Raw genomic sequence first — 390569 nt, forward strand, 5'->3', positions numbered from 1 at the left:
GGAGTTAAAAGACGATGGAGTGTATACTAAAAAAAGCATTGTAATAATCATATATTAATAATAGTTTTATTTACAGATTAGATTGTAATTATGAGAAAGAAATAATGAAAAAAACAGCTATAGTATTGAGCGAAGTAATGTTATTTTTAACGATATTACTAAATTTTGGAATGTCTTGGAGTGATATTACTCCTACTAAAAATAAAATTTTTTCTAGAGAACCAGCTCCCAGTTTAGCTCCAATGTTAGAAAAAGTTATGCCAGCTGTAATAAGTATTAATATCGAAGGAAGTACTGTTGTACATACTTCTCGTTTACCTAATCAATTTCAACCATTTTTTGGTGATAATTCTCCTTTTTGTCAAGGTAACTCACCATTTAGAAATTCTCCTTTTTGTCGTTCAAATCCAAATTCTGATAATACACACGAAAAATTTCGTGCATTAGGTTCTGGTGTTATTATTAATGCTGATAAAGGCTATGCAGTCACTAATAATCATGTTGTAGAACATGCTAATAAGATTCAAGTGCAACTAAGTGATGGACGTCGATATGAAGCTGAAATTATTGGAAAAGATTCACGTTCTGATATTGCTTTAATAAAATTAAAAAATGCAAGTAATTTATGTGCAATAAAAATTGCTGATTCTGATACTTTACGAGTAGGAGATTATACTGTAGCTATTGGTAATCCATATGGTCTTGGAGAAACTGTTACTTCAGGTATTATTTCTGCTTTAGGAAGAAGTGGATTAAATATTGAACACTATGAAAATTTTATTCAGACTGATGCAGCAATTAATAGAGGCAATTCTGGTGGAGCATTAGTAAATTTAAATGGTGAATTAATAGGTATTAATACTGCTATTTTAGCTCCAGATGGTGGAAATATTGGAATCGGATTTGCAATTCCTGGTAATATGGTAAAAAACTTAACTGCACAAATGGTTCAATTTGGACAGGTAAGAAGAGGTGAATTAGGTATAATAGGTATGGAGTTAAATTCCGATTTAGCTCAAATTATGAAAATAAATGCACAAAAAGGTGCGTTTGTAAGTCAAGTTTTACCTAATTCTTCTGCATTTGAAGCGGGAATAAAAGCTGGTGATATTATTGTTTCTTTAAATAAAAAACCTATTAACAGTTTTTCATCTTTACGTGCTGAAGTAGGATCTTTACCAGTAACGACTAAAATGGAATTAGGAATTTTTAGGGAAGGAAAAATTAAAAATGTTATTGTTGAATTAAAAAGTTCTTTAAAACATAATTTAAATTCAGAAAACCGTTATATAGGAATTGAAGGTTTAGATTTAAGTGATTATCTATTCAATGGTACGAAAGGTATAAAAGTAGAAAATGTAAAAATAAATACCTTAGGAGCAAAAATTGGTTTTAAAAAAGATGATGTGATTATAGGAGTTAATCAACAATTAGTTGCTAATATAAAAGAATTAAAAATAATTTTAGATACTAAACCTAAAATATTAGTTTTTAGTGTTAAAAGAGGCGATGACAATATATATTTAGTGAGTGAATAATTTTATCTAGTCCCGCCCGAAAAAATACGGGCGGATTGCTTATTTTTTATGATATTTTTCTTAAAAGTTGATTAATCTCTGTTTTTCCTAACGTTTTTGAATCTACTTTTTTGACAATAATTGCAGCATAAAGATTGTAGTTGCCATTTGTTGATGGTAAACTTCCAGATACTACTACAGAATTAGCTGGTACTTTTCCATATAAGATTTCTCTAGTTTCTCTATTATATATTTTCGTACTTTGTCCAATAAAAACACCCATAGAAATTACGGAGCCTTCTTCGACAATAACTCCTTCTACTATTTCTGAACGTGCACCAATAAAACAGTTATCTTCAATAATTGTAGGATTATTTTGTAAGGGCTCTAATACACCTCCTATACCAACGCCACCAGAAAGATGTACATTTTTACCAATCTGAGCACAAGAACCTACAGTAGCCCAGGTGTCAATCATAGTACCTTTGTCAATATATGCGCCAATATTTACATAAGAAGGCATAACTACTGTATTATGATTAATAAATGCACCATATCGAACTGTAGCTGGTGGTACTATTCGAATTTTTTCTCTTTTAAATTTTTTTTCATTATATTTTTCATATTTCAATGGAATTTTATCGTAGTAATTGGTATGCTCTCCTAAGATGAGATTATTTTTTTTAATATAAATATATAATAACACTGCTTTTTTTATCCATTCATGCGTAATCCATCTACCGTCTTTTTTTTCTGCAATTCTGATGATACCATCATTTAATAATTGAATAATATGCTCAATAGTTTCAAGTACATTTTCATTAATATTATTAATATTTATTTCATGTTTTTTTATATAAGCTTCTTCAATAATTTTTTTAAATAATTGCATTTTTTTAATTTCACCTAATTTTTTTGATTAATAAAATACTGTTTTTTAAGACATCATATCTTGATAAAGATTTAGTTTTTATTAACTAATCTTGGCGAAATTTTTTCATTTTTTTGCCATGTTAAAATATCGCATCCATATTCTGTAACTAATATAGTGTGTTCATATTGAGCTGATAAAGAACGATCTTTAGTTTTTACAGTCCATCCATCTTTCATGCACTTAACTTGAGGATTTCCAACATTAATCATCGGTTCAATAGTAAAAATCATTCCTTTTTCTAAAATAGTATTGTTTTCTTTGTTTTTATAATGTAAGACGTGAGGTGCTTCATGAAAATTACGTCCAATACCATGCCCGCAATATTCTTTAACAACAGAAAATTGATTATCTTCAACATATTGTTGAATAACTTCTCCAATTTTATATAAAGGTATACCCGGTTGAACTATTTTTAAGGATCTATAAAGACTTTCTTTAGCAACTTTACATAAACGTTGAGATAAAATATTTTTTTTTCCTATAAAAAACATTTTTGAAGTATCACCATGATAATTATTTTTAATCACTGTGATATCAATATTAATTATATCCCCTTCTTTTAATATTTGTTTCTTATTTGGAATTCCATGGCATACTACATCGTTAACAGAAGTACAAATTGATTTTGGGAATCCATGATATCCTAGACATGCCGAAATAGCTTTTTTTTCATATACAATAAAATCATGACAAAGTTGATTAATATCTTCCGTAGTGATATTTGGTTTAATATACTGTTCTATCATTTCTAGAACTTCAGCTGCGATTTTTCCAGATATTCTCATTTTTTTTATTTCTGATTCTGTTTTAATGATACAACTCATAATATTTAGCCGTTTTTTATATCAATTTATTAAATTTAAGATATATAAATTATACTTTAAAGTAAATTTTTTTAAAAATTAATTGCTTATTTGTATAAAATATAAAAGATATCAATAATTATTAATATTTTCAGTTGAAAAATATGATATAAATTATTTTATAAAGTATAAAAACTATGTATAAAAATATTATACTAATATATTGATCTTTATTTTTATTTAATATAATACTTATAAAGTACTTAAAATTTTTTACATCTTTACACTTAAAAAAAATTTTTTATAAAATCAAGAGGTAGTTATGGAAATAGTATCAATGCGCGATATGTTAAAAGCAGGAGTTCATTTTGGTCATCAAACACGTTATTGGAATCCTAAAATGAAACCTTTTATTTTCGGTACTCGCAATAGAGTTCACATTATTAATTTAGAAAAAACTCTTCCTATGTTTCAATTTGCTCTTAGCGAATTAAAAAAAATTTCTCTTAGAAAAGGAAGAATATTATTTGTCGGTACAAAACGAGCTGCTAGTAAGGGTATAAAAGAAGTTGCGATTAACTGTGATCAGTTTTATGTAAATCATCGCTGGTTAGGTGGTATGTTAACTAATTGGAAAACTGTTCGACAGTCTATAAAACGCTTAAAAGATTTAGAAATAGAATCAAAAGATGGTACTTTTTCTAAATTAACTAAAAAAGAAGCTTTAATAAGAACACGAGAGTTATCTAAATTAGAGAATAGTTTAGGAGGTATTAAAAATATGGGAGGATTGCCTGATTGTTTATTTGTTATTGACGCTTCACATGAGCATATTGCTATAAGAGAAGCAAATAATTTAGGTATTCCTGTTTTTTCCATAGTGGATACTAATTCTAATCCTGATGGGGTAGATTATGTTATACCTGGTAATGATGATGCTATTAGATCAGTCGCTTTATATTTAAAATTAGTATCATTTAGTATTTTAAAAATAAATCATCAAGTTTCATTAGATAAAGTTTCAAAAAATTCTAACAAAAACATAAATGTAGAATAAATTATTTTTTAATCTGATGCTTTAAAAATAAAATTCAATATTATTGAAATAAAAATATTTTTTAAAAAAGGAAATTTAATGAAAATTAATACTGCTGAGCTAATTAAAATTCTCAGATCTCGCACAGGAGCAGGTTTTTTGGAATGTAAACGAGCATTATTTGAAGAAAATGGAGATATAGAATTAGCAATTGATAATTTGCGTAAATCAGGCAAAACGCATGCTGAGAAAAAAATAAATAATATTACAAAACAAGGTATGATTTTTTTAAAAACAGAAAATGATATTGGTGTAATCCTTGAATTAAACAGTGAAACTGATTTTGTTTCACAAGATAACTTATTTATATTATTAGGGAAAAATATTATTTCAACAGCATTAAAAAATAAAATTAAAGATATTAATGAAATAAGAGATATTTTTGAAGATAAAAGAATAGATTTAGTCTCGAAAGTAGGTGAAAATATTAATATACGTCGTTTTCATTTTATGCAAGGTGAAAATATTGTTTCATATATTCATGGTGTTAGAATTGGTGTATTAGTGGATGCTAACTATTTTAATAATTCTATTATGCTAAAAAATATTGCAATGCATATAGCTGCAAGTAAACCAAAATATGTGCATCCAAAAAACGTATCAAATGCTGTTTTTAAACGTGAATATGACATTCAAGTAGAATTAGCAAAAAAACTTAATAAACCTTCTAGTGTATTAAAGAAAATTGTAGAAGGAAGAATGAATAAATTTATTAATAATATTTCTCTAACAGGTCAAAATTTTATTATGGATTCTAATAAAACCGTAGGAGATATATTAAACGAACAGAATGGATATATTAAATCATTTATTAGATTTGAATTAGGTGAAGTTATTCTCTAAAAACATTATGCATTTAAAGAATATTAAAACTATTTTTTAAAAAAATATTTGATATTTTAATATTAATATAAAAATATATTTAGGTTGAAAAATATGTCTACGAATGAAAAATTTATATATCGACGTATTTTATTAAAAATAAGTGGAGAAGTATTACAAGGAGTTAATCAATTTGGCATTGATATGAAATCTTTAAAAAGAATAGCAAAAGAAATTAAATCTATAGTAGAGATTGGTATTCAAGTTGGCTTAGTTATTGGAAGTGGTAATTTATTCCGTGGTGCAAGATTATCTAAAATGGGTTTAAATAGAGTAGCCTCTGATCATATAGGTATATTATCAACAGTGATTAACAGTTTAGCTATGAGAGATGCAATCAATTCTCTTTCTTCTATTAAAACTTGTTTGATGTCTGCAATACCATTAAATGGTATTTGTGAGATATATAGTTATGAGAAAGCCATGAGTTTATTATCTAATCAATTTGTTATCATATTTGCTGCTGGTACAGGAAATCCTTTTTTTACAACTGATTCAGCTGCTTGTTTACGGGGTATTGAGACAGAAGCTGATATTATTTTGAAAGGTACTAAAGTTAATGGTGTATATTCAACAGATCCAAAAAAAGATTCTAATGCTATTCTTTATAAAAAATTAACATATAAAGATGTTTTACACAATGAACTAAAAGTAATGGATTTAGCTGCTTTTACTCTGGCTCGAGATTATCAGTTACCCATTCGAGTTTTTAATATTAACGAACCTGGATCTTTGTATCGTATTATTATGGGTAATGATGAAGGAACACTGATTACTAAATAAATATTTTAATAAAAATATTTATTATATAAAATAATTGTTACTAAATTTAAGTAGATATTCTATAGGTGACGATGTGATCAATCAGATTAATACCAAAAGTCATACGCAAATGGAAACATGTATTCAAATATTTCAAAGTAACGTAAATAATATTAGAACTGGTCGAGCATCACCGACATTACTCAATAGTATTTATATTGAATATTTTGGTTCTAAAACTTCTTTACTTCAAGTATCTAATATAGTAGTTGAAGATACACATACTTTAAAAATTAATGTTTTTGATAGTTCTATTACATCTTTAGTTAGAAAAGCAATTTTAAACTCTAATTTAGATTTAAATCCTATTGTACACGGTAAAGATATACTAATACCAATACCAGCATTAACAGAAGAAAGAAGAATAAAATTAATTAAAATAATTCGAAGTTATTCAGAACATAGTCGTATTTGTATTCGTAATATTCGTAGAGATTCTAATGACAAGATTAAGAAACTTCTCAAAGATAAAATAATTAGTGAAGATGAAGAGCGTACTTCACAAATTAAAATACAAAAAATGACAGATAAATATATTAAAAAAATAGAATCTATTTTATTGAAAAAAGAAAGAGAACTAATGAAATTTTAAAAATATATATTTTATCTCATAATATATAATATACATATTAATTTTATTATTAAAATTAATAATTTTTTATAACAAGAATATTTATGAAAAAAATAACCATTTTAGGATCAACTGGTTCTATCGGCATCAGTACATTGTCTATTATTCAGAAACATCCGAATTTATTTAAAGTAATTGCTTTAGTAGCTGATACAAATATTACAACTATGTTGAAGCAATGCGAGTTGTTTTCTCCTGATTGGGTAGCAATGAATAATGAAGAATCTGCTAATATATTAAGACGAAAATTAAAAGAAAGAAAAATAAAAACAAACGTTTTATCTGGAGAAAAAAGTATTTGTGAATTAGCTGCATTACCAGAAACTGATCAAGTTATAGCAGCTATTGTTGGAATAGCAGGGTTATTACCTATACTATCTGCTATATATGCTGGAAAAATAATATTATTAGCTAATAAAGAATCTTTAATTACATCTGGTAATTTATTTATGAAAGCATTGTCTGCTAGTGGAGCTAAGATTTTCCCTATTGATAGTGAGCATAATGCTATTTTTCAAGTTTTGCCTTTAAATATGCAGGAAAATATAGGTATAGCAGATTTTAAAGAAAATGGTGTAAAAAACATTATTTTAACTGCTTCTGGTGGTCCTTTCTATAATTTTTCTTCATATGATTTGTCTCGTGTAACTCCAATACAAGCATGTTCTCATCCTAACTGGTCTATGGGAAAAAAAATATCTGTAGATTCTGCAACTATGATGAATAAGGGTTTAGAATATGCTGAAGCAAGATGGTTATTTAATGCTTCAGAATCTGAAATTAAAATCTTGATTCATCCTGAATCAATAATTCATTCTATGGTGCAGTATTATGATGGAGCATTATTAGCGCAATTATCAATTCCTGATATAAGAATTGCTATTTCTTATGCTATGTCTTGGCCTTGTCGTATCGATTCGGGAGCAGATACTTTAAATTTTTCTCAGATTAATAACTTATCTTTTTTCGAGCCAGATTTTATTAAATTTCCATGCTTAAAATTAGCTATTGATGCTTTTTCTCAAGGTCAAGCCGCTATGACTGTATTAAATGCTGCTAATGAAATTGCTGTATCTGCTTTTCTTGAATCTAAAATTTCATTCACTAAAATTTTTGAAATAAATATTGAGATATTACTTTCTTCTTGTTTTTCAGAGCCTAAATCTATTGAAGATATTATAGACATTGATAGAATATCAAGGATATCAGCTGAGAAAAAAGTATCATCGTTAGTGTTTTAAAGATATATAATTAAATTATGTGGTTATTATATTCATAATCTTTTAATACAATTCTATTTTAAAGAGAAATTTATACGCATCATGTTTTGCAACTCTTCATTAAAATACAAAAAAAAAATTGAAGAAAACAATCTTCATCATATAGCAATTATTATGGATGGAAATGGACGATGGGCTAATAAAAAAGGGAAAATACGTATATTAGGTCACAAAGCAGGTTTTAAAGCAGTAAAGAAAACAGTAAAATTTGCTGTTTTAAATAATTTAAAAATATTAACATTATATGCGTTCAGTAGTGAAAACTGGAGTCGTCCATTATTTGAAGTGCAATCGTTAATCAAGTTATTTTTATTTGCATTAGACAGTGAAATTGAAAATTTAAAAAAATTTAATATTAGATTAAAGATTATTGGAGATATAACACATTTTGATAAAAAATTACAACATAATATCAATACAGTAGAAAAAATAACTGTCAAAAATAAAGGTTTAATTTTAAATATCGCTCTTAATTATGGTGGAAGATGGGATATAATTCAAAGTGTTAAAAAAATTATTAATCAAGTTCAAAAAGGATCTTTAAATATAGAAGAAATTAGTGAGCATACTTTTACTAAATTTCTATCTACTAGTGAACTTCTACCTGTTGATTTAGTTATAAGAACTGGAGGAGAAAAAAGAATTAGTAATTTTTTGTTATGGCAAATAGCCTATTCTGAATTATATTTTACTGATGTTTTATGGCCTGATTTTAATCAATATATTTTTCAAGATGCCATAGATTCTTTTATATCTCGTGAACGTCGTTTTGGAGGGTTAAAAAAACATGATAAATAATATTTTTAATGATCAATAAATTTTAAGAATATATTAAAAAATTATGTTTTGATATATTAGTTAATTATCTTTAACTTTATAGTTTCTTCTAAACTCTCATGAGTTTTAAAAAAAAATTACAAAATATATAATCTATTGCAGGAAAAATAGGGATAATGTTCATAAAAAATTTTTGTATAGCTTTTTTAATATTTTTTAGTGTTGCTGTTTATGCAGATAGTACATGGATCGTACAAGATATTAAATTGCAAGGATTAAAAAATTTTTCAAAAAAGGAAACATTAAAAAATATTGTTTTTGGCATTGGAAGTAAAATCTCTGAGTATGATGTAAAAAATAGTATTAAAGCTTTATTTCAAACTGGAAAATTTGAAGATATTAAAGTAATTTATTCGGGGAAAACTATTATTTTTAATGTTCAAGAAAGGCCACTTATTTCCAATGTTATTATATCTGGTAACAATATTATTTCTGATTCTATATTAGATAGATATTTAAAAAAATTAAAGATTGAAAAAGGTTCTGTATTTCATCCTTTTATAATAAATACTTTTATTCAAACAATAAAAGATTTTTATCATGATCTTGGAAAACATAAAGCTAATATTAAAATATTGAAAGTTTTTTCTAAAGATAATACTGTTCGTTTAAAAATACTGATTAATGAAGGTGCTTTAACAAAAATTAATAGTATTAGAATAATTGGAAATAAAGATGTTTCTGAAGATAAAATTATTTCATTATTTAAATTAAAAGATCAGAATGTTTGGTGGAATTTTTTAGATAAAAATACTTATTCTTCTAAAGCATTGAATGATGATTTAAATCGTCTAAGTAGTTTTTATTTAAACAGAGGATATTTTTATTTTAATATAGATGATAAAAAAGTAAAATTTTTTAAAGATAAAAATTATGTGGATATTCATATCAATATTTTTGAAGGAAAACAGTATAAAATTGATAGTGTTTTTATTAATGGTAATTTATTTCAATATGAAAAAATAATTAAAAATATTATTAATATTAATGATAATGAGTTATATAATAAAGAAAAAATTGATTCTATTTTAAAACAAATTACAATTTTATTGTCTGAATATGGATATATTAATGCCACAATTTCAGTGGATCCAAAAATTAATTATGATACAAAAAAAATAATATTAAATTTTAATATTGATATGAAACAACGTTATTTTGTTAGAAGAATTCATTTTGAAGGCAATGAATCTACTCAAGATCAAGTTTTACGTCGTGAAATGAATCAAATAGAAGGTGAATACTTTAATGCTAAATTAGTAGAAGCAGGTAAGGAGTCATTAGAAAAAACAAGATATTTTAGTGATGTTCAAGTAGTACAGAATATATTGTTTAACAATTCTAATCAAGTAGATGTAACTTATAAAGTAAAAGAAAAATCTACTGGATCTATAAATTTTGGTTTAGGATATGGTATAGATAGTGGTATAAGTTTTAATACTTCTTTTTCTCAAGAGAATATATTGGGTTCTGGAAATTCTCTCAAAGCCAGTGCTATTAAAAATGATAATCAAAAATATACTGACGTATCAATTAATTATCCATATTTTATGGATAATCATACAGATTTAAACACTAGATTTTTTTATAATGATCTTAAGTATAATTTTAATAGTGTCTCAAACTTGAAAAAGAATACATATGGATTTGAAAGTAACTTAGGATTTTTAATTAACAATACTAATAGAATAAATTTAGGATTTGGATATACTCATAACGGTATTATTAATACAGAAAAAGAAGTAATAGAACATTCTTCATCAATAAAAAAAACATCTGATATAAATTTTTTAGAAGATAGCTTAGTTAATGACTTTACTTTAAATTATTCTTGGATATATGATAGTTTAAAATATTTCTATTTTCCTGTTTCTGGAAATCAAACATATATAAGTGGCAAAAATACTATTCCTGGTTCTGATAATAGTTTTTATAAAATAACACTAGATAGTGAACAATATATTCCATTAGATAAAAAACAAAAATTTATATTTTTTAGCCATGTTCATATGGGTATGGGAAATAGTTTTAAAGAAGAACCGTTACCCTTTTATGAAAATTTTTATGCTAATAGTACAAATAATATTCGTGGATTTCGCATCAATACTATTGGTCCTAAAAAAATTTATCATAGTACTGATGTAGAAAATTGTATTGGATATCAAAATAATAATTCATGTGAATCTATTGATTCTATTGGTGGAAATTCTACTGCAATTGCAAATTTAGAGTTAATTACACCTATTCCATTTATCAATAATGAATATTCTAAATTTCTTCGATCTTCTTTTTTTATAGATACTGGAAATATTTGGGATACAAAATGGAATAATATCAGGAATATTCATTCATTAACATATTTAAAAAATAATGCTCTAGACAATATTTATGCATCATGTGGTCTTTCATTGCAATGGTTTTCCCCTATTGGTCCATTGGTTTTTTCCTACGCATTGCCTATTCAAAAAAATAAAAACTATCAGTTAGAAGCATTTCAATTTCATTTTGGTAAAAATTGGTAATTTACAAATAATGATATAAAAAATTATTTATTCTATAAATAAATACAATCAGTATATTGTTTTTATAGATACATTATATAACATTTATATATATTATATATATTCTAAAATCATTATTTTTAAATAAAAAATAAAAATAAGGTCATAATCTTGAATGTTATAAATAAAACTGTAAATATTAAAGAAATTTTAAAAATTTTACCTCATCGTTATCCATTTTTACTTATTGATCGAGTTATAAATTTTCAAATTTTTAAATATTTACGAGCAATAAAAAATTGCACATTTAATGAGCCATACTTTCAAGGGCATTTTTTAAAAGAACCGATCTTTCCTGGTGTATTAATTATAGAAGCTATGGCACAAGCATCAGGTTTTCTGATATATCATAGTACAGGTGAATTAAATATAAATCAGCTATATTATTTTGTAGGTATTGATAATACTCGTTTTAAAAAGAATGCTATTCCTGGTGATCAAATATTTATCGAAGTTATTATTTTAAAAAAAAATAAAAACATTTTAAAATTTAAAAATATTGCTATCGTTGATAATAATATTATTTGTAAATCTACAATTATTTTTGCTAAAAAATCTTATTTATAATTAAAAAATATGTTTTATATAAATTTCGGAAGATTTATGAATAAACCAAAATTTTTTCACCTTCATGTACATAGTGATTATTCTATTATTGATGGATTATCTAAGCCTGAAGACTTAGTTAAACAAGCAGTGTCTTTAGGTATGTCTGCTCTTGCAATAACAGATTATAATAATTTATATGGTGTAATTAAATTCTATAATACTGCTCATAAATTTGGTGTAAAGCCTATTATTGGTGTGACAGTAAATTTTTTTTCTGATTTGTTAAATAATGAATTAACAAAATTAACTTTATTAGCTTCTACTCAAGAAGGATATAGAAATTTAATTCTATTAATTTCTAGAGCATATCAACAAGGATATATTAATAATAATGTAACTATTAAAAAAAAATGGTTATTAGAAATGAATAAAGGACTGATATTACTATCTGGTGGCTGTCAAGGTGAAATTGGAAAAATTTTACTTCATGGTAAATTATCTATAATTACTACTTGTTTATCTTTTTATCAAAAATATTTTCCTAATTCTTATTATTTAGAATTATTTCGTACAAATCGAGATAATGAAGAAAAATATTTGAATTTAGCAATAGATTTATCCTTATCGAGAAAAATTCCAGTTGTCGCAACTAATGATGTATGTTTTTTAAGTAAAGAAGATTTTAAAGTTCATAAAATTAGAATTGCTATTAACGAAGGTGTAATATTACAAGAATCAAAAATTCAAAATAATTATAGTAATCAGCAGTTTTTAAAAAGTGAACAGGAAATGTGCGATCTTTTTTCAGATATTCCAGAAGCTCTGATTAATAGTGTAGAAATTGCAAAACGTTGCAATGTGTTTATACATTCTGGTAAATATTTTTTACCACAGTTTCCTACTGGAAAAATAAGTGTTGAAGATTGTTTAATAGAAAAAGCATATAAAGGTATAAAAAAACGTTTGAAATTATATAATTTTAATAGTAAAAAATATTCATTAATTTATGACAAATATAAAAATCGTTTAGATATGGAACTCAAGGTAATTAATAAGATGGGTTTTCCTGGATATTTTTTAATTGTTATGGAGTTTATACAATGGGCAAAAGATAATAGTATACCAGTGGGGCCGGGACGAGGTTCTGGTGCAGGTTCTCTTGTAGCTTATGCATTAAATATTACAGAAGTAGATCCTTTATTTTTTGATCTCCTATTTGAGCGTTTTTTAAATCCAGAACGTATTTCATTACCTGATTTTGATATAGATTTTTGTATGGAAAAACGTGATAAGGTTATTGAGCATGTTTCAGATATATATGGAAGAAATTCAGTAGCACAGATTATTACTTTTGGTACTATGACTGCTAAAGCTGTTATTAGAGATGTTGGTCGCGTTTTAGGTTATCCCTATGGATTTATTAATAAATTATCTAAATTAGTACCTTTAGATCCTGGTATAACTTTAAAAGAAGCTTTTTCTAAAGAACCAGAATTATATCATCTTTATAATAATAATGAAGATGTTAAAGTTTTAATTAATATGTCTAAAAAACTAGAAGGAACGAACAGAAATATTGGTAAACATGCAGGAGGTGTAGTTATTTCACCGACTAAAATTACTGATTTTTGTCCATTATATTGTGATGAAAATGGAAAAAATCCAGTCACTCAATTTGATAAAAATGATATAGAGTATATAGGATTAGTAAAATTTGATTTTCTTGGTTTACGAACATTAACTATTATTAATTATGCAGTAGAAATGATCAATGAAAAATTAAAATTTAATAAAGAAAAACCAATTAATATTAATGCGATTTCTCTTGATGATAATCAGTGTTTTGATTTATTGAAAAAATCTGAAACTATTGCAATATTTCAATTAGAATCTTATGGTATGAAAGATTTAATTAAAAGATTACAACCTGATTGCTTTGAAGATATAATTGCCTTAGTAGCGCTTTTTCGACCTGGACCTTTGCAATCTGGAATGGTTGATAATTTTATTAATAGAAAACATGGACGTGAAAATATTTCATATCCTGATCATAAATGGCAGCATAAATTACTAAAACCTATATTAGAATCAACATATGGTATTATTTTATATCAAGAACAGGTCATGCAAATAGCGCAAGTATTAGCAGGTTATACTTTAGGACGTGCAGATATTTTAAGACGTGCAATGAGTAAAAAAAATTTAAAAGATATGATCAAACAAAGAGCTATATTTGAGTCAGGTGCTTTAAAAAATGGTATTAATAGTAAATTAGCAATAAAAATTTTTGATTTATTAGAAAAATTTGCAGGATATGGATTTAACAAATCTCATTCTGTAGCTTATGCTTTAGTTTCTTATCAAACTTTATGGTTGAAATCACATTATCCTGCTGAATTTATGGCTGCAGCTATGACATCTGATATAGATAATACAGAAAAAATTGTTATTTTAGCGAACGAAACTCTTCGTATGGGAGTAAAAATTATACCTCCAAATGTTAATTTAAGTAGATATGAGTTTTATGTAAATGATCAAAGAAATGTAGTTTATGGTATGGGAGCTATTAAAGGAATAGGAGAGAATTCAGTTCGAAATATTATTGAAGAACGAGAAAAAAATGGTATTTTTATAGATTTATTTGATCTTTGTATGCGTGTTGATTCTAATAAAATAACACATCGAATATTAGAAAAATTGATAATGTCTGGTAGTTGTGATTGTTTTAAAACACCTCGAAATTATTTACTTAAATCAATTGATGATGCTATGAAAGCTTCAAAAGAATCAATAAGAATTAGAAATTTTAAACAAGAGAGTCTTTTTGGTTGTTTTAAAGATGAATTAAAACAAGTAAAAAAAAATAATTTCTTTAATTTAATACATTCTAAAACACAAGAATTAGATAATGAATACCAAGTATTAGGATTTTATTTAACAGGTCATCCTATTGATCAGTATACAACAGAACTAAAGCACTATATTAATAATTTAACATTATCACAATTGCAAGGTATTAAAAAAAATACACAAATTCTAGTAGCAGGAGTAATAGTGTCTATAAAAATAAAAACTACTAAAAATAAAAATCGTATAGCTATTTTAATATTAGATGATAATACTAGTCGTTTAGAAGTAGTAGTTTTTACAGATTTATTAAACTTACATGAACACTTATTAAAATTAAATAAAATTGTACTTATAAAAGGTCTTTTAAATATTAGTTTTGTCAATAAAAGTATTAAAATGACTGCTTCTGATATTATGAATTTAAATATAGCACGAAAAAAATATATAAAAAAAATAATCATTATATTAGAGGAAGAAAAGACAGATATTTTATTTTTAAAAAAAATATATGCGTGTTTAGAAAAACAATCTAGAGGTTCTATTCCTATTTATATTTCTTATTTAAAAAAAAGAATTCATTTAAATGTAAAATTAAATAAGAAATGGTTTGTTCAAATTACTGATAATTTTTTAAATGAATTAAAAAATATAGTTGGTTCAAAAAATATTGAATTTAAATAGTATTTTTTATAATACTTTATTCTATACTTATAATAAGTATTATACTTTAAATATTTGGATTTTTTAATATTATAAAAAGTTCACTTTATAATATAATTATTGCATATATATTATGGTAAAAATTATATTATATAACTCGCAAAAAATATTAATTAGTGTAAAAAACACTGCGAGTTATTTTTTTATAGTTTTTTTGAAATATTCTTTATATAGAAATATAGTATTTTAATCAGTTAAAATTTTTTTATAAAAATATTAAGTTTATGTTTTAATTTTTTGAACTATAAAATTAATTATTTCTTTAATATGAACTAAAATAGTTTTTTTGTTTTTTCGTTCTCGATATTCAACATGATCATTAACTATAGAACGTATACCAATTACAATTTGATGAGGAATACCAACTAAATCCATTTCATTAAACATAATTCCTGGTTGTTCATTTCGATCATCTAATATTACATCTATTTCTTTTTTTTGAAGTTCTTGATATAAAATATCTGCTATACTTTTTATTTTAGAAGAATTTTTCATATTGATAGGCATAATAACTACTTGAAAAGGTGCAATAGAATCAGGCCAAATAATGCCATTTTCATCATGATTTTGCTCAATTACAGCGGCTACAATTCTTGTTATTCCTATACCATAACACCCCATATGTAAATTTTTTTGATTTCCATTACTTGCTGAAATAGATGTTTTCATTTTTTGAGAATATTGTTTTCCAAGTTGGAATATATGTCCTAGTTCAATACTTTTGTGAATATTTAAATATCCTTTTCCATTAGGATTTAAATCATTTTGTGTTACTTTACGAATATCTTGAATAATCGGAATAGGTAAATCTACATTCCAATTCGTATTAATAAAAAATTGATTCTTAATATTTGCACCAATAGTAAAATTTTTCATTTTATAAGTAGATATATCTGCAATAATGGGTATTTTTAATCCTAAAGGACCTAAAAATTGTTTTTTAACACCAATAAAGGAAATAATTTCTTTCTCATCAAGAAATACTAATGGTTTTTCAACCATATCAATTTTTTCTATTTTAAATGTATTTAATTCATGGTCTCCACGTATTAAGAGTGCAGCTATTGAATGCATGTATTTTTTTTTAATTCGTATTAATACAGTTTTAATTTGATTTTTTAAAGGAATTTTTAAGTCGTTAGCACTTATAATAGATTTTTTAGTTTTAACTTTTTTTTGAATCTTTGGAAACGGTTGTTTATGTTGTAAAAAATCCTTAGTTTCCATGCATTCAGCCATGTTCATATTTGAAGAATATGTTAAATCTTCAGAAAATACTATTTCATCTTCTCCATTACTAGATAAAGCTTGAAATTCATGCGAAATATTTCCTCCCATAGAACCTGAATCAGCTTTAACGACACGAAAATCTAACTGCATTTTTTTAAAAATATTTATATAACTATTGTAAAATTTATTATAAGTTTTTTCTAAGCAATCTTGGTTAATATGAAAAGAATAAGCATCTTTCATGGTAAATTCGCGTGTTCTAATAATTCCAAAACGTGGCCGAATTTCATCTCTAAATTTTGTTTGTATTTGATATATAATTAATGGTAATTGTTTATATGAATGAATTTCAGTTTTGATAAAGCTAGTTACAAGTTCTTCATTAGTTGGTCCTAAAATAAATTTATTTTTTCGGCGATCACAAAATTTTAATAATTCTTCTCCATATATTTTTAATCGTCCACTTTCTTGCCATAAAGATTGAGGTTGCATAATAGGCATTGATATTTCTAATGCATGTATTTTTTTCATCTCTTTTTGAATAATATTTTTTATTTTTCTTAGTACTCTTATCCCAGTAGGTAGCCAAACGTATAAGCCTGAAGATATTTTTCTAATCATACCGCTTCTTAGCATTAATTGATGACTGATGATTCTTGCATCATAAGGTATTTCTTTCAAAGTTGATAATAGATATTTACTTGTACGCATGTATTAATATCTCAAAAAATATAAGTTGTTATTAAATATTTATATTTAAAAACTTTGTTTTTAATTTTAAAGGATACTTTATCATATAATAAAATATGATATTAAATAATTTATTTTAAATAATAGATTTTAATATAACTAGTATTAGTACAGTAATTTTTACCTAGATTAAAAAATAATATACATAATTGTATTATTTTAAAAGAAATTAAATATAAAAATTTAGTATCATTTTATAAAAAATAAAATTTTCTTCTCAGAGGTGCTAATAAAATTAACTTGTTTTTTTTTAAATAGAGAGGTTTAATGAATTTTTTATAGATAAACAGTGGTTAAAAGTATTTAAAATGAATCATAATACAAATGAAGAAAAAACAGAAAATCCTACTGAGCATCGTATTAAAAAATCTCGTAAAAAAGGAAAAACAAGATATTCTCGTGAATTAAATTCCTTATTAGTTTTATTAGTAGGATTTATTAGTATATGGTGCTATAGAGATTGGATTTTTTCTACTTTTAGTCACATAATGGCTAATAGTTTTTATTTTAATAAAAATATTATAGATGATAATAATACTTTATTAAAAACATTATTTTTTTTAAAAGAAATACTATTTATTTTTTTTCCATTCTTAATATCTTTGTTAATTATAATTATAGTGCCTGCAATTTGTTTAAGTGGTATAAAATTAAATTTTCAATCATTAAGTTTTAATTTGACTAAATTAAATCCATTTCAGGGTTTGAAAAAAATATTTTCTTTTCAAATAATAATGGAATTCTTTAAAATAGTATTAAAGTTGTGTGTAGTGACCAGTATATCTTTTTTTTATTTATACGTTTCTTTTTCTGCAATATTATTTTTAATTAGTGAAAATCCTGTCTCTTCAATATGGCATGGATGTAATATAATTGCTGTATGTTGTATGTTAGTTATATTAGGATTATTTCCGATTGTTGCTTTTGATATTATTTTTCAAGAATTAAATCACTATAAAAAATTAAGAATGACTTATCAGGAAATAAAAGATGAATTAAGAGAAAAAGAAGGAAATCCAAGTATTAAAGCGAGAATTCGTCAAGAAATGAAAGCTACTATACGTCGAAGAATGCTTTCAGATATTCCTAAAGCTGACGTAATTATAACCAATCCTATACATTATTCAGTTGCTCTTCAATATAATGAAAAAAAAATGAATGCACCTAAAGTAATAGCTAAAGGAATCGGTGAAATTGCTCTTAAAATACAAGATTTAGCTCTTAAAAATAATATTTCTATTATTGCTGCACCATCGTTAGCTCGTGCATTATATCGTTATTCTGAAATAGGACAATATGTTCCAGGACCTCTTTATCAAGCTGTTGCAGAAGTTTTAGCATGGGTTTGGAAAGTACGAAAATGGAAAAAAGAAGGTGGTATTTTCCCTGAAAAACCTAAAAATATAATAGTTCCATCAGAATTTAATTTTACTGGAGAAATAAAAAATAATGATTAATTCTTCTTATTTTTTTCGCATTGTAAAAAATTTTAAAGCAATTCAATGGCAGATACTTGCAGGTCCAATACTTATTTTAATGATTTTATCAATGATGGTTTTGCCATTGGCTCCTTTTGTTTTAGATGTTTTTTTTACTTTTAATATTGCATTGTCAATAGTAATTTTACTCGTTTCTATGTTTACACGTCATACTTTAGAGTTTACTGCTTTTCCAACAGTATTGCTTTTTTCAACATTATTACGTTTAGCATTAAATGTAGCTTCTACTCGTGTTATTTTTTTAAATGGTCATACTGGAACTAATTCAGCAGGAAGAGTAATTGAGTCTTTTGGTCATTTTTTAGTAGGTGGAAATTTTGCTATTGGAATAGTTGTTTTTATAATTTTGGTTATTATTAATTTTATAGTTATTACTAAAGGAGCTAGTCGAATAGCGGAAGTGGGTGCAAGATTTATATTAGATGCTATGCCAGGAAAACAAATGGCAATTGATGCTGATTTAAATGCAGGTTTAATTGGAGAAGAAAAAGCAAAGAAACGTCGTATAAAAATAACACAAGAAGCTGATTTTTATGGTTCAATGGATGGTGCTAGTAAGTTTGTACGAGGTGATGCCATTGCTGGAATTTTAATAATGATTCTTAATATATTTGGAGGATTAATTATTGGTTTAATACAGCATCACATGGCTTTAAATAAAGCTGCAGAAGTTTATACATTGTTAACTATTGGAGACGGTTTAGTTGCTCAAATTCCAGCTTTAGTGATTTCTACTGCAGCAGGTGTTATTGTTACACGAGTTAGTACTAATCAAAATGTTGGAGAACAAATGGTTAGTCAGCTTTTTTATAACCCTCAAGTAATTTTATTAAGTGCTATAGTATTAGGGGTTCTTGGCTTAGTTCCAGGTATGCCAAATATTATATTCTTAATTTTTACTATTTTATTATTTATTCTTTCTTGGTGGTTATATGAAAAAAAACATGTTTTAGAAAATAATTTTACAAATTCTGACAAGAAATATAAATTAATACAGGATTCTATTTCAGAAGCGTCTTGGAATGATGTTACATTAGAAGATCCAATTAGAATAGAAATAGGTTATAATTTAACACCAATGATTGATGCGAACAAAAAAGATAATTTATTAGATAGAATTCGTCTAGTGCGTAAAAAAATTACTCAGGAAATTGGATTTTTGCCTCCATTAGTTCATATAAAAAACAATATTAATTTATCAGAAAACAATTATCGTGTTTTAATTAAAGGTGTTGAAGTAGGTCAAGGAACTTGTTTTTATGGTCTTTTTATGGCTATTCATTCAGGTAGAGAAACAGAACCTTTACCTTTTGATCAGGTATATGAACCTACTTTTGGTTTATCAGGTTATTGGATTAATAAAGAATTTAAAAATGAAGCTCAAAAGAAAGGTTATTCTGTTATAGATCCTAGTACTGTTATTTCTACACATTTAAATTTTTTAATTTCTAATAATATTAATGAATTATTTGGTCGTCAAGAAGCTCAAAAATTACTAGAATATGTTGCTATAGACATGCCAAAATTAACTGAGGATTTAATTCCAAATATAATCAATTTAACAGTTTTACATAAAGTTCTTAAAAATTTATTATTAGAACATGTGCCAATACGTGATATGAGAACAATTTTAGAAACATTATCAGAATATGCAGATGTGCAAAAAGATCCGAATGAATTAACGAGTATTGTTCGTATTGCTCTAAGTAAGATTATTATACAAAAATTATTTTATAAAAAAAATATTATTGAAGTAATAGGACTAGAATCTAGTTTAGAAACATTGTTATTGAATGGTATAAAAGGAGATACTAATAGTATAGAACCAATCTTATGTGAAACTTTATTAAAAAAGACAAAAGAAGCTATTAAAAAACAATTATCAATAGAAGCGCCTCTTGTATTATTAGTTAGTCATCCCCTTCGATTCTTTTTATCTAAATTTTTACGTCAGAGTTTTCCAGAATTAACTGTTTTATCTCAGTTTGAGATTACAGATGTAAAAAAAATCAAAATCAGTAGTATTATTGGAAATTAATATATTTATTTTATTCAATACAGGTTGGTGTGGTTGTAAGTGGTACATTTTTCAGTACTACGTTATTTCCTCACCTTGCTGATTTTTTATATTAAAAAATAAATAGTATAAATATTTTTTTACATTTTTGTAACTATTTGAATTCCTAACATATTAAGTCCTTTTTTTAATGTTTTTGCTGTTATAAGAGATAATTTAAGTCTACTTTTACATATTTTTATTTTTTTAGCAAAAAGTATAGAACAACTTTCATAAAAAATAGAAAAATATGTTGCAAGTTGATACAGATATTTACACATAATATGTGGTGTTCCTTTTTTAGCAATTAATAGAACAATTTCTTCAAATTCTAATATTTTTATAGCTAAATTAATTTCGCTTTCTTTTTTTAAAATAACTTTTTCTTTTAATTTTATTATAGGAATACTAGATTTTTTTATAATAGAAAGAATTCTTGTGTAAGCATACTGTATATAAGGAGCTGTATTTCCTTCAAAACTAAGCATTTTATCCCAGTCAAATATATAATTAGTATTTCTATTTTTAGATAAATCAGCATATTTTACTGCACTAATGCCTATAATTTCAGATAACTGAATCAGTTTCTTTTTACGTAAATACGGTTTTTTATTTTTAATTAAATTCACAGCTCTTTGTATAGCTTCATTAAGAAGTATAGAAAGTTTTATAGTATTTCCATCACGAGTTTTAAATGGACGTTTATTTTTTGATAACATCATACCAAAAACATGATGTTCTAATAATAAATTTTGTGGTATATAATTAGCTTTTTTAGCTATGATCCATGCTTGTATTAGATGTTGATGTTGACGAGAATCAGTATAGTATATAATACGATCAGCATGTAGTTTTTGATATCTATATTTTAAACAAGCAATATCAGTTGTAGAGTATAGAAAGCCTTTATCTTTTTTTTGAATTACAACACCCATAGATTCTCCTAATCTATTTTTAAATTCCTTTAAAAATACAATTGTAGAACCATTTTTTTCAATTGCTATTTTTTTATTTTTTAGGTCTGTAATAATATTAGGAAGCATTTCATTATAAAAGCTTTCTCCTACAGTATCATCAGGTTTTAATGTGACATTGAGTCTTTGATATATTTTTTGATTTTCAATCATAGTAATAGAAACTAATTTTTTCCAAATCTTATGACAATATTTATCTCCATTTTGTAATTTTACTACATATTCTCTAGATTTTTCTGCAAATAATTGATCTGAATCATATTTTTTTTTTGCTTTACAGTAAAATTTTTCTAGTTTTTCTAATGAAATAGAATCATCTTGAAATACAATTTTTGATTTTATATCTTCTAAATATGCAATTAACATGCCAAATTGTGTTCCCCAGTCACCAATATGGTTTGCTCTAATAACATTATGTCCTAAAAAATATAGTATTCTTACTATAACATCACCAATTATTGTTGATCGTAGATGTCCAATATGCATTTCTTTTGCAATATTAGGAGAAGAATAATCTACTACAATATTTTTTGGTTGAATACGATTTATACCAAGACGCGATGAAATGAAAATATTTTCTAGTTCTATAGATAACCAATCATGATTAATAAAGATATTAATAAATCCTGGTTGAGAAAATGTTATTTCTTTATATATGTTTTTTTTTTTGATATTTTTTATAATTATTTTAGATAATTCATATGGTTCTAAGTCTAATATAGTAGCTATTTTAATTAAATTATTTAGTTGATAATGACCCATTGTAATTTTTTTATTTAATATGATAATAGGATTGTATTTTTTTATCGGATTAATTTTAATTAGTACATTTTCAATATCTTTTTTTATTACTTTTTTTAAGTGCATGCTAAAAGTCCTCTTAATAATATATTAAAATTATACTTATTATAATTTATTAATTATTATACAAATCTTTAAATGTATAATATGATATATTTATAAATTATAAATAATAATTTTATATTATATTTTTTTAACTATTTATCAAATATCATTTTATTAAAATAATATAAATAATATAAAATATTTTCTAGAATTGACATTTCCATTCACTTTATAAAACTAGTAAAAATATTTTATAAAAAAGGTTGACAAGATAATCAAAAAAATGTAATCTTTACTTTAAAGTTTCAAATTACAAAAATTGCTCTTTAAAAAAATATTAGATAATCTGTGTGGGCACAGACAATTAAGTACAAAAATTATTTTTTTTTATTTAATAATTTCTTTAAGAAAAATTTATTTTTCTTTAAGAAAGTTTTTTCAATTGAAGAGTTTGATCATGGCTCAGATTGAACGCTGGCGGCAAGCCTAACACATGCAAGTCGAGCGGCAGCGAAAGAAAGCTTGCTTTCTTGTCGGCGAGCGGCAAACGGGTGAGTAATATCTGGGGATCTGCCCAAAAGAGGGGGATAACTACTAGAAATGGTAGCTAATACCGCATAATGTTGAAAAACCAAAGTGGGGGACCTTTTGGCCTCATGCTTTTGGATGAACCCAGACGAGATTAGCTTGTTGGTAGGGTAATGGCTTACCAAGGCTACGATCTCTAGCTGGTCTGAGAGGATAACCAGCCACACTGGAACTGAGACACGGTCCAGACTCCTACGGGAGGCAGCAGTGGGGAATATTGCACAATGGGCGAAAGCCTGATGCAGCTATGCCGCGTGTATGAAGAAGGCCTTAGGGTTGTAAAGTACTTTCAGCAGGGAGGAAAAATATAAAACTAATAATTTTATTTTCTGACGTTACCTGCAGAAGAAGCACCGGCTAACTCCGTGCCAGCAGCCGCGGTAATACGGAGGGTGCGAGCGTTAATCAGAATTACTGGGCGTAAAGAGCGCGTAGGTGGTTTTTTAAGTCAGATGTGAAAGCCCTAGGCTCAACCTAGGAACTGCATTTGAAACTGAAAAACTAGAGTCTCGTAGAGGGAGGTAGAATTCTAGGTGTAGCGGTGAAATGCGTAGATATCTGGAGGAATACCTGTGGCGAAAGCGGCCTCCTAAACGAAAACTGACACTGAGGTGCGAAAGCGTGGGGAGCAAACAGGATTAGATACCCTGGTAGTCCATGCCGTAAACGATGTCGACTTGGAGGTTGTTTCCAAGAGAAATGACTTCCGAAGCTAACGCATTAAGTCGACCGCCTGGGGAGTACGGCCGCAAGGCTAAAACTCAAATGAATTGACGGGGGCCCGCACAAGCGGTGGAGCATGTGGTTTAATTCGATGCAACGCGAAAAACCTTACCTGGTCTTGACATCCACAGAATTTTTTAGAAATAAAAAAGTGCCTTCGGGAACTGTGAGACAGGTGCTGCATGGCTGTCGTCAGCTCGTGTTGTGAAATGTTGGGTTAAGTCCCGCAACGAGCGCAACCCTTATCCCCTGTTGCCAGCGGTTCGGCCGGGAACTCAGAGGAGACTGCCGGTTATAAACCGGAGGAAGGTGGGGACGACGTCAAGTCATCATGGCCCTTACGACCAGGGCTACACACGTGCTACAATGGTTTATACAAAGAGAAGCAAATCTGTAAAGACAAGCAAACCTCATAAAGTAAATCGTAGTCCGGACTGGAGTCTGCAACTCGACTCCACGAAGTCGGAATCGCTAGTAATCGTGGATCAGAATGCCACGGTGAATACGTTCCCGGGCCTTGTACACACCGCCCGTCACACCATGGGAGTGGGTTGCAAAAGAAGCAGGTATTCTAACCCCTTAAAAGGAAGGCGCCTACCACTTTGTGATTCATGACTGGGGTGAAGTCGTAACAAGGTAACCGTAGGGGAACCTGCGGTTGGATCACCTCCTTAAAAATATATACTTTATTGAAAGTGCCCACACAAATTATCTAATAAAAAATTAGAAGGCTTGTAGCTCAGATGGTTAGAGCGCACCCCTGATAAGGGTGAGGTCGGTGGTTCAATTCCACTCAGGCCTACCATAAAAAATCATCTGGGGCTATAGCTCAGCTGGGAGAGCGCCTGCCTTGCACGCAGGAGGTCAGCGGTTCAATCCCGCTTAGCTCCAATAAAATAATCTTTTTGTAATCTTAATTGCTTAAAAACTTCAAAGTTACTACAATTAGTCTTTAATTCTAAATAATTTTTTAAAATTTCATCATTTTTTCTCAGAAATAAATTAACTTTTTTTTCAAAAATAATATAACTAGGTAAGCTGGATTTTCCAGAATCTATTATTTTCTTAATTTTTTCATAATACATTTTAATTGTTTGATCTTTTGGAAAAATAAACATAGAAAAGCTTAAATTAGATAAAGTATATTCATGGGAACAACATAAAAACGTATTATTCGGAAAAGATGAAATAAAATGTATAGAATTAAACATATCTAAATAATTATCTTTATATACTCGTCCACAACCTCCTGAAAAAAGAGTATCTCCGCAAAAAAAGTATGGTTTACTATAATATGAAACATGACCAGGAGTATGACCAGGAGTAAAATAAATATAAAATTTTCTATTTAATAGAATAATTTTATCTCCACCAAAAACAATTTTATTACAACCATTTTTTATAGTTTCATAAGGTCCAAAAACAGTTATATTTGGATAATATTTAATAATCTTTTTTACACCCCCTACATGATCAATATGATTATGAGTTAGTAAAATAGCTATAGGATTCCATTTTTTTTTTTGTATTTCTTCTATGACTTCTATAGAAGAGCCAGGATCTATAATTATACAAGAACCTTTCTCATCATGAATAATCCAAACATAATTAGTATCTAATATAGGTATTTTTTTTAATATCATGACATTTTTCTTTTTATGTAATAAAAAAATTTTCTTTAATCAAATGATTTATAATTTACTATTCTCATAGTAAATATCTTTAATTGAAGGATGTCGAGCAGATTGACGAGCTATCATATCACATCTTTCGTTTTCTTTATGACCAATATGTGCTTTGACCCAAATCCAATTAACAGTATGATTTTTTAAAGCATTATTTATACGTAGCCATAAATCTATGTTTTTTATAAGTTTTTTTTTATTATTTTTCCATTCTTGTCGTTTCCAAATAGGCATCCAATCAATAATTCCTTTTTTAACATATAGACTATCAGTTGTAACTTCTACTATACAGGATTGATTAAGAAATTCTAATCCTGAAATTACAGCCATTAATTCCATCCTATTATTAGTTGTCAAATAAAAACCTGAGGTTAATATTTTTTCATGAAATTTATAACGTAAAATTGTACTATATCCTCCAGCACCAGGATTACCTAAACAGGAACCGTCTGTAAACATTTTAACTATTTTAAACATGATGATAAAACTTCCAAAATGATTTTAAAAAAATTATGATTAATACAAAAAGAACAGTTATATTAGATACTGAAACAACTGGTATTAGCTCAATAGGTCCTCCTCATATAAACCATAGAGTTATAGAAATTGGCGCTGTTGAAATGATCGAGCGTCGTTTTACAGGTAATAATTTTCATGTTTACCTTCAACCTAATAGATCAATAGAATCTGGAGCGTTTAAAGTTCATGGGATTACAAATGATTTTTTATTGGATAAACCTATTTTTAAAGATATAGCTAATAAATTTTTAAATTATATTAAAAATTCTGAAATAGTCATTCATAATGCTCCATTTGATTTAGGATTTATAAATCAAGAATTTCAAATGCTAAATAAAAATATAAAAAAAATTGATATTTTATGTCCTATAATTGATACATTAAAAATTGCTCGAAAATTATTTCCCGGTAAAAAAAATACATTAGATGCTCTTTGTTCACGTTATAAAATAAATAAATCTCATAGAAATTTACATAGTGCTATTATTGATGCTTTACTCTTAGGTAAAGTATATCTTTTAATGACGAGTCGTCAAGAATCTCTAAGTTTTTATAATACAATTAATAGTGAAGAATTACCTCAAAAATTAAATAATTTCATCAGATGTAATAAATATTCTTTAAAAATATTGCATCCTTCAAAAGAAGAATTAGATCTACATGAAAAATATTTAAAATACATGAGAAAGAAAAACAAATGTTTATGGAATTAATTTTTTAATAAATGTACAAAAGATTATTGACTGAATTTCTAAAATATGTAAAATAGAAGGATACTACTAATAAGGTGCGGTAGTTCAGTTGGTTAGAATATCGGCCTGTCACGCCGAGGGTCGCGGGTTCGAATCCCGTCCGCACCGAAAAAATATAATATTTTAAAAAATGTATATTTTAAAAGTAAAATCATAAAATTTTTAAACAAATAAAATTATGTATAAAAAAATAATTTATTCTGAATTAAATACTGCATCAAAAATATTACAAACTTTTTTAAATGATGATATCCAAATAAATAATATTCAAAAATCTGCTATTTTAATTTCAGAAGCCTTCAAAAATGGTAAAAAAGTAATATCATGTGGTAATGGAGGTTCAAATTGTGATGCAGTACATTTTGCAGAAGAGCTAACTAGTTTATATAGAGAAAAAAGATGTGGATATCCTGCTATATCTATTTCTGATACTAGTTATATTTCTGCTGTAGGAAATGATTTTGGATATGATCAAGTATTTTCTCGATATATTGAAAGTATTGGATGCTCAAATGATATACTATTAGCAATTTCTACTTCTGGAAATTCTGTTAATATAATAAAAGCGATTAAAACAGCTCAAAAAAAAAATATAAAAGTTATTGTTTTAACAGGCAATAATGGCGGAAAAATTCAAGGAATGTCTGACATAGAAATTTGTATTCCTTACTATGGATATTCAGATCGAATACAAGAAATGCATATTAAAATTATTCACATATTAATATTAATTATTGAAAAAGAAATGCATAAATCATCAAAAAATATTTCTCTTAAATAAAATTTACTTTGCTTAAAATCCTGTAATAAATAAAACTTATTTCCACTTTTCTAATAAATACTATTTTATAGTTTCGGAATTTTTTTTATGAGTGAGAAATACATTGTTACCTGGGATATGTTGCAAATTCATACGAGAAAATTAGCTAACCGATTACTTCAAAGACATTCTTGGAATGGAATAATTGCTGTAAGTCGAGGAGGTCTTGTTCCATCAGCTTTATTATCAAGAGAACTCGGAATCCGATGCGTTGATACTGTGTGTATTTCAAGTTATAATTATAATTACTTAAAGAAAAAAAGAAAAGTAATTAAAAAAGCAGAAGGAAATGGAGAACAGGTTATTGTTATAGATGATTTAGTAGATACGGGCGGTACTGCTAAAATTATTAGAAATTTATATCCAAAAGCATATTTTGTAACTATTTTTGCCAAGCCTATGGGTCGTTTATTAGTTGATGACTATGTTATAGATATACCCCAAAATGTATGGATCGAACAACCGTGGGATATGTCAATATCTTATATTCCTCCTCTAGTTCAAGAGTACAAAATCAAAAATAATATCTTAATTAAAAAATAATATTATATTGCTTAATAAACTTTATTTATACAATTCATTTCTCAAAAATAAAATAAAAAAATATTTTTTTATAAAATAAACATGTACTAAAAAAGGATATTTTTATGATAAATAAAGATGAAAAACTAGCAGAAAAAGAGATAAACATAAATGAAAAATATGAAAAGAATAAGTTAATAAATGAAAATTTAATTAAATCTTTAGAAAATAAATTAAGAGAATCTGAAAAAGAAATATTAGAAAAAGAAATTAACATTGAAAAAGAAATGATAACTATTTTTAGTCGATCGCATAAAGAAATTGAAAAATATAGAAAATTTTCTTTAGAACAGTTGCTTTCTGAACTTCTTCCTATCTCTGATAGTATAGAGCGTGCATTGAGTTTAATAGATGAGGATAAATCAAACAAAATTTTTATAGAAATTAAAGATAATATAACAAATATTTTTGATTTATTAAAAGAATTTTTTCTCTTATTTCATGTAAAAAAAATAGATTCTTTCAATGTACCATTTGATCCATCTATTCATCAAGCTATGTCAATTAAATATAGCAATGAAATCGAACCTAATCAAGTAGTGACAATTATGCAGCCTGGTTATATTCTTCATGAATGCCGTTTATTACGACCAGCTATGGTAATAGTTTCTAATAAAAAAATATAAAACAACAATTTTTAGATTTAATAATATTAAAATTATACTTCATTATTAAATCTAAAACTAAAATTTTTTTATTTTTTAAATCTTAATATAACTACTTTTTATGTATGTTTGATTTTTTTAAAAAATATATATTTTTTCGTCTTCGTTCTTTTGGATCAATTATTAAATTTCTATAAATTTCAATTCGATCTCCATCTTTTATAAGTGATTTTAAATGTACTAATTTATTATAAATTCCCACATGAAGACTATATAATGATGAATTTTCTATTATATATAATATATTTGATGCTAAGATAGTATCTTTTACAGTTGCACCTAATTCAATATTAACTTCATGAATATATTGTATATCTGGTAAAGCATATACAACTGTTGCTTGAATAATTTTCATATTTTTAATAAATATTTTTTTCATCTTATTTTTTTAATGAGTTTCATTATGTCATATAAAAAAACATCTCATATAAAATCATCAAAAATTGTTATTAACAAAAAAGCTTATCATAATTTTTTTATAGAAAAAGTATTTCAATCAGGTCTTGTTTTAGAAGGTTGGGAAGTAAAATCTCTTAGAGAAGGAAAAGTTAATATTTCAGAAAGTTATATTATTAGTTATATGAATGAAATGTATCTTTATAATTCTCTAATTCAACCTTTATATATGTCTTCAAGTCATATTTCTTGTAATCCTATACGAAAAAGAAAATTATTATTACATAAACATGAAATTGATCTTTTATCTGCGAAAAAAAAAAATATAGGCTATACATTAATTTCATTATCTTTGTTTTGGAAGCAATCTTGGTGTAAATTAGAATTTGGCTTAGCAAAAGGTAAAACTTTAAAAGATAAAAGAGTAGATAAAAAAAATAAAGAATGGCAAAAAGAAAAACTAAAAATACTTAAAAAAACTAATGTGATAATATAAAAAATATTTTATGATATATAGAAAAGATAAAAATTGGATGAAAGTTGCTTTAAAATATGCATATTATGCTCAAGAGAAAGGTGAAGTTCCTATAGGTGCAGTATTAATTTTTCAAGAACGTATTATTGGCGTGGGATGGAACAGTTCTATTAGTGAAAATGATCCTACTGCACATGCAGAAATTATGGCTTTGCGTGCTGCTGGAAAAAAAATAAAAAATTATCGATTTATAAATAGTACACTGTATGTTACTTTGCAGCCATGTATTATGTGCTGTGGAGCTATTATAAATAGTCGTATAAAGCGTTTAGTATTCGGTGCTCAATGTAATAAATTAGATAATAAGTGTTCTTTAAAAGATATTTTCTTACATTCTGAACAAGATTATAAATTAACGATTAAAAAAAATATTATGAAAAATGAGTGTTCTGATATTTTGTTAAAATTTTTTCAAAAAAAAAGATCACTGATGCTTTAATATTGAGCGATATTAAGATTCTAAAATCACTAAAGCATGCGCATATAATTTTTGATCAGAAATGCTTACGTGTATAAATTTACAATTAATTTCCTTAGCTTTTTGTAAAGATTGTTTTAAAAAACGCAATTTTGGTTTACCAAATTGATTGTTGTAAAATTCTAATTGATTAAATGTTACTCCATAATTAATACCTGTTCCTAATGCTTTAGATGCTGCTTCTTTACCTGCAAATTTTTTTGCTAAAAAATAAATAGGATTTTTACTAAAAATATATTCATTCCATTCTATTTTAGATAAAATTCTTTTAGCAAATTCATCGCCATAATAAGAAAAAATATTTTTAATGCGCAAAATTTCTATAATATCTGTTCCTACACCTACAATCGACATTGTATAAATAAATCCTTTATTGAGTTCTAATTATTTTTTAAAATTAGTTAAATATTTTAACTTTTAACTAATTTTAAAAAATTAGTGATTATTTTAAATGAATATCATTTTTTTATTTAGAAGTATCTTTTTTAACCCATAAAAGAAGATGAATTTTTTTATGTAATTCTTTTTCTATTTTATAGCGTGAGATTATACTAATTTTTTTTATTTTTTCTCCATTATGACCAATAATAATTTTTTTTTGTCTACTATGTATAACTAAAATAAGTGCTCTTATATGTAATTGATTGTTTTCTATTTCTTTTAAATATTCAATCTCTACTTTAACAATAGAAGGTAATTCATCACCTAAAAATAGTATTAATTGCTCTCGAATAATTTCAGATATTGTAAAAAATTGAGAATTAGTTGTAATATGATTTTCAGGATAAACATGAGGATTTTTTGGTAAGTAGTTTTTCACTATATTATATAATAACATCATATTTTTTGTTTTTTTTGCTGAGATAGGAATAATTTCTATAGCTTGAGTTTTTTTTTTAATAAAATCGATAAAAGGTAATAAAATATTTTTATTAGAAATTTTATCAATTTTATTAATAATAATAATTACTGGTATTCCATTTTTTTTAATTTTATTAAAAATAATATTGTCTTTTTCTGTCCAAGACACTTGATCTATAACAAACATGATTAATGTTGAATTTTTTACAATATTAAAAAAAATATTTTTTTTATACTCAATCTTATCATTTTTTTTATTAAATATAAAACCAGGTGTATCTGTGTAAATACATTGATAATATTTTTTTGTATTAATACCTGTAATATGAGTTTGAGTTGTATTTTTTTTTCTCGATACAATAGAAATTTTTTTTCCAATAATTTTATTCAACAATGTAGATTTTCCGACATTGGATTTTCCAATAATTGTTATCCAACCACAGTATTTTTGTTTTATATTCACTCGACACCTAATTGTATTAATGCTTTTTGTGCTGCATCTTGCTCAGCTTTTCTTCTACTAGAACCAGTACCAATTAAATATTCTGAAATAATACTAACTTTACAATGAATGGTAAATAATTGATTATGAGCTTCACCATATATTTCAACTATAAAATACATAGGCAGAGACAAATGTTTTGATTGTAAATATTCTTGTAGTCTTGTTTTTGGATCTTTTTGTGTATCTCCAGGGCTTATTTTTTCTAAACGTTTTTCATACCATTTTAATATTAATTCTTCTACTGTTTGAATATTACTATCTAAATAAATACTGCCAATGAGAGCTTCTACAGTATTCGCTAAAATGGACTCCCGACGAAATCCTCCACTTTTTAGTTCACCTTGTCCTAATTTCAAATATTCTCCTAAATCAAATTCATATGCAATTTCGGCTAGAGTATGACCACGTACTAAAGTTGCTCTCATACGACTCATATCGCCTTCATCAATATATGGAAAATGTTGATATAAAGCATTAGCGATTACAAAACTTAGAATGGAATCACCTAAAAATTCTAATCGTTCATTATGTTTACTACTTGCACTACGATGTGTTAATGCTTGTCTTAAAAGATCTTTATGAGTAAAAGTATATCCCAGTACTTTTTGTATTTTTTTTGTTACGATATAGTTCATGTTATACCAATGTTAATGATATTTTAATTAATTGTATATATAACAGGAAAAACAGAAAAATTTGATAAAATTGAAGATATACGTCAATATATAATACTAATAGTATTCTTTGATATTAATTATTTCTAATATATATTTCCAATTCTATTTACACGTATACCAGTAGGCCATTCATTTTCATTTTTATCAAAGCTCATCCATATTTTAATGGCTTTTCCTACTAAATTTCTCTCAGGTACAAAACCCCAATAACGACTATCTAAACTATTATCACGATTATCTCCCATCATAAAATATTTACCTTTAGGTACAATCCAAGTTAATTTCGGCATATTTTTTTGTTGATAGTAATCTTTCTTTACATCTTGAATGCCGTTTAATAGTAATATATTGTGTTTAGTATTATTAATAGTTTCTTGAACAATATTAAAATAGAGAGAATTATATACTTCTTTTTCTTGTATTAAATTATTTTTATTAAAAAAATATATTTTTTGAACAAAATTACTTTTTTTTGTTTTAGAGTATTTAATAATTATTTTTTTTTGACAATGATTATTGTCTAAGTAATGAGGGCATATTTTTATATGTTTTTTATTTATATCATATTTAATTTTATCTCCAGGTAATCCTATTATACGTTTAATATAATCTACATTATAATCAATAGGATGTTTAAAAACTACTATATCGCCACGTCGAGGTTGATTTGTTTCAATTAATGTTGTTTGTGTTATTGGCTCTTTAATGCCATAAGAGAACTTTTCCACTAAAATAAAATCACCTACTAAAAGAGTAGGCATCATAGATCCTGAAGGAATTTGAAAAGGCTCATATATAAATGAACGTATAATAAATATTATTAAAAAAATTGGGAAAAATGATGCTAAAGACTGAAAAAAATATGTTTTTTTAGTTTTCTTTAATATGCTTGTTTCATACACATGATTATTTTTAATAGTTTTTTTATTAACAAAATAATTTTTAATACTGCTAATTCGATAAAAAAACCAAAAAAATCCAGTAAATAATGTACTCGTTAATAAAAATATAGTTAATATATTAGCCATATAAATTGCCTTATATTAATTTTTACTAATATTTAAAATTGAAATAAATGCTGTTTTAGGTATATTTACATTACCTATTTTTTTCATTCTTTTTTTTCCATCTTTTTGTTTTTGTAATAACTTTTTTTTTCTACTAATATCTCCACCATAACATTTTGATAATACATTTTTTCTGAGTTGTTTAATGGTTGATCGTGCTACAATAGAATTATTAATAGTAGCTTGAATAGCAATATCAAATTGATGTCGAGGTATTAATTCTTTCATTTTATTAACTATTTCACGAGCACGATATGATGCATTTTTATAATAAGCAAGTATTGTTAATGCATCTACTTTTTCCGAGTTAATTAAGATATCTATTTTAGCTATCTTCACAGACTGAAAATGTTTAAAATCGTATTCTAATGAAGCATATCCACTAGATACCGATTTCAGTTCATCAAAAAAATTTAATACTACTTCATTCATTGGTATATTATATTTTAATGATACCTGATGTGCATGGTAAATCATATTAGTTTGAAAACCTCTTTTTTCTACACATAATTTAATTACTGGACCAAGAAATTGAGGAGGTACTAAAATATTACATTCAACTATCGGTTCTCTAATTGTTTTGATCTGATTTGCATCAGGAAAATTAGAAGGACTGTCTAAATAAATAATCTTTCCATTATTTAGTTCTATTTCATAAATTACTGTAGGTGCAGTCGAAATTAAATCAATAGAATATTCTCTTTCTAAGCGTGCTTGAATTATTTCCATATGTAATAAACCTAAAAATCCACATCTAAAGCCAAAACCAAGAGCATTAGAATTTTCTGGTTCATAAAATAATGAAGAATCATTTAAGCTAAGTTTACCTAATGCATCCTTAAATGTTTCATATTGATCTGACGTTACAGGAAATAAACCAGCATATATTTGAGGTTTAATCTTTTTAAATCCACTTAATCTTTTTTTCGCTGGGTTTTGCGCGGTTGTCAACGTATCTCCAACTGGAGCAGCAGTAATACTTTTAATGCCACAAATCACCCAACCTACTTCGCCACACTGCAATTTTTTTTTATTTAATTTTTTAGGAGTAAAAATTCCTATTTGATCAACAAAATAATTTTTGCCAGTACTCATAACCTGAATTTTATCTTTTTCAAATAAAATTCCATTTTTAATTCTTATTAAAGAAACTACACCTAGATAATTATCAAACCAAGAATCAATAATTAAAGCTTGAAGAGGAGCATCTATTTTTCCTTTTGGAGAAGGTATATACATGATAATACTTTCTATAAGATTTTGTATACCAGTTCCTGTTTTAGATGAACATTTAATAGCATTATATGAAGATATTCCTATAATATCTTCAATTTCTTTAGAGACTTTTTCTGGATTTGCATTAGGTAAATCTATTTTATTTAATACTGGAATTATTTCTAAATTCATTTCTAATGCAGTATAACAATTAGCTAATGTTTGAGCTTCTACTCCTTGAGTAGAATCTACAACTAACAATGCTCCTTCACATGCTGATAATGATCGAGATACTTCATAAGAAAAATCTACATGACCTGGTGTATCAATAAAATTTAAATTAAAAATATCATTTTTTTTGTTTTTATAATTAATCATTACACTTTGAGCTTTAATGGTAATACCTCGTTCTCTTTCTAAATCCATAGAATCTAGTACTTGATTAGACATTTCTCGTTCAGATAATCCACCACATATTTGTATCAATCTATCAGATAAAGTTGATTTTCCATGATCAATATGAGCTATAATAGAAAAATTTCTTATATTTTTCATATTTATTTTTTAACACCATATTTATTTTTTAACACTTATTTTAACATGCACACAAAATATTTTTATTGTTTTTATGAAGTTTTAATTTAAATTTTTTCAAAAAAATCATTTAATATGTTTTAAAGATGTATATATAATATATAATATAGTCTTAAATCTTTAAAAATATATTCATACAATTTTAAAAATTAATATTATCTATGATACTAAAAAAAAATAAAAAAGTAATTGTTGCAATGTCTGGAGGTGTAGATTCATCTGTTGCTGCATGGATTTTAAAAAAAAAATATGAAGTAGAAGGTTTATTTATGAAAAATTGGGAAGAAGATGATCAAGAAGGATATTGTAATTCTGCTCAAGATTTATATGATGCTGAAAATGTTTGTAAAAAATTAAATATACATCTTCATAAAATCAATTTTTCTGTAGAATATTGGGAAAGAGTTTTTGAAAATTTTTTAAATGAACATAAACAAGGAAAAACACCAAATCCAGATATATTGTGCAATAAAGAAATTAAGTTCGATCTTTTATTAAATTATTCGATTAAAGAATTAAATGCTGATTATATTGCAACAGGTCATTATGCTCGTATAAAGATAATAAATAAAAAATATTTACTATTCAAAGCTATTGATCTTGAAAAAGATCAAAGTTATTTTTTATATACTCTAAATAGTATTAAACTTAAAAAAATTTTATTTCCTATTGGACACTTTAAAAAACATGAAGTCAGAAGTATTGCTAAAAATATTAATTTAGAAGTGGCTAATAAAAAAGATTCTACTGGTATTTGCTTTATAGGACCTAGAAAATTAAAAAAATTTCTTAGTTTTTATATTAATAAAAAAATAGGTAATATAACGACAACTAGCGGAAAAATTATTGGAAAACATGATGGTGTTTTTTATTACACTTTAGGCCAAAGAAAGGGACTCGGTATTGGCGGAATAAAAGAAAAATACAATATTCCATGGTATGTGGTAGATAAAAATGTAAAAGAAAATATATTAATTGTTGCTCAAGGTTCTTGCAATAGAGATCTTATGTCAATAGGTTTAATTGCTAAAAATATCAATTGGATTAATAAAAATAATGAAATTGTTTTTCCAATATCTTGTAATATTAAAATAAGATATCGTCACCAAGATATCAGTTGCAACATAGAATATATAAATAACACGTATGTTAAAATTTTATTTAAAACTCCAGTAATTGCCGTTACACCAGGACAATCAGTAGTTTTTTATCTATCAGAAATATGTATAGGTGGTGGTATTATCGAATCTAGATTACCATTATGATGATTTTTTTATTTTATTAAAAGAGTGAGTAAGGAGACAATTTTTATCAAAAAAATCTATTCAATTACATTATCACTTGCAGGTATATGTCAATCAGTTTATTTAGTACAACAATTAGCTTATTCAGGAAAATGTGATAAGACTGCATTTAAAACATGTTTAAAAAGTATTTTAGCAATTAATCCTAGATCTTTAATTACAATATATGATAATAATGAAAAAAATTTAAATATAGGATTAAAACAATTAATATCTATATTGACTTTTTCTAATTTTTCTTGTTCATATATCGAATTAATTAAATATATTTTTGATATGATAATTATTGAAAATAAATTAAAAAAAAATCAAAAACATATTTATGAAATAAAAAAAAGTTTGACATTAATATCTAATGAATATGATGTTTTTGATTACAATACTACTACTTTGATTAGTAAATTAGCAAATGTATATATAAAAAAAATTGGTTCTTTAGGTTCTAGAGTTCTTGTGAAAGGTACAAAAAATTTTTTAGAAGATGTAGACATACAAGACAAAATTCGATGTTTATTATTTGCAGGTATTCGTTCTATAGTTTTATGGAAACAATGTGGTGGAAATCAATTAAAATTAATATTTTTTAGGCGTGATATTATTAAAAAAGCACAAAAAATATTATGTGATTAAAAAATTAAGGTTTAAAATATGAAATTAACTTCATTAACAGCCATTTCTCCTATTGATGGCCGATACAGTAATTCTACTATATTTTTAAGAAATATTTTTAGTGAATTTAGCTTTCTTAAATATCGACTTAATATAGAGATTCAGTGGTTTAAAAAAATAATAAATATATCTAAAGAATTAGAAATTAAAAATATTGATCACGATAAGATATTTTTACTAGATGATATTGTTAAAAATTTTAATGAAAAAGATGCTATTTATATTAAAAACATAGAAAAAAAAACCAATCATGATATTAAAGCTCTAGAATATTTTTTAAAAAAGAAAATTTCTCAATCTGGAAATTTTTTATCGATTTTAGAATTTGTACATTTTGGATGTACTTCAGAAGATATTAATAATATAGCATATGCATTAATGCTTAAAAATGCTCGTGATAAAATAATTTTGCCATTATGGAATGAAATTATTAGTGTGTTAAAAAAAATGATTTTTCAATATAAAAATACTCCTATATTATCTTTAACTCATGGTCAACCAGCTACTCCATCAACTATGGGTAAAGAAATTGCTAATTTTTATTATCGAATGAAACGTCAGTATATAAAACTTAATAATATAAAAATATTAGGTAAAATGAATGGAAGTACTGGTAATTATAATGCACATTTAGCAGCATATCCTAAAATTAATTGGCATAAAATAAGTGAAGAGTTTATTATATCATTAGGAATTGATTGGAATCCGTATACCACTCAAATTGAACCACATGATTATATTGCAGAATTGTTTAGTTGTATATCGTTATTCAATACAATACTAATTAACTTTAATCGTGATATTTGGGGTTATATTTCTCTTAATTATTTTAAACAAAAATTAGTAGATTGTGAAATTGGATCTTCAATTATGCCGCATAAAGTTAATCCAATAGATTTTGAAAATTCTGAAGGAAATTTAGGTTTAGCTAATGCTTTGATGTATCATATGATAACAAAATTACCTATTTCTCGATGGCAACGTGATTTAAGTGATTCTACAGTATTACGTAATTTAGGTGTTGCTATTTCATATTCAACAATTGCATATAATTCTGTATTATCAGGTATTAGAAAATTAGAAATAAATGAAATACAATTATTTGAAAATTTAAATAAAAATTGGTCTATTTTATCTGAACCAATACAAACAGTAATGCGTCGTTATGGTATTAAAGATGCATATGAAAAATTGAAAAATTTAACTCGAGGGAAAGAGATAAATAAAAATATCATACATAAATTTATTTCTAGTTTAGATGTTCCAGATAACGAAAAAATACGTTTAAAAAAAATGACTCCTGCTAATTATATTGGTTATGCTAGTCAGATTATTAATGAAATAAAATAACAATTGTTATATAAACAAATTAAGGAAATTTTTATTATGACATTAGTGACATTAATTATTTCATTAGTCTTATTAACTGGATGTAATAAATTTTTAAATATAAAAACATATACACAAAATAACTATTTTTTAAATAAATACATCATACAAAATAAAATTTATCATTGGAATAATCTTATTAAGGCAGCCGCACATCAATATAATATTGATGAGAAATTAATTAAAGCTATTATTTATGCTGAATCTTCTGGTAATCCCTATGCTAAAAGTCATTCAAATGCAATTGGATTGATGCAAATTAAACCTTCTTCTGCAGGAGCAGAAATCTATCGTATTAATGGTAAAAAAGGTCAACCTTCTGTTCAATCATTATATAATCCAAAAATTAATATAAACATAGGAACTGCTTATATTAGTTTATTGCAAAAAAAAAACTATTGGGTATAAAAAATAAAGATGTAATGCAATGCGCAACAATTGTTTCATATGTTAATGGAGATAATGCATTACTTAAGATATTTTCTAAAAATAAACAAGCATCAATAGATATGATTAATACTATGACTATGGAGTCTTTTTGTAGATATATAAAAAAAAACATCCGGCAAAGCAAGCGTATCTTTATTTAAAAAAAGTGATGATAGTGTATAATTTAATTTAATATCTTTATATTAATATATTTATTAAGAATAAATCTCTAATGTTAAAGAATTATCATAAAAATAATACAATTGAGATTTCAACATGGGATTATTAAAAGGTAAAAAAATTCTAATTACTGGAGTATCAAGTACAAGATCTATTGCTTTCGGTATTGCAAAATCTATGTATCATCAAAAAGCAGAATTAGGATTTGTATGTCAAAATGAAAAAATAAGTAATAAAATAAAACATTTAGCAGCATCTATGAAGTCTAATATTATACTCTCATGTGATGTTTCAAATGATGAAAATATTAAAAAATTATTTTTAAACTTAATGAAAATATGGAAAAAATTTGATGGGTTGGTGCATTCTATTGCATATTGTCCCAAAAATCATCTAAATGGAGATTTTATTAAAAATTCTACTAGAAAAGGTTTTAATATTTCTCATGAAATTAGTTCTTATAGTTTTTTAGCATTAATCAAAGAATGTAGAAAGATGTTAAATAGTTCTTCTTCTTTATTAACCTTATCTTATTTAGGTGCACAACGTGTAATACCAAATTATAATCTTATGGGTTTAGCTAAAGCTTCGTTAGAAGCTAATGTTCGTTATATGGCTTATGCATTAGGTAAAAATAATATTCGAGTTAATGCGATTTCATGTAATCCCATTAAAACCATATCGTCTTATCAAATGAAAAACTTTAATAAAATCAATAATTTTCATCACGACTCTTCATTGATAAAAAAATCTGTTACTACTGAAAATATAGGGAATGTAGCATCTTTTTTATTATCAAACTTATCTACTGGTATTACTGGTTCAGTTATTTATGTTGATAATGGTTGTAATATTAGTCAGATCAATAATATTTTATAATATTTTTTTATAAAAAAATAAGTTATGATGTAAAAAAATTATATATGTTATTTCATAAATAAGTTATATATTTAAATTTATTTTAAATTTATAAGATTATTAATTTCTACTATGACAATTAGGTTGTATTATTATGTTCCAAAATAATCCATTACTTGCACAGTTAAAAAAAAATCTACATGCTAAGACACCACGAGTTGAAGGCATAGTAAAAAGCACTGAAAGAGGATTTGGATTTTTAGAAATTGATGCGCAAAAAAGTTATTTTATACCTCCTAAAAATATGAAAAAAGTTATGCATGGAGATAAAATAATTGCATTATTAAAAATAGAAAAAGATAGAGAGATTGTTGAACCCGAAAAATTAATTGAACCATTTTTAAATAGATTTGTAGGAAAAATAGAAAAAAAAGATGAAAAATTGTTTATAATACCTGATTATCCATTTTTAAAAGATCTTATAATATGTGCACCTAACAAAAATTGTAAAAATTTTTTTCAGAATGGAGATTGGGCTGTAGCTAATCTAATAAGACATAAACTGAATGGAGATCATTTTTTTTATGCAGAGTTAATTGAAAAAGTTATAGAAAATAATCATCCATTAACTCCATGGTGGGTGACTTTAGCACGTCATCATCTTGATAAAAATGAACCGGAAGTAGAAGAAAATGACCTTATTCTTAAAGAACATTATTCTAGAAAAGATTTAACAAATTTAGATTTTATTACTATTGATAATATCAATACTAAAGATATTGATGATGCTCTTTTTATTAATGAAAGATCTAATGGTGAACTTTCTTTGACGGTAGCTATTGCAGATCCAACTGCATATATAAAAGTTGGTAGTCAATTAGACTGTATAGCCTCTAAAAGAGGATTTACAAATTATTTACCAGGTTTTAACATTCCTATGTTGCCTAGAATTTTATCAGAAGATATATGTTCATTAAATCCTAATGAACGTCGACCTGTATTAGCATGTCAGATTACTATTTTAAAAGATGGTAGCATCTCAAATAAAATTCATTTTTTTTTAGCATGGATAAAATCTAAATCAAAATTATCTTATGAAAATGTCTCAGATTGGCTGGAAAAATCCGGAATATGGATGCCAAAAAAACAGTCTATTACACAACAGATATTACTTTTACATCGTTTATGTTTATTACGTATTAAATGGCGTGAAAAAAATGCAGTATTATTTAAAGATAGTTTAGAGTATCGATTTAATTTATCTGATAATGGAAAAGTTATAGATGTATTTATTGAAAAACGTCGTATTGCGCATAAAATGATTGAAGAAGCTATGATAATCGCTAATATGTCTGCAGCTAGTTTTTTATCTAATCACCTTGGTTTTGGTATATATAATATACATACTGGTTTTGATCTTATTAATGCTGAACATGCTGTTACATTTTTAAAACATTATAATTTAAACTTTACTGTAGAAGAAATAACTACACTAAAAGGTTTTTGCAATCTTAGACGCGTATTAAATATATTATCAAATAATTATATTGATAGTCGTATTCGTCGTTTTCAATCTTTTGGAGATTTTAGTATTGTACCAGGACCTCATTTCGCATTAGGTTTTTCAGAGTATGCTACTTGGACTTCTCCTATTAGAAAATATAGTGATATGATTAATCATCGTTTATTAAAATGTATTATAAACAATGAAACACCAATTAAGCCTAGTGAAGATATCAAAATAAAGATAAGTGAACAAAGAAGACGTAATCGTATGTCTGAAAGAGATGTTTCAGATTGGTTATATACTATATTATTACAGAAAAAAAAATATAGAAATAAAAAATTTAAAGCAGAAATCATTGATATTTCTAGAAGTGGTATAAGAGCTCGATTAATTGAAAATGGTGCTAATGTTTTTATTCCTGGAGTATTATTACATCCAATAAGAGAACAATTAACATTTAATCAAGATATAGGAAAAGTGTTTATTAATGGAATTTTAAAATATCAAGTATCTGATTTAATTGAAGTTACTTTATCTGATATTCGATTAGAAACACGTAGTGTTATCGCTAAAATTGAACACTAAATATCAATGAAAATAAAAAACAAAAATATTTTATATATTAGCTTGATAAAAAAATATAGTATTCTAAACAAGGTAAAAGATTTTAAATAGCGTTATTAAAATTCAATATAAATTAGGAGCATCATATGAATATTTCAATTTTTGATTTATCTATATATATAAAATTTTTTGTAGGTTTATGTGCTTTAGTTAATCCAATTGGTATGATTCCTATTTTTACAACTATGACAAATCATCAGTCAATGATAGAAAGACAAAAAACTAATTTAATGGCTAATTTTTCAGCCTCTTTAATTTTAATAATATCATTATTTTTTGGTAGTAATATTTTAAATATTTTTGGTATTTCTATTAATTCTTTTCGTATTGCTGGTGGAATACTAATTATTAGCATAGCTTTTTCTATGATTACCGGTGAATTTATAAAAAACATCAAAAAAGATAAAGATCAAAAGAAAGAAAAAATAGATAATATTAGTGTCGTGCCTTTAGCAATGCCTTTAATTGCCGGACCTGGAGCCATTAGTTCAACTATAGTTTGGAGTACTTATCATTCTACTTGGATAAATTTTTTTGGATGTAGCTTAGTAATAATTTTATTTTCATTTATATGTTGGTTATGTTTTCAAGCTGCTCCATATTTTGTACAAATTTTAGGACAAACAGGTATCAATATTATTACCCGTATTATGGGTTTATTACTAATGTCTCTTGGAATAGAATTTATTGGAGCTGGTATCAGTGCTATTTTCCCTGGATTTTTAAACTAATTATTTTAGTTAATGTTATATATAACTATTTATTGGATAGTATTTTTGAAAAATAAGATTATTTTTTTTCGAGATTTAGGATTAGAACAGTGGTCAAAAACCGTTAATAAAATGAATAATTTTATATTATCACGTAGTTTTTATACATTTGATGAAATTTGGTTTGTTGAGCATTATGCGATTTTCACTCAAGGACAAAATCATCAAAAAGATAATATAGATTTTATTCATAATATTCCAATAGTAAATGCTGATAGAGGTGGTCAAATTACATATCATGGCCCTGGACAACAAGTAGTATATTTTTTAATTGATTTAAAATATCGTAAAATTAATATTCGTCAATTAATAGATATAATGCAAACTATAGTAATAGAAACTTTACATCATTTTTCTATTAGAGCAAATATTGAAAAAAAAAAACCAGGTGTATATATAAATAAAAAAAAAATATGTTCTTTAGGATTACGAATTAAAAAAGGATCTTCTTTACACGGTTTAGCACTTAATGTCAATATGGATTTAACACCATTTACTTACATTAATCCTTGTGGAGATATCAATATAAAAATGACACAAATAAAAGATTTTAATTCAAAAATTACATTAGAAGATACACGTACTATTTTAATTAAAAAATTATCTAAATTTTTAGACGTAATCATGATAAAAAAGAAACAATAAGCAAGAATTAAACGTATACTTATAATCAAAGTATAAATGTTATATGAAATATTAAATTTTAATTAAATCACTATTTTTTAATTTAATATATAGTATATATTTTAATATTTGTAAATGAGATAATAGATATTCATGAATAAACCTAAAGATGTTTTACTGGGAATAAAAAAACTAAAGATAATTCCCACTAAAAAAATACAAAAACCTGATTGGATAAAAATCAAAATCCCTATCAATACATCTCGTATCAATCAAATAAAAAATGCTCTACGAAAAAACAGTTTACATTCTGTTTGTGAAGAAGCACATTGTCCTAATTTATCAGAATGTTTTAATAATGGAACTGCTACATTTATGATTCTTGGATCAATATGTACACGTAATTGTCCTTTTTGTGCAGTATTTCATGGCAAACCTCATCCTGTAAATATAGAAGAACCTGAAAAATTATCTAATGCAATTTTTGATATGAAAATTAACTATGTAGTCATTACATCAGTAGTACGTGATGATTTGTATGATGGAGGTGCTCAGCATTTTGTTAATTGTATTAAATCTATTCGAAATAAAAACAAAGTCAAAGTTGAAATATTAGTGCCTGATTTTCGAGGAAAAATAGAATTAGTCTTAACAATTTTTGAGGCTGGACTACCTGATGTTTTTAATCATAATATCGAAAATATTCCTAGAATGTATAAAAAAATTAGACCTGGAGCTAATTATAAAAGATCATTATCTTTATTAGAATCATTTAAAAAGAAATATGTTCATATTCCAACAAAATCAGGTCTAATGTTAGGACTTGGTGAAAAAAATTCAGAAATTATTCAAGTAATGAAAGATTTATATTCTAGTGGTGTCACATTACTTACAGTAGGACAATATCTTCAACCTAGTATTCATCATCTTCCAGTACAACGTTATATACCACCTTGGGAGTTTGATGAAATCAAAGAAGAAGCTTTATCTATTGGATTTACTAATGCTTTTTGCGGTCCTTTTGTACGCTCATCATATCATGCAAGTCTTCAATCCCATTTACCTATTAAGAAATAATGTTATTAGATAATAATTAAAAGATTAATTTTTTAGAAATATTTTATATACCATGCAATGAGCATATTTTACATCAAAAAAATGTATAGAAAAACAATATTTTTTATTGATGTATGTTATTTTATACTAGAGGTTACATAGTGTTAAATCCTAATTTGTTTAATATACCAAAAATTATTATTGCATTAGATTTTTATAATAAAAAATCAGCTATGAAATTAGTAAATCTTCTTAATCCATCTATTTATTACTTAAAAATTGGAAAAGAGATGTTTACAATTTTAGGATATAAATTTATAAAAGAATTACATCAACTGGGATTTAACATATTTCTTGATTTAAAATTTCATGATATCCCTAATACTGTATTTAATGCCACAAAAGCAGCTGCAGATTTAGGAATATGGATGTTAAGTGTACATGCTGCAGGTGGTAAAAAAATGTTAATTTCTGCAAAAAAAGCTTTAAAATCTTTTAAAAAAGCACCTTTATTAATAGCTATTACTGCTTTAACTAGTTTAAAAGAAGAAGAATTAAAAGAAGTAGGAATTCAAATTTCATTAACAGAATATATTTTAACTTTATCAAAATTATCTTATTCTTGTGGTTTAGATGGAGTTGTATGTCCGGGAAAAGAAGCAAAAAAAATAAAGTGTTTATTTGGAAGTAAATATAAAATTATTACACCAGGAATTCGAGTTTCTGAAGATTTGCTATATGATCAAAATAATATTATTACTCCTAAAAAAGCAAAAGAATCTAAAATAGATTATATAGTAATAGGACGTTCGATTACAATGTCAAAAAATCCCATTAAGAAATTAGAATTAATAATAAAATCCATGCAATAAAAAATATCTATATTAATATATTTGATTTTAAATTAGGAGATTTTATGCAATTAATAGAAACAGAAAAAGCAGTGTTACCAACACCCTGGGGAAATTTTTTTATTTTTGGTTTTGAAGAAAAGAAGAATGGGAAAAATCATATTGCACTAGTATATGGTGATATAAAACACAGCGCTCCTATTCTTTCTCGCGTACATTCAGAATGTCTTACAGGAGATGCTCTATTTAGTTTAAGATGTGATTGTGGAAATCAATTAGAAATGGCATTAGCAAGAATTTCTCAAGAAGGCAACGGTGTATTAATTTACCACCGTCAAGAAGGAAGAAATATTGGTCTTCTTAATAAGATAAAAGCTTATGCTTTACAGGATAAAGGATTAGACACTGTAGAAGCTAATCAAAAACTTGGTTTTTCTGCAGATGAAAGAGATTTTTCATTATGTGCTGATATATTTAACATTTTAAATGTTAAAAAAATTCGTTTATTAACAAATAATCCATTTAAGGTGGAAATGCTTAGTAATGCTGGAATAAATGTTGTAGAAAGAGTCCCTATTATCGCGAAAAGAAATACTCAAAATGCTTATTATTTAAAAACAAAAGCTGACAAAATGGGTCATTTGTTACCTAAATAAAAAATTTTTATCACAAATAAAAACAGTACTTTACTATGATAAATAGTAGGGGTTTTTTAATGAACCCCTGAATAAATATAACATGATTAAAATTGTATTGTGTAAAATAGTTTTTTTTTATTAAATATATATTTTTGTACTCTACATTATTTTTTTGTATGATTTAACTACTTATAATATATTTATTTTTATAAAGTATATATTTTGAAAATTTAAAAAATAATATATTATATATTTACTATAATTTAATTTTTTACATTATTAGTATCAGTAAGTCTTATATAATATATAAAATATGATTAATATTTTATAATTATGATAAAACAGAATCAGTAATAGTTATCACTATAAAAGTGGGCTTAAAAAATAAAATATTTTTTCAAGAATACGTGTCCAATACGAGCGCATAGACCACTTTTTCTTATCTAATAATTGAGAGTCTAAAATATATTGATTTTGTATACAAGATAAATTTCGACCAAAATTACTGTCATCAATGACTAAAGTAATTTCAAAATTTAACCAAAGACTTCTCATATCTAAATTTGCAGTTCCAATTAAACTTAACTGTTGATCTACTAAAATACTTTTACTATGTAGTAAACCTTTTTTAAATTGGTAAATTTTAACACCGGCTTCTAATAATTCACTAAAAAAAACTCGACTCGCCCACTTGACTAAAATAGAATCGTGACATAAAGGTATAATAATACTAACTTTAACTCCTCTTTGAGCAGCAGTGCAAATAGCATATAATAAATCTTCACTAGGTACTAAGTAAGGTGTAGTCATAATTAATTCATTTCTAGCGGAATAAATTGCAGTTAGTAATGCTTGATGAATCATATTTTCTGGAAAACCAGGTCCAGATGCAATAACTTGAATACTAGAATCTTTATTATATTTATTTTCTAAAATTTTTTTATGTGGTAATTGAGGTAAAATTTTATGACCAGTCTCAATTTCCCAATCACATGAATAAATTATTCCAATTGTTGCAGCTATTGGTCCTTCTATTCGTGTCATTAAATCAATCCATTGGCCAATTCCAGAAGATTTTTTAAATAAATATGGATCTACAAGATTCATACTACCAGAATATGCAATATAATTATCAATTAGTACAATTTTTCTATGCTGTCTAACATCTAATCGTCTTAAAAAAATTCGGAATACACTTACTTTAAGCGCTTCTACAACTTGAATTCCAGATTTTCTCATAATTTCAACCCAAGGACTTCTAAAAAATTCTATACTTCCTGCAGAATCAAGCATTAATCTACAATGTATTCCGCGTTTTGCAGATGAAATAAGAGCCATTGCTACATCATCTGCTATTCCACCTGGTTTCCAAATATAAAAAACCATTTCAATATTTTTACGCGCCAAATAAATATCACGTATTAAAATTTGCATAATTTTTTTGGTATTAGTTAATAGTTTTAAGTTATTAGTTTTTACTCCAGGTATACCTTGTCTATGTTTACATAATTGGAATAAAGATGTCGCTACTTCACTATTTTTTATTTGAAAAATATATTTACAAGACTTTAGTTCATTAAGCCATATATTAGATATAGACCAAATTCTATTTGCAATTTTTTTTTGTCTTTTTCCTAAGTATAATTCACCGAAAAAAAACCAAATAAAAATACCAATAAATGGAATAATATAAATTATTAAAAGCCAAGACATAGAAGAAGCTATACTACGACGTTTGATTAAAATTCGAAAAGTAATATTAGCAATTAGCAACCAGTATATTAAAAACACTAGACATTTTAATGAATTATAGAAAATATTCATCCATTGAAGCTCTTATTTGTTATTTTTTTTAAAAAATATTTAAATATTCAATTGAATATTTTTTTGATTTTTAAAAAAATTTATTATATTTCTAAAATGTAATATGTAGAATATTTAAGATAATAGAATACTTAAATAAGTAATATAAATTTATTTCTTTATATTTCTTTATATGTTAATTTTTATTATTAATAATTAATCTAAAAAAATATACTTTTATTATTTTAATAAAACTATTAGTTTTTTAAACAAATATTTTTATTTGTATTAAAATGTTAAGAAATAAATATTTTTATTTTTTATTTTTTTAAATAATACTCATAGGTAATAATTCACGAGGCTTTCCTATTTTATCAATGGCTACATAAATAAATTCTGCTGCTGCAGCACAGTAATATTGACCTAAGGGTTTAGAATGAATTTTTTTAATCCATATTTCTACATTAATTTTTATAGAACTTTTTCCGACTTTTATACAATTAGCATAACAAGTTACAATATCTCCTACTGATACAGATTTTAAAAAATTTATTCCTTCTACTCGTACAGTCACTACTTTTCCACATGCAATTTCTTTTGCTAATATTGCTCCTCCCATATCCATTTGAGACATAATCCAACCACCAAATATATCACCATTAGCATTAGTATTATCAGGCATTGCAAGAGTTTTTAATACTATTGTTCCTTTTGGTAACTTATATTTTTCTGACATTATTAAAATATTCACTCTATTATGTTTATATTATAAAAAATTATTTTTCTTTTGAAGTTTTGCAATTGATATAAATACCTGTTATTAAAATTAAAAAAAAGGTTAAACTCGTAAATCCGAATACTTTAAAATTTACCCAAGTTTTTTCTGAACACCAAAATGCAATATAAATATTTAAAAGACTACAAAATAAAAAAAATAAAGACCAAAAAAAGTTAATTTTATGCCAATAAACATTCGAAATATTTATATCTTTTTCTAAAAACCTTTGTATTATTGGTTTTTTTGTTAAAAATTGACTAGATAATAATATTACAGAAAAAATTATATAAATGATTGTTATTTTCCATTTAATAAATTGACTGTTATGAAAAAATATCGTAAGAGAGCCTAAAAAAGCAATAACGAAAAAACTAAATAAATTAATTTTATCTATTTCATGATAAAGAAACCAATGCAGAATACATATTAAACCTGATATTATAATTAAAGCACCAGAAGCTATAAAAATATCGTAAAACTGATAAAATATAAAGAATATAAACATTGGTAAAATATTTAATATTTGTTTCATAATATAAATCCAAACAAACTTGTAATTTTTAAGAGCGTAAAAAAATCATATAAAATCGAAATAAGTATATAATTAAAATAGAATATAGTATATTTACACTAATATTTAGTATTAAAAAAATAATATTTTTATTCATAAAATGAATATTAGAAAGTATTATTGTTAAAATAAATTTTCCAAATAGAAAAAATAGCACACCTGGTCCGATTATTTTTATATTTTTATAAGCAATATTTGCACTAAGACGTATAGAATCCATAAAACTATGTTGTTTAAAAGAAAAAATAATTGGTGATAAAGAGAGTAAGATTGATAGTAATATCCCTGGAATAATTAATAGCATAAAACCTAATTGTGTAATAAACGTAGTTATGCAGTTTAGTATAAATAAACTAGGTAAAAATGCAGATAAGGAATATATTGAATATATAAAAGATTCTTTTTTATTATTAGATAAATTAGAAATTAAAGTAATAATGCTGCCTAATAATAATGTTTTACTCATTAACAATTCAATAATTTTAAAAATAGAATATTTTAATAATTCATATTTTTCTTTTAAATTCATATTATTAATTAATTCTAATAATGAATTGGTATTAATAAATTTGTTATTTTCCATTATAGATATAATATGCATATCTGGTTTAATAAACATATCTATTAATATACTAATAAAAGTAATAAAAATAGATATAAAAAAAATACTTCCTACTTGTTTAGAAAAAAAATGATGCGTATCATGACGTAATTCATTTACTGTAACTAGCATATGTATACTCCTTATAAAAATTTACTTTATATGATCTAAAGATTATACATATTATTTCAGAGAAGCATATTTTTTAAAATATAAAAAAATATCTTTTATACAAAAATTATACTAATCTAGTAGCAATTTTTAATTTTTTAGTAAAATTTTTTATTATACTAATCATTTTATCTTCTTGAGTTAAATAAGTTTCAATAATATTAATAATTGCTGAACCACATATAATACCAGAAATACCTAATGACATAGCTTTTTTAACTTGTTTAGTATTTGAAATACCAAAACCTTGTAATAAAGGAATCGAATTATATGTTTTTATTTTTTTTACAAATTGAGTTGATAATGATAAATCTTTATTTTCTACCCCTGTTACTCCAGATCGAGATAATAGATAAATATATCCTTTTGCATATAAAGAAATCTTAGATAATAAATTATCATCTGCATCTGGAGGGCATATAAAAATTGAATTAATATTATATTTATTTGCAGTTTCATAAAAAGTTTTTGATTCTTCAATCGGAACATCTGCGATTAGTACAGAATCTATACCAGCATTAAAACATTGAAAATAAAAATTATCAATACTTTGATTATATATAAGATTAGCATATATTAAAACTCCAATAGGAATTTTTGGATATTTTTTGCGTAATCTTTTTAATGCTTGAAAATATTGAGAAAAAGTGTTATTTTTTGATAAAGCTCTTGCATTTGCTTTTTGAATTGTTGGTCCATCAGCTAATGGATCTGAAAAAGGAATTCCAAGTTCTAATGAATCTGCTCCATTATTTATTAAAATATCAATTATCTTTAGTGATTGTTCTAAAGAAGGATCTCCTAGAACTACAAAAGGAACTAAACATCCTTCTTTCAAAAAAGATAATCGTTCAAACATATTTTGATATCGATTCATTATTTATTCCCTTTTTTTAAAATATCGTGCATAGTAAAAATATCTTTATCACCACGACCAGAAAGGTTAACAATTAAAATCTGTTCTTTTTTAGGATTTTCATTCATTAATTTTAATGCATAGGCTAATGCATGTGAAGATTCTAACGCAGGTATTATACCTTCTTTTTTACATAAAATTTGGAATGCAGTGATAGCTTCTTTATCAGTGATCGATACATATTGAGCACGATTTATACTATTTAGCCAAGCATGCTCAGGACCAACAGATGGAAAATCTAATCCTGCTGAAATCGACCAAGATTCTTGAATTTGACCTTCTTTATTCTGCATTAAATGAGATTTCATACCAAAAAAAATACCAGTTCTTCCATATTTTAATGGTGCTCCGTGTTTTCCTGTGTTTATACCTTTCCCTCCTGGTTCTACTCCAATTAATGATACTTTATCATCTATAAAGTCTGAAAAAATTCCAATAGCGTTAGAACCTCCTCCAACACAAGCAATAATAGAATCTGGAAGTTTTTTTTCCCGTTCTAAAATTTGTTTTTTTGTTTCTTGTCCAATCACTCTTTGAAATTCACGAACCATAGTAGGATAAGGATGTGGTCCAGCTGCAGTACCAATCATGTAATGTGATGTTTTATAACTAGCAGACCAATCACGTAAAGCTTCGTTACATGCATCTTTTAATGTACCAGAACCATTTTTTACTGATATCACTTCTGCACCCATTAATTGCATGCGAAATACATTAGGATGTTGTCTTTTCATATCTTTTTCACCCATGTAAATTCTACATTTTAAATTTAATAGTGCACAAGCAATTGCTGTCGCTACACCATGTTGTCCAGCACCAGTTTCAGCAATAATTTCTTTTTTTTTCATTCTAAGAGCTAACATAGCTTGTCCTAAAACTTGATTCGTTTTATGTGCACCACCATGTAATAAATCTTCTCTTTTAAGATAAATACGCGTTTTTGTATCTTTAGTTAAATTATTACATAAAGTTAGAGCAGTAGGTCTTCCTGCATAATTTTTTAATAAATTATGTAATTCTTTTTGAAAAAACTTGTCTTTTTGTGCATCAAAAAAATATCTTTCTAGTTCAAGTAAAGCTGGCATTAATATTTGAGGAACATACATACCACCAAATTTACCAAAATAAGGATTAAGTAAAGTCATGTAATTTTTTCCTATTTTTATTTTATAAAATCATTTGATAATCTCTTAGTTTTTGAAATACTAATTTTATTTTTTTATGATCTTTAACACCAGGAGATATTTCTATACCAGAATTAAAATCTAATCCTGAGCAGTTTAATTTAGAAGCTGCTACACAATTTTCTGAATTAATTCCTCCAGCTAAAATAACATTATCGAAAATATGATTATTAAGTATAGACCAATTAAAAGATGTATTACTTCCTCCAAAAGAAGAATCAAATAAATAGTGATTTACATGATCCCAATTAAGATCTGGTAATCTTGATTGAATAGAAAAAGCTTTCCAAATTTTAATATTTTTAGATAAAATTTTTCTTAGTCTGCTAATGTAGCATGCATCTTCTTCACCATGTAATTGCACTGCATATAAATTGATTTCTTCAGCAATATTAGCAACAATGTTTATATTTTCATTTTGAAATACTCCTATATGTCTTAATTTACTATTAATTATAATATTTTTTACTATTTTTTTAGTAATATTTCGAGATGAATTTTTGACAAAAATAAATCCGCCATAAATAGCTCCATATTTTTCGACTATTTTGATATCAGAATTACGAGTTAATCCGCAAACTTTATTATTACCCATAATTATCGAACGTACAGCTATGTCTAAATTTTTTTTTGACATTAAATGAGAGCCGATTAAAAAACCATTAACAAATTTACTTAATTCTTTTATTTGACGATATTTTTCTATACCTGATTCACTAATGATTATTATATTTTTTTTAATTAATTGAGATAATATACGAGTACGATTTAAATCAATGGATAAATCATGTAGATTTCGATTATTAATACCGATAATATCAGCATTTAAATGAAAAGCACGTTTTAATTCTGTAAGATTATTGACTTCAGTTAATACACCCATATTTAATTTTTTTGCTATTGTATATAATTCGGTATATTGTCTATCGTTTAAAACTGATAACATTAATAAAATAGCATCTGCTTTATAATATCTAGCTAAATATACCTGATAAGGATCAATAAAAAAATCTTTACATAAAATTGGTTGAGATACACATTTTCGAACTATATTTATAAATTCTAAATTTCCATCAAAATATTTTTCATCCGTTAATACTGAAATAGCAGAAGCGTATTTTTTATAAACATTAGCAATTTGTACTAAATTAAAATCATTTCTAATAATTCCTAAAGAAGGAGATTTTTTTTTGCATTCTAATATAAAGAAAGGTTTTTTTTTCTTCAATGAATGATTAAAATTACGTGTATTAGTACTAACATTATATTGAAAACTAATTAAAGGTTGCTTGATTTTTCTAGAATTAATCCAATTATATTTATCTTTTATAATTTTATTTAGTATTGTCTCTTCCATTATTTTCCTTCTTTTAGCATATTAGCAACATTAATTATATGATTATAAACATCTCCACTACGAATTTTATTTAATGCCAATTGAGTGTTTTTTTTTAAATCTTCATATCCAAATATTTTTAATAACATTGCTACGTTTACTGCTATTAATTCTTCATGTAATCTATTACCTTTTCCTTGCATTGTTTGATTAATAATATGATAATTTTCTTCTGATGATATTTCTAGAGATAGATTTTCAGAATGCATTTCTAAACCAAAATCTTGTGGTCGTAATTCATATGAAAAAATATGTTTATTACATAATTCAGAAACATATGTTATACCATGCAATGTAACTTCATCAGTATTATTACCATGTAAAACAATACCTCTTTTATATTTAAGATTTTTTAGTATGTTAATGACAGGATGTATTAGTTTTTTATGGTAAACACCAATAACAGATAGAAGAGGTTTTGCAGGATTAAGAAAAGGTCCTAATAGATTAAAAATAGTTTTAGTTTTTAAAATTTTACGAACATTATTAGAATATTTAAAGCCATTATGATATTTAGGTGCAAATAAAAAACAAATATTTAATTGATCTAAAGTTTTTCGAGATATTTTTGGAGATGCATCTAAATTAATATTAAATTTTTTTAAAAGATCAGATGAACCAGATTTACTGGAAATGCCTTGGTTACAATGCTTGATAATTTTAACACCACAGGTAGCAGCAACAAAAGCACTTGCAGTTGAAATATTAATAGTATTTTTAATATCTCCACCTGTACCTACTATATCAGAAAAAATATATTCAGGTCTTGGAAAAAATTTCATTTTTTCTGAAAATGCATAGATTGCTCCTGTTATTTCTTCTATTGATTCACCTCGCATTCGCATTGGTATTAATATCGATGCTAGTTGTATATCTGTAATTTTTCCAGAAGCAACTAATTTGAATAGTTGATAACTTTCTTTTTGACTTAGGAAATTTGATTCATAAATTTTATTTAAAATATTTTGCATTTATTACCTGTATTTTTACCGTAAATATTTATTTTATTTAAAATATTTTGCATTTTTAAATTTCCACAATAATCTATTGATGTAAATAATTCAATTTAAATTTAATAAACTTTTTTATGTTTTTTACAATGACTTTTAAACTAAAAAATAAAATATAAATATTATTATCAAATATTTTAAACGTAATATTGCTTTTGAGGTTTTTATAAAAATGAATAAATTAATAATAATTACATTATTTTCTTTAGTATCTATTACTTGGGGGACAACTTGGATTGCCATGAAAATTGCAATAGAAACTATTCCTCCTTTTTTTGCTACTGGTATGCGTTTTTTAATAGCTTCTCCTTTGTTAATTATACTTGCTTATTATACAAAAACTCCTCTTTTATTTCCATATGGAAAAAGATTATTTCAATTAATGATTGCAATCTTTTATTTTTCTATACCATTTACATTAATGTTATATGGAGGTATTTATGTTAGTTCTTCGATTGCTTCGATTATATTTGCAAATATGCCTGTAGCTGTATTAACAGTGTCTTTTTTATATTTTAAAAAAAAACTATTTTTCACTCAAAAAATTGGAGTAATAATTTCTTTAATTACATTGTTTATTGTTTTATTTATAGAGTTGGAATCAAATTGTTTTCTACAATGGAAAGGAATTTTAGCTTTACTTTTTGCTTTATTTAGTCATGCTATGATTTATGCTGAATGTCAAAATAAATGTTGCAATGTATCTGTAATTACTTTTAATGCGTTACCATCATTGTTTTCTGGAATACTTTTATCTACTATATCGTGGTTTTTAGAAAATCCTCATATTGATACTTTTTCTCATAAATCTATTTTAGCTGTAATTTATCTCGGAGATTTTTCTGGAATTTTCGGAATTTTAGCTTATTTTTATTTACAACAAAAAGTAAGTGCATTTTATGCATCTACTGTTTTTTTAATTTTTCCACTAATTGCAGGATTTTTAGAAAGTTATATATATAAAAATACAATTCTATTATGTGAAATATGGTTTATTATTCCCTTAATTATAGGAATATTTTTAACTTTAATTCCAGTTCAACATTTTCAAAAATATAAAATAAATGATTAAAATATATAAAGGCTATTGAAAAATGACTGAAAAAATACAAAAAATATTATCTCATTTTGGCTATGGTTCACGTCGAAGTATTGAAAAAATGATTAAATCTGGATTTATATCAATCAATGAAAAAAAAGTAGTAATTGGTCAACGTTTAGCTGAAAACAGTATTGATAAAATTAGAATTCTAGGAAAAGCAATATCTATAAAAAAAATAAATTTTCAAACTAAAATATTAATATACAACAAACCTGAAGGAGAAATTTGTACTAGAAATGATTTTCAAAAACGTCCAACTGTATTTGATAAATTGCCATTATTAAGTATGAATAGATGGATTAGTATTGGAAGATTAGATATTAATACTCAAGGGCTATTATTATTTACAAATAATGGAATATTAGCTAATCAACTAATGCATCCTCAAAAGCAAATAGAACGAGAATACTATATGCGTATTTTTGGAAAAATTAATAAAAATACAATGAATATTTTAAAAAATGGAGTTAGAATTAAAAATGGTTATACTGCATTTAAAAGAATAGAACCCCTACGTACTAAAGAATCAGGTAAAAATATATGGTTTAAGGGTGTTTTATGTGAGGGTAAAAACCGTGAAATTAGATCTATGTGGCAAACAGTACAATGTAAAGTAAGTAGATTAATTAGAATACGATATGGAAATATTATTTTACCTAAAAATTTAAAATTAGGACATTGGAAAAAATTAAATTCGATTTCACTAAACAATTTATATAGTTTAATATCGTTTAAAGAATACTGAAACAGTATATATTTTTAATAAAAAAATTATTGTTATATTTATATAAAAAAATCATTTTTTTATATATTTCAAAAAAGGTTGATTGTGTGAATTTACTTACAAATTATGAATTATTTTTAGCAAAAATTATTACTATACTTATTTTTATTGCTTCCATTATAGCATTTTTTTGCTTAATAATAAAAAGAAAAAAAAATATCAAACATACATTTAAAATTACTTTATTGAATAACCATTATAAAGATATAAAAAATAATATTTTATTAGCTACTATGAATAATTTTGAAAAAAAGATATGGTTAAAACAAGAAAAAGAAAAAAAGAAAATTTTACAAAAAAAAGAAGAATATTTAAAAAATAAAAAGAATATATTATATGTATTAGATTTTAAAGGTGGTGTGTATGCTAATGAAGTTTTAGGGTTACGAGAAGAAATATCTGCTATACTTTCTGTAGTAAATCAAAATGATGAAGTTTTATTACGTTTAGAAAGTTCTGGGGGTGTTATTCATGGATACGGATTAGCTGCTTCTCAGTTAAATAGACTACGTGAAAGAGGAATACGATTAATTGTATCTGTAGATAAAATTGCAGCAAGTGGAGGTTATATGATGGCATGTGTTGCAGATTATATCGTATCAGCTCCATTTGCTATAATAGGCTCAATTGGTGTAGTAGGACAAATGCCTAATTTTAATAAATTATTAAAAAAATGTAATATAGACATTGAACTTCATACTGCAGGAGATTATAAGCGCACTTTGACAATGTTTGGAAATAATACTGATTCAACACGCACAAAATTCTGTGAAGAATTAAATAGTACACATGAACTTTTTAAAAATTTTATTCAAAAAATGAGACCATCTTTAGATATTGAGAATGTATCTAACGGAGAACATTGGTTTGGAACAATGGCTTTAAAAAAGAAATTAGTAGATAAAATTAGTACAAGTGATGATGTTTTAATGTCTAAAATGAATAAATATACTGTATTAAGCATTCAGTATATTTATACTAAAAAAATATTAGAACGTTTTACATCTTCTATATCTAGAAATATTAGTAAAATACTACTGAAAACATTTTTTTATAAAAATTATTTATAATTAAATCATTTTTATTTTTTATAAAAATTATCTGACTAATAATTTATTCTTAAAAATAATATAATCGACTGGATAGAAATATGCAAAAATCTCTTGTTATAGTTGAATCTCCAGCAAAAGCAAAAACTATAAATCAATATTTAGGCGATAATTATATAGTTAAATCGAGTGTAGGACATGTACGAGATTTATTAACTACTAATGCAAAAAATAAAGATACAATTAAACAGTCTATATTAATCTCTAAAAAGTTTGATCAAAAAAATATTTTAATACAAAAAATGGGAATTGATCCATATCAAAACTGGAAAGCTGAATATCATATTTTACCTGGAAAAGAAAAAATAATATCTGAGTTAAAAAATATTGCCAATCAAGTTGATTATATATATCTTGCTACTGATTTAGATAGAGAAGGAGAAGCAATAGCATGGCATTTACAAGAAGTAATTGGTGGAGATGTATCTAAGTTTAGGCGTGTTGTATTTAATGAAATTACAAAACATTCAATAGAAAAAGCTTTTAAAAATATAGGCTATATAAATATGAATCGAGTGCGTGCACAACAAGCACGTCGTTTTATGGATCGAATCGTAGGTTATATGATTTCTCCTTTATTATGGACAAAAATTTCAAGAGGTTTATCTGCAGGACGCGTACAATCTGTAGCAGTTCGTATTATATCAGAGCGTGAACATATAATAAAAAATTTTATACCAGAAGAATATTGGAAGTTAAGTATTTCTCTTTTTTCAAAAAAAAGAAAATTTATTACTATGAATGTAACGCATTATAAAGATCAAATATTCTGTCTAACTAAAAAAGAAGAAGTAGATTTTGCTATAGAAAAAATTAAAAAATCATTTTTAATTATTCAAAAATGTGAAGATAAAGTATATTATAAAGCAGCACCTGCTCCTTTCATTACTTCTACACTACAACAATCTTCTAGTTTAAAATTAGGCTTTAGTGTAAAAAAAACAATGTTTTTAGCTCAAAAATTATATGAAGCAGGTTATATAACTTATATAAGAACCGATTCATATTATTTAAGTAAACATGCAATTAAAACAGTTCGATTATATATTCAAAGTTATTATGGAAATGATTATTTACCAGAACAACCTAATGTATATTCTAATCAAAAACACTCTCAAGAAGCTCATGAGGCAATTCGACCTTCTAATATTAAAATAAAACTAATAAAATCAAAAAATTTAAATTCTGATGCTCAAAAACTTTATACGTTAATTTGGAACCAATTTATTGCTTCTCAAATGACATCAATAAAATATAAATCTATCACAGTAACAGCAATGGCTGATAAATTTAAATTACAAAATAGTGAGCGAATAGTAATATTTAAAGGTTGGACTAAAATTTTAACAGAAGAAAAACATATTAATTTAGACTCTACTAATTTAGAAAAAGGAAGTCCATTATTTATAGATAAATTTTTACCTGTTCAAAAATTTACTAAACCTCCACCACGTTTTAATGAAGCATCCTTAGTTCGTGAATTAGAAAAAAAAGGTATTGGAAGACCGTCTACCTATGCTGCTATTACATCAAAAATACAAGAACGAGGTTATGTTACAATTAAAAAAAATAAGTTTTATGCTGAAAAAATGGGAGAAATACTAACTATTCGACTAAAAAAAAGTTTTAGTGATCTAATTGATTATAATTTTACTGCAAATATGGAAAAAAAATTAGACCAAATTGCTGACAATAAAATTTCATGGAAAAATGTGCTTAATTCTTTTTTTTATGATTTTTCAAAACAATTAGAACAAGCAAAAAAAATACCAGAAGATGGAGGAATGGAGCCAAATATTATTGTGATGACTTCAATTGATTGTCCAGTTTGTTATAAAAAAATGGGAATAAAAACTGCAGTTACTGGTGTTTTTCTTAGTTGTTCAGGATATAATTCTGAACCAAAAACACGCTGTAAAAAAACTATAAACCTTATATCATTAAATGAATTTAACAAAAATAAAAAAGATAAAAAAGAAAATTTTAAAAAAATAATTAATCGATGTCATATATGTAATATGACTATGGATAGTTATTTTATTAATAATAAACTTAAACTTCATATTTGTGGTAATAATCCTAGTTGTATTGGTTATAAAATTGAAAAAGGCAAATTTAATGACGGACCTACTTATTTATCTCAAATTATTCAATGTGAAAAATGTCATGCAGAAATGACTTTCAAAATAGGTCGATTTGGAAAATTTTTTATATGTATTAATCAAGATTGTAAAAATACAAGAAAAATTTTATCTAATGGTGAAATATCAGAGCCTAAATTAGAACCTATTTCTTTTCCCAAACTATTATGTAAAGAATCTAATGCATGGTTTGTGTTAAGAGAAGGAGTGTCTGGTATTTTTTTTGCTGCAAATACTTTTCCAAAATCACGAGAAACTAGATCTCCATTAGTTGAAGAGCTATTTCAATTTCAGCATTTATTACCAGAAAAAATACGTTATCTAGCTATTGGTCCTCAAATTGATGACGAGGGAAATAAAACTATAGTTTGTTTTAATAGAAAAACTAAAGAACATTATATCAGTTCTAAGAAAGAAGGGAAATTTACAAATTGGGTAGCTTTATTTTCAGATGGAAAATGGCTTGTTAATAAAAAATAAGATTATAATAAATGGCATTCTCGAATTTTTTCTGTAATTAATCTGACAAATTTTGGACTACTAGTTAGATTCCCAGAATGAGGATTATTATGTTCGTGACCTCCTTTAAAATCACTAATTAAGCAGCCAGATTCTCGTGCTTGTAATTTTCCTGCTATAAAATTATTTGGTTCTAAATTAAAATCAAAAAAACAATCTATTCTTCCAGCTGCAACATAAGCTAGATCAAGTACAGTAGAACCAGTACATCTTAAAAATATCCCAGATAAAATTAATTTTTTATATATTTCAAAATAGGATGAAGTTTTTTCATGAATATAATCCGGTAGATTCACTGCAACTGTAGTATATTGTAGAGTATTAATATTACTACATCTAGTTCTATAACCGTTTAGTTGTGAACCTTGTCCCTTTACAGCCGTAAATAAATCATTTCTTATAGGATCATATATAACAGAAATTTCTGTATGATTTTTCGAAATGACAGCAATAGATATACAAAAATGAGGAAAATGTTTAATAAAATTATTTTTTCCATCTAATTCATTAATTATCCAAGTAGTATTATTATCATTTTTAAACAATAAATATTTTTCATTTTGGTTTAAAATAATATGATTTGGATATGCTTTATGAATAATTTCACTTATTGTTCTATATGTTTTATACATAATATTTTTAATAAACATTTTATTTTTTTCTATATCTTCTTTTCCAAACTTTTGTGAATCATAATTTTGAACAATGATATTTCCTCCTTTTCGTACTGCACGAATAGCGATATTTAATATGGGATGCATTACAATCTCCTAAATTTTTAAATGTATTAAAATGATAACATAATTTAAATGTCTTTAATATTCATTAATAATTAAAAAATAATTTTTTTCTGTATATGAAAAATAACAGTGCAATCAATTAATTTCTAATTTATTTCTACTAAAAGTAATATTATTGCTTGTTTTATATACCAAAATGAAAAAAAATATTTTTATACTCATTTATTAGGATTGTAAAATGCATAATATTAATGTATTAAACGCTTCAAAATATAAAATTAATTTATTAGATTTACATCGTCAAGATTTACATTTTTTTCTTTCTTCTTTAGGTGCAAAAAAATTTTCTACAGAACAAATAATGAATTGGATTTATAACCATCATTGTAATAATTTTGATAAAATGCTTAATATTAGTAAAATAATCAGAAGTAAATTACAAGAAAAATCTCATATTTTTGCATCAGAATTTATAGAAGAAAGAATTTCTTGTGATGGTACAATAAAATGGATATCATTGATTGATCATCAGAAAATTGAGACAGTTTATATACCAGAAAAAAAACGTTCTACACTTTGTGTTTCATCACAAATAGGATGTTCTTTAAAATGTAATTTTTGTGCTACTGGTCAACAAGGTTTTAATAGAAATTTAAAAGTTTCTGAAATTATTGCTCAAATTTGGCAAGCAAAAAAAAAATTAAAACAAAAAAATATCTTAGAACGCATTAGTAATATAGTCTTTATGGGGATGGGTGAGCCTTTATTAAATTTAAATAATGTCGTTTCTGCATTAAAAATAATTTTAGATGAACATGGTTTTGGTTTATCAAAACGCCGAATTACTGTGTCCACTTCTGGAATAGTGCCAGCATTAGATAAATTAAGAAATATGATTGATGTTGGTCTAGCAATTTCTTTACATGCTTCTAATGATTCTATTAGAGATACTCTTATGCCTATTAATAAAAAATATAATATTGCATCTCTATTATATTCAGCATTAAAATATTTTAAATGTTCTAACGCTAATAGAGGTGGAATTACAATAGAATATGTTATGTTAAAAGGAATTAATGATTCTAACAAAAACGCTGAACAATTGGCTAATTTATTAAAAAATATACCTAGTAAAATTAATCTTATTCCTTGGAACTCTTTTATAGGTTCATCTTTTATATGTAGTGATATTAATCGAATTAATATTTTTGCAAAAATTTTAAGAAATAAAGGTTTTACTACAGTTATTAGAAAGAATAGAGGAAAGGATATTAATGCTGCATGCGGTCAACTGACTGGAAACGTAATTAATCGCTTTAATATAGTTAATTATTCTAATAAATAATAATTTATTACATTCTATGTTAATAATGTGTAATTTAATTAAGTAGTAATATAATTTATTATTCACATGCTATTTTATACAAAATAAAATTTATTTAAAACAATATGAATAAATATAAAAATATTTCTAGAAGAAAATCTGATCGAATTTATGTAGGTACAGTTCCTATTGGAAATAATGCACCTATTTCAGTTCAATCTATGACTAATACTCGTACAACAAATAGTTTTCAAACTATTCAACAAATTTTAGAATTACAAAAATTCGGTGCAGATATTGTGCGTGTTTCTATACCTAATTTAGAAGCTGCAGAGTCATTTAAAGTTATTAAGAAAAAAGTACGAGTTCCATTAATAGCAGATATACATTTTGATTATAGATTAGCTTTAAAAGCGGTAAAATATGGAGCGGATTGTTTAAGAATCAATCCTGGAAATATTGGAAATAAAAAAAGAATATCAGAAATTATTAAATGTGTAAAAGACAAAAACATACCGATTCGTATTGGTGTAAACGCAGGATCACTAGAAAAAGATATATTAAAAAAATATAGCATTCCGACTCCAGAAGCTTTAGTAGAATCAGCTATGAGGCATATTGAATATTTTGATGCTTTAAATTTTAATCAATTTAAAGTTAGTGTAAAAGCATCTAATGTATTTTTAGCTGTAGAAGCTTATCGAATGTTAGGGAAAAAAGTTACACAACCATTGCATATTGGCATAACAGAAGCAGGAAGTTTAAGAAATGGAACGGTAAAATCTTCTATTGGTATTGCTTTATTATTATTAGAAGGTATTGGTGATACATTACGAATTTCATTAGCAGCAGATCCTGTTGAAGAAGTAAAAATAGGGTATGATATTTTACAAGTTTTAGGTATAAGATCTAGGGGTGTTAACTTTATTGCTTGTCCTACTTGTTCTAGACAAGAATTTGATGTCATTAAAACAGTAAATCAATTAGAACAAAAATTAGAAGATGTTTCTACTCCTATTGACGTATCTATCATTGGATGTATTGTTAATGGAATAGGTGAAGCTAAAATAGCAACATTAGGATTAACAGGCGGTTGTAAAAAAAGTGCTATTTATGAAGATGGTGTACGTCAAAAAAATAAATTAAATAATGAAAAAATTATCGAACAAATGGAAATAAAAATTCGAGAAAAAATAAAAAAAATAAATGAATTAAAAAAATAATACTTAATTCATCTTTATTAGATTATTGGAAAACAAGAGAAAATAGTGAATAAAGAAATTAAATCAATTAGAGGAATGCATGATTATCTTCCAGAAGAATTAAAACTTTGGAATTACATAGAAACTATTTTAAAAGAAGTTTTATCTAGCTATTGTTATTTGGAAATTAGATTACCTTTATTAGAAAAAACTGAAATATTTAAAAGAGCTATTGGTTGTATTACTGATGTAATTGAAAAAGAAATGTATTCTTTTAATGACCGGAAAGGTAATAGCTTAACTTTACGTCCAGAAGGTACTGTAGGATGCGTACGTGCTATAATACAAAATCATTTATTACATAAAAAAAATAACAGATTTTGGTATTTAGGACCTATGTTTCGATATGAAAGACCACAAAAAGGACGTTATCGTCAATTTTATCAATTAGGTGCTGAAGCCTTTGGAGTAGATACAGAAGATATTGATTTAGAAATGATTTTAATGACTAATCGTTTATGGAAAATAATAGGTATTAATGCATATATAAAATTAGAGATTAATTCTATTGGTTCTCAAAAAGATCGATTTCAATATAAAAAAGCATTAGTAATTTTCCTTAAAAAATATGAACATTTATTAGATGTAGACTGTAGAAGAAGACTATATACTAATCCTTTAAGGATTTTAGATTCTAAAAACAAAGAAGTACAAAAAATACTACAAGAAGCTCCTTTATTAAGTAAATATATTGATATTTCTTCGACTAATCATTTTAAAAATTTATGTAGTATGATTACTGATCATGGAATAAAATATACATATAATCAAAACTTAGTAAGAGGATTAGATTATTATAATAATACTGTTTTTGAATGGAAAAGTAATTATTTAGGTTCGCAAAATACTGTTTGTGCAGGAGGAAGATACGATTCTTTAATTGAAGAAATGGGAGGAAAAAAAACATCTGCTATAGGTTTTGCAATAGGAATAGAACGTTTAGTATTACTAATAAAAACATTAAATATTTTTTATGAAAAAATAGAAGATATTAATATTTATATTATTTTTATAGGAGAAGAAAATAAATATTATGCTATACATTTATCTGAAGAGATTAGAAATTTATATCCAAAATTAAAAATATTTATTGATTTTTTAAATCAAAATCTTCAAAAAAAAATAAAAAACGCTATAAATTCTTCCGCAAAAATTGCTATTATAATAAGTTCTAATAAAATACAAGAAAAAAGCTTTTTAATTAAAGATTTAAAGAATAAAAAAGAATACTATCTTTTAAAAAATCAAATCTTATTAAAGATTAAACAATTTTTTTAAACTTGTATAATATATATTTATATTTTTTAGGAGAAACATGTTTAATTCTAACATAGAATTTTCAAAATATGATCCAGAATTATGGTCTACTATAGAAAAAGAGAATAAAAGACAAGAGCTTCATATAGAATTAATTGCGTCTGAAAATTATACTAGCCGTTATGTCATGCATGCCCAAGGATCACAATTAACAAATAAATATGCAGAAGGTTATCCTAATAAAAGATATTATGGTGGATGTAAATATGTAGATATAATTGAAGAATTAGCAATTAATCGTGCTAAAAAATTATTTAATGCTGATTATGTTAATGTTCAACCTCATTCTGGATCTCAAGCTAATTTTGCTGTTTATACAGCACTTTTAAATCCTGGTGATACAATATTAGGTATGAGATTATCGCATGGCGGTCATTTAACACATGGTTCTCCTGTAAATTTTTCAGGTAAAATATATAATGTTATTTCATATGGAGTAGATCTTAATGGTCACATTAATTATGAAGAATTATTATATCTAGCTAAGAAATACAAGCCAAAAATGATTATTGGTGGATTTTCAGCATATTCTGGAATTTGTAACTGGAAAAAAATGCGTGAAATTGCAGATGAAGTTGATGCATATTTTATAGTTGATATGGCTCATATTGCTGGTTTAGTTGCAGCAAAAATTTATCCTAATCCAATTAGTTATGCACATGTTGTCACTAGTACCACTCATAAAACATTAGCAGGACCAAGAGGGGGGTTAATTCTTGCTCAAGGTGGTAATGAAGCTTTATATAAAAAATTAAATTTATCAGTTTTTCCTGGTGCACAAGGAGGTCCATTGATGCACGTAATTGCAGGAAAAGCAGTTGCATTTAAAGAAGCTTTAGAACCAGAATTTATAAAATATCAAAAACAGATAGTTAAAAATGCAAAAAAAATGGTTCAATCTTTTTTATTAAACGGATATAAGATAATTTCTGGAGAAACTTATAATCATTTATTTTTAATTGATTTAACTAATAAAAAATTAACAGGAAAAGATGCTGATATAGCTTTAAGTAAAGCGAATATCACTGTTAATAAAAATACTATACCTAATGATTTAAAAAGTCCTTTTATTACTTCAGGAATTCGTATTGGAACGTCTGCTGTCACTAGAAGAGGATTTAAAGAAGAAGAAGTTGCTAAAGTTGCAGACTGGATCGTTAATATTTTAAATGATGTTAATGACAAAAATAATATTATTAATATTAAAAGTAAAGTATTAGAAATTTGTACAAAATATCCAGTTTATATTTGATTTAATTAAAAAATTTAGATAAATCTATCTTTATTAAAGATAGTATTAATAATTTATAAAAAAATAATATTGATAAAAAATTTTTAACCGTAATTAAGGTAATCTAATCTTTATTGTTTCAATATTAATGTGATTCTTATTATAAAAATAAGGAATTATACCTAGTAATGGGGATTTTATATAATTTAACAAAGTTTGGATGTAATATATATGATATCTATCATTAGGCAATATATAATTAGCAATCCAACCGCCACATCGTAGTTTATCTGAAAGAATAGCTTTTTCTGTTAAAATAGCATGATTTATACATCCTAACTTTATTCCAACAATCATAATAACAGTTAGTTGTTCTTTTTTGACCCAATCAGAAAAAGTATGATTATAAGATAAAGGAGTATACCATCCACCAGCACCTTCGATTAGAATCCAATTGCTTTTTGTTGCAATATTTTTTAAACCTAAAGATAACTCTTTCATTTGAATAGTTTTTTTTTGAACTTGACTTAAAATATGAGGAGGAGCACTTTCTACAAATGTAATAGGGTTAACTTCTTTATAACTTAAAGTTATAGAACTATTCTTTTTAAGAATTACTGTATCATTATTAATGATACCATATGACTCTTTTTTAGATCCAGAAGATACAGGTTTATATCCTGCTGTATTATATCCTACTTGCGTTGCTTTTTGTAACAGAATACTACTTACAAAAGTTTTACCAATGTTTGTATCAGTTCCAGTAATAAAAAATTTTTTAATCATATTTTTATCTTATTTTAATGAATTATTAAAAAATAAATAAAATGAATTCTATAAAGAATTATGGATGATATAATAGTATTTAGCATTCTATATATGATTGAGTAACTCAATAAATTTAGTTTTGTGTATTTTATAAAATAGCACATAACTATAATATTGAGTTACTCTAGATGATATAATATAAATTATATTATTCTAAAATAAAATATTTATTAAATACATATTTTGGTTTAAAAAATAAAATTACTTAATAATATATTTTTTTATATTATGATATTGCTGCATTATAATATTTATTATTTTTAATTTTTGATGAATTCATAATAGAATTATATTTATTTTTTTCTGATATATTTTGTTTTATGTACTCAGGATTTAAATTTAATTTTTTTAACAACTTCAAATCAATTTCTTCTTCTGGATTTCCTGCAGTTAGTAACTTACATCCATAAAAAATAGAATTTGCTCCAGCCATAAAACACATTGCTTGAGTTTGATCATTCATATTTTGACGGCCAGCAGATAATCTAATATAAGATTGTGGCATCATAATACGAGCAGCAGCAATAATTCTAATGAATTCGAATGGTTCTATATTTTCATTATTTTCCATAGGTGTTCCGGGAATTTTAACTAACATATTAATAGGGATACTTTCTGGTTGAACAGATAAATTAGATAATTCCATTAATAATTCCATTCGATCTTGTACTTTCTCTCCTAAACCCATGATACCACCAGAGCAAATTTTCATACCAGCATTGCGAACTATATTTAAAGTATCTAGTCGTTCTTGGTATGTTCGTGTAGTAACAACATTACTGTAAAAATTACGCGATGTATCCAAATTATGATTATAAAAATCTAATCCTGCATTAGCTAATTTTTTTGCTTGTAAACTATTTAAAGTACCCAAAGTCATACAAGTTTCCATACCCATTAATTTTATTTCTTTAATAATTTTTTCTAAATAAGGTATATCTTTTTCTTGAGGATTTTTCCAAGCTGCACCCATACAAAATCGACTAGAACCTGAAGCTTTTGCTTTTTTTGCAGCATTAATAATTGTTTCTATCTCTAATAACGGTTCTTTTTTTAAGCCTGTTTTATACCTAGCACTTTGTGGACAGTATTTACAATCTTCTGGGCATGCACCTGTTTTTATTGAAAGGAGTGTACTAATTTGTAGTATATTTGGATTAAAATATTCCCTGTGTTTTTTTTGAGCTTGAAACATAAGATCAAAAAATGGTTTTTTAAAAAGTTTTTTTGTTTCTTCTAGAGTCCATTTTTTTTTCATATTATCTCCAAAAAAAATTATGATTTTGTTGTATTAAAGGTTTATACTAGATCATTGAATATTTTGATATATAAATAATGATGAGTCAATCTGATACAATTTTTGATTATAAACATATTTGGCATCCTTATTCACCGATGATTAATCCGATTCCTTCTTATTCTGTTATATCTGCTAAAGGGGTTTATTTAAAACTCAAAAATAAAAAAAATATAATAGATGGCATGTCTTCATGGTGGTCTGCAATACACGGTTATAACCATCCTTTTTTAAATCGAGCGTTAAAGAAGCAAATAAAAAAAATGTCTCATGTTATGTTTGGAGGAATTACACATCCTCCTGCTATCGCACTTTGTCGACAATTAATTGCATTAACACCAAAAAAATTAGAATGTATTTTCCTTTCTGATTCTGGATCAGTAGCTATCGAAGTAGCAATAAAAATGTTAATACAATATTGGCAATCATTAGGTCAAAAAAGAAAACAATTTTTAACTATTCGAAATGGATATCATGGTGATACTTTTGCTGCTATGTCAGTTTCTGATCCTAAAAATTCTTTTCATAAAATATATAACAATTTATTACCAAATAATTTATTTGCAGATGCACCAGTGTCTTCTTTTCATAAAAAATGGCAGAAAAACGATCTTATATCTTTCAAAAAAATAATAGAAGAAAACTCATTAAAAATAGCAGGAGTTATATTAGAACCTATAGTACAAGGTGTAGGAGGAATGAATTTTTATCATCCTACATATTTAAAAAAAATAAAAACTTTATGTAATGATCATCATATTCCACTTATTTTTGATGAAATTGCAACAGGTTTTGGTCGTACTGGAAGACTTTTTGCTTTCGAACATGCTGATGTTACACCAGATATATTATGTTTAGGAAAATCTATTACTGGTGGAACAATAACTTTAGCTGCCACTTTAACATCACGACATATTGCTAATACTATCAGTATGAGTGAAGTGGGTTGTTTTATGCATGGCCCAACTTATATGGCAAATCCTTTAGCATGTGCTGTTGCAAACGCGAATATAAAAATTTTAAAAACCAATCAATGGAAAACACAAGTAGATAAAATTGAAAAACAATTATCTCAAAATTTATTACCTTTAATTAATCATCCTTATGTTATTGATGTACGTATATTAGGCGCTATTGGTGTAGTGGAATGTTCTCATTTAGTAAATATGTTTTTAATTCAAAAATTTTTTGTTGACAATGGTGTATGGATTCGACCATTTAAAAAGTTAATCTATATTGTACCACCTTATATTATTAATCCTGATCAATTAAATAAGCTGACCAATGTTATAATTGAAGCTTTAGATAATAAGTCATTATTTATATTAAATAGTTAAAATTAGAAAAAAATTTTAAAAATATATTAATTTTTGTTAATTGTATGCATAAGTATCCATATTGGATTCGTACTAGTATTATAGATATTAATTTTTTTTAATGTTCCATTTATCTGAGAAATACTATATAAAATAAATGTATTAGATTTTTCTCCAGTTACTATTAAATATGTATTATTATCATTGATAGAAAAAGATCGGGGTTGTTCTACTGTTGGATAACTTTCAAAAAAAGTAATGTTATAATTCTTTTGATCAATATGAAATAAAGAAATAATATTTAAAAATCGATCAGAAGCATATAAAAAACGACCACATTGTGTGATATGAATATCAGAAGACCAATAGCGATCTGAAAGTACATTATTTAATATATTAATGTTTTGTATATTTTCTACTTGTATAATGTTATTTTTTTTATTTATTCTCCATACATCTATAGTTCCATTAAGTTCATTTATAGTATAAATAAAATCTTTATTTGGATGAAATATAATATGACGTGGTCCAGAGTTTTTTTTAGTATGTAATAATTTCTGTTCAGTATTTTTTAATATTCCATGATCTGTTAAATGATATAGATAAATGGTATCTTCCTTTAAAGACATAACAAATAAAATATTGTATTTATAATTTATTTTAGCAGAATGGCAACCTTCTATATTATAAATAATTTGTATTGGATTTTGAGGAATACCATATTTATTTAGCGGGCTAACACTAATACAATTAGAATTGTATGAGCTGCAAAATAAAAATTCTTTAGTATAGTTTAAAGAAATATAATTTGGATTTCCAGGAATAAAACTTTCACTTTTTTTTTTCAAAAAACCATTATCATCAATACAGTATGTAATAATTCTATTATTAGGACGAATACCAGCGTATAACAAATTTTTACTCTTAATAATTTTAAGAGGTTGCACTTGACCATCTGTTATAACTGTTTGTATGAGATTCATTTCTCCATTTTTATATAAATTCCATACTTCTATATTTTCACTAACTGAATTTGCAATATATACAACTTCTTTCATATAATTCCTTTAATATTTTTTGATAATTATGTCATATAAATTCTTTATATGATAATAAATTTTAATTAAAAATATTTTTTAATCATGATTGTTTACTTAAATTATATAATATATTTTTGATCCAAATTAGACGTAAATAATCATCATTTGGATGCCAAATAAATTGTAGTGTTGTTGAATTTTTCATTTTCCAAGTATTAGGTTCATCTTGAAATATTTTTAATAGATATTGAGTATTAATTGAATTCTTATTATTAAATTCTATAATGCCTATTTTTTTATTAGATTTAATACGTTTTATACCTATTTTATATGCTATTAATCGAATTTTAGCAATTATAATTAAATTTTTAGAAAAATCAGGTAATGGTCCAAATTGATAGATTAATTCATTTTTTATTTGTTCTATGTTGTTTTCATTTTCAGCATTAAAAATTTTTTTATAAAAAAATAATCTTGTATTAACATCTACAATATAGTTATCAGGTAATAAAGAAGATACATATAGTTCCACTTCCAATGGTTTTTTTAATAATTTATCAATAGATAAATGTTCTCCAGTTTTTAATAGGTCAATGGCATTACGTAATAATTTCATATATAAAGAAAAACCTATGTTTTTCATGTGTCCACTTTGCTCTTTACCTAATATTTCTCCTATTCCTCTAATTTCAAGATCTTGATTAGAAAGAGAAAACCCTCCTCCAAAATTATTAACTGATGAAATAGCTTCTAATCTTTTTTTTGCATTAATAGTCATTTTATTAAAATTATTCACTAGGAATAAAGCATATGCTTGATAGCGTGATCTACCAATTCGACCCCGTAGTTGATGAAGTTGAGATAATCCAAAATGATCAGAGTTTTCAATAATAATTGTATTTGCTCTTGGAATATCAATACCACTTTCAATAATTGTAGTACAAATTAAAACATTAAATTTATTGTTATAAAACTCATTCATAACTTTTTGTAAATCAATGTTACTCATTTGTCCATGACCTATTTTAATATTAGCTTCGGGAATTAATTTTGATAATCTTTCAGCAATATTTATAATATTTTTAACTTTGTTATATACGTAATAGACTTGACCACCACGTAATATTTCTCGTAAAATAGTGTTTCTGACTAATGTAGAACTGTATTCTTGAATATAAGTTTTTACTGCTAATCTTTGAGCAGGCGGTTTTTCTATAATTGATAAATCTTTTATACCAGTCATAGCCATATTTAAAGTACGAGGAATAGGTGTAGCTGTTAAAGTTAATATATCAATATTAGAGTATTTTTTTTTGATAATTTCTTTATGATTAACACCAAATCTATGTTCTTCATCAATAATTAGTAAACCAAGATCATACCATTCTATCTCTTTTAATAATAATTTATGAGTTCCTATTAAAATATCAATTTTACCATTTTTAGTATGTTGAAGAAGTAAATTTTGTTGTTTTTGATTTTGAAATCTAGATATTAAATCAATGTAAAAAGACCAATTAGAAAAGCGTTTTTTAAAATTTTCATAATGCTGTTGAGCTAACAATGTAGTTGGGACTAAAACTGCTACTTGTTTTTTATTAGATACAGATAAAAAAGCAGATCTCATTGCAATTTCTGTTTTTCCAAAACCTACATCGCCACAAATTAAACGATCCATAGGAGTGGATTTATACATATCTTTTAATACAGATTTTATTACTTGATCTTGATCTGGTGTAATTTGAAATAAACAATCTTTAGAGAATATTTGATATTTTTCTTCATTTTTTTTAAATGAAAAACCTTCTATAGATGCTCTATTAGCATAAATATCTAATAATTGTGCAGCATGATCATATAAAGTTTTACTGATTTTTTGTTTTTGTTTATTCCATTCATCACCTCCTAATTTATGAAGAGGAGCATGTTCTATTGATGTTTCTGTATAAGGGGAAATAAGATGAAGAGATGACACAGGTAAATATAACTTGTCTTCTTCTGCATATGAAATTATTAAATATTCAGATTTAATACTCGCAGTTTTTATTGTTGTTAATCCTTGATATCGTCCAATACCATGCTCAACATGTATAATAGGATGATTAAAAATCAGTTGAGATAAATTGTTTTTTTGTATGTGAGTATTGTCTATAATTGTTGCAATAGATGTATTTTGAGTAATTATTGGTAATAAATCTTTCGTACAAATAAATAAAATATTATTTTTTTTATCAAAAAATCCATTTTTTAATTTACTATTCGTATAAAAAAAATTACTTTCTTTATTAATATCAATTATTTTTTCTATATATTGAGGATAGATTTTATTTTCTATTAATACTTTTAAAATTTTTTGTATATATTCTTTTTTATTTAAACAAAATATTATTTTTCCTGAAAATGAATGAATAAAAGATAATAATTTTTTTATTTTTTCTTGATTGTCGACATTTTTAAATACATGAGGCAACTGTTTGCATGTCAAATTAATAATTTTTTTATTTTTTAAAATATAATCATCTATAATTGGCATAAAAGAATCTTTCTGTAAAGAAAGTAATTTATCTTTATTTTTCATTAATATCTTTTTAGTTAAAATTTTAATATTATATCTATTTTTATATTTTAAAAACAGTTATTTAGATAAAATCATATATATTTTTTAAAAAATAAACGTGTTAATGTAAGTGTATTATAGCGATGGTAAATTATATTAAATATCAAATTTGACTTTTTTATACATTTTTCTATAAATATTTTTATATTTCAATACTTTCAAAAAATAAATTGATTAAATATTAATTATATATAAGATAAAACTTCATTAATAATTTCGAAATAAGTTGTTATTTAATTTTAAATACAGTTAATAATATCTATTTTTTTAACTAAAATTATATTAGTTTTTAAATGAAATAAAATTTATTTAAATAAAACTATAAAATAGAGTAAAAAAGATAATATATTTAATAGAAAATAATATTTTTATACGAATAAAAATAAAATTTATTATACTAATAATACTTTAAAAAATTAAAATTCATGATTATTCCATGTTAATTTATTTATGAAATATTTTAAATTTTTTTATTTTCAACTTATTTAATTTAAGAAAAAAAATAATGTATCATCCTATATATATATTTATTGGTTTGCGTTATCTATGGAATTCTCATTTACCAAAATTTAAAAAATTTCTTATTCTTTTATCTATTATGGGTATTAGCATCAGTGTTTTTTCTCTTATTATTATAATATCTATTATGAATGGATGTGAAAAAAATTTTGAAAAAAATATTTTATCTTTTATTCCACATTTAATTATTACGAATAAAAATAAATATGTTAATAAATCAGAATTTCCTAAAAATATTTTAAAATTGAATAGCATTAAAAAAATTTCTGATTTTATTAATAAAGATATCCTTATTAAAAATAAGAATAACATCACTACAGGTCAAATAGTTGGTATCGATATTAATAATGATAAAAATATAGGTAACTATCATATAAAAAATATCTTAGATCTATTAAAACCAGATAAATATAATGCAATTATAGGAAAAGAATTAGCTAAAAAACTTGATATACATATTGGTGATGAAATTAAAATTATTCTTTTATCAAAAAATATAAAAGAACAAGTATTTAAAATAATTAGTATATTTTCTACTCAAAATGAAATTGATTATTATCAAATATTAATTAATAAAAAAGATAGCATGCATTTTTTAAACTATTCTAAAAATTATATTACTGGTTGGCGAGTATGGTTAAAAAAACCATTATCTTTGAATTTTCAGGAGATAAAAAAAATAGTACATCCTTTAATATTATATGATTGGACATTACAAAAAGGTAATTTCTTTAAAGCTATAAGAATTGAAAAATACATGATGATATTTTTATTTATATTAGTTCTATTGGTAGCTATTTTTAATATTTTTATAACTCTTTCTATTTATACAATAGAAAAAACAAATACTATTGCAATTTTAAAATCACAAGGATTATCAGATTGGAAGATTATGTTAATATTTATTACACTAGGATCAAGTATTTCTATTATTGGAAGTACAATTGGTACAATTGTCAGCATTGTATTAATAATAGAAAATAATTGCTTACAGTCTTTCATTCAAGTCGTTTTTAATAGTATGAATATTCCAATAATTATGATGCCATTTCAAATTTTTTTTATTAATATAATATCAATATTCATTACAATTTTTGCAACATTTTATCCAGCTTGGAATGCTATAAAAATACAACCATCTAGGATTTTATCTAATGAATAATATCATTATAAAATGTATTAATTTAACAAAATCTTATCAAGATGGAGATCTTATTTATAATATTATAGAAAAAATATCATTTGAGTTAAATAAAGGAGAAGTAGCTGCTATTATCGGAAAATCAGGATCTGGTAAAACTACATTATTACATCTAATTGCCGGTTTAGATAAACCTACATCTGGATCTATATTGTTTAATGGAAAAGCATTAAATTTTATGTCATCTAATGAAATATCAAAATTTAGAAATCAAGAAATCGGTTTTGTTTATCAATTCCATCATTTAATGTTAGATTTTAATGTATTAGAAAATGTTGCAATACCTCTTCTAATTAATCATAAAAAAAAGAAAGAATCTGAAGCAATTTCGTATGAAATATTAAAAAAAGTACATTTAGAACATAAAATAAAAAAATATCCTTCTGAATTATCTGGTGGTGAAAGACAACGTGTTGCTATTGCTCGAGCTTTTGTAAATAATCCTTCGTTAATAATAGCAGATGAACCTACTGGAAATTTAGACCAATATAATACTGATGTTATTTTTAATTTAATATTAAAATTAAATAGTGATTTTAATACTACTTTCTTAATTGTTACTCATGATACTACTTTAATAAAAAAAATACCTATTTTATTGAAAATGAAAAGTGGTCAATTATTTAAATAATAAAAATTAATATAAAAAAGAAATATTCAATGAATTTTTTACCTTTGCTAATTGTAAAACGATTAGGTTTAAAAAAAGACAAAAGTTATATGGTATTATTTATTTCCATTTTATCTAAGATGGGAATATCTATTAGTGTTTTTGCATTACTTATAAGTTTTAGTGCATTTAACGGTTTTCAAATATTTTTGAATAAAAAAATTTTATCAACTTTACCTCATGGAATTATTCAGTTCACTGATAAAACATCATTAAAATGGCAAGATGTAATTAAAAAATTATTTTTATTTCCAGAAATTACCTATTGTGAGCCTTATATTATAGCTAATGGATTTTTAATAATTAATAATGAAATCAAACTGATTGAAATTAAAAGTTTTAGTAATATTGAATATTTAAAAAAAAAATTTCTTTAATAAACAATAAAAGTGATTTTGGACAAAAAAACTATAAATATCAAATTATTATTTCATCTTATTTAGCAAATGATTTATTAATTAAAAAAAATGATTCAATTAAATTACTTTTTTTTAATTCACATTTACAAAATTTTTCTTTTAAAATAAAAGATATATTTGAGTCAAACGGATTTTTAGATACAAATGTAGCATATATACCTTTTGAATTTTTTCAAAAATTTTTTAATATAAAAGATAACATTAATGCAATTGAATTACATATGTCTAATCCTTTTAATGCTAATGAAATTCTTAAAAAGGTAATAAAAAAAATAGATACTCCTCTTTTTACATATAGTTGGATTAATAGTTATAAATATATATACGACGACATCAAAAAAATGAAAGTCATGATATATTTTATACTATTTTTACTAACAATTATTTCGTCTTTTAGCATTACATCTATTTCAATTATGACTATATCTAAAAAAACACAAGAAATTGCTATTTTACGTACTATGGGCGCTACTAAGTTTCTTATTCAAATAATTTTTGTATATTATGGATTACGTTCTGTAATCGTTGGAGCTTTTATTGGTTTAATCACAGGTATCATAACAGTTTTAAATTTTGAAAATATAGTATTTTTGTTAAATAAATACTTTAAGGATAATATACTATTAGATAATATCTATTATCATCATTTTTTAATATTGAAACTAAATATTTCAGACATAATAATAATATTTACGACTACTATAATAATAGGAATAATAGCAAATTGGTATCCAGCATATTACGCTTCAAAAATTAATCCTAGTAAAATATTAAAAGAATACTAACATGATTTATATTTCATTAATTAAATAATAATAATATATATTAAAATAAAATATTTTCAATTTTAGAAATGCTATATTTTAAAAAGAGGAAAAAATGACTATTAAAGTTGGAATTAATGGATTTGGTCGTATTGGACGTGTATTATTTCGATTAGCTCAAAAACGTTCAGATATTGAAATTATAGCTATTAATGACTTATTAAGTCCTGAATATATAGCTTATATGTTAAAATATGATTCTACTCATGGAATGTTTAGAAAGAATATTAAAGTTGGAAAAGAATCTATTACTATAGATGGTCAAACTATCAGAATTACTGCAATAAAAGATCCTGAAAAATTAATGTGGGGTAACTTATCTATTGATGTTGTTATTGAATCAACAGGTCTTTTTTTAACGAAAGATACTGCTTATAAACATATTTTAGCTGGATCAAAAAAAGTAGTTATAACAGGACCATCTAAAGATGGTATTCCTATGTTTGTTAGAGGAGCTAATTTTGATCAATATAAAGGAGAAAATATTGTATCAAATGCTTCATGTACTACTAATTGTTTAGCTCCTTTATCTAAAGTTATAGATGATGAATTAGGCATTATAGAAGGTTTAATGACTACTGTTCACGCTAGTACAGCTACTCAAAAAATTGTTGATAGTGCATCTTCTAAAGACTGGAGAGGTGGTAGAGGAGTATTACAAAACATTATTCCATCATCTACTGGAGCAGCTATTGCTGTAGGAAAAGTTTTACCTAACTTAAATGGTAAATTAACTGGTATAGCATTTAGAGTACCTGTATCAAATATATCTGTAGTAGATTTAACAGTACGATATAAAAAAACAGCTACATATAAAGAAATATGTGAGATAATTAAATACGCTTCTCAAGAAGAAATGCGAGATATTATAGGATATACTGAAGATGAAGTAGTATCTTCAGATTTTAACGGTCAAGAATTAACTTCTATATTTGATGCTAAAGCAGGTTTATGTTTAAATAAAAATTTTGTTAAATTAATATCTTGGTATGATAATGAAACAGGTTATTCTAGTAAAGTTCTTGATCTAGTATCTTTAGTAGCTAAAATATAATATTTTTTTATATTTTAATTATATAATGAGAATATGTTTTATTTTTTTATCTCAAATAAATAGCAGTATTGAATATTTCATTTAATACTGCTATTTATATTTTAAAAAACATTCTATTTTTATTGTCTAGCCATTCTAATAAGACATGGGGAAAAAGGAGTATTGCTACGCCATGGATTAATATCAATACCACCTCTACGTGTATATCTTGCATATACGCTCAGTTTTTTAGGTTTACAGATATTTTCAATATCATTAAAAATTCTTTCAATGCACTCTTCATGAAATTCATTACAACTACGAAAAGAAATTAAATAAAATAGCAATGCAGCATGATTAATTTTTTGACCAGAATATATAATTTGTATTGATGCCCAATCAGGTTGTTTAGTAATTGGACAATTAGATTTTAATAAATGACTATATAAAGATTCTTCTACTATTTCATTATTAGAAGAATTAATAAGTAATAACGGATTATATTTATAAGATGTAACTTGAATATCTTGATTATCTATACACATTCCATAGAATTCTGATATTTTTTGATTTTTAATCTCATTTAAATTAAATAATTTTATAGAGACTTCTCCACACACACATTTTATAAGATCTAGTTCTAAAGTCTTAACTAATGTTGTATGATGATCAAATTTAATTTGATGAAAACTATTTATATAAATTTTCAAACTTTTAGATTCAAAAATATTTTTACTAGTCACATTAACTTCTACTCTAGCAATGGCTATTTGGGGTAATCCGTTTCTGTTCAACCATGATAATTCATATAATGTCCAAATATCTTTTCCAATAAAAGGCAAATGGATATAATTTAATTCAATCATCTTACGATGTTTGTCACGAGGAATACTTTTTAATAAACTAAAATGATCTATTTGAGAGTTCATATTTTTTCTTTTTATTTATTTTTTTAAATATTAGTATAAAAAATATTTTTTATATAATTATCTTTAAAAAATAATATGATTCTTTTAAAGAAAGTATATATATTTTATGTTACATTGAGAATAATATTAGGAAGAATTTTTTTTATCCACTCTACAACTCTTAATTTAGTTTTATCTGATTGACGATCTTCATCTAAAACTAATCCGAAAAAATAATCTTTATTTAATAAAGCTTTAGAATTGTCAAAATTATATTCTTTTGTAGACCATTTTCCAATTATATTAGCATTATTTTTTTTTAATATATTATATATTACTCCTATTGCATCACAAAAATATTCACCATAATCTTCTTGATCACCACATCCAAATAATGCTACAGTTTTATTTGAAAAATTAATTTTTTTCAGAATAGGTAGAAAATCATCCCAATCACATTGTACTTCACCATAGTACCAAGTAGGTATTCCTAATATTAAAAAATTAAAAGATTCCATATCTTGTTTAGAAGTATTACAAATATCATATAATGTAGCAATTTTTTCACCTATACATTGTTGTATTAATTTTGCTATTTTCTCTGTGTTTCCAGTATCACTTCCAAAAAAAATACCTATTTTTTTCATTTTAGCCGCCTATAATAAATATATTATTAAAAACAAATAATATGTTAATGTATAAATATCTATATTTTATTGATATATAGAAAAATATAATTTTTAAAAGATTTTATATTAAAACTATTTAAAAAACGTTTTTATTATATTAATAAAAATTAAAATTTTTTAACAAAATAAAAAAATTAAAATATTATGCAAAAAAATTTAATTTGGTTTCGAAATGATCTTCGTTTATATGATCATACAGCTTTAAATGAAGCATGTAAATCTGATGAAGATCAAGTAATAGCTTTGTTTATTGCTACTCCTGAGCAATGGAGTAATCATTTTATGTCTAGTAAAAAAATATCTTTTCTTTACTACCATTTAATCTCTTTAAAAAAAGAATTATTAAAATTAAATATTATTTTACATTATTATGAATCTACTAATTTTTTAAAATCTATCGAATATTTAATGTATTTTTGTTCTCAACATAAAATAAATAATTTATTCTATCATTATGAATATGAAAATAATGAACGTAATAGAGATTGTTTAGTAAAAAAACAATTATCTCAACAAGGAGTTGTTGTAAAAGGTTTTCATGACAAACTTTTAGTTTCAGGCCAATACATAAAAAATAAAAAAAATCAAACATATAAAGTTTTTTCTTTTTTTAAAAAAAAAATAATAGAAAATTTACAGTATAATATACCTTTATGTTTTCCTATTCCCTCTAAAAGAAAATTAAATAAAAATTCTTGTTCTCATTTTTTTTCTTCTGAAAAAATAAATCTTAACTTCAATAAAAAAATTTTTCCTATTGGAGAAATAGCAGCTATTAATAGATTAAAAATTTTTTGTAAATATAAAGCAAATGATTATTTATTAAAAAGAAATTTTCCTTTTTTAGATAGTACAAGTATGTTATCTCCTTATCTATCTTTAGGAATAATATCATCTCGGCACTGTCTTATAAAGTTCTTAAAAGAACAAAAAAATATTTCATTAAATATTTTATACTCTTCATCTTGGTTGAATCAAATATTATGGCGTGAATTTTATTATCATTTATTAATCGCTTTTCCAAAAATCAGTAGATATCAATCATTATCACTATGGGAAAAAAATATTGATTGGAGTACTAATATAAAATATTTGAATGCTTGGAAGGAAGGAAATACTGGTTTTCCTATAGTAGATGCTGGAATGAGACAATTAAACAAACTAGGTTGGATGCATAATCGATTAAGAATGATTACAGCAAGCTTTTTAGTAAAAAATCTTTTAATTAATTGGAGAGAAGGGGAAAAATATTTTATGTCTCATTTAATTGATGGAGATCTAGCATTAAATAATGGAGGCTGGCAGTGGTGTGCATCTGTTGGTAGTGACTCTGTACCTTATATAAGAATTTTTAATCCATGCAATCAATCAAAAAAAATTGATAAATTAGGTATGTTTATAAAAAAATTTATCCCAGAGTTAAGACATGTACCTAACCAGTATATTCATCAACCGCAAGAATGGTCTCATCGAAATCATTATAAAATAGATTATCCTGCTCCAATAATAAATTATAACGATAGTAGAAAAAAGGCTCTATTAATATTTAATAAAGCACGATTATCTTTTAAAAAATAGGTATAAAAAATTTATGAAAAATTTTGTTTTAGAAGAAATTATTAATAAAAAATTATCATCTCAAAAATATACTGATATAGTTCCTAATGGTTTGCAAATTGAAGGTTCTAAAATAGTAAAAAAAATTATTACTGGAGTCACTGCTTGTCAAGATTTAATAGATGAATCACTATTATATCATGCTGATGCAATAATAGTACATCATGGTTACTTTTGGAAAAATGAATCTCAATATATACATAATATGAAAAGAAATAGATTAAAAACTATACTCTCTAATGATATTAATTTATATAGTTGGCACTTACCTTTAGATATTCATTCTGAATTAGGCAATAATGCACAAATAGCTAAAAAATTAAATATTTTTATTAAAGGTCATATTTTACCTTATGTATTTTGGGGTATTATAGAAGATAAAATAACTGGTGTTGATTTTGCAAAAAAAATAGAAAAAAAATATAAAAAATATCCTATACATGTATATAAAAATGCACCTCTTTACATTAAACGTATTGCTTGGTGCAGTGGTAAAGGACAAAGTTTTATTAAAGAAGCATATGCATTTGGAATAGATGCTTTTTTAACAGGTGAAATTTCAGAAGAAACTACTCATATTGCTAAAGAATTAGGTATACATTTTTTTGCTTTAGGTCATCATATCACTGAAAAAGATGGTATTAAATCTTTAGGAGAATGGTTATATATTAAATACAATTTAGATGTTAATTTTATTGATATTTATAATCCAGCATAATTATCGAAAAATAAAAAATCAGATGATAATATAAATGTTTAAACATTTATAATATTTAAGGTAGCAATTTCTTTTAAAAATAAAATTATGAAAAAAAATCAAATAAAATATTGGTTACAGTCCTCTTGGTTGTCTATAAACAATCAAAATTATATAGAAGAAATATATAAAAATTTTTTAAAAAACCCCCAATCTATTGATATCTCTTGGCATTCTGCATTGTTAGATATTTCTCAAGATAAAAAAAATATACATTATCTAGATAATTTAAAAGATCATAACTGTCAATTAATCGATAGAATGAATTCTATTATTAATACATTTCGTACACAAGGTTATAAACAATCTTTAATTGATCCTCTTCAATTACTAGAACAAAAAATTATTAAAAGTTTAGATTTGACATCTTATAATTTTACTAAAGAAGAAATAGAAAAAACTGTTGAAATAAATTTCAAAAATAGTCATCAATTTAAAACAAATATTATAGATTTACATAAAACATTGTCTAAAAAATACTGCAGTTCTATTGGTTTTGAATATATGTATATGGATAATGCATTAGAAAAAAAATCAATTTCAGATTATATAGAATCTTTTTATCAAGAAGAATTATTAAAAACAGAAGAAAAAATTAATTTTTTAAAAGAAATAACTTATGCTGAAATGTTAGAAAAACATTTGGGAAAAAAATTTCCTGGTGTTAAAAGATTTTCGTTAGAAGGAGCTGAAGCATTAATTCCAATATTGCATGAAACTATAAGATACTCAAAAAAAAATAATATATCTGAAATAATATTGGGTATGGCTCATAGAGGTAGATTAAACGTACTAGTGAATGTTTTAAATAAAAGTCCTGAAATCTTATTTAAGGAATTCTCTGGTACTAGTATATTAAAAAATATTAGTGGTGATGTGAAATATCATATGGGAGGTATTTCAGAAATAAAAAATGAGAAAACAATATTATTTAAAATGGCATGTAATCCATCTCATTTAGAAATAATTAGCCCAGTAGTCTCAGGAATGGCTCGATCTTCTATTGATCAATTAGGAAAATGTAATAGCGAAATATTACCCATTAATATTCATGGAGATGCTTCTGTAATCGGTCAAGGTGTAGTACAAGAAACATTGAATATGTCTCAAACAGAAGGCTATCAAGTAGGAGGTACCATTCATATCGTTATTAATAATCAAATTGGATTTACTACTTCTGACCCAAAAACACTTCGTTCAAGTCAATATTGTACTGATATCGCTAAAATAATTCAAGCACCAATATTTCACGTTAATGCAGACGATATAGAAGCATGTATTTTTACTATACAATTAGCTCTTTATTTTAGAAATAAATTTAAAAAAGATGTTTTTATAGATCTTGTATGTTATAGACGTCATGGACATAATGAAGTAGATGATCCATCTGTTACACAACCTATTATGTATCAAAAAATAAATAATCATCCTACTGTAAGAGAAATATATTCTAATTTATTAATATTAAAAAAAATAATCACACCTCAAAAAAATCAAGAAATTATGAATAAATATTCTTATAAATTAAGAACAGGTGATCATATTTTTTCAAGACATAAAAAAATTAATTTTCAATATGAAAAACCTGTAACTTCTTTCAAGGAAAAAAATATAAAACAGATTATAAAAAATATAAATCAAGCTAATTTAAAAAAATTATCCTATTTAATTAATAGTATTCCTGATTCAATTAAGATGCATCCTAGAGTAAAAAATATTTATGAAGATAGATTAAAAATGTCTAAAGAATTAAAATTATTTGACTGGGGTGCAGCTGAAACATTAGCTTATGCAACAATTATCAACGAAGGTATTTCTTGTAGATTTTCAGGAGAAGATGTAAGTAGAGGTACTTTTTTTCATCGACATGCATTCATTCATGATCAAATTAATGGTTCTATTTATATACCTTTAAATCATATTAGAAAAAAACAAGGAAAATTTCAAATTTGGAATTCTGTACTATCTGAAGAAGCAGTATTAGCTTTTGAATATGGTTATTCTTTATTTCCATCTAAAACATTAACTATTTGGGAAGCTCAATTTGGAGATTTTGTTAATGGTGCTCAAATAGTTATTGATCAATTCATTAGTTCTGGTGAACAAAAATGGAATCAAAACTGCAATTTAGTTATTTTATTACCTCATGGATATGAAGGACAAGGACCTGAACATTCATCAGGAAGAATTGAAAGATTTCTACAACTTTGCGCAGAAGAAAATATACAAATATGTATACCTACTACATCTTCACAAATATTTCATATTTTACAACAACAAATATTCAATGAAATTTACAAACCACTCATTATATTTACTCCTAAATCTCTTTTAAGACATCCTATGGCAAGATCTTCTTTAGATACTCTTATCAATGGAAGTTTTAAGAAAATAATAGATGAAATAGATCATAATAATAAAATAGCAAAACGTCTTATTTTTTGTACTGGAAAAATCTATTATGATTTATTAGAAAAACGTCGTAACAATAATATTGTGAATATTATTTTAGTGCGTATTGAACAATTATATCCATTTCCTCATAATGAAATATTAACCATATTAAAAAAATATTTTTATATAAAAGATTTTATTTGGTGTCAAGAAGAACCTTGTAATCAAGGTGCATGGTTTTATATTAAAAATTATTTAAATGATATGATTCCGTCAAATGCTTCATTAAAATATATTGGTCGTTTATCTTCTGCTGCACCTGCAGTAGGATATATATCTTTACATAAAATACAACAAGAAAAAATAATTAATACTGCATTAAATATTAATTAAAAAATAGGACAGGTAATGAAAAAAATAAATATTATTGTTCCAGATTTACCAGAATCTATTAGTGATGCAACAATTGTAAAATGGCATAAAAAAATAGGAGATATGGTTTTATCTGATGAAAATATAGTTGATATTGAAACCGATAAAGTAATGTTAGAAATTTCATCTCCGTGTAATGGACAATTACAATCAATTTTAGAGATAGAAGGAGCAATAGTTAAATCACAACAAATTATAGGTGAAATAAATCATTTAGATAATGTTAAAAAAAATATTATTGATGATCCTGTTATAGAAAAAAAAGAAAATCTATTCAATCAAACAGAAATCATGACACATTTCACACCTTCTACAAGACGCTTGATGAAAATCAATTTAATGGATAGTGATTTTCCGCACTCAAAACAAATAATAGAAAACAAAAATCATAATCAAAATATTATAGAAAAAGAATCTAATATAAATATATTACAAGAAGGGTTCATCGAGCAATCCAAAAATAGTAAAGTTCAACATCGAGTCACTATGAGTCGATTAAGACAAAGAATTGCAGAAAGATTATTATATAGTACTCAAAATACAGCAATGCTAACAACTTTTAATGAAGTAAATATGCATCCAATAATACTTTTGCGTAAAAAATATGGTAAAGATTTTGAGAAAGAACATGGAATCCGCATTGGATTTATGTCTTTTTTTGTAAAAGCAGTAATACAATCTTTAAAAAAATTTCCAGAAATAAATGCTTCTATAGATAAAACAGATATAATTTATTATAAAAATTTTGATATTAGTATTGCTATTTCAACACCAAAAGGATTAATAACACCAGTATTAAGAAATGCTGAAAATATGACTATGTCAGAAATAGAAAAAAAAATAAAAGAATTTTCTATTAAAGGACTTCAAAATAAAATTGATATAAAAGATTTAACAGGAGGAAACTTTACCATTACTAATGGCGGTATTTTTGGATCTTTAATGTCTACACCAATTATTAATCCTCCTCAAACAGCTATATTAGGAATGCATACAATTCAAGATCGACCAATAGTTGTTAATGGAAAAATTAAAATTCTTCCAATGATGTATTTAGCTTTATCTTATGATCATCGTTTAATAGATGGTAAAGAATCAGTAGGTTTTCTAGTATCTATTAAAAATATATTAGAGGATTTTACTCGTATCTTAATAGATATTTGAAATTATATTGATTATTTAAAATATTTTTATTTGCTTTAAAAGTACAGGGATTGAATTAAACGCAACTGTACTTTTATAATCAAAATAAAACATTTTAAATTAAAGAATCATTAATTATCTTTATACAATAATATGAGAAAAAACATGATAGCTAAAAAAGTAGTTTTAATTAGACATGGTCAAAGCGTATGGAATGAACTTAATCAATTCACTGGATGGCATGACGTAGAATTAACTAGAAAAGGAAAAGATGAAGCTCAATCTGCAGCTTTATTATTAAAAAAAAATAATTTCTTTTTTGATTGCTCTTATACATCTGTATTAAAAAGAGCAATACATACTTTACAGTATATTTTAGATGAAATAGACCAATCTTGGTTATCAGTTCAAAAAACTTGGCGTTTAAATGAAAGGCATTATGGTGCACTAGAAGGATTAAATAAAAATCAAGTGATTGAAAAATATGGAGAAAAAAAAGTCATGTTATGGAGAAGAAGTTTTAATATTACTCCTCCTAAAATTAGCATGCATGATAAACGATTCCCAGGACATGATAGACGTTATTCTCATTTAAAATTTGATAAAATTCCTTTAGGAGAAAGTTTAGAAACAACTGCAATAAGAGTAATTCCTTATTGGGATCAAGTTATTTATCCTGAATTAAAAAAAAATAAAAAAATACTTATTGTAGCACATGGAAATTCATTACGTGCATTAGTACAATATCTTAATAAAATAGACAATCAAAAAATTTTAGAATTAAATATTCCAACTGCAACACCTATTATTGTAGAATTCAACGAACAATATATTCCTATAAAATGGTACTATTTAAAATAGTTGTATTAAAAAATCATTTTTTTTATTTTTCATTATTCCTAAAAAATTTCATACTCAATTGATATAGTTATATTTAAAATTATATTCATATTTCATAATACAAATGTATTTTTTTCAAAAATTATGTTTCATAGAATGTTTTTATAGAAATTTCAAATCGAGGTTGTAATGGTTAAAAAAATTGGAGTCTTGACCAGTGGTGGAGATGCTCCAGGTATGAATGCTGCAATTCGAGGAGTAGTAAGAACAGCACTTAGTGAAAAATTAGAAGTTTTTGGAGTTTATGACGGATATTTAGGTCTATATGAAAATCGTATGAAACAACTAGATAGATATAGTGTTTCTGATATGATTAATAAAGGTGGAACATTTTTAGGATCAGCTAGATTTTCTGACTTTTATAAAAAAAAAATACGTTCTATTGCTGCTAATAACGTAAAAAAAAGGAAAATAGATGGTCTAGTTGTTATTGGAGGTGATGGATCTTATATAGGAGCTCAAAAATTAACAGAAATAGGTGTGCCATGTATTAGTATTCCAGGTACTATAGATAATGATGTTGCAGGTACTGATTATACAATAGGTTATTTTACAGCTTTACAAACAGTTGTTGAAGCTATTGATCGATTACGTGATACTTCTTCTTCTCATCAACGCATTTCTATTGTAGAAGTAATGGGAAGATATTGTGGAGATTTAACATTAGCTGCAGCAATTGCTGGAGGCTGTGAATTTATTGTGTTACCAGAAATTCATTATACTAAAGAAGAATTAGTTATTGAAATAGAAGCTGGTATAGCTAAAGGTAAAAAACATGCTATCGTTGCAATAACAGAATACATTTGTGATGTAGAAAAATTAGCTCGATATATTCAAAAAAAAACAAATAGAGAAACTAGAGCAACAATTCTTGGACATATTCAAAGAGGTGGTGCACCAGTTGTATATGATCGTATATTAGCCTCTAGAATGGGTGCATATGCTGTTGAATTATTGATACAAGGTCATCAAGGTAAATGTGTTGGAGTACAAAATGAAAAAATGGTCTTTAATGATATAACAAATGCGTTAAAAAATATGAAACGTACTTTTAAAAGAGATTGGTTAATCACTGCTAAAAAGTTATACTAATATAAAAATTAGTGCCGGTGTTTCCGGCGCTCTCTTTTATTTTTTTAAAATAAGATTATATAGGTTATTTAAAAATGAATTTTTACACAAAAAAAAATATCCTTAAGCAATGTATTGTTGAATTTTTTGGAACAGGACTAATAATATTTTTTGGAACAGGATGTTTATTAGCTTCAAAATTAACAAATATCTATTTAAATTCATTTGAAATAAGCTTTATTTGGGGTTTAGCAGTATCTATATCAATTTATTTTAGTTCTTCAATATCAGGGGCTCATCTAAATCCAGCTATTACTATTTTTTTTTGGTTATCTTGTAAGATTCATAAGAAAAAAGTACTTCCATATATTATATCTCAAATTTTTGGCGCTTTTTTTTTTACAATGTTAATATATTTTCTTTACTATCGCGAATTAGTTTCATTTATTAATCATAATAATATTATTATAGGTTCTCAAGAAAGCCTTAATTTAGCTTCTATTTTTTGTATATATCCTAATTTTAATAATAGTTTTATTCGTAATGCTATAATAGAAGTATTTACAGCTGCTTTTTTTATGATAATTTTATTACAGTTAAATAATAAAAAAAATAATAAATTATTATATAATAGTTCTATAAGACCAATATTAATAGGAATATTAGTTTTTATGATCAATTTATCTATAAGTCCTATCAATAACATCAGTCTCAATCCGGCAAGAGATCTAGGTCCTAAGATATTTCTTAGTTTAATTGGATGGGGTGTTTTTTCTTTTACTGGAGGAAGTAATAATTTTTTATATTTTTTAATTCCTGCTATAGGTCCTATTATAGGTATTAATTTAGGTGGTTGGACTTATAAAATACTGATGAACAATGACTTTTTAAAAAATAAAAATATTAATAATATTTAGTTACTTTTTCTGCTATCGCTATAATTTTACAAAATTCTTTTGAATCTAAAGATGCACTTCCAATTAGTAAACCATCTATATCAGGTTCTTTAATGAACTCTTCTGCATTAATAGCGTTAATAGAACCACCATATTGAACTATTATATTTTTTATACTTGTAGGATCATGCTGTGCAATATAATCCTTGATAAATTTATGTATAAATTGTACATATTTTGGATCAGCTGATAAACCAGTACCAATCGCCCAAATAGGTTCGTATGCAATAACTGTATTTCTAAATACTGATTTACCTAATACCTGAAACATGCAATTTAGTTGTTCTATAAGGATTTTTGTTGTTTGATTATAATTTTTATTTTTTTCTATTTCACCTATACATAAAATAGGTATTAAATTTAATTTTTTTATTAAATCAAATTTTTTTACAAGTATATCATTAGTTTCATTATGCAATAAACGTCTTTCAGAATGTCCTATAATAACGTATTTTACACCTATATCTCGCAACATTAAAATAGAAGTTTCACCTGTAAATGCACCTTTGAGATTAATATCAACATTTTGTGCACCAAGAAAAATATCAATGTTATTAAGATTTTTATAAATTTCACTTAAGTATATAGTAGGAGGAGCAATTACAATAATATTTTTTTTTGAAAGAACTGATAAACATGATTTTACACATTTGATATACTGAGAAATCATTTTTATACTTCCATTTAATTTCCAATTTGCTACAAGTAAATGTTTTTTCATTTTTTCTCCTAATAATTTTTTTATAGAATTATAGAAACTAAGTTTTTTTATAAAAAAATTATATAGACTTAGTTTCTATTGTAGAAATTTAAAATATGCTATTTGTATATATTCGTACAAATTCGTAATTGTTTACCTGGTTTGAAATAGGGGACATATTTTTCATTTAATTTGACTATTTTTCCAGTTTTTGGATTTCGACCAATACGAGCGGAACGATAATGTAAAGAAAAACTGCCAAATCCTCGAATTTCAATTCTTTGACCTTTTGCTAACGACATTGTCATATGTTCTAACATTTCTTTTATAGCACTTTCTATTATCTTATTTGAAATATGAATTTTTTTTTCTGAAATTCTTTCAAATAATTCTGACTTTGTCATAAAACCTCTATATTAATATACTTTAAAAATTTATTTACTTTTTTGATAGATAAAATATTTTTTATAAAAATAATTATTCAGTATTTTTAGCGGCTTTAAATGCTTCTGCCATTACATTAGAAAATGCATCATCATTTATTTTTTTATTGGATGAAATAGTTACGTCTTTTTTTTCAGTTTCATCTATTATATGCATAATAAGATAAACTATTCTATTTTTGCGATCAAAACTAGATAATTTAACGAAAATTTCATCATTAATTTTATATTTTTTCATGAATTCCTCATAATGTAAACGAGAAATATCTGAAAATTTTAAAATTCCTTCTATGTCTTCTGATAATTTTATTGTCGCATTTTTTTTATCGAAATTCTTAATCTGACCATTAATTACTAAACCTTTTTTATGATTAGCAATATATATATTAAAAGGATCTTCTTCTAATTGTTTAATGCCTAAAGATATACGTTCTCTTTCAGCATCTACTTGTAGGACTACAGCAGAAATTTCATCACCTTTTTTATATTTTTTTACTGCTTCTTCACCAGATATCTTCCAAGAAATATCAGATAAATGCACTAAACCATCAATACCACCATTTAAACCAATAAAAATACCAAAATCTGTAATAGATTTTATTTTTCCAGCAACATGAATTCCTTTTTTATGAGTTTCAGAAAATTCTTTCCATGGATTAATTTTACACTGTTTTAAACCAAGTGAAATACGACGACGCTCTTCATCAATATCTAAAACCATAACTTCTACTATATCATTAACAGTAACTACTTTAGAGGGATGAATATTTTTATTAGTCCAATCCATTTCGGATACATGAACAAGACCTTCTACACCTTCTTCAATTTCTACAAAACAACCATAATCTGTTAAATTTGTAACACGTCCACTTAATTTTGTATTTTCTGGATAACGCTTAGAAATCGCTATCCAAGGATCTTCACCTAATTGTTTCAATCCTAATGATACACGAGTTCTTTCTCTATCAAATTTTAAAATTTTAACATTAATATCATCACCTACATTAACTATTTCACTAGGATGCTTTACTCTTTTCCAAGCCATATCAGTAATATGTAAAAGACCATCAACTCCTCCTAAATCTACAAAAGCTCCGTAATCTGTTAAATTCTTTACAATACCTTTAATATGCATTCCTTCTTGTAAACTTTCTAATAATTGATCTCTTTCAGCACTATTTTCTGATTCAATAACAGCACGACGTGAAACAACAACATTATTACGTTTTTGATCTAATTTAATTACTTTAAATTCTAATTCTTTTCCTTCAAGATGAATTGTTTCTCGTACTGGTCTAATATCTACTAAAGAACCAGGTAAAAATGCGCGTATATCATTTAATTCAACAGTAAAACCACCTTTAACTTTACCATTAATAATACCTGTTACTGTTTCTGATTTTTCATGCGCTTGTTCTAATATTAGCCATGCTTCATGACGTTTTGCTTTTTCACGAGATAATAGTGTTTCACCAAAACCATCCTCAATAGCATCTAAAGCAACGTCAATTTGATCACCGACATTAACCTCTACTAAACCTTGAGCATTTTGAAATTGTTCAGAAGGAATTGCAGACTCAGATTTAAGACCTGCATCGACTAGAACTATATCTTTTTCTATGGAAATTATCGTGCCGCGAATAATTGAACCTGGACGAGTTTTAATCTCTTTTAGTGATTCTTCAAATAATTGAGCAAAAGATTCATTCATATTAATAATATTAAGAAATTTTTATGTAATGTTCATTTTAACTTCATGTTAAAATGAGCTTATTTTATATATCTTATAATAATCCTTATTAAAGAGTGTTGTTTTGAAAAATAAAAATTATTGTTTATAAAATCTTTATCTTTTCAATGATGTATTCCATTGAAGCTGTGGCTACCTCTGATAAATTCATATTAGTAGAATCTAATATTATAGCATTTTTTGGAATGCATAAAGGGGAAATTAAACGATTTTTATCTTGTTTATCACGATTTTTTATTTGTGTGGCTAACTCTTTAAAACTGATATAATAACCATTTTTATTTAATTCTAACATTCTTCTCTTTACACGTATTTCTAAATGAGCATTTAAAAAAAATTTAAGCATAGCATCTGGAAAAACTACTGTGCCCATATCACGTCCTTCAGCTATTAAGCCAGGTAAACATCTTAATAATCTTTGTTTTTTTAGTAAAATTTTTCTCACTATAGGATAAGATGCTAATTGAGAAGATATTTGACTAACTTCATTAAGTTTAAGTAATTTAGAAGAATATTTTATATTTTTTTTTTAATTAGTATAAAATCTAGTCTTTTTGCAATTGGAATTATATTTTTTTCAATAATATTAATTTTTTTATTTAATGCCAATAAAGCAATTAATCTATATATTTTCCCTGATTCTAATACAGACCAATTTAATTTTTTTGCTATCATTTTAGATAGTGTGCTTTTACCAACACCACTAGGACCATCAATAGTAATAACAGGAATTTTATTTATCATGTGTTATATTATTTAATATTCAACAAATTTGTTTTTATTAACAAATATTTTTTTATTTATTAAAATTAATCTGATTTGGTAATAGATAAAAAATCTTTAAAATAAGATGGAAAAGTTTTAGCAGTACAACTTGGATTAAGGATGTTCACACCAATTTCAGATAAAGATACTAGTGAAAAACACATAGCTATACGATGATCATTGTAAGTATTAATATTTGAATATTTAAAAAAAACAGGTGGAGTAATAGATAAAAAATCTTTTCCCTCTTCTACTATAGCGCCAATTTTTTTTAATTCTATAGACATTGCAGATAAACGATCAGTTTCTTTTACACGCCAATTATATATATTTCTTATAATAGTAGTACCTTTAGAAAAAAGAGCTACTATTGCAATCGTCATAGCTGCATCAGGAATATGATTCATATCTAAATCTATTGCATTTAATGTATTACGAGTGCAAGTAATAAAATCATTTTCCCAAAAAATTTTCGCTCCCATCTTTTCAAGAACATTTGCAAATTGTATATCGCCTTGTATACTATTTTTACCAACACCTACAACTTTAATTGAACCACCTTTAATAGCTGCAGCAGCTAAAAAATACGAAGCTGATGAAGCATCTCCTTCAATCATAAATTTTCCTGGTGTTTTATACTGTTGTCGACCTTGAATATAAAAAACATTATAAGAATCATGCTTAATATTTATAAAAAAAGATTTCATTAAATTAATCGTAATATCAATATAAGGTTTTGAAACTAAATGTCCTTTTATAAAAATAGTAGTATCTTTAAAAGCTAGTGGTGCAATCATTAATAATGACGTCAAAAATTGACTAGAAATATTTCCATTTAAAATAATAGAACCACCAATAAAACCACCTCTTGTACGTATAGGAGGATAACCTTGTTTGTTTTCATACTCTATATTAGCCCCTCCTTGTCTTAAGGCGTCAACTAGATGTTCAATAGGTCGTTCGTGCATTCTATCATCTCCACTCAATACAACATTATTTTTATACACAGATAACGCAGATAAAAGAGGTCTCATAGCAGTACCTGCATTACCTAAAAATAATGAAAGTGGTTTAGATAATTGAAAAGCTTGACCAATACCTTCAATATGACATTCTTTTTTATCATTAGATAAAAAATATTGAATGCCTATTTTTTTTAAAGATTCTAACATATAACGAATATCGTCACTATTCAATAAATTAGTTAAATGTGTTCTACCTTTAGCCATAGAAGATAATAATAAAACTCTATTTGATATACTTTTAGAACCAGGTAGATAAACAGTTCCATTCACATAAGATATTGGTGGTAAATTTAAAGAATCTTGCATAGTTAATATATACTCTATTTTATTAAAATTGTGATTTATCCATATCGATTTTCAAAATATGACATAAATTTTATTAAAGATTGAATACCTTCTAATGGCATAGCATTATAAATAGACGCACGCATTCCACCTATTATACTATGTCCTTTTAAAGCAATTAAACCTGATTCAAAAGATTCTTTCAAAAAAATTTCGTTTAAATTAGGATCTACTAAATTAAAAACAACATTCATTTTTGATCTATTTTTATCATCTATTGTATTAATATAAAAGTTACTTTTATCTATTTTTTCATATAATAAATGCGATTTAATCTGATTTAATTCTTCAATTTTTTTTAAACCACCTTTTCTTTTTAACCATTTAAAAACTAATCCTGATAGATACCAAGCAAATGTAGGTGGTGTATTAAACATAGAATTATATTCTGATATTATTTTGTAATCTAAAATAGAAGGAGATATTTTAGAAGTATATCCTATTAAATTTTCTCGAATAATAATGATTGTTATACCTGCAGGACCAATATTTTTTTGAGCACCAGCATAAATAAGATCATAATTTTCAATATTTATTGAACGCGATAAAATACAAGATGAAAAATCTCCAATAATTATTTTATCTTTGAATTTTGGTTCTTCATAAATAGATAATCCATCTATCGTTTCATTAGGACAATAATGAATATATGCTGATTTTTTATTAACATCCCATTGTGACATAGATAGAAGAGATGTTTTTCCATTAATCTGTTCTTTAATTGATATAGAATTAGGAATACAATATTTTTTAGCTTCTATAAACGCAGATTTTGACCAGTAACCACTATCTATATAATCAGCTGTTTTTAAATTTCCTAATAAATTTATAGGAACAGCAGAAAATTGACCTCTAGCACCACCTTGACAAAATAATACTTTATAAAAATCAGGTATATGTAGTAAATCTCTTAAGTCTTGTTCTGCTTGTTCAGCAACTTCTATAAATTCTTTACTACGATGACTTATTTCCATTATAGAAAAACCTAAATTTTGCCAATTTTGAAGTTCTTGTTTAGCTTGATTAAGTACATCTTGTGGAATCATAGCAGGTCCGGCACTAAAATTATAAATTGTATTCATGATTTCACCCAACGTATTTATTGCTAGCAATATATTTATAATTAATTTATAAATTCTAAGCCCTGCATATATTTTTTTTGAAGGATTTTAGGAATTTCGACACTACCATCAGAATGTTGATAATTTTCTAATATAGCTGCTAATGTTCTACCTATTGCTAAACCTGAGCCATTTAACGTATGTACTAAAGAAATTTTTTGTTCAGATTTTTTTCTATAACGAGTTTTCATACGACGTGCTTGAAAATCACTTGTATTAGAACACGAAGAAATTTCTCTATATTTTTTTTGAGCAGGAAACCAAACCTCTAAATCGTATGTTTTAGAAGAAGAAAAACTCATCTCCCCTGTACATAAAAGTACTTTTCTATACGGTAATTCTAACAGTTGTAAAACTTTTTCAGCATGACTAGTTAATTTTTCTAAGGCTAACATAGATTGTTCTGGTTTAACAATTTGAACTAATTCAACTTTATCAAATTGATGTAATCTAATTAATCCTCTTGTATCACGTCCATAAGAAGAAGCTTCTGATCGAAAACAAGGAGTATGAGCAGTTAACATAATAGGCAAATCTTTTTCATCTATAATTTGATTATAAAACAAATTAGTTAATGGTACTTCTGCTGTAGGAATTAATGTATAATTATTTTTATTCATAAAGTTTATATGAAATAAATCATCACTAAATTTTGGTAATTGACCCGTTCCATATAAAGCTTTAGAATGAACTAAATAAGGTACATAAGCCTCTATATATCCATGTTCTATAGTATGTAAATCTAACATAAATTGACTCAATGCTCGATGTAAAAGAGCTATATTTCCCTTCATTACAACAAATCTTGAACCTGATATTTTTGCTGCAGATGTCCAATCTAAATTATTAAATTTTTTTCCTATTTCAACATGATCTTGAATTATAAATTCATACTTTCTTTTTTGACCCCAATATTTTATTTTTTGATTGCTTTTTGATGTATCTCCTTCTGGAATATTATCATCAGGAATATTAGGTATATCTAAAGAAAAATTATAAATTTTTTCTTGCAGAGAATTTAATTTAATTTTAGCATCTTGTAACTCTTTTCCAGAATTTATAATCTTATTTTTTAAAATTTCATTTTCTTTTTTAAGATTTTTTGCATCTTTAAACAAACGTGATAAAACATTGTGATTATGTTGTAAATTTTCAGTTTGAATTTGTAATATTTTACGTGTATCTTCCATCGAAGAAATTTTATAAGTATCTAATTTATAACCTTTTTTTAGTAATTTTTTAGCTGTTAAATGTAATTCATTTCGTAATAAATAAGGATTTAACATAATGTATTTGCTTCTTTTAAATTATAAATAAAATCATATTGATAAAGTATTAATACTATTTTTTTAAAAAAATTTTTAATAAATTAAGATTATTTTAATCATACTTTAATTGCGTTATAAGCTATTAATATACATGTTAAAATATTTTAAATCTTTATTTAAATATAAACTTATAAAAAGAAAAATTTTTATCTATTTTGTAACTAAAAATTTAATATATTTAAATAAAAAGTATAAATTTTAAATAAATTTACAAAAAATATAAAATATTCTTTAAAAAAATCTTTTCTAAATAGTTATTTAGATTAATATTTTATATATTAATTGTATCTAATAATAATTATAATTTATAGTTATTGAGCTAAAAAATATACTTTTTTTTAAATATATAAACATATTTCTTAAATTAGGAAAATCAATATGAACAGTTTTATTAAACATAGTAAAGTAATTATTTTAGGTTCTGGTCCAGCAGGATATACTGCTGCTATATATGCTGCTAGAGCTAATTTGCATCCTTTTTTAATTACTGGAACTAATAAAGGTGGACAATTAATGAATACCGATGAAATTGAAAATTGGCCAGGAGACGTTGATAAAATTACTGGATCAGAATTAATGAGTCGTATGCATAAACATGCTATTAAATTTAAAGCTAAAATTATATCTGATACTATACACTCAGTTGATTTTAAAAAAAAACCTTTTTATTTAATTGGAGAAGAATATGAATATACTGCTGATTCTATCATCATTGCTACTGGAGCAAATCCTCGTTATTTAGGATTAAAATCAGAAGAGATTTTTAAAGGAAAAGGTGTATCAACATGTGCAGTATGTGATGGTTTTTTTTATAAAAACAAAGAAGTTGCAGTTGTAGGTGGTGGGAATACAGCTATAGAAGAAACGTTATATTTATCTAATTTTGTTGAAACCGTGCACTTAATTCATCGCAGAATTAATTTTAAAGCTGAAAAAATATTAATTGATCGATTAACAAAAAAAATAAAGAATAAAAAAGTAGTATTACATTTAAATTCCACTGTGAAAAATATATTAGGAAATTCTTCCGGTGTTACTCATGTATTAATTACTCAAAAACAAATGAAAGAAGAAAAAGAAATAAAAATAAAGATTTCTGGAATATTTATAGCAATTGGATATGTTCCTAATACAAATATTTTTATTAATCAATTAAAAATGAAAGAAGGTTATATCGAAATAATGCGTGGAGCACATGGTGGAAACTATACTCAAACAAGTATTCCTGGTATATTTGCTGCAGGAGATGTTGTTGATCACGTATATCGACAAGCAATTACATCTTCTTCTAGTGGTTGTATGGCTGCGTTAGACAGTGAACGATATCTTAGTAGTTTACTATAAAAATATTATATATTAAATATATTCAATTTTTCAAAACATACTAGTCAAAATGACTAGTATCTGATATAGTAAATCACTAAATAATTTTGTTATTATTTTATAATGAGAATAAAATGGCTAAAGAAGAAAACATTGAAATGCAAGGTATAGTAATAGATACCTTACCTAATACCATGTTCCGTGTAGAATTAGACAATAAACATATTGTTACAGCACATATTTCAGGAAAAATGAGAAAAAATTATATTAGAATATTAACAGGGGATAAGGTAACTGTAGAATTAACACCTTATGATTTAACTAAGGGAAGAATTATTTTTAGAAGTCGTTAATTTACATTAAAATATTTAAATAATCACTCATTTTATCAAAATACAAGTATTTAACAAACAATAACTAATTGTTTGTGTAAAAAATTCACTTCTCAAATAAACTAAAATTATCTTATGCAAATCAAATCTATTTAAAAAAATCATTATTAAAATTAATTCTATTGTTTTCTGTAAAAATAAAAAATAAATTTTAAAGAGTATTTATGCGTACTAAATATTGTGGAAATATAAAAAAAATTCATTTGAATCAAAGTGTTAAGTTATGCGGTTGGGTACATAAAATAAGAAATTTTGGTCAATTTATTTTTATTGATATGAGAGACTATACTGGTCTTATTCAAGTAATTTTTGAATCGAAAAATATTATTAATTTTCAAAAAGCTATTCAACTAAGAAATGAATTTTGTATTCAAGTTTTTGGTATAGTTAGACACAGAGAAGAAAAAAATAAAAATTTCAAAATGACTACTGGTGAAATAGAGGTATTAGCAGATACATTAAACATTTTAAATACTTCTAAATCGTTACCATTAAATTATATGAATAACAACTATGATGATTCGAGATTAAAATATAGATATCTAGATTTACGTCGCTTTAATATTTTAGAAAATCTTAAAATAAGAAATCAAATAACTTATTTAGTAAGAACATTTATGACAAAAAAAAATTTTTTAGATATTGAAACTCCTATTCTTACTAAATCTACACCAGAAGGTGCTAGAGATTATTTAGTTCCTAGTCGCAATTATCATGGAAAGTTTTATGCATTACCGCAATCTCCTCAACTTTTTAAACAATTATTAATGATTTCTGGAATTGATAGATATTATCAAATAGTAAAATGTTTTCGTGATGAAGATTTACGTTCAGATCGACAACCAGAATTTACACAAATTGATATTGAAGCATCATTTATGAATTCTAAAAAAGTTCTTAAATTAACAGAAAATCTTATCAAACATATTTGGTTAAAAACTATAAATGTTAATTTAAATAAATTTCCTAGAATATCGTTTCATGAATCAATGAAACGATACGGATCAGATAAACCTGATTTACGAAATCCAATAGAAATTATTGATGTATCTAGTATATTTAAGAATAAAAAATTTATATCATTTTTTAATATAAATTGTTTTAATTCTAGTCGAATAGCATTATTATGTATTTCTGGAGGTTGTGATTTAAGTAGAAAAACAATTGATATATATAGCCAATACGTAAAAAAATACCATGCAAAAAAATTATTTTACATAAAAATTAAAAAATTGAACATTGGATTATCAGGTATTGAAAGTTCAATAAAAAAAATATTAGATGAAAATATTTTAAAGAAAATATTTAGTAAAACTCATGCCAAAAATGGGGATATATTATTCTTAATAGCTGATCAAAACTCTATTGTTAATAAATCTCTTGGTATGTTACGTTTAAAACTAGGAAACGATCTAAATATTACTAAAAAAACGAGCTGGAAACCTGTTTGGGTCCTTAATTTTCCTATGTTTCATAAAGATATAGAAGGAAAATTTTCCTCTGTTCATCATCCTTTTACTGCTATAAAAAATATGGATGTAAAAAAATTAAAAAATTCACCCAATAGCGCTATTTCTGATAGTTATGATCTTGTTATAAACGGATATGAAATTGGTGGAGGTTCAGTTCGTATCCACGATATAAATATACAAAAAATAGTATTTGATATCATTGGAATAAAAAAATCAATACAGTATGAAAAATTTGGTTTTTTAATGGAAGCATTACAATATGGCGCTCCTCCACACGCAGGAATAGCTTTAGGACTAGATAGAATAGTTATGTTGCTTACTCATAGTACAAACATTAGAGATGTAATTGCTTTTCCAAAAACAACTTCAGCAGCTTGTTTAATGACTAATTCTCCTAGCATATTAGATAGTATAATGTTACAAGAATTAGGTATAAAAATAATAAAAAACAAGATTTAAATATATTTATTAATGCATATGTCAATAAAAATATTTCTTGATATTACTAAATAAACAAAGAAATGAAGAACATAAGACAATAGACGGACTAGCTGGGGTATTATAAAAAATAGATAACAACATACCGCCTGTAACAGATATAACACTTGCTATTATAGCAATGATGACCATTTTTTCAGGAGATCCAGAAAAATGTTGCGCAGTTGCAGGAGGAATTATTAATAAAGAAGTAATTAATAATGCACCTACAAATTTAATTGATACAGCAATAGTTAAAGCGGTCATTAACATTATAGTTAAACGAACATAAAATATATTTATACCATCGATCTGAGCTAATTCTTCACTGATAGTTGCTAATAAAATAGAATTCCAACGATAAATTAAAAAACTAAGTATAATTATACTACTTATTATAATTATAAGTAAATCAGATTCTGTTACGGCTAACAAATCACCAAACAAGTAATTTGAAATATCTATTTGTTGATAATTAGAGGAAAGCAAGCTAATAAATACTATCCCGAGAGATAATGAACTATGTGACATTATACTTAATATAGTTTCTAAAGAAAAAGGTAATAGCTCCTCTAAATATGCTAAAATAATTGCAAGTACACTAACAAGTAAAAATATAATATAAAAAGAGTTAACATCTAAAGCAAAAGATATAGATAACGCTAGCAAAGAAGAATGTGATAAAGTATCACCGAAAGCTGACATGCGACGCCAAACTATAAATGAACCTAATGGACCAGTTGTTAAAGACAATATGATACCTGCTAGCCATCCTGGAAAAATTAGTTCAAACATAAAAACCACTCTATTTTATAAATAAATATTATTTTTTAAAAATAATGAATATGATTATGATTATGATGATAAATAGCTAACTCTTGTTTATCTTTTATACCAAATATAGAAGTAAATTCTATATTTTTACAAACAGATTCTGGTGTTCCAGAACAGCAAATATGATTATTTAAACAAATCACTTCATCTGTTTTAGCCATAACAAAATTTAAATCATGAGAAACCATTAATACAGAACATTTTAATTCATCCCTAATGGTATTAATTAATTCATATAAAGCAAATTGCCCCATTACATCTACTCCTTGTGTAGGTTCATCTAAAACTAGAAGATCTGGTTTATTTAGTAAAGCTCTTGCTAAAAGAATACGCTGCATTTCTCCACCAGATAACGTTTGCAATTGACAATTTTTTAATGATTCTGCCTTTACACGCTTTAAAATTTCTAATATTTTTATATCATTTTGAATTTTTTGAGATAATTTCATAAATCTTTTTACTGTAATCGGTAATAAAATATTAAGACATAATTTTTGTGGCACATAACCAATAGATAAATTATATGAACGAATAATCGTACCAGAACTAGGTTTTATCAATCCTAAAATAATACGTACTAAAGTAGATTTACCGGCTCCGTTAGGTCCAATAAGAGTCAATATACGATTAGGAATTAACGATAATGATATGTTAGAAAGAATAGAACGATTAGAGAAATTAACATAAATATTTTTTAATTTAATAAATTCTAACATAGTTTTATAAATGATATTTTTATATAGTTTTTAATCTTAAGATTATAAGATATATTTTTTAGAATGAATATGAATATTATATTAAATAAAAAGAAAATAAATTTTTTTACTATATTAGTAATTATTTTATTATCTTTATTACCAACTCTTGCCAATGCTACTATAGTTACAATGTTTAAACCATTAGGATTTATTGCAGCCGCTATTGCCGATGGCATTACTACCGTAGAAGTTATTACACCTAATGGGACAACAATACATAATTATTCTTTACGTCCACTAGATATTATGAAAATAAAAAATTCTGATTTTGTAATTTTAATCGGAAATAATGCTGAACCGATTTTTTTAAAAAAAATTATAGATCATTTGAAAAAAAAATATATAGAGCTTATTTCAAAAAAAAGAATTAAATCACTTTTAATATGTAATTCTAAATGTTTTATAGATAAAAAAAAACAAAAAAATACTTTGCAAAATAATTATCAAATTAATAATATATCATATGATATGCATATATGGCTCTCGCCTGAAATTGCTTTAGAATCTGCAACAATTATACATAATATGTTAATTACAATTATGCCGAAAAAAAAAATCTTAATAGAAAAAAATTTCAAAAAATTTAAGCGTAGTTTATTAGCATTAGATAATACTATAAGAAATAATTTTGTATCGATTAAACAAAAAAAATATTTTATTTTTCATGACGCTTATAAATATTTTGAAACATATTATAAATTACATCCAGTAGGATATTTTAAAAAATATCCTGGAATACAAACAGGAGCTCGAAGTTTATATGAAATTAGAAATCAATTAATAGATAAAAAAGCTATATGTATTTTTACAGAGCCACAGTTTAATGCAGATATTATCGATGTTATAATACGTGGAACAAAGGTTCATAAAGGTTTTCTTGATCCCCTTGGTGTCACAATACCTTTGAGTAAAGATAGTTATTTAAAATTTCTTCTACAATTATCTAATCAATATGTTCGCTGCTTAAAAATACCTCAAGGAATCAAATAAAGTGCAGCAGATTTACAAAATATTTTTTTTATACTTTTGTCGTATCTCTTTTTTTTATAAAATTATTTCAATATTAATTAATAGTATAATAATCTTTTTATTATCAGGTTGTAGTACTTTATTTCCAAACCAAATTAAAAATTCTACAATAAAATCAAAATACAACATAAAAGAATATTTAAATGAAGAAGTAGATAATATTAAAAAATATTTTCATCTAATTAAAAAAGAAGATGATATTAGTGTATTACTGAGTACATCTGGAGTACGTTTAAATGATATATTAAAAATCAAAAAAATAGATTTTAATTTAAATAATTTACAACCTGGTCAAAAATTATTCTGGACAGTGAATGCATCTGGTAAATTATTAAAATTAACATGGAAAATTTCTGCAATTCAAAAAAATATATATAAAAGTATTAATAATAATTTTTTAATTTCTAAGAAACTATCAAAAAATATATTAATCAAGAAAAGTATATTAATTAAAAAAAAATCAAATTTCTTTCGAAGTGCACTTGAATTAGGTTTGAAAAAATCTGAAATACAAAGTGTTATTAACGCTCTTGAATGGCAAGTAGATTTTAAAAATTTAAATATAGGAAGTAATTTTAATTTAGTTTTTTTACATAATGTATTACAAAATAAAAATATATTATTAGGTGTTAAACTAAATAATTTTAAAAAAAAATATTATTCTATACGTGCATTTAATGGAAAATTTTATGATATTTATGGTTTTAATAAAGAAGAATATCTTATAAATTCATCTTTTTTAAAAAAATATCGTATCTCTTCTAATTTTAATTTACATCGTTTAAATCCAGTTACACATCGTGTTTCTCGTCATTTAGGAGTAGATTTAGCCATGCCTCAAGGAACTCCTATTTTAGCAACTATTAATGGTATAGTTATAAAAGCACGATTTAATAAAATAGCTGGTTTGTATATTGCATTAAAAAACAAAAATCATTATATAACTAAATATATGCATCTTAAAACACTTCTAGTTAAATTAGGTGATAATATTAAAATAGGTCAAAAAATAGCTTTATCTGGTAATACTGGTAGAACTACTGGACCACATTTACATTATGAGGTTTGGATTAATAATCATGCAATTAACCCTATAAAATTAAAATCTTTATTCTCTAATACACTAACAAAAAACGAAAAAAAAACTTATTTAGAACAATCAAAAAAAATACTCAAATATTTACAATAAAAAATTTTTTATTTAAAAAAATTAGCTAACTTTTAAAATTCTACTAGTATTAGTTTTTCCTGTTTTTCTCATAATGTCACCTTGAGTAATGATAACGAGATCACCAATACATAAAAAACCTTGTTTACGTAACAGAATCATTGCTTCATTAGCTGCTTTAACACCATCATATTTACTATCAAAATATATTGGAGTAACACCTCTATATAAAGCAGCTAAACTCAAAGTTTTCTTATGCTTTGATAAAGCAAAAATAGGTAATCCAGATGTAATTCTAGATGTCATTAACGCAGTTTTACCTGATTCAGTCATTGTAATAATGGCAGTAATACCTTTTAAATGATTAGCAGCATACATAGCTGACATAGCTATCGTTTCTTCAATATCATTAAATTCAGCATTAAGACGATGTCTAGAAACATTAATACTAGGTACTTTTTCTGCTCCTTGACAAATTTTTGCCATTTTTATAACGGTTTCAGATGGAAATTTACCAGATGCAGTTTCTGCTGACAGCATAACTGCATCGCTACCATCTAAAACAGCATTAGCTACATCCATGACTTCTGCACGAGTAGGTAATGGATTAATGATCATAGATTCCATCATTTGTGTTGCAGTGATAACGATTCTATTTAATTGTCTGGCAGTTCTAATTAATTTTTTTTGAATCCCTGCTAATTCATAATCACCAATTTCTACACCTAAATCTCCTCTAGCTATCATGATGGCATCAGAAGCTAATATTATATCTTCTATAGTTTTTTGATTAATTACAGCTTCAGCACGCTCTATTTTTGCAATAATTTTAGCATGACTTCCAGATTTTTCAGCTAATTGTCTTGCTTGATTTAAATCATTACTGCACCGTGGAAATGATATTGCCAAATAATCTACATCAATTTTAGCTGCAAGTATTATATCTTCTTTATCTTTTTTTGTTAATGATTGTGCTGATAAACCACCACCTAATTTATTAATACCTTTATTATTAGAAAGCATACCGCCTATCATAACTTTTGTAAATATTTCATAATCTGTTACTTGTATAACTTTTAATTGTATTCTTCCGTCATCTAATAATAAAATATCGTTTATTTTTAAATCTAATGGTAATTTTTTATAATCAATACCAACTCTTTCCTTATTTCCATCATTTTCTTCTAATAATGCATCTAGTATAAAAAAATCACCTATATTCAAAAAAATATTATTTTTTTTAAATTTAGAAATTCTAATTTTAGGGCCTTGTAAATCACCTAGTAATGCAATATGACAATTTAAATCTGTCATAATTTCTCTTGCTTTTTTCGCTCTTAATTTATGTTCATGTGCTGAACCATGAGAAAAATTTAATCGAAGAACGTTCACTCCAGAAAGAATTATTTTTTCAAGATTATTATTAATATCTGTAGAAGGTCCTAAAGTTGCTACAATTTTTGTTCTTCTTAACCTGTTTAACATAAAAACACCTTTTTTATTAAAGTTTTTACAATCTATATTGTATGAATTATTTTTTTTATTCTTAACTTATTCATCAAAAATTATCAATATAAAATATATATTTATATTTATTAAGTTATTTAGTAAAATCATAAAATTAATTTTATTATAGAAATAATATATTATAAAAAATATTAAATAATATATCTTTAAATAAAAATCTTTATATACAATACTACAATTCTTATAAAACTCTTATCTGAATAATACCATTTAAATTATTACATTAAAATTTTAAATTTTATATGTAAATTTTTAAAAAAGAGAAGATTATGATTATAGAAATAAATGAACCTTGTGATTTAGTAATTTTTGGTGCAAAAGGAGATCTAGCAAAAAGAAAACTATTACCTGCTTTATATAAATTAGAAAAATCTAAAAAAATTCACGAAAATACACGTATCATTGGTGCAGGACGTGCTAATTGGAGCATACAAGAATATAGAAAAATAGTAGAAAACGAAATTAAAACTTTTTTAAATGAAGAAATTGAAGATTATATTTGGAAAAAACTTAGTACTCGTTTATATTTTTGTAATATTGATGTTTTTGAAAAATTACATTTTCTTAGATTAAAAAAAATATTACAACAAAAAAAAAATATAATGATTTACTATTGTGCTGTTCCTCCTAATACATTAAATGCTATTTTTAAAGGTTTAGGAGATTCAAACTTAAACTCTCTTCCAGCACGTATAGTATTAGAAAAACCATTAGGTGTTTGCTTAAAAACATCTCAAAAAATTAATAATCAAATTTCTAAATATTTTTTAGAATCACAAATTTTTCGCATCGATCATTATCTTGGAAAAGAATCAATACTAAATCTTCTTGCTCTAAGATTTGCTAATTCATTTGTTTTTAATAATTGGAATAATCAAACTATTGATCATATTCAAATTACTGTATCTGAAGAAGTTGGAATTGAAGGTAGATGGAATTATTTTGATGGTATGGGACAAATGAGAGATATGGTACAAAACCATCTTTTACAAATATTAACTATTATTACAATGGATCAACCTAATAGTATTACATCTGAAAATATTCGACATAAAAAACTAAACATATTGCGTGCATTAAATCCTATTAATATTAATAATATTAATATAAAAACTGTTCGAGGACAATATAGTTCTGGAGTAATTAAAGGGAATAAGGTACCTGCTTATTTAGAAGAGCATGGTGCAAATAAAAATAGTCAAACTGAAACATTTGTTGCTGTTGAAGCCAATATTAATAATAAGAAATGGTGTGGTGTACCTTTTTATTTAAGAACAGGAAAACGTTTAGCATGTAAGTATTCTGAAATAGTCATTGTTTTTAAAAAAATACCTATAAATTTATTTCAAAATTCTAATTTAAAATTATTAGAAAATAAATTAATCATACGTTTAGAGCCAAATGCAAACATCAAACTTAATTTTTTTAATAAAATACCAGGATTAGATCAAGAATATAAACTAGACAATTCTCAACTAGAGTATAATTGTTTTCATAAAAAATCAATTGATGCCTATGAAAGATTATTATTAGAGAGTATGAGAGGTATACAATCTTTATTTGTATGTCGAGATGAAGTAGAAGAAGCATGGAAATGGATAGATCCTATTATAAATGCATGGAAACAAAAAGACAGTAGTATTCTTCAATTATATATGTCTGGAACCTGGGGACCAGAAGATTCAAATTTATTGCTTTCTCGTAATAATCATGTTTGGCATAAATATAATTAAAAAATTATCTATCTTGACTCAATTAATATAACTATGGTAGCTTAAAAAAAATCAATTTTTTAAAATTGGCACAAGTAAAAATTTATAACTCTTATTTTTTAAAGATATTTAATTTTATATTGTTGTAAATATTTCTTTTGCTAATGGAGGAAAATAATATCCTATGATACGTATGATTCTTTTCTTATGTACTAATTTAGCAGTTATGTTTATATTTAGCCTGATTCTTAGTCTAACAGGTATTCAATCGAATACTATTTATGGTCTATTAATCATGTCACTTTTATTTGGTTTTAGTGGTTCACTTTTATCTTTACTTTTATCAAAATGGATAGCATTACGATCTGTAAATGGTAGAATCATTACTCATCCTCAAAATGAAATAGAAAATTGGCTAATAGATACAATTCGTGAACAATCTATAAAAAAAGGAATTATTATGCCTCAAATAGCAGTATATGATGCTGCTGATATTAATGCCTTCGCAACTGGTGCCCGTCGAAATTCTGCTTTAATTGCTGTTTCTACAGGATTATTAGAAAACATGACTCGCAATGAAGCAGAAGCTGTAATTGCTCATGAAATTAGTCATATTTCTAATGGTGATATGATCACTATGACGTTAGTACAAGGAGTCGTAAATACTTTTGTAATTTTTATATCTCGTATTCTTTCACAAATAATAAGTAATATTTTATCAAATAATAAAAACGAAAATGAAGAAAAAAATCCATTTATATATTTTTTAATTTCCACATGTTTAGAATTAATTTTTGGTGTTTTAGCTAGTATGATTACAATGTGGTTTTCTAGACATCGTGAATTTTATGCAGATGCAAGTTCTGCAAAATTAGTAGGTCGTGAAAAAATGATTTCTGCATTAAACCGTTTAAAAACTAGTTATGAACCTCAAGAATCTGACAGTATGATAGCATTCTGTATTCATGGAAAAAAAACTAATTCTTTTTTACAATTATTTGCATCTCATCCATCTCTGGAAAAAAGAATACAAGCATTGTATAATAAAGAATATATGTAATTAAAAATATATCTCTCTTAATAGAAATATTAAAAATAAATTTCTATTAAGAGAAATAAAAATATATTGAAAAAATAAATTTACACTTGTTTTTTATCTAAAAACATTATAAAATAAAGCTATTAAATTTTTTTAAAAAATTTATTATTCATTAAATCTTTAATCAAAAAATTATAATTCTATTTATATATCAAGTATAAAAAAATTTAGAATAAATATATCGATGTAATAGCTACAAATCAATTTATTTAGTTCAAAACAAACTTGAATTTTTTAGTTTTATTTGGTAGTTAAAATTTCTTTTTCATTTTGTCTTTAATTCACGAAAACAAATTTAAAAATTAAACGATAATAAAACAAAACATTGAATTTAATATTAAAAATAGACTCAACAGTCCTGCAGAAGTAAATATTCTTCCTAATAATTTAGATCAAAAAATTTTTGTTCTATTAAAAAATTATATTTTAACCCCTAAAAATATTAATATTTGATGTATTTAAGCATTAAAAATATGTATTAATAATATTCATTATTATAATCAAAAAAATAACTTATTAAAATAAGCATTAACTTCATAGATGAATTCTCTCAAAATCTGTTCATTCATATGACCTATTTTTATCTAAACTAATCTTCTAAGTATAAAATAATATATAGGCTATATCGATAAATTCTATATATATTATTATATCTTAGATATATTTAATATTATTCTGTCCTATTTTTTTTACGGAGTTTTTCTGATGGAGTTTTTTCTAGACCCGTCAACTTGGGCAGGCTTATTAACACTAGTTATTCTAGAAGTAGTATTAGGAATTGATAATTTAATATTTGTAGCAATTTTGTCAGAAAAACTGCCTCCTAATCAAAGAGATAAAGCACGTTTAATTGGTTTAGGATTAGCTCTATTAATGCGATTAGCATTATTATCATTAATATCTTGGGTTGTAACACTCACTTCTCCTATTATTCAAAATAATTTTTTTTCTTTATCAATACGTGATGTAATTCTTTTATTTGGCGGTTTATTTTTATTATTTAAAACTACGATGGAATTACATGAAAGATTAGAAAATAATCATCATGAAAACTCAGAAAATAAAAATTATGCAGGTTTTTGGGCTGTAGTAATTCAAATAGTTATATTAGATGCAGTATTTTCCTTAGATGCTATCATAACAGCTGTTGGTATGGTCAATCAATTATTAATTATGATGATTGCAGTTGTATTAGCTACTATTTTAATGTTATTAGCATCTAAAGCATTAACTAATTTTATTAATCTTCATCCCACAGTAGTGGTACTATGCCTTAGCTTTTTATTAATGATTGGTTTTAGTTTAGTTACAGAAGCATTACGATTTTATATTCCTAAAGGATATTTATATGCTGCTATAGGATTTTCTATTTTGATAGAAGTTTTCAATCAAATAGCACGTCATAATTTTATGAAAAATCAATCTAGAAGACCTATGCGACAAAGAGCAGCTGAAGCCATTTTTCGTTTAATGATTGGGGAAAAAAATAAACACCAAAAAGTGATAAAAAAAGATTTAGATGATAAAAAAACAACTTTTATTCAGTCTTCATCAGAAACAGAAATGTTTAAAGACGAAGAAAGATATATGATTAACGGTGTTCTTACTTTAGCCGGAAGATCTATTAAAAGTATTATGACTCCTAGAAGAAATATTTCTTGGGTAAATACAGAAAAAAATACTGATGAAATTCGCATGCAATTATTAGATACCCCACATAGTTTATTTCCAGTATGTAAAGGAGAATTAGATGAAATAATAGGTATTGTAAGAGCTAAGGAATTATTAGTTGCTATTGAAAAAAAAATAGATGTATCTACCTTTGCAAGTAAAATATTGCCTATTGTTATACCTGATACTTTAGATCCGATTAATCTTCTTGGTGTACTTCGTCGTGCTCAAGGTAGCTTTGTAATTGTTAGCAATGAATTTGGAGTTGTCCAAGGTTTAATTACCCCTTTAGATGTTTTAGAGGCAATAGCAGGAGAATTTCCAGATGCTGATGAAACACCAGATATTATAAAAGAAAATAATAGTTGGTTAGTAAAAGGCGAAACAGATTTACATTCATTACAACAATTATTAAATACTGAAGAACTAATTAAAGAAGATAATTATGCTTCTTTAGGAGGTCTTTTAATTGCTCAAAAAGGTCAATTACCTCTTCCAGGAGAAAGAATTGACATTTATCCTTTTCATTTTCATATTATTAAAGCAACTGAATATCGTATTGATTTAGTAAGAATTATTAAGCATAAAGATGAGAATTAATAAATATTAATATTTTTTTTCATTTATATAATAACTTATATATTATTTTTTAAAAATATTTAATTAATCTTTTGAGAAAAGCATGTCTAATATCATTTTAGCAATTGATACGTCAATTAATTATTGCTCAGTTGCTATATATAAAAAAAATAATGTTTATTTTATATCAGAGAAATGTGAAAAAAAACATACTTCTCAAGTGTTACCTATGATTCACAAATTACTATTACAGACACAAACAACATTAAAAGAATTACATTATATTGCTTTTGCAAAAGGACCTGGTAATTTTACTAGTATACGAATTGCAGAAAGTATTGCACAAAGTTTTGCTTTAAGTTTAAAAATTCCTATAATTGGTATTTCAACTTTACTAATCATGGCTGAAAAAGCATGTCGGAAATATAAAAAAACAGAAATTATAGTTATAATAAACGCAAAAACGACACATTTATATTGGGCTGCATATATTAAAAATAAAAAATCTATTTGGACGGGAGAGCACACAGAATCTTTAGTAAAAAAAGAATTAGTACGAGATAAAATTAATGATTTAAAAAAGAAATGGACTATTGTTAGCCATGAATATCAAACAATTGAATATAAAAAATTTGCAAATATCAACGATATTAAGATTTTTTTTCCTAATGCACGAGATATTATTCCATTTGTTTTACTAAAGATTAAAACTGGAATAATTTTGTATTCTGCAAAAAATGGTCCAAATTATTTATATAATAATTTTTAGAAACATTAATTTTTTATTATATAAAAACAATCAATTCTGAAATATTGAATATACTTCAGTATTGATTGTATGAAAGAAGTATATTATAAAAAACATCTTGAGATCAAAATATTTAATGAAATGTTTTAATCAGGTAAACTAATATTTAGTTCTAATATAGAGATGTCTTCTCTTTTTTGTTCTAATTGAACACTTATCATATTTTGATCTATATTTACATATTTAGAAATTACAGAGAGTATTTCACGTTTTAATTGCGGAAAATAATCTGGTTCATTATTATATTTTCTTTGTTCTGCAACAATTATTTGTAATCTCTCTTTTGCAATATTAGCATTAGCAATATTAGCAGTATTTTTGTTCCGGGATAAAAAAAAATCTAATAAAGCCATACCTATCTCCCGAATAAACGTTGTAAAAAACTTTTTTTTTCTTCAACGAAGCGAAAAGGATGTTTTTCGCCTAGTAATCTATTAACAGTATCTAAATAAGCGTGTCCTGCATTAGAATTGACGTCTAATATAATAGATTCTCCTTGATTAGAGGCACGCAGAACAGATGGATCTTCTGGTATTATACCTATTACAGGTATTTGAAGAATTTCTACAACGTCTGTCATACTCAACATTTCACCTTTTTTAACACGCGTAGGATTATAACGAGTTAATAAAAGATATTCTTTTATAGGAGTCGTGTTTTGTTTTGCTCTTTTTGATTTAGATGCAATTATTCCTAATATTCGATCTGAATCTCGCACTGAAGAGACTTCTGGATTAGTGGTAATAATCGCTTCATCTGCAAAATATATTGCTAAAATTGCACCTGTTTCAATTCCTGCTGGCGAATCACAAATAATAAAATCAAATTCCATTTTTACAAGTTCAGATAAAACTTTTTCGACTCCTGAACATGTCAGAGCATCTTTATCTCGAGTTTGTGATGCTGGAAGGATAAATAAATTACTAGTTTTTTTATCTTTAATTAAAGATTGATTTAGTGTCGCATCACCTTGAATGACGTTGATGAAATCATAAACTACTCTACGCTCGCATCCCATAACTAAATCTAAATTTCTTAATCCTATATCAAAATCTATTACAATAGTTTTTTTTCCTTTTTTTGCTAAACCTGTTGCAATAGCTGCACTTGAAGTAGTTTTACCTACACCTCCTTTCCCTGAAGTTACTACAATAATCCGTGTCATATGAAAATGTCCTTAAAAAAACATACTTAACTGAGAGAATTTATAGTTAAAAATTTATTTTTTAAGTAAATTTGCGCTGATTTTCCAATAAATTCTGATGGTATTTGATCTGATAACCAATATTCACCAGATATAGAAACTAATTCAGCAAATAATCCTGTACAAAATATTTTTCTTGTTATATCTCCATTCGCACCTGCAAGAACTCTTCCCCGAACTATACCATAAATATGAATATTTCCATCTGCTACTAATTCTGCTCCAGCGCTGACATTATTAATGATGATTAAATCAGCATCTTTTGCATAAATTTTTTGACCGGATCGGACTGGTATGTCTATAATATGACTTTTTTGTGTTATATCTTTTTGAGTTTTTTTTAAAGAAGTTATAAAAGGATTATAAATAACATTAATATTTTTATTTTTATTTTTAATTATATGGTTATTTTCTGATAAAATAGGTAATCCTGAATCAATAATATTTTTTTTTAACATATTATCTTTACAACCACTGACTCCTACAACAGAAAAACCATGAGAAATAATAATTTCTTGTATTCTTTTCCAATTTGCTTGATGACACAATCCTGAAATATTAACAATAACAGGTGCATTTTTAAAAAAATTTGGACATTCTTGAATTTTTTTATGTAATGATTTATTTATTAAATCTATATCATGATTATTTATATATAGTACTAATAATGTAAAATTACTACCTTTAAGTTCAATAGGTGTTTTTTGCATATTTATTTATTGCTCAATAATATTTGCTTATATGCAGACAAAATTTACATGAAGTATAAAATTTTTTTTTAATAAAAAATAAATATTTAATTTAATATGGATTATATTATAAATACTCTTTGATAACAATTTCTATTTTTCATTAAAAATATATCAAAATAGTCAATTAAAATAAGTTATAATTTTAACAAAAAACATCTTTATAAATAAACTTTTTCTTTTTAAAATTATATGTATTTAAAATATAAGGAATATATTAATTTTGTTATTTTCTAAAAGTAGTCAACTTATTTTACGTCATAGTAAAATCTTTAAAACAAAAAACGTTTTTTTTTCAGGAAACATACAAGATAATTTTCCTATATATTTATCAACAAGTAACAAAAAAATAAATCTTCAAAAATATAATGATTACATTAAGTTAAAAAAAAAATCATATAAAAAATTTTGAAATTTATAATAATTTATTAGTATCTTATGAAATGGTCAAAAACTGCGATACAATCATTTATTATTGGCCTAAAAATAAGTCCGAGGCACTATTTCAGTTTATTAATTTAATATCTTGTTTACCAATAAACACTCAAATATTTATTGTGGGAGAAAATTCTAGTGGAATAAAAAGTGCACCATTAATGTTAAAAAAGTGGATTACTTTATACAAAGTAGACAGCGCTAAACATTCTATACTCATGACAGGTTCACTTAAAAGAAAAAAACGTTTTTTATTAGAAGATTTTTTTAAAGTACATAAATGGAAAAATTTTTCTATAAAATCTTTACCAGGTGTTTTTGGTGACAAAAAAATAGATGAAGGTAGCAAATTACTAGCTTCTACTTTTTCAAAAAGTATAACTGGAAAAATTTTAGACGTTGGTTGTGGTACAGGATTTTTATCAGTATCGCTTCTAGATTGTTCACCAAATGTTGATATTACATTAATTGATAATAACAAAACTGCATTAAGATGTAGTCAAGTTACACTCGATGCTAATCAATTAAGGGGAAAAGTTCTTTGTAGTGATTTTTATTCAAATATATTTGAAAAGTTTGATTTGATTATTTCAAATCCACCTTTTCATGATGATCTAAAAATAAACTTTAATATAGTAAAAAAAATAATATGTGATTCAGTAAATTATCTAAAATTTAGAGGTGAATTAAGATTTGTCACTAATAGTTGTTTTGATTATAATTTTTTATTAAAAAAAACATTCAAAAGATATTCTATTATAGAAAAAACAAATAAGTATAAGATATATCAAGCTTTTTTAAATTAATTTTTAGTTATATATAATATTTTTTGGTACCCGGAGCGGGACTTGAACCCGCAAAGCTATAAAGCCGAGGGATTTTAAGTCCCTTGTGTCTACCAATTTCACCATCCGGGCTGAAAAATTTTTAGAGGCGTATCCCGGAATCGAACCGGGTTATACGGATTTGCAGTCCGCTACATATCCAATCTGTCAATACGCCTATATAACTATTATAGAAAAAAAAAATATAAATTACAAACAAAAAAAAATTTTTTTAAAAGAAAATAATTTATTATTATATAATATAAAAAAATTATCTTTACAATAAGTAAGATAATGATTTATTATTACTTAATATAAACTATTTTTACTATCGGAGAGGTGGCCGAGTGGTTTAAGGCAGCGGTCTTGAAAACCGCCGACGAGCAATCGTCCGAGAGTTCGAATCTCTCTCTCTCCGAAAATAAAAACATTAAAATAAATATTCGGTATATTAATAACCATTATTTTTCATAATACATTTATTGAGCATCAGTAGATAAAACTTCAATTTCTACACGGCGATCAGGAGCTAAACAACTAATTAACAAAGGTTTGTTTTCTATATCATTACATACCTGATTAGTTAATGAATATAATTTTCCCATTCCTTGAATAGTGATTTGATTTCTAGAAAATCCTTTAGATGTTAAATAATTTTTAATACTATAAGCACGATCTTCAGATAATTGTTGATTATATTCGTCGTCTCCTAACCTATCGGTATATCCTGAAAGAATAATTGAAATATTATTTAAATTCTTTTTTTTAATATTATTATCTAATTGAGCAAGTTTATCATAAGCAATAGGTTTTAATTCTGTACTATTAAAAGGAAAATTAATATTTTCATTAAATACAGTATATGGTTTGTTTAAAAAATTATCATCTTCAGATGAAAAAACATCATTTACATGAGATTCACCAAATTTCCATCCAAAAGACAACACTGCATCTCCTAAAGAAGGTTTTATAGATGCATCTATTATGTTCTTAATAGTATTTTTCCAAGTATAATCTATTCTAGTGATAAATTGTTTATTAAAAATATATTCTGCTCCTAAAGAAAGGCTAGGAAATATTTTACTTTCTTTATTAAACATATTTTTTAAATCTTCTTTAGAAGTAAGATCATCCCAAAAAACTATTCCTCCTAATCGTGTATAAAGATGAAAATCATCTGTTATAGGATATGATAATTTTGTTGCAAGTTGAACACTATTGATTTGTGCACTTTGTGCATGTTGAAGCATTTGATGAGGGAAAAAACCATTAGTATCATTTTCTATTTCAAAAGAAAAATATGGATTAAACTCATACCCTAAAAATACTCCAATGATTGGAGCACTTAAATTTTTTTGTAATAAATTAATATCACTCTCAGCGTCTTTGGAATCTTTAATAATATTATATTTTAAAGGATCAAAATGTGACCATCCAATTTTTGCACCTAGATACCATGCATTTTTTTCTTCGGCTTGAACAGATGTGACTAAGCTTGCTAATAAAAATGCGATAGCAAAAGCTCGTTTTTTCATTTGAAACTCCATTGTTTTATAGATAAATTGTAAATTGATGAAAGTGTATAATATATTTATATAAAAAAATAATTTATTGTAAATCTAGTAATATTCTTAAAATATTATATAGCAAATGTAACGTTAATCATATATCAATAACAATATATCAGTGATATATGATTAACATTATATTACTTTAATCAAGAAAAATTATAAGAAAAATTTAATAAACGTATTCCTAAAAAATGTAACATAACTAAGTAACTGATTCCAGAAATAAAACAAACAAAAATTAAACGAATTATTTTATTTAAAAAAGAACCTGTACTCCAAAGAGGCATAAAATGTAATATACAAAATAAAATAAAAAGCATTACTAATACTGCTAAAATTAAACGAAAAAGAAAAAAAAATTCATTATATTTAAAAAAAATTATTTTTCTTTGATGTAATTTCCAATAAAGTAATAAAAAATTTATCCATCCAGATATACTAACAGATAAAGCAAGACCAGCATGTTTAAAATAAAAAATAAAAATTGGATTCATTAATTGTGTTAAAAATAGTGTTAATAATGAAATCTGCATGGGAATATGTATTTCTTCAGAAGCATAAAAAGCCGAGGCTAATATTTTTACTAAGATAAAAGACACTAGACCCAAAGCATATAGCTCTAATACTCTTTTAGTCATTAAAACATCAAAATTTGTAAATTTTCCATATTGAAAAAGAACTATAATAATAGGTTTGGCAAGAAAAAATAGTATAACAGCACTTGGTAATGATACTATCAAACCAATACGTAACCCCCAATCAAGCAATTTCTTGTATTCTGACTTTATACGATATTTATATCGTTTAGTAAGAGATGTAAATAAGATAGTACTTAATGACACACCTAATATACCTACTGGAAATTCTATTAATCGATCAGCATAATATATCCAAGATATTGATCCTGAACATAATAATGAAGTAAAAATAGTATTAATAATTAAAGAAATTTGATTTGCAGAAGTTCCTAAAATAGTAGGTCCTATTTTTTTTAAAAATCTTAAAAGACCAATATTATTCCAACTTAAATTAGGTATAACTAACATATTTATTTTGTATAATAATGGCAATTGATAGCATAATTGAATAAAACCACCGATAATAACAGCCCATGCTAAAGAAATAATAGAAGGATTAAAAAAAGAACTAAAAAAAATAGAAAAAAAAATAATACTAATATTTAAAAATATTGAAGATAAAGCCGGAATCGAGAAATAATTCCAACTATTTAAAATAGATGAAAAAAATGAAGATAAAGAAATGAATAAAATATAAGGCAACATAATCGTTAGTAAATGTTCAGATAATTTTAATTTTTCGGGTAATTCTGTAAAACCTGGAGCATTAATTAAAATTAAAAAGCGAGAAAAAAACATTCCTAGTATTATTACTATAGACATAAAAAAAATTATAAAACTAAATATAGAAGAAATAAAATCTTGAATATATTTTTTGTTTTGACAAGTTTTATACTCTATTAATATAGGTACAAAAATTTGAGAAAACGAACCATCAGAAAAAATACGACATAATAAATTAGGAATTTTAAAAGATATAAAAAAAGCATCAGTAAACATAGAAGCACCAAATGTACTAGCAATTAAAACATCTCGAATGAAACCTAATATACGAGATAGTAAAGTCATACAGCTTACTGATATTAAAGATTTTAAAAGATTCATGCTAAACTAACCTATAGCTATAACAAATATCTTAATGTTATTTTAAGAAAATGACATTAATGTTATATCAATTTAAATTGATGCTTATTCTCTATAATTAAGGCAATCAAAAATGTCAGAATTTGAACAAAAAATAACTATTATAAAACCTGATGATTGGCATGTTCATTTAAGAGATAAAAAAATTTTAAAAAAAGTTATTCGATATACTGGTAAATTTTATGAAAGAGCATTAATTATGCCAAATCTTGATGATCCTATTACAAATTGCTTTAAAGGTATTTCTTATCGTAATAGAATTTTAAAATCTATGCATTTATGTTATCAATTTCAACCATTAATGACTTGTTATTTAACTAGTTTTACTATTCCTGAAGAATTAGAAATTGGATTTTTTAAAAAAATCTTTATAGCAGCTAAATTATATCCTTACTGTTCTACAACTAATTCAAAAAAAGGTGTAAGAAAAATTAGTCATATCACTCATGTATTAGAACGTATGGAAAAAATCGGTATGCCATTATTAATTCATGGTGAAAAGGTTAATAAACATATTGATATCTATGCTAGAGAAGCAGAATTCATTAAAAATACTTTAGAACCGTTACGTAATAATTTTCCAAAATTAAAAATAGTCTTAGAACATATTACCACTAGAGAATCTGTAGAATATATTAAAAAAAATGGTTCTAATTATTTATGTGCAACAATTACACCTCATCATTTAATGTTGAATCGAAATGATATGTTTGCAGGTGGCATTCAACCTTATCTGTACTGTTTACCTATTTTAAAAAAAAACATACACCAAAAAGCATTAAGACAAGCCATTGCCAGTGGAAACAAACATTTTTTTTTAGGAAGTGATACAGCACCACACTTACATAAAAATAAAATTAATTTATTTGGTTGCGCAGGTATATTTAATGCTCCATCTTCTTTTTTAGCTTATGTTACAGTTTTTGAAGAAATGAAAGCTTTAAAACATTTACAAGCTTTTTGTTCAGAAAATGGTCCTAATTTTTATAACATACCGATTAATAAAAAAACTATAACATTAATTAAAAAACCATGTAAAATAACAAAAAAAATTAATATCGGAAATGATAAAATTATTCCATTTTTATCAGGTGAAACTTTAAATTGGTCAATTAAAAGTTTTCCTGAATAAATTATTATTAGTCCTTTTAAAACTATCATACAACATTTAAATTTCTACATTTCCGCTAATGTTATAAGTAATACATTTTTGATGGGATGTAAGTAATTCTAAAAAATGCTGATTCAAATAAAATTTTTTATTTAAAAGAATTTTATTTTGATGATTTAATTGTTTTAAAAACAAGCATTTTTTAATAATAAAATTCCAATGTTTATTTAATTTAAAATATTTTAAATAAGGAGAGAATATGTTATATTTTTCTTCAAGAAAAACTCTCTCTTTATTCAATTTTGAAAACAAATTGAAAGAATCTTCTTTTTTTTTATTATTATTTTTAGTTCATTTATAGTCGCATTAGAATCTAATAAATATTTATGCTCTTGATTAAGTATAGTATCTAAAGATAATAAGGTATTTTCTATTTTTTTTATTATGTCTATTAATTTTTTCATATGATATTTACAAAATTTTTTTCTATAAATAATAAGATTTTTACATAAAGATATTATTACATCAATAAAAAATTATATTTTTATAAAATAGTGTGTGTTGTTTATAGTGTATTCATGCAGATACTATAACTTCTTTATTTTTATTTATAATGCCTGTCAGAATTTGACCATTTTTTGTTTTAACACGTATTTTATCATTTTCTGCTCCATTATTTAATGATATTGCCGTAGAAGAAATAGTAAAATTTTCTTCATGAATAATAATAATAACTTTTTGATTTACTTTTACTAACCAAAATGGACGTATCATAAAAGATGTGATTGGCTGTAAAGGAAAAATATCACGTAAACTAACTTTATCAATAACATCTTCTTTCTTAAAATAAGTATTTTTAGGCAGTGTATCTAACCGACCAATTAACATCTTTAAATCTGATATTTGTATTTTAGTACCTCGTAAAATTTTTCTTTTTGCTACAATATATTCTCCTTTTGTTTGAAGTTCCACTTGTAAGTAGTAGTGTCGTTGATTACAAGTTAACAGAACATCCACTAAACCTAAATAACGAAAATTACTTGGTACTGAAAAAAAAGGTTTTTTACAATATATATTTTTTTTTAATTGAGTACGTATTATAACATGAATATGATCTTTTTTAATAGGATACTCTTTTTTAAAAAAATGAATTAATTGATCAGTTAAACTAATAGCATTAACTTTAAAAGATAAAAAAACCAAAAAAAAACAAATTATTATTTTTTTAATAACATTCTTTTCCTTATAGTATTTATATTAATTTAATATGATTTTTTATTATATTTTTTAATATCATTATCTTGATAGAAAATATTTAATACAGGTATAATAAGCATAAATATATTATAATTATTAATATTTATAAAAATTATAATGAAAATAATAGATATTCTAAACAAAACGGAATAAAATAATATTTTTATATAACTCCTCGAAATAAATTTGTATACTTAATTTTAAGGTATAGAATATGTTTAATAAAATTAATCAAGTTTTTAACTTTAGTCAACAGGCATTAAATCTATATGCTCAGAGACAAGAAATTTTAGCTTCTAATATTGCTAATGCTGATACACCTGGATATAAATCAAGAGATATTAATTTTCAAAAAGAACTTATTAAAATATTACAAAATAGAGATACACAAAATAGGAAGATTTTTCTGAATAAAACATCTCCTAATCATCTAAATGCAAAATATAATAATCTAATTTCATTACAAATAAAACCTGTGATTAGCAATGAAATAAAACCGGATGGAAATACAGTTAACATGGATAGAGAAAGAATTGAATTTGTCAATAATAGTTTGAAATATCAATCAAGCTTGGCATTTATAAAAAACGAAATAAAAAATATAACACGTGTTTTACAAGGATAATATAAATTATGTCTCTTTTAAACATATTTAATATTGCAGGTTCAGCAATGACAGCACAATCACAAAAAATAAATGTCATTGCAAGCAATTTAGCTAATGTAGATAGCATAATACATAAAAATGGAAAATTTTATCCATATATTGCAAAAAAAGTTATTTTTGAATTTGATCCTTTGAGTAACTCAGAAATAGGAGGTGTAAAAATATCCCGTATAATCGAAGATTCTAGTCCTATGAAACTAATATATAATCCAAATCATCCTATGGCTAATAAAAAAGGTTATATTTTAACATCTAATGTCAACCCTATTTCAGAAACAGTAAATAATCTTGTAGCAGCAAGAAGTTATCAAGCAAATGTAGAAGTATTTAAAGCGGCTAAGTCGATGATAAATAAAACATTAACAATTATTGAATAATGGAGGAAAAAAATGAGTACTATTTATACTAATTCATCTATAGATAACAGATTGATTGAAAGAAATGGGAATAACTCAAATCCATTAGAACTACAAAAAAATTTTTTAAACTTATTAATTGCGCAAATTAAAAATCAAGATCCTACTGATCCTATTAAAAATACTGAATTAACATCACAATTAGCTCAAATCAATACTTCTACTGGAATTGAAAGATTAAATAATACTGTAATAGGTTTTTCTAATCAAATTAATCAAGCACAAAATATTCAAGTATCTTCATTAATTGGACATCAGGTAATGATACCTAGTACTGAAATCAATTATACTAAAGGTAATGATACAAAATTTAGCATGGAACTAGTTAATAATGCTAGTTCAGCAAAAATAGAAATTGTAGATGAAAAAGGTAATATTTTATATGTTAAAAAATTAGAAAATATTAAACCTGGTATATATAATTTCACCTGGGACGGGAAAGATTTAAATAAAAATAGCGTAAAAGATGGCCAATATAAAATTTTAGTTACAGCTCAAAATCAAGACAAAAATGTACCTGCAGAAATTTTAATCTCAGCATTAGTGCATGGTATTATTACATCTTCTGGCGACCCTATTATAGATTTAGGAACTGCAGGAAATATAACACTATCAAAAATTCGAGCAATTCTTCAATAAAATTTTCTATTAATCCACATTAAAAGAGTCAATATATGACAAGTATGGCAGCTATTAGTGGTTTGCTTATCAATAATGATTATATAAATATTATATCTAATAATATTGCTAATGCCTCTACTATAGGATATAAATCCAGTCAACCTGTTTTTTTTAATATTTTCTCAAATTCCATGTATTCAAACAGCGTTCAAGGGTCTGGTGTTGGAATTTCGCATATTATACAAAATTTTAACAGTGGAATGCTTGTTGAAACAGGTAGAGATTTAGATTTAGGCATTATAAGAGACGGCTTTTTTCGTGTTTTAGATCCTCGAGGTCATGTATATTATACGAGAAATGGTCAATTCTTACTTGATCAAAATCAAAATATTATTAATACTCAAGGTATGTATCTAACTGGTCAAAATAAGTCTTTTTCAAAAAATACATTTAATAATTTATCTAATTTAGAACCAATTAATTTACAACACGCTCATATATTAAAAGCTAAACCCACTTCATCAATTACATTAAGTGCAATTTTAAATAATAACATTGATCCTATTACTAATACAGATGATCCTGATCATGATTTATCTAAATCAGCAAATTATGTAAGTAATATCACTATTTATAATAAAGACGATAAACCAGAAGAAATAACTATTTCTTTTAAAAAAATAGACAATAATACATGGAAAGTTCATGTTAAATCAAAAAATAATGTAGAAACTTCTGCAGAAAATAATATAGATAATAGTTTTGATTTAAAATTCAACTCTAGTGGTGAATTAATTTCTAAAGAACTATTTAATATTAGATCTAAAAATGCAAAATATGAAGATATTACTTTAAATTTAACTGGTACTGTAGTGGAAAATTCAGATTCTGATAATTCTTTTCAAGAGTTTTCTCAAGATGGATATTCACAAGGTTCTTTAAAAGCATTTAATATTCTTTCAAATGGTGAAATTATTGGAACATATTCTAATAAACAAACAGTACCAATAGGACAAATATTACTATCAAAATTTACTAGTCCTGAAAAATTACGACCTGAAAGTGGTAATGTATGGTCTGCTACTGCAGAATCAGGTCAAGGAGATGTAGGAATAGCAGGTGATTCTGGTTTTGGAGTGCTAACAGAAAGAACTTTAGAAACTTCAAATGTGGATTTAAATAAAGAGTTAATAAATATGATTATAGCACAGCGTAACTATCAATCAAATGCTCAATCATTTAAAACAGAAGACAAAATAATTAACACATTAATAAATTTACGATAATCTATTAATAGGATGAAATACTACAATGGAGAATGCAATATACAGCTCTATGCTCTCTGCTAATCAACTATTAGAAAAACAAACTATTATTTCTAATAATATAGCAAATGCTTCAACTACTGGTTTTAAAGAAAAATTTTTTTATACATTACAAACGTTAGATGCAAAAAATTTATACAATAATAGCTACAATAAAATTGTAAAAGAATATTATAATCTATCTCCAGGAACACTACATCATACTGAAAGAAATTTAGACATCTTTATTAAAGATAATGCTTGGTTAACAGTTAAAGATATAAATGGTCAAGAAGCATATACAAAAAATGGTCATTTAAAGATCAATGCACAAAACAAACTGACTGTGCAAGATAATGAAGTAATATTACAATACGGTAATATTAAAATACCTAATAATGTGAATTTAAAAATTTTGTCTGATGGAATTATTACTTCAATAGAAAAAAAGAAAAATAAAATCTTTAATACTCAAATAGGTAAATTAAAATTAACATATCTTCCCGAAAAAAACATAATACAAAAAGACAATGGATTATTTTATCTTAAAATAAACAATCAACTAAATAAATATAGTAGTAATATTAATCATAATATACGTCTTCAATCCGGTATGTTAGAAGAAAGCAATGTTAATCCTTCTAAAAATATGATAGAAATGATATCAAATGCAAGACAATTTGACATGCAAATGAAAATGATATCTATATGTGATCAAAATTCTGAACGTGCTAATCAATTAATGGATATTAATAACTAAATAATAGGAAAAAAATATGATTCCTTCTTTATGGATTGCTAAAACTGGTCTTGATGCTCAACAAATTAATATGAATGTGATTTCTAATAATTTAGCAAATGTCAGTACTAACGGATTTAAACGTTCTAGAGCAGTATTTGAAGATTTAATGTATCAAACAATACGACAAGCAGGAACAAATTCATCTATTGATACAAATTTACCATCAGGATTACAAATAGGTACTGGAGTAAGACCGGTGGCTACTGAAAGAATTCATAGTCAAGGTAATCTTTCAAAAACAGATTCTCAAAAAGACGTAGCTATTAATGGACCAGGTTTTTTTCAAGTACAATTACCAGATGGTAATATAGCATATACTAGAGATGGTTCTTTTCAATTTGATCAAAACGGTCAACTAGTAACTAATAGTGGTTTTCCAATTATACCTGAAATTAATATTCCTTCGAATACTTTAAATATTAATATAGCAAGAGATGGTATTATTAGCGTTGCAGTGCAAGGGCAAACACAACCAATTTTTCTTGGTCAATTAAATTTAATTAATTTTATTAATAGCTCTGGATTAGAAAGCTTAGGAGAAAATTTATATCAAGAAACTCAAGCATCAGGAACACCAATTGATACTACTCCAGGTTTAAATGGTACTGGTGTATTGTGTCAAGGATATGTTGAAACGTCAAATGTGAATGTTGCTGAAGAACTAGTGAATATGATTCAAACTCAAAGAGCATATGAAATAAATAGTAAATCTATCAATACATCAGATCAAATGTTGCAAAAATTATCACAGTTATAATGTAAAATGTTTTTATTATTTTCATAAAAGTTTAAGTGAAATTTTATATATCAAAAATCTATAATTAAAGGTAACTTTGTCGTGATAAAGTTATTTATTTTTCAAATTAAATATTTTTTAATTGCTATTTTTTTATTATTACTTCAGAGTTGTGCCTCTGTTCAATATAAACCTCTAGTAGAGGGTATGACAACTGCTGTAGCACCTAACATTTTACCTAAAGTAGTAAATGGATCTTTATTTCAAGAATATATGCCTATAAAGACTGGTTATCAAGCATTATTTGAAGATCACCGTCCACATAATATTGGTGATATAATCACAGTTGTATTACAAGAAAATATCAGTGCTAGTAATAGCTCGGCTTCTAATATGAGTCGAGATGGAAATGCTAATCTAGGAGTTACAATATCACCTGGACAATTAAATCCTTTATTAGGTCTTGATTTAAAAAATAATCAATCTGGATTGAATGGAATAGGAAAAAATGCTTTTTCTGGAACCGGTAGTAATTCAGCTAAAAATACATTTACTGGACTTATTACTGTAACTGTGAAAAAGGTACTACCAAATGGAAATTTACAAGTTGTTGGAGAAAAACAAGTTGCTATTAACGAAGGTACAGAATTTATTCGTTTTTCCGGTGTAGTAAATCCTAATAATATAAATAAAAATAACTTAGTAACATCTACTCAAATATCTGATACACGTATTGAATATTTAAGTAATGGACGCATTAATGAAATTCAAAAAATGGGATGGTTACAAAGATTTTTACTAAAATTTTCTCCTATATAGATATTTTTTTATAAAATTATATAATCAAAAAAATATCAAATAATTATATGTTTTCTAAATTAGATTAGAGCTCATAAAGGACGTTATTAGTCCTTTATGACAAAACTAGATAAAATATCTAAAAAAAAATACAATACAAAAAATAAAAAAATTTTTTATATAATGAGAATATTTATTGAAAATAACATATTTATATACTAAAACACTTTTTGAAAAGTGTATTCATAAAGGTTTTTTATGTCTAAAATAATATCATCATTAAAATTGATTTTTTTTATTGTGATTAGTTTATCAGCTCCTGTATATGCTGAAAAAATACGTGATTTGACTAGCATCCAGGGAATTCGAGATAACCAACTTATTGGTTACGGTTTAATAGTAGGTCTAGATGGTACAGGTGATCAATCCACGCAAGCTCCATTTACAAATCAGTCTTTAAGTAATATGCTATCTCAATTAGGAGTTACTATACCTCAGGATGCAAATATGCATCTAAAAAATGTAGCGGCGGTAGTAGTTACAGCAAATATACCTCCATTTAGTCATACAGGCGAACAAATAGATATAATAGTATCATCGATAGGAAATGCTAAAAGTCTTAGAGGAGGTACGTTATTAATGACCCCCCTAAGAGGTACTGATAATCAAATTTATGCAATTGCTCAAGGTAAAGTATTAGTATCTGAACTCAATAATGCTCAAGAAAAATTTAATTATATTCATTTAAAACAAGTAAATTCTGGAATAGTACATCATGGTGCAACAATTGAACGTGAAATAAATACTAATTTTGGAAAACAAAAAACGATTAATCTTCAATTGAATACAGAAGATTTTATTACAGCACAACGCATTAGTGACATGATTAATATAAAATATCCAGATACAGCTATTCCTATAAATTCAAAAACAGTACAACTAAATACTTCACCTGATAATAACGTACAAGTACATATGCTTTCTAATATTCAAAATATTGATGTTGCTTTACCTTCACAAGAAGCAAAAGTAGTAGTCAATTCGCGTACTGGTTCTATTGTTGTCAATCAAGCAGTCAAGTTAAGATCATGTGTAGTATCGAATGGATCAACATCAATTATCGTACATGAAATGATTAATAAAAAAAGAGATTTCGTTTTTTTAAAATCATTTAGAAAAAATATTACTAAAGAAAATTTTTCAACAGATATAGTTGATAAAAATTATATGGATAATATTATTTTAAATAGAGTTAATTTAAATAATATTATCCGCGCTCTAAATAAATTAGGTACAAAACCTAATGAATTAATGTCTATTTTACAATCAATGAAAAGCGCTGGTTGTTTAAATGCTAAATTGGAAATTATTTAATGAAAGATAATTTATTATTATTTAATATACCACACCATCGAACACAATTTATTCATGAACTAAAATATCAAGTTCATAATAATCCAAAAAAATATTCAATTCAAACTGCTAAAGAAGTAGAAAGTATATTTATTCACATATTACTTAAAAGTATGAGGAATTCTTCTTCAAAAGATGACTTATTAGGAAATAACCAAAGCCGTCTTTATACAGAGATTTATGATCAAGAACTATCACAAGCCATGAGTAAAAAAGGAATAGGATTAACTGATATAATTTTAAAACAAATTCAAACAAATAAAAATCCTATAAAATAATCCAGTAACCTAAAAAGGAATAAAAATGAGTTCTGTATTAGATACCGCTCTTGCTGGTATAAACGCAATGAGAATTTTGATTAACAACACTACTAATAAAATTAATCATCCAGATGAAAAAAATATAGAAAAACGTAGTTTTGTAGAAAGCACTATGCAAAATTCTCACTCGAAAACTGCAGTAAAAGTCAAAGAAATATATGATAATTACAATGACTTTATTACAGAGGAAAAAAGAAAAACTAAGGTACAAGTTCAAGACGAACAAACTAAAATTGAACAATTGTTAAAACTAGAAGATTTATTATGTGAAAAATCAAATATTTTTAATGAATTAATCAATTCTTTATACGAGCAAATAGATAATGATGTTATAAATAAAAATAATATAATCAATGAAAATGTAAAAGAAAAATCAAATAAGATTATTTCTGCATTAAAAGACTTTGATAGAAAATTAAAATTTTTAGAAAAAGATATTAAAGAATCCGTCATTAACAATGTAGAAAAAGTAAATTCTTTAATTGATGAAATTCATGATGCTACTATAGATATTCGTTATTTTCCTATTTTAAAATTACCAAATCAAATTCAAAGTTTGATTGATAAAAGAGATAATTTAGTAGATGAACTAAATGATTTAATTGGAGTTAAAGTTATTAAAAGTGAAGATGATTATAAAATTGCTTTAAACAATGGAATATGTATTATAGATAATAATCAAAAACAAAACTTAATTCCATTAACTTCTAAATCTGATGATAGATATATTAGTGTAGGATATATTGATAATAATGAAAAAAGAGTAAAAAAAATAGAAGATATGATCCCAAGTGCTTCCTTAGGTGCTCTTCTTAAATTTCGTAGAGAAGAATTAACTTATGCAAGAAATAGAATTGGACAATTAACAGTTAATTTTGCAGATAGTATTAATTCTTATCATATATTAGGACACGATGTATTTGGTCATATCGGGAAACAATTTTTCAATATCAGTAATCCAGAAGTTATAGCTAGTTCCACTAATCATTCATCTCCTATAACATCTGCAAAATGGGTATCTACTAGTAATTCTAAAGATACTGACTATATTATATATTTAAAAAATAACAATTGGTCAGTAAAAAGACTATCAGATCAATCTTTAGTTCAACCTAATATACGTCAAGAAAACGATAATTTATTAATTACTTTTGATGGGATTGAATTTTTAATACAGGGTAAAAATGACGATGGTGATATTTATATGATTAAACCATATTCTAAAACATTAGAAAAATTAGAATTATTAATCGATGATAATGAACCATTTTTATTTCCATCACATGATAAAATAAATTATCAAAATAACAATACTAATATTGCAATAAAAAAACTTCATAAAGATGTTTTAGTAAATAATAGTGAAACACTTGATCAATCTTATCAAACATTTTCTAAAGCTATAGCTTATAAATGTAATTTGCTTGAAGAAGAACTTCCTTTTAAAAAAAATATGATTAGGATACTTCTTGATAAAAAAATTGCGATGTCTAATAATATTGAAAAAGACTATCAAGATTTAAATTATCAACAAGAATGTTATCTTGCCAACGTCAAGGTTTTACAAACAGCAGAACGTATTTTTAATGAAATAATTGAATGCTACAGCTAAAAATAAAATAATCATAATATTAAAAAATAAAAACTTACTTTAAAAAGTAAGTTTTTATTTTTTAACATTATAAACATATTAATACATAAATTAGGATTATATTTTAGGTTTAGAAATAGGAGAGTTAGAGCAATTTGTTGCAGAATGAGCTCCTGCAGAATTTTTTATTTTAACATTAGACGGTGACATTAAAGTATTAGAATTAATAATTCTATTATTTTTTTGAAAAGATAAATCATTACAGATCTTAGTAATGGGAGCACTTGATTGATGTTTTTTATTAGAAAATAACATTTTTTTTTGTTGAAAAATAAGTTGATATTTAGACTCTATATTATTTTTAATTACATTTTTATGTTTTATATTATTTCTATATGAATCAATTATAGTATCTGTATTTTTTATTGCAGAATAACTATTATAATCTTCTTTGCATGTTATCGTTTTTTCTAAAAATTTTGAATTTTGAATAATATTATTTTTTTTTCTAATAGAGGATATGTTAGATTTTTTTTGAGAACTATTTTTTTTTCGTTTTTTTGTTTTATCTAATGCAACAATAGGATATTTCATCCAAATTTTACTTAAAGATAAATCTAATGAACAAAATGAAGATATCATAAATATAGGAGATTGAACGGATTGAATAGAATAAGAATTTAGAAAAACATTGTTAGAACTGTTATTTTTTAAAATTTTAGAAGTATCAAAAAATTGATAAAATACGTGATTATTATTAATAATATTTGTTTTATTATAGTGATCAAAAATATTTTCATTATTATTTGAAAATGTTTTTTTGTTTTCTGTATGATATAAAAAATTATATTCATCAGTTAAATTAAATCTATTTTTTTTATGATAGTTAGATTTTTTCAAAGAAAAAGAAGAAGTTTTTTTAACTATTTGAAAATCTGAACTTTTTAAAGAAATATTTTTATTATTATTCATCATATTCAATTTATTAATTTTGTTTTCTTTAGTACTATCTGAAGATATATCTTTTTTTTCACATGATTCAGGTAATACTTTTTTCTTTTTTTTATTATAAGAGTTCTGTTTTTTTTTTAAATAAAGTTTATTTTTATTTTGAATATTATTATTTCTAATAAATTTACAAATCATTAAAAAACCTTTAATTAAAAAAGAATTTTTTATCCAAGAAATTATTTTAAAAATAAAATTATTTTTATATAAATTTTTTAAGCCTTGACTATTCAAATTATTTTTTTTTAAAGTTTTTTCTTTGTCTTTTTTTCCGATAAAATTTTCTTTGAAAACATGTATAATTTTTCTTTTTCGAGTATTAGAAAGACTATAACTCATAGAGTTTACACTTTCACCTTTTCTAATTCTAGAAACAGAATAATGTGGAGTTTTCATATTTTTACTAGGCACAATAATAGTCTTTCCACCAGCTTGACGTTTTTCAATAGCATGTACTGCATCTCTTTTTTCGTTCAATAAATAACAAGCTATTTCTATAGGAACAATAGCATGTACTTGATAAGTATTTTCTTTAAGTGCTTCTTCTTCGATTAGACGTAAAATTGATAAAGATAAAGATTCATTATCTCTAATAGTTCCTGTTCCTGTACATCTTGGACAAATATGATGACTAGATTCACCTAAAGAAGAACTCAATCTTTGTCTAGACATTTCTAATAATCCAAATTTAGAAATCTGACCAATCTGAATACGTGCTCTATCCTGACGTGTAATTTCACGTAGTCTATTTTCAATGGCTTTTTGATGACTAATAGGTGTCATATCTATAAAATCAATTACAATCAAACCTCCTAAATCTCTTAAACGTAATTGACGAGAAATTTCATCAACTGCTTCAAGATTTGTATGAAAAGCTGTAGATTCAATATCCATTCCACTTGTAGAACGAGCAGAATTAATATCAATAGCAGTTAATGCTTCTGTAGTATCTACCATAATTGAACCGCCAGAAGGTAATCTTACTTGTCTTTGAAAAGCAGAATCTATCTGTGTTTCAATTTGAAAATAACTAAAAAGTGGAATTTCTCCAGTGTACAATTTTATCTTATTGATAAAATCTGGTCTACCTAAAAAGGTGATATGTTCACGAGCAAAATCTAATATTTTAGGATTATCAATTAAAATTTCTCCAATATCTTGACGTAAATAATCTCTAAAAGCACGTACAATCACATTGCTTTCTTGATAAATTAAAAACGGTGCTGTTCGTTTTTTTGCGATTATTTGAATTGTTTCCCAATGTTGTAATCTTAGTGATAAATCCCATTTTAACGACTCTATAGATTTTCCTGCACCTGCAGTTCGAATAATTAAACTCATATTTTCTGGTATTTTTAGTGAAGATAGTAATTCTTTTAAAAGTGTTCTGTCAGTACCTTCAATTCTTCTTGATACACCACCAGATTTTGGATTGTTTGGCATAAGAACTAAATAACTTCCTGCTAAACTAATAAAAGTAGTTAAAGCTGCACCTTTGTTTCCTCGTTCTTCTTTATTGATTTGAATAATAACTTCTTGACCCTCTTGTAAAATATCTTTGATATTTAAACGTGAATTATAAATATATTTTTCTGGAAAATAGTTTTTAGAAATTTCTCTCAATGGTAAAAAACCATGTTTTTCTTCACCATAATCTACAAAAGCAGCTTCTAGACTGGGTTCAATTCGAGTAATTTTTCCTTTATATATATTTGATTTTTTTTGCTCTGATCCAGAATTTTCTATGTCAAGATCATATAAACGTTGACCGTCGACAAGAGCTACACGCAACTCTTCCTGCTGAGTAGCATTAATTAACATTCTTTTCATTATAACTTTTTCTCTCTTATTTTTATAAATAAGTAAATACATCAACAGGAAATATAGATTGGTAAAAATTAATTTTTTATCATAATATTATGATTTTTATTTGAAATACCTATAAAAATAAGTTTTTATAAAAAAATTTAAATAAAAAGAACTTAAAAATATAAATACATAAAAAATTAGTGTATATACATAATATATTTCTAATTTTATATTTTGATAGCGATTAATTTAATTAATATATTTATATATACAATTATATTATAATAAATAAAAAATTAAAAAAATTACCGAAAAACAGAGATTTTTTTAATGAAATACAAAATACTACCAGTATCTATTATATATATTAACGAAAATATGATAAATCAACGATTAGATAATTTCATGCATAGTAGATTTAAAAATGTACCTAAAAGTATGATTTATCGAATTATAAGAACAGGAAAAATTCGAATTAATAAAAAAAGAATTCAACCATATTATAAGTTAAAAATTGGAGATATGCTGAGAATTCCACCGATAAAAATATCATATCATGCAAAAAATACTTTTTTTCCTGTAGATTATGCAAAAATATTATTAAATAGCATTTTATACGAGGATAATGATTTATTAATTATCAATAAACCTTCAGGAATCGCAGTACATGGAGGAAGTGGATTAAATTTTGGAGTTATAGAATATTTCCGAAAGCTACGTCCATTAAATACCTTTATTGAACTTGTACATCGTATTGATCGTGAAACATCTGGTGTTTTAATGCTAGCAAAGAAACGAATGTCTTTAGCATCTCTACATGAACAATTAAGAGAACAAAAAATTAAAAAAGAATATATAGCATTAGTACATGGTTTATGGCCTTGCCATATTAATAAAATTACAGAACCTTTATTAAAAACAAAAATACACAACAAACAAAAAAAAGTTTTAGTAGATCCTATTGGTAAGCCTTCACAAACTTATTTTACAATAAAAAAAAAATTCTCCACATCAACATTACTTTCAATTACCCCAAAAACGGGACGAACACATCAAATTCGCGTACATACTTCATATATAGGACATCCTATATTATTTGATAAACGTTACGGTAAAAATAGATTAGATAAAAATATAACAAATAAAACAAATACTAATAGACTTTTACTACATTCATCTACAGTCAATTTTATTCATCCAAAAAATGGTAAAAAACTTTGTATAAAAGCACCTCTAGATATAGATTTTAAAACAATTTTAAATACTATAATATAGTTTATATAACAATTTTATTGTTTAAATAAAGATTATTATATTTATCTTTATTCAATCATTATTTTAAAAGAGAAAAAATAAATATGGCTGTACAAAAAAATAAACCAACTCGTTCTAAAAGAGGCATGAGACGTGCTCATGATTCTTTACTAAAGCCAACTCTATCTATAGATAAATTTTCCGGAGAAACGCATATTAGACATCATATTACTATTAATGGCTATTATAAAGGTAAAAAAGTTCTTTAAAATTTTCAATAAAAATGGTGCTTATAAAATAAGCACCATTTTATAAAAAATATATTTTAAATTTAAATACTATTTCATATAATTAAAAACAATTAATTTTCTAAAAAAATATTATAGAAAATTTTAATAAAAAATATTTTATATACTGTTAATATCAGTACAAAAATAAAAAAATTCTATAATTATACCATCTTATTTTATCTTATTAATATAGGTAATTATAATGTCTTTTTTTGCAATGTTATTTCCAGGACAAGGTGCACAATATGTAGGTATGTTATCTTCATTATTATACAAATATAACAATATTTTAAAATATACTTTTGACGAAGCATCTTATTATATTGGTTTTAATTTATTAAAATTAATACAAGAAGGACCACAAATAAAATTAAATCAAAGTCAATATGCTCAAGTAGCAATATTAACTTCATCTGTATCAATTTATCGTCTTTGGAATATCAAATATGGAAAGCCTCCATTATTAATGTCTGGGCATAGTCTAGGAGAATATTCTGCACTGGTATGTTCTAATGCAATGCAATTTTCTGACGCACTAAAAATTGTTTTTCAACGAGGTTTAATAATGCAAAGCACAACTATAAATCGTCCTAGTTTAATGCAAGCAATTATTAATATAGATGAACAAATAGTTCAAAAAGCATGTATTATCGCTTCTCAAAAAAAAAAATAGTATCTTTAGCTAGTATAAATTCTCATAATCAAATTGTAATTTCTGGAGATAAATCTGCTGTATATAAAGCTAGTGAATACTGTAAGAAATCAGGTGCTAAATATATATTAAATTTAAATATTAATGTACCTGCACATTCTAAATTAATGAAACCAATAGCTAAAAAATTAAAAAATATATTAAGAATGATTACTATACATGCACCAAAAATACCAGTAATTAACAATGTTGATGTAAAATATGAAGAATCTAGTAAAAATATTAAACATGCATTAATTAGACAAATTTATAGTACTGTAAGATGGAAAGAAATTATAGAATTGATACAATTGAAAAAAATTTTTACTATGATTGAAATAGGACCTAGTAAAATACTAACTAATTTAAATAAAAAAAATAAAAAAATTATTGCATTTAGTACTGACAATTTAAAAAATTTTTCAAAAGCATTTCAAAAAATTAATAAAGGAATTAATGAAAAAGAAGAAAAAAACTGCATTAATTACTGGTGCTAGTCGTGGAATAGGACAAGCAATTGCAAAAAAATTAATTACAAAAGGAATACAGGTAATTGGTACATCTACCACTCAAGATGGAGTGCAAATAATTAACAATTATGTAAAAAAAAACGGCTTTGGTATTCTTTTAAACTTAAATAATAGTAATGATATCATAGAAGTAATAAAAGATATATTTAAAAAAAAATATTCCATCGATATACTAATTAATAATGCTGGAATAAAAGAAGATAAATTATTAGTTAAAATGAATTCTAAAGAATGGGATCAAGTAATAAAAACTAATTTAACATCAGTATTTCATCTTGTAAAATCAGTAGTTCGTCCCATGATACAAAATAGAAGGGGACGCATTATTACAATTAGCTCTATAGTTGCTTATACAGGTAATAAAGGACAAGTTAATTATAGTGCTTCTAAATCAGGGCTTATAGGATTTCATAAATCACTGGCATTAGAATTAGCATCAAAAGGTATTACGGTTAACATTGTTGCACCAGGATTGATTAACACAGATTTTATAAATACGTTAAATACAACACAATATGAAAACTATTTATCTCAAATACCTATGAAAAGAACAGGTAATGTTGAAGAAGTAGCTCATTCTGTTATTTTTTTAGCTTCAGAAAAAGCATCATATATTACTGGACATACATTACATGTAAATGGAGGTATGTATATGATATAATATTAAAAAAATTCTATTGTTTTATCAAAAAATATTAATAGTTATATAAAAAATATAATGGAAAATTTAAAAAATGAAAAATATTGAAAAACGTATCAAAAAAATCATTACTGAAAAATTAGATATAAAAGAAGAAGATATTTTTAATAGTGCTTCTTTTATTAACGATCTTGGAGCAGATTCTCTGGATATAGTAGAATTAATTATGGCTTTAGAAGAAGAATTTAATCTTGAAATATCAGATGAAGCAGCAGAAAAAATCAATACAATACAACAATCTATTGATTATATTAAAAATCGTCTAAAATAAAATATATTTTTAATCTATTTAATTTTTATTTATAAAAAAATCATACAAACTAGATGTAATTAAAACTATAAAACCCATGTTTTAAATAATAAATGATGAAAAAAAATAAATTTATTGTAGTTGAAGGATTAGAAGGTGCAGGTAAAACGAATGCCAGTATATATATTAAAAATATATTAAATAAATATAATATAAAAAATATAATATTAGTACGTCAACCTGGTAGTACACCTATTGCAGAAGAGATAAGAAAATTAATAAAAAATAAATTTGACTCTGATGAACTAATTAAAGAAACAGAATTATTATTAATGTATGCTGCAAGAATACAATTAGTTGAAAAAATAATTAAACCAGCATTAAAAAATGGAATGTGGGTAATTTCTGATCGTCATGATTTATCTTCTATAGCTTATCAAGGAGGCGGATTAGGTATTAAAAAAAAAATAATATCTACATTAAAACATTTATTTTTAAAAGATTTTGTTCCAGATTTAACTATTTATTTAGATGTTTCTCCAAGAATTGGTTTAAAAAGAGCATTAAATAGAAATTCATTAGATCTCATCGAATGTAGAAATTTAGATTTTTTTAAAAAAACTAGAAAGTTTTATTTAAAAAATATAGCATTAGATAAAAAAATCATTAAGATTAATGCCAATCTAGATATAAATACTGTAAATAAAAACATTGCAAAAAAAATATTAAATTGGCTTAATAAATAAATTATATGAAATTATATCCTTGGTTAATAAAACCATACAATAATATTATTCAGCAATATCAAAAAAACAAAGCTCATCATGCTATTTTAATTAAAACTCAACGAGGAATAGGAGCATCTCTATTAATTTGGTTTATTAGCAGATGGATATTATGTCTTAAACCTATAGGAAAAAATTTTTGCAATCAATGTTCTGGATGTAAATTAATGTCTATTAAAAGTCATCCAGATTGGCATGTTTTAAAATCTGAAAAAAATAATTTCTTTAATATTGAAGACATACGGAAAATTAATGAAAAAATATTTACATGCTCACGACAGGGTGAATCTAAAGTAATTGTTTTACCTGATACTGAACAATTAACAGAATCAGCAGTTAATGCTTTTTTAAAAACTCTTGAAGAACCGCCCAAAAAAACTTGGTTTTTTCTCATAAATTATAACAATTTCAATTTATATTCTACGTTAAATAGTCGTTGTTTAATATATCCATTATTTGCTCCAAATGAAAAAGATAGTATAAATTGGTTACAAAAAGATACAAAGAAGAAAAGCAAATCATATTTAACTGCATTAAGAATTAATCAAGGATCACCTATATCTGCAAAAAAATTTATTAACGGAATAATATGGATAGAACGAATAAATTTTTATAAATATTTATTTAATGCGTTTCAAAATAAAAACTTATTAAAAATTTTACCAGAATTTAATAAAAAAAATAATATAGTTCAAATTAACTGGATATGTTTTTTATTATTAGATGCTATTAAATTTAATTTTAATCAAAAACAATATTTAATAAATTTTGATCAAATAACATTAATTGAATTTCTTTCTCATAATTATACTAATTTTGTTTTAGATATGAGTATTCGTACTTGGATGCAATGTCAATACAAACTACTAAACATATCTGGAGTAAATCAGCAATTGTTATTATTAGAACAACTACTCAAATGGGAGGAAATATTCAATATTGAATTTAAGAATGAATAATAAAATTATTATGAATAAAAAGAGATTAAATTATGTTCTTTATTGACTCACATTGTCACATTGATCGATTAAATTACAATTTATTACATCAAAACATAGAAGATGTATTAAAAAAATCTTTTAATAATGATGTAAGAAAAATTTTAACCGTATCAACTTCTATAAATAATTTTTATAAAATTAAAAAATTATGTCAAAAATATATTTCAATACTTTACTCTTGTGGTATACATCCTTTAAATTGTGAAAAAGAACTCATAAGTTTTCATACAATAGAAAATATTTCTAAAAAAATAGACAATCTATCTTCTATAGAACGTGTAATAGCAATAGGCGAATCTGGTTTAGACTATTACCATTCATCTGAAAATAAAAATATTCAAAAAATTTTTTTCCGTGAACATATTCGAACTGCAATCAAAGTAAATAAACCAATTATAGTCCATTCTCGTCATGCTATTGATGATACTATAAAAATATTACAAGAAGAAAAAGCAGAACAATGTAAAGGAATATTACATTCATTTACTGGAAACTACTATTCGGCACGTAAATTACTAGATATAGGCTTTTACATTTCTTTTTCTGGAATGATTACTTTTAAAAATTCTGAGGAATTACATTCCACAATAAAAAAAATACCGTTAGAGCGTTTATTAATAGAAACAGATTCACCATATTTATCACCTGTTCCATATAGAGGACAAGAAAATCAACCTGCATATTTATTTGAAATAGCAAAAAAAATTTCTATTTTAAAAAACATTAATATAGAAACAGTAGCAAAAATAACAACCAAAAACTTTTATACATTATTCAATATGAATTAAAATTAACTAAATAAAAAATAATTCAATTTCAATTAATTTATTGCCTTAAAGAGGTACAAAGACACTATAATAAAAATATATCATATATACAATCGATTTAAAATTTTATATATATTTAGGAGTTTTTTAATATGTTTAAAAACACATTTGCCAACCTTCAAAAGGTTGGTAAATCATTAATGTTACCTGTTTCTGTATTACCTATCGCAGGAATTTTACTGGGAATAGGATCTGCTCATTTTAATTTATTACCTGATATTATTTCTCAAATAATGGCTCAAACAGGAGGTTCTGTATTTAATAATATGCCTTTAATCTTTGCAATTGGTGTAGCTCTTGGTTTTACTAATAATGATGGTGTTGCAGCTTTAGCTGCAGTTGTTGCTTATGGTATTTTAATTCAAACGTTGTTTGTAGTAGAACCAATATTTTTAAATACTACTATTGAAATTATAAAAGAGAAACATCTTTCTGATACTGGTATATTAGGAGGTATTATTGCTGGTGCCATTTCAGCATATATGTTTAATAAATTTTATTGTATTCAACTGCCTGAATATTTAGGTTTTTTTGCTGGTAAAAGATTTGTTCCTATTATTTCAGGATTATCGTCGATATTAGTAGGGTTAATATTATCTATAATATGGCCTCCTATTGGACATATTATTCAAATTTTTTCTCAATGGGCTGCTTATCAAAATCCTATTCTTGCTTTTGCACTTTATGGATTAGTAGAAAGAGCACTAGTACCATTTGGATTACATCATATATGGAACGTCCCCTTTCAAATGCAAATTGGAGAATATACTAATTCTATAGGACAAGTGTTTCATGGAGATATTGCAAGATATATGGCTGGTGATTCTACAGCTGGCAATCTATCAGGAGGATTTATCTTTAAAATGTACGGTTTACCCGGTGCTGCTTTAGCAATTTGGCATACAGCTAAAAAAGAAAATAAAAATAAAATAGGTAGTATTATGATTTCAGCAGCATTAACTGCTTTTTTAACGGGTATTACAGAACCAATTGAATTTTCATTTATTATTGTTGCACCAGTATTATATATCATCCATGCTATTTTAGCAGGATTATCTTTTCCTTTATGTATTTTTTTAGACATGCGAGCTGGGACAAGTTTTTCACATGGATTGATAGATTTTATAGTATTAAGTGGAAATAGCCATCATATATTTTTATTTCCAATTATTGGAATGTGCTATGGATTAGTATATTACAGTATTTTTTATTTATTAATAACTAATTTTGATTTAAATACACCAGGACGAGAAAAAAATCAGAATACTATTTCATTAAAAAATAATGTTGAACTTGCTCCATATATTATTAAAGCATTAGGTGGAAAAAATAATATTAAAAATTTGGATGCATGTATTACCAGACTTAGAATTACTGTTATAGAAATATCAAAAGTTAATCAAAAAGACTTAAAAAATCTTGGTGCAGCAGGAATCATTATATCAGGATCAGGAATACAAGCTGTTTTCGGTACTAGATCTGAAAATATTAAAACTGCTATAGATAAACATATAAAAAAAAATATCGTATCTTAAAATTCGAGGAATGTTTATTATGAATAATGAATCAATTTTTCAGGATATTATCAATAAAAAAATACAAACAAATATTGTTTATCAAGATACAATTATAACAGCTTTCGAAGATATAAATCCTAAAGCACCAGTGCATATATTGATCGTACCTAATATTTTTATTAAATCATCAAATGAAATTAATAAAAAAAATAAGTATATTTTAGCACATATGTTTTATATTGCTGTAAAGATTGCAAAAAAACAAAAAATTAGTCGAGAGGGATATAAAATAATTATTAATTGCAATAAAAATGGAGGACAAGAAATCAATTATCTACACATGCACCTATTAGGAGGAAAAGAATTAAGATCATTATATTAATAACTATTTTTTCTTAACACGATTGATGTTTATATATCAAAAAAATTTCTCTATTTTTTAAATTGAAGGATTAAATTTGAGTAAATATTTAATATTTATATTTTTTACTATCATATTTATCACGGGTTGTTCATTTTCTAATAATCTAGAAACAACTTTAATAAAAATGAAAAATTTTCATTTATTTACACATAAACCAAAAAATATTTTATTAAACTTTGATGCTGCTTTGGACAATATTATCTCAGATTTATTAAAATCTAATAATGTATTCATTTCTAATAATACATTATTTTTTATAGATATACTAAAAAATAACTCTAATTCTATTTTAGATACTAAAAAACTCACAGATTTAATAAAAAATAAAATTGCTAAAAAAACGAATAATGTTTATTTTTTTGAAACACAAATAATTGATGAAAATAAAAAAAAATTAGGTTTATCAAATATACAAGATTCAATAGACACAGGAACTGCACTTCTATTATCTAGAAACAACAATGTAAAATATTATCTTAATAGTTGTCTTTCTGAAGAAAAAAAAAAATTTTCATTAAAAATACAATTAATACTAGTTCGAACAGGAGAAATAGTTTTTGTAAAAACAGAAAAATTTTATTTTTAATAAGAGCAGTTCTTTCTACTGAAATGTATATAATTAAAAATTATATTATTTTTAATATATAAAAAATAGATAGTTCTATTTATAACTCAGTAGAAAGTTCTCACTCTTAATGATGACAAGCACTATATAAATTTTTAGTGTTTAAAAAAATTATATTTTATAGAAAAATTAGAATTGATAAACTATTCCTGCACCAAGAATGTTGTCTGTGGAAATATTATTTCTTTTAACATACTCATTATTACTTTTTAATAAATTAATTTTATAGTTCATATAAGTTGAAATATTCTTATTAAATTCATAACGAGTTGAAATATTAATTTGCTTTGCGAGTTCGAAAGCGTTGTTATTAGATGTATTTTGTGGATCTGAATTTAATTCCTGTCCTTTAGAATCCAGATAACTTAAAGACGGATGAAATCCAGAATGAAAATTATATTCTGCCACAGCTTCTATATTTTCTGTTTTACCGATAAATTTAGTAGGCGCTTCTGATTTTTCATTAGAAATATCTGATGGTATTAAATTGCTACCTACACCATAAAAAGCCGCAATATATATATCATTTGCATCATATTTAAAACCTAATCCATATGCATCTACAGATGATGGAAGATTTTTGTCTTTATCTTTCTCAGATTTTAATCTTTCAGCAGAAAAAAAAGAACCTACGGCAGTAAGTCCTGCATCAGTTTTATATTTTAAAGATGCTCCCCAACCAGAACCATTATTTTGATTTTCTTGTATATTTTTAACTTGATCTTCATATTGAAGTGCAAAACTAATACCATCAAATAAACCAAATAAATTATTATTTCTATAAGTAAGTAAGCTATTATTTCTGCCTACCATATAATTATCATTATAAGAAAATATACTATCTTGAGTAATATATGGAATACGATTAGTTAAAAACTGGGCATCATGTAAAACACCATAATTACGACCATAATCTATTGAACCCCAATCACCATATTTAAAACCAGCATATCCTAAACGCACAGAATTAGTTTTTTGTTTGTTTAATAATTCTTCAGGAACATTGAGATCACTTTTATATTCAATATTTGCATAGCTCAATAGTTCATCAGTAATATTTATTTCTCCTGATAGACCTAAAATAGCATTTGTATTATCATTATGAGAGTTAATTTTTTTTGATAAAAAACCATGAGACAATTCATGATTTGGATTAATACTACCATGTAACTCTAATTTATTACCATTTTTATTAAAAATTTCTAAAGCATTAACTCCACTACTAGCAGCTAATAACATTGGTATTGCAATTGCTAAAGATTTACGATTCATCATAATTTTTTATACTACCTTTTTAGTAAATATGATTTCAATAAATATTGATTTATCTTTTTTAAAAAAACTATTATTTTTTATATATTGAGTATTCATATAAAATTTTTCATAGAAAAACTCACTTGGTAAATATTTATAAAACTTATAATTAAAAATGAGAATTTTTTACAGTACGTGGAAACGGAATAATATCTCGTATATTTGAAACTCCAGTAACATAAGATATTAATCTCTCAAAACCCATACCAAAACCTGAATGTGGAACTGTACCATATCGACGAAGATCTCTATACCACCAATAATCTTCTTTTTTTAGCCCTAATTCTAATAAACGTTCATCTAACATAGAAAGTCGTTCTTCACGTTGTGAACCACCTATTAGTTCTCCAATATTCGGAACTAATAAATCTATTGCCGCAACAGTTTTTTTATCGTCATTTAACCTCATATAAAATGCTTTTAATTCTTTTGGATAATTTTTAATAATCACTGGAATTTTAAAATGTTTCTCTACAAGAAAACGTTCATGTTCAGAAGCTAAATCAACACCTAAAAAAACAGATTTTTCAAATTTAATTTTAGAATTCAGTAAAATATTTATAGCGTCTAAATAATCTATGCGTACAAACTCCATACATAAATTTTTTTTTAAACGAATAATAATATCATTGTCAATATAATTTTTTAGGAAATTAATATCTGGCATACAATTTTTTAAAAGAGATTTGAAAACATATTTCAACATATGTTCAATAAAATCTGACATATCATCTAGATTTGTAAAAGCTGATTCCACTTCTAACATCCAAAATTCTGATAAATGACGACTTGTATTCGAATTTTCTGCACGAAATGTAGGACCAAAAGTATATACTCTAGATAAAGCACAAGCATATGTTTCTATATTAAGCTGCCCCGAAACAGTTAAAAAAGATTCTTTTCCAAAAAAATCTTTTTTAAAATCAACGGAACCATCTTGATTTTTAGGAATATTTTGCATATCTAATGTTGAAACACGAAACATTGCTCCAGCACCTTCAGTATTTAAACTAGTAATAATTGGCGTAGGAACCCAATAATAGTTATTTTTTTGTAAAAAATAATGTAATGCCTGTAATACATGATTTCTAATTCGAACTATTACACCAATTAAATTCGTTCTAGCCCTTAAATGAGCTACGTCTCTTAAATATTCTATACTATGTTTTTTAGCAGATATTGGATAAGTATCTGGATTTTCAACCCATCCTAAAATTTTAATTTCTGTTGCTTGAATTTCATATTTTTGTTGATTTCCAAGAGATAATATCAACATTCCAGTAACGATAACAGAACATCCAATAGTTAAATGTAAAATTTCTTTATAATAATTAGATAAAGAATTATTCGCAATAACCTGTATAGAATAAAAACATGAACCATCATAAATTGTAATAAAAGAAAAACCAGATTTTGAATTTCTGCGGCTTCTTATCCATCCACAAACAGTAATTGAACTATTGACTATAATATCATCTTTATATATCTCTGATATTGGTACCGCATTCATAAAATCTTTCCTTTTATACTTATATTTAAAATGCTTTACTATTAAAATATTTTTGATAAGAAAATGTTTTATATATAATACTAAATATTAGTTTTATTTTTTAAAAAATATTAATTGTAAATCTTTTATTTAATTTACAAAAATAATATTTATAGTATAAATTCTACTTTTTTCACAAAAATATTTATAAAACTTAAATTAAATCTATTTGTTTAATGGTATACTAAAAACATTATATAAACTCTTTAAAAAATTTTTATCTAAACAAAATGTTTTACCTGGACTATCAGATATTTTTGCAACAGGTTTTCCATTACATTCTACTAATTTAATGACAATATTTAACGGTTTTACATAAGGGATATCGCAAGTTAATCTTGTTCCTATACCAAAAACAACATTAATTCTATGACTAAATTTTTTATAAAGAGAGATAATTTTGTTAAAATTTAAATTATCTGAAAATAATAATGTTTTAGTACAAGGATCTATACCTAATTTTTCATAATGTTTTAAAGCTTTTTCCCCCCATTGTATTGGATCTCCTGAATCATGTCGTATACCTTTATAAGAAGAAGTAAAAAATAAATTAAAATCACGTAAAAAAGCATCCATAGTAATAGAATCTGTCAAAGCAATACTAAGATGTTTACCATATTGATCTAACCATGTTTGCAATGCTAAAATTTGACTTTTCTTTAAATTTGAACTAATTTGTTGATGCGCTTGAAACCATTCATGAGCTTGTGTTCCTACTGGCGTTAAATTTAATATACGTGCTATATGATAATTACTTGAACCAATTAAAAAAGGAAAAGTTTCTTTTAATCTTTTAACAATAGAATATTGTACATCATAAGAAAATCTTCTTCTGGTCCCAAAATCAACAATTTTTAAACGAGATAAATCTATGTATCTAGTATAATTAAAAAATCTTGTTAATTTAGTATCTAAATATTCTATAGCATTTTTAGAACTTATTTCTGGAGAAAAATTACTATGAAAAACTTCACTAATCAATGCTAAAATAGGCACTTCCCACAATATTACTTCTTTCCATAATCCACTGATACGAATATGTAATTGTCCTTGATTATTATTTATTTTTACCTGTGAAATATTATAACGAAATTTTCTCAACCAATGTAAATATTCTTTTTTAAAAAATGGGAAAGAAGTCATATAAATATATTCTTCATTACTTAAAGACAAATATCTCATCATTTTAATCTGTTCTAGTAAAATATGGGAATAACAGCCTAAAAAGTTATCTCCTCTACAAAGAAATTCTGCTACTACATCTACATTTTGATAATTATAAAAAATAGCTTGTTGCATATGCAATTTATATGCATCAGTATCAAGTAAAGTTTTTACTATTGGATAATCATATCGTTTCATAATATGTTTTATATTTTTATTATACTCTTTTTTCATATATGATGACTAAAATATTATATAGTTTTACATTTAAATTATATAAAAAATAAAATTATTTTAGTATTTTATAAAAAATATAACACAAATAACAAAGTTATCAATTTTTCAAAAAAAATATTTTTTATATCAATATTTATGAAAATTTTACTTTATATTAAAAAGGAATTATAATGTTTTATTATTTAATTCGTAAACTGTTATTTTTAATAGATCCTGAAAAATCTCATATCTTCGTATTAAAATGTCTGATTTTGAAACACAATCACAGATTTAAAAAAAAATCTTATATTAAAAAAGCATCAAAAAACATTAAATGCATGGGTTTAACTTTTGAAAATAAACTAGGTACTGCAGCAGGAATAGACAAAAATGGAGATTATATTAACTGTTTATCAGAAATGGGCTTTGGTTTCATTGAAGTAGGCACTGTTACACCCTTGCCTCAATCTGGAAATCCTAAACCTAGATTATTTAGAATAATATCTAAAGAAGGAATAATTAATAGAATGGGATTTAATAATCTCGGAATAGATAATTTAATCATTAATATAAAAAAATCTTGTTTTAAAGGAATTATAGGTGTTAATATTGGAAAAAATAGAGATACTAGTATTAAAAATGCAATAAATGATTATTTAATATGTATAGAAAAAATTTACTATTATGCTAGTTATATTACTATTAATATTTCATCACCTAATACTATTCATTTAAGAACTTTACAATATGGAACTCTTCTAACTAATTTATTATATAATATAAAAAAAAAACAAAATGAGCTACATAAAAAATATCTTAAATATGTTCCTTTAGTAATTAAAATCTCACCAGACCTCTCCAAAACAGAATTAAAAAATATTTCAAAACAATTAATTAAATATAAAATAGATGCAGTCATTGCTACAAATACAACATTAGATCATTCATTAGTATCCGGATGTAAAAATAGCTTAGAAAAAGGAGGAATAAGCGGATTACCTTTACAAAAAAAAAGTACCAATATTATTTCAATATTATCAAAATACTTACAAAAAAAAATTCCTATTATTGGTGTAGGAGGAATTAATTCTGTCAATTCAGCAAAAGAAAAAATTAAATCAGGTGCTACTTTAATACAAATTTATTCTGGATTAGTATATCATGGACCTAATCTTATTAAAGAAATTATTAAAAATATATAAAACATTCTATTAATATATTATATATAAAATTTTATTAAAATTAAATTAATTAAAACAATGAACTATTTATTTGCAAGTACAATCTTTGGCACTGAAAAATTATTAGAAAAAGAGCTCTTATTTTTAGGAGCAAAAAATTTAAATATAATAAATGGAGGTATTTATTATGAAGCAAACGAATTATTATTATATCAAAGCTTAATGTGGAGTCGTATTGCTTCTCGTATTTTTCTATGTATAAAAAAATTTAAAATATCTAATAAAGAAGATCTTTATTCAAATATATATAGTATTAATTGGAGCAAAGTATTTTCTATAAAAAATACTTTTTCAATCAATTTTAAAGGAATTAATGATATTATTCGTAATAGTTTATTTGGAGCGCTCATAATTAAAGATGCTATTGTTGATCAATTTAGCAAACAATACTTCGATCGTCCAAATGTTGATCTTATTGATCCTGATATTCGAATCAAATCATTTTTATCTAATGATAATATAATACATATTATGTTGGATTTAAGTGGAGAATCTTTAAATAAAAGAGGATACCGAAAATATTATAATACGACTCCTATTAAAGAAAATTTAGGAGCTGCTCTTGTACTGAACTCAGAATGGAATAATAATATCCCTATAATAGATCCTATGTGTGGATCTGGTACATTATTAATTGAAGCAGCAATGATGGCTACGGATAGAGCACCTGGACTAACAAGATTAAAATGGGGCTTTCAATCATGGAAAAAATATAATAAAAATTTATGGATTAATATTGTTAAAGAAGCAACAAAAAGATTTGAAGTAGGAGTTAAAAAATGCTTGAAAAATTATTTTATAGGCTATGATTATAATCCTGTGGCTATAGAAAATGCTAAGAAAAATGCATTAAATGCAGGTTTATCAAAAATAATAAAATTTTCTACACAAAACTTACATGATCTAAAAAATATTTATAGTAGTACGAATATTGGAATACTATTAAGTAATCCACCATATGGAGAAAGACATCAAACTGAAAGTCAACTCGTAGGTTTATACATACAATTAGGAGTAATATTAAAAAAACATTTTAAAAATTGGAAAGCATCTATTTTTAGTTCATCAATATTTTTATTAAATTTTTTACAAATGACAGAAGATAAAGAATATTTTTTAAAGAACAGTGCATTAAATTGTATTCAAAAAAATTATACTATTTTTTTTAAAGAACTACCTATTGAAAATAATGAATATAAAGATAGATTAAAGAAAAATTTTAATAAATTAAAAAAATGGTCTATTCAAGAAAACATAGAATGTTTTCGTGTTTATAATGCTGATTTACCAAATTATAATATAATAATCGATATTTATAATAAATGGTTAGTTATTCAAGAATATAAAGCTCCTAAATTCATACATTGTAAAAAATCACATAAAAGATTATGTCATGCTATTTATTATGCACAAGAAATATTATCTGTTGATGTTAATAATATAATATTAAAAATTAGACACCGAAATAAAAATAAAACACAATATAAAAAATTATTTGATAGTAATAGCTTTATTCAAATTAAAGAATATCATTCAAAATTTTTAGTTAATTTAGTAGATTATTTAGATACTGGATTATTTTCAGATAAACGACTAATAAGAAAATTATTAGGAAAAATGTCTCAAGGTAAAGATTTTCTAAATTTGTTTTCATATACTGGTACTGCTAGTGTTTATGCTGGACTAGGAAAAGCAAATAGCACAACTAGTGTAGATATATCTAATACTTATATACAATGGTCGATTAGAAACATGTCTATTAATAATTTAAGAGGTTCTAATCATCACTTTATTAAATCAGATTGCTTAAATTGGCTACAAAAAACAAATAAAAAATTTGATCTTATATTTATTAATCCACCTACTTTTTCAAATTCTAAAAAAATGAAAAAATCTTTTGATTTAAAAAGAGATTATCTTATTCTAATAAGATATTTAAAAAAAATTTTACGACATAAAGGTAATATTATTTTTTCCAGTTCTACACATAATTTTAACATTAATTTTGATTATCTTCAAAAAATGAAATTAAATGCAAAAAATATTACAAAAAAAGTACAATGTAAAGATTATTTAAATCATTCAAATATTTACCATTCCTGGTTAATAACTCATATCGAATAAATCTAAGGATAGAAAATTTTATGTCTCTAATTCAGATTAAAGATGCATGTTTATCATTTAGCAACTTAGAAATTTTGAAAAATAGCATGCTGCATATCAATCCTAATGAAAGAATATGTTTAATCGGTAAAAATGGAACTGGAAAATCCACTGTTTTAAAAATTATTAATAAAACACAAGACTTAGATCATGGTATCGTCGTTTATAAAAAAAATATAAAAATATCTTACTTAAAACAAGAAAATCCTATAAGTATGAACATTTCTATATATGATTTTATTAGTTCAATATTTTATAAAAATCAAATAAAAAAAGAAAAATATAATAATTTTATTTTGATGAAAAAACAATTAAATATGAATCAAATTGTACAAATAGAAAAAATAATTAAATTAATTAAATTAGAAAAAAATACTTTATTATCAGAGCTTTCTGGAGGATTATTAAGAAAAGTTGCATTAAGTCGATCTTTAATAGGAGAACCTGATGTGCTATTACTTGATGAACCAACAAATCATTTAGATATGAACACTGTTAAATGGCTTGAAAATTTTTTAAAAAAATTTCATGGAAGTGTATTATTTGTATCACATGATAGAAGTTTTATTCAAAATATATCTACACGAATTGTCGATCTTGATCGAGGAAAATTAATATCTTGGCCAGGAAATTATGAAAATTTTATAAAATTAAAAAATGATAGTACACGTATTGAACTAATACAAAAAAAAATATTTGATAAAAATCTTGACAGAGAAGAAAAGTGGATTAGACAAGGCATTAAAGCACGTTCTACTCGAAATGAAGGTAGAGTAAAAAACTTAAAATTATTACGAAAAGAATATCATGATTATATAAAAATAGAAAAAGTAAAAAATATTAAAATCAATCAATCTAACAATTATCTAGGAAAAATAATTTTTAAAGCAGATAATATAGATGTTGTTATACAAAATAAATTGATTGTAAAAAATTTTTCATCAATCATTCAACATGGTGATAAAATAGCACTAATTGGTAGTAATGGATGTGGCAAAAGTACTATGATAAAAATTATTATAGGAGAAAAAAAACCACAAACAGGACAAATTTATCAAAGTACAGGATTAAAAATATCATACTTTGATCAAAATAGATCTATATTAGATCCAAATAAATCTATTATAGATAATATATCTTATGGTAAAGAAATAATCAGACTTAATGGAAAAGAGCAGCATTTAATAGGATATCTAAAAAAATTTCTTTTTAAACCTAATCAATTACAATCTTTAGTAAAAACACTATCTGGCGGTGAATGTAATAGATTACTATTAGCACGATTATTTTTAAGGCCAAGTAATGTTTTAATTCTTGATGAACCGACTAATGATTTAGATTTAGATACTCTAGAGCTGTTAGAAAAAATTATTATTGATTATAAAGGCACTGTTTTAATAGTTAGTCATGATGAAGAATTCGTAAATAATACAGTGAATAAATGTTGGTTATTTAAACAAAACGGATTTATTGACACTCATATTGGAAATTATGATTCTTTACAAAAAGCAAAACATAATATAAATTTAGAAACAACATATAAAAAAAATAAAATAAAAAAAAATAAATCAAATATTCATACTAAAATAAAAATAGTTAATCATGTTCAAAAAGAACTAAAAGAAATATTAATAAAAATAGAAAAAATAGAATTTTACATTAAAAAATTACAAAATAAAATCAATCAACCATGTTTTTTTAAAAAAAAACTAGAAGAACAATTACCAATTTTAAAAAAATTAATAGCACAAGAAAAAGAACTAGAAGAAAAATTAATATATTGGGAAAAATTAGAAAAAAATAATATAAATAATAAAATATAAAAAATCATATTTTTTCCATGCAATTTATAGAACAACAATGATTAAAAATATTTGCACAATTTTGACATTGAATAAAAAGAAGATGACATATATTATTCTTACAATTAACATAAGTATCTGAAGCATTATCACATTGAGAACAAGATGATATTATATCTTCTGAAATTTCTTCACTCATACGATAATCAAATACAAAATTTTTCCCTTTAAACAGAATTGGTAATCCATTTTTTCTAGCATTATGAACATAACCAATAATACCTCCTTCTAAATGATATACAAACTTAAAACCATTAAATAACATCCAAGCAGTAGCTTTTTCACAACGAATACCACCTGTACAATACATCACAATTCTTTTATTTTTAGCATATTCCATTAATGTAACTACATTCTTTAACTGTTCTCTAAAAGTTATACTTTTAATTTCAATTGCTTTTTCAAAATGACCAATCGCATATTCATAAGAGTTTCTCATATCAATAAATATTGTTTCTTTATCATGTAACATCATATTCACTTGTTTTGATTTTATATAAATACCAACATTATTTGGATCAAAACAAGGATCTGTAATTCCATCTTCTACAATTTTTTTTCTTATCTTAACAGAAAGAACCCAAAAAGATTTTTTATTATTTAACGCTTTATTAATACGCAAATTATTTAATGCAGAATTTGATTCATATAGAATTTTTTTTATAAAAAAATAATTTTTTATAGGTACACTGATTTGAGCATTAATACCTTCTCTAGCTATATAAATTCTTCCTAAAACATCATTTTTATAAAAATTTTCATAAATATGATTTCTGTATTCCTGAGTATTTTCAATAGTAAAATATTTATAAAAAGATAATGTTAAACGAGGCTCAGTTTCATATAACATACGATTTTTTAATTTTTTTTTGCAAATTATATTATGTAAAATAGACATGAAAAACACCTTTTATTTAAAATGAAATTTATTTTTTACTAGGGAAATCAGTAAATATTTTTATTTGTTGCAATAATTTTTTATATATTTTATTCAATCTTAATAATTTAATTTTTTCTTGTATCACTATTTTTTCTGGAGCATAAGATATAAAACTTTTATTTGCAAGTTTGTTTTTAATTTTTATTAAATTAATATCTATTTTTTCGATTTCTTTTTTTAATCTTTTTAATTCTTTTTCTTTATCTACAAATTTTAATATAGGTAGTATAATTTCTGCTCCATCAATTATTTCTTTAATACATAAATCTTCATCATATTCTTTCAATAATATTGTTATATCATTTAAAAAAGACATTTTTTTTAATAAAAAAATATTTTCTTTAATAACTGCTTCTTGTTCAGAAGTAATTTTATACAGAAATAATGGTATAAGTTTAGTAGAATTAATATTCATATTAATTCTGATAGTTCTTAAAAAAATAATTATTTTTTTTATCCAATTAATATTCAACAATATTTTTTTATTAGATATTTCATGACTATACTTTGGAAATTTTTGTAACATAATTGTTTTATCTTTAATATTTTTAACTAATTTTACACGTTGCCAAATTGTTTCAGTAATAAAAGGAATAATAGGATGAGCTAACCTTAAAATTACTTCTAAAACATAAATTAAAATATTTTTAGTAAGATACACTTCTTTATAAGAACTATTATGAAAAATAATTTTTACAAATTCTAAATACCAATCACAAAATATATTCCAAATAAAATCATATAAAACATTAGAAGCAATATCAAAACGATAAGTATCTAGTGATTCACGATATAATTTAATTGTATGGTTTAATTCCACTAAAATCCATTTATTCACTGTTAACATTTCATCGTTTATATTAAATGGTAAAAAACAATGATCTTTTGTATTCATTAAAACAAATCGACTAGCATTCCACAGTTTATTACAAAAATTACGATATCCTTTTAAACGATTCATATCCCATTGTATATCACGTGTACTAGATGCTAATGAAGCAAAAGTAAAACGCAGTGCATCTGTACCAGTAGATTCAATTCCTTTAGGAAATTGTCGAATAGTATCTTGAGTAATCTTATTAGATAAATTCGGTTGTAATAAATTACTAGTTCTTTTTTTAAGTAATTCCTGTAAAGAAATTCCATCTATCATATCTAAGGGATCGAGTACATTTCCTTTAGATTTTGACATTTTTTTTCCTTCTTCATCTCGAATTAAACCTGTTATATAAACATTTTTAAAAGGTATCTCGGGTTTTCCATATTTATCTTTAATAAAAAACATAGTTAACATAATCATTCTAGCTATCCAAAAAAAAATGATATCAAATCCGCTAACTAAAATATCTGTAGAATGAAAAATTTTTAAAAATTTTGTTTTTTTAGGCCATCCTAATGTAGAAAACGTCCATAATCCAGAAGAAAACCAAGTATCTAACACGTCATCATCTTGAATTAATAATTTATCTTTCGATATACTATATTCTGCACGTATCTCTTCTTCATTTCGTCCAACATATGCATTTTTTTGATCATCATACCAAACTGGAATACGGTGTCCCCACCATAGTTGACGAGAAATACACCAATCTTCAATATTATTCATCCAAGATAAATACATACTTTTATATTGTTTCGGAATAAATTTAATTTCTTTGTTTTTTACTGCATCAATAGCTATCTTAGACAACGCTGATGTTTTTAAATACCATTGATTTGTAAGCATCGGTTCAATAGTGGCACCGCTTCGATCGCTATAAGGAGTAATGATATCGCATTGTTCAATATGATCTAATAACCCTAATTTTTCAACTTCTTCAATAATTTTTATTCGTGCAGATGAAATATCTAATTTTTGAAATTGTAATGGAATAAAATTATTATATATATCAGATTTTTGTCCATCATAACTATAAACTTGAGCAATACATCTAATCTTTCCATCAAAACTAAAAACATTAATCATAGGTAGTTTATGATGGTATCCTACTTTATAATCATTAAAATCGTGTGCTGGTGTAATTTTAACACAACCTGTTCCTTTTTCTATATCAGCATATTTATCTTCAATAATAGGAATGACTCTGTTTACAAGTGGACATTCTACAAATTGACCAATAAATTTCTTATACTTATGATCTTTTGGATTGACAGCAATAGCTGTATCGCCTAATAAAGTTTCAGGTCGAGTTGTAGATATAATTAAATATTTTATTTTACTAGATGAAATAACTTTATTTTGAATAATCGGATATCGAATAAACCATTGTTTGCCTTTTACTAAACGATGTTCAACTTCTAAATCAGATATTACAGTTTCTAGTCTTGAATCCCAATGTACTAATCTTTTTTTCTTATAAATTAAATTATTTTTATATAATAGAATAAAAGCTTCTCGAACAGAAATAGAAATATCCGCATCTAAAGTAAATTTTTCACGATCCCAATCAACAGAAACACCTAAACGCCTCATTTGTTGAGTAACAATACTATTGTATTTTTTCTTCCAAATCCAAATTTTTTTAATAAAATCATCTCTACTATAATCTTTTTTAGTTTTTTTTTCTTCTAAAAATATTTGACGTTCAACTAACAATTGTGTTGCTATTCCAGCATGATCAGTACCAACTTGCCATAATGTATTTTTGCCTTGCATTCGATGATAACGAACTAATATATCCATAATTGTTTGTTGAAATGCATGACCCATATGTAAACTTCCTGTAATATTAGGAGGAGGCATCATAATACAAAAAGAAGGTTTTTTTATATTATTGGGTTTAAAATACCCATTTTTTTCCCAAAAATTATATAAAAATTCTTCAATATTTTTAGGATTATAAATTTTTTCCATTTTCTTTAACTATTTTATTAATAAAAAGGCGATATTGCCATATGACGAAAATAATATATAATAAACTTATTTTATATATAATTAAATAAACTCAAGAACTAGTGATTTTTGACCTGATTCAACAAGAATTGACATAAAAGTTCAACAGGACGACCTGTAGCTCCTTTATTACTAGATTGCCATGCAGTTCCAGCAATATCTAAATGTGCCCAATGATATTTTTCTGTAAAATAAGAAAGAAAACATGCTGCAGTTATAGCACCAGCTTTACTTGTTCCTATATTAGAAATATTTGCAATAGAAGAATTTAATCCTTTTTTATATTCTGTAAACAATGGTAAACGCCATATTTTATCATCTGTTTCTTTTGAAGCACGATTTAATTCTTCTGAAAGATCTTCATTATTAGTAAAAAACCCACTGATAGATTCACCTAATGCTGTAACACATGCTCCAGTTAACGTAGCAATATCAATTACTATACTTGGAGAAAAACGTTCTACATATGTTAATGAATCACATAAAACTAAACGTCCTTCAGCATCAGTATTTAATATTTCTACTGTTTGACCCGACATGGTAGTTAAAACATCGCCAGGTCTAAAAGCATTACTTCCTAACATATTCTCACAACCAGATAAAATTCCTATTACATTTAAAGGTAAATTGAGTTCGGCAACCATAATTAAAGCTCCATATACTGCTGCTGCACCACACATATCATATTTCATTTCATGCATATTATATGAAGGTTTTATAGATATGCCTCCTGAATCAAAAGTTAAACCTTTTCCTACTAAAGCAATAACTGGATTATTATTAACATTTCTAGAATATTTTATTACTGACATAAATGGTTTGTTTTTTGCTCCACTTCCTACAGATACATATGCATTCATTCCTAAATTTTTCATTTCCTCGATGTCAATTATTTCAACTGTAATTGTCTCTTTATATTTTTTAGAAAGTTTTTGTGCTGTATAAGATAAGTATAAAGGATTGCAAATATTAGGTGGTAAATTACTGATATTTTTTGCAGCTGTAATTCCACAATCAATTGCCAAAGCATGTTTCAAAGCTATTTTTGCTGTAGGTAAATCATTTTTTTCAAAAAAATTAAAGCTAATAATGTCTAAATCAAAAATTTTTTTATATAAATCATTAATTTTTACAATTTTATATAAAATTTCTTTTATAGAAAGTATTATAAATCTAGTAGTCCAATATACATTGGATGTAACATTAATATTCATTTCAGTAAAAGAATAAATTACATTTTTGATAGATATCTGCTTTATCATTTTTATAGTTTTTTTTAATATCTTCTTTATATTAGATTTTTTTATTTGATTTTTTTTTCCACAACCAACTAATAATATTCTATTACAAACAATATTAGGTACGTTGTATAATATAAGAATATCTCCTATTTTTCCCTTCATATCACCTAATTTTAATAAAGATGTGATATGTCCATTACTACATTTATCTAAATAATGTGCAGAATGAGAAAGTTGACATGAATCAAAAATATTTACTATTATACAATCAGTTTGTTCTTTATCTAAATTGCAGTTTTTCATAAGAAATTTCATTATATTCACTCTTTTATAAGATAATAAAACTAGCAACTATATTTTATAATATAGTAAGATAAGTGTTTTTAATAATTATATTATTGTATATTTATATTAAATATATGAAGACTAATTAATAAAAAATATATTTTAAACTTAATAAAAATATTACAATATAAAAAAATATTATATACTATAATATTTATTATCTCATTTTAATATTTATTAAAATATATTTTTAATTAAACACACTGAGACTTAATATGAATGATCTTTACCAACGTGATTGTTTAAGACTATTAGATTTTACTACTGAAGAATTAAAAAAAATTATTGCTTTAGCACAAAAATTAAAAAATAATAAAAAAAATAATCAAGAAATTCCACTTCTTAAAAAAAAAAATATTGCTTTAATTTTTGAAAAAGAATCCACACGCACAAGATGTTCTTTTGAAGTGGCTGCATTCGATCAGGGAGCTAATGTTACATATCTTGGACCAGGAAGCACACACTTAGGCAAAAAAGAATCTATTCAAGATACAGCTAAAGTTCTTGGACGTTTATATGATGGTATTCAGTATCGAGGTCATCATCATAAAACAATAGAAGTTTTAGCAAAATACTCACAAGCACCAGTATGGAATGGTTTAACTGAAAAATTTCATCCAACACAATTACTTGCTGATTTACTAACTATAAAAGAAATTTTTCCAAATAAAAAATTTCACGAAATAAAATGCGCATATGTTGGAGATACGCGTAATAATATGGGAAATAGCTTATTAGAAGCCGCTTCATTAGTAGGATTGGATTTACGTTTAGTAGCTCCTAAAGAGTGTTGGCCTGAAAAAAATTTACTTACATTTTGTCAGAAACAAGCTCAAAATAAAAAAGGACAAATAATCTGTACTGAAAATATTTCTAATGGTGTAAATAATGTAGATTTTATTTATACTGATGTGTGGGTATCTATGGGAGAATCCGAAGAAACATGGAATACAAGAATTCAATTACTTAGCTCTTATCAAGTTAATCGTTCTATGTTAGATCTTACTAAGAATAATGAAGTAAAAATATTACATTGCCTTCCTGCTTTACATGATCAAAAAACAACAATAGGAAAATCTATATTAAAAAAATATGGATTTGAAAATGGCATGGAAATAACAGATGATATTTTTCAACAACATCAAAATACTATTTTTGAACAAGCAGAAAATAGATTACATACGATAAAAGCAGTTCTTGTATCTAGTCTATTAAAAAATATTAATTTTTAAAAAAATAAAGAAATATGTATATAATATAAAAAAATATTTAATATTTTTATAGGATTTCTATAGTTTATAGTATCTTACTATCCTTTCTAACATTATTAAGGAAAATAAAATTTGAGAAATCCTCTATATAAAAAAAACATAATTTCAATTAATGATCTTCATCGTAATGAATTAGAATTAGTTTTAAAAAAATCTGCAATCCTTAAAAAAACACCACACTCTAATTTATTAAAAAATAAAATTATAGCGAGTTGTTTTTTTGAAGCCTCAACTCGCACGCGTTTATCGTTTGAAACTGCTATGTATCGATTAGGAGCTTCTATAATAGGATTTTCTGATGGAAATAATATTTCTTTAGGAAAGAAAGGAGAAACATTAGCAGACACTATTGCAGTAATTAGTTCTTATGTAGATGCTATTATTATTCGTCATCCACAAGAAGGTTCTGCACGTTTAGCATCAGAATTTTCTAATGGTGTTCCCGTATTTAATGCAGGAGATGGATCTAACCAACATCCTACACAAACATTATTAGATCTATTTACTATTAAAGAAACTCAAAATAGACTGACTGATTTAAATATTGCTATAGTTGGAGACCTTAAATACGGTAGAACCGTACATTCATTAACACAAGCATTAGCAAAATTTAAAAGTAATAAATTCTTTTTTATTTCTCCTGATGCTTTAAAAATGCCTAATTATATTAATGATATGCTGGATAAAAAAGATATTTTTTGGAAAAGGCATAACAATATTGAAGAAATTATATCTGAAATAGATATTCTTTATATGACTCGTGTACAAAAAGAAAGACTTGATTCTACTGAATATGCAAATGCAAAAGCAAAATTTGTATTACATTCTTCAACTTTAAAAAATGCACGTAGTAATTTAAAAATATTACATCCTCTGCCTCGTATAGATGAAATAGATCATGATGTTGATTATACACCTTATGCTTGGTATTTTAAACAAGCAGCAAATGGAATTTATGCACGTCAAGCAATTTTGTCTTTAGTACTAATAGAAAAACATTTAAAATAAACAACAAATGCAAATAAATAAACTTCAAGTTGAAGCCATTAGATCAGGTAGTGTTATTGATCATATACCTGCAAATATTGGTTTTAAATTATTGTCTTTATTCAGATTCACTGAAACAGAAAAACGAATTACAATAGGATTAAATCTCCCTTCTCAAAAATTAGGAAAAAAAGATATTATAAAAATTGAAAATACTTTTCTCAGTGATGATCAAATTAATCAATTGGCAATTTATGCTCCATATGCTACTGTTAATTATATTAATAATTATAATCTTGTAGGGAAAACTTTTCCAAATTTACCTAAAAAAATTGACCGTATTTTAATTTGTCCAAATAGTAATTGTATTAGTCACGATAATTTCATTACCTCTAGTTTTATTTTTCAAAAAGATAAATTTCATAATATAACTTTAAAATGCAAATATTGTGAAAAAGAATTTTCTAAAAATATAGTACTATCATAATAATGATAGTATTATCATAAAATAAAAAAATATCACATATAAAATGGTTGTTAAATATGAAAAATATAATTAATAGTGAACATGCACCTAAACCTATTGGACCGTATTCACAAGCTATTCAAATTAATAATATTCTTATATTATCAGGACAAATACCGATTGATATTATATCTAATAATATCCCAGAAAATATTGCTGAACAAACACATATTGTATTAACAAACATAAAATCTATTTTAATAGCATCACATTTTCACGTAAAAGATATTGTCAAAACTACGATTTTTACGACTGATTTAAAAAACATTAATATTATTAATAAAATTTACATGCAATTTTTTATAGATAATCAATCAGCATTTCCTGCTAGATCTTGTGTAGAAGTTCAAGCTTTACCTAAAAATGTAAAAATAGAAATTGAATCTATAGCATTTAAGAAATAAAATTTATATTAATTAAAATAATATGCATATAAAAAAACTATTTTTAATTATATAAAATTAAAATTAATATGCCGCAAAGCGGCATAAACTTATAACATTAAACACTTTTACGACGGAAAAAAGATGCCTTTGGTTCATTTTTAGAAATACTAGATTTATTTATACGATTTTCAGAAAAACGACGATTATTATGTTTATCTTTATTAAAAACTATACGATTAGATGTTTTAGTGTCGTACAGTCTAGAATCACGTAATAATTTTATATTAATGAGTTTATTTAAAATTTTAGTACGATTAAATTGTTGTAATAAATCTTTAGACATACTTTTAGGTAATTCAATTGTAGAATAAGAGGAAAAAAGTTTAATATTACCAATATGACGACTATTAATATTTCCTTCATTAGCAATTGCCCCGACTATATGACGAACTTCTACACCATCATTACGCCCCACTTCAATACGATATAAATCCATATCTTTATTTTCACGACGCTCACGACGTTGTCGATTGTTACGATTATCTTCACGCCGACGTTCATCCTTAAACAATGAATCTTTAGAAAAACGATTCACTGTATCAGGTTTAATAATTAAAGGACGTTCTCCTTGAGCCATTTTTAATAAAGCAGCTGCTAAAGTTTTTATATCTAAGTCGTCTGTAGAATATAATTTATCTAATAAAGCAGTATATTGTTCTAAATCTCGACTTTCTAATTGTTGCTGAACTTTTTTAGCAAATTGTTCAAGACGTCTTTGAGATAATAATTCAATCTTTGGTAACTGCACTTCTGGAATAGACTGTTTAATAGTGCGTTCTATATTACGTAATAAACGACGCTCACGATTTTCGACAAATAGTAATGCTCGACCCGCTCGACCCGCTCGACCTGTACGACCTATACGATGTACATAAGATTCTGAGTCCATTGGAATATCATAATTGATAACAAAGCTAATACGATCAACATCTAGACCTCGGGCTGCTACATCTGTAGCAATTAAAATATCTAATCGACCATTTTTTAATCTTTCTAAAGTTTGTTCTCGTAGAGCTTGATTCATATCTCCATTTAATGCAGCACTATTATATCCATTACGCTCTAAAGCTTCTGATACTTCTAAAGTTGCATTTTTTGTTCTAACAAAAATAATAGTAGCAGAAAAATCTTCAGCTTCTAAAAAACGGATCAATGCATCAGTTTTTCGACCATATACCATCCAGTAACTTTGTTTAATATCTGGACGTGTAGTAATATTAGATTGTATTTTTATTTCTTGTGGATTTTTCATAAATCTTTTAGAAATACGACGTATTGCTTCTGGCATAGTAGCAGAAAATAATGCAGTTTGATGTTCTTTAGGAATCTGGGCCATAATTGTTTCTACATCTTCGATAAAACCCATACGTAACATTTCATCTGCCTCATCTAAAACTAATCCATGCAAATTAGAAAGTTTAAGAGTTCCTCTTTTTAAATGATCTAATAAACGTCCTGGAGTTCCTACAACAATTTGAGGTCCTTGTCTTAATGAACGTAATTGTAACTCATACCTTTGACCACCGTATAAAGGCAATACATGTACACCAATCATATATTTAGAAAAGTCTGAAAACGCTTCAGCTACTTGAACTGCTAATTCTCTTGTAGGAGCTAATACTAATATTTGAGGGGCTTTTAAATTAATATCAAGATTATGTAATAGAGGCAATGAAAAAGCAGCTGTTTTACCGCTTCCAGTTTGTGCCATACCTAGTACATCACGTCCTTCTAAAAGCAAAGGAATACACGCTGCTTGAATAGGAGAAGGTTTAACATATCCCATTTCAGTCAAAGACTGAATAATAAAAGGATTTAAACCAAGAAAAGAAAATGTGCTTTCAATATGAGTCATGCAGTAGATATGCCTTTTAAGTTACCGTGGCCAGTCTACATAGCTCATTATGAAAATATTGATTTATTCTCATTGAAAAGTGTGAACCGGCTCAAATTAAATGATTTAATAAATACAAAATCAAATTTTTAAAAAAATTAGTAATTTGTATTTATTAGTTATTGCTAATGATTTTTTAGATATATTATTTACTACAAAAAATAACATTAGCAACTTATTGAAGTTTATTTTTTTTAAAAAATCATATATCTATTTTCTAGATAAAGATAATTATTAAAAATAAGATGAATTAAGTTTTATATCATATATATGGTACTATTTGAAAAGATATAAAGCTATATTTTATTAAAATGTTTTTCACATATGTATTGATCATTATACATAGTATACATTTTATTGATTTAATATAATTATATCAGATAATATTACTATTTATTGATTTATTAAGAATAATAGCATTTTCTATGTCTTTAATACTTAATCTTAAACGACCTTGACGATCAATTTCTAAAACTTTTACAGATATTATCTGATCAATTTTTAGATAGTCAGATACTTTATCTACTCTTTTATCAGCAATTTGTGAAATATGTACTAAACCTTCTTTTCCAAATCCAATCGAAACAAAAGCACCAAAATCAACAATACGAGTTACTTTTCCTGAATAAATCCTACCTACTTCAATTTCAGCTGTAATTTCCTCAATTCTTCGAATAGCATGTTTTGCTTTTTCTCTAATGTTAGCAGATATTTTTACTGTACCATCATCTTCAATTTCAATGATAGTTCCAGTTTCTTCAGTAAGCATTCTAATAACAGAACCTCCTTTACCTATTACATCTTTGATTTTTTCAGGATTTATTTTAATAGTATGGATACGCGGTGCAAGTTCAGAAATTTCACTTCTAGACTTACTTAAAGCTTGATTCATTACATTTAGAATATGTAATCGAGCAGATCTTGCTGAATTTAAAGATGCATGTATAATTTCTTTAGTAATACCTTCTATCTTCATGTCCATCTGTAATGCTGTAATACCTTTATCTGTTCCAGAAACTTTAAAATCCATATCTCCTAAATGATCTTCATCTCCTAAAATATCTGAAAGTAATACATATTCCTCACCTTCTTTAACTAACCCCATAGATATTCCAGCAACAGCAGATTTAATAGGAACACCAGCATCCATTAAAGCTAAAGATGCTCCACAAACAGAAGCCATAGAAGAAGAACCATTAGATTCAGTAATCTCAGATACTATTCTAATAGTATAAGGAAACTCTTCTAATTTAGGCATGACTGCTAATAGACTTCTTTTTGCAAGACGACCATGTCCAATTTCACGTCTTTTAGGTGATCCTACTGCTCCTATTTCTCCAACAGAATAAGGAGGGAAATTATAATGAAACAAAAAATTATCTGTTCTATCTCCTAATAATTCATCTAAATTTTGTGCATCTCGAGAAGTTCCTAAAGTCACTGAAACTAAAGATTGAGTTTCTCCTCTTGTAAATAAAGCAGAACCATGTGTACGAGGTAAAATTCCTGTACGAACATCTAACGCACGAATCATATCTTTTTCACGTCCATCAATGCGTATTTCATTGTTTAATATACGTTTGCGTACAATTTTTTTTTCAATTTTTTGAAAAATATCTTCTATTTCTGATAAAGAAACATTTGAATTATCATCAGAGCATGTTTTTATTATCTCTTCTTTAATCAAAATTAACTTTTCAGATCTTTCTTGTTTATTAAATATTAAATAAGCAGAACTTATTTCTTTTTCAAATAATTCGATAATTTTAATTTCTAATGTTTTATTAGTGTCTGGATAAGATATAGTCCATGGTAATTTACTAGCTTCATTTGATAAAGAACGAATATTATTAATTACTACTTGTTGTTGTTGATGACCAAAAATAATAGCTTCAAGAATTTTTTCTTCACTAAGAATTTTTGATTCTGCTTCTACCATAAGAACAGCATTCTGAGTACCTGAAATTACTAAATCTAAGGAACTATTTTTCATGTCTTCACTAGTAGGATTTAATATATATTGATTATTAATATAACCAACCCTAGCAGCACCGACTGGTCCATAAAATGGAATCCCTGATAAACTTAATGCTGCTGATGCTCCTATAATAGAAATTATATCGGGGTTAATCTGAGGATTTACTGATACAACTGTAGCAATAATTTGAATTTCATTTAAAAAATTTTTAGGAAATAAAGGACGAATAGGTCTATCAATTAATCTAGCTATTAATATTTCATTTTCACTAGGACGACCTTCTCTTCTAAAAAAACCACCAGGTATACGACCTGCAGCATACGTACGTTCTTGATAATTAACAGTAAGTGGAAAAAATTTCTGTCCGATATGCGTTTTTTTTTGTCCTACAACAGTTACAAAAACTGCTGTATCATCCATACTAGCCATAACAGCAGCTGTAGCTTGTCTAGCCATTATTCCTGTTTCTAAAGTAATAGTATATTGACCATATTGAAATTTACGTACAATGGGATTTAGCAAAATAATATCCTTAACATGAAACTAATTTTTTAATCACTATAAATTACATTTTTTAAACTTTAATATATGAATAAATATTAATATTTCTTCATAAAGTTTAAATAAAATTGTAAAAAAAGGGCTAACAAAGCCCTTTGTAAAAAAATATGTTTTAATTAAAAACAAATTGTTTATTTTTTAAAATAACTATTTACCGTCTTAAATGCAAATCGTTAATTAAAATAGAATAACGAGAGATATTTTTTTTCTTTAAATAATCTAATAATTTACGACGTTTAGAAACCATGTTCAACAAACCTCGACGACTACAATGGTCTTTTTTATGTTCAGAAAAATGTATTTGAAGATTATTAATTTGAGTTGTTAACAACGCAATTTGAACTTCTGTTTTTCCACTATCTTGTTTATTTTGACCATATTTTAAAATAATTTTTTTTGTATCTATTGCACACAGAGACATATAATACTCCATATATTAAAATCAATATTAAACATGTAATTTAATTAAGTCATTGGAAAATAATATCATGCTCATCTTAAATTTAATAGTGTAGAACTTAGTTAGTAGTATGCATTAGAAAGTAATCGATACGGTATTAATAATTCTTCTTTTTTAATTTTTCCCAAACCAATAAATTTTTTATCTTCATCTATTACACGTACTAAGCTATTTTGAATGTTAGAACTAACATTTAATACCTGTCCTAGCTTAAAATAGTAAGCTTGTTTTGAAGAAATATATACTGCTGGTAAAAAAGATATAGGACTATCTATAGGCATCAATAAATTATCGATCTTTTCAAAAACATTAATATTGTCAATTTTTTCTCTATTTAATAATTTATATAAATCAGATATTTTTACTAGTTTATTATAAGAATATGATGCTACCTGTAAACGTCGTAAGAAAACTACATGAGCTCCACAACCTAATTTTTCTCCTAGATCTTCGACAAGAGTTCGAATATATGTACCCTTAGAACAAAATACTTTAAATTCAATTAAATTATTTTTTTGAAAAATATGATCAATTTTATATATTGATATTTTTCTTATACTACGCTGAATATTTAAACCTTGACGTGCATATTTATATAAAGGTATACCATTACATTTTATTGCTGAATACATTGAAGGAATTTGATTAATTAGACCAGTAAGCGCTTTTATAGATGCATCGAGTTGATAAGATGTAAATAAAATAGGACGTTTTTTAATTACAACACCATAAGAATCAGATGTAGATGTTTTTTCTCCTAATTTTGCAATTACATGGTATCGTTTGTTAGAGTCTGTCAAATAACTAGCAAATTTTGTACATTCTCCAAAACAAATTGGTAACATTCCTGTTGCTAAGGGATCTAAAGTACCAATATATCCTGCTTTCTTTGCATTAAAAATACATTTTACTTTCTGCAAAGCATGATTAGAAGATATTCCTAAAGGTTTATCTAATAATAACAATCCATGAATATTGCGTTTTTTTTGAAGAAACATCTATTCATCCTTATTTTTTATTCATGATATAATTTAGTTTCATTATTTTTATCTAAATTATTTAATATCGTCGAAATATAATTACCTTTTAATAAAGAATTATCATGATAAAAAATAATATTTGGCATAATGCGTAATCTTATTTTATTACATAGTAATTTTCGAATATAACCTGAAGCCTGATTTAAAATCATTAAATATTTTTTTATTTTTAATGAATCTTGACTACTTAAAAAACTAATGAAAACTTGAGCATGAGATAAATCTTTAGACACTTGTACTGCAGAAACTGTAATAATCCCTTTAATACGAGGATCTTGTAATGAATACTGTATAATAATAGCTATTTTTTTTTGTAATTCTTGTGCAATACGAACTGATCGATTAAAAGATTTTTCCATTTTTTATTACCAAAATAAATTTTTTATAAAAATTGTATACTTTTTTATTTATAAAATCCGTTTAATTTCTTTCATTTCAAAAACTTCTATAATATCTTTAACACGTATATCATTATAATTTTTTATACCAATACCACATTCTAATCCATTACGTATTTCATTAACGTCTTCTTTAAAACGACGTAAAGATTCTAACTCACCTTCATATATAACTATATTATCTCTTAAAACATGAATTGGATTACTACGTTTAATAACACCTTCAATAACCATACAACCAGCAATTAAACCAAATTTAGGTGATTTAAAAGTATTTCTAACCTCAGCTAATCCTATAATATTTTGTTTATATTCAGGGGATAACAAACCTGTCATAGCAGATTTTACTTCATCAATTAAATCATAAATTACTGAATAGTAACGCAGATCTAAATTTTCTATATTAATTATTTTTTTAGCAGAAGAATCTGCTCTAACATTAAATCCTAAAATAATAGCATTTGAAGCTAGAGCTAAAGAAGCATCTGTTTCTGTAATACCTCCAATACCTAATCCTATTATTTTAATTTTTACTTCATTAGTAGATAACTTTAATAAAGCACCAGAGATAGCTTCCAAAGAACCTTGTACATCAGATTTAAGAATAATTTTTAATTCAGAAACATCATTTTTATTTATATTATCAAACATATTATCTAAATTTATTTTATTTTGTTTTAATAATTTGCTTTCACGAGATTTTTCTTTTCTATAAGATGCTACTTCTCTTGCTTTTTTTTCATTACGTACTACAGTTACTATATCTCCAGAAAAAGGAACTTTTGATAATCCTAAAATTTCTACTGGAATAGAGGGTCCTGCACTCAATACTTCATCTCCAGATTGATTACGAAGAGATTTAATACGACCGTATTCAAAACCACATAATATTATATCCCCTTTATTCAAATTACCTTTTTGAACTAATACAGTAGCTATAGGACCTCTACCTTTATCAAGAAAAGACTCAATAACAACACCTTCTGCCATACCAGTAGGTACTGCTTTCAATTCCAATATTTCTGCTTGTAATAAAATTACATTTAATAATTTATCAATACCTTTTCCTGTCTTTGCAGAAATAGGAACAAATATATTATCACCACCCCATTCTTCTGAAAGAATATTATATTTCATTAAATCATTTTTTACTTTATCAGCATCTGAATCTATTTTATCAATTTTGTTAATAGCGACTATTACCGGCACATTAGCTGCTTGTGCATGTTGAATAGCTTCAATAGTTTGTGGCATAACTCCATCATCTGCAGCTACAACTAAAACAACAATATCAGTAATTTTTACTCCACGAGATCTCATTGCAGTAAAAGCTGAATGACCCGGAGTATCTAAAAAAGTAATAGAACCTAAATCAGTTTTAACATGATAAGCACCGATATTTTGTGTAATGCCTCCAGCTTCGTAAAATGCTGTTTTTGTTGAACGAATATGATCTAATAATGATGTTTTTCCATGATCAACATGTCCCATAATAGTTACTACTGGTGCTCGAAGAATAGAAATATTATTCCCTAGATCGCGATCTTTCATAATCATTTCTTCTAACACATTTTCTCTTTGTAAAATAACTTTATGACCCATTTCTTCTGCAATTAACTGAGCTGTATCTTGATCAAGAATGTGATTAATAGTACCTATAATACCAATATTCATCATATTTTTAATCACTTCAGAACTTTTTATAGCCATTTTATTTGCTAAATCAGATACAGAAATCATACCGCTAATTACAACATCTCTGTTAACAACAGACTCAGGTTTTTTAAAAACTTGTTGCAATAAAATAGGTTTATTTTTTTGCTTATTATTTTTTTTATGACGATTAGAAATTCGAGTTTCTTCTTTATGAAATTTTCCATTATGAAAATTTTTATTATTTTTTTTATGACGATAATTTTTTAAAATTCGACTATGATTTCTTTTATCCTTTTCTACATCTCTATCATGATCATCTTCAGCCTGACGAGCATGTAAAAATGTTGTTAGATGATAATCTTTTTTTTCTTCTTTATAAGATTTTCTAATATCTATAATTTCTTTGGTTCTTTTTTTTTCATTTAAATTACCAAGATCATATTCTATATGTCTTTTTATTTTCTTATTTTTTTCATCTTTACTAAAAATATCTAAATTTTTTAATTTATTTATTTTTTTTGAATTTAAAGATTCTGTATTAATTTTATTGAATTCTAATCTATCAATATTTTTTTTATGTTTTTTCCCTAAAACATTAATATCTGTTGATATTTTTAAACTATTATTTTGTTTATTTTTTAAAAAAAGTTCTTTTTTAACTGCAGATTCAGTTTTTTTTAAAGTATTTGACAATGCTGTAATTTCAAATTTATTATTTTTTATATAAGTTCTTTTTTTCCTAATTTCTACTTGTATAGATTTATTTTTTCCACTAATTGTTGATACACTTAAAGTGCTACGTGTTTTTCTTTGTAAAATTAGAGTATTTAAAGAAGATTTTTTTATAGATTCTAAATGTTTTAATAAAATATTTTTTTCAACTAAAGTAATATGATCGTTTTCATTTTTTAATATACCTATACTAGATAACTCTTTTATCAATTTTTTGATTGATATTTTAATTTCATTAGATAAATTTTTTAAACTTATATCTGTCATACTATTTCTTCCTATTATCAGACTTTACTACCAAACCAACAGATATTACGAGCAGTCATAATTAATAAACCAGCTTGTTCAGAATTTAAATTCTTAATATCAGTTAAATCATCTATTCCTTGATCAGCTAATTCTTCTAAAGTAAATATGTTCTTTTCAGCTAATTGCAAAGCTAACATTGCATTCATACCATTAATATTTAATAAAGCTTCTTCTATTTTTTTTTCTTGAATTTTGTTCTTTTTATCTGATTCTATTATACGTAATCTATTTTTAGCACCTTCACGTACTAGTCTTGCTTCTTCTTTGCTTAAATTATTAATATTTAACAACTCATCAAATGGTATATAAGCTAATTCTTCCAGAGAAGAAAATCCTTCTTTTACCAAAATTTTAATAATGTTTTCATTAATATTTAAATTTTTTTTAAAAGTATTAAAAGCAGCATGAGCTTCTTCTTGATGTTTAGAATGAAGATCTTCTGTAGTCATAACATTTAATTCCCAACCACTTATTTGAGAAGCTAAACGAACATTTTGACCATTTCGACCAATAGCTTGTGCTAAATTACCTGCATCTACAGCTATATCCATGGTATGATGATCTTCATCTACGACAATTGAGGCAACATCAGCAGGAGCCATAGCATTAATAACAAATTGAGCAGGATTGTTATCCCATAAAATAATATCAATACGTTCACCGCATAATTCACTTGATACTGCTTGTACACGAGCTCCCCTCATACCTACACACGCTCCTACTGGATCTATACGTTTATCATTCGTTTTCACTGCAATTTTTGCACGAGATCCTGGATCACGAGCAGCAGCTTTTATTTCTATAACTTCTTCTCCAATTTCTGGCACTTCTATTCGAAATAATTCAATTAACATCTCTGTTTTTGAACGACTAATAAATAATTGAGCACCACGAGCTTCTGGATGTACTCCATACAAAATACCACGAATACGATCACCAGGACGAAAGTTTTCTCTAGGTAACATACCTTCTCGCAAAATTAAAGCTTCAGCATTATTACCTAAATCTAAAGTTAGATTATCTCGATTAATTTTTTTTACTACACCAGTAATTATTTGACCAATATATTTACGAAATTGATCTACTAACATTGCTCGTTCTGCTTCACGAACTTTTTGTACAATGACTTGTTTTGCAGTTTGAGTTGTTATACGATCAAAATTTACAGATTCCATATGATCTTCTATATAATCATTCACTTGAACTGTTTCACCTTCAAAACAAGCTGCTTCTAAAGTGATTTCTCTAGTAGGTTGAGTTACTATATCTACGACCATCCAACGTCGAAAAGTAGTAAAATCTCCAGTTTTGCGATTTATACTAACTCTAACATCAATTTCTTGTTCATGTTTTTTCTTAGTTGCTGTTGCTAAAGCAATTTCTAAGGCTTCAAAAATTTTTTCACGAGGTAGAGATTTTTCATTAGAAACAGCTTCTACAACAGCTAATATTTCTTTATTCATATTAAAGCACCTCAAAATAAAAACTTTTCAAATGAGCAATGATAATTCATTTTGCATGTATTAATTACAAAAAATAATTTTTAAATTAAACAATTAATACACTAATTTTTATCAATTAAGAGTGTATATAATTAATTATTATTTAATATTTAAAGAATTATTAATATCATATAAATTAGAATAAATCTTCTAATAAAAAACCCCGAAAATTCGGGGTTTTAGGCAATATTACCCTGTATATTAAATTATTGATCTAAAAATTTTAAATAAAATAAGTAGTACCGAGGATGGGATTTGAACCCATATGCTTATTTAGCACTATCCCCTCAAGATAGCGTGTCTACCAATTTCACCACCTCGGTATAAAAAAATTTATTATTAAAAGTAAGATTAATATATACGCATCTTTAATTTTATAAACTTTAATAAGGTATATCAGAACTTGATGATTTTTTATCTAATACAGCTTCATTCTGAATTTCATTTTTTATACTATCTTCTAAAAGAAAATCTGTTTCCATTTTTTTACTATTAATATTACATAAAATAAGACTTATCAATAAAAATAAAAAAGAAAAAATACTAATAATATTAGTCATAAAACTATTATTACTTATACCACTAAAAAATTTAGTATTATTTTTAGTATCTAAATTAAATGTATTACTACATCCTTTTCCTGGATTTAATAAAATTAACAGAACTAAAAATAGGGAAATAAAAATAAAAAAAATTAAAAAAAACCAATACATAAAAAATTTTTTCCTTTTTTTATAACATATAAATTATTTATAATAAGTTTTCTTAGATAAGTAATTTATATATAAAATTATTACATATAAATTATCTATATTTTTTATTTTTAAAATATATAAAATATATTCTATACATAATATTTAAAATATTATCACTATACCATTGATATATTGATACTACTTAAATTTTTTAAACGAAATTTCATTAATATTAAATATAAAGAAAAACTAAAATAATTTCTATATAAACATATTCATTAAAGCAATTGAATCAATTTAGCAATATAATGAGCCAGACGATAAACCTTTAAATAATTTTGACCTTCAACCATTATTCGAATACAAGGTTCTGTACCAGATTTACGAAGTAATACACGACTGTTATAACCTAAAATATCTTTATATTTAGAAAGAATATTTTGTATTTTTTGTTCTTTTTCAAAATTAACATCTTTTTTTAAAAAAACATTTAATAATATCTGAGGAAAAAGTTTTATTTCACTTAATAAATGATTTAAAGTCATATTATTATTAATCATACTTGATAAAACTTGAAGACTCGCTATAATACCATCACCAGTAGAATGCTTATCTGAAAGAATAATATGTCCTGATTTTTCTGCTCCTAATATCCATTTTTTCTCTTGAATCTTACTATATACATTACGATCTCCTATTTGTGCTGCATAAAAAGGAATGCCAATATTTTTTAAACCTAAAATAATCCCCATATTAGTCATTAAAGTACCTACAACACCTCCATTTAATTGTTTTGTTCTTAAATATTCTTTAGCAATTACATAAATAATTTGATCTCCATCTATTTCATTACCTAAATGATCAACCATAATAACACGATCACCATCACCATCAAATGCTAAACCAATGTCTGCTTTTTTTGATATCACTAATTGTTTTAATTTTAAAATATTAGTAGATCCTGAATTTTTATTAATATTTATTCCATTAGGTTTAATAGAAACAGTAATTATTTTTGCACCTAAATCTTCAAAAATCTTAGGTGCTACTCTATAAGTAGATCCATTAGCACAATCAAGGACAATAGTAAATCTAGATAAATTTAAATGCTCAGGAAAAGTATTTTTACAAAAATTGATGTAATGACTTTCAGCATTAATAATCTGACGAGAACAACCAAAATAAATGAAATCAGGATAAAAAAAAGTATTCATAATATTTTTTTCTACAACACGTTCAACTTCTTTAGTTAGTTTTATTCCATTTTTATCAAAAATTTTTATTCCATTATCATCACAGACATTATGAGATGCTGAAATTACAACCCCTGAAGAAGCATTAAAAAATCTTGTAAAATATGATATTGCTGAAGTAGGTATGCAATCAGCTAATAAAGTAGATACTCCTGTTGATAAAATACCAAACTCTAAAGCAGACTGTAACATAGATCCAGAAATACGCGTATCTTTTCCTATAATGATTTTTTTTGTTTTCTTTTGTCCTAAAACTACGCCAATAGCACTCCCTAATTTTAATAAAAATTCTGGTGTCATTGGATTTTTTCCTACTGTTCCACGGATACCATCTGTTTTAAAATATTGCAAATTGTTCATAATATTTTTATTCCTATATGATTCAAATACGATTAAATTTGCAATAAATATTATAATTGTTATTTTTTAAAAAAATAAGATGAAGCTTTAATCTTATTACTTCATCTTATTTTAATATATATTAAGTTAATTCATTGAAAAAAATAAATTAATATCTTTTATAATAAATCCTGTGTTAAACATATACAAAATATACTTATATTTTTAAATTAAAAAAATTATTTATTTATATCTACCTCTATCCATCCCTTTGGTTTACGAACTTCTCTTCTTTCCATTAAATCATCAATTTGAAAAGCATCAATGGTTTCATATTTTATCAGTGCGTCTTTCATAGCATGTAATACATCAATATTTTCATTTAAAATATTTCGAGCTCTTTTATAATTAATTTCAATTAATAACTTTACTTCTTCATCAATGATTCTAGCTGTTTCATCAGACATATGTTTAGCTTTAGATACTGAACGACCTAAAAAAACTTCTTCTTCTTCTTCAGAATATAATAAAGGTCCTAATTTATCTGAAAAACCCCATTGAGTTACCATATTTCTTGCTAAATTTGTTGCAACTTTAATATCATTACAAGCTCCAGTGGAAACATTTTTAGCACCATAAATAATTTCTTCCGCTAAACGACCACCATATAAAGTTGATATTTGACTTTCTAATTTTTGACGACTTACACTAAGCGTATCTGATTCTGGTAAAAAAAATGTCACTCCTAATGCTCGACCTCTTGGAATTATTGTTACTTTATGTGCAGGATCATGATCAGGTACTAATCGTCCAATAATTACATGACCAGCTTCATGATATGCAGTTGACTCTTTTTGAAAATCACTCATAACCATTGATTTTCTCTCAGAACCCATCATCATTTTATCTTTTGCTCTTTCAAATTCCAACATAGATACTACACGATTATCTAGTCTAGCAGCAAAAAGAGCCGCTTCATTAACCAAGTTAGCTAAATCAGCACCTGAAAAACCAGGTGTACCCCGAGCAATAATCATGGGATCAACATCTTTAGATAAAGGTACTTTTCTCATATGTACTTTTAAAATCTGTTCCCGTCCACGAATATCTGGCAGAGCTACAATAACTTGACGATCAAAACGACCTGGACGTAATAAAGCAGGATCTAAAACATCAGGTCTATTAGTAGCTGCTATTAAAATAATACCTTCATTACCATCAAAACCATCCATTTCTACTAACATTTGATTTAATGTTTGTTCTCTTTCATCGTGTCCACCACCTAATCCAGCACCTCTTTGACGCCCTACTGCATCAATTTCATCAATAAATATTATACATGGAGCTGATTTTCTTGAATGTTCAAACATATCTCGTACTCTAGAAGCACCTACACCAACAAACATTTCAACAAAGTCAGAACCAGAAATTGTAAAGAAAGGTACTTTAGCTTCTCCAGCTATTGCTTTAGCAAGTAGTGTTTTTCCAGTTCCAGGAGGGCCAACCATTAGTATACCTTTTGGTATTTTCCCTCCTAATTTCTGGAAACGACTAGGTTCCTTGAGATATTCAACTAATTCACTTACTTCTTCTTTTGCTTCATCACATCCTGCAACATCTGCAAAAGTAGTTTGAATTTGATCTTCTGATAGCATACGTGCTTTACTTTTTCCGAATGACATTGCACCTTTTCCTCCCCCCATTTGCATTTGTCTCATAAAGAAAATCCATACGCCAATCAGCAATAACATTGGAAACCAAGAAATAAAAATAGAAATAAGAAGACTAGGTTCTTCAGGAACTGAGCCAATAACTTTAACATTTTTTGTTAAAAGATTATCTAATAATTTAGGATCATTAATAGGAATATAGGTAGTATATTTACTGCTATCTTTTTTAATAACACTAATTACGCGTCCGTTAATATAAGCTTCACGAACTTGATCTTGATTGACTTCTGACAAAAAAGTAGAATAATCAACTCTATGATTATTCATATCATTAGTGTTGAAATTTTGAAAAATAGACATTAATACAACTGTGATAACCAACCAGAAGATCAGGTTTTTAACCATGTCACTCAAAGGAACAACCTCTCATTGAATCTATAATATTTAAAAATAACACAGAATACTATAATGCTTATCTGGTTGCTAAAATGAATATTTCTCGAGATCTTGTTCGAGATGTTTTAGGTTTGCAAATTTTAACTTTGGAAAACAATATTTTAATTTCTTTATAAAATTCATTAAAACCTTCTCCTTGAAATGATTTTAACAAAAAAATACCATTTTTAGATAAAACATAGTCTGATATTTTTAATGCCAACTGAGATAAATTAATAATACGTGGCATATCAATGGAAAAATTTCCTGTTATGTTGGGTGCCATATCTGACATAACTAAATCTAATTTAATATTATGTAATGAATTTAATATTAAATTTAATATTTTTTTGTTACGAAAGTCTCCTTGAAAAAAATTAACACCTATTATTGGCTTCATAGGTAATATATCACAAGCTATAATACGTCCTTTTTTGCCTATTTTCTGCATGGCATATTGCGACCAACTTCCTGGAGATGAACCTAAATCAATAACATTCATTCCAGATTTAAATAATTTATTACTTTTATCTAATTGTTCTAATTTAAACCAAGCTCTTGAACGTATTTTGTTTTTTTGAGCTTTCTTAACATATGCATCTTGAAAATGCTCTGACAACCAACGATGAGAACTTTTTGATTTTTTTTGAGAAATCATATATCGTTATAACTTTAAAATTTATTTTTTAATATAGTTAGTTACTATGAAATATTTATAGTAAAAATATTCAAAATTCATATAAAATTTATATGTAGTCAATCTTAAGAATTTTATATTCAACTTCACCACCTGGTGTAGATATCACTACAGTAGAATTATTTTTTTTTCCTATAAGACCTCTTGACATTGGAGAATTAATAGAAATTAAATTTTTTTTAAAATCAGCTTCATCATCACCTACAATCTGATAAGTAAATTTCTCCTGATTTTTTATATTTAAAATTGTCACAGTAGAACCAAAGATAACTCTTCCATTATTAGATAATTTTGTTATATCTATAATTTGAGAATTAGATAACTTTGCTTCAATTTCTTTAATACGTCCTTCGCAAAAACTTTGTTCTTCACGAGCAGAATGATACTCAGCATTTTCTTTTAAATCACCATGTTCTCTAGCTTCTGCGATTGCAGCAATAATACGAGGACGTTTTATACTTTTTAATTTCTGAAGTTCTTGACGAAGTTTTTCTGCACCTCTTGCAGTCATTGGAATTAAATTGATCATATGAAATACACTCCACTATTTTCTTATTTAATATATTAAAAAATAATTTCAGTTATAATATAAAAATATTTTTTAAAAATTAAAAAAATGTTAAAATTTCAAATAATATTTCTAATAAAATATATATTTTAATAAAATTGTTTATTTATATCTTGATATATTTTTTATAACACTTAAATTAATTTTTATATATAGTAATTTTTATATTAAATGTATATATAAATAGAGTCATTTGAATATTTTAAATATATCTATTTTAAAGTAAAAAATATAATTTATCAAAAATTTAAAAAATTTAGTTATATCTTTCTATAAATTATCAATTTAAATCATTCAATGATATTCTTCAGTAATTATGAAAAACACTAATTCAATTTTTTTCTATAGAATTTTAACACTAACTAATTCAATATTTAATTAAAAGTACATGCAAAATGGACAATCAAGATATTAAATCACTACTTATTAAACATTTAAACTTACAACAAGCTTATATTACAGGGGATAGTAATCATATTAAAATTATTGTTATAGGGAATATATTCAAAGGAATCAGTCAAGTTAAAAGACAACAAATAGTTTATACACCTTTAATAAACATGATTACACAAAAACAGATTCATGCTGTATCTATTATGTCTTATACAATTGAAGAATGGGAAAAGAACAATAAAAATATAGATTATTCTGATTATGCATAATACTAAAAAAATTTATATTAATAAAATAGAGATTTATAAATAAATGAAAAAATTATGCATAGAAGGTGGTAAAAATTTAAATGGTAATGTAACAATTTCTGGTTCTAAAAATGCGGCATTACCAATTTTATTTATGACGATATTAACAGAAGAAAAAATTAATATCAGCAATGTTCCAAATTTAAAAGATATTGATATAGCACTGCAGTTGCTTATATATCTAGGAGCAAAAATAACTTATAACAAAACATTATCTATTGATACAAGTTTTATAAACGTTTTTTCTGCTCCATATCATCTTATTACAAAAATAAGAGCATCCATATGGATATTAGCACCTCTTTTAGCAAGATTTAGGCAGGCTAAAATATTTTTACCTGGAGGATGCCAAATAGGTAGTAGACCTATAGATTTACACTTAAACGGTTTAATAAAATTAGGAGCTACAATTAATTTAAAAGATAATTGTATTAATGCTTTTGTAAAAGGACGTATGAAAGGAAAATATATTTTGATGGAAAAAATCAGTGTTGGTGCTACTATTACAATCATGAGTGCTGCTACCTTAGCTGAAGGTTTAACAATTATTGATAATGCAGCACGTGAACCAGAAATTATTGATATAGCAAAATTTTTAAACACTTTAGGTGCTAATATTATTGGTGCAGGAAGTAATAAAATATTAATTAAAGGTGTTTTAAAGCTAACTGGAGGTAATCATAAAGTAATTCCAGATAGAATTGAAACAGGTACTTTTTTAGTAGCTGCAGCCGCGTCTAAAGGTTTTATTACTTGTAATAAAACTGAACCAAAACACTTGAATAGTGTATTAATAAAACTCACTGAAGCCGGAGCAAATATTAAAACAGGAAAAGATTGGATTAAACTAGATATGAGAAACAAAAGACCTAGAGCTTTAAATATTTGTACTTCACCTTATCCAGGATTTCCAACAGATATGCAAGCTCAATTTGCTTTATTAAATACAATTGCTACAGGAATAGGCATAATTACTGAAACTATATTTGAAAATCGTTTTATTTATACTTCTGAATTAATTAACATGGGAGCTAAAATAAAAATTAAAAATAATAGTATCATATGTAATGGAATACCCACATTATTTTCTTCTAATGTCTTTTGTCCTGATTTAAGAGCTTCAGCGACTTTAGTACTAGCAGGATGTATTGCTATAGGTATTACGGTCGTTAATCAAACTTATCATCTTTTTAGAGGATATGAATCATTTCCTAATAAATTAAATCAATTAGGAGCTAATATAAAAATTATATGAATATAATTTATATTTTCTATAAGAAATATAATATATTTTTATTTATTAAAAAAATACATTTTTTATTAAAAATAATTTTATGAATATAAATCTAAATATATAAATATTCTTTTATATTTATAAAAAACTATATATTTTTATTTATTAAAAAAATACTACATAAAATACAAATACTTAATAATAAATAACTGGAGTTTTTTATGTATGCAGTGTTTATAAGCGGCGGAAAGCAGTATCGGGTAATTAAAAATCAGATTATTAGATTAGAAAAATTAAATAATCCTATTGGTACAACTATAGAATTTAATCAGATTTTAATGATTGCTAATAAAGATTCTAATAAAATTGGAACTCCTTATATAAATGGAGTTACAATAAAAGCTAATATTGAAAAGCATGGTCGGTTAAAAAAAATTAAAATTATAAAATTCAACCGTCGGAAACATTATAAAAAGCAACAAGGTCATCGTCAGTATTTTACTGATGTAAAAATTATAGATATTAATACTAATTTAGAACAAGGTTAAAGAAATGGCTCATAAAAAAGCTGGTGGTTCTACTAGAAATGGACGTGATTCTAATGCTCAGAGACTAGGTGTAAAATGTTTTGGAGGTCAATTTATTTCAGCAGGAAGTATAATTGTCAAACAAAGAGGAACAAAATTTCATCCTGGAAAAAATGTCGGTTGTGGGAAAGATCATACTATTTTTGCTACTATAAATGGAATAGTGGAATTTAAAAAAAGAGGATTAAAAAAAAGAACATATATAAATATTATCAACTAGAATAATTATATAATATATAAAAACCCCTTTTTTAGGGGGGTTCTATTTTTTATATAAAATATTAATAAAAAATAATTATCATAAATATCACGAATATTTTAATTATGGATACAAAATGAAATTTATCGATCAAACTATAATCGAAGTTATTGCTGGAAACGGTGGAGATGGATGTATAAATTTTAGACGAGAAAAATATATTCCAAAAGGAGGTCCAGACGGTGGAGATGGTGGAGACGGTGGAAATGTTTGGTTAGAAGCGAATAATAATTTAAATACTCTTATAGATCTTCGATTTCAAAAAAAATTTCAAGCTCAAAATGGACAAAATGGATCAGGTCAAAAATGTTCTGGAAAAAAAGGAAAAGATATAAAAATACATGTACCTGTAGGAACAAAGGTAATAAATTATCAAACACGTGAAATAATAGCTGATTTAACTGAAAACAAACAAAAAATATTAGTTGCAAAAGGAGGTTGGCATGGATTAGGAAATACTAGATTTAAATCTTCTACTAACAGAACTCCAAGACAATGTACATTAGGAACTATAGGAGAAAAAAGAGATATACAATTAGAATTAATTTTAATTGCTGATGTAGGAACATTAGGCATGCCTAATGCAGGAAAATCTACTTTTGTAAAAAGTATATCTGGTGCTAAAACAAAAATTGCAGACTATCCATTTACAACATTAAATCCAATTTTAGGTAGTGTAAATATTTCAAATAATAAAAAATTTATAATAGCAGATATTCCAGGTATTATTCAAGGTGCTTCTAACGGTTCTGGATTAGGAATTCGTTTTTTAAAACATTTAGAAAGATGTAAAATACTACTTCATATCGTTGATGTAAAACCTCAAGATAATTCTTATCCTATAGAAAATATCCGTATAGTCTTAAACGAATTAAAAAAATATAGTATAACTTTATACAATAAACCAAGATGGTTAGTATTCCATAAAATAGACTTATTAAGTTCACAAGAACTTCATCAAATAATTAAAGATATTCAATATAAATTAAAAATAGAAGAAAAATATTTTTGTGTTTCGTCAATAAAAAAAATAGGTATAAAAAAATTATGTTTTGATATCAGTCAATTTTTAAGAAGATGAAAAGAACTCGGTTTATTAAAAAACCAAGCCCTTATTAATCAACACTAATCATCTGTTTTTTAACGTTTAGAAAATTGAGGACGTTTTCTAGCTTTACGTAAACCTATTTTCTTACGTTCAACTTGACGTGAATCTCGAGTAACAAAACCGGATTTTCTTAATTCTAATCGTAGAGATGGATTGTATTTAATTAAAGCACGAGTAATACCTTGACGAATTGCACCTGCTTGACCAGAAATTCCTCCACCTTTTACAGTAATATAGATATTAAATTTGCTTATCATATCAACTAATTCTAATGGTTGACGAACAATCATACAAGAAGTTTCACGACCGAAATATTCATTTAAAGAACGTTTATTTACAATAATCTCTCCATTCCCTGATCTAAGAAAAACTCTAGCAGAAGAGCTTTTACGACGACCAGTTCCATAATTTTGAGTTTGAATCATTTATTTTTACACCTTTTTATTATCAAATATTTAAAAATTGAGGACATTGTGCAATATGATTATGGTTTTCATTTGAAAAAACCTTTAGTTTTTTAAACATAGCACGTCCTAAAGGACCTTTAGGTAACATACCTTTTACAGCAATCTCAATAACTCTTTCTGGATGACAAGACATCATTTCTTCAAATCTAGACTTTTTAATACCACCTATATAACCTGTATGATGATAATAAATTTTATCAATCTTTTTTTTTCCTGTAACTAATATTTTTGAAGCATTTAAAACAATAATATAATCTCCAGTATCTAGATGTGGAGTATATTCAATTTTATGTTTTCCTCGTAAGCGAAAAGACAATGCACTTGCTAAACGTCCTAATATTTTATTTGTTGCATCCACATAATACCAATTTCTTTTAATATTACTTAATTTAGTTGAGAAAGTTTTCATTTTGAAACTCACTAAAATATAATTATTTGTATAGAAAATAATACTATGATTAGAATTAATAAGATATAGTAAATATATTTTACTAGAAATATTTTTTTAAAATATTCTTTTTTTATATTAATATATATTCTATAGGTAATAAATTATGCCTAATAATAATTCTTTGTTAGTTTTTCGTAATGAAATTAATAATATAGATGAACAAATCGTTAAATTATTAGCAAAAAGAAAAAATCTCATACTACAAATAGCTAAATTAAAAATAGAGAGTAATAAACCCATACGAGACATGGAACGTGAAAGAAAAATGTTACAGGAATTAATTATATTAGGACAAAAATATCAGTTAACACCTGAGTACATAACTCGATTATTTCAATTAATAATTGAAGAATCAGTATCAACTCAAAAAAAAATGTTAAAAAAATTTTGTGTTAATAATAAATTAACACCTACTAGTTTTGCTTTTTTAGGACCTAAAGGTTCTTATTCTCACATTGCAGCTTCTGAGTATGCACATCGAAATCTTCAAACATGTATTATACAAGAATGTACAACATTTAAAGAAGTTATTCTATCAGTTGAAAACAATGAATCAGATTATGCTGTTTTACCAATAGAAAATACTTGTTCTGGTTCTATTAATGAAGTTGTTAATTTATTGAAAAAAACTAATTTATTTATTATCGGTGAAATTAATATTTTCATCAATCACTGTTTACTTGCGATCAAAAATATTCCATTAAATCAAATTCAAACTGTATATAGTCATTCTCAACCATTCCAACAATGTAGTAATTTTATTAAAAAATTTCCAGAATGGAATATTAAATATACTACAAGTACAGCTGATGCAATGAAAAAAATTAATCAATATAATAATATATATAATGCAGCATTAGGAAGCGAAATAGGTAGCAAAATTTATGGACTAAAAATTTTATCAAAAAACTTAGCAAATCAAGAAAAAAACATCACAAGATTTATTTTACTGCATCGTAATTCTATTTCAATTTCTTCAAATATACCAACTAAAACAACATTAATATTCAGCACAGGACAAGAATCAGGTGCTCTTTCTGAAGTATTATTAATACTGAAAGAAAATAAATTAATTATGAAAAAACTTACTTCCCAAACAATTTATAAAAATCCATGGGAAGAGATGTTTTATATTGATATACAGGGGAATATATCTTCAGAATTAATGAAAAAAACTCTTAAAAAAATTGAACAAATTACTAAATTTACAAAGATTTTAGGATGTTATCCTATCGAAAATATTTTTCCAAAAGTTCCGTAAAATTTTTTATATAACAACATTTTCTTTAAGTATGTTTATACTTAATATATAAAAAATACAAAAATATTTTAAGATAATGATTAATATATTTATTATAAATTTTAATACGAGCCATAAATAATGTTCAATAATTTAACTCAACGTCTTTCACATAGTTTACGTAAAATTATAAACAAAGGTAGACTTACAGAAGATAATATTAAAGATACAATAAGAGAAGTACGAAAAGCATTATTAGAAGCAGATGTAACATTATCAGTAGTTCAAACATTTATAGACAACGTTAAAAAAAAAGCAATTGGTTATGAAATAAATAAAAGTTTAACTCCTGGTCAAGAATTTGTAAAAATAGTTAAGAATGAGTTAATAGTTTCAATGGGTGAAAAAAATAATTCTTTAAATCTATCTATTGCACCACCAGCCATCATATTATTCATAGGTTTGCAAGGAGTAGGTAAAACCACAAGTTTAGCAAAAATAGGGCAATGGATAAAAAATAAATACAAGAAAAAAATATTAATTGTATCAACTGATATTTATCGCGCAGCAGCTATTAAACAACTCCAAATATTATCTAAACAAATTGAAGTAGATTTTTTTGAATCCAGTACAAATGAAATACCTATAGAAATCACTAAAAAAGCAATACATCATGCACAAAAAAAATTATATGACGTTTTATTGATAGATACAGCAGGACGTTTGCATATTGATCAAAAAATGATGGATGAAATTAGTGCAATACAAACTTTATCAAATCCAATCGAAACATTATTAATAGTCGATTCAATGATGGGTCAAGATGCAGTAAATATGGCAAAAATATTTAATAAAAAATTATTTATATCTGGTATAGTATTAACTAAAACAGATAGTGATTCTAGAAGTGGAATTGCTTTATCTATGCGCTATATTACTGGAAAACCTATTAAATTTATAGGAACTGGAGAAAAACTAACATCATTAGAAATATTTCATCCTGAAAGAATTGCTAATAGAATATTAGGAATGAATGATGTAATATCTTTAATTGAAGATATTGAAGATAATGTTGACCAATCTCAAGTTCAAACACTTACAAAAAAAATAAAACAAGGTCATAATTTTAATTTAAATGACTTTCTCATACAAATTAAACAAATGCAAAAAATAGGAGGACTTAATTATTTTATTGATAAATTTTTTAAACAAAATTCATCATCTCAAAATATATCATTTTCAAATATGGATAAACATGCTTTAAATAAAGTAGAAGCTATAATATCTTCGATGACACCTAAGGAAAGATTACAACCAGTAATTATTAAAGGATCAAGAAAACGTAGAATTGCTTTAGGTTCTGGAACAAAAATACAGGATGTAAATAAACTCTTAAAAAATTTTGATGATATAAAAAGAATTATGAAAAAAATAAAAACTGGTGGAATATCAAAAATAATTAGAGGAATAAAAAATATACTTCCTAAAAAATTTTAATAAAATAATAAATGTTTTTTATATTAAAAAATAAATTATCTTTCTAATTCTAAAAAATTCAAAAAAGAAGAATAATATATGGTAAAAATTCGTTTAGCTCGATATGGAACAAAAAAACGTCCATTTTATAAAATGGTTGTAGCTGATAGTCGTTTTTCTAGAGATGGTCGTTTTATTGAACGTGTAGGATATTTCAATCCTATTGCTCAAGGCAAATCTCATTCAATAAAAATCAATTTAGATCGTATTCAATATTGGAAAAAACAAGGAGCTCAAATATCAAAAAGAACTCAAAAACTAATCCAATTATCTAGGAAAAAAGAGGAAATATTATAAATATAATTACAAATCAACCAATTCAACCATTGCTAATAGGAAAAGTCGGAAAATCTTATGGAATATTAGGATGGATTACTATTTTTTCTTTTACAGAAGAAAAATCAAAAATATTCGATTATTTACCGTGGTTTTTTGTAAAAAAAAAATAATAAAAATTCAACTTACAGACTGGAAACCATACAAGAATAATTTTATCGTGCATATAAAAGACATTTCTAATCGTTCTCTAGCTAGAGAATTAACTAATTCAGATATAATTATTAGCAAATACACTTTACCTACATTAAAAAAAAACGAATACTACTGGAATGATCTTATTAACTATAAAGTATTTAATACACATAAACATTACTTAGGAAAAGTAATCGATTTAATGCGTGCAAAAAATAACGATATATTAGTAGTAAAAAATACATTAAAAATATCTAAAAAAAATATATTTATTCCATTCATTGAACAAAAAATAATACGACAGATAAATTCTAACTATAAATTTATAACAGTCCAATGGGATTAAATTGTATCTTATAAATGAAAAACAAATATGATAAAACTTTAATATGGTTTAAAATTATTACTATTTTCCCAGAAATGTTTCGTGCAATTACTGATTACGGTATCACGAGTAGAGCAATTAAAAAAAAAATCATTGATATTAACTTTTTAAATCCTAGAAATTTTACTAAAAATAAATATAAATCTATAGATGACCGTCCTTATGGAGGAGGACCGGGTATGTTAATGAGCGCTGAACCATTATATCTATCTATTCAACATGCAAAATCTGAATTAAAAGACGCTACCGTCATTTATTTATCTCCTCAAGGAAAACTATTAAAACAAAACTATATACAAAAACTAATTAAGAAAAAAAAAATTATTTTTATATGTGGTAGATATGAAGGAATCGATCAACGAATTATTGATTATCAAGTAAATGAAGAATGGTCAATTGGCAATTATATACTTACTGGAGGAGAGTTAGCGGCTATGATTATGATAGATTCTATCTCTAGATTAATTCCAGGAGTAATAAAAACAAAAAAATCAATAGAACAAGATTCTTTTTCTAAAAATTTACTTGATTATCCTAATTATACTAGACCTAAAATAACTAATAATATTTCAGTTCCTGAAATATTATTATCAGGAAATCATAGTCAAATTCGTCTTTGGCGTTTAAAACAAGCACTAGGAAAAACATGGATTAAACGTCCTGATCTTTTAAAAAAACATATTTTAACTCAAGAAGAAGCAATATTATTAAATGAATTTAAAAAAAATTTCAACAAATAAAAACATTATTAATCACTTCAGTTGTTTTATTCAAAGGGAAATTCATGACAAATGTAATTGAAGAAATAGAAAAAAAACAATTAAAAAAAAATATACCTAACTTTAGGTCTGGAGATACTGTAGAAGTTAAAGTATGGGTTATTGAAGGATCGAAAAAACGTATACAGTCTTTTGAAGGAATAGTTATTGCAATAAAAAATCGTAATTTAAATTCTTCTTTTACTATACGCAAAATATCTAATGGAGAAGGTATCGAACGTGTTTTTCAAACACATTCTTATACTATTAATGAAATTATTATAAAAAGAAAAGGTTTAGTTAGAAAAGCAAAATTATATTATTTAAGAGCTCGAACTGGTAAATCTGCACGCATTAAAGAAAGACTTAATTAATATTAATCACACAAACTTTAATATGCAGTCATGACTTGATTCTTGACTGCATGATCTTTTTAATATACAAATAATAAAGATTTTTTATAAAATTACACTGTACCACCTATAGTTAAACTTTCTAATTTAATAGATGGTTGTCCTATTCCTACTGGAATATTTTGTCCATCTTTTCCACAAATTCCCATTCCCTGGTCCATTTTTAAATCATCACCAACCATTGATATCTTTTGCATTACCTCTAAACCAGATCCAATTAATGTAGTATTTTTAATTGGTGTAGAAATTTTACCTTTTTTTATTAAATAAGCTTCTGAAGTAGAAAAAACAAATTTTCCAGAAGTAATGTCAACTTGACCTCCAGAAAAATTTATAGCATATATTCCATAATCAACACTTTTAATAATATCATCTATTTTAGATTTTCCAGATAACATATAAGTATTAGTCATGCGTGGCATAGGTAAATATGAATAGGATTCACGACGTCCATTACCAGTAGATTGTGTTCCCATTAAACGAGCATTAAGTTTATCTTGCATATATTTTTTTAATATTCCATTTTTAATTAAAATATTATATTGTCCAGGAGTTCCTTCATCATCAATGGTTAATGAACCACGTTGATTTTTTATTGTCCCATCATCAATAATAGTACATAATTCTGATGCAACTTTTTTGCCAATCATGTTAGTAAAAACTGAAGTTCCTTTTCTATTAAAATCTCCCTCTAAACCATGACCTATTGCTTCATGTAATAAAACACCAGGCCATCCAGATCCTAAAACTACAGGAAAAGTTCCCGAAGGAGCTTCTTTTGAAGATAAGTTTAATAAAGCTATACGAACAGCTTCTCTAGACCAATAATCAATTCTATTTTCTTGTGATAAATTATCTTTATTTATAAAAAAATTATAGTCAGTACGACTACCCCCTCCACTTCGACCTCTCTCTCTTCTTCCATGATCTTCAACTAAAACACTAATTGAAAATTGTACTAAAGGTCTTATATCTGTCACTAAATCTCCATCAGTAGATGCTATTAATATTTCTTCATATGAACCAGTTAAATTAGCATTTACTTCTATAACACGACTATCGAAACTACGTGCTATATGATCTGCTCTATATAAAAAATCAATTTTTTCTCTAGAAGAAAAAATTTGTAAAGGATTAATAGGATTATAAAAAGGTTTTATTTTTTTTTGGGAAAACGTTTTTACTTTATTCTCACCTTTAACAAAAATAATACTACGGGCCATATTAGTGCTTTTTCTTAAAGAATCTATTGATATCTGATCTGCATATGCAAACCCTGTTGTTTCTCCTCGAATAGCTCTAACACCAACTCCTTGGTCTGAATGATAGTTTCCTTCTTTTATAATTCCATTTTCTAATGACCAAGATTCATAAAGATGAGATTGAAAATAAAGATCTCCATAATCTAATTTACGCATACAAAGTTCTTCTAAAGAAGCTAAAAGATCTTGTTGATTGATTTTATTAGCAGTTAATAAAGATTCAGAAACTAATTCAAATGTCATTTAAACTCACTTAATTTATAATAATTTTACTGAAGTTTATTATAAAAGATAAAATGTAAAATAAAAAATATTTTTTAAGAAAAAATATTATATAATATGTTTGTTTTTTTTAAAAAGTAATGATTTAAATTTAAAATAAAATCGTTAACCGAGATCAAATATGAAAAATATATTATTAATCAATGGACCTAATTTAAATCTTCTTGGAACACGTGAAACTGAAATTTATGGCACAGTGAATTTAACCGATTTATTAGATAATTTAAAAATAAAAGCTAAAGAGCTCAACATCTCTTTACATCATATACAGTCTAATGCAGAACATGTATTAATTGATAAAATTCATTCTTCAAGAAATCATATTGATTATATTATAATCAATCCTGCAGCATTTACTCATACTAGTATAGCTATAAGAGATGCGTTAATTTCAGTAAATATTCCTTTTATTGAAGTTCATATTTCAAATATTCATGCTAGAGAAGATTTTCGATCTCATTCCTGGTTATCTGATATTTCTAGTGGTGTAATTTGCGGACTTGGTTTAGATGGTTATTATTGGGCATTACAAACAATATCTAATAGGCTTCTAAATTTAAAAAATTTAACATAAAAATATTTTTTGCACTCTCTTAATTTTTTTTAAAATAGAAAGTGCAATAAAAAAATTAATTCATACCATATTTTTTTAATTTTTTGCGTAGTGTACTACGATTTATTCCCATCATCAAAGCTGCACGTGTTTGATTTCCTCGAGTGTGTTGCATAACCATATCTAATAATGGCTTTTCTAATTCAGCTAATGCTAATTCATATAAATTATTAACATACTTACCATTTAAATTTAACAAATAATATTTTAAAGATTGTTTAACTGATTCACGTAAAGGTTTTTTTATAATTCGATTTTGAGAATTTACACTTGATAAAACAAAAAATTCAGTGTTTATTGGTTCTTCTAACATAGTACTATCAACTCTTTATTTTTTAAATAATGTATAGTTTTAAAGAAAATAAATAAAATACATTTTTTGAATTTTTTATAATATGAATCATATGTTTTATTAAAAATAAATACAATAAATAAAAATATTTTGTTATGTATTTTGTAAATATACGAGAAGTTTTTTCATATCTTCAGGAAGAGAGACTGTCCAAGACATTAAATTTTGAGTAACAGGATGTACGAAAGAAATATGACTAGCATGTAATGCTTGACGAGGAAATGTATATATTTTATTTATATCTTCATTTTTTTTATAATTTATACCTCGTTCAATACCTTTATAACAAGGATCACCAACTAAAGGATGTTTAATATATAACATATGCACACGAATTTGATGTGTACGTCCTGTTTCTAATCGTATTGATATATGTGTATGATATTTAAAACGATTTATAATTTTATAATGAGTAATTGATGTTTTACCTAAAGAATGAACCATCATAGAAGTTCTTTTCATATGATGACGCATGATAGGTGCATTTATAATTCCACCTGATATCATATTACCTTTAACAATACCTTGATACTCTCGGGTAATTTTTCTCTTTTTTAATATTTTTAATAAATAATTATAAGCATAAATAGTCTTAGCAACCACCATCAATCCAGTGGTATCTTTATCTAAACGATGTACAATACCGGCACGAGGTAAATATTTAATATTTTTATAATGATATAATAGTGCATTTAAAATAGTTCCTGTATTATTACCAGAACCTGGATGAACAACTAAACCAGCAGGTTTATTAATAACTAATATATCATTATCTTCATAAATAATATTTAAAGGAATATTTTCAGGAAAGTTAAATTTAAGATCTTTTAAAATAGGATAAATAGTAATTATTTCTCCTACTGATATTTTTTTATCAGGTTGATTAACAATACTTTTATTCACTAAAACTTGATTAATAAGAATTAATTTTTTTAAATAAGATCGTGAATATTCTTTGAATAATTGAGCTAAAACTTTATCTAATCTTTTTCCTGAAAAAGAAATACAAGACACTATTGTACTCAATTCTATTTTTTTCAATAAAATAATCCTTATTATAAATTTTTTATACATATAAAAACGGAATCTTTAATTTTTATAAAATATGATATTCTATATTTTATGAAATAAAAATATTTTAATAAAAAATATTAATTTAATTATAAAAAATACACTAATGAAAAAAAAGAACAATATTATATGCATTTTTTTGATTCTATGCTTAAATTTAACAGTACGTTGCGAGTCATCTAATAATCAAGTTTTTATAAAAGCACATCATTTTTATGAAATAGCTAGAGAGAAATTAAAAGAAAAAAATTTTAATGACGCAATATACATATTAGAGAAAATGAAAAAAAGGAATATTTACAATGATATCAATGACAAAATTCAGATAAATTTAATTTATGCTTACTATAAAAATTTAGATTTCAATATAGCAAAAAAAAATATAGAAGATTTTATAAAAATTTATCCGAACCATCCAAATATAGATTATATTATATATATAAAATGTTTAATTGATATATCTATGGATAAAAATATATTTTTTAAAAATTCATCTATAAATTATTATAAAAATGACCCTCATTATGCAAAAATTGCATTTTTTCAATTGAAAAATTTCATTTTAAAATATCCAAAAAGTCTTTATATAACTAACGCTAAAAAAAAATTAGTATATTTAAAATACCGTTTATCAGAACATGATTTAAAAATATTAGAATTCTATTTTTTTAATCAAAAATATATAGCTGTTATTAATCGAGGAGAAGAAATAATTCAAAAATATTCAGACATGCCAGCTACACGAAAAGCTCTTATATATATGAAGAAATCTTATCTTAAATTAAAAATTTTTAATACAGCTAAAAAAATATCAAAAATCATTTCATTAAATAAAATTTAGAAAAGTTTATATTAAATATAAATAATTAATTTTAATATTAAAATATGAACGGATAAAAAATTTAATAAATCCTATTTTAAAAATATTTTATATAATTAAAATGTTTATTATTTCAATTAATAAGAATAATGATGAATAAAACCACTAATAAAATACGTCAAGATTTTTTAAATTTTTTTGAAAAAAAAGGGCATGTAATTATTCCTAGTAGTTCTTTAGTTCCATATGATGATTCTACATTATTATTTACAAATGCAGGAATGAATCAGTTTAAAGACATTTTTTTAGGTCAAAAAAAAAGTGATTACCCTTGTGTAGCTACTGTTCAACGTTGTTTAAGAACTGGAGGAAAACATAATGATTTAGAAAATGTGGGATATACTTCAAAACATCATACATTTTTTGAAATGCTTGGAAATTTTAGTTTTGGTAATTATTTCAAAAAAGAAGCTATTGAATATTCTTGGGAACTATTAACATCAAAAAAATGGTTTAATATACCAAAAAATAAGTTATGGATCTCAGTATATCACGATGATGATGAAACGTATAAGATATGGAAAAATGTCATTCAAGTACCTTCTCAACATATTATTAGAATTGGTGATAAAAATAACTTAAAATATAATTCTGAAAATTTTTGGCAAATGGGCGACACAGGACCATGCGGTCCTTGTACTGAAATATTTTACGATTATAGTAATAATAGTGATTTAGATGATTCATTAGAATTTTTAGAAAATAAAAATGATCGTTTTATCGAAATTTGGAATATTGTTTTTATAGAATTCAACCGTATTTCAAAAACAAAAATCATTCCTTTAGAAAATAAATGCATAGATACAGGTATGGGTTTGGAAAGAATATCTGCTGTTTTACAAAACGTTCATTCTAATTATGATATTGATATATTTCAAATATTAATAAAAAATATAGCTAAATTTACTAAAATAAAAGATTTAAATCATGCTTCTCTAAAAATTATAGCAGATCATATTAGATCCTGCACATACATTATAGCAGATGATATTATCCCATCAAATGAACATCGAGGTTATGTTTTAAGAAGAATTATTAGACGAGCATTAAGACATGGTCACAAAATTGGAATTAAAGAAAAATTTTTTTATAAGCTGGTTTCTAATGTTATTGAAATAATGGGTAAAAGCGGTAATGTTTTAAAACAAAAACAAGAAAAAATAGAAGAAATATTAAAAACAGAAGAAATACAGTTTTCTCATACTCTTGATAAAGGTCTTAAAATATTAAATTTAGAAATACAAAAAACACATAGTAATGTACTATCTGGAAAAACCGTCTTTTATCTTTATGATACTTTTGGATTTCCAGTTGATTTGACAGCTGACGTATGTCGTGAAAAAAATATTAAAATAGATTATAAAAACTATGAGTTATGTAAAGAAAATCAAAAAGAACAATCTAATTTTAATAAAAAGTTTTATAAAAACTATAATGACTATATTATAGTAAATGATATATGTACTTTTCAAGGTTATAAAAAAAATAAAGTAAAATCATTAGTAAAATATATTTTTGTAAAAAACAATTTAGTTTCAGAACTTAAAACTAATGAAAATGGAATCATTTTTCTTGATACAACATGTTTTTATGCAGAATCAGGAGGACAAATAGGTGATAAAGGTGAACTTTATAACGAAAAATCATGTTTTATAGTAAAAAATACTAAAAAATATGGGAAAACAATAGGACATATCGGAAAATTAATTACAGGTACAATTTTAGTCAACGAATATATTTATAGTAAAATTGATGAAGATCATAGACATTCTATTGAGCTAAATCATTCAGCAACGCATTTACTACATGCTGCATTACAAAAAATTTTAGGGCAAAATGTTAATCAAAAGGGATCTTTAGTTACTGATACACATTTAAGATTTGATTTTTCATATACAAATTCTATACAGCTAACTCAGATACAAAAAATCGAATATATGATCAATCTGAATATTCGCAAAAATATTCTCATTAAAACAAAAGAATTAAAATTAGAAGAAGCTAAAAAAAAGAAAGCAATCGCTTTATTTGATAATCAATATAAATCTATAGTACGAGTAGTATTTATAGATAACTTTTCTATAGAACTATGTGGTGGAACACATACTACAAGAACTGGAGATATTGGACTTTTTAAAATTATTTCTCAATCAAGTATAGCATCCGGAATCAAAAGAATTGAAGCGGTAACTGGACAAAAAGCAATAGATTATTTACATCAAAAAGATAATTATATAGAAGACATATCTCTTTCTTTGAATTGTAATCATTCTCATATTAAAGAGAAATTAAAAAAATTAATGATAACAATAACAAATTTAGAAAAAAAAATCATCCAATTTCAAAAAAAAGAAAATAAATATTACATAAAACAATTAATTAAAAACGCTAGTTATATATATGAAATCAAATTTATTGAAAACATCTTTTATAACTATGAACATAAATTAATGAGAGAAATAGTTGATCAATTAAAAAAAGAACTAAAAACTACAATAATTATATTAATAAATGTTAAAAATCATTGTTTTACTGTTATTGTTGGAGTTACAAAAAATTTAATCAATAATATAACAGCAACAAAAATAATGGATATTCTTATGAAAGAAACTAATGGAAAAGGCGGTGGAAAAAAAGAGATTGCTGAAGGAGGAGGTGTTGATACAAAAAAACTATCTATAGTTTTAAAAAATGTTAAATCATGGATTTTTAAAAATTTCAAAAATAATAAATACTTATAATTCATACATTATATATTAATATGAAAATCAAATATTTATTTAAAATATATTATTAAAAAATTTTATGGTCTACGTTTAACCCTGTATAATTCATAACGCCAGAAACTGGAAAGGATAAATTCTTTTAATATTTTAAGGAGAAAATAATGCTTATTCTAACTCGTCGAGTTGGCGAAACGTTAATAATTGGCGACGAAATAACTGTAACAGTACTAGGAGTTAAAGGTAACCAAGTTCGTATTGGTGTAAATGCCCCTAAAGAAGTTTCGGTACATCGTGAAGAAATATATCAACGTATTCAAGCAGAAAAACAACAAAAAAAAAATTAATAATCAACGTTGCATCTTACTAATTTTAAGTAAGATGCAATTTTTATATTTATTTCATAAGTAAATAATAACAAATAGATATCTTATATAAAATATATTTGACTTATATAGAAAAAAAAGTACAATAAAAGTAGAAAAAAAATTTTCTACAACAGTACTACTACAACGGTACTATTAGGTGAGATGGCCGAGAGGATGAAGGCGCTCCCCTGCTAAGGGAGTATGCAGAAAACATCTGCATCGAGGGTTCGAATCCCTCTCTCACCGCCATCATTTAATTTTTTAAAATTGCATCCGTAGCTCAGTTGGATAGAGTACTCGGCTACGAACCGAGCGGTCGGAGGTTCGAATCCTTCCGGATGCAAAATAAAAAAATCAAAAAACCTTTTTTAAAAACATACATAATATGTATGACATTCAAAAAAAAATATAAAAAACAATCTAATATTTTATATATTATATCGGGAGACAAAATTGATACAAGACATCTCCAAAAAAATTACTTGGTTAAAAGAACATCCAGAAATATTTAAAGGTATTGCACGAGGAATCGAACGTGAAACTTTAAGAATTCAAAAAAATGGAAATTTTTCTGAAAGTAGACATCCATTTTTAATTGGATCACCTTTAACTCATCAATGGATTACAACTGATTTTTCTGAAAATTTATTAGAATTTGTTACACCTGTTAGTAATAATATAGATTATTTATTGTCTTTTTTAAAAGATCTTCATTCTTTCGTAGCATCTAAAACATTAAATGAACGTATGTGGCCTTTTAGCATACCATATTTTTATAATGAAAATACAAAAATTAAAATAGCTGAATACGGAACTTCAAATATTGGAAAAATAAAAACTACTTATCGTACAGGATTAAAATATCGTTATGGTGATCTTGTCAACACAATATCAGGTGTACATTATAATTTTTCATTACCTTTAAAATTCTGGAAGTATTGGAAAAAACAAAAAAATCAGAATAATAAAGATTATGTTTCATCAGGTTATTTAAGTTTAATTAGGAATTATTATAGATTTGGATGGATTATTCCTTATTTGTTTGGAGCATCACCAGCAATATCATCATATTTCTTAAAAAATAAAAATAAAAAATATCAATTTAAAAAAAATAAAGAAAGTATATTTTATTTACCATGGTCTACTTCTTTAAGAATTAGTGATATTGGATATACTAATACTAAAATTATAGATTTAAATATTTTATTTAATGATTTGAATTCTTATATTCAAGCATTAAAAAATGCTATAGAAACACCATCAGAAAAATTTATAAATATAGGATTGAAAAATATAAAAGGTGAATTTCAACAGTTAAATACTAATATTCTACAAATGGAAAATGAACTCTATACACAAATAAGACCAAAAAGTAAAACTAAGAATGGTGAATCTCTTGTAGAAGCTCTCAAAAAAAGAGGAATTGAATATGTAGAAATACGTTCTTTAGACATCAATCCTTTTTCATCTATTGGTATTAGTAAAAATCAAATATTATTATTAGATTTATTTTTAATTTGGTGTGCTTTAATTGATTCACCAAAAATGAATAAAACAGACTTTTTACTAACAAAAAAAAATTGGGAAAAAATAATTTTTGAAGGAAGAAAACCTAATCAAACTATTTATATTAATAATCAAAAAGAAACAAAAACATTAGTTGAAATAAGCGAAATTATATTTAAAGATTTAAATCAAATTGCATCTATACTTGATTATAATGAGAACAATATATTATATCAAAAAGCATGTAAAGAAATAATGTTATATTTTAAAAATCCAGAATTAACTTATTCTGCTAGGTTTTTAAAATATTTTATTAATATAGGTGTTAAAAAAACAGGTTTAAATTGGGCTAATAAATATCATGAACAATTTATTAATAGATCTTATTTGAATAATCATAAAAATATTTTAGAAAAAGAAGTTATACTTTCTCATAACAAACAAAAAGAAATAGAAGAATCAGATATATTATCTTTTGAAGACTATATAAAAAATAAAAAAATTTTCCCATGCTAGTAAACATGGGATATATGACAATATCAATATATTTATTCATATATTCAATCTTCTTAACTATTTTGATAAAAATATTTTAAAAATTTAAATAGATATTAAAAAATTAATAATTTTATTGAGATAATAAATTTATTTTATCAACTTTTTCCCATGGAAATTCTTCTCTACCAAAATGACCATAAACTGCTGTATTCAGATAAATAGGTTGAAGTAGATCAAGCATTTTTATAATTCCATATGGACGCAAATCAAAAATCTTACGAATTAAAGAAATTAAAGAAGCATTACTTATTTTTCCAGTATTAAAGGTATCTATCATAATAGAAGTTGGTTCTGCTATTCCAATTGCATAAGAGAGCTGAATCTCACAACGATCAGCTAAACCTGCCGCTACAATATTCTTAGCAACATATCTTGCAGCATAGGCTGCAGAACGATCTACTTTTGAAGGGTCCTTTCCAGAAAAAGCACCTCCTCCATGTCTAGACATACCACCATAAGTATCAACAATAATTTTACGACCAGTTAAACCACAATCACCCATAGGTCCTCCTATAACAAATCTACCGGTAGGGTTGATAAAAAATTTTGTATTTTTTGTTAACCATTTATTTGGTAATACTGGCTTTATAATTTCTTCCATAATCGCTTCTTTTAAAATAATTTGACTAATATTTTCTACATGTTGTGTAGAAAAAACTACAGTATCGATTCCTACTATATTTCCATTTTTGTATTTAAATGTTACTTGACTTTTAGCATCTGGTCTAAGCCATGATAAAATATTTTTTTTTCTTAATTCAGATTGTTTTTTCATTAGAAGATGAGCATAAGTAATAGGTGCTGGCATTAAAACTTCAGTTTCATTCGTAGCATAACCAAATATAATTCCTTGATCACCAGCTCCTTGTTCTAAAAAATTAATATTTTCTATACCTTGATTGATATCTGGTGATTGTTTACCTATAGCACTTAAAACAGCACAAGAATTAGCATCAAATCCTACATCAGAATTAATATAACCAATATTATTAATAGTATTTCTAGCAATCTCTTCAACATCAACCCATGCAGTTGTTGTAATTTCACCTCCAATTAACACCATACCTGTTTTTACGTAAGTTTCACAGGCAACACGTGCCTTTATATCTTGTTTAAGTATTGCATCAAGCAAAGCATCAGAAATTTGATCAGCAATTTTATCTGGATGACCTTCTGAAACAGATTCAGATGTAAAAAAATATTCATTCATTTTATATCTACCTTATTTTTAAAAATTTTATTGCGATATTGTTAAACAATAAAATACTTAATATTAAATATATTAAGATTTATATATTTTTTAAAGTATATTAAAATATTAATTACAATATGTCTTTCAAAACACTAAGAGACTTTATTTTAAACAAATAAAATATAGATATATTTGTTATATATTAAATAAAATATATCATATATAAAAAATGATTTTTTAAAATAGATAAAATCAAAATGATAAAAAAAATATTTGTTCTAATTAGTATGTTTTTTTTTTATGTTTAAATAAAAACAACGACTTTAAGAAAAGTAATATACATGATTTCTATCAAGCAAAACTTATAGCAATTAAAATTCATCAACATGCACCAGGATCTTTTTATTGTGGATGTAAAATTATTTGGAAGCAAAAAAAAGGGATTCCTAATTTAGCGTCTTGTGGATATAAAATTCGAAAAAATAAAATTCGTGCGACAAGAATTGAATGGGAACATGTAGTACCAGCATGGCAATTTGGACATCAAAAAAAATGCTGGAAAAAAGGAGGGCGTAAAAAATGTATTGCAACAGATGTTATATACAAATATATTGAATCTGATATTCATAATTTACAACCAGCTATTGGAGAAATAAATGGAGATCGTTCAAATTTTATGTATAGTGAATTAAATAATAAATTACCTCAATACGGACAATGTAATATAAAAATAGATTTCAAAAAAAGATTAATTGAACCACCTGAAAGATCTCGTGGAGCTATAGCACGAACTTATTTCTATATGAGTAAAAAATATAAAATTATTTTATCTTTAAAACAAAAAAAATTATTTAAAATATGGGATAATAAATTTCCTGTAACAAAATGGGAATGTGAAAGAGAAAAATTAATATTTCATGCACAAGGTTATCATAATAATTATATTTATAACAAATGTATAAAAAAATAACAATATGAAAAAAAATATTCCACGTATTTATATTCAAAATGAATTAAAGATTCATCAAGTTTTATCTTTATCAAAAGATCATATTCATTACATTAAAACAGTTTTAAGAATGAATATTCAAGATATAATAGAGATATTTAACAATACTAATTCTATTTTTTTTGCTAAAATTATATATCTTTCTAAAAAGATAATTAAAATTAAAATTTTTGAACATCAATTTAAAAATATTGAATCTCCTCTTTATATTCATTTAGGACAAGTGATTTCTAAAAATGATAAAATGAATTTTACTATTCAAAAATCAATTGAAATGGGTGTTAATATTATCACACCATTATTTTTTAAAAGTACGAATACTCAAAAAAATATGATTGACGTTTCTCATAAGATAGAGCATTGGAAAAAAATAATTATTTCTGCATGTCAACAATGTCATCGTAATATTATTCCAATGATTCAAAATGCACAAGATATCTTTTCATGGTGTCAGAATAATACAGACAATAGTATAAACATTATTTTTCATCCACAATCTACTTTGACACTTAATGATTTACCACCATGTGTAAAATACGTTAGAATAATTATTGGTTCTGAAAAAGGTTTTTCAAAAAATGAAATTTTTAAAATTATTAAGTATGGATTTCTACCAATAAAATTAGGTCCGAGAATTTTAAGAACAGAAACGGCTGCTATTGTAGCCATTACAGCATTACAAATAAAATTTGGTGATTTTTAAAAATATCTTAAATATATATAAATATATATTTTAGTATTTCAATATTTCAATATTTCATGATCCAAAAAAAGATATCTGATCAGGAGTTAAAATAACAGGTAATGAAATATCCCAGTATTGTTTAGGTATATTATGAACTAATTGAAAATTATAAGCAAAACCTACTGGTAAAATATTTTTTTTTCTCCAATCTTTTAAACAAATATCATAAAAACCACCACCCATACCTAATCTAGCACCTGTCTTATCAAAAGCTACTAATGGTACTATTATGACATCTAAATCAGATGTTGAAATAATATCTTGAGTATGAAAATAAGGCTCAAATATTTTATATTGATTACAATATAAAATAGACTTAGAAGTAAAATGAGCAAATAATAACGTTTTATTATGAACTGAATTTATTATAGGAAGAAAAACTTTTTGATTATTTAACCATAACTTTAAAATAAAAGGATATGTATTTATTTCTCCATCAAAAGGTAAAAAAACAGCTATATTTTTAGCTTTACGAATCAATGTATAATTACATGCTAAATGAGAAATTTGTATAGATGCATTATATTGTTGTTTTACTGTCAAAGATTGACGCATATAGCGCATATATTGACGAATATTTTTGCGGTGTTTTAAAATTTTTGATAACATAGCATGTATATATATATATTAAAAAAATCATTTTATTTTTTTAATAGTTTTTATTCCTGTTTTTGTTCCAATTAAAACGGTATCTGCACCTCTAGAAGCAAATAAACCTACTGTGACCACTCCAGGTAAAGCATTTATTTTTTTTTCCATTAATATAGGATCTTTTATACATAAATTATATACATCTATGATTATATTACCATTATCAGTAATTACATTTTTCCGGTATTTCGGTTTTCCTCCAATTTTTATCATTTCTTTTGAAACATAAGATATTGCCATAGGAATAATTTCAATAGGTAACGGAAAGTTTCCTAAAACATCTACTTTTTTTGATTTATCAACAATACAAATAAAGTTTTGCGCCATTGCAGCAATAATTTTTTCTCTAGTTAAAGCTGCACCTCCACCTTTAATCATTTGTAAATGATGATTTATTTCATCCGCACTATCAATATAAAGAGCTATAGAACTAAAATGTTTTAAATTAAATACTTGTATTCCTTGTTCTTTTAATAAAGCAGTTGAACTATTAGAACTAGATACTGTTCCACATATCAAATTTTTTATTGTACTTAAAGCTTTAATAAAATAAAAAATTGTTGTACCAGTTCCAACTCCAACAATAGAACCAGGATAAATATAATCCAGTGCAGCCCATGCTGCCTGTTTTTTTAATTGATTTAAATTCATAATATAAAAAATTATTTTATTTTAACATGGTACTTATTCAATAGAATAAATAATATATTTTTGATCTAGTTTGGGTAAATATTTAATATATGAAATTAGTATTTTTAAATAATAATGTTATATTCTTTATTTAATAAATATTATTTATATTAGGCAGTTAATAGAAAAAGATATTGTTTAGAATGGCTGGGGTACCTGGATTCGAACCAGGGATGCCGGTATCAAAAACCGGTGCCTTAACCACTTGGCTATACCCCATAATTTTAATACATATTGAAAATATATTTAGTAGTTATACGGGAGGCGAGACTTGAACTCGCATACCTTTCGGCGCCAGAACCTAAATCTGGTGCGTCTACCAATTTCGCCACTCCCGCTAAAAAATAGTAGCTACGATGGGAATTGAACCCATGACCCCAGCGTTATGAGTGCTGTGCTCTAACCGACTGAGCTACGTAGCCTAATAAAAAATTTATTAATTTATTAATAATGCTATTATTTTATAATATATCAATTAAATAATCAATAAAAATTATATTAAAAAACATCATACATATTATATTTTTTAAAAATATATATATAAATTAATAAGAGAAATAAAATGGATAAAAAAATTCAAAAATATAATAATTTTATTTGTGAAATTATAAATCAAGATTTTATAAAAAATAAAGATTTATTATTTCATACTCGATTTCCACCTGAACCAAACGGCTATCTTCATATTGGTCATGCTAAATCAATATGTTTAAATTTTGAATTAGCTAAAATATATAAAGGAAAATGTAATCTTAGATTTGATGATACTAATCCACTAAAAGAAAATATTAAATATATTAATGCTATTCAATATGATATTCATTGGTTAGGTTATAATTATGATAATACTTGTTATTCTTCTCAATATTTTTCAAAGTTATATCAGTATGCAAAAGAATTAATTAAGAAAGGACTAGCTTATGTAGATCAATTAACAAAAGAACAAATACGTGAGTATAGAGGTAGTCTAAAACAACCAGGACGAAATAGTCCATATAGAAATAGAACAATTAAAGAAAATATGCAACTTTTTTCAAAAATGAAAAAAGGAGAGTTTCATGAAGGAGAAGCATGCTTACGTGCTAAAATTGATATGAATTCTTCCTTTATTATTATGCGTGATCCTGTTTTATATCGCATTATTTTTTCTGAACATCATCAAACTAAAAAAAAATGGTGCATATATCCTATGTATGATTTTGCTCATTGCTTATCTGATTCTATCGAAGGAATTACACATTCATTATGCACATTAGAATTTCAAGATAATAAATGTTTATATAATTGGATTTTAAAAAATACAAGCGTTACACAATATCCTCAACAATATGAATTTTCTCGATTAAATTTAGAATTTTCACTCTTATCTAAAAGAAAAATAAAAATACTAATTGAGAAAAATATCATTAAAGGCTGGAATGATCCTCGTATATCTACACTATCTGGATTAAGAAGAAGAGGATATACACCATCTTCTATTAAAGAATTTTGTCATAAAATCGGTATTACTAAACAAAATAATTTAATAGAATTTTCGATGTTAGAACATTGTATTAGAACTGAAATGAATAAAACAGCAATACGTACTATGGCAGTATTAGAACCAATTAAAATATTTTTATACAATCTAGATGAAAATTATGAAGAAAAATTAATAATTCCAAACCATCCTAATAATCCTGAATTAGGTACTCATGAAATTATTTTTACTAATATTATATATATTGAACGTTCTGATTTTAAAGAAAAGTATGATAAAAAATATAAAAGATTGAAAATTGGGGAAGAAATACGTTTAAGATATGCTTATGTAATAAAAGCAGAAAAAATAGATAAAGATGAATATGATAATATTATTAGTATAATATGTTATTGTGATATAACAACTTTAGGAAGAAAACCAAAAAATAAAAAAAATCCTTCAGTTATACATTGGATTGCAATAAAAAATTCATTTCCAGCAGAATTTAGATTGTATCATCAACTATTCAAAATAAAAAACCCCGAGCAAACAGAAGACTTTCTATCTTATATTAATCCAGATTCACTAGTAATAAAAAAAGGATTTATTGAGAAAAATATAGCAAAAAAAATTCAGAAAGAAATGCATATTAAAAATAAAAAAATATTTTTTCAATTTGAAAGAGTTGGATATTTCTGTCTAGATAATATAGATTCTAAAAAAAATAAACTAATATTCAATCGAACTGTTCATTTACGCGACTCGTGGAATTTAAAAAAATAAATTAAAATAAAAAACATTACTAATAAGTATCAGTATATAATCTTACTTATATTTTATAAAAAAAATCAAGTGATAAATATAGATACATATCTATCAAAATTATTTTGATATTTTTTAAATTTTATTAACTCTAATAATATAAAAATTTTTCTATTAATCTATATATTCAAATATAATAAATAAAATTTTTAAATTAAATACTTATTCATCTTAACTAATATTTTTATATTTAGCATGACTAAAAATTATATTTTTATCACTGGTGGAGTAGTTTCATCTTTAGGAAAAGGAATTGCAGCTGCTTCATTAGGTGCAATATTAAAAGCGCGTAACTTAAAAGTAACAATAATTAAATTAGATCCATATATTAATGTAGATCCTGGAACGATGAGTCCTACTCAACATGGAGAAGTATTTGTTACTGAAGATGGAGCTGAAACAGATTTAGATTTAGGTCACTACGAACGATTCATTCATACTAAAATGACATGTTTAAATAATTTTACTACAGGAAGTATTTATTCTCAAGTATTACAAAAAGAAAGAAGAGGTGATTATTTAGGTGCAACAATTCAAGTCATACCTCATATCACTAACGCTATTAAAGAAAGAATTATTTTATGTTCCAAAAATAATAATATTATTCTTGTAGAAATAGGTGGGACTGTTGGAGATATTGAATCTCTACCATTTTTAGAAGCAATTCGTCAAATGGCAGTTGATATTGGCCGTAAGAATGTTATATATATACATTTAACACTAGTTCCCTATATTTCTACAGCAGGTGAAATTAAAACTAAACCTACTCAACATTCAGTAAAACAACTTCTTTCAATAGGTATACAACCAGATATTTTAATATGTCGATCTGAACAAACTGTTCCTCTTAATGAAAGAAAAAAAATTGCATTATTTTGTAACGTACCAGTTAATGCTGTAATATCTTTAAAAGACGTTGATTCAATATATAAAATTCCAAAATTATTAAAAAATCAAAAATTAGATAATTATATATGTGAATATTTTCAATTAAATGCTCCTGAAGCTGATTTAAAAGAATGGGAAAAAGTAATTAATGCAGAAAAAAGCTCTAATAAAACAATTGTTATTGGAATTATTGGAAAATATATTAAATTACCTGATGCCTATAAATCTGTAATAGAAGCTCTTAAACACGCAGGTTTAAAAAATAAAATAAAAGTAAATATAAAATTAATTAATTCACAAAATATAAAAAATAAAAATGTTAGACAACTTAAAAAACTTAATGGCATTTTAATACCTGGTGGTTTTGGAGATCGTGGTATTGTCGGGAAATTATTATCTATACAATACGCACGAGAAAATAATATTCCATATTTTGGTATTTGTTTAGGAATGCAAATAGCAATTATAGAATTCGCACAAAATGTAGTAGGAATTAAAGAAGCCAATTCAACAGAATTTGATCCTGAATGTAAATATCCTGTTATAGATTTAATAAATAATCAAAACATACATACATGTACAAAGTATACAAAAAAAAATAATAACATTGATTTAGGTGGTACTATGAAACTAGGCAGTCAACCCTGTAAATTAAGCATTAATAGTTTGTCTAGAAAACTATATAATAAAGATATTATCATAGAAAGACACAGACATCGATATGAAGTAAATAATATTTTATTAAAAAAAATAGAAACAGCTGGATTAAAAGTAACTGGGCGCTCTCAAAATAATAATGTAGCCGAAATAATTGAAATCTCTAATCATCCATGGTTTTTAGCATGTCAATTTCATCCTGAATTTACTTCTACACCACGAGATGGGCATCCATTATTTATAGATTTTATAAAATCAGCAGGAAAAAATAAAAAAAATTAATATAATTACATCAAAAAATATTTTTAAAATATATTGAGGAAAAAATGTCTAGAATTATTAAAGTTGTAGCTCGAGAAATAATAGATTCTCGAGGTAATCCTACTGTAGAATCTGAAGTTCATTTAGAAGGCGGATTTATCGGAATAGCTTCTTCTCCTTCTGGTGCATCTACAGGTTCTTTAGAAGCACTAGAATTAAGAGATGAAGATCTAAATAGATTTACAGGGAAAGGAGTAAAAAAAGCAGTAAGATTAATTAATGAAAAAATATTTAGTGCATTAAAAAATAAAAATGCTAAAAATCAAAAAAATATTGATTATACTATGATTGATTTAGACGGTACAATTAATAAATCTCAATTAGGTGCTAATGCTATTTTATCTGTATCTTTAGCTGTTGCAAAAGCAGCTGCTTTATGTAAAAAAATACCTTTTTATGAACATATAGCAGAAATCAATAATACAAAAGGTGTATTTTCTATGCCTCTTCCTATGATAAACATTATCAATGGTGGAAAACATTCTAATAATAATATTGACATTCAAGAATTTATGATTCAACCGGTGAGTGCAAAGAATATAAAAGAAGCTATACGTATGGGATGTGAAGTATTTCATGCATTAGGTCAGCTACTAAAAGAAAAAGGTATGAGTACAGCAGTAGGAGATGAAGGTGGATATGCACCAAACTTAAAATCTAATGAAGAAGCTTTAGATGTCATTCAAGATGCTATACATAAATATACTAAATATAAATTAGGTGAAGATATACGATTTGCTATAGATTGTGCTGCATCTGAATTATACAATAAAGAAGAAAAAAAATATCAATTAAAAGGAGAGAAAAGTCAATTTTCTTCAAAAGAATTTACTCATTATCTAGAAAAATTATCTAATAAATATCCTATTATATCTATTGAAGATGGACAAGATGAATCTGATTGGGAAGGTTTTTTATATCAAACAAATATTTTAGGAAATAAACTACAATTAGTAGGAGATGATTTATTTGTTACTAATACAAAAATTTTTAAAAAAGGTATTCAAAAAGGTATTGCAAATTCTATATTAATCAAGTTAAATCAAATAGGCACGTTAACAGAAACACTTGAAGCTATAAAAATGGCAAAAGAATCAAATTATAATGTAATAATCTCTCATCGATCAGGTGAAACAGAAGATACTTCTATATCAGATTTATCAGTAGGTACATCATCAGGACAAATAAAAACTGGTTCTATGAGTCGTTCTGATCGAACATCAAAATATAATCAATTAATAAGAATAGAAGAAAATTTAGGTACAAAAAATGCACCTTTTCAAGGATTACAATCAATTAAATTAACACTTTAATTATATAAAATGTAAAAAAAAGAATCAGGTATTTTATAACATATGCCTGTTTCTTACTTCTAAAAAATTAATACTCTAAAAAAATAAAAACGGAAAGATATGAATTATCCAATTAATGAAATATTTCAAACAATACAAGGCGAAGGTTACTATACTGGAACGCCATCAATTTTTATCCGATTACAAGGTTGTCCTGTCCGTTGTCAATGGTGCGATACTAAATATACATGGACATGCTCAAATAATAATCAAATTTCTTATGAAGAACTAGTTAAAAAAAAAATATCTGATCAAACATGGAGTTATATTAATGCTATACAAATTCTTGAGAATATTAAAAAAAAAGAATGGACGGCTAAACATGTAGTAATTACTGGTGGAGAACCTTGTATATATAATTTATTGTATCTTACTACAGAATTAGAAAAACAAGGATTTAAATGTCAAATAGAAACTAGCGGTACCAAAATAATAAAATGTTCTTCAAATACATGGGTCACTGTTTCCCCTAAACAACATCAAAATACATTACCCGCATCAATATTACGTTCTGATGAAATAAAATATCCGATTTTAAAACAAGAAGATTTATTTTATTTAGAGAAAATGCTATCCATGGTTAAAAATAAAAAATGTCGAGTTTTTTTACAACCTATCAGTCAAAATCAAGAAGCATTAAAAATATGTATAAAAAATTGTATAATAAAAAATTGGCGACTATCAATACAGTTACATAAATATATCTTAATAAAATAAGATATTAATCTTCTCAGTTATTTTTTTTATTACCACCTTTATAAATACAACCTGATGTACAAGTTTCTTGAATCACTATAGTGCTTAAGAGAGGTAAATTAGGTTTTAAACGAATCCAAATCCATTTAGCTAAATTTTCACTAGTAGGGTTTTCTAAACCAGATATATCATTTAAAAAATGATGATCTAACTGTTCATAAATAGGTTGGAATATTAATTTTATATCAGCATAATCCATTATCCATCCAGTTTTATTTTCAATTTCACCTTCTATTTCCAAACGAATTAAAAAAGAATGACCATGTAGTCGTCTACATTTATGTTCTTTAGGAACGTACGGTAAATAATGTGCAGCTTCTAAAGAAAAATTTTTAAAGATAATAGTTTTCATATATGTATAAAAAATATATAATTTTATGTTAAAAAAATGTAATAATTATTTATTTATACCATTTTTAGACAACAAATTCAATGGATTTATAGATTTACCTCTATAACGAACTTCAAAATAAAGTTTTGCTATTTTTGTATCAGATAAACCCATAGTAGCAATTTTTTGATTAACATATACCATTTCTTTTTGTTTGACGAAAATTAAATTATTAAATGCATAAATACTAAGATAATTGTTTTTATGTTTTAGGATAATTAATCGACCATATTTTTTAAATTCATTAGTAATAAACATTACTCTTCCAGTAGCTGCAGCAAAAACAGGTTGATCTTTAACACCAAAAAATTCTATTTCTTTATTATTTGATTTATCATGATACTCATATTGAATATTTTTACTCTTAATAGGCCAATTCCAATATTCAGAAGAGTCAAAAGATTTCTTATTTGAAAAAAAATAGTTTTTTTTAATCTCGTTATTATAAAAAAAACATATTTGACTCGTTTTATATTGTATATGATTTTTAAAAAATTTTGACCATTTAAATGTTTGATTTAACATTACTTCACAAGAAGTGTATTTTTTATTATTGTTATTAAAAGTTAAAATAAAACAATTATTTTTATTTTTATCTATTAAAAAATCTCCTATCCATATTTTTTGACCTACTATAATTTTATAAGGTTTATTAATAAAATTAAATTTAGATAATTCATAATAATTATGACCATATTTTTTAGCAATAGAATAAAGAGTATCTTTTGATTTAACAATATAAAATATTTTAAATCGATTTTTTTTAAAAATACCAATAAAATTATTATTACTAATATTAAATGTATATTGCTTTATATTTTTTTTTTTTTTTTTGATTGTAAAAATGAAAAGCATTCGTTTTTTTTTAAAAAAAATAATTTTTCTTTACTTTTTTCATATAAATCAATATTCCAATAATCTTTGTTTTTTATCAAAACTGTCTTATTACTATTCTGAGAAGATAAAACAAAAGAATACTTACAATAAAAAAAAGATATAAACATAAAAAAAAATAATTTATATAAAAAAATTTTTAATAACATTATTTTTCCATTTTTTCAAAAAAGAAATTCATTTTATATTTTTTGTGTAAGAATTACGGCAGATTGACAAGCAATTCCTTCTTTTCTTCCAATACATCCTATCATATTAGCAGTTGTAGCTTTTACACTAATATTATCTATATTAGTATGTAAATCTAAGGATAAATTAGATCTTATTAAAAATATATAAGAAGACATTTTTGGACATTCCGCAATAATTGTAATATCAATATTACATATATCATAATTTTTTAATTGTATGATTTTCCAAATATCTCTCAACAGTATTCTACTATCAATATTTTTATATATTTTATTACTACTAGGGAAAAAAGTACCAATATCACCTATTGCAGTAGCACCTAATAATGCGTCTATCACAGAATGTATTAAAACATCACCATCAGAATGAGCAATCAAACCTTTTTCAAAAGGAATTAAAGCACCGCCAATAATTAATGGTTTTTTATTTCCAAACGAGTGAAGATCAAAACCGTATCCAATTCTCATGAATATATCCTTGTTTATTCACCGTGATTACATTTTTTTAAATAAAAATTTGCAAAACTAAGGTCTTCTGGAGAAGTAATTTTAATATTATTGCCACCTCCTAAAACTAATAATGGATAATATCCATAATATTCTAATGCTGACGCTTCATCTGTAATAGAAATATTGTCTTTAATAATTTTTTTTAAACAATATTTTAAAATATTAATTTGAAATAACTGAGGAGTTAATGCATGCCATAAATTTTTTCTATATATAGTAGAAAGTGATTTTTTTCTTTTGGTATCACTATATTTAATAGTATCAGATACCGGTCTTGCTAAAAGACCACCTACTGGATTTTGCTTAATAATAGATATTAATTTCTCTAAATCTTGATAACTTAAACAAGGACGAACAGCATCATGTACTATAACCCAATCAATATCTTTTATTATTTTTAATCCTGCTAAAACTGAATTTATTCTTTTTTGCCCACCTATAACAGAAATAATACGAGGATGAGATGATATAGATAATTTATGAAAGTAATTATCTTGATGATTTAAACTTACAATAATACGAACTATATTAGGATGTAATAATAATGTTGCTAAAGTATGTTCAAGTATAGTACGATTTTGAATTTTTATATATTGTTTTGGAAAATCTAATTGCATTCTACTGCCAATTCCTGCAGCAGGTACTATAGCTACAATTTTCGGTCTAAATAAACTAAATAAGATCATTTTACATCCAAAATAATATTACTAAAAAAATTATTTTTTGTAATTAATTTAATAATTTTTTATTTAAATATCATTATGTTTAATATCATTAATATGATTTAAATTTTCAATTTCTGACATTATTTGATTATTACGAATATCAAGATCCGCGTTAGTTTTTTTTTCTTTTATAACTTTATTATAGATTTTTATATAATCTATAACACCATTTTTTCCTAACCAAAGAGAATATTGTAACCAAAGAAATATAAACAATAAAAATATTTTTAATATCTTCATATTTTATTTTACAAAACCATATTTTATAAAAAAAAATGTTTAATCTATTTTATTAAAAGATATAATATTATTATCATATAATATTTTAATTAATTTTTTAGAGTTTTTTTTTAGAGAATCTGTACCATCTAAAAGTAGATTCGGTCTTTCTGGAATTTCATACACATCATTAATACCGGTAAAATCAGATATCACTCCAGCATGAGCTTTTGCATATAATTTTTTAGGATCGCGATCTTTGCATATATCAATTGGAGTATTAACAAATATTTCTAAAAAATTTTTTTTTCCTAATATATTGCTAATCATATTTCTTTGATATCTATATGGAGAAATAACTGATACTAATATTATCATTCCAGCCTCTAACATTATTTTTGATACTTCTCCAATACGTCTGATATTTTCTTCTCGATCAAGTTTTTGAAAACTTAAATCTGAACATAATCCAGATCTTATATTATCACCATCTAGTAAACAAGTGTGAATATCATTTTCAAATAATATTTTTTCTAGATAATTAGCAATACTTGATTTTCCTGAACCTGATAAACCAGTAAACCATATTACAATTGATTTATGACCATATTTTTTTTCACGCTTGATACGTGTAACTAAATATTTTTGCCAAAAAATATTATTTTTAAAGTAATTAGTCATTTTAATTAAAAACCTTTTTTACTTCTAATTTTGGAATATTCCAATGCGGAAAATGTTTAGAAATAAAAGCATGAAAGTCTGATTCAAAGTCTTTTGCCTTATTATCTAATACACTTTTTTCTATTTCTAAATGATTTTTTATCATTCCTGCACCTACTGTAATATTTGTTAAAAAATCAATAAAGATTATATTACCTGTCATCCGATTATCATCGTAATTATCAAAAATCATAGGCTCACTAAAAACCACTTTAACCTGTCCAATACTATTTAGAGAAAGAGAATTACTTTTTCTTTTTATCAAAGTATTAACATCTATTTGAAATAATATTTCTTTTATATAAACACGTGTTTTTTTTCCAGATAATTTAACATGATATGATTCTCCTATTGATAATACATTATCTGTCATCCAAACTATATCAATGATAGCTTCTTGAGATGGCTTTAAAGAAGAGTCAATATTTACAAAAAAATCTCCTCGATTAATATCTATTTCATTGTCTAAAACTATTGTAATTGCTTCACCTATTTCAGCTTTTTTTAAATTCTTATCAAAAGTCACAATTTTAGAAATACGTGAATTTATATTAATTGGCAATACTTTAATTAATTGTCCTACATGAATACTACCAGACATTAGAGTTCCAGAATATCCACGAAATTCTGAATTAGGACGATTAATATATTGTACTGGAAATCTTATTTCTTCTGAATTATTTTTAATATCTTTAATAGTTATCGTTTCTAAAATATTTAATAGTGTTGGACCATTGTACCAAGTCATTAAACTATTTTTAAAAACAATATTTTCACCTATCAATGCTGATATAGGAATAAAAAAAATATTTAAATCATTTGGAAGTTTTTTAGAGAAATGAAGAAATTTTTTTTTGATATTAATAAATAATTCTTCCTTGTAATCTACTAAATCCATTTTATTAATAGCAACAATTAAATATTTAATTCCAAGTAAAGTAGAAATAAAACTATGTCGACAAGTTTGTTCTGATAAACCTTTTCGAACATCAACTAATAAAATAGATAAATCACAAGTAGAAGCACCAGTTACCATATTACGAGTGTATTGTTCATGACCAGGAGTATCTGCGATAATAAATTTTCGTTTATCAGTAGAAAAGTAACGATAAGCTACATCAATTGTTATTCCTTGTTCTCGTTCAGATTGTAATCCGTCAACTATGAGTGCTAAATCAACATTATCTCCTTGTGTACCATGACGCTTGCTATCATGCTTTAAAGTAGATAATTGATCATCATAAATTTGTTGAGTATCATTCAACAAGCGACCAATTAATGTACTTTTACCATCATCTACACTACCACATGTTAAAAATTTTAATAAAGTTTTCTTTTGATGTAAATCTAACCATTCTTTAAAGTTGTCTCTTTTTTTAATATTCATTATTTAAACTTTATCCTCTTTAATTTTAAAAATAACCTTGTCTTTTTTTCAATTCCATTGAGCTTTTTTGATCATAATCAATAGTTCGACCTGTCCTTTCGCTAGTTTTTACTATTAAAGTTTCTTCAATAACTTCTTCAAGAGTTTTAGCTTCTGATTCAATAGCGCTAGTTAAAGGCCAGCATCCTAAAGTACGAAATCTCACTAATTTTTCTTTTATTACTTCATTAGGATGAAGATTAATACGTGTGTCATCAATCATTATTAATGCACCATCTCTTTCTAAAACTGAACGTATAGAAGCAAAATAAAGAGGAACAATTTCAATTTTTTCTAAAAAAATATACTGCCAAATATCCAGTTCAGTCCAATTAGATAGTGGAAATATACGAATGTTTTCTCCTTTGTTTATCTGTCCATTATAATTCCACCATAATTCAGGACGTTGTTTTTTTGGATCCCATTGATGAAAAGAATCACGAAAAGAATAAATACGTTCTTTAGATCTCGATTTTTCTTCATCTCGTCTTGCTCCACCAAAAGCAGCATCAAAATTATATTTATTTATAGCTTCTTTTAAACCTTCTGTCTTCATGATATCAGTATATTTGCTTCCTCCGTGTTCAAAAGGATTTAAACCCAATAATTTTCCTTTTGAATTACAATGTACTATTAATTCTATATTAGAAGTATTAGCAATATGATCTCTAAATTGATACATCTCTTTAAACTTCCATCCAGTATCTATATGTAATAAAGGAAAAGGTAAATTGCCAGGGTAAAAAGCTTTTTTTGCAAGATGTAACATTACTGAAGAATCTTTACCAATAGAATACAACATAACAGGATTTTGAAATTCTGCCATTACTTCTCGCATAATATAAATACTTTCTGATTCTAATTGATGCAAATGAGTCGTATTTTTTGTAAACATTTATTTTCCTTAAATAAATTTTACTATTTAAAATATTATTTCAGATATAATTAAATAAATTTTAATTCTTAAACCATGAAAATTTTTTATGCAGAAGTACAACTTCTCCAATAATTAAAAGAGATGGAGTAGTAGTAAATGTAATCATTTTTTCCACTTCATCTAAACGTCCTATAATAATTTTTTGATTAATTGTTGTGCCTTTTGAAACAATGGCTATTGGTGTTGATTTTAATCTACCAAATTTAATAAGTTTTTTAGAAATATCAGTCGCTTGAACAGTGCCCATATATACTACTAAGGTATAAGAAGCATCACTGAGTACTTTCCAATTATTTAAAAAACCATTATTAGATTTATGACCTGTAATAAATATTACACCTTGTGCGTATTTACGATGAGTCAGTGGTATTCCAGTATATGCTGCTATACCAATAGAAGCAGTAATACCTGGAACTACCTGAAAATCAAGACCCGCATTTTTTACTGCTTCTATTTCTTCACCGCCACGCCCAAAAACAAAAGGATCTCCACCTTTTAAACGTACTACTTTTTTCCCTTCTTGTGCTAAACATATTAATAGTTTATTAATTTCATCTTGTGAAATATTTTTTAAACCAGCTCGTTTTCCAACACAAATACGTTTTGCATCACGACGAATTAAATCTAAAACTTCTCCTGAAATTAAATAATCATATAAGACTACGTCTGCTTGCTGTAGTACTTGCAATCCTCTAAGCGTTAATAAACCACTATCTCCTGGACCCGCACCTACTAATATAACTTCACCCTTCAGAGAAGTATTATTAATATTATTAATACTGTCTTTTAAAAAACTAATTGCTTTGTTTTGTTTTCCATTGAGTACATATTCAATAAAAATACTTTTAAATAATTTTTCCCAAAAACGACGTCTATCTAAAAAATTAGAAAAATGTTGTTTAATTTTCTCTCTCCATTTACCTGCAATTTTAGCTACTTCACCTATTCTCATAGGTAATATTGCTTCAATTTTTTCACGTAAAACACGTAATAAAACAGGAGCTGTACCTCCAGAAGAAATAGCTATAATTATCGGAGAACGATCAATAATAGAAGGAAAAATAAAAGAACATTTTGCTTTTTGATCAACTATATTCACTAATATAGAATAATCATTACACACATTAAATATATATTCATTTAATTGAATGTCATTTGTAGCCGAAATTACTAAAAATACTTTATTTAAAAAAAACGTACTAAATTCTTTAGATAACCAAACAATTTTCTTTTGATACAAAAGAAAATTTACTTCAGAAGATAATTCTCTTGCAATAACATTAACTTTAGCTTGTGCTCGAAGCAGTAGTGTAATCTTATTAAATGCTACTTCTCCAGCACCAATTACTAAGACATTTTTATTTTTTAAATCTACAAAAATAGGAAGATAATTCACATTTACCTTATTTTAAAAAAATACAAACAATTATAAATAGAACAGTTTTGAAATTTAGTAAAAATATGATATAATCATAAATTATTTTTAATATTAAAAACTTTTATACCTAACAAAATAAATATTTCAAAAAATAAAAAAATTCACATATGTTAAATGCATTTAAAATAAAAATATAATACACAATACAGTAAAATATAACTTAACAAAATAAATATTTAATATACAAGTAAAATATATAAAAAAATATTTTATATATATTTAAAAAAGATAAATAAATTTTATATTAATAATTTTTTTAAAATATTAAATTTCATTTTCATGTAAACCACATTCACGTTTTAGTCCAAAAAAACGAGTTTCTTCTTCTAACATACCAGATATATGTTTTGAAGTAGTATGTATATCTCCAATAGAAGAATATCCCTCTTTTGATAATGGATGAATATCTAAATTATTTATTTTTAAATATTCGGCTATTTTATCATTAGACCAATCTAATATAGGAAGTACTTTAAAAACTCTTTTTTGAATAGAAAGAAAAGATAATAATTTTCGACTTTTTGATTGATCACGACGTAATCCAGCAAACCATGTTTGCACTGATAAATTTTTTAAAGCAAAATTCATCGGTTGTACTTTATTAATACTATTATAAAAATTAATTCCTTTTATTCCTTTTGTCCATAATTGTCCATATCGTGCTTCTTGCCATGCTGGAGATATTTTTGATCTAAAAATTTGTAAATTTAAATTAAATTTTTTCATTAAAAAATCAATAAAATTATATGTTTGAGGAAATAAATAACCTGTATCAATCAAAATAACAGGAATATCAGGTTTTTGTGTAATAATAAGATGCAATAAAACTACTGATTGAATACCGAAACTAGATGACATGACATGTGTACATGGTAAATTTCTTAAAGCCCAAGAAATACGCTCTTCGGTAGAATAATTTGATATTAGAAGATTTAATTCAGACAAAATATCATTTTTTTCTTGAGAATTTAATAATTCAATATTCTTAATATTAAATTTGGACATCACTGATTCTCCAAACTAACTCCAAAAATCATAAATAGGGTTAATAATTTCTTTAACAATTTCTTTTCTAATAACAAAATCTCCAAAATCTTCTTTGTTTATTCTTTCATTAGACCAAAGTGTAATTAAAAATTTTAAATGAACTAATATTTCTTTTTCAGTAATGTTTTCCTTATAAATTTTCGGAATCCGACTGCCAATGCGATTTCCTCCTATATATAAATTATATCGACCTATAGATTTTCCAATTAAACCAACTTCAGCTAATAAGGATCGTCCACAACCATTTGGACAACCAGAAATACGTAAAATAATAGTTTCCTCTTCTACACCACACTCTAACATAATAGATTCTAATTGAGTGACAAAATGAGATAACATACGTTCGGCTTCAGCCATAGCTAAAGGACAAGTAGGAAATGAAACACATGACATAGAATTTTGACGTAAATTACTAATTTTATTCATTAATCCGTATGACACAGCTATTTTTTCTATTTCATCTTTATTATTGTGAGGTATTTCAGAAATAATAATATTTTGATTAGATGTTATTCTAAAATTACCATTATGAATACTGGCTATTTTGCATAATCCAGATTTTAATAATTGATCATTATTATCATATATACGTCCATTTTGAATAAATAATGTTAAATTCCAATTATTATGAATATCTTTCATCCATCCAAATCTATCTCCCCTATCTATAAATTGATAAGGACGAATAGGTTCAAAATTTATACCAGAACGTGCTTCTATTTCTTTTTTAAAACGTTCTAAACCAAATTTATTTATAGTATACCTAGTTTTTGCATTCGATCGATCAGTACGATCACCCCAATCTCGCTGTGTTGTAACTATAGATTCAGCAAATAACAAAGTATTTTTTACAGATATATAACCAATTTCTGTTGCAAGAAATGGCCAAGTATGCTTATTTCCATGAGTAAAGGATAAACCTCCACCTATTAAAACATTGAATCCAATTATTGCATTATTTTCTATAATAGCAATGAAATTCATATCATTTGCATATAAATCTACATCATTATATGGAGGAACTACAACAGTTGTCTTAAATTTTCTTGGTAAATAAGTTTCACCTAAAATAGGCTCTTTATCTGTTGTAGAAATTTTTTTTTGATCTAGCCAAATTTCTGCATAAGCTTTAGTATGTGGCAATAAAAATTCTGAAATTTTTCGAGCCCACTCATAAGCTTCTTGATGAATTAAAGATTGCATTGGATTAGAAGTACAAAGTACATTTCTATTGACATCGTTAGCTGTTGCTAAAGAATCTAATTCTATTTGATGTAGTATTTTATGTACATCTTTCAATTTATTTTTTAAAATACCATGAAATTGAAAAGTTTGACGATTTGTAAGTCGTATTGTACCATATAATGTATTCTCACTTGCACAAGAATCAATTTCTAACCATTTTTTTGCTTTAATAACACCTCCTGGTAATCGACAACGAAGCATCATGGCATAACGTGGTTCTAATTTTTGTTCATGACGTTCCAAACGTAAATCACGATCATCTTGTTGATACATACCATGAAATCGAATAAGAGAAAAATTATCTCCACTAAAACTATTAGTAATATCATTTTTTAAATCTTCAACAATTGTTCCTCTAAGATAATTGCTGTTTTTTTTGATACGCTCTGCATCAGTAACTTTTTTTATTGAATCTATCTTTTTATTATTTTTATTCATTAATATACATCTCTTTTATAACGTTGATTCAAACGTAAATTATTTAAAAATTCATCAGCATCTTCAAGATTCATTCCTGCATTTTTACTAATCACATCTAATAATGCTTTTTCTACATCTTTTGCCATTTTAGAAGCATTACCACAAACATATATTTGAGCTCCATCTTGTATCCAAGACCAAACTTCTTTTCCATTTTCTCTAATTTTATCCTGTATATATACTTTATGTTTTTGATCTTGTGACCAAGCTAAACTCATCTTATTAAGAAGACCTTTTTTGATATATTGTTGCCATTCTATTTGATATAAAAAATCTTCAGTAAAATGAGGATTACCAAAAAAAATCCAATTTTTACCTTTAGATCCATCATTGTCTCTTTGCTGCATAAAAGCACGAAATGGAGCAATTCCAGTCCCAGAACCAATCATTATAATTGGTATATCTTTTTCTATAGGTAAGCGAAAATGATTATTACTTTCAATAAAAATTTTTATTTTATCATCAACTTTTAAAGATTGTGAAAGATAACCAGAAGCTCCTCCTAAATGTAAATATCCAGAAATTATTTTTTTTACTACACCAACTGTAATATGAATTTCTTCATTAGTTTCATCTTGAGATGAAGAAATAGAATATAATCTAGGCGTTAATGGACGCAATAAATTAATAAGCTGTTCTGCAGACATTTTACATGGATAGTCATATAACATTTTAACTAAAGGAGTTTCGATAATATAATTGTGAAAATAAATGTCATTGGAAATAATATTGTTTAAGAATGTATTTTTTGTAAAATTAGCATATTTTTTTACAAGATTCTTAGTATTATTAGTTAATTCAAAATGATTTTTTAAAGCATCAAAAATTGTAACAATATTATTGTTAATTGTAATTTTATCAGATATTGGAATAGAAAGTAATTCTAGTATTTTATTAATTAAATTAGTATCATTTTTATACCAAACACCAAGAGCATCACCTGGTTTATAATTAATATTTAAGTTACTAATATCAATTTCAATATGATGTACATCTTTATTAGAATTGCGACCGGTAATTTTTTGATTCATTAATATAATAGCTGTTGCCGGGTTCGCTTTATTATAATGAGACTGTGGAATTACAGAATAATCTTCTTTTTTAAAAGATGGTACAGTAATATTTTTTTCCGTAGTATAATTATTAATTGATACTAATAATTCTTTAGACCATTTAATATAATCATTTTCGTATTCAATATCAGCATCATAACGATCAAGTAAAGATTTTGCTCCTAATTCTTGTAATCTTTTATCAAAATCTTTTCCTGCTTGACAAAAAAAATTATAAGATGTATCTCCAAGACCAAAAATACTATAATGTAAATCACTTAATTTTGGAGCTTTTTTTGACATTATAAACTTGTACAAAGAAAATGCTTCTTCTGGAGGCTCACCTTCTCCTTGCGTTGAAATAATTAAAATCAATATTTTTTCATTTCGTATTTTTTTAAATTTATAATCAAGAGCATTTATCAAACTAACATGTTTGTTATGTTTTTTAAAATATTTATAAAGACGTTCAGATAATAACTTTGCATTACCAGTTTGAGAAGCTGAAATAATAGTAATAGTTTGCTCTAGATTATCTTGTTTTATTTGAAGATCAGGTGAATTAGATAATTGATTTGCAACTTTCCAAAAATAACCTGATAACCAAGCACATTGAATATTTGAACATGTACTTTCAAGTTTTTTTAAATAATTTAATTGTTCTGAATCTAAGGGAAGTAAAATATCAAACATATTTTGTTTTTTCATTGATCTAAATATCCAAATTTCATTTCATTAAACACCTAATGTTATCAATAAAATACAATTTATAGAAAATATTAAATTATTTATATATTTTTTGAATAGCAATAAAATTCTTAATAAGAATTACATATTTTCTTCTAAATCTATTAATTTTTCTTTTGCATGTTGTATGACAATATTAGGTAAACCAGATAATGAAGCTACCGATATACCATAACTTTTTTTTGATATTCCATTTTTAATTTTATATAAAAAAGCTATATGTGAATGACTTTCAACAGCAGTAAAATGAAAATTTTTTACAAATTTATTAATCAATGATATTTTTGTCAGTTCAACAAAATGAGTAGATAATAATGTCATGGATTTGATTTTATTAATTAAATATTGTGAACATGACCAAGCTAATGCTAATCCTTCATTTGTTGAGGTTCCTCTACCAAGTTCATCTATTAACACTAAACTATTGCATGTTGCATTATGTAGAATATTAGACATATCTGTCATTTCCATCATAAATGTAGAATAGCCATTACTCAAGTCATCTCCAGAACCAATTCGTGTAAAAATCTTATCTATAATACCAATTGAAGCAAATTTAGCTGGAACAAAACTACCTATCCATGCCATTATTACAATTAGTGCAATTTGACGCATATAAGTGCTTTTTCCGCCCATATTTGGACCTGTAATGACAATCATTCTTTGTTTTTTTGATAATACAACGGAATTACTTATAAAAGGTGTTTTTAAAAAGCATTCTATAACAGGGTGACGACTATCTAATAGAGAAATACCATATTTTTTAGTCATAATAGGACATACATAGTTTAAAGATACAGAACGTTCTGATAGATTTACTAATACATCTAATTCTGATAATGCTAAAGCACTAGCTTTTAGTTTATCTAAATAAGGAACTATAATATCAAAAATTTCTTCATATAATTTTTTTTCTAAAAATAACGCTTGTATTTCTGCATTTGAAACTTTTTCTTCATATTCTTTTAATAATGGAATACTATAACGTTCTGTATTTTTTAAAGTTTGTATTCTGATATAATGCTTTGGAATCAAATGAATATGGCGTTTATGAACTTGAATGTAATAACCGATAATATTATTAAATCTTATTTTTAATGATTCGATCATTAATTTATTTTTTTCTTCTTTTTCAAATTTTTTGATAAATTTTGTAGAATTTATCTTTATATTTCTTAATTCATCAAGATGAATATTATAATTATCAGATATTACACCCCCATCACGAATGAATCTAGATGGATTTATACTAATTGCTTTATTCAAAAAAATGACAATTTCATTAAAATATCCAATAGATAAACTTATATTTTGAATATGTTTTAATTTTATTTTTTTTAAAATAACATGAATTTTTGGTAAGATCTGTAATGTAGCACGCATCCGTATAAAATCGTGAGGTAAAGCAGTGCGTAAAGCTAAACGAGTATAAATTCTTTCTAAATCGTTAACTTGACGTAAAATAGGCTGTAATTCTTTATAAAATAACTGTAAAATTTTTACACTTTCATGGCGATTTCTTACTATTTTAAAATCTTTTAATGGAGAATGTAACCAACGATTTAACATTCTACTTCCCATAGATGTTACTGTTTTATTCAGTATGGAAGATAATGTATTTTTAGTCTCTCCTAAAATATTTTGAGTAATTTCAAGACTTGTACGCGTACTACTATGCATTAAAATATTATCTTCCATATAATTATTTTTTAAATATTGAATATGAGGTAGCACAGTAATATGCATTAATTTAACGTACTGTAATAAACATCCAGCTGGACGTATTATAAAATCATTTTTTTCTATTCCAAAACCATTTAAACTATAAGTTTTAAATTGCAAGTTTAGCAATTTATATGCAGTTTCTAAATCAAATTCAACTAATGGACGCTTACGAATACATTTTCTATTTTTAATTATAAAAACATCTGAAAAATCCTCTGGATATAGTATTTCCTTAGGATTAGTTCGTTCAATTTCTGAAAGTAAAGAACTTATATTAAGATGTCGAGATACACCAAAAAAACCTAAAGAAATATCTAAAATAGCATATCCAAATTGATTTTTTTCCTTCCAAATTGCAGCTATAAAATTATCCTCATTTTCTTCTAAAAAAGATTCATCTGTAATAGTTCCAGGAGTTATCACACGAACTATTTTCCGTGTAATTAGCTTATTATTAGAAAAATTCTCTTTTACTTGATCGCATACTACAATAGATTCACCTAGTTTTACAAGTTTAGATAAATAATATTCTGATGCATGACATGGAACTCCGGCCATTGGTATAATATTTCCATTTGAGTATCCTTTTTTTGTTAAAGTAATTTTTAATAAATTAGAAATATATTTTGCATCTTCATAAAATAACTCATAAAAATCACCCATCTGATAAAATAATAGCATATTAGGATATTGTGATTTTAAAGATAAATACTGTTTTATCATTGGAGTGTGATTATTTGAATGAATATCAATATTTATTTTTTTGTTCATAATATGCAATCCATATTGTTTTATATCTATAAAACTTTTTTTTAAAAATATACAATATTCTATTCAACGTATAATATTGAATTATATTAGTAGTATATTATTTTTATTTTTAAAATATTTTTGTTCTTTAAAAACTGATAGTATAAAATTAATAAAAATATAATTAGGTAAAAAAAAATGAAAAAAATATTCATTATTTTATGGAGTGTCTTTTTATCATATCATTCTATAGCTTGTGAACTTATTAATAATAAAACAGAACATTCTAAAAAAGAACATACTATCAAAAATAGAGATATCAATAATATCCCTGATATAATGGAATTTTTTTCATTTTTTTGTCCATATTGTTATGATTTTGAAAAAACACACAATATAAGAGAATTAATAAAAAAAAATATTCATCCAAATATAAAAATAAAAAAATATCATGTTAATTTTTTAGGAGGAAAATTTAGTTATATTTTAACAAAATCTTGGATAATAGCACAACAAATCGGAATTGAAGAAAAAATTATATTACCTCTTTTTAAAGGTATTCAAGATACTCATACAATTAAGGATATTGATAGCATAAAAAAATTATTTCAAAAAGAAGCTGGCATTGATGAAAATCAATTTAATAGTTTTTGGAACAGTATTGCGCTAAATATATTAGTTAAAAAAAACAATCAAAATGTTGAAAAATCTCATTTAAATTATGTTCCAACAATGATTATTAATAAAAAATATATCATTAACTATTCTGCATTAGAAAATAAATTTAAAAAAAAATTTTCTCGAAAATATATTGAACTCATTAAATTTTTAATTAATAAAAAATAAATTGTTAATATATAATTGTTAGTTACGTTGATATATTTTATGTATAATAAAATTACATATGTTTTAAAAAAAATCAATAAAATATTTATTAAAATTATTTTTTTAGAATATTAATATTAATTATCTACTACTATAAATTTAAAGAGAGAATATGCCTGAAAAAAAAAATCCAATTATTATAATAGATGGAACTTTATATCTATATTATTATTATTATGGATTACGTCATCTTAACAATAACTCAGAAAAGCCATTTAGTGCAATATGGGGTATGTTAAAAATGATAAGCTATCTTTTTAAAAGATATAGAAATTCAAAAAAGTTTATTGTTGTATTTGACTCTTTTAAAAAAACGTTTAGAAAGGAAATATTTGAACCTTATAAAAGCAATAGATCTCCCATGCCCAATTCACTTTATATTCAAATTCAACCTCTTTTTGACATACTGCAAGATATTGGTATTAAGATAATTAGTATTCCAGGAATAGAGGCAGATGATATTATTGGAAGTTTATCATATCAACTCCAACAGAAAGGAGAAACGATATTAATCGTAAGTCATGATAAGGACATGATACAGCTTGTAACTCATAATATTAATATATTTCATAAGAAAGATAATTATATTATTACTCCGAAAACAATAAAAAAAAAATATGGCATTCAACCTAAAGAATTTATTGATTTTCTAGCTTTAATGGGAGATTCTTCAGATAATATTCCAGGAGTTCCTAAAATTGGAATAAAAACTGCACTTACTTTACTTCATACATTCTCTAATATTAAAAATATTTATTATAATATTGAAAAAATACCATTTTTAACATTACGAAATGCTAAAAATATTGCTATTCAATTAAAAAATCATAAAGAAATTGCTTTTTTATCATATCAATTAGCAGAAATAAAATTAGATATTCCTATTCATATAACTTCACAAGAAATATCTTTAAAAAAACACTGTTTTAAAAATTTATTAAATGCTTTTAAAGATTACAATAATTTTAAATAAATATTTTTATAGTATCGATAAAGTATATTCTATTAATTCATAACATTTTGATTATACCAATAATTTAATTTTAACTCTAACTTTTTAATACCTATCTTTTTAGTAGATGAAAATAATTCAATTTGAAAATTATCTAATAATGAACATAGTTTCTTATATACTATTTGCAATTGAATTTTTTGTTGATGTACTTTGATCTTATCGCATTTAGTTAATAGAACTAAAATAGAAATGTTATTACGTATTGCTATGTCAATTATTTTATAATCAAGTTTTTTCAAAGGATATCTAATATCCATTAACAATACTAAACCTTTTAGTTGTTCTCGTTTTTCTAAATAATTATATACTATTTTTTCCCATTTTTCTCTTACTAATATAGGTGCTTTAGCATAACCATATCCAGGAAGATCAACTATTCTAAAATCCGAAACCACCTCAAAAAAATTAATTAACTGTGTTCTACCAGGAGTCTTACTAAAACGAGCTAATTTTTTTTGACAAGTTAATGAATTAATAGAACTAGATTTTCCTGAATTAGAATAACCGATAAAAGCAATTTCAAAACCATCTTGAATTTCAATATGATGTATTTTGGAGTAACTTTTAAAAAATTTTGTTTGTTTATAATTCAATAATTTCAAAATTTAATCCTGCTTGTTAAATACTTTAAAAATATTTAAAAAATAAATTATTTTTTAAATTTAAAATATATACTATTTTAGTAATAATCTGTCTTTTTTATTATTCTATTTTAGATATAGTCTATTTTATGTCTTTTATTTATAATTTTTTAAGAGGAAAAAATGCATCAAAATATAAGAAATATCGCTATTATAGCACATGTAGATCATGGAAAAACTACATTACTCGATAAACTATTACAACAATCAGGAACTTTTCAAGAGCATGAAGAAAAAACTGAAAGAGTTATGGATTCTAATGCTTTAGAAAAAGAACGAGGTATTACAATTTTATCTAAAAATACTTCTATTAAATGGGGTAATTATAAAATCAATATAGTTGATACTCCTGGACATGCTGATTTTGGTGGAGAAGTAGAACGTGTAATGTCTATGGTAGATTCAGTATTGCTAGTAGTAGATGCGTTAGACGGACCAATGCCACAAACCCGATTTGTAACTAAAAAAGCATTTAAATATGGTTTAAATCCTATTGTTGTAGTAAATAAAATTGATAGAATTTATGCTCGTCCTGATTGGGTAATAGACCAAGTTTTTGATCTTTTTGTTAATCTTGATGCTAACGATAAACAGCTTGATTTTCCTATTATATATACTTCCGCAATTCTTGGTACTTCGGGAACAGATTATCTTCAAATGAAAAGTAATATGATTCCATTATATGAAGCTATAATTAAACATGTTCCATCTCCTAATGTTAATCCTAAAGAAAAATTTCAGATGCAAATTTCACAACTAGATTACAATAATTATTTAGGAGTAATAGGAGTTGGACGAATTAAACAAGGATGTATAGAACCAAATGATCAAATAACAATTATTGATAATTTTGGAAAAAAAAATAATGGAAAAGTGAATAAAGTTTTAAGTTATTTGGGATTAAAAAGAATAGAAATCAAGAAGGGAGAAGCCGGAGATATTATTGCTATTACTGGTATTACTCAATTAAATATTTCTGATACCATTTGTCATCCAGAAAATTTAAAGCCTCTACCAGTATTAAGTATTGATGAACCCACTGTTAGTATGTTTTTTTCAGTTAATACTTCACCTTTTTCAGGAAAAGAAGGTAAATATATTACATCTCGTCAAATTCTAGAGCGATTAAAAAAAGAAATAATTCATAACGTTGCTCTACAAATTAAAGAAACAAAAGATGCTAATATTTTTTCTGTATGTGGACGTGGTGAATTACATTTATCTATCTTAATTGAAAATATGCGTCGTGAAGGATTTGAATTAGAAGTATCTCGTCCGAAAATTATTTTTCGTGAAATTAATGGAATTAGAAAGGAACCTTTTGAAAATGTGACTTTAGATATTGAAGAAAAACATCAAGGAAATATTATGCAATTTATAGGAGCAAGAAAAGGTGAATTAAAAAATATGATTATGGACTCGAAAGGAAGAGTTCGTCTTGAATATATATTATCTAGTAGAGCACTCATTGGTTTTCGCACAGAATTTATGAGTATTACTTCTGGAACAGGATTATGTTATTCATCTTTTTATAAATATAAAGAAATTCAAAATAACGATATTGGACAGAGAAAAAATGGAGTATTAATATCTAATAGTATGGGTGTAGCAGTTGGTTTTGCTTTATTTAATTTACAAGAAAGAGGAAAATTGTTTATAGGACATGGTGCTCCAGTATATGAAGGACAAATAATAGGACTTCATAATCGCTCTAATGACTTAACAGTAAATTGTTTAACTGGTAAAAAACTGACAAATATGAGAGCTTCTGGAACTGATGAAGCAATAGTTTTAACTACTCCTATTAACTTAACTCTAGAAGAAGCATTAGGATTTATTAATGACGATGAACTTGTAGAAGTAACACCTCATTCTATACGTTTACGTAAACGCTACTTAAAAGAAAACGAAAGAAAAAAAGCTAATCGTAATAAAAATATTTAATTTAATTAAAAAAAATATATTGATAATTATATAATTCTATTTAATCAATAGAATTATATAAAATATATTTTTTAACATTCTATTTTCTAAAATATTAACGTTGTAATAAATTAGAAATTAATACATGAAATTTATTTTTTTGATGAATAAGACATAAATGTTCAGCGAAAATAATAGTTTTTAAATTATCTAGTGATTTTTTAAAATCATCATTAATAATCAGATAATCATATTCTGAATAATGTTGCATTTCATCTACTGCTTTTTCCATTCTTTTTGCAATAACTGTTTCGCTATCTTGACCTCTTTTTTTTAATCTTTTATACAATATATCTTTAGATGGTGGTAATAAAAAAATACTTTTTGATTCAGGCATTTTATAGCGAATTTGTTTAGCTCCTTGCCAATCAATATCAAGAAAAATATCAATTCCAGAAGATAACATCTTTTCAATAAATTGACGCGACGTACCATAATAATTATTGAAAACTGTAGCATATTCTAAAAAAGAATCTTGTTTAATCATTCTCTGAAATTCTTTTTTTGATACAAAATAATAATGTTTTCCATGTAATTCACCAGGACGTATAATTCGAGTGGTATGAGAAATCGATACTTGACTGTTATATAAAGACTTTAATTTTAATATTTCTTGAATTAAACTTGATTTTCCTGTGCCACTTGGCGCTGAAATAATAAAAAGAATACCTCGAGACATGATTGTTTCAAAAATAGTATTAGCTAAAATTATATAAAAAAATAAACATTTACTTTTATAAATATAAAAATAAATATTTTAGATGATAAGATATAAAATATTTTTATATTTTATATAAATACATATATAAAGATATAGTTTGTACTTAAATTTAATTTTTTATTGAAAATATATTTTCAAATCCATATATTCGAAATAAATTATTTGAGTCTACAGATTTATATAGCACTGCTTGTATCAAAAGTTCTTTAGATTTGATTTGCACTATAGATAATAAAAACCCAATTTTATACCATATATTCTGTATCTTAGTTTCAATAATAGAACCTATTTTAGGAGAAATATCTCCTATACTAATTAAACAACATAAAAAACGTTGATTTAAATTTTTAAAAAATATTCGTGCTATAGTTTCTTGTCCATAATAACATCCTTTTTTAAAACTTATAGCTTTAAGCTTATCTAAATTAATTGCCTGCGGCGTAAATTTTTGAGAAGCATTTTTATCAATAATAGGAAAACCAGATTCAATATCTAATGATAACCACTGTTTACTATAATTAAGAAAAATTTTTTCATTTATTTTTTTTTTAAAAAATAAAAAATCTGATCTATTTAAAATTAATAAAAATCTTTCCGATGGTTCTGCTAACCATAATATAACTTTTTTGTTTTCATAAACCACTGGACAATTTTTATCTGGTATTTTAATAAAAAATTTTAATAAAAATGATCTAGAATTTATTCCTACAATTCCTACTAAATGAATATCAATTAATTCTTGTATTATTATTTTAGAAAAAATAGAATATTTTTTTAATTCATTTACTTGAATTTTCGATATACTTTTTCTTTGAATATAACCATAACCTTTATCATAATGTAATAAACGCATAGTACTCCATACCTTTCCATTAAAGTTGCAGTGAGCACAAAGTACGTGATGTTTTTTAGACAATAAATTCATATCAATTGTTAATTGATTTTGAAGATATTCTTTACTACTCATACCTTCTATGTAAATAAAAGACCACTCTTCAAGTAATATCATTGTTAATGATAGTTCACTTGAAGGATAAATAATATTTTGTAGTTCTATAAATGATGACATTATTTTCTTTCCGAATTTTTAAAAAATAGTTTTTGATAAAATTAAAATAAATGCATCTATGAAATATAAATGTATATATAATAAAAAATATATTTTATGTATTAGATATAACAATGATTTCAATTTTACATTAAATCAATAGAAAAACTTATGATAGAAAAAAATATGATTATGAATCAAATTAATAATTTAAAACAACGAATCAAACATCTTAAGAGGTATCTTTGACTATACTCAAAAAAAAACACGTCTTTTAGAAATTGATTTAGAATTATCATCACCAAAAATATGGAATAAAAAAACATGTTTAAAAAAATTAAATAAAGAAAAATATTTTTTAAACTCAATCATTACAAATATTAATAACATAGAAAAAAATATAAAAGAAGTGATTATTTTTTTTAAATTAGCAATAGAAACATCAGATGATCTTGTATTACAAGACACTATTACAGATATCAAAACAATAGAAGAAGAAGTTAAAAAACTTGAATTTTATCGCATGTTTTCAAAAAAAAATGATAATTGTAATTGCTACATTGATATACAATCTGGATCAGGAGGAACAGAAGCTCAAGATTGGTCTCAAATACTCCTTAGAATGTATTTAAAATGGGCAGATAAAAAAGGTTTTCAAACAGAAATTATTCACGAATCAGTAGGAGAAATAGTAGGCATTAAATCTTCTACTATTAAGGTATATGGCGAATATGCTTTTGGATGGTTCAGAACGGAAACAGGCATACATCGTTTAATTAGAAAAAGTCCTTTTGATTCAGGGAAAAGACGTCATACTTCTTTTAGTTCTATTTTTATATATCCAGATATAGATGACAAAATTTATGTAAATATCAATCCCTCTGATTTAAGAATAGATGTCTATAGAGCTTCAGGTGCTGGAGGACAACATGTAAATCGAACTGAATCAGCTGTTCGTATCACTCATTTACCTACTAAAATTGCAACTCAATGCCAAAACAATCGTTCTCAGCATAAAAATAAAGAACAAGCAATGCAGCAAATGAAATCAAAATTATACGAAATGCAAATAAGAACAAAAAATAAAGAAAAAGACAAACTAGAAAAAAATAAATCTAATATTACTTGGGGGAATCAAATACGTTCATATATATTAGACAATTCAAAAGTCAAAGATTTACGTACTGGAATTGAAAAAAATCATGTCCAATCTGTTTTAGACGGTGATTTAGATGATTTTATTGAACAAAGTTTAATAATGGGATTATAAGGAAAAATAATGTCAGACACAAAAAATAATGATCAATATAAAAATATAATTCATAATGAGATACAAACTAGAAAAATAAAAATGTCTCATATGAAAAATATGGGTTTTTCTTTTCCAAATAATTTTAAAAAAAATATTACTTCTAAAGAAATTCATCATAAATACCAAAATGAAAATATTAACGAACTTCAACAATTAAATATTACAGTCGCTATTGCTGGACGTATGATACAAAGACGTATTATGGGAAAAGCATCTTTTTTTACACTACAGGATATAGAAGGAATAATACAGGTTTATATACAAGAAAAAAAAATATCTTCTGAATTTTATAACAATCATTTTAAAAAATGGGATATTGGAGATATTTTAGGTGTAACTGGAATATTATTTAAAACTAAAACTGGAGAACTATCTATATATTGTCATAATTTAGAAATACTTAACAAATCACTAAAACCTTTACCTGATAAATTTCATGGATTATCTAATCAAGAAATACGTTATAGACAAAGATATTTAGATCTAATTAGCAACAAAAAATCATATAATATTTTTAAAAATCGTTCTAATATTATTATGCATATTAGAAATTTCATGATAGAAAATAATTTTTTAGAAGTAGAAACTCCAATGTTACAAAATATTCCTGGCGGCGCTAATGCTCGTCCTTTTATTACCTATCACAATGAAATTAACACAGAAATGTATTTAAGAATAGCTCCTGAATTGTATTTAAAAAAATTAATTATTGGTGGTTTTGAACGTATTTTTGAAATTAATAGAAATTTTCGTAACGAAGGAGTTTCTACTCGTCATAATCCAGAATTTACAATGATGGAAGCATATATTGCATATTCAAATTATGAAGATATGATGAAGTTCACAGAAAAACTTTTTAAAAGTATCACAAAATTACTTTTTCAAGATACCATCATTGAATATGATGAATATAATTTTGATTTTAATCAACCATTTTATAGACTAACTATGCAGGATGCAATTCTAAAATTTAATCCTGAAATTACATTATCTGATTTAGAAAACATTAATAAAATAAAAAATATTGCAAAATCTATCGGTATTAAAATACAAAAAAACTGGGAAATTGGTCAAATAAAAACTGAAATTTTTGAAAAAACAGTAGAAAAAAAATTAATTCAACCTACTTTTATTACTGAATATCCAGTAGAAGTATCTCCTTTAGCAAAACGTAATAATATTAATCCAGACGTAACTGATAGATTTGAACTTTTTATTGCTGGATATGAAATAGGAAATGGATTTTCAGAATTAAATGATGTTGAAGATCAAAAAAATAGATTTTTAAATCAAATTAAAAAATCAAACAAAAAAGATAATAAAAATATATTTTATGATCAAGACTATATAGAAGCATTGAAATATGGTCTACCACCAACATCAGGATTAGGTATTGGCATAGATCGTTTAGTAATGATATTAACCAATCAAATTAGTATTCGTGATGTAATTTTATTTCCAACACTTCGTCCATATAAAAAATAATTTTTATAAATAAAAACGTTATATTTAAAGCATATAAATACTAAATTTTTTTAATAACCTATAGGAAATAAAATGCTACAGTATCCCAATTATCAACAAAAATTTCATCTTAAAAAGATCAAGGCTTTAATTAAAAAATATCAATCACCATTCTGGGTGTATGATTCTAATATTATTTACAATAAAATAAAACTATTAAAAAATTTTGATGTGATTAGATTTGCTCAAAAATCTTGTTCAAATATTAATATATTACGTTTAATGAAAAACAAAAATATAAAAATAGATGCAGTTTCATTAGGAGAAATTGAACGAGCATTATTATCTGGATTTCAACCAAATACAAATGAAATAATATTTACTGCAGATATTTTAGACAAAGAAACTTTATCTAAAGTTGTAAATTACAAAATACCAGTTAATGCTGGATCTCTAGATATGTTGACACAAATAGGAAAAATATCTCCAGGTCATCATATTTGGTTGCGTATTAATCCTGGATTTGGATATGGACATAGCAAAAAAACTAATACTGGAGGAGAAAATAGTAAACACGGTATTTGGGAACCATCGCTAGCTATTCCAATTATAAAAAAATATAAACTCAAATTAATTGGTTTACATATGCACATTGGCTCTGGAGTCAACTATGTACATTTAAAAAAAGTCTGTAAATCTATGATAGAACATGTATATCAATTAAATCAAAAAATATCATCTATTTCTGCTGGTGGTGGATTACCTATACCTTATAATTTTAATGATAAACCAATAAATATAAATAAATACTTTGTGTTATGGGATACAGCAAGAAAAAAAATTTCTAAATTTTTAGGAAAAAAAATTGAATTAGAAATAGAACCTGGAAGATTTTTAGTTGCTGAATCAGGTATTTTAATTTCAAAAGTATGGGCTGTAAAAAAAATGGGAAGTAAAAATTTTGTTTTAATTGATGCTGGATTTAATGATTTAATGAGACCTGCTATGTACGGTAGTTATCATCATATTTCAGTCATTTCTGGAGATAATAGAGATATAGACGAAGAAACAACAATAGATACTATTATTGGAGGTCCTCTATGTGAATCAGGAGATATTTTTACACAAAAAGAAGGGGGAACAGTACAAACTAGAAAATTACCAATTATTTATGTAGGAGACTATATAATTTTTCATGATACAGGAGCTTATGGTGCTTCAATGTCATCGAATTATAATACAAGACCACTAATTCAAGAAATATTATTACATAATAACAATTCTTTTATTATTCGAAGACGTCAAAAAATAGAAGAGATACTAAATTTAGAAAAACAATATTTTTTTAAAAAAATAATATTAAATTAATATAAAAAATATTTTTCACTTAACAGGATATGACTTAAACAATGTATATTATTTTTCCTAATATTGATCCTATTATTTTTTCTATTGGTCCTATCTCTGCTCATTGGTATGGCTTTATGTATCTTATTAGTTTCTTATTTGCTATATGGTATGGAAAAAAAAATAGTATCAAAAAAAAACAAATATGGTATAAAAAAAAAATAGAAACATTATTATATGCTATTTTTATAGGATCTTGTATTGGAGGTAGAATAGGATATATTATATTCTATAATTTTTCATATTTTTCCCAAAATATATTGTATTCGTTTTATATATGGAAAGGTGGTATGTCGTTTCATGGAGGATTAATTGGTGCTGTTATCACAATGTTTTATTTTTCTTTAAAATATAAAAAAAAAATATTAGAAATATCTGATTTTATTGTTCCATTAATACCTTTTGGTTTAGGTGCTGGAAGATTAGGTAATTTCATTAATAGTGAATTATGGGGTAGAGTATCAATAAATTTTTCATATGCAATGATTTTTCCTAACTCTCTAAATCAAGATTTGGAAAAAGTTAAAAAATATCCTGAATTAAAGCCTTTTTTAGATGAATATGGAGCATTACCACGTCATCCTTCACAATTATATGAGTTTTTTTTAGAAGGAGTAGTTTTATTTTTTATAATATATTTTTTTACAAAAAAAGATAGGCCAATAGGAAGTGTAAGTGGTTTATTTTTAATTTTTTACGGTGTATTTAGAATCATTGTAGAATTTTTTCGAGAACCTGATCCTCAAATAGGATTATTTAAGAATATAATTAGTATGGGTCAAATATTATCAATACCAATGATTATTACTGGATTAATTATTATGTTTAAAACTTTTTATAAAAACTGGATTATTGAAAAAAATGAAACAATATCTCACATTAATTAAAAAAATAATCAAAACTGGCAATTCAAAGAAAGACCGTACAGGTACAGGAACTCTATCTATTTTTGGTTATAATATGAAATTTAACTTAAAAAAAGGTTTTCCACTTCTTACAACAAAAAAATGTCATATTCCATCTATTATACATGAGCTTTTATGGTTTTTAAAAGGTGAGACTAATATTAAATATCTCAAACAAAATAAAATATCTATTTGGAATCATTGGGCAGATGAATTTGGAGATGTTGGTCCAATTTATGGAAAACAATGGAGAAGCTGGAATACATTAGAAAATAATAATATTGATCAAATTAAGAATATATTAATACAGATAAAAACAGATCCAGATTCTCGTAGAATTTTAGTTTCTAGTTGGAATGTTGGAGAAATACATAAAATGAAGTTACCACCTTGTCATGTTCTTTTTCAATTTTATGTCTTTAAAAAAAAATTAAGTTGTCAGCTATACCAACGTTCTTGTGACGTATTTCTTGGATTACCTTTTAATATAGCTAGTTATGCAATACTCATACATATGATAGCACAACAATGTGATTTAGAAGTAGGAGAATTTTTATGGACAGGTGGAGACGTTCATTTATATAATAATCATATAGAATTAGCAAAAAAACAAATACTTAGAACTCCTAGATCACTTCCAAAATTAATTATTACTCAAAAACCTCAATCATTATTTAAATATTCCTTTCAAGATTTTAAAATTGTTGGATATCATCCCTATCCTTCTATCAAAGCAAAAATATCTATATAAAGTTTATATTTAATAAAAGATATTTATACATCAACTTAAGTGAACTATCGCTATAATATGAAATATATATATATAAAAACTTGGGGCTGTCAAATGAATGAATATGATTCATCTATGATAGTTTCTTTATTGCAAGAAAAAAATCAATATTTTCTTACTAAGAATCCAGAAAACGCTGATGTTTTAATATTAAATACTTGTTCTATAAGAGAAAAAGCTCAAGAAAAAGTTTTTCATCAACTTGGAAGATGGAAAAAAATTAAAAATAAAAATTCGAAAGTTATTATTGCAGTAGGAGGTTGTGTTGCTACTCAAGAAGGCAAAGAAATTTATAAAAGAGCAAATTACGTAGATATAATATTCGGAACTCAAACTTTACATAAACTACCTCACATGATTTCTGAAGTAGAAAAACTTCGTAAATTATCTATAGATATTACTTTTCCTAAATTAGAAAAATTCAAATATGCTGTGCTACCTAAAAAAACAACATATACAGCATCAGTTTCTATTATGGAAGGATGTAATAAATACTGTTCTTTTTGTGTGGTACCGTATACAAGAGGAAATGAAATCAGTAGACCATGTGATGATGTTCTATTTGAAATATCAACATTAGCAGAACGAGGTGTCAGAGAGATAAATTTATTGGGACAAAATGTTAATGCATATCAAGGTCCAACTTTTAATGGAAAAATTTGCTATTTTTCAGAATTAATAAGATTAGTTGCTGAAATAGATGGTATTGATAGAATTCGATTTACGACTAGTAACCCCTTAGAATTTACAGACGATATTATTGAAGTCTATCAAGATACACCTAAATTAGTTAGTTTTCTTCATCTTCCTGTACAAAGTGGTTCTAATCGAATACTTCAATTAATGAAACGTTCATACACAATAGAAGACTATCAGTCTATTGTAGAAAAACTTCTTATTGCAAGACCAAATCTTCAAATTAGTTCTGATTTTATTGTAGGCTTTCCAGGAGAAACTGAAGTAGATTTTGAGAAAACGATGATGTTCATCAAAAAGATAAATTTTGACATGAGTTTTAGTTTTATATACTCTAACCGACCAGGAACACCTTCATCTGAAATGACAGATAATACTACTATACAAGAGAAAAAAAAACGATTATATATCTTACAAGAACGCATTAATATTCAAACCATGCTATGGAGTAGAAAAATGTTTGGAAGTATACAGTCTATTTTAGTAGAAGGTGTATCTAATAAGAATGCAATAGAATTATATGGCAGAACAGAAAATAATAGAATTGTTACTTTTCAAGGATCACCTAAGATAATCGGTCAATTTGTTAATTTAAAAATTGAAAAAATACATACACATTCATTAAAAGGACGAATAATTTAAATAATTAAAATAAAAAATATATGAAAAAAATTATTATTAACCTTCAATGCAGTTGTATAGAAAATCAACATATACCTCAAAAATATCTTTTTAAAAAATGGATACAAAAAATTTTATATGTAAAAAAAAACAATATAATAACGATTAGAATCGTAAATGAATTAGAAATCAAATATTTAAACTATATTTATAGAGGACAAAATAAAGCAACAAATGTTTTATCATTTCCTTTTAATAAATACGTAACAATCAATTATAAATTATTAGGAGATTTAGTTTTATGCAAAAAAATAATAGAAAAAGAAGCCTCTAGATATAATAAAAAATTAGAATCACATTGGGCTCATATGACAATACATGGAGTGCTTCATTTATTAGGATATAATCATAAAAATATTAAAGAAGCATATATGATGGAAAAAATAGAAAATAAAATAATGTTATCTTTAAATTATAAACAACCACACATTTAAAATTTTATTAATCTTTTATAAAAAATATTTTAACTCACGCTTTTCTACCATAGAATAGCATAACATATTTTCAAAATAGATAATCTAATACTATGAGTGATAATCATTCACAAAACTGCGATAAAATAAATAGAAAAGGTTTTTTTTCTATCTTATTGAATCAAATTTTTCATGATGAACCTAAAAATAGAGAAGAACTGTTAGTACTAATTCGTGATTCAGAACAAAATGAACTTATTGATCAAGATACTTGCGATATGCTAGAAGGAGTCATACATATTGCAAAAAAAAGAATTAAAGAAATAATGATTCCAAGAACACAAATGATAACATTAAAATTAAATTATAATTTAAATAAGTGTCTTGACATTATTATTGAATCTGCACATTCACGTTTTCCAGTTATGAGTAGTGATAAAAATTATGTTGAAGGATTTTTAATTGCTAAAGATTTATTACCTTTTATGAGAAATTCTACAGGTATTTTTTGTATTAAAAATATATTACGCTCAGCAGTTGTAGTTCCAGAAAGTAAACATGTAGATAGAATGTTAAAAGAATTTCGATCAAAAAGAAATCATATGGCAATAGTAATAGATGAATTTGGAGCTGTTTCCGGTTTAGTGACTATAGAAGACATACTGGAATTAATTGTTGGAGAAATACAAGATGAATATGATGATGAAGAAAAAATTAATATTAGAAAACTACAAAAATCTACATTTTCTGTTAGAGCACTGACAGAAATTAAAGAATTTAATGAAACGTTCAGTACTAATTTTAAAGATGACGAAGTAGATACAATAGGAGGATTAGTGATGAAGGAATTTGGTCATTTACCAAGTCGTGGTGAAAGTATTAATATTAATGATTACTCTTTTAAAATATCTATAGCAAATAGTAGCAAAGTTATACAAATACATGTCACTGTTCCAGATAATAAAATACCAATTTTAAAAGAAAAATAATGTTAATAATATTTTATTGTTAAATATTTTTAAAGCATCAACAAATAAATATAAAAAATGATTTTCTAATTAATATTAGAAAAATAATATTAATTACATATTTTATGATTGAGATAAAAAATGGAAAAAGAATATTTGCCCGAAAAAATAGAATTATATGTGCAAGAATATTGGAAACAAAATAAAACCTTTCAAGTAACTGAAGATCCTAAAAAAGAAAAATATTACTGTCTACCAATGATCCCATATCCTTCTGGAAAATTACATATGGGTCATGTAAGAAATTACACTATTAGTGATGTTATTGCTCGATATCAAAGAATGTTAGGAAAAAATGTCTTACAACCTATGGGTTGGGATGCTTTTGGACTACCTGCTGAAGATGCTGCTATAAAAAATAATACTGTTCCTTCAGCTTGGACTGATAACAACATAAAACATATGAAAAAACAATTACAATCATTAGGTTTTAGTTATGATTGGAGCCGAGAAATAACTACATGTAAGCCAGAATATTATCAATGGGAACAATGGTTTTTTACAAAATTATATGAAAAAAATTTAGTCTATAAAAAAAATAGTTTTGTAAACTGGTGTTCTTATGACAACACTGTTTTAGCGAATGAACAAGTAATTGATGGTTGTTGTTGGAGATGTCAGAATAAAATCAAAATAAAAAAAATTCCTCAATGGTTTATAAAAATAAGAAATTATGCTGAATCTTTATATCAAGATTTAAAAACATTAAATCAATGGCCTGAAAATGTAAAAAATATGCAACGGAACTGGATCGGCAGAACAAAAGGATTTGAAATTACTTTAAGTATTTTAAATAATAATAAAAAATTAAAGGTATTTACTAATAGATTAGATCTTATAATGGGTTCTACATTTGTTGTAATATCTCCTTGTCATAAATTATCTACAGATTTATCTAAAAAAAATATTCTTATTAAAAATTTTCTACAAAAATATAAGTATTTCTCTAAAGAAGAAATAGAAAAAGTAAAATATAAAGGTATTAATACTAATATGTTTGTGTTTCATCCAATTATAGAAAAAAAAATACCCGTTTGGATTGCTAATTTTACTCTACAATCATATGGAACAAAAGCATTATTATCTGTTCCTGGACATAATGAAAATGATTGGAATTTTGCCATACAGTATAATTTAGAAGTAAAGTATGTCATTTTAAATTCTGAAACACAAAAATTAAAGAAACATACTTCATTTATAGATACAAAGGGAATATTATTTAATTCTCAAGAATTTAACGGTCTAAATTTCCAAGAAAGTACCGAGGAAATAAAAAAAATACTATTTAAAAAGAAAATATTAAAGGAAAAAATTAAATATAAACTACAAGATTGGTGTGTATCTAGACAAAGATACTGGGGAGCACCCATTCCCATGGCAAAATTAAAAAATGGAAAATTTATACCCATTCCCGAAGATAAACTACCTGTTCTTTTACCAGATATTACAAATAGTATACATACTTCAGATAAAAATATTAATTCTAATTCTAAATGGACTAAAATTTTTATTGATGGTCATACGGCTATTAAAGAAACAGATACTTTTGATACATTTATGGAATCATCTTGGTATTATGCAAGATATACTTGTCCACACTTTAATAAAGGTATGATTGATCCAAGGGCATCTAAATATTGGCTTCCTGTTGATCAATACATTGGTGGGATAGAACATGCAATTATGCATTTAATGTATTTTAGATTTTATAATAAATTACTACGTGATTTTAAATTAGTTAATTTTGATGAACCAGTAAAAAATTTATTATGCCAAGGAATGGTACTTTCTGAAGCTTTTTATGAAATAGGAGACCATTCCCAAAGGAATTGGATTCACTCATCATCTGTGTTAAAAAAGCGTGATGAAAAAGGTAAAATTATTAGATCATATAATACAGAAGGTAAAGAACTAGTTTATGCAGGAATGATAAAAATGTCTAAATCTAAAAATAATGGTATTGAACCAGAATTAATAGTTAGACGTTATGGTGCTGATACAATTCGTTTGTTTATTATGTTTGCTGCTCCTGTAGAAGCATCTTTAGAATGGAATGAATCAAATTTAAAAGGAATCCATCGTTTTTTAAAAAAATTATGGATATTAATATTTCAATATATTCAAATAAGCACTACACATAAAAATATGAATTTTAAATATTTAAATTCTCAACAAACTGAATTACGTTGTCAATTACATAAAACCATAAAAAAAGTTTCTGATGATATAAGTCGTCGAAAATCATTTAATACTGCTATTTCCGCAATTATTAAACTAGTAAATCGACTAGTAAAAGCTCCAATGGAAGAAGAACAAGACAAATCTATTTTAAGAGAATCTTTAATTGCTATAATTAAAATGCTTTATCCATTTACACCTCATTTTTGCTTTTTTGTTTGGAAATATTTTAATAAAAAAATTTCTATCGATCATGAAAAATGGCCTATTTATAATGAAAAAATAATATTAAAAAAACATAATATTCTTATTATTCAAATTAATGGAAAAAAAAGAAATACTATAGAAATATCTAATATTTTAAATAAAGAAGAAGTCTTTTTTCTAGCTCAAAATCAAATAGTTATAAAGAAATATTTACAAGATAAAAAAATAAAAAAAATAATATATATTCCACATAAAATTATAAATTTTGTAACATCATAATACAATAATCTTTTTGAAAATAACATCATGACCTTAAATGAATATTATACAACCAGCACAACTAAAAGAACATTTAATTAAAAATTTATATTCTTTCTATGTTCTTTTAGGAGAAGATTTTTGTTTAATAAATAAAAATCAAGATTTAATCTTAAAATATGCCAATCAAAAAGGATTTATAGAAACAATCACTATTGATATAGAACAGAATAAAGATTGGGAGAAAGTGATTCGTTTTTGTCAAACAAGAAATTTATTTTTTAACAAAACAATTTTAATTATTAATTTTATTATTAACACACTTAATATTGTATTAATTAAAAATATCAATAAAATATCTTTTTTATTACATATAGACATTTTAATAATATTAAAATTAAATCATCTATCAGGATCTAGCCAAATAAAAAAAATATTACATACATTACAACTTAATAGTAATATAGTTTCTTGTTTTACACCCTATAATTTAAATTTCACTAATTGGGTTTTATATGAAATTGAAGAGAAAAATATAAATATAGAAAAAAAAGCTTTTTTTTTATTATGTAAATACTATGAAGGAGATACTTTATTTATATATAAAATTTTAGATATACTATTAATGACATATCCTAACACCTGTATTTCAGTAGATGAAATTAAAAAAATTATTCTTGATTTTTTTAATTTTTCAGAGTTACATTGGATTAATGCTATTTTTCAAGGCCAAATAAAAAAGGCTATGTATATTCTAAATACATTTCATAAAAAAAGACATAATCCTCTTATTTTGATACGTTCTTTGCAAAAAGATTTACTAAAATTAATTTATATGAATCGTGAAAAAAATATAAACATTAATATGTTATTAAAACAATACAACATTTCAAGTGCACGACATAAATTTTTTATGTATGCTTTAAAAAAAATTAATAATCAAAATTATTTTAAAGCAATTAGAATTCTAGTAAATATAGAAATAAATATTAAAAAAAAATATAATAATTCTGTATGGATGCAATTACAAAAATTGACTTTAATGTTAAGTTCACTTGTATTTTATACATAAAAAAATTAAAAATGAAAAAATTACATGTAATATTTGGTGGAAATTTTGATCCTATTCATTATGGTCATATTTATTCTGCTGAAAAATTAGCACAAAAATTATCTATAAAAAAAATAATATTATTACCAAATAATAATCCTCCACATCGAGATCAAACAAAAACATCTATAACAGATAAAATTAATATGATTAAACTTGCAATTCGTCATCATTCTTTATTTGAAGTATCTTATCTAGAAACAGAAAGAAAACATATTTTCTTCACTATAGATACATTAAAGAAAATTAGAAAAAAAATTGGTTTTGTACAATCTTTATGTTTTATAATAGGAGAAGATAACTTTTACAAGTTTACTTTATGGAAAGATTGGAAAACAATATTATCATACAGTCACTTATTAATTTGTCCTCGAAAATATGCAAAAAAAAAAACAATTATGCATTAAAAAAATGGATTGACTCTCATATTATAAGAGATTCTAATTTACTACATCATAAACCATTTGGATTTGTTTTTTTTTTAGATATTGATATTATCAATATCTCTTCTAGTCAAATAAGAAGAAACTATTCTTCTGGTAAAAGTTCATATGGACTGTTACCGCCAATAGTACATAAATATATTATATCAAAAAAATTATACTATAATGTATAGTAGAATTATATTTACTAATTTTTTAAAAAAATATTTTAATACAATCATGAAAAAAAATAATAATACAATATTAAATTTAATTGGACTAAGATGTCCAGAACCAATTATGGTTATTCGAAAAACACTTCGAAAAATGAAGAAAAATGAAAAAATATTAGTTGTAGCAGATGATCCATCTACAAAAAGAGATATTCCAAATTTTTGTTATTTTATGGAACATCAATTAGTCGAACATGAAATTAAAATTAAACCGTATCGTTATTTATTAAAAAAAGGATTATAAATTACAAAATTTAAAATTCAAATTATCAAAAAATATTGAATATATACACTTAAAATTTAATATATTAAAATATATAAAAAATATAGTGTATATATTACTAATATAATTATTCAATTTCAAAAAATATTATATATTAATTAATATATTTAACATTCTTCTTAAAGGTTCCGCAGCACCCCATAATAATTGGTCTCCTACAGTAAAAGCAGATATATATTTCGTACCCATATTCAATTTTTTCAAACGACCTATTGGTATCTTTAATGTACCAGTTACAGCAGATGGAGTTAATTCTGATAATGTATCTTCTACAGTATTAGGAATGATATTTACCCAATCATTATGATTAGCAATGATGTCTTCAATATTCTCTAAAGATAAATCTTTTTTTAATTTAATGATAAATGATTGACTGTGACATCTAAGAGAACCAATTCGTACGCATGTACCATCAATTAAAAACTTATTTTTAAAACCTAAAATCTTATTAGTTTCAGATTGACCTTTCCATTCTTCACGAGTTTGTCCATTATTCATTTCTACATCAATCCAAGGTATTAAACTACCAGCTAATGGTATAGAAAAATTTTTAATAGGAAACTCATCGCTACGAGATATTTGCGTTACTTTACGCTCAATATCTAAAATTGATAAAGATGGATTAGATAAATCTTGAGAAATAGAATTATATAACATTCCCATTTGTTCTAATAACTCTATCATATGACGCGCACCAGCACCAGATGCTGCTTGATAGGTAGAAAAAGAAATCCATTCAATTAATTCTCTTTGAAATAAACCACCTAAAGACATAAGCATTAAACTAACTGTGCAATTGCCACCTATAAAAGTTTTAATTCCATTACTGATAGAATTTTTTATTACACCATAATTAACTGGATCTAATATAATTGTAGAATCATTTTCCATTCTTAAAAGAGAAGCAGCATCTATCCAATAACCTTTCCAGCTATATTGTTTTAATCTTGGATATATTTCTTGAGTATAAAGACTACCTTGACACGTGATAATAATATCCATTTGTTTTAATAAATCAATATCATACGCATCTTTTAAAGTATCAGGTAATACGTGTTTGATTATAGGAATATCTTGACCACATTGAGATGTTGAAAAAAAAATAGGACGAATGTTTAGAAAATCATTTTCTTCTTCCATACGTTTTAACAAAACTGATCCTACCATTCCACGCCAACCAATTAATCCAACACATTTCATCATTAATACACGGATTATTTACATTAAAAATAATTTTTTTAATTATGATAATTAATTTATTTAAAATAAAATTTTCCGGCTCCTTAAGATAATAAGTAAAAGAATGTTAATTAAATATAAATTTAATATAAGAAAAATATATACTCAATATAAGATGTTAAAAAAATTTTATTAAAAATATTGAAATAGAAAACTCTATTTTAATTTTAAATATACTATAAAATTATACTTTTATATTAAAAAATATTTATATAATTGTTTTTTTATAAAATTAATAAAACATTTATTTATAGCATCTATTCAAAAAAGTTAAAACGTTTTATATAAAAATTTCTATTTTAAAAGGATATGATAAATTAAAATGACTGAAATAATTTCTACTACTATATTACTGATTCTAATTATGGATCCTTTAGGAAATCTTCCAATATTTATGACAGTATTAAAACATCTAGAAGCAAAACGACAAAGAATCATAATTATACGAGAAATGGTGATAGCGTTAATTGTTATGCTATTATTCTTGTTTGTTGGAGAAAAAATACTTATTATTCTAAATTTAAAAACTGAAACTGTTTCTATATCTGGTGGTATTATTTTATTTTTAATTGCTATTAAAATGATTTTTCCTTCTGAAGAAAATAATAATGGAGTTTCTTCAGATGAAGAACCCTTTTTAGTACCTTTAGCTATCCCATTAGTTGCAGGTCCATCTTTATTAGCAACATTAATGTTATTATCACATCAATATCTACATGATATGTCTTATTTAGTTTTATCATTACTAATAGCATGGTGTTTTACCATGATAATATTATTATTATCTGGTTTATTTTTAAAATTGTTTGGTGCTAAAGGTGTTAATGCTTTAGAACGTCTTATGGGATTAGTTTTAATCATGCTTTCAACTCAAATGTTTCTTGATGGTATTAGAGCATGGTTTAAAAATTAAAAATTTTTTATAAAAAATATATAAAATAATTTTTTAATTCACAGTAAATATTATTACTACTATTATAAGTAATAATTAAAATGCATATTACTATAAAAAAGGCATTATTATGACTATTCAAAAAATGACTTCATTAAATATAACTGGAAAAACCGTTTTAATAAGAAGTGATTTAAATGTTCCTATAAAGAATGGAATCATTCAGTCTGACGCTAGAATACTAGCTGCTCTTCCAACTATTGAATTAGCAATTAAAAAAAGAGCTAAAGTCATTATAATGTCTCATTTAGGAAGACCTAAAGAAGGAATGTATACAAAAAAATATTCTTTATTTCCTATATTTGAATATTTAAAACAAAAACTACATCAAACTAATATCTATTTTTTGAACGACTATACAAAAGATATTAAACTTGATTTAGGAGAAGTAGCTATTTTAGAAAACGTTCGTTTTAATAAAGGCGAATTAAGCAACAGTAATGAACTATCTAAAAAATATTCTGATTTGTGCGATATATTTATCATGGATGCTTTCGGTAGTGCACATAGAATGCAAGCATCTACTTATGGTGTTGGAAAATTTGTTAAAATTGCATGTGCTGGATTACTTTTAATAAAAGAAATTAAAGAATTAAAAAAAGCATTAAAAAATCCAAAGCGTCCTATGACAGCTATCATCGGTGGATCTAAAGTATCTACTAAATTTGATATACTAAATAAATTATGTGAAATCGCAGATACTGTAATAGTAGGCGGTGGCATCGCTAATACTTTTTTAGCTATTGATTATAAAATTGGAAAATCATTACACGAATTAGATTTCATATTTGAAGCTAAAAAATTACGTGATAAGTACAATATTATTGTACCAATCGATTCTCGTGTTGGAAGAAATTTTAATAAAACTGAAAAATCTATAATTAAATCACCTAGTAATATTAAAGAAGATGAAGAAATCATGGATTTCGGTGATAAATCTATTGAAAATGTTCTTAAAGTTATTAGAAAATCTCAAACAATTATTTGGAATGGTCCAGTCGGAGTATTTGAATTTCCATATTTTCGAAAAGGGACTGAAATAATTGCTAAAGAAATTGCAAAAAGTAATGCATTTTCAATAGCTGGAGGAGGTGATACATTATCTGTGATCGATATGTTTAATATAAAAAATGATATCTCTTATATTTCAACTGGAGGAGGAGCATTTTTAGAATTTATAGAAGGCAAAAAACTACCTGCAATTTATATTCTAGAAGAAAACTTCAAACTGAATAATATAATTAATTATAACTTTTAATCTTATCAGATAGGAAAAAAATTGAACATTCTAAATATCATTAAACCTGGTGTTGTAACTGGTGATGAAGCTCGAATAATATTTGAATTTGCAAAAAAAAAGGGATTTGCAATACCAGCTGTGAATTGCATAGGAACTGACTCTATAAATGCTGTATTGGAAACTTCTGCTAGAGTACAATCTCCAGTTATCATACAATTTTCTCATGGAGGAGCTTCTTTTATTGCGGGAGGATATCAAAAAAAATCTTTACTTGATCAAGAACAATCAATTAAAGGAGCAATATCTGGAGCTCAGCATGTACATTTAATGGCAAAATATTATAATGTTCCAGTAATACTTCATACAGATCACTGTTCAAAAGAAATATTATCATGGATTGATGGATTGTTAGAGTATGGAGAAAATTTCTATAAAAAAAATAGACGACCTCTTTTTACTTCTCATATGATTGATCTATCTAAAGAAAGCTTAGAAGAAAATATATCAACTTGTAGAAAATATTTAAAGATAATGAAAAAAATTAATATGATGTTAGAAATAGAATTAGGATGTACAGGAGGAGAAGAAGATGGGGTAGATAATACCAAGATAGATAAAGAATTACTTTATACACAACCTAAAGATGTTAATTATGCTTATGAAAGACTAAATAAAATTAGCCATAATTTTAGTATTGCAGCCTCATTTGGTAATATACATGGTGTCTATCAACCTGGAAATGTTGATCTTCGACCTATTATTTTAAAAAATTCACAAGAATATGTAAGTATGAAACATAATCTACAAAAAAATCCATTAAATTTAGTTTTTCATGGTGGTTCAGGTTCAAATTCACAAGAAATACAAGAATCTATAAAATATGGCATTGTTAAAATGAATATTGATACTGATATACAATGGGCAACATGGAATGGTGTTTTAAAATTTTACAAAAAAAATAAAGAATTTTTACAGCATCAGTTAGGAAATCACAATGATAAACACAAACCAAATAAAAAATATTATGATCCAAGATCATGGATAAGAGAAGCACAAAAATCAATGTCTATTAGATTAGAGACATCATTTAAAGAATTGAACGCTTTTAATATACTTTAAAAAATCTGTATAAAATATTTATTTTATATTCCGGGGAATAATTAACAATATTCTCCGAAAATTCTTTAACTAAATATTATACTTCATATATTGAAATATAAATCATACATTTATTAAAAAATTACTAATAATACTAATTATAGAGATAATAATGGATGAATTAAACGTAGTAAATGATATTAATCATGCAGGAAACTGGTTAATACGCAATCAAGAATTACTATTTGAATACATGATCAATCTAACATCTGCAATTATTATTTTAATTGCCGGAATGTTCATATCTAAAATAATATCAAACGGAGTTAATCAGGTATTAATTACACGTCGTATTGACGCTACTATTGCTGGTTTTCTTTCTGCATTAATGCGATATATTATTATTACTTTTACTTTAATTGCGGCACTAGGTCGAATTGGAGTACAAACCACATCAGTTATTGCTATATTAGGAGCAGCTGGTATGGCGATAGGTTTAGCTCTTCAAGGTTCTTTATCTAACTTTGCAGCTGGTGTATTATTAGTTACTCTACGACCATTAAAAACTGGAGAATATGTTGATTTAGGTACTGTATCAGGTACAGTACTAAATATTCATATTTTCTATACGACATTACGTACTTTAGATGGGAAAATAGTAGTAGTTCCTAATAATAAAATTATATCTGGTAATATTATTAACTATTCAAGAGAACCTGCACGTCGTAATGAGTTTATTATAAGTGTATCATATAATAGCGATATTGATTTAGTCATTAAAATTTTAAAAACAGTAATAGAAAATGAAGATAGAGTAATTAAAGATCGAGATATTATTGTTGGTTTAAGTGAATTAGCTCCATCTTCTTTAAATTTTATAGTCCGCTGTTGGAGTAATACTAATGATTTAAATCCAGTATACTGGGATTTGATGGCTAACTTTAAAAAAGCTTTAGATAAAAATAATATTAACATTCCTTATCCTCAAATAGATGTTCATCTTTATAAAAAATAGATGTTCATCTTTATAAAAAAATCAAGATAATATAAATTATATATATTTTCTTTTTTAAATTTTTTATATTTATTTCATACAAATAGGTTCGTATGTTTATCGTTTATAAATCTAATAAACTAAATACGCTATTATCAATAGCATCTAAAATTATTGAAAAAAAACCACTTGATAATATTTTTGAAAAAGAAATTTTTGTTAATGATAATGCAATATTATTTCAATATTTAAATATATTTATTGCTAATAATAACGGAATTTCTTCTAATTTAAAACTTTTTCATCCTAATGATTTTATATGGAAATTATTTAAATATTGTTTATGTAAAAAAAATCTAAAAAAGACATTTAAAGAATCTACTATGACCTTAAAAATCATGAAAATTTTAAATAAAAAAAAGACATTTAAACATATTAATATAACAAGTAATAAAATAAAAAAATTTAAATTTTCATTTTTAATGGCTAATATATTTAAAAAATATCTTTTTTATCGCCCTGATTGGATTAATTTGTGGGAAAAAAAACAAAATATATCAATTTTTGATAAAAGTGACGAATGGCAAATGAAATTATGGAGAGAAATGATCAAAAATGATGATGAAAATATTCATTTATCAAGATATCATTTTTCTAATTTATTCTATTCTTTTCAAGAATCACTAAACCTAGAAGTAATTAAAAGATATCTTCCTAATCGTTGTTTTATTATTTCTTCTTTTGCATTAACCCCTTCTTACATGCAAATTTTAAAAAAAATTAGTATCTATATAAATATTTATTTTTTATATATAACTCCATCTAAAAACAATGCGTTAAAAAATTCACTAATGAATTTATGGGGACAATATGAATTATATTATAAATTATATATGACTGATTCTAAAAAAATGAAAATAATAAATAATTTTAAACAAAATAAAGAGAACAATTTATTAAATAACATTAAGAATGATCTATTAAAAGATAATATTTTAAAAAAAAAAGATTAATAGAAACAACTGATCAATCGATTTCTATAAGTATTTGTTATAATAAAAAAAATGAAATTGAAATTCTACATAAAAAATTATTATTTTTTTTTAGCAATTATGCTGATCTTAAACCTAGTGATATAGTGATCACTTCATTTTCTCTTAATGATTATATTTCATATATTCATTCAACATTTACTTCAATAACAAACAAAAAACAAATTCCTTTTTTCATTTCTACAAAATATTCTAAAAAAACAGAAGTAATATTATTAGTTTTTAATAAACTATTAAACTTATCTAATAGTCGTTTTAAAAATAAAGAAATACTAGAATTATTTGATATACCAGAAATAGCAAAGCATTTTAATATTTTAGAAGAAGAAATAGGTATTTTATATAATTGGATAGAAGAAGCAAATATTCGATGGGCTATTGATGAAAAACACAAAAATAATTTATTATTTCCTGAAAATAAACAAAATACCTGGTTTTATGGTATTGAAAAATTAATTCTTAGTTACGCTATGAATGATACAAAAAGTATGTGGAATAATATTTTAGCCTGTAGTTTTATTAATGGTTCTAGAGCAGATTTAATAGGAAAATTAATTATATTTATTAATACGCTAAAAAAATGGCAAAAAAAATTGTCAAAACCGCAACATCTTATATATTGGCGTTCATTGTCTAAAGATTTAATAAATGATTTTTTCTGTAAAAATGACCTAATAAATAGTACTATGCAAATCATTCAAAAAAATTGGATTAAAATGATAGATGACTGTTTATTATCTAATAATAATAATAAAATTTCTATTGAAATACTAAAAAAAATATTTAACTATAAATATAATTATATTGATAATAAAACTTATTCACCAGGTGTAGTGAATTTTTGTCATCCTTCTTCTGTATGCTTTATTCCTTTTAAAATAATATGTTTTATTGGAGCTGATGGCAAAAACATTCCTAAAAAAAATAATTTAGATAATTTTAACTTATTAAATAAATATTCATTAATTGGTGATCCTGATTTTTATCAAAAATACTCTTATTTATTTCTGCAAAGTCTTTCTTGTGCAGAAAAATATTTTTATATAAGTTATGTTGGATATTCTATTAAAGATGATAGTAAAATATATCCTTCAGTTCTAATTAATCAATTATTAAATTATATATCATTAAATTTTTATTTAATAGGAAATAAATCTTTAAGCATACAAGAAAATGTAAAAAAAATAACTACACATTTATGTACAACATATAAAAAAGAATATTTTTACAAAAAAAAGAATATAGATTGCTTAATAATAAAAAATTCTATAGATATATATAAAAATATAGATTCAAATAAAAAAAATAATATTGCATTTAAAAAAAATATTTTCAATTCAATCCATTTAATTGATTTAATACATTTTTGGAAAAATCCAATACGTTATTTTTGTAATCATCGTTTAAATATAAAATTTGACTTGAAAAATAAACAAATTAGTACGACAGAACCGTTCTTAGTTCACAAGTTAGATGTATTTAAAATAAAAGATACTTTATTAAATATAATGATCAAAAATGAAAATACAAAAAAAATATTTCAATATTATATTCTTTCTGGAAAGTTACCTAATAACTACTTCAAAACAGTATTTTGGAGTAAAACGATAAAAGAAATGCAGTCAATAGCAAAATTAGTTAGTCACTATAAAATATTTACAACAGAAAAACATATCAATCTAAATATTGGAAAATATCAAATAAAAGGTATTTTACCTGAAATACAAAAAACAGGTTTACTACGTTGGAAACCTAATATCATTAATCATAGTGATCGCATATCTTTATGGCTAGAACATTTAATTTATTCTATTATCAGTGAATCTGGAGAAAGTAAAATTATAGGAGATAAAAATCGAATATGGTCTTTTAATCCTTTAAATTCTAAAATAGCATATGATTATCTTCTAAAATATATAGAAGGATATATAATAGGTTCTAAAGAACCATTATTTTTAATAAAATCAGGTGCATATTGGCTTGATCAAATTTATGATATAAAAAATCATTCTATTAAAAATGATAATGATTCTAAAAAGAAAGCACATAAAAAACTATTAGAAATATGGATAGGTAATAATTATCTTAAGGGAGAACAAGAAGATTTTTATATTAAAAATATAATTCAAAAATTAAATACAAAAAATATAAAAAAAATTTGTCAAGCAGCTAAAGTATGGTTAATTCCGTTATTAAAAAACAAAAAAAATACAAGTAAAAAATAATATGAATATTCATCATATGAAACAATTAAATATCTTTAAAATATCTATGACAGGTATAACTTTAATAGAAGCTTCTGCTGGAACAGGAAAAACTTTTACAATAATACTATTATATCTACGTTTATTATTAGGTATTGGAGAAAAACAAAATAATATTAAAAAGTTGTTAATACATGAAATATTAGTAGTTACTTTTACAAATGCTGCAAAAGAAGAATTATATATACGAATTAAAAATAGCATTGAAAAATTATATATAGCTTGTGTTAATAAAAAAAGTAAAGATCCATTTTGTCGTTTTTTTTTAAAAAAAATTCATAATATTAAAGAAGCTATTGACGTACTAAAGACAGCACAGAATGATATCAATAATATTTCTATATATACAATACATGGTTTTTGTCAACAAATATTACAACTACATACTTTTCATTTTCATGCTATTTTTAAAGAAAAAATAGTTGAAAACGAAGATAAGTTATATTTACAAGCTACACAAGATTTTTGGAGGTGCTATTTTGATGATTTACCAGATAATATTATTAAAATAATATATCAATATTATAATGGTCCAGATGATCTTTTAAAGAAAATTAAACCTTTTTTAACTTTACCACTAATAAATCTCAAAAAAAACATTACAAATGAAACAATAGTTCTCTTGCATCAAAAAAATATTAAAACAATAGAAATTTTTAAAAAAAATTGGTTAAATAATTCTAAATTAATACTGAAAACAATCAATAACTTACATATTAATAAAAAAATATATAATCATTTTAATATTTCTAGATGGATTAATACTATTACAGTATGGTCAAAATCTACCACTGAAAATTATACAATCCCAGATTCTTTAAAATATTTTACAACACAAAAGATAATAGAAAATACTATAGAAAAAACTCTTTTAAATCATGTAATTTTTAAAGACACGGAAAAAATATTAAAAAAAAATTTTTCATTAAAAAAGATTTTTATATTGGACGCTATTAAAAATATTTCTAAATTGGTACTACAGGAAAAAGAAAAAAAATCATTATTAGGATTTAATGATTTATTAAGTCTTCTCTTAAAAACTATAAAAAAAGAAATATTTTTAAAAGATTTAATAAGTCAAAAGTTTCCTGCAGTATTTATTGATGAATTTCAAGATACAGATATTGAACAATATGAAATATTTAATATTATATATAAAAAAAATAAAAAAACAGCATTATTTCTAATTGGAGATCCAAAACAAGCAATATATAGTTTTAGAGGAGCAGATATTTTTTCTTACTTATATGCAAAATCTCAAATAAAAAAACAATATTATCTTGATACTAATTGGAGATCTTCAATTAATATGTCTAAAAGCATTAATTTTTTATTTTCTAAAAATAATCGACCTTTTATATTTGAAAATATTCCATTTATTCCTACTATTCCTGCTATAAAAAATTCAATAATGAATTTTACTATTGAAGGAAAATCACAAACCCCAATAACATTTTTTTTTAATCATGAAAAAGAAATTTATTTAGATGATTATCAGATTTGGATTTCTAAGAAATGTGCAAATGAAATTAGCTATTGGCTAACTCACTCAATAAAAAAAACAGCTATAATTAGAACTAAAGATAAAGAAAAAATTCTTAAAGCTAATGATATTGCTATATTAGTAAGAAATGGAAAAGAGGCTAATTTTATTCAACAAGAATTAAAAAAAAATAATATACATTCAATCTACTCATCATCTAAAAATAGTGTATTTCAAACTTTTGATGCTCAAGAATTACTTTGGATACTACAATCTATTCTAGAACCAACTAATAAAAATTTTTTACAACAATCTAGTTCAACACATATTTTAAAACAATTATTATGTGTAAATAAGAATATGTCAAAAGATGAATCTGTATATTTTTTAGTATCAAAATTATATGAATATTATGACATCTGGGGAAAAATAGGTATTTTTCCTATGACTCAAAAAATAATATTAGACTATCAAAAAAATTCAAACGATTCAGAAATAAATATAAACTGTCAAAAAAATTTTAATTTTTTACATATAGCAGAATTATTACAAGAAAAATTTAGGTTTTTTTACAGAAGAAACTCTTTAATTCGTTGGTTTCAAAGTAAAATTTTACAACAAACACAACCTGATTATAATGAAAACATTAGATATCTAGATGAATCAGAAGCAGTTAAAATTATTACTATACATAAATCGAAAGGTCTAGAATATCCTATTGTTTGGATACCTTTTGGCATAGATTTTAATCCAGTAAAAAATATTATCTACCATAGTAAAAAAAATTTCAAAACATTTTTTGATATAGAAAAAAATGATAAAAATTTTAAAATAGCAGAAGAAGAAAGATTAGCAGAAGATATACGTTTTTTATATGTTGCACTTACAAGATCAACTGTTCACTGTAGTATTGGAATAGGATGCCTATCAAAAAAAAAGATAAAAAATAGACAGTATAGTGACCTTCATCATAGTGCTCTAGGATATATCATACAAAATGGCAAAACTATGAATTATGAAAATCTATCGATCACTTTAGATAAATTAAGTCAAAATAATTTGATAGAAATTAAAAATACAAATAGCAAGTTAAAACTAAATATTAACAAAAAAAATATTTATTTATTATATACATATCATTTTTTAAATAAAAATATCAATAATACTTGGAATATCACAAGCTTTACTCAATTACAAAAAGAAAATAAATTATTAACATATACGAAAAAAAAAGAAATATTACAGCATATATTCCTAGAAAAAAAAATAACAAAACTAACAATACATAATTTTCCTAACGGAAAAAAAACAGGATTAATGATGCATTATATACTAAAAAATATCAATTATTTAAATCAAAAAAATCAAAATTGGTTCTCTGATATTTTACAAAAATATAATATACAAAAAAAATGGACTTTAACATTAAAATCATGGATTTTTAATATTATTAATATACCATTAAAAGATACAAAAATTATCTTATCAGAACTAAAGAAAGAATCATATGTAACAGAATTAGAATTTTTTTTACCTATTAAAAAAATTTTATCTAGTAAAATGTTCAATAACATTATTCAGTCTGCTGATTCCATATCTATGATTTCTCCAAAGTTTTTTTTTAACCCTATTACAGGAATATTAAGAGGATTTATTGATTTATTTTTTATTTATAATAAGAAATATTATATATTAGATTATAAATCTAACTGGTTAGGAAAAGATAATAATTTTTACTCTATGCAATCTATAAAAAAAGAAATTATCAATCGTCGATATGATATACAATATCAAATATATACTGTAGCAATACATAAATACTTAGAAAAAAAAATAAAAAATTACAACTATCAAAAAGATTTTGGTGGTGTTTTTTATATTTTTTTACGAGCAGTAAACAATCAAGAAAATCATGGAATATTTTATACTATGCCTAATTATTCTCTAATAAAAAAGTTAGTAACTTTAATGTCATAGAAAAATACAATGAATAACAATTAATATATGATAAAATTATTAAAAACAGCTGTAATAAAAAAAAATATTCGTCCAATTGATTTTTATTTTTCACAATTGGTTGCAAAAAAAAATTCTATTTTAATGTTAGTAGCAGCATGTATCAGCTATGAAACTAATAATGGTTATACTTTTTTACCAATAGAATATTTTGAAAAAAATTATTTTTTTTCTAGTACAAATAAAAAGTTTATAGAAAAAATTTTAATTACTTTAGAGAAAAAAATAAATTGGTCGGTAGAATTAGTAAAACTATTAAAACATACATCTGTCAGTAATGGTTCTCATCCTACACCTATAGTCTTATTTAATAAAAAAATATATCTTTATAAGATGTGGAAAGCTGAAAGTAATATTTTAAAATATTTGTATGATAAAAATAAAAACAATAAAATTGATTATAAAAAATGTTCAAAAATACTAGATAATTTATTCCCTAAAAATATTAAAAATATCCAAAAAATAGCAGTTGCACTGACCTTAATAAATAATATAACATTTATTATGGGTGGACCGGGCACTGGAAAAACTACTACTATATTAAAAATAATTATTGCATTAATTAAAAATACATCAAAAGAAATAAAAATTCAATTATCTGCACCTACTGGAAAAGCAGCAATACGTTTAAATGAAGTTATAAAAAACAATATTTTTGATTATTATCTTCTTCAAAAAGAAAAAAATTATCTTCCATCTAGCGCAATAACAATACATCAACTATTAGGAATACAAAAAATATCGCAAAAAAGTTTTTTTAATAAAAATAAATTATTAGATATAGATGTATTAATTATTGATGAAACTTCAATGATAGATCTTTTAATGATGGAAAAAATATTTCATGCAGTATCAAAAAATACTAAATTAATTTTTATAGGAGATCATAATCAATTATGTCCAATAGAATCAGGATCTATTTTAAAAAAAATATTTTATTACGCGAATTATGGATATAATAATAAAACTTTATCGATTCTTGAAAAAATCACTAAATATAAATTTTTGAATAAAATATATAAAATGGAAAATAATTTTATAGGTAATAATATATGTATATTAAAGAAAAACTATAGATTTAATAAAAATTCAGGAATTTATATCTTATCAAATGCAATATATAACGAAAATAAAGAAACTATAAACAGTTTATTTACAAACTCTATAAAAAATGTTTTTTTTCATGAAATTAATAACATGAAAGAATATCAGAAAATGATTAAAAAAATTACTTTATATTATAATATTTTTTGGGAGAAAATAAATAAAAAATCAAATATGCATGAAATTATAGAAAGTTTTCAAAATCATCAAATATTGTGTATGTTAAATGATGGTCTATTCGGGGTAAACATGTTAAATAAACAGTTAGAAGAATATATGTATCAAAAAAAAATAATTCAATATTTTTATGCTGATAATCAATTATGGTATATAGGAAAACCTATTATGATTACTTCTAATAATAAAACTCTAGATTTATTTAATGGAAATATAGGTATTACTAATATTAATAATAAAGGTGTTATTCAAGTTTCTTTTTTAAAAGAAAAAAATATAATTCAAAATATTCCTATAAATATTTTAAAAAACTATAAAACGGCTTGGGCTCTTACTGTACATAAAGCACAAGGCTCTGAATTTATGAATACATCTTTAGTACTACCAAATTTTTATTCAGATTTTTTAAATAAAGATATTTTATATACCGGCGTTACAAGATCTCGGAAAACATTAAATATTTTTTCTAATAAAGATATTTTTATAAAAACTATTTTTAATAATAGAAAAAAAATAGATAGTATTAATTATTTATAATATCTTATAGTCATTAATAATTGTAATTTATCCAAATACATCAATCATTAATATTTTAGAACGACGTTGATAATTGTACATTTTCTTTTTACTTTCAGGTAACATATCAACATCAACTAATATAAAACCTCTTTCTTGAAACCAATGAATACTTTTAGTCGTTAATACAAAAATTTTTTTTAAATTCATTTCTTGAGCATGAATTTTTATTTTCTTTAGTAATAAATCTCCTCTAGAAGAATTTCGATAATCAGGATGAACAGCTACACAAGCCATTTCTCCTATTTGTTCTTTTAAAAAAGGATACAATGCTGCACAAGCAATTGTTAAATTATCACGTTCAATAATAGTAAATTTATCAACTTCAATTTCTAATTGTTCTCTAGATCTACGAACTAAAATACCTTTTTTTTCTAAAGGTCGAATTAATTCTAATATTCCCCCAATATCATTAATACTAGCTCGTCTTATTTTTTCTGCGGATTCCATAACCATCTGTGTACCAATTCCATCACGAGAAAATAATTCTTGTAGTAAAGCTCCATTTTTATGGTAGCTAATTAAATGACTACGATTTACTCCTCTTTTACAAGCTTTTATTGCACCTCTTAAAAAACGAACAGTTGAAGAGATATAATCACCTTTTTTTTCTAATTTATTGATTTTATATTTAATATCATCGGGAAGTAATTCAGAAATAATTTTACCTTCATCATTAATAACTCCTTGTTTACTACAAAAACCAATCATTTTCTCTGCTTTTAATTCAATACTGACTTGAGTTGCTATTTCTTCAGAAGTTAAATTAAAACTTTCTCCTGTTACAGATACTGCTACTGGACCAATTAAAACTATAGCTCCATTTTTTAATTGACAATCAATCGCTCTTTTATCAATCCTTCTAATTCTACCACTATGACAATAATCTATACCGTCGTCTACACCTAGTGGTTGTGCAATAATAAAATTACCGCTGACTACATTAATATTAGCACCCTGTAGAGGAGTATTACTTAAACTCATTGATAAACGTGCTGTAATATCAAGCTGTAATCTTCCTGCAGCTTTTTTTACTTGCTCTAAAGAAACTAAATCAGTAATTCGTGTATATTTATGATATATAATTTTAATATTCTTTTCATTTAAACTAGCATTAATTTGAGGACAAGAGCCGTATATAACAACTAAACGAATTCCTAGGCTATGTAATAATCCTATATCATTAATAATACCAGAAAAATTTCCATATTTAATTGCTTCGCCACCTAACATTATTACAAATGTTTTTCCTCGATGAGCATTAATGTAAGGAACGCTGTGACGGAAACACTGAACTAATTCAGTAGTACGTTCTTTCATGACAATCCTCTTGCATTTTTACTGCAACCTATATATTATTTTTTTATATATATATCTATTATATTAAAAAATAAAATCAATAAAAAATGTTAATTAACATAAAAAATTGGAAGGTTTTTGGAAAAAGATGGGATTTAAAAAAATAAAGTTTAAATTATTGATGATTAATAATTGGTTGCGGGGGCTGGATTTGAACCAACGACCTTCGGGTTATGAGCCCGACGAGCTACCAGACTGCTCCACCCCGCGTCTGTAATTTTTTATAATACACCTTTATGAGAAATAACACAACCTTTTTTCAAAAAATTCAATATTTTTTATGTAAGTAAAAAAAAATATTCATTAAATATCTATAATTCAATTATTTATAATATTAAAAATAAAATATGAAAAAAAAAATAGTAACAAAAATATTTGTAAGTCTATTTTTTATATTTACTATGGGTTGCCAAAATAAACCTATACATAAAGGACAACAGTATAAAAAAAAACTAATACATGATTTAACAAAAATAGAAAAAATAGATACAAAAAACAAAATAATCAATTTAGAATCATTTTTAATTCAAATAAAAAAAATTAAAACATCATCACCACGTTTATATTATAAAAATCAAAATATTTATAAAGCTCTTGAAAATTGGTTAAAAAAAAAATCTGATATAAATGATTTTTATAAATTTAGAATTAGTTTACTCCAAATGAAAGGTGTAGATAACTATGGAAATATAAAAATAAGTGGATATTATACTCCTATAATAAAAGCTAGAAAAACTCAAAAAGATAACTTTATATACCCAATATACTCCAAACCTTATAATTTTCAAAAACATCAATTTTTACCAAATAGACAAGAAATATATAATGGAATTTTAGATAAAAAATATATTTTAGCTTATAGTAATTCTTTAATTGATAACTTTATTATGGAAATTCAAGGAAGTGCATTTATAGACTATGGCAATAATCAACCATTGACTTTTTTTAGTTATTCAGGAAACAATGGATGGCCCTACACAAGTATCGGACAAATTTTAATTAATCGTGGTGAAATAGAGAAAAAAAATATGTCTATGCAAGCGATTAAGAAATGGTGTAACACGCATACAATAAAAGAAATAAAAAAATTGTTTGAAGAAAATAAATCTTTTGTCTTTTTTAAGGAAACTACAAAAAAACAAGTATATGGTGCAAGTGCTGTTCCATTAATAGAAAAAACATCAGTAGCAGTAGATAATTCTATCGTAAAAAATGGTAGCGTAATTTTATTACAAATACCTTTACTTAACAAATATGGTATATTTATTAATAAATATGAAATGCGTTTAGTAATTGCTTTAGATGTAGGTGGTGCAATTAAAGGTCAGCATTTTGATATTTATGAAGGTATTGGTGAAAAAGCTAGTATATTAGCTGGTTTTTATAATCACTACGGATACGCTTGGATATTAAATTACAAGCAATAGACAATTATAACTATAAGTCAATATAAAAAATATGAACACAATTCAATCAGGAATTATATCTAAAAATGCATCTATTGCTATAATTATAGCTCGATTTAATGAATTCATTAATAAAAATTTATTATCAGGAGCATTAGATATATTAAAAAGAATAGGACAAGTAAATAAAGAAAATATTTTAAAAATATATGTTCCTGGAACATACGAAATACCAGTGGTAGCAAGTTATATTGCTAATTCTAGTAAATATGATGCTATTATTGTCATAGGCACTATAATAAAAGGGAAAACAGATCATTTTAAATATATTGCTAGCGATACTACTAGTAATCTTGCAAGAATTAGTACGCAATTTTTTATACCTATCACATTAGGAATATTAACTACTAACAGTATTGAACAATCTATTGAAAGAGCTGGTGCAAAAATGGGCAATAAAGGTTCTGAAGCAGCTTTAGCAGCTTTAGAAATGATTAATATTATGAAAGACTTAAAAAAAATACTATAATATTAAATATCTTATATTAAAGTTTTATCTCTAAATATCTAACCATAAACTATGAAATATACTGAATTTGAAATTATCTCTAAATATTTTCAACGGCATCAAAGAAAAAATTCAAATGAAATACAAAAAGGAATTGGAGATGATAGTGCTTTAATAAAAATACTAGATAATAACGTTCTTGCAATTAGTACAGATACATTAGTTGAAGGTACTCATTTTCTTAAAAATATCGCTCCTAAAGATCTCGCTTATAAAACAGTAGCAGTAAATATTAGTGATCTTGCTGCAATGGGTGCTTATCCAAAATGGACAACCTTATCTATTACAATGCCTACATCTAATAGTGTGTGGCTGAAAGAGTTTAGTGATAGTTTTTTTGATACGTTGAATAAATATAATATTAAATTAATTGGTGGAGATACCAATCGTGGCCCTTTGAGTATAACCTTGAGTATTTATGGAACATTAGAAGAAAAAACCGCATTACTAAGAAGTAGCGCTAATATAGGAGATTTAATTTATGTAACTGGACATCTTGGTGAAAGCGCTGCTGGTCTTTTTTTATTACAAAAAAAAATTTTCCTAAAAGATTTAAAAATACGGAATTATTTAATTAAAAAACATCTTCATCCTATCCCTAGAATTTATGAGGGAATAAATCTTAAAAATATTGCTAGTGCAGCAATTGATATATCAGATGGATTGATTGCAGATTTAAATCATATATTAAACAACAGTCAATGTGGAGCAAATATTAATCTCAATAAATTACCAATTTCTTCTATTTTAAAAGAAAATTTTAAAAAAAAATATTACTTAGATTGGGCATTAAATATAGGAGAAGATTATGAGTTATGTTTTACAATATCAAAAAAAAATATTCCTAAACTAGATATAATGTTCAAAAAGTTTTTAATAAATTGCACATGTATTGGATATATTACACCTCTTGAGCAAGGATTTCATTTATTCTATAATGAAAAAGAAATATTTTTAAAAAAAAGAGGATTCAATCATTTTAATTGAAAAATATATATTTGGTTAAATAATGAACGATATATTTTATATGAGAAGAGCAATAGAAATTAGTAAATTAGGTGAATTTACTACTTCACCTAATCCTAATGTAGGATGTGTAATAGTAAATAATAATATTATTGTTGGAGAAGGATGGCATGAACAATCTGGAAAAAATCATGCAGAAATTAATGCATTAATAATGGCTGGTGATAAGGCAAAAGGAGGAACAGCTTATATAACACTTGAACCATGTAATTATTTTGGAAAAACTCCTCCTTGCTGTAATGCACTTGTTAAAGCAGGTATACATCGTGTTATAGTATCTAATATAGATCCTAATCCTAAAGTGTCTGGTAATGGAGTTTCATACTTAAGAAAATGCGGTATTTCTGTAGTAACAGGTATACTATCAAAAGAATCAAAACAATATAATAAAGGTTTTTTTAAAAGAATGAAAACTGGTTTACCATGAACACAGCTTAAATTAGCAATGTCAATTGATGGAAGAATAGCCATGAAAACTGGTGAAAGCAAATGGATTACCTCAAAATATGCACGACAAGATGTTCAAAAATTTCGAGCAAAAAGTTCAGTAATTCTAAGCAGTAGTTCTACTATTTTAACAGATAATTCTCTATTAAATGTACGATACAAAGAATTTGATAAACATACATTATCTATTTTTCCAAAAAAAATATTTCAACATCCTATAAGAGTAATTATAGATAGTCAAAATCGTATTACACCACTACATAAAATTATTCAAACTCAAGGAAAAATTTGGTTGATACGATTGAAATACGATCAATATTTATGGCCTAAACATATAACCCAAATTCTAAGAAAAGAACATGATAAACAAATTAACATGCTTTCACTTTTAAAATTATTAGGAAAATCTCAAATTAATAACGTATGGATAGAAGCAGGAAGTTCTTTATCTGGTTTCCTACTTAATCAAAATTTAATAGATGAACTTATTATATATATCGCACCTAAAATGTTAGGACATGAAGCAAAACCATTATGTATACTTTATAATAAACTAAAATTAATTGATTCACTTGAATTTAATTTTCAAGATATTTGTCAAATAGGACCTGATATAAGATTAATATTATCTCCTAAAAAAAATAAAACCATCATATAATCAAGAGAAATTTTATTTATGAAACCATCTTGTCGACGAAAAGCTCGTGCATGTGCTTTACAAATGCTATATTCTTGGGAAATATCTCATAATAATATCAAAGAAAGTGCAATTCAATTCTTAAAAGAAAGAAATAAAAAAAATATTGATATCATATATTTTTATGAATTAATTATAGGAATTACATGTGATTGTAAAAATATCGATAACTTAATGAAACCTTACTTATTTAGATCATTAAAAGAGTTAGGTCAAATTGAAAAAGCTATTCTTCGAATTTCATTCTATGAATTATATAAGCGAAGTGATATACCTTATAAAGTATCTATTAATGAGGGTATTGAACTAGCTAAATTATTTGGTTCTGAAGATAGTCATAAATTTATAAACGGTGTTTTAGATAAAGCTGCATTTAAAATAAAATACAATAAAAAAAATACTATTACTTAATAAGTATTACAAAAATATCTGTCAAATAATATGTTTCATTATTTCTGCAACCAATACAATATTGTCTTATAAATACCTTCTTTATCTAATTGATAATCATGTCTAATTTCTTTTTGACTTCCTTGTGGAATAAATATATCTGGTAATCCAATGTTTAAAACCGGTAAAATAATTTTTTTCATCATAATCAATTCATTAACAGCACTTCCTGCTCCACCAGAAATAACACCTTCTTCAAGTGTGACAAAAAACTGATGATTAGAACATAATTTTAAAATCATACATTGATCTAAAGGCTTGACAAAACGCATATCAACCAATGTTGCATTTAAATTATTTGCAGCAAAAAAAGCATTTTTTAATAAAGTTCCAAAATTTAAAATAGCTATTTTTTTGCCTATTCTTTTTATACGTGACTTTCCTAAGGGAATTTCATGCATTGGTGTTAATAATGTACCTATACCGTTGTCTTTAGGATATCTTACTGCACTGGGACCCTTGTTATACATATAACCAGTATAAAGCATTTGTCGACATTCATTTTCATCACTAGGCGTCATAATAATAATACCAGGAATACATCTTAAATAAGCTAAATCAAATATTCCTTGATGAGTTTTTCCATCATAACCAACAATTCCTGCTCTATCAATTGCAAATAAAACAGATAATTTTTGAAGTGCAATATCATGTATAAGTTGATCATATGCTCGTTGAAGAAATGTGGAATAAATCGATACAACTGGTTTATAACCGCTAATTGCAAGACCAGCAGCAAAAGTAACAGCGTGTTGTTCAGCAATGGCAACATCAAAATATTGATTAGGAAAAAGACGAGAAAATTTTACCATACCAGAACCTTCACACATCGCTGGAGTAATAGCGATTAATTTTTTATCACATTTAGCAATCTCACACAACCAAGAACCAAAAACATCAGAATAACTAATACATTTCGAAGATAATGTATGAGATGCAGATATAGAATGCCATTTTATAGGATCTAATTCTGCTGGAAGATAGCCTTTTCCTTTTTTTGTAATAAGATGCAATAAATAAGTACCTTTTTTATTTTTTATTTTTTTTAATACATTAATAATAGAAAAAATATTATGCCCATCAAAAGGACCTAAATATATAAAACCTAGGTTAGCAAATATTGAATTAAAAGAAAATAAACTATTTTTAATGTTGCTCTGCTTATAAAAAGTTTTTTTTTGAGAGAAGATATTTTTTTTGATGTATTTTTTATCATATTGAATCTCTCTTAAAAATTTTAGATGATTATTTAGTCCTCCTATATTTTTTGAAATGGACATTTGATTATCATTTAGTATCACTAATAAATTAGATTTTATTTCTCCAGCATGATTCATTGCTTCAAAAGACATGCCTGCAGTCATTGCACCATCACCAATAATGCAAATAGTATTTCTATTTTTACCTTCTTTTTCAGCTCCAATAGACATTCCTAAACCTGCACTAATTGAAGTTGAAGAATGACCTACACTTAATACATCATATTCACTTTCTTCTCTACAGGGAAAAGGATTTAATCCATTTTTTCTTCTGATATTTTTTATATCTTTACTTCGTCCAGTTAATATTTTATGAGGATATGCTTGATGTCCTATATCCCATACTAAATTATCAAATGGTGTATTATAGACATAGTGCAAAGCGACAGTTATTTCTACAACACCTAATCCAGAAGCAAAATGTCCTTTAGAAATATTTACAGTATCTAATAAATATTTACGTAATTCAATACATAATTGAGGTAACTGATCAATAGATAAAAGTCGTAATTTTTCTACTGAATCAGCTAAAGATAACATTGGATATTTTTTCAAATTTAAATTCATCAGGTACTCATTATTAAATTTACTCAATACGTTTAATTATAAATTGTGTTAATTGTTCCAATTTACTAATATTAAAATCTTTTTTTAAAATATTTAATGCAAGAAATGCTTTTTTATATAATTCTTTGATTTTTTTTTTTGACTTATTTAAACTTGCAATAGATGGATAAGTTTTTTTTTTCAATATTCTATGATTATTAATTTTAAGATTGTCATCGTGAAAATCTAATATATCATCTTGAATTTGAAATGCTAATCCAATAGAATTTGAAAAACAATCTAATATTGATAATACAGATTTAGAAGTATTATTTGAAGATAAATATGCTAAACGGATAGAAGAACGTATTAAAAATGTAGTTTTATATAAATTAATAGATTCTAATTCAGATAAACTAACTTCTTTTTTTTCTGATTCTAAATCTAACATTTGCCCCATACACATACCAGAAGCACCAATAGCACTAGATAATTCAGAAATCATTTTAATACGTTTGGTATCACATACACCTGGCATAAAGTTTTTTGATAAAACATTAAATGCAAAACTTTGTAATGCATCACCAGCAAGTAAAGATATATTTTCATTATATTTTATATGACAAGAAATTTTACCTCTTCTAAAATCATCATTATCCATACATGGTAAATCATCATGAATCAAAGAATAAGCATGAATACACTCAATAGCTATAGAAATTACATCGAGTGTTATCATATTTACTTTAAATATATCTCCAGTTGTATATACTAAACATGCACGTAATCTTTTACCACCTGAAAAAATACTATATCTCATAGCTTTCAAAAGATTAGATTCTTGAAAAGGCAATGTATTTAATGTATCAGATAATTTTTTATTTATACGATTTTTATAAATATAATATTGATTAAAAAAATCCATTTTTGCATACCTATAAAAAATAACGATTTTATAAAATATTTAATATAATAAAATTATATTAAATTTGTTATTAAAAATGAAATTTTATTTTTTTAAAGAAAAAATATTTTTTTTACAAAAAATACTAAACATTAACCATATAGCAATCATAAAAATTTCAAATAAAAAAATCTCTATTACACTTAAAAAACTACATAACCAGCCACTAAAAATACCACCAAATGATATACCTAAAAACTGACTAGTAGAATAAATACTCATTATGCTACCTTTATAATTATATAGTTTTTGTTTGTTTAAATGAGAGGGTAAAAAAACTTCAAGAAAATTAAAACCTATAAAAAATATTTGTAAAGCAATTATCATTAATAATAAATTATTTTTTGATTCTATAAAAACAAGACCTGAAAAAAAAAGAAATATAATACATATTTCAATAATATGTTCTAAAACATATTTTAATTTACAATAAGCAATAAAGAAAAATAAAGATAAAAAAGAAATCAATATAGTAATTAAATATAATTTCCAATGATTGTTTAAACAAAAACCAGATAATTCTAATTTATTTGGTATCACCATAAAATTCATCATTAATAAAAAATGCAAAAAAAATATACCAATATAAGATCTAATAAAAACTTTATTGAAAATAAATTTTAATACTTTATAATCTAACGTACTTCTATTTTTTTTGACTATAAAATTTTCTGAACAGGGTAAAGAAAAAAAAACAATTATAATACACAAAAGAGAAAAAATGGCAGATACCCAAAAAAGAGAAAAAAATCCAAAATATTGTACAATTAAAGGGCCAGTAATTACAGCTATTAAAAAAGAAAAAGCAAAACTCATACCTATAAAAGCAATAGATTTAACACGATTTTCTTCTCGAATTAAATCCGATAAAAAAGCCATACAAACACCAGAAATAGCTCCTGCACCTTGTAAAAATCTACCAATAATTAATCCCCAAATAGAATGAATATTAGCAGAAATAATATTACCTATAAAAAATATTAAAAGACCTAGTATAATAATTTTTTTTCGACTAAATGTATCAGATAAAATGCCAAATGGAATTTGAAATATTACTTGAGAAACACCATATATTCCTATTGCTAAACCAATTAAAAAGTTATTTCCACCTTCTAAAAACATACCATACTTACTTAATACAGGAAGTATCATAAACATACCTAGCATACGTAATAAAAAAATTGTACAAAAACTCAATGTTACTTGTAATTCTAAAAAGTTCATTTTATAATTTTCCATATTCAATATTTTATTAAATTTTCATATTTAATTTCAAAACATATTTTTCAAAAACAATGAATACTAAAAATAAATTTTTATATAAATACAATGAAATTGAAAAAGATAAAGAAGGATATTTAAAAAAAAATAAAGATTGGAACATCTCATTAGCACAAGAAATTGCAAAAAAAGAAAATATTAATTTAAATTCTGATCACTGGAAAGTAATATTTTTTGTAAGAAAATTCTATTTTCAATTTAACATAACACCATCTATGAGAATGATAATTCAAAGTATTAAAGAAGAAATAGGAGAATCAAAAAGTAACAGTATTTATTTATTTAAGCTTTTTCCTAAAGGTCCTGCTCAACAAGCTAGTAAAATTGCAGGAATACCAAAACCTGTAAGATGTTTATAAATATGAAAAATTATAAAAAATTTTAAAATAAATAATCTATTGATAACAAAAAATTAAATAAAACAACAACGACAATAGAAAAATAAAATAATTTACTTGCATTCTTTTTATTGTCATCTTTTTTTATATTTAAATAAGCTAACACTAGCCAATAAAAATTAATTATAGAAGATAACATTAAAAAATAATAACTTAAATAATTTAAAAATGTTAATAATGAACTAAAAAAAATAAATATTATTATATAATAAAAAATATGTTTTTTTGTTTTTAAAATACCTTTAATAACAGGAAATACAGGAATTTTAGCTTTATTGTAATCTTGAATTCTTAATATAGCAATAGCATAAAAATGAGACATTTGCCAAAATATAAAAATAATAAATAATAAAATAGAACATATATCTATAGTATTAGTAACTGCCGTATAACCAATTATAGATGGAGTAGAGCCTGAAAAACTTCCAATAAATGTTGAATAAATAGTTCTACGCTTACATAATAATGTATATATATAGACATAAATAAAAAAACCAAAAATTGATAACATCATTGTAAGATAATTTACTAATATTCCTAATATAGATATACCAAAAACTCCTATAAAAATAGCAAAAATATATACTGATGCAGGAGATAGCAATTTTTTTGATAAAACTCTTTCACTGGTACGCTTCATTTTTTTATCTATGTCACAATCAATTAAATTGTTAAAAACACAAGCAGAAGCAATAACCAAAGATGTACCAAAAATAGTATATAAAAACAAAAAAAGATTAAATGTAATATTGCTTGATGCAAATAAAAAACTACCTGAAATTAAAATAACATTACCAATAATAATACCCGGCTTAATGATTTCTAAATAACATTTAAACATAAATAAAATATCTTAAATTAAGATAGCAACATGTGATGATTTAAATTAAACATAATCCATATAGAACCGAAAATAATAATAAAAATTATTATTAATGCAAATAATAGCGTTATGATATTCCATTTTCCTTCTATAGTATTAATATTTAAATGCAAAAAAAATAAAAAATGAATAATAATTTGACTAATAGCACATATTAAAATAATTATACAATTTGTCTGGCTAGAAAATATTTTTTGTATAACTAATAAAAATGGTAATATAGTTAATACTATAGAAAATAAAAAACCTAATAAATAAGATTTAATTTCTTTATCAAAATTTAATATAAAAACATTTTGCATCAAAGCACTCCATTTAAATAAACAAAAGTAAATACACAAATCCATATAATATCTAAAAAATGCCAAAACATACTAAAACATAATATTCGAGTACAAACAGAATCAGTTAAACCTAATTTTGTAATTTGATAAATAATCGATAATGTTAAAATTAAGCCGAAAAAAATATGAATTCCATGAGTACCTACAAGAGTAAAGAAAATAGAAAAAAATGCATGTTGATTAGGACTAAAATCATGTTCTATCAATTCATAAAACTCATTTATTTCCATGAATAAAAAAGCAAAACCCAAAAGAAAGGTTATTATTAAATATGAATAAATCATCTTAATATCTTTTTTATTCATTCCTATAACAATAAATCCACAAGATAAAGAACTTAATAATAAAAAAAAAGTTTCTAATAAAACAGAAGATAGATGAAAAATTTTATGACTAATTAAATTAATTGACATATTTGAAGAAATAACAGCATAAACAGCAAATAATACTGCAAATATAATACAATCACTCATTAAATATATCCATAAACCAAATAATTTGTTATTTCTTAACTTTTGTTTTTCTATAGTAAAATTAATGTCTGATAATATATTATTTTTTTTTTGATCTATCATTTTAAACCTGCTTTTTTAATATTTTTCCAATACTGATACTCAATGTTTTTTATATCTTCTGCTGACATAGTATATTCATGATCTTCATCAATACTTTTCATAACTAAGATAATTATAATTGAAAAAAAAGATACAAAACATAGCCAAGTAATATGCCATACTGCTGAGAAACCGAAAAATAATGCAAAAATACTAATTAAAAAACCTGATCCTGTATTTTTAGGAATATGAATATCATAATAATCCAGATTATCAATTATTTTTTCTATTTGATAAACATCTTTATTTTCTTTACTTTGCCAAAAATGGTCTCTATCTTTAACTGTAGGAATAATAGCAAAATTATATATTGGAGGAGGCGAAGAAACAGACCATTCTAAAGTTCTACCATTCCAAGGATCTCCAGTTAAATCTAAATTATATTGACGATCTCTTATTGAAATAAATAATTGTATTACTTGACATATTATACCAATTCCAATTAAACAAGCTCCAATAGCTGCAATACACAATAAAAAATGAAATTCAGAATCAATATTTTGACTTAACCGACGAGTCATACCCATGAGGCCTAAAAAATATAAAGGTAAAAAAGCAATTAAAAAACCTATAATCCAAAACCAAAAAGAACGCTTTCCCCATTTTTCATTTAATTTAAACCCAAATAATTTAGGAAACCAATAATTAATACCAGCAAAACATCCAAAAACTACTCCACCAATAATAACATTATGAAAATGCGCAACTAAAAATAAACTATTGTGTAAAATAAAATCAGCAGGAGGAACTGATAGTAATACACCTGTCATTCCACCGATAGAAAAAGTTACTAAAAAACCTAAGGTCCATAACAAAGAAGAATGCATATGAACACGACCTTGATACATCGTAAATAACCAATTAAAAATTTTTACTCCGGTAGGAATAGCTATAATCATAGTAGTAATACCAAAAAAAGCGTTAATATTTGCTCCTGCACCCATAGTAAAAAAATGATGAAGCCATACAATAAAAGATAAAATTGTAATTGACAATGTTGCCCATACTAAAGATACATATCCAAATAAACGTTTTTGAGAAAAAGTTGCTACTATTTCTGAAAATACTCCAAAAACTGGAAGAACTAAAATATATACTTCTGGATGGCCCCAAATCCATATTAAATTAATATACATCATTGCATTTCCACCTAAATCGTTAGTAAAAAAATGAAAATTAAAATAACGATCTAAAGTTAATAATATGAGCGTAACAGTTAAAACTGGAAATGAAATAACGATAAGAATATTAGTACATAAAGAAGTCCAGGTAAAAACTGGCATTTTAAACAAAGACATACCTGGTGCTCTCATATTTAAAATTGTCACTAAAAAATTGATTCCTGTTAATGTTGTACCAATACCAGAAATTTGTAAACTCCAAATCCAATAATCTACTCCTACACCTGAACTATATTCTATACCGGATAAAGGAGGATAAGCTAACCAACCTGTTTGTGCAAATTCTCCGATTCCTAAAGATAAAGTGAGTAATACAGCACTACTGACATTTAACCAAAAACTTAAATTATTTAAAAAAGGAAAAGCAACATCACGCGATCCAATTTGAAGTGGTACCACTAAGTTCATCAAACCAATCACTAATGGCATGGCTACAAAAAAAATCATTATTACACCATGAGCTGTAAATATTTGATCATAATGATGAGGTGGTAAAAAACCTTTATAGCCAGATGATGCAATGACTTGTTGTGTACGCATGAGCATCGCATCAACAAAACCACGAAATAGCATAATAAATGCAAGTATTCCATACATGATTGATATTTTTTTATGGTCTACTGTAGTAAACCATTCAGACCATAAATACTGCCATTTTTTATAATACGTAATACCTGATACAAGAGATAATGCAATAATAATAATACCAATATAAGTGACCATTATAATTGGTTCATGATAAGGTATAACGTCAAATGTTAATTTACCAAACATTTTATTATTTCTCCACCTTAGCACTTTGTATTAAATTTTTATTATTAGAATATTGATGAAGGATTTTATTAAATAAATCTATTTTAACATTAGAAAAATATTCTACAGTATGATTTTCATTTGGCATAGATATTGTATTAAACATCTTCATTGTATTTAATTTTCTAGAAGAGTTTTTTATTTTTCTTAACCAATTTAAAAACATATCATTGTTCATTACAGATTTTGCAGAAAACTTCATATTAGAAAACCCTCGACCACTATAATTAGACGATATACCTTTATATTCTCCTGGACTACTAGCAATTAAATTTAATTTTGTTACCATGCCAGGCATAGCATATATTTGACTTCCAAGAGCAGGAATAAAAAAAGAATTCATCACGGAATTAGAAGTAATGCGAAATAATACAGGTCTATCTACAGGAAACATAATTTCATTAATTGTAGCAACATGATAATCTGGATAAATAAACAACCATTTCCAATCTAAAGCCACAACATCTATTTTAATAGGTTTATAAAAAGATACTATAGATTTTCTTGGCTCTAATTTATGAGTATAATTCCAAGATAAAAATGCTAAAACAGAAATAATTAAAATTGGAATTGTCCATACTATTATTTCTATTGTTTTTGAATCACACCAATTAGGTTTATATACCTGATTAATATTAGTTGAACGATATTTAAATGAAAAATAAATAGTCATAATAATTACAGGAATTATAATAAATAACATCATAATAAATGATATCAGTATTAACGAGCATTCTTCTGTAGCAATAAATCCATGAGGTTTAAATAAAAAACTATCGCATCCGTTCAGTAAAAAAAACGTTAAGATTAATGATAATATTTTAAAAAAATTGTTATAGTTTAAAAAACTCATTAAAAACCTCAATATAATATATTTTATTAAATATTATTGATTAAAATAATTGTAAATACACATAAAATTATACTTTTTATTAAAGTTAAAGTTAATAATTTTTGAAAGAATTGAATTATTTTTGAAAAATTGATAAAATTTAACATAATAAAATTTTTCAAAACAACAATTGTTTATAATATTTATTCAAAAAACATTATAACATCTCTTTAAGTAATTTAATAAAATAGGACATAATGTTAATTAATGATTCTAAAAAAAATAAAAAAACATTTAATCTCTAAAATAAATATAAATTTTATCAGTATTCAAGATGATAGTTTACTGCATAAAAAATTTAAAGAAGGCTTGACACATTTAAAAATTATTATCATTAGTCATGATTTTGTTAATAAAAGCTTTATAAGTAGACATCGTCTTATTTTTTCAATTTTATCAGAAATAGTAAAAGAAAAAATATATTCAATAACATTAGATACTTACACGCCTATTGAATGGAATTATAAAAAAAATAAAAAACTTAATACTTCTAATTGTTTAAAAAAATAATATTTTATTAATTAAATTATAAAAATATCCATCAAAAAACTAACATTAATCGCTAAATATTAGTTTTTTATTAAAATATATTTTTAAAGAAATTAGCAGTAACCAGTTTTTATAAACGCTCGAATAAAAACGTTAATAAAAATTTTTTAAAAATAGAATCTCTAAAATATTAATGATAAAAATAATTTTTGAGGTAATCAAATGAAATTTTTTATGGAAAAAAATAAAGATGCAGGCCATCGTGTTACAATTCACATACCTAAAATCACTGTTAATAATGAAATTCTTGCAGAATTAACAAAAATTAGCAAAAGAACAAATATTAATGGATTCAGAAAAGGTAAAATTCCTCTTAAAATTATACAGGAAAAATACGGTGAAAAAGTTTATTATGATGTATTTAAAAAACTAATGCAAAAATTTTTTTATGATTTTATTAATCAAGAAAAAATAAAAATTATTGGCTTTCCAAAATATTATATGCATCAAAATCAAGATAAAAAAAAAGAAAATTTTGAATATTCTGTCAAATACGAACTATATCCAAAATTTGTAATAAAAGATATAAAATCTATAAAAGCAACAAAAATAAATGTAAAAATTACTGATGATGATATTAAAAAAAAAATTGAAGAATATAAAAAAAATAATAATATTTGGAATAAATTTGATGGACCTATTAAAGCCTATAATCGTGTAACTATTAACTATAATATTTATAAAGACAACAAAAAAATAGAAAAGTTTGATGCAAAAAATATTATTTTTATAGTATCTAATAATACATTTCTACCTATTTTAAATAATAAAATAATAAATCATTTTATAAATGATATTATCTTTTTTAAAATCAAATGCCATTCATTTCATCCAGAAAAAGAGTTACAAAATAAAGACATAACATTTAAAATTAAAATAATTAATGTTGAAAAGCAAGAAGAAAAAGAATTACAAGAAAAACAAGTAAAAAATGAAGAAACAATCTCAAATCAATTATATTATAAAAATATAAAACATAACCTTAGTGCTCAAATAAATCAGATAACTCAAAAATACTTAGAAGAACAAATTATAGAAAAAATCATTCAAAAAAATCCTATATCAATACCTACAGCTTTATTACAAGAAGAAATAAACATTCTATATAAACAACAACAACAACATTATCAAAAACATAATCATAATATTTTGGAAAAAAAATATTATGAAAATCTTATTTTACAAGCAGAAAAAAGATTATGTATTAAAATCATTATAGAAAAAATTATTTGTGATAATCAATTTATTGAAAATGAAGAAGACATACAAAAATTAATTAAAAAAATATCTTTAAACTACAAAAAACCAATAGAAATAATCAATTTATATAATAGAAATGAAAATTTAAAAAATACAATAAAAAATATTGAACTAGAAAATCAAGCTATACGTTGGATGATAAAAAATATTCATATTATCAAAAAAAAATGGACTTTTAATCAATATATAAATCATCAATGGGAAAATAAAAAAGAATATTTTTTAGAATATTAATTCTATATTCAGTTTATAAAAAATTTTTTAATATATTAATGCTTCACTGAAAATTATCATATAATATAAAAAACTTAGTAAAACAGTATTTTTAGGAATAAAAAATGTTATATAGTTATAATAAAAAAGAGATAAAAAATTCTTACTCAACATTAATTCCTATAGTTGTTGAACAACATTCTAGAGGCGAGCGTTCATACGATATATATTCACGATTATTAAAAGAACGAATAATTTTTATGACAGGCGCAATTGAAGATAATATGGCAAATAATATTGTTGCTCAAATATTATTTTTAGAAGCTGAAAATTCAAAAAAAGATATATTTTTATATATTAATTCTCCAGGAGGTATTATTACATCGGGTATGTCTATTTATGACACTATGCAATTTGTTAAACCAGATATAAGTACTATTTGTATAGGACAGGCATGTTCAATGGCAGCTTTATTGCTCACATCTGGGAAAAAAGGAAAAAGATTTTGTTTGCCTAATTCAAAAGTCATGATTCACCAGCCATTAGGTGGATATCAAGGACAAGCTACAGATATTGCAATTCACGCACGAGAAATAATTAAAATGAAAAAAAAATTAAATAAATTAATGTCATATCATACTGGTCAATCTATAAAAAAAATCAATAAAGATACAGAACGAGATTGTTTTTTATCATCAGATGAATCTATTCAATACGGATTAATCGATTGTATTTTAACTCAGCGTTGATAACATATCAACGTTATATATCTTTTATAGCATATTCCATTTTAAAAAATATATAGAAAAAAGCTATTTGACTAAAAATATAAAAAATGTAATCAGCATAAAAAAAGAGGTTAAAACATGACAGATAATAGTAAAGATGATTCTAAAAAACTTCTTTATTGTTCTTTTTGTGGAAAAAATCAAAAAGAAGTACAAAAATTAATAGCTGGTCCAACAGTATATATATGTAATGAATGCATAAGATTATGTAATGATATTCTTAATGAAGAAACTATAAAAAATAAAAAAACAGAACTAAATAATACAATTAATTATTTACCTACACCTAAAGAAATCAAAAAACATCTTGATAATTATGTAATTGGACAAGATTATACTAAAAAAATATTATCTGTAGCTGTTTATAATCATTACAAACGTCTTCGTCATTTTGATAAAAATTCAAATTCAGTTGAATTGGGTAAAAGTAATATTCTATTAATAGGACCTACTGGTAGCGGTAAAACGTTATTAGCAGAAACCTTAGCTAAATTATTAGATGTGCCATTTACTATTGCAGATGCAACTACTTTAACTGAAGCAGGATACGTTGGAGAAGATGTTGAAAATGTTATACAAAAACTACTACAAAAATGTAAATATGATGTAAAAAAAGCAGAATTAGGTATTATTTACATAGATGAAATAGATAAAATAGCACGAAAATCTGATAATCCTTCTATTACTAGAGACGTATCTGGAGAAGGTGTGCAACAAGCTTTATTAAAATTAATTGAAGGAACATTGGCATCTGTTCCACCTCAAGGAGGACGAAAACATCCACAACAAGAATTTTTGCAAGTTAATACTTCAAATATTTTATTTATCTGTGCAGGTGCATTTTCAGAACTATCTAAAATTATTTCTAAAAGACTTGATACAGGAACAGAAATAGGGTTTAAAGCCACTATTAAAAAAGAAAAAAACGAAATATCACAAGACACATTATTAAAAAAAGTACAGCCTAAAGATTTAATAAAATTTGGTTTAATTCCAGAGTTTATTGGCCGCTTACCAATTATTGCTATATTAAATGAATTGACTGAAGATGCATTATTTAAAATACTCTGTCAACCTAAAAACGCTTTAATTAAACAATATAAAACATTATTTCATTTAGAAAAAGTAGAGCTCGAATTTAATAAAAAATCTATCATAGCTATTGCAAAAAAAGCAATGCATAAAAAAACAGGTGCTAGAGGATTAAGATCTATTATTGAAAACATTTTGCTAGATGTTATGTATGAATTACCATCTATGATAAATATAGAAAAAGTATTAATTACTGAGTCAGTTATCAATTCTAATGTATCACCTAAAATAATATATGGAAAAAACAAATCAAAAAAAGCATCAGGTGAATAAAATAACAAGCATCCGATGATCTATAAAATAAAAAGTAAATGCTTTTTATTTTGTCAAACACTTAGCATTGAATGTTAAGCGACCATCCCGATATACTTGACTGATTATAGATGTAACTTAATGTTTTATTACATCTTGCAGTTTTAAATAAAAAATAGCGGAAATTTTCAACTAAGAGAGAGCTCTATGAATTCTGAGCGTTCTGAACGCATTAAAATCCCCGTCTTGCCACTAAGAGATGTAGTTATATATCCTCATATGGTAATTCCATTATTTGTAGGTCGTAAAAAATCAATAAAATGCATTGAAACCTCTATGGATAATGATAAAAAAATTATGCTGATTGCACAAAAAGAAGCATCTAAAGATGAACCTACTGCAAATGATTTATTTAATATTGGAACTATTAGTTCAATTTTGCAAATGTTAAAATTACCAGATGGTACAGTAAAAGTATTAGTAGAAGGATTACAGCGTGCTTTTATTAAAAACTTAACAAATAATGGAGAACATTTTATTGCAGAGGTAGAATTAATTATTTCCCCTACGATTTTAGACAAAGAGCAAGAGGTATTAATTCGTACAACAATCAATCATTTTGAATCTTATATTAAGCTTAATAAAAAAATTCCATCAGAAGTATTAAATACTTTAAATAATATTACAAATTCAGAAAAACTAGCAGATACCATCGCTGCCCATATGCCATTAAAACTACATGATAAACAATCAGTATTAGAAATACATAATATAAATGAAAGATTAGAATTTCTAATGGCTATTATGGAAACAGAAATAGATTTACTGCAAGTAGAAAAAAGAATTAGAAATCGTGTTAAAAAACAAATGGAAAAAAGCCAAAGAGAATACTATTTGAATGAACAAATAAAAGCTATTCAAAAAGAACTTGGCGATATGGACGAAATTCCAGATGAAAATAAAATATTAAAACGTAAAATAAAAGCATCAAAAATGCCAAAAGAAGCAAAAGAAAAAACAGAATCAGAGCTTAAAAAATTAAAAATGATGTCACCTATGTCAGCAGAAGCAACAGTAGTACGAAGTTATATTGACTGGATGATACAGGTTCCTTGGCATATGAGAACCAAAATAAAAAAAGACATAAAACAAGCTAAAAAAATTCTTGATATTGATCATTTTGGATTAGAACAAGTTAAAGATAGAATCTTAGAATATTTAGCAGTTCAAAGTCGAAAAAATAAAATCAAAGGTCCTATTTTATGTCTTATTGGACCTCCGGGTGTTGGAAAAACATCATTAGGGAAATCCATTGCTAGATCTACAGGTAGAAAATATGTAAGAATGGCTTTAGGAGGAATAAGAGATGAAGCAGAAATTAGAGGTCATAGACGTACATATATAGGTTCTATGCCTGGAAAATTAATTCAAAAAATGGCAAAAGCAAAAGTAAAAAATCCATTATTTTTACTGGATGAAATTGATAAGATGTCTTGTGATATAAGAGTAGATCCAGCGTCTGCTTTATTAGAAGTATTAGACCCAGAACAAAATGTTACTTTTAACGATCATTATTTAGAAGTAGACTATGATTTATCAGACGTTATGTTTGTTGCAACATCAAATTCTATGAATATACCAGCACCATTACTTGATCGAATGGAAATTATTCATCTTTCTGGTTATACTGAGAATGAAAAATTAAATATAGCAAAACGCTATTTATATCCTAAACAAATAGAAAGAAATGCATTAAAAAAGGATGAATTAATAATTACTGATTCCGCAATAATTAGCATTATTCAGTATTATACTCGTGAAGCAGGAGTACGTAGTCTAGAACGTGAAATTTCCAAGATATGCCGAAAAGTAGTTAAAAAATTACTATTAGAAAAATCTTTAAAAAATATTGAAATCAATAGTTCAAACTTAAAAGAATATTTAGGAGTTAAACGTTTTGATTATGGAAAAATCAATAATAAAAATCAAATTGGACAAGTTATTGGATTAGCATGGACAGAAGTTGGTGGAGAATTACTAACAATCGAAACAGCATGTGTTTCAGGAAAAGGAAAACTTACTTATACCGGTTCTTTAGGTGAAGTGATGCAGGAATCTATTCAAGCTGCACTTACTGTGGTACGGTCTTACGCTGATAAACTAGGAATTAAAAAAGATTTTCATGAAAAACACGATATTCATGTCCATGTTCCTGAAGGTGCAACACCAAAAGATGGACCTAGTGCCGGTATAGCAATGTGCACAGCTATCGTTTCATCATTAACAAAAAATCCTGTTAAGTCTAACGTTGCAATGACAGGAGAAATAACATTACGTGGACAAGTTCTACCTATTGGAGGATTAAAAGAAAAGCTGTTAGCAGCACATCGTGGAGGTATTAATACAGTCTTAATACCGTATGAAAATAAACGTAATTTAGAAGAGATACCTAAAAATATTATTGAAGGATTATTAATCCATCCAGTCAAACATATCGAAGAAGTATTAAACTTAGCATTAGAAAAAATACCTTATATTTAAAAAACATTATATAGATAAATGAAAATATTATATATAGCTATATATAGCTAAATGCAATTTGGCTGACAAAAAATTGTCAGCCTTTATATTGAAATACAAATAATAAAAAATAAAATTTTTTTATTTTATACAAATATTCAAATATCTAGGATCGTCATATTATGACAAAAAATTTACAGTCAGCACCAAAAAAAATTATAGTTAAATGTATTTTAGGTGTCATTATTTTATCCTTAATATTTAGTACTATGAATTTTTATATAAATAAAGATTCTGAAAAATATATAGCCACAGTAAATAATGAAAAAATTAGTTTCTATACACTACAAAAAATGTATTTAATTGAAAGAGAAAAACAAAAAAAAATATTAGGAAAAAATTTTTTTAAGTTAAATAAAAATAAAAATTTCATCAAAAAAACATATGATTATGTTTTATCTCAATTAATTAATAATATACTTTTAGAGCAATATGTAAAAAAAATAAAACTTCAAGCAAATGAATTTCAAATAAAAGAAATAATATTAAATTCACCTATGTTTCAAAAACATAAAAAATTTGATAAAGAAAAATACTTTAAATATCTTAATTCTATTAATTTAACTAATCATGAATATATAAATATAATTAAAACAAAAATAAATACTGAAAACTTAATAAATGCAATTTCTAATACCAATTTTATTTTACAAAATGAACAGCAACAAATTATAAATTTATTATCTCAAAAAAGAACTTTTACAAGAGCAGTGTTGAAAATTAATAACTTTATTCAAAAACAAAATATTAATAATATAGAAGCAAAAAGCTATTTTAATCGATATAAAAAAAACTTTTATATTCCAGAAAAATTTAAAATTAATTTTATACAATTTACATTAAATAATTTTAAAACAAATGCCAATGAAAAAGAGATCAACGAATGGTATCTAAAAAACATTAATAAGTATTTAACAAAAGAAAAAAGAAAATATAGTATTATTCAAATTAACAATAAAAATACAGCAGAAAAAATATTATCTCAACTAAAACAAAAACCTGAATATTTTCCCAAAATAGCTAAAGAACAATCTACAGACCCTATCTCATCAAAAAAAAATGGAGATATTGGATGGATTTCTATTGATTTAATACCAAATGAAATAAAAAATGCACATTTAAATCAAAAAAATTCTATATCCAGTATTATTCCATTTAACAATGAATTTTTAATTATTAAATTAGATGAAATTTCAATTAGCAAACAAAAAAAAGTAAACGAAGTATATAAAATAATTGAAAAAGAAATAAATCATCAAAAATCATTAAATTTATATAATAAATTAAAAAATAAAATATCTGACCTTGTTCAAAAACATCCTAATCAATTCGATGTAATTCTTAAAAAAAGTAATTTATCTTCTCAGGAAACTGATTGGTTTGACAAAAGTTCTATTCCTATAGAATTGAATAACCCTATTTTAAAAAAAGTTATTTTTAACACAGAATCAATCGAAAAAGATAAAAATAAAATAAAATCACATGTTCATTTTATTACTTTAAAAAATAATCAATTTTTTTTAATTAATATTAAAAATTTTCAAAATAAGAAAATACAAAAATTTAATGACGTTAAAAATAATATTATAAAAAATTTAAAGATTGTAAAAGCGATAAAAGAAACTAAAAAAATAGCAGAAAATATTATTATTGATCTTAATAAGGGTAATACTAATTTATTCAAAAAATCGAATTTATATTTTGGAGAAACAGAAACAATATCTCGTTATGATGATAACCCAATCACATCAATAGTTTTTTCTTTACCACATCCAGAAAAGGGAAAAAAAATATACACTTTATATCAAGATGAAAATAAAAATTTTATAATTATACTTCTTAAAAACATTTCTAATAAAAATTTCTCTAAAAAAGAAAAGAATATTATTATTGAATATTTAGAAAAAAATAATACTGAAACACTTTTTAATGCTCTTCTACGTAATTTACATGAAACATCAAAAATTAAAATTTATCAATAAATAAAAGAACGATACATTTATTAAAAAAGTTATTCGTCATATATATTTTATAAATACGAATAACTTTATAAGTTTTATAAAGACAAAAAAAATAGTTATAATAGTTTCATTTTTTTTTTAAGACTGTTCATATAGAAAAGAGGATTTAATTTCCATTCTTCCAAGCCTTTTTTTCTAATAATACAAGCTTGACATTTTTTACAACCTTTTCCTTTAATACCATTATAACAAGTAACAGTATCATTTAAAATTATATCCATAGCATCCCAATAATCTGATAAAGCCCATATTTCTGGTTTACTAAGGTTTATTAAAGGTGTAATAAAATTAATATTACAAGTCATACCTGTTTTAATAACTTTATTTATTTGTCGAATAAAATTATTTGTACAATCTGGATAACCAGAAAAATCAACTTCATTTACACCTAAAATTATATAATTAATTTGATGAGTATAAGCATATATAGAAGACAGATTTAAAAATAAAATATTACGACCAGGTACAAATGTACTTGGAAGACTAGAATTTAATGGATGTGCATTATGCATTAAAATATTTTTATTTATTAAACTGCTAATAGATATATCTTGCAAATATTTAATATCTAAAACTATATGATTTTTAATCCCTAATTTTTTTGATATTAAAAGAGAAGACTCAATTTCAGTTTGATGTAATTGATTATAATCAAACGTTATACAATGAATTTCTTTACATATATGAGTATAATGTATTAAACAAGTTGTTGAATCTTGTCCACCACTAAAAATTACTAATACTTTTTTCATTTTTTTATAAGTTAGGATTTTTAAGACTATATTCTTATAAATAATTCATTTTAATATCGAATATGGATAAGAGAATCTTTGTTAAAAATATTTTTTATATTATCACATAACATAAAATTATTTTTAGTAAAACATTTTATAAATTATAAAAACTATAGTATTAAAAATAATTTTATAAAACTTTAACTTTTAGGATTTTTTTATGAAATTATTTAATCAATTAAAATGGTTTTTTACACGAGAATGGAAACGATATTTAGGAGCAATTTTATTATTAATAACAATTGCTATTTTACAATTATTACCACCTAAGATAGTTGGCATCTTAATAGATTTAATAATAAAAGAAAAAATGCATGGAATTCAGATATTACCTTGGATTTCTATTATTCTTTTAGTAGCTATTATTGTATATATATTACGCTATCTATGGAGAGTATTATTATTTGGAGCTTCCTATCAATTAGCAACAGAACTACGTGTAAAATTTTACTCTTATTTGAGTCAACAAAGTGAAAAGTTTTTTTTAGAAAATAGAACTGGAGATCTAATAGCAAGAGCAACTAACGATGTTGATCGTGTAGTTTTTGCCGCAGGAGAAGGAGTTTTAACACTTGTAGATTCATTAGTTATGGGGTGTTCTGTTTTAATAGTCATGAGTACTCAAATCAGTTTTTTATTAACAATAATTTCTTTAATACCAATGCCTATTATGGCTATTTTAATTAAAAAATATGGTCAAGAACTACATGACACTTTTCGTCATGCTCAATCTGCTTTCGCTGCATTAAATAATCATACACAAGAGATATTAACTAGTATTCGTATGATTAGAGCGTTTGGTTTAGAAAAAAATCAGTCTGATAAATTTGATATCATTGTTAATGATACCGGAAAAAAAAATATGGAAGTAGCAAAGATAGATGCTCGTTTTGATCCAGTGATTTATTTATCAGTTGCATTTTCTAATTTACTAGCGGTGATAGGAGGAGGATGGCTAGTATGGAATAGTGAGATCACTATAGGTCAATTAACTAGTTTCATTATGTATCTTGGATTAATGATTTGGCCTATGTTAGCACTTGCATGGATGTTTAATATAGTTGAAAGAGGTAGTGCAGCTTGGGATAGAATATACTCAATTATTAATAAAGAATTGTATATTAAAGATGGAAATAAAACACTTCCATCTTCTTCTGGAATACTACAAATCAATATTAATACGTTTATTTATCCAAAAAATAATATTCCATCTTTAAAAAACATAGAAATTATTCTAGAACCAGGAAAATCCTTAGGTATTTGCGGTCCTACTGGATCGGGAAAAAGTACTCTATTAAAAATTCTTCAACGACAATTTAATATTACAAAAGGTAATATTATTTATCATTCTTTACCATTATCAGAATTAAAAATTGACAACTGGAGAAGACGAATATCAGTTGTAAACCAAACTTCTTTTTTATTTTCAGAAAGTATTGCGAATAATATTGCTTTAGGAAAACCTAATGCACTACAACAAGAAATTGAAGAAATGGCAAAATTAGCTGATATACATAAGGATATTATTGATTTACCAAAAGGATATGAAACTCAAGTAGGAGAACGTGGTGTAATGCTGTCAGGAGGTCAAAAACAACGTATTGCTATTGCACGTGCATTATTATTAAACACAGAGATATTAATACTCGATGATGCATTATCTGCAGTTGATAGTCAGACTGAAAACAAAATATTAAAAAATATTAGTAAATGGCAAAAAAATGGACATTCTTTAATTATTACTGCACATCGTTTATCTGCATTGATTAATACTGATGAAATTATAGTCATAAAAAATGGTTTAATCATACAAAGAGGAACTCATCCTCAATTAATTCAAGAAGAAAACTGGTATAAATCTATGTATTATTATCAAAAATTAGAAGTAGAACTTGAGAATAAATAAAAAATAGGTGAAAAATTTACAACATGGATCATTTAATCGAGTTTTGGCCAATTTTAAAACGTTTACTATTTTACGTTGTACCTTTTAAAAAATCATTAATACTAGCATTTATTTTACTTTTAAGCGGATCAATATCAGAAGTTTTAGGACCTATTTTAATTAGTTATTTTATTAATAATATTTTATCTAAACATCAATTACATTTTAAAATAATATTTATTATTATTATCTTATATATTATATTACAAATATTATCAGTATTTTTTAATTATTTTCAAAGTATTCTATTTAATAGAATAGCAGTTCGTATTATTAATAAATTACGACAAGATGTAATGAATGCCGCATTAAGACAACCTATTAATCAATTTGACTCTCAACCTATTGGTCAAATGATTTCAAAAGTAACTAATGATACTGAAGCAGTAAAAGAACTATATGATACAGTAGCTCCTACATTATTTCGCAGTATCACATTGATTTTAATTATATTATTTGCAATGTTTAGTTTAGAATGGCACATGGCAATAATAGCTTTTCTGATTATACCATTAGTCATTACAGTAATGTTAGTTTATCAATATTACAGTACTCCACTCTTAAGACAAGTCCGATATTACTTAGCTGATATTAATAATAAATTTAATGAAAATATTAATGGTATCAATGTCATACAACAATTTCGTCAACAAAATAGATTTAAACAAAATATAAAAAAAAGTAGTGAATTACATTATATGGCACGTATGAAAATATTAAGATTAGATGGTTTTTTATTAAGACCATTATTAAGTTTACTATCTGCTTTTGTATTATGTAATTTTATATTTTTATTTAGCTATTTTTCCATTGGAGCATTTGAAGTAGGTATATTATATGCATTTATTACTTATCTTGGCAGACTAAATGAACCTTTAATTGCTATTACTATTCAACAATCTGTTTTACAACAATCTATTGTTGCTGGAGAAAGAATATTTTTACTTATAGATTCACCAAGACAAAAATATGGAATAAACAGACAAAAATTTAAAAGTGGTAAAATATATATTAAAAATATTAGTTTTAGTTATAAAAATTCTACAAAAAATATACTTGAAAATATTAATATCAATATTCCCTCTAAAAATTTTGTTGCTTTCGTAGGACATACAGGGAGTGGTAAAAGTACTCTAGCACATTTATTAATGGGATATTATCCAATAAAAATAGGTAAAATATATTTAGATGAAAAACCTATTGATTCTATAAGTCATTCTGTTTTACGGAAAAATGTACTGATGGTTCAACAAGATCCAATTGTGCTTTCAGATACTGTCTTAGAAAATATAACTTTAGGCAGAAAAATACCTGAAGAAAAAATATGGAAAATACTAGATACTGTATCTCTTGCATCATTAGTAAAATCTATGCCAAACGGAATTCATTCTATATTAGGAGAAGAAGGTAATAATTTATCTGTAGGTCAAAAACAATTATTAGCTATTGCTAGAACATTAGTTATACGTCCTAAAATACTCATATTAGATGAAGCAACAGCTAATATTGATTCTGGAACAGAAAAACTGATTCAAAAAACACTATTATCTATAAGAAAAAAATCTACATTAGTTATGATTGCTCATAGACTTTCGACAATTATTGAAGCTGATGTAATTGTAGTTTTAAAAAAAGGAAGAATTATTGAATGGGGTACACATGAACAATTACTGAAGAAAAGAGATTCTTATTGGAAAATGTACAAATTTCAATTACCTAAAATTTAGGAGAATCTGTTAGCTGTATCAAACACCTGTATTAGCTGATGCGGCTGCTTCTTTCCAGATCTGACCAAGTATTCAATTTTACAGTGTTTGGAACTAACAGAAAACTCCATTTTTATATTTAATTATTTTTTATATAATTATGTATAAAAAATTTTATAAATTATATTGTCTATATTATATATAAAAAAAAAAATTACAACTAATATTTACAATTAATAATTAAATTTAATGCCAAACAATAAACTATATATTTTAAAAAATATTTTTTAAATAAGATTACTTTTATAATAGAATGAATATTGATAGCATAGTATTTTTATAAAAAATTATATCATCTTATATGAGTTATTATGAGTTATCAAATACTAGCAAGAAAATGGCGTCCACAATCTTTTCAAGAAATAATTGGTCAAAAACATATTGTCACTGCTATATCTAATGAATTGTCTCTACTACGTGTTCATCATGCATGGTTATTATCTGGTACAAGAGGTATTGGAAAAACAACAATTGCACGATTATTAGCTAAAAGTTTAAATTGTTACCAAGGAATTACATCAAATCCTTGTAGAAAATGTACTATATGTAAAGAAATTGAGAAAGGATTATGTCTAGACTTTATTGAAATAGATGCTGCTTCTCGAACAAAAGTAGAAGATATGAGAGAAGTATTAGATAATATTTATTATGCTCCATCTAAAAGTCGTTTTAAAATATATTTAATTGATGAAGTTCATATGCTTTCTCGTCATAGTTTTAATGCACTTCTTAAGACACTTGAGGAACCTCCTAAACATATTAAATTTATTTTAGCAACTACAGATATAGAAAAAATTCCTAAAACTATAATTTCTCGTTGTTTATCTTTTAAATTAAAAATTCTCTCTGAAGAAGATATTTTAAAACTATTAATATGTATTCTTAGAAAAGAATCAATTAAATTTGACGTAGAATCTTTAAAAAAAATATCTAATCGTGCTAAAGGAAGTATTAGAGATGCACTTAATTTATTAGAACATGCTATAAATTTAGGAAATGGAAGTATTAATACAAAAGATGTAATAGAAATATTAGGTATTCCTGATGAAAAATACTCTTTTCTATTGACTGATGCAGTATTAAAAAAAGATGTAACAAAAACATTATTTTTATTAAATGAAATAAGCAATAAAAGAGTAGAATGGGAAGAAGTTTTAATAGAAGTTTTATATTTTTTATATCATATTACCATGTCACAATCTTTTCCATTGATATGGCAAAAAAATATTACAGGAAATTATACAAATCAAATTCAAAAAATAGCAAAAAATATTAATAAAAATCAACTTCAATTATGTTATCAGATCGTAATAAACGGAAGAAAAGAATTAAAATTTTCTCCAAGTCAAAAAATAGGAGTGGAAATGACTTTACTACGAGCTATTAATACAATATAAAATATTTAAGAAAAATTATAATCAATAATTTAAAAAATAAAAATATTAATGATATGTTTACTTTATAATACAAAATGATAAATAAAACTAAAAAAAATAAAATATATAACAAGATAATTAATAAAAATTATATTTCTCAAGAAACAATATTGTTATTACAAAATAGAAATGAATTATTAAAAAAAAGATCTGTCTGTAAAGAAAATATAAAAATAATTAATTTCAATAAAATGTATTCAAGACCAAAAAATTTTTTTTATGAGTTAAATCTATTCAAAGACGATCATAATCTAATAATTTTAAAAAAAATAAAAGAAATAGATCCTTGGTATTCACAAATATGTAAATTAAAAAAAATATCAAGAATTGCTGAACAATTAGCGATAAACACTTCATATAAAAATACTTTAGGATATTGGAATATATATTTAATAGATAAAAAAAAATATTTAATCAACAACAATGCATGGACTATATTAAAAAATAATCTTAGCACTATTACTAAAAAAAGAATTAAATTGATTATCAAAAAAAAAAATATACTAGATAGATTAACTCCTTATGAATGGTTTGATAAAATACATAAAGCAAAAATCTTGAAAGAATATTCTTTATTAATACAAGATCCTAATGTCCAATTTTTAAAAAAAGAATTTAATACAGAATTTCAACAAAAAAATATTAATTTTATTTAAATATGTTATATAAAAAATTTAATATTAATAACAGCGAGAATAATATGTTTACTAAAAATGGATTAGGAAATTTAATGAAGCAAGCACAACAAATGCAAGACAAAATGGCAAAAATACAAGAAGAAATAGCAAATATGGAAGTAACAGGAGAAGCTGGTGCTGGATTAGTTAAAGTAACTATTAATGGAGCACATAATTGTAGACGTGTAGAAGTAGATCCTAGTTTACTTCATAATGATGATAAAGATATGTTGGAAGATTTAGCAGCTGCTGCATTTAATGATGCAGCACGAAGAATCTCTGAAGTGCAAAAAAAGAAAATGTCTTCTATATCTACAGGAGTACCTCTTCCAAATGGTTTTAATATACCTGTATAAATAGAATAGTACAAACAAAAAAAATAATATCATTTTTTGAAGAACTATTTTAATCTGAAAACATCATTATAATTTTAAAAGAGATATTTCTATGAAAACAGAAAAAAAAGAAGTATATCATTTTCAATCAGAAGTAAAGCAATTACTACATTTAATGATTCATTCATTATATTCTAATAAAGAAATTTTTTTACGAGAACTAATATCTAATGCATCAGATGCAATAGATAAATTAAGATTCGAATCTATATCATTACCAACATTATATGAAAATGATAGTAATATGAAAATTCAAATATCTATCAATAAAGCGCAAAAAACACTGATCATTAGTGATAATGGTATTGGTATGACTCGTCAGGAAACAATTGAAAATCTTGGTACTATTGCGAAATCAGGAACTAAATCTTTTCTAGAATCTTTAGAAAAAAAAGAAAATCAAAAAAATGAACTTATTGGACAGTTTGGAGTAGGTTTTTATTCATCTTTTATTGTATCAGAAAAAGTTTCTGTAAGAACTAGATTTGCTGGAGCAAAAAATAATGAAGGAACACTATGGGAATCCTCAGGAGAAGGTGAATACAATATTAAGAATATTATAAAAAAAACAAAAGGAACAGAAATCACTCTATTCTTAAAAAAAGAAGAAGAAGAATTTTTAGAAATTTGGCGTATTAAAAATATAATTAGTAAATATTCTGATCATATCACTGTCCCCGTATACATTCAAAATTATGATGAAAAAAACAAAACATATTTTTGGGAGCAAATTAATAAAGCTCAAGCATTATGGACAATAAATAAGTCTTCTATTAAAGAAGAAGAATATAAAGATTTTTATAAACATTTAACGAATGACCAAAATGATCCACTTGTATGGAGTCATAATCGAGTAGAAGGAAATCAAGAGTATATTAGTTTATTATTTGTTCCTGAAAAAGCAGCTTGGGATATATGGAATAGAGATAACAAACATGGTTTAAAATTATATGTAAAACGTGTTTATATTATGGATAATTATCAAGAATTCCTTCCTAATTATTTACGATTTATAAGAGGGTTAATTGATTCTAGTGATTTACCTTTAAATATTTCTCGTGAAATACTACAAGATAACGCTATTACAGAAAACTTAAAAAAAGCATTGACTAAAAGGTCATTGAGTATGCTTGAAAAATTATCAAAAGATTCTGATGAAAAATATCAAATTTTTTGGAATCAATTTGGACTGATCTTAAAAGAAGGACCTGCAGAAGATCACGAAAATTTATCAAAAATTGCTAATCTTTTACGTTTTACGTCTATTAAAAATAATAATCATAAACAAAATATGTCATTGAAAACATATATAAGTAATATGGATTCAAAACAAGAAAAAATATATTATATTACTGCTGATAGCTATAAATCTGCAAAGAATAGTCCTCATTTAGAATTATTTAATAAAAAAAATATTGATGTTTTACTACTATCTGATCGAATAGATGAATGGATGATGAATTATCTTATTGAATTTGAAGGAAAAAAATTCCAATCTATTAGTAAAGAAGATTCATCATTAAACAAATTAACAGAAGATAAGAAGATAAAAAATAACGAACTATCAATAGAAATATTAGAATTTTTAAAAAAAGTAAAAACAATACTTGGAGATAAAGTAAAAGACGTAAGATTAACAAATCGCTTAACAGAAACACCATGTGTTGTACTGAGTGATTCTAATGAAATGACTACACAAATGGCTAAACTTTTTTCTGCAGCAGGACAATCTGTTCCAGAACTAAAATATATCTTTGAAATTAATCCAGAACATACATTAATAAAAAAAATATCTCTAATTAATAATGAAAATCAATTAAATGAATGGATTGAATTATTATTAGATCAAGCACTTTTAGCTGAAAAAGGTAATTTAGAAAACCCACATAAATTTATTTCTAGAATGAATAAATTGCTTCTTACATAATAAAAAGTATGATTACTACTACTATAGTAGTAATCTTAAAATTAAGATAAATAAAATAAGAAATAATTATGCGTATTGTTTTATTAGGTGCACCTGGTACAGGTAAAGGAACGCAAGGAAGATTTATTTCAGAAACATATAATATTCCACAAATATCTACAGGTGATATTTTACGAGAAAGTATCTATTCAAAAGATGAAATAGGTAATATTGTAAAAAAAACAGTTCAAGAAGGAAAATTAGTTTCTGACAATATCGTATGTAATTTAGTTAAAAAAAGAATTCAAAAAAAAGACTGTAATAATGGTTTTTTATTAGATGGTTTTCCAAGAACAATTGCACAAGCACATTACTTATCTAGTAATAAAATAAAAATAGATTATGTAATAGAACTTAGAGTGCCATATACATCAATATTAGAACGCATATCTGGCAGAAGAATACATACTAAATCAGGAAGAATATATCATATAAAATTTAATCCACCAAAAATAGAAGATAAAGATGATTTGACTGGAGAACCACTAGTAATCAGAAAAGATGATGAGAAAGAAAGTATTATAAAAAGGCTAAAAGAATATGAAAAAATGACTTATCCGGTAATTACATACTATATAGATAAAGAAAAATTTGGAACATTAAGATTTTTTAAAATTAATGCTGTACATCCGTCATTAATTATTAAAAAACAAATAGATGCTATATTAAAAAATGATTTTATTACATAATAAAATATAATCATATTTTTGCGTTCTACAGGATTTGAACCTGTGACCTACGGCTTAGAAGGCCGTTGCTCTATCCAACTGAGCTAAGAACGCATAAATAATTTTATTCAATAAAATTTAACATTAATATAGTATATATGCAACTAAATTAAAATTATTTTTAATATATTTGTTAATAATTTATACATATATAAAAAAATAATTTTTTATACTTTATTATTCAATAATACATCAAAAATTAATCGAGTCACTTAATAATGTCAGCAATAATTATAGATGGTAATAAAATAGCAAAAAAAATAGAATTAAGTATTTTAAAAAAAGTAAATGAAAGAAAAAAAAATGGGAAAAAAATACCTGGATTAGCAATGATTTTAGTCGGAACAAATACACCTTCTCAAATTTATGTAAACAAAAAAAAAATAGCTTGTAAAAATGTTGGTTTTTTTTCAGAATGCTGGAATTTTCCTGATAATATTAGTGAAAAAGAAATATTAAATTTAATCAATAAATTAAATTATGATAAAAAAATAGATGGAATTTTAATACAATTACCACTTCCTAATCAAATAAATCCTATAAAGATTCTAGGTAGTATTAAACCAGATAAAGATGTAGATGGTTTTCATCCATATAATACAGGTTCTTTATGTCAAAGAACGCCTAAATTAAGAGCATGCACACCTAAAGGAATTATAACCATGTTAAAATATAATAATATAAAAACTCATGGTTTGCATGCAGTAATGATAGGAGCATCTAATATAGTCGGAAGACCAATGAGTCTAGAACTTTTATTGGCAGGATGTACAACAACTGTAACACATCGTTTTACTACTAATTTAAAACAACATGTAAAATATGCAGATTTATTAATTGTAGCAGTTGGTAAACCTAAATTTTTAAAAGGCGAATGGATTAAAGATGGATCTATAGTAATAGATGTTGGAATTAATCGATTAAATAATGGGCATATAGTAGGTGATGTAGATTTTGAAACAGCTTATTTAAAAGCATCTTATATTACCCCTGTACCAGGAGGCGTTGGTCCTATGACTGTTGCAACATTACTTCAAAACACATTAGAAGCATGTGAAAAATATCACGATTGTTAAGTAAAATTATATAATATTTTATTATTTTTTTCGCCATATTGTTTTATTAGGTAAATCTTCTAAAATTATGTCTAAAGACATTAATACGTGTCTTAACTTATCTGCTTCTTTCCATGATTTATATCGTCTTGCAATATCTCGTTTATTGATTAAAAATTCAATTTTTTTTATCATTTTTTTGTCTAACATAGATTTTTTTTGTAAAAAAAATTCTGGATCTTGTGATAATAGACCTAAACAATTAGCTAACGATTGTAATACAAAAGAAAGTTGATTTGCTATTAACATATTTTGTTTTTTAAAAATATTAATTCTATTAGCTAATTGAAAAAAAACAGAAAATACTCGAGGAGTATTAAAATCATCGTTCATTGCATTATAAAAATCTAATACAAAATTTTTACCTGCTTCAACATTAGCATATGGATTAGTATTATATAATGCTGTATATAAATATTTTAATGAGTTGTATGCTTGTTTTAAATTGTTTTCTGAATAATAAATAGGATGCCTATAATGTGTTGATAGAAAAAAATAACGTAAAACTTCAGCATTATAATCTTTTAGTATATTTCTTAAAAGATAAACATTACCTAAAGATTTAGACATTTTTTGATTATTTATAATCACTACACCTGTATGCATCCAAAAATTTATTTTTGAATTTTTATCAAAAGATATAGATTGAGATCTTTCATTTTCATGATGAGGAAAAAGTAGATCAGAACCACCCCCATGAATATCTACTAAACCATGAAAAAGAGTACTATTGATAGTACTACATTCAATATGCCAACCAGGACGACCTTTGCCCCATGGAGAATCCCAAGAATATTCTTCTTTTTTAGACTTTTTCCAAAGTACAAAATCTAAAGGATTTTTTTTTATATTTTTGAATACAATATGAGATTCAGATTTTAGTGATTTTAAAGATTGACGAGATAACTTTCCATAATTATGATCACTATCTACAGAAAAAACTACATCTCCATCATAATTAATATATGCGTGTTTATTTTTTATTAATTTCGTGATCATGATAATTATATCATTTATATAATCTGTAACACGTGGCTCTTGATCAGGAGCTAAAATACCTAATGCAAAAAAATCTTTATTCATTTCTTTAATCATTAAGTCAGTAAATACATTAATATCAATATTATTTTTTATCGATTTTAAAATAATTTTATCATCAATATCAGTAATATTACGAACATATTTTACTTTAAAACCAGTATGACGTAAATAACGAACTATCATATCAAAAGCAACAAAAGTACGTCCATGTCCAATATGACACAAATCGTATACAGTAACACCGCATACATATAAATTAATCTTGTTTTTATTAATAGGTTCGAAAAATTCTTTTGTTTTAGTAAGCGTGTTAAAAATTTTTAACATGATGCATCGTCCTAAAAAATATATTTTAAGAAAATAACATAAAATATATTATTTTCTATATTATCAATGTGATAAAATGATAAATTACTATAATTTATTAGAAGTATTAGTAAAAAATGCTTAAATATTTTATAAATAAAAACAATACTTGTTTTTAATAAAACATAAATTATTCATTCGCGTAATTATATAATTACTTATAATATTTTCAACTTTCATCTAAAATTATAAAAAAATCTGGAATTAATGATGAAAACAAAATTAAGAGAAATGTTAAAATTCCCTTGTTTTTTTACTTATAAGATAATTGGTTTAGCACAGCCTGAACTTATCGACCAAATAATTAAAGTCATTCAAATTCAGATTCCTGGAGATTATACACCTCAAGTCAAGTCAAGCAATAGAGGAAACTATCTTTCTGTATCAATTACAATATGTGCTGAAAATTTTGAACAAATTGAGATTTTATATCACGAAATTAGCAAAATTAATATAGTTAGAATAGTTTTATGAAAAATATTTTTTAGTATAGTACAGCCCTATTAAAGAGCCGTACTATAAAGAACATACTTATATGCTTAGTAAAAACATATTTATGTCTATATTGTGTAACATTAAATAATTTTACAAACTAACAACATTAGCAGCAGATGGTCCTTTTGCTCCTTCAGTAATTTCAAATTCAACACTTTGACCTTCTGCTAAAGTTTTAAATCCATTACTTTGTATAGCTGAAAAATGAACAAATACATCTTTACTTCCATCTTCTGGAGTAATAAAACCAAAACCTTTAGATTCATTAAACCACTTCACATTACCTTTAATCTTGGACATCTATATTACCTTCACATGAAAAAAATATACTAAATTGAAAAAAAAAGATTAATACATAATTATTAATGATTTTTTTATATTAAAAATCATAATTTAAAAAAATAAATTATAAATAGATTAACATGTAAATCTACTGTTAGCTAGAAAGTAATTTATTTTAAATACAAAAAAACCCGAAAAAAATTTCGGGTTTTTTTTTGCCTGGATGTTACCTACTCTCACACGGGGAGGCCCCGTACTACCATTGGCGTTGAAGCGTTTCACTTCTGAGTTCGGAATGGATTCAGGTGGTACCACTACACTATTTTTACCAGGCATTTTAATAAAGTTTTATGTTATTAAAATACATTAATACAGTAATAAATTCAGTAAAACAAGCTTTGTATTAAATTTATTTTAAAAACACCTCTGGTGTTGTAAGGTTAAGCCTCTCGGGTCATTAGTACTAGTTAGCTCAACATATCACTATGCTTACACACCTAGCCTATCAACGTCGTAGTCTTCAACGTCCCTTCAGTAAACATCTCTGTTTCAGGGAAGATTAATCTTGGGGCAAGTTTCGTGCTTATATGCGTTCAGCGCTTATCTTTTCCGCATTTAGCTACCGGGCAATGCCATTGGCATGACAACCCGAACACCAGTGATGCGTCCACTTCGGTCCTCTCGTACTAGAAGCAGCTCCCCTCAATCTTCCAGCGCCCACGGCAGATAGGGACCGAACTGTCTCACGACGTTCTAAACCCAGCTCGCGTACCACTTTAAATGGCGAACAGCCATACCCTTGGGACCTGCTTCAGCCCCAGGATGTGATGAGCCGACATCGAGGTGCCAAACACCGCCGTCGATATGAACTCTTGGGCGGTATCAGCCTGTTATCCCCGGAGTACCTTTTATCCGTTGAGCGATGGCCCTTCCATTCAGAACCACCGGATCACTAAGACCTGCTTTCGCACCTGCTCGCGTTATCACGCTCACAGTCAAACTGGCTTATGCCTTTGCACTAACCTCACGATGTCCGACCGTGATTAGCCAATCTTCGTACTCCTCCGTTACTCTTTGGGAGGAGACCGCCCCAGTCAAACTACCCACCAGACACTGTCTCTGTACCGGATTACGGCACTAGGTTAGAATACCGAATTTTAAAGGGTGGTATTTCAAGTTTGGCTCCATTAAAACTAGCGATTTAATTTCATAGCCTCCCACCTATCCTACACATTAAAATTTAGAATTCAGTGTCAAGCTATAGTAAAGGTTCACGGGGTCTTTCCGTCTTGCCGCGGATATACTGCATCTTCACAGCAATTTCAATTTCACTGAGTCCCAGGTGGAGACAGCCTGGCCATCATTACGCCATTCGTGCAGGTCGGAACTTACCCGACAAGGAATTTCGCTACCTTAGGACCGTTATAGTTACGGCCGCCGTTTACCGGGGCTTCAGTCTAGAGCTTTAAGTTTCCTTTGACTCCTTCGATTAACCTTCCGGCACCGGGCAGGCGTCACACCGTATACTTCCACTTTCGTGTTTGCACAGTGCTGTGTTTTTAATAAACAGTTGCAGCCAGCTGGTATCTTCGACTAGTTTCAGCTATAGAAGTAAATTCTTTTACTTAGTACTAGCGTGCCTTCTCCCGAAGTTACGGCACTATTTTGCCTAGTTCCTTCACCTGGGTTCTCTCAAGCGCCTTAGTATTCTCTACTTAACCACCTGTGTCGGTTTAGGGTACGATTTAATTTTACCTGATGCTTAGAGGCTTTTCTTGGAAGCGTGGTATCAGTTACTTCATCACCTTAATGATTCGTCATCATGCCTCAGATTAAAGATAACCGGATTTGCCTAATTATCATACCTACACATTTAAACCAGGATAACCGTCACCTGGATAACTTAACCTTCTTCGTCCCCACTTCGCAGTAATATTAAGCACAGGAATATTAACCTGTTGTCCATCGACTACGCTTTACAGCCTCGCCTTAGGTGTCGGCTTACCCTGCCCCGATTAACGTTGGACAGGAAACCTTGGTTTTTCGGCGAGCAGGTTTTTCACCTGCTTTATCGTTACTCATGTCAGCATTCGCACTTCTGATACCTCCAATATATTTTACAATATATCTTCATTGGCTTACAGAACGCTCCCCTACCCAGCAAAAAATATATTTTTGCTGCCGCAGCTTCGGTGCATAGTTTTAGCCCCGTTACATCTTCCGCGCAGGCCGACTTGACCAGTGAGCTATTACGCTTTCTTTAAATGATGGCTGCTTCTAAGCCAACATCCTGGCTGTTTATGCCTTCCCACATCGTTTCCCACTTAACTATGACTTTGGGACCTTAGCTGGCGGTCTGGGTTGTTTCCCTTTCCACAACGAACGTTAGCACCCGCTGTGTGTCTCCCGTGATAGCATTCTACGGTATTCGGAGTTTGCATCGAGTTGGTAAGCCGGGATGGCCCCCTAGTCGAAACAGTGCTCTACCCCCGTAGATGAATTCACGAGGCGCTACCTAAATAGCTTTCGGGGAGAACCAGCTATCTCCCGGTTTGATTGGCCTTTCACCCCTAGCCATAGGTCATCCGCTGATTTTTCAACATCAGTCGGTTCGGTCCTCCAGTTGGTTTTACCCAACCTTCAACCTGCCCGTGGCTAGATCACCGGGTTTCGGGTCTGTACCCTGCAACTTAACGCCTATTTAGGACTCGGTTTCCCTTCGGCTCCCCTATTTGGTTAACCTTGCTACAGAGTACAAGTCGCTGACCCATTATACAAAAGGTACGCAGTCACAAATTATTTTAAAAATATGCTTCCACTGCTTGTACGTACACGGTTTCAGGTTCTATTTCACTCCCCTCGCCGGGGTTCTTTTCGCCTTTCCCTTACGGTACTAGTTCACTATCGGTCAGTCAGGAGTATTTAGCCTTGGAGGATGGTCCCCCCATATTCAAACAGGATTTCTCGTGTCCCGCTCTACTTTTCGAACTCACAATAATAAATTATTTCGTATACTGGGCTATCACCTTGTATCGCTGATTTTTCCAAATCATTCTACTGTAATTTAAATTGATTATAGTTCTGGGCTGTTCCCCTTTCGCTCGCCACTACTAAGGGAATCTCGGTTGATTTCTTTTCCTCAAGGTACTTAGATGTTTCAGTTCCCTTGGTTTGCTTTATTAACTTATTTAATTCAGTTAATAATGATGCATTAAACTGCATCGGGTTTCCCCATTCGGATATCGACGGTTATTACGCTTCATATCAGCTTGCCGACGCTTTTCGCAGATTTGCACGTCCTTCATCGCCTCTGACTGCCAAGGCATTCACCATGTACGCTTATTTGCTTAACCTTACAACCCACAGGTGTTTTTTAAAAAAATAAGTTATTTATGCTTGTTTTCCGAATTTTTAAAGAGCTTTATAGTAATTAAAAATACAATGTTACTTTAAGTTATCTTGAGAATATCACAATAATTTAAATTAGTATATATTATTTTTTAAATAATTTTTTTATTTATCGTCCCCTAGGGGATTTGAACCCCTGTTGCCGCCGTGAAAGGGCGATGTCCTAGACCTCTAGACGAAGGGGACTATATATAAAAAAATTTTTTTATTTTTTTAAAACTACTATTTTTTTAAAGACTAATATAAATAATACAGATCGAAAAAAAAGAGTCAAGTATTTTCTTTATTATCTTCACTATTAGTTAAAATATTAGAGTATTTATAAAAAAATATTTTTATATTTAATAATTTTTATTTAAAAGATTAATAATATAATCTGTTTCTGGAAACTGATTATGCCATAAAAAAAAAGAATGAGAAGCTTGAAAAACTAACATTCCGATGCCATTAGAAACAGATTTATATCCTTTTTTAATACACCAATTGATAAAAGGTGTATTATCAAATTGATAATTCATATCATAAAAACAAGTATGAGAAGAAATACAAGATAAAGGAAAAAAATCTTCTTTTTTTTCAATATTTTTAGATGTAGCATTAATAACTAAGTCAAATTTTTTAGTACTTGATAAACATGGATCAAAAACATTTACTTTTCCATATTTATTAAATTGTGTAACTAATTTTTGAGCATTTAATGAAGTTCTATTCAAAATAAATATTGAACATCCAAAAGATAAAAGAGGAAAAATAACACCTTTAGCAGCACCACCAGCACCGAGTATAAGTATTGAATATTGTTTTTTTATAAAATTTAATCTTATTAAATCAGATAATAATCCAATTCCATCAGTATTATCGCCTAAAATACATTCATTATTTACTTTTTTTAATGTATTGACAGATTGAGCAATTTTTGCTCTTTCTGTTAATTGATGAGATAAAGAAAAAGCTTCTTCTTTAAATGGAGCAGTAATATTTGCTCCAAGTCCATCTTTTTGAAAAAAATCAGATAAAGAAAAATTAAAATTACTTAATAGTACATTATAAGATGTATAAGTATGAAGTAAACCTGTTTGTTTTGAAAAAAAATTATGAATTTGAGGAGATTTGCTATGATCTACAGGGTTACCAAATAAAGCATAATTAAATTTTTTATTTTTAAACATTTCGGATTAACTTTCCATTAATAATATTAATAATCTGAGAAGGATTTTTTTCGCTACCTATCTTTCCATTTAATAGTGGAAAATCTTTTCCAAAATTTTTAAAAAGTTCTTCACGAGTCACACACGGATATTTCTTGGTAATATTAGCACTGGTAGATATTAGCGCTTTTCCAAAAGAATTACATAATTTTATTATATCTACATGAGCACTTATTCGTACAGCTACAGTATTAAATTTACCAGTTAACCAATAAGGAGTTCTAGGATGCGCTGGAAGTAAAAATGTAAATGGTCCTGGCCAATGAAAAAAAATTTTTTTTCTTTGATTATGTAATAATTTATTTTCATCAATATACATTTTTATCTGATGAAAATTTGAAGCTACTAATATAAAACCTTTTTCTATACTTCTTTTTTTTAAATCCAATAATTTTTTTACAGCTATTTCGCTATTTGGATCACAACCTAGTCCAAACATAGATTCTGTAGGATATGCAATTACATTTTCACTATTTAACATCTCTATACAATGAAGTAAAGAATCTGAAAAATAAAATTTTTCCATCAATATTTTCTCACCATAAAAAAATTATATTATTTTTTACTAAAATATTTAATGAATAATTTCTTCTTTAAAATTAAATAACAAATTTTCAAGTTTTTGATAAACTGTTTCACATCCAGGAACATTAAATAACACAATTAATATAATCCATTTTAAATCTTCAAGATTTAATTCATTGATGTCTAAATCCATAATTCTTTCAATAATCATTTCACGTGTATCTAATGTTAATATCTCTAATTGTTCTAAAAAAAGTATAAAACCACGACAATCAGCATTTAACTTAAAAGATTCTGCTTCTGTATAAATTCGAATAGAAATTTGTTTTGATAGCGTATTTATAGATGAAATAATATTATTTTTATGAGAAGATAAATTTTTTAACCAGCGTAAAGCATTATAAATATCTCTTTGTTCAAAACCTATATCTGATAAATCATTGGTTAAACTATCATAATCAATAGAAATTTTTGATTTACTGTGTACATAGGTTTCAAACAAATATATTAATATATCAAACATTACGTCCTCAATCACATATTAAAAAATTTAAATATTTAGTAATATATTCTTACATATCACTTTATCATGAGTATGATTAATATATAATATGCAAAATATTATCATATACTGTAAATAAATTTTGATAAATAGCATTTAGCATCGTAAAAAAATTATATTTATTTTAAAATAAAAAAATATAAAAAATAATACTAGTAAACTTTTAATTATAATAAAAAAGTTTATACTAATATATAAAATTCAATAATTTTATATTTAAATAGATATGTCTTTATTAAAAATACTATATTATCCAGATAAACGTTTAAGACTAATTGCGAAACCTATAGATAAAATCAATAAAAGTATAAAAAATATTGCAAATAATATGCTTTATACAATGTATAAAGAAGAAGGAATCGGTTTAGCCGCAACTCAAGTAAATATTCAATTACAAATTATTGTAATTAATAAAATAGAACAACAAAAAACTAATTTAGTATTAATCAATCCTAAAATTATAAAAAAAGAAGGTAATATTAGCATTGAAGAAGGATGCCTATCAATTCCAGATTATCGTGCCTCTGTTCCAAGAGCAAATTATGTCAAAGTTCAAGCTATTAATTTATATGGTGAAAAAATAGAAATAGAAGCAGAATCAATCTTATCTATTTGTATACAGCATGAAATAGATCATCTAAAAGGTAAACTATTTATTGATTATCTATCAAAATTTAAACAAGAAAGACTTAAAAAAAAATTTGAAAAAATAAACAAGAAAAGAAAAATAGTATTTTAATAAAGGAATGAAACAAACTTGAAAAAATTAAAGATTATTTTTGCTGGTACTGCATATTTTTCTGCAGAACATCTAAAAGCATTAATTAGTTCTTCATATAAAGTAATATCAGTAATTACTCAACCAGATTTACCTTCTGGACGAGGACAAAAAATTATTTTTTCTCCTGTTAAAAAAATATCTATTATCAATAAAATTCCTATTTTACAACCTATGAATTTAAATGATAAAATATTTCAAGACAAACTATTGTTATTAAATGCAGACATACTAATCGTAGTATCTTATGGTAAAATAATACCTAAAAAACTTCTTACTATGTTTCCTCAAGGATGTATCAATGTCCACGCTTCATTGTTACCTCGATGGAGAGGAGCTACACCCATTCAGTCAGCAATTTTATACGGTGATAAAAAAACAGGTATCAGCATTATAAAAATGAATGAAAAAATTGATTCTGGAACTATAATAAATCAAAAAGAATGCAATATATCCATAAAAGATACTACTTATAGCTTATCTATTAAATTAATAAAATTTGGAATTCAAGCATTATTAGAAGTCTTAGAAAAAATTAATACTCATACTATTGTTGAAAATAAGCAAAATGAAAAATATGTAGTTTTATCAAAAAAAATATATAAAAAAGATGCATTATTAAATTGGAATATAGAAGCCGAAAAATTAGATCGATTAATACGGGCATTTAATCCATGGCCCATCTCTTATTTTATACTAAAAAACCAGACTATCAAAGTATGGCAAGCCAAAGTAGTTCCTTTTATAAAAACAAATGCCTGCATAGGAGAAATTATCTCATCTAATAGCGATGGTATTCAAATAAATACATCTTATCAAATATTAAATATTGAAAAATTACAATTTCCTGGAAAAAAAATTATGGATGTTAAACAAATTCTTCTTTCAAAAAAAAAATTATTTCAAACTGGTACTATTATATAAAAAACATAATTAATGTATCAGTAGAATTTTGTTATTTTTTTTTAAAAAATATTTTATATAATAGATAAGCAAACGGTATCGTTCCGTTTGCTATATATGAAAACAAACATTATTCTTTCTAATTAAAGATTATATATTTAAATATTTTTAAACATATTTATAAAAAAAGAACTATCAATAATATGTTATTTTTCTATTATTTCCGTTTTTTTATTTTTTTTAACACGATCAACTAATTCTATATAAGCCATTGGAGCTTTATCTCCAGATCGAAATCCACATTTTAAAATACGTGTATAACCTCCTAATCTAGTAAAAAAACTAGGTCCTAATGTTTTAAATAATTTTGCTACTACCTCATTGTTACGAATACGAGAAAATAATAATCTTCTATGTGCGACTGTATCAATTTTAGATAAAGTAATCATTGGTTCAACAATTCGACGTAATTCTTTTGCTTTAGCCAATGTTGTTTTTATAATTTCATGTACAAATAATGAACATGCCATATTTTTTAACATAGCATTTAGATGACTACGATTACGATTTAATTGACGACCACTTTTTCGATGACGCATAAGTTCATTCCTTTTACTAATATAAATATTAAATACAATACACATTATTCATCTATAATACTTGATGGTGGCCAGTTTTCTAATCTCATACCAAGAGATAAACTTCGAGCAGCTAATATATCTTTAATTTCAGTTAAAGATTTCTTTCCTAAATTAGGAGTTTTTAAAAGCTCTACTTCAGTTCTTTGTACTAGATCACCAATATAATGTATTGATTCTGCTTTAAGACAATTAGCAGATCGGACTGTTAATTCTAAATCATCTACTGGACGCAATAAAATTGGTTCAAATTCAGGTTTTTCTTCTTTGATCTCAGGTTCACTCACATCTCTTAAATCAACAAATGCTTCTAATTGTTCTGATAAAATCGTTGCTGCACGTCGAATAGCTTCTTCCGGATCAATTGTACCATTAGTTTCTATTTCAATTATCAACTTATCTAAATCTGTTCTTTGTTCTACACGTGCAGCTTCTACATTATAAGCAATTCGATCTATAGGACTATAACAAGCATCCACTAGTAAACAACCAATTGGCCGAATATCATCTTCTGTATGCACTCTAGCAGCAGCAGGAATATAACCTCTTCCACGTTCTACTTTTATTTTCATTTTTATAGAAGAATGTTTATACGTTAAGTTACAAATTACATGATCTGGTTTAATAATTTCAACATCACCATCATGCATAATATCTGCAGCAGTCACTGAACCAATTCCAGTTTTATGTAATGTGAGAAAAACTTCATCTTTACCATATACTTTTACAGCTAATCCTTTTAAATTCAACAATATTTCTAAAATATCTTCTTGTACACCTTCTTTAGTACTATACTCATGAAGAACTCCATCAATTTCAACTTCGGTAACTGCACATCCAGGCATGGAAGACAGAAGAATTCTACGGAGTGCATTTCCAAGTGTATGGCCAAATCCTCTTTCTAATGGCTCTAAAGTAACTTTAGTATGAGTTTCACTAATTTGCTCAATATCAACTAATCGTGGCTTTAAAAAACCCATAATAGAATTCTGCATATAATCCTCTCTTTGAATAGTAAACTTTACTATTTTGAATAAAGTTCAACAATCAAATGTTCGTTGATTTCTGCAGACAAATCAGAACGTTCAGGAAAACGCTTAAAAAGACCTTCCATTTTATTTAAATCTACTTCCATCCAAATTGGTTTTTCTCTTTGCTCAACTAATTCTAAGGAAGCTTTGATCCGTGATTGACTTTTAGATTTATCTCTAATAGATACACGATCATTAGGAGATATTTGATATGAAGCAATATTAACAACATGATTATTGACTAGAATAGATTTATGATTAATTAATTGTCTTGATTCAGCACGAGTACAACCAAAACCCATACGATAAACTACATTATCTAATCTACTTTCTAATAACAGTAATAAATTTGCTCCAGTATTACCTTTAAAACGAGCTGCCATTTTATAATATCTTTTAAATTGACGCTCTAAAATACCATACAAACGACGTACCTTTTGCTTTTCACGTAATTGAACAGCATAGTCAGACAATCTAGGCTTTCTAATACCATGTTGTCCTGGAGGTTGTTCTAATTTACATTTTGATTCTATTGAACGAAGTCCTGATTTTAAAAATAAATCAGTACCTTCACGTCGACTTAATTTTAATTTCGGACCTAAATATTTTGCCATTTTATTCTCCAGTAGTTCCTAAAAAAATTAAACACGACGTTTTTTAGGAGGACGGCAACCATTATGAGGAATTGGTGTCACATCAGTAATATTTGTAATACGGAAACCAGCAGCATTTAAAGCTCGAATAGTAGACTCTCTACCTGGACCAGGACCTTTAACCATAACTTCTAAGTTTTTTATACCATAATCTTTTACTATTTCTGCACAACGTTCAGCAGCAATTTGAGCAGCAAAAGGAGTTGATTTTCGAGATCCTCTAAAACCAGAACCACCAGAAGTCGCCCAACCCAAAGCATTACCTTGTCTATCTGTAATAGTTACAATAGTATTATTAAAAGATGCATGAACATGCGCTATACCATCTAAAATTTGTTTTTTTACACGTTTACGTGTGCGAACTACTGAATTTTTTGCCATAATTACACTTACCTAAATTATTTTTTTATTGGTTTTCGAGGACCTTTACAAGTTCTAGCGTTAGTTTTAGTTCTCTGTCCATGTACAGGAAGGTTTCTACGATGACGCAAACCACGATAACAACTTAAATCAATCAAACGTTTAATATTTAACGTTCTTTCTCTTCTTAAATCACCTTCGATAACATATTTTGCAACATTTATTCTTAATAATTCAATTTGTTCTTCATTTAAATCAGTAATTTTAGAACTTTCAGAAATATTAGTAAGAATACAAATTAATTTAGAACGTTTTCTACCAATTCCATATATTGAAGTTAATGCAATTACGGTATGTTTGTTTTCAGGAATATTAATACCTGCAATACGTGCCATATTATCAATCCTATTTAAATACTATAAATAAATTTACAAATCTAAAAACATGCATTAAGTATACTGAAAAAATAATATTATCAAGTTTTTATATAATTTATATAAATATTAGCCTTGACGCTGTTTATGTTTAGGATCACTACTACAAATTACTCTTATAACATTATTTCTTCGTATTATTTTACAGTTTCGACAAAGTATTTTTACAGAAGCTTGTACTTTCACTTTTTTCCCTTAATATTATATTATAACTTATTAGCTATTTTAATTTAGATTAGCTTTTTTTAACATAGAGTCATATTGACTAGACATTATTAATGTTTGAATTTGAGCAATAAAATCTATAACAACAACGACAACAATCAATAGCGAAGTTCCACCAAAATAAAAAGGCACATTCATGGCACTTCTCATAAATTCAGGCATCAAACAAATAAATGTAATATACAAAGAACCTACTAATGTCAATCTTAACATGATTTTATTAATATATTTTGCTGTCTGTTCACCAGGTCTTATGCCGGAAATAAACGCACCTGATTTTTTTAAATTATCAGCTGTTTCACGAGAATTAAACACTAGTCCTGTATAAAAAAAACAAAAAAATATTATCGCTGATATATATAAAATTAAATACAATGGTTGATTCGGTTGCAAATAAAATGATACATTTTTTAACCATGTATAATTATGACTAATTTTTAACCAAGATATAATCGTTGCAGGGAAAAGAACTATACTAGAAGCAAAAATAGCTGGTATTACACCAGACATATTTATTTTTAAAGGTAAATGAGTACTTTGAGCAGCATAAATACGACGACCTTGTTGACGTTGTGCATAATGTACAGTAATTTTTCTTTGACCTCTTTCAACAAAAATAACAAGAAAAATAACTAAAAACATTAACACTAAAATAAATAAAAACGATAAAATATGCAAATTACCTTGTCTAGTTTGTTCAATAGTATTCCCAATCGCTGATGGCAATCCCGCTATTATTCCTATAAAAATAATAATTGAAATACCATTACCAATTCCACACTCTGTAATTAATTCTCCCAACCACATTAAAAAAATAGTACTAGATACTAAACTAACAACTGCTGTCAAATAAAAACAAAAATCAGCATTTACTATAATAGTATGAACTCCTGTTATATTAGGAAGACTAGTAGCAATACCAATAGATTGAATAATAGCTAGTATTAAAGTAGCATATCTAGTGTATTGATTTATTTTATAACGTCCTGATTCACCTTCTTTCTTTATTTCTGATAAAGTGGGATGAACTAATGTTAATAATTGAATAATAATAGAAGCTGATATATACGGCATAATACCTAGAGAAAAAATAGAAGCACGACTTAACGCACCACCAGAAAACATATTAAACATATCAACAATAGTACCTTTCTGGTCATTTAATATTTTTGATAAAATTGTAGTATCAATACCAGGAATTGGAATAAAAGAGCCAATACGAAAAACAATTAAAGCTATAATGACAAAAATCACTCTTTGTTTTAACTCACTAACACTTTTTGTACTATTTTTTATATTTGATTCTAATTTCTTTACCATTATTTATCGTTTATCCTTCAATGCTACCACCAACGTTTTCAATTTTAGCACGAGCCCCCTTAGTTACAAGTAAACCTCGTATTTTTAAAGCTACTGTTAATTCCCCTGAAAGAATTATTTTGACTTTTTGAATATTTTTTTTAATAATATTTTCTTTTTTTAATATATTTATATCAATAATATTAGTAGATAAATTTGATATATTTGATAAACGCACTTCTGTGGTTATATTCTTTTTTCGAGAATTAAATCCAAATTTAGGTAGCCTTCTATATAAAGGCATTTGACCACCTTCAAAACCACGACGAATACTACTTCCTGATCTAGATTTTTGACCTTTATGACCGCGTCCTGATGTTTTTCCAAAACCTGAACCGATACCACGACCTAATCTTTTACGATTCTGACGAGCTCCAACAGCTGGAGCAAGAGTATTTAAATACATATTTTTATTCCTCTTGTACTTTTAAAATATAAGAAATTTTTTTTATCATACCTTGAATTGCTGAGGTATTTTCACGTATTACAGTATGTCCAATATAACGTAATCCAAGTCCAATTAATGTTTTTTTATGTCTTGGTATTCTTCCTATGGCGCTTTTTATTTGAGTAATTTTTATCTTTTTCATTAGATACAATTTATCCTAATATATCTTCAATACGTTTGTTTCTTTTAGCAGCTATCATTTCTGGAGATTTCATATTAACTAAGCCATTCATAGTAGCTCTCACTACATTAATAGGATTAGTAGAACCGTAAGTTTTAGCTAATACGTTATGTATACCTGCTACTTCTAACACCGCACGCATCGCTCCTCCTGCAATAATTCCAGTTCCGTCAGATGCGGGCTTCATAAAAACATTTGATCCAGTATGAGAACCTTTTAATGAATGTTGTAAAGTTTTATTCACTAATGGTATAGTAATCATATTACGTCTAGCTTTTTCCATGGCTTTTTGAATAGCAGAAGGTACTTCACGTGCTTTACCATATCCAAAACCAACTCGACCGTCTCCATTTCCAACTACAGTTAATGCTGTAAAAGAAAATATACGACCACCTTTAACCGTTTTTGAAACACGATTTACTGTAATTAATTTTTCTTGTAAATCACTATTATTTTTTTTTTCAATATTAGCCATACTATTATTTTTCACCTTAAAACTTAAGTCCACTTTCACGTGCAGATTCTGCTAAAACTTGTATACGACCATGATATTTAAAACCAGATCGATCAAAAGAAACATGATATATTCCTTTTAATAAAGCTCGTTCTGCGATAATTTTGCCTATTATTTGAGCTGCTTCTTTATTGCCTGTATATTTTAAATTAACACTTATATTTTTTTCTAAAGTTGAAGCAAATACTAAGACCTTAGATTCTAAAGAAGAAATTATTTGAGCGTATATATGACGTGAAGTTCGATGCACTACTAATCTAACAGCCATTAAATCTTTGATTTTACGACGTGTTTTCATAGAACGACGTATACGAGAAGTTATTTTATTTTTTCTAGAAAAAGTCATGTTATTTCTTTTTTGCCTCTTTCATACGTACAACTTCATCTGAATAGCGAATACCTTTGCCTTTATAAGGTTCTGGTATACGATAAGAACGTAAATTTGCAGCAATTTGACCAACTAATTGTTTATCTATTCCTTGAATGATAATTTCTGTTGGAGATGGGTTTTCTACATTAATGTTTTTAGGTAACAAGTATGTAATAGCATGAGAATAACCTAATGACATATTAATAATATTACCTTTTGTAATTGAAACACGATATCCTACTCCAGAAAAATATAGTTTTTTACTAAATTTTTTAGACACACCAATAATCATAGAATTTATAAGAGCTCTTGCAGTTCCAGCTTGTGCCCAAGCATCAGAAAAAGATAAACGTGGTGAAAAAATTATTTGATTATTTAAATATGTCATTTTAACTGATCGATGAATAGTACGTGAAAGATGTCCATATTTTCCTTTAATAAATATTACCTGTGAATTTAATTCAATATCAATATCAGAAGGAACACAAATAGGACATTTAGCAACACGAGACATTCTTCCTCCAAACTCTGCTCTAAGCTACATAACTTTTCTAAGCTACATAACAAATAACTTCACCGCCAAGACCCTCTTGACGAGCCATACGATCTGTCATAACTCCTTGAGAAGTAGAAATCACTGCTATTCCCAAACCAGCCATCACTTTAGGTAAATTATTCTTATTTTTATATATTCTTAAACTCGGACGACTAACACGTTGAATCATTTCTACTACAGCTTTCCCTTTAAAATATTTTAAAATGATTTGTAAAGTTAATTTTGAATCACCAGTGATATTAAAATCTGTAATATAACCTTCTTTTTTTAACAATTTAACAATTGATTTTTTTAATTTAGAGGAAGGCATTGAAACAGAATATTTATTAGCTGATTGACCATTTCGAATACGAGTTAACATATCTGATATTGAATCTTGCATACTCATTTTTAAACTCCAAAACCTGAAAAATTATATTTTACCAACTGGCTTTTTTTAAACCAGGTATTTCACCTTTCATAGCTGCTTCTCTCACTTTAATACGACTTAATCCAAATTTACGTAAAAAAGCATGCGGTCGACCAGTTTGACGACATCTATTTCTTTGACGTGATGGACTAGAATCACGAGGAAAAGACTGTAGTTTAAGAACAGCATTCCAACGTTCTTCTTCTGAAAGAAGCATATTAGAAATAATATTTTTTAATTCAATACGTTGTCTATAAAATTTATTGGATAACTTTACACGTTTAACTTCTCGTGCCTTCATTGATTGTTTAGCCATTGAATAACCTTGTATTACTTACGAAAAGGAAAATTAAAAGCAGATAATAATAAACGACCTTCATGATCAGATTTAGCAGTAGTAGTTATTGTCACATCTAATCCACGAACTCTATCCACTTTATCATAATCAATCTCAGGAAAAATAATCTGTTCACGAATTCCTAAACTATAATTTCCTTGACCATCAAAAGAATTACTTGATAAACCACGAAAATCACGAATTCTAGGAACTGCAATAATAATTAAACGTTCAAAAAAATCCCATTTTCTCTGACCACGCAATGTAACTTTACAACCAATAGGATAACCTTGTCGAATTTTAAAACCAGCAACAGATTTTCGAGCTTTAGTGATTATTGGTTTTTGTCCAGAAATCGCTGTAAGATCTAAAACAGCGTGATCTAATACTTTTTTATCAGAAGCAGCAGCACCTACACCCATATTTAAGGTGATTTTATCAATTTTAGGCACCTGCATAATAGAACTGTAATTTAATTCAAGCATAAGATTTCTTATTACTTTTAATTTGTAATGATTATACAATGTTGCCATTATATTACTCCAGGCTATTTAATCGTTTTACTATTAGATTTAAAAAATCGAACTTTTTTCCCTTCTTCAAATCTAAAACCAATACGATCTGCTTTCTTAGATTCAGGATTAAAAATAGCAATGTTTGATATCTGAATAGGTGCTTCTTTTTCTAAAATACCACCGTTTTTATTTTGAGACGGCACTGGTTTTTGATGTTTTTTAATTATATTTACACCATTAACAATTGCTTTATACGAAGATAAAATATTTTTAATAATACCTTTTTTTCCTTTATCTTTACCAGTCAATATAATAACTTCATCATTACGACGTAACTTTGATGCCATTTTTTGTATTCCTTGAAAAATTTTTTGTTAAAGAACTTCTGGTGCTAATGAAATAATTTTCATAAATTTTTCTGTTCTCAACTCACGAGTGACAGGTCCAAAAATACGAGTACCTATAGGTTGTTCATTATTATTAAGTACAACACAAGCATTTCTATCGAAACGAATAATAGAACCATCAGATCGTCTTACTCCTTTTTTAGTTCTTACTACTACTGCTTTAAGAACCTCTCCTTTTTTTACTTTACCTCTTGGAATGGCTTCTTTAATTGTAATTTTAATTACATCACCAATACCTGCATAACGACGACGAGAACCACCTAATACTTTAATACACATAGCGGAACGTGCACCAGAATTATCAGCTACATATAAAATTGTTTGCTCTTGAATCATACCTTTCAAACCTCAAATATTATAATTTATAATATCTATATAAAAGGACTAGTGTAAAATAATTTTATTATAACACTGCTTCTCTTTTATAAATAGAAAACATGAGCAGACCTGAGTTTGTTCATGTTTTTAAATAATTGTCAAAAAATAGTTTTTTCAATTATACGAACTAAGACCCAAGACTTTGTTTTAGAAATTGGACGAGATTCTCGAATTTCTATTAAATCGCCCACAGTACATTCATTTTTTTCATCATGAATGTGTAATTTTGTAGTACGTTTAATAAACTTGCCATAAATAGCATGTTTTATAACACGCTCAATAGCAACTACAGCAGATTTTTGCATCTTGTCACTTATAACTCGACCTTGCAAGGTTCGAATATTTTCCATTATTTTATGATATCCTTTTCAGTTAATAAAGTTTTTACTTGCGCAATATTTCGTCGAACTTTTCGTAATAAATGAGGTTGTTTTAGTTTTCCAGATACAGATTGCATACGAAGATTAAATTGTTCACGTAATAATTGAAAAAGTTCTGTTGTGAGATCTATTTTATTTTTTTGTCGTAGTGCTTTTATAACTTTCATTACATCACCATTTTATTTACAAAAGTAGTTTTAATTGGTAATTTTGCTGCAGCCAACTTAAATGCTTCACGAGACTCTTCTTCAGTAACTCCATCTAATTCATAAAGAATTTTTCCTGGTTGTACTAAAGCAACCCAATATTCAACATTTCCTTTCCCTTTTCCCATTCTAACTTCTAATGGTTTTTGAGTTATAGGTTTATCAGGAAATATACGTATCCACATTTTTCCTTGTCTTTTGATACAACGAGTAATAGCTCTTCTTGCAGATTCTATTTGACGAGCTGTTAAACGTCCTCGACTAGTGGCTTTTAGACCAAAAGCACCAAAATTAACACTAGTACCAGAGGCTAGTCCACGATTGCGACCTTTATGCATTTTGCGAAATTTAGTACGTTTTGGTTGCAACATTGCTAAACTCTCTCTTTCTTACTTACGATTTTTTCGATGTTGTTTTTTTGTTTGAATAGAAGGTTTTTCTAATTGTTCAATTGCAGACATACCACCTAATACTTCACCTTTAAAAATCCATACTTTCACACCTATGACGCCATATGTTGTATGAGCTTCTGAAGTACTATAATCAATATTGGCACGTAGTGTATGTAAAGGTACTCTACCTTCTCTATACCACTCTCTACGAGCTATTTCTGCTCCTCCTAAACGACCGCTTACTTCAACTTTAATACCTTTAGCACCTTGTCGCATCGCATTTTGAACTGATCTTTTCATAGCGCGTCGAAACATTACTCTTCTTTCTAACTGAGAAGTAATGTTATCTGATACAAGCTTTGCATCTAATTCAGGTTTACGTATTTCAGAAATATTTATTTGTACTGGTACTCCAGTGATTTTAGCAATATTAATTCTTAATTTTTCTACATCTTCACCTTTTTTTCCAATAACAATACCAGGTCTTGCTGTATAAATAGTAACTCGAATACTTTTTGCTGGTCTTTCAATAATAATACGAGAAACAGATGCTTTTATTAATGCTTTCATTAAAAATTGACGAACTTTATAGTCACTATCTAAATGATCAGCAAAATCTTTAGTATTAGCAAACCAAACAGAATTCCATTTTTTTATTATTCCTAGTCGCATTCCATTAGGATGTACTTTCTGACCCATTACTATTTCTCCTCAATATTAACGATCAGATACAATCACAGTAATATGACTAGTCCGCTTCAAAATACGATCTGCACGTCCTTTAGCACGTGGCATCATTCTTTTCATTGTTGAACCTTCATTAATAAATATTTTTTTTATTTTTAATTTATCTATGTCAGCACCATCATTATGTTCAGCATTAGCTACAGCTGATTCCACTACTTTTTTTACTAAAGCAGCAGCTTTTTTATTACTATAAGTTAAAATATTTAATGCTTGTGGAACTTTTTTACCACGAACTAAATCTGCAATTAAACGAACTTTTTGTGCAGAAGAACGTGCTTGACGATGATGAGCTACAGTTTCCATGTACTATTCCTCTTTCTTTTTACTTTAACGTTTTTTTACTTTTTTATCAGCAGTATGTCCTCTATAAGTACGAGTTAAAGAAAATTCACCTAACTTGTGACCTACCATTTCTTCTGTAATAAAAACAGGAATATGATAACGACCATTATGAATAGATATAGTTAATCCTACCATGTTCGGGAATATTGTTGAACGTCTTGACCAAGTTTTAATAGGTTTTTTATCATTTGTTTTTACTGATTTTTCTACTTTTTTCAATAAACTTACATCAATAAAAGGACCTTTTTTAAGAGAACGTGGCATAAAGTAATTTTTCTCTCTGCAATTATTTAATACGATGACGTAAAATAAATTTTTCAGTACGTTTATTTTTACGAGTTTTTTTACCTTTTGTTTGTATACCCCATGGAGTAACTGGATGTTTACCAAAATTTCTTCCTTCGCCACCTCCATGAGGATGATCAACAGGATTCATTGCTGTACCACGAACAGTGGGACGTATTCCTATCCAACGAGATGCTCCTGCTTTACCTAATACTTTTAACATATGTTCAGAATTTCCGACTTCACCAATTGTAGCTCTACAATTAGATAGTGTTTTTCTCATTTCACCAGAGCGTAAACGTAAAGTAGCATATTCTTCATCACATGCTACTAATTGTACATAACTACCAGCAGAACGAGCTATTTGACCTCCTTTTCCAGGCCTCATTTCTACATTATGAATTAATGTACCAACTGGAATATTTTTAATAGGTAAGGAATTTCCTATTTTTATAGAAGCATTTATACCAGATACTATTGTATCTCCTATTTTTAAATTTTTAGGAGCTAAAATATAACTTCTTTTACCATCTTTATATAATATTAAAGCAATATTAGAAGAACGATTAGGATCGTATTCAAATCTTTCTACTGTAGCTTCTACAGTATCTTTATTTCTCTTAAAATCTATAATACGATATGCTCTTTTATGTCCACCACCAATATGACGAGTCGTAATTCTACCATTATTATTCCGTCCTCCACTTTTACTTTTTTTTTGTAAAAGTAATGAATATGGTTTTCCTTTATGTAATTCTGAATTAACAACTTTAACGACATGGCGACGACCCGGAGATGTCGGTTTGCATTTAACAATTGCCATTGTGTTGTCCTCCGACTACTCTGTATTACTGATAAAATCTAAGTTATACCCTTTTTTAACCTTAATATAGGCTTTTTTCCAATTGCTTTTATAAATAATACGATTAGATTGACGTTTCTTTTTTCCTTTTATTTTTAATGTTTTTATGCTTTCAACTTCTATATTAAATATTTTTTTTACTGCACATTTTATTTCATATTTAGTAGCATTATTTAAAACTTTCAAAACAACAGTATTAAATTTTTCTATAGATATAGATGCTTTTTCAGATATATGTGGAGAAAGTAGTATTTTGAATAAACGTTCTTCAGAAATCATGAAAGTATTTCCTCTACTTTTTTGACTGCTTCAACCGTAATAACAACATTCTCAAAAGCAATTAAACTAACAGGATCTATTGATCGTACATCTTTTACATCTACCGAATATAGATTTCTAGATGCAAGCAATAAATTATTATCTACTTGATCTGTAATAATAAGAACATTTTTCAAATCTATATCCTGTAATTTTTTTACTAAAAGTTTTGTTTTAGGTGCATTTAATGAAAAATCTTTAAAAATTATTAATCTTTTTTGCCGTATTAATTCAGAAAAAATACTTTTTAATGCACCACGATACATTTTTTTATTAACTTTCTGACTATATTCTTGCGGTTTTGCAGCAAATGTTACACCACCTGAACGCCAAATCGGACTTCTGAAAGATCCTGCTCTTGCACGACCTGTACCTTTTTGACGCCATGGTTTTCTACCTGATCCAGATACTTCGGCACGACTTTTTTGTGCTCTAGTACCTTGACGGGTAGATGCTGAATAAGCAATAACAACTTGATGAATTAGAGCTTTATTAAAATCACGACCAAAAATGACTTCAGAAACACTAAGAACACTTTGTATGTCTTTAACTACTAATTCCATGCTTTACTCCTCACTGCTCTCAAACCTTAATAGCTGGTTTAACGATAAGATCACTACCGGTGGCACCGGGAACCGCACCTTTTACTAAAAGAAGACTTTTATCTTTATCAAGATGTACTATATTCAAATTTTGTATAGTTACGCGACTATTTCCTAATTGTCCTGCCATTTTTTTTCCTTTAAATACTCTACCTGGAGTTTGATTTTGACCAATAGAACCAGGTACCCTATGAGATAAAGAGTTCCCATGAGTTGCATCTTGAGTATGAAAATTCCAACGTTTGACTGTTCCAGAAAAACCTTTTCCCTTAGAAATACCTGTAACATCAACTTTTTTTATATTATGAAAAATATTAATATTAATTTTTTGACCCACTTGAAAACTTTCATTGGAATCAATTTTAAATTCCCATAAACCACGACCAGGGGTTACGCCTGACTTTAAAAAATGACCTGCTTTTGGCTTTATTAATCTATTTGATTTTTTTATACCAGTAGTTACTTGAACAGCGCAGTAGAGGTCAGTATTCATGTTTTTTACTTGTGTAACTCGATTTTCTTGAAGTTCAATTACTGTAACCGGGATTGAAGATCCTTCTTTAGTAAAAATTCGAGTCATACCTAGTTTTTTACCAACTAAACCAATCATTCTTTTTGATACCTTAATCATGTATATCTAATTAACCTAAACTAATTTGAACATCTACGCCGGCAGCAAGATCTAGACGCATCAGTGCATCAACAGTTTTTTCAGTAGGTTCTACTATATCAATTAAACGCTTATGTGTACGAATTTCATATTGATCACGTGCATCCTTATTTACATGTGGAGAAACTAAAATAGTAAAACGTTCTTTACGAGTTGGAAGAGGAATTGGGCCACGTACTTGTGCACCAGTTCTTTTTGCTGTTTCAACAATTTCTGTAGTTGATTGATCAATTAATCTATGATCAAAAGCTTTTAAACGAATCCGAATTCTTTGGTTCTGCATTAGACCAGAACTCCAATTTATATACATACAGTAAAAATTCGATCTTCTCTCAATGAAATTATTCAAGAGTAGATGTAATTGATAAAAATATATAACTCCTATATTAGGAGTATTTTATAGACAAAATTATAGTCTATTTAAAGAAATTTAAAATTTTTATAATAAATTTTTATCTTTAAAAAAATAAAAATATTGTATATTAAAAAAAAATAACAGCATATTATCTATATAATCAAGAAAAGAGCATTTTATACTCTTTTCTTAATAAACTCAACTATATCAGCATAAAAAATATATTTTAAACATAGAATTATTAAATTAAAACTTTAGAAACTACACCAGCTCCAACAGTACGTCCTCCTTCACGTATAGCAAATCGCAATCCATCAGCCATAGCAATAGGATTAATTAAAGTAACAGTCATTTTAATATTATCTCCTGGCATAACCATTTCAACACCCTCAGGTAATTCAATGGAACCGGTTACATCAGTAGTTCTAAAATAAAACTGAGGACGATATCCCTTAAAAAATGGAGTATGACGCCCACCTTCTTCTTTGGATAAAACATAAACTTCAGACTCAAATGTTGTATGTGGATGAATGCTACCTGGTTTTGCTAAAACTTGACCTCTTTCAATTTCATCGCGTTTTGTACCACGAAGTAACACACCTACATTTTCTCCAGCACGACCTTCATCTAACAGTTTTCTAAACATTTCTACGCCTGTACAAGTGGTTTTAGTTGTTTTTTTTATGCCTACAATCTCCACTTCTTCACCCACTTTAATTATCCCTTTTTCTACGCGTCCTGTTACCACTGTACCTCTTCCTGATATAGAGAAAACATCTTCTATAGGTAGTAAAAAAGGTTGATCTACTGCTCGTTTCGGTTCAGGAATATAACTGTCTAAAAACTTAGATAAATCAATAATTTTTGACTCCCATTCAGGATCTCCTTCTAACGCTTTTAGAGCTGAACCACGAATAATAGGAGTATCGTCTCCAGGAAAATCGTATTGTGTCAATAAATCACGCACTTCCATTTCTACTAATTCAAGTAATTCTTCATCATCTACCATATCACATTTATTAAGAAAGACAACAATATAAGGAACTCCGACTTGTCTACCAAGTAAAATATGCTCTCGTGTTTGTGGCATCGGACCATCAGTTGCTGCAACAACTAGAATAGCACCATCCATTTGAGCAGCACCAGTAATCATGTTTTTTATATAATCAGCATGACCTGGACAGTCTACATGAGCATAATGCCTGAATTCAGTATCATATTCTACATGAGAAGTATTAATTGTAATACCTCTTGCTTTTTCTTCCGGTGCATTATCAATTTGATCAAAAGCACGTGCAGAACCACCATATTGCTTTGATAGAACAGTTGTAATAGCTGCAGTTAAAGTTGTTTTTCCATGATCTACATGACCAATCGTTCCTACGTTTATATGAGGTTTTAAACGTTTAAATCTTTCTTTAGACATTATTTTATTCCTTAGATAATATATTTTTTATTAATCAAAAATATTGTATACACTATAGAAAAAAACTTCTACTTTTCTCTTCTTTCAATAATAGCACTAGAAATATTAGATGGTGCTTCTACATATTTTAAAAATTCCATAGAATAAGATGCTCTACCTTGTGTTTGAGAGCGTAAATCAGTAGCATATCCAAACATTTCAGATAAAGGCACAGATGCACTAATAATTTTACCAATTGATAAATCTTGCATACCCTCAATCATACCTCTTCTACGATTTAAGTCGCCTATAACATCTCCCATATAATCATCTGGAGTTTCTACTTCTACTTTCATAATTGGTTCCAACAAAACTGGTTGTGCTTTTTTAAAACCTTTTTTAAATGCTATGGAAGCAGCTAATTTAAAGGCTAATTCTGATGAATCAACATCATGATAAGAACCAAAATACAGTCGTATACCAATGTCTACAACAGGATAACCAGCTAACGGGCCATATTTTAATTGCTCTTGAATTCCTTTATCAATCGCTGAAATATATTCATTAGGTATCACTCCTCCTTTGATGTCATTGATAAATACATATCCTTTTCCTCCTGGATCTAATGGAAATAACTCTATCACAACATGACCGTATTGACCTCTACCCCCTGATTGCTTGATATGCTTTCCTTCAATATTTTCTACTTTATGCAAAATAGTTTCACGATATGCAACCTGAGGTTTTCCAACATTAGCATCTACACTAAATTCTCGCTTCATTCGATCAATAATAATTTCTAAATGTAATTCTCCCATCCCAGAAATTATTGTTTGATTAGATTCTTGATCAGTTTTAACTCGAAAAGATGGATCTTCTTTTGCTAAACGACTTAAAGCTAATCCCATTTTTTCCTGATCAATTTTAGTTTTAGGCTCTACAGAAATTGAGATTACTGGCTCTGGAAACTCCATGCGCTCCAATATAATTGGTTGGTTTAGATCACATAAAGTATCACCAGTAGTAACATCTTTTAATCCAATAGCTGCAGCTATATCACCTGCATATACTTCTTTAATTTCCTCTCTTTTATTAGCATGCATTTGAACAATTCTACCAAATCTCTCTCTTTGAGATTTCACTGAATTAAATACAGTATCCCCAGATTTTACTACTCCAGAATATACACGGAAAAAAGTCAAATTTCCTACAAAAGGATCGTTAGCAATTTTAAAAGCTAAAGCCGAAAAAGGAGCTGTATCATTTGAAGTTCGAATAACAGGAGTATTTACATTATTATTTACAATACCTTTGATATCTTGAATATCATCAGGAGCTGGTAAATATTCAATTATTGCATCTAATAATGCTTGAACTCCTTTATTTTTAAATGCAGAACCACAAGTAATTAAAACAATTTCATCATTTAATGCACGTTTTCGTAATGCAGATTTAATTTCATTTTCAGATAGCTCAATCCCATTTAAATATTTTTCTAAAAGGTCTTCATTTGACTCAACTGCAGATTCAATTAAATTTTGGTGCCATTTTTCTGCTAATGCAATCATTTTGGTAGGAATTTCATTATAAGTAAATGTTAAACCTTGATCAGATTCTGTCCAATGAATAGCTTTCATTTTAATCAAATCTATAATTCCAACAAATTTATCCTCTGCACCAATAGCTAAATGTAACGGAACAGGATTCGCACCTAAACGTGTTTTAATTTGTTCAACTACTTTTAAAAAATTTGCCCCCATACGATCCATTTTATTTACAAACGCTATACGAGGAACATTATATTTATTTGCTTGACGCCATACAGTTTCTGATTGAGGTTGTACACCTCCCACTGCACAATAAACCATAACAGCACCATCTAAAACACGCATAGAACGTTCAACTTCTATAGTAAAATCTACATGTCCCGGTGTATCAATAATATTAATTCTATGAGGTTTAAATTGCTTAGCCATACCACTCCAAAAAGTAGTAGTAGCTGCTGATGTAATAGTAATTCCTCTTTCTTGTTCTTGTTCCATCCAATCCATAGTAGCAGCGCCATCATGAACTTCACCTATCTTATGATTAATTCCTGTATAAAATAAGATCCTTTCAGTCGTAGTTGTTTTCCCTGCATCTATATGAGCACTAATACCAATATTACGATAGCGAGAAATAGGCGTTGTACGAGACATTATCTTTCTCTTGTATTTAGGTTTTAAAAAGTTAGACCTTATGAGTACAATTAAGATAATTGTCTCAATATATAATTCAACACATAGATATATATATACTAAATAAAATTATAAAAATCTTACCAACGATAATGAGCAAATGCTTTATTAGCTTCTGCCATTCGATGTACTTCTTCTCTTTTTTTAACTGCTGCCCCTTTATTTTCTAAAGCATCATAGAGTTCATTAGATAAACGTAAAGACATAGATTTATCTGCACGTTTACGAGCTGATTCTACAATCCAACGCATAGCTAATGCATTACGTCTTACTGGACGTACCTCAACAGGCACTTGGTATGTAGAACCACCAACTCGACGAGACTTAACTTCTACTGTTGGACGTACATGTTCTAAAGCTATTTCAAATGCTTCTAATTCCTTTTTATCTGTACGTTTAGACAAATTCGTTAATGCAGTATAAACAATTACTTCAGCAATAGATTTTTTACCATCTATCATAAGAATATTAATAAACTTAGCTAATAATTCTGAAGAAAACTTTGGATCTGGTAAAATTTTACGAATACTAACAATACGACGACGAGGCATAAAGGCTCCATTTTAATAAATATAGAAAAAATAATATGCATAATACTTTTTTATAATTTTGGTTTTTTAACTCCGTATTTAGAGCGACCTTTTTTCCGTTCTTTAACACCAGCACAATCTAATGAACCCCTAACTATATGATATCTAACTCCAGGTAAATCTTTAACACGACCACCTCGTATTAAAATTACAGAATGCTCCTGTAAATTATGCCCTTCACCTCCAATATAAGCAGTGACTTCAAAACCATTCGTTAATCTTACACGACATACTTTACGTAATGCTGAATTAGGTTTTTTAGGTGTAGTAGTATAAACTCTTGTACATACGCCTCTTTTTTGAGGACTTCCACCTAACGCAGGAACATTACTTTTAATAACTTTACGTAAACGAGGTTTACGGACCAATTGATTTACTGTGGCCATAACAACTCCTATTCTTAAATTGATTTTATTAAAAATCATCAACATAAATAAAAATAGTCTTTCTATTATGGAGATTTTTTAGGATTGGATATAATTTAATCACGAACTTAGTAGTTTTTACCAAGCCATTTGTTTTTTATGTTTAAGTGTCAATGAAACGAAATGAATATAACTTATTAGGACAAATTCACTAGAAATGTGTTTATGAATACCTCGAGCATAGACATCTTCTTTTATAATATATAATTTGGATGAAGATAAAACTATATTTTTTAAAAAGATATTATTCGTTAATGCAATAAGTACACCATCTTGAAGTGCTAAAAAATCATCAGATCTTTTTAACATACTTGTAAGAAGAGACATATTAGTCTCAAACGGAGATTTCATTAAAGTATGCAGCATATAAAATGCACCTTAAAAATTAATAATTGCATCATGAATATCTAGTTTTGAACGTAAACAAGATGAATTTAATATATCTATTTTTAATATAAAATTTTCATGGTGATTAAAACCTCTATTCATTAATGATGATTCACAACAATAAAAATTTTTAATATCATAAAATGATAATATAGAAAAAGAAGAAGTATAATTTCGTGCTAAAATATGTTCTGATTGATAATTCTTCATTAATTGCAAAACACCATCACCAATAAAAAACAAGCTTATTTCTTTTACAACTGAAGAAATACTAAAAATAGCATCTAATCCTTCTCTACCAAAACTTGTTCCATGTGGAGCATGAGAAAAAATAAAAGCAATTTTTTTCATTATAGTAAAAATACCAAATTAAAATTGTATTATGCGATCGCATATATTTATAGAATTAGCTAATTCTATTAACCCACTTAACTGAAAAAAACGATCTAAATTCCCTTTTTTAATATTTGCATTTACTATAAGCTCATCTTCTATGACTCCTCTTCTCAGAGCAGCGCTATTACAAACATATAGATTTACTTTATATTTTTTATTTAAATTTTGCCATGCTTTAATTAAATTAAATTCATCAATTGCTGGTGTAGTCATACTATTAGCATTATAGACACCATCGCAATAAAAAAAAATACTATGTAATATATTTTTTGTTTGTACTAAAGCTTGACAAAAAAGAAAAGCAGTACTTGCATTTTGTGTTCCATAAGCAGCACCTGTTACTAATATTGTATAATTCATATTTATAACTTTATACCAAGAAAATTTATTAATATTAATTATTATTTATATTTTTAAAATAAATCATTATTTATAATAATATTAGACCGTATTAATAGCATCTAATAATTCTATATCAAAAATTAAGGTAGAATTACTTGGAATACCATTAACTACTCTATCTCCATATGCTAAATGAGGAGGTATAATTAATTTTATTTTACCACCTTTTTTTATATGTTTTAAGCCTTCTTGCCAACCGATTATTACATCTTTTAGCATCAATGAAATAGGATTACCTCTTATATAAGAATTATCAAATTCTATACCATTAATTAACATACCCTTATAATGTACAGTAATTTTTGTATTATTTGTTAATACTTCGCCATGACCTTCTTTTTCTATAAGATATAAAAGACCACTAGATGTCTTGTTAACTCCTTTAAGTTTCGAAAAATTTTTCATATATAGTTCACCTTGAACTAAATTTTCTTTAGCATTTTTTTCAATTTGAATTTTATTAGCATTAGCTAATTTTTCTTCTAATTCATGTAGAATGACAGAAATTTCTTGACGAGAGAGCTTTAAATTACCAGAGATTGCATCTTGAACTCCATTTAGAATACTATTTTTATCTAATGTTATTCCTATTTTTTTTTGTTTTTTAAAAGATTGATTTACATATTCTCCTAATGAAACCCCTAAAGAATAACTTAGTTTGTCATTATTTTTAAATATGTTATTGTTTTGTAAAGAAGATTGTATATCAATATTCTGTAACAATGCTCCTGAAAACGATTGTGGAATATATAATATTATACATAATAATATTATTCTTTTTAAAAGAAAAAAAATCATTTATGACTCCAAAAAAATATCTACAAAATATTTTTTTTATTATCAGTACTATTTTATCAAATAGATTATTCTTTTTAGAAAATGAATTTGTCTAATTCAAGATACATATTTACTAATTTTATAAGATACTTTTATATTAAATTTAATTTTTTATATAGATTATTAATTGTTCAATATTAAAATATATAAAAAACTAATTTAGTTTTAATATAAAACTTTTTCTAAGGCACGATAAAAACGTTTCATACCTTCAGTAATATCAATTTTATCAATAATTAACGATGGGGCTAAACGAATAACATCATTGCCAGCTGTTAAAAAAATTACTCCTTCTAATAGTGCAAAATTTAATATTTCACGTATTTTATTAGAAAACTCAGATTTTAATACAATACCGATTAATAAACCGCGACCTCGTATTTCTTTAAACAATTTAAAACGTTTATTAATAACATTTAATTCAGATTTGATGTGTTCAAATTTTTCTTGAACTCCAGATAAAACTTTTTTTGTATCAATAATATTGATAACAGATTCCGCTACAGCACACGCTAGAGGATTTCCTCCATATGTAGTACCATGAATTCCAGGCGTAATAATTGATACAATTTTTTTTGTAGTTAACATTGCACTAATCGGAAAACCTCCACCTAAAGATTTAGCAAGAGTTAGAATATCTGGAATAATATTATAATGCTGATAAGCAAATAATTTTCCAGTTCTACCAATTCCTGTTTGTATTTCATCAAAAATAAGCAATGCATTATATTGATTACATAATACTCTTAAGTCTTTAATAAAAGAAACTGTTGCCGGTATTATTCCTCCTTCTCCTTGTATTAATTCTACAACTACTGCACAAGTATCATGATCAATAAGACTTTTTACAGTCTCAATATCATTAAATGAAGCATGCATAATTCCTGAAGGTTTTGGGCCAAAATTATTAGAATATTTTAATTGACCTCCTACTGAAACAGTAAAAAATGTACGTCCATGAAATGAATTATAAAAAGAAATAATTTTGTTTTTTTGAACATTATATACTTGAGATGAATAGTAACGTGCTAGTTTAAAAGCAGCTTCATTTGCTTCTGCACCAGAATTTGCAAAAAAAACTCTTGATGCAAAACTAGAAGAAACTAATTTTTGAGCTAATCTAAGAGCTGGTTCATTAGTAAAAACATTACTTAAATGCCATAATCTTTCACTTTGTTCTTTTAAAACTTGATTTAATAAAGGATGGCAATGCCCTAAGGATGTTACAGCAATTCCACCTGAAAAATCAATATATTCTTTTCCTTGTTGATCCCAAATACGACTACCTATTCCTTTTACTGGAACAAAAGATAAAGGATTGTAAACAGGTAAAATTAGCTTGTTAAAAGTATCGCGTGTAATTAATCTTTTTTTTGATATCATTAAATTTCCTAAAGAGTATTTGTTATAATAAAAAACTTTTAGAAAACTATTTTAATAAGTAAAGAGAGATGTTTTAAATACTATAAAAAAAGTATAAAGCTTTATTAGATAATTAATTAATTTATATATATTAAAATTAAAATAGAATTTATAAATTTTTAAAATAAAATATACATCATATTCCAGTAAAATTAAACTTATTTTATTAATAATATTATTATATTTTTTTAGAAAATATTTCTTTTTAAATTATAAATAAAAAAATATTAGAAAATATCATATGATGTATTGAAAATACTCAATAATAAACGATACTGTTATAAATATTAAAATTTATAAAAAGGTGATAAAAATGACAGAAAGAAATCGAATAGGACTTACATGGATCAGTTTTTTTTCATATGCATTTACAGGTGCATTAATTGTTGTTACAGGTATAATCATGGGAAATATTGCTAATTATTTTAATTTATCTATATCTCAAATGAGTAATATATTTACTTTTTTAAACGGAGGTATCTTAATAGCAATTTTACTTAATTCTTGGTTAATAAAAATTATATCATTAAAAAAACAATTAGTATTTGGTTTTATACTTACAGTCATAGCTATCATAGGTATTATTTTTTGTCATAGTGTATTTTTGTTTTCAATAAATATGTTTATACTTGGATTGGTAAGTGGAATTACAATGTCAATTGGTACATTTCTTATCACTCATCTATATTCAGGATCAAAAAGAGGTTCAAAATTATTATTAACTGATTCTTTTTTCAGTATGTCAGGTATGATCTTTCCTGTTATTAGTGCTTATCTTTTAGAAAAAAAAATTATTTGGTATTGGTCTTATATATGTATAGGAGGAATTTATTTATTTATTATACTTTTAACCATTAACTTAGATTTTTCTAAATTAAAAAATAAAAATACAAATCAAGAACAAATAAAAAATATATGGAATATAAATGTAATTTTATTATCTCTTTCAGCATTATTATATATATTAGGACAATTAGGTTTTATTTCTTGGATTCCGCAATATACGACTGAAATACTGAATATCAATATAAAACAAACTGGTAGTTTAGTTGGTAGTTTTTGGATGTCTTATATGATAGGAATGTGGTGTTTTAGTATAATAATTAAATTTTTTAATTTACATCATATGTTTATATTTCTCTCAGGAATTTCTACAGTTCTTATGTATTGTTTTATACATAGTAACAATTATTTAGTATTGCAATATATAATAATTAGTTTAGGTTTTTTTTCTAGTGCAATTTATACTATTATCATAACATTAGCTTCATTACAAACAAAAAAACCTTCTCCAAAATTAATAAATTTAATTTTATTCTTTGGTACTATAGGAACTTTGCTTACATTTATTGTAACTAGTCCTATTGTTGAATATAAAGGACTATATGCTACTTTAATTAGTTCAAATATATTATATAGTATAGTATTTTTACTATCTTTATTAATTTATATTAATACAAAATATCGAAAAATAATATGTAATAATTTATTTTAGAACCGTTATATTTTTTGTTCTTATAAATAAACTAGAAGAAAACTAATTTCTGGTTTATTTTAAAAATGGAATCAATCCTAATTTTGAATTGATATCATTTAAAGTTTTTTCAGCTTTTAACTGAGCTTTTAAAGCACCTTCATAAGCTATTTTTTTTAAGTAAGACTCATTACAACGATATTTAAAATAAGATTGTTGTAATTGCAATAGAAATTTAGATAGATGCTCTGAAACTATATTTTTAAATTCAGAATACATTACACCTTCTAACTCTTGTGATAAAATATGAATTTCTTTATTGGTAAGAGCAGAAAAAATTTCTAATAAATTTGAAATACCTGGTTTTTTTTCTAAATCAAAATATATTTTTGATGATTTTTCTGAATCAGTCATAGCATTTTTTACTTTTGAAACAACACTTGATATATCATCTAACAAAAAAATTACATTTTTTTCATTAATATCAGACTTCGACATCTTTTTTTTAGGTTCTAACAAACTCATTATTTTAGAACCGTATTCACTAATTAAAGGTGTAGGTAATGTAAATATATTTCCATATAAAGAATTTAGACGATTAGCTATATTACGTGTCAATTCTACATGTTGTTTTTGATCACGTCCTACTGGAACAAAATTAGTTTGATACAATAAGATATCTGATGCCATTAAAATAGGATAATTAAATAAACCTACATTTATTTTTTTAAAATAATTATTTTCTATTATTGTTTTTTTTGTTTTAAATTGTGTCATACGAGATAATTCTGAAAATTGACTAAAACAATTAAGAATCCAATTTAATTGACTATGTTGATGAACATGTGATTGAATGAAAATAATACTTTTATTGGGATCAACACCGCAAGCTAAATAAAAAGATATAGTATCTAGTATTGATTTTTCTAAAAAAGAGTGTTTAACTTGTACAGTAAGAGAATGTAAATCAGCCACACAGTACAAACATTCATAATCATCTTGCATTTTAGACCAATGACGCATAGTTCCTATATAATTTCCAATAGTTAATTTTCCAGAAGGTTGTATAGCACTAAACAAAATAGGTTTAGAAAAAATCATTGTATATCCTACATAAAATATTAATGAATAGATTTAGAATGAGCATATTTTAGTTCTTTTCGAATCTCTTGAATGATAAGATTATAATTAGAAAATTTAAATATTCCTGAACCTATAACAAAAGAATTTGCACCAGAAAATGCTATTTCAGCAATATTATCTACTTTTACACCACCATCTACTTGTAAAATAATATCTAAAAAATTACTATCAATAATTTTTCTTACTTCTCGTAATTTATTAAATGTAGCAGGTAAAAAAGACTGGTTTCCAAATCCTGGATTTACTGACATTAATAAAATTAAATCTAATTTCTCTAATATATAATCAAGAAAATTCAGTGGTGTAGCTGGATTAAACGCTAATCCTGCTTTGCATCCGTGATCTTTAATTAATTGTAATGTTCTTTCAATATGTTGTGTTGCTTCTGGATGAAAAGTAATGAAATTAGCTCCAGCTTTAGCAAATTGAGGAATGAGATTATCTACTGGTTGTATCATTAAATGAACATCAATTGGAGCTGTAATATTATACTTACGAAGTGATTCTAAAACCATAGGACCCATGCTTAAATTCGGTACATAATGATTATCCATAACATCAAAATGTATTAAATCACTTCCTGCATCTATTACTTTTTGTATATCTTCTCCTAAACGAGCAAAATCAGCAGATAAAATTGATGGAGCTAAAAAGAATTTTTTCATCTTCATATTCCTATCTTTTTCTAAATTAACTACATCTATAATCTAAAAAAATAATATTATTAATTATATAAATCTAATGATTTATTATTTTAAATAATCTCAATATAAATAATATAATATTATTTTTACTCTCTATAGTTTTACTTTGATAATTCTAAATATATTAATTAAAATATAAAATATGTAATTTTTTAAAGAATAAAACTATAAGAGCAAAAAACATTATGATGCAAAAATATATAAAATAACTTATTTTAAATAATAAAAAATTATTGAGAGTCTTTAATAGCACTTAGAATAATATTTTTATCTATATTACTATAAATTTCTGCTTTTCCAATAGATAATGGTAAAACTAATCTAATTTCCCCTGAAATTACTTTTTTATCTCGCATCATATACGGAATATATGAAGCAGCTGACATATTTTTTGGTCCTTTAATAGGCAAACCAGTTCTTTTTAATAACATTAATATTCTTTTGAAATCGTTTTTTTCTAGATTTCCAAGTAATTCTGAAGTACGAGCGGCCATGACTATACCTGCTGATATTGCTTCTCCATGCAACCAATTCCCATAACCAGCATGCACTTCAATAGCGTGACCATAAGTATGACCAAGATTTAATAATGCTCGAAAATTTTTTTCTCTTTCATCAAGAGAAATTAATTTTGCTTTTAGTTCACAGCATTTTTTTATACAATAGGATATAGCTTTATAATCTAGTGATAAAATAGTTTCAATATTTTCTTCTAACCAAGAAAAAAATGATTCATCAAAAATAATAGCATATTTAATAACTTCAGCCATTCCAGATACTAATTGATTATACGGAAGTGTTTTTAAACAATCAACGTCAATAATTACAGAAGATGGTTGCCAAAAAGAACCAATCATATTTTTACCAAATAAATGATTAACTGATGTTTTGCCACCAACAGAAGCATCTACTTGAGATAATAGCGTAGTTGGAATCTGAATAAAACGAACACCTCTCTGATAAACAGAAGCTGCAAAACCAGTTAAATCACCTATCACACCTCCACCTAATGCAATTAACGTAGTATCACGAGTATGTTTTTTCTCTAATAAAGCAGAAATAATTACTTCCATTTCATTTAGTGTTTTATATTGTTCACCATCTGAAAGAATCACCTGATCTATTTTTATACCAGATTTTCTTAAATGATAAAAAACTTTATCTTTTAAAAGGTTAGCTAACGTTTTATTAGTGACTAACATAGCTTGGTCTCCTGGCTTTAAAGGCCAAAAAATATTATCTTCCTTAATAATACCTGAACCTATTTTTATAGGATAACTACGTTTTCCTAGAATAACTGTTAACTTTTCCACAATTTTATTTATACTCCATTAATTGTTTATTCTAAGTAATTAACTATATTTTTTCTAATAAATTAATGATGTTAAACGCTACAGATTTAGCACTTTGATTATCAGTTTGCACTGTAATATCTGCAATATTTTCATATAAAGGATTTCTTTTATAAGCTAAATCTTCTAGTACAGTTCGATTTGAAGCTGTGACTTGTAATAATGGTCTTTTTTTATCTCTTTTAGTACGTGATAATTGTTTATCGATTGTTGTTTCTAAATAAATTACAATACCACGAGCTGATAGAAAATTACGAGTTTCTTTAAATGTAACAGATCCTCCTCCTGTAGCTAATATGATACCTTGTTTTTTAGTCAATTCATCAATAATTTTTTGCTCTCTTACACGAAAACCACTTTCACCTTCTACATCAAAAACCCAATTTATATCTGCACCCGTACGTTTCTCAATCTCTTGATCAGAATCAAAAAATTCCATATTAAGTTGCTGAGATAATTGACGACCAATAGTACTTTTTCCAGCACCCATTGGTCCAATTAGAAAGATATTTCGTTTTTCTGCCATTTTTTTATTATTAAAATCATTTGTTAATAATACCTGTGCTCGGCATATTTTGCCGGCAAGACATAAATATTAAAATAAGAATTAAATTTATTTTTTAAATAAATTATTGTAATTTTTAAAATTCATTAAAATCTTTTATATTTTATAGAGAAATAAATTCTATATGCATAGTAAAATATTTTTATTTTTATTTCATTAATAACTTGTATCCTTGTAATTAATTAAAAATTAAATGTCGTCAAAAATATTTTAAAATTTTTTTTAAATTCAAGAAACATTCTATCAGAATCACAATAATTTTTTCTATTTTTCTTTTAAAAAATATAAAATTATAGTTATTTACTATAAATGATTAGTTTTTTATAAGATAAAATCATGCAAAAACTTGACGTAGTTTATTTGTTTAGTTTAATATATTCTATAAAGTATAAATAATAAATCTAATTATATCATAAAAAAAACCACAAGGTGAGGTGTCCGAGAGGCTTAAGGAGCACGCCTGGAAAGCGTGTATATGGAAACGTATCAAGGGTTCGAATCCCTTTCTCACCAAAAAAATTATATATTTAGTATTTGTAAAAAAATATCTATTTATGCAATATAATTAATTCTAAAGCAATATTAATCATATCCTCAAAACTTGATTCTCTATCTTTTGAAGAAACTTTTTCTTTTTTTTCAATATGATCAGAAACCGTGCATATTGATAATGCTTGTGCTCTTAATTCTGAAGCTACTGCATATATTCCAGCAGTCTCCATGTCTATACCGAGAATATTATATTTTTTCAAAATATCTAACATATTTTTATCATCATTATAAAAAGAGTCTGTGGTAAAAAAATTACCAACATAAACTTCAATATTCATTTTTTTTGCGATTTGAACTGCTGCATGAAGCATATTATAATCAGAAATAGCAGCAAAATCATGATTATTAAATCCTATTCTATTGACCTTTGAATCAGTAGAAGCCCCCATACTAATAACTATATCACGTAATTTTATATCATTTGATACCGTACCACAAGTTCCTATTCGCACAATTTTTTTTACATTATATTCAAGAATTAATTCTCTAACATAAAGAGATGCAGATGGTATTCCTATACCATGACTCATTACTGAAACTTTTTTATTTTTATAAAATCCAGTATAAGCTAACATCAAACGAGTGCTATTTATCTGTACACAATTACTCAAATAATTCTTAGCAATATATTTGGCTCGTACAGGATCACCTGGCATAAGAACTACATCTGAAAAATCATTTTTTTGACTATCAATGTGAGGCGTCGACACTAATCTTTTCCTTTTTTAATATATGATTTAGAAACATCTAAAATATTTAAAGCATATTTTCACCATATGACATATTAGATAATAAAAAATACTTAGCAATAGTTTGTCCTATGTCAGAAAACGTTTTACGGTGTCCTAGAAAATTTGTTTTAATACCTGGTGAATAAAGTAATATAGGAATATTTTCTCGAGTATGATCTGTTCCTTTCCAAGTAGGATCACATCCATGATCTGCAGTTAAAATTAATAAATCATTTTCTGTTACTAAATCAATTATCTCAGATAATCTAGAATCAAAAAGCTCTAAGCCTTTAGCATATCCAGCAACATCACGACGATGCCCCCAATTTGAATCAAAATCTACTAAATTAGTAAAAATTAATGTATTATTTTTTGATTTTTTTATTTCACTAATCGTTGAGTCACATAATGCATTTAAACCATTTGCTTTTACATTCTTACTTATTCCTATTCCAGCAAAAATATCAGAAGTTTTACCAATTGCAATAACTTTTCCTTTTTTTTCATCTATTAGTTTTTTCATGACAGTCGTTTCAAAAGGTTTTATTGAAAAATCACGTCTATTACCAGTACGTTGAAAATGTGATTTATTTCCAATAAACGGTCTTGCAATTACTCTTGCTACTTTATATTGATATTTATCTAAAATGAAACGAATATTCTCACATAATCGATAAAGATTAGATAATTTAAAAAAAACTTCATGACATGCTACTTGAAATACAGAATCTGTAGAAGTATAAAAAATAGGTTTATTTGTTTGAATATGTTCTTCACCTAAATCATTTATAATATTAGTTCCTGATGCATGACAATTACCAATAAAACCTGATAATTTTGATTTGTAAATAATTTCTTTTAAAATAACATCAGGAAAGCTATTATGTATATTTTTAAAATAAAACCAATCGTCTAAAACAGGTACTCCTGCAATTTCCCAGTGTCCTGAGGTAGTATCTTTACCAGAAGATATTTCACTAGCAAAACCATAACTAGCAATAATTTTTGAATTATTATTAAATCCTAAAGGTAATTTTCCTGTTGATTTTTCAGAAGCTTTTATTAATCCTAACTTTACTAAATTAGGTATATTTAAAACGCCTTTTCTACCTATATTAGCTTGACCTAAAAAACATTGTTCAGATATATGTCCAAATGTATCTGCACCAATATCATTAAATTTTTTAGCATCAGAACTAAAACCTATACCAAAAGAATCTAGAACCATTAAAAAAACTCGTTTCATTATGAAATATCCAAAAATTGTTTTTAAAATAACTATTATTGTAATATTATTGTTCTCTTGTTTTTTCAAAAAAAATATCAGGATTTTGTTCCATAACTATTTTTAAATTAGCATTACTAGGTGCTAAATATATTAAACTATTAGAACTATCATATCCTAAATAAGCACTGTGTTTATTTAAAAAATTCTTAATACTATAATCATTTTTGGATGCAATCCAGCGCGCAAGAATAACATTAACTTCTTTATATATTGCATTAACACTATATTCTATTTTTAATCGTGCAATAACAACATCAAATTGTAACACTCCAATAGCACCTAAAATTAATTTATTATTAGTTATAGGACGAAACACTTGAACAGCTCCCTCTTCTGATAACTGAATTAAACCTTTTATTAATTTTTTTTGTTGAAGGGGATTAGATAAAAAAATACAACGAAAGATTTCTGGTGCAAAGCTCGGGATACCAATAAATTTGAGATCTTCTCCTTGTGTAAAAGTATCTCCAATTTTTATTGTGCCATGATTATGAATTCCTATAACATCACCAGGATAAGATTTTTTTATTGATAATCTATCTCCTGCTAAAAAAGAAAATGCATCAGAGACAATTATATTTTTTTTTGTTCGTACATGTCTTAATTTCATTCCTTGTGTATATTGCCCTGAAACAATTCTCATAAAAGCTATTCGATCACGGTGTTTTAAATCCATATTAGCTTGAATTTTAAATACAAAACCTGTAAATTTTTTTTCTTCAGGTTTTACAATACGCTTATTGCTTCTACGATATAGAGGAGAAGGAGCCCATCGTATTAAACCGCTTAATAAATGATCAATACCCAAATTACCAAGAGCACTACCAAAAAAAACAGGCGTTAAACTACCTTTTAAAAATTTTTTATTATCAAATTCTGGATATATATTAATAATTAATTCCAATTCTTGATGTATATGTCTGGATAAATCTGTTCCAAGATAGTTTTTTACAAGTTTATTAGATGAGCTATATACGTCTCGAAAATCTAAAAAAAAATTTTTATTTAAAGCTCTATTTTTATATGAATAAATTATTTTATCATGAATATGATAAACACCTTTAAAATTTTTTCCGCAACTAATAGGCCATGTGATAGGAATACAACTCAATTCTAATTTTTTCTCAATTTCATCTAAAATTTCTATTGGTTCTCGGCTATCACGATCTAATTTATTAATAAAAGTAATAATAGGAGTATTATGAATACGTGTTACATCTATTAATTTTTTTGTTCTCTCTTCTACACCTTTAGCAGCATCGATTACTACTATACAACAATCTACAGCAGTAAGAATACGATATGTATCTTCTGAAAAATCTTGATGACCAGGAGTATCCAGTAAATTAATTAAAATATTTTTATATGTAAACTGCATAACAGAAGTAGTGACAGAAATTCCACGTTCTTTTTCAATATTCATCCAATCTGATTTTGCATATTTTCCACTCCCCCTTCCTTTAATTGTCCCTGAAGAGCGAATAGCTTTTCCAAAAAATAACATTTTTTCAGTAATAGTAGTTTTTCCAGCATCAGGATGGGAAATAATAGCAAAAGTTCTTCTTTTATTTAATTCCTGTTTATGATTTATATTAAACATATATACACTCGTTAACAAAATACTTTATATTTTAAATTTATCAAACAATATTCTCTACCTTATTTAATAAAAAACATTAAACATATATTTTAAAAAAATCTCATATATAAGTAATCTTCATTTATTTAAAAAAAACAATAAGATTATAAAAAAAATTATAATAAAATATTTCTTTAATCTTTAAAAATATAATAGATTAATAAAATATTCGTTAAAATCTTTTTGATTTTTTAAAAAATATATCATTTTTTTAAAAAAAATTAAATATAGATAATATTTACAATATTATTGTAATATAAGTGTTTATAATACTAAAATACATGATAAAAGAGCTTTTTAATGAAGAAAAAAAATATATATATTGCATATACTGGAGGAACTATAGGTATGCAAAAATCAAAATATGGATATATTCCAGTTTCTGGATATCTTCAAAAACAACTCATAAATATGCCTGAATTTCATAGTCCAGAAATGCCATATTTTACTATAAAAGAATATCAACCATTAATCGATTCCTCTAATATGACACCAATAGAATGGCAAGTTATTGCGGATGACATTGGAGAAAATTATTATAAATATGATGGTTTTGTAATTCTTCATGGAACAGATACAATGGCATATACAGCTTCTGCTTTATCATTTATATTAGAAAATTTAGAAAAACCAGTAATTATAACAGGTTCTCAAATACCTTTATCAAAAATTCGTTCTGATGGTCGTCAAAATTTATTAAACTCTCTTCTCATGGCTGCAAATTATCCTATTCATGAAGTCACTTTATTTTTTAATAATAAATTATATAGAGGTAATAGAGCAACGAAATCACATGCTAATGGTTTTGACGCTTTCTCTTCTCCTAATTTAGCACCATTATTAGAAATAGGGGTAAATATTCAATATTTATACAAAAAAAAAGACATGAAAAATCATTATAAAAAATTAAAAGTCTATCAAATAACACCACAACCTATCAGTATAATCACTATTTATCCAGGAATTTCTAGTAAAGTTATTAAGCATTCTTTATCATATCCAGTAAAAGCATTAATTTTATGCACATATGGAATAGGAAACGCTCCTCAAAATAGAGATTTTTTAAAAGAATTATACCTAGCATACAAAAAAAATATTATTATTATTAATTTAACACAATGTGTTTCTGGAAGAGTTAATATGCATGGATACGCAACAGGAAGCTCGCTTATAAAAGTAGGTGTTATTAGTGGTTTTGATTTGACAGTAGAAGCAGCTTTAACTAAATTGCATTTTTTATTAAGTCAAAATATTTCAAAAGAAAAAATTTGCTTTCAAATGCAAAATAATTTACGTGGTGAACTCACACCTATTTGAGATCTTTGATTTATCGATTCAATAAAATGAATGTTTTCCATGTAAATGATCTGTATCATCAGATACTTGTTTTATTTCAGGAAAAGCGTTTAATATTTTTTTTTCAACTGCCTCTTTTAAAGTTAATCCAATCATTGAACAGCCATTACAACCACCACTAAATTGTATTTTAGCAACTCCTTTTTTACTAATTTCAATTAAATGAACTTTTCCTCCATGCATAGATAAATGAGGATTAATTTTTTCATTTAAAAAATATTTGATTTTCTCTTCTAATAAAGAAGATTTTTTAAAATTATTATTCTTGATATATGGAGCTTTTAAAGTTAGTTGGGAGCTCACTTTATCAATTAAGATATCAATTTCTGCATTTTTTAAATATGAAATAATATTTTTGTTAACATAAATAAAAAACTGATCATATTTTAATTGAATATCTGATTCTTCTATTTCATTTGCTGGACAGTATGCTATTCCACATTCTGCATTAATTGTACCTGGATTAATAACAAATACTCGAATATGAGTATCAGAAGGTTCTTGTAATAAAAGTGTTTGAAAATGTTTTTGTGCGTTTTTCGATACAGTAATCATAATAGTTATTTTAACAAATATTTTTTAAAAAATAATTTTACTCATTTATTTTAAATAATACAAGATAATTTCAATAAGATATAAAATTAATTTTTTATAAAAACACTAAATGTGATTTAAAAACGTATGGCCCCATAACATGGGGCTTTAACAAGTAAATTTTAAAAAAAATATATTAAAATGGAATTTCATCATCAAAATCAAGATCTGAAGAATGAACTGATTCTTTTCTAGATGTATATTGTTCTGTATTTTTTTCAAAATCTGATTTATCTGTTTTTTTAACTTTTACTGAATTAAGATTATTATCATTTTTTGTTATTGTCTGTACATTAGAATTTCGACTACCTAACATCTGCATTGTACCACCAATATTAACAATAATTTCTGTAGTATAACGCTCAAGACCATTTTGGTCTTGCCACTTTCTAGTTTGCAACGATCCTTCAATATATACTTGAGATCCTTTTCTAAGATATTCACCAGCAATTTCAGCTAATTTACCAAATAAGACTATTCGATGCCATTCAGTTTTTTCTTTATTTTCTCCAGTATTCTTATCCTTCCAATTCTCTGAAGTTGCTAATGTCATGTTTACTACTGCATTTCCATTCGGCATATAACGAACTTCAGGATCTTGTCCTAAATGTCCAATAAGAATAACTTTATTAACACCTCTACTAGCCATCGTAAAACTCCATTTTTAAAATATTAAAAATAATATATTTTATAGTTTTTAACTATATATCGTAAATATTTTATTTAGTATGATCCATACCATAAAAAATGCTATATTATTTTTAATATTTTTCAAAAAATATTATCACTTACATTATTAAAAATTTATACTTACTATCATAATATATAAAAAAATATCATGATATTTTAAAAAACTAACAAAATACATAATTAAGAATATTTATTATCTAATAAAATTTAGCTAAAGATACATTCTTATAATCCATATATATAGGTTTTGATTATCAAATACGTTTAATGATTTTTTAGTTGCATATTATATTGCATATTATATAGAAAAAACTACAATAATTATAAAAAAAAGACTTAAAATAGATTGATCTCTAGATAGTGTATTATTGCAATATTACGATATAATTTTATAGAAATTAACTAAATAATGGTATATGCAATAAATATGGCTAAAAATAAATTATATTTACATCAAATTAATAGATTAAAAATTCCACCACATTCTTTAGAAGCAGAACAATCAGTATTAGGCGGTTTAATGCTAGATAATGAACAATGGGATACAGTTTCAGAACATGTTGTTGCAGATGATTTTTTCAGTAAACCACATCGTTTAATTTTTCAAGAAATGCAAAAACTTCTTGATTTAGGATATCCAATTGATTTAATTACTTTATCTGAATCTTTAGAACAGAAAGGAAAATTAGAGAGTGTGGGTAGATTTTCTTATTTAGCTGAACTCTCAAAAAATACTCCTAGTACTGCAAATATCACTGCATATGCCGATATAGTCCGAGAACGTGCAATAGTAAGAGAAATGATATTAGTAGCTAATAAAATAGCTAATGCTGGATACGACACACAAGGCCGAAAAAGTGAAGAATTATTAGATTATGCAGAATCAAGTGTCTTCAAAATTGCAGAAAAACGCTTTAAAAAAGACTCAGGACCAAAAAATGTTGAACAAATTCTTGATGAAACTGTTTCTAGTATCGAAAAGTTATTTTTATCACCGCATGACGGAGTGACAGGAATTAATACAGGATATCAAGACTTAAACAAAAAAACATCAGGTTTACAACCTTCTGAATTAATTATCATTGCCGCAAGACCATCCATGGGAAAAACAACATTTGCAATGAATTTATGTGAAAATGCTGCTATGCTTTATGATAAACCAGTTTTAATTTTTAGTTTAGAAATGCCTGGAGAACAAATTATGATGCGTATGTTAGCATCTTTATCCAGAGTTAATCAAGCACGTATTCGAACTGGACAATTAAACGATGAAGACTGGTCACGTATGTCTGGAACTATTAATGTACTTCTTAAAAAAAAGAATATCTATATTGATGATTCTTCAGCATTAACTCCTAATGAAGTTCGTTCTAGAGCTCGTCGTATTTACCGTGAAAATAATGGATTAACTTTAATTATGGTAGATTATTTACAATTAATGAGAGTACCATCTTTATCTGAAAATAGAACTCTTGAAATTGCAGAAATATCTAGAACTCTAAAAGCATTAGCAAAAGAACTACAAGTACCTGTTATCGCACTTTCACAACTTAATCGTTCTTTAGAGCAAAGATCTGATAAAAGACCGGTAAATTCAGATTTACGTGAATCAGGTTCTTTAGAGCAAGATGCAGATCTAATAATGTTTATATACCGTGATGAAATTTACAATGAAAATAGTGATTTTAAAGGAATAGCAGAGATCATAATAGGAAAACAAAGAAATGGTCCTATTGGCACAGTATGTTTAACTTTCAATGGACACTGGTCTAGATTTGATAATTACTCTGGTCCTAAATATGATTAAATATTGAAAATATATTTACTATTTTTAATAAATATTTTTATTTTTTTAGTTATTTAGAAAAAAACAATATAAATTACAATGATCAAAAAATATTTTTTTAATTATTTAATTAATAAAAAAATTGATTCTTTTTTAAATAAATTCTTTAAATATTCAAAAAAAATATTAAATTTTATAAAATTACTATTGATGCAAATAAGTTTATCAATATATCTTAAAAAGATAATAAAATAATTAAAATAATATTATTTTAGCTTGAAATATATCAGTATATTCAGTGATTTCAGTAACTAAAAAACATTATCTCTTTATAAGAGTAATGATTCAATTACTAAGACTAAATACATGTATAATAAAAAAAAATTAAAAATTGGAATATTAATGGATGCTATTGAATCCATTAATATAAATAAAGACTCAAGCTTTGCAATTTTACTAGAAGCACAAAAAAGAAATCATATGATTTATTATATGGAAATGAATGATCTTTATTTAAAAAAAGGATATGCATATGCACGTATTCGTTTAATTAAATTAAAAAGGAATATAGAAAAATGGCATACAATTATTGAAGAAAAAAATATTCCATTAAATGAATTAGATGTTATTTTAATGCGTAAAGATCCTCCATTTAATACCGAATTTATTTATTCAACATATATTCTAGAGCGAGCAGAAGACGAAGGCGTATTAGTTGTTAATAAACCTCAAAGCTTAAGAGATTGTAATGAAAAAATATTTACATCATGGTTTCCTGAACTTACTGCAACAACTTTAGTAACTAGAAGTTATTTGCAAATACGTAAATTTTGGGAAAAACATCAAGATATTATAATAAAACCATTAGATGGAATGGGAGGTACTAGTGTTTTTCGTATTCAAAAAAACGATTCTAATTTTTCAGTAATTATTGAGATAATGACAAATTACGAAAAAAAATATTGTATGGTTCAAACTTATTTACCTGATGTTAAAAATGGTGACAAAAGAATTTTAATTGTTAATGGTAAAGCTATATCTTGGTGTCTAGCTAGAATGCCAGCAATTGGAGAAACACGAGCTAACTTAGCTGCTGGAGGAATAGGTAAAGTACAACCACTTAGCCGCACCGACTGGGAAATTGCTAATCATTTGTCACCTATTTTGAAAAAAAAAGGATTAATTTTTGTTGGATTAGATGTAATAGGAGATAAATTAACAGAAATCAATGTAACAAGTCCAACATGTATTTGTGAAATTGAATCACAAACACATATTTCTATTACTGGTTTATTATTAGATTATATTGAAAAAAAAACATAATAGAGATTATAAAATGATAATTCTTGCATTCGATTTTGGTATGAGAAAAATTGGAGTTGCTGTTGGAGAGGATATTATTAAAAAAGGAAGACCTTTAAATACCTTAAACGCACATAACGGGAAACCGAATTGGCATATCATAAAAAATTTATTAGAATATTGGGAGCCTAAATTCATAATCGTTGGACTCCCATTAAACATAAACGGTACAAAGCAAAATATAACAAATCGATCAGAAAAATTTGCTCATTTATTAAAATGCAAATTTAATATTATAGTAAAAATGCATGATGAACGTTTAAGTACTGTAGAAGCTAAATCAATAATTTTTAAAAAAGGTGGATTTAAAGCATTATTAAAAAAAGAAAAAGTTCATTCTTTAGCAGCAGTAATTATACTAGAAAGTTGGTTTAGTCATAATATATTTAATATCTGATATTATTATAACAATGCACAAGGTGAAAAAAAATGAAAAAAATTGATATAAATTTTAATTTAATAAAAAAAAAATAGACAATATTATTAAAAATAATAATCTTCCTTTAAAAAAAATTAAAATTATAGCAGTAACTAAAAACCAAAATATTAATGTAATTAAAAAAGCAATATCAATAGGAATAAAAGAATTTGGAGAAAATTATATCCAAGAAAGTATTGTAAAAATACAAGCATTAAAAAATTATAAAAATATTATTTGGCATTTTATTGGTAAAATACAATCTAAAAAAACTAAAATTATTGCTCAAAATTTTCACTGGTGCCAAACAATTGATCGAGAAAAAATTGCAATTTTATTAAATAAATATAGACCTAAAAATTTACCTCCAATTAATGTATTAATACAGATAAATATTTCTGAAGAAAAAAATAAAAATGGAGTATATATCAAAGATTATAAAAAATTAGCAGAAAGCATTTATTTAATGCCTCATCTTAATTTAAGAGGAATTATGGCCATGCCTGCAATAAACAAAAATTCTATAGATAATAGCATTCAATATAAACAAATAAAAACGATTTTTGAAAAATTAAAAAAAAGATATATCTCAGTAGATACTTTATCATTAGGTACTAGTTTCGATATAAAAAAATCTTTAATTGCTACAAGTAACATGATAAGAATTGGACGTGATATTTTTGACAAATAAAGGGCTTCAATTCCATGTTAATTTTATAAAACGAAAATATTATTATGTGTAAACTACAAACTATTAGCCTATACATTCATATTCCTTGGTGTTTAAAAAAATGTGGATACTGTGATTTTTATTCATATGTAAGTAAAGATAATATTCCAGAAAAAAAATACATCGAACATTTACTAAAAGATTTTGAACAAGATTTACGACTAATTAATAATAGAGAAATTAATACTATCTTCATTGGTGGTGGAACACCTAGTTTATTGAAAGCTTCATCTATAAAACAATTAATTTATGGTCTTAAAGAAAGAGCATTAGTTTCTAAAAATGCAGAAATTAGCATAGAAGCAAATCCTAAAACAATGGAATATAAACGTTTCATTCATTATAAAAATGCTGGTGTTAATCGTTTTTCTTTAGGTATTCAAACATTTAACTCTAATTTATTACAAAAAATAGAACGTACATATGATTCAAAAGAAGCAATTAATGCAATTAAAGAATCAAAGAAAATTATTAATAATCTTAATTTAGATTTAATGTATGGTTTACCGGATCAGATATTAGAAGATACGTTATTAGATTTAAAAAATGCTATTAAACATAATCCATCACATATATCATGGTATCAACTTAGTATAGAACCTAATACTCCATTTTATTCTAAAAAAATAAAACTTCCTCACGAGGATCTCATTTTTAAAATGTTGATACAAGGAGAAAAATTACTAGAAAAATCAGGATATAAAAAATATGAAATATCCTCATATTCAAAACCAAATTATCAATGTCAACATAATCTTAATTATTGGAATTTTGGCGATTATATAGGAATAGGTTGTAGTGCTCATGGAAAAATTACACAAAAAAATGGTAAAGTTCTTAGAACTCTTAAAAATAAAAATATTAATGATTTTTTACATGGTAATTATCTTAATTCTATACATTCAGTTTCTCAAAAAGATCAAGTATTTGAATATTTTATGAATGTTTTTAGATTATATAAACCAGTGTTAAAAAAACATTTTAGAGAAAAAACAAATGTAAATGAAATAGTTATTAAAAACCAAATTCAAATAGCAATAAAAAATGGATTTTTAACTAATAAAAAAAATTATTGGTATACAACTAAAAAAGGAAAATTTTTTTTAAATTTATTATTAGAAATTTTCTTAAACTGAATAAAATATTCTATTCTTGTAACTGAAATAATAAATCAAAAATATTATTACCTCGCATGTGTCCTTTTTTTTCAAATTTAGTTGTTATACGCGAAATAGGTCGTAAAATAAAATTATTTTTTTTAGATAAATTAATATAATTTTTAATATTTTTTATTTCTTCTAATATATAGAAAGCATATTCTTCTGAATCAGTAGCAATATGTAATGTACCACCAACTATTAATTTTTTAGAGATAGCTTCTAAAAATTTACTTTGTATTAGTCTTCTTTTATGATGACGTTTTTTTTTCCAAGGATCTGGAAAAAAAATCTGAACTTTTGACAAAGTATTATCCATAATCATATTATGAATGACTTCTGTTACATCATGATAAATAACTCTTAAATTTTTAATTTTCGCAATATGAGCAAAATGCAAACAAGATCCTATCCCTGATTTATATACTTCTACTCCTAAAAAATTTTTATCGGGGAAATTGATTGCAGTTTGCACTAAAGATTCTCCTGAACCAAAACCAATTTCTAATACAATTGGAGCATCACAATTAAATATATATAAAAAATTTAACGCCTCTAATTGGAAATCAATTCCCATTAAAGGCCAATACTTTTTAATCCATTTTAACTGGGATTGAGTAATACGACTTCTGCGACATACAAAACTACGAATTTGACGCAAAAAAATACCATTTTTATTATACTGAGGTATTAGGATATTATTTTTCATATCTACTTAAAAGTTTTATTTATAACTAAATAAATGTTTATTTGATGTTTTAATCATTAATAATTAAAAATATTTAAAAAATACAACTATTACTTTTTATAAATACGGTTTTTATTATAATGACAATATACAATTTTTCACAATTAGTTATCAACTGGTATCACATAAATGGTAGAAAAGATTTACCATGGCAAAAAAATAAAACATTATATATTATCTGGATATCTGAAATAATGTTACAACAAACTACAGTAAAAACTGTAATTCCATATTTTAAAAAATTTATATTAAATTTTCCTAATATAGAATCTTTAAATAATAGTTCATTAGATGAAGTTTTATATTTATGGAGCGGTCTAGGATATTATAATAGAGCTAGAAATATTTACAAATCCGCTAAAATTATTACTGCTAAATATTATGGAATATTTCCTAGTAACTTTTCAGATGTTATTAAACTACCAGGAATAGGAAAATCTACAGCAGGAGCAATTTTATCCTTATCATTAAATTTTTTTTTTCCTATTTTAGATGGTAATGTAAAAAGAGTTTTAATTCGATATTATGGTATTATAGGGTCTTTAAAAGATAGAATAATAGAAAAAAAATTATGGCATATAACTGAAATAGTGACACCAATACACAATACTGGAAAATTTAATCAAGCCATGATGGATATAGGTGCATTAATTTGTCTTGCTAAAAAACCAAAATGTGAAATTTGTCCATTAAGTAAAAGATGTATTGCAAAAATAAAACAAAAATGGGAAAATTATCCTTTAAAAAATACTAAAAAAATATACCCTATAAAAACATCTTGGTTTACTTTAATACAATTTAATAATACTCTATGGATGGAAAAAAACATAGAAAAAAAAATCTGGAAAAATTTATTTTGCTTTCCAAGTTTTGATACTGAAGAAAAAGCTCTAAATTGGTTAAAAGAAAAAAAGATCAATACAAATACATATAAAAAAATAAAACCATTTATTCATAAATTTAGTCACTTTATTTTATATATCTATCCTATTTTAATTCCATTATCCTCTTGTTTAAAATTTTGTAAAAAAAATAATACTGGTCTTTGGTATGATCTAAAAAAACCTCAACATATAGGATTATCAAAACCTGTACAAAAAATACTAGAGAACTTTAAAAAAAATATTTTTTAAAAAAGGAAAATAAAAAAATAATGCGTCGTATAATTTTTTGTACATTTTTAAAAGAAAAATCTGAAGGTCAAGATTTTCAAATATATCCAGGTCAATTAGGAAAAAAAATATACAATGAAATCTCTAAAAAAGCATGGAAAACATGGATTATTCAACAAACTATTTTAATAAATGAACAAAAACTTAATATGTTTAATCTTGAAGATCGTAAAAAAATAGAAAAACATATGAAACTATTTTTATTTAAAAAATAAATATATAACATATAAAAAAATATTGTTATTTTATATAATACTCATCATATTAAAAAAATTATAAAGTGCTTATATTTGATTCTGGAATAGGTGGTTTATGTATATTAAACCATATAAAAAAAATACTACCAAATATGAATTATATTTATATGTTAGATAATCAAGCTTTTCCTTATGGAAATAAAAAAGAATGCTTCATTATTGAAAGAAGTATAAAAATTATTAAGACAATAAAAAAAAAATATCCTATTAATATCGTTATAATTGCATGTAATACAGCAAGTACTATAGGTTTGTCTTTGTTAAGAAAAACATTCAATTTTCCTATTATTGGAGTATTTCCTGATATTGAATCTGCTAAACAATTAACTAAAAATAAAATTATTGGTTTAATAGCTACTAAAGCAACAGTTAATTCTTTTTATACTAAAAACATCATATGTCATAATCCTTCTAATTATATTGTTAAAATAATAGCTACAAATAAATTAGCTTTAATAGCAGAAAAAAAAATAAGAGGAATTAAAATTAAAAAACAAGAATTTCAAAAGATTTTTAAAGCATGGACTACTCTTTCAGTACAACCTGATACAATCATATTAGGTTGTACCCATTTTTTATTTTTAAAAAAAGATATAAAAGAAATTCTATATAAATCTATTTATTTTATTGATTCAAAAGAAGCAGTAGTATATAAAATTAAAAAATATCTACAACAATTAAATATCAAACAAAATATACAAGAAAATATTATTTTTTATTCAAAATATAATAATAATTTAAAAGAATTATTATATTTTTTAAAAAAATATCACTTCAAAAAAATAAAAAATATTAATTTAAATTAACATATTTATTTAATAAATCTTCATATTTCTTAAAAATATAAATTAATAAATGATTTAGTAAGATAGTTTTTTCTGAATCAGAAGAATATTTTTTTAATAAATCTTTAATTGTACTTTTATATTCTTCTAAAGAGTATGGATGTATAATTTCAAAACAATGTTTTAACCATATTTTTTTTTCATGATTATTTAGTAATTCAAAAAAATTACGAGCACGGTAACGAAAAAATAAAGTTTGTAAGCGAGAGTCATGAAAATTACAATTAATATTTTTTAAAAAAATCGGTTCAGCATCTCTGATACTTTTTATATTTTTTTTATCATATAAATTGAAAAAAGAATTATAGATTTGTAAATCTACATTTAAAGATTGATTATAATTAATTTCTTGAGAAAAAATAATTTGTATCTTATTAATAAAATCTTTGTTTTCTCTTAAATATTTAATTTTACTGTTATATAAAGCAGTATTTAATTGCAATCGTTTATAATCATTTTCACGAATTACTTCTATAGGTGCTAAAATAGGACAACGATTAAGATGTAATAACACAATTCCTAAATTAAATAGATTTTTAAAGTCATAATATGGAAAAGGTATATTTTGAAAAAATAGTATTATTTTTTTTATATCTTTAAATAAATCAATAGCAATTAATATATTTCTATTATTTTTATGCCATATTATAGGAAGAATAAAAGTCATATTATGACGTACAGTACCAAAATAACTAGAAATATACACTATGGGTTTATTTTTTTTTAAATCAATTAATTTATATAGTTTATTTTTATTACGATTTTTGAAAAAAAAATTAAATAATTTAGGTTGTTTTTTTTTAATTAGTTTTGCTATTTCAATAGTCGCATATACATCTGATAGCGCATCGTGTACATTAAAATGTTTAATATTATTAACACTTGTTAAATGAGAAAGCTTAAAACTAGATATTCCTAATTCATTTTTAGGCCATTTTATACCATTTGGTCTTAAAGCATAGCATCCTCGTATTAAGTTTAATAAGTCCCAACGAGAATTACCATTTTTCCAACTCCATTCATAAGGGTCAAAAAAATTTCGATAAAATATATTTCTTGTAATTTCATCATCAAAATTAATATTATTAAAACCAACAATACAAGTATTAGATACCGTTAAAATATTATATATTTTTTTAGTAAAATAATATTCATTAGTCCCATGTTTTTGTGTATATTGAGGGGTGATATGAGTAATTAAAATAGAATTAGGATCAGGTAAATAATCATCTGGTGGAAAACAATAAAAACACTGCGGAGGATTAATTATATTCAAATTCATATCTGTTCTAATACATGCAAATTGAGCAGGTTTATCTAGTGCTGTATGTGTTCCAAAAGTCTCATAATCATAAAACAAAAAAGTAGGTATATTTTTTTTAAGTAGTATCATTGTTGTTTATTTTAGTAATTAAATAAAATATTAAAATGCTAAAATATCAATTTTATTAAGACAAATTTATTTATTCAAAAACTTAAAAGGTTTTTAAAATGGCAGATACAAAAAAATCCTTCAAAAACGTGCTAGAATTTGTACATAAATTTAGAAGAAAAAACAAAATTAAAAGAGAAATATGTGATATTGAGAAAAAAATCAGAGATAATCAAAAAAGAATATTACTTTTAGATAATCTGAGTCAATATATTACATCAGATATGAATTATGATGAAATAAAAAAAATAATTTTCATGATGAAAAATGACTATGAAGATAGAGTAGATGATTACATTGTCAAAAGCGCAGATCTATCAAAAGAAAAAAGAAATTTATCAAGAGATTTAAAAATGATTATTGATTAAAAAATATTATATTTTTTATTAAAAATATTTATTTACTCCCCTGACTGGATTCGAACCAGTGACATACGGATTAACAGTCCGCCGTTCTACCAACTGAACTACAGAGGAATATAAACATATATATCAAAATTTTGAATAGCTGTCAAACATATATACAAAAAAAAATTTTTTTTTAAAAAAAGTATAAAATTTTGAAAAGAAATATAGATTATTAGAAAAAATTGATTTATAGTAAAGATAGCAAAAAAAATGGCCCTTTAGCTCAGTGGTAAGAGCAGGCGACTCATAATCGCTTGGTCGCTGGTTCAAATCCAGCAAGGGCCATCAAAAACAATAAAACTTAATTTCTACATGATATTATATCATCAATAAAAAATGTCATAGTAATTTTAAATATATATTAATATTTAGAATAACATTCTAAATTTTTTATGATGAATTAGGATTTAATTTTTATGGACTGGAAAAAAGAATTTATTGACTTTTCTTTCAAAAAAAAAGCATTAAGATTCGGAGTGTTTACATTAAAATCAGGACGAACAAGTCCTTATTTTTTTAATTCAGGTTTACTCTCCACAGGTAAAGATATTATTAAAATTGGTTTATTTTATGCTCGTTCCATTATAGAATCAAAAATAAAATTTGATATGTTATTTGGAGCAGCATATAAAGGCATTCCAATTGCTGTAGCTACTTCTATAGCATTAAAGAATCACTATAATTTAAATGTTTCATATGCTTTTAATAGAAAAGAAGAAAAAAATTATGGAGAAAAAGGAGATTTAATTGGAAAAAAAATTCAAAATAAAAAAATTATTATTCTAGATGATGTGATAACATCAGGAACCGCAATACATCATTCTATTAATATTATTGAAGGAAAAAAAGCACATATATCATCCGTATTTGTACTTTTAGATCGTAAAGAAAAAGGAAAAAGAAATTTACACACCATCAATCATCTTCAAAATAAAAAAAGCTATAAAATCAATTCAATAATTACTATCGAAGATCTAATCTCTTATTTATTTGAAAATAAAACATTAAAAAAACATATACCTGAATTAATAAAATATCGTGAAAAATATGGTATTTATTAAGCAATACCAGAATGACCAAAACCTTTTTTAGAACGTGATGTTTTATTGAAGTTTTCTACTAAAGAAAAATATGGTTTAATAATCGGAATAAATACTATTTGAGCAATTCTATCATCTGGATTAATATAAAAATCTTCTTTACTACGATTCCATAAAGATATCATCAATTGACCTTGATAATCAGAATCAATTAAACCAACTAAATTACCTAATACAATACCTTTTTCATGACCCAATCCAGAACGAGGTAAAATTAATGCTGTAATATTAGGGTCTTCAATATATATTGCTATTCCAGTAGGAATTAAAATAGTTTGTTGAGATCGTAGTCTTGTTTTTCCTTCCAAACACGCTCTAAGATCTAGTCCTGAAGATCCTGCAGTTGCATAAGTAGGAAATAAAAAATTTTTTTTTAAACGTAAATTTAAGATCTTTATTTGAATTTTATTCATAGTAATATGATATATTTCTTATTTAAAGAATTTATAAAAAAATTTTATGCTGATGCATAAAAACCGGAATTAAGAAAAGATGAACGTGAAGACAATGAATAATTTAAATCTGTACCTGTCCATGTTTTTACTATTCCACCAGCTGCAACAACAATAGCATGACCTGCAGCAGTATCCCAAATATGAGTATTGCCAAATCTTGGATACAATTGTGCTTTTCCTTCTGCAACTAAACAAAACTTTAACGAAGAACCTAAATTTTTTAGTTTATAATTTTTTATACTTTCTAAATAATTTTTTAATTCTTTATCAGGGTGTGAACGACTAGTAACTAATGTTGGAATCTCTAGTGAAGATACTTTAATTCTTTTTTTTAAACCTATCTGTATTTCTTTCCAAGCTTTATTATTATAAGACGAATATAACACATCAAAAAAAGGAGCATATATTACTCCTAATACAGGAATTCCATTTTGGATTAAACTAATATTAACTGTAAATTCACCATTTTTATTTAAAAATTCTTTTGTTCCATCTAATGGATCAATTAACCAATAATTATGCCAATGACGACAAATATCAAGATTATATTTTTCTTCTTCAGAAATAATTGGAATATGAGGAGAAATTAAAAATAATTCTTTTTTAATGATATGATTAGCTTCACAATCAACATTTGTTATAGGAGTTTGATCAGATTTATAACTAATATCTATCAATTTTTCAGAATAATAAAATTTCATAATGACACTGCCGGCACGACGTACTAATTGACAAATTTTATTTAACATTTTAAACCAAATTTTAACAAAAATAAAAGATACAATATTTAATAAAAAAAATTAATTTCTTGAAATTATATTCACTATAAATTCTATTTGAACTTCATTATGCGGCTGAAATACAACTTTATGTTCACCAACTTTACGTAATAAACCATTAGGTAGACGAATTTCTTTTTTATTTATTTTTATACCTAATGATATCATTTCTTTTATAATATTTCTTACTCCTACTGAACCAAATATTTTTCCTTCTTTTCCTACTTTAGATGATATAGTTATAGATTTTATTTTTTGAATTTTTTGAGCACGTGATTGAGCTATTAGTAATTTACTAATATTTTCTTTTTCTATTTCAATACGATGAGCTTCAAAAGACTTAATATTTTCTTTATTGGCTAAAATAGCTTTGCCATTTGGAATTAAAAAATTTCTCGCATAACCAGATTTAACGTTAATAATTGAACCAGAATCACCTAACTTATGCAATTTACACAGAAGTATGACTTCCATTGTTTTATTATTCTCTCTTAATATATATTATTAATAAATTCGATTATACTCTTAACGATGTTGATCAGTGTAAGGTAATAGAGCAAGATAACGTGCTCGTTTAATAGCTCTAGATAACTGTCGTTGATATTTTGCTCTAGTACCAGTGATACGACTAGGAACAATTTTGCCACTTTCTGTAATATAATTTTTTAATATAGTAATATCTTTATAATCTATTTCTTGTATATTTTCTGCAGTAAATCGACAAAATTTTCGACGACGAAAATAACGTACCATTTAAAATTTCCTTTTAAAATAGAAAAAAAATATATCAAATTTATATAGTATATTTTTAAAAAGTATATAAATAATCATTACTTTAAAAAAGTAATTTATAGTAAAGTTTATTTTTTTTCTTTTCTATCATCTTTTAATTTCATTATAGGAGATAATTCAGTTATTGATTTTTTCATACTCATAATCATATTTCTAAGAATTATATTATTAAAACGAAAGTCTGTTTCTAAAATATTAATGGTTTTAGGCATAACTTCTATGTTCATTAACACGTAATGTGCTTTATGTAATTTATTAATTGAATAAGATAATTGACGTCTACCCCAATCTTCTAGACGATGTATCGTGCCAGAATTTTCATGAATAATTTTTTTATATTTTTCGATTAATAACGGTATTTTATCACTTTGATCCGGATGAACCATAAATATTATTTCATAATGACGCATAATAAGAACGCTCCTTTTGGCTTTTTTAGCTTCCTTATTCGAGAATATTATAGCTATTTTCCAAGGAAGCAAGGAACTTTTTTTTTAAATTATAGCTAATTTTTTATATATGTTATTTTACTTTTCAATAAAAATCAATATAATTTCATTTTTTAATCATAAAAAACATAAAAAACTCTATATTAAAGATAACTCTATCTTTCGTTCATTTAAATTCACAGAACTAACTTTAACTTGTAAAGTATCACCTAAACGATAAATATGTTTATTAGATTTACCTATTAATTTAAGTCCTAAAGAATCAAAATAATAATAATCATCTTGCAATGAAGTAATATGAACTAATCCTTCAATAAAAAATTGATTTAAGCGTACAAAAAATCCAAATGAAGTTACATTAGAGATAACACCAGTTAATATATGACCAATTTTTTTATTCATAAAATCACATTTCAACCAATCCATGACGTCTCTATTTGCTTCATCTGCACGTCTTTCAGTCATCGAGCAATGAACTCCTATTTTTTTTATTTCAGTTATATTATATAAAGAAGTATGAGAATTTTTTAAAGGAATTAACTGTTCCTCTAATAGTAAATGTTTGATGACTCTATGTAATATAAGATCAGGATAACGTCTAATAGGTGAGGTAAAATGAACATAACTAGATAAAGATAATCCAAAATGACCGCAATTATCTGGAGAATATACAGCTTGTTGCATAGAACGTAATAATATTGTTTGAATCATTTCATATTCAGGACGATTAGAAATTTTTCTTAATAAATCTGAATAGTGAATTGATTCTGGTGCTTCTCCTCCTAATAATGTAAGTCCTAGTTCCTTTAAAAATAAACGAAAACTAATCACATTATCTTTTTTAGGTCGGTTATGATTTCTAAATAAAACAGAATATTTATGCTGTTCTACAAAAGAAGCTGAAGCTATATTTGCTAGAATCATACATGACTCAATAAATTTATGTGCATCATTTCTAATATTTGGATAAATATTTTTAATTCTTAAATTAGAATCTAAAATAAATTTAGGAACTATATTTTCAAAATAAATGCCTTTTTTAGAAATATCATCTTTATTAAAAGTTTTTTGCAAACGTAATAAATTTTTAATATCTTTTAAAAATTTTTTATATTTAGCACAGAGAAAAACATCACCATTCCAAATTTTAAAGATTTCATTATATGTAAACCGTCCATGTGAACATATAATCGCCTCATAATGTTTATAACTGATCAATTCTCCTTTATTCGATAAGCTCATTTCACATATTAAACACAAACGCTCTTCATTAGGATTCAAAGAACATACATCTGTAGAAATTTTTTCCGGTAGCATAGGAATTACTAATGAAGGAAAGTATATAGATGTACCTCTTTCTAATGCTGCTTTATCTAATGCAGTATTAGGTTGAATATAATAACTAACATCTGAAATTGCTACCCATAAATTCCATCCTTCTTCTAAGTTGATTTTTTTTTTACAAAAAATAGCGTCATCGAAGTCACAAGCATCTTCATCATCAATTGTAAAAAAAGGAAGGTGTCTTAAATCTATACGATTTTCTAAATCACATTGATGTATTTTGTTATCTATCATACATAATTGTTTTTTAACTTCTTCAGACCATAAAAATGGGATAGAATATGTACGCAACGCTATATCTATAGCTAAATTGGTATTCATTTCTTTCCCAAGAACTTCTACTATTAAACCTTGTTTTTTATTATTTCTAATTAGATGTTTGTTTAACTTTACAACTACAATAGATCCTATTGTAATACTTTCTCTAATAGATGATAAAATAAAAATTTTAAAATTAAAACGCGCATCGTCTGGGATAACAAATTTAACGTTGTCATTAATATAATATCTACCAACAATTAAAGAAGTATTAGGTTTTAATATTTTTAAAAATCTTGCTGCATTACGTCCTCTTTTATCAGATTTTATAATATGAGCTAAAATAAGATCACCATGAATACATGATTTCATTTGTTCTGATGAAAGCCAAAGATCATCTTTTAATGTCTCTGATCGAAGAAAACCGTAGCCATCTCTATGACCTATCACTTTACCTTGAACTACTTGTAAGTTTTCAGGAGTAATATAGCAACGATTCCTAGTATATATAATTTGACCATCTCGTTCCATTGCTCTTAATCTACGACGTAATGCTTTTTTTTCTTCCTGATGAATAATACCAAATCTTTTTTCTAAATTTTTCTGACTAATTAAATCAGTACATTTCTTTAACCAAGATGCAATATATTCTCTACTTGGAATTGGGTTTTTATATTTTTTAGATTCTCTTTTTTGGTAGGGATCTACTACCATATTTACTTCTCCATTTATATTATTTTAAAATATAATTATATATTAATTAAATTATTTTAAATTTATAATGTTTATATTTTAGTATTAATAAAAATAATATCAGAACGATCAGGACCTGTAGAAATTAAATCAACAGGTATCTGTGTTATCTCTTCTATACGATTAATATAGTTGCGTGCCTCATAAGGTAAATATTCTAATTTTCTTACACCTAAAGTTATTTTTTTCCATCCTGGATAAGTTTCATATATTGGCACCATATCTTCCCAATCGTCTACATCAGGAAATTTTATAATATCTAAAGTTTTTTTATTTTTATAAGAAGTACAAAGTTTTATTTCATTCAAACCATCTAATACATCTAATTTTGTTATACATAATCCAGATAAAGAATTAATTTTGACTGCTCGACATAAAGATACTGTATCTAACCAACCAGTTCGTCGTTTTCTTCCTGTAGTTGAACCAAATTCATTACCTTTCTTAGAAAGGTGTTCATCTATACTATCAAAAAGTTCACTAGGAAAGGGACCATGACCAACTCTTGTTGAATATGCTTTAGTTATTCCAAGTATATAATCTAGATTTTTAGGACCTACTCCTGTACCTGTAATAACACCTCCGACTGTACTATTTGAAGAAGTCACATATGGATATGTTCCATGATCGATATCTAAATAACTACCTTGAGCGCCTTCAAAAATAATTTTTTTATTTTCTTTAATAGCTTGATGTAAAATAAAAGTAGTATCTTGAATCATATCATAAATTATATCTATTGTTGGTAATAAGTCTCTTAGAATTATTTTGTAATCAATAGATTTTTGTTTATAAAAAGATACTAATTGATGATTATAGTAATCTACTATTTTCTCTAATCGTACTGCTAATTTTTTTTCATTTTTTAAATCACCAAGACGCAAAGCTCGCCGTGCTATTTTATCTTCATATGCAGGTCCAATACCTCTACCTGTAGTACCTAGTGCATTAATTCCTAATTTTTTTTCACGTGCTATATCCATAGCAATATGATATTGTAAAATTAAAGGAGAAGCGCTAGAAAGAATAAGACGCTTATTAACAAAAATATTATGGTTTTCTAACATATTTATTTCTTTTACTAATTCCAAAGGAGAAACTACTACACCATTAGCAATAACTCCAATTACATCACTATGTAATATTCCTGATGGAATAAGATGCAGAATAATTTTTTTTCCATCGACAACTAAAGTATGACCAGCATTATGACCTCCTTGATATCTTACAACATATGAACTATCTAAAGTCAAACAATCTACTATTTTTCCTTTTCCTTCATCACCCCATTGCATGCCTAATATTACAATATTTTTATTCATTTTTAATAATACCTATTTTATATATTTTTTATTTTTTGCTCTTCAGTAACTCTATTTTTCAAAAGTAATCATTTTGTTCATATATTTAAAAAAATCATTGTCTGAAGTAATCAACATAATATTCCCATTATTTTTAAAGCTATTTTCATAAGCACGTAAACTTCGAACAAAATAATAAAAATAAGGTTCATTACTAAAATTTTCTGCAAATAATTTTGTTATTATAGCTTCACCTTGACCTTTAATAATTAAAGCTTCTTTTTTTGCTTGTGATAATATTATAGATACTTTATAATCTGCTGTTGCACGTAATTTTTCAGCTTTTTCTTGTCCTTGAGAACGTTGACTTCTAGCCACAGCTTCTCTTTCTGCTCTCATTCGATTATATATAGCATCAGAAACTTCTACAGGTAAGTTAATTTGTTTAATACGAACATCTACAACCTGAATTCCTAATGCATTCATACTATTAACATTGATCGAAGATGCTTTTTCTAAATTAATAGTTCCTTTATTTAAAGCATTTAAAACATCTGTTGTTAATCTTCCTCGAGAATCAGTAACAATTTCTTTGACATTCAGACAACCTATTTCAGAACGTAATCGATCACTAAATTTTCTTTTTAATAAAACTTCAGCTTGAAAAATATCTCCTCCTCCAGTAGCAAGATAATATCGATTAAAATCATTAATACGCCATTTTATATAAGAATCAACAATCAGGTCTTTTTTTTCTTTTGTTACAAACCGATCTGCTTGATTATCCATAGTATGAATTCGTGCATCTAGCATTTTAACTGTTTCTAGAAATGGAAGCTTAAAATGTAATCCCGGATTATATACTAAAGTTTTTTGTTCATGGTTACGTAAAACTCGACCAAATTGTAAAACAATACCACGCTCCCCTTCCTTAACAACAAAAAAAGAAGAAGAAAATAAAAATAATAAAATACTTGATAGACAAATAAACACTTTATTCATATATTCATTCTCTCTCTGAATTCTTGACATCATTTCGCATAGAATCAATACGACGTTGCTCTAAAATACTATTAGGAGATAATGAAGAGAAGTAATTAATATGTTTATCTTTTTTAGAAAAATAAGGATTATTTTTACTAAAATTAATATTTTTTGAAAAATTTTTACTTATCAGTTTTCTATTAGAAAAAAAATTATCTAAAGATAAAAACAATCTTGTATTGTTGTTATTTTTATCAATAAATATTTTTTTATTTTTACTCAATAATCTTTCCATCGATTCAATATAAAGACGTCTTAAAGTTATTTTTTTAGATTTTCTATATTCAGGCAAGATTTGAGAAAAACGAGCAACTTCTCCTTGCGCTTCTAAAATTATACGTGATGAATATGCTCGTGCTTCTTCTAAAATTCTTTGGGCTTTACCATTAGCTTTAGGCTCTACTTCATTTGAATAAGCTTCAGCTTCACGTACATATTGCTCACGATTTTCACGAGCTGCGATTGCATCATCAAAAGCAGCTTTTACTTCTTCTGGAGGTCTCGCTGTTTGAAAATTAACATCTAATATAGTTATTCCCATTTTATATGGTTTAATTGTCTCTTCAATTTCTTTTTGAGTATCACTTCGCACTAAAGTTCTTCCTTCTGTTAATACTCGATCCATAGTCGAATGACCAATAACTCCACGTAACGCACTATCTGTTGCTTGACGTAAACTATCATCAGGATAAGTAACAGAAAAGAGATAGTCAGCAGGATTTGTTATTTTATATTGTACATTCATCTCTACACGTACTACATTTTCATCTGAAGTAAGCATAACTCCTGAAGTTGCTAGCTCACGTACACTTTCAACATTTACAGCTTTTACTTCATTAATAAAAATTGGTCGCCAATTTAATCCTGGTTGAACCAAATGACTAAATTTACCAAAACGAGTAATTACACCACGTTCAGCTTCTTTAATAGTATAAAAACCACTCATACACCAAATAAAAAAACTTATAAATATTATTATAATATAAGGATGAATGGTTTTTTTAGATGAATTAGATGAATTAGATGAATTAGATGAATTAGATGTTTTAACAAAAAAATTTTTTATACTATATAAAAAATGTTTTATATCTGATAAAGTTTTCTTTTTTTGGTTCTTATTGTCTGGACTATTTTTGTTGTCACTGTTTTTATCCCCCCATGGATCAGGTTCAGATTTATTATCATTAGGCTTGTTCCAGACCATTTTATACCTCATTAATTAGTTTTTATATAATGTTTGTTAAAAAATTACTTTAATAATTATATGTATTTATAATCAGATTATAAAAAATATGAATACAAATAATACATCCTATAAAACTTAAAATTAATTTCTTATATATATTTTACTACATTTATGTAGATAAATTATTTTTTTCTTGAAATACATCTAATACTTTTTGAATTAAAATCTCAATAGGAGAACTGGATAATATTATATTAAGATCTTTCCATTTTTTTAACCATGTTAATTGATTTTTAGCCAGTTTTCTTGTTGCATAAATTGTTTTGTCAAACATGTCTTTGTAACTTATTTTATATTCGAGATACTCCCACATTTGACGATATCCTATACATCGAATAGAAGGTAAATTTATATGTAAATCTCCTCTAAAAAAAAGATTTTCTACTTCTTCTTGAAAACCTAACATCAACATTTTTTTAATACGAAGCTCAATGTTATTATTTAACCATTCTTTATTCGGAGGTATAATAGCAAATTGCAATATAGTATATGGTAATTTATAGTGATTATTTTTTTTTAGTTCTGTTAAATTTTTTCCAGAAATATAAAAAACTTCTACAGCTCTTAATAATCTTTGAAAATCGTTTTTATGAATTCGAACAGCAGAGATAGGATCTATTGATTCTAATTTTTTATATAAAAAATTTTTTTTAGTATTTTTTTGAAGTAAATATTCACGAATCTGGACATTAGCTGGTGGTAAAATAGATACTCCATGTAATAATACATTATAATAAAACATGGTCCCACCAACAAGACAAGGTATTTTACCTAAATTAATAATTTTATTAATTTCTTTTAAAGCATCTTGTTGAAATTCTACAGCTGAATAATTTTCACTTGGATCCTTAATGTTTAATAAACGATGAGGATGATGACATAAATCTAAAAAACTAGGTTTAGCTGTTCCTATATTCATTCCTCGATAAATTAAAGCAGAATCTACACTAATCAATTCTATTGGTAAGTATTGTCTAAGATTAATAGCTAATTGACTCTTTCCAGATGCTGTTGGGCCCATTAAAAAAAGAACTACAGGCAATTTTTTTTTATAATTGAAATTCATATTTTTAACATACATAACGCTGTATTTATATTAATTTTTTGTAATAGTTTAGATGGAAGATTGTTTAATAAAGGAAAAAAGTATTCAAGCTCTAACAATACTGAAATTCCATTTGTATAATTCCAACTTTTTGATTCCATAAAAATATAGGTATAAAACCAATTTATTGCATCTGAAATGAAAACTATTTCTTTAAAAAATAAAAATACAAAAAATTTTGATATTAGTTCATTAATATTATTTTTTTTAAAAAAACAAGGAATGGAAACTAAAATAATATATTTTTTTTTAAAGACTAAATTAAATCCTAATTTATATAAAACATTTTTATTTTTAAATAAAATAATATATTCTTTAGAAGTCAGATCAAGTTTAATATTAGTTAAAAAATATTCAGGTATTATCTTTTGCTTAATTTTAACTTCTAATTGATGCTTTTTCACAATTCTTTCAGCAAAAGGGAATGAAATCAATAGGAAATTATCATTATGAAAAATTAAACCATAATATTTTTGAAATACCATTAACAATCTTCCAAAAGAAAAACAATCTTTTTTTATACAAATGTTAGTTGTAAAATTGTTTTTTTTTATTAAATCTTTTTTTTTTGAGAAACAAAATCTTTTTTAGAAAAATACGAAGATATTAATATAAAAAATTTCAAATAAAGTAATTCAAAATAATTTAATTTATTTTTTTTATATGTTGCTAAATTATTTTTATAAAACATAGGATTGTTAAAAAAATATTTATTTTGAAATTTGTTTAGATGAAATAAAATAGTTTCATAAATAAATGTATGAATTTCATGAGAATCATGAAATCTAATTTCATTTTTAGTAGGGTGAATATTAATATCAATTTTATTAGATGGTATTTGTAAATACAATATAAATGATATATCTCTACCTTCTTTTATTTTTTCATAAGCAGATCGAATGATATTAATAATAGCATGATCATGAATATATCGATTATTAATATAAAAATATTTAATATTATTTAATAGTTGAAAATTTTCAGGGCACAATATCCATCCAAATAGTAAAATATCATTTATGTTTGACTTTATTTGTATCATTTTATTTATATCAAAAGTGTTTAATACATCTTTTAATCTATTTTTTTTATTTTTAACAGCATTATATTGTAAAATTAATTTTTTATTATGTTTTAATGAAAAGTTTATATGAAAATGAGACAAAGCTATTTTTTTAATTACTTTAAAAATTTGTATAAATTCTAATTTTTCATTTTTTATAAATTTAAGACGCACTGGAATATTATAAAATAAATTTTCTATTATAATAGTAGTACCTTTAGGATGTGCTATTGGTTGTAAAATAATATCTTTATTATGCATAAAGCCTTCTGAATAAATCTTCCAACCAATTTCTTTTGAATCATAACAAGAAATTAAAGTTAATCTTGAAACAGCTCTAATATTAGCTAAAGCTTCACCTCGAAATCCAAAGGTACTAATTGAATCTAAATCTGATAATACATTAATTTTGCTAGTAGCATGTCTAGTAACTGCAAGTAATAATTCTTTTTTTTTAATACCGTAGCCATCATCATTTACAATGATAGATTTAAGACCACTTTTTTCAATTGCAATATTAATATTTTTTGAACCAGCATCAATACTATTTTCTATTATTTCTTTAATCACTGAAGCTGGCCGTTCAATAATTTTTCCAGAAGAAATTTGACTTGATAAATCAGTTGGTAATATATGAATAGTCATTACCTAATGCTCTCAATTAATATAATTGAATAAAGTATATTCACGACTAATTATTTTTATATATATGATTATTTTTTATCTTTATATAATTGTTTTAAGAATAGATTCGTATTCTAAGACAATAGAATATACTTCTTTACTATTTATAGATAAACTACAAATGTCAATCAAACTTTTTTTAATACCTTGTTTTTTAATTAAAGAAGAAATTTTCATTGACTCTAAATCATTTTTATTTTTATAATGAAATGCTGCAGCAATACCTTTTACTAAATTAAAATAAGGCAGTCCATATTCTATACTACCTAAAAGAGGTTTGATTAAACGTTCATTTCTTGCTAATTTCTGTAAAGGATTTCGTCCTATACGTTCAAGTGTATCTGATATAAATGGATTCTCAAAACGAACAAAAATACTATTAATATAAGATAAATGATCTTTTTTATTAAAATTATATCGTTTAATTAATACTGCCCCACTTTCTTCCATAGCACAGCGAACAATAAAACGTATTTTTTTATCTAAAATCGCATCTTTTATAGTTTTATATTTTTTTATTAAACCTAAATATGCAGCTATCGCATGACCAGTATTTAACGTAAATAACTTTCTTTCTATAAAAGCATTTAAATTGTTACTTAGCGTCATATTAATTATTTTTGGCAAATTTCCTTTAAACTGATTAGTATTGACAATCCATTCTTTAAATTCTTCAGTAATTAAAAATGAATAATTTTTATTGTTATGAACAATAGGTATGATAGTATCAATACTACAATCTATAAAACCAATATATTGATTTAAATAATCATAATACTTCGTAGATAATTTTTCAAGTACAGCTTTTTTTAAAAAAGAACTCGCTTGAATTTTATTTTCACAAGCAATAATATTTAATGGTTGAATAGATTGTGTTTTAATTTTTAATATAATTCCTTGTGCAATAATCATAGCAACTGCATCTAATGCAATAGGACCAACTGCAGTGGTAATTAAATTAACTGTAGCGATCATTGGAATAATCTTTGGATTATTAGAATTAATAGCGCTAACATTTTTAACATTCACAGTGTTATCTAGATTACTTCCGACTGTTCTAACTGAATATCCTTTATTACTATTAATAAAATCTATAAGATTTTGATCTATATCAGAAAAAATTACTTTAAAACCTGATTCTGATAATACTTTACCAATAAAACCGCGTCCAATATTTCCTGCTCCAAAATGGAGTGCTTTCATAATTAGTTCCAAAAAATGTATATGAAGACTTAATAGTAAATTAAAATTTTTCACTACTTAAAATCGATAAAACTTCTTTTACGTCAGTTGTTTTAGATAGTTTTTTAATCGTATCTTGATTATCTAATGCATTAGTAATACTACTGACTACCATAATATGCTCATTATTTTTAGCAGCTATCCCAATTACAAGATAAGCAATATCATTTATATCTTCTCCAAAATGAACACCTTTTGGAAATTGACAAAAAATGATACCTGTTTTTAAAACAGAGTTTTTCCCTTCGATAGTGCCATGAGGTAATGCTATTGATTCTCCTAACCAAGTTGAAGACATTTTTTCTCTTTCTATCATAGAATGAATATAATCAAGCTTAACATATCCTTGTTTTACTAAATTCTTACCTACAATATTAATTGCCTCTTCTTTATTAGCTGCATATTGATTAAGTAGAATATTTTTTTCTGTTAACTGGAATAGATTATCTGATGTATTTTTATCGTCGATATTATTTTTTATACTAGAAATGGAATTACTATTATCTAAACAGACTATATTTTCTCTTAATTTTTTTATTAAATTATCATAAAAATTATTATTAAGAAAGTTTTTTAAAGATATATGATTAGCATAAGGAGCATATTTTTTAGCGCGATGAGTTAAATTTTGATGTGTAATGACTAAATCTGCATGTTTAGGCAATAAATTAATAGCCATATTTAATACAGAAATATGATTTAAATTAGCATTTTTTATTTTTTTACGTAAAATACTTGCACCCATAGCACTCGATCCCATTCCTGCGTCACAAGCAACTATAATCGTTTTAACGCTACTTAAAAAGCTAGATGTGTAAATATTATGATTATCTTGTAACGTTTTTAAATGTAAAAAATCTTTATTTTTTTCCAAATCGTTTATTGTAGTGTTATATAGATTAAATTTTAACAATAAAGAAGCGCTGAGAAAAGAAATTACAAAGGAACAAAAAATAGCAGCAATATTGGACAAGTAACAACCTTTAGGTGTCATAATCAAGATAGATAAAATAGAGCCTGGTGATACTGCAGAAACCAAACCTCCTTCTAATAAGACAAGCATAAAAATACCAGACATACCACCTAAAATTAAAGCAATAATTAATTTTGGTTTAATTAATACATAAGGAAAATAAATTTCATGAACTCCTCCTAAAAACTCAATTATTGCAGCTCCTCCTGATGATTTAGATAGTTCTCCTTTTCCAAAAAAAAACCATGCGATTAATACACCTAATCCAGGACCTGGATTAGATTCAATTAAAAAAAAGATGGATCGATGATTTTCTGATACGTCTTGTATTCCTAATGGAGAAAAAATACCATGATTAATTGCATTGTTTAAAAAAAATATTTTAGCTGGTTCTATTATGACAGAAATAAAAGGTAATAAATGATAAGATACTATAACTTTTATTAAATCTCCTAAAATACGAGAGCTCCACTCAATAAAAGGACCAATAGTGAAAAATGAAATTATTGCTAATAATACTCCAAATATAGCAATAGAAAAATTATTTACTAACATTTCAAAACCATTTTTTACTTTATTTTCTATTATTTCATCAAACATTTTTATGATCCAACCACCTAATGGACCTACAATCATTGCACCTAATAACATTGGTATATTAGTACTAGTAATAACTCCTATTGTAGTTATACTGCCTACTAATCCTCCTCTATCACCTGCAATTAAACGACCTCCAGTATATCCAATTAAAATAGGTAATAAATAAAAAATAATTGGTGATATTAACTGTTCTAAAATTTTATTAGGTTGCCAGCCCAATGGGATAAATAAAGCAGTCATAATTCCCCATACGATAAAAATACTTATATTAGGCATTATCATATTACTTAAAAATTGACCAAAATTTTGGATTTTTAATTTAATGAATGAAAGCATAATAACCACCTTTATTCGAGATAATTAGAATTATCAATTTAATGATTTAAATAATTAATGTTTAATTGATTTTTTAATTTAAATGTGTTATTAATTTAAAATAGTAACATTTTTACGTTATAAAAGATTTATAAAAGTGAATCAGTCCTTTAGTAGAAGAATCATAATCTTTATCTGGAATATTATTATTTAAATGACTAAAAATATTTTGAGATAATTTCTTTCCTATTTCCACACCCCATTGATCAAAACTATATATATTTAATATATAACCCTGAACAAAAATTTTATGTTCATATAGAGAGATTAATGCTCCTAAGTTATAAGGATTTATTTTGCGAATTAAAATTGAATTAGTAGGACGATTTCCTTCACATATATAAAAAGGAAGAATTTTATTGATACTAGCTCTATCTTTTGAAGATAATAATAATTCATTTAATACCTCATTTTTAGATTTACCAAATGCTAATGCTTGCGTTTGAGCTAAAAAATTAGATATTAACTTTATATGATGATTACCTAAATTATTATGTGACAGTACTGGAGCAATAAAATCGCAAGGAATTAATTTAGTTCCTTGATGCATTAATTGATAAAATGCATGTTGACCATTAGTACCAGGTTCTCCCCAAATAATAGGACCAGTGTGATAAGATATTTTTTCTCCATTTCTATTAATTGATTTTCCGTTAGATTCCATATTTGACTGTTGAAAATATGCAGAAAAACGATGCATATACTGATCATATGGTAAAATAGCTTCTGTTTCTGAACCAAAAAAATTAGCATACCATATGCTAATTAAAGCTAATAATATTGGAATATTCTTATCATAATCACTATCATAAAAATGATTATCCATATCATGAGCACCATCTAAAAATTTTTCAAAATTATTAAATCCAATTGATAATATAATAGATAAACCTGCTGCAGACCATAAAGAAAAACGTCCACCTACCCAATCCCAAAATTTAAAAATATTATTGATATGAATGCCGAAATTTAAAGCATTTTTTACATTAGCTGATAAAGCAAAAAAATGTTTATCTAACGTATTAACATCTTTTGCATAATGTAAAAACCATTTTTTTGCACTAGAAGCATTAGTTATTGTTTCATCTGTTGTAAATGTTTTAGAAGCTATTAAAAAAAGTGTTGTTTCAGGATCAATTTTTTTTAAAACTTCGCTAATATGAGTACCATCTATATTGGAAACATAATGCATATTTAAATGATTTTTATATGCTTTCAATGCTTCAGTGACCATATATGGACCTAAATCAGATCCACCAATACCAATATTTACAATATCAGAAATAGTTTTTCCAGTATAACCTTTCCATTTTCCACTGATAACATCATTTGAAAAATACTTCATTTTTTCAAGTACAGCATTAATTTCTAACATAATATTAGAATTATTTACTATAATAGGCATATTACTTCTATTTCGTAATGCAATATGCAGAACAGAACGATCTTCTGTTTGATTAATTTTAACTCCAGAAAACATTTCTTTTATAACAGATTTTACATTAGTTTCTCTAGCTAAATTTAATAAATACATCAAAGTATTATCATTGATACGATTTTTTGAGAAATCAATTAATATTTGATTTTTAAATAATATTGAAAATTTTTTAAATCGATTTATATCTGATGAAAAAAGATCTCTTAAATGAACATTTTTTATTTTTTTAAAATGATTTTTTAGATCTTTATAAGATTGAGTATTATTAAAATTAATATTTTTCATGAAAAATTTATCTCTCTTGAATGTATAATAAATATGATACTATGTTGTAAATAAAAATTTTTATATTGTAAAAAAATTTTTAATGTCTTTATTTTAATAAACAATAATATTTTTAGTCTAAATGTTTTATATAAAAAGTTATATAAAAAAATAAGACTCAAATAAAAATATTATTATTTACTAATAAAAATGATTATAGATATAAAAAAACTAACCTGTAGGTTATATAAAAAGTATTATGAAATGTAGAAAAACAAACCTTATTTGGATCGATTTAGAAATGACTGGGCTAAATCCAAAAATACATCGTATTATTGAAATCGCAACATTAATTACAGATTTTAACTTAAATATAATTGCAGAAGGTCCAGTCATTTCTATACATCAAAAAAAAGAAGATATTTTAAATATGGATCAATGGAACACTAACGTTCATACAAAGAATGGATTAATTGAAAGAGTTAAAAAGAGTCTATATAACGAATGTCAAGCAGAAATTGAAACAATACTTTTTTTAAAAAAATGGGTTTCTATAAAATCATCTCCAATATGCGGAAACAGTGTTGGCCAAGATAGAAGATTCTTATTTCAATATATGCCTAAACTTGAAAATTATTTTCATTATCGATGTATAGATGTTAGTACTCTTAAAGAATTATCTTTGCGTTGGAATCCTATCATTCACAATAAATTAAAAAAAAATAACTCTCATAGAGCACTAGAAGATATTTATGAATCGATAATAGAATTAGATTTTTATAGAAAACATTTTATTAAATTACCACTAAAATAATTTTTTATAAAAGAAAGCTTGAAAAATATATTTTATATATATAAAATATATTTATATTAAAAATATGAATTATCACTTGTAATTTTTGCGGGAATAGCTCAGCTGGTAGAGCACAACCTTGCCAAGGTTGGGGTCACGAGTTCAAATCTCGTTTCCCGCTCCAATCATATTATCAAAAAATTTTGTTTTAATAAACAACACTTTATTTAAAAAAACAAAAAAAATAATATTCAATAGAAATATATAAAAAAATTAAGGAAAAAATATGATTTTTTATAATTCTTATAAATGGATAGTATTTTTTATTTTTTTAATCACATTTCCAATTCTAGCTAGTAATAAAAAAGAAGATAGTTTAAAAAAATCATTTATTTTTTTTAAAAATAATAAATTTAATAAAATATGAAAAAAAAATAAAAAAACTAAAGTAGTTTATTCTTCTAAAAAAAAATTAATAACTAAAAATTATACAACAAAAAATAAAAACAATATTTCATTAAAAAAAATAATTATAGCAATAGATGCAGGACATGGAGGACAAGATCCAGGAGCAATAGGTTATACAGGATTAAAAGAAAAAACAGTTAATATAAAAATCGCACTTCAAATTAAGAAATTACTAAATAATAATAGAATGTTTCATGCAATTCTAACACGTAACAATGACTCTTATCTTTCACTTAAAAAAAGAAGACAATTTCTTACAAAGAATCACATAAATTTATTAGTTTCTATTCACGCAGATTCTTCTAAAAAACAATATGTATCCGGAGCATCCGTATGGATAATTTCTAATACTAGAATGCATCGTGAAATTAATAATTATTTAAAAAATAATAATTCTATAATATGTTTTTCTAAAAATATTCAGAATATCTTTAATGAAAATAAATATGATACATTTTTAAAAAAAACTATTCTTGATTTACAATTTAATAATTTTCAAAAACTAGAGTTAGATTTATCCAAACATATCTTTGAACAGCTTAAAAAAAATATAAAATTACATAAAATACATCCAAATTATGCTAGTTTAGGAATATTAAGTTGTATAAATATACCTGCTATATTAATTGAAACTGGATTTGTTACAAATTTTTTAGAAGAAAAAAAACTAAGAACAACAGATTACCAAAATAAAATTGCTAAATCTATTTATTTAGCTTTAAAAAATTATTTTTTGGAGTTTTGATTCATCAATATATCAAACTATTTTTTAAATAAAATTTTATATATTTTTTTTAAGCATCTAAACATATTTATGTTAGATGCTTAAATAAAATTTTATATTATTTTTTTTTTAGTCAAATTAAAACGTTTTTTAAATCTTTCAACACGACCTCCAGTATCAATAACTCTTTGCTTTCCTGTATAGAATGGATGACATTTTGCACATATATCTAAATGTAAATTATGACCAATAGTAGAAAAAATTTCAATTATGTTTCCACAAGAACAAGTAGCTGTTATCTTAGAATAGTGAGGATGAATTTTTTTTTTCATAAAACATATTCCTAAATTAATTAAAATATCTACCTTATTATACAATTATTAGCAAATTAATACTAAAAAATTAGCAATTTATATTCTTATAGACTAATGATATATATAAAATATATGTATGATGATAAAAATAAAATTAATTCTATGTATTTTAAAAAAAATAATAAACATAAAAAAAAGATAAAATTGCACGTATGTGTATTTTTTATTTTAACATCTATGTTTATTTCCCTGATTTTTTTCAATATAGATTTAAAACATTTTTCTAAAAAAGATAAAATATTAATAAAACATCATCAAAACGAAAAGGTATTACCTCCTAAACCAAAAGAAAAATGGACATATATTCGAAAATTAGAAAGTTTATAAAAACATATAATTATTTAAGAAATTTCATTCAATAATTAATATTTAATAAAATTAAAAAAATATTTATATAAATGATTTTTAATAAATATAAATAAATTAACAATAACTTGCTATTTACTTATAATAAAAATAGCAAACTATATTTTATATAACATATTTTTATACACAATAAAAATGTATAAAAATAAACACGTTATGTTAAAGAGGCTTTTCTTGTGACCACAATATTAAGTGTAAGATTAAAAAACAAAGTAGTAATTGGAGGTGATGGACAGGCAACTTTAGGTAATACCATTATGAAAAGTAATGTTAAAAAAATTAGATCTCTTTATCATGAAAAAGTCATTGCTGGCTTCGCAGGTGGTACAGCCGATGCATTTACTTTATTTGAAATGTTTGAAAAAAAATTAGCGATGTATCAAGGTCAATTACAACGTGCTGCAATTGAATTAGCTAAAGATTGGCGATCTGATCGAATGTTACGAAAATTAGAAGCATTACTAGCAGTAGCAGATAAAGAAACTTCATTAATAATTACAGGTAATGGAGATGTAATACAACCTGAAGATGACTTAATAGCTATAGGATCAGGTGGTGCATATGCTCAATCTTCTGCTCGAGCATTACTAGATAATACAGATTTAGATGCAAATCAAATTGTAAAAAAATCATTAAATATTGCAGCAAATATTTGTATTTATACAAATCATACTTTTACTATAAAAGAACTATTTTCAGAAAAATAAGGAATATCTCTATGTCTGAAATGACTCCTCCTCAAATTGTTTCTGAACTTGATAAATTTATTATTGGGCAAGAAAAAGCAAAAAGAGCTGTATCTATTGCATTAAGAAATCGTTGGCGTCGAATGCAATTAAATAGTGAACTGCGACATGAAATTACTCCTAAGAATATTTTAATGATTGGTCCTACTGGAGTAGGAAAAACAGAAATTGCAAGACGTTTAGCTAAATTAGCTAATTCTCCTTTCATTAAAGTAGAGGCAACTAAATTTACTGAAGTAGGATATGTAGGAAAAGAAGTAGATTCAATTATTCGTGATTTAACTGATGCTGCAATAAAAATGATACGAATAAAAAATATTGAAAAAAATAAAATACGTGTAGAAGAAATTGTAGAAGAAAAAATATTAGATGTACTTGTTCCTACGCCTAATAAAAATTGGAAAGAAAATGAAAAAAATGAAAGTTTACTAAATACTATTCAAACATTTCGAAAAAAATTAAGAGAAGGAGTTTTAGATGAAAAAGAAATAGAAATTAATGTATTAGCAACTACTATGGGTGTTGAAATTATGGCTCCTCCAGGAATGGAAGAACTAACTAGTCAATTGCAATCTTTATTTCAAAATTTAGGAGGTCATAAAAAAAATAGCAGACGTCTTAAAATAAAAGATGCTATTAAATTATTAACAGAAGAAGAAGCTGCTAAATTAATTAATCAAGAAGAAATTAAAAAAGAAGCAATTCATGCAGTAGAACAGAATGGTATAGTCTTCATTGATGAAATCGATAAAATATGTAAAAGAGGTGATTCTTCTGGTCCAGATATCTCTAGAGAAGGTGTTCAAAGAGATTTACTTCCACTAGTTGAAGGTTGTACTGTATCTACTAAACATGGAATGGTTAAAACAGATCATATTTTATTTATTGCATCTGGTGCTTTTCAGACTTCTACTCCTTCTGATTTAATTCCTGAATTACAAGGACGTCTTCCAATTAAAGTTGAATTACAAGCACTAACCATCAATGATTTTGAAAAAATATTAACTGAACCTAAGGCATCTATTACTGTACAATATCAAGCACTCATGGAAACAGAAGGTGTTTATATAAAATTTACTAAAGAAGGAATACGAAATATTGCAGAAGCAGCTTGGAAAGTTAATGAATCTATGGAAAATATTGGTGCTCGTCGATTGCATACTATATTAGAAAAGTTAATGGAAGAAATATCTTTTAATGCTACTGAAAATAAGGGTAATACTATTATTGTTGATTCAAAATATGTAGGACAACATTTAGATCAATTAATATCTAATGAAGATCTTAGTCGTTTTATTTTATAAGTAAGTTTTTTAAAATATTTATCCATGATGATATTCATCTAAAATGGATGAATATTTTCATAAAATAATTATATTAATATATCAATCAAAAAATTAATTATAAAAAATAGTATTGAAAAAAAAAAATAAGACCTTATATGAAATAAGAAACTGTTTTATCTTTTAGTTAAGTAAAAACAAAAAATTTTCCACGATTGGATATAATCATCATAAAATATAACTAATAAGGAGTATTTTTATGTCTTATCGCTCTCTTTCATTTGTTCCAAATTTTAATGATCATGATATTTTTTCAAATAGATTCAATCAAATTGATAAAATGTTTAGTACACTAACAGGAGAAAAACCAATATCTGATACACCAGCATATAATCTTTATCAAATAAATGAAGTAGAATATGAATTAACACTTAATATTCCTGGCTATGAAGAAAAAGAATTAGATATATCTGTACACAATAATCAATTATCTATTCAAGGAAGAAAAGAGAATCAAAAAGAACAGCATAATAAAGAAACTAGCAAATGGCTACATAAAGGAATTATTTTTAATAATTTCTCTTTAAACTTTAATTTAGATCATAAAGTTAAGGTAAAAAAAGCAGAGCTATCTTTAGGCTTACTAAAATTATATTTTGAATGTCATATTCCAGAAGAAGAAAAGCCTAAAAAAATTTCTATTAATATACCGAATGATACGAAAAAAATTGATAAAAAATAAAATTGAAAATAATTTAAAGAAAAATATTAAAATTCTTTTAACATTAAAAAAATCATTGTACTTATTTTTATATGAGTACAATGATTTAAAAAAATTATCATGATTGAGAATACATAATGAATTCTTGGATTAATGCAGACATTCTACACGTTAAACGATGGACTAGTAATTTATTTAGTCTTATTTTACATGCTCCCATTGAATCTTTTTATGCAGGACAATTTACTAAATTAGCTTTATATGATACCACTTATAGTGTATATAAAAAAAAAATTCAAAGAGCATATTCATATGTTAATGCGCCTAGTAATGAAAATTTAGAAATTTATATTGTTCGTGTTTTAAATGGAAAATTAAGTAATTTATTATATAATCTTCAAGACGGTGATAAAGTTTTTATTAAAAAAAAAGCATGTGGTTTTTTTATTATAGATGAAATACCTAATTGCGAAAATTTATGGATGTTTGCTACAGGAACGGCTATAGGTCCATATTGTTCTATTTTAAAAGAAGGAAAAAATCTTGATAGATTCAATAATATTATTTTAGTACATGCAGTACGATATCAAAATGAATTAAATTATCTTCCTCTTATGCAAGAACTATGTCATAAATATAAAGGAAAATTAAAGATACAGACTGTTATTAGTAGAGAACAAAATAAAAAGTCTTTAACTGGCAGAATTCCTTTTTTAATTGATAGTAAAATATTAGAAAAAAAAATTGGTTTATCAATAAATTCCGAAAATTCACATGTTATGTTATGTGGCAATCCTTTTATGGTTAAAGATACTTATTTATATCTTCAAAATAACAGAAACATGAGAAAACACTTACGTCGTAAAAGAGGCCATATTACTATGGAAAATTATTGGTAAATTATTTTTATAACAATTTAACAACGATCTAATGGAAAAGATATTACTTGACTAATGCTCTTTTCATTTAATGCCAACATAATGAGTCTATCTAAACCTATAGCAACGCCTGCACAAGGAGATAATCCATAGGATAAAGCACTTAAAAAATAAGTATCGATTTTTTGAACAGGAAGATTCATAGATTGTCTTCTTTTATTATCTTGTAAAAAACGATTTTTCTGTTCATTAAAATCTGTAAGCTCATAAAAACCATTTCCTAATTCTATTCCTTGAAAAAAAAACTCAAACCTTTCTGATATACGAGAATCTTTAGCATTAATTGCAGCAAGAGATGCTTGTTCTGCAGGAAAATGATAAACAAATAAAGGTTTTTTTTTACCAAGATTAGGTTCTATCTCTAGAGTAAAAAACAATTGTATTAATTTATTTAAATCATTTTCTGAATCTGTTAAATGATCTAATTTCAATTGTTTAGATAATTGACGTAGTTCTAATAAATTAGTATTTAAAGGATCTACCTGTAAAGATTTTATAAATATCTTTTGATAAGAAATTTTATCTGATTTTTTATAATTTAATATTCTTTGCAGCAAAGTATCTATTTCTGCTATTAATTTTTTCATTGAATAATAAGGTTGATACCACTCTAAAATAGTAAATTCTGGATTATGATACTCTCCTAATTCTTTATTTCTGAAACTATGACATATTTGGTATATAGGCCCACTTTCTGCTGCTAATAAGCGTTTCATATGATATTCTGGACTAGTTATTAACCATAATTTTAATTTATCCACGTGATTTAATGAAAAATAATTTGTTTTAAAAGGTATTAAGTTCACATCAGTAACTGTCGAACGAGATAAAATAGGTGTTTCTACTTCCATAATATTACGTTCTAAGAAAAATAAACGAATATCAGAAATTATTTTTGATCTTTTAATTAAATTTTTAATTGGCGCACAAGGTTTCCAAAAATTTTTTTGATTCATATCGATTTTCTTTAAAAATTTATTATTGAATAATAAAAAATATATATTTAAAAAATAAGTTTTAAATCAACTACTAAAAAAATACAATAAATTATGAATAAAACTGCAATATATCCAGGTACATTTGATCCTATTACATACGGACATTTAGATATTATAACACGTGCAACAAAAATATTTGATAGTATAACTATTGCAATTTCTAATAATTTAAAAAAAAAACCTATTTTTAATTTAAAAGAGAGAATAGAACTAACTCGAATAGCTACATTGCATCTTACCAACGTTAAAAAAATACTTGGATTTAATGATTTATTAGCTAATTTAGCAAAAAAAGAAAATACTAATGTTTTAATTAGAGGAGTTCGAACAATATTTGATTTTGATTACGAAATAAAGTTAGCTGCTATAAATAAACAGATCTATCCAGATTTAGATAGTATTTTTTTGCTATCTTCTAAAGAAGTCTCTTTTATATCTTCTTCTTTCGTTAAAGAAATAGCTAAATATAAAGGTGATATTAAACCGTATCTTCCGAAAGAAGTACATTTTGCATTATTGAAAAAACTCAATATTACTTCAAAAAAGTAAAATATTTTTCTTATTAAAACAATAGGGTGTAATTATACACCCTATTATTTTCAATTCAAAAATACATATTTACTAATAATATAAAAAATATAATGTCTATTTTTTTATAAAATGTGAATATTTCATTATTGGTAAATCATTTGGTGGTATGACAATAGTAGCACGTATTCCAAAAGATTTATATTTTGAAATATTGTTATTATTTTTTATATCTAAATCAGATAGATTAGTTGCAACTAATTTAATAGAACCATCATCTAACTTATCTATTTTATAAATATTTCTAGAATTTTTTATTTGATATTCATTAATTTCTGGTGTTTCAGAAATTAATTGAAGATAAGATTGATATAAAAATTTTTGATTTGCATATGTAGAAATTAATTTTTGAAGTTCAACTTCTGGTATTATTTTTTTAAAATCTTGTATCATTTTTCTTCTATCATTTAATGTAATGATATTCTCATTTACAATAAAAAGAGATTGATAAGAATCATTCATAAATTGATTATCTAATTCATTAGATGATTTTAAATTTTCATAATTATTTTGAAAATTTTTAATTGTAAATTTAATGTTTTCTAAAGAATTTGATTGATCTGAGACTTGCCATAAATCATGATTAACAAAATCATTATAATAAGATTCTTGAACACTTTTATTCATTCGTTCTTTAAAATTTTTATCTATTTTTAAGATATCTTTTCTTCCTTCTGAATCAAAATTTTCATCAAATCTAGTTAAGGGATAAAAGTTATTTGCGTTATTAGGTTTAGGTATAAAATTGAAAAGATCAGGAAAGGAACTTTGAAATTCAGGGTGTTTGGGATTATTATTTAATTCATTAACAATTTTTATTTTACCTTGATAACGAATTTTATCAATGATAGCTCTCATAAAAACTTTTGAAGACTCAATTGTTCTTTTAAGATCTTCAACATGTTTGGCTAAAGCATCAATGGATTCTATATTATTAGGATCTAATTGCTCATCTGCAAAAAATATTCTCTTAATGGTTGTACCATTAAATAATTCTACAGCTTCTTTTTTTACGGCTTCATAAGTTGTTATGACAGTATTCTTTATTGTCTCAAGAATATCTTCACTAATTTTTAAAATATTAAAACCAAAAAATTTTTTATTAGACGCATCTAATGTGTTATTAAGAAAATATGAAGAATTATTTAGAATTTTTTTTTCATCAATATATTTTTAATAATATCATTTTGACTATTATTAATGATGTTGTGAGAATTTTTTTCTATAAGTAAATTATTCTTGATATCATACTTTTCTAGTATATTTTTTTTTGCATTTTTATTTAAAAGATCTAATAAAAATAGAGAATCTTTATATGCTTTTTCTAAATTTATTGAATTTTTTGGATCTTGAGAAATTTTATGTGTTTTATTATTATGATTTTCAAGATCTTTTTGTTTTTTTAAAAATTTTTCAATGTATTTTGGATCAATATTTATTTGATTTTTAGAATGTTTCTCTGTTATGTCTATTGGAAGAATTGCAAAATTAGATGACATAATTTTTGTCCTTTTTTTAATTTACTATTTTTTAATTGAATAAATTGTTATATAAATGTAAATTAAATCTATATAACAAAAAAAATTAATAATTTAAATTTTTATATAAAAAAATTTTAAAAATTAACTTTAGCAACGATTTTTAATATATTATTTACATCAAGTATATAAAAAATCATCAAGTTATATTTTAATTAAATTTATTTAAAAGTCAATTATTAATTTTAAAAAATAAAAAAAAATCAAAATATGAAAGTATACTTATCATTTAAACATTACAATCAAAGGATATGTAATTTAATTAATTCATTAAATTTAACACATGATGAACATTGTTCAACAGGTTTAATAATAAATTCTAATTCTTTAGAACTATATAATCGTGAAAATCTTAATCAAAAAGCTATAAAAGTTGATTTTTCTTCAAAAAAAAATAATTATAGATGTCATTTTTTTAGAAAAAAACATGAAATTTTATATAAAGCTGTGGGGATCAAAAAAGCTTATTTTCCTGTTGTTTTAGATGCTACTGCAGGATTAGGTAATGACGCTTTTATACTTTCTTTTTTAGGCTGTAAGGTAACTATGATAGAGCGTCATCCAATAGTTTTTGCTTTATTAAAAGATGGCTTATACAGAGGTTACAAAGATAAAAAAATAGGAACATGGCTTCAGGAAAGATTAAATTTAATTTTAAATGATAGTTGTAATATGTTAAAAATACCTCTTTTAAAACCAGATGTCGTTTATTTAGATCCTATGTATCCTATCAATAAAAAAAAATCTTTACCAAAAAAATATATGCAAATTTTTAGAAAACTAATAGGAAAAGATACAGATGCTAAAGAGTTACTAAATATTGCTCAAAAAAAAGCAAAAAAAAGAGTTGTTGTAAAACGTCCTTGTTATGCAAAATCTTTATGTAAAGAAAAAATCAGTTTTGTTATTTTAGGGAAAAAACATCGTTTTGATGTATATAATCCTCTTTAAATAAAAACAGGAGTACATATTTTGTAGACGTACCCCTATTAAAAAAATATGATTAATATCATAAAAATTTATATTTTATATTAAAAATAATGCGATCCAATATAAAAAACTAGATAAAAAAATTGAAACAGGTAAGGTTAATATCCATGCTAATGCAATATTTTTAACAGTCTTCATTTGAATACCATCACCATCGATTAGCATTGTACCTGCTACAGAAGATGAAAGAATATGCGTAGTGGAAACGGGTATTCCGGTATAACTTGCTATTCCAATAGATAAAGAAGCTGTTATTTGAGCTGACATAGCTTGTGCATATGTCATTCTTTTCTTACCTATTTTTTCACCAATAGTAATAACTATTCTTTTCCAACCGATCATTGTTCCTATTGATAAAGATAAAGCAACAATTAATATTATCCACATTGGTGCATATTCAATAGTTTTAAGTATATTCTTTTTACTTTTAATTAAGAAATATTTATCTTGAGAATTAATGTTAGAAGAACTTAATGTTTGATCAATAAGATCAGAAATACATAATAAAACATGTCTTAATTCAAATCTTTTTTTAATATTTAATGTATTATAATTAGAAGTATTTTTTAATAAAAATTTAGATTTTTTAATATTATTTATAATATTATAAAAGGGATCAGTTATATTTAAATGATTAATAATATTTTTATTATTCGTTTTTTGTAAAATACTTTTATTATATTTAAGATAATATTTTTCTAAATTATTAATTGTGTTTTTTGTACAAATAATTTCGTATTTATCAGCATTTAAATTAACTAAAAAAGAAGAAGGCACAATTCCTATTAAAACCAACATGATTAATCCAATACCCTTTTGACCATCATTTGCACCATGAGCATAACTTACTCCAATAGATGATAAAATTAATGCTATCCGAATTAAAAATGGTGGATTTTTTTTTCCATCTATTTTTTCACGTTCTAATGGTGTCATATGAATACGACAAAACTTCTTATCATTTTTTAAAAAAAATCTTAATAAAAAAATCAAACTTCCAGCGACTATTAATCCAACAATAGGCGAGAAGATAAGGGATAAAAATACATTAGTCATTTTGGGAATATTTAGCGCATCTACTAAAGATGAACCTGTAACGATGGCATTTGTTAAACCTATTCCAATAATTGCTCCAATAAGAGAATGCGAACTTGATGCAGGTAAACAAAAATACCAAGTAGATAAATTCCAAAGTATTGCTGCTAATAACATAGAAAAAACCATAGCTAAAGCATTTTTTGAAGTAGTATTTAATAATAAATCATTTGGTAATAAATGTACAATTGCGTAAGCAACAGTCAAACCACCAAGTACAACTCCTAAAAAATTAAATATACCAGACATTATAACTGCAATATTTGCAGACATAGCTCTTGTATAAATTAAAGTCGATACTGCATTAGCTGTATCATGAAAACCATTAATAGCTTCATAAAATAACACAAAAAACAAAGCTAAAAAAACAAATAAACTTTGATTCAAATCAGAATAAGAAAATAAATATAGCATAATCTTTAAGCCATTTTGATGAATTGAATTAAGCTTATTATCTGTGAGAAACTATGATTGAGGAAAGTAAAATATGAATATTATTTATATCATACTATTTATAATAGTATTTTTATAGAAAAATATAAAAAAATTTTATTATTTAATTTGATTTTTTTTTAATTTAAAAGATAGAAATATTCCTAAAAATAACATAATTAAAATAAAAATTGAAATTCCAGGCCATTTTAGATGAAACCAAAAAAATCCACCAAATGTTCCAAATACACTAGAACCTAAATAATAGAAAAATAAATACAAAGATGTAGCTTGAACTTTTGCAGTTTTTGTATAAGAACCTACCCAACTACTAGCAATGGAATGAGATGCAAAAAAACCACCGGAAAATATTATTAAGCCTAAAATAATTATTAATAATTGATTAAACTGAGTAATACATATACCTATTACCATTAAAAATAATGATATAAGTAAAATATTATTTCTATGATATTTATTAATTAATATACCAGCTTTAGGAGAACTATATACTCCTGTTAAATAAATGATAGATAGTAGTCCTATACTGGATTGACATAGAAAAAATGGCTCTAATATCAAACGATAACCAATATAATTAAAAATAGTAACAAAACTTCCCATTAATATAAAACCTATTACAAAAAGAACAAATAATGCTGGATTTTTTAATTGGAAATAAAAACGATTTAAAAATTTAGGTAAGTTAATAGAAACAGAATAAAAATTTTTAGATTGAGGCAAAAAATATAAAAAAAAACAAGATGATATTAAAGAAAAAATTCCAATTACCATTAATGAAATATTCCATGAAAATTTTTCAGCCAAAATACTACTTATTAATCTTCCTGAACATCCACCTATAGTATTTCCACTAATATATAGACCCATACAAAAAGATAAAGAATCAGGATGTATTTCTTCACTAATATATGTCATAGCAACAGCAACAACACCACTTAATGCTAAACCAGTTAAAGCACGTAATAAAACAATAGAACTCCAACTAGTCATCATTGAGCATATTATTGTTAATATTGCTGCTATAAATAAAGAAATAGACATGATGATTTTTCTACCAATCACATCAGATAATGGTCCAGTAAAAATCATTCCTAAAGCCATCATACCTGTTGCAGCAGAAAGAGCAAAACTACTTTCTGCTGGAGTTAAATAAAATTGTTTAGAAAATATTGGTAAGATAGATTGTACACAGTACAAAATAGAAAAAGTAGAAAAACCACCTGAAAAAAGAGCTAGAAAAACTTGATTAAATTTTTGTGTATTTTTTTTTATGTATTGTTTTTTTTGTAGTATGTCTTTTCTGTCTTTTGATAACATAAAATATAATTCCTTCTTTTTTAATAAAACAATTTTAGATATATATATATCCATCATAAACATGTTGTGCAGGTCCTATCATATAAAGAGGATGTCCAAGACCTTTCCATTCTATAATTAATGTACCACCTAATAAATCTACTTTTACTTTATTTGCAAGTAAATTTTTTGCAATACCAACTGCTACTGCAGCACAAGCACCAGTTCCACATGATTGTGTTTCTCCTACGTCACGTTCGTAAACTCTTAATTTAATATAATTTCTATTTATAATTTGCATAAAACCTACATTTATTCCTTGTAAAAAAATTGATTTTTTTTCTATAGTATTACCAATAATATTTACCGGAGCATTTTTAATATTTTGAACTGTAATAACACAATGAGGGTTACCAATAGATACTATACTGCATGTTAAGCTATCATTTAAAATATTCACTGAAAAATTTTTACATAAAATATTTTTTGACAATTCTATGTTATCTAGTTTAAAATCTGGTTCTTCCATATTAACTTTAATCAAATTATTGTTGATAAAATAAATTATTAAGCGTCTTTTTTTAGTACTAACAGATATTTTTTCTTTATTAGTTAATTGTTTTAATAAAAGAAAAAGACCAAAACATCGAGCACCATTTCCACATTGTTCCACTTCATTTCCATTAGCATTAAAAATTCGATAATTAAAATCAAATAAAGAATTATGTGTTTTTTCTACAAGTAATAATTGATCAAAACCAATTCCAGTATATCGATTAGATAATTCTTTTATCGTTATAGATGTTGGATGAAAATCTTGATTGATACAATTAACAACCATAAAATCATTACTTAAACCATGCATTTTAGAAAAATAAATTTTTTTTTTGTATTTAGGATATGAAAACATTTTTTTTACCTAATGATATTTTTTATATTCTTAGAAAGAAGAGTGTTATTTTTCATGATATATAAAATATAATTTAAATTAATTATTTTAAGAAAAAATATTATGTAAATTATATTAATTTCGTAATTTTTATATTTAAAGTCTATTATAAAACGAATTAAAAGTGGTAATCCAAATGAAAAAAAATATTAATAATTTTTATATGTTAGTGGATGCATTATTTCTAAAAATTGAAGATAATTTAAATTTATATGATAATCATGATATTGATATTGATTATGAAATTCAAGATTATGTTATGACTATTACTTTTGCAAATAAAAGTGTTATTATTATTAATAAACAAGAACTATTACAACAAATATGGCTAGCTACAACAGTAAATGGATATCATTTTAATTATAGGGAAAATGAATGGATTTGTAATCGTAGCAATAAAAATTTTTGGGAAATATTTCAATATGCATGTTCTGTTCAATCAAATAAAAACATTATTTTTATAAAAAATAATATTAATTAAATACAAAAAAAATTTTTATATATAAAAATAAAAAATATGATAAGGTTTGTATCTTTTTTTAGATTAAAACATTATAAAAAACATATCTATATTAAAACGAATAGTAATATGCAAAATAAAACATTAAGAATTGCTACTAGAAAAAGTCCTTTAGCATTACAACAAACAAAATATGTTCAAAAAAAAATACTGTCTTTATATCCAGATTTAAATATAAAATTAGTACCTATTGTCACTCATGGAGATAATATTTTAAATAAATCTCTTTCAAAAATTGGAGGAAAAGGATTATTTATAAAAGAATTAGAACTTGCCCTCCTTGAAAATAAAGCAGATATTGCAATTCATTCGATGAAAGATCTTCCAGTAAATATTACAAAAGAATTATGTGTAGTTAGTATATGTAAAAGAGGAAATCCTTTAGATACACTAGTATCTAACAATTATCAATCAATTAATCACTTACCTTATGGTGCAATAGTTGGCACATCTAGCTTAAGAAGACAATGTCAATTAATTACTTATAGACCAGATTTAATTATTTCTCCTTTAAGAGGAAACGTAGAAACAAGAATAGCTAAATTAGATCAAGGTAAATATGATGCCATTATTCTTGCTACTGAAGGATTAAATAGATTAAGTTTAAAACATCGAATTACTCAAATTATACCTGCTGAATTATCTCTTCCTTCTTGTGGTCAAGGTGCAATTGGAATTCAATCTAGATTACATGATAAAAAAATATTGTTTTTTTTATCTCATCTTAATGACATCAATACTTTTATTGAAATTAATGCAGAACGTGCTTTTTGTAGAAAGTTAGAATCAGGATGTCAGATTCCGATTGGTAGTTATGCTATTTTAAAAAAAAATAAAATTTGGTTAAGAGGATTAATAGGCTCACCAAATGGAAAAATAATATTAAAAGGAGAAAGAATAGGTTGCTATAATACAGGAGAAAAAATGGGATATTCACTTGCTGACGAATTGCTTGATAATGGTGCTCAAAATATTCTAAATGATCTTCATATAAAACAATCTTATTATCTATGAAAATATTAGTCATGCGACCTTCACCGACAGGAGAAGAGTTAGTTAAAAATCTTAATGAAATAGGTATAGATTCTTGGCATTTTTCTTTATTTGATTTTTTTCCGAGTATGAGCTCAATAAGTTTATCAAATAAGATTAATTCATTATATCACTCTAATGTAATTCTTATTTTCTCAAAAAAATCTATTTATTATACTAATTTATATTTAAAAAAAAATAATTTAAAATGGCCGTCTGATGCAAAATATTATGCTATTGGAAAAAGTACAGCTATGTTCCTTCATAAATATGTTAAAAAAAAATTGTTTTTCCTAAAAAAGAAAATAGTGAAAATTTATTCAAAATTTTGTATAAAAATGTTTTAAAAGATGATCAAATTATTTTATTAAAAGGGGAAAATGGAAGAAATTTTATAGAAGATCATTTAAAAAAAGAAGGTTTTAATATTTGTATATTAGAATGTTATAAAAGAGTTTTAAAAAGTTTCGATAGTAGAATAGAAGCAAAAAAATGGCGTTTAAACAAAATAAATACTTTAATAGCAACAAGTGGTGAAATTTTATATCAATTAAAAAATATTATTTCTGATCAAGATCAGATTGAATGGCTTTTACAATGTCAAGTTTTTGTTATAAGTAATAGATTGTCAAAAATAGCAAAACACTTAGGATGGAAAAACATTATAGTTGCTAAACATGCTCACAATGAATCTTTATTAAGAATAATTAAACATGAATACTTTAAAAAAAATAATTTTTTCTATTTTGGTCGGCGAAAGAGGATTTGAACCTCTGACCTACTGGTCCCAAACCAGTTGCGCTACCAAGCTGCGCTATTCGCCGAATTTTTATGATTTTTTTTGGGGTGGCTAATGGGATTTGAACCCATGACCACTGGAATCACAATCCAGAACTCTACCAACTGAGCTATAGCCACCACTTAAAGTTATTTTTTATAAACAAGTGCGCTCGACAGGATTTGAACCTGACACCTCTACCTTCGGAGGGTAGTGCTCTATCCAAATGAGCTACGAGCGCGCGTCTATATAAAAAAACAAATTAGATTTTAAAATTAATAATCTTTATTGTCCAGCTTTTTTTTAAAAAACTTTAGATAAAAAAAGAAATAAGAATATTTATATAATATTTTATGTATTAAAAATAAGTATTATCATAAATATATAATATATCTATTCATAGTGATTTAATATTTATGAACGTTTCATCATATCAAAAAACTCATCATTTGTTTTCGTCATCGAGAGTTTATTTAATAAAAATTCCATTGCATCTATTTCACTCATTGGATGAATGATTTTTCTCAGAATCCACATTTTTTGAAGTTCTTCTGGTAAAGTTAATAATTCTTCTTTTCTTGTTCCAGAACGATTGTAATCAATTGCTGGAAATACACGTTTTTCTGCTATTTTTCTAGACAATGGTAGTTCCATATTTCCAGTTCCTTTAAATTCTTCATAAATCACTTCATCCATTTTTGAACCAGTATCAACTAACGCAGTGGCAATAATAGTTAAACTACCTCCTTCTTCTACATTACGTGCAGCCCCAAAAAATCGTTTAGGTCTATGTAAAGCATTAGCATCAACACCTCCAGTTAAGACTTTTCCTGATGCTGGTACTACTGTATTATAAGCACGAGCTAAACGGGTAATTGAATCTAGCAAAATGATAACGTCTTTTTTATGCTCTACTAATCTTTTTGCTTTTTCAATAACCATCTCAGCTACTTGAACATGTCTTGATGCAGGCTCATCAAAAGTAGAAGCAACAACTTCTCCTTTAACTAATCTTTGCATTTCAGTAACTTCTTCTGGTCTCTCATCGATCAATAAAACCATTAAAACGCATTCTGGATGATTATAAGCAATACTTTGTGCAATATTTTGAAGTAATATTGTTTTTCCAGCTTTTGGAGGAGCTACAATTAAACCACGCTGCCCTCTTCCAATAGGAGATGCTAAATCTAATACTCTTGCTGTTAGATCCTCAGTTGATCCGTTCCCGCGCTCCATTCTTAATCTAGAATTAGCATGTAATGGTGTTAAATTTTCAAATAATATTTTGCTTCTTGCATTTTCAGGTTTATCATAATTTACCTCATTAACTTTAAGTAAAGCGAAATATCTTTCACCTTCTTTTGGAGGTCTTATTTTTCCAGAAATAGTATCACCTGTACGTAAATTAAATCTACGAATCTGACTTGGTGAAACATAAATGTCATCAGGACCAGCTAAATAAGAACTATCAGCAGAACGTAGAAAACCAAATCCATCTTGTAATATTTCTAAAACTCCGTCTCCAAATATATCTTCTCCACTTTTTGCATGTTGTTTAAGGATGGCAAAAATAATATCTTGTTTACGCATACGCGCTAAATTTTCCAACCCCATTTTTTCACCAAGAGTAATTAATTCAGAAACTGGCATATTTTTAAGTGCGGTAAGATTCATAATGGTGGGTTCTTAGTAAAATCGGGGTAAATCTCGAAATAAAAATTATGACATAATATTAAAATTTACTGATATTTATTAATAAATTTTAAATGAAATTGAATTTTTAATATTTTTTAAATTAACTGTGTTATTATTTTAGTTAATATTTTCATCTAAAAATTCTTTAAGTTGTAACTTAGAAAGTGCTCCAACTTTAGTTGAAAGAACTTGTCCATTTTTGAATAATAATAATGTAGGAATACTTCTAATAGAATATACAGGAGCAGTATTTGGATGTTCTTCAATATTTAATTTTCCAATAACTACATTATCATTATATTCTTGTGAAATTTCTTCTAAAATTGGTGCTAAAATTTTACAAGGATTACACCATGGAGCCCAAAAATCAACCAATATAAAACCTTTTTTTTGTAAAACTTTTTCTTGAAAATTTTCATCTGTTAATTTGATTATTTTATTCATTTTTATACATTTACTCAATATTAAGGAGGTTTGAAATAAATAAAATTTAAATTTTTATAATTTAAAAGTATGTGAGATGATAGTATCATTTTTAAGACTTTTTTAAAACTAAAATTAAAAAAATTTATTCATATTTTAATTTCTTATATTGTTTTAATATTTTTCGTATATGATATATTTTTAATTTATTTTTTTCTATCTTTTGTAAAGATTTAACTGAAGATATATAAGTGTTCCAGTGCAAATCTTCTTTAGGTAATTCAAATAAAAATCTACTAGGTGACATATGCATAATCTGACCATATTGAATACGTTGACAACAGTAAGTGAAAAATAATTGTTTTTTTGCTCGAGTTATGCCGACATAAGTTAATCTTCTTTCTTCTTCTATATTATTATGATAGATACTTTTATGATTAGGCAGAATACCTTCGCACATACCAATCATAAACACTACTGGAAATTCAAGACCTTTAGAAGCATGCAATGTCATTAATTGAACTTTATCTCGTTTATTTTTTTTAATATTATTAGAAATATCACGTAGTGTCATTCGTGTAACAATTTGTGATAGAGTCATAGGTTGTTCAAATTCATCTCCTTGAAGCATATTTTTAAACCATGTCGATAAAGTATGTATATTATCAATACTATTTTTAATTTGATTAGGTTCTTTTAAGATTTTTGATAACCACATTTCATATTTAATATCATTGATGATGATATCTAAAATATCAGATGGTTGTAAATAAGACAATTGAGTAATTTTTTTTATCCAAATAATAAATTTTTTTATTTTATTTTTTGTTCTTTCTGTTAATAAATTTTTAGCTTCTATATCATCACTTATTTGAAAAAGACTTTTATTTTCTTTATCTGCCCATTGTATTAATTTATTTAATGTAATTAATCCTATTTTTCGAGAAGGAACATTGATGATTCTCATAAAAGCATAATTATCATTTGGATTGATTATTACACGTATATAACTTATTAAATCTTTAATCTCCGGACGAGAAAAAAATGATGAATTTTCTGAAATATTATATGGTATGTTGGCTTTTATTAAAACTTTTTCAAGAATTTTTGATTGATAGTTACCTCTATATAAAATAGCACAGTCTTGATATTTTATTTTTTTTATAGCATGTTGATATAAAATTTTTTTAGCTATTTTTTCTGCTTCATTCTCTTCATTTTTGCCTACTATAACTTTTATTAAATCTCCATATTCTAAATTAGAAAATAATTTTTTTTTTAAAAAATGTATGTTATTAGAAATAAGACTATTTGCAACTTTTAATATTCTTCCTGAAGAACGATAATTATGTTCCATTTTTATAACTTTTAAACTTGGAAAGTCTTTTTTTAACAACAAGAGATTTTCAGGATTTGCTCCTCTCCAAGAATAAATAGATTGATCATCATCTCCAACGAACGTAAAATTGGAATCGATTTTAGTAAGCATTTTAATCAATTCATATTGACTATTATTAGTATCTTGATATTCATCTACTAATAAATAAGATATTTTTTTTTGCCAATAATGCTGTATTTTTTGATTTTTTTTCAATAATAATGTAGGTATACAAATTAAATCATCAAAATCTAATATATTAGATTCACAAAGATAATCATTATATTTTTTATAAATATATGCTATTTTTTTTTCTAAATGAGAATTTGCTAATGATTCTGCTTGTAATGGAGTATAAAATTGATTCTTCCAATAAGAAATCATAATATTTATCTTTTTTAAAGACTGGATATCATCTTCTATATTTTTATCTTTATGACATATTTTTTTCAATAGCATTATTTGATCTTTTTCATCAAATAGAGTGAAATTAGAATTAAATTTTAATGCATTGATTTCTTGTTTGATAATTTCTAATCCTAATGAATGAAAAGTTGAAATAATTATTTTTTTTATTTCTAAAACATTTAAGTATTCTGAAAGACGAACCCTCATTTCATGAGCTGATTTGTTAGTAAAAGTGACAGCTGTAATATTATCAGCTTTATATTTACAATGATTAATTAAATAAATTATTTTATTAATAATAACTTTTGTTTTGCCAGAACCAGCCCCTGCTAATATTAAACAGGGACCATTAATAAATTCAATAGCTTTTTTTTGAGCAGAATTAAGAGACATAAAAATATCAACAATGTTTAATTAATGAAATGTATTTTTTTATTTTTTAAAAAATCAGTATTCTAATTTTTTATTGTGCGACTATAATTGCTTTCATTTTTTTCATATAAGATCTTAGCTTACGTCCAATAATTTCTACTGGATGATTACGAATATTCTCATTTATTTTATATAGCTCTAGATTATCTACTGAATTTTGAGAAAGGGCACAACCTAAATCACTTTTTTCAATATTTTTAGTAAAATTTTTTAAAATAGGATATGCAGATTCAGAAAAAAGATAACTACCATATTCAGCTGTATCTGAAATTACTATATTCATTTCATATAATTTTTTTCTTGCTATAGTATTAGCTATTAATGGCAATTCGTGCAATGATTCATAATAAGCAGATTCTTCTATAATACCTGTATCTATCATTTTTTCAAAAGATAATTCAATACCAGCTTTTAATATTGCTATCATCAATATACCATGATCATAATATTCTTGTTCTAATATTTTACCTTTATAAACAGGAGAGTTTTCAAAAGTTGTTTTTTTAGTTTGATTTCTCCAATTTAATAATTTTTTATCTTTATTACTCCAATCTTGCATCATATCTGTAGAAAACTTACCTGAGATAATATTATCCATATGTTTTTGAAACAAGGGTGATAATATTTTCTTAATAATTTCAGATAGATGATAAGCTCTTATTTTAGATGAATTAGATAATCGATCCATCATTAAAGTAATTCCGCCATGCTTCAGAGATTCTGTAATAGTTTCCCATCCATATTGTATTAATTTTCCTGCATAATCTGGATTATATTTTTCTTCAATTAATTTTTCATAACATATTAATGAAGCCGTTTGAAGCATGCCACATAAAATTGTTTGTTCACCCATCAGATCAGATTTTACTTCAGCTACAAATGATGATTCTAAAACACCTGCACGATGTCCTCCAGTAGAAAAAGCCCATGCTTTTGCTATTTCTAATCCTATTTTTTTAGGATCATTTTCATAATGCACTGCAATTAGTGTAGGTACACCAAATCCTCTTTTATATTCTTCTCGTACTTCTGTTCCAGGACATTTTGGAGCAACCATGATTACAGTAATATCTTTTCTGATTTTTTCTCCGACTTCTACAATATTAAAACCATGAGAATAACCTAGACAAGAATTTTTTTTCATCAACTGTTGTAATTCTTTAACGACAGCACTATGTTGTTTATCAGGAGTTAAATTAATTACTAAATCAGCATTTGGTATAAGTTTTTCGTAATCATCTACTATAAAATTATTTTTAGTGGCATTCATCCAAGATTGATTTTTTTTTAGAATACTATTTTTTTTGAGTGCATAAGAAATGTTCAATCCTGCATCTCTCATATTTAAACCTTGATTCAATCCTTGAGCTCCACAACCAACAATGACTATATTTTTATTTTTTAAAATATCATTTTTTTTATTGAATTCTTCTCTTTTCATAAAACGACATTTCTTTATTTGATTAATTTTTTGATTAAAATTTAAGGTGTTAAAATAATTCATAATAATATATCCTATATTTTTAAAAATTAGATAATTTACTTTTATCTCTTACTGCACCTTTATCAGCACTAGTTGCAAAAAATGCGTATGTTCTTAATGCATCAGAAACATATCTTTTTCGATTATGAGGTGTGTAAGATAAAAATTTTTTTGATTCTTCTTGTAAAATACGATTAGATAATTCTTTTTCTGTAATATTTAAATGAATAGTTCTTTGGAAAATATTAATATTAATAATATCACCGTTTTTCACTAAAGCAATAATACCTTTATTTGCTGCTTCTGGTGAAATATGTCCTATAGAAAGCCCTGAAGTACCACCTGAAAATCTACCATCAGTAATTAATGCACATGTTTTATCTAAATTCATAGATTTTAAATATGTGGTAGGATATAACATTTCTTGCATACCAGGACCACCTTTTGGACCTTCGTAGCGAATAACAACAACATTTCCTGAAACTACTTGACCGTTTAAAATACCATTTACAGCTTCTTCTTGACTTTCATATACAATAGCAATTCCAGAAAAAATATAGTTATTTTTATCTACTCCAGCTGTTTTAATAATACAACCATCTTTCGCTAAATTTCCATATAAAACAGCTAATCCTCCATCTTTACTATAAGCATGTTGAATAGATCGAATGCAACCATTTTTACGATCACTATCTAACTCATTCCACCTAAAATTTTGAGAATATGGTTCTATTGTGCGTATTCCACCTGGTCCTGCTTTAAACATTTTAATGATTTCAAGATTATTTGTAACTAGAATATCATATTCATTTAATGTTTCTTCTAGATTAAGTTGTAATACATTTCTTGTATTTTTATGCAGTAAATTAGCACGATTTAACTCTCCTAAAATACTCATAACTCCACCAGCACGATGAACATCTTCTACATGATATAAAGAAGTACTTGGTGCAACTTTACAAATATGTGGTACTTTTTTAGATAAATTATTAATATCAGACATTTTAAAATCAATTTTAGCTTCTTGCGCTGCTGCTAGTAAATGTAAAATAGTATTAGTTGATCCTCCCATAGCAATATCTAATGTCATAGCATTTTCAAAAGATTGTTTATTAGCAATACTTCTAGGTAATACGTTTTTATTTTTATTTTTATAATATTGTTCAGTGATTTGAACAATAGTTTTAGCTGAGTTTATAAATAATTTTTTACGATCTATATGAGTCGCTAGTAATGTACCGTTTCCAGGAAGAGCTAATCCCATAACTTCTGTTAAACAATTCATAGAGTTAGCTGTAAACATACCAGAACAAGATCCACATGTAGGACAAGCAGAAAGTTCAATATTTTTAATAAAATTATCCGAATTGTTAGTATCTCCTCCTTGAATAATAGCATCTACTAAATCAATTTTTATTACGTTTTCATTTTTTTGTATTTTACCTGCTTCCATAGGTCCGCCTGAAACAAAAACTGATGGTATATTTAAACGTAACGATGCCATTAACATACCTGGAGTAATTTTATCACAATTAGAAATACAAATCATTGCATCAACACAATGCGCATTAATTACATATTCTATCGAATCGGCAATTAATTCACGTGATGGTAAAGAATATAACATTCCACCATGTCCCATTGCTATTCCATCATCAATTGCTATTGTATTAAATTCTTTTGCAACAGCTCCTAATTTTTGAATTTCTTTAGTAATAAGTCTTCCGACTTCTTGTAAATGAATATGTCCTGGAACAAATTGAGAAAAAGAATTTACTACTGCAATAATTGGTTTATTAAAATCTTCATCAGTCATACCTGTAGCACGCCACAACGCTCTTGCTCCAGACATATTTCTACCATGTGTAGTTGTAAAAGAACGATATTTAGGCACTTTAGATTACCTCAAAAAGTAATATTTTTTTAAAATGAATACTATTCATTAACTAAATTTTTTAGTTATTAAAAAAATTTTAAACATAATATATTTTTAAAAAAATTTATTGAAATTTAAAAAGAAGGAATGATGATGTTTTTGATGTAAATGATATAATATTGATATTGATTAATTTTTTTAGGTTAATGACAAAAAAATTTCAACTAGTGATTTTTTGGCAGGGGTGGAAGGATTTGAACCTACAACTTTCGGTTTTGGAGACCGATGCTCTACCAGATTGAACTACACCCCTAATGATATTTTTAATTTTTAATAAAGATTATATTCTGAATAAGAATAAAAGTCTAGTATATATTTTATGATTTTTAGATATAAAATTTTATTAAAATGATAGAATATACATTCTAGACATATAATATTATTCAAAGGTAAATATTGATTATGAAAACTCCAATTTATTTAGATTATGCTGCAACAACACCAGTAGAGTGCGAAGTTGCAAAAAAAATGATGAATTATCTAACAATAGATGGAATATTTGGGAATGCAGCATCTCGTTCTCATAAATTTGGATGGCAAGCAGAAGAAGCTGTAGATATTGCACGTAATCAAATATCAGAATTAATTGGAGCAGACTCTCGTGAAATTATTTTTACTTCTGGTGCGACTGAATCAAATAATTTAGCTATCAAAGGTATAGCTTTTTTCCATCAAAAAAAAGGTAAGCATATTATTACTAGTAAAACTGAGCATAAATCTGTTTTAGATACTTGTAGATATCTTGAAAATAAAGGTTTTCGTTTGACTTATCTTACTCCTAAAAATAATGGTATTATTGATTTAAATGATTTAAAAAAAAGTATAAAAAAAGATACTATACTTGTTTCTATAATGCATGTGAATAATGAAATTGGTATTATACAAGATATTGATAATATATCAAAAATTTGTCGAGATCATAGTATTTTTTTTCATGTAGATGCAACTCAAGGTGTTGGCAAAATTATTATTAATTTAAAAAAATTATCTATAGATTTAATGTCGTTTTCTGCTCATAAAGTTTATGGTCCTAAGGGAATTGGTGGTCTATATGTTCGTCGGAAACCACGCGTCCGTTTATTACCGTCAATACATGGAGGTGGACATGAAAGAGGTATGAGATCAGGAACTTTAGCTGTTCACCAAATTGTAGGAATGGGAGAGGCATTTATCTTAGCTAAAAATAAAATACATGATGATTTTATTCATACAACAAAATTAAGAAATTCTCTTTGGGATGGTATTAAAAATATTGAAGAAGTATATTTAAATAGTGATTTAAAGCAAGGTGTACCTCATATTTTAAACGTTAGCTTTAACTATATTGAAGGTGAATCCTTAATTATGGCACTTAAAGATTTAGCTATTTCTTCTGGTTCTGCTTGTACTTCTGCTAGTTTAGAACCTTCTTATGTTTTAAAAGCTTTAGGAATTAAAGATGAACTAGCGCATAGTTCGATTCGTTTTTCAATAGGTCGATTTACTACAGAAGAAGAAATCAAACATACAGTAAAATTAGTTCATCAAGCTATTTATAAATTACGTAATCTTTCACCTTTATGGGAAATGTTTAAAGCAGGAGTTGATTTAAATAGTATAGAATGGGATCATAGTTAATAATAATATCAACACTAAGGTAATTAAAAAATGGCTTATAGTAAAAAAGTAATGGATCATTATGAAAATCCTCGTAATGTAGGATCTTTTTCTAATTCTGATACTAATGTAGGAAGTGGATTAGTTGGCGCACCTGCTTGTGGTGATGTTATGAAATTACAAATTAAAGTTAACAATAAAGGAATTATTGAAGATGCTTGTTTTAAAACATATGGTTGTGGTTCTGCTATTGCGTCTAGTTCATTAGTCACTGAATGGGTAAAAGGTAAATCTATCACTGAAGCTGCATCAATTAAAAATACTACCATAGTAGAAGAACTAGAACTTCCACCGGTAAAAATTCATTGTTCTATTTTAGCAGAAGATGCTATTAAAGCAGCTATTGCTGATTATAACAGTAAAAAGAAATAGTTTAGTATTTAGTGTTGAAAGAAATTATTCTTTCAACATTGAATTTAATTTTTTATATTTTATTTAGTATAGGTGATATATATGAACTATTTTACATTATTAAATGTACCACAACAGTTTAATATTGATAAAAAAATACTGACTGAAAATTTTTATAAGTTACAATTAAAATTCCATCCTGATTTATTTATGAATGATTGTTCTTTAAAGAAAAAAATAGTTTTAGAACAATCAATTAAAATCAATAAAGGTTATAAAATTTTAAAACATTCTTCAAGCAGAGCAATATATCTACTATATCTAAATGGTTTTGAAATTAGTAAAGAAACTATTTTATTAAAAAATCAAGATTTTTTAATAAAATACTTTTCTTTATATGAAGAGTTAGATGATTTAAAAAAGAACAATTTTGATAAAACAAAATTAAATATTTTTTTAACTAAAATAGAAAAAAAAATTGAAAATTATAAAATCATGATTGATATTGAATTTAAAAATAATAATTATGACAAGACAGTTCAAATTATATCAAAATTTTTATTTTTTAAAAAAATAAAAACTAATTTAAAAAAAGAAGAAGGTATCTTTTTAGGATATATAAATTAAGGTATAGTATATGGTCGTTACAAAAAAAAATAATAGTGAAAAATTATTTTTAGGTATTGATTTTGGTACTACGTATTCTTTAGCAGCTACTGTAAAAAAAGAAGAAATTATTTTATTATTAGATAATAAAAAACGCTATTTATTGCCATCAATTGTGTCTTATAAAAATAATACTGTATCAGTAGGTTGGGATGCTTTAGAACATGTTATTAAAGATCCTATGAATACTATTACTTCTGTAAAGCGCTTATTAGGTCGTTCTATTGAATTTATAAAAAAAGAATTTCCTATTCTACCATACCTTATAGAGGAAAAAAATGGCAATATTATTTTTCATACAAATACTGGTGTTGTAACTCCTATTGATGTTTCTAGTGAAATATTAAAATGTTTAAAAAAAAGAGCTCTTTTTTTATTTAATCAAGAAATAGATGCAAGCATTATTACAGTTCCAGCGTATTTTGATAATTTTCAAAAAAAAGCTATTAAAGAAGCAGCTCTTTTATCACAAATTAATTTAATAAGATTATTAAATGAACCTACAGCTGCTGCTATTGCATATGGATTAAAAATAAAAAAGAAAGGTATAATTATTGTATACGATTTAGGAGGTGGTACTTTTGATATATCTGTATTAAAACTAAATAAAGAAATATTTGAAGTATTAGCGACTAGTGGAAATTCTAATTTAGGAGGTGATGATTTTGATTACGCTTTAGCTAACTATATTTTTAAAAAATATAATATAGAAAATAAATGCAATATAAAAGATACATGCAATGAATTTTTTCAATGTTCATTATTACAAATTGCAAAAATAACTAAAGTCAAATTAACTATCTATCATAAAGTAGAGATTCAGTTTTTTGGTTGGACAAGTTATATTACTCGTGATGAATTTAATATTATTATTATTGATTTAGTAAAAAAAACTTTATTGATTTGTTCTCAATTACTTGAAGAAATTAATTTATCAGTAGATAAAATAGAAGAAGTTATAATGGTAGGAGGTTCAACTCGTGTACCCTTAGTTTATCAAGAAGTTTTAAACTTTTTTAAAAAACTTCCATTAAGTTCTATTAATCCTGATCAAGTTGTAGCAATAGGTGCTGCAATACAAGCAAATATGCTAATTAATAATAGTTATGTCAAAAATAAAACAATATTATTGGATGTTATGCCGCTTTCTTTAGGTATTGAAGTAATGGGTGGTTTTGTTGAAAAAATAATTTCTAGAAATACTTCAATTCCTATCTCTAAAACTAAAGAGTTTACTACTTATAAAGATAATCAAACTTCTATTATTATACATGTTTTACAAGGTGAAAGAGAATTAGTAAAAGATTGTATTTCATTATCTCGTTTTATTTTAAAAAACATAAAACCTCAAAAAGCAGGAGTTACTCGTATTTTAGTTACATTTGAAGTTGATACAGATGGATTAATTGATGTAAAAGTATTAGATAAATATAGTAATCAACATAAACGTATTCAAATTGATAGTAACATGATATTACAAAATATTAATGTTGCTAAAGTAGTTCAAGATTCATTAGTATATGCTAAAAAGGACTATTTTTTTAGAGTAAAAACAGAAAAAAAAATGGAAGCAATACATATTTTAGATATTTTAAACACTGCTTTGAGAGATAATAAAAGATTAGTTTCAGAAGAAGAATTAAATAAAATAAAACTTCAAAAGAAGAAGTTAGAAAAATCTATTGATGAAGACGATTTTTTTTCTATAAAATTAAATATTAAAAAATTAGAAGATATTAGTAAGAACTTTTTTTCATTGCAACTTAAAAAAACTTTCAGTTCCTTTTCAAATACGAATTATTTAAAGAGAAATAAATAATGCCTAAAATTATATTTTTACCACATAAAATTATATTACCTAATGGTGCTAAATTACAAGCAAAAGAAGGCGAAACTATATTAAATGTTGCATTACGTAATCATATTAAATTAGAACACGCATGTGAACAATCATGTGCTTGTAGTACATGTCATTGTATTATAAGAAAGGGTTTTCTTTCTCTTTCAGGATGGTCTGAAAAAGAAGATGATATTTTAGATAAGGCTTGGGGTCTTGAATCTGAAAGTCGTTTAAGTTGCCAAGCAATTATTGGAAATATGGATATTGAAGTAGAAATACCTTTATATAATATCAATTCTATTACAGAATATTGATTTTTATTTTTTAGTATAAGGATTTATATTGTCTTTAAATTGTATTTTAATTGGTGTTCCTTTTATTTGAAGACTATTATAAAAAAAATTAATTAAATACCTTTTATAAGGTGAAGATAAGTATGTAACTTGATTACCATGTATAATAATTTTAGGAGGATGAGAACTTCCTAAATGTGCATATTTTAATTTTATTCGACGTCCTTTAATTATTGGTGGTTGATGTTTTTTAATTGCCATATGCATGGTTTTTGTAAGTATTGAGGTACTAATTGTTTTTTTAGAATCTTCATGAGCTTCATGAATGGATTTAAATAATTGAAATATTCCCTTCTGATATAGTGCTGATATAAAGTGTATTCTAGAGAAAAAAAGAAATTTTAGTTTATTTTTTATTGTTTCTTTAAATTGTTTTTTTTCTGAATAATTTAATCGGTCCCATTTATTTATAACAATAACAATTCCTTTCCCAGATTTTAAAATAAAATCTGATAATAATAAATCTTGACTGCATATTTTATTACATGCATCTATCATTAATAGAATTACATTTGATTTTTCAATACTTTGTAATGTTTTAATTATTGAAAACTTTTCAATAATACTAAGATTTTTATTTTTTCTAGATGCTCCTGCAGTATCAATTAAAATATAATTATTATTATTGTATTTAATAGGTGTTGAAACACTATCTAATGTGGTTCCCGGTGTATTGCATGTAATCATTCTTTCTTCTTTTAGAATACTATTAATTAAAGTAGATTTTCCAACGTTAGGGCGACCTATAAAGGCTATTTTAGTTTCTAACTTTTTTATCTCAGAGTATTGATAATTTAATATTGTTTTTTTTTCTTTCTTAAATTCTAAATTTATCCAAGGAATGAAATATTTTATAATAAGAGTATTGATACCTTGATTATGGCTAGCAGAAACTTTATGTATTTTATTAAATCCTAATGAATAAAATTCATTAATATTAAAAGTATTATTTATACCATCAATTTTATTAATAATAAGAATTGTTTTTTTTTCATATTGTCTAATTTTTTTAGATATTTCAAATTCTTGAGGCATTAAGCCGTCACGAGCATCTACTATAAATAAAATTAAATGCGACTCTTGTATAGCTATAAGTGTTTGTTCATATGCTTTTTTTTCTATTTCATTTGATTTTATATCTAGACCTGCTGTATCAATTAAAATTATTTTTCGATTCAAGTCTTCCGATTTACAATATCCATATTGTCTATCTCTAGTCACGCCTGGATGATTAGCGACTAATGCATTTCTGCTTTTTGTTAAACAATTAAATATAGTAGATTTTCCTACATTAGTACGACCGATTAATACAATAATAGGTGTCATTTTAAGTATATATACTCTTTTTAAAAATTTTTTGTATGTATAAATGAAAGAAATAGTTTTATGTGCGAGTTTTGCATTTATTATTTTAATTCATTTAATTTCATATTAATAATTTCTTTAGATGCATTAGAACTTTCAAGAAATAAGCTCTTTTCCCAAGCTTTTATTGCTGCTTTTTTATTATTTTGTTTAAAAAAAATATCACCTTTTATATTTTCGATTATATTAGACCAGTTATGATCATTAATAGTTTTAAGTATATTTATAGATTTTTTATATTCTTTTTGTTGTATTGTAATTTTAGTGATTCTTATTTTTAAAATATTTCTTAAATTTTCTTCTTTTGTATATTTTAAGCTATTATTTAATTGAATAATAGCTTTCTGGAAATCATTTTTTAACACATATTTTTTTGCTAGAAACATAGCAGTTAAAGTACCATAAATATTTTTATTTTGAATGATAAATGTTTCAGCTTTATTTAAGTTTGTGGGTTTATTTATATTGATTTCTTTTATAATATTTTCATATTGTAATGGATTTAAATTATTTGTATCAGTTTTAAAGGAATATTTCCAATAGCATAAAATTATACTGAAAATAATAAAAAATATAATAAAAAATATGATTTTTGTTTTAAAAAAATTGAACATTTGATTCTCTTTGATTTCAGATGATATATATTAATTTTTTTATAAATTAATAATTTTTTATATTAATACTACTAATTAATATTACTATTTTAACTAAAATATAATTTTTTTTTTAAAATTTTGTCTTGAATGCAATAGTGAATTTCATTATTAATAATTTTTTATTTAATTTAGCTTAAAATTATAACATATAAAAAAGTTATCCGTATGAAAATCACTAATTGTACACAGTTAGTTAATGTCATAAC

General features: G+C 25.1%; 366 protein-coding genes, 23 tRNA genes, 3 rRNA genes, 1 other RNA gene and 5 pseudogenes. 201 read left to right on the forward strand and 197 right to left on the reverse strand.

Annotation, left to right across the window (positions count from 1 at the left end; all coding sequences use genetic code 11):
• Nucleotides 1-104: 104 nt before the first annotated feature.
• Nucleotides 105-1538, forward strand: a complete 1434-nt coding sequence (gene degP / locus D9V67_RS01165; protein ID WP_158359293.1) for a serine endoprotease DegP — start codon at nt 105-107, stop codon at nt 1536-1538.
• A gap of 46 nt (nt 1539-1584) precedes the next feature.
• Here the strand turns inward: degP and dapD are convergent, their stop codons facing one another.
• Nucleotides 1585-2409, reverse strand: coding sequence for a 2,3,4,5-tetrahydropyridine-2,6-dicarboxylate N-succinyltransferase (dapD, locus tag D9V67_RS01170; RefSeq protein WP_158359295.1), 825 nt, complete (start codon nt 2407-2409; stop codon nt 1585-1587).
• A gap of 71 nt (nt 2410-2480) precedes the next feature.
• Nucleotides 2481-3275 carry a type I methionyl aminopeptidase gene (map, locus tag D9V67_RS01175; protein WP_158359298.1) on the reverse strand — a complete coding sequence of 265 codons (795 nt, stop codon included), beginning with the start codon at nt 3273-3275 and terminating at the stop codon, nt 2481-2483.
• A gap of 301 nt (nt 3276-3576) precedes the next feature.
• Here map and rpsB point away from each other — a divergent pair, with 301 nt between their 5' ends.
• From rpsB to dnaE, 9 genes are all read left to right on the forward strand, one after another.
• Complete coding sequence (gene rpsB, locus D9V67_RS01180) at nt 3577-4311, forward strand: 30S ribosomal protein S2 (protein ID WP_158359300.1); 735 nt, start codon at nt 3577-3579, stop codon at nt 4309-4311.
• A 78-nt stretch (nt 4312-4389) separates the two neighbouring features.
• The gene (tsf, locus tag D9V67_RS01185) at nt 4390-5193 is read left to right on the forward strand and encodes a translation elongation factor Ts (RefSeq protein ID WP_158359303.1); all 804 of its coding nucleotides are present in this window, start codon (nt 4390-4392) and stop codon (nt 5191-5193) included.
• Between the two features lie 93 nt (nt 5194-5286).
• Nucleotides 5287-6015 carry a UMP kinase gene (gene pyrH, locus D9V67_RS01190; RefSeq protein ID WP_158359305.1) on the forward strand — a complete coding sequence of 243 codons (729 nt, stop codon included), beginning with the start codon at nt 5287-5289 and terminating at the stop codon, nt 6013-6015.
• Between the two features lie 73 nt (nt 6016-6088).
• The gene (gene frr / locus D9V67_RS01195) at nt 6089-6646 is read left to right on the forward strand and encodes a ribosome recycling factor (protein WP_158359308.1); all 558 of its coding nucleotides are present in this window, start codon (nt 6089-6091) and stop codon (nt 6644-6646) included.
• 83 nt (nt 6647-6729) lie between these two features.
• On the forward strand, nt 6730-7926 hold the full coding sequence (ispC, locus tag D9V67_RS01200) for a 1-deoxy-D-xylulose-5-phosphate reductoisomerase (RefSeq protein WP_158359310.1): 1197 nt from the start codon (nt 6730-6732) through the stop codon (nt 7924-7926).
• 81 nt (nt 7927-8007) lie between these two features.
• Nucleotides 8008-8763, forward strand: coding sequence for a polyprenyl diphosphate synthase (uppS, locus tag D9V67_RS01205; protein WP_158359312.1), 756 nt, complete (start codon nt 8008-8010; stop codon nt 8761-8763).
• 155 nt (nt 8764-8918) lie between these two features.
• Nucleotides 8919-11324 carry an outer membrane protein assembly factor BamA gene (gene bamA, locus D9V67_RS01210; protein WP_158359314.1) on the forward strand — a complete coding sequence of 802 codons (2406 nt, stop codon included), beginning with the start codon at nt 8919-8921 and terminating at the stop codon, nt 11322-11324.
• Between the two features lie 150 nt (nt 11325-11474).
• On the forward strand, nt 11475-11930 hold the full coding sequence (fabZ, locus tag D9V67_RS01215; RefSeq protein WP_158359317.1) for a 3-hydroxyacyl-ACP dehydratase FabZ: 456 nt from the start codon (nt 11475-11477) through the stop codon (nt 11928-11930).
• Between the two features lie 36 nt (nt 11931-11966).
• Nucleotides 11967-15443: a DNA polymerase III subunit alpha gene (gene dnaE / locus D9V67_RS01220; protein WP_158359319.1), complete on the forward strand. Its 3477-nt coding sequence runs from the start codon at nt 11967-11969 to the stop codon at nt 15441-15443.
• 261 nt (nt 15444-15704) lie between these two features.
• On the opposite strand, the gene D9V67_RS01225 is transcribed toward dnaE, so the two are convergent.
• On the reverse strand, nt 15705-17423 hold the full coding sequence (locus D9V67_RS01225; RefSeq protein WP_158359322.1) for a proline--tRNA ligase: 1719 nt from the start codon (nt 17421-17423) through the stop codon (nt 15705-15707).
• Between the two features lie 347 nt (nt 17424-17770).
• Between D9V67_RS01225 and flhB the strand changes: the two genes are divergently transcribed.
• Together flhB and flhA are read left to right on the forward strand one after the other, a co-directional pair.
• Complete coding sequence (flhB, locus tag D9V67_RS01230; RefSeq protein ID WP_158359324.1) at nt 17771-18919, forward strand: flagellar biosynthesis protein FlhB; 1149 nt, start codon at nt 17771-17773, stop codon at nt 18917-18919.
• Nucleotides 18912-20999: a flagellar biosynthesis protein FlhA gene (gene flhA, locus D9V67_RS01235; RefSeq protein WP_158359326.1), complete on the forward strand. Its 2088-nt coding sequence runs from the start codon at nt 18912-18914 to the stop codon at nt 20997-20999. The genes flhB and flhA overlap by 8 nt, the downstream gene beginning before the upstream one ends.
• A gap of 119 nt (nt 21000-21118) precedes the next feature.
• On the opposite strand, the gene argS is transcribed toward flhA, so the two are convergent.
• A complete protein-coding gene (gene argS, locus D9V67_RS01240; protein ID WP_158359328.1) occupies nt 21119-22858 on the reverse strand; it encodes an arginine--tRNA ligase in 1740 nt (579 codons plus the stop codon).
• A 418-nt stretch (nt 22859-23276) separates the two neighbouring features.
• Here argS and D9V67_RS01245 point away from each other — a divergent pair.
• The 3 genes from D9V67_RS01245 (at nt 23277) to D9V67_RS01255 (ending at nt 25039) form a co-directional block, all read left to right on the forward strand.
• Nucleotides 23277-24822: ribosomal RNA gene (locus tag D9V67_RS01245) — 16S ribosomal RNA — on the forward strand.
• A gap of 54 nt (nt 24823-24876) precedes the next feature.
• Nucleotides 24877-24953 (forward strand) — tRNA-Ile (locus tag D9V67_RS01250).
• A 13-nt stretch (nt 24954-24966) separates the two neighbouring features.
• A tRNA-Ala gene (locus D9V67_RS01255) sits at nt 24967-25039 on the forward strand.
• Here D9V67_RS01255 and gloB read toward each other — a convergent pair.
• Both gloB and rnhA read right to left on the reverse strand, forming a co-directional pair.
• The gene (gene gloB, locus D9V67_RS01260) at nt 25021-25791 is read right to left on the reverse strand and encodes a hydroxyacylglutathione hydrolase (protein WP_158359330.1); all 771 of its coding nucleotides are present in this window, start codon (nt 25789-25791) and stop codon (nt 25021-25023) included. The genes D9V67_RS01255 and gloB overlap by 19 nt on opposite strands.
• A gap of 48 nt (nt 25792-25839) precedes the next feature.
• Nucleotides 25840-26310 (reverse strand): ribonuclease HI, encoded by a 471-nt coding sequence (gene rnhA / locus D9V67_RS01265; RefSeq protein WP_158359332.1) that lies wholly within the window; start codon nt 26308-26310, stop codon nt 25840-25842.
• Nucleotides 26311-26348: 38 nt separating this feature from the next.
• Here rnhA and dnaQ point away from each other — a divergent pair, with 38 nt between their 5' ends.
• From dnaQ to D9V67_RS01290, 5 genes are all read left to right on the forward strand, one after another.
• A complete protein-coding gene (gene dnaQ, locus D9V67_RS01270) occupies nt 26349-27065 on the forward strand; it encodes a DNA polymerase III subunit epsilon (RefSeq protein WP_158360078.1) in 717 nt (238 codons plus the stop codon).
• 73 nt (nt 27066-27138) lie between these two features.
• Nucleotides 27139-27212 (forward strand) — tRNA-Asp (locus D9V67_RS01275).
• Between the two features lie 70 nt (nt 27213-27282).
• Nucleotides 27283-27885 carry a D-sedoheptulose 7-phosphate isomerase gene (gene lpcA, locus D9V67_RS01280; RefSeq protein ID WP_158359335.1) on the forward strand — a complete coding sequence of 201 codons (603 nt, stop codon included), beginning with the start codon at nt 27283-27285 and terminating at the stop codon, nt 27883-27885.
• Between the two features lie 87 nt (nt 27886-27972).
• Entirely contained in the window at nt 27973-28467 is a 495-nt protein-coding gene (gene gpt / locus D9V67_RS01285; protein WP_158359337.1) for a xanthine phosphoribosyltransferase, read from the forward strand.
• Between the two features lie 104 nt (nt 28468-28571).
• Nucleotides 28572-29132 (forward strand): nucleotide exchange factor GrpE, encoded by a 561-nt coding sequence (locus tag D9V67_RS01290; protein WP_158359340.1) that lies wholly within the window; start codon nt 28572-28574, stop codon nt 29130-29132.
• Between the two features lie 91 nt (nt 29133-29223).
• Here the strand turns inward: D9V67_RS01290 and D9V67_RS01295 are convergent, their stop codons facing one another.
• Entirely contained in the window at nt 29224-29526 is a 303-nt protein-coding gene (locus D9V67_RS01295) for an RnfH family protein (RefSeq protein ID WP_158360080.1), read from the reverse strand.
• Between the two features lie 48 nt (nt 29527-29574).
• Between D9V67_RS01295 and smpB the strand changes: the two genes are divergently transcribed.
• Complete coding sequence (gene smpB, locus D9V67_RS01300) at nt 29575-30063, forward strand: SsrA-binding protein SmpB (protein ID WP_158359342.1); 489 nt, start codon at nt 29575-29577, stop codon at nt 30061-30063.
• 10 nt (nt 30064-30073) lie between these two features.
• Nucleotides 30074-30541, forward strand: coding sequence for a tRNA adenosine(34) deaminase TadA (tadA, locus tag D9V67_RS01305; protein WP_158359344.1), 468 nt, complete (start codon nt 30074-30076; stop codon nt 30539-30541).
• Nucleotides 30542-30553: 12 nt separating this feature from the next.
• Here tadA and acpS read toward each other — a convergent pair whose 3' ends face one another.
• The 5 genes from acpS to lepA form a co-directional block, all read right to left on the reverse strand.
• Complete coding sequence (gene acpS, locus D9V67_RS01310; protein WP_158359347.1) at nt 30554-30934, reverse strand: holo-ACP synthase; 381 nt, start codon at nt 30932-30934, stop codon at nt 30554-30556.
• 112 nt (nt 30935-31046) lie between these two features.
• Nucleotides 31047-31904, reverse strand: coding sequence for a GTPase Era (gene era / locus D9V67_RS01315; protein ID WP_158359349.1), 858 nt, complete (start codon nt 31902-31904; stop codon nt 31047-31049).
• Entirely contained in the window at nt 31901-32581 is a 681-nt protein-coding gene (gene rnc / locus D9V67_RS01320; RefSeq protein WP_158359351.1) for a ribonuclease III, read from the reverse strand. The genes era and rnc overlap by 4 nt, the downstream gene beginning before the upstream one ends.
• Before the next feature lie 125 nt (nt 32582-32706).
• Nucleotides 32707-33651, reverse strand: a complete 945-nt coding sequence (gene lepB, locus D9V67_RS01325) for a signal peptidase I (protein ID WP_158359354.1) — start codon at nt 33649-33651, stop codon at nt 32707-32709.
• Between the two features lie 15 nt (nt 33652-33666).
• Entirely contained in the window at nt 33667-35460 is a 1794-nt protein-coding gene (gene lepA, locus D9V67_RS01330; protein ID WP_158359356.1) for a translation elongation factor 4, read from the reverse strand.
• Between the two features lie 200 nt (nt 35461-35660).
• On the opposite strand from lepA, the gene mnmA reads away from it, so the two are divergent.
• From mnmA to ribA, 12 genes are all read left to right on the forward strand, one after another.
• Nucleotides 35661-36764, forward strand: a complete 1104-nt coding sequence (gene mnmA, locus D9V67_RS01335) for a tRNA 2-thiouridine(34) synthase MnmA (RefSeq protein WP_158359358.1) — start codon at nt 35661-35663, stop codon at nt 36762-36764.
• A gap of 24 nt (nt 36765-36788) precedes the next feature.
• Nucleotides 36789-37433: a high frequency lysogenization protein HflD gene (gene hflD / locus D9V67_RS01340; protein ID WP_261979696.1), complete on the forward strand. Its 645-nt coding sequence runs from the start codon at nt 36789-36791 to the stop codon at nt 37431-37433.
• A gap of 18 nt (nt 37434-37451) precedes the next feature.
• Entirely contained in the window at nt 37452-38822 is a 1371-nt protein-coding gene (gene purB / locus D9V67_RS01345; RefSeq protein ID WP_158359360.1) for an adenylosuccinate lyase, read from the forward strand.
• Between the two features lie 36 nt (nt 38823-38858).
• A complete protein-coding gene (locus D9V67_RS01350) occupies nt 38859-39269 on the forward strand; it encodes a transglycosylase SLT domain-containing protein (RefSeq protein ID WP_261979697.1) in 411 nt (136 codons plus the stop codon).
• A gap of 14 nt (nt 39270-39283) precedes the next feature.
• Nucleotides 39284-39451: a hypothetical protein gene (locus tag D9V67_RS03225; protein WP_261979698.1), complete on the forward strand. Its 168-nt coding sequence runs from the start codon at nt 39284-39286 to the stop codon at nt 39449-39451.
• Between the two features lie 115 nt (nt 39452-39566).
• Nucleotides 39567-40349, forward strand: coding sequence for an enoyl-ACP reductase (locus tag D9V67_RS01355; RefSeq protein ID WP_158359362.1), 783 nt, complete (start codon nt 39567-39569; stop codon nt 40347-40349).
• A 133-nt stretch (nt 40350-40482) separates the two neighbouring features.
• The gene (gene rnb, locus D9V67_RS01360) at nt 40483-42420 is read left to right on the forward strand and encodes an exoribonuclease II (protein ID WP_158359364.1); all 1938 of its coding nucleotides are present in this window, start codon (nt 40483-40485) and stop codon (nt 42418-42420) included.
• A gap of 125 nt (nt 42421-42545) precedes the next feature.
• Nucleotides 42546-43190 (forward strand): YchE family NAAT transporter, encoded by a 645-nt coding sequence (locus tag D9V67_RS01365; RefSeq protein ID WP_158359367.1) that lies wholly within the window; start codon nt 42546-42548, stop codon nt 43188-43190.
• A 45-nt stretch (nt 43191-43235) separates the two neighbouring features.
• Nucleotides 43236-43874 carry a lipoyl(octanoyl) transferase LipB gene (gene lipB / locus D9V67_RS01370; RefSeq protein ID WP_158359369.1) on the forward strand — a complete coding sequence of 213 codons (639 nt, stop codon included), beginning with the start codon at nt 43236-43238 and terminating at the stop codon, nt 43872-43874.
• 132 nt (nt 43875-44006) lie between these two features.
• Entirely contained in the window at nt 44007-44930 is a 924-nt protein-coding gene (gene lipA / locus D9V67_RS01375) for a lipoyl synthase (RefSeq protein ID WP_158359371.1), read from the forward strand.
• 140 nt (nt 44931-45070) lie between these two features.
• Complete coding sequence (gene pyrF, locus D9V67_RS01380) at nt 45071-45781, forward strand: orotidine-5'-phosphate decarboxylase (RefSeq protein ID WP_158359374.1); 711 nt, start codon at nt 45071-45073, stop codon at nt 45779-45781.
• 44 nt (nt 45782-45825) lie between these two features.
• Entirely contained in the window at nt 45826-46416 is a 591-nt protein-coding gene (gene ribA / locus D9V67_RS01385) for a GTP cyclohydrolase II (protein WP_158359376.1), read from the forward strand.
• Between the two features lie 345 nt (nt 46417-46761).
• Here the strand turns inward: ribA and cls are convergent, their stop codons facing one another.
• The 8 genes and pseudogenes from cls to trpD form a co-directional block, all read right to left on the reverse strand.
• On the reverse strand, nt 46762-48222 hold the full coding sequence (cls, locus tag D9V67_RS01390; protein ID WP_158359378.1) for a cardiolipin synthase: 1461 nt from the start codon (nt 48220-48222) through the stop codon (nt 46762-46764).
• A gap of 307 nt (nt 48223-48529) precedes the next feature.
• Nucleotides 48530-48937 (reverse strand): acyl-CoA thioester hydrolase YciA, encoded by a 408-nt coding sequence (yciA, locus tag D9V67_RS01395; RefSeq protein ID WP_158359381.1) that lies wholly within the window; start codon nt 48935-48937, stop codon nt 48530-48532.
• Between the two features lie 40 nt (nt 48938-48977).
• Nucleotides 48978-49511, reverse strand: a complete 534-nt coding sequence (locus tag D9V67_RS01400) for a septation protein A (protein WP_158359383.1) — start codon at nt 49509-49511, stop codon at nt 48978-48980.
• Between the two features lie 28 nt (nt 49512-49539).
• Complete coding sequence (locus tag D9V67_RS01405) at nt 49540-50283, reverse strand: YciC family protein (protein ID WP_158359385.1); 744 nt, start codon at nt 50281-50283, stop codon at nt 49540-49542.
• A gap of 106 nt (nt 50284-50389) precedes the next feature.
• Complete coding sequence (gene trpA, locus D9V67_RS01410) at nt 50390-51199, reverse strand: tryptophan synthase subunit alpha (protein ID WP_158359387.1); 810 nt, start codon at nt 51197-51199, stop codon at nt 50390-50392.
• The gene (gene trpB, locus D9V67_RS01415) at nt 51199-52383 is read right to left on the reverse strand and encodes a tryptophan synthase subunit beta (protein WP_158359389.1); all 1185 of its coding nucleotides are present in this window, start codon (nt 52381-52383) and stop codon (nt 51199-51201) included. Before trpB ends, trpA begins: the two co-directional genes overlap by 1 nt.
• A 22-nt stretch (nt 52384-52405) precedes the next feature.
• A complete protein-coding gene (trpCF, locus tag D9V67_RS01420; protein WP_158359391.1) occupies nt 52406-53779 on the reverse strand; it encodes a bifunctional indole-3-glycerol-phosphate synthase TrpC/phosphoribosylanthranilate isomerase TrpF in 1374 nt (457 codons plus the stop codon).
• Nucleotides 53757-54789 (reverse strand): annotated as a pseudogene (gene trpD, locus D9V67_RS01425) (anthranilate phosphoribosyltransferase). Before trpD ends, trpCF begins: the two are co-directional and overlap by 23 nt.
• A gap of 211 nt (nt 54790-55000) precedes the next feature.
• Between trpD and D9V67_RS01430 the strand changes: the two are divergent.
• The 4 genes from D9V67_RS01430 (at nt 55001) to topA (ending at nt 60444) form a co-directional block, all read left to right on the forward strand.
• Nucleotides 55001-55900 (forward strand): DMT family transporter, encoded by a 900-nt coding sequence (locus D9V67_RS01430; RefSeq protein ID WP_158359395.1) that lies wholly within the window; start codon nt 55001-55003, stop codon nt 55898-55900.
• A 22-nt stretch (nt 55901-55922) separates the two neighbouring features.
• Nucleotides 55923-56675, forward strand: a complete 753-nt coding sequence (locus D9V67_RS01435; protein ID WP_158359397.1) for a pseudouridine synthase — start codon at nt 55923-55925, stop codon at nt 56673-56675.
• 86 nt (nt 56676-56761) lie between these two features.
• Nucleotides 56762-57784, forward strand: coding sequence for a protease SohB (gene sohB, locus D9V67_RS01440; protein ID WP_158359400.1), 1023 nt, complete (start codon nt 56762-56764; stop codon nt 57782-57784).
• Nucleotides 57785-57864: 80 nt separating this feature from the next.
• Nucleotides 57865-60444: a type I DNA topoisomerase gene (gene topA / locus D9V67_RS01445; RefSeq protein ID WP_158359402.1), complete on the forward strand. Its 2580-nt coding sequence runs from the start codon at nt 57865-57867 to the stop codon at nt 60442-60444.
• A 2-nt stretch (nt 60445-60446) separates the two neighbouring features.
• Here the strand turns inward: topA and D9V67_RS01450 are convergent, their stop codons facing one another.
• Nucleotides 60447-61244, reverse strand: a complete 798-nt coding sequence (locus tag D9V67_RS01450; protein ID WP_158359404.1) for an inositol monophosphatase family protein — start codon at nt 61242-61244, stop codon at nt 60447-60449.
• 217 nt (nt 61245-61461) lie between these two features.
• Between D9V67_RS01450 and rlmN the strand changes: the two genes are divergently transcribed.
• The 4 genes from rlmN to glyA all read left to right on the forward strand — a co-directional run bounded on the left by rlmN (nt 61462) and on the right by glyA (nt 66378).
• Nucleotides 61462-62568, forward strand: coding sequence for a 23S rRNA (adenine(2503)-C(2))-methyltransferase RlmN (rlmN, locus tag D9V67_RS01455; protein ID WP_158359407.1), 1107 nt, complete (start codon nt 61462-61464; stop codon nt 62566-62568).
• A gap of 104 nt (nt 62569-62672) precedes the next feature.
• Nucleotides 62673-63770, forward strand: coding sequence for a flavodoxin-dependent (E)-4-hydroxy-3-methylbut-2-enyl-diphosphate synthase (ispG, locus tag D9V67_RS01460; protein ID WP_158359409.1), 1098 nt, complete (start codon nt 62673-62675; stop codon nt 63768-63770).
• 45 nt (nt 63771-63815) lie between these two features.
• Nucleotides 63816-65087, forward strand: coding sequence for a histidine--tRNA ligase (gene hisS / locus D9V67_RS01465; protein ID WP_158359411.1), 1272 nt, complete (start codon nt 63816-63818; stop codon nt 65085-65087).
• A 37-nt stretch (nt 65088-65124) separates the two neighbouring features.
• Entirely contained in the window at nt 65125-66378 is a 1254-nt protein-coding gene (glyA, locus tag D9V67_RS01470) for a serine hydroxymethyltransferase (RefSeq protein ID WP_158359414.1), read from the forward strand.
• Nucleotides 66379-66471: 93 nt separating this feature from the next.
• Here glyA and bioD read toward each other — a convergent pair whose 3' ends face one another.
• Both bioD and bioB read right to left on the reverse strand, forming a co-directional pair.
• On the reverse strand, nt 66472-67143 hold the full coding sequence (gene bioD, locus D9V67_RS01475) for a dethiobiotin synthase (RefSeq protein ID WP_158359416.1): 672 nt from the start codon (nt 67141-67143) through the stop codon (nt 66472-66474).
• A 268-nt stretch (nt 67144-67411) separates the two neighbouring features.
• Complete coding sequence (bioB, locus tag D9V67_RS01480) at nt 67412-68443, reverse strand: biotin synthase BioB (RefSeq protein WP_158359418.1); 1032 nt, start codon at nt 68441-68443, stop codon at nt 67412-67414.
• An 80-nt stretch (nt 68444-68523) separates the two neighbouring features.
• Between bioB and bioA the strand changes: the two genes are divergently transcribed.
• On the forward strand, nt 68524-69819 hold the full coding sequence (bioA, locus tag D9V67_RS01485) for an adenosylmethionine--8-amino-7-oxononanoate transaminase (protein ID WP_158360084.1): 1296 nt from the start codon (nt 68524-68526) through the stop codon (nt 69817-69819).
• Nucleotides 69820-69845: 26 nt separating this feature from the next.
• Here the strand turns inward: bioA and pgl are convergent, their stop codons facing one another.
• Together pgl and mfd are read right to left on the reverse strand one after the other, a co-directional pair.
• Nucleotides 69846-70856: a 6-phosphogluconolactonase gene (gene pgl, locus D9V67_RS01490; RefSeq protein WP_158359420.1), complete on the reverse strand. Its 1011-nt coding sequence runs from the start codon at nt 70854-70856 to the stop codon at nt 69846-69848.
• Between the two features lie 82 nt (nt 70857-70938).
• Complete coding sequence (mfd, locus tag D9V67_RS01495) at nt 70939-73416, reverse strand: transcription-repair coupling factor (protein WP_261979665.1); 2478 nt, start codon at nt 73414-73416, stop codon at nt 70939-70941.
• 544 nt (nt 73417-73960) lie between these two features.
• On the opposite strand from mfd, the gene D9V67_RS01500 reads away from it, so the two are divergent.
• The 5 genes from D9V67_RS01500 (at nt 73961) to gap (ending at nt 78142) form a co-directional block, all read left to right on the forward strand.
• Nucleotides 73961-75136 (forward strand): FtsX-like permease family protein, encoded by a 1176-nt coding sequence (locus tag D9V67_RS01500; protein ID WP_158359422.1) that lies wholly within the window; start codon nt 73961-73963, stop codon nt 75134-75136.
• On the forward strand, nt 75129-75806 hold the full coding sequence (gene lolD / locus D9V67_RS01505) for a lipoprotein-releasing ABC transporter ATP-binding protein LolD (protein WP_158359424.1): 678 nt from the start codon (nt 75129-75131) through the stop codon (nt 75804-75806). Before D9V67_RS01500 ends, lolD begins: the two co-directional genes overlap by 8 nt.
• Before the next feature lie 29 nt (nt 75807-75835).
• Nucleotides 75836-76222, forward strand: coding sequence for a hypothetical protein (locus tag D9V67_RS03230; protein WP_261979666.1), 387 nt, complete (start codon nt 75836-75838; stop codon nt 76220-76222).
• 263 nt (nt 76223-76485) lie between these two features.
• On the forward strand, nt 76486-77049 hold the full coding sequence (locus D9V67_RS03235) for an FtsX-like permease family protein (protein ID WP_261979667.1): 564 nt from the start codon (nt 76486-76488) through the stop codon (nt 77047-77049).
• 94 nt (nt 77050-77143) lie between these two features.
• Complete coding sequence (gap, locus tag D9V67_RS01515) at nt 77144-78142, forward strand: type I glyceraldehyde-3-phosphate dehydrogenase (RefSeq protein ID WP_158359427.1); 999 nt, start codon at nt 77144-77146, stop codon at nt 78140-78142.
• A 119-nt stretch (nt 78143-78261) separates the two neighbouring features.
• Here gap and queF read toward each other — a convergent pair whose 3' ends face one another.
• Both queF and fldA read right to left on the reverse strand, forming a co-directional pair.
• Nucleotides 78262-79050 carry an NADPH-dependent 7-cyano-7-deazaguanine reductase QueF gene (gene queF, locus D9V67_RS01520; protein WP_158359429.1) on the reverse strand — a complete coding sequence of 263 codons (789 nt, stop codon included), beginning with the start codon at nt 79048-79050 and terminating at the stop codon, nt 78262-78264.
• Nucleotides 79051-79154: 104 nt separating this feature from the next.
• On the reverse strand, nt 79155-79676 hold the full coding sequence (fldA, locus tag D9V67_RS01525; protein WP_158359431.1) for a flavodoxin FldA: 522 nt from the start codon (nt 79674-79676) through the stop codon (nt 79155-79157).
• Between the two features lie 186 nt (nt 79677-79862).
• Here fldA and phrB point away from each other — a divergent pair, with 186 nt between their 5' ends.
• From phrB to D9V67_RS01560, 7 genes are all read left to right on the forward strand, one after another.
• A complete protein-coding gene (gene phrB / locus D9V67_RS01530; RefSeq protein WP_158359433.1) occupies nt 79863-81296 on the forward strand; it encodes a deoxyribodipyrimidine photo-lyase in 1434 nt (477 codons plus the stop codon).
• A 13-nt stretch (nt 81297-81309) separates the two neighbouring features.
• Nucleotides 81310-82053 carry a Nif3-like dinuclear metal center hexameric protein gene (locus tag D9V67_RS01535; protein WP_158359436.1) on the forward strand — a complete coding sequence of 248 codons (744 nt, stop codon included), beginning with the start codon at nt 81310-81312 and terminating at the stop codon, nt 82051-82053.
• A gap of 87 nt (nt 82054-82140) precedes the next feature.
• On the forward strand, nt 82141-84879 hold the full coding sequence (locus tag D9V67_RS01540; RefSeq protein WP_158359438.1) for a 2-oxoglutarate dehydrogenase E1 component: 2739 nt from the start codon (nt 82141-82143) through the stop codon (nt 84877-84879).
• 15 nt (nt 84880-84894) lie between these two features.
• On the forward strand, nt 84895-86082 hold the full coding sequence (gene sucB, locus D9V67_RS01545) for a dihydrolipoyllysine-residue succinyltransferase (protein WP_158359441.1): 1188 nt from the start codon (nt 84895-84897) through the stop codon (nt 86080-86082).
• Between the two features lie 144 nt (nt 86083-86226).
• Nucleotides 86227-86922 carry a 2,3-diphosphoglycerate-dependent phosphoglycerate mutase gene (gene gpmA / locus D9V67_RS01550; RefSeq protein ID WP_158359443.1) on the forward strand — a complete coding sequence of 232 codons (696 nt, stop codon included), beginning with the start codon at nt 86227-86229 and terminating at the stop codon, nt 86920-86922.
• 168 nt (nt 86923-87090) lie between these two features.
• Nucleotides 87091-88053, forward strand: a complete 963-nt coding sequence (pfkA, locus tag D9V67_RS01555) for a 6-phosphofructokinase (RefSeq protein ID WP_158359446.1) — start codon at nt 87091-87093, stop codon at nt 88051-88053.
• Between the two features lie 74 nt (nt 88054-88127).
• On the forward strand, nt 88128-88949 hold the full coding sequence (locus D9V67_RS01560) for an MIP/aquaporin family protein (RefSeq protein WP_158359448.1): 822 nt from the start codon (nt 88128-88130) through the stop codon (nt 88947-88949).
• Here D9V67_RS01560 and tpiA read toward each other — a convergent pair.
• The 8 genes from tpiA to serS all read right to left on the reverse strand — a co-directional run bounded on the left by tpiA (nt 88936) and on the right by serS (nt 96423).
• A complete protein-coding gene (tpiA, locus tag D9V67_RS01565; protein ID WP_158359451.1) occupies nt 88936-89709 on the reverse strand; it encodes a triose-phosphate isomerase in 774 nt (257 codons plus the stop codon). The two genes, D9V67_RS01560 and tpiA, sit on opposite strands and share 14 nt — an antisense overlap.
• A gap of 98 nt (nt 89710-89807) precedes the next feature.
• Nucleotides 89808-90092, reverse strand: coding sequence for an integration host factor subunit beta (gene ihfB, locus D9V67_RS01570; RefSeq protein WP_158359453.1), 285 nt, complete (start codon nt 90090-90092; stop codon nt 89808-89810).
• A 73-nt stretch (nt 90093-90165) separates the two neighbouring features.
• Nucleotides 90166-91842, reverse strand: coding sequence for a 30S ribosomal protein S1 (gene rpsA / locus D9V67_RS01575; protein WP_158359455.1), 1677 nt, complete (start codon nt 91840-91842; stop codon nt 90166-90168).
• A gap of 124 nt (nt 91843-91966) precedes the next feature.
• Nucleotides 91967-92401 carry a (d)CMP kinase gene (locus D9V67_RS01580; RefSeq protein ID WP_158359457.1) on the reverse strand — a complete coding sequence of 145 codons (435 nt, stop codon included), beginning with the start codon at nt 92399-92401 and terminating at the stop codon, nt 91967-91969.
• Entirely contained in the window at nt 92398-92625 is a 228-nt protein-coding gene (locus tag D9V67_RS01585) for a (d)CMP kinase (RefSeq protein ID WP_158359460.1), read from the reverse strand. Before D9V67_RS01585 ends, D9V67_RS01580 begins: the two co-directional genes overlap by 4 nt.
• A 65-nt stretch (nt 92626-92690) precedes the next feature.
• Nucleotides 92691-93977 (reverse strand): 3-phosphoshikimate 1-carboxyvinyltransferase, encoded by a 1287-nt coding sequence (gene aroA, locus D9V67_RS01590; protein WP_158359462.1) that lies wholly within the window; start codon nt 93975-93977, stop codon nt 92691-92693.
• 35 nt (nt 93978-94012) lie between these two features.
• Nucleotides 94013-95098 carry a 3-phosphoserine/phosphohydroxythreonine transaminase gene (gene serC / locus D9V67_RS01595; protein WP_158359464.1) on the reverse strand — a complete coding sequence of 362 codons (1086 nt, stop codon included), beginning with the start codon at nt 95096-95098 and terminating at the stop codon, nt 94013-94015.
• Nucleotides 95099-95139: 41 nt separating this feature from the next.
• A complete protein-coding gene (gene serS / locus D9V67_RS01600) occupies nt 95140-96423 on the reverse strand; it encodes a serine--tRNA ligase (RefSeq protein ID WP_158359467.1) in 1284 nt (427 codons plus the stop codon).
• A gap of 420 nt (nt 96424-96843) precedes the next feature.
• Between serS and trxB the strand changes: the two genes are divergently transcribed.
• The 3 genes from trxB to aspS all read left to right on the forward strand — a co-directional run bounded on the left by trxB (nt 96844) and on the right by aspS (nt 100111).
• The gene (gene trxB, locus D9V67_RS01605) at nt 96844-97809 is read left to right on the forward strand and encodes a thioredoxin-disulfide reductase (RefSeq protein ID WP_158359469.1); all 966 of its coding nucleotides are present in this window, start codon (nt 96844-96846) and stop codon (nt 97807-97809) included.
• Between the two features lie 113 nt (nt 97810-97922).
• Nucleotides 97923-98141, forward strand: a complete 219-nt coding sequence (infA, locus tag D9V67_RS01610; RefSeq protein ID WP_158359471.1) for a translation initiation factor IF-1 — start codon at nt 97923-97925, stop codon at nt 98139-98141.
• 203 nt (nt 98142-98344) lie between these two features.
• The gene (gene aspS / locus D9V67_RS01615; protein ID WP_158359473.1) at nt 98345-100111 is read left to right on the forward strand and encodes an aspartate--tRNA ligase; all 1767 of its coding nucleotides are present in this window, start codon (nt 98345-98347) and stop codon (nt 100109-100111) included.
• 21 nt (nt 100112-100132) lie between these two features.
• Here the strand turns inward: aspS and znuB are convergent, their stop codons facing one another.
• Nucleotides 100133-100924 (reverse strand): zinc ABC transporter permease subunit ZnuB, encoded by a 792-nt coding sequence (gene znuB / locus D9V67_RS01620; protein WP_158359475.1) that lies wholly within the window; start codon nt 100922-100924, stop codon nt 100133-100135.
• Between the two features lie 35 nt (nt 100925-100959).
• Nucleotides 100960-101679, reverse strand: coding sequence for a zinc ABC transporter ATP-binding protein ZnuC (znuC, locus tag D9V67_RS01625; protein WP_158359477.1), 720 nt, complete (start codon nt 101677-101679; stop codon nt 100960-100962).
• A gap of 69 nt (nt 101680-101748) precedes the next feature.
• On the opposite strand from znuC, the gene znuA reads away from it, so the two are divergent.
• Nucleotides 101749-102711, forward strand: coding sequence for a zinc ABC transporter substrate-binding protein ZnuA (gene znuA / locus D9V67_RS01630; protein WP_187308331.1), 963 nt, complete (start codon nt 101749-101751; stop codon nt 102709-102711).
• A gap of 1 nt (nt 102712) precedes the next feature.
• The gene (locus tag D9V67_RS01635; RefSeq protein ID WP_158359481.1) at nt 102713-103939 is read left to right on the forward strand and encodes a peptidoglycan DD-metalloendopeptidase family protein; all 1227 of its coding nucleotides are present in this window, start codon (nt 102713-102715) and stop codon (nt 103937-103939) included.
• A gap of 21 nt (nt 103940-103960) precedes the next feature.
• Here D9V67_RS01635 and pyk read toward each other — a convergent pair whose 3' ends face one another.
• Nucleotides 103961-105403 carry a pyruvate kinase gene (gene pyk / locus D9V67_RS01640; protein WP_158359484.1) on the reverse strand — a complete coding sequence of 481 codons (1443 nt, stop codon included), beginning with the start codon at nt 105401-105403 and terminating at the stop codon, nt 103961-103963.
• Nucleotides 105404-105714: 311 nt separating this feature from the next.
• Between pyk and zwf the strand changes: the two genes are divergently transcribed.
• From zwf to tsaB, 4 genes are all read left to right on the forward strand, one after another.
• Complete coding sequence (gene zwf, locus D9V67_RS01645; protein WP_158359486.1) at nt 105715-107178, forward strand: glucose-6-phosphate dehydrogenase; 1464 nt, start codon at nt 105715-105717, stop codon at nt 107176-107178.
• A 163-nt stretch (nt 107179-107341) separates the two neighbouring features.
• Entirely contained in the window at nt 107342-108217 is an 876-nt protein-coding gene (htpX, locus tag D9V67_RS01650; RefSeq protein ID WP_158359488.1) for a protease HtpX, read from the forward strand.
• A 744-nt stretch (nt 108218-108961) separates the two neighbouring features.
• Nucleotides 108962-110527 (forward strand): TerC family protein, encoded by a 1566-nt coding sequence (locus D9V67_RS01655; protein ID WP_158359491.1) that lies wholly within the window; start codon nt 108962-108964, stop codon nt 110525-110527.
• Nucleotides 110528-110609: 82 nt separating this feature from the next.
• Nucleotides 110610-111275: a tRNA (adenosine(37)-N6)-threonylcarbamoyltransferase complex dimerization subunit type 1 TsaB gene (gene tsaB, locus D9V67_RS01660; RefSeq protein ID WP_158359493.1), complete on the forward strand. Its 666-nt coding sequence runs from the start codon at nt 110610-110612 to the stop codon at nt 111273-111275.
• A gap of 125 nt (nt 111276-111400) precedes the next feature.
• Here the strand turns inward: tsaB and minE are convergent, their stop codons facing one another.
• The 3 genes from minE to minC are packed head-to-tail and all read right to left on the reverse strand — an operon-like array spanning nt 111401 to nt 113228.
• On the reverse strand, nt 111401-111667 hold the full coding sequence (gene minE / locus D9V67_RS01665) for a cell division topological specificity factor MinE (RefSeq protein WP_158359495.1): 267 nt from the start codon (nt 111665-111667) through the stop codon (nt 111401-111403).
• 2 nt (nt 111668-111669) lie between these two features.
• Nucleotides 111670-112479 (reverse strand): septum site-determining protein MinD, encoded by an 810-nt coding sequence (gene minD / locus D9V67_RS01670; protein WP_158359497.1) that lies wholly within the window; start codon nt 112477-112479, stop codon nt 111670-111672.
• A gap of 26 nt (nt 112480-112505) precedes the next feature.
• On the reverse strand, nt 112506-113228 hold the full coding sequence (gene minC / locus D9V67_RS01675) for a septum site-determining protein MinC (protein ID WP_158359499.1): 723 nt from the start codon (nt 113226-113228) through the stop codon (nt 112506-112508).
• A 262-nt stretch (nt 113229-113490) separates the two neighbouring features.
• On the opposite strand from minC, the gene D9V67_RS01680 reads away from it, so the two are divergent.
• Both D9V67_RS01680 and rsmC read left to right on the forward strand, forming a co-directional pair.
• Entirely contained in the window at nt 113491-113679 is a 189-nt protein-coding gene (locus D9V67_RS01680) for a hypothetical protein (RefSeq protein WP_158359502.1), read from the forward strand.
• Nucleotides 113680-113710: 31 nt separating this feature from the next.
• Complete coding sequence (rsmC, locus tag D9V67_RS01685; RefSeq protein ID WP_158359504.1) at nt 113711-114508, forward strand: 16S rRNA (guanine(1207)-N(2))-methyltransferase RsmC; 798 nt, start codon at nt 113711-113713, stop codon at nt 114506-114508.
• Between the two features lie 24 nt (nt 114509-114532).
• On the opposite strand, the gene D9V67_RS01690 is transcribed toward rsmC, so the two are convergent.
• A tRNA-Leu gene (locus tag D9V67_RS01690) sits at nt 114533-114619 on the reverse strand.
• A gap of 14 nt (nt 114620-114633) precedes the next feature.
• Nucleotides 114634-114704: transfer RNA gene (locus tag D9V67_RS01695), tRNA-Cys, on the reverse strand.
• 155 nt (nt 114705-114859) lie between these two features.
• Here D9V67_RS01695 and D9V67_RS01700 point away from each other — a divergent pair.
• Nucleotides 114860-114944 (forward strand) — tRNA-Ser (locus D9V67_RS01700).
• 61 nt (nt 114945-115005) lie between these two features.
• Here D9V67_RS01700 and D9V67_RS01705 read toward each other — a convergent pair.
• The gene (locus D9V67_RS01705; RefSeq protein WP_158359506.1) at nt 115006-116061 is read right to left on the reverse strand and encodes an OmpA family protein; all 1056 of its coding nucleotides are present in this window, start codon (nt 116059-116061) and stop codon (nt 115006-115008) included.
• A 182-nt stretch (nt 116062-116243) separates the two neighbouring features.
• Nucleotides 116244-117779, reverse strand: a complete 1536-nt coding sequence (gene murJ, locus D9V67_RS01710; protein ID WP_158359509.1) for a murein biosynthesis integral membrane protein MurJ — start codon at nt 117777-117779, stop codon at nt 116244-116246.
• Nucleotides 117780-117891: 112 nt separating this feature from the next.
• Between murJ and pyrC the strand changes: the two genes are divergently transcribed.
• On the forward strand, nt 117892-118950 hold the full coding sequence (gene pyrC, locus D9V67_RS01715) for a dihydroorotase (protein ID WP_158359511.1): 1059 nt from the start codon (nt 117892-117894) through the stop codon (nt 118948-118950).
• Between the two features lie 275 nt (nt 118951-119225).
• On the opposite strand, the gene D9V67_RS03240 is transcribed toward pyrC, so the two are convergent.
• Nucleotides 119226-119393, reverse strand: coding sequence for a hypothetical protein (locus D9V67_RS03240; RefSeq protein WP_261979669.1), 168 nt, complete (start codon nt 119391-119393; stop codon nt 119226-119228).
• Nucleotides 119394-119505: 112 nt separating this feature from the next.
• Complete coding sequence (gene flgA / locus D9V67_RS01725) at nt 119506-120132, reverse strand: flagellar basal body P-ring formation chaperone FlgA (protein ID WP_261979670.1); 627 nt, start codon at nt 120130-120132, stop codon at nt 119506-119508.
• Between the two features lie 268 nt (nt 120133-120400).
• Between flgA and flgB the strand changes: the two genes are divergently transcribed.
• The 10 genes from flgB to D9V67_RS01775 all read left to right on the forward strand — a co-directional run bounded on the left by flgB (nt 120401) and on the right by D9V67_RS01775 (nt 128875).
• Nucleotides 120401-120811: a flagellar basal body rod protein FlgB gene (gene flgB, locus D9V67_RS01730; RefSeq protein WP_158359515.1), complete on the forward strand. Its 411-nt coding sequence runs from the start codon at nt 120401-120403 to the stop codon at nt 120809-120811.
• Between the two features lie 8 nt (nt 120812-120819).
• Nucleotides 120820-121230: a flagellar basal body rod protein FlgC gene (flgC, locus tag D9V67_RS01735; RefSeq protein ID WP_158359517.1), complete on the forward strand. Its 411-nt coding sequence runs from the start codon at nt 120820-120822 to the stop codon at nt 121228-121230.
• A gap of 12 nt (nt 121231-121242) precedes the next feature.
• Nucleotides 121243-121908: a flagellar hook assembly protein FlgD gene (locus D9V67_RS01740; RefSeq protein ID WP_158359519.1), complete on the forward strand. Its 666-nt coding sequence runs from the start codon at nt 121243-121245 to the stop codon at nt 121906-121908.
• A gap of 35 nt (nt 121909-121943) precedes the next feature.
• On the forward strand, nt 121944-123176 hold the full coding sequence (locus D9V67_RS01745) for a flagellar hook protein FlgE (RefSeq protein WP_158359522.1): 1233 nt from the start codon (nt 121944-121946) through the stop codon (nt 123174-123176).
• A 25-nt stretch (nt 123177-123201) separates the two neighbouring features.
• On the forward strand, nt 123202-123954 hold the full coding sequence (flgF, locus tag D9V67_RS01750; RefSeq protein ID WP_158359524.1) for a flagellar basal-body rod protein FlgF: 753 nt from the start codon (nt 123202-123204) through the stop codon (nt 123952-123954).
• Between the two features lie 16 nt (nt 123955-123970).
• Complete coding sequence (flgG, locus tag D9V67_RS01755) at nt 123971-124753, forward strand: flagellar basal-body rod protein FlgG (protein WP_158359526.1); 783 nt, start codon at nt 123971-123973, stop codon at nt 124751-124753.
• Nucleotides 124754-124834: 81 nt separating this feature from the next.
• The gene (locus D9V67_RS01760; protein ID WP_158359528.1) at nt 124835-125551 is read left to right on the forward strand and encodes a flagellar basal body L-ring protein FlgH; all 717 of its coding nucleotides are present in this window, start codon (nt 124835-124837) and stop codon (nt 125549-125551) included.
• 237 nt (nt 125552-125788) lie between these two features.
• Nucleotides 125789-126904 (forward strand): flagellar basal body P-ring protein FlgI, encoded by a 1116-nt coding sequence (locus tag D9V67_RS01765; protein WP_158359531.1) that lies wholly within the window; start codon nt 125789-125791, stop codon nt 126902-126904.
• Nucleotides 126904-127221 (forward strand): rod-binding protein, encoded by a 318-nt coding sequence (locus D9V67_RS01770; protein ID WP_158359533.1) that lies wholly within the window; start codon nt 126904-126906, stop codon nt 127219-127221. Before D9V67_RS01765 ends, D9V67_RS01770 begins: the two co-directional genes overlap by 1 nt.
• A 25-nt stretch (nt 127222-127246) precedes the next feature.
• On the forward strand, nt 127247-128875 hold the full coding sequence (locus D9V67_RS01775) for a flagellar hook-associated protein FlgK (RefSeq protein WP_158359535.1): 1629 nt from the start codon (nt 127247-127249) through the stop codon (nt 128873-128875).
• Nucleotides 128876-128971: 96 nt separating this feature from the next.
• Here D9V67_RS01775 and rne read toward each other — a convergent pair whose 3' ends face one another.
• Nucleotides 128972-131692 carry a ribonuclease E gene (gene rne, locus D9V67_RS01780; protein ID WP_158359537.1) on the reverse strand — a complete coding sequence of 907 codons (2721 nt, stop codon included), beginning with the start codon at nt 131690-131692 and terminating at the stop codon, nt 128972-128974.
• Nucleotides 131693-132001: 309 nt separating this feature from the next.
• On the opposite strand from rne, the gene rluC reads away from it, so the two are divergent.
• The 12 genes from rluC (at nt 132002) to D9V67_RS01840 (ending at nt 140526) form a co-directional block, all read left to right on the forward strand.
• The gene (gene rluC, locus D9V67_RS01785) at nt 132002-132946 is read left to right on the forward strand and encodes a 23S rRNA pseudouridine(955/2504/2580) synthase RluC (RefSeq protein ID WP_158359540.1); all 945 of its coding nucleotides are present in this window, start codon (nt 132002-132004) and stop codon (nt 132944-132946) included.
• A gap of 83 nt (nt 132947-133029) precedes the next feature.
• A complete protein-coding gene (rpmF, locus tag D9V67_RS01790) occupies nt 133030-133194 on the forward strand; it encodes a 50S ribosomal protein L32 (RefSeq protein WP_158359542.1) in 165 nt (54 codons plus the stop codon).
• A gap of 223 nt (nt 133195-133417) precedes the next feature.
• Complete coding sequence (locus D9V67_RS01795) at nt 133418-133888, forward strand: ACP S-malonyltransferase (RefSeq protein ID WP_158359544.1); 471 nt, start codon at nt 133418-133420, stop codon at nt 133886-133888.
• Nucleotides 133858-134403 (forward strand): ACP S-malonyltransferase, encoded by a 546-nt coding sequence (locus D9V67_RS01800; RefSeq protein WP_158359547.1) that lies wholly within the window; start codon nt 133858-133860, stop codon nt 134401-134403. Before D9V67_RS01795 ends, D9V67_RS01800 begins: the two co-directional genes overlap by 31 nt.
• Nucleotides 134363-135097, forward strand: coding sequence for a 3-oxoacyl-[acyl-carrier-protein] reductase (gene fabG / locus D9V67_RS01805; RefSeq protein WP_158359549.1), 735 nt, complete (start codon nt 134363-134365; stop codon nt 135095-135097). The genes D9V67_RS01800 and fabG overlap by 41 nt, the downstream gene beginning before the upstream one ends.
• Nucleotides 135098-135170: 73 nt before the next feature.
• Nucleotides 135171-135407, forward strand: a complete 237-nt coding sequence (acpP, locus tag D9V67_RS01810; protein ID WP_158359551.1) for an acyl carrier protein — start codon at nt 135171-135173, stop codon at nt 135405-135407.
• Between the two features lie 95 nt (nt 135408-135502).
• On the forward strand, nt 135503-136132 hold the full coding sequence (tmk, locus tag D9V67_RS01815; protein ID WP_158359553.1) for a dTMP kinase: 630 nt from the start codon (nt 135503-135505) through the stop codon (nt 136130-136132).
• 5 nt (nt 136133-136137) lie between these two features.
• The gene (locus D9V67_RS01820) at nt 136138-137130 is read left to right on the forward strand and encodes a DNA polymerase III subunit delta' C-terminal domain-containing protein (protein WP_158359555.1); all 993 of its coding nucleotides are present in this window, start codon (nt 136138-136140) and stop codon (nt 137128-137130) included.
• A gap of 32 nt (nt 137131-137162) precedes the next feature.
• Nucleotides 137163-137960, forward strand: coding sequence for a TatD family hydrolase (locus tag D9V67_RS01825; RefSeq protein ID WP_158359557.1), 798 nt, complete (start codon nt 137163-137165; stop codon nt 137958-137960).
• Nucleotides 137961-138091: 131 nt separating this feature from the next.
• Complete coding sequence (ptsG, locus tag D9V67_RS01830; RefSeq protein WP_158359559.1) at nt 138092-139534, forward strand: PTS glucose transporter subunit IIBC; 1443 nt, start codon at nt 138092-138094, stop codon at nt 139532-139534.
• A gap of 19 nt (nt 139535-139553) precedes the next feature.
• Complete coding sequence (locus D9V67_RS01835) at nt 139554-139898, forward strand: histidine triad nucleotide-binding protein (RefSeq protein WP_158359562.1); 345 nt, start codon at nt 139554-139556, stop codon at nt 139896-139898.
• A gap of 166 nt (nt 139899-140064) precedes the next feature.
• Nucleotides 140065-140526: a hypothetical protein gene (locus D9V67_RS01840; RefSeq protein WP_187308332.1), complete on the forward strand. Its 462-nt coding sequence runs from the start codon at nt 140065-140067 to the stop codon at nt 140524-140526.
• A 168-nt stretch (nt 140527-140694) separates the two neighbouring features.
• Here D9V67_RS01840 and D9V67_RS01845 read toward each other — a convergent pair whose 3' ends face one another.
• The 3 genes from D9V67_RS01845 to pncB all read right to left on the reverse strand — a co-directional run bounded on the left by D9V67_RS01845 (nt 140695) and on the right by pncB (nt 144790).
• Nucleotides 140695-141840 (reverse strand): porin, encoded by a 1146-nt coding sequence (locus D9V67_RS01845; protein WP_158359566.1) that lies wholly within the window; start codon nt 141838-141840, stop codon nt 140695-140697.
• Between the two features lie 148 nt (nt 141841-141988).
• Nucleotides 141989-143389 carry an asparagine--tRNA ligase gene (asnS, locus tag D9V67_RS01850; RefSeq protein WP_158359568.1) on the reverse strand — a complete coding sequence of 467 codons (1401 nt, stop codon included), beginning with the start codon at nt 143387-143389 and terminating at the stop codon, nt 141989-141991.
• Nucleotides 143390-143593: 204 nt separating this feature from the next.
• Nucleotides 143594-144790 (reverse strand): nicotinate phosphoribosyltransferase, encoded by a 1197-nt coding sequence (gene pncB, locus D9V67_RS01855; protein ID WP_158360088.1) that lies wholly within the window; start codon nt 144788-144790, stop codon nt 143594-143596.
• 209 nt (nt 144791-144999) lie between these two features.
• Here pncB and pyrD point away from each other — a divergent pair, with 209 nt between their 5' ends.
• Genes pyrD through D9V67_RS01870 form a run of 3 tightly spaced genes read left to right on the forward strand, consistent with a single transcriptional unit; the run spans nt 145000 to nt 150035 of the window.
• Nucleotides 145000-146010, forward strand: a complete 1011-nt coding sequence (pyrD, locus tag D9V67_RS01860; protein WP_158359571.1) for a quinone-dependent dihydroorotate dehydrogenase — start codon at nt 145000-145002, stop codon at nt 146008-146010.
• Nucleotides 146011-146067: 57 nt separating this feature from the next.
• Nucleotides 146068-148173, forward strand: coding sequence for a bifunctional 23S rRNA (guanine(2069)-N(7))-methyltransferase RlmK/23S rRNA (guanine(2445)-N(2))-methyltransferase RlmL (gene rlmKL, locus D9V67_RS01865; protein WP_158359574.1), 2106 nt, complete (start codon nt 146068-146070; stop codon nt 148171-148173).
• Nucleotides 148174-148193: 20 nt separating this feature from the next.
• The gene (locus tag D9V67_RS01870; RefSeq protein ID WP_158359576.1) at nt 148194-150035 is read left to right on the forward strand and encodes an ATP-binding cassette domain-containing protein; all 1842 of its coding nucleotides are present in this window, start codon (nt 148194-148196) and stop codon (nt 150033-150035) included.
• A gap of 4 nt (nt 150036-150039) precedes the next feature.
• Here D9V67_RS01870 and D9V67_RS01875 read toward each other — a convergent pair whose 3' ends face one another.
• From D9V67_RS01875 to D9V67_RS01885, 3 genes are all read right to left on the reverse strand, one after another.
• Nucleotides 150040-150972, reverse strand: a complete 933-nt coding sequence (locus D9V67_RS01875; RefSeq protein ID WP_158359577.1) for a rhodanese-related sulfurtransferase — start codon at nt 150970-150972, stop codon at nt 150040-150042.
• A 28-nt stretch (nt 150973-151000) separates the two neighbouring features.
• Complete coding sequence (locus D9V67_RS01880; protein WP_158359578.1) at nt 151001-153868, reverse strand: valine--tRNA ligase; 2868 nt, start codon at nt 153866-153868, stop codon at nt 151001-151003.
• Between the two features lie 98 nt (nt 153869-153966).
• Complete coding sequence (locus tag D9V67_RS01885) at nt 153967-155463, reverse strand: leucyl aminopeptidase (protein WP_158359579.1); 1497 nt, start codon at nt 155461-155463, stop codon at nt 153967-153969.
• A 245-nt stretch (nt 155464-155708) separates the two neighbouring features.
• Here D9V67_RS01885 and argF point away from each other — a divergent pair, with 245 nt between their 5' ends.
• The 4 genes from argF to D9V67_RS01905 all read left to right on the forward strand — a co-directional run bounded on the left by argF (nt 155709) and on the right by D9V67_RS01905 (nt 158681).
• Nucleotides 155709-156725, forward strand: coding sequence for an ornithine carbamoyltransferase (gene argF / locus D9V67_RS01890; protein WP_158359580.1), 1017 nt, complete (start codon nt 155709-155711; stop codon nt 156723-156725).
• Nucleotides 156726-156836: 111 nt separating this feature from the next.
• Nucleotides 156837-157772, forward strand: a complete 936-nt coding sequence (gene pyrB / locus D9V67_RS01895) for an aspartate carbamoyltransferase (protein WP_158359581.1) — start codon at nt 156837-156839, stop codon at nt 157770-157772.
• A gap of 7 nt (nt 157773-157779) precedes the next feature.
• Nucleotides 157780-158238, forward strand: a complete 459-nt coding sequence (gene pyrI, locus D9V67_RS01900; protein WP_158359582.1) for an aspartate carbamoyltransferase regulatory subunit — start codon at nt 157780-157782, stop codon at nt 158236-158238.
• 56 nt (nt 158239-158294) lie between these two features.
• Nucleotides 158295-158681, forward strand: a complete 387-nt coding sequence (locus tag D9V67_RS01905; RefSeq protein ID WP_158359583.1) for a Rid family detoxifying hydrolase — start codon at nt 158295-158297, stop codon at nt 158679-158681.
• Nucleotides 158682-158778: 97 nt separating this feature from the next.
• Here the strand turns inward: D9V67_RS01905 and D9V67_RS01910 are convergent, their stop codons facing one another.
• The 13 genes from D9V67_RS01910 to greA form a co-directional block, all read right to left on the reverse strand.
• Entirely contained in the window at nt 158779-160578 is a 1800-nt protein-coding gene (locus D9V67_RS01910) for a DEAD/DEAH family ATP-dependent RNA helicase (RefSeq protein ID WP_158359584.1), read from the reverse strand.
• Between the two features lie 415 nt (nt 160579-160993).
• Nucleotides 160994-163117: a polyribonucleotide nucleotidyltransferase gene (pnp, locus tag D9V67_RS01915; protein WP_158359585.1), complete on the reverse strand. Its 2124-nt coding sequence runs from the start codon at nt 163115-163117 to the stop codon at nt 160994-160996.
• Between the two features lie 190 nt (nt 163118-163307).
• Nucleotides 163308-163577: a 30S ribosomal protein S15 gene (gene rpsO, locus D9V67_RS01920; RefSeq protein WP_158359586.1), complete on the reverse strand. Its 270-nt coding sequence runs from the start codon at nt 163575-163577 to the stop codon at nt 163308-163310.
• Nucleotides 163578-163678: 101 nt separating this feature from the next.
• Nucleotides 163679-164614: a tRNA pseudouridine(55) synthase TruB gene (truB, locus tag D9V67_RS01925; protein WP_158359587.1), complete on the reverse strand. Its 936-nt coding sequence runs from the start codon at nt 164612-164614 to the stop codon at nt 163679-163681.
• 17 nt (nt 164615-164631) lie between these two features.
• Nucleotides 164632-165015: a 30S ribosome-binding factor RbfA gene (gene rbfA, locus D9V67_RS01930; protein WP_158359589.1), complete on the reverse strand. Its 384-nt coding sequence runs from the start codon at nt 165013-165015 to the stop codon at nt 164632-164634.
• A 48-nt stretch (nt 165016-165063) separates the two neighbouring features.
• Nucleotides 165064-167709 carry a translation initiation factor IF-2 gene (infB, locus tag D9V67_RS01935; RefSeq protein WP_158359591.1) on the reverse strand — a complete coding sequence of 882 codons (2646 nt, stop codon included), beginning with the start codon at nt 167707-167709 and terminating at the stop codon, nt 165064-165066.
• A gap of 17 nt (nt 167710-167726) precedes the next feature.
• Complete coding sequence (nusA, locus tag D9V67_RS01940) at nt 167727-169214, reverse strand: transcription termination factor NusA (protein WP_158359593.1); 1488 nt, start codon at nt 169212-169214, stop codon at nt 167727-167729.
• A 279-nt stretch (nt 169215-169493) separates the two neighbouring features.
• Nucleotides 169494-169576 (reverse strand) — tRNA-Leu (locus tag D9V67_RS01945).
• A 60-nt stretch (nt 169577-169636) separates the two neighbouring features.
• The gene (secG, locus tag D9V67_RS01950; protein WP_158359595.1) at nt 169637-169966 is read right to left on the reverse strand and encodes a preprotein translocase subunit SecG; all 330 of its coding nucleotides are present in this window, start codon (nt 169964-169966) and stop codon (nt 169637-169639) included.
• Between the two features lie 260 nt (nt 169967-170226).
• Nucleotides 170227-171561: a phosphoglucosamine mutase gene (gene glmM, locus D9V67_RS01955; RefSeq protein ID WP_158359597.1), complete on the reverse strand. Its 1335-nt coding sequence runs from the start codon at nt 171559-171561 to the stop codon at nt 170227-170229.
• 218 nt (nt 171562-171779) lie between these two features.
• Nucleotides 171780-173615 (reverse strand): ATP-dependent zinc metalloprotease FtsH, encoded by a 1836-nt coding sequence (ftsH, locus tag D9V67_RS01960; RefSeq protein ID WP_158359599.1) that lies wholly within the window; start codon nt 173613-173615, stop codon nt 171780-171782.
• 67 nt (nt 173616-173682) lie between these two features.
• Entirely contained in the window at nt 173683-174303 is a 621-nt protein-coding gene (rlmE, locus tag D9V67_RS01965) for a 23S rRNA (uridine(2552)-2'-O)-methyltransferase RlmE (protein WP_158359601.1), read from the reverse strand.
• Between the two features lie 88 nt (nt 174304-174391).
• Nucleotides 174392-174868, reverse strand: a complete 477-nt coding sequence (gene greA, locus D9V67_RS01970; RefSeq protein WP_261979701.1) for a transcription elongation factor GreA — start codon at nt 174866-174868, stop codon at nt 174392-174394.
• Nucleotides 174869-175305: 437 nt separating this feature from the next.
• On the opposite strand from greA, the gene D9V67_RS01975 reads away from it, so the two are divergent.
• From D9V67_RS01975 to cgtA, 5 genes are all read left to right on the forward strand, one after another.
• Nucleotides 175306-175572: a BolA family protein gene (locus D9V67_RS01975; RefSeq protein ID WP_158359606.1), complete on the forward strand. Its 267-nt coding sequence runs from the start codon at nt 175306-175308 to the stop codon at nt 175570-175572.
• 43 nt (nt 175573-175615) lie between these two features.
• Nucleotides 175616-176866: a UDP-N-acetylglucosamine 1-carboxyvinyltransferase gene (gene murA / locus D9V67_RS01980; protein WP_158359608.1), complete on the forward strand. Its 1251-nt coding sequence runs from the start codon at nt 175616-175618 to the stop codon at nt 176864-176866.
• A gap of 200 nt (nt 176867-177066) precedes the next feature.
• Complete coding sequence (rplU, locus tag D9V67_RS01985; protein ID WP_158359610.1) at nt 177067-177393, forward strand: 50S ribosomal protein L21; 327 nt, start codon at nt 177067-177069, stop codon at nt 177391-177393.
• A 4-nt stretch (nt 177394-177397) separates the two neighbouring features.
• Complete coding sequence (gene rpmA, locus D9V67_RS01990) at nt 177398-177652, forward strand: 50S ribosomal protein L27 (protein ID WP_158359613.1); 255 nt, start codon at nt 177398-177400, stop codon at nt 177650-177652.
• A gap of 115 nt (nt 177653-177767) precedes the next feature.
• Nucleotides 177768-178772: an Obg family GTPase CgtA gene (gene cgtA, locus D9V67_RS01995; protein WP_158359615.1), complete on the forward strand. Its 1005-nt coding sequence runs from the start codon at nt 177768-177770 to the stop codon at nt 178770-178772.
• Nucleotides 178773-178831: 59 nt separating this feature from the next.
• Here the strand turns inward: cgtA and rpsI are convergent, their stop codons facing one another.
• Both rpsI and rplM read right to left on the reverse strand, forming a co-directional pair.
• Entirely contained in the window at nt 178832-179224 is a 393-nt protein-coding gene (rpsI, locus tag D9V67_RS02000) for a 30S ribosomal protein S9 (protein WP_158359617.1), read from the reverse strand.
• 22 nt (nt 179225-179246) lie between these two features.
• Nucleotides 179247-179675, reverse strand: a complete 429-nt coding sequence (rplM, locus tag D9V67_RS02005; protein ID WP_158359619.1) for a 50S ribosomal protein L13 — start codon at nt 179673-179675, stop codon at nt 179247-179249.
• A gap of 145 nt (nt 179676-179820) precedes the next feature.
• Between rplM and D9V67_RS02010 the strand changes: the two genes are divergently transcribed.
• From D9V67_RS02010 to rplS, 6 genes and pseudogenes are all read left to right on the forward strand, one after another.
• Nucleotides 179821-180978 carry a chorismate mutase gene (locus D9V67_RS02010; protein ID WP_158359622.1) on the forward strand — a complete coding sequence of 386 codons (1158 nt, stop codon included), beginning with the start codon at nt 179821-179823 and terminating at the stop codon, nt 180976-180978.
• A gap of 120 nt (nt 180979-181098) precedes the next feature.
• Complete coding sequence (gene ffh, locus D9V67_RS02015; protein ID WP_158359624.1) at nt 181099-182454, forward strand: signal recognition particle protein; 1356 nt, start codon at nt 181099-181101, stop codon at nt 182452-182454.
• 78 nt (nt 182455-182532) lie between these two features.
• Nucleotides 182533-182790: a 30S ribosomal protein S16 gene (rpsP, locus tag D9V67_RS02020; RefSeq protein ID WP_158359626.1), complete on the forward strand. Its 258-nt coding sequence runs from the start codon at nt 182533-182535 to the stop codon at nt 182788-182790.
• 29 nt (nt 182791-182819) lie between these two features.
• A pseudogene (gene rimM, locus D9V67_RS02030) lies at nt 182820-183310 on the forward strand (ribosome maturation factor RimM).
• A 14-nt stretch (nt 183311-183324) separates the two neighbouring features.
• The gene (gene trmD / locus D9V67_RS02035) at nt 183325-184089 is read left to right on the forward strand and encodes a tRNA (guanosine(37)-N1)-methyltransferase TrmD (protein WP_158359630.1); all 765 of its coding nucleotides are present in this window, start codon (nt 183325-183327) and stop codon (nt 184087-184089) included.
• A gap of 44 nt (nt 184090-184133) precedes the next feature.
• Entirely contained in the window at nt 184134-184481 is a 348-nt protein-coding gene (gene rplS / locus D9V67_RS02040; protein WP_158359632.1) for a 50S ribosomal protein L19, read from the forward strand.
• Between the two features lie 92 nt (nt 184482-184573).
• Here rplS and tldD read toward each other — a convergent pair whose 3' ends face one another.
• Entirely contained in the window at nt 184574-186025 is a 1452-nt protein-coding gene (gene tldD, locus D9V67_RS02045) for a metalloprotease TldD (protein WP_158359634.1), read from the reverse strand.
• Between the two features lie 160 nt (nt 186026-186185).
• Between tldD and aroQ the strand changes: the two genes are divergently transcribed.
• Nucleotides 186186-186638, forward strand: coding sequence for a type II 3-dehydroquinate dehydratase (aroQ, locus tag D9V67_RS02050; protein WP_158359636.1), 453 nt, complete (start codon nt 186186-186188; stop codon nt 186636-186638).
• Nucleotides 186639-186693: 55 nt separating this feature from the next.
• Here the strand turns inward: aroQ and fis are convergent, their stop codons facing one another.
• Nucleotides 186694-186990 (reverse strand): DNA-binding transcriptional regulator Fis, encoded by a 297-nt coding sequence (gene fis / locus D9V67_RS02055; protein ID WP_158359638.1) that lies wholly within the window; start codon nt 186988-186990, stop codon nt 186694-186696.
• A 132-nt stretch (nt 186991-187122) separates the two neighbouring features.
• On the reverse strand, nt 187123-188070 hold the full coding sequence (rluD, locus tag D9V67_RS02060) for a 23S rRNA pseudouridine(1911/1915/1917) synthase RluD (protein WP_158359640.1): 948 nt from the start codon (nt 188068-188070) through the stop codon (nt 187123-187125).
• A 136-nt stretch (nt 188071-188206) separates the two neighbouring features.
• Here rluD and D9V67_RS02065 point away from each other — a divergent pair, with 136 nt between their 5' ends.
• The 6 genes from D9V67_RS02065 (at nt 188207) to gshA (ending at nt 194093) form a co-directional block, all read left to right on the forward strand.
• Complete coding sequence (locus tag D9V67_RS02065) at nt 188207-188941, forward strand: outer membrane protein assembly factor BamD (RefSeq protein ID WP_158359642.1); 735 nt, start codon at nt 188207-188209, stop codon at nt 188939-188941.
• Nucleotides 188942-189072: 131 nt separating this feature from the next.
• Nucleotides 189073-191721, forward strand: a complete 2649-nt coding sequence (alaS, locus tag D9V67_RS02070; RefSeq protein WP_158359645.1) for an alanine--tRNA ligase — start codon at nt 189073-189075, stop codon at nt 191719-191721.
• A 146-nt stretch (nt 191722-191867) separates the two neighbouring features.
• On the forward strand, nt 191868-192050 hold the full coding sequence (gene csrA / locus D9V67_RS02075) for a carbon storage regulator CsrA (protein WP_158359647.1): 183 nt from the start codon (nt 191868-191870) through the stop codon (nt 192048-192050).
• Nucleotides 192051-192227: 177 nt separating this feature from the next.
• Nucleotides 192228-192320, forward strand: a tRNA-Ser gene (locus D9V67_RS02080).
• Nucleotides 192321-192340: 20 nt separating this feature from the next.
• A tRNA-Arg gene (locus D9V67_RS02085) sits at nt 192341-192414 on the forward strand.
• Between the two features lie 110 nt (nt 192415-192524).
• A complete protein-coding gene (gene gshA / locus D9V67_RS02090) occupies nt 192525-194093 on the forward strand; it encodes a glutamate--cysteine ligase (protein ID WP_158359649.1) in 1569 nt (522 codons plus the stop codon).
• 112 nt (nt 194094-194205) lie between these two features.
• Here the strand turns inward: gshA and metK are convergent, their stop codons facing one another.
• The gene (gene metK, locus D9V67_RS02095; RefSeq protein WP_158359652.1) at nt 194206-195345 is read right to left on the reverse strand and encodes a methionine adenosyltransferase; all 1140 of its coding nucleotides are present in this window, start codon (nt 195343-195345) and stop codon (nt 194206-194208) included.
• Nucleotides 195346-195664: 319 nt separating this feature from the next.
• Here metK and D9V67_RS02100 point away from each other — a divergent pair, with 319 nt between their 5' ends.
• Together D9V67_RS02100 and D9V67_RS02105 are read left to right on the forward strand one after the other, a co-directional pair.
• Complete coding sequence (locus D9V67_RS02100) at nt 195665-196297, forward strand: endonuclease (RefSeq protein WP_158359654.1); 633 nt, start codon at nt 195665-195667, stop codon at nt 196295-196297.
• A 4-nt stretch (nt 196298-196301) separates the two neighbouring features.
• A complete protein-coding gene (locus D9V67_RS02105) occupies nt 196302-197039 on the forward strand; it encodes a 16S rRNA (uracil(1498)-N(3))-methyltransferase (protein ID WP_158359656.1) in 738 nt (245 codons plus the stop codon).
• Between the two features lie 54 nt (nt 197040-197093).
• Here D9V67_RS02105 and D9V67_RS02110 read toward each other — a convergent pair whose 3' ends face one another.
• The 5 genes from D9V67_RS02110 to D9V67_RS02130 form a co-directional block, all read right to left on the reverse strand.
• A complete protein-coding gene (locus D9V67_RS02110; RefSeq protein WP_158359659.1) occupies nt 197094-197690 on the reverse strand; it encodes a 5-formyltetrahydrofolate cyclo-ligase in 597 nt (198 codons plus the stop codon).
• A 27-nt stretch (nt 197691-197717) separates the two neighbouring features.
• Entirely contained in the window at nt 197718-198383 is a 666-nt protein-coding gene (gene rpiA, locus D9V67_RS02115; RefSeq protein ID WP_158359662.1) for a ribose-5-phosphate isomerase RpiA, read from the reverse strand.
• A gap of 183 nt (nt 198384-198566) precedes the next feature.
• Nucleotides 198567-198641, reverse strand: a tRNA-Gln gene (locus D9V67_RS02120).
• Nucleotides 198642-198678: 37 nt separating this feature from the next.
• Nucleotides 198679-198760, reverse strand: a tRNA-Leu gene (locus D9V67_RS02125).
• Between the two features lie 10 nt (nt 198761-198770).
• A tRNA-Met gene (locus tag D9V67_RS02130) sits at nt 198771-198844 on the reverse strand.
• 140 nt (nt 198845-198984) lie between these two features.
• On the opposite strand from D9V67_RS02130, the gene glnS reads away from it, so the two are divergent.
• From glnS to queE, 4 genes are all read left to right on the forward strand, one after another.
• Entirely contained in the window at nt 198985-200667 is a 1683-nt protein-coding gene (gene glnS, locus D9V67_RS02135; RefSeq protein WP_158359664.1) for a glutamine--tRNA ligase, read from the forward strand.
• Between the two features lie 234 nt (nt 200668-200901).
• Complete coding sequence (locus D9V67_RS02140) at nt 200902-202533, forward strand: CTP synthase (protein WP_158359666.1); 1632 nt, start codon at nt 200902-200904, stop codon at nt 202531-202533.
• A gap of 44 nt (nt 202534-202577) precedes the next feature.
• Nucleotides 202578-203885, forward strand: a complete 1308-nt coding sequence (gene eno, locus D9V67_RS02145) for a phosphopyruvate hydratase (RefSeq protein WP_158359669.1) — start codon at nt 202578-202580, stop codon at nt 203883-203885.
• A 99-nt stretch (nt 203886-203984) separates the two neighbouring features.
• Complete coding sequence (gene queE, locus D9V67_RS02150) at nt 203985-204641, forward strand: 7-carboxy-7-deazaguanine synthase QueE (protein ID WP_158359671.1); 657 nt, start codon at nt 203985-203987, stop codon at nt 204639-204641.
• A gap of 13 nt (nt 204642-204654) precedes the next feature.
• Here the strand turns inward: queE and queD are convergent, their stop codons facing one another.
• The 13 genes from queD to mutS all read right to left on the reverse strand — a co-directional run bounded on the left by queD (nt 204655) and on the right by mutS (nt 219198).
• On the reverse strand, nt 204655-205032 hold the full coding sequence (gene queD, locus D9V67_RS02155) for a 6-carboxytetrahydropterin synthase QueD (protein WP_158359673.1): 378 nt from the start codon (nt 205030-205032) through the stop codon (nt 204655-204657).
• A gap of 45 nt (nt 205033-205077) precedes the next feature.
• A complete protein-coding gene (locus D9V67_RS02160) occupies nt 205078-205926 on the reverse strand; it encodes a peptidoglycan DD-metalloendopeptidase family protein (protein ID WP_261979674.1) in 849 nt (282 codons plus the stop codon).
• 221 nt (nt 205927-206147) lie between these two features.
• Nucleotides 206148-206624, reverse strand: a complete 477-nt coding sequence (ispF, locus tag D9V67_RS02165) for a 2-C-methyl-D-erythritol 2,4-cyclodiphosphate synthase (RefSeq protein WP_158359675.1) — start codon at nt 206622-206624, stop codon at nt 206148-206150.
• A 14-nt stretch (nt 206625-206638) separates the two neighbouring features.
• Nucleotides 206639-207352, reverse strand: a complete 714-nt coding sequence (ispD, locus tag D9V67_RS02170; protein WP_158359677.1) for a 2-C-methyl-D-erythritol 4-phosphate cytidylyltransferase — start codon at nt 207350-207352, stop codon at nt 206639-206641.
• Nucleotides 207353-207415: 63 nt separating this feature from the next.
• Nucleotides 207416-207631: a septum formation initiator family protein gene (locus D9V67_RS02175; protein ID WP_158359679.1), complete on the reverse strand. Its 216-nt coding sequence runs from the start codon at nt 207629-207631 to the stop codon at nt 207416-207418.
• Nucleotides 207632-207670: 39 nt separating this feature from the next.
• Nucleotides 207671-208291 carry an adenylyl-sulfate kinase gene (gene cysC / locus D9V67_RS02180; protein WP_158359682.1) on the reverse strand — a complete coding sequence of 207 codons (621 nt, stop codon included), beginning with the start codon at nt 208289-208291 and terminating at the stop codon, nt 207671-207673.
• Between the two features lies 1 nt (nt 208292).
• Nucleotides 208293-209717 carry a sulfate adenylyltransferase subunit CysN gene (cysN, locus tag D9V67_RS02185; protein WP_158359684.1) on the reverse strand — a complete coding sequence of 475 codons (1425 nt, stop codon included), beginning with the start codon at nt 209715-209717 and terminating at the stop codon, nt 208293-208295.
• A 25-nt stretch (nt 209718-209742) separates the two neighbouring features.
• Nucleotides 209743-210651, reverse strand: a complete 909-nt coding sequence (gene cysD / locus D9V67_RS02190) for a sulfate adenylyltransferase subunit CysD (RefSeq protein WP_158359687.1) — start codon at nt 210649-210651, stop codon at nt 209743-209745.
• A gap of 61 nt (nt 210652-210712) precedes the next feature.
• Complete coding sequence (cysG, locus tag D9V67_RS02195; protein ID WP_158359689.1) at nt 210713-212089, reverse strand: siroheme synthase CysG; 1377 nt, start codon at nt 212087-212089, stop codon at nt 210713-210715.
• A 306-nt stretch (nt 212090-212395) separates the two neighbouring features.
• Complete coding sequence (locus D9V67_RS02200; protein WP_158359692.1) at nt 212396-213136, reverse strand: phosphoadenylyl-sulfate reductase; 741 nt, start codon at nt 213134-213136, stop codon at nt 212396-212398.
• Between the two features lie 15 nt (nt 213137-213151).
• Nucleotides 213152-214861: an assimilatory sulfite reductase (NADPH) hemoprotein subunit gene (gene cysI / locus D9V67_RS02205; protein ID WP_158359694.1), complete on the reverse strand. Its 1710-nt coding sequence runs from the start codon at nt 214859-214861 to the stop codon at nt 213152-213154.
• The gene (locus D9V67_RS02210; protein ID WP_158359696.1) at nt 214861-216663 is read right to left on the reverse strand and encodes an assimilatory sulfite reductase (NADPH) flavoprotein subunit; all 1803 of its coding nucleotides are present in this window, start codon (nt 216661-216663) and stop codon (nt 214861-214863) included. The genes cysI and D9V67_RS02210 overlap by 1 nt, the downstream gene beginning before the upstream one ends.
• 120 nt (nt 216664-216783) lie before the next feature.
• Nucleotides 216784-219198 carry a DNA mismatch repair protein MutS gene (mutS, locus tag D9V67_RS02215; RefSeq protein WP_158359698.1) on the reverse strand — a complete coding sequence of 805 codons (2415 nt, stop codon included), beginning with the start codon at nt 219196-219198 and terminating at the stop codon, nt 216784-216786.
• 177 nt (nt 219199-219375) lie between these two features.
• On the opposite strand from mutS, the gene D9V67_RS02220 reads away from it, so the two are divergent.
• Both D9V67_RS02220 and D9V67_RS02225 read left to right on the forward strand, forming a co-directional pair.
• Nucleotides 219376-220023, forward strand: a complete 648-nt coding sequence (locus D9V67_RS02220) for a DsbA family protein (protein WP_158359700.1) — start codon at nt 219376-219378, stop codon at nt 220021-220023.
• A 151-nt stretch (nt 220024-220174) separates the two neighbouring features.
• Complete coding sequence (locus D9V67_RS02225; protein WP_158359702.1) at nt 220175-221035, forward strand: 5'-3' exonuclease; 861 nt, start codon at nt 220175-220177, stop codon at nt 221033-221035.
• Nucleotides 221036-221067: 32 nt separating this feature from the next.
• On the opposite strand, the gene yihA is transcribed toward D9V67_RS02225, so the two are convergent.
• On the reverse strand, nt 221068-221679 hold the full coding sequence (gene yihA, locus D9V67_RS02230; protein WP_158359704.1) for a ribosome biogenesis GTP-binding protein YihA/YsxC: 612 nt from the start codon (nt 221677-221679) through the stop codon (nt 221068-221070).
• 162 nt (nt 221680-221841) lie between these two features.
• Between yihA and typA the strand changes: the two genes are divergently transcribed.
• A complete protein-coding gene (typA, locus tag D9V67_RS02235; RefSeq protein WP_158359706.1) occupies nt 221842-223662 on the forward strand; it encodes a translational GTPase TypA in 1821 nt (606 codons plus the stop codon).
• 94 nt (nt 223663-223756) lie between these two features.
• Here the strand turns inward: typA and gmk are convergent, their stop codons facing one another.
• The gene (gmk, locus tag D9V67_RS02240; RefSeq protein WP_158359709.1) at nt 223757-224380 is read right to left on the reverse strand and encodes a guanylate kinase; all 624 of its coding nucleotides are present in this window, start codon (nt 224378-224380) and stop codon (nt 223757-223759) included.
• Between the two features lie 151 nt (nt 224381-224531).
• A complete protein-coding gene (ygfZ, locus tag D9V67_RS02245) occupies nt 224532-225491 on the reverse strand; it encodes a tRNA-modifying protein YgfZ (RefSeq protein ID WP_158359711.1) in 960 nt (319 codons plus the stop codon).
• Nucleotides 225492-225641: 150 nt separating this feature from the next.
• Between ygfZ and prfB the strand changes: the two genes are divergently transcribed.
• From prfB to tusA, 12 genes and pseudogenes are all read left to right on the forward strand, one after another.
• A protein-coding gene (prfB, locus tag D9V67_RS02250; protein WP_187308333.1) for a peptide chain release factor 2 occupies nt 225642-226740 on the forward strand; the annotation gives its coding sequence in 2 pieces (ribosomal slippage) (nt 225642-225716 and nt 225718-226740; 1098 coding nt in all).
• Between the two features lie 9 nt (nt 226741-226749).
• The gene (gene lysS, locus D9V67_RS02255) at nt 226750-228267 is read left to right on the forward strand and encodes a lysine--tRNA ligase (RefSeq protein ID WP_158359714.1); all 1518 of its coding nucleotides are present in this window, start codon (nt 226750-226752) and stop codon (nt 228265-228267) included.
• Between the two features lie 72 nt (nt 228268-228339).
• A complete protein-coding gene (gene lysA, locus D9V67_RS02260; RefSeq protein WP_158359716.1) occupies nt 228340-229614 on the forward strand; it encodes a diaminopimelate decarboxylase in 1275 nt (424 codons plus the stop codon).
• A 41-nt stretch (nt 229615-229655) separates the two neighbouring features.
• Nucleotides 229656-230540, forward strand: a complete 885-nt coding sequence (gene lgt, locus D9V67_RS02265; protein ID WP_158359718.1) for a prolipoprotein diacylglyceryl transferase — start codon at nt 229656-229658, stop codon at nt 230538-230540.
• The gene (gene thyA, locus D9V67_RS02270; protein ID WP_158359720.1) at nt 230515-231309 is read left to right on the forward strand and encodes a thymidylate synthase; all 795 of its coding nucleotides are present in this window, start codon (nt 230515-230517) and stop codon (nt 231307-231309) included. The genes lgt and thyA overlap by 26 nt, the downstream gene beginning before the upstream one ends.
• Before the next feature lie 57 nt (nt 231310-231366).
• The gene (gene miaB / locus D9V67_RS02275) at nt 231367-232686 is read left to right on the forward strand and encodes a tRNA (N6-isopentenyl adenosine(37)-C2)-methylthiotransferase MiaB (RefSeq protein ID WP_158359722.1); all 1320 of its coding nucleotides are present in this window, start codon (nt 231367-231369) and stop codon (nt 232684-232686) included.
• Nucleotides 232687-232706: 20 nt separating this feature from the next.
• Entirely contained in the window at nt 232707-233159 is a 453-nt protein-coding gene (gene ybeY, locus D9V67_RS02280) for an rRNA maturation RNase YbeY (protein ID WP_158359724.1), read from the forward strand.
• A 92-nt stretch (nt 233160-233251) separates the two neighbouring features.
• Nucleotides 233252-234127, forward strand: a complete 876-nt coding sequence (corC, locus tag D9V67_RS02285) for a CNNM family magnesium/cobalt transport protein CorC (RefSeq protein WP_158359727.1) — start codon at nt 233252-233254, stop codon at nt 234125-234127.
• Nucleotides 234128-234247: 120 nt separating this feature from the next.
• Nucleotides 234248-236830, forward strand: coding sequence for a leucine--tRNA ligase (gene leuS, locus D9V67_RS02290; RefSeq protein ID WP_158359731.1), 2583 nt, complete (start codon nt 234248-234250; stop codon nt 236828-236830).
• Nucleotides 236831-236867: 37 nt separating this feature from the next.
• Nucleotides 236868-237881 carry a DNA polymerase III subunit delta gene (gene holA, locus D9V67_RS02295; RefSeq protein ID WP_158359733.1) on the forward strand — a complete coding sequence of 338 codons (1014 nt, stop codon included), beginning with the start codon at nt 236868-236870 and terminating at the stop codon, nt 237879-237881.
• Nucleotides 237882-237892: 11 nt separating this feature from the next.
• Nucleotides 237893-238536, forward strand: a pseudogene (gene nadD, locus D9V67_RS02300) (nicotinate-nucleotide adenylyltransferase).
• Between the two features lie 46 nt (nt 238537-238582).
• Nucleotides 238583-238819 (forward strand): sulfurtransferase TusA, encoded by a 237-nt coding sequence (gene tusA, locus D9V67_RS02305; RefSeq protein ID WP_158359735.1) that lies wholly within the window; start codon nt 238583-238585, stop codon nt 238817-238819.
• 126 nt (nt 238820-238945) lie between these two features.
• On the opposite strand, the gene asd is transcribed toward tusA, so the two are convergent.
• Complete coding sequence (asd, locus tag D9V67_RS02310; protein WP_158359738.1) at nt 238946-240061, reverse strand: aspartate-semialdehyde dehydrogenase; 1116 nt, start codon at nt 240059-240061, stop codon at nt 238946-238948.
• A gap of 358 nt (nt 240062-240419) precedes the next feature.
• Here asd and D9V67_RS02315 point away from each other — a divergent pair, with 358 nt between their 5' ends.
• From D9V67_RS02315 to recD, 8 genes are all read left to right on the forward strand, one after another.
• Nucleotides 240420-241010 (forward strand): YhgN family NAAT transporter, encoded by a 591-nt coding sequence (locus tag D9V67_RS02315; protein WP_158359740.1) that lies wholly within the window; start codon nt 240420-240422, stop codon nt 241008-241010.
• 109 nt (nt 241011-241119) lie between these two features.
• On the forward strand, nt 241120-242307 hold the full coding sequence (locus D9V67_RS02320) for a phosphoglycerate kinase (RefSeq protein ID WP_158359742.1): 1188 nt from the start codon (nt 241120-241122) through the stop codon (nt 242305-242307).
• A gap of 21 nt (nt 242308-242328) precedes the next feature.
• Nucleotides 242329-243408 carry a class II fructose-bisphosphate aldolase gene (gene fbaA, locus D9V67_RS02325; protein WP_158359744.1) on the forward strand — a complete coding sequence of 360 codons (1080 nt, stop codon included), beginning with the start codon at nt 242329-242331 and terminating at the stop codon, nt 243406-243408.
• Nucleotides 243409-243559: 151 nt separating this feature from the next.
• Nucleotides 243560-244402, forward strand: a complete 843-nt coding sequence (gene mscS / locus D9V67_RS02330) for a small-conductance mechanosensitive channel MscS (RefSeq protein WP_158359747.1) — start codon at nt 243560-243562, stop codon at nt 244400-244402.
• Between the two features lie 92 nt (nt 244403-244494).
• Complete coding sequence (locus D9V67_RS03250) at nt 244495-245394, forward strand: exodeoxyribonuclease V subunit gamma (protein ID WP_261979676.1); 900 nt, start codon at nt 244495-244497, stop codon at nt 245392-245394.
• 125 nt (nt 245395-245519) lie between these two features.
• Complete coding sequence (locus D9V67_RS02335; protein ID WP_315984301.1) at nt 245520-247658, forward strand: hypothetical protein; 2139 nt, start codon at nt 245520-245522, stop codon at nt 247656-247658.
• Between the two features lies 1 nt (nt 247659).
• Nucleotides 247660-251157 carry an exodeoxyribonuclease V subunit beta gene (recB, locus tag D9V67_RS02340; RefSeq protein WP_158359749.1) on the forward strand — a complete coding sequence of 1166 codons (3498 nt, stop codon included), beginning with the start codon at nt 247660-247662 and terminating at the stop codon, nt 251155-251157.
• 27 nt (nt 251158-251184) lie between these two features.
• A complete protein-coding gene (gene recD / locus D9V67_RS02345; protein ID WP_158359751.1) occupies nt 251185-253014 on the forward strand; it encodes an exodeoxyribonuclease V subunit alpha in 1830 nt (609 codons plus the stop codon).
• Between the two features lie 27 nt (nt 253015-253041).
• Here recD and argA read toward each other — a convergent pair whose 3' ends face one another.
• Together argA and D9V67_RS02355 are read right to left on the reverse strand one after the other, a co-directional pair.
• On the reverse strand, nt 253042-254373 hold the full coding sequence (gene argA / locus D9V67_RS02350; RefSeq protein ID WP_158359753.1) for an amino-acid N-acetyltransferase: 1332 nt from the start codon (nt 254371-254373) through the stop codon (nt 253042-253044).
• A 172-nt stretch (nt 254374-254545) separates the two neighbouring features.
• Nucleotides 254546-254622 (reverse strand) — tRNA-Met (locus D9V67_RS02355).
• Nucleotides 254623-254759: 137 nt separating this feature from the next.
• On the opposite strand from D9V67_RS02355, the gene mltA reads away from it, so the two are divergent.
• From mltA to nusB, 5 genes and pseudogenes are all read left to right on the forward strand, one after another.
• A complete protein-coding gene (gene mltA, locus D9V67_RS02360; protein WP_158359755.1) occupies nt 254760-255839 on the forward strand; it encodes a murein transglycosylase A in 1080 nt (359 codons plus the stop codon).
• A gap of 31 nt (nt 255840-255870) precedes the next feature.
• A complete protein-coding gene (gene ribE, locus D9V67_RS02365) occupies nt 255871-256347 on the forward strand; it encodes a 6,7-dimethyl-8-ribityllumazine synthase (RefSeq protein ID WP_158359758.1) in 477 nt (158 codons plus the stop codon).
• A 51-nt stretch (nt 256348-256398) separates the two neighbouring features.
• On the forward strand, nt 256399-257373 hold the full coding sequence (gene thiL, locus D9V67_RS02370; RefSeq protein WP_158359760.1) for a thiamine-phosphate kinase: 975 nt from the start codon (nt 256399-256401) through the stop codon (nt 257371-257373).
• Nucleotides 257374-257413: 40 nt separating this feature from the next.
• Nucleotides 257414-258517, forward strand: a pseudogene (ribD, locus tag D9V67_RS03255) (bifunctional diaminohydroxyphosphoribosylaminopyrimidine deaminase/5-amino-6-(5-phosphoribosylamino)uracil reductase RibD).
• 18 nt (nt 258518-258535) lie between these two features.
• Nucleotides 258536-258967 carry a transcription antitermination factor NusB gene (gene nusB, locus D9V67_RS02385; RefSeq protein ID WP_158359764.1) on the forward strand — a complete coding sequence of 144 codons (432 nt, stop codon included), beginning with the start codon at nt 258536-258538 and terminating at the stop codon, nt 258965-258967.
• Between the two features lie 38 nt (nt 258968-259005).
• Here the strand turns inward: nusB and dxs are convergent, their stop codons facing one another.
• The 3 genes from dxs to D9V67_RS02400 all read right to left on the reverse strand — a co-directional run bounded on the left by dxs (nt 259006) and on the right by D9V67_RS02400 (nt 262999).
• Nucleotides 259006-260832 (reverse strand): 1-deoxy-D-xylulose-5-phosphate synthase, encoded by a 1827-nt coding sequence (dxs, locus tag D9V67_RS02390; protein WP_158359766.1) that lies wholly within the window; start codon nt 260830-260832, stop codon nt 259006-259008.
• A 19-nt stretch (nt 260833-260851) separates the two neighbouring features.
• The gene (ispA, locus tag D9V67_RS02395; RefSeq protein ID WP_158359768.1) at nt 260852-261736 is read right to left on the reverse strand and encodes a (2E,6E)-farnesyl diphosphate synthase; all 885 of its coding nucleotides are present in this window, start codon (nt 261734-261736) and stop codon (nt 260852-260854) included.
• 84 nt (nt 261737-261820) lie between these two features.
• Nucleotides 261821-262999: an MFS transporter gene (locus D9V67_RS02400; RefSeq protein WP_158359770.1), complete on the reverse strand. Its 1179-nt coding sequence runs from the start codon at nt 262997-262999 to the stop codon at nt 261821-261823.
• 71 nt (nt 263000-263070) lie between these two features.
• Between D9V67_RS02400 and D9V67_RS02405 the strand changes: the two genes are divergently transcribed.
• Entirely contained in the window at nt 263071-263415 is a 345-nt protein-coding gene (locus tag D9V67_RS02405) for a TusE/DsrC/DsvC family sulfur relay protein (RefSeq protein ID WP_158359772.1), read from the forward strand.
• A 22-nt stretch (nt 263416-263437) separates the two neighbouring features.
• On the opposite strand, the gene cyoE is transcribed toward D9V67_RS02405, so the two are convergent.
• From cyoE to cyoA, 5 genes are read right to left on the reverse strand one after another with little or no spacing between them, the layout of a single operon-like run.
• Nucleotides 263438-264295 (reverse strand): heme o synthase, encoded by an 858-nt coding sequence (cyoE, locus tag D9V67_RS02410; RefSeq protein WP_158359774.1) that lies wholly within the window; start codon nt 264293-264295, stop codon nt 263438-263440.
• A 17-nt stretch (nt 264296-264312) separates the two neighbouring features.
• Nucleotides 264313-264639, reverse strand: a complete 327-nt coding sequence (cyoD, locus tag D9V67_RS02415) for a cytochrome o ubiquinol oxidase subunit IV (RefSeq protein ID WP_158359777.1) — start codon at nt 264637-264639, stop codon at nt 264313-264315.
• Nucleotides 264639-265256: a cytochrome o ubiquinol oxidase subunit III gene (gene cyoC / locus D9V67_RS02420; RefSeq protein ID WP_158359779.1), complete on the reverse strand. Its 618-nt coding sequence runs from the start codon at nt 265254-265256 to the stop codon at nt 264639-264641. The genes cyoD and cyoC overlap by 1 nt, the downstream gene beginning before the upstream one ends.
• Nucleotides 265253-267250 carry a cytochrome o ubiquinol oxidase subunit I gene (gene cyoB / locus D9V67_RS02425; protein ID WP_158359781.1) on the reverse strand — a complete coding sequence of 666 codons (1998 nt, stop codon included), beginning with the start codon at nt 267248-267250 and terminating at the stop codon, nt 265253-265255. The genes cyoC and cyoB overlap by 4 nt, the downstream gene beginning before the upstream one ends.
• Before the next feature lie 4 nt (nt 267251-267254).
• Nucleotides 267255-268142: a ubiquinol oxidase subunit II gene (gene cyoA, locus D9V67_RS02430; protein WP_158359783.1), complete on the reverse strand. Its 888-nt coding sequence runs from the start codon at nt 268140-268142 to the stop codon at nt 267255-267257.
• Nucleotides 268143-268388: 246 nt separating this feature from the next.
• Here cyoA and D9V67_RS02435 point away from each other — a divergent pair, with 246 nt between their 5' ends.
• The 6 genes from D9V67_RS02435 to D9V67_RS02460 all read left to right on the forward strand — a co-directional run bounded on the left by D9V67_RS02435 (nt 268389) and on the right by D9V67_RS02460 (nt 276897).
• Entirely contained in the window at nt 268389-268691 is a 303-nt protein-coding gene (locus D9V67_RS02435; RefSeq protein ID WP_158359786.1) for a BolA family protein, read from the forward strand.
• Between the two features lie 201 nt (nt 268692-268892).
• Complete coding sequence (gene tig, locus D9V67_RS02440; protein WP_158359788.1) at nt 268893-270224, forward strand: trigger factor; 1332 nt, start codon at nt 268893-268895, stop codon at nt 270222-270224.
• A 104-nt stretch (nt 270225-270328) separates the two neighbouring features.
• The gene (clpP, locus tag D9V67_RS02445) at nt 270329-270952 is read left to right on the forward strand and encodes an ATP-dependent Clp endopeptidase proteolytic subunit ClpP (protein ID WP_158359790.1); all 624 of its coding nucleotides are present in this window, start codon (nt 270329-270331) and stop codon (nt 270950-270952) included.
• Nucleotides 270953-271069: 117 nt separating this feature from the next.
• On the forward strand, nt 271070-272356 hold the full coding sequence (clpX, locus tag D9V67_RS02450; RefSeq protein ID WP_158359792.1) for an ATP-dependent protease ATP-binding subunit ClpX: 1287 nt from the start codon (nt 271070-271072) through the stop codon (nt 272354-272356).
• A gap of 186 nt (nt 272357-272542) precedes the next feature.
• Entirely contained in the window at nt 272543-274876 is a 2334-nt protein-coding gene (gene lon, locus D9V67_RS02455; protein WP_158359795.1) for an endopeptidase La, read from the forward strand.
• Between the two features lie 161 nt (nt 274877-275037).
• Nucleotides 275038-276897: a SurA N-terminal domain-containing protein gene (locus D9V67_RS02460; RefSeq protein WP_158359797.1), complete on the forward strand. Its 1860-nt coding sequence runs from the start codon at nt 275038-275040 to the stop codon at nt 276895-276897.
• Nucleotides 276898-276992: 95 nt separating this feature from the next.
• Here the strand turns inward: D9V67_RS02460 and queC are convergent, their stop codons facing one another.
• Nucleotides 276993-277688 (reverse strand): 7-cyano-7-deazaguanine synthase QueC, encoded by a 696-nt coding sequence (gene queC / locus D9V67_RS02465; RefSeq protein ID WP_158359799.1) that lies wholly within the window; start codon nt 277686-277688, stop codon nt 276993-276995.
• Between the two features lie 202 nt (nt 277689-277890).
• On the opposite strand from queC, the gene D9V67_RS02470 reads away from it, so the two are divergent.
• Together D9V67_RS02470 and D9V67_RS02475 are read left to right on the forward strand one after the other, a co-directional pair.
• Nucleotides 277891-279636, forward strand: coding sequence for a SmdA family multidrug ABC transporter permease/ATP-binding protein (locus D9V67_RS02470; RefSeq protein ID WP_158359801.1), 1746 nt, complete (start codon nt 277891-277893; stop codon nt 279634-279636).
• A gap of 23 nt (nt 279637-279659) precedes the next feature.
• Nucleotides 279660-281402: a SmdB family multidrug efflux ABC transporter permease/ATP-binding protein gene (locus D9V67_RS02475; RefSeq protein WP_158359803.1), complete on the forward strand. Its 1743-nt coding sequence runs from the start codon at nt 279660-279662 to the stop codon at nt 281400-281402.
• A gap of 4 nt (nt 281403-281406) precedes the next feature.
• On the opposite strand, the gene ffs is transcribed toward D9V67_RS02475, so the two are convergent.
• Nucleotides 281407-281501, reverse strand: an RNA gene (gene ffs / locus D9V67_RS02480) — signal recognition particle sRNA small type.
• Nucleotides 281502-281752: 251 nt separating this feature from the next.
• On the opposite strand from ffs, the gene dnaX reads away from it, so the two are divergent.
• The 5 genes from dnaX to adk all read left to right on the forward strand — a co-directional run bounded on the left by dnaX (nt 281753) and on the right by adk (nt 286604).
• A complete protein-coding gene (gene dnaX, locus D9V67_RS02485; protein WP_158359806.1) occupies nt 281753-282838 on the forward strand; it encodes a DNA polymerase III subunit gamma/tau in 1086 nt (361 codons plus the stop codon).
• Nucleotides 282839-282912: 74 nt separating this feature from the next.
• Complete coding sequence (locus D9V67_RS02490; protein WP_158359808.1) at nt 282913-283533, forward strand: DNA polymerase III subunit gamma/tau C-terminal domain-containing protein; 621 nt, start codon at nt 282913-282915, stop codon at nt 283531-283533.
• A gap of 44 nt (nt 283534-283577) precedes the next feature.
• Nucleotides 283578-283910: a YbaB/EbfC family nucleoid-associated protein gene (locus D9V67_RS02495; protein ID WP_158359809.1), complete on the forward strand. Its 333-nt coding sequence runs from the start codon at nt 283578-283580 to the stop codon at nt 283908-283910.
• A 91-nt stretch (nt 283911-284001) separates the two neighbouring features.
• Nucleotides 284002-285876 (forward strand): molecular chaperone HtpG, encoded by a 1875-nt coding sequence (htpG, locus tag D9V67_RS02500; protein ID WP_158359811.1) that lies wholly within the window; start codon nt 284002-284004, stop codon nt 285874-285876.
• A gap of 68 nt (nt 285877-285944) precedes the next feature.
• Nucleotides 285945-286604 (forward strand): adenylate kinase, encoded by a 660-nt coding sequence (gene adk, locus D9V67_RS02505; protein WP_158359813.1) that lies wholly within the window; start codon nt 285945-285947, stop codon nt 286602-286604.
• Nucleotides 286605-286623: 19 nt separating this feature from the next.
• Here the strand turns inward: adk and D9V67_RS02510 are convergent.
• Nucleotides 286624-286697: transfer RNA gene (locus tag D9V67_RS02510), tRNA-Arg, on the reverse strand.
• A gap of 164 nt (nt 286698-286861) precedes the next feature.
• Here D9V67_RS02510 and folD point away from each other — a divergent pair.
• Nucleotides 286862-287719, forward strand: coding sequence for a bifunctional methylenetetrahydrofolate dehydrogenase/methenyltetrahydrofolate cyclohydrolase FolD (gene folD, locus D9V67_RS02515; protein WP_158359816.1), 858 nt, complete (start codon nt 286862-286864; stop codon nt 287717-287719).
• 21 nt (nt 287720-287740) lie between these two features.
• Here folD and cysS read toward each other — a convergent pair whose 3' ends face one another.
• Nucleotides 287741-289126 (reverse strand): cysteine--tRNA ligase, encoded by a 1386-nt coding sequence (gene cysS, locus D9V67_RS02520; RefSeq protein WP_158359818.1) that lies wholly within the window; start codon nt 289124-289126, stop codon nt 287741-287743.
• Nucleotides 289127-289375: 249 nt separating this feature from the next.
• On the opposite strand from cysS, the gene ybeD reads away from it, so the two are divergent.
• Nucleotides 289376-289639, forward strand: a complete 264-nt coding sequence (gene ybeD / locus D9V67_RS02525; protein WP_158360095.1) for a DUF493 family protein YbeD — start codon at nt 289376-289378, stop codon at nt 289637-289639.
• A 111-nt stretch (nt 289640-289750) separates the two neighbouring features.
• On the opposite strand, the gene cspE is transcribed toward ybeD, so the two are convergent.
• The 7 genes from cspE to D9V67_RS02560 all read right to left on the reverse strand — a co-directional run bounded on the left by cspE (nt 289751) and on the right by D9V67_RS02560 (nt 295606).
• Complete coding sequence (gene cspE / locus D9V67_RS02530; RefSeq protein WP_025369112.1) at nt 289751-289960, reverse strand: transcription antiterminator/RNA stability regulator CspE; 210 nt, start codon at nt 289958-289960, stop codon at nt 289751-289753.
• Nucleotides 289961-290159: 199 nt separating this feature from the next.
• A 5S ribosomal RNA gene (gene rrf, locus D9V67_RS02535) occupies nt 290160-290275 on the reverse strand.
• 103 nt (nt 290276-290378) lie between these two features.
• Nucleotides 290379-293295: ribosomal RNA gene (locus tag D9V67_RS02540) — 23S ribosomal RNA — on the reverse strand.
• A gap of 168 nt (nt 293296-293463) precedes the next feature.
• A tRNA-Glu gene (locus D9V67_RS02545) sits at nt 293464-293536 on the reverse strand.
• 155 nt (nt 293537-293691) lie between these two features.
• Nucleotides 293692-294519, reverse strand: a complete 828-nt coding sequence (gene aroE / locus D9V67_RS02550) for a shikimate dehydrogenase (RefSeq protein WP_158359820.1) — start codon at nt 294517-294519, stop codon at nt 293692-293694.
• A complete protein-coding gene (locus D9V67_RS02555) occupies nt 294512-295039 on the reverse strand; it encodes a Sua5/YciO/YrdC/YwlC family protein (protein WP_158360100.1) in 528 nt (175 codons plus the stop codon). The genes aroE and D9V67_RS02555 overlap by 8 nt, the downstream gene beginning before the upstream one ends.
• 93 nt (nt 295040-295132) lie before the next feature.
• Nucleotides 295133-295606 carry a DUF494 family protein gene (locus D9V67_RS02560; protein ID WP_158359823.1) on the reverse strand — a complete coding sequence of 158 codons (474 nt, stop codon included), beginning with the start codon at nt 295604-295606 and terminating at the stop codon, nt 295133-295135.
• Nucleotides 295607-295871: 265 nt separating this feature from the next.
• Here D9V67_RS02560 and def point away from each other — a divergent pair, with 265 nt between their 5' ends.
• Nucleotides 295872-296384, forward strand: coding sequence for a peptide deformylase (gene def, locus D9V67_RS02565; RefSeq protein ID WP_158359825.1), 513 nt, complete (start codon nt 295872-295874; stop codon nt 296382-296384).
• Nucleotides 296385-296402: 18 nt separating this feature from the next.
• A complete protein-coding gene (fmt, locus tag D9V67_RS02570; RefSeq protein WP_158359827.1) occupies nt 296403-297347 on the forward strand; it encodes a methionyl-tRNA formyltransferase in 945 nt (314 codons plus the stop codon).
• A gap of 185 nt (nt 297348-297532) precedes the next feature.
• Here fmt and rplQ read toward each other — a convergent pair whose 3' ends face one another.
• The 37 genes from rplQ to D9V67_RS02755 form a co-directional block, all read right to left on the reverse strand.
• Complete coding sequence (rplQ, locus tag D9V67_RS02575; protein ID WP_158359829.1) at nt 297533-297925, reverse strand: 50S ribosomal protein L17; 393 nt, start codon at nt 297923-297925, stop codon at nt 297533-297535.
• Nucleotides 297926-297969: 44 nt separating this feature from the next.
• Complete coding sequence (locus D9V67_RS02580) at nt 297970-298959, reverse strand: DNA-directed RNA polymerase subunit alpha (protein WP_158359831.1); 990 nt, start codon at nt 298957-298959, stop codon at nt 297970-297972.
• A gap of 29 nt (nt 298960-298988) precedes the next feature.
• On the reverse strand, nt 298989-299609 hold the full coding sequence (gene rpsD, locus D9V67_RS02585; RefSeq protein ID WP_158359833.1) for a 30S ribosomal protein S4: 621 nt from the start codon (nt 299607-299609) through the stop codon (nt 298989-298991).
• Nucleotides 299610-299636: 27 nt separating this feature from the next.
• The gene (gene rpsK / locus D9V67_RS02590; protein WP_158359835.1) at nt 299637-300029 is read right to left on the reverse strand and encodes a 30S ribosomal protein S11; all 393 of its coding nucleotides are present in this window, start codon (nt 300027-300029) and stop codon (nt 299637-299639) included.
• A 17-nt stretch (nt 300030-300046) separates the two neighbouring features.
• Nucleotides 300047-300403: a 30S ribosomal protein S13 gene (gene rpsM / locus D9V67_RS02595; protein WP_158359837.1), complete on the reverse strand. Its 357-nt coding sequence runs from the start codon at nt 300401-300403 to the stop codon at nt 300047-300049.
• A 108-nt stretch (nt 300404-300511) separates the two neighbouring features.
• Nucleotides 300512-300628 carry a 50S ribosomal protein L36 gene (gene rpmJ, locus D9V67_RS02600; RefSeq protein ID WP_158359839.1) on the reverse strand — a complete coding sequence of 39 codons (117 nt, stop codon included), beginning with the start codon at nt 300626-300628 and terminating at the stop codon, nt 300512-300514.
• A gap of 39 nt (nt 300629-300667) precedes the next feature.
• Nucleotides 300668-301987 carry a preprotein translocase subunit SecY gene (gene secY / locus D9V67_RS02605; protein ID WP_158359841.1) on the reverse strand — a complete coding sequence of 440 codons (1320 nt, stop codon included), beginning with the start codon at nt 301985-301987 and terminating at the stop codon, nt 300668-300670.
• Nucleotides 301988-301997: 10 nt separating this feature from the next.
• The gene (gene rplO, locus D9V67_RS02610) at nt 301998-302432 is read right to left on the reverse strand and encodes a 50S ribosomal protein L15 (RefSeq protein ID WP_158359843.1); all 435 of its coding nucleotides are present in this window, start codon (nt 302430-302432) and stop codon (nt 301998-302000) included.
• Nucleotides 302433-302436: 4 nt separating this feature from the next.
• On the reverse strand, nt 302437-302616 hold the full coding sequence (rpmD, locus tag D9V67_RS02615; RefSeq protein WP_158359845.1) for a 50S ribosomal protein L30: 180 nt from the start codon (nt 302614-302616) through the stop codon (nt 302437-302439).
• A gap of 10 nt (nt 302617-302626) precedes the next feature.
• Nucleotides 302627-303130 carry a 30S ribosomal protein S5 gene (rpsE, locus tag D9V67_RS02620; RefSeq protein WP_158359847.1) on the reverse strand — a complete coding sequence of 168 codons (504 nt, stop codon included), beginning with the start codon at nt 303128-303130 and terminating at the stop codon, nt 302627-302629.
• Nucleotides 303131-303146: 16 nt separating this feature from the next.
• Nucleotides 303147-303515, reverse strand: a complete 369-nt coding sequence (gene rplR, locus D9V67_RS02625; RefSeq protein ID WP_158359848.1) for a 50S ribosomal protein L18 — start codon at nt 303513-303515, stop codon at nt 303147-303149.
• Between the two features lies 1 nt (nt 303516).
• Complete coding sequence (rplF, locus tag D9V67_RS02630; protein ID WP_158359849.1) at nt 303517-304053, reverse strand: 50S ribosomal protein L6; 537 nt, start codon at nt 304051-304053, stop codon at nt 303517-303519.
• Nucleotides 304054-304090: 37 nt separating this feature from the next.
• Complete coding sequence (gene rpsH, locus D9V67_RS02635; RefSeq protein ID WP_158359850.1) at nt 304091-304483, reverse strand: 30S ribosomal protein S8; 393 nt, start codon at nt 304481-304483, stop codon at nt 304091-304093.
• Between the two features lie 31 nt (nt 304484-304514).
• The gene (gene rpsN, locus D9V67_RS02640) at nt 304515-304820 is read right to left on the reverse strand and encodes a 30S ribosomal protein S14 (RefSeq protein ID WP_158359851.1); all 306 of its coding nucleotides are present in this window, start codon (nt 304818-304820) and stop codon (nt 304515-304517) included.
• 14 nt (nt 304821-304834) lie between these two features.
• The gene (rplE, locus tag D9V67_RS02645) at nt 304835-305374 is read right to left on the reverse strand and encodes a 50S ribosomal protein L5 (RefSeq protein ID WP_158359854.1); all 540 of its coding nucleotides are present in this window, start codon (nt 305372-305374) and stop codon (nt 304835-304837) included.
• 14 nt (nt 305375-305388) lie between these two features.
• Entirely contained in the window at nt 305389-305703 is a 315-nt protein-coding gene (rplX, locus tag D9V67_RS02650; RefSeq protein ID WP_158359856.1) for a 50S ribosomal protein L24, read from the reverse strand.
• Nucleotides 305704-305730: 27 nt separating this feature from the next.
• Entirely contained in the window at nt 305731-306099 is a 369-nt protein-coding gene (gene rplN, locus D9V67_RS02655) for a 50S ribosomal protein L14 (RefSeq protein ID WP_158359858.1), read from the reverse strand.
• Between the two features lie 140 nt (nt 306100-306239).
• Nucleotides 306240-306494 (reverse strand): 30S ribosomal protein S17, encoded by a 255-nt coding sequence (gene rpsQ, locus D9V67_RS02660; RefSeq protein WP_158359860.1) that lies wholly within the window; start codon nt 306492-306494, stop codon nt 306240-306242.
• Nucleotides 306491-306688 (reverse strand): 50S ribosomal protein L29, encoded by a 198-nt coding sequence (rpmC, locus tag D9V67_RS02665; RefSeq protein WP_158359862.1) that lies wholly within the window; start codon nt 306686-306688, stop codon nt 306491-306493. Before rpmC ends, rpsQ begins: the two co-directional genes overlap by 4 nt.
• The gene (rplP, locus tag D9V67_RS02670; protein WP_158359866.1) at nt 306688-307098 is read right to left on the reverse strand and encodes a 50S ribosomal protein L16; all 411 of its coding nucleotides are present in this window, start codon (nt 307096-307098) and stop codon (nt 306688-306690) included. The genes rpmC and rplP overlap by 1 nt, the downstream gene beginning before the upstream one ends.
• Nucleotides 307099-307116: 18 nt before the next feature.
• A complete protein-coding gene (rpsC, locus tag D9V67_RS02675; RefSeq protein WP_158359869.1) occupies nt 307117-307818 on the reverse strand; it encodes a 30S ribosomal protein S3 in 702 nt (233 codons plus the stop codon).
• 18 nt (nt 307819-307836) lie between these two features.
• Nucleotides 307837-308169 carry a 50S ribosomal protein L22 gene (gene rplV / locus D9V67_RS02680; RefSeq protein ID WP_158359871.1) on the reverse strand — a complete coding sequence of 111 codons (333 nt, stop codon included), beginning with the start codon at nt 308167-308169 and terminating at the stop codon, nt 307837-307839.
• A gap of 24 nt (nt 308170-308193) precedes the next feature.
• The gene (gene rpsS / locus D9V67_RS02685) at nt 308194-308472 is read right to left on the reverse strand and encodes a 30S ribosomal protein S19 (protein WP_158359874.1); all 279 of its coding nucleotides are present in this window, start codon (nt 308470-308472) and stop codon (nt 308194-308196) included.
• Between the two features lie 22 nt (nt 308473-308494).
• Nucleotides 308495-309316 carry a 50S ribosomal protein L2 gene (rplB, locus tag D9V67_RS02690; protein WP_158359876.1) on the reverse strand — a complete coding sequence of 274 codons (822 nt, stop codon included), beginning with the start codon at nt 309314-309316 and terminating at the stop codon, nt 308495-308497.
• A gap of 15 nt (nt 309317-309331) precedes the next feature.
• Entirely contained in the window at nt 309332-309634 is a 303-nt protein-coding gene (gene rplW, locus D9V67_RS02695) for a 50S ribosomal protein L23 (RefSeq protein ID WP_158359879.1), read from the reverse strand.
• The gene (gene rplD, locus D9V67_RS02700; protein WP_158359882.1) at nt 309631-310236 is read right to left on the reverse strand and encodes a 50S ribosomal protein L4; all 606 of its coding nucleotides are present in this window, start codon (nt 310234-310236) and stop codon (nt 309631-309633) included. Before rplD ends, rplW begins: the two co-directional genes overlap by 4 nt.
• A gap of 19 nt (nt 310237-310255) precedes the next feature.
• The gene (gene rplC / locus D9V67_RS02705; protein ID WP_158360102.1) at nt 310256-310885 is read right to left on the reverse strand and encodes a 50S ribosomal protein L3; all 630 of its coding nucleotides are present in this window, start codon (nt 310883-310885) and stop codon (nt 310256-310258) included.
• A 31-nt stretch (nt 310886-310916) separates the two neighbouring features.
• Nucleotides 310917-311228 (reverse strand): 30S ribosomal protein S10, encoded by a 312-nt coding sequence (gene rpsJ, locus D9V67_RS02710; RefSeq protein ID WP_009874476.1) that lies wholly within the window; start codon nt 311226-311228, stop codon nt 310917-310919.
• A gap of 313 nt (nt 311229-311541) precedes the next feature.
• Nucleotides 311542-312726: an elongation factor Tu gene (tuf, locus tag D9V67_RS02715; protein ID WP_158359884.1), complete on the reverse strand. Its 1185-nt coding sequence runs from the start codon at nt 312724-312726 to the stop codon at nt 311542-311544.
• Nucleotides 312727-312794: 68 nt separating this feature from the next.
• Complete coding sequence (fusA, locus tag D9V67_RS02720; RefSeq protein ID WP_158359886.1) at nt 312795-314903, reverse strand: elongation factor G; 2109 nt, start codon at nt 314901-314903, stop codon at nt 312795-312797.
• 119 nt (nt 314904-315022) lie between these two features.
• The gene (rpsG, locus tag D9V67_RS02725) at nt 315023-315493 is read right to left on the reverse strand and encodes a 30S ribosomal protein S7 (RefSeq protein WP_158359889.1); all 471 of its coding nucleotides are present in this window, start codon (nt 315491-315493) and stop codon (nt 315023-315025) included.
• 50 nt (nt 315494-315543) lie between these two features.
• Nucleotides 315544-315918: a 30S ribosomal protein S12 gene (gene rpsL / locus D9V67_RS02730; protein WP_158359891.1), complete on the reverse strand. Its 375-nt coding sequence runs from the start codon at nt 315916-315918 to the stop codon at nt 315544-315546.
• A 117-nt stretch (nt 315919-316035) separates the two neighbouring features.
• The gene (gene tusB / locus D9V67_RS02735; RefSeq protein ID WP_158359893.1) at nt 316036-316323 is read right to left on the reverse strand and encodes a sulfurtransferase complex subunit TusB; all 288 of its coding nucleotides are present in this window, start codon (nt 316321-316323) and stop codon (nt 316036-316038) included.
• Between the two features lie 12 nt (nt 316324-316335).
• Nucleotides 316336-316695, reverse strand: a complete 360-nt coding sequence (gene tusC / locus D9V67_RS02740; RefSeq protein WP_158359895.1) for a sulfurtransferase complex subunit TusC — start codon at nt 316693-316695, stop codon at nt 316336-316338.
• A gap of 18 nt (nt 316696-316713) precedes the next feature.
• Nucleotides 316714-317100: a sulfurtransferase complex subunit TusD gene (tusD, locus tag D9V67_RS02745; RefSeq protein ID WP_158359900.1), complete on the reverse strand. Its 387-nt coding sequence runs from the start codon at nt 317098-317100 to the stop codon at nt 316714-316716.
• 81 nt (nt 317101-317181) lie between these two features.
• The gene (gene fkpA / locus D9V67_RS02750) at nt 317182-317940 is read right to left on the reverse strand and encodes an FKBP-type peptidyl-prolyl cis-trans isomerase (RefSeq protein ID WP_158359903.1); all 759 of its coding nucleotides are present in this window, start codon (nt 317938-317940) and stop codon (nt 317182-317184) included.
• Between the two features lie 204 nt (nt 317941-318144).
• Nucleotides 318145-319362, reverse strand: coding sequence for an aspartate aminotransferase family protein (locus tag D9V67_RS02755; protein WP_158359905.1), 1218 nt, complete (start codon nt 319360-319362; stop codon nt 318145-318147).
• 352 nt (nt 319363-319714) lie between these two features.
• Here D9V67_RS02755 and tsgA point away from each other — a divergent pair, with 352 nt between their 5' ends.
• Nucleotides 319715-320896 carry an MFS transporter TsgA gene (gene tsgA / locus D9V67_RS02760; RefSeq protein ID WP_158359907.1) on the forward strand — a complete coding sequence of 394 codons (1182 nt, stop codon included), beginning with the start codon at nt 319715-319717 and terminating at the stop codon, nt 320894-320896.
• Between the two features lie 54 nt (nt 320897-320950).
• Here the strand turns inward: tsgA and trpS are convergent, their stop codons facing one another.
• The 4 genes from trpS to aroK form a co-directional block, all read right to left on the reverse strand.
• Complete coding sequence (gene trpS, locus D9V67_RS02765) at nt 320951-321976, reverse strand: tryptophan--tRNA ligase (protein ID WP_158359910.1); 1026 nt, start codon at nt 321974-321976, stop codon at nt 320951-320953.
• A 20-nt stretch (nt 321977-321996) separates the two neighbouring features.
• Nucleotides 321997-322683, reverse strand: coding sequence for a ribulose-phosphate 3-epimerase (gene rpe / locus D9V67_RS02770; protein WP_158359912.1), 687 nt, complete (start codon nt 322681-322683; stop codon nt 321997-321999).
• 269 nt (nt 322684-322952) lie between these two features.
• On the reverse strand, nt 322953-324035 hold the full coding sequence (aroB, locus tag D9V67_RS02775; protein ID WP_187308336.1) for a 3-dehydroquinate synthase: 1083 nt from the start codon (nt 324033-324035) through the stop codon (nt 322953-322955).
• Nucleotides 324036-324078: 43 nt separating this feature from the next.
• Nucleotides 324079-324600, reverse strand: coding sequence for a shikimate kinase AroK (gene aroK / locus D9V67_RS02780; RefSeq protein ID WP_158359918.1), 522 nt, complete (start codon nt 324598-324600; stop codon nt 324079-324081).
• Between the two features lie 467 nt (nt 324601-325067).
• Between aroK and D9V67_RS02785 the strand changes: the two genes are divergently transcribed.
• Nucleotides 325068-325152 (forward strand) — tRNA-Ser (locus D9V67_RS02785).
• 35 nt (nt 325153-325187) lie between these two features.
• Here D9V67_RS02785 and deoD read toward each other — a convergent pair.
• Genes deoD through D9V67_RS02800 form a run of 3 tightly spaced genes read right to left on the reverse strand, consistent with a single transcriptional unit; the run spans nt 325188 to nt 328810 of the window.
• Nucleotides 325188-325901, reverse strand: coding sequence for a purine-nucleoside phosphorylase (deoD, locus tag D9V67_RS02790; RefSeq protein WP_158359920.1), 714 nt, complete (start codon nt 325899-325901; stop codon nt 325188-325190).
• A 46-nt stretch (nt 325902-325947) separates the two neighbouring features.
• Nucleotides 325948-327168: a phosphopentomutase gene (locus D9V67_RS02795; RefSeq protein ID WP_158359922.1), complete on the reverse strand. Its 1221-nt coding sequence runs from the start codon at nt 327166-327168 to the stop codon at nt 325948-325950.
• Nucleotides 327169-327214: 46 nt separating this feature from the next.
• Nucleotides 327215-328810: a peptide chain release factor 3 gene (locus D9V67_RS02800; protein WP_158359924.1), complete on the reverse strand. Its 1596-nt coding sequence runs from the start codon at nt 328808-328810 to the stop codon at nt 327215-327217.
• 339 nt (nt 328811-329149) lie between these two features.
• On the opposite strand from D9V67_RS02800, the gene ansA reads away from it, so the two are divergent.
• The gene (gene ansA / locus D9V67_RS02805) at nt 329150-330166 is read left to right on the forward strand and encodes an asparaginase (RefSeq protein ID WP_158359926.1); all 1017 of its coding nucleotides are present in this window, start codon (nt 329150-329152) and stop codon (nt 330164-330166) included.
• 18 nt (nt 330167-330184) lie between these two features.
• Here the strand turns inward: ansA and D9V67_RS02810 are convergent, their stop codons facing one another.
• Together D9V67_RS02810 and ssb are read right to left on the reverse strand one after the other, a co-directional pair.
• Entirely contained in the window at nt 330185-330760 is a 576-nt protein-coding gene (locus D9V67_RS02810) for an NfuA family Fe-S biogenesis protein (RefSeq protein WP_158359928.1), read from the reverse strand.
• Between the two features lie 175 nt (nt 330761-330935).
• Nucleotides 330936-331448, reverse strand: coding sequence for a single-stranded DNA-binding protein (ssb, locus tag D9V67_RS02815; protein WP_158359930.1), 513 nt, complete (start codon nt 331446-331448; stop codon nt 330936-330938).
• 450 nt (nt 331449-331898) lie between these two features.
• Here ssb and dnaB point away from each other — a divergent pair, with 450 nt between their 5' ends.
• The 5 genes from dnaB (at nt 331899) to hemW (ending at nt 336921) form a co-directional block, all read left to right on the forward strand.
• Nucleotides 331899-333296 (forward strand): replicative DNA helicase, encoded by a 1398-nt coding sequence (gene dnaB, locus D9V67_RS02820; RefSeq protein WP_158359932.1) that lies wholly within the window; start codon nt 331899-331901, stop codon nt 333294-333296.
• A 345-nt stretch (nt 333297-333641) separates the two neighbouring features.
• Nucleotides 333642-334598 (forward strand): glutathione synthase, encoded by a 957-nt coding sequence (gshB, locus tag D9V67_RS02825; RefSeq protein WP_158359934.1) that lies wholly within the window; start codon nt 333642-333644, stop codon nt 334596-334598.
• Nucleotides 334599-334611: 13 nt separating this feature from the next.
• Nucleotides 334612-335034: a Holliday junction resolvase RuvX gene (ruvX, locus tag D9V67_RS02830; protein ID WP_158359936.1), complete on the forward strand. Its 423-nt coding sequence runs from the start codon at nt 334612-334614 to the stop codon at nt 335032-335034.
• 124 nt (nt 335035-335158) lie between these two features.
• On the forward strand, nt 335159-335746 hold the full coding sequence (locus D9V67_RS02835; protein WP_410051818.1) for a YggS family pyridoxal phosphate-dependent enzyme: 588 nt from the start codon (nt 335159-335161) through the stop codon (nt 335744-335746).
• 44 nt (nt 335747-335790) lie between these two features.
• Nucleotides 335791-336921, forward strand: a complete 1131-nt coding sequence (hemW, locus tag D9V67_RS02840; RefSeq protein ID WP_158359940.1) for a radical SAM family heme chaperone HemW — start codon at nt 335791-335793, stop codon at nt 336919-336921.
• Between the two features lie 10 nt (nt 336922-336931).
• Here the strand turns inward: hemW and trmB are convergent, their stop codons facing one another.
• Nucleotides 336932-337651, reverse strand: coding sequence for a tRNA (guanosine(46)-N7)-methyltransferase TrmB (trmB, locus tag D9V67_RS02845; protein WP_158359942.1), 720 nt, complete (start codon nt 337649-337651; stop codon nt 336932-336934).
• Nucleotides 337652-337770: 119 nt separating this feature from the next.
• Between trmB and mutY the strand changes: the two genes are divergently transcribed.
• The 3 genes from mutY (at nt 337771) to murI (ending at nt 339925) form a co-directional block, all read left to right on the forward strand.
• Nucleotides 337771-338823: an A/G-specific adenine glycosylase gene (gene mutY, locus D9V67_RS02850; RefSeq protein ID WP_158359945.1), complete on the forward strand. Its 1053-nt coding sequence runs from the start codon at nt 337771-337773 to the stop codon at nt 338821-338823.
• 20 nt (nt 338824-338843) lie between these two features.
• Entirely contained in the window at nt 338844-339077 is a 234-nt protein-coding gene (locus D9V67_RS02855; RefSeq protein ID WP_158359947.1) for an oxidative damage protection protein, read from the forward strand.
• Between the two features lie 65 nt (nt 339078-339142).
• Complete coding sequence (gene murI, locus D9V67_RS02860) at nt 339143-339925, forward strand: glutamate racemase (protein WP_158359949.1); 783 nt, start codon at nt 339143-339145, stop codon at nt 339923-339925.
• Here murI and sbcB read toward each other — a convergent pair.
• Nucleotides 339912-341357 (reverse strand): exodeoxyribonuclease I, encoded by a 1446-nt coding sequence (gene sbcB, locus D9V67_RS02865; RefSeq protein WP_158359951.1) that lies wholly within the window; start codon nt 341355-341357, stop codon nt 339912-339914. The two genes, murI and sbcB, sit on opposite strands and share 14 nt — an antisense overlap.
• Before the next feature lie 98 nt (nt 341358-341455).
• On the opposite strand from sbcB, the gene D9V67_RS02870 reads away from it, so the two are divergent.
• Complete coding sequence (locus D9V67_RS02870) at nt 341456-341764, forward strand: DUF496 family protein (protein WP_158359953.1); 309 nt, start codon at nt 341456-341458, stop codon at nt 341762-341764.
• A 35-nt stretch (nt 341765-341799) separates the two neighbouring features.
• On the opposite strand, the gene D9V67_RS02875 is transcribed toward D9V67_RS02870, so the two are convergent.
• A tRNA-Asn gene (locus D9V67_RS02875) sits at nt 341800-341872 on the reverse strand.
• A 143-nt stretch (nt 341873-342015) separates the two neighbouring features.
• On the opposite strand from D9V67_RS02875, the gene D9V67_RS02880 reads away from it, so the two are divergent.
• Nucleotides 342016-342088, forward strand: a tRNA-Ile gene (locus tag D9V67_RS02880).
• Nucleotides 342089-342219: 131 nt separating this feature from the next.
• Nucleotides 342220-342864 carry an orotate phosphoribosyltransferase gene (pyrE, locus tag D9V67_RS02885; RefSeq protein ID WP_158359955.1) on the forward strand — a complete coding sequence of 215 codons (645 nt, stop codon included), beginning with the start codon at nt 342220-342222 and terminating at the stop codon, nt 342862-342864.
• Here the strand turns inward: pyrE and dut are convergent.
• The 14 genes and pseudogenes from dut to pgi all read right to left on the reverse strand — a co-directional run bounded on the left by dut (nt 342861) and on the right by pgi (nt 359089).
• Nucleotides 342861-343316: a dUTP diphosphatase gene (gene dut / locus D9V67_RS02890; protein ID WP_158359958.1), complete on the reverse strand. Its 456-nt coding sequence runs from the start codon at nt 343314-343316 to the stop codon at nt 342861-342863. The two genes, pyrE and dut, sit on opposite strands and share 4 nt — an antisense overlap.
• Before the next feature lie 44 nt (nt 343317-343360).
• The gene (cysQ, locus tag D9V67_RS02895) at nt 343361-344107 is read right to left on the reverse strand and encodes a 3'(2'),5'-bisphosphate nucleotidase CysQ (protein ID WP_158359960.1); all 747 of its coding nucleotides are present in this window, start codon (nt 344105-344107) and stop codon (nt 343361-343363) included.
• Nucleotides 344108-344158: 51 nt separating this feature from the next.
• A complete protein-coding gene (rplI, locus tag D9V67_RS02900) occupies nt 344159-344611 on the reverse strand; it encodes a 50S ribosomal protein L9 (RefSeq protein WP_158359962.1) in 453 nt (150 codons plus the stop codon).
• A gap of 51 nt (nt 344612-344662) precedes the next feature.
• A complete protein-coding gene (gene rpsR, locus D9V67_RS02905; protein ID WP_158359965.1) occupies nt 344663-344890 on the reverse strand; it encodes a 30S ribosomal protein S18 in 228 nt (75 codons plus the stop codon).
• Between the two features lie 107 nt (nt 344891-344997).
• Nucleotides 344998-345339 carry a 30S ribosomal protein S6 gene (gene rpsF, locus D9V67_RS02910; RefSeq protein WP_158359967.1) on the reverse strand — a complete coding sequence of 114 codons (342 nt, stop codon included), beginning with the start codon at nt 345337-345339 and terminating at the stop codon, nt 344998-345000.
• 177 nt (nt 345340-345516) lie between these two features.
• A complete protein-coding gene (gene rnr, locus D9V67_RS02915; protein WP_158359969.1) occupies nt 345517-347694 on the reverse strand; it encodes a ribonuclease R in 2178 nt (725 codons plus the stop codon).
• Nucleotides 347695-347765: 71 nt separating this feature from the next.
• Nucleotides 347766-349055, reverse strand: a complete 1290-nt coding sequence (locus tag D9V67_RS02920) for an adenylosuccinate synthase (protein WP_158359971.1) — start codon at nt 349053-349055, stop codon at nt 347766-347768.
• 51 nt (nt 349056-349106) lie between these two features.
• On the reverse strand, nt 349107-350036 hold the full coding sequence (gene hflC / locus D9V67_RS02925) for a protease modulator HflC (RefSeq protein WP_158359974.1): 930 nt from the start codon (nt 350034-350036) through the stop codon (nt 349107-349109).
• Between the two features lie 4 nt (nt 350037-350040).
• Entirely contained in the window at nt 350041-351282 is a 1242-nt protein-coding gene (hflK, locus tag D9V67_RS02930) for an FtsH protease activity modulator HflK (RefSeq protein WP_158359976.1), read from the reverse strand.
• Between the two features lie 151 nt (nt 351283-351433).
• Nucleotides 351434-352345 carry a tRNA (adenosine(37)-N6)-dimethylallyltransferase MiaA gene (gene miaA, locus D9V67_RS02935; RefSeq protein ID WP_222836985.1) on the reverse strand — a complete coding sequence of 304 codons (912 nt, stop codon included), beginning with the start codon at nt 352343-352345 and terminating at the stop codon, nt 351434-351436.
• 41 nt (nt 352346-352386) lie between these two features.
• Nucleotides 352387-354137, reverse strand: a pseudogene (mutL, locus tag D9V67_RS02940) (DNA mismatch repair endonuclease MutL).
• 81 nt (nt 354138-354218) lie between these two features.
• The gene (locus D9V67_RS02945; RefSeq protein ID WP_158359980.1) at nt 354219-355379 is read right to left on the reverse strand and encodes a mannitol-1-phosphate 5-dehydrogenase; all 1161 of its coding nucleotides are present in this window, start codon (nt 355377-355379) and stop codon (nt 354219-354221) included.
• A 40-nt stretch (nt 355380-355419) separates the two neighbouring features.
• A complete protein-coding gene (locus tag D9V67_RS02950) occupies nt 355420-357327 on the reverse strand; it encodes a PTS mannitol transporter subunit IICBA (RefSeq protein WP_158359982.1) in 1908 nt (635 codons plus the stop codon).
• 112 nt (nt 357328-357439) lie between these two features.
• Entirely contained in the window at nt 357440-359089 is a 1650-nt protein-coding gene (gene pgi, locus D9V67_RS02955) for a glucose-6-phosphate isomerase (RefSeq protein WP_158359984.1), read from the reverse strand.
• A 238-nt stretch (nt 359090-359327) separates the two neighbouring features.
• Here pgi and orn point away from each other — a divergent pair, with 238 nt between their 5' ends.
• The 3 genes from orn to D9V67_RS02970 all read left to right on the forward strand — a co-directional run bounded on the left by orn (nt 359328) and on the right by D9V67_RS02970 (nt 361074).
• Nucleotides 359328-359882 (forward strand): oligoribonuclease, encoded by a 555-nt coding sequence (gene orn / locus D9V67_RS02960; RefSeq protein WP_158359987.1) that lies wholly within the window; start codon nt 359328-359330, stop codon nt 359880-359882.
• An 87-nt stretch (nt 359883-359969) separates the two neighbouring features.
• A tRNA-Gly gene (locus tag D9V67_RS02965) sits at nt 359970-360045 on the forward strand.
• A gap of 327 nt (nt 360046-360372) precedes the next feature.
• A complete protein-coding gene (locus tag D9V67_RS02970) occupies nt 360373-361074 on the forward strand; it encodes an N-acetylmuramoyl-L-alanine amidase (RefSeq protein WP_158359990.1) in 702 nt (233 codons plus the stop codon).
• A 92-nt stretch (nt 361075-361166) separates the two neighbouring features.
• Here D9V67_RS02970 and rpmE read toward each other — a convergent pair whose 3' ends face one another.
• Entirely contained in the window at nt 361167-361385 is a 219-nt protein-coding gene (rpmE, locus tag D9V67_RS02975; RefSeq protein ID WP_158359992.1) for a 50S ribosomal protein L31, read from the reverse strand.
• A 96-nt stretch (nt 361386-361481) separates the two neighbouring features.
• Here rpmE and D9V67_RS02980 point away from each other — a divergent pair, with 96 nt between their 5' ends.
• From D9V67_RS02980 to D9V67_RS03000, 5 genes are all read left to right on the forward strand, one after another.
• Entirely contained in the window at nt 361482-361754 is a 273-nt protein-coding gene (locus D9V67_RS02980; RefSeq protein WP_158359994.1) for a hypothetical protein, read from the forward strand.
• 215 nt (nt 361755-361969) lie between these two features.
• On the forward strand, nt 361970-362500 hold the full coding sequence (gene hslV, locus D9V67_RS02985; RefSeq protein WP_158359997.1) for an ATP-dependent protease subunit HslV: 531 nt from the start codon (nt 361970-361972) through the stop codon (nt 362498-362500).
• Nucleotides 362501-362511: 11 nt separating this feature from the next.
• Nucleotides 362512-363843, forward strand: coding sequence for an HslU--HslV peptidase ATPase subunit (gene hslU, locus D9V67_RS02990; RefSeq protein WP_158359999.1), 1332 nt, complete (start codon nt 362512-362514; stop codon nt 363841-363843).
• A gap of 238 nt (nt 363844-364081) precedes the next feature.
• Nucleotides 364082-364564, forward strand: a complete 483-nt coding sequence (locus D9V67_RS02995) for an Hsp20 family protein (protein WP_158360001.1) — start codon at nt 364082-364084, stop codon at nt 364562-364564.
• A 116-nt stretch (nt 364565-364680) separates the two neighbouring features.
• Nucleotides 364681-365442 (forward strand): FAD-binding oxidoreductase, encoded by a 762-nt coding sequence (locus D9V67_RS03000; protein ID WP_158360003.1) that lies wholly within the window; start codon nt 364681-364683, stop codon nt 365440-365442.
• Nucleotides 365443-365459: 17 nt separating this feature from the next.
• Here D9V67_RS03000 and epmA read toward each other — a convergent pair whose 3' ends face one another.
• Nucleotides 365460-366437, reverse strand: coding sequence for an elongation factor P--(R)-beta-lysine ligase (epmA, locus tag D9V67_RS03005; RefSeq protein WP_158360005.1), 978 nt, complete (start codon nt 366435-366437; stop codon nt 365460-365462).
• Between the two features lie 93 nt (nt 366438-366530).
• Between epmA and coaD the strand changes: the two genes are divergently transcribed.
• On the forward strand, nt 366531-367028 hold the full coding sequence (gene coaD, locus D9V67_RS03010) for a pantetheine-phosphate adenylyltransferase (RefSeq protein ID WP_158360007.1): 498 nt from the start codon (nt 366531-366533) through the stop codon (nt 367026-367028).
• Between the two features lie 96 nt (nt 367029-367124).
• Here coaD and D9V67_RS03195 read toward each other — a convergent pair whose 3' ends face one another.
• A complete protein-coding gene (locus D9V67_RS03195) occupies nt 367125-367925 on the reverse strand; it encodes a hypothetical protein (RefSeq protein ID WP_261979681.1) in 801 nt (266 codons plus the stop codon).
• Between D9V67_RS03195 and D9V67_RS03260 the strand changes: the two genes are divergently transcribed.
• The gene (locus D9V67_RS03260) at nt 367912-368091 is read left to right on the forward strand and encodes a hypothetical protein (RefSeq protein WP_158360010.1); all 180 of its coding nucleotides are present in this window, start codon (nt 367912-367914) and stop codon (nt 368089-368091) included. The two genes, D9V67_RS03195 and D9V67_RS03260, sit on opposite strands and share 14 nt — an antisense overlap.
• 121 nt (nt 368092-368212) lie before the next feature.
• On the opposite strand, the gene D9V67_RS03025 is transcribed toward D9V67_RS03260, so the two are convergent.
• Nucleotides 368213-368566, reverse strand: a complete 354-nt coding sequence (locus D9V67_RS03025; RefSeq protein WP_158360012.1) for a hypothetical protein — start codon at nt 368564-368566, stop codon at nt 368213-368215.
• A gap of 249 nt (nt 368567-368815) precedes the next feature.
• On the opposite strand from D9V67_RS03025, the gene D9V67_RS03030 reads away from it, so the two are divergent.
• Nucleotides 368816-369556 (forward strand): class I SAM-dependent methyltransferase, encoded by a 741-nt coding sequence (locus D9V67_RS03030; protein WP_158360015.1) that lies wholly within the window; start codon nt 368816-368818, stop codon nt 369554-369556.
• 75 nt (nt 369557-369631) lie between these two features.
• Here D9V67_RS03030 and D9V67_RS03035 read toward each other — a convergent pair whose 3' ends face one another.
• From D9V67_RS03035 to dapF, 3 genes are all read right to left on the reverse strand, one after another.
• Nucleotides 369632-371104, reverse strand: a complete 1473-nt coding sequence (locus D9V67_RS03035) for an inorganic phosphate transporter (RefSeq protein ID WP_158360017.1) — start codon at nt 371102-371104, stop codon at nt 369632-369634.
• A 138-nt stretch (nt 371105-371242) separates the two neighbouring features.
• Nucleotides 371243-372463 (reverse strand): MFS transporter, encoded by a 1221-nt coding sequence (locus D9V67_RS03040; protein ID WP_158360019.1) that lies wholly within the window; start codon nt 372461-372463, stop codon nt 371243-371245.
• A gap of 34 nt (nt 372464-372497) precedes the next feature.
• Nucleotides 372498-373322: a diaminopimelate epimerase gene (dapF, locus tag D9V67_RS03045; RefSeq protein ID WP_222836986.1), complete on the reverse strand. Its 825-nt coding sequence runs from the start codon at nt 373320-373322 to the stop codon at nt 372498-372500.
• A 205-nt stretch (nt 373323-373527) separates the two neighbouring features.
• On the opposite strand from dapF, the gene cyaY reads away from it, so the two are divergent.
• The 4 genes from cyaY (at nt 373528) to D9V67_RS03065 (ending at nt 375712) form a co-directional block, all read left to right on the forward strand.
• Entirely contained in the window at nt 373528-373872 is a 345-nt protein-coding gene (gene cyaY / locus D9V67_RS03050) for an iron donor protein CyaY (RefSeq protein ID WP_158360024.1), read from the forward strand.
• Between the two features lie 108 nt (nt 373873-373980).
• A complete protein-coding gene (gene hemC / locus D9V67_RS03055; RefSeq protein ID WP_158360026.1) occupies nt 373981-374925 on the forward strand; it encodes a hydroxymethylbilane synthase in 945 nt (314 codons plus the stop codon).
• Nucleotides 374926-374936: 11 nt separating this feature from the next.
• Nucleotides 374937-375290, forward strand: a complete 354-nt coding sequence (locus D9V67_RS03060) for a uroporphyrinogen-III synthase (protein WP_261979682.1) — start codon at nt 374937-374939, stop codon at nt 375288-375290.
• Complete coding sequence (locus D9V67_RS03065; RefSeq protein ID WP_261979683.1) at nt 375272-375712, forward strand: uroporphyrinogen-III synthase; 441 nt, start codon at nt 375272-375274, stop codon at nt 375710-375712. Before D9V67_RS03060 ends, D9V67_RS03065 begins: the two co-directional genes overlap by 19 nt.
• Here D9V67_RS03065 and D9V67_RS03070 read toward each other — a convergent pair.
• The 9 genes from D9V67_RS03070 to D9V67_RS03110 all read right to left on the reverse strand — a co-directional run bounded on the left by D9V67_RS03070 (nt 375691) and on the right by D9V67_RS03110 (nt 383729).
• Nucleotides 375691-375767 (reverse strand) — tRNA-Pro (locus D9V67_RS03070). The genes D9V67_RS03065 and D9V67_RS03070 overlap by 22 nt on opposite strands.
• Nucleotides 375768-375785: 18 nt before the next feature.
• Nucleotides 375786-375861 (reverse strand) — tRNA-His (locus D9V67_RS03075).
• 27 nt (nt 375862-375888) lie between these two features.
• Nucleotides 375889-375962, reverse strand: a tRNA-Arg gene (locus tag D9V67_RS03080).
• A 173-nt stretch (nt 375963-376135) separates the two neighbouring features.
• Nucleotides 376136-377395, reverse strand: a complete 1260-nt coding sequence (rho, locus tag D9V67_RS03085; RefSeq protein WP_158360032.1) for a transcription termination factor Rho — start codon at nt 377393-377395, stop codon at nt 376136-376138.
• Nucleotides 377396-377533: 138 nt separating this feature from the next.
• A complete protein-coding gene (gene trxA, locus D9V67_RS03090) occupies nt 377534-377860 on the reverse strand; it encodes a thioredoxin TrxA (RefSeq protein WP_158360034.1) in 327 nt (108 codons plus the stop codon).
• A 124-nt stretch (nt 377861-377984) separates the two neighbouring features.
• Nucleotides 377985-380018: a DNA helicase Rep gene (gene rep / locus D9V67_RS03095; RefSeq protein ID WP_158360036.1), complete on the reverse strand. Its 2034-nt coding sequence runs from the start codon at nt 380016-380018 to the stop codon at nt 377985-377987.
• Nucleotides 380019-380088: 70 nt separating this feature from the next.
• The gene (gene ilvC / locus D9V67_RS03100) at nt 380089-381561 is read right to left on the reverse strand and encodes a ketol-acid reductoisomerase (RefSeq protein ID WP_158360038.1); all 1473 of its coding nucleotides are present in this window, start codon (nt 381559-381561) and stop codon (nt 380089-380091) included.
• Nucleotides 381562-381580: 19 nt separating this feature from the next.
• Nucleotides 381581-383434: a dihydroxy-acid dehydratase gene (gene ilvD / locus D9V67_RS03105; protein ID WP_158360040.1), complete on the reverse strand. Its 1854-nt coding sequence runs from the start codon at nt 383432-383434 to the stop codon at nt 381581-381583.
• 218 nt (nt 383435-383652) lie between these two features.
• Nucleotides 383653-383729, reverse strand: a tRNA-Trp gene (locus tag D9V67_RS03110).
• Between the two features lie 149 nt (nt 383730-383878).
• Between D9V67_RS03110 and D9V67_RS03115 the strand changes: the two genes are divergently transcribed.
• The 5 genes from D9V67_RS03115 to fdx all read left to right on the forward strand — a co-directional run bounded on the left by D9V67_RS03115 (nt 383879) and on the right by fdx (nt 388303).
• Nucleotides 383879-385093: an IscS subfamily cysteine desulfurase gene (locus D9V67_RS03115; RefSeq protein WP_158360042.1), complete on the forward strand. Its 1215-nt coding sequence runs from the start codon at nt 383879-383881 to the stop codon at nt 385091-385093.
• Between the two features lie 30 nt (nt 385094-385123).
• Complete coding sequence (iscU, locus tag D9V67_RS03120; RefSeq protein WP_158360044.1) at nt 385124-385504, forward strand: Fe-S cluster assembly scaffold IscU; 381 nt, start codon at nt 385124-385126, stop codon at nt 385502-385504.
• Between the two features lie 81 nt (nt 385505-385585).
• Entirely contained in the window at nt 385586-386110 is a 525-nt protein-coding gene (gene hscB, locus D9V67_RS03125; RefSeq protein ID WP_158360046.1) for a Fe-S protein assembly co-chaperone HscB, read from the forward strand.
• 10 nt (nt 386111-386120) lie between these two features.
• Complete coding sequence (gene hscA / locus D9V67_RS03130) at nt 386121-387968, forward strand: Fe-S protein assembly chaperone HscA (RefSeq protein ID WP_158360049.1); 1848 nt, start codon at nt 386121-386123, stop codon at nt 387966-387968.
• Nucleotides 387968-388303, forward strand: a complete 336-nt coding sequence (fdx, locus tag D9V67_RS03135; protein WP_158360051.1) for an ISC system 2Fe-2S type ferredoxin — start codon at nt 387968-387970, stop codon at nt 388301-388303. The genes hscA and fdx overlap by 1 nt, the downstream gene beginning before the upstream one ends.
• A gap of 3 nt (nt 388304-388306) precedes the next feature.
• Here fdx and der read toward each other — a convergent pair whose 3' ends face one another.
• Nucleotides 388307-389668 (reverse strand): ribosome biogenesis GTPase Der, encoded by a 1362-nt coding sequence (gene der, locus D9V67_RS03140; RefSeq protein WP_158360053.1) that lies wholly within the window; start codon nt 389666-389668, stop codon nt 388307-388309.
• Nucleotides 389669-389748: 80 nt separating this feature from the next.
• A complete protein-coding gene (locus D9V67_RS03145) occupies nt 389749-390321 on the reverse strand; it encodes a YfgM family protein (protein ID WP_158360055.1) in 573 nt (190 codons plus the stop codon).
• Between the last annotated feature and the right edge of the window lie 248 nt (nt 390322-390569).

The organism is Buchnera aphidicola (Brachycaudus cardui) (assembly GCF_005081945.1).
Lineage (GTDB): Bacteria > Pseudomonadota > Gammaproteobacteria > Enterobacterales > Enterobacteriaceae > Buchnera > Buchnera aphidicola_AN.

Coding starts and splice junctions, on each gene's coding strand:
- flhA (WP_158359326.1), top strand. CDS start 18,912: ATGATTAATTCTTCTTATTTTTTTCGCATTGTAAAAAATTTTAAAGCA.
- nusB (WP_158359764.1), top strand. CDS start 258,536: ATGAAACCATCTTGTCGACGAAAAGCTCGTGCATGTGCTTTACAAATG.
- D9V67_RS02220 (WP_158359700.1), top strand. CDS start 219,376: ATGAAAAAAATATTCATTATTTTATGGAGTGTCTTTTTATCATATCAT.
- rplB (WP_158359876.1), bottom strand. CDS start 309,316: ATGGCAATTGTTAAATGCAAACCGACATCTCCGGGTCGTCGCCATGTC.
- pyrI (WP_158359582.1), top strand. CDS start 157,780: ATGCAAATAAATAAACTTCAAGTTGAAGCCATTAGATCAGGTAGTGTT.
- rpmE (WP_158359992.1), bottom strand. CDS start 361,385: ATGAAAAAAAAAATTCATCCTCACTATTCTAAGATAACAGCTACTTGT.
- D9V67_RS01365 (WP_158359367.1), top strand. CDS start 42,546: ATGAATATTTCAATTTTTGATTTATCTATATATATAAAATTTTTTGTA.
- uppS (WP_158359312.1), top strand. CDS start 8,008: ATGTTTTGCAACTCTTCATTAAAATACAAAAAAAAAATTGAAGAAAAC.
- D9V67_RS02110 (WP_158359659.1), bottom strand. CDS start 197,690: ATGTTATCAAAAATTTTAAAACACCGCAAAAATATTCGTCAATATATG.
- fabG (WP_158359549.1), top strand. CDS start 134,363: ATGAAAAAGAAGAAAAAAACTGCATTAATTACTGGTGCTAGTCGTGGA.
- D9V67_RS02795 (WP_158359922.1), bottom strand. CDS start 327,168: ATGAAACGAGTTTTTTTAATGGTTCTAGATTCTTTTGGTATAGGTTTT.
- D9V67_RS02920 (WP_158359971.1), bottom strand. CDS start 349,055: ATGAATAAAAATATTGTAATATTAGGCATGCAATGGGGTGATGAAGGA.
- D9V67_RS01435 (WP_158359397.1), top strand. CDS start 55,923: ATGACTGAAAAAATACAAAAAATATTATCTCATTTTGGCTATGGTTCA.
- D9V67_RS02950 (WP_158359982.1), bottom strand. CDS start 357,327: ATGCTTTCATTCATTAAATTAAAAATCCAAAATTTTGGTCAATTTTTA.
- D9V67_RS01350 (WP_261979697.1), top strand. CDS start 38,859: ATGACATTAGTGACATTAATTATTTCATTAGTCTTATTAACTGGATGT.
- tsf (WP_158359303.1), top strand. CDS start 4,390: ATGAAAATTAATACTGCTGAGCTAATTAAAATTCTCAGATCTCGCACA.
- D9V67_RS02560 (WP_158359823.1), bottom strand. CDS start 295,606: ATGTTTGATATATTAATATATTTGTTTGAAACCTATGTACACAGTAAA.
- D9V67_RS02210 (WP_158359696.1), bottom strand. CDS start 216,663: ATGAAAAAACAAAATATGTTTGATATTTTACTTCCCTTAGATTCAGAA.
- pgi (WP_158359984.1), bottom strand. CDS start 359,089: ATGAAAAATATTAATTTTAATAATACTCAATCTTATAAAGATCTAAAA.
- D9V67_RS01795 (WP_158359544.1), top strand. CDS start 133,418: ATGTCTTTTTTTGCAATGTTATTTCCAGGACAAGGTGCACAATATGTA.
- ispF (WP_158359675.1), bottom strand. CDS start 206,624: ATGAGAATTGGATACGGTTTTGATCTTCACTCGTTTGGAAATAAAAAA.
- aroE (WP_158359820.1), bottom strand. CDS start 294,519: ATGTTTAAAAATAAAAAATTTAATTATGCTTTATTTGGTAACCCTGTA.
- pgl (WP_158359420.1), bottom strand. CDS start 70,856: ATGAAAGAAGTTGTATATATTGCAAATTCAGTTAGTGAAAATATAGAA.
- lon (WP_158359795.1), top strand. CDS start 272,543: ATGAATTCTGAGCGTTCTGAACGCATTAAAATCCCCGTCTTGCCACTA.
- gpmA (WP_158359443.1), top strand. CDS start 86,227: ATGATAGCTAAAAAAGTAGTTTTAATTAGACATGGTCAAAGCGTATGG.
- ybeD (WP_158360095.1), top strand. CDS start 289,376: ATGAAAACAAAATTAAGAGAAATGTTAAAATTCCCTTGTTTTTTTACT.
- der (WP_158360053.1), bottom strand. CDS start 389,668: ATGACACCTATTATTGTATTAATCGGTCGTACTAATGTAGGAAAATCT.
- mutY (WP_158359945.1), top strand. CDS start 337,771: ATGACAATATACAATTTTTCACAATTAGTTATCAACTGGTATCACATA.
- D9V67_RS01775 (WP_158359535.1), top strand. CDS start 127,247: ATGAGTTCTGTATTAGATACCGCTCTTGCTGGTATAAACGCAATGAGA.
- D9V67_RS01800 (WP_158359547.1), top strand. CDS start 133,858: ATGTATTATCGCTTCTCAAAAAAAAAAATAGTATCTTTAGCTAGTATA.
- D9V67_RS03060 (WP_261979682.1), top strand. CDS start 374,937: ATGCGACCTTCACCGACAGGAGAAGAGTTAGTTAAAAATCTTAATGAA.
- D9V67_RS02225 (WP_158359702.1), top strand. CDS start 220,175: ATGCCTGAAAAAAAAAATCCAATTATTATAATAGATGGAACTTTATAT.
- cls (WP_158359378.1), bottom strand. CDS start 48,222: ATGAATATTTTCTATAATTCATTAAAATGTCTAGTGTTTTTAATATAC.
- ruvX (WP_158359936.1), top strand. CDS start 334,612: ATGATAATTCTTGCATTCGATTTTGGTATGAGAAAAATTGGAGTTGCT.
- metK (WP_158359652.1), bottom strand. CDS start 195,345: ATGAATGAATATTTTTTTACATCTGAATCTGTTTCAGAAGGTCATCCA.
- gmk (WP_158359709.1), bottom strand. CDS start 224,380: ATGTCTCGAGGTATTCTTTTTATTATTTCAGCGCCAAGTGGCACAGGA.
- D9V67_RS01835 (WP_158359562.1), top strand. CDS start 139,554: ATGAATAATGAATCAATTTTTCAGGATATTATCAATAAAAAAATACAA.
- rnb (WP_158359364.1), top strand. CDS start 40,483: ATGTTCCAAAATAATCCATTACTTGCACAGTTAAAAAAAAATCTACAT.
- acpP (WP_158359551.1), top strand. CDS start 135,171: ATGAAAAATATTGAAAAACGTATCAAAAAAATCATTACTGAAAAATTA.
- cyaY (WP_158360024.1), top strand. CDS start 373,528: ATGAAAAAAAATATTAATAATTTTTATATGTTAGTGGATGCATTATTT.
- bamA (WP_158359314.1), top strand. CDS start 8,919: ATGTTCATAAAAAATTTTTGTATAGCTTTTTTAATATTTTTTAGTGTT.
- rplI (WP_158359962.1), bottom strand. CDS start 344,611: ATGGAAGTCATACTTCTGTGTAAATTGCATAAGTTAGGTGATTCTGGT.
- D9V67_RS02105 (WP_158359656.1), top strand. CDS start 196,302: ATGAAAAAAAATATTCCACGTATTTATATTCAAAATGAATTAAAGATT.
- D9V67_RS02810 (WP_158359928.1), bottom strand. CDS start 330,760: ATGATTACTGTATCGAAAAACGCACAAAAACATTTTCAAACACTTTTA.
- degP (WP_158359293.1), top strand. CDS start 105: ATGAAAAAAACAGCTATAGTATTGAGCGAAGTAATGTTATTTTTAACG.
- tpiA (WP_158359451.1), bottom strand. CDS start 89,709: ATGAAAAAACATTTACTTGTAGCAAATTGGAAATTAAATGGAAGTATA.
- D9V67_RS02405 (WP_158359772.1), top strand. CDS start 263,071: ATGAATACTAAAAATAAATTTTTATATAAATACAATGAAATTGAAAAA.
- fldA (WP_158359431.1), bottom strand. CDS start 79,676: ATGAAAAAAATAGGTATTTTTTTTGGAAGTGATACTGGAAACACAGAG.
- rnc (WP_158359351.1), bottom strand. CDS start 32,581: ATGAACTATATCGTAACAAAAAAAATACAAAAAGTACTGGGATATACT.
- bioB (WP_158359418.1), bottom strand. CDS start 68,443: ATGAAAAAAAAATGGACTCTAGAAGAAACAAAAAAACTTTTTAAAAAA.
- cysI (WP_158359694.1), bottom strand. CDS start 214,861: ATGAATAAAAATAATAAAAAGATAGATTCAATAAAAAAAGTTACTGAT.
- D9V67_RS01910 (WP_158359584.1), bottom strand. CDS start 160,578: ATGACTCATATTGAAAGCACATTTTCTTTTCTTGGTTTAAATCCTTTT.
- D9V67_RS02320 (WP_158359742.1), top strand. CDS start 241,120: ATGACTATTCAAAAAATGACTTCATTAAATATAACTGGAAAAACCGTT.
- D9V67_RS01405 (WP_158359385.1), bottom strand. CDS start 50,283: ATGCTAGTTACAGTAAATGAATTACGTCATGATACGCATCATTTTTTT.
- queF (WP_158359429.1), bottom strand. CDS start 79,050: ATGAACTCTCAAATAGATCATTTTAGTTTATTAAAAAGTATTCCTCGT.
- fis (WP_158359638.1), bottom strand. CDS start 186,990: ATGTTAGAAGAACCAATAAACACTGAATTTTTTGTTTTATCAAGTGTA.
- ftsH (WP_158359599.1), bottom strand. CDS start 173,615: ATGGTTAAAAACCTGATCTTCTGGTTGGTTATCACAGTTGTATTAATG.
- D9V67_RS03000 (WP_158360003.1), top strand. CDS start 364,681: ATGAATTCTTGGATTAATGCAGACATTCTACACGTTAAACGATGGACT.
- ribA (WP_158359376.1), top strand. CDS start 45,826: ATGCAATTAATAGAAACAGAAAAAGCAGTGTTACCAACACCCTGGGGA.
- rho (WP_158360032.1), bottom strand. CDS start 377,395: ATGAATCTTACCGCACTTAAAAATATGCCAGTTTCTGAATTAATTACT.
- D9V67_RS02160 (WP_261979674.1), bottom strand. CDS start 205,926: ATGCTTTTCATTTTTACAATCAAAAAAAAAAAAAAAAATATAAAGCAA.
- D9V67_RS01885 (WP_158359579.1), bottom strand. CDS start 155,463: ATGAAATTTCTTATGAAAAACTGCAATTTAGATAAAGAACAAACTGAT.
- D9V67_RS01875 (WP_158359577.1), bottom strand. CDS start 150,972: ATGTCTATTTTACATAATATAATTTGCAAAAAAAAATTAAAAAATCGT.
- rpsG (WP_158359889.1), bottom strand. CDS start 315,493: ATGCCTCGTCGTCGTATTGTTAGTATTCGTAAAATTTTACCAGATCCA.
- rplR (WP_158359848.1), bottom strand. CDS start 303,515: ATGACTTTTTCTAGAAAAAATAAAATAACTTCTCGTATACGTCGTTCT.
- D9V67_RS01400 (WP_158359383.1), bottom strand. CDS start 49,511: ATGAAACAAATATTAAATATTTTACCAATGTTTATATTCTTTATATTT.
- lysA (WP_158359716.1), top strand. CDS start 228,340: ATGCTACAGTATCCCAATTATCAACAAAAATTTCATCTTAAAAAGATC.
- D9V67_RS02470 (WP_158359801.1), top strand. CDS start 277,891: ATGAAATTATTTAATCAATTAAAATGGTTTTTTACACGAGAATGGAAA.
- fdx (WP_158360051.1), top strand. CDS start 387,968: ATGCCTAAAATTATATTTTTACCACATAAAATTATATTACCTAATGGT.
- pfkA (WP_158359446.1), top strand. CDS start 87,091: ATGGTTAAAAAAATTGGAGTCTTGACCAGTGGTGGAGATGCTCCAGGT.
- sbcB (WP_158359951.1), bottom strand. CDS start 341,357: ATGATACTACTTAAAAAAAATATACCTACTTTTTTGTTTTATGATTAT.
- clpP (WP_158359790.1), top strand. CDS start 270,329: ATGTTATATAGTTATAATAAAAAAGAGATAAAAAATTCTTACTCAACA.
- aspS (WP_158359473.1), top strand. CDS start 98,345: ATGCGTACTAAATATTGTGGAAATATAAAAAAAATTCATTTGAATCAA.
- folD (WP_158359816.1), top strand. CDS start 286,862: ATGTCAGCAATAATTATAGATGGTAATAAAATAGCAAAAAAAATAGAA.
- trpB (WP_158359389.1), bottom strand. CDS start 52,383: ATGACTTTACTTAATCCTTATTTTGGTAAATTTGGTGGTATGTATGTT.
- minC (WP_158359499.1), bottom strand. CDS start 113,228: ATGCAAAAAACACCTATTGAACTTAAAGGTAGTAATTTTACATTATTA.
- lysS (WP_158359714.1), top strand. CDS start 226,750: ATGTCAGACACAAAAAATAATGATCAATATAAAAATATAATTCATAAT.
- rplW (WP_158359879.1), bottom strand. CDS start 309,634: ATGATTTCTGAAGAACGTTTATTCAAAATACTACTTTCTCCACATATA.
- pncB (WP_158360088.1), bottom strand. CDS start 144,790: ATGAAACGATATGATTATCCAATAGTAAAAACTTTACTTGATACTGAT.
- D9V67_RS02855 (WP_158359947.1), top strand. CDS start 338,844: ATGCGTCGTATAATTTTTTGTACATTTTTAAAAGAAAAATCTGAAGGT.
- iscU (WP_158360044.1), top strand. CDS start 385,124: ATGGCTTATAGTAAAAAAGTAATGGATCATTATGAAAATCCTCGTAAT.
- D9V67_RS02495 (WP_158359809.1), top strand. CDS start 283,578: ATGTTTACTAAAAATGGATTAGGAAATTTAATGAAGCAAGCACAACAA.
- trmD (WP_158359630.1), top strand. CDS start 183,325: ATGAAAAACAAATATGATAAAACTTTAATATGGTTTAAAATTATTACT.
- rlmE (WP_158359601.1), bottom strand. CDS start 174,303: ATGATTTCTCAAAAAAAATCAAAAAGTTCTCATCGTTGGTTGTCAGAG.
- csrA (WP_158359647.1), top strand. CDS start 191,868: ATGCTTATTCTAACTCGTCGAGTTGGCGAAACGTTAATAATTGGCGAC.
- rpsH (WP_158359850.1), bottom strand. CDS start 304,483: ATGAGTATGCAAGATTCAATATCAGATATGTTAACTCGTATTCGAAAT.
- cyoC (WP_158359779.1), bottom strand. CDS start 265,256: ATGATAGATCAAAAAAAAAATAATATATTATCAGACATTAATTTTACT.
- tig (WP_158359788.1), top strand. CDS start 268,893: ATGAAATTTTTTATGGAAAAAAATAAAGATGCAGGCCATCGTGTTACA.
- rpsN (WP_158359851.1), bottom strand. CDS start 304,820: ATGGCTAAACAATCAATGAAGGCACGAGAAGTTAAACGTGTAAAGTTA.
- rplQ (WP_158359829.1), bottom strand. CDS start 297,925: ATGCGTCATCGAAAAAGTGGTCGTCAATTAAATCGTAATCGTAGTCAT.
- hscA (WP_158360049.1), top strand. CDS start 386,121: ATGGTCGTTACAAAAAAAAATAATAGTGAAAAATTATTTTTAGGTATT.
- thiL (WP_158359760.1), top strand. CDS start 256,399: ATGAAATATACTGAATTTGAAATTATCTCTAAATATTTTCAACGGCAT.
- clpX (WP_158359792.1), top strand. CDS start 271,070: ATGACAGATAATAGTAAAGATGATTCTAAAAAACTTCTTTATTGTTCT.
- serS (WP_158359467.1), bottom strand. CDS start 96,423: ATGTTAAATCCTTATTTATTACGAAATGAATTACATTTAACAGCTAAA.
- rpmC (WP_158359862.1), bottom strand. CDS start 306,688: ATGAAAGTTATAAAAGCACTACGACAAAAAAATAAAATAGATCTCACA.
- rep (WP_158360036.1), bottom strand. CDS start 380,018: ATGTCTCTTAATTCTGCTCAAAAAAAAGCTATTGAATTTATTAATGGT.
- flgF (WP_158359524.1), top strand. CDS start 123,202: ATGGAGAATGCAATATACAGCTCTATGCTCTCTGCTAATCAACTATTA.
- lepA (WP_158359356.1), bottom strand. CDS start 35,460: ATGAAAAATATAAGAAATTTTTCTATTATAGCTCATATTGATCATGGA.
- rpsS (WP_158359874.1), bottom strand. CDS start 308,472: ATGCCACGTTCTCTTAAAAAAGGTCCTTTTATTGATGTAAGTTTATTG.
- thyA (WP_158359720.1), top strand. CDS start 230,515: ATGAAACAATATCTCACATTAATTAAAAAAATAATCAAAACTGGCAAT.
- rplS (WP_158359632.1), top strand. CDS start 184,134: ATGACAAATGTAATTGAAGAAATAGAAAAAAAACAATTAAAAAAAAAT.
- flgG (WP_158359526.1), top strand. CDS start 123,971: ATGATTCCTTCTTTATGGATTGCTAAAACTGGTCTTGATGCTCAACAA.
- D9V67_RS02065 (WP_158359642.1), top strand. CDS start 188,207: ATGAAAAAAAAGAACAATATTATATGCATTTTTTTGATTCTATGCTTA.
- hflC (WP_158359974.1), bottom strand. CDS start 350,036: ATGAATAAAGTGTTTATTTGTCTATCAAGTATTTTATTATTTTTATTT.
- pyrD (WP_158359571.1), top strand. CDS start 145,000: ATGTTTTATTATTTAATTCGTAAACTGTTATTTTTAATAGATCCTGAA.
- glnS (WP_158359664.1), top strand. CDS start 198,985: ATGGATAAAAAAATTCAAAAATATAATAATTTTATTTGTGAAATTATA.
- D9V67_RS01500 (WP_158359422.1), top strand. CDS start 73,961: ATGTATCATCCTATATATATATTTATTGGTTTGCGTTATCTATGGAAT.
- tusD (WP_158359900.1), bottom strand. CDS start 317,100: ATGAATTATACAATATTAGTAACAGGTGCTGCTTATGGAACACAAAAT.
- trxB (WP_158359469.1), top strand. CDS start 96,844: ATGAACAGTTTTATTAAACATAGTAAAGTAATTATTTTAGGTTCTGGT.
- D9V67_RS03195 (WP_261979681.1), bottom strand. CDS start 367,925: ATGAGAGCTATCATTGATAAAATTCGTTATCAAGGTAAAATAAAAATT.
- D9V67_RS03145 (WP_158360055.1), bottom strand. CDS start 390,321: ATGTTCAATTTTTTTAAAACAAAAATCATATTTTTTATTATATTTTTT.
- rnhA (WP_158359332.1), bottom strand. CDS start 26,310: ATGTTTAAAATAGTTAAAATGTTTACAGACGGTTCCTGTTTAGGTAAT.
- acpS (WP_158359347.1), bottom strand. CDS start 30,934: ATGTCGATTGTAGGTGTAGGAACAGATATTATAGAAATTTTGCGCATT.
- def (WP_158359825.1), top strand. CDS start 295,872: ATGTCTTTATTAAAAATACTATATTATCCAGATAAACGTTTAAGACTA.
- D9V67_RS01585 (WP_158359460.1), bottom strand. CDS start 92,625: ATGATAAATAAAATTCCTGTTATTACTATTGATGGTCCTAGTGGTGTT.
- yciA (WP_158359381.1), bottom strand. CDS start 48,937: ATGTCAGAAAAATATAAGTTACCAAAAGGAACAATAGTATTAAAAACT.
- D9V67_RS02755 (WP_158359905.1), bottom strand. CDS start 319,362: ATGATATCAAAAAAAAGATTAATTACACGCGATACTTTTAACAAGCTA.
- rplE (WP_158359854.1), bottom strand. CDS start 305,374: ATGGCAACATTGTATAATCATTACAAATTAAAAGTAATAAGAAATCTT.
- rpmA (WP_158359613.1), top strand. CDS start 177,398: ATGGCTCATAAAAAAGCTGGTGGTTCTACTAGAAATGGACGTGATTCT.
- D9V67_RS01880 (WP_158359578.1), bottom strand. CDS start 153,868: ATGGAAAAAATTTATAATCCTAAAAATATTGAAGAATTTTTATATAAT.
- ispD (WP_158359677.1), bottom strand. CDS start 207,352: ATGATCTTATTTAGTTTATTTAGACCGAAAATTGTAGCTATAGTACCT.
- truB (WP_158359587.1), bottom strand. CDS start 164,614: ATGTTTCTTCAAAAAAAACGCAATATTCATGGATTGTTATTATTAGAT.
- D9V67_RS01655 (WP_158359491.1), top strand. CDS start 108,962: ATGGAGTTTTTTCTAGACCCGTCAACTTGGGCAGGCTTATTAACACTA.
- tmk (WP_158359553.1), top strand. CDS start 135,503: ATGAAAAAAAATAAATTTATTGTAGTTGAAGGATTAGAAGGTGCAGGT.
- D9V67_RS02315 (WP_158359740.1), top strand. CDS start 240,420: ATGACTGAAATAATTTCTACTACTATATTACTGATTCTAATTATGGAT.
- argF (WP_158359580.1), top strand. CDS start 155,709: ATGAATGATCTTTACCAACGTGATTGTTTAAGACTATTAGATTTTACT.
- ybeY (WP_158359724.1), top strand. CDS start 232,707: ATGAAAAAAATTATTATTAACCTTCAATGCAGTTGTATAGAAAATCAA.
- mscS (WP_158359747.1), top strand. CDS start 243,560: ATGGATGAATTAAACGTAGTAAATGATATTAATCATGCAGGAAACTGG.
- tldD (WP_158359634.1), bottom strand. CDS start 186,025: ATGACATTTGAATTAGTTTCTGAATCTTTATTAACTGCTAATAAAATC.
- argA (WP_158359753.1), bottom strand. CDS start 254,373: ATGAAAGAACGTACTACTGAATTAGTTCAGTGTTTCCGTCACAGCGTT.
- D9V67_RS01870 (WP_158359576.1), top strand. CDS start 148,194: ATGTCTCTAATTCAGATTAAAGATGCATGTTTATCATTTAGCAACTTA.
- lepB (WP_158359354.1), bottom strand. CDS start 33,651: ATGGCTAATATATTAACTATATTTTTATTAACGAGTACATTATTTACT.
- D9V67_RS02140 (WP_158359666.1), top strand. CDS start 200,902: ATGACTAAAAATTATATTTTTATCACTGGTGGAGTAGTTTCATCTTTA.
- rne (WP_158359537.1), bottom strand. CDS start 131,692: ATGAAAAGAATGTTAATTAATGCTACTCAGCAGGAAGAGTTGCGTGTA.
- lipA (WP_158359371.1), top strand. CDS start 44,007: ATGAATAAACCTAAAGATGTTTTACTGGGAATAAAAAAACTAAAGATA.
- D9V67_RS03035 (WP_158360017.1), bottom strand. CDS start 371,104: ATGCTATATTTATTTTCTTATTCTGATTTGAATCAAAGTTTATTTGTT.
- mutS (WP_158359698.1), bottom strand. CDS start 219,198: ATGAACAAAAAAATAAATATTGATATTCATTCAAATAATCACACTCCA.
- znuC (WP_158359477.1), bottom strand. CDS start 101,679: ATGTTAGAATTTATTAAATTAAAAAATATTTATGTTAATTTCTCTAAT.
- serC (WP_158359464.1), bottom strand. CDS start 95,098: ATGAATACAATTTATAATTTTAGTGCCGGACCTGCTATGATTCCACAA.
- murJ (WP_158359509.1), bottom strand. CDS start 117,779: ATGAATCTTTTAAAATCTTTAATATCAGTAAGCTGTATGACTTTACTA.
- miaB (WP_158359722.1), top strand. CDS start 231,367: ATGAAATATATATATATAAAAACTTGGGGCTGTCAAATGAATGAATAT.
- D9V67_RS01535 (WP_158359436.1), top strand. CDS start 81,310: ATGAAAAATTTTGTTTTAGAAGAAATTATTAATAAAAAATTATCATCT.
- glmM (WP_158359597.1), bottom strand. CDS start 171,561: ATGAACAATTTGCAATATTTTAAAACAGATGGTATCCGTGGAACAGTA.
- D9V67_RS01745 (WP_158359522.1), top strand. CDS start 121,944: ATGACAAGTATGGCAGCTATTAGTGGTTTGCTTATCAATAATGATTAT.
- trxA (WP_158360034.1), bottom strand. CDS start 377,860: ATGAATAAAATAATCAAATTAACAGATGAAAATTTTCAAGAAAAAGTT.
- D9V67_RS02175 (WP_158359679.1), bottom strand. CDS start 207,631: ATGAAGATATTAAAAATATTTTTATTGTTTATATTTCTTTGGTTACAA.
- tsgA (WP_158359907.1), top strand. CDS start 319,715: ATGACAGAAAGAAATCGAATAGGACTTACATGGATCAGTTTTTTTTCA.
- aroK (WP_158359918.1), bottom strand. CDS start 324,600: ATGGCAGAAAAACGAAATATCTTTCTAATTGGACCAATGGGTGCTGGA.
- cyoE (WP_158359774.1), bottom strand. CDS start 264,295: ATGTTTAAATGTTATTTAGAAATCATTAAGCCGGGTATTATTATTGGT.
- D9V67_RS01840 (WP_187308332.1), top strand. CDS start 140,065: ATGAAAAATTTTCATTTATTTACACATAAACCAAAAAATATTTTATTA.
- cyoD (WP_158359777.1), bottom strand. CDS start 264,639: ATGCAAAATGTTTTTATATTAAATTTTGATAAAGAAATTAAATCTTAT.
- bioA (WP_158360084.1), top strand. CDS start 68,524: ATGAGTCAATCTGATACAATTTTTGATTATAAACATATTTGGCATCCT.
- hemC (WP_158360026.1), top strand. CDS start 373,981: ATGCAAAATAAAACATTAAGAATTGCTACTAGAAAAAGTCCTTTAGCA.
- D9V67_RS01905 (WP_158359583.1), top strand. CDS start 158,295: ATGAAAAATATAATTAATAGTGAACATGCACCTAAACCTATTGGACCG.
- D9V67_RS01560 (WP_158359448.1), top strand. CDS start 88,128: ATGAATTTTTACACAAAAAAAAATATCCTTAAGCAATGTATTGTTGAA.
- D9V67_RS01825 (WP_158359557.1), top strand. CDS start 137,163: ATGTTCTTTATTGACTCACATTGTCACATTGATCGATTAAATTACAAT.
- hemW (WP_158359940.1), top strand. CDS start 335,791: ATGTGTAAACTACAAACTATTAGCCTATACATTCATATTCCTTGGTGT.
- rpsP (WP_158359626.1), top strand. CDS start 182,533: ATGGTAAAAATTCGTTTAGCTCGATATGGAACAAAAAAACGTCCATTT.
- D9V67_RS02435 (WP_158359786.1), top strand. CDS start 268,389: ATGATTCTAAAAAAAATAAAAAAACATTTAATCTCTAAAATAAATATA.
- D9V67_RS02555 (WP_158360100.1), bottom strand. CDS start 295,039: ATGTTAAATAGTGAAAATGTAATTGCATATCCTACAGAATCTATGTTT.
- cysN (WP_158359684.1), bottom strand. CDS start 209,717: ATGAATATTAAAAAAAGAGACAACTTTAAAGAATGGTTAGATTTACAT.
- rpsC (WP_158359869.1), bottom strand. CDS start 307,818: ATGGGTCAGAAAGTACATCCTAATGGAATGCGACTAGGAATAATAAAA.
- rpsA (WP_158359455.1), bottom strand. CDS start 91,842: ATGAATGAATCTTTTGCTCAATTATTTGAAGAATCACTAAAAGAGATT.
- D9V67_RS01740 (WP_158359519.1), top strand. CDS start 121,243: ATGAGTACTATTTATACTAATTCATCTATAGATAACAGATTGATTGAA.
- rpmD (WP_158359845.1), bottom strand. CDS start 302,616: ATGAAAAAGATAAAAATTACTCAAATAAAAAGCGCCATAGGAAGAATA.
- rplN (WP_158359858.1), bottom strand. CDS start 306,099: ATGATTCAAGAGCAAACAATTTTATATGTAGCTGATAATTCTGGTGCA.
- queC (WP_158359799.1), bottom strand. CDS start 277,688: ATGAAAAAAGTATTAGTAATTTTTAGTGGTGGACAAGATTCAACAACT.
- rplP (WP_158359866.1), bottom strand. CDS start 307,098: ATGTTGCAACCAAAACGTACTAAATTTCGCAAAATGCATAAAGGTCGC.
- ilvC (WP_158360038.1), bottom strand. CDS start 381,561: ATGAATTATTTTAACACCTTAAATTTTAATCAAAAAATTAATCAAATA.
- secG (WP_158359595.1), bottom strand. CDS start 169,966: ATGTATTGGTTTTTTTTAATTTTTTTTATTTTTATTTCCCTATTTTTA.
- D9V67_RS03260 (WP_158360010.1), top strand. CDS start 367,912: ATGATAGCTCTCATAAAAACTTTTGAAGACTCAATTGTTCTTTTAAGA.
- lgt (WP_158359718.1), top strand. CDS start 229,656: ATGTATATTATTTTTCCTAATATTGATCCTATTATTTTTTCTATTGGT.
- D9V67_RS01705 (WP_158359506.1), bottom strand. CDS start 116,061: ATGAAAAAACGAGCTTTTGCTATCGCATTTTTATTAGCAAGCTTAGTC.
- tusA (WP_158359735.1), top strand. CDS start 238,583: ATGAAAAAAAATAATAATACAATATTAAATTTAATTGGACTAAGATGT.
- argS (WP_158359328.1), bottom strand. CDS start 22,858: ATGCACTTAAAAAAAGTAATAAAAAAAGATATTGAAAATGTACTAATT.
- hslU (WP_158359999.1), top strand. CDS start 362,512: ATGTCTGAAATGACTCCTCCTCAAATTGTTTCTGAACTTGATAAATTT.
- rluC (WP_158359540.1), top strand. CDS start 132,002: ATGAAATACAAAATACTACCAGTATCTATTATATATATTAACGAAAAT.
- gloB (WP_158359330.1), bottom strand. CDS start 25,791: ATGATATTAAAAAAAATACCTATATTAGATACTAATTATGTTTGGATT.
- ispA (WP_158359768.1), bottom strand. CDS start 261,736: ATGGATTTTTTTAATCAATATTATATTTATAAAAATCGTATAAATAAA.
- rpsM (WP_158359837.1), bottom strand. CDS start 300,403: ATGGCACGTATTGCAGGTATTAATATTCCTGAAAACAAACATACCGTA.
- tsaB (WP_158359493.1), top strand. CDS start 110,610: ATGTCTAATATCATTTTAGCAATTGATACGTCAATTAATTATTGCTCA.
- miaA (WP_222836985.1), bottom strand. CDS start 352,345: ATGGGCCCAACAGCATCTGGAAAGAGTCAATTAGCTATTAATCTTAGA.
- znuA (WP_187308331.1), top strand. CDS start 101,749: ATGAATATTATATTAAATAAAAAGAAAATAAATTTTTTTACTATATTA.
- cysD (WP_158359687.1), bottom strand. CDS start 210,651: ATGTTTACAAAAAATACGACTCATTTGCATCAATTAGAATCAGAAAGT.
- trpCF (WP_158359391.1), bottom strand. CDS start 53,779: ATGGAAGAGACAATACTAAATAAAATTATAAAAGATAAATATAATTGG.
- D9V67_RS02800 (WP_158359924.1), bottom strand. CDS start 328,810: ATGTTTAATATAAATCATAAACAGGAATTAAATAAAAGAAGAACTTTT.
- D9V67_RS03225 (WP_261979698.1), top strand. CDS start 39,284: ATGCAATGCGCAACAATTGTTTCATATGTTAATGGAGATAATGCATTA.
- tusB (WP_158359893.1), bottom strand. CDS start 316,323: ATGCTGCATACTTTAATGAAATCTCCGTTTGAGACTAATATGTCTCTT.
- leuS (WP_158359731.1), top strand. CDS start 234,248: ATGGAAAAAGAATATTTGCCCGAAAAAATAGAATTATATGTGCAAGAA.
- purB (WP_158359360.1), top strand. CDS start 37,452: ATGAAATTAACTTCATTAACAGCCATTTCTCCTATTGATGGCCGATAC.
- ygfZ (WP_158359711.1), bottom strand. CDS start 225,491: ATGTCATCATTTATAGAACTACAAAATATTATTTATCCTTCAAGTGAA.
- rpsF (WP_158359967.1), bottom strand. CDS start 345,339: ATGCGTCATTATGAAATAATATTTATGGTTCATCCGGATCAAAGTGAT.
- cysQ (WP_158359960.1), bottom strand. CDS start 344,107: ATGTTAAATAAAATTTGTCAATTAGTACGTCGTGCCGGCAGTGTCATT.
- D9V67_RS02995 (WP_158360001.1), top strand. CDS start 364,082: ATGTCTTATCGCTCTCTTTCATTTGTTCCAAATTTTAATGATCATGAT.
- asd (WP_158359738.1), bottom strand. CDS start 240,061: ATGATGAAATGTGTTGGATTAATTGGTTGGCGTGGAATGGTAGGATCA.
- minD (WP_158359497.1), bottom strand. CDS start 112,479: ATGACACGGATTATTGTAGTAACTTCAGGGAAAGGAGGTGTAGGTAAA.
- coaD (WP_158360007.1), top strand. CDS start 366,531: ATGAATAAAACTGCAATATATCCAGGTACATTTGATCCTATTACATAC.
- gpt (WP_158359337.1), top strand. CDS start 27,973: ATGAGTGAGAAATACATTGTTACCTGGGATATGTTGCAAATTCATACG.
- ptsG (WP_158359559.1), top strand. CDS start 138,092: ATGTTTAAAAACACATTTGCCAACCTTCAAAAGGTTGGTAAATCATTA.
- flhB (WP_158359324.1), top strand. CDS start 17,771: ATGAATCATAATACAAATGAAGAAAAAACAGAAAATCCTACTGAGCAT.
- D9V67_RS01450 (WP_158359404.1), bottom strand. CDS start 61,244: ATGCATCCCATATTAAATATCGCTATTCGTGCAGTACGAAAAGGAGGA.
- ffh (WP_158359624.1), top strand. CDS start 181,099: ATGTTCAATAATTTAACTCAACGTCTTTCACATAGTTTACGTAAAATT.
- D9V67_RS03040 (WP_158360019.1), bottom strand. CDS start 372,463: ATGTTATCAAAAGACAGAAAAGACATACTACAAAAAAAACAATACATA.
- orn (WP_158359987.1), top strand. CDS start 359,328: ATGAAATGTAGAAAAACAAACCTTATTTGGATCGATTTAGAAATGACT.
- cyoB (WP_158359781.1), bottom strand. CDS start 267,250: ATGTTTGGTAAATTAACATTTGACGTTATACCTTATCATGAACCAATT.
- D9V67_RS03240 (WP_261979669.1), bottom strand. CDS start 119,393: ATGAAAAAATTAATAGACATAATAAAAAAAATAGAAAATACCTTATTA.
- adk (WP_158359813.1), top strand. CDS start 285,945: ATGCGTATTGTTTTATTAGGTGCACCTGGTACAGGTAAAGGAACGCAA.
- D9V67_RS01225 (WP_158359322.1), bottom strand. CDS start 17,423: ATGCGTACAAGTAAATATCTATTATCAACTTTGAAAGAAATACCTTAT.
- D9V67_RS03250 (WP_261979676.1), top strand. CDS start 244,495: ATGTTTATCGTTTATAAATCTAATAAACTAAATACGCTATTATCAATA.
- rpsI (WP_158359617.1), bottom strand. CDS start 179,224: ATGATTCAAACTCAAAATTATGGAACTGGTCGTCGTAAAAGCTCTTCT.
- D9V67_RS01290 (WP_158359340.1), top strand. CDS start 28,572: ATGATAAATAAAGATGAAAAACTAGCAGAAAAAGAGATAAACATAAAT.
- D9V67_RS03030 (WP_158360015.1), top strand. CDS start 368,816: ATGAAAGTATACTTATCATTTAAACATTACAATCAAAGGATATGTAAT.
- cyoA (WP_158359783.1), bottom strand. CDS start 268,142: ATGAGTTTTTTAAACTATAACAATTTTTTTAAAATATTATCATTAATC.
- minE (WP_158359495.1), bottom strand. CDS start 111,667: ATGGCTTTATTAGATTTTTTTTTATCCCGGAACAAAAATACTGCTAAT.
- D9V67_RS01845 (WP_158359566.1), bottom strand. CDS start 141,840: ATGATGAATCGTAAATCTTTAGCAATTGCAATACCAATGTTATTAGCT.
- rpmF (WP_158359542.1), top strand. CDS start 133,030: ATGGCTGTACAAAAAAATAAACCAACTCGTTCTAAAAGAGGCATGAGA.
- topA (WP_158359402.1), top strand. CDS start 57,865: ATGCAAAAATCTCTTGTTATAGTTGAATCTCCAGCAAAAGCAAAAACT.
- typA (WP_158359706.1), top strand. CDS start 221,842: ATGCATCAAAATATAAGAAATATCGCTATTATAGCACATGTAGATCAT.
- rpsK (WP_158359835.1), bottom strand. CDS start 300,029: ATGGCAAAAAATTCAGTAGTTCGCACACGTAAACGTGTAAAAAAACAA.
- rpsO (WP_158359586.1), bottom strand. CDS start 163,577: ATGTCTCTGTGTGCAATAGATACAAAAAAAATTATTTTAAAATATGGT.
- rplU (WP_158359610.1), top strand. CDS start 177,067: ATGTATGCAGTGTTTATAAGCGGCGGAAAGCAGTATCGGGTAATTAAA.
- dnaE (WP_158359319.1), top strand. CDS start 11,967: ATGAATAAACCAAAATTTTTTCACCTTCATGTACATAGTGATTATTCT.
- cysC (WP_158359682.1), bottom strand. CDS start 208,291: ATGACTAATTACTTTAAAAATAATATTTTTTGGCAAAAATATTTAGTT.
- flgB (WP_158359515.1), top strand. CDS start 120,401: ATGTTTAATAAAATTAATCAAGTTTTTAACTTTAGTCAACAGGCATTA.
- D9V67_RS02460 (WP_158359797.1), top strand. CDS start 275,038: ATGACAAAAAATTTACAGTCAGCACCAAAAAAAATTATAGTTAAATGT.
- queD (WP_158359673.1), bottom strand. CDS start 205,032: ATGAAAACTATTATCTTTAAAAATTTTTCTTTAGAAGCTGCACATTAT.
- rplV (WP_158359871.1), bottom strand. CDS start 308,169: ATGGAAACTGTAGCTCATCATCGTCAAGCACGTTCTTCTGCACAAAAA.
- D9V67_RS01295 (WP_158360080.1), bottom strand. CDS start 29,526: ATGAAAATTATTCAAGCAACAGTTGTATATGCTTTACCAGATATACAA.
- rpsD (WP_158359833.1), bottom strand. CDS start 299,609: ATGGCAAAATATTTAGGTCCGAAATTAAAATTAAGTCGACGTGAAGGT.
- map (WP_158359298.1), bottom strand. CDS start 3,275: ATGAGTTGTATCATTAAAACAGAATCAGAAATAAAAAAAATGAGAATA.
- nusA (WP_158359593.1), bottom strand. CDS start 169,214: ATGAATAAAGAAATATTAGCTGTTGTAGAAGCTGTTTCTAATGAAAAA.
- D9V67_RS02945 (WP_158359980.1), bottom strand. CDS start 355,379: ATGAAAGCACTCCATTTTGGAGCAGGAAATATTGGACGCGGTTTTATT.
- D9V67_RS01355 (WP_158359362.1), top strand. CDS start 39,567: ATGGGATTATTAAAAGGTAAAAAAATTCTAATTACTGGAGTATCAAGT.
- phrB (WP_158359433.1), top strand. CDS start 79,863: ATGCAAAAAAATTTAATTTGGTTTCGAAATGATCTTCGTTTATATGAT.
- rpsL (WP_158359891.1), bottom strand. CDS start 315,918: ATGGCCACAGTAAATCAATTGGTCCGTAAACCTCGTTTACGTAAAGTT.
- rnr (WP_158359969.1), bottom strand. CDS start 347,694: ATGGTAGTAGATCCCTACCAAAAAAGAGAATCTAAAAAATATAAAAAC.
- zwf (WP_158359486.1), top strand. CDS start 105,715: ATGATTATAGAAATAAATGAACCTTGTGATTTAGTAATTTTTGGTGCA.
- queE (WP_158359671.1), top strand. CDS start 203,985: ATGAATTATCCAATTAATGAAATATTTCAAACAATACAAGGCGAAGGT.
- ispG (WP_158359409.1), top strand. CDS start 62,673: ATGAATAAATATAAAAATATTTCTAGAAGAAAATCTGATCGAATTTAT.
- gap (WP_158359427.1), top strand. CDS start 77,144: ATGACTATTAAAGTTGGAATTAATGGATTTGGTCGTATTGGACGTGTA.
- cspE (WP_025369112.1), bottom strand. CDS start 289,960: ATGTCCAAGATTAAAGGTAATGTGAAGTGGTTTAATGAATCTAAAGGT.
- mnmA (WP_158359358.1), top strand. CDS start 35,661: ATGATACTAAAAAAAAATAAAAAAGTAATTGTTGCAATGTCTGGAGGT.
- rbfA (WP_158359589.1), bottom strand. CDS start 165,015: ATGGAAAAATCTTTTAATCGATCAGTTCGTATTGCACAAGAATTACAA.
- lolD (WP_158359424.1), top strand. CDS start 75,129: ATGAATAATATCATTATAAAATGTATTAATTTAACAAAATCTTATCAA.
- dnaX (WP_158359806.1), top strand. CDS start 281,753: ATGAGTTATCAAATACTAGCAAGAAAATGGCGTCCACAATCTTTTCAA.
- rpe (WP_158359912.1), bottom strand. CDS start 322,683: ATGAAAAAATTCTTTTTAGCTCCATCAATTTTATCTGCTGATTTTGCT.
- ribE (WP_158359758.1), top strand. CDS start 255,871: ATGAACACAATTCAATCAGGAATTATATCTAAAAATGCATCTATTGCT.
- D9V67_RS02475 (WP_158359803.1), top strand. CDS start 279,660: ATGGATCATTTAATCGAGTTTTGGCCAATTTTAAAACGTTTACTATTT.
- trmB (WP_158359942.1), bottom strand. CDS start 337,651: ATGAAAAATAATATCCTAATACCTCAGTATAATAAAAATGGTATTTTT.
- rplD (WP_158359882.1), bottom strand. CDS start 310,236: ATGGAATTAGTAGTTAAAGACATACAAAGTGTTCTTAGTGTTTCTGAA.
- ispC (WP_158359310.1), top strand. CDS start 6,730: ATGAAAAAAATAACCATTTTAGGATCAACTGGTTCTATCGGCATCAGT.
- recD (WP_158359751.1), top strand. CDS start 251,185: ATGATAAAATTATTAAAAACAGCTGTAATAAAAAAAAATATTCGTCCA.
- epmA (WP_158360005.1), bottom strand. CDS start 366,437: ATGAATCAAAAAAATTTTTGGAAACCTTGTGCGCCAATTAAAAATTTA.
- D9V67_RS02980 (WP_158359994.1), top strand. CDS start 361,482: ATGATATATATAAAATATATGTATGATGATAAAAATAAAATTAATTCT.
- lpcA (WP_158359335.1), top strand. CDS start 27,283: ATGTATAAAAAAATAATTTATTCTGAATTAAATACTGCATCAAAAATA.
- murA (WP_158359608.1), top strand. CDS start 175,616: ATGAAAAAATTATGCATAGAAGGTGGTAAAAATTTAAATGGTAATGTA.
- rplM (WP_158359619.1), bottom strand. CDS start 179,675: ATGAAAACTTTCTCAACTAAATTAAGTAATATTAAAAGAAATTGGTAT.
- znuB (WP_158359475.1), bottom strand. CDS start 100,924: ATGTTTGAACTAATTTTTCCAGGATGGCTAGCAGGTATCATATTGTCT.
- secY (WP_158359841.1), bottom strand. CDS start 301,987: ATGGTAAAGAAATTAGAATCAAATATAAAAAATAGTACAAAAAGTGTT.
- pyrC (WP_158359511.1), top strand. CDS start 117,892: ATGTCAGAATTTGAACAAAAAATAACTATTATAAAACCTGATGATTGG.
- tadA (WP_158359344.1), top strand. CDS start 30,074: ATGATATATAGAAAAGATAAAAATTGGATGAAAGTTGCTTTAAAATAT.
- alaS (WP_158359645.1), top strand. CDS start 189,073: ATGAATAAAACCACTAATAAAATACGTCAAGATTTTTTAAATTTTTTT.
- htpX (WP_158359488.1), top strand. CDS start 107,342: ATGATACGTATGATTCTTTTCTTATGTACTAATTTAGCAGTTATGTTT.
- tusC (WP_158359895.1), bottom strand. CDS start 316,695: ATGAAAAAAATTGCTTTTATTTTTTCTCATGCTCCACATGGAACAAGT.
- trpA (WP_158359387.1), bottom strand. CDS start 51,199: ATGAATCGATATCAAAATATGTTTGAACGATTATCTTTTTTGAAAGAA.
- rsmC (WP_158359504.1), top strand. CDS start 113,711: ATGGTCAAAAACTGCGATACAATCATTTATTATTGGCCTAAAAATAAG.
- infA (WP_158359471.1), top strand. CDS start 97,923: ATGGCTAAAGAAGAAAACATTGAAATGCAAGGTATAGTAATAGATACC.
- mfd (WP_261979665.1), bottom strand. CDS start 73,416: ATGAAAAATAAAGATAAATTACTTTCTTTACAGAAAGATTCTTTTATG.
- tuf (WP_158359884.1), bottom strand. CDS start 312,726: ATGTCTAAAGAAAGATTTAAACGTTTAAAACCTCATATAAACGTAGGA.
- D9V67_RS01820 (WP_158359555.1), top strand. CDS start 136,138: ATGAAATTATATCCTTGGTTAATAAAACCATACAATAATATTATTCAG.
- D9V67_RS02200 (WP_158359692.1), bottom strand. CDS start 213,136: ATGTCCAAATTTAATATTAAGAATATTGAATTATTAAATTCTCAAGAA.
- D9V67_RS02010 (WP_158359622.1), top strand. CDS start 179,821: ATGCCTAATAATAATTCTTTGTTAGTTTTTCGTAATGAAATTAATAAT.
- eno (WP_158359669.1), top strand. CDS start 202,578: ATGTCTAGAATTATTAAAGTTGTAGCTCGAGAAATAATAGATTCTCGA.
- hscB (WP_158360046.1), top strand. CDS start 385,586: ATGAACTATTTTACATTATTAAATGTACCACAACAGTTTAATATTGAT.
- asnS (WP_158359568.1), bottom strand. CDS start 143,389: ATGAATGCGGTACCAATATCAGAGATATATAAAGATGATATTATAGTC.
- dut (WP_158359958.1), bottom strand. CDS start 343,316: ATGAATAAAATTCAAATAAAGATCTTAAATTTACGTTTAAAAAAAAAT.
- D9V67_RS01770 (WP_158359533.1), top strand. CDS start 126,904: ATGAAAGATAATTTATTATTATTTAATATACCACACCATCGAACACAA.
- glyA (WP_158359414.1), top strand. CDS start 65,125: ATGTTTAATTCTAACATAGAATTTTCAAAATATGATCCAGAATTATGG.
- pyrE (WP_158359955.1), top strand. CDS start 342,220: ATGGACTGGAAAAAAGAATTTATTGACTTTTCTTTCAAAAAAAAAGCA.
- bioD (WP_158359416.1), bottom strand. CDS start 67,143: ATGATTAAAAAATTTTTTATTACTGGAACTGATACAAACATTGGTAAA.
- rpsB (WP_158359300.1), top strand. CDS start 3,577: ATGGAAATAGTATCAATGCGCGATATGTTAAAAGCAGGAGTTCATTTT.
- D9V67_RS02580 (WP_158359831.1), bottom strand. CDS start 298,959: ATGCAGAATTCTATTATGGGTTTTTTAAAGCCACGATTAGTTGATATT.
- aroA (WP_158359462.1), bottom strand. CDS start 93,977: ATGCAAGATTCTTTAAATTTACCACCAATATCTTATGTGAATGGAACT.
- rpsE (WP_158359847.1), bottom strand. CDS start 303,130: ATGGCTAATATTGAAAAAAAAAATAATAGTGATTTACAAGAAAAATTA.
- rplX (WP_158359856.1), bottom strand. CDS start 305,703: ATGGCATCAAAGTTACGTCGTAATGATGAAGTTATTATATTGACTGGT.
- D9V67_RS03230 (WP_261979666.1), top strand. CDS start 75,836: ATGAATTTTTTACCTTTGCTAATTGTAAAACGATTAGGTTTAAAAAAA.
- cysS (WP_158359818.1), bottom strand. CDS start 289,126: ATGTTAAAAATTTTTAACACGCTTACTAAAACAAAAGAATTTTTCGAA.
- rplO (WP_158359843.1), bottom strand. CDS start 302,432: ATGTATTTAAATACTCTTGCTCCAGCTGTTGGAGCTCGTCAGAATCGT.
- infB (WP_158359591.1), bottom strand. CDS start 167,709: ATGACAGATATAAGTTTAAAAAATTTATCTAATGAAATTAAAATATCA.
- D9V67_RS03115 (WP_158360042.1), top strand. CDS start 383,879: ATGAAAACTCCAATTTATTTAGATTATGCTGCAACAACACCAGTAGAG.
- ihfB (WP_158359453.1), bottom strand. CDS start 90,092: ATGACAAAGTCAGAATTATTTGAAAGAATTTCAGAAAAAAAAATTCAT.
- rpsR (WP_158359965.1), bottom strand. CDS start 344,890: ATGGTACGTTATTTTCGTCGTCGAAAATTTTGTCGATTTACTGCAGAA.
- D9V67_RS02870 (WP_158359953.1), top strand. CDS start 341,456: ATGGCAGATACAAAAAAATCCTTCAAAAACGTGCTAGAATTTGTACAT.
- aroQ (WP_158359636.1), top strand. CDS start 186,186: ATGAAAAATATATTATTAATCAATGGACCTAATTTAAATCTTCTTGGA.
- D9V67_RS01430 (WP_158359395.1), top strand. CDS start 55,001: ATGAATAAATTAATAATAATTACATTATTTTCTTTAGTATCTATTACT.
- pyk (WP_158359484.1), bottom strand. CDS start 105,403: ATGTTAAACAGGTTAAGAAGAACAAAAATTGTAGCAACTTTAGGACCT.
- pyrH (WP_158359305.1), top strand. CDS start 5,287: ATGTCTACGAATGAAAAATTTATATATCGACGTATTTTATTAAAAATA.
- D9V67_RS03235 (WP_261979667.1), top strand. CDS start 76,486: ATGTCTAATCCTTTTAATGCTAATGAAATTCTTAAAAAGGTAATAAAA.
- D9V67_RS02400 (WP_158359770.1), bottom strand. CDS start 262,999: ATGAACTTTTTAGAATTACAAGTAACATTGAGTTTTTGTACAATTTTT.
- holA (WP_158359733.1), top strand. CDS start 236,868: ATGAATATTATACAACCAGCACAACTAAAAGAACATTTAATTAAAAAT.
- hflK (WP_158359976.1), bottom strand. CDS start 351,282: ATGGTCTGGAACAAGCCTAATGATAATAAATCTGAACCTGATCCATGG.
- rpsJ (WP_009874476.1), bottom strand. CDS start 311,228: ATGCAGAACCAAAGAATTCGGATTCGTTTAAAAGCTTTTGATCATAGA.
- dapD (WP_158359295.1), bottom strand. CDS start 2,409: ATGCAATTATTTAAAAAAATTATTGAAGAAGCTTATATAAAAAAACAT.
- fkpA (WP_158359903.1), bottom strand. CDS start 317,940: ATGATTTTTTTTCTTTTAAAAAGAATAATATTATTATGTATAATATTA.
- D9V67_RS02490 (WP_158359808.1), top strand. CDS start 282,913: ATGATAAATAAAACTAAAAAAAATAAAATATATAACAAGATAATTAAT.
- ssb (WP_158359930.1), bottom strand. CDS start 331,448: ATGGCTAGTAGAGGTGTTAATAAAGTTATTCTTATTGGACATTTAGGA.
- rplF (WP_158359849.1), bottom strand. CDS start 304,053: ATGTCTCGTGTTGCTAAATGTCCTATTTGTGTTCCTTCTGATATTGAT.
- gshB (WP_158359934.1), top strand. CDS start 333,642: ATGTATAATAAAAAAAAATTAAAAATTGGAATATTAATGGATGCTATT.
- recB (WP_158359749.1), top strand. CDS start 247,660: ATGAATATTCATCATATGAAACAATTAAATATCTTTAAAATATCTATG.
- D9V67_RS01765 (WP_158359531.1), top strand. CDS start 125,789: ATGTCTAAAATAATATCATCATTAAAATTGATTTTTTTTATTGTGATT.
- cgtA (WP_158359615.1), top strand. CDS start 177,768: ATGAAATTTATCGATCAAACTATAATCGAAGTTATTGCTGGAAACGGT.
- rlmKL (WP_158359574.1), top strand. CDS start 146,068: ATGAACTATTTATTTGCAAGTACAATCTTTGGCACTGAAAAATTATTA.
- dxs (WP_158359766.1), bottom strand. CDS start 260,832: ATGAATTTAAATTTGAAAAAATATCCAATGTTATCTTTAGCTGATTCA.
- trpS (WP_158359910.1), bottom strand. CDS start 321,976: ATGATTTTTTCTAAACCTATTTTGTTTAGTGCTATACAACCTTCTGGA.
- mltA (WP_158359755.1), top strand. CDS start 254,760: ATGAAAAAAAAAATAGTAACAAAAATATTTGTAAGTCTATTTTTTATA.
- rpiA (WP_158359662.1), bottom strand. CDS start 198,383: ATGAATTTAAATCAATTAAAAAAACAGGCAGCATGGGCTGCACTGGAT.
- flgC (WP_158359517.1), top strand. CDS start 120,820: ATGTCTCTTTTAAACATATTTAATATTGCAGGTTCAGCAATGACAGCA.
- D9V67_RS01540 (WP_158359438.1), top strand. CDS start 82,141: ATGAAAAAAAATCAAATAAAATATTGGTTACAGTCCTCTTGGTTGTCT.
- fusA (WP_158359886.1), bottom strand. CDS start 314,903: ATGTCTCGTACAACGCCTATTTCTCGCTATCGTAATATTGGTATTAGT.
- D9V67_RS01975 (WP_158359606.1), top strand. CDS start 175,306: ATGGACAATCAAGATATTAAATCACTACTTATTAAACATTTAAACTTA.
- sucB (WP_158359441.1), top strand. CDS start 84,895: ATGAAAAAAATAAATATTATTGTTCCAGATTTACCAGAATCTATTAGT.
- corC (WP_158359727.1), top strand. CDS start 233,252: ATGAGTGATAATCATTCACAAAACTGCGATAAAATAAATAGAAAAGGT.
- smpB (WP_158359342.1), top strand. CDS start 29,575: ATGTCATATAAAAAAACATCTCATATAAAATCATCAAAAATTGTTATT.
- dnaB (WP_158359932.1), top strand. CDS start 331,899: ATGGTATATGCAATAAATATGGCTAAAAATAAATTATATTTACATCAA.
- rplC (WP_158360102.1), bottom strand. CDS start 310,885: ATGATTGGTTTAGTTGGTAAAAAACTAGGTATGACTCGAATTTTTACT.
- rlmN (WP_158359407.1), top strand. CDS start 61,462: ATGCATAATATTAATGTATTAAACGCTTCAAAATATAAAATTAATTTA.
- ansA (WP_158359926.1), top strand. CDS start 329,150: ATGAAGAAAAAAAATATATATATTGCATATACTGGAGGAACTATAGGT.
- D9V67_RS03025 (WP_158360012.1), bottom strand. CDS start 368,566: ATGTCATCTAATTTTGCAATTCTTCCAATAGACATAACAGAGAAACAT.
- htpG (WP_158359811.1), top strand. CDS start 284,002: ATGAAAACAGAAAAAAAAGAAGTATATCATTTTCAATCAGAAGTAAAG.